Here is a 440623-nt window from a genome sequence, read left to right as displayed (position 1 = left end):
CCATCAAACACGTTCTGGTCTGGTGCCAGCACGCGGAGGGTGAGGGACATGAACCTGGGTTCGAAGGGAAGAAGAAAGGAAAACGGGCAAGTAAGAAGGGATGTGAGTCACATCCCCCGATCGTGAATTACTTGGATTCAGCAGCCATTTTCTGGGCCTTGGCCTTCACTTCTTCGATACTTCCTACGAGGTAGAAGGCCTGCTCAGGAAGATCGTCGAGGTCGCCAGCGAGAATTTGGTTGAAGCCAGTGATGGTTTCTTCCAATTTCACGTATTTGCCAGGCATGCCGGTGAAGATCTCAGCAACGAAGAAGGGCTGGGACAGGAATTTCTCCACTTTGCGAGCCCGGTCAACGGTTTGACGGTCGTCTTCGGAGAGTTCATCAAGGCCAAGGATGGCAATGATGTCTTGAAGTTCCTTGTAACGCTGCAGGGTGGACTGGACGGCGCGGGCCGTTCTGTAGTGCTCGTCTCCAACCACGGCGGGCTGGAGCATCGTGCTGGAGGAGTCCAGAGGGTCCACAGCTGGGTAGATCCCTTTGGAAGCCAAAGCACGGTTCAGAACCGTTGTGGCGTCCAGGTGAGCAAAGGTGGTAGCTGGTGCTGGGTCGGTGAGATCGTCGGCAGGCACGTACACAGCCTGGATCGACGTGATCGAGCCTTCCACGGTGGACGCAACGCGTTCTTGAAGGGTTCCCACGTCGGTACCAAGGGTGGGTTGGTATCCCACAGCGGATGGCATTCGGCCCAGAAGAGCAGATACCTCAGAACCGGCCTGAACGAAGCGGAAAATGTTGTCAACGAACAGCAACACGTCTTGCTTGTTCACGTCGCGGAAGTGCTCAGCCATGGTGAGGGCTGAGAGGCCGACACGCATGCGCGCACCGGGGGGCTCGTTCATCTGGCCGTAGCAGAGCGCCACCTTCGACTTAGAGAGGTCATCGGCGTTGATCACGCCAGATTCCTTGAATTCCTCATAGAGGTCGTTGCCTTCCCTTGTACGTTCGCCGACACCACCGAACACAGACACACCGCCATGTTCTTTGGCGATGTTGTTGATCAATTCTTGAATCAGAACGGTTTTGCCAACACCAGCACCGCCGAACAAGCCAACTTTTCCTCCTTGGCGGTAGGGAGCGAGAAGGTCGATCACCTTGATGCCGGTTTCAAACACCTTCGGCTTGGTTTCCAGCTCAGTGAGCTTGGGCGCCTCACGATGAATTGGAGCCGTGGTTTTGGTTTTAACAGGACCTTGCTCATCCACGGGTTCGCCGAGGACGTTGAAGATGCGACCCAGAGTGGCTTCGCCGACGGGAACTGAGATCGGAGCGCCGGTATCGACGGCTTCCATGCCGCGAACCAACCCGTCAGTGCCGCTCATGGCCACGGCGCGGACGCGGTGGTCACCAAGGAGCTGTTGCACTTCGGCGGTGAGGGCCACGTCTTGGCCACTCGTGTTCTTCGCTTCAACACGAAGTGCGTTGTAGATCTTGGGCAATTTCCCGGCGGGGAATTCCACGTCCAGAACCGGGCCAATCACTTGGCGGATCACGCCTTTGGTGCCAGCGGATGCAGGAGCAGAAGCGACCATAAGTAAGGAGAGTTACGGGATCAGGCGCAGCGCGCTCGAGACCCATTCAGAGCGGCGCAACCATACCACCGCTGTGGCGGCTGATCAGCCCGCAGGCAAAAGTCCGTTCTGTTCGGTCACCCGCACAGTCGTCTTGTGGTGCGTGGGGGGTGTCTTTGCATACGTTGGCAGTCAACGGCCCTGAGTGCCAACTCGTGTTTATGCGAGTCCCTCAGTGCTTTGTCCCTGCTTTTGCAACAACTCATGGCTGCTGTTTCCCTCAGCGTCTCCACGGTTAAACCCCTTGGCGACCGCGTCTTCGTCAAGGTTTCTGAGTCGGAAGAAAAAACTGCCGGTGGCATTCTTCTGCCCGATACCGCCAAGGAAAAGCCTCAAGTTGGTGAGGTCGTTCAAGTCGGCCCCGGTAAGTCCAATGAAGACGGCAGCCGTCAGTCACCTGAGGTTGGTATTGGCGACAAAGTTCTGTACAGCAAGTACGCCGGTACCGACATCAAGCTCGGCAGCGATGAGTACGTCTTGCTTTCCGAAAAGGACATCCTCGCAATCGTTAACTAATTCGGTTGACGACGCGCTGAGGTTTTGAACCCTTGGCTGCAATTAACACTATTTTTTTAGGACACAATTTCCATGGCTAAGCGCATTATTTATAACGAGAACGCCCGTCGTGCTCTCGAAAAAGGCATCGATATCCTTGCCGAATCTGTTGCCGTCACCTTGGGTCCAAAAGGGCGCAACGTGGTTCTTGAGAAGAAATTTGGATCTCCTCAGATCATCAACGATGGTGTCACCATCGCGAAAGAGATCGAGCTGGAAGATCACATCGAGAACACTGGCGTTGCTTTGATCCGTCAGGCCGCATCCAAAACCAACGATGCCGCTGGTGACGGCACCACAACGGCTACCGTCCTGGCCCACGCCATGGTGAAGGCCGGTCTCCGCAACGTCGCTGCAGGTGCGAACGCCATCACCCTCAAAAAAGGTATTGATAAGGCGTCCGATTTCTTGGTCGGCAAGATCAAGGACATGGCCAAGCCCATTGCTGACAGCAATGCCATTGCCCAGGTCGGCACGATTTCTGCAGGCAATGACGAGGAAGTCGGCAAAATGATCGCCGATGCCATGGACAAAGTTGGCAAGGAAGGGGTGATTTCCCTGGAAGAAGGTAAATCCATGGAGACAGAGCTCGAAGTCACCGAGGGAATGCGTTTCGATAAGGGATATATCTCCCCTTACTTCGCCACCGACACCGAGCGGATGGAAGCTGTCCTCGATGAGCCTTACATCCTTCTAACAGACAAGAAAATCGGTCTTGTTCAAGATCTCGTTCCTGTGCTCGAGCAAATTGCACGCACCGGAAAACCTCTTCTGATCATTGCTGAAGACATCGAAAAAGAAGCCCTCGCCACCCTTGTGGTGAACCGTTTGCGCGGTGTGCTGAATGTGGCAGCGGTGAAGGCTCCCGGTTTCGGTGATCGCCGTAAGGCCATGCTTGAAGACATGGCTGTGCTGACGAATGGTCAGCTGATCACCGAAGACGCTGGTCTGAAACTCGAGAACGCCAAGTTGGAGATGTTGGGCACAGCCCGTCGCATCACGATCAACAAAGACACCACCACCATCGTTGCCGAAGGTAATGAGGCTGCTGTTGGTGCTCGTTGCGAGCAGATCAAAAAGCAGATGGACGAAACCGACTCCACCTATGACAAAGAAAAGCTGCAAGAGCGTCTGGCCAAACTGGCTGGTGGTGTTGCGGTCGTAAAAGTGGGTGCGGCGACTGAAACCGAGATGAAGGACAAAAAGCTTCGTCTGGAAGATGCCATCAATGCCACCAAGGCAGCCGTGGAAGAAGGCATCGTTCCAGGTGGTGGTACCACCTTGGCTCACCTGGCTCCTGCCCTCGAAGAGTGGGCCAATGGCAACCTCTCCGGCGAAGAGTTGATCGGTGCCAATATTGTTGCGGCAGCTCTAACAGCCCCACTGATGCGCATCGCTGAAAATGCTGGTGCCAATGGTGCTGTGGTCGCTGAAAATGTTAAGTCCCGCTCAAACAACGAGGGCTATAACGCTGCCAATGGCGACTATGTCGACATGCTGGCGGCTGGAATCGTTGACCCTGCCAAGGTAACGCGTTCTGGTTTGCAGAATGCTGCCTCAATTGCTGGCATGGTGCTCACCACTGAATGCATTGTTGCTGACCTTCCTGAGAAGAAAGACGCAGCACCTGCCGGCGGTGGCATGGGTGGTGGTGACTTTGATTACTAGATTTCTAGACCTTTATAAATTAAGGTCTTAAATCACTAATTTTATAACGGAGAAAGTATTTCTTTCTCCGTTTTTTATGTCATTTTTTATTGGAAGGTTAATTTAAACCAATTTGCTAAGGCTGTCTTTTCGTTATTATAGGTTTTGCGATTATTTCTTCAGCTTCAACATGTCTGCAGTCATGTTGATAATGACTTGCACGTCTATGCTGTAGCTGATGAATCCAAGGCCTGCTGGCTTTGCTTCTATATTTTTGCCCTTTGTAAATAGGTTGCCAACATCATTGACGAGCGATTTGTTGACTAGCTTTACGGTTGTATTGTTAATTCCCATCGAAAAAACACAATGCTTTTCATTAGAATGCAAGATGCCTGGCTTTTTGCAAAAGCGATGAGGAGTTAACTGACCTGCTCCAGCATTTGCGATGAAAAAGTCAACGGACTGACATTGTTGGATTTTTTTTCGATAAGTTTGCCCAACAAGATTTACGATGTGCGTATTTGAAAAAGGCAATAATTTTTGCCTTATGGAATTGACAATTTCAAGATCCTGACTGATCCCGGTTTGTTTCATCCCCTTAATGGGATGATCATTAGTGGTGCATTCGTATTGTGTATAGCCATCAATAAAAAAGACAAATGAATCGAACCATGGTTTTAGTTGTTGGACGAGAGCCGGTAGAAAATCTTCCTGCTCAACCCATATTCTTTTTTGCCCAGAAATGCCAAACCAAAGTGTAAGAGTTTTATTTTTTGCCGGTAATTGTTTGAGTGTGCGGATGGCTTGATTCCATCGATAATTAATGATTCCACCATACAGGTCTTTTAAGCTGTCTTTATAGACTATTTTTTCCATCTGATCTGAATATTTATCAAGTTTTATCCCCAATTGATTCGATCCAATAACCAATGGAAACATAGAAAATGTAGGATAATTTTTGGAGAAAGATGGATTCCTTTTATAGTATTTTGGGGCGAAAAAAGATTTGTCACTAACTATTGGCTTTTTGGTTTGTAAATGTATTAGCCACTTGAGTTGATCGTAGAAGTGGTGATAAGGTCTTGTTTGGTCTAGCAGGTAGCCGGAAAATATCGCTTTCTCAATCCCGCATTGTTTCGCATCGGCCTTGTCTTCAGCTTTAAAGACTCGCTTGATTGCAGCGAGCAGTAACTCGTCATTGACCGAAGATTTGTGTTTGCCTGAATATGTTGACGAAAAAATAGCATCAACGAATGAAGTACATTGACATAAAATCCATTGATTTTGGCCGCTTGAATCATAGAAAAAAATAAAGTTGCACATCCCTTGACGTATGCTTTTTGCTGCAAATGTATCTATAGCCTCTAAGAACGGATGAGGGAGAAATAAAAATTTTTTTTGCTTGTCAATTGTTTTAACTATTTCGAGGGTTGTTTCTGCTTCTTTCTTTTCTATCGACTTAATTAGTTTTTTCCAAAATGGACTGCGGGTTTTTCGAACCAGAGAACTTGGTAGTTTTCGTGGAATATGAATTTTGTTTTTTATCACCGTTTCTCGCTCAAAATTTTCTTCCATCTTGTTCTCTATAACCCTTGTAGTATGATTATACATGCATGATGCTTGATTTCTCTATATGCGGATAATTGTTGGATTTAGAATTTATATAGGGGCTGCTTTAGATGACAGTGAAAACGGCTAATGTTGACAAATAAAATCTACTGACGATTAAGTATTTGATAATTCTGTCTTAGCACGTTCCAGTAGTCTTGCTAGCTTTTGTCCTTGTGGTCGGTTCTCCTTTGCAAGTGCCAAGAGCTCAACCTCTGTTGTCTTCGATACTTTTCCAGATTGGCTCAATTTTATGATTGCATCAACAGTATCGTTCGAGAGCTTTTGCTGTGACTTTTTGGTCAATACCTTTAGCAGTGTATCTCCGATGAGACGCATAGATATGCACTCATCTTCGCGAATTTGGTTGATTTTTTCTGGTGAATTGTCTTGTATTACTTTGTGACTGAATGTTGTGAGTGATGTGAGCTGTTCGGTTGGATCGAGACGTGCATTGATGATTTGAAGATAGCCATTGTTCTTTTCATATACTTTATCAAGATTCTGCTCGTCAATTTCGCATTGTTGTGATCCCAGCTTGGGTTGATGTCTAATTAATGCATCTGAAATTCTTGTGCTGATCCATGGGAACTTGTTGTAATAGAGAGCATTAATAGTGACAAGAGTCTCAAGTTCTTTGTGGCTAAGACTTCTATTGATAATTGCTCCATTCATTCGATCTGCAGGATAGATTTTTTCTGCGCCTATGAGTCTGAAAAATAATTGTGAGATGTCACGTTTATGCTTTGAATAATTAATAATTGTATTTGAGATGTTCGAACGAGACATCATCTCAATGATTTCGGAGGCTTTCTCGTGGTGTGATGATATGAAATGTCTGGCTCGAAGAAATTGGTTCAGTGGCACGGAGTCCCCATGTCGCTTAACGCGTTGTTGGTATTCGGAAGAGAGCATCTCTTCAATCTCTCGTACTGCCAGAATGATGTGCATATCGATATGATTTTCCCATAAGCTTTTGTTTTGAATAAGTTCCGGAACGTGCCAGAAAAGAGATTCTGAGCTTAAAACGATGCTCGAATATCTTTGATTGGTCTTCGAAATTTCCAGCAATTGCTTGGTCAGGCTTGACTCTGGGCTGGGCTGCCAATTGCCGGAAGTGATTTCCAGTTGAGAAGCTTGTTCGCGGAGAGACTGCTGTATTGGGTAGCTAATCCCTTTCTTGGATAATTCATCTGAAGCGATGGCCAGTGATGACTGGATAGCGGAGGTGCCAGTTTTTCCGTGGCCAATGTGTAGGAATAGCTTTATTTTTTGCACTTCCCTCTGGACTGGATCATCAATTTTAGCATTGGCAAGAGATTGGTGGTTTGCATTGCGAGTCCTCAATCCTAGGCTTTATATATAGTTGTTATTTTGCTTATATCAGTTCTTAAATTGAGTTTCTAAATTATTCCCAGATCGTATGGATTGACTATTCGTATTAGAACTTAGAGGTGTTCGTGCCTCAAGCTTTTGTTCTGGCTTCTCGCTTAGGTGTTTGATTGTGGCTTGTGTAATTTGGTTGATTTCTATAAAGCTATTTGTCTCGGATTAAGTGCTGCTAAGAGTATATGAAATGGTGGGCATTTGCCTACTTTTAGTATCATCGTTGTCAGAGCATGCTCTGTAGCGGAACTCTTGTAATTTATATATGGGCAATATATTTTGGCTATGCCTCTTCCTGGAGAGTGTTGCCATTATTTTCAGCTACTTATATCAATTTCGTCTGTCATGGTTTGGCGAAGAGAGTGGATCGACTTAATTGCATCCAGCCATCAGACGAATGGGTCTTCTCTTCTTTGGTAATCGGAATTATTGTTGATTGATCTTGTTAAATATGCTGAAGATTGCAATACAGTGAATATAGAGTATTCAATCGCAGGACTGAAATTTATGCGTAATTTGAGCTCTAAAATATAAGCCTCTTGGCGCAAATTTGTTTAGTTCAACCATCCAGCACTCAGGATCACCGCCAGGCTTAAAAAGATGGCTAGGCAGGTCCAGGTAAATCTGTTCAGAGTGGCTTCTGCACTACTCGCACTGCTGAACATTGAGCTTCCACTGGCGGCGAGTCCCCCCATGCCATCACCTTTTGGACTGTGTAGAAGCACTAAAACGATAAGCAGCACACCGCTGCCGATCCACGTCCAAGACAGGATTGAGTTGAGCATCATCAGACGGGTTGGGGTAGACGGGCAGACAGAGGAGAGGGATCGATGTTCGACATGGGAGCAATTAAACTGTTCCCTGTCATGGCACTCGGTTGCGGTAGATCGAGAATCTGCAGAAGCGTTGGGGCGATATCGGCTAGTCCGCCGTTATCACGAAGCGTAATCCCATTCCCGTGGCCGGGGATTTTGCGTTGCTCTCCTTCCACCAGGATGACCGGTACAGGGTTGGTGGTGTGGGCAGTCCAGGCCTGACCGTCGGTTCCTTGCATTAATTCCGCATTGCCATGATCGGCTGTGATCAACATGCTTCCTCCTTCTCGGCCGATCGCATTGAGTAAACGACCAATGCAGGTGTCGACGGTTTGGATCGCCTCTTTGGCTGCGTCCATCATCCCCGTATGTCCCACCATGTCGGGATTGGCGTAGTTGATCACGATTAAGGCGTACTTCCTCGTTTCAATGGCCTTGATGCAACTTGTGGTGAGTTCATCCGCCGACATGGCAGGAGACAGGTCGTAGGTTGCGACACGGGGGGATGGAACGAGATGACGCTCTTCTCCCTGCAAGGGCTGTTCGATTCCTCCATTCATGAAATAAGTGACGTGCGGGTATTTCTCTGTTTCTGCCGTTCTGTATTGAAGCAATCCCGCTTCAGAAACAACTTGCCCCAAAAGATTGTTGAGAGGTTCTGGGGGGAAGGCCACGGAAACCGGCAGGTTTTGTTCGAGCTGAGTGAAGGTCAGAATATCCAGTGCCGGAGTGTGTTCCCGATCAAAGCCGTCAAAATCCTTTAAAATTAGGGCCTGAATGATTTGACGGGCACGGTCGGGTCGGAAATTGAACATCAGCAGGGCATCGCCGTCCTGCATCACGGTGTTTTGAAGACGAACTGGTTCGAGGAATTCATCGGTGATCCCGTCCCCGTAACTGTCGGTGAGGATGTCTTCGGGTTGGCGCTGATCCACGTCGATGCTGGGATCGGTGTAGAGCCTGTAAGCCTTGTCTGTTCGTTCCCAGCGTTGGTCTCGGTCCATCGCCCAATAACGACCGCATAGGCTGGCAATTGTGCCGACGCCAGTGGATTGAATGCAGTCCTGGACAGCTTTGACGTAGCCCGGTGCACTCTTGGTTGGGGTGTCACGTCCATCGGTGATGACATGAACTGCAACCTTGGTAATACCGGCTTCTGCTGCCCAGCGGATCACACCACAGAGGTGGTTGACATGGCTATGGACCCCTCCGTCGGAACACAATCCGAGTAGGTGGAGTGTGCTCCCAGCAGCCTTCACCCGTTTGGCAAGGTTTTGCAGCTCTGGGGTGTTTTTGAGCTGATCATTGCGCACCGTCTCGCTGATGCGAACCAGTTCCTGACGAATAATGCGTCCAGCACCAATGGTGAGGTGACCAACTTCGGAATTTCCCATTTGTTGATCTGGGAGTCCCACATGAGATCCACTGGCTTGGATCAAAGTGTGGGGATAGGCATGCCAAAGGGCCTCCATTACAGGAGTATCTCCTTGTCGAATGGCATTGTTTTCTTGTTCGTCTCGATGCCCCCAGCCATCAAGAATGGTGAGAACCACCGGAGCAATGGATCCGGTGCGTGCTGAACCGTTGGAAGTGCTGCTGTCCACGTTCGTTCACCCGCGACCGTCGCTTCTGAAGGACTTTTCCAAAGTCAACCTAACTCTCCGACCAGCCACAACTCGTCGTTTGACCTCAACACCACATTCTTCGCTTCTATGGCCGACCAAGACAGGGTTGAAATTCTCTCTGACCGTGAGCTGGGGCGAACCTTGGTCCGATTGGCAACGCAGGTGTTGGAACAAGTGGATGACAGTCGTCGCTTGATGTTGCTTGGTATCCCCACACGAGGCGTGGAGTTATCCCGTGTGTTGGCCAGAGAATTGGAGCGGATGTGTGGTCACCCCATTGCTCAAGGATCGATCGACCCAACCTTTCATCGAGATGATCTCGAGCGGATCGGTACACGCTTGGCCCAAACCACCACTCTCCCCTGCAACTTGGAAGATCGGCAGGTGTTGTTGGTGGACGATGTGATTTTCACAGGCCGTACGGTGCGCGCAGCCCTGGAGGCGCTTCATGGCTGGGGTCGAGCCCAGCGCGTGATGTTGCTTGTGATGGTGGACCGTGGGCACAGGGAGTTGCCGATTCAGCCGGACTTCTGTGGCCGCACCGTTCCTTCAAGGCGTAGCGAAACGATTGAGCTCCGTTTGCGGGATGTTGACGGGGAAGAGGGGGTCTTCTTGAAGCGCTCTATCCCGCCGAAGTGAGTTCCTCAGCGTTGAAATGGGCTTTATATCGACCAAACGCAACGATGACGGGAAGGGTGGGGCTAATCGTGCGGCCTTTCCAGTCATTCAGCACGGTCACGATCTCACCGTTTTGACCCTGCATGTCGAAGGCTTCGCCGCGATGCTCGGGGTGGTTGAACACAACAACAGACGTGTTGACCTGCACCTTGTCACCCGTCTGCATCGCATTAAGTCAATCTCGCGATCATTTTGTCATGGTCTTGATGTTGGCCGTTGGCAAACGCTTTCCGGTCCGTCTTCTTTGACTTGCCCCCCCAGGCTTTGGCATCCGGCTTGGAAGGCGTCCCAAGGTTCGACGGCTTGTCTTAATTGATGCTGAACCGCCCGGTCGAGCTCTTGACCGGAAATCACATCGGATGACTGGACAGCGTGTTGGTTGTGCTCTGTTCCGCTGTCAAAACCATCGAGACCGATTTCGATGCGCTTCTTCTGCTCCTCAGCTTTGGCTTGCCACCAGGGGTGATCGAGGCGATTCAAGCTGTCGAGGGCTTCCCACCATCGTTCCTGTTGCACCAGGCGTCCGAGGCGTGTGTGTTCGACGCTGTTGCGGTTCCAGATCTCTTGAAATGTGTTTCGAAGATCGCGGATGGATTCTCGCTGTTGGAGTTCGAGTGGTTGAAGCAGCGTCAGGGATTGCTCCAACTGACCTTGGCGGAATAATCGAATCGATCGCTCTCGTATCACCTGCTGCCATTGGTTGAGGGTGGCTCGGTGGTTGTCGAGATCTCCCTGTGCAGACACCACAAGTTTGTATTGAAGGTCGAGCGCTTGGCTCGAGGCCCCTTGCGCCCATAACTGCTCAGCATGGCGCTGCCGACACAGTGCCAGCTCGGCTGGCGCGCGTTGTCCCAGCCATTGCAAGGCGGCCAACTGATCGCTTGCGCGAATGCAACCCTTGTAATCCTGGTTTGCAATGGCATTGCGGAGTTGTGCCGGTAACTGTTTTTCCCACCAGAACGCTCCCCCCGCAATAGCGAGCACCATGCCCAGGGTGGCCAGGACCCAAAGCTGAAGCAGGTGGCGTTGCACCGCCAAAGAAATTTTGGTGAATTCGGTAGATGTGTTCTATGGAGCCTTGCTCTGTCCACCAAGGATCTGTGGACGGACGTCCTATCGGACCGTGCCCAGGGTCATGGTGGGGTGTTGCTCTTCAGATCGAAGATCGCGGACGATGAGCTGCAACTGCGCATCGGCATCGATCGACCATTGCAGATGGAGACAGTCTTGTCCGACTTCGCCAGGTGGAGAAAGGGGTAAGACCAGGGGATCGTTCGGCCAGGGTTGATGGTCGCTCTCACTGGTCTCGATCTCCCGCACAGTCGGCAATCCATTCACGAATACAACATTGTGTCTGCCTTGGGTTAAGGGCTCGGCTAAGACCAGTTCAATGCTGCGTTGTCCAGTCCGACTGGCGGCAAGAATCAGTTCGAGGGGGTCTTGGCTGGGCCAAGGCTGGCCAGCGACGAAAAGGGGATGCCAGTGATGTCGATTGGTGCGTTGATCCCAGGTTCGGACCGAGACACCGTTTTTCAAGACATCTCGAATTGAGACTCCAGGGGTGAGCTTGAGTGCCCCGAGCGCTACTGCCTCAACCGGTGGTGGGGTGAGTAAAGGGGCTGGGGCCGTGTTCTCGGCCAGCCATCGGCGCAGCCAAGGCAGTTGGGCTCCGCCACCAACCGCCACGACACCCTCAAGATCCTCGAGGTGGCAGTTGTTTCGTCGTCCTCCAGCGAGGGTGGTTTCCATGAGTTCTGCCAGAACTGTGTCGAAGCCGTGCTGTTCGAGGAGTCGATCGAGCTCCCGGCGAGACAGGCGAAGGCTGAGTTGTTGCTCGTCCGCTGTGATCTCCAGCAACTGGTCTCGATCGGTCACGTCACTGCTGCTGAGACGACATTTCAGACGCTCTGCAGCGTTGAGTAACGATGAGGTCACCGGCTGATTTGGGCAGCAAGCATCCACGATCCAACGATCGACATCACGACCACCTACCCGCAGCCCCGACTTTCCGAGCACCTTCGCTGTGCGTAGTTTTTGGCCGCTCTTACCCCCAAGGCTCCGTCCACCCAGCCGCAAGAGCTGGGCGATCGGAGCGGCTTTGCCTTCGCCGCCTTCCAGGGACACCAGCGCCAGATCGAGGGTGCTGCCACCAAGATCCACGACCAACATCCGCGAGCCTGGCGGTAAACCAGCGCCCAATGCGGCGGCTGTGGGCTCATCAACTAGGGCAATTTCTTTGACGGGAAGGGCATCACTCGCTTCCACGAGCCAGCTTCGGTAGGTGCGGTAGCTCTCCACCGGAGCCGAAAGCACAAGCCGCTCGATGTTGAGGCCGTGGGGGAGCCTTTGCCAGATGTCTCGCAGTAGCTGTTGTCCTGCCCAGCAGGCGCGGTTGTGTTCCGGGGTGTTCTTTGTTCCGATCAGACGTTTGAAATCCCGGTGAAGCCTTGAATCATTGGAGTCAATGAGCTTTGCCTCGATCACCTGATGGCCTATCAAGGGCTGCTCGCCGTTATCCCAGACCAGGCTTGGCACTTCTCCTGGGCGTCGGCTAATCGGAGAAAGCTCCACCAGCTGTGCTGTTGGAGTATCTGGCGATTGAAAGGCCACCACTGTTGTGGTGCTTCCCAAATCAATGGCCAGGGTCCCCCCACGGCCGGCTGAATGTTGAAGCTTTTCTTCTCCCACGCTGTGTCCCATCGCGATGGGTGCACGTTGAAGTCAGCTTGAGAGTAACGGGATTGGTGCTGATGGATCGCCTACAGCGGTTGATTTTCTCCTTTTATCGCGAGGAACCCGCCATCCAGCAGCTTTTGCAACCGCTGTATGGCTGTCGCATGCGTCGCAGCTGGGGCAGTGTGCGCATTGAGTGTCTTGATGATGCGCACCTTGAGGAAGTGAGTGCGCTTCTTGGTTATCTACGCGCGCCACTGGGAGCCCTCGGTCTGGGGCACCAGATCGTGTTGCGGGGCTCTGGTTCACGGCAGCGGTCTTATCCAATGCATGTGCCTTTTCATAGCGATCAGCTCGCCTGAGTGAATCGTCGTGATCAACGATTAAGATGATTTATTGAATGCAGTTGGCTTGTGATTTCGGCAGGGGTTGATTCAAGTGATCTCGCCAAGCGAGGCGAGAGCCTGATTCGGCAATCCAGTAATCGTTATCTCACCACAGTGCGCATTGCATTTCGGGCGAAGCAACGGCGTTTCGACGACTTCGATGGATTGCTGGAGGAGTCGAGTGTGAAGCCAGTGCAGCGCGCCATCGTTGAGTTGAGCGACGAGCAAGATCAGCCTGATTTGTTGCCTGGCTGATTTCCGTGATTTTGCAGGAAGGTCCCGGATGGCGTTTGGCCCGGGACCCTTCAAGGGGAGAGTTCAGCATTCTTGTCGGAGGAGAGGGCTGGGCCTTCGAGCTCACAGAGCCTGAATGGAACGAATTAGTGGCGCTCGTTTCAACCCTTGAGACCCAGCACTTGGCGTTGAAGAATCAGCTCATGGCCGAGGAGGCCATCGAACTGGAGCTGGATCGAGGCATTTGGTGGGGGTGTTTGGCAGGAGATTGCCAGGGGTGGAGTCTTGCGCTTGTTCTGACGCCGCGGAAGGGGCGTGGGGTGGAAGGGTTCTGGCCTGCGTCTTCGGCGGTGGCCATGGTCGCTGCTGTCAGAACATTGGGACGATTGCCCATTGATTAGCTGGTCTCATCAATGGCGGCTGATTGATCCCTCCCCATCCCGACCCCCGCCTTTGCACAGTTTTTCCACAGGCCTGGCGCATGGACGGCCGCCGCAACAAAGCTCTGTGGAAATCGGAAGCTTTGAACTCCATTTCTTGACGTTTGCAAGGGACTCGATAGTGATCTTCTATGCCTTGCGTTTGCGAGCGCTGGAACGCTGCTGGCGCAGCAGTCTTGGAAGGAGTCTTGCAAGACTCGCTCGATTTGAGTTTTCTTGACGGGGTCCGATTCTTGTGGAGAACTGGTGTGCGGTAAGAAAGTTTTTGATGCAGTCGGGTTCGGAACAGGCCGTCGAGGGTGAAGACAGCGTGGTGAGTTTCCAGTCGGAACTTCCTCTGGCTCTGCAGCAGGCCATGGTGCAATTCATTGAGTTACATCCCAATTGGGATCAATATCGACTCGTTCAAGCGGCACTGGCCGGGTTCTTGGTGCAAAACGGGATCGAGTCCCGCGAAATAACCCGGGTTTATGTGGGGAATATGTTTCGTCGTGAATCTCTTCTCCACGGGGCTTGAGGCCGACAGCAAGCCATCAGGACAAGGGCGCTGAAGGGCAAGCTCAGCAACAGTCCGAGGGTTGCTCCCATCAGACCCAGCGCATTAATGCCCAGCAGCAAACCGAAAACGGCGAGCATCTTCAAGCTGTTGTGTTGAACAAGACGTCGACTCCGGTTCATGGCTTGAAGGGCTCTGCAGCGGTGATGAACCAGCAGCGGTAAGGACAGCACCTGGGTGAAGAGGCCGGCTCCAACGATCAGAGCTCCAAGGATCACAATCAAGCCCGCCAGGGTTGTGCTGACTTGTCCGACGGCCCAACTCAGGCACTGAATTAGGCCTAAACCCGCCAGCAGCAGAAAAAGCTCGATGGCCACCAACACCAGGGCTTGGCTCAGGAGGGTTTTAAGCCGTTGGGGTGGCCTTGGTTCAAGGGGGGCTGGCAAGAGCTGATCGGCTAATCGCAGTAAGCCCAGTAGGGGAAACACTGGCAGTCCAAGGCTGATCAGCACAGCGATGTCTCCGAGCCGGGCAACCCCTGGTCTGGAGATCGCCCGCAGGTCTTGGGCTACGACGGCGGGACCGATCGCACAGATCAAGGTGAGAGCTGCCAACCCAACGCAGCGCCATGGGGCTTTTCCAAAGCCGATCCAGGCTCGTGGAAGCAGGGTGATCAGGGGAAGGTCAGTGGAGAGGGCCAAGCCGATCCAGCAGGTCTTCTGCAGTCGTGGTCGGGACAGGCAAAATGGAAAGTCGATTCCCCCGTTTGATCACAGGCAGTTGCTCTTCGTTGTAGGAGGCGCGCAGCTGATCAAGGCTGAGGAGTTCGTCAAATTTGCCAAGAAAACGAAGTCGAGCACAGTCCCATCGCGGTTGATCTGGATTGGATTTGGGGTCGAAATACTTAGCGGCGGAATCAAATTGGGTTGGGTCGACCAATTGCGTTTCCACGACTTCCATCAAGCCAATAATTCCTGGTGGTTTGCAGTTGGAGTGATAAAAAAAAGCTTGGTCCCCCACGCTCATGCTGCGCATGAAATTGCGGGCCTGATAGTTGCGAATGCCATCCCAGAGGGTCGATCCCTCACGGCGAAGATCATCGATGCCGTAGGCATCGGGTTCGCTTTTCATCAGCCAAAAGGCCACAAACCACAATCAAGTCACTTTATTTTGAGTTCTCTCTGGTGGACTGCCAGTAAAGATGCTCGATTTGTTTCACGCCACTCGAATGTGGGCCTGCATCAAGTCGCGGAAATGATCGCCTCGGGCTTCGAAGTCTTGGTACTGATCGAAACTCGCGCAGGCTGGTGAAAGCAGCAGGCTGGTGGCTTGCAGCTCGGATGTTGCCTGAACGGCAATCGCTACGGCAGCCTTCAGATCGTTGCAGCGGTGTACTTGTCCCTGATAGTCGGACTGACGGATCAGGGCGTCCAACTCCTCCGCCCCAGCTCCGAACAACACCACCGCACAAGCCTTCGATTTCAGTTCGGTCAGCCAGCCTGTGGCGTCACCGCGTTTGGTCTGGCCCCCCGCCAAAACCACAACTGTTCCTGCCATGGCTTGCAGGCCGACCGCAGCCGCGTCGTAGTTGGTGGCCTTGCTGTCATTAAAAACGTCGGCAGATGCTGTGGATCCGAGTCGCTCGAGGCGGTGGGGCACACCGGGGAAGCTCCTGAAGCCTTGGGCAATTTGCTCAGCATTGAGGCCGATCTGTATGGCGGCAGCTGTTACCAACAGCTGGTTTTGACGATTGTGGGCACCTGGCATCGCCAAGGCATCGGCAGGAAACATCGCGCCGCTTTCTCTCGCTTGAATCGTTCCGGCGTCATCAATCCAAAAATCTGCAGGCTGGTCGTCAGGGCAAGGGGTCGCTGTTTGAACCCAAATCCCACTTTTGAGGGATGAGCGATGGGCGTTGAGATCGGCATCATCCCCATTGAAGATGGCCAGGCTGGAGCGTTGAAGCAGTCCGCGTTTAATCGCTCTGTAGGCCTCGAGTGTTCCATGGCGTTCGAGGTGATCCGGAGTGAGCGTTGTCCAAATGCCGATGCTGGGCGCCAAGGTCGGGCCTGCTTCGATTTGGTAACTGCTGAGTTCCATCACCAGCCAATCCGGCCTAAGCAAGTCCCCCGTTTTGATTTTCAGCGCCATCTCCGCCGCTGAAACGCCCATGTTCCCCCCCATGGGGGCCCGGAGTCCGGCTTGCTCCAGCACGTGACTGAGGAGGTGGGTGACCGTGGTTTTGCCATTGGTTCCCGTGATACCGACCCAAGGGATGTCATTGAGGGCATCCCAAGCCAGCTCGATCTCCCCGCGGACTTGAACACCCTCCTGGCGAAGGATTTCAAGGGTTGGGTGATCCCATGGAATACCCGGTCCAATCACCACAGCGGTCAGATCAGAACGCCAGGGTTCAAAACTGTTGATTTCGAGGGGAATGCCCAACTCAACTTCAATGCCTTCCGCTCGAAGTTGTGCCGCACAGGATGTTTGGTCAGGGCCCTCACCGCGCTCCAGAACAACAACGGCTTGACCTTGATGATGTAAGAGGCGGGCAGCACCAAGACCGGATCGTCCAAGTCCAACGACGATCGTGAATGCCATCGAAACCTCAGTCCCCTAAAGGGAAATGGGCGATACTGGATTTGAACCAGTGACTCCTACAATGTCAATGTAGTGCTCTACCCCTGAGCTAATCGCCCCCATTAACCAACAAAAAACCTTCAATGGCTTGTGTTGATCGGAATGGAGAGTAGCAGCCAGAGTGCGCCCTAACTGCGTCTGAGTTCGACCCGCCAGCGCTCACGTTTGGTCCGAGTGAGCGAGAGCACCTCCAGGGCCCCTCGGTCTTGCAGCTGGAGGCGGTCACCGACTCCCAACTCTCGACTGGCCTGACGCACGTCATGCCAGTTCATGCGCAACCGTCCAGCTTTGATATGGCCGACAATTTTGGCTCTTGAAAGACCAAAACCTGCGGATGCAATCGCATCAATCCGACAGGAGGCCTCCACGGTTTGCAGGATTCGGGGGGTGCGTTGGGCCGGGAGGTGGAGCGCTTCGATCGCTAGGGCTTCGCACCGGATGTCGACATCACGCACGCGACCGCATTGTTCGTGGAGTTGTGCTGCGCTCTCTGGAGTACAAAGCCCTTGCCCCCCTCGGTCTCCTCGAACCCAGAGATCTCCGATTTGATCCGGTGCCGCTCCTAGCTCTTGTAAGGCGTTGCGAATGTCTTGCGGACTGAGGGGGTCGAATAGAAAGTTGCCCTCAATAAGAAGGCCATAAGCGGGAGCACACGCGTCAGCCTCCCCCATTTGGTCGCGTCGATGGCAAAGGAGTCTGCAGCGTTCGGCCCCTGGATAACCCCCATCACGGTGCCAGCCAATTTCACTCAAGTTGTTCAGGCGTGCGAGGGCCTCCTCTTGAAGTCGAGCCCCAAGGAACGGGCTCCACGCCGGTTGCCAGGTGCGCACCACTTGATCAGCCAGCTGGATCAGTCGCTTGAGTCCCTCAGGATCTTCTGCCCCTGCGAGGAGCTCGTCTTGCAAGAGGGTCATAGGTCGTTGAGACGCACCACCTGTTGGGGATTGCTTCGTTGCACTACCTGCCATGGGGGTTCGATGCCATTCGGCGTTTCGAGAAGTACAAGCCAGCTCCCTTCGTCTCGACGGTTGCGCAGGATGCGCACGCCATCGTCGTTATCGGAATTCACGCTGGCGGCCGCTGCATAGCTGCCCATCAAGCCAGAGCCCATCCCCATCAAACCGCCGATCAACATCTCACCCCATGGCCCGAAGCTTGCAAACGTGGTGAGGTTGGTGATCTGCGTGAACGTGACTCCCGCTAAAAATCCAAAGGGCATCAACCAGCGCGCCATGGCTTTCTGCCTTCGAACCCGGGTGAGGTTGGGGCTCAGCAATTCCACTTGATCGATGGCATCGCCTTCTGGTGGCAGCGTGATGCATGTCGATAGAGGGAGTTTGGTCTCCTTGAGCTGTTGACTGAGCCCTTCAGCAGCCCGTTGATCGGACAGCACCACCACGCAGACGGGCATTCGCTCACAATTTGTTAGTTGAATTCTGAACCCTGTCCTTAGTTATTGGGGGGAGGGTGGGTGTTGATCTCTACAGTTTGAGCAGGCAGTTTTGCGCCCGTTCATGACGAAAGTTCTGGTTTCCGATCCGATTGATCAGGCCGGCTTGGACATCCTCAATCAGGTGGCGCAAGTCGATCAGCGGATCGGTTTGAGCGAAGACGAGCTGGTGGGGATTATTGGTGAGTACGACGGATTGATGATCCGCTCCGGCACTCAAGTGACTGCGACGGTGATTGCCGCCGCTAGCCGTCTCAAGATCATTGGCCGCGCTGGCGTTGGTGTGGACAACGTGGATGTCCCCGCTGCCACCCAGCGGGGTGTTCTTGTGGTGAACTCTCCGGAGGGCAACACCATTGCTGCGGCAGAACATGCCTTGGCGATGATGCTTTCGCTGTCTCGCCATGTGCCCCAGGCGAATGCCGGCATGCGTGCAGGGAAGTGGGACCGCAAAAAATATGTGGGTAACGAGCTCTATAAGAAAACCCTTGGGGTGGTTGGTCTCGGCAAGATCGGCTCCCATGTCGCCAAGGTGGCTCAAGCGATGGGGATGGATGTCATCGCCTACGACCCATTTATTGCCGCCGATCGCGCCAAGCAAATGCAGGTGAAGCTCCTCGAGCTCGATGAGCTGTTTCGGACGGCGGACTACGTGACGCTGCACATCCCGCGCACCAAGGACACAGAAAACTTGGTGAATGCCGATTTGCTTCGCACGATGAAGCCCACAGCACGCATCGTGAACTGTGCTCGTGGTGGCGTTGTCGACGAAGCTGCCATTTCTGAAGCGATTAACCAGGGTGTTATTGCCGGTGCTGGTCTCGATGTTTATGCCAGTGAGCCGCTAGCGGAAGATTCGCCGTTACGTGCTGTTGAACGGGGGCTGGTATTGACGCCTCACTTGGGTGCATCCACAGAGGAGGCCCAAGAAAATGTGGCGATCGATGTGGCGGAGCAAATTCGGGATGTGTTGCTGGGCTTGCCGGCCCGCAGCGCCGTGAATATCCCTGGCCTTAGCGCTGAAATTATGGAGCGGCTGAAGCCACACCTTCAGCTTTCTGAGACCGTTGGTTTGCTGGTGAGCCAACTGGCTGGGGGGCACGTCAAAGAGATGGAGCTACGTCTGCAAGGAGAATTCGCGAGTCATCCCTCTCAACCGCTTGTGATTGCTGCGTTGAAAGGCCTCCTGAGTGCAGCTCTTGGCGACAGCATTAATTTTGTGAATGCGTCTTTGGAAGCCAAAGCCAGAGGTATCCAGGTTTTGGAAGTCAAAGATGAATCGAGTCGTGATTTCGCAGGGGGGTCGCTGCAAATCACGACGCGTGGAGATCAGGGCGATCGTTGTGTTACCGGCGCTGTTTTTGCCGATGGAGAATTGCGGATCACGAGCATTGATGAGTTCCCGGTGAATGTGTCTCCCAGCAGGCACATGTTGTTCACCCGTCACCGCGATATGCCTGGAATCATTGGCCATTTGGGATCAATGATGGGGGAGCACAACGTGAACATCGCCTCCATGCAAGTGGGGCGAAAGATTGTTCGTGGTGATGCTGTGATGGTGCTCAGCATCGATGACCCGATTCCGGCTGAATTGCTTCAAAAAATCACAGCGATCGATGGCATTCAGGAAGCCCATCCGGTCACACTTTGATGTGGTGGCGACTGTCGATGCCTTGCCCTCCAGAGCTGGAGGAGTCGCTGGTTTGGAAGCTGAATGACTTGGGGCTGCACCGTTTTGCGGTGCAGCATTCACCGGACACTCCCCATCAGAAAACGTTGTTGGTCTGGTTGCCCCAACCGGAGTGGCCCGTTGCTGAGCGAGAGCAATTGCTGGCCAGTCTTGAGCCCCTATCGCAGCCCTTCGGTTTGGCTTTCCCTTCAGGTGTTTGGGATGAGGTGGCTGATGAAGATTGGAGTTTGAGCTGGAAGCAGCACTGGCAACCCGATCCAGTGGGACAACGCCTCTTAATTCTTCCAGCCTGGTTAGACGTGCCTTCGGAGCATGCCGACCGCCTGGTGATTCGGATGGATCCAGGCAGCGCTTTTGGCACCGGCAGCCACCCAACGACGCGCCTCTGTTTGGAGGCCCTGGAGGCGAACCCTCCCCAGGACCTACTCGTAGCCGATCTCGGTTGTGGAAGCGGTGTTTTGGGGCTGGCATCTTTGAGCCTGGGCGCTGATGCCGTGTTGGCTGCAGACACCGACTCATTGGCCATTCGCGCGACGGCTGGGAATCGCTCGCTCAATCATTGTTCTGAGAAGCGGTTAGAGGTGGCCTTGGGATCCGTGGAGACCCTTCAGGCGCTGTTGGCAGGCCGACGCGCTGATCTCTTGCTCTGCAACATCTTGGCCCCGGTGATTGAGGCACTTTCCCCTGGCTTTGAAAGCCTCATTGCTCCGCAGGGGAGAGCCCTTCTGAGTGGATTGTTGGTGGATCAAGCTCCGAGGCTTAAGGAGGTTCTTGCGACCCATGGTTGGCAGGTCACTCAGGAGTTGGCGCAAGGGCGTTGGGGGTTGTTGGAGATTCGACACACATGAGCCATCTGCCATAAGCCAGGCTTATCGGACCTCTCGCTCAGATTGGACCTGCCTCCCTGAGAGGCTAAAACCCTCTGCTTCTCCCCTCATTTGCAGTAGATAGGTTCTGTTCTGCAGGACCGGATTTCCGGAACCTGTCGTATTTATCAATCAATGGCTTCCTACAAGGTCACCGTGGTCAGCGAGAGCGAAGGTCTCAACAAGACCATCGAAGTCCCTGATGATCAGTACATCCTCGACGCAGCAGAAGAGCAAGGCATCGACCTGCCTTACTCCTGCCGCGCTGGCGCTTGCTCCACCTGCGCCGGCAAAATCACCGCTGGCACCGTTGATCAGTCCGACCAGAGCTTCCTGGACGACGATCAGATCGAAGCTGGCTTCGTGCTGACCTGCGTGGCTTACCCCACGTCTGACTGCACCATCAAGACCCACGCTGAAGAAGAGCTCTATTGAGCCTTCATTTCGTTCAGTGAACGTTGTTCAACCACCCCTTCGGGGGTGGTTTTTTGTTTTTTGGCCGCTTTGTATGGCTCGTGCTCTTGCTTTTAAGTCGTCGTGAGCCGTTCAGAGGTTCACGATCTCCTCGCTCCTGGCAGTATTCATACCAGTCCAGGTGGTCAGTACAGCTTTCGGGTGATCGGCCCATGCTGTCGATTGTTTGACCGTGAAGAGCTTCCATGGCCATGTTGTCGTCTGGCCTGGAGGAGCAAAGAACCAAGCTGGCGTCGGGTGGGGCGCCGCTTTGTGCCGGATCTCGCGGCGCGCCGATGCCCCTCGTACTCGGTGGAGTTGCTACAGCCTGGATCGCGACCGACTGCAACGGTGCTGACGCTCTTCTCCGTCCGATTTGTTCGCGAGTTGCAGGAATGGTGGTATAGCCGTCATCCTCGCTCGATGGAGCCAGGCAACATTGAGCCGAACTTAGAGCCGTTGATTGATCATTGAGCCGTTCGCGAGTTGTTTGTTTCCTGGATTCTTCTGTGGTTTGATTTTGAATTAGGAGGCTTGTAAATACTGGTCAAGATCTTGATTTCTGAGCTCTCAGAAACGATTTGAGCTGAGTAGCTGTTGTCTTTTCTTCTTGATTGATGTGGTGCTCGGTATCACCCACCTAGCTGAGAGGTCGATACAAAAAAACCGGCCCGAAAGCCGGTTTCTTTTTTTTAAGGGAATCGTTCTGAATACTTAAATCGGATTTTGTGGTTGTTCGTTAGAAGTAAATCTTGCCGCCACCCCATGAGGATCCTTGCACTTTCGGGGATACAAGGATGTAGCCAGCCATCAGGCGTAGGTCTTCGTCATCGAGATCGCGCATCGCTGGGTACAGCTCAGCACTGCGCATGCTGGGGTGAACGTCGGAAATGCTGTATTCACCGTCGTAAGAGGTGGGATCCTTCATGTAATCCACCAACGCTTCGACGTTGTCGCGGGCTGGTGTGGCCAACGCCAGGGTTTCTGGGTCGAGGCCAACGTTTTGGTTGGTTTTCGTGATCCCTCCGGCGTGGCAAGTACCGCAGCTGGTGTTGAAGACCTTCCGTCCTGCATTGATCTCGCGATCTGTGAAGGTCACCTCTGCGCCATCGGGATTCACTGGAACCGTGAGTGTCTCGGCATCCCATTGCACTGCTTCTGCAGGGGATATGAACGCCAGGCCGATCAACACCGGCACAAGAACGAGGAGTCCTTTGAAGGACTGCCGCAAAGAGGAGAAAACAGAGACCATGAAGGTTGCCGGGGACTGACGGATTCACCGCACCCAGCTCTTGTATCACGGGGCCGAGGCTCCCTGAGGCCGGGTCACAAACTGTTGCAGCGCGGTTTTACCTCCAAAGTGAGGAAATCCTTTGCCAGACAGGTGTTTGGAAAAATCGCTTGGGCTTCCTTTAAAAGGTCTTCAGGCGTTACCGCATTGCCGTGGGCGTAGCGGGGGCTCAGGTGGGTGAGGACGAGTTGTCCAACATTGGCTTCCGCCGCCGTTTGAGCTGCCATCGTGCTCGTGGAGTGCATTTTTTGATAAGCCATCTCTGATTCTTGGTGAGCAAAGGTCGACTCGTGAATCAGTAAATCGGCGCCTTGGGCCAGGTCGACCGCTGCTTCGCAGAACACCGTGTCGGTGCAATACACAACGCTCACCCCAGGCCGCTCTGGTCCGCAGAGGGTTGTGCCGTCGATGATGCGCCCGTCTTCAAGGGTGACGGTGTCTCCCTGCTTGAGCTGGGCGTAGATCGGTCCGGGTGGGATTTGTAGGTCCTTTGCCTTGGCGATATCGAATCGGCCGGCTAGCGGTTTTTGGTCCACCCGATAGGCATAGGCCGGAACGCGATGGGTGAGCGGAGTACAGCGAACCATCAGATCGTCGTCTTCGTACACGAGGGTTCCGTTCTCTGCGCAGTCGTGGACGCGGTGCACCTTGAGGGGGTAGCCGATCCGGGTGGAGCTGGTGCGCAGTACTCCGTTGAGATAGCTCTCGAGAGGATCAGGGCCGTACAGGTCGACGCCTTCGTTGCTGTTGCCAGCCAAGCCAAGGCTGGCAAGAAGGCCTGGAAGGCCGAACACGTGATCGCCGTGCATATGGGTCACGAAGACCCGTCTGAGCTGCGAGAGCCGAAGTTCGCTCCGCAAAAACTGATGCTGGGTTCCCTCGCCACAGTCGAACAACCACATCTCCGATCGCTGTGGCAGACGCAGCGCTACAGCCGATACGTTGCGGGCCCGGGTGGGAACGCCTGAACTTGTTCCCAGAAAGGTGACCTGCAAGGTCGTTAGTTCTCTGTCCTTCATGCTGCCATCTGGCTTGAAATGGCCAGAGGCGGCACACTGAAAAGCCTTCGGTTGCACGTGGTGCGGATCGCTTCAGTTGTGCTGGCGGGATTGGCGACAGCGACTCTGTTGGGCTCGGCTCAGCAAGCGATGCCGATGGAACGGGAGCCTCAGATGCGGGTTCTGTTGCATGAGGGACCAAAACTGTTGCTCAGGGCGGATAAGGCGCAGTGGATGCAGGTACGTGGCTTCGGTGGAGGTGTGCGCCGGCTTCAAAGGCTGCAGTTAGAGGAAGCCCGGGGGAGCGTTGTGGCTGTTCTGGACGGGAAACGCCACCGCTTGGCTTCAAGCACGGTTTTGACGGTGCAGAACGATGACCCTCGGGGAATCTGGTTGGACTCCCGTCGCTATCGGGGTGAATTCCAAATCAGTTGTCGGGGAGGGCAATTACGGGTTGTGAATGCGCTGGGAATTGAGACGTATCTCACCAGCGTTGTGGGGAGTGAGATGCCCCACCATTGGCCCTTGGCCGCTTTGAAAGCCCAGGCCGTCGCCGCTCGAACGTATGCCCTTCGTCAGCGCAATCGCGGTGGTGGCTGGGATGTGAAGGCCACCGTGGCGAGTCAGGTGTACCAGGGTGTTGAAGCTGAAACCGCCAGCACCCGTCAGGCGGTGGCCGATACCCGTTCGTTGGTGCTGGTCCATCGCGGCAAATTGATCAATGCGGTGTTTCACAGCAGTTCGGGTGGTGTCACGGAATCCAGCGGGATGGTCTGGAGCAAGCAGCTTCCTTATCTCGTGAGCGTCCCAGACCATGACCAACACAGTCCGGTCCATCGATGGCAGGAACGCTTTGCTTCGTCAGGCTTGCGCCAACGCCTCCCAGAAACCGGCGGCGTGAACCGGGTGGATGTCACCAGTCGGAGTGCGAGTGGTCGTGTGCGACAGGCCAGGCTGGAAGGACCTCGCGGATCCCTGGTGCTGACCGGTCGCGAGTTGCGCCAGCGTTTGGGCCTCAAAAGCACATTGGTGACCTTTGAGATGGTCTCTGCTGACGCGGCCCAGCCTTCCAGGCATTCCACCCTTTTGGCCCGTCGTACGGCTTCATCGATTGGATCGAGATCCCGGATTGACCGCATCACAGCGTCAGTGGCCAGGTCGGCAATCAGCGCCCCTTCCCCAACAACCTCGTTCTTGGTAGCCCCGCCGCCTCCGCCGCCGGTGCTGTCGAGTCCGATGCGCTCTCGGTCATTCCGATTTCGAGCGTCGCGGTTTAACAAGCGTCGCGGTTTATCGGTGGGTGGATTGCAACTTTTAGTGCGTGGTCAGGGGTATGGCCACGGGGTTGGGATGAGCCAATGGGGTGCCCATGGGCTGGCGGAGCAGGGGGCCGATTTCCGCACAATCTTGAGTCATTATTACCGAGGAGCGGCTGTGCTTCCCTTCCAACCCCACTACGATCCAGCCCTCGCTTGGCAGCCCCATCCGGCGTCAGGCTGGTGGGGTTGACCATCGGATGTCCCCCTTGTTGCGGTTCCCCCGACAGCTTCAGCGGTATGACAGCGCTGCGGTTTGTTGCGATCGATTAGCCGAGCGCCTTGAAGCCCATGTGCGTCAGTGGCTCTCGATGCCTTTGGCCCAGAGACGGCCCCTGGGATTGGCGACTGGACGAACGATGGAGCCGCTGTATGCAGCCCTAGTGCAGCGCCTGAGGCTCTGGTCTGCTCAGGATCTCGATGAGCTGCGTCGGCGATGGTCCAGCTTCAATTTGGACGAATATTTGGGTTTACCGGCTGGAGATCCATGTCGTTACAGCACATATATGCATCGTCATCTCGGCGAGCCATTACTGCTGCGGCCTGAGACGTTGCATCTACCCAATGGAAGCGCCGCTGATGCTGATGGTGCTGCGCAGTCTTATGCAGCTGAGTTGAATGCATGCGGCGGTGTGGGAGTTCAACTTTTGGGCTTGGGAAACAATGGGCATGTGGGCTTCAATGAACCCCCCACAACGGCTGATCAGGCTTGTCACGTGGTGGATCTATCGGATGCCACCCGGCGACAAAATTCAGGACTTTTTGGGGGAGATCCTGCGGCGGTGCCAGCTCAGGCGATCACCCTTGGCCTCCATGAAATTTTGGCGGCGGACGAAATTCATTTAGTGGTGACAGGCGCTGTCAAAGCTGACATCCTCGAGCAACTGTTGACCTTGCCGGCCCCTCAGCCAGGGTTACCTGCGAGCTGGTTGTTGAATCACCCCTATGTGTGGCTGTGGACTGACGCCGATGCCATGGATCACTCCTTAGCCTCACGCCACGCATAGGGCTGATATGGCTATTGATCCGGTCGAACGACTGCTTGAGCAGAGCTTTGAAGTAGAAAAGCTCACGCGGTTCATTAACGACTGCAGGGATCTTGAGCAGTTGCGTGAGATGGCTTTGACGTTGGTTCAGCAAGTCGCTCAGCAAAAAGCAGCGAGTGCATGGATGGCCAACCGCGCCACCGAATCTGAGAACGCCAAGCTTGAAATGTTGGCGGAAGTGATTCGGCGACGGGCTGCTGAAGGATCAGATCCAACCCCTCAGACGGATTGAATCGTTTTTCCGTTAGTGATGGTCCCGCTGCCAGCGGGACAAGCTCGCTGAAGAAAATTTGTGGCCATGTTTCGCGGCCACCTTCAAAACACAGTTGTTGTCGTCACCGCAGTGTTGAATTTCGGAGCGCAGCGAGTCGTTGCTTTGCACTCGAGACATGAACGACACCAATTGCTTCATCGACATGGCGACTCCGGATGGGATTCCTTCGCCCTAGCTAGATGGTTTGTTGGGTTTCGCTAACAAAAGGTTTCGTGCTGATTTCCTGACTTATTCAGTTGTATTCGCCCGGGGTTTCCTGTTTCGACACGGTGACTCGTCCCACTTTTTTGCCTGAGAAACGCAGCAACTCGTCTCCTGAGAACTCGAAGCCGATGGAGCTGCCGATTTTTGCAACATCGTCCGCTGTTGAAGCCGCAAGCACGGTTTGCTTGAGCGATGCATCGTTCTGCATCTTGAGGAGAAAGGCTTTCAGCTGGTCAAGAGCCATGCAGCACTAATGGTGGGTAAAGACCATGGAGCACCCATCATCACTGAATGATTCGGGTTTTAGAACTGGTCAGGCTGATGTGAGGGATGACGCGGCATCCATGCGTTGCACCTCATGGCCAAGAAAGTCTCCCCACATGCCCAAGAGGAAGCTGAGCGTTTTGAGGGCTTGTAGCTGTTCGGTGGAGCCCGGCGCCGTGTATTTGAAATCCATGAACATCCGATCAGCAACTTTTTGCTGCTCGCGACAGCGGTTGTCGATGGTCATGGGCCGCAGCGAAATTGGTTCGTTACAAAACTACAAGATTTAACGCTGGGTTGCTGATGGCGGCTCCTTGATGGCCTTGCCCCCTGTCAGCATCAGTTGAGGGATCTGACTCCTCTGAGTAAACAGGAGTGCTTTGCGGAATGAATTTGATTTGGGTGGCAGCGGGTTTTATTGGACTTCTCTGGCTGACTCAGGTGTTGGTTCGTCGCGGAATGGATGATGGTCGCTAGGCCCAAGGTTTCTGTGCTGTTGTTGCGACAGATGTGGTTGGTGAGGTGAGGGATTCCGGTTATCAGTTGGCATATCGCAGAGCCATTACTAACTTTTAAATCACTACGTGGGCTCCAACTATGGAATCACGCGACAAAACAGAACGATTCATGGATGCGGCTAAGCAGCGCGCCCACGAAGTTGTCAATGAAGCCAATCCAAAGTTGACCTCCCTCGAGCGTGGTTATTGGCTTGCTTTGAGAAACAGCCGTGGGCGTGAGCGCTGTGTGAGCCAGCGTCCATAACGATCAGGCTGCATTCGGCACCGGAGGTTGAGCGCGAGCATTTCGCTCAATCACCTGCCGCAAGTTTTGGCAGTCGATGCAGAGGCACGGGGAGTCATCGTGAATGCTGGTGTGCAGCATCAGCGGAATGATCTTGTCGTTGTTCGAGTTCATGTTTAATCAATCCGTTGGTCTGGTTATCCCGTTCTTTTTGGCGTGGTGCATCCAACAAGGCACATAGCTTGATTGTTCGACATATCCAAGTTTCGTTCTTGATTGCCTTGTCTTTTGAATCATGGCGTTGAATCGATGAGTGACGACTCAAGCCAGACCCATCCTTTGTATGCCACGGACCGCGATGAAGTGGATGCTCTTTTGGGACATCAAGGTGATCCAGGGCCAGAGCATCTAACGACTGCGGGGCGATTGTTCATGCGCTACGGCGATTTCCCTGGAGCGGAAGACATCAAGCAAGATCTTGGGAAAGTGATCTCTTCTTGGGGGTTGGATCGCAGCGGTTTGAATACAAAATGCCGCGAGATTTGGTCCAGTGGCTGGCGTCCTGGGCAGAAGCTTGACGCGGAGGTGGGTTCAGGCGCGGATGTGGACGATCGCGACAGTTGATCAACAACGGTCTCGGCCATCTCTAAGCACGCCGTTTCCACTGTCGGAGGTTTTGCTTGAGAGGGCAATGCGCCTTAACACCGATGGCAAACGAGCTGTGCTGGGCAAAAGTATGGGCATCGAAATCGGAGGTGCCCATGACGGCCGAAACTCCACCTGAGCAAGCGCTAGAAGCACGCTGACTTTTCTGGCCCCTGCTCCAACTTTCAACCCATCCGTGAGCCGTCCGTCTGGCGCGACAACGCTGAGCGTCAACCCAGTCGACTTTCCTCTGCATCGTTGAGGTGCCCCAGCAGGAAAAGAGGTTTCACACCTGGTCGCAATGGCCCCAGGGTTTGCCACCAAGCCAGTCGCTTCGCTCTTCTTCTTTCAGTTCACTTTCTTTCAGTTCACTGTTGTTCGATTAAGCCATTAACGCTTCACGGAACCAGCTTCACTGAACAGTGGGTAGCGACATGAACAAACGAGCGAGATAGGCCGTCTCTTCCATCCGGGAGGGGCGGCCTTCCCCCTTCAGGAAGGAATGAGCAAACGATTTGAACTGCCGCTGATTTTTTAATTTGTTTTATAAATATTATGATAGCTAGTTGTTGTAATTTAAGTGGATTTTAAGGCCTCTTAATGCTTCTTTTAGCTTGGATCTGTAGCTCTTAATCGTATTCCCTTGCTTCGCTCGTTGAGTTGTCTTGGATGTGGACTGATGTGATGTGACCGTTTCAGTTTGAGCTCACTATTTGTTTCGCTGCGATCTAAAGAAGCATCACATTGCCTTGTCGATTGTTCTCGGATCGAGCAGAAAGGAAGCAGTCAAACGTGCGGAACATGTCCTTCACGCGCAATCGCTCCCAGTCGAGCCATAGCCCCAACGTCAACGCGCGCGCATTGCAACTGCATTTGCAGGGAGCTCAAGACGCCATCACGGCTTTTGATGGATATGAATCTGTTGTTCCAGGGATTCAGTCAACGGTGCTGGAACGACCCGCCGGACGCCAAAGGATGACGGTTCTGCAGCGGTTATGGGAGCAGGTACGCCGTCTGGTTTCGACTGTTGTTCAATCATTTCAACGGTGAACGAGCTCGATTCGGTTGATGGCGTGAAGGTCGTTAATTTTGGGGCAATGAGGGTCCCTCATTCCGTGAATCGTGAGCTTTCAGTCGATCTCTAGCTCGGTTTTGATCTCCAGATTGGCGCTAACGCTGCGGACATCATCGAGGCCTTCCAGGGCATCAAGCAGGTTCAGACAACTCTGGGCCGTAGCGGGATCGCTAATCGACACGTTGGTGGTTGTAGCCCACTGGTGCCCCCACTCTTGGACCTCCCAGCCCTGCTGTCGTAAGCCATCTTGAAGGCCTTCAAGGGCTGCAAATGGTCCAAAAATGGTGGCCGTCGCTGCATCATTGAGCTCGTAGCCATCAGCATCAAGGTCGAGCAGGCTCTCCAGTAAGCGCTCTTCGCTACCGGCCTCCGTTTTGATGCTCACTTCGCTGCGATGCTCGAACAGGTACGCCACGCATCCGTTCTCGCCAAGATTTCCGCCGTTTTTGCTGAAGGCGAGCCGTAGATCTGCTGCTGTGCGGTTGCGATTGTCGGTGAGGGCTTCAACCATGACGGCCATGCCGCCAGGGCCGTATCCCTCGTAGCGAACGTCCTCGAGTTGGGCTCCTTCTCCGCCTTGGCCTGATCCCTTGGCGATGGCTCGATCAATATTGGAGGCCGGCATCGCTGCCGCCCTGGCTTTGTTGATGGCGGTTCGTAGTTGAAAGTTCCCAGCCGGGTCGCTCCCAGCTCGCGCGGCCACCATGATCTCTCGTCCAAGCCGGGTAAACAGGGCCCCGCGCTTGGAATCAACCACCGCTTTGGTGCGCTTGATCTGGGACCATTTGCTGTGGCCGGCCATCAGGGCTGAGCAGGGATGTCGGATATCTGGAGGGTACTCAGGGGTGGTCAACCTGTGGCATTAACCGGCGGCGTCGAATACCACCTTGGGCCGTAGTTGCTGGTTCGCCTCGGCTAATCCCATTCCCGCAATGCTGCCATCGGCATTGCAGACCACCACCGCATCACCATCCTTCAGGCTTGTTTCCAGGCCTTCCCCCTGACCGAGTCGCCGGCCACAGCGCCAGTCGATGGTTTCGCTAACGGTGAGAGTCCGTTTTGGCAGCGTTTGCAGGGCTGTCAAAGGAGATAGGGGTTCGGGCAGATCCGTATTGCCATCGGATTCCGGCAAGGGATGGGCTTGGGCCAAGTGAAAGCCGAGAGCTTGGGTGCGGGTCAGTGTTGCTAAGCAGCCACCGCAGCCCAGGGTTTCCCCGAGATCTCGGGCAAGTGCACGGATATACGTTCCGGCCGTGCAGTGCACCTCGATCCAAAGGCGACCCGATCTCGGGTCCCAATCGAGCAGGTCGAGTCGTTCGATGGTGACGGTTCTCGCGGGTAGGTCCATCGATTCTCCGCGGCGAGCTCTTGCATGGGCCCGTTCCCCATCCACATGGACGGCTGAAACCTGCGGTGGATGTTGTTGAATCGTTCCCTGGAAGGGCGCGAGTGCCTCGAGACAGGCTTGGTCACTGAGTTCCGGCCATGGAAGGGTCTCCAAGATCTCGCCTTGAAGGTCATCACTGCTGCTGCGAGTGCCCAGTTGAATCACTCCCCGATAGGTTTTCTCGCCGGGTAAGTAGGGCAGTAGACGCGTTGCTGGTCCGAGGGCAATGGGTAAAACGCCCGTGACGGCTGGATCGAGGGTGCCGCCATGGCCAACTCGCCGGAGGCCATAGCTTCGCCGCATGCGACTGACGCAGGCATGGGATGTCAGTCCGGCGGGTTTGTCGATGACCACAAAGCCAAATGGACCGTCCAGGGGGGGCATCGCAGGCAGATGGAGGTCGTGAGCTCAGACTGTTGCATCTAAGAGCACAGAGGACCAGCAATCCCATGCAAGAGCTCCGCAGCAGTCGGGAGGTGAACGTGGATGGTTTCTTGAGAGATGCGTTGCAGGTGAAAGCCCACCTCGCCCGTTATCTCTCCTTGTCGTTGGAGGAACTGGAAACGCGTCTACCCAGCAGCACGGATGATCTGGCTGATCTCCACCCAGGTGCGTTTCGTCCTGAGGATGCAACGGAGTTTTATGAAGACAAAGTAGGTACGGGGCATCTACTTGAGTTGGCGGCCTGGCACCTTTCCAGTGCTGACTACATCGCAGACACCTTGAGATTGCAAGGGATGGCGGCGCGGGGCCAGGTGCTCGACTTTGGTGGTGGCATCGGAACCCATGCCCTATCTGCTGCAGCGTTGCGAGCGGTAGATCATGTGTGGTTTGTGGATTTAAACCCGCACAATCAGGCCTTTGTTCAACAACGTGCCGAGGTGATGGGACTAACCCACAAACTTTCCGTGCATCGGGATCTTGAGAGCACCGGTGATGTTTGTTTTGACGCTGTGGTTTGTCTGGATGTTTTGGAGCATTTGCCGGATCCATCGGTGCAATTGCGTGAGTTCCACCGACGGATGGCCCCGAACGCCATTGCGCTCCTTAACTGGTATTTCTTCAAAGGGCATAACGGCGAATATCCCTTTCACTTCGATGAGCCAGCACTCATCGATTGTTTCTTTCGAACCCTGCAGGGTCAGTTTCTTGAAGTATTTCACCCCTTATTAATCACCGCCAGGTTGTACGAAAAAATTTAAAATGATGGATGGGTTGCCATCAAAAAAGCCCCTGTCGCGATGGTGAGCTGGGGCTTTTGTTTCTTTGAAAGCAATCAGCCAAAGGACTGATTGATCACACTGAAGCGGTGATGTTGATGCGTTTGCGGTTGCGCAAGCCTCGCTTGATGCTTTCGAATTTCACGAAACCGTCGGTGAGGGCAAACAGGGTGTCGTCTTTTCCCTTGCCAACGTTGACGCCGGGCAAAACGGATGTGCCGCGTTGGCGAATCAGGATGGATCCGGCGGTGACGGATTCACCGCCGTAGGCCTTAACGCCCAGCCGTTTGGAATTGGAATCGCGGCCGTTTCTTGTGGAGCCTGTGCCTTTCTTATGAGCCATGGGGAAAAAGTGGAAGACGGGGGATTAAAGGTTCGAAGCGCTTAGCCGATGGCTTTGCCACCTACGGAGATGGACTGAACCATCACACGGGTGAGTTCCTGACGATGACCATTCTTGCGCCGTGTTTTCTTTTTCGGGCGCATTTTGTAAACGATCACTTTGGGGCCACGGCGATGGGCCATCACCTTCAGCTCAACACTGGCGTCTTTCACGTAGGGCTGACCGAGCGTGGTGCCCTTGGAATCCTTTACCAGCAGGACGTTGTCCAACTTCAGGGTTTCATCCACGTCGGCTTGGAGCCGATCCAGGTCGTAATACCGGTTTGTTTGAAGCCAAATCTGTGTACCGGAAGCCTCAACGATGGCGTATGCATCACTGGTTTCCGGGGCGGCCTTTGCCGCAGTTTTCGAGTCAGCCATTGGTTTATAGACGCGGTCAGGCTCGGCAAAAACCGATTAGGCCTGGGACGCAATCGAAAGACAAACAAAGATCTTCAGCCCTAGCCCCTCCCCTCGTCAAGATTTAGGCACTAATGCTCCACTCCGTCGGATGGCCCGGCCGGCCCTCACTGTTGCTCTTTTGCTGAGTTCCTCCGCTCTGGTGGATCTATGTCGTCAATGGTTGCCTGCCAATCGTTATGAGTCGGTGGTGTTGTCCGTTGGGGACAACGAAGGTCTTGCGACCACGTTGGCCCCCCGGCACGACGACTTTGATGCGGTTGTCATCGAGCAGAATTTGCTGGATAGCGACGCGCGGGAGGATTTGTTGAAAGCAGGCCTCCTATTCCCTGCCGTCATCGTTGGCGAGGTGAAAGGCCATGTGGACTATCACCAGGAGGAATTGCATCTCCCAGAGGATCAACTCGCACAACTGGGATACAACGTTGATGCGGCGATTTCACGTTTTTTGCGTCAGGGCCGTGCGGATGGTCGGCAGGAAGATACGGCTACGAAAGCTGTTGGTAGTTTGTCCCGCCGCTTGCAGGAACGGCTCGGCTATCTCGGCGTGTTTTACAAGCGGGATCCATCCCGTTTTCTCGGCAGCCTCGCTCCCGATGAGCGCCGGGAATTAATCGAGTCGCTCCATCGCACCTACAGGGATTTATTGCTGAGCTACTTCGGCGATCCAGCGGCCGCGAATCAGGCGCTCGAGAGTTTCGTGAACACGGCTTTTTTTAGCGATCTGCCGATTACGCGCACGGTGGAAATCCACGTGAACTTGATCGATGAGTATTGGAAGAAGTTGCGGCTCGAGGGTCATAAAAACGACTTTCTGCAGGATTACCGCCTTGCACTCCTTGATGTCATGGCGCATTTGTGTGAGATGTACAGACGTTCGATCCCTCCTGATATTCCTTTGCCTGGTGAGGCGTCAAACCGTCCGTCCGTCGCAGTTGATCAGCCCATGTCCTCTGAGGAGTTGTTATGAGTCCACGCAAGACCTACATCCTGAAGCTTTACGTCGCAGGTAACACTCCAAATTCGATGCGAGCGTTGAAAACCCTGCGCAACATTCTCGAAACCGAATTTCGGGGTGTCTATGCGCTCAAGGTGATTGATGTGCTGAAGAACCCACAATTGGCGGAAGACGACAAAATTTTGGCAACTCCGACCTTGGCCAAGATTTTGCCGCCGCCGGTCCGTCGCATTATTGGCGACTTGTCCGATCGTGAAAGGGTTTTGATTGGTTTAGATCTGTTGTACGACGAGCTTTCGGACAACATGTTGTCGTCGAGTTTTCTCGACGACTCGGATGAAGAAAGCGCTCCAGCCACGTCGGATTCTTAAGCGAGATGGTGTTCCTCAGGCTCGACAAGCGGCTTCTCACTACGGTTTGTTCATAGGTCTTGGTCATGCAATTTCCTCCCGCTAGCGGTCAGTCACAGATGCAGGTACAAAAGCTCGCGACGGGGATTGAGGGCTTTGATGATGTTTGTCACGGTGGACTTCCCATTGGGCGCAGCACCCTGATCAGTGGAACGTCAGGCAGCGGTAAAACGGTTTTATCGCTTCACTTTCTCCATAACGGAATCAAGCATTTCGAAGAGCCAGGGATCTTCGTCACCTTCGAAGAATCACCGCTCGACATCTTGCGGAATGCAGCCAGCTTTGGCTGGAATCTTCAGGAGATGGTGGAACAGGACAAGCTGTTCATTTTGGATGCCTCTCCTGATCCAGATGGTCAGGATGTGGCCGGCAGCTTTGACCTCTCGGGTCTGATTGAGCGAATCAATTATGCGATTCGCAAATACAAAGCGAAGCGGGTTGTCATCGACTCGATTACTGCGGTGTTCCAGCAGTACGACGCTGTGTTTGTGGTGCGTCGTGAAATTTTCCGCCTGATTGCTCGGCTGAAGGAAATTGGTGTCACCACGGTGATGACGACCGAACGCATTGATGAGTACGGACCCATCGCTCGTTACGGCGTGGAAGAGTTCGTTTCCGACAATGTCGTGATTCTCCGCAACGTGCTGGAGGGAGAACGCCGACGACGCACGGTGGAGATCCTCAAATTGCGTGGCACCACGCATATGAAAGGGGAGTTCCCGTTCACGATGGGTGCCCATGGCATCAGCATTTTCCCCTTGGGTGCGATGCGACTCACCCAACGGTCATCCAACGTGCGGGTGAGCTCTGGAGTGCCCCGCTTGGATGAGATGTGCGGTGGTGGATTCTTTAAAGACTCGATCATCTTGGCCACTGGCGCAACGGGCACTGGCAAGACGATGTTGGTGTCGAAGTTTATTGAAGATGCATGCCGTAATAAGGAACGAGCCATTCTTTTTGCCTATGAAGAGTCCCGTGCACAGTTGATGCGGAATGGCACCAGCTGGGGGATCGATTTTGAACAAATGGAGCAGGATGGTCTGCTGAAGATCATTTGCGCTTATCCAGAATCCACAGGGTTAGAAGATCATCTTCAAATCATCAAAACGGAAATCAGTGAGTTCAAGCCTTCTCGAATGGCCATTGATTCGTTGTCTGCGTTGGCCCGTGGTGTGAGCCATAACGCGTTCCGTCAATTTGTAATTGGCGTTACTGGCTATGCAAAACAGGAAGAAATTGCAGGTTTTTTCACGAATACTTCTGAGGAGTTTATGGGGAGTCATTCAATCACTGATTCCCATATCTCCACGATTACGGACACCATTTTGTTGCTTCAATACGTTGAGATTCGCGGTGAAATGGCCCGCGCTCTCAATGTGTTCAAGATGCGTGGTTCTTGGCACGACAAGGGTATTCGCGAATTTGTGATCACTGGAAATGGCCCACAAATTAAAGACTCTTTCTCCAATTTTGAGAGAATTATTTCTGGTGTTCCCCATCGCGTCTCCACCGATGAACGCAGCGAACTCTCTCGAATCGCCAAGAGTGTTTCTTCGGACGACTAAAGAATGCTCATTCGATGTTGTCCTCATCGCTTGCGGCGCTAATTGATCGGCGCTCTGCTTGAAGCGCAAGTTCATCACGATCCGCCTCCTCAAGAGGGAGTTCAAACCAGAATGTGGTGCCCACATCCAGTTCACTCACCATGAACACTTGGGCTCCATGTTTATCGAGAATTCCACGGACGATAGAAAGTCCGAGGCCCGTACCAACTTCGGTGTGAACAGCATTTTCCACGCGATAGAAGCGGTCAAAGATGCGTTGTTGGTCTTGGGCACTGATTCCATAGCCAGTGTCTGCGATCTCGACGCGCAGTTTTGGTAATGGTGAGGTGAGGGTGCAGGTGGGTCCCTCACTCATCGTGCTGATTGGGTCTTCGACCCGGCAGGTATCCGGCCAGACGTAAGCACGCATGCTCAGGATGCCGCCCGGCCGACTGAACTTGAGTGCATTGCCCACCAAATTGTCAAACACTTGTAGGAGGAGATCCCAATTGCCGAGAACGTCGGGCAGATCGGGTGCCACGTCTAATTCGAGTTCAACAGTTTTGTCCTCGGCATTCAGTCGGTAGGTCCGCAGGGTTTGCTCCATGGCGGGCCGCAAGTTCATCGTTTCGAACTGAACGGTTCGGCCTGATTCGAGTCGGGATAAGTCGAGAACATCGTTCACTAAGCGAGTCAGTCGATCCGTTTCGTCGTTGGCAACGCCAAGAAATTCTTTTTTTTCGTCTTCGGTGAGTTGGTCCCCCAAGTCATGCAGGGTTTCGACGTAGCTCTTGATGTTGAACAGCGGCGTTCGCAACTCATGCGAGACGTTGCTGATAAAACGGCTTTGCGCTGCATTGAGTTCCACCTCACGGGTGAGATCTTGAATGGTGACGGCGATGCCCTTCAGGCTTTCTCCACTGGCATCGCGCACGGCTTGCATCACGATGCGCAGGGTCCGGGCTGGTTCGCCCACACTGCATCGAAGGTCTTCACCGTCGGAGCTGCTGAACAGGAGGGCATCCAGAGCGCTGTGGACTTCGATCGAGAGCAATTCTGGTAGCTCCTCCACCAATTCTTGACCCTCAAGACTGCGGCCCTCCCAGCGAAATAGGCGTCGTGACGTTGGATTGGCGAGAACGATGCGACCTGTGGCATCGAGAAGGATGGCCCCATCAGCCATGGTCGCGATCAGCGACTGTTGCTTCACCTGGGCAGCCGTGAGTTCCTCGATATTGGCTTCGTCGTAGGCCTCCAGCTGGGAGGCCATCGCATTGAATCCGGTGAGCAATTCACCCAGTTCCCCACCCATGGGAAGGTCCACGCGGGCTTGGAAATCGCCGGAGGCCACGGAGCGCACCCCGCGGAGAAGTTCTTTAACCGGCCTGGTAATCGTGAGGGCGTTGAACACCGCGCCCAGAATCACCAGCACCCAAATGGAAATGAACACCGCCACGGTGACTTCGCGGGTTAAGGCGGCACTGGCCAGGGCTGTGTCGTTGGGGTTCACGCCTAAACCCAGTACCCCGTAATAGGTTCCGTTGCGAATTAACGGAACGAAGACATCGGTCACAGTCCCTTGCGGGGTCAGATGCTGACGCACTAAGGGATTTTGGGGGCGCCGTCTCAGCTCATCGGGGAGTTCGAGCCTTCGGTTCAGGCGGAGTTCACCGTCTTCTCCGGTGGGCGTCGCGCTGATTGGGATCCCTAAATAAATCACGCCTTCGGGGTCGGCAAAAAAGATGTAGCGAACGCTTCGGCTTGAGCGCCAAAATTTTTCAGCAACATTGGCAAGCTCACGGTCTTGGCCATCCGCTACGAGCTCAGTGACATTGCCCGCAAGCAGTAAGCCCAAATCCCTGGCGTAGCGGGTGTCGTTCATGGCGGCATCCCGTTGGATGCCCGCTAACGCAACAAAGGTGATGCCGGTCATCGTCAGGCTCACCACCAAGGTGGCCACCGCCAGCAACTTGGTTTGGAGTGTGAACTCAGCCCACCACGCTGCGATGCGTTTCCACAGTGTGGTGTCGTCGGTGGGGGGACCACCGTTTGGAGGTAAAGCCCAATCGGCGATAACTGCTCCGCTCTCGCTGCTCATTGGATTGAGCGCACCTGATGCCCGATATCGCGACGGTAAGTGATTCCAGGGAAGTTGATACCAGCCATGCCGGAATACGCAGCGGCAAAGGCGGCAATAAAATCATCTCCCTGGGCCACGACAGCGAGCACTCGGCCTCCGGACGTGGTGAGACTCCCGTCTGGCTGCCGCTCGGTACCCGCGTGGAATAGCTGATGGGTGTCGTCGGTTTGATGGGTGGAATGGATGGCATCACCCTTGCGGGGTGCGTTGGGATAGCCCTCTGCTGCAGCGACAACGCAGGCGCTGCAACGCGTTGAAATGGTCAGTGTTGGGGCGAGATCCAAGCGGCCCAGCGCACAGGCCTGCAGCACAGCACCCACTTCGGGACCCAGTAAGGGCATCAAGGTTTGGCATTCGGGATCGCCGAAGCGGCAGTTGAATTCGATCACCTGCGGTCCGCTTGCCGTGAGCATCAAACCGGCGTAAATCACGCCGCGGTAGTCGATACCGCGGTTTCTCAAGGCTTTCAGGATGGGTTGAAGCACCAAGGCTTCAACCTCGAGAAGTGCGTCTTGATCAAGAAGTGGGGCTGGGGCATAAGCGCCCATCCCTCCGGTGTTGGGTCCCTGATCGCCGTCTTGAAGCCGTTTGTGGTCTTGGGCTGGGGGAAGGAGAACCATGCGTTCGCCATCACAGAGAGCGAACACCGAAACCTCAGGGCCTTCGAGTCGTTCCTCCAGCACGAGCTGGGATCCAGCCGCACCAAAACGCCCTTGGAAGGCCTCTTGAATGGCGGCTTCTGCTTCGGCCACAGTTTCGGCCACCGTGACCCCTTTGCCCGCTGCTAAACCGTCGGCTTTCACGACCAAAGGACGTTTGAGCTCGTGCAAAACGGCCAAGGCCTCGTCTTCGCTGTGAACTGACCAGTGCCCAGCCGTGGGAACAGCGGCCTCGTGCATCAACTGTTTGGCCCAGGCCTTACTGGCTTCGAGCTGGGCACCTGCAGCGTCCGGTCCGAAGACGGCGATGTCGGCGGAGCGCAGCGCATCAGCGACTCCGGCCGCGAGGGGTGCTTCCGGTCCCACCACGACCAAGTCGACATCTTTTTGGCGACAAAAGGCCACAAGCGCCTCGCTGTCGGTTTCGGCGATGTCGATGGCGTGACCCTCAGGACCACCATTCCCAGGTGCAATCCACACCGTTGTGATCTCTTCGTTGCGGCTCAAAGCCCAAGCCAGTGCTTGCTCTCGGCCGCCGCCGCCGACGATGAGGACTCGCCGCAGCGGTGGCAGAGCTTGGGGACGGGTTGATGAGATGGCCATGTCCGCGGAAGGAATGGGGCGAGCCCCTTAGGTTTCCTTTGTAGAACGCAGCCTTCCATGGGGATCGTCCCTCTTCCTCTGGTCTTAACGCTGTTAAGTGCCGTGACCCCCACAGCATCGCCCCAGCCATGGAGCGATGCGCGTTTTCAAGAACTGTTGGTGAGTGGAACCATCACCACCATGGAGCAGGCTTGTCTTGATCCCATGGCGGCGGGAACAAAGCTGCGCAAGCAACAGCTGCGTGATCGTTTGCTGGCCATCCACCCAGTTCCAGCGAGTTTTGATCTGACGATGCGCAATGCAGGCGCCCTGTTGACCTGTGGTGCCCCGGAAGGAACTGCCCTGGTGCTGAACCGCCTCAGTCCAGCTCGTGGTGATGAGCGTCGTCGCTGGTTGATGCTCCGCTGGCAGGCGGCTTCAGCTGCCTTGGATCATCGGCAGGCGGCCTTAGCGCTGCGGCGCCTTGTCGACGGAAACGTGGCTGCCCTCGACGACATCACGTTGGCGGGCCCCCGCAATGGCCTTGACACCTTGGCTGAGCATGAAGCGTCGCAGGGACGCCCCCAATCTGCTGCACTGGTTCTTCTTCAAGGGGATTTTCAGGGGGCTGCAGGGGCTCGACGACGGGGGCAAGCGGCTGAATGGCTTGCCGCGACCGATCCTGAACAAGCTGATCAGCTCTTGGAAGTCGCTCTTGATGAGGCGGCATCGGTCCAGGCCTGGGGCTTGGCGATGGAGTTATTGCAGTTGCAGTTGCGGTTGCAGCTAGCCGCTGGTGGCGATGGTGAACGGCCGCGCCGAAGGATTGAACGGTTGGCGGCTCGTTTGGATGATGCCTACACCCAGTTGCAGCTCAATCCGGAGAGCACGCCGCCACCGTCTCTCCGCTCTCCGCGGGAGCCGGGAGGCCATGCTGCGGTAGGAGAACCAATGACAGCACCGTCGCTATGACGCCGGATCACGGACCGCTTTTATACGAAGGCAAGGCCAAGCGTGTATTCGCTGCGGCAGACACCGATCGCGTATTGGTGGAATTTAAAAACGATGCGACGGCCTTCAATGCTCAGAAAAAGGCTCAATTAGACGATAAGGGCCGTCTGAATTGTCAGATCTCCGCCCGTTTATTCGAGTTGCTTGAGCAGCACAATGTGCCCACGCATTACTGCGGATTGGTCGATGACACGTGGATGCAAGTGCGGCGGGTTGAGATCATTCCGCTTGAAGTGGTTTTGCGCAACGTCGCGACGGGTTCCCTCTGCCGACAGACGCCGATCGCTGAGGGAACAGCTCTGGATCCCGCCTTATTCGATCTCTATTACAAAGACGATGCACTGGGAGATCCGCTTCTGACCGAGGCCAGGGTGCAGTTGTTGGGGGTGGTGCAGGCGGACCGTCTGTCAGCAATTGAACAACTGGCCCGTCGTGTGAATGAGATTCTCTGCCCATTTTTTGCTGCTATCGATCTTCAATTGGTTGATTTCAAGCTCGAATTTGGGGTGACATCGGCGGGAGAATTATTGCTGGCTGATGAGATCAGCCCAGACACCTGCCGACTTTGGGACCGCCGAAGTACCAATGCGAATGATCGGATTTTGGATAAAGATCGATTCCGTAAGGATTTGGGCGGTGTGATGGAGGCCTACGGGGAGGTCTTCAAACGGGTCCAATCCCAATGTCCCAACCCAAGCAACTGCCTGTAAGGTCAGCGGACATTTTTGTGGCTTCGGCCCTCATACCACTTCGATGACCCGACGTACTCGCCGTTCCTCGGTTGCTATCCGTCGCGGAGTCTTGAGTCTCGTTCTGGGTGTTCCGTTACTCAGTCAGCCAGTTCAGGCTCAGACCTCAGAAGTTGGTGGTGAACCAGCTCCTGACGAGACCAATGCCGAAATGGTCGAGGTGGAGCAGCCACGGGTGCTGATCTCTGAGGTCACGATCGAAGGACTCGTGGGGCACCCAGAGGAGGAACGCCTTCAACTCTCTGCCTATGACGCCATGCAAGTGCGTCCTGGCAGTCAGGTGACTCGGGATGAACTTCAGAACGACCTCAACGCCATTCAGGCGACGGGTTGGTTCTCCGATGTTCGAATCGTTCCCGAGAACGGTCCACTTGGGGTGCGTGTGATCGTGCAGGTGGAGCCATTCCCACCGCTCACAAGTGTGGAACTCAATCCCGTTTCCGAAGAGTTGCCAGCCACTGTTCTGGAGGAGACCTTCGCTTCTGACTTTGGGCGCACGTTGAACCTGAATGATCTCCAGCAGCGGATGAAAACGTTGCAGGACTGGTTTGCCGCCGAGGGCTACTCATTGGCCCGTATCACGGGTCCGGAACGGGTCAGCCCTGATGGGGAGGTGTCGCTGAAGCTCACCCAAGGTCGTGTCGCTGATGTGGAGGTGAAATTCCTCACCAAGGATGGTGATGATGTTGATGAGAATGACAATCCAATCAATGGAAAGACCAAGGATTGGGTGATCACTCGAGAAGTTTCGATCAAGCCGGGTGAAGCTTTCAACCGCAATATGCTTGAACGAGATATCAAGCGTTTGTACGGAACGCAGTTGTTCAGTGATATCAAAGTAACGCTGAAGCCAGTGCCTGAACAGCCTGGTGATGTGGTTCTTGTTCTTGGCATTGTTGAGCAATCCACGGGTCAGGTGTCTGGTGGATTGGGATACAGCCAATCTCAAGGTGTTTTTGGTCAAGTCCAGCTTCAAGACACCAATCTGTTTGGTCGAGCCTGGAACCTTGGTTTGAATGTGACCTATGGACAGTACGGAGGTTTGTCAAACCTCACCTTTACTGATCCATGGATTTACGGCGATAACCATCGCACTGGATTCCGTGGATCGTTGTTCTTGAGCCAGCAAGTTCCTCAGGTTTTCCAAAGTGAAGACAATGGAAATATTCGGACGCTGAAAGATTATGAAGATAATGGTAGTCGTAATGCCTACGAAACTGGCCGTAAATACGGTTTTAGTGATTACAACAAAGTTCCTGGTTCTGTTAATAAAGCTGAGGATGAATATCCTAATAAAAGTTGGTTTAATTACGAAGGTGATTCCATTGCGCTTCGTAAGATCGGTGGAAATTTCGCCTTTACACGTCCTCTGAATGGTGGCGATCCATTTAAAGATGCTCCCTGGCGCGTGCTCGTCGGTATGGGATTTGAGAACGTTAGGCCAATCAACTTCTCGGCTGACTCTCGTCCTTATGGTGTAGCGACTAGAAAGTTAAACAGCGGAAAAGTTAAAAACAAAGATATTGTTTGTATTTCATATAATTGTGCCGACAGTAATTATTTAACTTCATTCCGCTTTGCGGCTACATATAACTCCTATAACGACCCCACTAATCCTACGAGTGGCAGCTTTTTTACAGCTAGTACGCAGCAATTTATTGGGTTCAACGAAGATTCTCCGACATTCAACAAGCTACGCACGAGCTACACCCAATTCTTCCCAGTGGATTGGCTAAAACTGCACAAAGGATGCCGCCCCAAACCCGGTGAAGCTGCTGATTGCCCCCAAGCCATTGGTGTTCAAGTCAAAGCAGGTGCGGCGATTGGTGATATGCCTCCTTACGAAGCGTTTTGCTTGGGCGGCTCCAATTCAATTCGGGGTTGGTACGACTGCGACCTAGCCGTTGGTAAAGCGTTTGGTGAGATCACCCTGGAATACCGCTTTCCGCTGATCAGCATCTTTTCCGGAGAGGTGTTTATGGATGCCGGCACAGACTTTGACACCCAAAAAGATGTGCAAGGCAAGCCTGGCTTGCTCCTCAATAAAGACGGTTCCGGTGTTTCTGTTGGTACTGGCGTGATTGTGAAAACACCTGTCGGGCCATTGCGTTTGGAAGTGGCCACGAAAGATTTCACTGACGACTACCGCTTCAACCTGGGAATTGGCTGGAAATTTTAGTGACCAACTGGCCTGAGGATTATTCGGGTGCATGGACACTTGCCGGACAAGCTGAGCGTTCGGGTGTTGGCCTCCACAGCGGCCGTTCCTCAGTGGTTCGACTCAAGGGATCTGTTGAACCAGGGTTCTATCTCAGGGTTGAAGGCCATGACGAAGCCTTTCGCCTAGCTCCCCACCAGGTTCGCGATAGCCAGCTCTGCACCACCCTTGAATTGGGTCCATGCAAGGTGGCCACTGTGGAACATTTGTTGGCAGCCCTGGCCGGGTGCGGCTTAACCCATGCGGAAATCCAGCTTCAGGGTGATGAAATTCCCCTGATGGATGGTTCGGCCTTGAACTGGGTTGAGGCGATTGTGGAGGCTGGAATCCAACCCGCGAAAACCCCGCGACTGCCCAGACCGTCGTTCACTCAACCGCTGGTTCGCTCTCGGGGAGGAAGTGTGATTACGGCGATTCCAGCAACAACATTCCGAGTGGTGGGGATTATTGATTTCCCTCAGCGAGCGATTGGGCAGCAGCAGTTGTCGTTGGATCTCACCCCGGAGCGGTTCGTGAAAGAAATCGCCCCCGCCCGTACCTTCGGCTTTCGCGATCAAGTGGAACAGTTGCGCTCAGCTGGCTTAATTCAGGGTGGTGCCCTGGACAATGCCCTGGTCTGCGATGGTGATCATTGGTTGAACCCGCCGCTTCGTTTTCCAGATGAACCGGTGCGCCATAAGCTTTTAGATCTCATTGGAGATCTGGCCCTCGTCGGCTTTCCCCAAGCTCAGGTCCTCGTCTATCGGGGCTCCCACGGACTCCACACCGATCTCGCTGCTGCCCTGTGACTGATCCCACGCCATCGGATGTCGTACTGACGAGCGAACAAATCGCTGGCTTATTGCCGCACCGCTATCCGTTTGCCCTTGTTGATCGGGTGATTGCCTATGAGCCGGGGGTTTCGGCCACGGCGATCAAAAACATCACGATGAATGAGCCCCAATTTCAAGGGCATTTCCCAGAACGTCCTTTGATGCCTGGGGTGTTGATTGTGGAAGCAATGGCCCAAGTTGGTGGCTTGATCGTTGCCCAAATTCCCGATTTGCCCAAGGGATTGTTTGTTTTTGCAGGCATCGATGGGGTCCGGTTTCGACGACCGGTGGTGCCTGGAGATCAACTGATCATTCAATGCGAATTGTTGAGCTTGAAACGCAAGCGTTTTGGCAAAATCAAAGCTGAGGCCACTGTTGAGGGTGCATTGGTTTGCTCCGGCGAGCTGTTGTTCTCCTTGGTGGACTGAGGCTGATGACGGTGGAAAGGTCTACCCCACAGATTCATCCCCAAGCGGTGGTTGATTCCAAGGCCGAGCTCGGTCTTGGAGTGGTGATCAGTTCTGGTGCTGTGATCGGTCCGCAGGTGGTGATCGGTGATCACACCTGGATTGGGCCCAATGTGGTCTTGGATGGGCGGGTCACCTTGGGGAAAGACAACAGGGTTTTCCCTGGTGCTTGTTTGGGGCAAGAGCCTCAAGATTTGAAATACCGCGGCGCCAATACCGAGGTGGTGATTGGTGATGGCAACACGCTTCGGGAATTTGTCACGATCAATCGCGCCACAGAAGAGGGGGAGCAAACCCGTCTGGGTGATCGAAACCTGTTGATGGCCTATTGCCATCTCGGCCACAACTGTTTGTTGGGCAACGGAATCGTGATGTCGAATGCCATTCAAGTGGCAGGACATGTGGTGATTGAAGATCGTGCGGTGATTGGCGGTTGTCTTGGCATTCATCAATTTGTGCACATCGGTGGATTGGCGATGGTGGGTGGGATGACCCGTGTGATTCGCGATATCCCTCCTTATTCGATGGTCGAGGGTCACCCAGGTCGCTTGCGGGGATTGAATCGGGTTGGCTTGCAGCGCAGTGGACTCGCGGATCGGCATGAAGGCCGTGAACTGAAGCAACTCAAGGAGATCTGGAATTTGCTCTACCGCTCTGATGTCGTCATGGCTGAGGCTTTGGTGCAGGCTCGCAGCCATGAGCTTTTGCCAGCAGCAGCGCATTTATGCAGCTTCCTTGAGGCGTCCACTGCCCCGGGTCGGCGTGGGCCGACTCCTGCATTGAGTCATCGCTGATGGTGCGTCTGCTCATCAGCACTGGCGAGGTGTCCGGAGATTTGCAGGGCAGCCTGTTGATTCATGCTCTCAAGGCCGAAGCCTTAAGTCGGGGAATCGAATTGGAGATCTTGGCCCTCGGTGGTCCTCGGATGAAGGCGGCTGGTGCCGAGTTGATTGCCGACACCGCTCCGATGGGCGCGATCGGTCTGTGGGAGGCCGTTCCGTTGATTTTGCCCACCTTGCAGCTCCAGGCCAAGGTGGATCGCTTGTTGGCGCAACGCCCCCCTGATGCGGTGGTGTTGATCGACTATGTGGGCGCGAATGCCCGGCTAGGCACTCGGTTGCGCAAACACCGTCCGTCGTTGCCGATCACCTACTACATCGCTCCCCAGGAATGGGCTTGGCGCTTTGGTGATGGCAGCACCACCCAATTGCTTGATTTTACGAATCAGATTCTGGCGATTTTTCCTGCGGAGGCCGAGTTTTATGCCGAGCGTGGCGCGAAGGTCACTTGGGTTGGCCATCCGCTGCTGGACAGTTTTCAAGACTTGCCGGAGCGGCAGGCATCGCGTCGGGCACTTGGCCTTGATCCTGATGCACCGGTGTTGCTCTTGGTTCCAGCATCCCGGCCGCAGGAACTGCGCTATTTGATGCCGGCTCTGGCTCGTGCGGCAGCCATGCTTCAGCAGCGTTGCCTCGGCCTGCAAGTGTTGGTTCCTGCAGGCTTAGAGCGTTTCGAACAGCCCTTGGCTGAAGCCCTCGCAGCGGCAGGCGTGCGGAACGGTCGTGTGATCCCTGCTGCTGATGCCGATGGTGTGAAAAAGCAGCTGGCGGCTGCAGCGGATGTGGCGCTTGGAAAGTCCGGCACGGTGAACTTGGAGTTGGCCTTGCAGGGGGTGCCGCAGGTGGTGGGCTATCGGGTAAGCCGAGCTACCGCCTTCGTTGCAAGGCATGTGCTGCGCTTCCAGGTGGACCATATTTCTCCGGTGAATCTTTTGCTGAAGGAGCGCCTGGTTCCAGAATTGCTGCAGGACGAGTTCACGCCTGAGGCTCTCGTGGAGTTGGCTCAACCGTTGCTGGACGACGGCAGTCCGGAACGGACAGCGATGCTTCACGGTTACAGCCGTCTTCGCGCCACGCTGGGGGAGCCTGGCGTCACCGCAAGAGCGTCTCAGGCAATCTTTGATCAAGTGATCTGATGGTTCGAGTAATCGGCGTACTCCTTAGTGCCCTATTGATGTTTGGAGGGCCGCAATCCGTTGCGGCGGCTGAACAAACGGCGGTTTTTGCTGGGGGGTGTTTCTGGTGTTTAGAACACGATTTGGAACACCTGCCTGGGGTGATTGATGCGGTTAGTGGCTATAGCGGTGGCCATGTGGATCAGCCCACCTATCGCCAGGTGAGCGGAGAAGACACAGGCCATCAGGAGGCGGTACAAGTGCGCTTCGATCCGGCTGTGATCTCTTACAGCACGTTGTTGCGGAGCTACTGGCGCAACGTGGATCCCTTTGATGGCGGCGGTCAATTCTGTGATCGCGGTGACTCCTACCGACCCGTGATTTTCACCGCTGATGCCGCCCAGGCGAAAGCCGCCGAGATGAGTGCGGCGGCTGCCGCTCAAGATCTAGGCCGACCGCGCTCTGCAATCAAAGTGGAACTTCGTGGTTCCGCTCCGTTTTGGCCTGCGGAGCAATATCACCAGAATTACGCCGAGCTCAACGACCTGAAGTATTCGTTTTATCGGTTTAGTTGTGGCCGTGATCGCCGCCTGGATGCCGTCTGGGGCGCCCAAGCCAGGACTGGGCGAAGTTGGCAAAAAGCTACCGAATTGGAATGAAATCCTTAAGAAAATAGACTCTTTCCTTTTCTAGGCATTAAATAATTGAGTTCTCAATTTTTCAGTGTTTTCTCAGTGAAGATGCGGGTTGTCCGCTATCGACGTTCCTGAGAAACATGTTTACCATCAAGATCGGAAGGAGGGAGATGTATGTATCTGCTGACCGTTAAGGATGGCCTTGGTACCCGTCACATTGGACCGTATCCAACCCCGAAGCATGCTTCGGACGATTTGGATCGAATTTTGGAGTCGTGCTCAGATCGCGCCCGTTGGCAAATCCATGCTTTGGAAGTGCCTGAGCGTATGGGTCGATCCCTTCACGCCATGGCGTCCTAATTAGGCGTCCTAATCAAGTGCGTTTGCGTCCTGGGAACCCACGGGTTAGGCCGCTTTCCACCATCAGGCCAATGCCTGCATTAATGCAGATCAAGCTGAGGGTTCCGTACCAAAACCAAGGCCCACCATCCTGCCCCAACATTTGAACCACCTTTCGGCTGACGGCTTCGCCAAAGAGGCAAAGGCCAACGGGAAGGAGCAACACTCCCAATTGTGCCTTCAAGTACCAGCGGATCGGTGACGAGTTCATGCTTGGGCGCACACCCAGTTCACCAAGGTGCGCACCCCGTAGCCAGTTGCTCCGGCTGGGTTCACCCCTTTGCCTTTATCGCTCCAGACGGGCCCAGCAATGTCGATGTGGGCCCAAGCCGTGTCTTGGCTCACGAATTCCTTGAGGAATAAGGCGGCTGTGATTGATCCCCCGGGTCTGGGTCCGGTGTTTTTCATGTCGGCCAGGAGCGACTTCAGCCCTTTCTTGTAGGACTGGCGCAGTGGCATGCGCCAGAGACCTTCGCCACCCGCGTCGGCGGCTGTGTCGAGAGCTTCAGCAAGGGCTTCGTTGTTGGACCAATACCCCGCCATTTCATCGCCAAGTGCGACGACGCAGGCTCCGGTCAGGGTGGCTAGGTCCACCACGGCATCAGGCTTCTGCTCGCAGGCGTAGAGCAGTGCGTCGGCCAGGGTTAGCCGCCCTTCCGCATCGGTGTTGTTGATCTCAATCGTTGTGCCATTGGCGGCCGTCACAATGTCGCCGGGGTGGACGGCGGAGCCATTCACCATGTTTTCGCAGGACGCCACCACCATGTGCACCTCCACGCCGGCGGGCTTCAGTTCTCCGATCGAACGCATCGCCCCGAGCACGGATGCACTGCCACCCATATCGAATTTCATCATGTCGATCTGAGCGCCACCCACCTTGAGGTTGTATCCACCGGAATCAAAGGTGAGGCCTTTGCCCACGAGGGCGAGGCGACGCTGTACCGCTCCTTCTGGGCGATAAATCAAGTGAATGAATTTGGGTGGAAGATCCGACCCCTGGCTTACCGAGAGAAACGCCCCCATGCCACGGGCTGCACAATCGGCTCGCTCGAGGATGGTGAGTTCCATTCCGTAGTCGCGTGCCAAAGCAGCAGCGGTGTCCGCTAAGGCAGCTGGGGTGACGTAGTTCGGTGGAGCTGCCACAAGTTCGCGCGCTAACTCAACGCCAGCGCAGGTGGCATTAACGGATTCGAGGCCAGCTGCGGCAGAGGCCGGTAAGCCAATCAGCTCCAGGGCCGTGGGGAGGCGACGTTCTTCGGGTTCCTTCTGAAAGCGTTGATCGGCATAAAGCGAGAGGCGAACGGCTTCGGCGCTGATGCGGGCTGCTTGATCTGAATCCTGCGAATCCCAGGGCAGCTGAAGGCCGAGGGAACCGTTGCAGCCAATCGAGGCCTGGGCCCCGGCCGCCGCCGCCGCCCGTAGGCCGTCGAGATCAATGGCATCAGCATCGCCAAGGCCAACCAGCACGAGCCGGAGTGGGTTGCCGTTTGTTAGGGGGTGGAGCACCAGCTTTTGGCCCGTTTTGCCTTCAAAGGCCTGCTGGCTGAGGGCGCTGCTCACGCCTGGGAAACGACTCTCCAGGTGACCTGCTGAGTTGGACGGATCTCCCTTCGGCAGCCCAACAACCAGCACATCGCCGCTCCATTCGTTGACGTTGGTGGATGAGATGGAGAGCCGCATGGGCTGACGCCGGTTCAAACCACGAGCGTAGCGATGCCTCTGCATAGCTAGAGATCAGCGGTGAACGGTGTGGCCCAGCGCTGTCGTGTTTCCTTATTAAAGGGTGGACTCCAGTGCTGGATCAGCTGTTGTTCGAGCCTGCGGCGGGCCCGGGTGTCCGTCGGGACATCGGTGCAGAAGCGAATGCTGAGTTGATGGGCCATTTGGCAGCGTTGAAGGGCTTCGCCATAGGCGGCGAGATAGGCCTTGCAGTCGTGCTCACCTTTCCAGCGTCGATCGGCGGCTTTGGTTTCTCCCACATAGAGCAGGAGTGGATGGTCAAGGTGGGGAGGACGGTCGAGCACGAAATAGATGGCGGCTCCGCGATGGGGACTGTCAGCCCAGCGCCAAAAACTCAACGGGAGTGGGGTGAGCGTTAAGGGATCGATGGCTGTTGGAGAGATGGGAGTGGCGGCATCAGCAACGTTGCCTCCCCATAAATCACCTTGACCCGAGCTACAGATGTTGCGGCGAAAGCGTGGCGACTGAAAGTCGTGGAGTCGCTGTTGCCAGGCCCGCAACTGATCCGCAGTGATCGGCAGATCTGGGGTGGGTGTTGACCCCAGCGGAACGCCCGAGAACAGATCGCCTTGCATCGTTTCAACCGCGGGGCGGCAGCGACGGGCCGGCCCGTCGCTGGCCGAAGGACACGCGACCGATCAAGGCCTCAACGCTGCTGGCCGGAAGACTGAGCCGTTCTTGCAGGTCGGCGAGATCACGGAACACGTTGATGCGTCTCTCGCGTAGCAGTCCATGGATGCGTTGTTCAGGCCAAGCCAGGGTTGTGAGTTCTGCGGAACTGGCGTTGTTGAGATCGATGCAGCTGTCCACCGGTTGGAGCGGCGCATCGCCATACCAGTGGAAAACAAGATGGGGTGCCCAAAGCTGGGCGAGATCGGTTGGAAGGTCGAGCAGGCGAAATAGGTCGTCGGCGGCAGCGAATTGAACGCCGCCGCGCTGAAGCCGCACAAGAAGGTCGGCCATGTCGTCGGTGCAGCCGGGCAGTTCTCGCCACTGCTCTTGGCTGCCGCGATTCACATCGAGAAACCAGTTGCTCGGAAGAGCTGTTTCGGATGGTTGCCGCGCAGAAGTTGGTGTTGGCGACGGCCCTGGCAACGGAAGTTGTCCGGTGGCTTGCAGCACACGTCTGGCTAGCGGATCTAACCAGTGGCTGCGGGGCATTTCGCACAACGGCTGTGGGCGAACCTTAACGACATGCCCCGTCGGTTGCTATTGGAAATCTTTCACGATCGCCTTACAGCCCCCTTTTGTGTTGATGTAGTCCTTCATTAGATCTTCAAAGCCAGGGCTGTTGTTCACCGTGCGGCGCTCGTCTTGACTCACCTGTTTGGCATCAAGGAACCGGTTGGCCAGTGAGAGGGCTTGTTCGGCCCCCATCGTTTCGGTCTGAATCAGACATTGGGCGTTCGCTTGGGCAATGGTGACCAATGCCGTGGTGCGTTCCGTCTGCGCAACGGCGACGCTTGCGCCGAATCCGAGCAGGATCGAACTGATCAACCCAACGGCAACGGCGTCAGGACAGCGCTTAATCGATAACCGGGTGGCATGGTCCATTCGCGGATGTTGTGGCCTTTGGTGTTGTGGAGTGTGGTGTTGTTCGCTGTGGTTTAGCGCTGGGTTCTGGGCTGCCAGCGAGGAATCGGAGCAGGAGGGTCCACCAAGTTGTGTTGGAAGGCAACGAGCACGGCTTGGGTTCGATCCCGGGCCTCCAGTTTGCGGAGAAGGCTGGTCACAGCGTGTTTGATCGTGTCGACGGCTAGGTGCAGTTGGTCGGCAATCTCTTGATTGCTGAGTCCCCTGCATAAACCCCGTAAAACATCTTCTTCCCGCAGGGTCAGTACATCGCTTAAGGGTGGTGCAATGCCGTGGCTGGGCCGGCGGCGGCTTTGCTGACACACCCCTGTGATGGTTGGATCCATGTGGATTCCATCGCTATCCATGGCTTGGAGAACGCTGAGCACTCCGCCATCGCCAAGGCGTTCACGGCTGCAGAGGCCCTCACAGCCAGAGGCGATCGCCGCATCGATGGTGCTTAGCAGGGGGCGCTGAATCAGCATCAAACAGCGCAGTTGTGGATGCTGGGCTTTTGCTGTGGCCACCAATCCTGGGCCTGAGCCGTGCTCGAGTAAATCAGTGCATACCAGGAGTTGAACGTCGTTCGCCGTGAGGCAGTTGAGGGCATCCTGCTCACTGGTGGCAGCGCCGACCAGGGGGCCAATTCCCTCAAACAAATGCGTTAGGGCCGTGATCAACACGCGGTCTGCGCTGGCGATCACCGTCCGACGGTCGTTCAAGACAGGAAGGCTGCGTGTTCTGATCTCACGCATGCGTGGTATTTGCGCCGTGAGGTTCACTTCGGGAGATGGTGGTCACTTCGGGAATGATGTCCATGGGGTGAACCCGCACTGCCAATGGTGATAGGAAGTCTGCAGAATTTCCGTTAACGAACGACATTTCGAAGCGATGGCCTTCTTCGATTCCGACATTGTCCAAGATGAGGCCAAGCGCCTGTTTGGTGATTACCAACAGTTGATGCAACTGGGCAGCGAGTACGGCAAGTTTGATCGCGAAGGCAAGAAGAAATTCATTGAAACGATGGAGGAGCTCATGGGGCGCTATCGCGTGTTCATGAAGCGGTTCGAGTTGTCGGAAGATTTCCAGGCGAAGCTCACGGTGGAGCAGCTTCGGAGCCAGTTAGGGCAATTCGGCATTACACCCGAGCAGATGTTCGAACAGATGAACACCACCTTGGAGCGGATGAAAGCTCAAATTGAGCTGCCCCCTTCGGACTGAAGCAGCACTCGTACGATCCCCACCACAGCTCTTCCATTTCCGTCCCCATGCCGGAGACCAATCCGTCGTTGCCGTCATGGCTGAATCGCGGCATGGCCGACTTGTTCCCTTCAGGGGATCTCAGCGATGTGGATCAATCCTTGGCAGCGCGGTTAGCTGCAGCTGAGGCTGAGGGCCGTCCGTTGCGGGTGAAGTTGGGCATCGATCCAACGGGCAGCAACATTCACCTCGGGCACAGCATCCTGTTTCGCAAATTGCGGGCCTTTCAGGACGCTGGACACACAGCGGTGTTGATTATTGGCGACTTCACGGCTCGGATTGGTGATCCCACCGGCAAGAGCGCGACGCGGGTTCAGTTGAGCAAAAACGACGTGGCCGTCAATGCGTCCACCTATTTGCGACAACTTGGGCAAGACCAGCCCAAGGCCACGGCGCTGCTCGATTTCGAGACCCCTGGTCGGTTGGAGGTTCGCTACAACAGCGAATGGTTGGAGGGCATGGACCTTCCCGCGGTGATCGGATTGCTGGGCACCGGAACCGTGGGCCAGATGCTGGCGAAAGAAGATTTTTCGAACCGCTACAGCAGTGGCACTCCCATTGCCTTGCATGAGTTTCTGTATCCCCTCCTCCAGGGGTACGACTCGGTGGCGGTCAACGCCGATGTGGAACTTGGGGGCACCGATCAAAAATTCAATGTGGCAATGGGCCGTGATCTGCAGCGGCATTTCGGCCGTGGCACCCAGTTCGGTTTGTTGTTGCCGATCCTGGTTGGTCTTGATGGGGCTCAAAAAATGAGCAAAACCCTCGGTAACACCGTGGGGCTGGAAGAGGATCCCCTGTCGATGTATTCCAAACTTGAGAAAGTCGGCGATGCGGCGATCAACGACTACGTGACGTTGCTCACCGACCTCAATGTGGAGGTGTTGCCGGAGAACCCGCGAGAGAAGCAGAAGGCCATGGCACTGGCGGTTACCGCAACGCGCCATGGCATGGACGCCGCCGCAAAGGCCCAACTCGATGCAGCCAACCTGGTGGGTGGTGCAGGGGATGCATCCGCTGATGTGCCTGAGGCCTCGTTGCTTTCAGTGAATTTCCCAGCCAAGGCCTTCTACCTCATGAGTGCCGTTGGGATCTGCGCCAGCAGCAGTGAAGCGCGGCGCCAAATCAAGGGGGGTGCTGCTCGCTTGGATGGGGACAAGATCACCGATCCCAATCAGGAATTTGCTACGGCCGCTGAGCTCGATGGCAGGGTGCTGCAGGTTGGTAAGAAGACCTTCCGGCGATTGACTGCCTAACGCGAGCTGGTTGGGGGACTCAAAACAGCCCTGGATCCACACCAACTGGTGGATGATTTTGGTCATGCTTGGCGGGCGCCCCCGAAGCGATGAAGGTCCGTTGTGTTCTCGATGCTCAGGCTGGCTTGGCGGAAGGCCCCCATTGGTGGGTAGAGAAAAGTGTTCTGATCTGGGTGGATATCGAAGCCTCGCGGGTGGGCTTCTTTGATCCGGTGACGGGTCGCAATCGTTTTTTGGTTGTGCCGTCCCACATTGGGGCTGTTGTCCCAATGTCGGATGGTGAGTTGTTGGCGGCCACCGCTCAGGGGTTCGTGCGGTTGCACCCCGACAGTGGTGTTGTGTCTTCTCTGCAGGATCCAGAAGACGACCAGCCCGGCAATCGGTTCAACGATGGCAAGTGCGATCCCTGGGGACGGTTTTGGGCGGGAACGATGGCCTACGACTTTGCTGCTGGTGCGGGTTCCCTTTGGCGGGTCAATCCTGATTTCAGCTGCATTCGTCAACGTCATGGGTTGACGATTCCCAACGGCTTGGCTTGGAGCCAAGACCGTGGAACCCTTTATTTCATTGACTCGCCGACACGGCAGGTTCTGGCCTTTCCGCTCACGTCCTCTGGTGACTTCTCGGGTGAACCCATCCCGTGCATCACCATTCCAGAGGATTGGGATGCCGTTCCAGATGGCATGTGCATCGATGCGGAGGGCATGCTTTGGATCGCCTTGTTTGGTGGTGGGGCTGTGACGCGTTGGGATCCTGCCAGCGGTTTGCTGCTCGAACGGCTGGCGTTGCCTTGCCGTCAGGTCACCTCCTGTTGTTTTGGCGGCCCCAATTTGGATCAGCTGTTTGTGACCACTGCGAGACAGGAGATGGATGCTGCTGCGATCAAGGCCGAGCCATTGGCCGGTGGCTTGTTTCAAGCGGACGTGGGTGTGAAAGGGTTGACGGCCGATTGCTTTCAACTGGCGGCTTGATTCGAGGGGTTGCCCATGACCCATCACGATGAGGGTCGTGCGGAGATGGTGTGTGGCTTCCTCTTTCTCGGCTGAAGCAGCGGAACGGATCATCGTGGCCCTCGATGGCATGGCCCCTGATCAGGCTTTGGCCTTCAACGCTCAAGTTGAAGGGCTGCGCTGGGTGAAGGTGGGCTTGGAGCTTTTTGTGCAGGCCGGGCCGGATGTTGTGGCGCAGTTGCGCGATCAGGGCCTGCGGGTGTTTCTGGATCTCAAATTTCACGACATCCCGGCCACGATGGCCGGGGCCTGCCGGCGGGCGGCGGCACTGGGGGCGGAGCTGATCACGGTGCACGCCTGTGCTGGCAGCGAAGCGCTACAGGCGGCCCAGGCCGCTGCGGTGGAAGGGGCCCAACGTGCCGGTCAACCCGCCCCCACCCTTTTGGCGGTGACGATGCTCACCAGCTGGGAAGAGCAGCGGCTGCAACGGGAACTCGCCATTGGCCAGGGCATCGCCGAACGGGTGTCGGCTTTAGCGCAGCTATCGGCGAGTGCCGGTATCGGTGGCTGTGTGTGTTCGCCTTTGGAGGCCGCGGCACTGCGGGCTCAGCATCCAGAACCATTCGCACTGGTGACGCCGGGGATCCGCCCCAAGGGGGCAGCTGTAGGTGATCAAGCCCGGGTGATGGGTCCGGCTGAGGCAATCGCCGCAGGAGCAAGCCAATTAGTAGTGGGCCGCCCCATCACCTGCGCCGACGATCCCAGTGCGGCCTTTGCCGGCTGTTGCCAAGATCTCAAAATTTGAAGTTCAAGCCTCCCTGCACCTGCCAACTGGTGCCACGGTTATTAGCCCAGAGCAATGCTCCACCCCGGGCATACACCCCCATTGAAGTGTCGTTGAAATTAAAGGTGGTGTAGTCGAGGCCAAGTTCTACTAGGGCGGCATGGTCGTCGCTGCCATTCAGATCCCAGCGCTTGCTTTTGCTGGATTTGAGATAGGTCACTTTTTGGTGGTCCCCGCTCATCCCCCAGTCGGCAGCCCAGCCCACCCGTAGCGAGGGCAAAAATAAGGAGCTTTCGCCATCACGGATGGGAACGGCGAACTTCACGGAGAGTTAACTCCCCAATTGGTCAACTTCCATCTCATGGAAGCGGAGACGATCACGTCGGTCGGCGCCGTGTTCGCTGAACTTGTCGAGGCTGGTGTTGGTGTAACTCAGCAATGCCTGGGGCTCGATGATCCATTCACCGCTCTGCAGTGGCGCACCAATGTTGAGCACGCCAGTCCAGGAATTGCCGCTGCGGTCTCCCTTGGCGGTGTCACCATCGATCTTGCGAAGGTGCTCTCCGGAGTAACCGCCGCCGCTCACCATGCCGCGCAGGTAGACGTTTCTTGTCCAGTACTCGGCGTAGGCACCACCACCCCAACCATCGGTATCCCAGCTGCCGCGAGCACCATCTGTGCCATTCATCACCGCATAGGTGCCGAAGAGGCCGATGCGGGTTTCATCGCTGATCGGAATGTCGATGCCGAGCTGGCCGCCGCCATTGCTGAAGTTGGCGTAGCGATGGCCAGCGGCACCGTTGCTGCTGGCACCACCAAAGCCGCGCACCCAAGCATTCACCCCGGGCTCATTCAGCTCATTGGTGAACAGAAGGCTATGGGGGTCGACAACTTCTTCATAACGCAGGCCATCCACGGTGATGACCATGTCAGCTGCATCGGTCTTCTCAACCAACTCCTGGAATTGCCGGTACGGCGGTGCAGGCGGAAATTGTGTGCAAGGCCCGAAACAAGGTGGAACGATCACCATTGGATTGGGCTTATCAGGTTGATCGATCGTCTCGGGTTCGTCGGATTTTTCAGGTTGATCCTGTTCCTGGGTTTCTATGGATTCGTCCGGTATCTCGGGTTGGTTTGGTGTCTCGGGAATTGGATCTGGCAGGCAGACTTCGCCACCCAAGGGGTCGACTGTGCAGCTCTGGGCTTGAACTGGTTGATACCCGACCAACAGCTCCAGCATCAGCAGGCCCACTCCTCCGGCTAGAAGCGTGTGCAGGCTTGAGAGTGAACGCCAGAACATCGATGAGCGGTGACTATTTCAATCAATTTTGACAAGAAAATAATAAAAAAGAACCGTTATGGGCAGATGGAAAATATGGATCCCATTTTTCTTGAGATCTAAAAAAGGAGCAATCATGTCATGAAGATCCTTTTAATTTCACAGACTCTTGCTCTGACTGTCTTTTAGAGAGCGGTTATGGATAAATTCCTTCTGCCTTATTCTCGTTTTTTGTAAAGAGGGCCACTAAAAAATGTCCGATCTGGACCATACTATCCCCTGGTGAACAGCTGGCTCGGATTGATTTTTTCCTGAGATCTCTCAGATCAGGGATGAAAGGTTGATTAGCATCACCGCCCCACAAAAAATTGATGTTCAAGGGATTGATCTGTAACTACTTTTGTTGAGCGTTGATTCTTAGTTGCTGATCTGTTGTCGCGGGGTGATCACAGTTGCCCATCAATCAGACTTTGCTCAGGCTGCTCCCAGAGGCACTAAAATATTAAATAGCGTTGGTCTTACAGGTTCGGTAGTTTCGCTTGAGAGCCTATGGCTTGGTGAAATCTTTCTATCTTAATGAGAATTGTGAAGGGTGGCGATGGGTGAAAGCTCGCATGCCAACTTCCCTTCGATCGATGGTGATTTGTTGGGTACGCACACTTTCATCCGCGACAGTGGTTGGTCGTACGGGGTATTAAACAGTTTTGGATTGCCTGATTCCCTTGGTTGATTGAACCCTTGATCTTGAACTCTTGGTTCAGTAACGAACAGCTGTTTTAGCTTTTTCCTCTCTGTCCAATCCTGGGTTCCGTTCCGGCAATCAACCGCTCGATGTTGCTGCGGTGCCGCCATAGCACCAACACGCTGGCCACCAACGACACCACCAAGTAGGCACTGCTGCCGCCGGAGATAACCATCAGCAACGGCAGGCCGATGGCGGCCACCACGCTGGATAGCGACACGATCCGGCTGATGCTGATCACAGCCATAAACAACCCGAAGCACGCCAAACCCACAGGCCAGGCCAGGCCCAGGAACATGCCCAGGCCAGTGGCAACGGCTTTGCCACCCTTCCAGCCCAGCCATACGGGCCAGATATGACCGGCCAGAGCGGCCAGGCCTGCTAGCACCTGAACCCAGTCGTTCAATCCAAAGCTTTTGGCGAGCAGCACTGCCAACGCTCCTTTGCTCACATCCAGCAGGAACACCACCAACGCCGGGCCCTTGCCCACATTGCGCAGCACATTGGTGGCACCGGTGCTGCCCGAGCCGCACTGGCGCAGGTCGATGCCCTTTAGCCAACGGCCAGCGAGGTAGCCGTTCGGCATCGAGCCCAGCAGATAGCCAAGCGCCAAAAGCAACAGAGAAGAGAGCAGCATCAGAGCAGGTCGTCGTCGTCGAGCCGTTCGTTCGGGCCAGCGGCAAAAGCCAGCCAGAGTGGAAACTGAAGCACGGGAATCGCCACGTCGCGCTCGGCGGTGTCGATCAAGATCAGTGGCACTTCGCCGCGCTCCTCCAATCGATCGGCCCGTTCCACGAGGGCTTCCGATCGTTCAAACAACACGATTCCGCTGCTCGGCCCGAAGTCTTCTCGTCCCAAGCCGAGGGCATCCTGCAGGCCGCGTCTCCATTCGCCCAGCCGTTCGGGCGCCCCCGCCAGCACCAGGCATTGGAATTGGGCGCCGTACAGCTCGCCGATAATCGCAATCAAAGCAGCGCTTACCAGGATGTTGCGGGGACGGCTGCCCCGACTGGGCTGGGCGCCACGGCCGCCTTGGTTGAAGAACCAGTCTTCGAGTAGGGCTGTGTCCCGTGTGTCGATGCTGCGGCGCAGACTCCAAGGATCGGCATACACATCCGGCTGTTGCAGGAACCGCTGCAGAGCACTGCGAATCAGGGCTTCGTCGGGGCGAAAGGTGTCTGATACGGCGATGGCTGGGGCGGTATCGCTCGCACTCTGACCCTCGGATCCCTGTTGGCCTGATGCTTGTTGGTCGAGTGGTGATGGCTGCACCACCATCGGTTGCACCACGAGATCCAGGCTTTCCACCGACTGCACCAGGTCTTGCAGTGCTCCACCCAGATACTCCTGGAAGCCCTTGACCCGCCTTGCGATCGCATCGGATTGACCGGCAAAGGAGGTTTTGAGTTCGGCGTCGAGCTGTTGTTTGCGGTTGGTCAGCAGCGTGATCTCTGCCGACAATTCATCGCGGCGGGATTGGAGATCTTTTAAGGCCAGCTCCAGCAAGGGGTTGTCGGGGGCTGAAGGGCTCTCAGCTGGAGGAGTTTGATCCTCTTCGAAGACAAGTTCAGCCACAGCTTCCACGGCTGGCCCTTCGCCAGGCTGATCAACAACGGCTTCTGCCGTGGGTGTTTCCTCAGGTGTCTGATCAGTGTCGTTGTTCATCGCCTCGAGCTCTTGGTTGTCCATCGATCGACACGAGCTGTCCCAACTATTGCAACCGACCCTGCAGGCTCTGCAAGTAGCAAGCCCCGCTAAACCCATTGTAGAACGATATCTTCACGTAAATGTTTCGATATGGTGAGAATATCGTGTTGGTTTAGGACTCACTTGGCGTTTTCTTTTGGGTTGTTTCGAGTGCGCCCACCCGTTGTTCGAGCTGTGCCCGTAGTTCGCTTGGGCTGAACAGGATGGGCAGAAAGTGAATGCTCTTGGTTTCCCGAAAGAAGAACAGGCCTGGCAGCCAGGGGGCAAACAGGCGCCAAGCCAGCCAGTGCTCATAGGGAAAGCGCCGCAGCTCGCGGCCGTTTTGCCACACGATCAGGGCGCGTTCTTCAAATTCCAGACGCAGGCTGGCGGTTTGGATGAGCAGGAACAGGCCAAACACCGCCACGACCAGCGTGGGCCAGGGATGCCAAGGCAAAGGGAGTAATGCCGCACCAAGGCCCACCACCAACAGGGGCAGGCGTGGGTCTGGACGCAAAATCACGTTGGGCAACGGGTTTGTCATGCGCCGAAGAGCACTTGGGTTAACACCACATCCATGATGCAAACCAAAATTAGGATCATCACCACGGCACCTGTGGTGCTGGTGCCCACTTCCTTCGGGCCTCCCCTGGTGGTGAGGCCCCACCCGCAGGAAATGGTGGCGATGATCAACCCAAACACCACGGCCTTCACCAGCATGAAGGGCAGGTCTTCTGGATGCATCCAAGTGCGCACGGATGTCCAGAACACTGAGGGGGGAATGTTGTAGAGCGCGGTGCTGGTGATCTGCCCCGACCAAACCGCCACGATGAAAAAGAAAAAGCACTGCAGAGGTGCCATCACCACAAGGGCGATCAGCCTTGGCACCACCAGGTATTCCACTGGGTCGGTGCGCAGCATTGTGATCGCATCAATCTGTTCGGTCACCTTCATGGTGCCCAGCTGCGCGGCATAGGCGGTGGCGACTTTCCCCGCCAGCAAGCAGGCCGTGAGTAGGGGTGCGATTTCCCGGGCGAGTCCGAGCGCGAGGATGCCGCCAACCGTGGAACCTGCCCCTTGTCGGGTGAGTTCTGCGGCAACTTGAATATTGAAGACTGAGCCCGCAGCCACCGAGATGATCAAAACGATCAGCAAGCTTCCCGGCCCGGCTTCCATTAACTGATCGGAGAGCTCCACCGTGTTAATCCGGCCGCGCATCGTCGCCGTGACGGCTTGGCCACCAATTAACAGGCTCGCGCCCAAACGTTTCAGCGAGCGCGGAGTGTTCATCCAGCGGAGCTCTTGAGATGGGCCTTGCGATCGGGCCAGCCTCGCATCACTCCAAGGCCCAAGAGAACGAGGACGGCGGGGATCAATCCCATGCACAATCTGACGGCCAGAAGAGCAGTGTTGGGTTGCTCGATGAAATTCAACGCCCCATCACAACTGGTGGTGGAGATATATCCCGTGAGCGACAACAGCACGCCAAACACGCTCATGCTCAGGCCAATCACCAACTTTTGGCCAAACACCATCCAGGCTGTGTACAGCCCGGCAGGTCGAGTTGGGTCGGCGTCAATCGCGTCCGGCAAAAGCGACCAGGGGATCAGGTAGGCAGTTGCTGCCCCTAGACCCACCAGCATGATTAACCCCACGATTGGGAAGTAAGCGGTGAAGCTGCTGCCTGTTTCCACCGGTTGCAGCAGCATCGATAACAGGCACGCCACGATCCAAATGCTGGCTCCCCAGCCAAGCGCTTTGATCCGACCATGGCGATTGGAGAGCAGGCTCCACAGCTGGAGGCCCGCAAGTGCGGCGATGTTGAACGCCAGCAAGAGCAGGGTGGAGATGCCGGCTGGGACATGCAGCACCTGCACCAACCAGATCAAGGCCACCACCTGCATCAGCTGAAGCCCAAACCACAGCAACAGGTACAGCCCTAACACCTTGATAAAGCGTGGGTTGGTTCTGATGCGTCGAAATTGCTGAAGCGGAGGTTCATTGCTTCCGCTGGGGCGTTGGGCTTGTTTCGCGAAGGGCGCTAATCCCCAGCAGCACAGCAGGGTTGTTACCGCCGCAATCGTTCCGGCGATTTGGCCCATCAGGATGTAGCCACCTCCACCTTCCCTCAGCACCAGAAAAGCAACGAGAAGTCCGATGGTTCCAGCCAAGATCGATCCGGTGAATCGGGCGGCGTTCAAGCGCGTGCGAATGGCTGTATCGGTGGTGAGCTCAGTGGACAGCGCCGCATAGGGAAGATTCACGCCCGTGTAGGCGGTCATCAGCAGGATGGCCATCACCACGTAGTAGATCGTGCGTTGCAGGAGGGTTCCCTCTGGCACCCACCACATCGCAGCCAGGCTGATTCCCAACGGCAGGGAGGCGCCAAGCATCCAAGGCAACCGTGGCCCCCATCGGCTTTGGGTGTGATCACTCATCCAGCCAATGAGGGGATCGTTAAATGCGTCCCAAACCTTGATCACGGTGAGCAGTGAGCCCGCGATGAAGGCGGGCAAACCCGCTGCACAGGTGAAGAATGGAAATAGGTAAAACCCAAGGATTGTGGCGGCCAAGCCTGTGCCTGCATCCCCAAAGCCATAGGCCACCATTAGGCGGCGGCGGGATCCACCCAGCTGGGCATCTGACGGTGTCACACGAAGAAAGGGGTCAGGCCGACAGTCATAATGAAGGGGTACTGACACAAACACCACCTTTCATTGAGGGTAGTTTGTCTGTACTAGCGCGGGCGTTGTGTAATGGTAAGACCTCAGCCTTCCAAGCTGATGACGCGGGTTCGATTCCCGCCGCCCGCTTGATCAAAGCCGCAGGTTTGAGACTTCGTCTTGGGCCACAAGCAGCACAAAACTCCGGCTTTGCATGGGGATGTTGACCCCTCGGAACGGTACGGGTTGGTCTGGAAGATCCTTGGGCGATGGCAGAGACGTATCGATCACCCGCGTCCACGGCGATGCCGGGACAGGGAGTTCGAAATTCAAAGCTTCCTTGTGGGCGTTGAAGCCCATCCAGATCAGGGCACCGTGGCTCCCCATATGCAAACTGGTGGCAATGGAGCGAGACCACTCCGCCCAGTCTGGCTTTGATAGCTCTACGCCATGCCATTGACGCCATAGATCGGTTTGGTCCTGCGGGTGCTTTTTCGTCGTTTCTCGAGCTGGAATCAGGGGGTTGAACAGTTGCGGAAGCGCCTGGCGCAACTTCAATAGACGTTTGAGAAAGAGCTTGAGCTCTAAATCGCAGTGGTCTTCGTTCCACACCATCCAGCCCAAAGGACTGTCTTGGCACCAGGTGTTGTTGTTTCCCCCCTGGCTGCGACCCACTTCATCACCCATCAGCAGCATCGGCACGCCACGGGCCAGCAGCAGGGTGCTCAGTAAGTTGCGTTGTTGTCGTCGTCGCAGTGCCAACACCTCTGGCTCGGTGGTGGGTCCTTCGATGCCGTGGTTCCAGCTGTTGTTGTGGTTTTCGCCGTCGCGATTGTCTTCGCCGTTGGCGAGGTTGTGCTTGCGGTTGTAACTCACCAGGTCGGCAAGAGTGAAGCCATCGTGGGCTGTGATCAGGTTCACGGAGCGGCCCATGGCGACAGCCTTGCCGTCGTAGAGATCTGGACTGCCTTTGAACCGTTGCGCTAGGGCCCATGTGGTGTGCTCATCACCTTTCCAGAACCGGCGTAATCCATCTCGGAAGTGACCGTTCCAGGTGCCAATGCGTTTCGCTGGAAAGTCATTCAGCCGGTACAGACCACCACAATCCCAAGGTTCGCTCACCAATTTGAGGTCGCTGAGCTCGGGGTCCGCTTCCATCGCAGCGAACAAAGGGGGGTGGTCTAAGGGCTTCAGTTGTGCGCCCCGGCTCAGCTCAATGCCAAGGTCGAAACGGAAGCCATCAATGCCCAGTTCAAGAGCCCAGCAGCGCATCGATTCGAGGATCAGCTGGGTGCTGATCGGATCGTTGGCAGCGATTGAATTGCCGCAGCCGCTCACATCGAGGTAATCACCAGCACTGTTCTGGTGGTAGTAGGTGTTGTCAGCAATCCCTCGCCAACTCAGCGTTGGACCGTGGCGATTGCCTTCAGTGGTGTGGTTGTACACAACATCCAGCAGCACTTCGATGCCTGCGTCATGGCAGGCGGCGACCAGTTGACGCATCTCATCGCGCCCTTGCAAAGGATCGTCGACCGAGCAGTAGCCATGGTGAGGTGTAAACCAATTCAGTGGGCTGTAGCCCCAAACATTGTCCCGACCTGGAGGTGCATCGGCGGGGTCAAAACTGAAGACAGGTAGGAGTTCAATCGCCGTCACCCCAAGGTCTTGTAGATAGGGAAGCTTCTCAATCACTCCGCGATAAGTTCCTCGCTCTGACCGATCCACGCCTGAATCGCTCGCCCGGGTGAAGGCACCCACGTGCAGTTCATAAATCACCGAACGTTGCCAGCTGTGTCGGGGGCGCGGATGGGATTCGAAGTCGAACCGCTTCCGCTCACTCACGACAGCCTTCAGGCAAGCGTGGGCATTGGGCGACAGTCCAGTGGCGAGGACTCGGTCGTAGACATCCCAACCGGTAATGGCTCGTGCCGCTGGATCCAGCAGCACTTTTGAGGGGCGAAAACCATGGCTTCCTGGGGCAAGGGGGCCAAACACTCGGTAGCCGTAGCAGCAGCCCTCGTTGAGTCCCTCGACTTCGACGTGCCAGTAATCCCCCGACCGATGTCGTCGAGCATCAAGCTCGATCACCCGTTCAGGGGCCCCATCACTGCCATGGCGAAATAGCAACAGCTCGATGCGATCCGCAGCTGGGGCGGCCAAGGAGAAATTCACCCCTCGCGTTGTTGTGCTGCTGCCCAAGGGCCAGGGCCTGCCGGGATGAATGCCGCTCAAGGCCTGGTGGTGATGTGGCCTTCAAACTAGTGGTTCGCTCCGCCCTTGAGTGTCATGACAATGACCACTGACCTGGAGGCCGGTCGGCCTCCGCAGCAGGTGCGCAACGATCTATGGCTTTTCCCGCCGAATCGGGACTGCCAGGGCGGTAGTTCCTGGTGGTTCAATATCGATCCAGAGCCGGTCTTGATTGACTGCCCGCCTTTGACCCAGTCCACGATCACGGCTCTGAAGGACTTGGCCGGGACACGTCAGCCGCGCATTCTGCTCACCAGTCGTGAAGGTCATGGCCGGTTGCGACGGCTGCAGGAGCAGCTGGATTGGCCAGTGCTAGTGCAAGAGCAGGAGGCTTACTTGCTGCCCAATGTGGAGCGTCTCGACTGTTTTAAGGATGAGCACACCACCGCCAGCGGATTGCGTCTGCTTTGGACCCCAGGACCGACTCCAGGCAGTGCCGTTGTGCTCGCGCCGGCCCCTGTTGAGCTGTTGTTCTGCGGGCGTTTGCTGACTCCACTGGCGCCGGGACGTCTTGGACCGTTGCGACATGGCCGCACATTTCACTGGCCTCGCCAGCTCGCCAGCCTTGCGAAATTACGAGCCTGGCTCCCCCCAGAAGCCTGTCCTCAACTGGCTTCTGGGGCTGGTCTCGGGGGGTTGCGCGGTGAGCGCTTAGTGCCCTTCTCTGGGTGGAGTGCTCAACCGATCACTCTCTAAAGCATTGCGCCAGAAGACGTTTCGCTTGCAGCCACCGGTTGAACTCCATACGATTAGCGCGCTTGTGGAAGTCATCGGCGCAACCACAACGCCGCATCAGAGCTGTTTCCGCCCCCCCATCGTTTCCTCTCAAATGAACAAAGCTGATTTGGTCAACCTTGTTGCGGCTCGCACTGAGCTCACCAAAACTGACGTGTCCATGGTTGTGGATGCCGCGATCGACACCATCATCGATTCCGTTGTTGAAGGCAAAAAAGTTTCCATCCTTGGTTTCGGCTCCTTCGAACCCCGTGAGCGTTCTGCTCGCCAGGGCTTGAACCCCAAAACTGGCGAAAAAATTGCCATCCCCGCCAAGCGCGTGCCTGCATTCACCGCCGGCAAGATGTTTAAAGATCGCGTTCAGGGTTGATCCCTGTCGAACAATCTGTTCTCCGAGGCGGCTGAAGAGGCCGCCTTTTTTAATGCGTTGTCCGAACCATCTCCTCATAGAGCTCGAGCAGCTCCGCCGGTTGAAGGCGCGACGCGGTTATCGCGGCCGATTCGCCCCATCCCCAACCGGTGTTTTGCATTTCGGCAATCTCCAGACGGCGTTGCTGTCTTGGCTACAGGCCCGCTGTTCGGATGGGGAGTGGTACTTAAGAATTGACGATCTCGATACCCCTCGGAATCGACCTGAATCCTTGCTGCGGATTCAATCCGATTTGCGCTGGCTTGGTTTGCACTGGGACGGTCCGCCCATGTTGCAAAGTTCGCGGCGCGGGCACTACAGCTCTTGGTTGTCGTTTCTTCGACGCAGTGGCGTTTTGTTTGCTTGCCGTTGTTCCCGCCGTGATCTGGCCGGTAAGCCGGTTTATCCAGGAACGTGTCGAGCGATTGAGGCGGGTTGGGGATGGCAGGCACAACGTCTACCGAGTTGGCGTTTACGCGTGCCTGAACACAATCCTTATGGCAGTGGAGATGTGGTTGTACGTCGTGCCGACGGCTTTATCGCTTACCAGTTCGCCACGGTGATCGATGAACTGTGTTTTGGGATCACCGATGTCGTTCGTGGCAACGATCTCCGCGATGCGTTGCCGGCCCAACTCAGCATTTATGCAGCATTAGGGCAAAGTTGTCCTCGGTTTTGGCATGGCCCTTTGCTCTATGACAGCGAGGGCCAAAAGCTTTCGAAGCGAGACGCCAGTACTGGTTTGGACGCTGCTCGCTCCAAGGGTGAAGATGCCGCCCATGTGATTGGTCAATTGGCGGCCGGTCTCGGTTTGGTTCCGCAGGGATCGCGACTTTCAGCTGAGGAGCTCCTTATGGAAGTGCGTGATAGCGATGCTCTTCCATTGGATTCTTAAGGAAGGATTCGGGATCAACCACAAAGATTCGCCCCATATTGATAGGCATTCCAGTCAGAGCCGTCCATGTCAACTTGCACCATCTGCGGTGGCAGCGGTGTTCAACGCGTTTCTAGTCAGCGTTCACGCACCTGCCTTGCTTGCTTGGGTCAAGGCAATCTCTCAGCGGCAATCAAGCCCGCTCCCCTCAGTCACCAGCCTGGTGCCGTTGCATGTTTAAAAGATTTGAGCTGTCTCACGAAGCCAAGAACCTGAGTCCTAACCCAAAGGTGCTTTTTCCTTGTTGCGCAGCACGAAGAGCGTTGCAGTACCGACAACCACCAGCAGTGGTACGGCAGTAAAGAGCAATAAGGCAATTGCGGAATAATCGGTATACACGGTGGAGCCTTTGCTCGAACTGCGGCCACTATCTCAGGAAAAGGACCTTGCCCCCCCTGATTGTTTGCACCGAAACAGTTGCCCCCGTCGCCCGCCATGGCGTCGTCAGTCGGATCTCAGCAAGGGCTGTCAGCGTCTTAATCACATTGATGTGCTCTGGGCTCGATGTGAATGCCCAGGGGTTTGAAGGCTTGGAAAGCGACAGCATTCAATGTTTGCAAACTGGAAATCGAAGCATCTGTCAGCGTGCTTTGGACAAGGCTGAAGTGCTGCAACGGCTTGCTTCGACGCGTCAGGCTTACCCCTGTCAAACCATGCTCCTGGGAGTTCAAGCCGACCTCATCCTCCAGCAGTTGGGAGATGGCCGTGGTGATCTCGCGATCTCTGATCTCGAGGCAGCGCGGCGCGGCTGTCCTGGCTTATAAGGATGCGTTTTTTTATCAATTATTACCGGAATTAATGAATCAAGAGGTTGTGATTTGGGGCTGTATTGGTACATTCAAAACATTTTAGTATTGTTCGTGATATTTATTGAAATTGATGTTGCCCATCGGTGATGGAATTTGTGAAAGAGTGAGAGGCAATCGTTTCGAAATATTCATCGACAATTTCAACGGCATTCATGTCATTCTTGGTGTTGAGAATGCAATTCACATAGCAGGCGATTGCGTCACCCAAAATTTCGAATTGTTCCACAGGAATGGATTGATGGCCGTCGTCGAAGAGAACCTCAAATGTCATCGGTGCCTTAGACACGATGGAATCGCCAGACTAGTGGATTGTTTTTTGAGCAGATTCCCGAGGTGTTGTGTTGTTGTCGGGTAATTCATTCTTTCACCCCTTTTGTTTTGAGATCTCGGGAGAATGGTTTTCATGCCCCCTGCCTGTGGGCCTTTGTTTGATGCTCTTCCCTTGTTGGGGTGGTATGGATGTTGGGGCCAGGCTCAATTCAGACTCCTGATATGCCGTGGGTGTGGTGGGGTTGAAAAGTCTTCGATCGTGCTGGTGCAGCAGGCGTTAGCTTGCATCCACGACTTCGGCTCTTAGCCGTTAACGTTGCTCGAAATAAATTTGGCTAATGGCGATTATCGACGGGATTTTGGGTATTGTTTTACGCAACCCATTTGACGATAAAAGCAAGTTTTTCAAACAGTCTCAATACGTTTTCGGTCCAAGATTCATACTAGGGACGATATTTGCATTTGTAGGTGTTTTTGGGTTCGCAACTTCTGGTCTTGTTTGGGAGTTTAAAGGCATAGAGCTCGGCCTTACTGCATTAATCACATCTTTTATTGCGCTGCTTTTCAGTATCGTATTTTTGTTTCCATTCACGAAGGCGAAGCAAAATTCACCTTCCAGTCAAAATAATATTGTTCAAGTAGAAGCCAAAGTGCTTCAGAAAAAGGCTGAAGACTTGCCAGACGTTAAAATTGAGCCAGCTTTGACAACCGCTGAGGAAATTCGCGAGCAGCTTGCCCTTAGCGAAAAGGAAAAGCCTGAGGTTGTTATGGTTAATTTCTCAACAAATTACCTAATCCCTGGAAATTCGTTGCGTCCTTCTAAAAGAAAAGCTGGTAAGTCATTGGATGCATTTCGTGAAACTGCTAAATCCTTGTATAAAAGTGAAGCTTAATTATTCAATTCTAAAAGCTTTGATATCTGAAAAATACTACTTAGTTTTTGATTTTTCCCTGTGCATCCAGCTAATCCAGTCTGCAGATATCTCTTGAGGGCACACTGCTTCGCACTCCAAGTTGTTACTACAGCTTCCAAATCCTTCCTCCTCCATTCGACGTTGCATCGTGATTGCTCGTGAAGCCCGTTCCGGCTGTCCTTGGGGCAGTTGACCGAGATGGGCCAATTTCGCTGCCACAAACAAGCTGGCTGAAGCATTGCGGCAACTGGCTACGCAGGCGCCGCAACCGATGCAAGTGGCCGTGTCAAATGCCTTTGATGCTTGTTGTCGACCAATGGGCTGGGCGTTGGCGTCAGGTGCCTGTCCTGTTCCAGTTGAGCAATAGCCTCCAGCCGCAATAATGCGATCCAAAGCTGATCGATCCACCATTAAGTCTTGGATGGTGGGGAACGCTTTCGCTTTCCATGGCGCCAGGGTGATGGAAGCACCATCGGGAAATTCCCTCAGATAAAGCTGGCAAACAGATGTAGCTGTGCGCGGTCCATGGCCTTGGCCATTGACGAGAAAACCGCAACTACCGCAAATCCCTTCCCGGCAATCATGCTCAAAACTGACGGGTCGTTTCCCGCTGCTAATCAGCTGTTCATTTAGTTGATCGAGGGCCTCTAGCAGCGAGAGATCAGACGACACATGCTCCAAAATGTGGGTTTCATAGGAGCCCAAATCTGAGGCGGTTGTTTGCCGCCAAATCCGCATGGTGAGTTTCATTTGTAGCTGCGGGTGCTGGGTTTCAAGGTGGTGAATTGCAGTGCTTCTGCATGGCGGATCGGTGCACCATCGGCGTTGTGCTCCCATGCTGCGATATGGGCAAAGTGGTCGTCATCTCGCAAGGCCTCACCCTCTGCGCTTTGATGTTCCTCGCGAAAATGGGCGCCGCAGGATTCCTCTCGAGCCAAGGCATCGCGTAGCATCAGATCCGCAAGCCCGAAAAAGTCACTCACGCGTAATGCTTTCTCGAGTTCGGCATTCGGTCCACTGGCCTCGCCAGGGACGCGCACCTCGTGCTGGAAGCGTTCGGAGAGGGCCGCCACATCTTTGAGACCCTGCTTCAATCCCTCCGCATGACGGCTGATGCCGCAGTGGTTGATCATGACCGCGCCCAGGTCTCGATGAAAGCTGTCCACCGGTGTGTTGCCTTGGCCGTTGAGCAGGCTGTCGATGCGGGTTTGGGTGCTATCGAGGGCCTCTCGACAAGCTGGATGATCCGCCTGAATCGGTTCCCCTGCATGACCTGCGAGCCAGCTCGTCACCGTTGAAGGCGCAATGAAATATCCATCGGCTAGTCCCTGCATTAAGGCACTCGCCCCCAATCGATTCGCACCGTGTTCGGAGTAGTTGGCTTCACCCAGAACAAACAACCCCGGAATCGAACTCATCAGCTGATAATCCACCCATAGGCCTCCCATCGTGTAATGCGGAGCTGGGTAAATCCGCATCGGTTTCTGATATGGATCGTCCCCGCTGATGCGCTCATACATCGTCATTAAATTCCCGTATCGCGCGGCGATGGTGTCGCGTCCCTCTTTCGCAATGGCGTTGTTGAGATCGAGGTATACCGACCGTCCTCCAGGGCCCACACCGTGGCCTGCATTGCAGAGTTCCCGAGCTCGTCTGGACGCAACATCGCGTGGGGTCATGTTTCCGTAGGTGGGATACATCCGCTCGAGGAAATAATCCCTCTCCTCTTCAGGAATCTCATTGGCTGGTCGCTGATCACCAGCCCGTTTGGGCAACCAGATCCGACCGTCATTCCGGAGACTTTCGCTCATGAGCGTGAGCTTGCTTTGGAAGGTATCGCCGCTCGGAATGCACGTGGGATGGATCTGGGTGAAGCAGGGGTTGGCGAAGAGGGCGCCCTTTCGATGGGCACGCCAAATCGCGCTCGCGTTGGATTTCAACGCGTTGGTTGAGAGAAAGTACACGTTGCTGTAGCCACCACTGCAGAGCAGGACGGTCCGGGCGGTATGAACCTCAAGCTCGCCAGTTAAAAGGTGTCGGGCCACCACGCCGCGGGCGACGCCATCGATGGTGATCAGCTCCAGAACATCGCGGCGGGTGAGCAAGCGCACGCGTCCCAGTTCCACCTGGCGCATCAAGGCTTGATAAGCGCCATACAGCAACTGTTGGCCCGTCTGTCCGCGGGCATAAAAGGTGCGGCTCACCAGTGCACCGCCAAAACTTCGGGTGGCCAAGCTTCCGCCGTATTCCCGAGCGAAGGGAACCCCTTGTGCGACGCACTGATCAATGATGCCGCTGCTGATTTCTGCTAGCCGCTGACAACCGGCTTCCCGGGCTCGGAAGTCGCCACCTTTCAGTGTGTCGCAGAAAAGTCGATGAATACTGTCGCCATCGACCGCCACGGCACGGGCTGCATTAATGCCCCCTTGTGCCGCCACCGAATGGGCGCGGCGTGGGCTGTCATGGAAACTCAGCACCGTCACGCGGTAACCCTGTTGGGCCAAGCTGGCAGCAGTTGAGGCCCCAGCAAGACCAGTGCCAACGACAAGGATGTCGATTTGGCTTTTGCGGAGTGGACTAATGAGTGGACTCGTTTCTCGGGTGCGACGCCAGGCATCGGCCAGGGGGCCTGACGGCAAGCGTGGATCGGGTAAGCCGCTCATGCTCCAACATCCAGGGCGAGGCCCACACTGATTAGGAGAAACCCTCCGCTCACAAGCGCTGCGAGCATCCGTCCGCCCAATCGAATCGAGCTCTTGTTGGATGGGTCCAGCCAACCCAAGCTGCGGTGGGCTGCCTCCGCTCCGTGAACGAGATGGAGTCCGATGGCTAAAGCACCAATGCAGTACAACGCAAGGCTGAAGGGCTGTTGCAGCACATGCACCAAGGCCTCTCGCTCATGGCCATCCATTGGGCGTGGAAAACGAAGCTGCTGCAAGTGGAGGCCGATAAAGCCCAGCGTGATCACGCCAGCGAGTGTTTTGCTTCGACTTGCCCAGGCTGCAAGCGGTTCGGCGCGTCGACTGATGAGGTCTGCCGTGTTGCCGGCCTGTCGATTACGAAGTCCCTTATGAATGCTCAGGCTGATGTGGAGGAGGCTGGTGAGCGCCAGCCCAAGTTCCAAGGGTCTTAACCAGGGAGTGTGGTGTAAGCCACTGGCGTAGGACTCAAAGCTGGCCGGCGCTCCGAGGGCAGACGTCACACCTCCCAGATGAACCACAAGAAACAACACGAGTAAGAGGCCGCTCAGGGCGTTGGCGTTTCGAATCGTGCTTGCAAGAGTCATCCGGGCGAAAAGCAGCAGACGGTGAGATCTGTCAATCGGGGCGTCCCTTAAGGGTCGCAAATGGAGCTCGGCTGGCAAAGCGTTGAATCAACACTCAATTCAACGCAACGTTGCTGGTGCCTAGGCAGAACGTCCGTCGGTTTTTAGGGTGATGGTTGTGGCTCTGCTCAGGCCCTGATTTTCGTACGCCATCGCCGTCACCTTCGTTGGTTGGTTGTCCTTGTCGCGGCGGCATGTGTTTGCACGTTGATTGTTGGTTTGGGGAAGCCGGTGGCTCCACTCCCCCGCGATGGTGCCGTTGCCCAGCCCATCGATTGGGGTCCATCACAAGCCAAACCAGTCTCCCCTGAGCGTCATGAGCTCAATGTTGGGGTGTATGTCACCAACATCAACAACATCGATCTTCTCGATGATCAGTTCTCAATTGAGATGCTGCTTTGGACCGAATGGGCTGGAGATCCGGCTAATAATCCCAGCGATGACTTGATGGTTCTCAATGGAATGTACGACGGTGATATACAACGTTTTGAACGGGTGAGTCGCGAGAATCGTCTCGGTACAACTTGGAGTTTGTATCGCGTTCGTTCAGCTGTCGTTAAACATTGGCGACTTCAACGTTATCCTTTTGATAAACAGATTCTCCATGTCAATATTGGTTTAGAGAATCCATTGCAACCCGTCAATCTTGGCTTAACCCAAGAGAATAGTTTTTCAATTAATCCAGGTCTTTTGTTGTCGGGTTGGAGTCTGGACCAGCCCAGCTCCTACGTTTCTAGCATTAGTTTGATGAGTGATCTTGGCCAGCCCCCGGAGGAAGGTGTTGTTATCCGCCGTCAATCAACAGTGTCATTTGATTTGCCCATTCAACGAAGGAGCCTGTTGTTTGTGGCTCCTGATTTCTTGGGTTATATGTTGGCAGTTGGGTTGTGTTGTATGAGCTTATTAATTACCCATAGTCGAGATGATTTGATTCTTGCTGCGGTTGTATCTGCCGGTGGAAACTATGTATTCATTGCTGGAAATCTCCCCGTCACGGCGATGACTGGTTTTATTGGAAATTTGCAGCTCATTATTTTCTTGGGAATTTTATATGTGGTTGCTGCTGACGAAATGATCGATAATCAATTAACGCACTACAGCCAGCGAATTTCGCGAATTTTACGCGTTTTACTGTTGCCCAGTTACGTCGGAATCACCATCCTTGGCATTGCCTTGATCATTCCCTAATAGAAATCTTATGGAACCACCGTCTGAGAATTTGCCAGCAGACCATCCCCATGGTCTATGGACCCTCGTGACAACAGCGATCTCTATTATCTTGCTTCTGTTTGGTGGTTTGTTGATCCAGCCACGTTTAGTCGAGCGTCGCACCAGGATCGATGACCAATTCATCCTCACTCCGGATGAAGTAGCGGCCTTGCCGTCTGAAACTCTCGTGGTGGTTTTAGATCGTGAGGATGGTCAAGATCAAAATGATTTCAAATACAAGCTTCTACAACTGATCCTTCAGCGGAGTGAGCAGCCCTATGCCTTGGGCTTTAGCACCATCATTCAGTCGCAAGATGAAGCGGTCAAAGCTATTTCCCATGGGTTTGACTCTCAACGCAATCCGATGGGGCTCACCGTGGGGGTGTATGGCGCTGGTGCTGCCCTCAACCAGCATTTAAATCCAATCGAAATCCCTGTGGCTGGCGGAGTTTTGGGTTTGCGGGCTGGGTGGACCTACCGAGAGGAATTGCCTGCACTCGCCACCATTCAAAATAAGACCGATCTCCAAAACATTGTTCTTTTGCAAGGCTTGGGATGGAGTGATGTAGAAATATTTGATGCGGCAGGGTTGCGTACATATACAGCTCGTCCGGAGGAGCTCTTTCGGTTGGTTGATAATCGTCGTGTGCAATTATTTCCGCGTGGGATTGCAGAACTAGAGGATGAGGAGCCCGTTGTTCGTGCTTCGACGAGCCGCACTGTGCTGGATCCATATCTTCTGATTGCCTATCCATTTGCAGGATTTTTCTATGTTGATCCTGATAACGAGCGCTTAGCTCAGGCCATTCGGTCTGGCTTTGAACGTGCTATGGAGGATGGCTCATATCAAGAGCTTATTGATCAAACTGTGTTCACTCCTTGGCTTAAAAAGCACCTTAATCTCGCCAATCGAAAAGTGATTGTCCTAAATAATCCCAATGCGGCTGAGGTTTTGTCCGCGGTTCACCCCGGTCACTGGATTGTGCCTTGGAATAAGCTTTTGCATGGCAATATGCGCCATGGTGAACAACTTTGCACTGTGCAGAAATTGAAGGCCTTATGCGATTAAAAGATCTTGAACCATCAGTTCAAGATCTTTGTATTTGCGTCTGAGTGTTATGCCTTATGCGGAGCTTAGAGGGCGGTCACCATTTGTTTGAATTCATCGCGTTCCGTATCGTCCGCCATATCCCGAAGTAGTTCTTTGCTGTCTTCGCCAAGGTTTTCAAGGGTTTTTGCAGTGTAATCAAAGTTGTCAAAAATTGTCTCGACAGACCACACGTAATTGTTCTCAATCGCGTAGCTGCAAATACTTTTCACAACTTCATCTTGGGTGGCTCGGATGCCTTTTTTCCAAAGGTCATCAATAATAAAGTCGACTGTGACAGATCCTTCAAGCATTGGATCGAGGTCGAACGCCAGGATGCAGCCGAGCTCATTAAACGTGTCGACCCATGACTTGTTGCCTTCGAGGCAGTCCTTGATAATGGAATGAGCTTCTTGCTTTGTGGTCACGAGATACGATGTGGCATTCTTTGTTTGTAGAGCATTCTTGTGCTTCTTGCTGCGATATTTAGGAAGACTTCAGCTCCTTCCGTCACGAGCCATTAAAAATGTTACATATACGATCTTGTTGGTGCTCTAAGTTAGTTATGTAAATGGATTTACGGTTTTAAGAGAGAAGCGGTGTTGATTGTACTACTCACTTTCTTTGGCCATAGTCTTTCTATTTCGAAGATTCCAAAATCTTTCATTTTGATGTGTATTTGGTTAGTGGCTTACAGCTGTTGTTATAAATAACATCACTTCTTTGTAATGGTTGAGATATTCATCTGCTGTCAGCTCACTTTTTGCTCTCACCCTGTTGCAGGGCCGCCATCTCCTCTTGGGACACTGTTTTAAGCAGGGGCTAACAAGTCTTAGTCGCGACAGCTGAAAGTTCACTGCAAAGCGCCAGAATGATGAAATTACAAACAGAGAAATGAGAGTAGTCATTGCCGTTCTGCTTTCCCTCGCTGCACTCTCTTTTGTTTTAGTGACTGGCACGAAGGACAATTACACAATTCATATCGGCGCACGGACACCACCTGTAGAGGCTGGCTGTAGCCAAGTAGGTGAGGACAGAACGAATGAAGGGAAAGTACTTGGCATCTATTCCTGTCCTGCATAGCCAACTCAGCCTCTCTTGCCTCTTCTGAAGTCCCAGGGGCAATCGGCTTTTCGCCAGGCCAGATCCCCCTTTTTTTGGTGTGGGGTCCTGCACACAACAATGAAGGTTGAGCACTTAACTCAAAATGCGTGAAAGGCGACTGCTCCATGGCATCTAAGTTCTTCCACGTTCATCACGAGTTCCGCGCTGGTAGAGCGCAGCAGTGGTGGGAGACAGCCCAAACAGCTATGGCACCTGGTGGTGGCTGGGATGAAGCAGTCGCCAAAAATCTACAAGCGGGTTTCTACAACCACTCCTTTTGCCCTATTGGGCCAGAAGGTCCTGCCTTTTGTATCTGGGAAGTGCGCGAGGGCATCACAGCAGAGGAATTTCAAGAGTTCATCGATGGTCCCAACGGCGTGAATTTTGGGCTGGGAGCCTGGATGAATATCTGCAAGGAGATCAACCTTGAATTGGCAGGGAATCCGCCGTACGCCAGAAAATTCTGAAGCAACTCAAGAACTCGAAAGCCATCCCACAAACCTGTTTCTCTATCCCTCAGAATTATTTGCTTGTCGCGCCAAAAGCTGTTCTTGCATAGGGCAAGCGTCGTCTTTTGGTCGGGTGTCATTGCAGGTGGGTTTGCTCCCCAGGTTGGATGAGTGATCGCTTCAGTTTTTGAACTTCTCTATTTCAGCTTTTAGCTCTTTGAGATGTTGCTCCAGCTTTGAGTAGTTGTCAGGGTCTTCATCCCAAGTGTCGATCAGCTTTTGAGCGGTCTCGATCAAGCTCTTCAAGTCGTCAGAAGTCAGTAGGGGATCCATCGTCAGCTTTCCTTGTCGCCGAGCTTCAATAACTTTTCAAGCTTGAGCAGCTTCAAAAGTTTCACCCCCCACGCCGCAGCATCAGGTTTCACCAACGTCTGCTCTACACGGAGCTGATCTTCTGGAGTAATTCCGGTTTTGGCCATAGGTACTGTTTAGCCACCAACTGATGGCTGGAACAACGGTGCAAACGCCTATTGCTCTAAGTGATAGCACCTCCTATTGCATGATGAATGAAAAACGTAAGTAAAAAATCTCTCTGGGTCGTTAATTAAACAAATCTTGCGATGCTTTATATCCAAGTGTCTGCCTTGCTCGTGCATGCAATGACTGCTGTTGCGCTAATGCACAATCACTCACGTTGGCAATTCAGATCAATGTTTTATGTATAAAAGAAATATCTAAAAAACATTTTTTAAGGTATCAGATGCTTTCCGTTTCGGATAGTGCTTTGCGAATAATGTCTTGCAATGGAGCCAACAATTCTTAATTTTAATCCTAAAAAATATAAATTTAGGGAGTGGGCTTGCGAAGCTCTAGGTGTGACCTGTTTAGAGCGTATACATGAAATTGAGAGAATTAAGACCCTTAATAGAAGTCCGACGACTAATCAACTGTCTCAGTATTTTCCAGAGATAGAAGACTCTTACCGCTCTTTTGTTTTAGAGTTGTTGGGAGATATGGTTTCCGGAATTTCTTCCTACCAAAGCCCACCTTCTTTTCGCTTTCATTACTGCGGTAGAAGCAGCAGTGTATTTCATCGAGATAGAGATTTCGGAGTCGAAGATGGGAGGATAAATGTCTGGGTCCCACTGACAAGCGTTTGGGGAGAGAATAGTCTTTGGCTTGAAAGTGATATTGGCGCTAAGAACTATAAGCCTATAGTTTTAAAGTTAGGACAGGCTTTGATATTTGATGGAGTCAATCTTGGTCATGGATCAATGATTAACACTACGGATTCGACACGCGTGAGCTTTGACTTTAGATTTTTGCCTGGTTTGGGGCCAGCTATGGCAACTTCTTATTAGTGTTCACTAAGTTTGTATTTTGTTGATCTTGTAGCTAGGCAGGCTTAATGCCTTTATTGATGGCAAATGGTTCGGAGGCTATTTATTTAATAGCCTCCGAACCGCAAACAAGCTTCCAACGCCCCCAGGCCTATCAGGAAAGTGCTACCAAGCAAAGCCAACTCTTTACGCGTTTTAGCCATTGGAAGCAGGGCTGAGCCCACGAGTAACTCTCCAAAGAATCTAAAGGGAATCAGTAGCTCCAACGTTTCGCTGAATTACAATTGCAAGGAGATTGCCCTGGTTGTTTACTTAGGTTCATGATATTCACGTAATAAACGACTTGTTCGAGGCGTTACGCAATCAAAGTTATCAATGAAGTCGATGATTTCCTGCTTTCGCGGCGATGTTGTCTGCGCAAATGTCAAGGTGTTCGCTTTGTTTTAGAGAAGGTGTCTAGCAGCTAGCAGCTAGCAGCGCTTGGATCGTCGGAAGAGCCTCTCCTGCAGGAACAGCCGACCAACAAAATTACAGTAAGGATAAGGTCCGTGTCTTGTCTTTCATTCCGTTGCGAAGCGATGTGTGAGGGTCTCGCCCTGCTCAACGCACCATCTCAGGAATCAGAATCCACTAATGGAGTGGTTTAGACCTACTAGGGCAGCCCCAATGGGGTCATAGAAAATGGAGTAACTCCAATCCGCAGCTTTGTTATGCACGAATGGACTGATGAGTTCATCGCCAATGCCCAGCAGGAGCTTGTCGGCATGGTTAAAGACTGGCAATACGACTATGGGGCTGATAACAGAGCTTGCTCAGCAATGCTCTTGTGGATGGTTCAAAAGCTCAACCCTGCAGTTCGTATTGATCTGGGAATGCTTCAGGATTTAGATCCAGTGCCCGCTGAAGACCGATCAGCGCTAGGGCAAAGAAAGGGCTTTGATTAGCAGCGATGGCAACGCGAGAAGAGATCCGCGCTGTCTTTGTTGACCCCCAGCTTGATGGGATGGAGCGTCTCTATGGCGCCATCGGGGAGATTTTGTTGACCGGTGCTGCGTTTGAAAACGCCTATTCGTTGGTGATCGCTGCAGGGGACGTTCAATCCACGACCTGGATCCAGTTCTGCGTGCAATGCGCCACCCGTTTTGATGAGCCGCCAGAGGAGTCAGAGTTCCTTGCGGTGTTGGAGGAGTTCAGCCGGATACATGTTGGGGCGTGATCAGCTAATAAAAAAACCGCCTTGCGACGGGGTGAAGTGTGTGAGGTTTCTCGGAAGATAGATAGAGAACATCAATTCCCCTTGCTTTACCCTTGTGAGTTTTGTTTTGCTCTCAGTTCCGAGTGATAGGGCGTCAGGCTTCCCGATTTTATTTATTCTCTTGGTCGTAGTTTTGTGATTGGTTCATTGAGATTTCAAATGGCTTCTGGTCCTCCATTGAATAGAAAGTAAAAATCAAAGAGAAGATTAATGCAGTATTAATCATGATTTTGGTGTTTGTTCTGGAGGTCATTTATTTCTTGGCACGCCATCGACGTTATTGCTTCTCGCTACGTCACCCATTGGCGGGTTGTATATATTTTTAGGTGTGTATGATAGAGGGATGGCTTGTCAAGTCTTCTAAATCCTTGTCCAATCAGCTTATCCCCTTCTTGATCGTTGCATTTATTGCTTACGTTGCATTCTTCTGGAAGAGTAAAACTTGAACTCTTATGACTAGTATCTTTACTGTTGTAATGGACGATGGGGATGATGCGAATGAGCTGGATTCATTCTCTACTCATCAAGAAGCATTGAATTATTTAAAGCAACAGGTTCATGATTGGAACCATTCAGACAAATGGGATAGGACTAAAAAACGACTTGCAATGGTTATTGCTGAGAATGGCTTGGAGTTGGAACTCATTGAAGAGACTCCATCATCTGATTACGAATATCATGAGACTTGGAATTCTATTCATGGTTGGAGTGGTGATAGTCAGTCGATAAATTCCAAATAAGACTTGAATCCAGGCTACGACTGGGTTTTCGTCGAAAGCCGATGACCTGACTTGAACAGGCGACCCACGCTTTACGAAAGCGTTGCTCTACCAGCTGAGCTACATCGGCAACGAAATTAATTTATCATTCCAGTTGTACTTTTTCTTGCTCACTTGTCTGATCAGCAGGGCCGAAAGTCTGGTCTTGACCCCGCCATGAGAGAGCGACTGCTGAAGGAGTCACTCACCCCCTGGCGTGGCCTTCGGCGACTCGTCTGGGGCGCCTTGTTCGCCTCCGCTGGACTGGGTCTCTTCACCATGCTCTTCCGCGCTTCTGCCGGTAACGCTGTTGAGCTCAGTGACTTCGGGATCCAAGCTGGTGCTCTCACACTCTTCTCCGTTCTCCTCTACTTCGATCGCACTCGAAACGCCGACTGAATCTTCGTCCTGTTGGGCATCTACTGGAGGATCCGTTTCGAGGATTGATGAGTCGGCCACTGATGTGTTGTCCATGGTGATCACGCGAGCGCGTGCCGTGGACTTCTCTTCGATGATGATGGGGTCATCGCTACCAGCTTCATCGTTGACAGCCTGTTCGTCCTTGAGCTGTTCGAAGTTGGCTTCATTGATGTTGACCTCGCTGGTGTCTTCCTCGGCCGTGTCGATAGCGATGTCGACGCCGTTTGTTTCGGTGTCGTTCTCTTCAAGGCCTTTGTTGTCACCTCCCTCGTCTTCACCTCCCTCGTCTTCACCTCCCTCGTCTTCCAGGCTTTTGCTCTCGTCGATGCTCGGTTGGCTGTACTCCTCAGGATCGTTGGAGCTGTCTGTTGGGTTCGTTTGGCCTTGATCTGCCGCATTGGCGACTAATGGTTCGTTCTCTGTTGGAACAGGTTCTTCTGGAACAGGCTCTGCTGAAACAGCTTCTGATGCCGACGGAGGCTGTGGGGTTGGTTTTTGGGGTGGTTCTTGGGTTGGTTTCGCCGCAGGTTCAGGCCAAGCCAACCGACTGAGCCGAAGAATTTGCAGCCCAAAACTCGTGTGCTGTTGATCCGCTGCAATCAAGTTGTGCTCGACCGTGTTCTCTGCCGACGCCGCCTGATCGAGTTGACTCCGAACCGGTAGGAGCCATCCCAAGGCTTGGCTGAGTTGTTGGACTTGCCACACCATCAAAGCCAGCACTGGGATGCTGATCAACAAAGTGACGAGTCGTGATTGTCCGAGAACAGGTGAAAACTCACTGGCTAGAACAGCGGAATCATCGAGCCACCACAGCAAAGGCAGAGATCCGAGCGCTGCTAGAGCAACACTGGTGCGGCTGATGAGGCCACCCTGCTTTGCACTGAGAGCTTGTTGCTCTTGATCACGCTCCTTGAGTGGCACGCGTACGAGCAGCAGTGATCCCCAATCAGCCGGTCGTTTCCATAACGCAGCCGCAGGGGCTAGAACCCCGATAGCCCAGACGAGTAGACGCTCCACTGGAGGGACCGGTCCTGGATCGGCACCCGCCAGAACCAACCGAATCAGCAGTAGCTCCAATGGAATCGCTCCAAGGGCTAGACATTGGAGCCAGAGAACAGGCTCGAGGCGGGACTTCACGACAGAAGTGGAGGTCAGGTGGTGAGTTTGCGGCGTTGGGTAACCATCTTGAAGGCTTCGATGCGATCACCTTCTTCCCAGTTGGCGAAACGGTCTGTGCCCACACCACATTCGAAGCCGGTGGCCACTTCTTTGACGTCGTCTTTGTTGCGACGCAGAGAATCCAAATCGCCGGTGTACACCACCTGCTTGCCCCTGTGAACCCGGACTCTGCAGTTGCGGTGCAGTTTCCCGGTGTTGACGTAGCAACCCGCAACGGCACTCTTGCCAATGGTGAACACGGCACGCACCTCGGCTTCCCCAAGCGCTTCTTCGACGAGTTCTGGCTCGAGCAGACCTTCCATCGCCAACTGGATGTCTTCCAGCAGCTTGTAAATCACGTCGTAATCACGCACATCAACACCGGTGGCATCGGCAGCTTTTTTGGCACCGGAGGCCATGGAGGTGTTGAAACCGATGATCACGGCACCAGAGGCGGCCGCTAAGTCGACATCCGTTTCGGTGACTTCACCTGGAGCCGATAGCAAGACCCGCACCTGCACTTCATCCTTGGGCAGCTGCTCCAGCGAACCGAGGATGGCTTCAACGGAACCCTGAACATCAGCTTTAAGAATGAGGTTGAGCTCTTTGAGCTCGCCCTCATTGGCCTGACCGGACATGGCCGTGAGCGAGACCCGACGGGAAGCCATTTGTTGCGCGAGGCGTGTCGCGCGGGCATCGGAGGCGCGGTCACCGACCACAGCCCGAGCTGCTTTTTCGTCGGGGTAAACCTCGAACTCATCACCGGCTGTGGGCACCTCGCTGAACCCGAGGGCTTCCACCGCAAACGACGGGCCAGCCTCTTTAAGGCGCTGACGATTGTCATCCACCATGGCGCGAACTTTGCCCAACACCGGCCCTGCGGCGAGGACGTCTCCCGTTTTGAGGGTGCCGTTCTGAATCAGCAGAGTGGCCACGGGGCCTTTTGCCTTGTCGAGGTGCGCTTCGATCACCGTTCCGCGGGCGAGGCGATCTGGATTGGCCTGAAGGTCTTCCACCTCAGTCACCAGGAGAAGCATCTCGAGAAGCTTGTCGATGTTTTCGCCCTTGATGGCGCTAACAGGCACCATCACCACATCTCCACCCCATTCTTCGGCGAGGAGATTTTGCTCAGACAGCTCTTGCTTCACCCGGTCTGCAGAGGCCCCTTCTTTGTCGATCTTGTTGATTGCAACGACGATCGGCACTTCTGCTGCCCGGGCGTGACTGATGGCCTCGAGCGTTTGAGGGCGTACACCGTCGTCGGCGGCGACGACCAAGACAGCAACGTCGGTGACTTTCGTTCCCCTCGCCCGCATCGCGGTGAACGCCGCGTGGCCTGGGGTGTCGAGGAAGGTGAGCTTCCTTGCTTCGTCCTTGTGTTGGATTTCAACCTGGTATGCACCGATGTGCTGGGTGATTCCACCCGCTTCACCAGCGGCAACGCGAGCCTGTCGGATTGCATCGAGAAGGCTCGTCTTGCCATGGTCGACGTGGCCCATGACGGTGACCACGGGAGGACGACGAATCAGATGTTTGAGATCCGCCTCTTCGATCATTTCGACGGTCTTCTTCGCCGCCTCTTCCACATCGTCCTGAAGGACAGGAACATCAAATTCCTTGGCCACCGCTTCGATGGTGGGCATATCCAGGGTTTGCGTCACCGTGGCGATGACCCCCTTGAAAAACAGGGATTTGATGATTTCTGAACTCTCGACGCTGAGCATGTCTGCGAGTTCCTGCACCGTGAGGTTGTCCTCCGGTACCACGATCATCTCGGGGCGTACCTGCTTGGCCTCGCGGGCTGCCCGCAGTTCCATGGCGCGACGACGTTGCCGTTGGCGGGCTGTTTCCTTGCGGCGTTTGCGAACCGCGGCCACAGGTTTGGGCGCTGTTCGTTGTTGAGCTTTCGGTTTGGCTGGGCGCGCCAGGCTGGCCGACAGCACCATGGCCTGCTGTTCACCGGCAAAACCGCCGGTTTGTGCGGCGAGAGCGTCGTCGTTCTCGCCAATGATGTGGACTTTTTGGCGTTGTTTTTGGGGCGAGCGGCTGCGCAGTGCCTCGAGCTTGGCGCTGTCGTCCCAATCGGGGCGTCCTGGACGCCTTTGCCCTCCCGGACCACCGGGACGGAAACCTGGACGTCGAGGCGCTGAGGGCGCTGTGGGCCGTGCAACGGGAGGTGTGGCGGTTCCGGCTTCCGCGGGCCGATTCGGGGCGTCGGGACGCCGGGGTGCTGGGGCTGCCGGACGACTAATGGGCTTTTGGAGCTGCATGAGCTCGCCGGGTGCCACTGGCTTCCGCATGCCACCGGGCATACCGGGCCTTGTGGGGGCGCCGGGTCGCGTTGGTGCTCCCGGACGGCCACTGCCTGAGGAGCCATCACGTCGGATTGGTTTGCCAACCAACTCGAGGGTGTTTCCACCAGTTCGCGTGGGTGCGCCGGGTTTTCCGGTTCGTGTGGGTGCTCCTGGACGTGCAGGTCCCCCTTGACGTTGGGGCACTCCTGTTCCAGGACGTTGGGGGGCTCCCACACCGCCCGTACGGCGAGGAACGGGTTTGCCGACGAGTTCGGGTCGTGGCGTCGGGCGTGCGGGGGTACTGGTTTTGGTCGGTGCGCCGACGCGTGGTGGTGTCCCAGGGCGTGGCGGAGCGCCTGCACGGGAGACGATTTGCGGTTTCTGGCCCTGGGGCGCACCTGGTCGACTTGGTGCCGCCGCGGGACGCGGGGTTGGGCGGGATGGTGCGGGGCGGGGTGTTGATGCGGAGGGAGCGCTTGGTGCAGCAGCAGGACTACTGGGCCGTGGGGTTGGCGCCGTGGGCTTCACGATCGACGGTTTCGCTGCTGCCGGTTTCGCAACCACCGCAGGTTTTGCTGCCGTGATTGGTTTCGAAACGATGGCCGGCTTCGCGGCCCCTGCGGGCTTCGTTGCCGGAGTTGGTTTGCTGACGAGTTCTGGCGCTGACGATTTACCTACCACCTGTGGCCTGGGGGCTCCCGGCGGCTTTGAGGGGGCAGGGCGACTTGGCGCAGCGGCAGCAGCCGGCCGAGGTGTAGCGGTTGCCGTCGTCCCCGTTGGGCGCGCTGGCGCTGCTACAGGTTTCTTCGGTGTGGATCCAGCCGTCGAGTTTCCTGCAGGAGCAGGCCGAGCTGGTGGGGCCACAGCCTTCACCGCAGAGGGAACGGGTTTGTTGGCAGTCGGTTGTGCCGGGGCTTGCGGTTTCGCGGCAGCAACCGCAGCCGTTACGCCTGGCGAAGCAGGGCCCTTTTTGACCGACAGGATCGACTTGCCCGGTGCAGGTTTGGCTACGGGAGCGGTGGCTTGACTGGGGGATGAACCCTTCCCAAGCAGGCTGCGGATCTTTCCGGCTTCGGAGTCACTGATCGAGCTGCTGTGGCTTTTGGCTGCGATTGAAAGCTTCACAGCAGCATCCAACACGTCCTTGTTCTCAAGGCCGAGGTCCTTGGACAACTCGTAAATTCTGACTTTGCCGCTGCTGGTCATTCAGTTGGGGTCTCCGATCGAGCCGGGCATGGTGTGCCGCGGTGCCCTCACGCGAAGTGAGGACAATGTTTAGTTTGCCTCAGCGGATACACCAGTGCTTGCACTGAGCCGCTCATTCAGCGTTGTAAGGACTGCATCCGGCACCTGACATCGCAGAGCTTTTTGCAGGCGTTTACGGCGCCGAGCCTCCTCAAGGCACTCTTCCTTTGGACAGAGATAGGCCGAGCGGCCCATCCCTAAGTCCAGAAGGACTCCATCCTTATGGTCACGGATCACCCGCCAAAGGTGGCGACGATCCAGGAGCTGGCGGCATGCCACGCAACGACGGAGGATGGGCTTAGCGCTCACCGGGCGTCCTCGCTCAGATTGACTTCAGCATCAGCATCAGCATCAGTGCTGGCCTCGCCTGTCTCCTCAGAGGCAGCTTCCTCACCCTCTACCTCTTCAACGACGGCTTCGACGGCATCTTCCTCGACAAATGTTGCAGAGGGTTCGTCTGAGAGTTCCGCCTCATCGACATAATCCTCATCGTCTTCTGGCAGGGGATAAAGCTCCCGAAGGCGTGCATCTTCTTCTGCCCTGGCTGCTTGCTCCACCGCAAGGCGCTCCTCCGCTTCTTGCTGAAGCGCTTCCTCCTCTTCCCGTTGAGAAATCAGTTCGGCAACAACTGCATCTTCTGCGGCCTGGTCGTATTCCGTTGAATTCTTGATGTCAATTTTCCAACCGGTTAGTCGAGCGGCTAGACGCACGTTTTGACCCTCGCGGCCAATGGCCAGGCTGAGTTGATCGGGTGGCACTAAAACGTGGGCATGTTGTCCGGCGGGATCGACGAGCCGCACCATTTCGACCCGGGCAGGACTCAAGGAGTTAGCGATGTATTGGCCTGGATCTTGTGACCAGCGAATCACATCAATTTTTTCGCCGCGGAGCTCATTCACCACCTGTTGGATTCTGGAACCGCGAGCACCAATGCAGGCGCCAACAGGGTCGACTTCTCGCTCAATGCTGTCGACGGCGACTTTGGTGCGAGGGCCAACGGAACGTGATGGTGGGTTCGCTTCACGGGCAACGGCCACGATGCGGACGGAACCTTCTTGAATCTCTGGAACTTCGTTTTCGAACAGATAAACAACGAGACCAGCATTTGAGCGGCTCACGAACAGTTGAGGCCCGCGTCGAGGCACTTCGCTCACCTCTTTCAAAAACACCTTGAAGGTGGCGTTGGCGCGATAGTTGTCGTTGGGAAGTTGGTCGCGACGTGGAAGTTCCGCCTCCACTTCGGGCCTTCCCAGGCCAGAACTCACCGCCATGATGATCGACTGACGTTCGAACCGGATCACCCGGGCTGTGAGGACGGGATCCTCCAGGTCGGCGAACTCCTCTTGAATCATCCGGCGCTGCTGATCACGCAGCTTTTGGGCCAAGACCTGTTTTGTCGTGGCCGCAGCCATGCGGCCGAAATCTTCTTTCTCTGGCGTGACATCAAGCACAACCGTGTCGCCAGCTTGGGCGTCTTCGGCCACTTGCATCACCTCTGCGAGGGCAATTTGATGATCCTCACTTTCAACTTCGTCAACAATGATTTTGCTGGCAAGAACTCGATATCCCTCCTCTTCGAGATCAAGGCCAACATCAAAATTGCTGAAGTAATCCTCATCAAAAGGGTCTTCGCTAATGCCTATATAGAGAGTGCGCCGGTATCGCTCATATCCCTTCAGCAGGGCTTCCCGTAGAGCTGCTTCAACAACTTGCGGAGCGAGTTTTTTCTCCTCACTGATGTCATCGATCAGATTGGTGAGACCTGGAAGCAGGACGAGAGCCATCGGGCTGGGGGTAAAAAAAAGAGTGAGCGATTCGCTCGATTATTGGCCAGGGGTGGTGAGGCGTACCTCGATCACTTGGTCGCGAGGGATGCTTTTGATCCGCCCACGGATGTTGATCTGCAGTGAATCCGTATTGCGTTCGTGCAGAAGACCTTCCAAGTGATGCTCTACGTTCCCCTGATCACGATGGGTGACATCCACAGGAAAACCGCGGAAAGTCTGGAAATCGCGATCACAACTCAGTTGCTCGCCAATCCCTGGGCTGCTGATTTCGAGGACATAAGCCTCGATCAGTTGCTGGGATTCCTCTAATGCTTCGCCGAGAACACCACTAAATCCAGCGCAATCATCAAGGTTGACGTCGGACCCGTTGGTGTGTCGGATCTGAACTTGCAGAGTGATGGGGTTCAAATGCGTGAGCAATTGAATCCCACACAGCTCGAAGCCTTGAAGACCTGCAACCCGTTGGGTGAGCTGCTCAAGTTCTGGCAGAAGAGGATGGGGCAAAAGAACTGATATCAGGCCATGCCCGACGTGCATTTTCAGTTGTGACCGATCTCCCGTAGGAGATGCCCGTCGGACACCAATTGAATCTAGATGACAGCCTGCAACGTGTCAGGAGTTGGGTGCATTGACATCAATGCTCGGTGCGTCTGGAAAGGCATCGCCTTTCTGTTCTGGACCGCGCAGCTCGACGTCTTGATTGATGCACTTCGATCGTTGCTCAGCTGTTTTGTGGAATTGGCAGACGCGGCTCCAAAGTTTGCTTCTTGTTCCGTTCGGACCATTGCTGAAGATAACTTTGTCCGATGTCCCAATGTTGGATTCAATTTGAACCCCGCACTGCTCACAACGCTGGCTAGTAGGGGCGGTGCTGGACGCGATCAAATTTCACAAATCAAGTGATCAAATATTACGAACTCAGGGGCGCAATGGTTGTTCGGTTCACCTCCAAGGGTGGACCTTCTTCGAAACGCTCGAGCAGGACTTCCACGGGGATTTTGGTGCCAAAGCGGCAGGCGTTGGTTTCACTGGAGGCCAGGGTGCCGTGCTCCCAGAACTTGTTGCTTCCATTCCCACCTCCGCACAACCCAAAGTGTTCGCAGCCCTTCTGGCACGTTTCCACTCCCTGGGTCATGTCTTGAAGCAGGCGCTGAAATGAATCCGTCCGCGTTGATTCTTCGAGGCTGTGCGTTTTGAGATTGCCAAGGTTGAAAGTGCCGTAGCGATCGCTGGCTACGGAAAGAAGTTCAGGATCAAACGTGGAGAAATCACCTTGGGCATCAACGCTTAAAATTGAAAAAGGGCGGTTCAATTCGTTCTGCGTCATGCGCTGATCATCTTGAATAAGGCTGATCACCTGCTCAAATTCGCGCAAGACAACGGGATAACCGTCTTGCTCGCTGAGACGCCAAAACGTGCGGAGAAAGTCTTTATATTTCGCCTCCATGTTTGAGCCTGCCATTGAAGACGATGTATTGATTCCTTCCTTCTCTTCAACATTGAAGCCCACATCGTTGATGCCGTGGTCTCTAAAAAACCGATACATTCGTTCTGGTTGTTCCATGGCATCTGCAGTGATTACAGAGATGCAGTGAAACGGCACCCGATTGCGTTGTAAGGCTTCAATCCCTCGCATCGCGAGGGCATGGGACCCACGTCCATTACGGAACCGTCGATGGGCATCGTGAATGTCTTCAGGTCCGTCAACACTGATGCCAACTACAATTCGATTGCGCCTAAAGCAATCACACCAATCGTCATTGATCAATGTTGCATTGGTTTGAACATGTTGATCAATATCTAGATCTTGAGCACCCAACCGTTCAAGAGATTGGTTGATCAGTGTTGTCGCCTTGTCGTACCAACTGGTTGGCAAGGTGAGAGGTTCACCGGCATGCCAAACAAGGGAGAATTCTGGTCCTGCGTAAGGGCTTTCTAAAATCCTTTCAACTAAAAGTGGGATCAAATCGAGATCAAAAACCCGCTTTTTTTGTCGATCTGGAAGATAACAATATGAGCAGTCAAGATTGCATAACGATGTCGATTGGATGACCACCAGCCCAATGGGCCCGAACTGACTGAAGTCGGGCCGAACGTTTGCCGCTGCGATTACCAATTCGCGAACCCACCGCCGCCGTTGCGCCAGCCTCCACCGCCGTTGCGCCAGCCAACCCGATAACCACCATTGCCCCAGCTGTTGCGGCTGTTGCCGAACTTGCCGCCGCCCTTGCCGTTACCCCACTTCCCGCTGCTCTTGCCACCATTGCTCCACTTGTTGCCGTTGCCGTTTTTCCACTTCCCTTTGGCAACCAGAGCTCCATCCTGTTCTGCATTTTTAAGGAGACTTTCCCAGTTGCCATTGCGAGCCGCTTCAATGCGGGACTCAACGGTGTTGTTGGTTTGGTCTGGAGCATTAAAGATCGACGTGGCTTCAGCGCTCTGGCACAGCACAGCACTTGAAGCGAGTAAGGCCTGGAAGGCAATGAGGGAACGTTTCATTGGTTTGGTTGACGTTTTTTCAGAGAAATAGCGGACTAAAGATCAATTGGGTGATACGGACATTTCCGAGGTTGTGCTGAGTAATAGGGAGTACAGAGCGCTAATCACCGGTTCAGGAAGCATCACGTTGCTACCGGGACCAATCCAGCGGTTCACCATTACGCGTGTTGCGGCGTTGCCGTTGACGTATTCCTGCATCGTTTGACCGATGGCGTTGTTGGCTGCGGCTAGCAATTTGCCATTGTTTTGCTTCACGATGCATCCGATTCCTGTCCGGCCGTAAGGGCGAATGGGAACAAGGTCGCTGTTCTTGGCATCGCTGTTTGCAGCAAGCCAAAGTGTGCCGCCGGCGAGGGTGGAGATTTTGCCACTGTCGTAGGCAGCGAATGCCTCAGCAGGGGTTGCGTAGGCCTGAAGTGAAACTCCTGGAACCACGGCTTCCAAAATCTTGGCCGATGAGGAATCTTTCACGACGCCCACCGTTCTGCCGCGAAGCGATGAAGGCATGCCGTTGATGGTTGTTTTGGTCAGTAAGCGGGTTCCACCAATTGCAAATGGAATGGTGTAACTCACTTTTTCGGCCCGACCCCAATCAAAAGCCACACCGCAGGCGATGTCGGCTTTGCCGGATGTGATGGCTTTCATTCCATCCTCTGCGGACGTCGTAGGAATGAATTTGAGGGTGCGTCGTCCGGCCTGATCTTTGATCAGGTTCAACATATCGACGCCAAAACCTTCGTAGGTATCGCCCGACTTTTGATAGAGCGGCTTCACGTCTTCAAAAATCACAGCCTTCAGCGACGTCCTTTTTGCAAAAGGTCCGGCGGCAGCATCAACGATGGTGATGAAGGGGGCTCCCAGAGCAATCACACCCAAGGTTGAAGCAAGAAGTGCTCGCATTCGTAAAGCGCTTTGTTCTCGTTCTACCCCTCCGATTCGGGCAAAAGATGCTCTTTTGAGATGCGTAAAGCAACTTTGCTCGATTTGGACCATCCCCATCCCCCCGCGGATTCATATAGAAGTGAAGGGACTGCTCATGAGCATTGTTCAAGATCGTTCTCCGCTCGGCTCTGGCACTTGTGATGGTGCTGGACATCGTCTTGATGTCGGCGTCCCCGGTTCAAGCTGTTGAACACAGCTTTGTGGCGAAATCGGTGCGTCGTGTCGCTCCAGCTGTGGTTCGGATCGACACCGAACGCACTGTGGAGCGGCAAGCCTTTGATCCCACGTTGATCGATCCGCTCTTGCGTGATTTGTTGGGGGATCCCCAGTTGGGACCCGAGCGAGAGCGGGGGCAAGGATCTGGTGTTGTGATTGATTCCAAGGGATTGGTTCTCACCAATGCCCACGTTGTCGATCGTGTGGAATCGGTCAGTGTCACCGTTGCTGATGGTGAGCAGCTCGATGGACGGGTCGTGGGATTTGACCCCGTCACCGACATCGCTTTGGTTCAGCTGGAGGGGCGGAACTTGCCTCCGAAAGCGCCTTTAGGTGATTCAGAAGTGATGGAAGTGGGCGATTGGGCGATCGCACTCGGCACGCCCTTTGGCTTGGAACGCACCGTCACCCTCGGCATCGTCAGCAGTCTTCACCGCAATATCAACAGTCTTGGTTTTTCGGACAAACGCCTTGATCTGATCCAGACCGATGCGGCGATCAACCCAGGGAATTCCGGCGGTCCTCTGGTCAACGGAGAAGGAGAAGTGATCGGGATCAATACCCTTGTGCGTTCTGGTCCAGGAGCGGGTCTGGGGTTTGCTATCCCGATCAATTTGGCGAGACGCGTTGCGGATCAGCTGCAGGAACAGGGTGAAGTTGTGCACCCCTATATCGGCTTGCAGTTGGTTGGTTTGACGCCGCGGATTGCCCGGGACCACAACAAAGACCCCAATGCATTGGTGCAACTTCCAGAGCGCACTGGAGCTCTGGTGCAAAGCGTTTTGCCTCAGGGTCCTGCCGAAGACGCTGGGTTGCGTCGTGGTGACCTGGTGATTGAGGTGGATGAAAAGCCTGTGGCAGATCCTCAGGCTTTGCTTGAGGTTGTGGATGCTGCTCGGCTGTCCGAGCCCTTGCCATTAACGGTGTTGCGCAACGGCCGTGAGCTCACCCTGTCTGTTAAACCGGCCCCCTTGCCAGGTTTGGGCTGAAACCCTTGCTACCGTCTCGCCCAACGTTGGCGAAACGATGGCGGATCTTCAAACCCAAATGAAGCAAGCGGTTGCAGATGCCGCGGTTGAGCAAATTAAAAACGGCATGGTTCTTGGGCTTGGTTCCGGATCCACTGCCGCACTCATGATTCGCGCTCTTGGAGCCAAGCTCGCTTCTGGGGAATTAAAAAATATTGTCGGTGTGACGACCTCATTTCAAGGGGAGGTTTTGGCCGCTGAGTTGAACATCCCTCTGTTGAGTCTCAACGCGGTTGATCGGATCGATCTGGCCATCGATGGTGCCGATGAGGTGGATCCCAGTTTTCAGCTCATCAAAGGTGGCGGAGCATGCCACGTTCAGGAAAAACTGGTTGCAGCCATGGCTGATCGATTTGTGGTGGTGGTGGATTCCACGAAACTGGTCGACCGTCTCAACTTGGATTTCTTGTTGCCAGTGGAGGTGCTGCCTGGGGCTTGGCGCCAAGTCCAAAAGACCCTGGCATCCATGGGAGGTAGCGCTGAACTGCGCATGGCCCAGCGAAAGGCTGGCCCAGTGGTGACCGATCAGGGCAATCTTGTGCTCGATGTGAAGCTCAACGGTGGAATCGACGATCCAGCCTCCTTAGAGAAGTCGATTAACAACATTCCAGGCGTTTTGGAAAACGGTTTATTTGTGAACCTGACCGATGAGGTGTTGGTGGGTGAAATCTCCGATGGTGTTGCTGGCGTTCGCAGCCTTGATCGACGCCCTAGCTGAGCCGACGCCTTACGGATTCGGCATGGCTATGCAGCCCTTCGCTCTTCGCCAGTTCTTGAACGGCTGATCCAGTGGCCTCAAGGGCCGCACGGTTAAAGCCGATCAACGAGGTGTGTCGCATGAATGTCTCAACGCTGAGGGCGCCACTAAACCGAGCTGCGCCACAGGTCGGCAGGGTGTGATTCGGACCTGCCAAATAATCACCAACCGCCTCCGGTGACCAAGGGCCTAGAAAAATGGCACCGGCATGTTGGATCCGTTCAGCCAACGCCTGTGGACGTTCCACCAACAGCTCCAAATGCTCTGGAGCAAAGCTGTCGCTCAACTCGGCGCAGCTTTCGAGGTCGTCGCAGACCACGACCAATCCCCAGTCATTGATGGAGGCCTCGCAGATTTCACGACGTGGGTGTCCCTCGAGTTGTTGCTCGATTTCATGGACAATCTGATCCGCCAAGGCTGGATTGGTGGTGATCAGAACCGCAGCCGCGAGGGGGTCATGCTCGGCTTGGGCTAAGAGGTCTGCGGCAACTTGATCCGGCTTGGCGCTTTGATCAGCGATCACTAAAACTTCACTAGGGCCCGCCAGGGAGTCGATGCCGACTTGGCCATACACAGCTTGTTTGGCCAGGGTGACGTAGAGATTTCCTGGCCCGCTGATCACGTCCACCTTGGGAACGCTTTCTGTGCCGTAGGCCATTGCAGCGATCGCTTGGGCACCGCCAAGGCGAAAGACGGTTCGAACGCCAGCGAGATAAGAGGCCGCAAGAACGACTGGATTGACTGTTCCGTCGCGACCCGCCGGAGAACAGATCACCACCTCCTTGACTCCAGCAACTTTCGCTGGCACGGCATTCATCAGGACTGTGCTGGGATAAGACGCTCGACCTCCCGGCACGTACAACCCAGCCCGATCAACCGGTCTCCAGCGGCGTCCAAGCCGTTCTCCATAGGGCCCCTCGCTGGCGATGTCGATTGGCCGCTGACGTTGATGAAAGTCGGTGATGCGCCGATGCGCGAGCTCCAGGGCGTCTTGGAGATTGACCGGAAGGTTTTGCCATGCATGCTCGAGCTGCACTTGGGGAACAGCGGCCGGTTCGGGACGGAAGCCGTCAAATCGCTCGGTGTATTCGACAACGGCGGTATCCCCCCGGGTCCGGACATCGGACAAAATCGTGTCGACCCTTGCCTGTGCGTCTTGCTGTTGGGCGTGAGCCGTGCGTTGGACGAGGCGCTGGAGTTCTCCTTTGGCCTGCTCCGGATCTCGCACGATGCGGAGTGAAAAACCCGCCGGATTCTTCTCAGGCAAGAAACTATTTGGCTTCACTCCCCTCAAATTAAGACCCGGGCTGGTGAGGTGCTGCAACGACGTGGCCCGATTGAACAAAGGCCTCAAGGGAGTATGGTGACGGATTGTTCGCAACGTCCCCGCGTCAGTGGCCAATAACAATTCAGCGAAGAAGCGTATAGAGATTGCAGAGCGCAATCGTTTGCGCAACCGCACCTACAAATCGTCCATGCGCACCTTGATGAAGCGCTGCTTCAGTGCTTGCGACGCCTATGGCTCAACCCCTGGGGAAGAGGCCAAGGCCTCCGTACAGGCCTCATTGCGCGAAGCGTTCAGCAAGATCGATAAAGCTGTGAAAGTGGGCGTTCTTCACCGCAACAACGGCGCCAATCAGAAATCCAGGTTGAGCTCCGCTGTGCGCAAGGTTCTCGAACCAACCAGCTAAGGGTCGTCAACGGGCAGAATGGGTCGAAAGCGCGTTTCGGCCCACCTGTGTCGCCCACCTCGACGCTGATCGACAGTCACTGTCACATCGTTTTTCGAAACTTCGAGGATGACCTCGAGGACGTTGCTACACGCTGGAGAGAGGCTGGCGTCAAGGCTCTACTGCATGCATGCGTCGAGCCAGCGGAGATTCCTGCGATCCGTTCTTTGGCTGATCGGTTCCCAGAGATGCGTTACTCCGTGGGGGTCCATCCTCTCGATACGGAGCACTGGTGTCCAGACACGGTTGATGTGCTGCGTCAGGCGGCTCTCGATGACCCACGGGTTGTTGCAATCGGTGAGCTTGGCCTCGATTTATTCCGCGACAAAAATCTGGAGGAGCAACTCGCCGTGCTTCGGCCCCAGCTTGATCTGGCTGTTGAGTTGAATCTTCCTGTGATTGTTCATTGCCGGGATGCTGCGGAGCCGATGCTGGATGAGCTCCGCACGCGACGATCGGAAGGCTGCTGCCCCGCTGGTGTAATGCATTGCTGGGGAGGGACTCCGGAGGAAATGCACGCCTTTCTCGACCTTGGCTTCTACATCAGTTTCAGCGGCACGGTCACATTTCCAAAGGCCCTCGCGACCCATGCCTGTGCCGAACAGGTTCCTGAAGACCGTTTTTTGGTTGAAACCGATTGTCCTTTCCTGGCTCCAGTGCCAAGACGTGGCAAGAGGAACGAACCGGCTTTTGTGGCCTCAGTGGCCTCTCGTGTTGCTGATTTGCGCGGTGTCGACGTGGATCGGGTCGCCGCTGTGACGACGTCCAATGCACGCCGTTTGTTCAAACTGCCTTGAATCCCTAACCTGTCGAATGGGAGGGCGTCACGTTATGTAAGATGTCGTATTGGCCTGGCCATAGACCGGTTCACCGTGTCTGTGGTGCCTGAAGCGTCCATTCCCTTCCGGTGAACTTGTCTCGTTAGCTGATCTGACCCGCGATTGCTGAGCTCAGCAGTTGGTTTGTTGGCCTTTCCTTGGAAGGCTCAATGCATCGCTGTCGTTCTCGTAACTCGCTAGTCAGATTTGCGCGGTGATTCAGTCCAGTCCTTTTGTTCCTTCGTCCTCCCTGCCGGTCCCCGCATGAGCAGCAGCGCGATTCAGGTCGCCAAGACCGCCACCTTCCTTCCAGACTTGGTAGAGGTTCAGCGGGCCAGTTTTAAGTGGTTCTTAGATAAGGGTTTGATTGAGGAGCTAGAAAGCTTCTCTCCGATTACCGACTACACCGGCAAGCTTGAGCTGCACTTCATCGGAAGTGAATATCGACTTAAGCGTCCTCGCCACGATGTGGAAGAGGCCAAACGCCGGGATGCGACATTCGCCTCTCAGATGTATGTCACCTGCCGATTGGTTAATAAGGAAACAGGCGAAATTAAGGAACAGGAAGTATTTATAGGTGAATTGCCCCTAATGACTGAGCGTGGAACGTTCATCATTAATGGTGCTGAACGCGTGATCGTGAACCAGATCGTGCGCAGTCCAGGTGTCTATTTCAAAGATGAAATGGATAAGAATGGACGTCGTACTTACAACGCCAGTGTGATTCCCAATCGTGGGGCATGGCTGAAGTTTGAGACAGATAAAAATGATCTTCTGCACGTTCGTGTTGATAAAACGCGCAAGATCAATGCGCATGTACTCATGCGTGCCATGGGTCTTTCCGACAACGATGTGTTGGACAAACTCCGTCATCCGGAGTTTTACAAAAAGTCGATTGATGCCGCTAATGATGAAGGTATTAGCTCTGAAGATCAGGCTCTGCTTGAGCTCTACAAGAAGCTTCGTCCCGGCGAACCACCATCTGTGAGCGGCGGTCAGCAGCTTCTGCAAACGCGCTTCTTTGACGCCAAGCGCTACGACCTTGGTCGGGTTGGTCGTTACAAGATCAATAAAAAGCTTCGTCTCACTATCCCAGACACGGTCCGCACCCTCACCCATGAGGATGTGTTGTCCACGCTGGATTACCTCATCAATCTGGAATTGGATGTTGGTGGTGCAAGCCTTGATGACATTGACCACCTCGGTAACCGCCGCGTCCGTTCCGTCGGTGAATTGCTGCAGAACCAAGTTCGTGTCGGATTAAATCGGCTCGAACGCATCATCAAAGAGCGAATGACGGTTGGTGAAACCGATTCGCTCACTCCAGCCCAACTGGTGAATCCAAAGCCCCTCGTGGCGGCGATTAAGGAGTTCTTTGGCTCCAGTCAGCTGAGTCAGTTCATGGATCAGACCAATCCATTGGCTGAGCTCACCCACAAACGCCGGATTTCTGCCCTTGGTCCAGGTGGCCTAACCCGAGAGCGTGCCGGCTTTGCTGTCCGTGATATCCATCCTTCCCACTACGGCCGTCTCTGCCCGATTGAAACCCCAGAGGGCCCGAACGCAGGCCTGATCAACTCGTTGGCGACCCACGCAAGGGTCAATGAGTACGGCTTTATCGAAACCCCGTTCTGGAAAGTTGAGAACGGTGTGGTGATCAAATCTGGCGATCCCATCTATTTATCAGCTGACCGAGAAGATGAAGTTCGTGTTGCTCCTGGCGATGTTGCGACCGAAGACAACGGTGAAATCAAAGCTGATTTGATTCCCGTTCGCTACCGCCAAGATTTCGAAAAAGTCCCCCCAGAACAGGTTGATTACGTCGCCTTATCGCCAGTCCAGGTGATCTCAGTGGCCACCTCGTTGATTCCGTTCTTGGAACACGACGACGCCAACCGCGCTCTGATGGGGTCCAACATGCAGCGTCAGGCTGTGCCTCTTCTGAGGCCCGAGCGTGCTCTCGTGGGGACTGGCCTCGAGACCCAAGTGGCTCGAGATTCCGGCATGGTTCCGATCTCAAGAGTGAATGGAACCGTTGTTTACGTTGATGCCAACGCCATTGTTGTGCTCGACGAAGACGGTCAGGAGCACACGCATTTCTTACAGAAGTACCAGCGTTCCAACCAGGACACTTGCCTAAATCAGCGTCCAATCGTCCGCCAGGGTGATCCGGTCATTGTTGGTCAGGTCTTGGCGGATGGTTCCGCCTGTCAAGGCGGCGAAATTGCATTGGGACAAAACGTTCTAATCGCCTACATGCCCTGGGAGGGATACAACTACGAGGATGCCTTACTCGTTAGTGAGCGCCTTGTTACCGATGATCTCTACACCTCGGTTCACATCGAGAAGTACGAGATTGAAGCTCGCCAGACCAAGCTGGGCCCAGAGGAAATTACCCGTGAGATTCCCAACGTTGCTGAAGAAAGCCTCGGCAATCTTGACGAAATGGGAATTATCCGCGTTGGTGCTTTCGTTGAAAGTGGCGACATTTTGGTGGGTAAGGTCACGCCGAAAGGGGAGTCGGATCAACCACCAGAGGAAAAACTCCTCCGGGCCATCTTTGGCGAGAAAGCACGCGACGTTCGCGACAACTCATTGCGTGTCCCTGGAACAGAGCGCGGTCGGGTGGTTGATGTTCGGATCTATACCCGCGAACAAGGGGATGAGCTCCCGCCCGGCGCCAACATGGTGGTTCGCGTTTATGTGGCCCAGCGCCGCAAGATTCAGGTCGGCGACAAAATGGCTGGTCGCCACGGCAATAAGGGCATCATTAGCCGCATTCTTCCCCGTGAAGATATGCCATACCTGCCGGATGGCACCCCTGTCGACATCGTGCTGAACCCCCTGGGTGTGCCGAGTCGGATGAACGTTGGCCAGGTGTTCGAACTCTTGATGGGTTGGGCTGCCTCCAACCTTGATTGTCGGGTCAAGATCGTTCCTTTTGATGAAATGCATGGGGCTGAAAAGTCCCAGCAGACAGTGACGACCTTCCTCACCGAGGCGGCAAAACTGTCTGGAAAAGACTGGGTCTACAACCCTGATAATCCTGGAAAACTTGTCCTTCGCGATGGTCGTACGGGTCTTCCCTTTGATCAGCCGGTTGCCGTGGGTTATTCCCACTTCCTGAAGCTGGTGCACCTTGTCGATGACAAGATTCACGCCCGTTCCACAGGTCCTTACTCCCTGGTTACCCAGCAACCTCTGGGTGGTAAGGCCCAGCAAGGTGGTCAGCGTTTGGGTGAGATGGAGGTTTGGGCTCTTGAGGCCTATGGCGCTGCCTACACCCTTCAGGAATTGCTGACGGTTAAATCCGACGACATGCAAGGTCGTAACGAGGCCTTGAACGCCATCGTGAAAGGCAAGCCAATTCCTCGCCCCGGTACTCCCGAATCCTTCAAGGTGCTCATGCGTGAGCTCCAGTCCCTTGGTTTGGATATCGCGGTGTACACCGAGGAAGGCAAAGAAGTCGATCTGATGCAAGACGTGAACCCGCGTCGAAGTACCCCAAGTCGTCCGACCTATGAGTCCCTCGGGGTCGCTGATTACGACGAGGACTGACGGATCAACGAACGAACCGACAACCCGCTCCTTCTTCCTTAATCGTCTTCCTTAATCGTCAATGACCAACAGCAACCTCCGCACCGAGAATCACTTCGATTACGTCAAGATCACGCTTGCATCCCCTGAGCGGGTGATGGAGTGGGGTCAGCGCACCCTTCCCAACGGCCAAGTGGTCGGTGAGGTCACCAAGCCGGAGACCATCAACTACCGAACCCTGAAACCCGAGATGGACGGGTTGTTTTGCGAGAAGATTTTTGGTCCTTCCAAGGACTGGGAATGCCATTGCGGCAAATACAAGCGTGTGCGTCACCGCGGCATTGTTTGTGAGCGTTGTGGGGTTGAGGTCACGGAAAGTAGGGTCCGCCGTCATCGGATGGGCTTCATCAAGCTCGCCGCTCCGGTGTCCCACGTTTGGTATCTGAAGGGGATTCCGAGCTATGTGGCCATCCTTTTGGATATGCCGCTCCGTGATGTTGAGCAGATTGTTTACTTCAACTGCTACGTCGTTCTTGATCCAGGTGACCACAAGGATCTGAAGTACAAGCAGCTGCTGACGGAAGACGAATGGTTGGAAATCGAAGACGAGATTTATGCAGAAGAATCTGAGATTGAGAACGAACCTGTTGTTGGCATTGGTGCCGAAGCCCTCAAGCAACTTCTTGAGGATCTCAGCCTTGAAGAAGTTGGTCAGCAGCTGCGGGAAGACATCAATGGCAGTAAGGGGCAGAAACGCGCCAAGTTGATCAAGCGTCTTCGCGTAATTGATAACTTCATTGCCACCGGTGCCCGTCCCGATTGGATGGTGCTTGACGTGATTCCAGTGATTCCGCCGGATCTCCGTCCGATGGTTCAGTTGGACGGTGGTCGCTTTGCGACGTCTGATCTCAATGATCTCTACCGCCGCGTGATCAATCGGAACAACCGGTTGGCGCGGTTGCAGGAAATCTTGGCCCCCGAGATCATTGTCCGCAATGAGAAGCGGATGCTTCAAGAAGCTGTCGATGCACTGATCGATAACGGTCGTCGTGGGCGCACGGTTGTTGGTGCTAACAACCGGCCATTGAAGTCACTCAGCGACATCATTGAAGGTAAACAAGGACGTTTCCGTCAGAACCTTCTCGGTAAGCGTGTTGATTATTCAGGCCGCTCTGTGATCGTGGTGGGTCCAAAACTGAAAATGCATCAGTGTGGATTGCCAAAGGAAATGGCGATTGAGCTATTCCAGCCATTTGTGATTCACCGTCTGATTCGTCAGAACATCGTGAACAACATCAAGGCGGCAAAGAAACTCATTCAGCGCGCCGACGATGAAGTGATGCAGGTTCTCCAAGAGGTGATCGATGGTCACCCAATCATGTTGAACCGTGCTCCCACCCTTCACCGACTTGGCATTCAGGCCTTCGAACCGAAGTTGGTTGATGGTCGTGCGATCCAACTTCACCCCCTGGTCTGTCCGGCATTCAACGCCGACTTTGACGGAGACCAGATGGCTGTTCACGTACCGCTCGCGATCGAGGCTCAGACAGAAGCGCGCATGTTGATGTTGGCCAGCAACAACATCCTTTCTCCAGCGACGGGTGAACCGATCATCACTCCATCCCAGGACATGGTGTTGGGCTCTTATTACTTAACCGCTTTGCAACCGGGTTCAACGCAACCTGAATTCGGTGATCGCGGGGCAACGTTTGCAGGTCTGGACGATGTGATTCATGCCTTCGACGACACCCGTGTTGGTCTTCATGACTGGGTCTGGGTTCGTTTCAACGGAGAAGTTGAAGACGACGATGAACTGCAGGAACCAGTGAAGTCGGAAACGCTGAGCGACGGAACTCGCATTGAACAGTGGACCTACCGACGCGATCGCTTCGATGAGGAGGGAGCGCTGATCAGCCGTTACATCCTCACCACTGTTGGCCGTGTGGTTATGAATCACACCATCATCGAAGCGGTGGCCGCCGCCTGAATCACGCCTGAATTTTTTCTTTCAAACCACCTGATCTGCGCGCAGTCATGACCACTTCCAAGCCCCGTAAGCCCTCGAAAGCCAAAGCAGCTAAAGCGGCCAAAGCAGCCAAAGAGGCACTAGCGAAGATTTCAAAGCCCCTTTCGAAAACACCGCCTCCGTTTCGAAATCACATCGTTGATAAAAAGGCTTTAAAAAATTTGGTGGCTTGGTCGTTCAAGCATCACGGCACTGCTGTGACGTCTTCCATGGCCGATGATCTGAAAGATCTTGGATTTAAATACGCAACTCAGGCGGCTGTCTCAATTTCCGTTGACGATCTAAAAGTTCCTGAGGCTAAAAAGGATCTTCTTGGTCAGGCTGAAGAACAAATCACAGCTACCGAAGAGCGTTACAGGCTTGGTGAAATTACTGAGGTGGAACGTCATACCAAGGTGATTGATACCTGGACAGAGACCAATGAGCGTCTCGTCAACGCGGTTAAAAAGAATTTTGATGAGAATGCACCGCTCAACTCGGTGTGGATGATGGCCAACTCTGGGGCCCGGGGAAATATGTCCCAGGTTCGTCAGCTCGTGGGCATGCGTGGCTTGATGGCCAACCCACAGGGTGAAATTATTGACTTGCCGATTCGCACCAACTTCCGAGAAGGATTAACTGTTACCGAGTACGTGATCTCCTCTTACGGAGCACGGAAAGGTCTTGTTGACACGGCGTTGCGCACAGCCGACTCGGGTTATCTAACGCGCCGTTTGGTGGACGTTGCCCAAGATGTGATTGTCAGAGAGGACGATTGTGGAACAACCCGCCACATTGTTGTTGAGGCAGAAGACAGCAAATTTGGCAACCGCTTGGTGGGCCGTTTAACGGCTGCACAGGTGGTGAATGCTGATGGTGAGGTGTTGGCTGAGCGCGATACCGAGATCGACCCTGCCCTTTCAAGAACAATTGAGAAGGCTGGTGTCACCGCCGTCAGTATTCGTTCGCCTCTCACGTGTGAAGCAAATCGTTCCGTCTGCCGCAAGTGTTATGGCTGGGCCTTGGCCCACAACGAATTGGTTGATTTGGGTGAAGCGGTTGGCATCATCGCCGCTCAGTCCATTGGTGAGCCCGGAACGCAGCTCACGATGCGGACGTTCCACACCGGAGGTGTGTCTACCGCTGAAAGTGGTGTTGTTCGATCCAAAGTTGCCGGAGACGTTGAGTTCGGCAGCAAAGCGCGGGTTCGCCCCTATCGCACGCCCCATGGTGTTGAAGCTCAACAGGCAGAAGTTGATTTCACGCTCACGATTAAGCCCTCTGGCAAGGGTCGGCCTCAGAAAATCGACATCACGGTTGGCTCTTTGCTGTTCGTCGATAATGGTCAGGCCATTGAATCTGACGTCACCGTCGCGCAGATTGCCGCCGGTGCGGTGAAGAAGAGCGTTGAAAAAGCAACGAAGGATGTGATCTGCGATTTGGCGGGTCAGGTTCGTTATGAGGAAAAAATCCAACCCAGAGAGGTCACCGATCGTCAGGGAAATATCACCCTGAAAGCTCAGCGTCTTGGCCGCATGTGGGTCCTCGCTGGTGATGTTTATAACCTTCCCCCAAACGCTCTTCCTGTTGTTGCTGGTAAGTCCACTGCGACTGAAGGTCAGGTGCTTGCGGAAGCCAGCCAACGCAGCGAATTTGGTGGCGATGTTCGTTTGCGCGATTCCATTGGTGATTCCCGAGAGGTGCAAATCGTCACCACGGCGATGACCCTCAAAGACTTCAAATTGCTCGAGGAATCCACCCATTCCGGCGAATTGTGGAATCTTGAGGCGAAAGATGGCACCCGTTATCGCCTGAACACCATTCCTGGCAGCAAAATTGGCAACGGCGAGGTGATCGCCGAACTCGCAGATGATCGCTTCCGTACCGGTACGGGTGGTCTCGTCAAATTTGCACCCGGCTTGGCAATCAAAAAAGCGCGTTCTGCCAAAAATGGATACGAAGTCAATAAGGGTGGAACCTTGTTATGGGTTCCTCAAGAAACCCATGAAATCAACAAGGATATTTCTTTGTTGATGATTACTGATGGTCAATGGATTGAGGCTGGAACTGAGGTTGTTAAAGACATCTTTAGCCAAACTGCTGGCATTGTTACTGTCACCCAAAAGAACGACATTCTCCGTGAAATTATCGTTCGGGGTGGAGATCTTCACCTGAGTAGCGATAACAAAGCGCTCGAACGCTTTGAAGGCGATGGCCAAATGGTGAACCCCGGCGATGACGTCGCCAAGGGTGTGTCTGTCGACACAATGAAATTTGTGCAGACGGTCGAAACACCTGAGGGCAAGGGCCTCTTGCTTCGACCGGTTGAGGAATACACCATTCCAAATGAAGCTCAGCTTCCTGAGCTATCCCACGTGAAGCAGGCCAATGGGCCTCATTTGGGTATCAAAGCTACTCAGCGCTTGGCTTTTAAAGACAACGAGCTGATTAAGTCGGTTGAGGGTGTTGAACTGCTGAAAACGCAACTGCTTCTGGAAACCTTCGACACCACCCCACAAATGACGGTGGATGTGGAAAAGGCCCCCGACAAGCGAGCCAAGACGATCTCCCGCCTGCGTTTGGTCATTCTCGAATCGATCTTGGTTCGTCGCGACACCATGTCGGACTCCAGCCATGGCTCAACCCACACTGAGCTTCAGGTGGAAGACGGAATCTCAGTCAAGGCCGGTGATGTTGTCGCCACCACCCAGATTCTCTGTAAGCAGGAAGGTGTCGTTCAGCTGCCTGAAGCCACGGAGGCTGAGCCCGTTCGTCGCTTAATCGTTGAGCGTCCGGAAGACACCACCACGATTTCCACGTCAGGCAAGCCGACCGTGGCGGTTGGTGATCGTGTGGTTGATGGTGAGTTGCTTGCCAGTGGACAGCCTTCAGCCTGTTGTGGTGAGGTCGAAGCTGTAAGTGGCAACAGCGTCACGCTTCGCCTTGGACGTCCGTACATGGTGTCTCCCGACTCCCTGCTCCACGTTCGCGATGGTGACTTGGTTCAACGGGGAGATGGCTTGGCTCTTCTGGTGTTCGAACGCCAGAAGACCGGAGACATTGTTCAGGGTCTTCCACGGATTGAGGAACTTCTTGAAGCTCGTCGTCCGCGGGAATCCGCCATTCTTTGCCGGAAGCCTGGAACGGTTGAAATCAAGCAAGGGGAAGACGACGATTCCCTCTCCGTCAACGTGATTGAGTCCGACGATGCGATCGGTGAATACCCGATCCTTTTGGGACGCAATGTGATGGTCAACGATGGCCAGCAGGTGACGGCTGGGGAATTGCTCACAGACGGTCCGATCAATCCCCACGAGCTTCTGGAATGCTTCTTCGAAGACTTCCGTAGCCGCAAACCTTTGATGGACGCTGCTCAAGAAGCGATTGCGAATCTGCAGCACCGGCTTGTGACGGAAGTTCAGAACGTCTACAAATCTCAGGGCGTCTCGATCGACGACAAGCACATCGAGGTGATTGTTCGTCAAATGACCAGCAAGGTTCGGGTTGAAGATGCTGGTGACACCACCCTTCTACCTGGAGAGTTGATTGAGCTGAGACAGGTGGAAGACACCAACCAGGCCATGGCGATTACGGGTGGGGCTCCGTCTGAGTTCACTCCGGTCTTGCTGGGTATCACCAAGGCCTCCCTCAACACAGATAGCTTTATCTCTGCGGCATCCTTCCAGGAGACCACCCGTGTTCTCACTGAGGCTGCGATCGAAGGGAAGAGCGACTGGCTCCGTGGTCTGAAGGAGAACGTGATCATCGGACGTCTGATCCCTGCTGGAACAGGGTTCAGCGGCTTCGAAGAAGAGCTCCAGAAAGAAGCGGGTCCCCATCCCGATATTCTTTCCGAAGACCCTGCGGGATACCGCCGGATGCAAAATTTGCGTCCGGATTACACCGTGGATATGCCTCCTGCGGCTAGCTCGAGTGCTTTGCTTGACGACCCCAGTGATGCTGATCTAGAAGCCACGCGGACACGTCACAACATTGATCCTTCTGCCAGCACGAATGCTGCATTTACGCGGCCGGATGTTGATAACGAGCTCAAGGAAGAGCAAGTTGTTGATGCCGAGGCTGTTGAAGGTCTCCAAGAAGAGGGGTTGCTGTCCGACGATTGACCTTTCCCCTTTGCGCCCGTTATTGATTGATCCATGATTGAACCCACTGAAATTCCCCAACGTCGCTTACCCCGTTATGGCTTTCATGGCCATACCGAAAAGTTGAATGGACGCATGGCCATGCTTGGCTTCATTGCCCTTTTGGTTGTGGAATTCAAGCTCGGTCACGGGTTGTTGAATTGGTGAACAATGTCTTACTCGGTCGCAGTGCGGCCGAGTTGGAAGACTGGGCGATTGCTCAGGGGCACAAGTCCTTTCGAGGGCGTCAAATTCACGATTGGCTGTACAACAAAGGCGTTAAATCTCTTTCAGAGATCACCGCTCTTCCGAAGCAATGGCGAACTGAGCTTGAGGATCAGACCTTTCGGGTTGGCCGTTTGAAGCTCGTGCATCAATCCGTGGCAGCGGATGCCACAACAAAGCTGTTACTGGCGACGGACGATGGTGAAACCATTGAAACGGTGGGTATACCGACGGACCAGCGACTCACTGTTTGCATCTCGAGCCAGGTGGGATGTCCGATGGCCTGTCGTTTTTGTGCGACTGGAAAAAGTGGCTTGCAACGCTCGTTAGCAACCCATGAAATTGTCGATCAAGTCTTGAGTGTTCGTGAGGCGATGGACCGGCGTCCATCCCATATTGTTTTTATGGGGATGGGAGAGCCCTTGCTCAATAGTGCAGCGGTGTTGGAGACCATTCGTTGTTTGAATACCGACCTTGGCATTGGGCAGCGGCGCATCACCGTGAGCACGGTTGGTGTGCCCAAAACACTGCCCCAGTTAGCAGAGTTGGCGATGGAGAAACTTGGGAGAGCTCAATTCACCCTTGCGGTGAGTTTGCATGCCCCCAACCAGCAATTAAGGGAAGAGTTGATTCCAACGGCTCATGCGTATCCTTATGACGATTTGCTGGATGATTGTCGACACTATTTAGATCTCACAGGGCGTCGTGTCAGCTTTGAATATATTTTGCTTGGCGAGTTAAATGATCACCCCGAGCATGCCGCTGAATTGGCTGATCGAGTGGGTGGTTTTCAAAGTCACGTCAATTTAATTGCCTATAACCCGATTGAAGAGGAAGAATTTAAGCGCCCAACTACCCAGAGAATTGAGGCTTTCCGCCGGGTTTTAGAGCGCCGAGGGATTGCCGTCAGCCTGCGAGCAAGCCGTGGTTTGGATCAAAATGCTGCCTGTGGTCAATTGCGTCGGCAACATCTGAAAGGTTCCTAGCCGTAATGAGCTTTTGTGAGATGACTTAAGGCGTGGTAACCGATCGTTGTTTGTTTGATTGTTATTTGATATTTTTCATCTCTATCTTCTGCATTTGTTGATGATCGTTCTGGCGTATAGATGTTGTTTGGTTCGGTGATGATTTCATGTCGATCTGCATAGCCCCAGGCTTCATCTGCCCTGATCGATCCCCTTTTGTCCAAGACTGGAGAGATTGGTGGCAGGGTGAATGGCTGCAGTCGACTGGCTTCTTCTTGGTCTTTACTTACTGCTGACATTGTTGTTGGGCCTTTGGCTGGCTCGCCGGAATCGTGGCCAAGAGGATTATTTCGTTGCAGGGCGGCGTTTAAACGGCTGGTTGGCCGGCGCATCCATGGCGGCGACCACCTTTTCGATTGATACGCCGCTGTACATCGCAGGGCTCGTCGGTAGTCGTGGTTTGGCGGGCAACTGGGAATGGTGGAGTTTCGGGCTGGCCCACGTCGCGATGGCAGTGGTGTTTGCACCGCTTTGGCGACGGAGCGGCGTGTTAACCGATGCGGCCTTCACTGAATTGCGCTATGGCGGTGCTGCTGCTGCATGGCTTCGCGGGATTAAGGCGTTTCTCCTGGCGTTACCCGTGAACTGTATTGGGATCGGTTACGCGTTTCTGGCCCTGCGAAAAGTGGTGGAAGCGTTGGGGATTGTTCGAGGTGAGCCGAGCTTTTTGGGCCTGTCCGACACGGTGTGGCTGCTGGCCATCGTTGCCGTGTTGGTGGTCAGCTACACGGTTGTTGGAGGGCTTTGGGCGGTGGTGATGACGGATTTGGTACAGCTTGTGCTCGCCTTGCTGGGTGCCTTGGCGGTTGCTGTCGCTGCTTTGCACGCAACGGGTGGGATGGCCTCGCTGCTCGATCAACTTCAATCCCTCAACCGACCTGAATTGCTCTCCTTGGTTCCTTGGACGTGGGACGAGAAGGGCTTCACCTGGCTCGATGGCGCTGGCATCAGTGTGCCCATGTTCACCGCTTACATCGCCGTGCAGTGGTGGAGTTTTCGTCGCAGTGATGGTGGTGGTGAGTTCATCCAACGCATGCTGGCCACCCGTGATGAGCAGCAAGCACGGCTTGCTGGCTGGGTTTTTCTGGTTGTGAACTACTTGATTCGCAGCTGGCTCTGGGTGGTGGTGGCTTTAGCTGCGCTTGTTCTCTTGCCAGAACAAGTCGATTTAGAGCTTGGTTACCCAAAGCTGGCAATTGATCTTTTGCCACCTGTGGCGCTTGGGCTGGTGGTGGTGTCCCTGGTTGCCGCTTTTATGAGCACGGTGAGTACCTCCGTGAACTGGGGCGCCAGTTACCTCACCCATGATCTGTACGAACGGTTTGTTCGGCCCCAAGCTGGCCCACGGGAATTGCTCTTGGTTGGTCAGGCCACCACGGTGTTGCTACTCGTGCTTGGCGTGATCACGGCCTTAGTGAGCAACAGCATCGGGGCGGTGTTCCGACTCGTGATCGCGATTGGCTCTGGTCCAGGGGTTGTGTTGGTGTTGCGTTGGTTTTGGTGGAGGGTCAATGCTGCTGCTGAATTGTCCGCGATGCTCTGCGGCTTTCTCGTTGGAGTACTCACCTCGATCACACCCTTGGTACGCATCGATGATTACGGCGTGCGTCTGGCCGTAATCACGGGGGTTTCCGCTGCCGTATGGCTCACCGTGATGTTGTGCACTCCTCCGGAATCTGAGGATGTGCTTGAGCGATTTGTGCGCCAGGTGCGACCGCCGGGTCCTGGATGGGCCCATTTACGTCATCGCTTTGACGTCACTCCGATTGAAAGCTTCCCAGTGATGCTCCAGCGTTTTGTGTGGGCATGTGGCCTTCTATTCGGCGGATTGTTGGGCACCGGAGGATTCCTGTTGCACCAACAGATCACCGGCTGGTGTGGACTCAGTGTGCTGGTGGTGTCGTTTCTGTTTTTGCGTCGGCCAGCGCTTGCTGTCCACCCATCAGCAGAATGAACAACAAGATCAATCGGCCCTTGTCTTTTTTTCGTTCCACCGTGCTTCCAGCACTGATCGTTTTGTTATTCGCCCTCGCGCTGTTCGCTGTCAGCGCCAGGATTTGGTTGCCCGGTGACATGCTGGCACCCGCTCCAGTCGGTTGACCACCCAAGGGATTTGACCGGGTCCCGTAACATCGAGTCATGACGGAAGACCGCAGCCAACAAAGGGATCGAGGACCCGCCAGCCTTGCGTTGGATCCAGATTTGTTGGCGCGCGAGCTGGCCGCCGAAGAAAATCTTGATCCGCTCGATGCCTTTGAGCCGAACCAAGCAGTTGACGATGCTTCGCCATCGATTGCTTTTGCTTGTGATCAGGGTTTGCTCGCCCTCCGGGGGACCCATGATCAGCGCCTGCAAGGGCTGCAAGTGTTCTGTGAGCATCGAGATCCCAGAGCCCTTCCTCTGTTGCTTCCCCTGTTGCAACGCCCTTGTCCAGTGGAGCGGATGAGCGCGGTGTATGCCCTGGGGCGCAATCCTTCGCCACCGGCGGTGGAACCGCTGCTTCAGCTGCTTCGGACCGATAGCAATGCCTATGTGCGCAAAGCCACGGCTTGGAGTTTGGGGAATTACCCCGATGCTCCGATCCTGAATCCCCTGATTCATGCGCTGCAAACCGATGTGGCTGCGGTTCGGTTGTGGTGTCCGGGTTCTTTGGCTGAGTCAGGTGGCCGCTCGCCCGCCAAAGCGGATCCGGCGGTGAGTCAATTGGTTGCCAGCCTTCAGATCGATAGTGAACCCGTAGTGCGTAGCAATTGCATTTGGGCACTGGGGCGCTTAATGGATCAGTTGGTCGAGCCTCGTCAACTCGAGATCATTGAAGTGCTGATGGAGTCGCTCCTTCACGACGGTGAACGATCTGTGCAAGATGAGGCGCGTACAGCTCTTGAGCAGTTAGAAAACCCCGTGGTTGTGGAGCGCTTAGAGGCCCTGATGAACGACGGGTTTCTGATCTGAGGTTCAGAACCAACAACGACTCTTGAAAACCACCATTAGATTGCGCCACATCTCACGCAGGTCGAATGCCCCAACGCACGGTTCGTTTCACCATTCGACCTGACGGTCGCGTGGAAGAAAGGGTCGAAGGGGTGGCCGGTCCTGCGTGCCAGCAGCTCACCGAACGGTTGGAAGCTGCGCTTGGAGCCGTTGAACACCAAGAACCCACTGCTGAAGCGTTTCAGCAGCCGACTAGCCAATCCCAATCCCTTCCCGCGCAATTGCACTGATGTCGCATTTCAGCACCGTTAAAACAGAACTGCGCCAGCTCGATCCATTGGTTCAAGCGCTGAACGACATGGGCTTCCCTCCAGAGCAAGGGGCGCGCCCAGTCCGTGGTTACCAAGGTCAAACCGTGACGGCTGATCTGGCTGTCACGATGCAAGAGGGCGGTGACCTTGGTTTTCGATGGAACGCCAAGTCTGGTTCTTACGAGCTGGTGACCGACTTAGATCTTTGGAAACAACAGATCCCAATCGAACGCTTTCTGGCCAAACTCACCCAGCGCTATGCCTTGAACACGGTATTAGCGGCTACTGCGAACGAAGGCTTCCAGGTTGCTGAACAAACCCAGGCCCAGGATGGTTCGATCGAACTCGTGGTTACTCGCTGGGACGCTTAACCCTGGCTGATCCATCGCTTGCTTTTTCTGCTCCAGCAATTCATTCCGTTCAGGCGAATGGATTGGAGCCATTGCTGGGTGGTCAGCTCAGGGATCAAGCCGTGTGGGTGGATGAGGCCATTTGTATTGGTTGCCGTTATTGCGCCCATGTCGCCACCAATACTTTCGTCGTTGAGCCCCATCTCGGTCGTTCCAGAGCCTTTCGTCAAGATGGCGACAGCACCGATCGAATTCAAGAAGCGATCGACACCTGCCCTGTGGACTGCATTCATTGGGTTCCGTTCGAATCCCTCAAAGCGTTGAAGCAGGGTTTAGAGCGGCAAAACCTGCAGGCACGTCCTCAGGGTTGATGGCTTCGCTTCCAACCCGACGCTTTGGACGAACAGAGCTGGACATTCCACTGTTGTCGCTCGGGGCTATGCGGTTTCAGCAGAGTTGGAGCGATCTTCCGGCAGAGGACATCTCAGCAGCATCGCAAGCTCAGTTACAGGCCACGTTGAATCGGGCTGTGGCTGAGGGATTTCATCATGTGGAAACGGCTCGTCACTACGGCACATCAGAGCGGCAGTTGGGTTGGGCCTTGCCCAAGGCCCCCGATGCCAAGCGTTTGCTGCAAAGCAAAGTTCCTCCCCGTGATGATGTTGTTGCCTTTGAAGCGGAGCTGGAGCTGAGCTTTGAACGCTTGGACTGTGATCGTTTGGACCTGCTGGCCATTCATGGCATCAACTTGCCAGAACACCTTGAGCAGACGCTTCGACCCGGCGGTTGCATGGAGGTGGTCCGTCGCTGGCAGACAAAGGGCCGGATTGGTTCGGTGGGTTTTTCAACCCATGGACCCACCGAGTTGATTGTGGATGCGTGCAACACCGGAGCTTTCGACTACCTCAATCTGCATTGGTATTACATCCGTCAGGACAATTCCCCTGCCTTGGACGCGGCCCGCCGCCAAGACATGGGCGTTTTCATCATTAGCCCGACTGACAAAGGGGGCCATCTCCACAGCCCATCGCAGAAACTGCTCGACCTTTGTGCACCGCTCCACCCGATTGTGTTTAACGATCTGTTCTGTTTGCAGGATGAACGCGTGCACACCATCAGTGTGGGTGCTGCTTCACCGCAGGATTTTGATCGCCATCTCAAGGCCATTGAGCTCTTGCCTCAAGCCGTTGATTTGATTGAACCGGTGCATCAACGCCTGCAGAGGGCGGCGGTGGACGCGCTAGGAGCCGAATGGATGGCCACATGGCATGTGGGGCTTCCCTCTTGGCAAGACACGCCTGGAGAGATCAACTTGCCCGTTTTGCTTTGGCTCCACAACATGTTGGAGGCCTGGGACCTCGAGAGCTTCGCAACAGCGCGCTATCGACTGCTTGGCCAAGGGGGGCATTGGTTTGCCGGATCCAATGCCGATTCCTTTGATGATCAAGTCAGTGCGTCGGCCCTTCAGGCTGTGCTCGGTGCTAGTCCTTGGCGGGCGAGGATTCCTCTCATCCTGACTGAACTCAAACATCGGTTGGCGGGCGACGCTCAAAAGCGGCTGACCAGCATTTGAAGCCTGTTTAGGAGCCCAGCGGTGTCCGGCTAGGAATGCCAACGGCCCGTGGATAGGACGATGGACAGGTTCCAGTGGGCTGCACGCGCAAGAGGTGACGGATACCCCGTTCGGACGGCAGCTGACGCGCCTCTACCCCAGTTAATTGAGCCTTCAGCGGCGTCAGCACATTGTGGAATTGTGCGGTGTCGTCCTCAGACCATTGCCCTCGAAAAAGCAGTGCTTCCCCTTTGGGTTTCAAAAGGGGAACGAGGTATTCCGCCACGACGGGGGCTGCCGCAACGGCGCGAGCCATGGCGAGGTCGAACTGGCCGCGGCAGGCGCGATCATGGCCTGTCGTTTCGATCCGTTCGGTGCGAACGGCCACGCGATCCGCGAGGCCAAGCTTGCTGGCCATCGCCTCCACCGCTGCCGTTTTACGGCCCACGGAGTCCAGCAGTGTCATATGCGCGCCCGGTAGGGCAATCGCGATCGCTAATCCCGGGAATCCACCACCTGTGCCGACATCCATGCAGGTTCTGGGTTGGTGGGGTTTGTTCAACTCAGCCGCTAAGGGCCACAAGCTGTCAAACACTTGATTGATCCAGTAGTCATCGCCCTCCACGAGTCGGGTGAGGTTGACTTTCGCGTTCCATTCCCGCAACAGGACTTGCAGCATTGCAAGCTGATCCACCTGCTCCGTCGACGGTTGCCAACCGAGTGCCGTCCAATATTCAGCTCCCGGTGTGGCATCGGCCATGGGCTGCGTGGGCAACTTTTCTTAGGATGAAGGACCAGATCAAGTCTGTGCCGGACGTCTCCATCAGCCACTACCAACGGCTCGGTGTGGCCCCAGGAGTTGATCCGGAAGCATTGCGCCAGGCATTCCGGCGCAAGAGCAAAGCATTGCATCCCGACACTACGGCGCTACCTGAAGCGCAGGCCAGCCTTGCGTTTCAACAGCTCAAGGAGTCCTACGCCCTTCTGGCGGACCCTGGGCGTCGCGATGCTTACGACGCCATGCTGCGCGAAACCACTGCGAGGCCTCACGTCGTTCAGAAGGCCACCTCTGATCCTTGGAACGGGATTGGTGAACGACGTCCACTGTCAGGAGGTGAATGGTTTTCTTTGGTTCTGCTGAGCTTGGCGCTCCTTCTCAGCTTGTTGCTGGGATTGGGAGTGGCGGTTGTGCAAGGCCGGGATTGGCAAGTGTCGCCGTCTTGGCTCACCGATGAGCAGACTTTGAGAACCTCCAACCTGCGATCCGATGCCGTCCCCCCTTCCACCGGAGAGTTCACCACTCAATCAGCACTCCCTCCGAGCGCTTGAGCAATGGCTGCTTCAATTGGGCGCCATTCGGATCGACAATGATCCGTGCCGATGGCAATTGGAACGACCTGCTTGGAGTGCCGTTCTTCTCTTGGACCGTGAAGACCTCAAGGTGATTTGGCAGGCATCTGGGAGCAGCTCGGAAACGCAATGCTCCCTGCCCTATGGGCTGTCGCGCGCTGATGTGGAGGCGGCGATCCAGGCTGGTCCTTAAGACTTGCCCTCTGCCGGGGATGGTTGGTTCAGAGTTGATCGAGAGCGGTTTGGATGGCTCCGTAGCACTGCTCAAGTTGCGCATCACTGATGCAGAGCGGCGGTAAGAGATACACCACCTGGCCGAGGGGACGAAGAAAAACGCCGTGCTCCATGGCGATGCGTTTGACCGTGGGGCCTGCCGGGTTGAGGTAGCCGGCGGTTCCACCAACGACCAAATCGAAGGCAGCGACCGTTCCCAGCAACCGTGCTCGTTCCACACGCGGGTGCTGGGAAAGAGCTTCGAGGTGCGGCCGATGGCGTGCCTCGAAGTTTTGGAATGCCATTGGATTGCGTTCGAGCAACGTCAGGCTGGCGTTCGCAGCGGCACAGCCCAGGGGATTGGCCGTGAAGCTGTGGCCATGCCACAGGGTGAGGTTGGGGTCGTCTCCGATAAAGGCTTCGAACACGGCTTCACTGGCCATGGTCACCCCCATTGGTAAGCAGCCTCCCGTGAGACCTTTGGACAACGCCATGAGGTCTGGACGTATCCCGGCACGGCGGCTAGCAAACCAGTCGCCGCAGCGTCCAAATCCAGTGAGGACTTCATCGGCAATGAGCAGGGCTCCGGCAGCTTTTGTTCTGCGTTCAACCTCCCGAAGAAAGTCCGGACGCACCATGGTCATGCCCCCTGCCCCTTGGAGCAGAGGCTCGAGGATCACTGCTGCCGTTGGGGTTTGAAGGGTGTCTTCGAGGATTTGAAGTGCGGCTGTTTCCTTGCGGTCAACGTCGTCGTCGTTCCACCAGGTGCTGGGCCAGGGCACTCGGGCGACGGGAAATAATTTGTCTTCGAATGGAGCGCTGAACAAATTGCGCTCGCCAACGGCCATGGCCCCGAAAGTATCTCCGTGATACGCGCCATCGAAGGCAACGATTTGATGGCGTGGCTGGCCTCGGTTTGCCCACCATTGGCAGGCGATTTTGATCGCCACCTCCACGGCCGTCGATCCGTTATCTGAGAAAAACAGCCGTTGGAGGCCGGTGATTCCACTGAGTCGAACCGCCAATTGCTCGGCTGGTTCATGGGTGAAATCCGCAAAGATCACCTGCTCGAGTCGTCGTGCTTGATCGGCAATCGCCTCAGCCATCACTGGATTGGCATGGCCATGCAAGGTCACCCACCAGCTACTAATCGCGTCAATTAACGGGGGCCCCTCTTCACGCAACAGCAGGGCACCATCACCGGCTGTTACCCGCTGCGCCGCAGCTGCACTGGCCATTTGAGTGAATGGAGGCCAGAGATTTGGGTGACGTGGAAGCGCCATGGCCACCTACAGCAGTGCAGTCAGTTTGGAACCTCAAGTAGCGCCCACGACTGTCATGGGCTTGCCCAGAAGCTTGGGCTGTCTTAATTGTTGTTATCGCCTGGCTTTGTCAGCCCCTCCTTCAGATCGGTTAGCGACACATCTCGCTCGACCGCTCACTCTCCGTGGCGATCGCTCCGCAATTCACCCAGCGCACGAGTTGCACTTCGATGTCCGTAAACAACACCAGGATTCCGACACACAGCGCTGATACAGCAACGGTTGCCAGTGTTTGACGTGAATTCAACGGGATGTTCGATCCAACAATTCCTGAAACTTAGGGCTGAGCCGTTGGTCGTGCCATTGCTGTTGAAGTGCCTCACGGTTGAGGGGGTTGAGCGGGGGGAGCTGGGCCAGAACGGGAATGCCGCCAAACGTTTCCAAGGTGGTGGGGTTATCGCTGTGGTGGGGTCCATTCAGGATCAGTCCAAGCACCGGAAGATTGCGGTGTCGGAGGGCTTCCAGGCTCAGCAAGGTGTGGTTCAACGTTCCGAGGCCGCTGCGAGCCACAAGAACAATGGGTAAGCCCCAATGTTGCAATTGGTCGATTTGTAGGAGCTGCCGTGTGAGCGGAACCATTAACCCCCCTGCCGTTTCCACCACAAGCGCACCATCACAGGCTGGGAGGTTCAATTGTTCGGGCACCAGTGGGCTTTGATCGAGCTCAGCGGCCCAATGCGGCGACACTGGCTGGCTAAAGGCAAAGGCCTCAGGGAGCAGCCGTTGCGCGGGAAGATCCAGCAGGTTGCGGACCCGTTCGCGATCTCCGCCGCCGTCTAACCCGCTTTGGATTGGTTTCCAATAGCTGGCCTCAAGGCCTTGCACGAGCCATGCGCTCACCACGGTCTTACCGACATCGGTGTCGGTTCCACAAACCACGATGCGACGTGATGGGGACGTCATCGGTTCAAGATCAGAAGCTGAATTCTCCAGGACAATGCAAACCGGTTGGCGATGTTGGCTTGTGGCCATGCCTTGAAAATTCGACGCCAGGCCCCCGGTGGAAGTCGGTTTGCGGTTGTTGATCCGGCACCGATTTCGATCATTGGTTTGAGTAATGAAGCTGGTGAACCCGCGGTTTGGCTGAATGGGAGCAGTTGTTGCCGTTGGACCATCCCCGGCGGAATGACGGCCATCAATTCTTTGCCTACCGGTAAGGGCAAGGCAGTACAGGGTTCGCCAGCTGCGGTGGCGGCGGCATGCCACTGGGGAAAGCTGCCTTCGATGGGCACCGCCAGCACGAGCCAGCTGCCCGGTTGCAAAGTCTGAATCCACGTCCGCAGCGATTGGACGGGATTTGGCAACCAGTGCAGGGCAAAGCTGGAGCTCAGCAATTGAGGCTGTTGGGGCCAGGGCGGCAAGCCTCGGCTGAGGTCCCACTGCAGCGTTTTGGCACTGGGCTGTTGCTGTTGCAGCATTGCTGCGCTGCCATCCACGCGCAGCACGGATTGCCCCGGGTGGGTGACCTCCAGGGCATCGGCCAATCGTCCTGTTCCGCTCCCCAGGTCCACCCACAGTCCCCTAGGAATCCTTAGGTGGCGGCAATGGCCAGCGAGTCGCCATGCCATGCCCTCCTGCAGGCGTGCTGCATGGTTGTACCGATCGGCAGCGTTGCTGAATTGCTTTAGGACGTCTTCTGTTGCGATCACAGGCTTTCGATCCATCGCTCCACGAGTTCCCACACTTCAGTGGTGATCAAGGCATGCCCCCAATCAGGCCCGCGATGGACCCGCTCCACTTGGCTGCCGAGCTGATCGAGGAGTTGTTGGTGGCTTCTGGGGTGCACGACGGCATCTTGCTCTCCCTGAATCACCAAAACACGGGCATCGGAGGGCCATCCCCGAGGGAGGGTTCGACATGTTTCCAGTAAGACCAGGTCGTCATGGAGGCGTTTCCGTCCCTCTGAAGAGAGGCCCTTGAGGAGTGGCGAAGGAGGACAAGCTCCCGGGGAGAGGGGCTGAATGGCCCGTTGAAAGAAACGCTCCAACATGGACCTCTCACCCTCTGAGCCCAGGGCTGCTCGCATCCCTTTCAGGCCAGCTTGGGTCGAACGACCGTTGCGTCCTTCGGGTACGAAAGCTGTAAAGCACCCCAGCAAGACCAAGGCTGTTGCCTCTTGGAGGAGAGGCGATGGGAGGAAATGCAGCCCGAGGGAATGGGCAATCACGACGCGGGGACCGGCTTCATTGGTCCAACTCGGCTGTGTTGGTGCGTTGTTCCCGTAGCCCCGTTCCATCACCTGCACGGGCCATTGCCGTTGTTCCATCAAGCGCCGCCAATAGGTCCATTGTTCGGCGTGCCCGGCCCATCCATGTACCGCGAAGATCTGTGTCATCCGGCAGCGAGGGCACCGAGCAGCAGCTCCAACGTGTCATCCGGTAGGTCTTTACGAAGCACCAGGCGTAGTCGGGAGGTTCCTTCTGGAACGGTTGGTGGTCGAATCGCGATGCTGAGGAGTCCGTGCTGTTCGAGTTGTTGCTGGTAATCGAGGGCCCCCTGATCACTGTTCAGCAGCAGGGGCAAGACGGGTCCGATTCCACGCGGACGCTGCCATCCAGCCAATGCGAGGGCGGTTCGCCAGGCCTCGGACCGTTGAATCAATGCTTGTCCCCAGTGCGGGTTTGCTTTGATGAGATCGAGGGCTGCCTGGGCCCCAGCGACTAACGGCGGAGCCAAGGCTGTGGTGTAGCGAAAGGCGCCGCTGGTTTGCAGGAGCCGTTCTCCCATGGCCGCATCCCCCGCGAGAAACGCACCGCCGCTACCGAATGCTTTTCCGAATGTTCCGCTGATCAGATGAACCGGATCATCGACTCCCCAACAGAGCCCACGCCCGCCTGGCCCTACTACCCCCAAGCCATGGGCTTCATCCACCAACAGTTGAGCCCCATGTCGCGCGCATAGCGCTGCCATGGCCTTCAAATCTGGACTGGTTCCTTCCATGCTGAACAAGCTTTCGCTGATCACCACTGGTGCCGAGTTGTTTCGATCCAGCTGTTGCAGCCGACGCTCAAGATCCTCCAGATCGTTGTGGGCAAAGCGCTGTAGCCGTGCACCGCTCGCACGGACGCCCACAAGCAAGGAATAGTGAATCAGCCGATCAGCCAACACAGTGGTGTGGCGTTCTGCGAGGGCGGCGACTGCCGCGAGGTTCGCTTGAAAGCCACTGGGGAACAGCAACACTTGGTCTCGTCCGAGCCATTCGCCGAGTTCCGCCTCGAGGCGGGTGTGCCTTGGTCGTGTGCCTGTGACCAAGCGCGATCCGCCTGCTCCAACACCATCGGCATCAAGGGCGATGGCCGCGGCTTTAATCACCGCTGGATGTCGCGCTAGGCCGAGATAGTCATTACTGGCCAGATCCCTGAGCCCTGGCCGACCTCTTGCGCTGCCCTTGAGTTCCCATGGCTGATCCCCCGGCTGCCAGTTGCGTAACGACCGGCGTCGGTTTGGTTCAACGGAGCGGATTGGCTCGTTGGTCATGCCATCAGTCTGAATAAAGATGGTTCAAGGTTTGAGTCGGCGATGAATTCCGAGCGTTTCACCCTTCTGTTTCCTCTTTGGACACTGATGGGTGCGTTGTTAGCCCTTCTCTACCCCCCACTGTTTACGTGGTTTCGAGGCGACCTGATCACCTTGGGTCTTGGGGTGATCATGTTGGGGATGGGGCTTGGGCTCACGCCTCAAGACTTTGGAAGGGTTGGGCAGCGTCCCCGTCCCGTTGTGATCGGTGTGGTGGCGCAGTTCATCGTGATGCCATCGGTTGCGGCCCTGTTGGCCTTTGCTTTGCACCTCTCGCCGCCCTTGGCGGTGGGCTTGATTTTGGTGGGCTGTTGTCCGGGTGGAACGGCCAGCAATGTTGTGGCGTTGATTGGTCGTGCCGATGTGGCTTTATCCGTGGTGATGACCACGGTGAGCACGCTGGTGGCGGTTGTTCTCACACCCCAACTCACGGCGTTATTGGCCAGTCAGTACGTGCCCATTGATGGTGGGTTGTTGCTGATCAAAGTTCTCCAAGTGGTGCTGTTCCCTTTGACATTGGGTGTTTTGCTCAAGCAGGGGATGCCGCGATTGGCCAGTCGGGTGGAGCCGGTGATGGCTCCGTTGGCCGTCCTGGCCATCGTGATGATCGTGGCGAGCATTGTTGGGAGCCAAGCCACGGTGCTGCAACAACAGGGGCCAAGGTTGTTCCTGGCTTGTGTCCTGTTGCATGGTGCTGGCTTTCTGCTGGGTTGGTTGGTGCCCCGTTTGGTGGGTGAAGGAGTTCTTGTTCAACGCACCATCAGCATTGAAGTGGGCATGCAGAATTCCGGCTTGGCAGTGGTCCTAGCCCGCAGCGGAGGATTTTCCAGTCCGATCACTGCGCTGCCTGGGGCTATTTCTGCGGTGATTCATTGTCTGATCGGCAGCGCTTTGGCGGCCCTCTGGCGGCGGCAAAGCCGTCAACAACGCAGGGTCTAAGTGCTGGGTTGCTGTTGGGAATGCAGTTGTGTCAGCAATCGTGCGGCCAGTCCTCGCGAGATACGTCGCGCCACGAGGAGGTCGCAAATCCACTCGAACAATGGTGGTGCCTCGCTCACCCCCCTGAGCCGTTGTTCGAGGGCTTCCAATTCCTCCGTATGCCGACAACCGCGCAGGGCATCGATCAAGGTGTCTTCGGATGGGAGGGTCTGTAAAAGCTGGCTGGTGGCCACATCGTTACGCCGGAGTGTCTCAGTCATGGCACCGATGCGGTGGTTCTGTCATCACCCACACCACAAAAGTGCCAGTTTTTGCCACAAAGCTTGAGGCTTTCTCGTCAAAGTCAAAGCGATCTCGTTGTGGGACGTTGTCACCTGATTGGGCTTATGGATTTCGCATGTTTTGGCCATCCATCGGTTTCCAAGCTCGGTGTCTTAGAGCACGTTCTCTCGAAGCGTGTTCTTTCAGGGTGCGGTGGCGAAGCTCCCTAAGATTCAGCAATGACTCAAGCTCAGCCGGAACCTTCCACTCAGGCGTCCGATGCTGCAGCTTCAGGGTCAGGGCTTGACCCCAGCCAATGCTTCGCATTCCCGCTAGATGACTTTCAGTTAGAAGCCGTTGATGCGCTCAATCAAGGGCACTCAGTTGTGGTGAGTGCTCCCACCGGATCGGGCAAAACCTTGGTGGGTGAATATGCCATTTATCGGGCGCTCGCCCATGGTCAGAAAGTTTTTTATACGACTCCCCTTAAGGCACTCTCCAATCAGAAACTGCGTGACTTTCGGGAACAGTTTGGCGATGAGAACGTTGGTCTGTTGACCGGTGACTTGAGTGTGAATCGGGAGGCATCAATCGTGGTGATGACCACGGAAATCTTTCGGAACATGCTCTATGCCGAGGCCGATGAGCATGACGATCCACTCGCTGATGTGGAAGCGGTGGTGCTTGATGAATGCCACTACATGAATGACTCCCAGCGCGGAACCGTTTGGGAGGAATCAATCATTCATTGCCCGCCTCCCGTTCAACTCGTTGCCTTGTCGGCCACTGTGGCCAATGCGGGCCAACTCACCGATTGGATTGAAAAGGTGCATGGGCCCACAACGCTGATCGTCAGCGACCACCGCCCCGTGCCATTGCAATTCAGCTTTTGTAGCGCCAAAGGATTGCATCCTCTGTTAAATGAGGCCGGCACTGGATTGCACCCCAACTGCAAAGTGTGGCGGGCTCCAAAGGGTCAAAAGCGCAAGGGGCGCTCCAACAAACCACCTCAGCCAGAAGCTCCCCCCATCAGTTTCGTTGTGGCCCAGATGGCACAACGTGACATGTTGCCTGCGATCTATTTCATTTTTAGCCGCCGAAATTGCGACAAATCGGTTCGTGATTTGGGTGCTCAATGCCTTGTCACCCAAGACGAACAGGCACGGATCCATGCTCGGCTTTCGGCCTACAGCGTGGCGAACCCAGAGGCGGTGCGTGATGGCATCCATGCCGATGCCCTTTTGCGAGGGATTGCGGCACACCATGCGGGGGTCCTGCCCGCTTGGAAAGAGCTTATTGAGGAACTGTTTCAGCAGGGGTTAGTGAAGGTGGTGTTTGCCACGGAAACCCTTGCTGCAGGGATCAACATGCCGGCTCGGAGCACCGTGATCGCGTCGTTGTCGAAGCGAACGGAACGGGGGCACCGTCCCTTGATGGGGAGCGAGTTTCTGCAGATGGCCGGTCGCGCCGGTCGGCGCGGCTTGGATTCCCAGGGCTATGTCGTCACGGTTCAAAGCCGGTTTGAGGGGGTTCGGGAAGCGGGGCAGCTGGCCACGAGTCCGGCCGATCCGTTGGTGAGTCAGTTCACCCCCAGTTACGGAATGGTTCTCAACCTCCTGCAGCGCCACAGCCTTGAGAAAGCCAGGGAGTTGGTGCAACGCAGCTTTGGTCGCTATCTCGCAGGTTTAGACCTGGTGGATGACGAGGAGATGCTTTCGCAGCTGCGGCTTCAGCTCAGCCAGCTTGATGGGGTTGCCGGGGATGTTCCCTGGGAAGATTTTGAGGACTATGAAAAAGAGCGTGGACGGCTGCGGGAAGAGCGCCGTTTGCTGAGGATTCTTCAGCAACAAGCTGAAGAAACTCTCGCCAACGAGCTCACTCAGGCCCTTCAATTCGCCAGCAACGGAGCCTTGGTGAGTTTGAAGTCACCCCAGCTTCGCGGACGGGTCACCCCAGCGGTGATTGTTGAAAAGGTGAATGGGCCAGGCCAATTCCCCCGATTGCTCTGTCTTACGGACGACAACGTTTGGATTTTGTTGCCCTGCCAGGGCGTCGTCAGTCTTCACGCCGAACTGAGCTGCCTTCAGGTTGATGGGGTAGTTCCTCCGGTCTTGCAGCGGTCGGGCGAGATCCGCCATGGGGATCAAATCAGCGGTCAGCTCGCTTTGGCTGTGGCCCATATGGCCAGACGCCACGACATGACCACCCCGCAATACGACCTGGCGGGCGAGGTTCTCACCCAAGCCCGTTTGGTGCAGCAGTTGGAGTCGGAACTCGAGCAGCATCCCGCTCACCGTTGGGGTGATCGCAAGCAACTCAAAAAACACCGTCGTCGCATGGAGGAGTTGGAGCATGAAATCGCTGAGCGGCAGCGGTTGCTGCATCACCGTTCCAATCGTCACTGGGACATGTTTTTGGCGTTGAAGGACATCCTTCAACAATTCGGCTGTCTGGATGATCTCGATCCCACAGAAGTTGGACGCACCGTGGCGGCTTTGCGTGGGGACAACGAGCTATGGCTTGGCCTTGCTCTGATGAGTGGACATTTGGATGAGCTTGATCCGCCCAATCTGGCTGCCGTATTCGAGGCGATCAGCACCGAGGTGAATCGACCGGATCTTTGGAGTGGCTTCCCCCCCTCTGGTCCTGCGGAAGAAGCGTTGCAGGACTTATCCGGGTTGCGTCGGGAGTTGCTCCGCGCCCAAGAGCGGGCCAGTGTTGTGGTGCCGGCCTGGTGGGAGCCTGAGTTGATGGGTCTTGTGGAGGCTTGGGCAAAGGGAACATCCTGGAGCGATTTGATCGCCAACACCTCCTTGGATGAAGGGGATGTGGTCCGCATTATGCGGAGAACGGTCGACCTTCTCGCCCAGGTCCCCTACTGCGAAGCGATTAGTGAGCAGTTGCGAAGCCATGCCAAGCAAGCACTGAAGGCAATCAACCGTTTCCCAGTAGCTGAACTCGAGGATCCCCGCGCGGGGGTGGCTGGCGGACTGAATCCTGCGACGGAGCGGGCGGCCTGACGTTACTGGTGAGGGGTTGCCATCCTGGTGGGGTCCACCAATCGATCGAAGTCAGAGGCGCTGATGTGCCCCAGCTTCAGGGCTGCTTCTTTCAACGTCAGCCCTTGCTCATGGGCATGTTGGGCGATTGCGCTGGCTTTTTCGTACCCAATACGAGGCGTTAAAGCCGTCACAAGCATCAGTGATCGCTCCACAAACGTTTGGATTTGCTGGCGGTTGGGCTGAAGACCGATCACCAAATTTTGGTGGAAGCTGTTGATCGCATCGCTGAGCAGGCGAATGGATTGGAGGAGATTGAATCCGATCAGCGGCTTGAACACATTCATCTGCAGATGCCCCCCAGCTCCAGCGGCAGCAACCGCCGCATCCAGACCAATGACTTGGGTGCACACCATGGCCATGGCTTCGCATTGGGTTGGGTTGATTTTCCCCGGCATGATCGAACTTCCTGGTTCGTTGGCAGGGAGTTGCAATTCACCAAGTCCTGCCCGTGGTCCGCAGCCCAGCAGTCGAATGTCGTTGGCGATGCGTAGCAGCGCCACCGCCAATCCACGCAGTTGCCCCATGGCATGCACCAGGGCATCGTGACCCGCCATGACGGCGAACAAATTTTCAGCGGGGTGGAACGTCAAACCGGTGTCCTTACACAGCTCCTTCGCCACCTCCGTGCTGAAGCCCTGGGGAGCATTCAATCCTGTGCCCACTGCTGTTCCACCTAAGGGCAACGCAGCTAAGGGGCTAAGGCTGTTCTCAATCCACGACCGACAAAGCTTGAGCTGATCACGCCAGGCCGAGACTTCATCTCCAAGGCGAAGGGGAACCGCATCTTGAAGGTGAGTTCGGCCAATTTTGACAATCGGAAACCAAGCCTCGGCCTTGATATCCAGGGCTTCAATCAGAGCTTGAAGAGCAGGGAGAAGGGAATGGGTGAGCTGCTGCGTCGCTGCTACGTGAATCGCGGCAGGAAAGACATCGTTGGTGGATTGTGAGCGATTCACATGATCGTTGGGATGAACCGGCTGATGGCTACCCAGAGGTGTCCCTTCGCGACGGGAGATCAGGTTGCTGATTACCTCATTAACATTCATGTTCGTTTGGGTACCACTCCCCGTTTGCCAAACCTTGAGGGGGAATTGATCGTCATGCTGTCCTGTTGCAATGGCATTGGCAGCGGAAATGATCATGTCGGCGAGCTCTTGACTGAGCACGCCATGCCGCGCATTGACGGCTGCACATCCTCGTTTAATCAATGCCAAAGCATGGATCAGTTCAACGGGAATGTGCTCATTGCTGATCGCAAAATTGCGAAGAGATCGTTCTGTCTGAGCACCCCAAAGTGCTTCGTTACTGACGTCGACAGGACCAAGACTGTCGTGCTCTGTGCGGAACGATCGGGTCATCGGGGCTTCCCGGGCTGTTCATTGAGATCCTGATCATCCATGATGACGTTGAGGCCTGAGCTTGGCCCTCGGTCGATTCATTGCGTCCTGTCTGCTTCTGCCTGTTGAAGGTTTACCGCTCACATCGGCTTGATCTTGATTTTTCTGGAGGAACTGCGGCTCAACTCCAGGACTATCTCTCAGAACCATCTCGACCCCTCAAAGCACTGCTCAACCGCAAGAAAGTGCAAAAGGCAGAGGGAGGGCGTTTTCATTACGTCTCTAGGCCCTATTCGTTATTAATGTTCCGCATTCAGCCGGAAGTGATTTTTCGTGCACGTTGGATTGATACCAGTTTGCAAATTGAATTTGAAGATTGCACAGTACGGGGTCTTGGTAAACTCGACTCGTTAGTATTATTTTGTTGTAGCGCCAAGATTTTTCCTAGGGAAAGCAGTTTAGTGGCCGAAGCCAATTTAAGCCTGGAATTGAAATCAGAATCTGCAGCAGTTTGGATACCAAGAAGCGTTCTTCAATCGATGGGAGAGAAGGCGTTGCAACTGATCATTGAACGTCTTGAAAAACGCTGTCAAACTGGTTTATTGAAGGGAGCAAGGGGATGGATTCTTAAATATGGTTGAATGATTTATATAGTTTTATTTTCCTACTTTTGCTGGGGAGCCTGATAAGAGTCTGGTAAGATTAAATTGACGTAGAGCCGATTCACCAGGTGTTGAATTCTTCGAGTTCGGCTGAGCCGATTCTGGCATTCGATGAATTTGTGTTGAGGGCTGATAAGACTGATTCCAGTGTTGTGACCACCTCTCCTTGGGATTGGTGTCTTCATCCAGGAGAACAGCTCTCCGTGATGACCACAAATTCATTTTTGAGCTATCAATTGATGGCCACTCTTTCGGGTTTGGTCGAGCCTGTTTCTGGAGAGGTGGTCACGCAGAGCAATCTCAGCTGGCCTCTGGCGGGGCAGGGGGGACTGCATAGCAGTCTGACGATTAACAACGGCTTTGAGTTTTTATTAGACATTTATGGGGACACTCTTGAGAGGTCTCATGTTTCCTCAGGCGAATTTTTTGATGCACTGAAGTCTCAAGAAATTGATACATCTATACCCTTAAAGGAGTTGCCAAAAGATCAAAAGAATTTTTTCTTTGCTGCATTGTCGATACTTTTTTCGTTTGATATATGCGTTGCACCTCACTCGATCTATTTGTTGAACTTGATGTCAAAAGATGCGAAGCTCTTGCGATCTCTCCTTCATAAACAGCTCGACGGTGGACTATGTCTGATTACAGACTCAAGAAATAATCCATTTAAACGTCAGTTTTGCAATCGCGGAATGGTGCTTGGACCTTTAGGAGACGTGATCTTTGATGGCGACTTGGATGAAGCGATTGCTATTGGTAAGCAAAATGATATATTAGCGAAAAGAGCCGAGGCTGATGAAATTAAATTTGACTACGGCGAAAAACTAACTAATCTTAGTTCTACTTCAGAAGATCTTTTCAATGATTTTTGAGCTGGCAAATCTATGAATTACGTTAGGCGAGTTATTCAAGGTTTACGTCGTCAGTGGATCATCATTGATGCCGTCGCTACTTACGATCGAGATAGGCAAGCTTCTGGGAGTTCGTTGGGGTCTTGGGAAGCGTTAATAAATCCATTGCAGATGATGCTATTTTTTATTGTTATACGTGTTGGTTTTGGTTTTTTGAGAGGGTCTAGTAAATATGGAGCTGGTGGACCGACTGATATTTATTTTAATATCGTTGTTTTTATGATGCTGGGATTTTCCATAGCATTTTTATTCAGAAATGTTGCTCTTAAGTCTTTGTCTGGATTAAAGCTTAGAGCCCCTCTTTATTACTCAAGAATTAAGCCCCTGGATATTTTGCTAGCGCTTTCTTTGAACGATATGCGCGCTCTCGCGACATTGTCGGTAGGAATCCTTGGTATTGTTTACTATTTTACATGGAGTTTTCAGCTTGATAGTCCTGGCTTAGCGATTTGTGTTTACCTTCTCACTGTTTTGATGGCAGTGGGTTTTGGCTTGTGTGTTGTTTTCCTTGGGAAGCTGAATAAATGGATCGTTAGAATCATTAGAAGGATAATTCAAAGGGTCATCATTTTTACGTCGGGAATTTTCTTTGCCACATTTGAAATACCAGCGACTATGCGACCTTATATTACTTGGAATCCAATTCTTCATGGAGTTGAATTGCTTCGCTATTCGGTTAATAATGAATACCCAATCCCCGACATCTCATTGTCATATCTCATACTATGTTCTATACTAACCTTTAGCTTTTCATTAATTCTTTATAGGACTAATGAATCTCTGCTTTTGGAATCGAATGATGACTAGCTTTTTTCAGTTATTTTTCATTCCTAAGGCACCTTACTTTTTGTTATGTCATGACTGACCGCTCTTGTCTTTCACTAAAAAAATCTGCGGGGTCATCACTGGCTTCAGTCAAAAATTCCATCCTGATGGGGCTTTCTAGATTCGATAACTCATCGTCTGCTTGGCAGATTAGGTTGTCAACATTGCGAAAACCCCGAGTTTTCATTTCATTGTTTTTAGCCTCATCGGCTTTTTATTGTTTTGTTATTGGTCGAGATCGTTATACGTCTGTTTCTGAGTTTGTTATTCAACAGGCTCTCCCTCCTCAAGCAGGATCTGCATCGGTTTTAGCAGGTAGCGTGGCAGCTCCTCAGGTCCTATCAGGTTTAGTTGATGGTCAATATTTACAAGTTTACTTAGCTTCTCCAGAGGTTAAGAATCGACTATATCCTGATCCAACAGTCTTGGAAAAAAAGTATGAGCCCTCATTTCCAGATATTTTTTCAGGTCTACCCAGTGGAAGTTCTTTACCCAGTCAGCTCAGCTTTTATCGAAATCAGCTCCAAGTCTCTCCGCAGCCATTAAGTGGTTCGGTGATTCTTACGACAGTAGGTTTCAAGCCTGAACAAGCACTGACCCTGAATAAATCTCTAATCGGTCAAGCTCGTCGTTTTGTGAATGAGGTCAATCAAGCAATCAATGCTGATCAAAACCTTTTTGCTCAAAAAGAAGTGGAACTTGCTGAAAAGCAAATCAAGAAAGCTACTCAGGAATTAGAAGTTTTTCAGGAAAAATTTGGGCAACTTAGCGTTATATCTGAGCAAGAAGCTGTTGGTTCATTCATTGCAAGTTTAGAAGGCAGACTTGTTGAACTTAAGGTGGAGGAGGCGAGTTTACGTCGGCAATACCAAGATCCTAATGCCCCTGAAGTTTCGTACGTTGCAGACCAAGCGCGTGAGCTTGAGAAACAAATCAGCAAGGAAAGACGAAAGGCGGTTGATGATGGTAGCCGTGATTTAAACAGTCTCGCTATCCAGGAATCAGGTCTTAACGCTGATGTGTTGTTCGCTTCAGAAGCTTTGAAGGCTGCTCGCATAGCAGCAGACAATAGCCGTCGTGAAAGTCAACGCCAACAGAAATTTGTGGTGATGCTGAGTGAACCACAAATTTCCGTAGCTCCTGATCAAAATTGGCGTTGGCAAGCTTTTCTTGGTTCCGTCGGAATTATCGTTGTTGTCTGGGGCATTGGTGGCTTCATCCTCGCAGCTATGAAAAAAGCCTGATTAATCTTCCTTTGTCGGGCTTAGGGTCGGATGCATCCGATGCCTTTCCCGGCCAAGTAGTAACCACAGGCGCGAGCAAAATGAAGCTTTCGACGGGCACTTAGTTGATCCACTGTGATCTCAGGAAAAAGTTTTTGGGCCTTTTCGTCATTCACGCAGCTGGTTTCTATCATTGCCCTAACTTCTTTTTTGCTTGAAGGGAGACGCTCTTTGAGATGTTGCTTATAAAAATGCCACTCCGTATTGGATCTGATGAGTGTTTCTCGGAAATTATATTCATGAGAATGTCTCACAACCGCTGTAGAAGCATAGGCTTTTTTAAATCCATGGCGCAATATTTCAATAGCCCAGAGTTGATCTTCTCCATAAACGACCTCTGGGATTGGTACTTGTTCCCATACTGTTTTCCTTAGGCATGAGTTGTTGTCGGAATAAAAACGCTCGTGATTACTGATTTGTGCATCAGGTATTTGCCGGCTTTCGTCTAATTCAATGGGTTTTCGATGACTGCGGAAAATCCATCGATTGAAATGTTGGTCCAGATCATACGTCGTTAATGGGCTATGTCCCTCATGGGCAATGTGGCATCCAAAAACACCTGCAACTTTCCCGTCTGCCTGGAGAGGTGCAATGAGATTCATTAGCCACATTTGATTAGCCGGCATTGCATCTTGGGTGATAAATGCAACAAATTCTCCGCGAGCCAGATTTACGCCCAGGTTGCGTGTGCGTCCATGACCGAATTCGCTCTTGGAAATCCGATGGATTCGGATTCGATCGTCTTTTGGTAGGTGGTTGATACATCCATCAGATGAGGAACTATCAATAATGAGAATTTCAAATTCAGCATCAAGATCTTGCTGAAGACATCTCTCCACAACGCGGCTGAGCAGATCACCTCCGTTGTAAACAGGGATCACGATGGTGACGAGTGGTTTGGAATGACGTGAGGTTTGCCACTGATTGGATGCTGCGGCAGCTTCGAATTGAGTACGGATATAGTCTTCAACGATGGTATTTGATTGATCCCAAGTCAAAAATTTTGTTGCCGATAGACCTGCGGCTGTGACCTGTTCTCGCAGAAGATCATCATTAAGAAGTTGGCTCAATGATAAAGCTAGTGCATCAGGGTTGGGTTGAGCCAGGACAGCTGTTTGAGGGGTGTATGAAAGTCGTGTATGGGTGGCATCAATATCAACAACTGGTAAACCACAAGCCATCATTTCGTTAGGAACAAGTGAGTAATTCGTTCCAGACAAAACCAGACCCACTGTGCAACTTTGATAGAGAGTTGATAACGATTCAGCATTCAGAATTCCCGCATGTGTAATCTTTACTGGGATGCCAAGATCTGGTAAGTCGTCTTCCCCAAAGGTGATAATTTCAAAGCTATCTCCCAAGTCAAAGAGTGCTCGTAATGCTAAAAGTCCCAATTGATATAAGCGACGAGGTGTGCTGCGGCGAACATAAAAAGCGATAGTATTTTTAGATCTTTTGATCTCTTTTGATTGATAATATGTACTGGTATCGACAGCCAAGGGGAATGAGATGGCAGGATTTCCCTGTTCGATCATCATATTTTTAAGCCAAGGACTGGCGCAAATGCATGCAAACTCGTGCTTGGCCGAGTAGGTTTGTTCCGTTAAGACCGTTGATGTTCCTTTTGCGAAGAAAAAGGGTTCATAGTCTTGTACAAAATAAAACCGCTTGGTGAATTTTCTCATGCCAAGTACTGGATATGCGCTCATTCGATCAGTTGCAATCACAACATCACCGCTGACTCTTTCAAGATCTTCATTGGTATTTCCAAGCATGTAAACTTGGTCGGTCTTTAGTTTAATAAAGTACTGATTAATGATTCTTTTATGCAGAGAACTTATGCGACTTGGCTTCTCCCCCTTCAATTCTGAGTGAACCCATATTGTGCAATCATGACCACAATTTTCTAGATAATTGATCGTTCTAAAAATTGTCATATGTCCCCCGAGTCCAGGAGTGAAATTAGGAATCACCCAATGAATACGAAGCTTGTTGGGGGACATATTGGGCCGATTTTTCCAGTTAGGATCTAATCGCTTTTCTTTGAATTGTATAACTTTTTCGAACCCATTAATCTGTAATTTATTTCTTCCTTCAATGACTTGCTTGTCGGATTGGTGTTGTTTTGAGTTCGCGTAGCCACAGTAGCTTGTGATAATTCTTTTATGGAACTTTTCTGTACAGCATAGACCAATTAATCGTTCAATGCTGTGAGCTAATGTGCCATCAATTTGCCCGCCTTCGTTATCAAAATCATGGAACCCAAGATTCCAATCAAGAATCGGCTGTAAAATATATGATTTACACCAGAACATCGTGCCTGTCGGGAATAAAAATTTACTGTCGCGATCAATGTGTTTAAGGTTTAATTTGTCGAGCAAAGGTTTGGCTTTATCATAATTTCCGTCTTCATGACCCCAGCATGAATCATGCTTAATCCCTAAGCTTAATGCATAATTCTCGACCGGATAAATAATGGCCGTTTCGTTATTCATGAGTTCAAATATATTTGTATAAAACACATCTTTGCTGCCGATAAGATTATCCAAGCAGTGCTCAAACCACCCACTTAATGCGTCGCTGTGAGGGCTTTTCTTGGAATGAAGTTTTAGAATGAAATCATATTTGAGTATCTCTTCCCGAAAGCCCACAACGAACGGTGCAACGTCTCGCCCAGTATTTGAAAAGGATTTAACCTGCACATGTTCAGAATTATCCAATCGTCTAAAAGTCTTGGCTAGCTCGTCGACTTCTTTTTCAGTTGTTGATATATAGATGTCAATTTTTACAGGTATTTTCGCAAGGTAGTCCGCAATCGTTTTGGCAAGTTCAGGGTAAAATATATGTAAAAATACGCCGAATTTTTTTTGTTCGATCGCTTGAGTTAGTTTTTGAGGATGAGGAGATGAGACTTTTTTGATGTTTGCCGTCTTTCTCATGAAATGGATATCATCCATCGAGAATCGGCCTTCTTGGATCCCAAACTTAAAGAAGTGGATTATGGGATTGAGCCCACTTTCTTTAATGTCCGGGTATTTGCTGAAGTAATTATTGGTGTCGAATAGGGGGCTGGGGTCTATTCCTATTTTCCATCCTTCTATGCAGTAGTGCTGAAGGCAATCTCCAATATTCTTGATTTTTTCTGAATCTTCTTTTGACAGCTGATTTTTATAAAACTCGATGTCAAATACATAGGCGTAATGTGCTAGTTCTCGTATGGCGCTACGCTCTTTTTTTCGGACTTTATTGGCATCGATTTTTTGGATATATGTTTGCAGTTCAGGTGTGATTCTTTGACGTCGATTGTTTAAAATTTTGGGAGGTTGATTCGATGTGCGTTTTAGTTGTTTTCGAATAAAACCTGGAATAATGCTATGGCTACTGAGTCTGCGGGCTGTTGATCTTAGTAGCTTGCGCCCCGAAGGTATGAATAACTTGAATTCATTTTTTTTGGATGACTTGGCCATACTCTTTGAATCAAATCAATTCTTTTTTGCCTGATTGATGCCAAGTCTCCCGCCGTCATAACCAGCTTTTTCACGAACTGTTTGGCACCAATCTTGATGGGATAAATACCAGGAGACAGTTTCAGCCAAGCCTTCCTCGACGTTGTGGCGGGGTTGCCAACCCAGCTCAGTACTGATTCGTGAAGGGTCAATGGCATAACGTCGATCGTGCCCTGGGCGATCGGTGACGCGTTGAATCAGCTTGGCATGGGGCGCTGACTCTGGTCGTTCTTGATCCAGTTGGTGGCAGATCGCACTGACCACCTCTTGATTGGTTTTTTCACCATGGCCACCAACGCAGTAGCTCCTGCCAGCTGTTCCTTGACAGGCTGCTAGGAGTAATGCATCCACATGGTCTTCAACATAAAGCCAGTCCCGGATGTTTAATCCATCTCCATAAAGTGGAATGGAATCGCCAGCGGCTGCTTTTAGAGCGACCACAGGAATTAACTTTTCTGGGAATTGCCAAGGTCCATAGTTATTGGAGCAGTTGGTGAGAACGACGGGAAGTCCGAATGTGTGGTGCCACGCCTGCACCAAATGGTCGCTTGCTGCTTTGCTTGCTGAGTACGGACTGCGAGGGTCGTAAGGCGTTGTCTCTGAAAATCGTCCTTCACGACCAAGGGAGCCAAACACTTCATCTGTGCTGATGTGGTGCAACCTGAATTGCTCGCGACGCTCAGTCGCAAGTTGTTCAAAATGCGATCGCACAGCCTGCAGAAGGTTGTATGTGCCGGTCACATTGCTTTCGATAAATACACCAGGTCCAGAGATTGAGCGATCCACATGGCTTTCCGCGGCCAAGTGCATCACAAGGTCTGGATCGGCGATTTCCACCGCTTGTTGAACGGCTTCCGCATCACAGAGGTCAATTGGTAGTAATTGATGACGATCTTGATGCTCAACGCCGAGTTCGTTAATAACTTCTTCGATCGAGGTCAGGTCGCTGGCATACCCCATCTTGTCGAGGTTGAACACGATCGCGTTGCTTTCTCGTAGTAGCCGTCGGACAACGGCCCCACCAATGAAGCCTCCACCGCCGGTTACCAGAACTCTGCGGCGATTGCCCAGCAGGTCAGCGGCGGAAGGCATTGACGAAACCATTGGTCAGGAATTGGGGTCGGTCTTTGTTTGAGGCTTGGGCCTTGAACTCAGTTGAGCTTCATGGGGTTTTGGCCTGCTGTAACACAGCCTTTAGGGCTTGCTGCCAGTGTTCGCCGTCGAGCTCCAGGGCTGATCTGGTGCTCGTGCAATCCAGAAGGGAATAGGACGGGCGCTCTGCCGGGGTTGGGTAGTCCGATGTTGTGATTGGTTGAACCTTTGCGGGTGTATCGATGAGCCCTAATTCGGCCCCGATCTGACCAACCGCAACCGCTACGTCATACCAGCTGGCGGCTCCGTTATCACTCCAGTGCATAACAGCCGGCATGTCGCGTTCACCAGCGATCTGAAGGGTTCGCCAACAGGCCCGAGCCAGGTTCAGCGTGCTGGTGGGACAGCCCACCTGATCCGCCACAACGCCTAATTGATCCCGTTCGCGGTGGAGGCGAAGCATGGTGAGGGCGAAGTTCTTGCCGACGGGTCCGATCACCCAGCTGGTCCGCAGGATCAGTCCCCGTCCTCCTGCTCCGAAAACGCTTTGGATCGCCTCTTCTCCAGCCGCTTTGCTGGCGCCATAAACGCCGAGAGGGTTGCGGGTCTGCTCGGGTTGATAGGGCGTTCCCTGGGTTCCGTTGAAGACAAAATCGGTGCTCACCTGTAAGAGCCGGCCCCCCTGTCGTTCGAGTTCCTGCGCAAAGGCTTCAGGTGCACCGCCATTCACGGCGTGGGCTAGCTCGGGTTCCGACTCGGCCTTGTCCACGGCTGTGTAAGCGCCGGCGTTCAGCACCCAATCCGGCTGGTGTTGTTGCACCGCCGAACGGCAGGCCTCCGCATCGGCAAGGTTTAGCTCCTGACGGGTTGTGGAGATGAGTTCAACTGCCTCTGGCTTTGCATCTTGTAGTGCCTGGCCCAGTTGTCCGCCGGCGCCGGTGAGCAAAATCTTCATGGGAACAAATCTCCCGAGGTCTTTGCCGACAAAAAGTCCGGGGCTTCTGCGTCTTTGGGCGAGAGGCTGATGGTGTTGCCGTTTAATTCGCCTTGTGGCCAATCAATGGCCAACGTTGGATCGTCCCATCGAAGCGCACGTTCACAAGCTTTATTCCAAAAACCACGCGCTTTGTATTGCACTTCTGCCACGGCACTCAAGGTGAGGAAACCATGGGCAAAACCCTCTGGAATCCAAAGCTGTGCTTTGTTTTCAGCACTGAGCTCAGCGCCGATCCAGGCCCCGCAGGTTGGGGAACTACTTCGGATGTCGACGGCGACGTCGAAAATGGCTCCGAGAGTGGCACGGACAACTTTCGCCTGAGGCTCCGGTGCGAGCTGATAGTGCAGTCCTCTCAGTACTCCTTGGATCGAGCGGGAGTGGTTGTCTTGAGAAAAAACCACGGTTTCGCCTACAGCGTTGTCGAACGAACGTCGGCTCCAGCTTTCGTAGAACCAGCCTCGGTTGTCGCCAAAGCATTTTGGTGTCATCAGTAGTGGACCCTCCATGGTTTGACCATTGGGGGTCTTGAGTTGTTCAAACTGCATTTGGCTCCTCCAGGCTGGTTTGCAGAGCAGCATGGTCGCTCAAACCTTCTTCGAGCATCTGAAGGAGATAGGTTCCGTAGCCGCTTTTTTTCAGCGGTTGCGCGAGCCGATTGAGCTGCTCGTTATCAATCCAGCCCTGCCTCCAGGCCACCTCTTCGGGACAGCCCACCTTCAAGCCTTGTCGATGTTCGAGGGTGCGGATGTAGCTGGCTGCGTCATTGAGCGAGTCGCATGTTCCCGTATCAAGCCAGGCCATTCCTCGTCCCATCAATTCAACCCGAAGCTGTTCTTCGTTCAGGTACATGGCATTGAGGTCGGTGATCTCAAGTTCTCCGCGGGGGGAGGGCTGCACTTGCCGGGCACGCTCCACCACGGTTTGGTCGTAGAAATAAAGCCCCGTAACTGCGTATCGACTTTTTGGATGTTTGGGTTTTTCCTCCAGGCTTAAGACATTGCCTTGGGCATCAAATTCAGCGACTCCATAGCGCTCTGGATCGCTAACGGGATAAGCAAAAACCGTGGCTCCCTTCTCTTGTTCACTGCTGTTCATCAGTTGGGGAATGAGGTCGTGCCCGTGAAAGAGGTTGTCACCTAAAACAAGGGCGGCCGGTGCACCATCGAGGAAGTCGGCTCCGATCAGAAAAGCTTGTGCCAGCCCGTCTGGACTGGCTTGGGTGGCGTACTGGATCCCCATGCCCCAGGCCGAACCATCTCCAAGGAGTCGTTCGAACGCGTCGCGATCATGGGGGGTCGTAATAATCAGAACCTCCCTGATCCCCGCCAGCATCAAGGTGCTGAGGGGGTAATAAATCATTGGTTTGTCGTAGACCGGCAGCAGTTGTTTGCTCACTGCTTGGGTAATGGGATGTAAGCGAGTGCCGCTGCCACCGGCCAGGATGATTCCCTTGCGTTTTGGTGCCGTTCCCATCCCGCTGTTGCCAGTCCCAAACTCGGCTTATTACAGCATGGGAGATCTTTCAATCCCTTGAGAACGGTGCTCGAGTGATGGGTTTTGCCTAACCCTGATTCCCTCATTGGCGTGCTTGTCCGCCTCAGGAGATTCAGGATTCCGGCTATTGGAGTTGGGAGAGGATTTGAGCGGCCAAGATGGGATTCCGCTCAGAGATCACCTGCTCCCAGGCATAAATATCTTGGTTAGTAGGATTGTCTCTCAGAAGTGAAACTTTCAAAAAAGGAAAATTCTTTGTTTCAATCAATTCTCGCCAAGCTGTATGCAAAATATTTCCGTTGGCATTTTGTGTATAGAGGCTTTCGGTTTTGAATCCGGATTGTTGCAGGAGAACTGGTAGACCAACCTCATATTTTTTGATCAGATCACGCTTGCGAGGCCATGACTTTAGTTGATCCCAAAAATTTTGAAATGCTTCGCTTTGAATGACGGGTTGTTGAAAAGCTAGGAAAGCAGATTGAAGGTGTGGCGTATACATTTGATCGTCGGTAAGGCCAATGATGTCGGCATCACTAGATTTTATTCGTTCAAATAGGTCGTCTAGGGGGGTGATTGGCCCCCAAAAACTATCATTTGTAAGAATGAGTTGTTGGATATGTTTTAGGTCTTTTTTCAGCCAGCGTAGGGCTGCCATCCAGCTGCCAAAGTCATATCCTTCATTGCGGCGAATTAAAATACCGCGGCAGGATTGTTTGAGCCTTCGCATGGTTCTCCAGTGCCATCGGAGGCCTGGCGAGGCCGAGACCAATACGACATCTCCAAATTTGGCGTAACTCTCCAAAAGATTGAGAAGATCTGGGCGTAAGCGATTGGATGGATCAAAATGGGCCATCACAATCAAAGGCTTGTTGTTGTTTGGTTGCCAGCCCCGTTGTTTCCATTGACTGATCTGCTGAGTCTTCACGGGGCCAGACGAATGGGGTGCGGGATCTTCAGCTTGGAAGCGGTTGCTATGGGGATGGAGGCGTTGGCTAAATAGTGGATCTCCGGTTTGAAAGAGCTCTGCATGTTTGTGCCGGAAGTAACCCGACTCGCGTTGATGTCGAGCTAGTGCTTCTCCCGATTGATCTTTGCCACGACTGACCGACTCGTGGTGAATAATTTCAACAAATGGCGTCACAACAACAGAGCCTTCCAGTTGGCGTAATCGCAGGCATAGGTCTACATCGTTGAAAACCACCGCGAGTTGTTCATCGAACCCACCAATTTGATCAAAATCAGCGCTTCGCAGCAGCAAGCAGGCAGCAGTGGCTGCCATCCACTCTTCCTGCACTCCCAAGGGAGTGAACATATCAATGACGCTAGGTTCGCAGAGGTGTTTGCCGGGTTCCAAGACGCAGCGTCGTTCCCCTTTGATGAGTACGACCCCGTGATGTTGGATGCTGTTGCTGGGGTACCGCAGGCGAGCACCAACGGCCACGGTGTGGCGAATGGCAAATGGATCAAGCAGCTTTTGAAGAATATTGTTAGAGCGAACTTCGATATCGTTATTGAGAAGTAAGAGGTGTGTTCCCTTGCAGTAAGGGCGCGCATAATTATGAATCTGCGCATAATTAAAATCGCAATCTATGCGTACTACGGTTGTATCTATCTGAATCTGTTGTTCATTCAGCCAGGCCAGCGTCTCTGGTTCTGTGCTGCCGTTATCGATCAAAATCAATTCAAAGGGAATCGTTCCAGCACAACGGCGAATCGATTCCACGCAAACTTTGGTGAGTGACGCGCTATCGCGAAAGGGAATCAGGATTGAAACAAGTGTGTTCTTTGGAGGAGTCCAATGCACTTGATGGCATCCGGCCCATCGGGGATGGGCCGTAATGGACCCGCCAGTTATCAGGAAATGAGCTCCATGTTCTCGAGTGATGTTGAGGGCTTCCTGGCATTGCGGAGCACTGAAAACTAGACGATCTCGGGGGGATGCCACATCGGGAATGGTGGGGTTTGTTGTGATATTTCGGCTCAATAAAGCTTGTGATAAGTGCTCATATCTTTGGCCTTGTGCACCGACTTGTAGGCTTAAATCCAGGATCAGGTTGTGCAGGCATAACCGTTGCTTCGGGAGCTCTAATTGGAGCAACCGGCTTAGTCGAATGGTTAAAAGACCACCGATGCAACCCCGGGTGAGCATGCGCCAAGGCAGGGCGGATACGCGGTTTTGACGGTTGCCAGGGGGTTGTGCCGGATCGGAACTCCACTGCAATGTTTCATCGGAGCTGAATAACTCAGCGTTAGGTGAAGCTTCGGCGGCTCGACTCAGCAGCTGTGGTGCTTCTGGTGCCAAGTGGTCAGTGCCATGGCAAAAGCTCACGAGGGCGTTGTTGGAGGAAGGCAGTGCCGACCAAACCGAGCTGAGCTCGTCGAGTTGCCCATGAATGATCTGGCTCCATCCAACGGTGCTGGTTTTGTTTGCTGTGTTGTTGGCTGGACGAGCTCCCGGATTTAAAACCACCAGCACCATTGGCAATGGATTTTGAGCTGGAGTCGCGGTTTGAACGGCCGTATCCGCTTCCGGTTGGTAACGGTCGAGATCTTTTCCGAGAGCCCGTCCATGGCGGAACCGTTCCCTGCCGAGGGTGGCTAGGTGTTCCAGGGCAGATAAGTGCCGACGTTGAAGTTCTTTTTTGGCGGCAGGACGGAGACCATCGAGATAGGCCTGCAAATGGATGGGAGGTAGATCCGTATAAAGGCATGCCTCTCCACGGATGATCTGGGTGAGTCGCCCAGATCTCACAAGCGTTGTTGCGCACATGAGATCTGGATGGGCTTGAAGCAGGGCTTTTTCATCAATCCCGCTATCTCGTGGTGACCAGTTCTGGGGGTTCACCAGTAGGGGAATCGGGATGAGCCGAGGATCGAGGCAAGCTTCGGGTAAGTCTGGATTGCGCACCGCCAAGCTGGCCTGTAAGCCTTCCAGTCCAAAGCCCCGCTCAACGACCTGCCGTAGAGCCTGAGTCAGTGACCGCTTGGAAGGTTTTGCGATGGGCACCATTCGCCTGGGGCAGCCCCTAGTCAAACCGACCAACGCCTGGTTAGAAACCGTGCGTTGGTTTCCCGCATAAATTCAAAAAAGGAAGCACTACCAGAGATTGGTCACAACATTTTGGGTAGTTGGAACGACTCCCTTGGGGATAGCCCTGACCAGGGGAAGAATGCGCAGTTGTTGAGCACAAAGTATCATCAAAATATGCAAATCTAACCTAAATATCTAATCGTAATGTCCGTCTGGCTTATGTACCTAGCCAGGTGGTTGTTGTGCCTCAGAGTATGTATGGAGTTGTGGTTCGTGCTGGCTGAACTTTTATTTAATTTCTTTGTTTTTGTATTGTGTAAGCCCGATTTGAATTCGAAGTAGTGAGTTCAAAGTGATTGTGATTGGTTATCATTGTAGGATTGTTATTGAATAGTCTTCCGGATTTGATGTCTTGTTATGCTCAAAGCTGTTCTAAATCGTTGATGGCCTTGTCGAGTAGTTGGTAGGCATCATTTGGAGTCGGTGCGCGCATTAAGGCATGGCGGAGTTGTGATGCCCCTGGAAACCCAGTGCATGTCCAGCTCATGTGTTTTCGTGCGATGAGGAGGCCATGGGATCCTCTGGATGACACTAAATCGTGCAACTGTTCTTTGGCTAAGTGAAGTCTGGCGCCACTATCTGGAGTCGCAGGAATGGGGCGATTCATAAATGCGGCTTCAATTTGTCCCACGAGCCAGGGTGACCCCATGGTTCCCCGACCCACCATCACGCCATCGGCTCCAGTGACGTCTAAGCACTGAAGGGCATCCGTGGGGCTGTTGATATCTCCATTGGCAATCACGGGAATCGTTAAGGCTTGTTTGACCGCCGCAATGGCATTCCAATCGGCTTGGCCCTTGAACCCCTGTTCCCGTGTTCGTCCGTGCAGCGTCAACATTTGGGCGCCAGCATTTTGAAGTTGTCGGCACCAAGTAATCGGGTCCGAATTGCTCCCACACCAACCCAGGCGAGTTTTGACGGTGACCGGAATCGATACCGCTTCAACGACAGCCTCCAGGATCTGAGTGGCGAGATCCGGGTCACGGATGAGCCCTGAGCCACCACCTTTTTTCGCGATTTTGCGGACGGGACAGCCCATATTGATGTCGACTAAAAATGCACCGGCCTGCTCTGCGCGCCGGGCTGCATCGGCCATCGCTTGAGGACGGTGATCGAAAAGTTGAACCGCGATTGGGCCGTCCTCTGACAGGAGGTCGTCCATCTTTCCGTAACCGTGGCCGAGCTCCAGGCTTGTGGCATTCACCATTTCAGTGAACAGCAAGGAATCCCGAGACCATCGCCGCACCAAGCCCCGAAAAATCTTGTCGGTCACACCAGCTAAGGGCGATTGCAGTACCCGCGAATGAAGCTGACGGCCGGTGCCGTTGCCAGATAGATGAATGGGGGTTTGCAGGCCATGGTTCAGAGCTTTCAACATCAATGGAGCCTGGTTAAGTGTGTTTTTTTCAGGGCTTGGGGATGATGAAGAACACTCCGCTCCGTTTCGTCAGCCATGGGTGATCTTTGGCCTGTGAGTCGCGCACTACTGCAACAGATTCTTGAGGATCGTTGCACCGATCGTTTCGTCTGTGAATGCATCTGGGCCCGGCTGGGATATCTCCCCGAGGGTGATCAATGGCATGCCGGTCCCTCCACATCCAAGGATTGGTCTGATGCTTTTCCACTTGGCCCTGAATTGATTGCTCAGCGCCCAGCCTCTGTTCGTTTAACCCGCTCTATTCCCAAGCCTCTCAAACAGCTTTTAAAAGAACAGCTGGGTTTTGCTGGATACAAAATCGGTGGGTTGTACCCCCGTCGCACCCGCCGCGCTACTGCGGTGAGTTGGTTGCTGGCATGGCTCGCCGAGCGGGGGGAGCCTTTGCCGGATCTTGGTCCTTTGGCCCAGGAGATGCCGGTCCCCAGTGATCCCGTAAAAGGGCATCCGGGAGATCTCCCGATTTCATGAGATCAAAACCGCTGCAGAATCAAGATTCGATGGGTCTGTAGGGTCGAAGATTGATCTCTATCAAGCTCCTTGGCGCGTCCTGTCGTCGCAATCATTGGACGCCCCAACGTTGGCAAGTCCACCCTGGTGAACAGGCTCTGCCGAAGTCGTGAGGCGATCGTGCACGACCAGCCTGGGGTGACGAGGGATCGCACCTATCAAGACGGTTACTGGGGTGATCGTGAGTTCAAGGTGGTGGACACGGGTGGGTTGGTGTTTGACGACGACAGCGAATTCCTTCCTGAGATTCGTGAGCAAGCTGCATTGGCCTTGGATGAGGCCAGCGTCGCCTTGGTGATTGTTGATGGCAAACAAGGACTCACCGCGGCGGATGAATCCATTGCGGAATTTTTGCGACAGCAGCGCTGCCCCACATTATTGGCGGTGAACAAATGCGAGTCCGTCGAGCAGGGACTCGCGATGGCAGCTGAATTTTGGTCGCTGGGACTTGGGGAGCCTTATCCCATTTCAGCGATTCATGGAGCAGGCACCGCTGAGGTCTTGGATAAGGTCCTCACTTTTTTGCCACCCAAGGATCAGGAAGGTGATGAAGAAGAGCCGATTCAGATGTCAATTATTGGACGCCCGAACGTTGGCAAATCCAGCCTTCTAAATGCCATTTGTGGGGAGCAGCGCGCCATTGTGAGCCCGATCCGAGGCACAACGCGCGACACCATTGATACCAATATTGTTCGGGAAAATCGCCCCTGGCGGCTTGTGGATACGGCGGGAATCCGTCGCCGTCGCAGTGTTAATTATGGCCCTGAATATTTTGGAATTAATCGAAGTTTTAAGGCGATTGAACGCAGTGATGTTTGTGTATTGGTGATTGATGCCCTCGATGGGGTCACGGAACAAGATCAGCGTTTGGCCGGACGGATCGAGGAAGACGGTCGCGCTTGTGTTGTTGTGGTGAATAAGTGGGATGCCGTGGAAAAAGACAGCCACACCATGTCCGCGACGGAAAAAGAGTTGAGGGCCAAGCTTTATTTTCTCGATTGGGCTCCGATGCTGTTCACCTCGGCCCTCACTGGACAACGGGTGGAGAGCATCTTTGCTCTGGCTGCCTTGGCGGTGGAGCAGCATCGCCGTCGTGTCACCACGTCTGTGGTGAATGAGGTGCTGAAAGAGGCCTTGAGTTGGCGCTCACCACCGACCACCCGCGGCGGCAGGCAGGGAAAGCTGTATTACGGCACGCAGGTGGCCAGTCGGCCTCCGAGCTTCACCTTGTTCGTGAACGATCCAAAATTATTCGGAGACACCTACCGCCGTTATGTGGAACGGCACATTCGCGAAGGCCTTGGCTTTGACGGAACACCGTTGAAGTTGTTTTGGCGAGGTAAGCAGCAACGCGATGCTGAAAAAGAGTTGGCCCGTCAACAGAACCGCCGGGGTTGAGCAATGGACTGGTTGCGTCAGATCCCGATGGGGCAGTACGTCGATGGCTCTGAAGGTTGGCTTCGGCGTCTAGACCCCCGTCTGAAGCTGGCGTGGTCCCTCGTTTTCCTGTTGACGCCAGTCTTGGCCGGTCCTTGGTGGCGCATTGGCTTAGTGCTGAGTTTGTTCGTGATCACAGCCCTAAGCGGTTTGCCCCGCAAGCTCTGGTGGCGATCACTGCTGGTGCTGGTGCTGTTGGCCTTTGCCGTGGGTTCGCTGTCGATGCTGCTCCCTGCGGTGGATCCTCCAGCGGTGTTCTCCCTTCGCAACCCTTTGGAGCTACCCGATGCTGCGACCGATGGGCCCAGCTGGGATTTGATCAGGTTTGGACCGCTGCAATGGGGCAACTTCAGTCTGGGTCCGCTTGTGGTGGATCGCGCTTCAGCTCAGCTGGGGTTACGCACCTCGACTTTGGTTTTCACCGTGATCCATAGCGTCAACCTGGTGCTGATCACTACCACCCCAGAGGATCTTGTGTGGGGGCTGAGTTGGTATCTCAGGCCTTTTGCAGTCTTTGGCCTCCCGGTTGAGAAGCTGGGATTTCAGTTGTTGTTGGCGCTGCGCTTTTTGCCACTCGTTCAGGAGGAGCTTCAAAACCTGCTTCGTTCGATGGCAAGCCGAGCCGTGAATTTGCGCACCTTGGGCTTCAAGGCGGGCTTTGGGATTGTGCTTGCTGTGGGCGAACGCCTTCTTGCCAATATTTTGTTGCGGGCGGAACAAGGTGCTGATGCCTTGGTGGCCAGAGGTGGGCGGATTTTGGGTCCATCGCGGTTTCGGTTGCCAGCAGAGAGGCCTGCGCCCCTTCTCAATGCCCTCGCTCTTATGGGCCTGCTATTGGTAATGGGTCTGCGTGGTCAGTACGGTGCTCTTTAACTTGGCTTTGTAGCGATGGCTTCCGAGCGCTACCTCAACCATCCCACATTTGGGATGCTCTATCGGGTCGCTCCGGCGGGTGAAGGACGTGATGTGTACGCCACGTTGTACGCCCAGCGCATGTTCTTTCTGGTCACACTGCAACCGCGTGGTGCTCAGTTCGAGGTGGTCCCCTATGGAGATGCCCGCCATCACGCCGAGGTGAACATCAGCCGATGTCGGCGGGATGGCTCGGACGATTTGGTGAGTTGGCGCCAACTCTTTGATCAAACCTTCATCTGATCCATTGACCGATTTTCTGGCTGAAAGCTGGACCACAGTGACGGCGGAGCTGCCCCCGAGGGCCCGTTTGTTGGCGGTGAGTAAAGGGCACCCTGCCGCATCGATTCGTGCTGTTGCTTCATTGGGTCAACAAGCCTTTGGTGAAAGTCGGTTGCAGGAGGCTGTTGAAAAGCAGGCCTTGCTCTCGGATTTAAAACTGCAGTGGCATTTCATCGGTCGCTTGCAACGCAACAAGGTGCGTGGCGTTGTGAAAGCGTTTTCTGTGATCCATTCGGTGGATTCCCTCGCTCTGGCAGAGCGGGTGTCGCGGATTGCAGTTGAGGAGGGGTGCTGTCCTGATGTGTTGCTGCAGGTGAAGTTCCGCGAGGATCCAACGAAGGGGGGGATGGAGCCGTCCGAGCTGCTGTCGGCTTGGCCCCAGTTGTGTGCACTGCCATCCTTGCGGCTCATGGGGTTGATGACCATGGCTCCACTCGGCCTGGAGGGAGAGGAGCGTCAAAGCTTGTTTGTTGAGTGCCGATCCCTGGCCGATCAACTGGGATTGCCGGACTGCTCCATGGGAATGTCAGGGGATTGGACAGAGGCGGTTGCGGCCGGGAGTACGTGGTTGCGGTTGGGATCTGCCGTGTTTGGCCAACGGGATGTGCCAAAACCTGGTGCGGGCTGACTTGCCCGGTCGCGGCTGAAACGGTATCCAGGTACATGGTTGTTCAACCAAGTTTCAGCCCGAGAGGATTTTTAAGGTGTCGCTGATCTCCCGCCTTCGTGCCGTTGTCGCTGGTGACGACTATCTCGATGGTGAACTCGATGATTTCGCCTACGACGATGAGCAACAGGATCAGGACCAACGTGCCATGCAGGCCGATGGTGGGGCGTTAGCCACCCTCGGTGACAGCAACCCCTTCGACCTGGGTGGAGATCTGCCAGGATCCAATGTGATTGGCATGCCAGGGATCAGCACCGCTGCGGCAGAAGTGAACCTGATGGAGCCCCGCAGCTTCGATGAGATGCCCCGGGCGATTCAAGCGCTGCGTGAGCGCAAGACGGTGATCCTGAATCTCACCATGATGGAACCCGACCAAGCTCAGCGGGCGGTTGATTTTGTGGCAGGTGGCACATTTGCCATTGATGGCCATCAAGAACGCGTTGGTGAGAGCATTTTTCTGTTTGCTCCGAGCTGCGTCACGGTGACCAATGCGACTCAGGACGAAACGTCTTCTCCCACGGTTGTAAGCCGAGAGATTGATGTGGCAGAGCCGTCGGAATCCGCTTCAGCCCCCTCTCCCGCCTGGGGCGCCGCAGCTCTCTGAGTTCTTCTGTGCCGACGAACAACATCCAGCCTGCATTTGGAGTGATTGGCCTGGGTCGTATGGCCCAGGCTCTTGTTGTTCCACTTCTGGCCAAGGGCCAACTCGATCCAAACCAGCTCTTGGCTGTGGTGGGGTCAGAGACGACGGCATCGTTGCGTCGTACTGAGCTGCCTGAAGGCGTCCATGTTGTAGCTGCAGCGGATTCACTTGCGGTCGATGTTTGGAGGGCGCCATTGCAGCTCCTGGCTGTGAAGCCCCAGCAGCTTGATGTGGTGGCGCAAGCCAGTGCATCCGTGCAGGACCAGCCCCTGTTGATTTCTGTTCTGGCAGGTGTACCCCTCGATCGATTGCAACGGTTGTTCCCGGGGCATCGCTGTGTGCGGGCTGTGCCGAATACACCCGCGTTGGTGGGAGCTGGCTTGACAGCTCTGGCTTGGGGAGATGGGGTCAATGCGGAGCAGCGTCTCCGAGTTCATGACTTGTTTGCCGATGTCGGGGAAGTTCTGGAACTTCCCGAGTCCAAGCTTGATGCTTTTCTTGCGCTCACCTCATCCGGCCCAGCCTTCATTGCCTTGGTGGCAGAAGCCATGGCTGATGGGGCTGTGTTGGCGGGTTTGCCGCGGGATTTAGCCCAGCGGTTAGCCCATCGAACGCTGGCGGGAACGGCGGCACTCCTGGATCAACGGGCGTTGCATCCCGGCGAACTCAAAGACATGGTGGCTTCCCCTGGTGGCACCACCATCGCTGGCCTTCGACAGTTGGAGCAAGCAGGCTTGCGCTCTGCCTTGATCGAGGCGGTGATGGCGGCAGCGGAGCGCAGCCGTCAACTGGGCTGATGGCTCAAGGGAGGACGTCAGGCCAAGCCTGACGAATCAACAGCAGGGAAAAGTAAGGCCGCTGGCTTGGAGCCACAGTGTCTGCCGGTTGGATCTGCTGGTCCGGCCATCCCACCTTTTCGGCGAACAGAGCTTTCCCAAGCAACTTGCGTTCATCCAGTAAGGGTTGGACCCACTCCCAGCGATGGCCCAATTTGAGAAGGGCCAAGACACGCCCCCTCTCCTTCGCCTCGTCCAGCTCGGTCGTGAATTCAGTAGGACTTTCTGGACAAGGCCTCACCAGAAGTTGATCTTGCTGGAGGGCCAGTGGCCAAAGACCAGCTGCCGCCGCCGCTGAAATCGACGAGATGCCGGGAATCACATTGCAGGGGCAGTGGGGCCATTGTTGTTGCAAGGCCATCAGCACGTAGCTGCACGTGGCAAATAGGGAGGCATCGCCTTCGCAGAGCAGAGCAATGTGTTTCCCTTCGGTGACAAGCTTTTGCAGGGTGTCGGCCGCGGCGTGCCACGCCGCTCGCCTGGGTTCAGCCCCATCCACCATCGGAAAGAGAAGGGGCAGACACGTGTGGTCGTCGCGGATCCACTGGGCGGCGATGCGTGCGGCCATGCTTTGCGCTGCTGGACGAGCCACGGGGTAAGCGATCACATCGCTGGTTTCGATGGCATGCACTGCGGCCAGCGTTAACAGGGACGGATTGCCGGGGCCGACCCCCACAAGCGTCAGCGTCCCTGGGTACTTGGGATCGATGATGGTCAGTAGTGGAATGCCCGGGAGCCAGGCGATGAGTCGTCTCAGCATCTTTCCAGATGGATCGACGTCGATGGATCAGAGCTCGCCAACACCGCTATTGGTGACGGAAACTCCCGCTGAGATTCAGGCTGAACTCGCCCAGCGTGGGATCGGGTTCGAGCAATGGCCTGCGCTGCAGGAGTTGCCCCTTGAAGCCGATCAGGCGCTGATTCTGAATGCCTACGCCAACGAGATTGCCCGAGTGAAGCGGCACGGCGGCTACGCCACTGTTGATGCGATTCGGATGACCCCCGATCACCCCGAGCGAGTTGCCTTGCGCACCAAATTTCTCGCGGAACACACCCATGCAGAAGATGAGGTGCGATTTTTTGTGGAAGGACGTGGGTTGTTTTGTCTGCATCTCGGTGCTGAGGTGCTGCTCACCCTGTGTGAACGGGGGGATTTGATCCGGGTTCCGGCTGGTACGAAGCATTGGTTTGATATGGGAAGCCAGCCAGCGTTCTGTGCAGTTCGCTGGTTCAACAACACGGTGGGTTGGGTGGCAACATTTACCGGGAATAAAATCTCAGAACGCTTCCCCAAACTCGATTGATGGAGAAGGGTTTCAAAGTTTGGAGGCTCCGTTCTGTCGTGCCTGTGGGATTGATCACTGCTGGATTGATTACTGCTTCGGCTGTGATTGGGTTGCCTGGCCGGACGGAGCAAAACGCCTTGTCTCCGGCGGTGCAGCGTCGTGTTGCGACGGTGATTTTGGCGCAACGAATCCGTGCTTACGCCGCGATGGCCCAAGCCCATAGCCTTTGCCTCGTGCAGAAGGGATCGTTGCGTCCGCCTCAGGCTGTTCAAGCTCTCAAGATCACTCTCCAGGATTTGGGGATTGATCCGGCCGTTTTGACGAACCCTCTGGTGGAGGCGGTGAGTCCCCGGTTCCAAGCGCTGCTCGATGCGGATTGCAGCCTGGATCCACAGCATGAAGAAGCGGCGCACGCCTTGCTTCGTCATGAGCTCTAAATCGAGCCAAGGTGGTCTTGATCGTGGGGTTGATGCGTAATCTCCGCTCAGGGGTGGATGCGTTCCGATGTTTTCCGGTTGGGGTTTGAGTTGGGCCGGTTGGTTGGACAATCGCCGTGGCGAATGGTGGCTGGCGGCTCAGTTGGTCTTAATTACCGCCCATCTTTTGCCCGTTTGGCCTGCTCCAGCGTTTTGGGGACTCGTGAGTTGGCCACGCCTGTTGTTTGGTTTTGGTCTTTTTCTGTTGGCCTTGGGTCTGATTCGGGCGGTTCAGTCCTTGCTCTCGCTTGGCGCAAGCCTGTCGCCCCTACCGGTGCCAAAGCAGCACAATCAGCTGATTCGCACTGGGGTGTATAGCCATTGCCGACATCCGATGTATCAGGCGGTTTTGCTGTGTTCCCTCGGGGTGGTTGTAGCCACAGGCAGCCTTGTCCATCTCGGGTTGTTTCTTGCCTTGGCGCTGGTGTTACGCGGTAAGGCGCGGTTTGAAGAGTTGGGTTTGCGCCAGCTGCATCCCGACTATGTCGCCTATGCCGCCGCAACCCCAGCGATTGTTAAACATTGGCCAGGGTTGGACTGGAGTGCAATTAATGACTAGGCGGCGACCCTGAAGTCGTCGAGTAAATCGCGATACAGCTTTTCAATCGCATCAATGTTGGTGCCGATCGTGTAGCGCTCGAGGGCCCTTTCGCGGGCCCGCCGGCCGAGTTCCGCGGTCAGTACGGGCTGGTCTCGAAGCACCGGCAGCAACGTACGGAGTTGGGTGGTCACCCCCTGGGTACTCATCACAATTCCGGCGCCTCCCGCCAAGACTTCTCCATCGGCACCAGCATCGGTGGCGACGCATGCCGTTCCCGTGGCCATCGCTTCGAGTAGGGCGAGGGATAAACCTTCGACGAGGCTTGGCAAGAGAAACACCTCAGCGCACTGCAGTAGGGCGATCCGTGTGTCCAGATCGGGCTCGTAACCCCACCAGAGAATCTGTGGATCACTGAATTGGTTCTGCAGGTTGCTAGTGAGTGGTCCGTCACCAACCACCACCAAGCGACAGCCCTCGGGCGAGACCAAGCGCCACGCCCGCAGCAGTGCTTCAACGTTTTTCTCGGTGACGAGTCGTCCCATATAGAGAAAAATTCGCTCGCCTCCGAGCCGTTGACGCACGTTTTTTTGCAACAGCGCATTCGCGCTCGGACCGGCAGGAGACCAACGAGCGGTGTCGACACCGTTGGGAATAACGGAGAGAGTCTTTGCCGGGACTCCGAGCTTGATCAGGATGTCAGCCTGAAGTTTCGAGAACACGATCACCCTGTCGTAACGAGCGAGGAAGGGTGCATAGAGCTGGTACGAGAGCTGTTGCGTGCCGGCTGACAGGTTGCGTAACCCAGCATCGGCATCAAAGGCGGGATGGAAGGTTGCCACCAAAGGAACCCCCAATTGCTGACACAGCTCAGGGAGACGAAAGTCAAGGGGGGACAACGTGAGACTGGCGTGGACCAGATCGGGTTTGATCCGCTCAAGAGAGTCCCGAAGTTCCCGTTGTGCGCCGAGGGAGGGGATTGTGTACACCTGGGATTTCACCAAGTACGGCAGGCTCACATCTGGATCATTTCCCAGCAAAGACGCTGTACCCCGCTCAGGACTGAGTGGGGTGTCGAAATGGATGAAATGAGTTTGATGGCCGCGTTGGCGGAGCGCCTCAGTGGTGCTCAGCCCGTAGGAGACGTTCCCGCAAAAGGGCGACTTCTTTCCAAGCCATGCAATTTGCACCAACCGGGATGATCCTCCTCAGGTGACAGCAAAAGTTAGCAGCGTTGCCATGGCTTCTCGAGTAACGCCGCGATGAGGGCCAGTCCGGCAAGAAGCAACAACACTGGTTTTAAGCCAAAACTGCTCACGAGGGTGCCCGCCAGCACTAAGGGAAGACTTAAGGCGATGTTGATCAAATTGTTCTGCAACCCGAAAACGCGGCCGCGCTCGGCCTCGGGGGTTTCTTCCTGAATGGTGGTTTGGGCAGGGATGGCCACCAGGGCGGCTCCAATGCCCAAGATCCCGCAGAGGGTCAAGGTGAAGATCAGGGATCCACGCAGTTGGCTCAGGAGCACAAGCGTGAACGTGATCGTGCCAAGACCTGAGGCTGTGAGGCGGCGTCGGCTGAACTGATGTCCCATTTGCGCAATCACGATGGCACCGATGGCCATGCCCACTCCGCTCATGGCAAGGAGCGCGCCGAAACCAGACGGCCCGAGACTGGCGATCAGGGCGGCGAGTTGCAGCGCGAGTACGTAAAGGGCTGCGAGCAGGCTGTAAAGAAGCACCAAGTGCAGCATCGCTCCACGGACGGAGGGCACCTGACGCAACACTTGTAGCCCCTCACCAATCTCGACCCAAACCGACGTTTTTGGAGGTGGCTTCGGTGCCTCTCGCAAGGACAACCGCGCCAGGCTCAGAGCTGCAAGGCCGTAGCAAAGCGGAAGCAGAACAAATTCACCGCCATCAATACCAGCGAAGGCGAAAAGATGATGCAGTGCCCGGAGAATTGGTTCCCCCAGGGCGAATCCCAGGATCGTTGCCCCCATGCTTGTGGCTTGATACAGGGAATTGGCTGCCAGGAGGTGTTGGTTCGGCACCAAGACAGGAATCGCCGCTTGCTCGGAGGGTGCAAAGAACTGGGTGAGGATCGATTCAAGAAACGTCATCCCCACCAAACCCCAGTATCCCCATGGCAGCCCAAGCCACTGGGGACCAGGAAGAAGAAACAGGGGTGCGAACACCACCAGGAGAGCTCGCAGCGCATTCGATGCCACCATCACTCGCCGTTTGGGCCAACGGTCGGCCCAAACGCCCGCCAGGGTTCCAAGAACCATGGCGGGAATGGTATTGGCAACAAAAATGCCTGTGGCCAACAGGGTGATCACTTTGGTTCGGGTGCTGATATCCAATCCGTAATCGGAGGCCATATCTGCCAGCACCCCGGTTCCACCACCCATCACCAGCAGGTGTTGATCGATCAAAAAGACCATCAACACGATGTAAAACTTGTCCGCCAGTTGGGAAAAAATTTGACCCAGCCAAAGCTTGCGGAAATCGCCCAATGCCATCACGGCCTGGATACCGCGCTTGCCTTCCGGGTTGCTGCCGGTGGGCAGGGCGGGTTCTGGGGTGGACAGGCTTGGGCCGCTCAAGGAGTCAATGCGTCGCGGCCATGATGGCTTATGCCGGCGTAATCAGTGCCTCGCGCAGCATGGCGAGCGCTCGACTGCGGTGCGCTAAGTGGGTGCGCACCCAAAGTTCAACGACCCTGAGTAAACGCAGCCAAACCCGCTGGGGCCCCATCAGTTCTCCGTCCTGTCGCCGTGGCAAATCGGCTCGTACGAGTCGCTGCAGCAGGGCCAGTTCTGATGGGTTGAGCTCGATGGCCGAATTCGGTTGGGAATCGATGGCGAATCCGTCTTCGGGCAACAGGCTGCAGCGCCAGTCCCACTGGCCTAAGGGTGCGTCGAGCGGTGCACCACTCAGGCAGCAAGTTTGCATGGGTAGGCCGTAGCCGCCGAGGGTAAGCAGGTGAATCGAGGCTTGCACGGTGCCTGCCAACACAAGATCAGCATCGTCGGCATGGCTTTCCAAGCGTTCCAAGTGGAGTAGAACCGTGCTCAGCAGGCCATTCACTGGGTCGTCAGCTGCCAACTGCAGGCAAAGATCGCAAAGGGCTTGTGCAGCTGACAGGGTTTCCAAACGTTGTCCCAGCCTTGAAAAGCTGCGCAGCACCCGCAATTGGCGAACCCGGCCAAGACCGCTGCGCCCACCCACCTGGAGTTCCAGCAGGGTGAGCGGGGCGGCGGCGGCCAAGCTGCTTTTGGGACGTCGTGCGCCAGGTACGGCAAATCGGGTTAGCCCTTCTGCATCACTGAGCAGGCTCAGCAGACGGTCGTGTTCCCCAAGCGGTCCCACTTTTAGGGCTAAACCCTCCAAGCGTCGCTCCGCCATCTAACCCATTGGTTGGCGGAGGGATTGAAGCAATTGGGGCGCACTACTGGTCCCCAGCAGATCGGCACCGGCTTCGATCAGTTCCGTTACGCGATCGATGCTGTGGATGCCACCGGCGGCTTTGATGGCGCAGCGTTTTCGGCAGAGCCCCACGAGCTGCTTCACCTGCTCCGGGTGACAGGCCGGTCCGAAGCCATTGCCGGTTTGTACGCCTGTGGCGCCGGCATCGATCGCTGCTTCCACCGCGAGGGCGAGTTGATCCTCCGTCAATCGGGCCATGTCGAGGACCACCCTCAGCGGTAATCCCAGGCCACAAAGCGCGCCTATTTCATCGGCAAAGGCCGTGATCGTGCCATTGGCGAGTGCTCGGAAATCAGGCACAACATCCAGCTCTTCGGCACCCTGGGATGCGGCCCATTCCGCCTCGGCCTGTTTGAGTTCAGCGGGCAGGGCTCCAAATGGAAACCCGATTGCTGCAATTAATTTTGGCCCCCTTTCTGATGCTCCCAATCGCTGACGCAGCACTGGTAACTGCTGCAGGTTTGTGCAGATGGCTCGAACATTTCCCTGGCGGCTGGCGTCGCACAACTCATGGAGTTGTTCGTCGTTCAGTAAGGGATCGAGGATGGCCTGATCAAGAAGGGGCGGTAAGTCCGGAAGGTCCTTGGTAGTGGCGGCCATGACAGGGCTCAGGCGGGTGTGCTCACTGTTGAATTCCGCAAATCCCGCTAATCCCGGGCTTGGATCACGCCATAACCGCCGTGATTTCGGCGATAAATCACCTGCAGCGCACCGGTTGCACTGTCCTTGAACAGATAGAAATCGTGATCGATCACGTCCAGTTGATGCCGAGCGTCATCGAGTGTCATCGGTGGCATTGAAAAGTATTTGCGTCGCACGCCTGGCTCGGGGAGCTGTGCCTCCTTTCCATCGACGAGTGAGCCCTCAACGACGCTCTCATCGCTGACTTCTTCGGTACTGGGCGTCAGGCTGGCGCTATGGCCGTGGCTGTGGTGGTGATCCGCATGACGCTCTTTCCATTTGCGCAGCTGTCGCGCCAGCTTGCCGACGACGAGATCAATGCTGGCGTAGAGGTTTTCGCTGCGCTCTTGGGCACGAATCACCGTGCCGTTTGCAAACACAGTCACCTCTGCGGTTTGCTGGGGAACCCGTGGGTTCCTCGCCACAGATAAGTGAACATCGGCTTCGCGGATGGCATCACCAAAATGGGACGTGGCCCGTTCCAATTTTGTGTTGGTGTACTCCCGCAGCGCCGGAGTGATCTCGAGGTTGCGACCATGGATCAGCACCTTCATCCTTTGCACCTGTGCCGGTGGATATCGGCAAGCTAGTAACGCGTCGCTCTTCGGAACACCCTGCGGGTGCATTTCTTTTTGAGCCATCCGTGAAGATCCCGTTTGAGCGGGCTTGGCGGGATCAGCAGCTCTGGCAACAACGCTTGCTCGAGGAGCCGTCCGCGCCCGAAGCCGTTTGGCTCCTGCAGCATCCCGCCTGTTACACCCTTGGGCGGGGTGCCAGTACCCAGCACCTGCATTTCGACCCCAACGAACCGCCGGCCCCGTTGCACCGCATTGATCGAGGCGGAGACGTCACCCATCATTTGCCAGGTCAGTTGGTGGCATATCCCGTTTTGAATTTGCAACGGCATACACCAGATCTCCACTGGTATTTGCGGCAGTTGGAGCATGTGGTGATGGATGTGTTGGGTGATCTAGGCCTCCAGGGCGAATGCTTGCCGGGCCTCACGGGTGTGTGGGTAAAGGGGTGCAAGGTGGCGGCGATTGGTGTGGGCTGCCGCCGTTGGATTACGCAACATGGGTTGGCTCTCAATGTGGATTGCGACCTTGAGGGTTTTGCCGAAATCACACCCTGTGGATTGGTCGGCCATCAGGTCGGGCGACTTTGCGATTGGTTGCCTGGGCTGAAGGTGAGCGATGTTCAGCTTTTGCTCCGCCAGTCCCTTGCCGCACGCTTTCACCTGGCGTGGACCCCGCAGGCGTGATACGCCTGTGCTGATCAATGCAACGTCTCGGATGACGGCCAGCTGGACCCCTACCGCTCGGGAAACGACGTCGCTGCAACGTCATGGCCATACCCAGAGCTTCACTCGGGTGGATGCCATGTGGCCATGGTTAGCGGATCGGCATGGAACGATCACCGCCCTCGATGCTCCCCATGCCACCCATCCGGAACGGTTCAGTTTTGGTGAATTGGCCGAACGCATCGCAACAGCTGCTGCCGCGTTCGACGCCAAGGGTGTCCGAGAGAAGGATGTTGTGGCGTTGTTCTCCGAGAACAGTCCTCGATGGTTGGTGGCCGATCAAGCCCTCATGCGTTGTGGTGCCGCTGATGCGGTTCGCGGGGCATCGGCGCCGGTTGAGGAGCTGCGTTACATCCTCGATGATTCAAAAGCCACAGCTCTTGTGGTCCAGAACGCTGATCTGTGGAGCCGCTTGGCGTTGACGCCGGAGCAGCGAACGCGCTTGAAGGTGGTGGTGCAGCTTGAGGGTGAGCCGGTGGATGGACTCATCGGTTGGGACGCGTTGCTGTCGTCTGCGGCTGGCCTTGCTCCGGTGAATCGCACCCAGACCCTTGATGGAGACGGAGATTGCGGGTCGAACCAGGTGGCCACAATTTTGTACACCTCAGGCACGACTGGTCAGCCCAAAGGGGTGCCGCTCACGCACGCCAATCTGTTGCACCAAATTCGCTCGTTGGCCTGTGTGGCCTATCCCCAGCCCGGGGATCCGGTGTTGAGTGTTTTGCCGATCTGGCATGCCTATGAACGCAGTGCCAGTTACTACTTTCTGTCGTGTGCCTGCACGCAGACCTACACCACGATTAAGCAGCTCAAAAAGGATTTGCCCAGGGTGCAACCGATTGCGATGGCTACGGTCCCGAGGCTGTGGGAGTCGGTGCAGGCTGGCTTCGAAGATGTGGTTAAAACGTTTCCGCCCTCCCGGCAACGGTTGCTTCGTGCGGCCCTCAGCAATAGTTCCGCCCAGCGACAAGCCCTGCGCCGGGCGAACAATTTGATGTTGGAGCCTGTGTGCTGGGCGGGACGTTTCCAGGCGGCTGGGGTGGCATGCCTCCGCTGGCCGCTGCATGCTTTGGCATCGGCCTTGTTGTGGCCCAAGGTGCGCCGTCAGTTGAGCGGCGGGCAGCTTGCTTATCCCATCAGTGGAGGAGGGGCGATTGCCCCCCACATCGACGCGTTTTTTGAAGCGGTGGGGATTGAACTACTGGTGGGCTATGGCCTCACCGAAACAAGTCCAGTGATCAGTTGTCGGCGCCCTTGGCACAACATTCGCGGCAGCTCGGGTCTGCCGTTGCCGGGCACGGAATTTCGCGTTGTGGATCCTGAATCGGGAATGTCGCTGGGTTGTCGTGAGCGGGGGAGAGTTCTGGTGCGCGGCCCACAAGTGATGGGGGGCTACTGGGGCAAACCCGATGCCACAGCAAAAGTTCTAGATGCTGAAGGTTGGTTTGATACGGGTGATCTCGGGATGCTTTTGGCGGATGGCTCGGTGGCTTTAACCGGCCGCGCGAAGGACACGATCGTTTTAAGCAGTGGCGAAAACATAGAGCCCGGACCGTTGGAGGAAGTCCTGGTGGCGAGCCCATTGATCGAACAGGTGATGCTGGTGGGCCAGGACGAGCGCCAATTGGCTGCGTTAATCGTGCCTCGGGCTGATGTGATTGTTGATTGGGCTGGTCAGCAAGGTCTCAGCCTTGCGAACGATTTAGGGGGAAAGCCTGGCGATCAGGCGCTGCTCCGATTGCTGATGAAGGAAGGAAATCGATTGTTGAAGCAGCGCGTCGGTGCTCGTGGGGATGAGCGGCTGGCGGGCGTTGCCTTGGTTGATCCCTTCACCATCGATAACGGCTTACTCACGCAAACCCTGAAGCAACGTCGCGACCGAATCACGGCCCGGGATAACGCCCTGATCCGGGGGATATACAGCCGTTAGGGGCGGTTCTCCGGTGATTGACCGAAGCATGAACGCCTGTGACGCTTGATTCAAATTTTTGAAGTCAATGTCCGACGGCACGTTCCTAAACATCAAGCGGCCGATCACGGTGCGCGCCGTGGTGACGCCGACCTGGAAAGAAGAAGCCGAGCGTGAGCTCAGCAATGGCATCGCGACAGCTGACCAGCAGCTGGCGCAGCTGGAAAAGGAGGGTCAGGACGTCGTGGATCAGGTCCGTCGTCAGAGTGCAAACCCCCTGGATCCAAGGGTTCAGGATCAAGTGGGACAGATCCAGCAACAGGTGGCGGCCAAGCGCGCAGAGCTCGAAGAGCAAAAGCGCAACCTGTTGCAGCAGCAGGCTCAGGTCCGCGAACTGGAGATGGATCAGATCGTTGAACAGGGTCAGTTAGAGAGCACCTGTGAGCTCAAGGTTGGCGACAACCTCGTGCAAAAAATGCAAGTTGCCATCGTTGTTCGTGATGGTGTTGTGCAGTCAATTGAAGAAGGTTGATCCCAGTCGTCAGCTGACTCGTAAACTGCCCTGATCAGCCCTCGGAGACGGTCTTGGCAACCCACGACATCTTTATGCCTGCCCTTAGCTCCACCATGACGGAGGGCAAGATCGTGGAGTGGCTGAAACAGCCTGGGGACAAGGTTGCCCGTGGTGAATCAGTGCTGGTGGTGGAGTCGGATAAGGCCGACATGGACGTTGAGTCGTTTCAGGACGGCTTTCTGGCCGCGGTTCTGATGCCGGCTGGCAGCTCGGCACCAGTTGGTGAAACCATCGGCTTAATCGTTGAAACCGAAGCTGAGATTGCAGACGCCAAAGCCAACGCGCCAGCAGCTCCTGTGGCTGCAGCAGCTCCAGCTCCTGCCCCAGCACCAGCTCCCACACCAGCAGCGGTTCAGGCACCGATGCCGTCTCCTGCGCCAACGCCAACGCCAGCACCCGCTGCCGCTCCTGTGGTGGCAGCGCCCGTTGTGAACGACGGTCGCATCGTCGCCAGCCCCCGGGCCAAAAAGCTTGCTTCTCAATTAGGTGTCGACCTCGCCACGGTTCGTGGAAGCGGTCCCCACGGGCGCATCCAGGCCGAGGATGTGGAACAGGCCACTGGGCAGCCCATTTCGGTGCCGCGAGTGGCGGAAGGGACGGGTCCAGCCGTTGGAGGATCTGCTACCTCAGCATCAGCACCGGCAGCCTCAGCACCGGCTGGCAACAGCTTCGGCCGTCCTGGGGAGACGGTTGCGTTCAACACCCTGCAGGGAGCTGTGAACCGGAATATGGAAGCCAGCCTGGCTGTGCCTTGCTTCCGCGTCGGTTACACGATCACCACCGACAAATTGGACGCGTTTTACAAAAAGGTGAAGCCAAAGGGCGTTACGATGACAGCGCTTTTGGCCAAGGCAGTGGCCGTGACGCTGGCCCACCATCCCCAGGTGAATGCGGCAACTACCGCAGCTGGGATGAGTTATCCCGCGGACGTGAATGTGGCTGTCGCTGTTGCGATGGAAGACGGGGGCTTAATCACGCCTGTTTTGCGTCAAGCCGATCGCACGGATCTCTATGAAATGTCTCGCCAATGGGCTGACCTTGTGAAGCGATCCCGCAGTAAGCAGCTTTTGCCTGAGGAATACAGCACGGGAACATTTACCCTCTCCAACCTCGGCATGTTTGGCGTCGACCGCTTTGACGCGATCCTTCCGCCAGGCACCGGAGCGATTTTGGCAGTGGCCGCCTCGCGTCCCATGGTTGTGGCTGGCAAGGATGGCTCCATTTCGGTGAAACGTCAGATGCAGGTGAACCTCACCGCTGATCATCGGGTTGTGTACGGCGCCGATGGAGCCTCGTTTCTGAAGGCTTTGGCTGATTTGATTGAGAACCGTCCGGAGAGCTTGGCGCTCTAATCCGAGTGCCGGATTCCCTCGATCAGCAGCTCAGCAGTTACGACTACCACTTGCCGCCTGAGCGCATTGCTCAGGCTCCGGTGGAGCCGCGCCACGACGCGCGTCTGCTGATCAGCCCCGGCCAAGCCGATGGAGTGCGGGCAGTGCGCCATCAAAAAGTTTGGAATCTGCTGGAGGAGCTTCGGCCAGGTGACTTGCTGGTGGTCAACGACACCAGGGTTCTTAAGGCGCGGCTCAAAGTCCGGCGCTCTGGAGGTGGGGCATCTGAATTGTTGGTGCTAGAGCCCCGTGGTGAGGGGCAATGGCTCTGTTTGGCGCGCCCGGCGAAGCGCATGCGTCCAGGCGACCTGCTCACGATTGAGGGCACGGCGATCACCCTGCGGGTGCTTCATGAGGATCCCGCCAGTGGGGGGCGGATTGTGCAGTTCCCGTTGGATTGCAGGGATGCGGAGTCGATCGAAGCCCTGCTCAATCAGTGCGGTGAAGTGCCATTGCCTCCCTATATCGACCGTCATGATCCTGCCGATGCCGAGCGGTATCAAACGCGTTATGCGGATCGGCCGGGTGCCGTGGCAGCACCGACGGCCGGACTGCATTTCAGTGATGAACTGTTGGCTGGTTTGCAGCGCAAGGGTGTCGGCTTGGCCCGGATCACCCTGCATGTGGGGCTGGGTACGTTTCGCCCCGTGGAAACAGAAGACCTCACGCAGCTGGAATTGCACAGCGAGTGGATTGAGGTGAATGCGTCCGTGGTGGAGGCGATTCAGCAGTGTCGTGGTCGCGTGATCGCTGTTGGCACCACCAGCGTGCGCGCACTGGAGGGGGCTGCGCAGCTGCAGGGGGGCGTGCTGAAACCATTCACCGGACCGGTGAACCTGGTGATTCAGCCTGGCTATCGCTTTGCAGTCGTGCAGGGCTTATTGACCAATTTCCATCTGCCGAAGAGTTCCTTGTTGCTGCTGGTGAGTGCACTGATTGGTCGGGAGAAATTGCTGGCGCTGTATGCCGAGGCGATTGATCACGAGTACCGGTTTTTTTCCTATGGCGATGCCATGTGGATTCCACCGGACGCTGTGTTGCCAGGCGTTACCCCGAATTGACGGTGCCCAAAAAAAAGCCCCGCACAACGTGCAGGGCGAACCAAACCTTTGGCTTGAGGGGCCAGCGCTGACTTAAACCGCGACGGGCTGTTCGATGATTCCAGTTGGCACTTCGGCAAACATCACTGAGGAGAGATAACGCTCAGCGAGGTCGGGCAGAACCACAACAATCGTTTTGCCCGCATAAGCATCTTGTTCTGCGAGGCGAATCGCCGCAGCGGCTGCAGCCCCACACGAGATGCCAACCAATAGGCCTTCTTCTTCCGCTAAGCGAAGCGCCATGGCGATCGACTCTTCATTGGTCACCTGCTCCACCTTGTCGACAACGGAGAGGTCGAGGTTCTTGGGGATGAAGCCAGCGCCAATGCCCTGAATTTTGTGGGGACCAGGCTTCACCGCCTCACCATTCATGGTTTGGGTGATCACGGGGCTATTTGTTGGCTCCACCGCGACGGATTCAATCGCTTTACCGGCTTCATTTTTGATGTAGCGCGATACACCGGTGATCGTGCCGCCGGTGCCCACGCCAGCCACAAACACGTCGATGGCACCATCGCAATCGTTCCAGATCTCAGGACCAGTAGTTTTGAAGTGGATCTCTGGATTGGCTGGGTTATCGAATTGACCGGGCATGAAAAATTTCGAGGGATTGCTATCGGCAATCTCCTTGGCTTTCGCAATCGCACCCGGCATGCCTTTGGCCGCTTCGGTTAAAACGATTTCAGCTCCCATCACCGCCATGACGCGTCGCCGTTCGATCGACATCGACTCGGGCATGGTGAGGATCAGTTTGTAGCCACGCGCTGCAGCGGTGAAGGCCAAGGCGATCCCGGTATTGCCCGATGTGGGTTCAACAATCACCTTGTCCTTGGTGAGTTTGCCGCTCTTTTCTGCATCCCAGATCATGTTGGCGCCAATCCGGCACTTCACGCTGTAAGCAGGGTTGCGTCCTTCGACCTTTGCGAGAACGGTGGCTTTGCAGTTTTTGGTGACGTGATTCAGTTTCACCAGCGGGGTGTTGCCGATGGCGAGGCTGTTGTCGTCGTAAATGCGAGACATAACGCGTCTGTATTGGAATTGGCCCTAAGACGTCAACTTAGTGATTTGGCTCGTAAAAACTTCAGTTGTTAACGGCATTTTCAGACTTTGGGTTGGTCCGTTGCATGGGCTAGGGCTTCTTGGAAGCGGCTCCAGAGTTCATTTGGTTCTTCAAGCCCAACTGAAACCCGCAGTAGATGGGCTGGAACACCACAGGCTTCAGCCCAGTCCAGTTCGTCGTAGTGGGCCAGTTGGGTGTAAGGGCACACCAGGCTGAAGGAGGTGCCCAGGCTGGGTCCTTTGCAAATCTGTAGGGCGTCGAATACCCGTTCGGCATTGAGTTCGCCTGCATGCAGTTCGAAACTCAGCAAACAACCATCTCCGGCGCCGCGCTTTTTTAGGGCCTGAAAGTTCTTGCAATCTTTGGGATGCAGCACACGCTTGACGGCTGGATGCGTTTCCAGCTTTTGGGCCAGCGCAAGGCAATTGGCATCCAGGCGTGGCACCCGCTCGTTCACATCGCGGCTGTTTCGTTCCAGGGCGATGGCATCGGCGTCGCTCAGCGACGCCCTTGGTGCGACGGCCTCCAGCAGGGTGGATGTCCACTGCGAGTAAGGGCTGATCAGTAGGCATCCCGCCATCACATCGCCTCGTCCCGCAAAGCTTTTGGTGAGGGATGTGAAAACCAGGTCTGCGTAGGGGAGTGCCTCGAGGTTGATCCCCGTTCCGATTGTGTCGTCGGCGATGAGGGGGATCCCGCGGGCATGGACGAGTTCTGCAACTGCCCTTAAATCCACACAGCGCAACAGCGGATTGCTGGGGAGTTCCACAATCACCGCTGCGGGATCCAGCCGGTCCAATGTGGCGACGATGTCGCCCAGATCCGTGCTTCTGAGTAACTCACTGCCATGGAACACCACCTGAGGTTGTTTCAGAACATCCACATAAGGAAACCCCAACTGCAAGGTGGGTCGGCCCGGTCGCAGGGTTTGAACGGCCTCTAATCCAGCGTGAAGTGCGGCCATACCGGCTGGAACGAGGCTGATGTGCTCTTCAGGGCAATGGTGGATTGCGGCGAGCCGTTGTCGAACGCGTTGTCGAGCTTGCTCCCCCTGATTGGGTGCTGGTGCCAATTCGTGGCCAAGGGCAATGGCCGCCTGCCGCGATGAGGCTCCAAGTCCGGTGTGCTGCCAAAAGGCTTTGGCATGGATGTTGGCCGCGGCATCCGTGCATAAACAGCTGATCTTCTGTTGATCCACCAAGCGCAGCGTCGACTGTGGCGATTTCCTTTGGCAATGCAGCAGGGCCGCCTGGGCAGCGGCCCTGCTGGCGAAGGGCCACACCCCGATGCCCTCGCTGTTCACTTGGCTGGCCAATTCTTGGAGGAACGGGTGCAGACCAAAGCGCGGATAAATCGTTTGGAGTGCTGATCGGCAGGCGGGTTCGTGCTCTTCGTAGGCGATCACGTCACTCCATCGAGGCAGGGCCATCGACACGGCATGGGGGTGATCGGGCAGAGGATGGCCAAGGTCAGATCCCTGCCAGCACGGCTCCTGCAGCAGGTTGCGCTCGCTCACGCCAGCAGCTCCAGGGCTTGCGCTAAGTCGGCCTGTAGATCTACCAGGTCTTCGCAGCCCACGGAGAAGCGCACCAGACCATCGTCGATGCCGAGTTTGGCCTTCACTTCAGCTGATACGGCAGCGTGGGTCATGGTGGCGGGGTGGCAGATCAAGCTTTCAATGCCACCAAGGCTTTCGGCCATGGTGAACCAGTTCAACTGCTTGCAGAGTCGATAGGTTTGCTCTTGGTTGGCCTGGAAGCTCACGGTCACGATTGCTCCTCCTCCCTTCATCTGTCGCTGGGCTAAAGCGTGTTGAGGATGGTCGTTGCGGTGGGGGTAGCGCACCCATGCCACTTTTGGATGCAACGCCAGTTGATCAGCCAAAGCGGCGGCATTCGCCATTTGTTGCTTCAGTCGCAGTGGAAGCGTTTTGATCCCCCGAGTGATGAGCCAGGAATCAAAGGGGGAGGGCTGTAAGCCCAGTGCCTTTTGCGAAAACACCATTTTTTGATGCCAATCGGTGTCGTTGGTCGACACGGCACCGCCAAGGGCATCGGAGTGGCCGTTGATGTATTTCGTGGTGCTTGTGAGGGATAGCGTCGCTCCGAGTTCCAAGGGCCGTTGAACCAAAGCTGTCGCGAAGGTGTTGTCGACGACAACGGGGATGGCGAACTCACGGGCCACGCTGCACACGGCCTCGATATCGATCACCTTGAGGAGTGGATTGGTTGGGCTTTCAATCCACACCATTGCTGGCTTGCTGCTGCGCAAAATGTTGAGCGCACTGGCTTCGGTGAAGTCCACCCATTGCGTTCGTAGACCGAACTTGGCGAACACCTGTTCAAATAAGCGGACGGTGCAGCCATAGAGGTTCTCTTCGCAAAGAACGAGGTCTCCTTGCTTGAGTTGCGACACCACCGCTGTGATTGCGCTGACGCCAGAACCAAACACAGTTGTGTGGTCGCAACCTTCGAGTGCACTCAGCACTCCGTCCAAAATTCGAAAGTTTGGGTTGCCTGAGCGGGTGTAATCAAAGCCTCCAGCGTTGCCGTGGGCGAAGGTGGAGCTTGGAAAGATCGGGGGCATCACCGACCCGGTGTCTCCAGCAAAGCCTTCACCGTGATGAATCACCCGGGTGTTGACTCCCACGGCAGGGGGATTGGATCCAGGCTCGGACACCGGGTTCGTCACAGCGGCGTCAGTCACGGCGGCCACCTCAGGCTACGAATCGACGCTGCCCAGATCGCGGGAATTGCAACGATCCACGAGATTGAATCGATATGTATGCGAATTAGTAACGTAATTGTCACGATTTCGTCTCATTCCGATTGTTTTTGTAGTGGGCTGATCGATTGGGTGATTTCGCTTGGCCAATAAAAAACCCCCACCGATTTGGTGGGGGTTAGTTGTTGAACGATCGTGGAAATCGACTGATTGATCAATCGAGATCGGGCATTCCGAGAACGGGTTCCGCTTTGCGATCGATTCCTTTTTCAAAACCAGCTGCGGCGGCGCGGGCGCGGCCTGCATGCCAGAGGTGACCCACCAGGAAGAAGAAAGCGAGCACGAATTGTGCTGCTCCCAGCCACTGACGAAGATTCACATAGTTCACCGAGTTGGGTTCGGTGATGATGCCGCCAACAGAGTTCAGGGAAGCGTTGGGGGCGTGCGTCATGTACTCAGCAGCACGGCGCACTTGCCATGGCTGAATGTCATTTTGCAGTTTGTCGAGGCTCAAACCATTGGGGCCACGCAGGGGCTCCAGCCAAGGACCGCGGAAGTCCCAGAAGCGCATGGTTTCGCCACCGAAGATGATTTCACCAGTTGGTGAGCGCATCAGGTACTTACCAAGGCCGGTGGGGCCCATGGCAGAACCGATGTTGGCTCCGAGGCGTTGGTCACGCACCAGGAAGGTGAAACTTTGGGCTTGGGATGCCTCAGCGTTGGTAGGACCCCAAAACTCAGATGGATAGGCGGTGTTGTTGAACCAGATGTAAGCCGATGCGATGAAGCTCATGAAGCTCAAGGCACCCAGGCTGTAGCTCAGATAGGCCTCACCATTCCAGATGAAGGCACGGCGCACCCAGCCAAAAGGCTTGGTGATGGCGTGCCAAATGCCACCGAAGATCAGCGTTAAACCCAACCAGATGTGGCCACCAATGATGTCTTCCATGGAGTTCACGCCGATGATCCAACCTTCGCCACCAAAGGGAGCGCGGAAGAGATAACCGAAGATCACGCCAGGGTCGAGGGTGGGGTTCGTGATCAAACGAACGTCGCCACCGCCGGGGGCCCAGGTGTCGTAGACGCCGCCGAAAAACATGGCCTTAAAGACCAGCAGCAAGCAGCCGACACCAAGAAGGATCAGGTGATAACCAATGATGTTGGTCATCTGGTTTTTGTCGCGCCAATCCTGGGAGAAGAAGGAGGAGTAGTTCTCCAAAATCTCAGGACCGCGCAGGGCGTGGTAGAGACCGCCCAAGCCAAGAACGGCTGAGCTGATCAGGTGTAAAACACCAACCACAAAGAAGGGGAAGAGATCAGTAACTTCTCCGCCGGGTCCTACGCCATAGCCAAGGGTGGCGACGTGGGGCATGCAGATGAAGCCCTGCTCGTACATGGGCTTGTCATAGGTGAAGTGACTCACCTCGAACAGCATCATTGCGCCTGCCCAGAACACCATCAAACCGGCATGGGCCACGTGGGCGCCAAGCAAACGGCCTGACAGGTTAATCAGGCGGGCATTTCCAGACCACCAGGCATAGCCGGTGGAGTCGAGGTCTTTGCCGCCAGTGGCGACAAGACCAGCATTAAAGGGCGTTTCCACGGGGCAGAACCTCTTCAGGGAAGACGAAGTTTTCATGCGGCTGGTCAGCCGGTGCCATCCAGGCACGCAGACCTTCATTCAGAAGAATGTTCTTGGTGTAGAAGGTCTCAAATTCGGGGTCCTCAGCAGCGCGGATTTCCTGTGACACGAAGTCATAGGCACGCAGGTTGAGGGCCAGACCGATGATGCCGATGGAGCTAGTCCAGAGGCCCATCACTGGCACGAACAGCATGAAGAAGTGCAGCCAGCGCTTGTTGGAGAACGCAATTCCGAAGATTTGGCTCCAGAAGCGGTTGGCGGTGACCATGGAATAGGTCTCTTCTTCCTGGGTGGGTTCGAACGCCTTAAAGGTGTTCGCTTGCTCACCATCCTCGAACAGTGTGTTTTCCACGGTTGCACCGTGAATCGCACACAACAGAGCGCCGCCCAAGATGCCGGCCACTCCCATCATGTGGAAGGGGTTCAGCGTCCAGTTGTGGAAGCCCTGCAAGAAGAGGAGGAAGCGGAAGATCGCTGCCACACCGAAGGATGGCGCGAAGAACCAGCTGCTCTGGCCGAGGGGGTACATCAGGAAAACACTGACGAACACCGCAATCGGGCCGGAGAAGGCGATGGCGTTGTAAGGACGAATGCCGACGAGACGAGCAATTTCGAACTGACGCAGCATGAAGCCGATCAGTGCGAAAGCACCGTGCAGGGCAACAAAAGCCCAGAGGCCGCCGAGTTGACACCAGCGGACGAAATCGCCCTGGGCTTCTGGGCCCCAGAGCAGCAGCAAGCTGTGACCCATCGCGTCAGCGGGGGTCGAAACAGCAGCGGTGAGAAAGTTGCAACCTTCGAGGTACGACGACGCGATGCCGTGGGTGTACCAGGAGGTGACAAACGTGGTGCCGGTCAGCCAGCCACCGATAGCCATGTAGGCCGTCGGGAGCAGAAGAAGGCCAGACCAGCCAATGAATACGAAGCGGTCGCGCTTGAGCCAGTCATCGAGGACGTCAAACCATCCCCGCTGAGGCGCGCGTCCTACAGCGATCGTCATGAGGGTGAACGGGTGCGGAAAACCGCAGGCTGTTGGATACGCCAGCGACCTTAACAATCCCAACCCGTGCTGTGGGGCGTGTTCGCATCACCTGAAATCCCTTGTATCGCTTCGTTTCTTTGGGATTTCTTTTGCTTTCGCTATTGCGCACCGTCTCCCACCACAATGGGCAGTAAATACCGCCATCTTCATGTCCGCAGCAGTGCTGGAGCAATCGGTGCTCGGCTCACGGCGACTTTCTAATTTTTTGGTGGCTGCAGCCGTCAGTGTTGGGGGTGTTGGCTTCCTGTTGGCGTCGCTCTCCAGCTATTTCGGACAAGACCTGTTGCCCTTTGGGCATCCCGCAGCCCTAATTTTTGTTCCGCAGGGCCTGGTGATGGGCCTGTACAGCCTCGCTGCTGCCCTGTTGGCCTCTTACCTCTGGTACGTGATCGCTGTCGATGTGGGCTCCGGGAGCAACCGTTTTGATAAAGAATCTGGCGTTGTAGTGATCAGCCGTCGGGGTTTTCGTCGCCCGGTTTGTGTGGAATTTCCCTTGAAAGATGTGAAAGCGGTGAAAGTTGAAGTGCGTGATGGGTTCAATGCCCGCCGTCGCGTGTCTCTGCGTCTCCAGGGGCGTCGCGATCTTCCCCTCACCCGTGTGGGTGAGCCGCTGCCATTGGCTCAACTCGAGCAGGAAGGAGCCGAACTCGCCCGTTTTCTCGGCGTCAACCTCGAAGGACTTTGATTCCCATGCGTTCGCCTCTTCGTCGAGTTGTGTTGTCGCTACTGCTTCTCATTCCTTTGATGGTGAGTTGTAGTGCTTCACCGCAGGCATCGCCAACACCATCCTGTGCTGATGCAAGTGTTCCTTGTCTGCAGGGCACAACCCAGGTGCAGGTGAGCACCAACCGAGGCGAGATCACGATCGAGGTAGATGGTGATGCAGCGCCGATCACAGCCGGAAATTTTGTTGATTTGGTGCGTCGTGGCACCTACGACGGAACGATGTTTCACCGCGTGGTTCGCGAGCCCGTTCCTTTCGTCGTCCAGGGGGGAGATCCAAAATCAAAGGATCGTTCGGTTCCTTTAAATCAGTTGGGCACCGGCAGTTTTGTGGATCCAGAAACCGGACAATCTCGAATGATTCCCTTGGAGATCAGTTTCCGTGGAGAAGAAAATCCCCGCTACAGCAGAGAAATTACGAATCCCAGTCAGTTGGATTCCCTGAGCCTGAACCATGAGCGTGGTTCGGTGGCGATGGCACGGTCGCAGGCTCCAGACTCCGCCAGTGCTCAGTTTTATATCGCCCTAAAGCCCTTACCAGAACTGGATGGTCGTTATGCCGTTTTCGGGAAGGTGATTAAGGGCATGGACGTTGTTGATGAGATTCGCCAGGGGGATCGGATCACCAAGGCCAGCCTTGGTGATTGAACTCAAGCCGGGATCCGCGTTTCGCTCGGTGAAACCTTGAGTAGTTCGGTGTTCACCCCTGATGCCCGCTCAAGGGCCACTTTTCCAGTGCGGGCGATTTCGAGGATGCCGAAGGGCCTCATCAGCCGTTCAAGCGCCACCAATTTGCCGGGGTCGCCCACCACTTCAAGGGTGAGAGCTTCATCGGCCACGTCCACAACCTTGGCGCGGAACACCTGAACCAGATCAAAAACGGCGCTCCTCGTTTCGGCTGGGGCTTTCACTTTTAGGAGCATCAGTTCGCGTTCCACCGCTGGACGCTGGGTTAAATCCAGAACTTGGAGAACGTTGACCAGCTTGTCCAGCTGCTTGGTCATCTGTTCCAGAGTTTGCTCATCTCCTTCCACCACCATCGTTAAGCGTGATTGGCCATCGGCTTCCGCTGGCCCCACAGCCAAGCTGTGGATATTGAAACCACGGCGGGCGAACAATCCGGCGATGCGGCTAAGTGCTCCAGATTCGTCCTCCACAAGCACCGAAAGGGTGTGCTTCATGTCTTCTGAACGTCCCCTGCCGGTCTGCTGTTACCCAAGTTACGGTCCAGCCAGGGCAGCAGGGCATTTAGGAACTGAATCGGGTCCTCATCGTGGGGGCAATGCCCACAGTGATGAAGCACGTTGAGCTCCACCCAGGGGTGTTGATGAACTACCTGTTGGCCGATGGTGAGGGGGATAAACCGATCGTTTTGACCCCAAAGCAACAACATCGGCAGGTTGGTTGTTGCCAGTTGTTCCAATAGGGCCGGGGCCGTGGCTCCGCGGGGTCGAAGACTCATTCCAAGGGTCATCGCCCGTAGGGCTCGCGCTGCGGTTGGTCGGCGGGCTGGACGACCAATCAGCTGTTGCAGATCAAGGTCGTTGGTGATGGAAGCGGTGTAAGCACCTTGCAGTCCAAGGCGAATCAGCTTGCTGCGGGCAATCACAGGCACGATCCACTGCAAGGGAATGAGTTGAACGACCAAGCCAAGCCATCTCCTTATCCAGCGTCGTCGCCACGGTGAACGTCGTCGTGGCAGCGGCTGGAGTAGGGCCGGATCAGGCAGCGGTGCTGCCACAAGTGCTCTCACCAAATGGGGGGTCAGAACGGCTGTGGTGAGGGCACTTAGGCCACCAAGGGAGTTCCCTATGAGCACGGCGGGCTGCTGAACAACTTCTTGGAGAAAGGCCGCGGTTTGCTGCCCCCAAATCCTGTTATCCAGTGGACCGCCCTGGCGGATCCCCGGTTGATCTGACGCGCCAAATCCCAAGAGGTCGAGGCTGAACACTTGCCAGCCCTGGGCCGCCAGTTTCGGCGCGATGCGACGCCAGTGCCCGCTGGAGGCCCCGAAACCATGTAGAAGCACGAGGGCTGGACCATGGCTGGGCCCTAAAACGCGCCAATGGCATGTCCATTGTTGATTTGGGCGTCCACGACTTGGCTGGCGACGCCAAGTCCATTCATGGTGGTGCCCCCACGCGCTGGTTTCGGCCTCCGGGCACCACGGCTCGGCAGGCTGGGGTGCATTGGCAGACACAGCTCTGGGCATACCGGATCATCACTATCGCGAAGGGTCCGCCTCTCTCACGTTGGGATCGGGGTTTTTTCGTCCGGATTCACGGCCTTCCCGGGACTGTTCGGTGCTGTTGGCTCGCCATCAACAGCGGAACGTGGAGGGTCAACTCCGCTGGCTCGACCTCATGGCAGGGTGCGGGATCCGAAGTTTGCGCTGGGGGTTAGAAGCCGTTCAGGCCAGACCAGAGCGAGTTGAGCTCTGGGTGAACGATGGCGACCCAGATCGTTCGCCCTACTTGGAGAACAACTTGAGTGATCTCCCGTCGCCGGTGCGCATCAGTTCCCAGGCTGCCGAGATGTTGTTGGCACGGGCCTATCTGGAAGGCCGCTTTTTTGATTTGATCGATCTAGACGCGTTCGGAGCTCCTGGGGCGTTGATTCAGCCCGTTTTACAAGTCTTGCGGTTTGACGGGATCCTCCTGTTGGCGAGTACGGATGGACGCTCGCCAACGGGTCATGATCGTGCTGGAGCGGTTCGCAGCCTTGGTGCGGCTGCACGGGTGCATCCTGCGAGTTGGGAATTGGCTTTGCGCCACCAACTTGGTTTGCTAGCCCGTCAGGCATGGATGCTGGGTCGGGGGCTTCAACCCCTGCTTTGCTTCAGTGAGGGACGGACCTTTCGGGTTGTCGTGCGCATGCGGCGGCAGCTTCAACCGGGTGAGGAGCATCACTTAGGCCTCATCGCTCGATGTGAAGCCTGTGGATCACAGGTGGTGCAGGTTTTGAGAAATCTCAGCGGATGGCCAAGCTGTCGCTGTGCAAGCGGAGCAGGTCGCTGGAGTGTGAGCGGTCCCCTCTGGATCGGACCCATGCAGGATCGCCACACCTTGGTTGCGTTGCGGGGGGATCCATGGCTGCGGAACCCTGGTGCCATCTCCAATCGGACGCAGCGGTTACTGGAGCGTTTAGAAGCCGACCCTGGGAGTCCAGCAACGGTTTGGCCCACCGATGAGTTGGCGCGACGTCTTGGTGTTGGAGGTCCGCCGCCCTTGAACCAGCTCGTGACAGCGGTGCGGCAAGCCGGATTTCAGGCCTATCCCAGTGGCGTGATGGCCGGGCAAGTGCGTACCGATGCAGATTTAACAGTCCTGTTAAGGCTTTGCGCTGATTTGCGTGCCGAAGGGACTTAAATGGGGCGTGAAAGTTGCGCCCCGACCATGGCTTCAGAAATTTTCGGAACGGCCGCCATTTTTTGGGTCCTCATCCCCATTGGTCTTGTTGGTGGTGCCTTGCTGTTGAAACTTGAGGGCGATTGATTCGGCAGCTTTTGCCTTAAGCCCACTAAGCTCCCAACCTTGAAGTCGAGGTGCCATGCAGGTTCTGGTGGTTGGAGGAACGGGCACCCTCGGACGGCAGATTGCTCGTCGAGCTTTGGATGCTGGTCATCAGGTTCGTTGCATGGTCCGAACCCCTCGCAAGGCAGCGTTTCTGCAGGAGTGGGGCTGTGAGCTCACCCGTGGTGACTTGCTGGAGCCCGACAGCCTCGATTACGCCCTCGACGGCGTCGATGCCGTCATCGATGCCGCCACAAGCCGCCCCAGTGATCCACAGAGCATTTACGAATCCGATTGGGACGGAAAGCTCAACCTTTTGCGCGCCTGTGATCGCGCCAATGTGAAGCGATTTGTCTTCCTTTCGTTGCTCGGAGCTCACCGTTATCGCGATGTGCCGTTGATGGATATCAAGGCTTGTACCGAGAATTTGCTGGAAGCCTCGGATTTTGACTACACCATCCTCCAAGGCGCAGCCTTCATGCAGGGTGTGATCAGCCAATTCGCAATCCCTGTTTTGGAAAGCCAAACCGTTTGGGTGAGTGGAAGCCCGACGGCGATTGCGTACATGAACACGCAAGACATGGCCCGTTTTGCGGTGGCGGCCCTTGAACGTCCAGAAACGGTGAGGGGAACTTTCCCTGTTGTGGGTCCAAAACCCTGGAATACAGGGCAACTGGTGCAGCTTTGTGAGCGTTGCAGCGGTAAAACGGCGCGTGTTTTCCGCGTTCAGCCGATCTTGATCAAGCTGATGCAAGGAGTTGCTTCTTTTTTCGAGCCTGCCGTCAATGTGGCGGAACGTCTTGCCTTCGCGGAAGTCACCGGTGGAGGACAGCCCCTCGATGCCCAGATGAAATCCAGTTATGCCGCGTTTGGCTTGGATGAAGCCGAGACAACGGATATGGAGAGTTATATCCGCGAGTACTACGACACGATTCTCAAAAGGCTTCGTGAGATGGAAGCAGATCTGGATAAAGACGCCAAGAAAAAACTCCCCTTCTAGGTACTTGTCTTGTTTTAGTTGATTTGTACTATTAATCTAGGTTTTTTGGTCTTATGGCTGTCGCTCAGCTCAAAAATCTGCAGCGCCGGCTGCTCTTGCTTTCAGAGGAGGCAGAGCAGGGTTTGAATCGAGCGTGTGGCCATGAGCTTTGGAAAACGGTGGGGCCCGACGCCATTGATGGCATAGAAGACGTGGCTAGAAGAGCAGAGGCCAATTATTGGTATGGCCAGTGGAATGTTGTGCGTGAGTTGCAGGAGGCCATCGGTTGATGCCTGATTCTTGCTGTCCACCATCGAATGCCTTTGACCAAACCCGTGCCGTGGAGGAGCGTTATGGCGCGGCCGCCCATGAGCAAGAAGCTTGTTTGTGTACTCCTGTGGGGTTTGATCCTGAACTCCTGCGTGTCATCCCGAACGCCGTTGTAGAGCGTGATTACGGCTGTGGTGATCCCACACGCTGGGTTCGTGCCGGTGATCGGGTGTTGGATCTTGGCAGCGGCAGTGGCAAGAACGCCTTTATTTGCTCACAGATCGTGGGGGCGGCCGGTGCGGTGATCGGTGTGGATCGCAACGTCGACATGTTGGCCCTGTCCCGTGGTGCTGCTGCGCAAGTTGCGGAGGCAATTGGCTTCGCCAATGTTCAGTTTGTTGATGGAGCCATTGAGGCGCTTGATGCCCCTACCAGCGATGGAATGCCCCTTGTTGCGGACGGAAGCGTTGATGTTGTTTTAAGTAATTGCGTTCTCAATTTGGTGAATCCATCTGATCGAGATCGGTTGTTGGCCAACATTCGCCGCGTTCTTGCTCCGGGTGGTCGTGTTGCTATCAGCGACATTGTTTGCGATCAGTTGGTGCCTCAACATCTGCAAGAGGATCCAGACCTTTGGAGCGGCTGTATTAGTGGTGCCTGGGAAGAGACCGCGTTTCTCGAGGCCTTCCGTCGCCTTGGCTTTGAGCAGGTCCATTACGCCGATCGCAGCCAAGATCCCTGGCGGGAGGTGGAAAGCATCGAGTTTCGAGCGGTCACCCTCGTTGGCGACCTGCCTGTTTCCTCGGGTTGCTGCCCTTAAGTAACTGCACCAGACGCCCTTCTTCCGCTTTGGTCACTGTCCGCCATGCACCGGGTTCGAGCCCTTTCAGAGTGAAGGGCGTGTCTCCATCCATGAGGTCGATGGTGTGGCGGATCAATCGAAGCGTGGGCAGACCTACTGCTGCCGTCATGCGGCGCACTTGACGATTTCTTCCTTCCTGAAGTGAGATCTCCAGCCAGTGGGTGGGGATGGCTGCGCGGACCCGAATCGGGGGAATGCGCTCTCCAATGGTTGGGATGGCTTCAGCGTTCAGCCACGCGGCTTTAGCAGGACGGGTGCGATAGCCCTGAATCGTGATGCCATCGCGAAGTTGTTGGAGTTGATGGGGCTGGGGAGATCCCTCAACTTGAACCCAATAGGTTCGCCAATGACCGAAACGAGGATTGGTTAATTGTTGTTGGAGGCGTCCATTGCTTGTGAGTACAAGTAATCCTTCGCTGTCGGCATCAAGACGACCAGCCGCGTACACATCAGGGATGTCGACAAAATCTCGCAGGCAGTCCCAGCGACTGTTGTCTTCTGGAGTGAACTGGCTAAGCACCCCGTAGGGCTTATGGAGCAACAAAGTCGCCAAGTGATTCAGCCGCTGGATTCTTTAAAAAAAACTAACGTAACAACCCTTGAGATTTAATCTCCAAAGATTGCTTCAGTCAAAAAGAATTTTTCGATGTAGATGTTGATTATGAGGGAATCATCAGCTTGACCTGGTCCGCAGCCTCTCTACATCGATGGCTTTGAATAATCTCTGGCTTATTGGGCATTGCCTTGGCGTGCACGCCAGAGGTTCACCGCTCCGATGGAAATGAGTAGCAGGCCCAAATCGAGGGTTAGGGGGGGGAGCATCATCGATTTGGTTTCACCGGGCGTTGACCTTAAAGGGAAAAATCTGTGATTGGGATCTGCATGCGCCCTCCTAAAGTGGGAGGCAATACAGGTTAAAAACCTCACCAGCGCATGATCGAAACCTCGGGTGTGATCGAGAAGGAACAGGGCAATGGGTTCTATCTGGTCACGCTTGAGCAGCCTGCCGGTCACCAGTGTTTATGTCGTGCTGCTGGAAAGCTGACCAAATTTCGGATCAAATTGTTGGCTGGCGACAAGGTGCTTGTCGAAATCAGTCCCTACGACCTCACCCGTGGGCGGATCACCTACCGCGAGCGCAATGCCGGTGCACCAGGTGGACGCCCAGGCGGCAACCGCCCAGGTGGACCACGGCGTCGTTGATCAGATCAGGGCTTCGATGGCCTGTTTGAACTCACTCCGTTGTTTGACGCCACGCCATTGCTTCACCATCGCTTTTTGGTGAAACAGCTGGATGGTGGGTGTTCCGCTCACCCCCGCCTGTTCGGCAATCTCTTGATCGGATTCGATATCAATCACGATCGCCTGGGCGGAGCCGTCGAGCTCATTGATCACCCGTTGAAGCTGAGGCTTCAACACATGGCAAGGACCACAGCTTGGTGAGGTGTAAACCACCAGGATTGGCTTGTTGCTGTCGTGATACAGCTTGCGAAGGGCGTAACCCCCTTTTTGCCAAAGCCCTTCAGGGCTATAGGTGGCTTCCGTTGTGACTTCTACGTTGACCGGGCGTTCTGCCTTGGCCGGCTCGATGTTGTCCCGTTTCATTCGGGTGGCTAGGTCGTGATGGCTCAGCCAACGCTCGGCCGCTAAGGCTGCTTTGCAGCCGCTACCTGCCGCCGTAATGCCTTGTCTCCACTCAGCATCAGCCACATCACCAGCCGCAAACACGCCATCAATGGATGTTTCTGGGCGGCCTGATGCTGTGGCGAGGTAAGCCTTGCTATCGAGGTCAATTTGACCGTTCAACAGCTCGGTATTGGGTGTATGGCCAATGGCATAAAACAGACCTTTGACCGCTAGGTCAGCTGTTGAATCATCGATGCGATTTCGCAAGGTGAGTGTCTCCATCCAGTCTTCACCGCTTACATCGACAATCTCACTGTTCCAATGCACGGTGATGGCTGGGTTCGCGAGAACTCGGTCGGCCATGGCGGCACTGGCCCTCAACCGTTCAGAGCGCACGATTAGATGCACATGGCTGCCGTATTTCGTGAGATAAACAGCCTCTTCGCAGGCGGAATCACCGCCACCGACAACAGCCAGTTCGGCGTTGCGAAATTGGGGTGTCGCTCCATCACAAATGGCACAAGCACTAATGCCACGGCTCCAAAACTGCTCTTCTGAAGGCAACCCCAAGCGGTTTGCACTGGCACCCGTTGCAATCACAACGGCATGGGCTCGAATGGTTTCCCCTTCAACTTGAATCTGAAATGGACGTTGGCTGAGATCAATGGAATCGGCATCGGCCTCAAGCAAATGGGTGCCCCAGCGCACCGCTTGAGCCTTCATCAAATCCATCAAGTCTGGTCCGAGCACTCCATCCGGAAATCCAGGAAAGTTCTCGACGTGGGTTGTGGTCATCAGCTGCCCACCGGGAATCCCCCCTCGTTGGAAGCCTGTCACCAAAGTGGGCTGAAGGTTGGCGCGGGCGGCGTAAATCGCTGCTGTGTATCCAGCCGGGCCCGAGCCAACGATCACGAGGTTCTCAATGGACTCGGACGCACCAGCAACCATGCTCTTATGCGGAATGACTATGAGTTAAATCTAAGGCCTAAGTGCTGCTGAACGCATTAAAGGGAATTCGTATTTCCTTCCCTGCCAAAAATAAACAAAAGCTTTAGATTTCGACTTGATGGTCGCTTGACGGTCGGTCGTTGATGCCTCCAGATTTTTTTGAGCTAATAGGCGTTACCAGGATTGTGTCGTCTAGTAAGGACACGTTTTCACCAATGCAAGTAATCCACTCTCGGAATTCTTGGGTAATGGCATAACTATCTTCATAGCGCTCAGCTTTGTCGAGATAAGCGATCCGAGTTGATGCCCAGTTGGTTGCAACGTTGATTCGGCGTTCCATTGCTGCGTCCATAACAATCTCTCCGTTGTGCGCCAGGTTGGTTGATCTAAGGGCTAATTCGTGGCCCTTATGTCGAAAACTTCGCATTTTTCTCTCAAGAAAGCTGTAATCACTGCTGCAAAAACAGGGGGAGTTCTGGTGTTTTGAGACGGATCACATTCCCGGCTCCATCTTCCACAGCTTCCATCGGCAGACTGGGGCCACGCCAGTGCCCACCAGTTCCAAGTTCATCCGCTTCGGCCTCCTCGCGCGGACGTAAAACGTAGGGCTCTGCGATCGACCAGGAACGGGCGTACTCCATCAGTCGTGGATCAGCTGGAGCAAAAACAAAGGAGGGTGCGCGGGGGATGGTTTCCGTTGCCGCAAGGGTTGCCGTCATTCGAACCGCCCGAGTGATGCCTTGAACAAACCGACTTCGGGTGACCACGGTGGTGAGGTAGGCCACAACCCTCAGTCGTGGTGCATCAAAACCCTCAGCACACATATCGATGCTGACGAGCCAGTCGGCCGTGCCGCCCTGAAATCCATGGAGACGCTCTGCAGCCTGTGGGCTTTGGGAATGCACGAGCTCCACGCGATTGCCGTCTTCCCTCAGCAGTGTTGCGATGGCTTCTGCATGATCAATATCCCTGGCAATCACAAGTCCCGCTGCATCAGGATGGCTTTGCCGCATGTCCGTCAACTTGCGTTGCGCTCGCAGCAACACCTGTTGACCGATGCTGCTGCTATCGGCCAAGCGGATGGCGCGGCGAAGGTTGCGGGCTCGCCAGCTTTCCCGATGTTCGGCCGACAGGGGTGACACGTCGCGATCGGGCATCCCTTCTCGACTGTGCTCCACCCATCCGTCTTGAAAGCGAAATTCGAGAGGTCGCACGTCTCCAGCGGCGATCAGGTCTCTCGGTTCGACGCATAGATCAGGACATATTTGCTCCATCACCATGCCGTCTTGCACAACGCGAATGCGGCGGGCTGCACAGAAGCCAAGGTTGTCGGCCCGGAATGGTGTTCCAGTCAGGCCGACTCGCAACTTGAAGGCTTCTGTCAGCGCTTGGAAGGTTTGACCCCATGCCGGTGCCTTGGGGTCATCTGGATCCAGCCCCAGGTGGTGTGCCTCATCGGCAATCGCCATGCAGCGATCAGCTTGAAGTTGTCCGAGTTGTTCTTGTAGTGGTTGGAGCTGACGCCCAGCTCCCTGATAGGTCACCAACAGTCCATCAGCCGCTTTCGCCGCCGCAGCCGTGCAGGGCCATTCCTCCAGGCGTAAACCAAGCCCGGACGCCGCTTGCTTCCACTGCTCCAGGATTGATGTTCGATGGCAGAACACCACAAATTGATCCAGATGTCCGTCGCGCCGCATGCTGGAAAAACCCAGGAGTGCCCCGAGGGTTTTGCCTGCTCCAGGTCCGGCGAACACAAGAATGTCGCCAAGGTCAGCCGTGAATGAGCCACTGGAAAGTTGATCCAGTCGGCGGCGCAACAACTGAATTAGATGTTGCTGCCATTCGCGCGGTTGGATCGATGCCGATCCGGTGTGAGCCGGAAGATTGAAGCTGCAGGCGCTGATGGTGTTCCTGAAGAAGATGAGTCTTTTTAACGATTTCGAACGGCTTTGGCACCTCTAGGGGCCGCCCTAGACCTTCTGATCGGCAGGCCGCCCCTTTCAAGTCAAGCCAACCAGCGGTTCAAAGGGCGTCGGCGTGGTTCAACACCAAGCGTTCAACTTCATCGAGCGCATCTTCTGTGGCGTGACGTGCAGCCTCGAAGTCCCCCTTGGCCGCGTCCATCAGTTGATGGGCCACCCTGTCGAGCAGCTCCTGGCGCCGCTCTTCGAGCATTGCGATGAGTTCTTTTTCGACGAGGGTGCGAACGGCTTGAACACGAAGCTCGTCTTCACTCGCCTCGGCAAACGTGCCCTGCACCAGCTCTTGGATGAACAAGCGGTGCACTTCACTGCTGCGCAGGAAGCTTTCGGTGGCATTAATGATCCCGTCGACCAGGGTCTGATCGGGTTCGGAGTCGTTTTCGGCGAGTTTGAACTCCCAGTCCAGATGGCGACGCTGCCAGCCCGAAGCATGCAGGCTGGGCATCACGCTTTGAGAGAACGTATCGACCGACATCTCATAAATCCGCTCAGCCAGGCGTTCGCACCAGTCCTTGCCATGGTTCTGCAGGGATGATTTCATCGTTTCGCGTTCCACAGCGTGGCCACCGTGGTGGCTGTGGCAAACGCCATCAGGACATTCGATTGCGCTGAGACCCATACAAAACACGAGATGTTCTCTTGAACTAGCCACACCAAAGGCTTTCGGCCGCGTTCTTCAACAATCCTGCGGATCTCAAGATGATGACCTCGTAATCTTGATTGGGTCGGTGGATGTGTTCGCCTTGCCCAGACTTCTGATACCGGTGGAGTCGACACCGGGGGAAACCCGGATCGCGGCAACGCCCGACACGGTCAAAAAATTTATTTCGCTCGGCTGTTCGGTCTCGGTTGAGTGCGGTGCCGGTGTGGCATCGGGTTATCTAGATGCCGCCTATTCCGAACAGGGTGCAGCGTTGGTTGCGGTTGGAGATGCCAGTACCTGGTCTCAAGCCGACATCCTTCTCTGTGTTCAGCCACCCACGTCAGAGAACTTGCGTCGTCTGCATCAGGGGGCGTTGGTGGTGGGTTTGATGGCGCCCTATGCCAACGCGGCGTTAGCGACGACCCTTCAACAGGGAGGCCTGTCGGCCATGTCCCTAGAGCTGCTGCCAAGAATCAGCCGTGCTCAGTCGGCTGATGCGTTGTCATCCCAAGCGAATATCGCTGGATACAAATCGGTGCTGTTGGCATCCTCTGCCTTGGATCGCTACTTCCCGATGCTGATGACGGCTGCTGGCACGGTGCAGCCCGCAAAGGTGGTGATTCTTGGCGCTGGAGTGGCTGGGTTGCAGGCGGTGGCCACGGCCCGCCGTCTCGGAGCGGTGGTGTACGTGAGTGATATTCGGCCCGCTGTGAAGGAACAGGTGGAATCCCTCGGCGCTCGCTTTATCGAGCCGCCAGAAACGGACGACAAGCCTGCTGAATCCGGTGGCTACGCCAAGCAGGCTTCTGATGCTTTTCTCGCTGCGCAGCGTCAGCAATTGTCTGACCAATTGGCTGAGGCCGATGTGGCGATCTGTACCGCCCAAGTGCCGGGCCGTCGTGCCCCCCGTTTGATCAGTGAAGACATGCTCGATCGCATGCGCCCTGGTGCCGTTGTTGTGGATTTAGCCGTGTCCCAGGGTGGCAATTGTGCGGATACGGTGCCGGGACAGACCGTGGACCGCAAAGGGGTGAAGTTGATTGGGGGGAACGACCTTCCCTGCACTGTTCCCAACCACGCCAGTGCGCTGTATGCCCGCAACCTTGTGGCTCTATTGGAGCCCACGATGAAGGATGGCCAGTTCAGTTTGGATCTCGATGATGAACTGATTGCTGGTTGTTTGATTGCTCAAAACGGCTCGATCCGCCGCGGCGACGTTCTTACCCCAGGAGCCAACTGATGGAATCCTCGTTTGTTGAATTTCTATGGGTGCTGCTCTTGGGCAGCCTTCTTGGTCTTGAACTGATCGGGAAAGTGCCACCCACACTGCACACACCGTTGATGAGTGGTGCCAATGCGATCTCGGGCATCACGGTGTTGGCGGCTCTCACCGCGATCATTAAGGCCGACGGCAATCCAACCCTGTTGGTGCTCGGCTCGGTCTCCCTGGGTTTTGCCCTGTTCAACGTGATCGGTGGCTTTCTCGTCACGGATCGAATGCTGGCGATGTTCAGCCGTAAGCCCGCACGCAAGGAGAACCGCTGATGACTGACTATCTCAAGTACGCGATTGATCTTGTCGCCGTTCTGTTGTTGGCCCTAGGTATCAAGGGCCTGTCGAAAGTGCGGTCCGCCCGAGGGGCGAACCAATTGGCGGCGGTGGCGATGGGCTTGGCGGTCGTTGGCCTACTGGTGAATTACGTCGGGGTTCCAACCTTTAACACCCAAGCTTGGTCTTGGATCGTTGGCGGAAGCATCGTCGGTGGTGTTCTCGGGGTGATCACGGCCCAGCGGGTTCCGATGACGTCGATGCCCGAGACCGTCGCCCTGTTCAACGGGTGTGGTGGCATGTCGTCATTACTTGTGGCCTTGGCTGCAGCTTTGGAACCGATTGCTCTCGATGCAACCGGACCCGTTGCGCTGGTGTCGATTGTTGTGTCGGTCTTCGTGGGCTCGATCACCTTCACCGGTTCGATTGTGGCGATGGCGAAGTTGCAGGGCTGGCTTTCGACGCCCCCCTGGATGCAAAGCCGGCTGCGCCATGCCGTGAATATCGCCTTGGCCGTCGCGGCATTGGTGGGTGCCATCGAAATGGTGAGAACCACCGGTGGTGCTACGGGCCTGTGGCTATTGGTGGTGGCCTCCAGTTTGTTGGGCATTGGCGTCACGCTGCCGATCGGTGGCGCTGATATGCCCGTGGTGATCTCTCTGCTGAACAGCTACTCCGGTGTTGCAGCAGCAGCAGCAGGTTTTGTTGTCGGCAGTCAGTTGCTGGTTGTGGCGGGAGCGATGGTGGGAGCTGCCGGTTTGATCCTCACCCAGGTGATGTGCAACGGCATGAACCGTTCCCTGGTGTCCGTGTTGTTTGGTGGAGCGCTTGGAGCAAGCTCCAGCTCGAGTGCGGGTGGTGGTGAATACACCAACATCACGAGCTGCAGTGTTGAAGAGTGCGCCCTCACGCTTGAGGCTGCCGAGCGGGTGATCATTGTTCCTGGCTACGGACTCGCCGTGGCCCAAGCCCAGCACACGCTCCGTGAGGTCACCCGTTCCCTTGAGGCCGCGGGGATTGATGTCACCTACGCGATCCATCCCGTTGCTGGCCGTATGCCAGGCCATATGAATGTGCTGCTCGCAGAGGCCGATGTGCCCTACGAGCAGCTCAAGGAGATGGATGTGATTAATCCTGAGTTCCCCGCCACCGATGTGGTGTTGGTGTTGGGAGCCAATGACGTGGTGAATCCCCAGGCCAAGACCGATCCCAATTCACCGTTGTACGGCATGCCTGTGCTCGATGTGCAGCAAGCCCGCACGGTTTTTGTGGTGAAGCGGGGCATGAGTGCCGGCTATTCCGGAATCAAAAACGATCTGTTTGATCTGGCGAATACCTCGATGGTGTTTGGCGATGCCAAAAAGGTTCTGGGGGATCTGCTCGTTGAGCTCAAGGATCTCGGCGTTGGCAAGTAGTGACTGACCATCCCGCTCGGATGGCGAATGACCCTCAGCTGTTGAAGCAGCTGGGGGTTTCGTCGTTTCAGCAGCGTTTTCCTTGGTTTGGGGGTGATCTCCAAACGCTGCGCGACACCTTTCGCACCGTGGATCTTCCCGATGAGACGGGTCGTCGGGTGTTGGTGGATGTGCCTGCGCTGCCAACGGGGGCGGCGCAATCCGGACAACTCTTGGCCCTTCTTGATCAACCGAATCGGGAGCCCCGTGGCCTGGTGTTGTTGCTGCATGGCTTGGGAGGGTCCAGTGCCCGGGAAGGCCTAAGGCGGATGGGGCTTCGTTTGCAGTCGGCTGGATTTGCCGTGCTGCGTCTCAATCTCAGGGGAGCGGATCCTGGTCGTGAATTGGCCGGTGGCACCTATGCGGCCCGCTGCAACAGTGACCTCCTGCCGGTGATTGCCCATGCCCGTCAGCTGGCCGGTGATCGACCGTTGTTGGGTGCTGGCATTTCCCTGGGGGGAACGATGTTGCTCAATGCCTGCCTCAGTTTTCCTGGGGTTTTGGATGGGCTTTTTTGTGCGAGCAGTCCGCTGGATCTCGCCGATTGCAGTGCCTCGATCGAGCGTCCCCGGAATCGGGTGTATCAACGTTGGCTGCTCAAGCGGTTGGTGCGTCAGACCCTTGCGGATCCCTTCGGCGTCAGCGCTACAGAGCTGGAGGAGCTCAGCGGTGATGCAGCACCGCGCACGATTCGCGCCTTCGATGCTGCTGTGACGGCACCGCGGTGGGGGTTTGACGATGTGGAGGCCTACTACCGGGAAGCTTCTCCGTTGCTGCATCTCATCGCGGGACCAGACAAACTCCCGCCCACCTTGTTGCTTCAGGCGTTGGATGATCCATGGGTGCCAGCGTCAGCTGCTCTCCACTTGGCTGATGCGGTGAAAACAAGCAGCACCATTGGGTTGCAGTTCACCAAGAAGGGTGGTCACAACGGGTTTCATGGTCGAGGGGGCTGCTGGGGTGATCAGCTCGCCGCCGCCTGGTTGGGGTCCATCGTCGACCGTTGAATCAGCCATTCTTCGATCGGTTCTCCGCCGATTACGTGTTCGGTGAGAATCCGTTCGATGCGGTCGGGAGTGACCTCTCCATACCAAGTGCCATCGGGCCAAATCAGCAGCACGGGCCCGCGATCGCAGATCCGTAAACAATCCACTTTGCTGCGCAACACCATGCCTTCAGGCCGTGATGTGGCCTCGAGCCCAAGGCGTTTGACACCCTGTTTCAGAGCATCCCAAGTGGCTGCTCCCTTCACTGGATCACAGCATTTGGCCTTGCTTGGGGTGGCGCAGAGCAGAAGGTGATGACTGATTTTGGCTGGAGTCATACCGCGACGGCAGGGCCTGGCATCCGCGTGGTGCCTCGACTCACTTGTTCACGCACCGCCACTCGCGCCCACTGGTCCACCGCAAGCACATCATCGAGTTGGGGATGGTCCATGAGATCGGGTTTGTGGCGCTCGCAGGCCGCTTCGATCACTTCAGGAATATCGAGGAAGTGGATGCGCTCCTCAAGGAACTGGGCCACGGCTTCTTCGTTGGCGGCATTCATCACGGCAGGCATCGTTCCCCCTGCGCGGCCCGCGGCATAGGCCAATTCCATGCATGGATATTTCTTGGGATCGGGGGCACGGAAGCTGAGTTCTCCCACTTCTGTGAGATCAAGGCGCCGCCAGGGTGTCTCCAAGCGAGACGGCCAGCTGAGGCAATACAGGATGGGTAGTTTCATATCGGGCCAGCCCAGTTGCGCCAATACCGAGGAATCGGCCATCTCCACCATCGAGTGGATGATGCTCTGGGGATGAATCACGATTTCGATGTGGTCGTAATCCAGCCCGAATAAGTAATGGGCTTCGATCACCTCGAGCCCCTTGTTCATCAAAGAGGCGGAATCGACCGTGATTTTGCGTCCCATGCTCCAGTTGGGATGGCTGGTGGCATCAGCCACCGTGGCCTTCTCAAGGTCTGTGGCGTTCCAATCCCGGAATGCACCGCCTGATGCGGTGAGTTGGATGCGACGCAGTCCAGGGGTGGGGATGCCTGTGGATAGGCGAGCGGTGTCAGCCCAAGGGGTGCCTTGTAGGCATTGAAAAATGGCGGAGTGTTCTGAATCCGCTGGCAACAAGCGGCTGCCGCTTTTTTTCAGCTCGGGCAGAACAACGGGGCCGGCCGCAATCAATGTTTCTTTGTTGGCCAGAGCCAGATCCTTGCCAGCCCGCACAGCAGCCAGGGTGGGTAGGAGGCCGGCGCAGCCCACGATGCCCGTCACCACAAGTTCGGCACTACCCCAAGAAGCAGCCACCTCTAGGCCATCAGCTCCCCCCACCATTTGGGGGAATTGATCGGGCCTGTCGGAGGGATCAAGGGCCTCCAAACGCTGCTTCAATTCTGGAAGTAAGGCTGCATCGGCCAATGCCACCAGCTCCGGCTGGTGCCGCTGGATCTGCTCCACCAACAAGGCCAAATTGCGGCCCGCCGTGAGCGCCACAACGCGGAACTGGTCGGGGAAGTCGTCAACGATTTGCAGGGTCTGTGTACCGATCGACCCTGTGGAACCCAGCACGCTGATGGCTTTCATGCGGTTCCAGTCGTTTTGACCAGTCTCCCACCAGGTTGCTCAATCGCTGGCAAGCTGATCAACAGCTTTGGAACATCACCGCGCAATGGCGATCAAGGAGCACTGGCGGTCTGGCTTCGGATTTGTTCTGGCGGCGGCTGGCAGTGCCGTTGGTTTGGGAAATCTCTGGGGGTTTGCCTACCGCGCCTCCCAGGGTGGCGGTGGAGCGTTTTTATTCCTATATCTCCTGATTGTTTTGGTGGTCTGCCTCCCGGTGTTGGTGGCGGAAATGGTGTTGGGCCGCAGTACGGGCCATAGCCCGTTGCTGGCTCCGGTTACGGCTGCTGGCAAACGTTGGCAACCGATGGGCTGGCTGTTTGTGCTGGCGTCCTGCGGGATTTTGGCGTTTTACGCCGTGTTGATGGGCTGGACCGGGGTGACCTTGATTCAGGTGGTAAGCCAGGGCCTTCCTGCCGATATCGGCGAGGCCGAAGCCTTTTTTGCAGGCTTGAGTGGTGGCCGTGCCGCCCTGCTGGGTCAATTGGTGAGCCTTGTGCTTACGGCAGTTGTGGTGGCGGCAGGTGTGCGCGGTGGCATCGAGCGGTTATCCCGTTGGGGTTTACCGCTGTTGTTTGCCCTCTTAATCGGCTTGGCCATCTGGGCCGCTGGCCTGGATGGTGCGGGGGAGGGATACCGGACCTTCTTGCTGCGTTGGGATGGAGCGGAACTCACGAATCTCACCACGATTCGCAATGCCTTTACGCAGGCCTTTTTCTCGATTGGCACGGGTATTGGCTGCATTTTGGCCTACTCCGCCTATCTCGATCGTGACGCCCACCTGCCCAGGGAGGCCGTGGCCGTGGTGGGTATGGATACCGCGGTGGGGCTCTTGGCAGGGATGGTGACGTTCCCCGTGGTGATGAGTTTTGGACTTCAGGATGTGATCAGCGGATCGACGCTGGGCACGATCTTTATTGCCTTGCCTACAGGTTTGGCTTCCCTGGGATCAACGGGAAAACTCGTGGCGTTGTTGTTTTTCGGATTGGCTTTTCTGGCTGCGATTACCTCCGCCGTTTCGCTGCTGGAGGTGCCTGTGGCGTGTCTGATGGATCGCTTGAATTGGACCCGTTCCCGTGCGGTGTGGGTCTCCACCGCTGTGATCTTTGTGCTCGGGTTGCCCGCAGCAACATCCCTGGGCGTTTTGGGATGGATGGACTCGGTGTTTGGCGGTTTGCTGCTGATCCTTGGGGGGTTGCTACTGGCTCTTTTGCTTGGCTGGGTGGTGCCCCGACGCTTCTCAGACGATTTGGAACAGTCGTCCACTCCACCTGCGCTGCGCCGTTTCCTCCTGGTGTTGTTGCGCTGGGTGTCACCACCGATCGTTGCTACGGGCCTGGTGATCAGCGTGATCGACCTGGTGCAGGGCTGAGCTGAAGCCTGGTTTCAGGACTTGGGATCGTTGGGTTGATTCAGCATCGATTCCATTTTGCGGATGCGCACCAGCATTTTTTGCCACACCTCGAGTTTCCAGGCCTGTTCTGCATCTTTGGTTTGTTCCACCAACCGCTGTTGATCGTTCACCTTGGTTTCGATATTTTCGCCGGCATCAAGAGCCTTCATCAGCTCCATCTCCAGCTTTGCTGTCTCCATGAAGTTCAGCTTCTTAAGCCAGAGCATGCCGTTGAGATGCGATCAGTTCAGGCAGTTTGACGGGCCTAGCGGCGAATCCACTCCGTGATGCCCCCTGGTTTGTCGATGAGTTCGATGCCTTGCGCTTTGAGCTCCTCCCGGATCCGATCCGCTTCGGCGTAATTCTTGGCGGATTTGGCTGCGATTCGGGCATCGATCGCGGCCTGAATTTCATCCTGGTTTGTGGAGTCATCACCAGGGCCCGAGGTCTCGGAGTCGGCTTCGCAGCGAAGGCCGAGAACGGCAGCGAGATCACGCAGCAATCGCCAGCGCAGGGCTAGGGCAGCCAACTCGTCAGCGGGTCGATCGGCACGATCACCACGCTCGAGGCGGTTAGCTAACGCACGCAGGGGCTTCGCTAAATCAAACAGCACTGCTAGGGCTCCGGAGCTGTTGAGGTCGTCGTCCATCGCATCAATGAACCGTTGTTGGAGCGGTTCCAAGGGTTCGGATGGATGGTTGCTTGGTCCCACCAGGGCCACTGGCGCTAGGGCCGGAGTTGCTGGCCATTCCAGCGATTGGCCATGGCGCTCACCCAAGCCCAACGCTGCATTGAGGCCTTTCCAGCCGGTGGCTGCGGCCTCCAGGGCTTCCGCGGTGAAATCCAAGGGCTTGCGGTAGTGGGCCTGGAGCACAAACAACCGCAGGGTCATGGGTGAAACACCGCTCTCGAGCAGGGCTCGGATGGTGGTGAAGTTGCCGAGCGACTTGCTCATCTTTTGGCCCCCTACATTCACCATCCCGTTGTGCATCCACACCTGGGCGAGCTCCTGTCCCGTAGCGGCTTCGGATTGCGCTATTTCGTTCTCATGGTGCGGGAAGACCAAATCGGCGCCGCCGAGATGAATATCAATCGTGTCGCCGAGTTCAGCTCGCACCATGGCTGAACATTCGATGTGCCAACCGGGTCGGCCGGCGCCCCATGGGGAGGGGAAGCTGGGTTCACCCTCTTTGGCAGCCTTCCAGAGGGCGAAGTCGAAGGGGTGTTGTTTACGCGCGCCCTCAGCATCGGCGACGCGACCGCCGGCGTTCTCCTGTTGTTCACTCAAATCTCGGCCACTCAGCTTTCCGTACCCGGCGTGCTTCATTACCGCGAAATACACATCTCCTTCGGCGCTGTAGGCAGCGCCTTTCGCTTCAAGTTCGCGGATGAGGGCACGAATTCCATCCAGGCATTGGGTTGCCCTAGGCATGCTGTCGGGTCGCAGGATTCCGAGGGAATCCATGTCTGCATGAAATGCATCAATGTTCCGCTCGCTCACGGCTGTCATCGATGAGTTTTCGTCCGAGGCCCGTTTGAGGATTTTGTCGTCGATGTCGGTGAAGTTCTGAACGAATCTCACCTCCAGCCCGCTCCAGATCAGATAGCGACGCAGAACATCCCAGTTGATGTAGCTGCGAGCGTGACCGAGATGGCAAAGGTCATAGACCGTGACGCCGCAGCAGTAAATGCTTGCTTTGCCAGGCCGGAGTGGAGTGAACGGTTCCGTGCGGCGGGTCAGGGTATTGGTGAGCCGCAGGGTCAAAACAGCCGATCAAGCGCTGGATCTGAGGTTACGGCCTGCTGGGGACGAATTATTTCGCTTCCATCCAGTCGCGACCAACGCCGGTTTCCACCACGAGAGGCACGCTGAGCTTGATGGCGTTTTCCATGGTGTTCACCACAAGGTTTCGCGTGGTGTCCAATGCGTCTGGCGCCACTTCGAGGACCAGTTCGTCATGCACCTGCAGGAGCAGGCGGGCGGGGATCCCTTGGCTGAGAAGCATCGCTTGTAACTGCACCATCGCCACCTTGATGATGTCGGCGCTGGAGCCCTGAATGGGGGCGTTGGCGGCGGCGCGCAGTTGTTGTGCTTCCATCCCACCGCGCCGTGCCACATCGAGATCAATCTCGAGGGGATCTTTTCCCAATAAGCGGCCGAGGCCGTTGCGATCGAAATGGAATGGGCGGCGACGACCCAAGATTGTCTCCACATAGCCGCGGCTGAGGGCGAGCCGTTCCTGTAGCTCAAGGAAGGCAAACACCTTGGGGTAGCGCTGTTTGTACTTGGTGAGGAACTCCTTCGCTTCGGCCGAGCTCACCCCTGTTTCCCGCGCAAAGCGTTGGGCGCCCATGCCGTAAATCACCCCGAAGTTGATCGTTTTTCCGAGGCGACGTTGATCGGCGCTCACCTCGTCTTTATCGAGTAGCAAGCGTGCGGTGAGTGCGTGCACGTCGTCGCCCGTGCGGTAGGCCTCCTGCAGCACTTCTTCCCCGGAGAGGTGGGTAAGAATTCGGAGTTCGATTTGGGAGTAGTCGGCGCTGAGCAGTGTCCAGCCCTCTTGGGGGAGGAACGCTTTGCGGATGCGACGGCTGTATTCCGTGCGAACGGGAATGTTTTGCAGGTTGGGGTTGCTGCTGCTCAAGCGGCCTGTCGCCGTTACGGCTTGGTTGAAGTCGGTGTGGACGCGGCCGGTTTCCGCTTCGACGAGTTGGGGCAGAGCATCGACGTAGGTGCTCTTGAGCTTGCTCAAGACGCGGTGCTCCAGCACGAGGGGAACGACGGGATGGTCGTGCTCGAGTTTTTCGAGAACGGTGGCATCCGTGCTGAATCCGGTTTTCGTGCGCCGCGACTTCTTGCGATCCAGTCCGAGCGTGTCGAACAACAATTCCCCGAGTTGCTTTGGAGAGGCGAGGTTGAAGTCCACCTCAGCGACCTGTTTGGCTTCGGTCTCTAACCGGTTCAGGGTGCTGCCTAATTCGTCCGACAGTGTTTTGAGATAAGGCACATCGATGCGGATGCCGGTGGCCTCCATTTGGGCCAGAACGGGTTCCAACGGTTGTTCAACGCCCTCCAGCAGAGGCAGTAACTGGGGCCCCATCGCTTGCAAGGTTTGGCGGAGCTGCAGGGCCAATCGCCTGGTGACGTGTACGTCCATGCCGCAATAGAGGCTGGCAGGTTCGATCTCCACATCGGCGAAGGTTTGTTTCTTGCCAACAAGATCGCCGTAGGTGGTGGGGCGGAAGCCAAACTCCCGTTCGCTCATCACGTCCAAACCGTGCTTGGCCGCGGCATCCCGCAGGTAATCCGCCAGCAGCGTGTCGATCACGACGCCGTTGAGCGTGAGCCCATGGCGCAGCAGGATGAGTCGGTCGTATTTGGCGTTCTGTAGGGCTTTGGGGTGCTGCGGACTCGCCAGCCAGGGCGACAGCGCCATCAGCACCGTTTCCAGCGGCAGCTGCTGGGGTGGTGTTGCTTCGGTGAGTTCGCTCGGGGGCTTGTGGCCGATGGGGATATAAGCGAGGGCATCGTTGGCCTCGCCCCAGCACACCCCTACCCCCACGAGTTCGGCCTTGAATGGGTTGAGATCTGTGGTTTCGGTGTCGATGGCAATCGGCGCTTCGGGATCGGTGCAGTCCATCAGCCGTTGCACAAGGGCTTGCAGGGCTTCGTTGCTCTCGATCAGCTGCGGTTGGAGGCAAGGGATTGCTCCAGCCTCCGCTTCCACTGAACCTTGCTGCGGAGCGGCTGCACTCTCGGTTGAACTGGCGGAATCAGGTTTCGTTTTCGCTGGGGAGCGTTTAGGGGTCTTCTCAGCCTCGCTATTGGCATTGGCGCCATACCCACCGGTGGAAAAGGTCGCCACGAATCCACCAACTTGACGGACGAGGCTGTTGAGCTCGAGATCTTCGAGGCGATCGCTCAACCCTTCAGCATCAACCTGCTGTAAGCCGAGTTCTGGGTCCTTCGGGAGGGGAATGTCCACGAGGATTTCCGCCAGCATCCTCGACAGGTAGGCGTTGTCACGATCACTGCGCAGCTTGCCGATCAGGGCCCCTTTAATCGCACCGCGACTGGCCTTCGGACCTTCCGCTTCCACCTCCGCCAAGGTCGCGTACACCGCGTCCAGGTCGATGTTGTCTTTCAGCAGGTTGATGGCGGTTTTGGGACCAACGCCCCGCACCCCTGGGATGTTGTCGGAGCTGTCTCCCGTGAGGGCCTTGAGGTCCACCACCTTGTCGGGCATGACCCCCAACTTGCTCACCACGCCGTCTTCTTGAATCAGCGTTGGCCCGCTTCCCTTGGCGTAGGGGCCGCCACCCATGTAAAGCACCGCGATATCCCGGCTGTTGTCGACGAGCTGAAAAAGATCACGGTCTCCCGAGAGAATCCGAACACCCCAGCCGGCGTCGGCGGCACGGTTGGCAAGGGTGCCGAGCACGTCATCGGCTTCGTATCCCGGTGCGATGCATAGGGGCAACCTCATTTGATCGCTAAGGATCTGCTGCAGCTGTTCGAGGTCTTGGAAGAACACCTCTGGTGCCACGTCCCGGTGGGCTTTGTAATTCGTGTCCGCTTTGTGGCGGAATGTGGGTTCGGCCGTGTCGAAGGCAATCGCGACACCCTGGGGCTTGAACGTTTTGCCGGTGTCCAGGAGCGACTTCAAAAAGCCGTAGGTCACACTTGTTGGCCGTCCATCTTTTGTGGCCAGCCCCCCTTCGCCGCCCTTGCTGAAGGCGTAAAAACTGCGAAAAGCCAGTGAGTGGCCATCCACAAGCAGGAGGAGGGGCTTGGTGACGGCCTCAGGCATGGCGGGAACGGATGGATAGAGGGGGGTTAATCGCGGTTTCGATTGGCCCAGGGGGGCAGGTCGATGAACAAGCGCGTTCCCTCATCAAGCCCCTCCAGAATTGCAGTCTGTGCATCACTGCTGCTGCCGAGTTCCACCTCCTGGAAGACCGGCTGTTGCTGTTGATCCACCACAAGTACCCCGGTTTTGCCGCCTTCCGTCACGATCGCCACGGTGGGGACGAGGGTCTTGATGGCGCTGCGGCCTGTTTGAAAGTCCACGTCGGTGGTCATCCCAATCAGCAATTTCTTGGGGGGATTCATGAGCGCAAGTTGCACCTCGAAGGAGATCACGTTCTCCTGTTTCACAGCCCTCGGAGCGATCTCGCTTACCCGGGCTTGGAAGCGCTCATCAGGAAAGGCGTCCACGCGGATTTGTGCCGCCTGGCCGATGGCGATCCGTCCGATGTCGCTTTCCGGAACTCGAGCCGAAACCTCTAATCCCTGGGAGAGCTCCACGATCGATGAACTGGTGGCACCAGCGGTGGCTGAAGCTGCGGTGGTGGGGGTGACAAACGCCCCCGGTTCTGCATATCGGGCCGTGATCGTTCCGGCGAAGGGAGCGCGAATATCCAGCTCTCGTTTTGTTTGCTCGAGCTGTTCGACCCGCTCTTGTGCTGCCGTCATCGCCGCCTGACGGGCAAGCATTTCGTTTTGAACGGTGCTGAAGTCGTCAGCGCTGATCACCGCCATCTCAAACAGTTTGTTCCGGCGCTCATATTCCTGTTTTTTGATTCTGTATTGGGCTTTTGCTTGTTGAAGCAGGGCCTCACGTTCTTGAAGACGGTCATTGAGATCACCGCGATCCATCACCGCCAAAATCTGGTTCGCCTTCACCACATCGCCTTCATCCACCAGCAATGTCTGGAGAAGCCCCTGCTGGCGGGGGCTCACGTTCACCTTTTGGATGGCTTGTAGTTCGCCGCTGGCGGTGACGACACCGGACAGGGACCCCCGCTCCGCAGTTGTTGTGTAAGGCGTGAGGTCTCGTTTTGGATTCCAAGGGGCAAACCTCGCCAGCAGCAACCCCCCGCCGAGAAGGGCAAGAAGGGCAATCGCGATGGTTTTTTGGCTCGGACGCCAGCGAGCAGCTGACGCTCTGGACATCTCGTCAGGAGAGCTGGTCGGCGCCGACGAGGAAGAGGGGGTGGGCAAGGTTGTGCGGGGTCGTCGCTGGGACTGCGGCATGAGCGCACAAAAGTTAACAACAGTCTCGTCGTCGGCCGGTAGATTCCGCCTCATGCTCAAAGCCGGAATTGTTGGATTGCCCAATGTGGGCAAGTCCACGTTGTTCAACGCACTGGTGGCCAACGCTCAGGCGCAAGCTGCCAATTTCCCGTTCTGCACGATCGAGCCGAATGTGGGCACGGTGTCGGTTCCGGATGATCGTCTCCAGCTGCTCACAGACCTCAGCAAGAGTCAAAACACCGTTCCAACGCGAATGGAGTTTGTTGATATCGCTGGCTTGGTGAAGGGGGCAAGCCAGGGCGAAGGCCTGGGCAACAAATTTTTGTCCAATATCCGCGAAGTCGACGCCATCGTGCATGTGGTGCGCTGTTTTGAAGACGACGATGTGATTCACGTCTCCGGCACTGTGGGGCCAGCGCGGGATGCCGAGGTGATCAATCTGGAGTTGGGTCTTGCCGACTTATCGCAAATCGAGAAGCGCCGTGAACGTCTGAAAAAGCAAATGCGCACCAGTACGGAGGCGCAAGTGGAAGATGCGGCCCTGGCGCGGATCCAGGCGGTGCTGGAGCAGGGCGGTGCAGCGCGCAGTGTGGAGATCACTGCAGAAGAGGAGGGCATGATCAAACCTCTGGGTCTGCTGACGGCGAAGCCGATCATCTACGCCACGAATGTGAGTGAAGACGATTTGGCAGATGGCAACGCCTACTGCTCTGAAGTGACTGCTCTTGCGGAGCAAGAAGGGGCTGAAACGGTGCGAATTTCAGCGCAAGTGGAAGCGGAACTTGTGGAACTTGGCGACGAAGAACGGGCCGACTATCTCGAAGGCTTAGGGGTGAGTGAAGGGGGGCTTCGCAGTTTGATTCGGGCGACCTATCGACTTCTTGGGCTGCGGACGTATTTCACGACAGGCGAAAAAGAAACTCGCGCTTGGACATTTAAATCAGGGATGACAGCTCCGCAAACGGCCGGTGTGATTCATACCGACTTTGAGCGTGGGTTCATTCGAGCTCAGACGATTGGTTGGGAAAAACTGCTGGATGCTGGTTCGTTAGTCGAAGCCCGAAACAAAGGCTGGTTGCGTAGTGAAGGGAAGGATTATGTGGTGGCGGAAGGAGATGTTATGGAGTTTCTGTTCAACGTTTAAAGATCAAATTGAAATCGATTGGCTGATCTTGATCTTTTTTGTCAGCCATATTCAGAGGCCATTATTATGCCTGACCTTTAAGCAGATCGAGGTCGTGGATGATGTATTTGGAGATCATTAAATAGAGAATAAATATTTATTTTATCTATAGCTTGGGTGATGTCTGGTTGGGCTATATGGCTTAAGTTTTGTTCAATTTGTACTTAAATATTTTGTCCGAAGATTGATAGCAAGATAATGCACATATCCTGCCTTTCCCGTACGGGTTTTGTAAGAATTTTCTGGTGAATGGCATGAATCAATCAAACTCGTGACTCACTTGCCCAAACGTCAGTTTGGTTGTCAGCGTTGGAGCAAGATCACTTCGCCATAGAAAATTGCCATCACACCGACAGCAGCAGCGGAAATTGCAAGAACAGTGAAGATCATTGGATACCACCTAACTACAGCGGTCTAGGAGGCCTTGAGCGCTGACTGTCACGGAGAACCGCCCTAGTCGTTGCCGGGTCAAAGGATTGGTCTCCATTTGGCTTGGTCATCGCTTGACGCTTCCGCCAGTGGAGTAATCGACCACCGGTTTCGTGTATATTAATTCTTGTAAAGCAAGGTAAACGAATATGAACGGTTGGTTCGCAGCCCTCTACTTTCTCTTCTTCGCAGTGATAGCAGGCGGTGCTTTCGCGATGATGTGGGGAAATATTCGAAATACGACTTGGGATAAACCTATCAAAAGGCATCCAGAAGCACCTGAATCAGGCGAAGAAGTTCTTTACGCCAACTTCAGTCGCGAACAACTTGAGGAGCTCTATCAAAAATGATGAAATCCATCTTCTCTCTTATGTTTGCTGCCCTGATGTGGGTTCAAGTTCCCCAGTGGCAGGACGATTGGAGTAAGTGCGCTGTTGATGTTCCCGACACGGCATGCCACTGGTACATCACTGCTCCAGATTCCACAATGGGGGAAGGCTTCAGTTGGGAAAACTCTCCTTGGTTCTCTGTTGAGGGATTAAGAGATATCGGTGAACTGCACAACACCGTTGAGTCTCTTCAATCAAGTTGATTTCTCGTTTACAACATGAGCGTTGTAGTTGCTTGGGCAGCCCTTGAAGTCAGAGGACTAATACCTATCGCTACGGTCTCAGGAATCGTTGCTGACTGCTCGCTTTCCTATTTGAGGTTCTTCAGATGTGTTGTCGAGCTTTGATGAATGACCCCAAGAAAGTCTTTATTCAATATGTCCACTACTTAGGGGAGAGAGGATCCCCAAAATGCAATTCTTCAATAATTTGAATGTTAAGTAATCTAGGGCCTATTCGGGTCGTCGCCGATCTTTGAAACTGGCTGCAATGTATATTCAACGGATGCGTCTATTCCGCCGATAGGCAGCCATTGATACAGGAAATCGGCAGATAAGTATGGATTGACTGATAAGCGATCTGCGCAAGAGCGATTCCTCTTATGGTTGTGTATCTGCTGTGAAAGGGGTGGCTCGCTACTTGCTGCGTAATGGCTCTTTGCTCAGTATTGAAGTTGAGCCGAAGCTTATAGATGTGCTTGTTTTTAGAAGCTTTAGTGGCGAATACATCTACGCCACTCTTTCAGAGAGTGCTGAGCATCGATTGCTCAAGGCTTGGGATTTATCTTGATCGCCTTCGTATAAAAAGTGGTACGGTAAAGCGAACAAACAAATCTTATTTCAGGCTTTTAAAATTAATTAGAAACATTAAATCTATGGCCCGTTATCTTCTTCGAAGCGGTAAATATGCTGACGTCGACGCTCATCCAAACCATCTAGATGTGGTGACCTTTAGGAATCAGAGTGGGGAATGTATTTATGCTCTGCTATCTGAAGATGCTGAGCGAAATTTGTTGAGTCTGCAATGAAGAGTGCAAGCTTTTTTGGCGATCTGTTGACGATCGTTCAGGTATAAAGACTGGCCAGATTGGAGGTAATTGATGGAGCTTGTCGGGTTGTGCTTGTTTCAAAATTCAGAAACGTCGATTGCTTTAGGTTCATTTGTGTCAAATCCAATAGATGGGTTGATATGAATTTATGTGTAATTTAATTCTGATCTAAAAATCCCTACTGCTTGCGCCACGATTTGATGCGTCGGATTGTCTGAAGGGTGATCGATGGTGATAAGAAGCTTGTGATTCGCTCTAAGGGGTCTGCAACTTGAGAAGCAAAGTTAGGATTGATTTGGTGGCGAATTCGGCGTAAAAGATGGATGGCAATAGCATGCATTGTCTCTTCTTCTTCAATGGATTGGGGCTGATAAATTTGTTTCTTTCGCAGTTTCAGTTGGCTATCATCTGGAAATGATGATGACCAGCTCGTTCCCCAAGCGGCCTTGGCGAACTTTTTGTTGTCGGCTTTGAAGTGTTTCACCACTTGGTTCTTTAGTCGTCTGGAATAACCCCAAAAGGCCGGATCTTTCCAGCCTCGTTGTTGCTCTTCTCGAAGAATGATCTGTGAAGAGTTGTCGATGGATTTATTGGTGATTTTATGCTCCTTGAGCTTTTGACTCAGCAGGCGTGCCATCCATACACCGCGTGTGCCAGGGCTTCGGTTGAAGTGTCGGCTCGTGCAGTTTCTCCAGGGTTGGTTTTGGGATACTCCAATGGTCGTCATCAGATCTTGAAAGGGGTCGCTGCCGCCTTGTTTGAACGGGATGAAACTCACCTTGAGTCCAGATTTCTTGGCTTTTAAGAGTGGTTTGAAGTACGTCCAAAAATTAAAAACATCTTGACGACGTGTAATGCGTCCCCGTTGTTGCCGTTCACTATGCATCTCACCTTCAAGGGCGTCGGATACAAACTCTTCGAAGGTTTGGCTGTGATAAAACCGTCGTAGCGAGTAGATGTAGCGGGAATTGATGTAGTCGAGCTGGCTTCGAATGAAGATCACAATGTGCAGCTTGAGGCCAAAGCTATTGGCAAGCTCTTCCAGGTTTTGAATGCATTTTTGATTGGTTAATGGAACAGAAAATTGTTCTGCGCTTAATAGAAGGTGCTCGCCTTGTTTGTGATTGGAGAGCATTCTTCTCCAGCGCTTTTCGCGGTATTTACATAATTCACCAGCAAGTTTTTTGGCCTTTGGTCGATCGAAGCAAGGATCCTGATAGGTGATTGATTGCTGGCTCAGCAAGTCGCGGTTGAGATGCAACCGCTCTTGGATGTATGTCGAGGCTGTCTTATGGGTTCCGGCATGCACGATTAGCAGGGGTTGGAACCTGGCATTAGTCGTACTGTTTTGAAATCCTGCGTCTGACGTCATGGGTGATCTCGGTCGGACTTGGTGGCTGTGGGGTGTCTTGCTTGGTCTGGGTTCCCCGGACGCCCATGCCGTGACCTACACGTTGCATCGCTCATCCATTCTGACTTCACGGCCCAGCTTTGAAATGCGCTACCGGGTGGAACTTGACCCGTTAGAGGTCACCGTAAGGGGACCGGCGCTGGAACAAAGTGGCCAGTTTTGTCGCTACACGTTGATGAATCGACGACTGCAGCCGATTCAACCCAAGGTGGCGTGGACACCTTGTTACAGCATCGATAAGGTTTTTTCCACACCTTGAACCTCAGCCTTGGGGTTCTGTTCGGAGGATGATCCATCCGCTGTAAAGCGGGGGCGCAAGTTGCGCAGTGCCGGAAGCATCGCCAGACAAGCACCTCCCATCAAGAGCCAGAGCAGCAATCCATTGTTGAGCTGATCCAGCATGGCTCCCCCGAGGAGGGGGGCAACGATTGCACTCACCGTGAAGCACTGGGAGAAGAGGGCCATCGCGAGCCCACGATGTTCTGGAGGTGTCTCTTCGATCACGGCTTCAGTGGCTGTTGGAAGGAAAGCCGCTTGGGCGAAGGCCATCGGCAGAAGGCTCACCAACACAAGCGCTGTGCCGGCCGTAAACAGCGACGACAAAGCAATCAAGACGCATCCCAAGCTGAAGCTGGCCAGGCTGATGCTTAAACCGAAGCCAACACTGCGGTTCGAGAGCCATCGACCAACTGGCCACTGCAAGCTGACGAGAAGGATGAGTTGCAGGGCAATCAAAGCGCTGCTGTGGCTTTCGCTCAGGCTGGGTCGCTGAAGGCTGCCCTGCACAAGATCCAGGGGTAAAGCACTTTGTTGCAGGGCCAGGATGCCCGTGGCTACAACGCTGGTGCCGAGCACAGGCAACAACGGCAATAGCCAGGTTGGTGTTGCAGGAACCCGGCGGGATGCGGACTTGTCAGCAAAGTTGCTTGAACCATGGGCAGGGCGGTCGTCTTGCAGTGGCCAAAGGCTGATCAAAATCAGCACAGCACCCATGCAAAGCGCTTCAACGCTGTAAACGATCCGTAAGGCCCCCTGGGTGGACGCCAGGGTTCCGATCAAGGCTCCACATCCGATGCCGAGGGCATCAGCACTGCGGACGAGGGCATAGCCACGCCCGGAGGGCACTTGGGCGCAGCTCAGGGGAACGGCGAGCTCAATTGCTGGCCAGTAAAGGCCTGCAGCGCAGCCCAGCAGAACTTGGCCAAACAGAAAGTGGGAGTAATCGTTCGCTTGCACCAAAATCACATCGCCAACGATGGCCAGGAGGGTGGTCATCCGGATTGGCCATGAGCAGCGCAAGCCACGGTCGATCAGCACACCACTGATCAAACGCACCACAGTGCCAATCAGAGCGGCTAGAGCCAGTCCGCTTCCGACCTGGCTGGCGGAGAAATTGATCGCATGAAAAATAAGCGGAGTCATGAAAATGACTCCACCGGCCCCGATCGATGCCAGGAGTCGGATGCGGGTGACATTTCTCAGCGCTAGTGGAAACTGGTTCCACCACCGCAGAGGGTCTGGCATTGCTGCGCGGACGCTTAACAGGACGATGCCTCGCAATGGGCTTGACCGGCAGTCTGCTGCTCTTGTCGGTCGGATCGTGGCCTGCGCGTGCGACTGAACGACTGGAAGTGGAAATTGACGGCATCGTTTTGCCAGTGTCGGTGGAGGATCTCAGGTCGTTTGGGCGTCTTGGAGATCGCAGCCGAAGTGAGTTAGCCACTTGGCTGCGACTCTTGGATCCGGATAGCCGTGAGGGGTTGGTGCGTTTGCTCAATGCGCCAGTGCTGACCCGTCGCAGCCTTGGGCAACAGCTTCTGAGTAGTTGGGGGGCCGCAGCTTTGATTGATGCCTTAGGGGCGTTGGTTCGTGTGGAAGGTGGTGGATCAATCAGCAGTTCTGAGGTGCTTCCAACCCTTGAGCGGTTGTTGGATCAACAGGAGCGGGTGTCCACGCTCGATGTTTTGCATGCCTTGCCCACGGACCAGCTGCGGTTGGATCTCAATGCTCTGCTGAAGGCGGCTAACCATTGGCAACAGCAGCTTGAGCGCCACACCGGCTTGATGGAGGTTCTCGCCGCTGAACCGAGTACGCGGCAGGACACTCCCCGTCCGTCTAAAACTGCCCGATCGGAGTTGTCACGAGCCAACGGCCCCGCGACGATCGATTTATTGGTGCGCCATCGTGCTGCGCCAATCCAAGTTCAAGCGTGGTCGTCGATGGTGTCGTCAACGTCATCTGAAGCGCCAGTTGACCGGCCTTGGCTGCTGATCATGCCCGGGTTGGGTGGAGATCCCGAGCATTTCCATTGGTTGGCTGAAGCCCTCAGTGAGGCGGGGTGGCCCGTGGTGATTGTTGAACATCCAGGCAGTGATGCTGAAGCTGTTCAAGCGCTGTTGGATGGGCGTCAATCCTTTGACGGGGCTAGTGCTCTGCGTCAAAGACTTTTGGATCTTGATGCAGTGCTGGCGTCTCAGCGCAAGGGCCGGCTTCCTGTGAAGGGGACGAATGTGGTGCTGGTAGGCCACTCGCTTGGAGCCCTCACCGCTTTATTGGCGGCGGGGGCTGATCCTGCTTCTGGCATCGACCGCCGTTGTCGCGCGTCACTGGCTGCAATTCCGCTCACCAATCTGTCTGAGCTGTTGCAATGCGAATTAGCCGACAGTCGCGCTCTCAAAACAGTTCCGCTTGATCCAGCACCCCTCGCGGTGGTGGGTTTAAACAGTTTTGGTGGGTTGATTTGGCCGAGTGGCAATCCAACACAACCGTTGGTGATGCCGTTGCTGCTCTTTGGTGGAACCCTCGACTTGATTACGCCACCGTTGGATGAACAAATCCCGTTGCTGCGAAGGCTTGGTCAGCATCCATTAAGTCGGGTGGTGGTGGTTGAGGGTGCCAGTCACTTTTCGCCGATTCGCGTGGAGAGCCAAGCGGGTTCGGTTCAGGGAGATGACCTTTTTCAACTGGGAGAAGAGTTGGTGGGGGTGAATCCACTGACGGTTCAAACGGTGATCGCCCAAGAGATGATTCAATTTCTCGAGCAGCTCGAATCGAATTCTCCACCGGCGGCAGCGCGGCATTTCGATGGGGGAACAACCCGTTGGCATCGTTTAAACCGCAATGAGGCCGATCGCCTCATCGGCGATCTCTAATAGCGAACGCGCGGATCAAGGGCGGCCACCAAAAGATCTACGGCAACGCTCACCAGCACGACGAGTGCAGCAATCACAACGACGATGCCCTGCACCACGGGGTAGTCCCGTTGGTTGATCGCTTCTTGGAGACGTAAAGCGATGCCGGGCCATGAAAACGTCACTTCGATCAGGAGTGCGCCGCCAATCAGTGAGGCCACCGTGATGCCGGCAATGGTGAGCACGGGAAGCAGAGCATTCGGCAAGGCGTGATGCAAGATCACCTGCCGTTCGCTTAGTCCTCGACTGCGGGCGGCTTCGACGTAGTCCCCTCGCAATGTGCGACGCAGGTTGAGCCGTAGGGCGGTGGTGAATGTTCCACTCAGTAGGAGCGCCAGCGTTGCGGCTGGGAGCACGAGGTGTCGGATGCTCCCAAGCAAGGCCGGCCAATTCCCTGAAACAACACTGTCGAATAAAAAGAAGCCGCTGCCCTCTGGTGGGAGAAGGCTGGGGGGGAAGCGGCCCCCCACAGGAAACCAACCCAAGCTCACAGCGAAAATCAACTGCACCATCATGGCGACCCAGAACGGGGGGAGCGCATAGGTGCCCAGGCCGTAGAGCCGCCCGCTTAAATCAATGGATCCCTCCGGCCGGGCAATGCCGCTGAACCCGACACTCAGGCCAATAATGGCTGCGGCGATCAGGGCGATCACGCTCAATTCGAGGCTTGCGGGCAGGGTGTTCCCGATGATTTTGCTCACCGGTTCCTGGTTGATCAGGGCCTGGCCAAGGTCTCCATGGATCAGACCATTGAGGTAACTCAAATATTGATCAAAGAGTGATTGATCCAAACCGAGCCGAGCGCGCATGGCGGCCTTGGCTGCAGCGGGGGCTCGGCTGCCAAGAACGGCATCCACTGGATCGCCGGGAGCAACCCGCAGGAGCAGAAACACCAGGGTGGCGATTAGCCAGAGCATCAAGGGTGCAAGCCCAAGGCGGGTGGCGCTGTAGCGGAATAGATCGCGAGCGCGTCCCATCAATTGTTCTCCTGCTTGTGGGAGACCCGTTGCAGTTCAGCCAGGCGTAGGAAGCCGCTGCGGTTGTATTGCGGTGGCTTCAAGCTGCGTTGACTCCAGGACCTGGGGGATTCGAGCCATACGGGGATGTACGCCGCCCCCTCAACAGTGAGCTTTTCAATGGTGTTCAAAACCGCGACGCGCGGCGCGCCACGAACGGAGTCGCTGTCCTGCAGCGCGGTTTGAAGTCCTGGTGCGCTCCAGAAGCTTCCGCTGATCGCGGCTTCTCCATCGAGGCAAATATGGCCTTCGGCGTTGGAACAACTCAGCAAAGGATTGAGATATGCCTCGGGGTCGGGATAGCTCCCGAGCCAATCGAGAATCACGGCCTTGAACGCCCCTTCCCCCAGTTGGCGGTACACGGTGGTTGATTCCACGCCATCCAGCTTGAGCACCATGCACTCAGCAAGATCCCGCTGCACTTGGGCTTGCCAAGTCAGCGCCAAAAGTTTGTCGGCGGGAACATTGGAGCGGAAGGTAAGGGGAACTTCCAGTTGGGTTCCTTGGCAGTATCCCGACTGCATCAGCAGTGTTTTCGCTTGTTTGGGATTGTGCTTCGGCCATGGGGTCACGCCTCCTCCGGGGAGGCTGGGTGGAATCAAGGCGCGCAACGGTCGGCGTAATCCATAGCTCACACGCTCGCTCACTTCGTCGCGATCCAGGCTTAATGCAATGGCTTGCCGCAGGCGTTGGTCGCTCAGCGGTGCGGAGTTGCTCAACAGGGTGATGTAGCCGATTTCCATCGCTGGCCCAACTGTTTCATGTAAGTCCCCTCGCTTCGCTTGCTGGTTCAGGGCATGGCGTTGGTCTTCATCAATGGAGGCTGAGAGCAGCACATCCACTTCGCCGCTGCGAAGCGCACCAAAGAGAGCGGTGGAGTTGCTGAGGCTGATTAGATCAAGGCCAGGATTTTTGGGTGCTTCTCCCCAGTACTGCTCAAAGGGTTCAAGGCGTTGCTGTTTTTCGTTGAATTTGGTGAGGCGGTAAGCACCTGTGCCAACAAAGTTGTCATGCAGAAAGCTGTCCTTGTGTTCGGCGTAGGCGCGTGGAGAAAGAGGCGTGAGATTGATGGATGTGAGTAGTCCCTCAAGTGAGGTAGAGCGTCGGTTCAGCGTGAGCCTCAGGACGTAGGGGGCTGCAACTTCGACAGCTTTGATCCGATCTCCCACCACATAACTCAGTGTTCCGATTCGGAGAAACCGGCGCAAACTGAAGGCCATGGCTTCCGCATCAAAGCGGGTTCCATCGTGAAAACGAACATCTGTTCTCAACGGGATCGTGACGAGCCGACCATCGGCGCTGATCGTTGGCTTTGATGCTGCTAATCGGGGTTGCAGGCTCCCGTCATCGTTGAGGCTGTAGAGGGGATCCCCAAGGGCGCTCAACAACTGCAAGCTATGAACCGTGCTCACTTGGGCTGGGTCCAACGAGCTGATGGAACCAGCAGATGCAACGGTGATGCGCTGACTCGTTGAGGTGACCTGACAACCGGTTTGTGTCAAAGCTGCCATCACGAGGGCAGCGGTAAAAGATATGGACGACCTGAGGGTTTGATTGGCTCGCTTCAACGCGATGCTCAGGGAAAGACGCCCCTATTGAACATCCCGTCAGCCCAAGTTGCGGATTTGATTGAGGGAGATTTCAAAAACGGGAGATCCACCCTGCGGTTCAATCGGCCAGCGGCGCACCCAGCACCGGTCGTGATCCCCATCCACACCAATCACTTGGTAGGTGTTCTCGTCGCGGTTGAGATTGACGCAATCACCTTGATGAATACTCATCACGTTGGGGGCATCTTGGATAAGACAGCCTTGATGAAGTGACGTTTGGGTGAGGTTCGGCATGAACCGTTAGATGCATGGATCAGCGTTTGCCGATCACTGCAGCGAAACATATTTATATTTTGACGCATCAACGGGCCCGTCGTCGTGGGGCGTCTGGCGTTGGTGGGGAGTTAGAGGCAACCCAGGTGGGCGGTAAGACCTGAAACTTCGGGCAAGGCTTGGATTGATTTGAGTGCGTCGTCCATCTTTGTTTGGCTCACTTCGTGGGTGATCACAACAATTTCAGCACCGGCTTTGCTGGCGTTGAATTGAACGATCGATTGGATCGATACCCCACCATCGCCGAAGCAGCCCCCAATCCGGCCAATTACGCCGGGAGCATCTTGTGTGTGGAAGCGCACGTAATGGCGCTGACGGATTTCGCCTTGATCCACCAACACGCAACGACGCCAGCTGTTCGCTGCGAGAAGAGGGTCCAAGCGATCGTCGATTTGGGTGGCCTGGCTGATTCCAGCGATGTTGAGGATGTCCGCCACCACGGCTGAGGCGGTGGGTCCAGCCCCGGCCCCTGGTCCGTAAAACATCACGCGACCGATGGGATCGCCTTCCACAAGGATGGCGTTGTTAACGCCATTCACACCCGCTAATGGGTGATCATTTGGCACCAGGGTGGGTTGTACACGAAGCGAGAGGGGTAGGGGCTCCCCAGACGGCTTCATCCGTTCCGCCACAGCGAGCAATTTCACGCCATAGCCCAGCTGTTTGGCGTAATCCACATCACGCCCTTGCAATTGACTGATGCCAGCCGTGGGTATGGCACTGCGTTCGACGCTGCCCCCAAAGGCCAAATTCGCCAAAATCGCGATTTTGTCGGCGGCATCGAGTCCATCCACATCGGCCGCGGGGTCTGCCTCGGCGTATCCCAATTCCTGGGCGTCTTTTAAAACACTCTCGTAAGCAGCGCCTTCATCGGCCATCCGCGTGAGGATGTAATTCGTGGTGCCATTGATGATTCCGCTCACCCGGTTAATCCGGTTCCCCCCCAGGGATTGCTTGAGCGGTTCAATGATCGGGATGCCACCACCAACGGCGGCTTCGATGAGCACATACACCCCAGCTTTGGCGGCGGCGTCAGCAATTTCTTCGCCGTGACGTGCAATCACCGCCTTGTTCGCGGTAACGACGGATTTTCCGGCGGCGATGGCCTGCAAGATCAAGCTTCGTGCTGGCTCGATCCCACCGATCACTTCCACCACCACATCGACTGCCGGGTCGTTGATCACGACGGCTGGATCGGTTGTCAGGATTTCATTGGGGAGTTCGACAGACCGTGGTCGGTTCAGGTCTCGCACCGCCACGCGCACAAGTTTCAGATCCGCGACAAGGGGATGACGTTCACTCGGGCTTTGCAGGATCGAAGCCACACCGCCGCCAACTGTTCCCAGCCCGAGCAGACCAATTCCGATCCCTGAACCCATTCCCCTTTTAACCCTTAATGACGCGACATTTCATAACTCTATGAATCGGCGGGCGCGATGTTGGGTTGAAGCTGGCGCGCTTGCTCTTGCATGGCGCGCAAAATATTGAGGAAACCGTTGGCGCGGGATGGGGTCAAGCTGGCTTGGAGGCCCGTGGCTGCGATGAATGCAGGGTCGACGGCTTGGACGACTTGTGGACTGAGGCCATTCAGCCCCTGAATCAAGAGAGCCAACAATCCTTTGGTGATCAGTGCGTCGGAATCCCCTTGCCAATGCATCACCCCATCGGCGAGGGTGCCACGCACATACACCTGCGATACGCAGCCCTTCACTTTGATGTCGTCGGTTTGTTGATCGGCCGGAAAGGGCTCCAGCTTTTTTGCCAGCCAGAGCACATATTCATAGCGGCGTTTGGGATCCGTTGTGCCGCCCAAACGTTCCACCATCCGGTCGAGGGTTTCACTGCCGGTGCTGGTGGCCATCCCGTTCGTCAGTCCTTACGACGTTGCACGCTAACCAGAAGCCCGACGAGCACAAGGCTCAACGGCAGGGACACCACCTCATCGAGCTTGACCTGTCCGGCCTGGACTGGCATTTCAAGGTAATCACGATGACCAGGGCCACCGTCGATTTGTAGATCGACGATTCCGTCTTCCACCGTGTCGAGGTCGAGGGTGAGGCGACCAGCTTGATCGGTGCGACCCAACTTTTGGCCTGCGCTGCCATCGGCATTCAGCAGACGGACCACGGCACCTTGCGTTGGTTGTCCATTGGAGTAGCTGCTGCTGAGCTCGAGTTCTCCGTTGAGATAGTTGAGGGCACTTTCGATTTGATGGGCCTGGACTGGGATCCCCCCAAGGCCACCAAACAGCAGGAGAGACGCCAAGACACGAAGCATGGTCTGCGCGATCAGATGACGCTCATGATGCGCTGGGTCTCAACAGCTGACCAGGCCCCTGTTCCGTAATCCAACCGTTAAAGGGCACATCCCAGGAATCCCGCGGCAATGGGGAGAATTGAACACACTGCGACGGCAGCACCACCCAGGCGGGAACGTCCGCCCAGAGAGGGTCTGAGCGCAATCGGTCGTAGTAGCCCCCGCCATACCCGAGGCGGATCCCGGATGAATCCACGGCAAGGGCTGGCACGAGCAACAGGCTGATCTCCTCTGGGCGAAGGTTGCTGCTGTTGGTGGGCGCGGGAATACCGCAGCCATCCTTTTTAAGAACTTGGCCACTCCAACGCCCATACCGCAAACACCCTTTGCCGTCGGCCTGGGGCAGGGCCACGGGATTGGGCAGTTGCGTGCGCAGGGGGCGAAGGTCAACCTCGTTGTCGAGGGGCCAATACAAACCCACCACGGACGTTTCTTTGGTTGTACGACGAACGAAGCTCAGTGCCGCACCACAGATCGCTTCGTGGGCGGTTGGGATTGTTCGCCGAAGCTGCCGATAGTGGCGACGAAGGCTGGCTTTATCGCGCATGTTTTCAGCCTTGGAGCTCTTCGGCAACAGTGAACGTCGGGTGTATTAAAAAAAGTGGACGCCCACGTCCACTGCTTCGTTATAGAAACAAACGGGGGTGAAGCTTGCACACTTTTCCCCACGTTTTGGCTTAAGAGGAGGATCCGACCCGGCGAATTATTGATAAACCTTCATGGTGATGTCTTCGTTGATGTGTTGGTGAGATGTCGTTGCACCAGTTCCGAATTTGTCGTTGAACAATCGTGCACTCATGGTTGTTACCGAATCCATGTTGCGCTGAATGCTTGTGGTTGATCCGGTGGACGACGTTCCCGCAAGCTGTGCTGCGTGAATGACGACCTCAGGGATGCGGTTGCGCGTAAAGAGCGTTTTTGATCAGTGCGAATGTGTTGGTCAAGGCCCATAAAAAAAGCCCTGTCTTGCAGACAGGGCAGCCTTATTTGATGGTTCGGCTATGCCGACTCAATCACTCTTCAACGCCTTCAGCGCCTTCGCTGTGGGTTGCAGCAGCACCAGTGGGGAGCAGACGAATTGCCTTTTTGCCCAGTTTGATTTCAAACTCATCACCGGGTTCCAGGTTCAGCATGGCGGTGTAAGCCTTGCCGATCAGCAAATTGCCGTTGCCTTGAACTTTTGCGATGTAGCTCAGTTTGCGACCACCTTTGCCAATTGCAGCTCCACCGCCGGTGAGATTTACCCCTTTAGCGTCGAGAAGAGCCTCGTAAAACGCAGTGAAGTTAAGGCGTTCGCTGCCATCCTTCTTTGTAGATACATAACCGCAAGCCCTTACCAAATCAGACTTTGAAACGTCGCCGAGATCTTTGACTTTTGTGAGAAGGTCTGAACCCGTAAGCATTGGATTGCTGTTGATTGATTCCCAAAATATATTTGAATCGCTCGACACCTGTCAACAAATAGGCGGGAAAAAGCATTGCTTGAACCGTATGCCCAAATCGTTTTCTATGGCTTTTCTACATTTGGTAAGCCGTTTTTGAAGTGGTGCATTGCTCTGCTCATCTTGCGTCGTAGCCATTCAGTTTTTGAAAGCCGTTGATTTTGTTGTTGATCGCTGCTCGATCGCCGTGGAAATGGGATTGCTGATCTTTGATTTGGTTTGGCTAATCAAGGATTTTGGCGGTGGTGAACTCGATGAACACCCCATCTTTTTGGGCCGTAAAGCCCATCGCCGAGATTGGATCCGTTGTCTGATGCAATCGAGCGTCCCATGGCGTTTGAGCGTTAGTGCCGGCAGCAGAGTGACTTCTGGCGTGTGGATGCCACGAATGTCGTTTCACTGAACTGTCCGACGGACGCTTCATCGAGGACATCCTTGTTCTCAAGATTTGGCCGTGTGGAATTCCAGTGTCGTTAGGTTCTGAAGACGACTAACCGATTGAGGGCAACCGAGGGAGATGAGTTACAACCAAGACGTGGTTTTTTTGTGCACCATCAAGGGCACCCTCAACGGACTTCTGAAACAAGCCACGCGAGAAGACTTGAACGAGTTGCTGTCGACGGATGCGGGTCGAGAGCATTTCCTCAACAGACTTGAGATCAAAGAAATGAATGAAATCGATGTCGTGGAAGCTGTTCAAGAGGCAATCCCTATCGACTGAAGCGGCTTCATCGGGCAGCTTCAGTCGATAGGGTCGAAAAGCCAAAGGCGACGAACAGCCAAAGGCGACGAAAAGTGCTAGTACAGATGTACTTAAAATCGTCGCATGAGCGAAGACCGTTCTGCGCCTGTGCCCGTTAAGGCGGGGGATCCCATCTTTTTATCGGTGACGGCTGGTATGACTGTGATTGTTCAGCATCTCCCTGAGGTGGGTTTTGTGTCGGCCGACGACCGCTGGTGGATGGCGGACGTGATCTATGTGGAGGGGGGCGCGAGGAATCCGCAGGTGCCGACCCTGTTTCAAGTCGCCGATGTCGATTCAGGCGAGGTGTTTTGGGTCAATGCAGACCTGGTGACGCATATCGTTCCCAGGCTCTAAAGCTGGCTGGGTCTTGCTGTGGGAGCCTCTGCGTAACGCTCAGTTAAGGCCGGTTGGAGGCTCGTCTACCTGTTGTTCATAGTGAACGAGTGGGACTGGCAGCAGGAGCGGCCGCCACAGGGGGATTGAGACCAATGAGGACTCTCCCCCACACCATTCACAACAGAACATCCATCGCCAGGCTCTCGGAGTAGCCCCGCTTTGGACGCAAGGGTTCATCGGAATTAACAGAAATCGGCTGGGTGCGTATCGGGTCGATACACAGAAAGTGAAGAAAAAATAAATACTCACTCACGTCGATACATGTCCTGTTGCGCCAGCGGTGAACTCAAGCGATTCTCTGGCGGACGCAATCCCCATTTCTCATGCTTACTTGTACATACCGTGGCGTTAGCTATCAAATTCCTGCTCGCCAAAGCAAAATACAAGAGCTTGGATACGACCGTGGTAATTACATTAACCGTGTCAATGAGGCTCAAAAACAGATGACCTATCGTGGCATCAATCATTCATTCGTTTCAAATTAATCTCACCAGAGATCACGCTTGAAGCCACACAAAAAGCCCTCTGCCAGCAATGGTGGAGGGCTTTGATCTGATCGGTCGGTCGTCGGATCTATCGTCGATTGCCGAATAAATCAATATGTCTTGATAGAAACTTAGCGCTGAAACCAACCGGTTAACGCAACCGCAAGAGCATCAGCCGCGTCGTCCGGCCTTGGTGGATCGGTGAGATTGAGTTCTCTCATCACCGCTTCAAGAACTTCATCCTTTTCGGCGTGGCCGAATCCAGCAAGGGCAAGCTTGATTTGCATCGGTGGAAATTCCACCACGGGTACTTTGAAGCGCGCCAATGTCATCATCACCACCCCTCGGGCCTGCACAACGCTGATCGTGGTGCTCGATCGGTAAAAGAAGAATTTTTCAACCGCGGCTAATTCCGGTCGCCAGGCACGGATGAGTTGGCGGAGGTCCGAGGCGATCACCACCATGCGATCCCCTTCCGAATACCCCGGCTCGGTGCGAATAATTCCGCAATCAAGCATGCGTTGTTGGCCGCCACTGGTGTCGATGACGCCGTAGCCCACCCGAGCCAGACCAGGGTCGATGCCGAGGATTCTCAAGTGGCTTTAGGCCGCGAGGGCAAGTTCGAAATCAGCGCGATCGGTGCCCTCACTGCGTTCAAACACCTTGCAGAACACCTTTACAACCCGATCACCGGAGTCCACCTGTTCCAGGGGATCTTTGCGGAGGCGGTGGCGGAGGCAACAGGAGGCAACCCGGGCCACATCCTCTTCGCTCACTTCTGTTCGTCCCTCAAAGGCGGCCAGGGCACGGGCGGCGCGGTTGGTCACGATGTCTCCCCGTAAACCATCCACGTCTAACTCTCCACAAACGGCCGAAATGCGCAGGCGGAGATCGTCGTCGATACTCACTTGGTCAAGCCGTTGTTGGGCGTCGACGACCCGTTGCTGGAGCGCATCTTGATTGGCTTCAACAGCCGTGCTGAAGCTGTCGGGGTCGCTATCAAAGGCGGTGCGTTGATCCACCACCTGCACGCGAAGTTCTGGGTTGCGCACGGTGCGCACCTCCACGCTCATGCCAAAGCGATCCAGCAGTTGGGGGCGCAGTTCTCCTTCCTCAGGGTTGCCGGAGCCAATCAGCACGAAACGGGCCGGGTGGCGCACTGAAATGCCTTCGCGCTCCACGGTGTTCCAGCCCGAAGCGGCGGAATCCAGCAACACATCCACAAGGTGATCGTCGAGGAGGTTCACCTCATCGACGTAGAGCAAACCGCGGTTGGCCTTGGCCAAGAGGCCTGGCTCAAAGGCCCGTACACCCTCGCTCAGGGCTTTTTCAATATCAATCGTTCCGCAGAGTCGATCTTCTGTGGCGCCGAGGGGAAGGTCCACCATCGGCACCTGCCGCGGTTCTGTGGCCACGCTTTCGTTGCGGGTCAACCGTTCACGCACCTCACTGCTTTGCAGATCTGGGTCTGTAGCGGAGCTGTTGTAGGGGTCTCCAGCCACGACATCAATGTCGGGGAGAAGGTCCGCCAGCGCACGGATCGTGGTGGATTTTCCCGTCCCACGGTCGCCCATGATCATCACGCCGCCGATGCGTGGGTCGATCACGTTGAGGAGAAGCGCCAGCTTCATCTCCTCCTGACCGATCACCGCAGTAAACGGGAAAACCCTGCGCTTCCGTGGTGCCGTCACAGTGATCTCTTCTCTCGAGAGAATTGTTTCACAGGCTGCACAGTCAGCACCTGGGGTGGGGTGGCATCGGCGGGATAGACCAATCGCAGCTGAACCTGCTGTTGTTCGCCGGGTTTGAGGGTCACCTGGCCGAGGGACGGGCCCTGTTGCCCTTGGCGCAAGACCAGATGCACGGTTTGGCGTCCCAGCGGCTGACCGTCAGCCCCGTTGAGCCCTCGGATCTGCAGCGGGCCGCGGAACATCACGGGGCCATTGCGATCGCTGCGAAACCGGAGTGAATCGGTGGTTTTGTTGCCCTTTAGGGGGGAATCGAGGGACACCTGCAGCGTTACCGGTTTGGTGCTGTTGTTCCGCAAGGGCAGGCGGAGGTCGTATTCCACTCCGTAGTTGCCGTGGGCGGCCCAGGCTGTGCCGGGATAAAAAGCCTTGAGTTCGGCGGTTTGTACTTGGCCGGTGGCCAGGGTGCCGCGTTCCAGGCTGCTAATCGGCCAGGAGAGAGGCCCTTGGGGGACATCGAGCACCCGGCTTCCGGGATCGGTGATCTCGGCGTCCCAGCGGCTTCCCAATTGGACGCCACTCACCCGCGAATAAATCAACTTGCCGCGGCTGCCGCGGGGGCTGGGCCGGTGTTCTTTTGTACTAAGGATTCCCTGGCTGAGCATGGTGCGCCACGTCTGGTCGCTGGGGGGCTTCGCGTCTTGGCCATGGCCCGCCAGGGTGGCGATAGCGACAGGGGCGGAGCTGTGGAGGCGCAACTGCACATTCCGGCCATTGAGCAGGGGATCGAGGCCCGCGACGGGCATCGGCAAACGAAGCAAGCGCGTGGGTTCTCCTGGCTTCAGTGTCCAGGTTTGATGGCTCAGTTCCGGTGCGGTTCGGCCAGCGAGAAGATCCCCAGCAACACGGCTACCAGGGCCAGACGCAACCACGGCTGTGGTTTCTCGCATGCGGCTGGGAAGCGGCAGGAAAGGCGCCTCGGTTTGGCCCGGTTGGGTGGCCTGGGATAAGGAGGTGCTCCCCTCGAGCAGGGTGAGGGTGACGGGTTGATCGCCGAGGGGTGCGGCTAGAAGCGCGAACCAGAGGGTGGATTCCGGACTGGCCTCGGCATCGCCGGCATAGACGTGATGGCTGAACAGATCAAAACGGCCATTCAGCGCAACGGGTAAGGACGCGTCGCCGCCTTCGGGGAAGGTGGACAGCAGGATGCCATCGCTCGCAATCAGCTCTGGATTGTTGTCGTTCACCATCAGCACGGCATCGAGCTCACCGGGGAGAGGGCGCACGGTTTGCTGACGCACCACCACCTCTGCCATGGCTTGCAAGGTGAGCCCGAGGAGAGCGATTGGCGCCAGGGTGGCTGTGAACAAGCGGTGCAACGTCATGGCTTGGCTGGCGCTGGTTTTGGCTTGAGATGGGGAGCCATGGCTGCGGCCAGTTGGCGGATCATTTCGGTGGAGCGGGGGTCATTGAAAGGACCCTTCACCAAAAAACCCGCCACCGCTCTGCGGCCATCCGGGAGTTCAATGAGGCCGGCATCGGCGTAGGCGGTGCCGATGTCTCCTGTTTTGTTGAAGACCCGATATCCCTTACGAGCAAGGGCGGAGTCGGGGGCTCCTTGGGCGCCTCCGAGGCCTCGCATCAAGCCCGTGGGCAAAAGGGTGTTGGTCACGGAGGTGGCCATCACCTCGCGGAAGAGATCGCGGCTGCGGGGACCAAGACTTTCACCGCTATCCACCAGGGCAATGGCGCGGCTGAGATCACGGGCGCTGGTGGTGTTGGTTCCATCAAGGTCTGGGAGCCAGTTGTTCACCACCGTGGACGGCAGGTCGAGCGCTTGGAAGCGAGCGTTGATGGCGTCTTGGCCGCCGGCCCTCGCAATCATCAAATTGGTGGCGGAGTTGTCGCTCACCCGAATCATTTCAGTGGCCACCTCGTAGGTGGGAAAGCGCGACCCCAGGGGGCGTGAGGCCATCCATCCGGCTCCACCACCCACCAGTTCTTTCGTGAGCGTTAGCGGTTCATTCCACTGCAGGGTGCCTTGGTCGATCCGCTCGAGAACCGCCAGCAGTATGGGCGTTTTGATGGAGCTTGCGGCCGGCATCGGCCGGTGCGCGTTCATCTGGGCAAAGCGACCGTCATCGAGAATGAGCATGTAGGCGCTCACCTGCAGATCAGGTTGGGTTGCGGCCTGCTGGATCCAGCGTTGGGAGAGCGCCGGGATTTCTTGACGCGGTGCAAAGGGGTGTTGGGGGAGCCCTGTGTTGCGGAGAAGGGCGAGAGGAGCCTTTGCAGCTGTGCTGTCGGATTGCGTCGCAGCCTTGGGAGTGATGCTTTCGATCCAGGGCTGCTTCGCGAGCCACTCCGGCAGGGCTAATTGCTGCTGACGCACCTGGGGAGCGAGCAATTTCAGGGCAGAACCACTGATCACCCCCAGCCCAATCCCAAGCAGGATCAAGCGGGTGATCAGGCGTGCGGGCCGTCCCCAGCCTGGGATGCGTCGAGATGGTCGGCTGCTAGTCAACCTGGCTGATGCCTATCGCTCGGCTGAGGTTAGGGGCGGTGTGCGCGGATGGCCCAGCGCAGCTGACGAACCATGCCGCGGATCAAAGCCACTTCTTCCGTTCGAATGGTGGCGCGTTGCAATAGATCTCGCACCTTGCCCATGCGTGCATGGGCCGTGTGTTGCAACAAGAAACCGGCTTCCAGTAATAAATCGGTCGCATCGTCGAGGAGAGCGGCCAGGGCTGGTGCAGCCGCAGGATCCGGCGTAGCCCTAGGGGCTTGCAGAGCGGTTGGGTCCGTGGTTGGGGGGGTGTGGAGGTTGGTGCTGAGGCGTGCCAAGTCATGCAACACGATTCCCACGGAATGGGAGAGGTTGAGCGAGGGGTAGTCGGACCCGCTGTGAAGGGTCAAGACCCTCTGGCACAGCCGCAGCTCATCGTTCGACAGTCCCCGATCTTCGCGGCCAAACACCACCGCAATCGGACCGGGTTGGGGCTGGGCTGGGGTTGGCTTCGCGAGCAACCAAGTGAGCGCCTCGGTGGGGGGATGCAAAGGAATAGCGCCATGATCGATGCGCCCGCAACTGGCGACGCTGCGGCGACAGTCTCCAATGGCCGACAGCAGGGTGGGGTAGAGCTTGGCGGTGTGAAGCATCTCTCGGCCATGGACGGCCATCTGGAGGGATGGTTCGCTGAGGTGATCACAGCGGGGAGCCACAAGCCGCAGCTCCTCAACGTTGAAGTTGGCGCAAAGGCGGGCAACGCTGCCGATGTTGAGGGGGCCTGCCGGCTCCACCAGCACCACCACCACATTGTTCACAGCGTTGATGTCAACGGAGGACGCTCAAAAGGGAATGCTCGTTGGAACTGGCAACGGTGAAGGCTCAAGAGAGGTCGTGCAGGTAGGCCAGCAGATCGGCCATCGACTGAGGTTCCATTTGAAAGCTCGGCATGGGTGGCGTTTCACCGCTGATGATTTGGTGCACGAGCACGGGATCGTTGCGTTGCTCAGTAATCCCAACAAGTTTTGGACCAACAAGCCCTTGGCCGGCGAGGCCATGGCAACCGGCGCAGTTGATGCGGAATAACTGCCCGCCATGCTCGGTGGAGCCTTGAAGATCGAGGCTGGCACGCACGTAGGGATCCTGGCGGGCGTTGCCCCACACCCATAGAACGAGAACAACGCAAGCTGCTGCAGCCAACACAACGAGGGCTGTGATGAGACCACGACCTTGTTCCGGCTGTTCAGCTGCAGTTGATGACGGCTCGATCACAATCCAGGGGTGTCGATGACAGAATTCTGCTCAATCTTGATAGGTGATGCGACGTCATGATCGAACCTCTGCTGTGCGGCATCGTTCTGGGTCTGATTCCCGTAACGCTTTTGGGTCTGTTTGTGGCGGCATGGAACCAGTATCGACGGGGCGGCAGCGCTCTGGGGGGCTGAGCATAAGCAGGCTGCTGATGCCGTATTTGCGCTGATCTTGCACCGTCCAGCCTGGCTCTGTGACGGGGGTTCGGCGGGAACGGTGTTCACAAATCACCAGACTGTCGTTGTGCAGCCATCCGCCGCAACTGAGTTGGTGGATCACCTGGCTGTAGAGATCAGCGTCGTAGGGGGGATCGAAGTACACCAGGTCGAAAGCTGGTTCGGTCCAATCCCGTTGGAGCCAATGCACCACGTCTTGACGGATCACTTTGATTTGAGGTTCGTCGGCGAGGCTGTCGCGCACGGTTTGCACGTTTTTGCTGCAAATGCGAGCGGTGGCGGGGTGGTTTTCGACGGCAACAACCATCTCTGCACCGTGTTGCAGGGCTTCGCAGGCCATCACACCGCTGCCGCTACAGAGATCCAACCAGCGGCATCCGTCGAGGCGAGGCCCGAGGATATTCATGACCGCTTCGCGAACACGGGCCGTGGTGGGCCGTGTGTCATGGCCTGGGGGGCTCAATAGGCGGCGGCCACCGGTGAGGCGTAGGCGTAGTTGGGCTGGTCCCTTCAATGGACGGGTTCTGCACCTTGGTGCAACCAATGGAGCCAGCGCTTGAGCATCGCTTCCCCGGCGGAGGATGATTTTTCAGGATGAAATTGGCAGGCGCCGATCCGTCCGCTCCACACCATCGCTGTGACGGGGGAGTTGCCGTAGGCGGCGGTGGATGCCAACGCCGAACTGTCTAACGGAACGGCGGCATAACTATGCACGAAATACACCCAGGGAATGGGGTCGTCGCTATGCAGCAGCGGGCAATTGCGTTCGACTTTCAGGGGAGCCCAACCCATGTGAGGAATTCGCTCGTTGGGATGGCTCTGCAGCCGTTCAACCGAACCTTGGAACAATCCCAGGCCATCCTTGCTTCCCTCATCACTGCGTTCGAACAGCAACTGCAGCCCGAGGCAAATACCCAATAGGGGGCGGTTGTTCTCGCCCCATGCTTTGAGATGGGGGACCAACCCTGTGGCGTGGAGGTTTTCGATCGCTGGATCGAAGGAACCAACCCCCGGAAGAATTAAGGCATCAATCGAATTGAGGTCCTCTGGACCTTGCACGGAAACTGCTTTTTCACCAAGCCGTTCCAGGGCTTTCCCCACCGAGTGGAGATTGCCCATGCCGTAATCGATCACACCGAGATTTAGGCTCAATCGATCAACCCTGCCGACGAGGCAGAGGCCTCAGAGATACTTCGAGATTGTGCCTGAGAGGGTGGCTTTAGGAACGGCGCCAACAACGGTGTCAACCTTTTGGCCGCCCTTAAACACCATCAGTGTTGGGATGCTGCGAATCCCGTATTGGCTGGCCACGTTGGGGTTTTCATCGGTGTTGAGCTTGAACACCTTGATTTGGCCTTCGAATTCTTTTGCTATTTCTTCGACGATGGGAGCCACCATCCGGCAAGGACCGCACCAAGGGGCCCAGAAGTCGACCAAAACCGGCACGTCGCTCTGGAGAACGTCCTGTTCGAAAGAAGCGTCGGTGACAGCGGCAGCGCTCGACATATAGCTCGAAAAGTGTGATTTGAATTTAGCAACGTTTTCACTCTCGTCAGCCAAAAATGGTTGGAGCGAAGAGATCTGTGATGGTTGCCTGAAGAAAAGAATGAAAGCTCGAACGCGTCGAGCCGGGGGTGTGAGGAGTGTGTGGGCGCTAGCCCGCACACAAGCTCAGATTAGCTCTCCTCTACTTACCCATTCCTAGATTTTGAGCTTTCTGGTACACCTTGCCCTCCGTGAGCAGGGACGGTGCCACTACTACTTCGACGGTTTGCATCTCTGCAATGGTGCGGGCGCCCAGGGTGCCCATCGAGGTTTTGAGGCAACCCAGCAGGTTGTGGGTGCCGTCATCGAGCTTCGCGGGGCCGCGAAGAATGCGCTCAATACTTCCCGTACTCCCCACATTGATGCGGGTGCCGCGGGGCAAAACAGGGCTTGGCGTGGCCATGCCCCAGTGGAAACCGCGGCCTGGTGCTTCCTCGGCCCGAGCAATGGGGGATCCAATCATCACGGCATCAGCTCCGCAGGCAATGCACTTGCAAATGTCGCCGCCGGTGACGATGCCGCCGTCGGCAACGATCGGCACGTAACGGCCACTTTCTTTTTGGAAATCGGCGCGTGCTGCGGCACAGTCGGCAACCGCCGTGGCTTGGGGAATGCCTACTCCCAATACGCCCCTTGATGTGCAGGCGGCGCCCGGGCCAATGCCCACCATCACCCCGGCAGCACCCGCTCGCATCAGTTGCAAGGCCACCTCGTAGGTGACGCAGTTGCCGATCACCACGGGCAAGCCCATGCCTTGGCACAGCTCTTCGAGATCCAAGGTGTCCTGACCTTCAGGACCGATGTGGTTGGTCGAGACCACCGTGGCTTGAACAAAAAAGAGATCCGCGCCTGCTTCAGCGATGGCCTTGCGAAATCGCATCGCAGCCACTGGCGTACCGCTCACAGCAGCGATGCCGCCTTGGGCCTTGATGTCTTGAATCCGTTTACGGATCAATTGCTCCTGGACGGGCTGGCTGTAGATCTCTTGCATTAACGGAACGAATTCCGTTTTGCCGACGGCGGCAATGCGGTCCAAAACCGCATTGGGATCCTCATAACGGGTTTGAACCCCCTCCAGGTTCAAAACCCCGAGAGCACCAAGCTCTGAAAGCCGTACGGCCATATCCACATCCACCACGCCGTCCATGGCACTGGCGATGATCGGAATCTCCCGCGTGATCCCCCCGAGGCTCCAGCTGGTGTTGGTGACCTCGGGATCCACCGTGCGCCCCCCTGGCACAAGGGCGATCTCATCAATTCCGTAGGCGCGGCGAACAGTTTTGGAGCGTCCAAGCTGAATGTCCACCGAGCGACTTTTCGTGAAGTCGACTCAAACTACCAATTGGGATGGACCGGTTTGTGGTTAACGCCCCACAACTTTGTTCCAGGTGGAAGCCACCGCATCGATCACTTGCTTGCGATCGCTACTCCGAACGAGGTTGCAGCGGGCGTAATTCAACAGCCAGATCAAACCAGTGAGTTCTAGGAGCCCTGGGGCGAGGGGCACCTTGTTGATCGTGCCGAGAATGCCGCTGTAGACGGTGCTCACGATCACAAAGAGGATCAAGCCGCCAATGAGACGAAGTGGCAGTTGAGCCTGGTCCCACAGCGATCCAAGTTGTTTGGAATCAATCCAGGCTTTGACTTTTTCAACAAGCAAATCCCACTCGCCACCCTCATCGGTGGAAGTTTCTTGGGCAGGGATGGTCACCGTCGAGGTGATGACGGGATCAGACGTCGTTTCGACGGTAGGGGGAACGGTCGCGATCTCTGGTGCGGCTGCGCTTTCTAAGGGCGATGCCGGGGCTGGTTCAGGCTCAGGTACAGGCTCCCCTTCTAGGTCTGTCGCTGGGGGTGTTGGTGGAACGGGGACAGCCGACTGGCTTGCAGTGGTGTCAGCTGATTCGGCGGCCTGAAGCGGCTCGTCGGTCGGTTCCATCACACCGGCAAAAAACTAACCTGCACCTTATCGGTGTTTTTTAAGCAAAAAACCAGGCGCGCGATAAAATTTAGGTAAGGCGAACGGGTGATTTATGGCGGATTCTGTGGGACCAGGAGGCGGCGGTCCCGGCGATTCCGACGAACGAATTATCCAAACAGATCTTCGCAACGAGATGTCGCGCTCCTACATGGAGTATGCGATGAGTGTGATCGTGGGTCGGGCCTTGCCCGATGCCCGCGATGGATTGAAGCCGGTGCATCGGCGCATCCTGTATGCGATGTACGAGTTGGGGCTCACCAGCGACCGGCCCTATCGGAAATGTGCCCGTGTGGTGGGCGAGGTGTTGGGCAAGTACCACCCCCACGGCGATACGGCTGTGTACGACGCCCTGGTCCGGATGGCCCAGGACTTTTCAATGTCGATGCCCCTGATCGACGGGCACGGCAACTTTGGCTCGGTGGACAACGACCCACCGGCGGCCATGCGATACACCGAATCGCGGTTGCAGGCACTCACCACCGACAGCCTGCTCGAAGACATCGAAGCCGAAACGGTCGATTACGCCGATAACTTTGATGGCTCCCAGCAGGAGCCAACGGTGCTTCCGGCTCGGATCCCTCAGTTGTTGCTGAATGGATCGGCGGGCATCGCCGTGGGGATGGCCACCAACATTCCACCCCACAACCTCAATGAATTGATCGACGGCCTGATGGCTTTGATCAACAACCCTGAAATTTCGGATCAGGAGTTGATGACTCTGATCCCTGGCCCCGACTTTCCAACCGGTGGCCAGATTCTGGGCCGCACCGGGATCCGTGAAACCTATTTAAGTGGTCGCGGCTCGGTGACGATGCGCGGCGTGGCTGAGGTCGAAACGATCGAAGCCCCCGGTCGGCCTGATCGGGATGCCGTGATCATTACGGCCTTGCCTTACCAAACCAACAAAGCGGCGTTGATTGAACGCATCGCTGAGATGGTGAACGACAAGAAACTGGAGGGGATTTCCGACATCCGCGACGAAAGCGACCGCGATGGCATGCGGATCGTTGTCGAGTTGCGTCGGGATGCCTACCCGCAGGTGGTGTTGAACAACCTGTTCAAGCTCACACCGCTGCAGAGCAACTTCAGTGCCCACATGTTGGCGCTAGTGAATGGCGAGCCGATCCTGCTCACTCTGCGCAAGATGCTCGAGGTGTTCCTCGACTTCCGCATCGAGACGATCGAGCGGCGCACCCGTTATTTGCTGCGCAAGGCGGAAGAGCGCGACCACATTTTGCTGGGCTTGCTGCTGGCCCTGGATCAGCTCGATCCGATCATTGCCTTGATCCGTGCCGCACCCGACACCGCAACGGCGCGAACGCAATTGCAAGACCGTCATGGGCTGTCTGCGGTGCAGGCGGATGCGATTTTGCAGATGCAACTGAGGCGGCTCACCGCGCTTGAAGCGGACAAGATCCGCCTGGAGCACGAAGATCTCGTCACCAAGATTGCCGACTACAAAGACATCCTCGGCCGTCGGGAAAGGGTGCTGGGCATCATCCAAGAGGAGCTTGGCCAGCTGCGTGAGCGCCATAGCGTGCCCCGCCGCACCGAGATTTTGGATCTGGCTGGTGGCCTGGAAGACATCGACCTGATCGCGAATGAGCGCTCGGTGGTGTTGCTCACGGAAACCGGCTATCTGAAGCGGATGCCGGTGAGTGAATTCGAAGCCACAAGCCGCGGCACCCGCGGCAAGGCCGGCACCCGCAGCCAGGGTGAAGAAGCGGTGAAGCTGTTCATCGGCTGCAACGACCACGACACGTTGCTGTTGTTTAGCGATCGGGGCGTGGCCTATGCGCTTCCGGCCTATCGGGTGCCGCAGTGCAGCCGTACCGCCAAAGGCACGCCGGTGGTGCAGCTGTTGCCCATTCCTCGGGAAGAGGCGATCACCTCGTTGTTAGCCGTTTCGGAATTCAACGACGACACCGATTTGTTGATGCTCACCCAGGGTGGCTTCATCAAGCGCACGCGGCTTTCAGCGTTTAGCAACATCCGTTCGAATGGCTTGATTGCTATTGGTTTGGAAGATGGCGACGCGCTCACCTGGGTGCGGTTGTCGATCCCAGGCGACAGCGTGCTGATCGGCTCGAAGGCCGGGATGACGATCCACTTCCGCTTGGCCGATGGTGAATTGCGACCCCTGGGTCGCACCGCCCGCGGCGTGCGTTCAATGAACCTGCGCAAGGGCGACAGTTTGGTGAGCATGGATGTGCTGCCAGCGGAGTTGGCCGATCAAATCGCCGCCAGTGCCGATGACGTCGGGGATGGCGACGACGCAGGAGACGTAGCTGAAACGGCTGTGGCTGCCGAAGGCCCTTGGGTGTTGGTGGCGTCGGCATCTGGGCTTGGCAAGCGGGTTCCCGTTACCCAATTCCGTTTGCAGAAACGGGCTGGCATGGGGCTGCGCGCGATGAAGTTCCGCACCGATGCCGATGAACTCGTGGGCTTGCGGGTGTTGGGGGCTGGAGAAGAGCTGTTGTTGGTGAGTGAAAAGGGTGTGATTGTGCGCACCAGCGCTGATGCCATTCCTCAGCAATCTCGAGCCGCCACCGGCGTTCGCTTGCAGCGTCTCGATAAGGGCGATCGCTTGGCGGATGTGGTGCTGGTGCCGCCCGAGGCGGAAACGGACGACGACAACGAAGCCAGTGCAGAGGAGTCGTCTGAACCATCAGCTGAGGGCTGACCTTGGCTGATGTCGCTGATGTGTTGGTGATCGGGGGCGGTCCGGCCGCCCTTTGCATCGCTTCTGAATTGCATCAGCGTGGAGTGTTGGTGGAGGGCATTGCACCGAATCCGGTGGATGCCCCTTGGCCGAACACCTACGGGATTTGGGCGAAGGAGCTCGAGCTGTTGGGCCTCGAGGATTTGCTGGAGCACCGCTGGAGCCAAACGGTGAGTTTTTACGGCGCAGGGGGCTCGGACTTAGACGATCAACCCACGCCGCATGGGATGGATTACGGATTGTTTGATCGGCAAAAACTTCAGCAGTACTGGTTGGGCCGTGGCGAGGGAATCACCTGGTATCAAGACAGCGTCGATCGCATCGAAGTGAAGGCTGATCGCACCCAGGTGCATTGCGCTTCCGGCGAACCACGCCTGGCCCGGGTGGTGATCGATGCCTCAGGCCATCGAACACCGCATATCCGTCGTCCGGATCAGGGGCCCGTGGCTGGGCAAGCCGCCTATGGCGTGGTGGGTCGCTTTGAAAAAGCTCCGGTGGAGCCAGGCCAATTTGTGCTGATGGATTTTCGCTGCGATCACCTCAGCCCAGAACAGCGAAAGCAGCCCCCCACCTTTTTGTATGCGATGGATTTTGGTGATGGGGTGTTTTTTTTGGAGGAAACATCGTTGGCCTTAGCGCCCGCAGTTCCTGAAGCTGAGTTGAAGCAACGTCTAGAGCAACGTTTGGCCAAGGCGGGGAACGCAATCACCGAAGTGATGGATGTTGAACATTGCCTGTTCCCGATGAATTTGCCGTTGCCGGATTTCCATCAGCCGGTGTTGGCTTTTGGCGGCGCGGCGAGCATGGTGCACCCAGCTTCGGGCTACATGGTGGGAGCGCTATTAAGGCGCGGACCGGGTTTGGCGGCCGCCTTGGCTGCGGTTTTAAAAGAGCAACCAGCGATGGGATCTGCAGCCCTGGCGCGTGTGGGTTGGCAAGCGCTGTGGCCAACGGAATTGGTGTTGCGCCATCGCCTGTTTCAGTTTGGTTTAGGCCGTTTGATGGGCTTCGATGAACGGCTGTTGCGCCGCCACTTCACGAGCTTTTTTCAGCTATCCCAAGCGGATTGGAGTGGCTTCCTCACCAACACGTTGCCGTTGCCGCAGCTGATGGCTGTGATGCTGCGCCTGTTTGCGATTTCACCGTGGGATGTGCGGAGAGGGTTGGTGTTGGGTGCACCGCGCTAAGACAAAGCATGGGCTTCTGCTCACGCTGAAGCGACAACGTGGCTGAGAATTGTTGGTATAAATTTTTAGCAGTGAAAGCAAGACACCGAGCAAGGCAAGTCTTGGCTTGATACTTGCAATTCTTACTCGATTTGTACCTTCTCTCTCGTGAGAAGAGCGTACCTTTTGAAAAGCAGTAAAAAAACGTGTGGCGAAGCATTCCGCTGGAAATTTGATATTCCTATTGGTATTTGCACTACTTTGTGGTGATTGGGCTGAGCCTGCTAAAGCAAGTGCCGCGGTTGTTGGACATAAGGCATTGAGCAAGCTTTTGCCGGCTAGTTCGAATGCTTTTACAACAGATATATTGCTGGCCCAGGCTGCTAAACCCAACAACTTTCCTGACGATCAACAAATACCTCTGCCAGGGCCAGATACAAAAGATTCGGTTACTCTTTGGCAATTGCCAGAAGACTTTAAATCAGTAATTGAAACTGATAGCGATGGTATTTATGGGATATACTACTCGGCATGGAATAGAAATAAACCCGAGGTTAAATTGCCTGGGGTTTATGGGGCTGGATGGATAGGTGGTGGTAAAAATAATAACTATCAACCGTGGAAGGATAATGCTGTTTTGGCAGAAGAGCTATCAGTAAAATATCTGGCTCAAAAACAATCATTTATGGCTGAATGTGATTCTTCTGAAGATAATGGACCAGGTTGTGTTAACGAAATCAATGGCAAGAAAGTTAAAAATCTCAATCTCTATGGCTTCTGGAACGGGGGCGGATTTGCCTATGGAGCGAACAAATCAGATCAATCTGTTTCACGCCCGTCAGGGGGCAGTAATCCTCAAATAGGCTATTACTGGAATGGTGAGCTTTATCGTACTAATAACGGTGATAATTATAAAATACAGTTTTTTGCCGGTTGCAAGCTAAATACCATTAATACATCTGTTTCTGTCTCTGGTCTATCTTCGCCCGAGGATTGCAATAATGGTACTGCTCCTGTTCTTGATGGAGGCAGTCTTAACTTTGATACAAAGTATTCAATCCCGCTTTACGTCACTAGTAAAGGTGGAACGATTGATAACAATAGTGAAAATATTATTTTAGAGGGGACAATTCAATCGATTGGAGGTACATTTGATTCGCCTAGTTCACTATTTTTTAAGGGGTCAGGATCGACGTCTCTTCGGGGCAATAATTCTTACATCAACCCAACGATAGTCAAAGAGGGTGTTCTTGAAATCACCAACGTCAATGGCTTGGGGTCTACTGATGCAGGAACCAGAGTTGAAGAGAGTGCCGTTCTGAGAATTTCCCTCAGTGGAAAGCCAACGTCTCAGGGTTCACCAAGTAACGACGCACAGATCAATGAAAAAATCACCTTGACTGGTGGTGAGCTGGATCTGAATGGAAACTACATCGACCTAAGAAAAGGTGTTGTCTTAGAAGGTAAAGGTGTTAATTCAACTATTAGGGTTAAAGATAGTAGTACTGAAGTCTTCGTGAGAAGTACCATTTCTGGCGATGGTGGCCTAATCAAGGATGGGAAAGGCTTTCTTCGTCTTGGAGGTGGAAAACCGCAAACCTATGAGGGAGAAACGATTATTGAGGCGGGTGAACTGCGTTTTGCAGAAACGACCTCAACTCCCGAAACAACCGACGTCTCGGTAAATCAAGATGCAACACTGCGCTTGATGGGCGGCCTAGACACTTCTGGAGGACTTAATACCGTTGGCTCGATCCAAGGAAAAGGGCGCATTGTTTTAAATACAGATCAGGCACACCTTTCTGTCAATGCTCCTAGTAGTAAAAAAAATCATGAGTTTGAGGGTTCCATTCTTGGCGGGCCTGGAGCCAATGCCTTGCAAGGAACCTTCATCAAGGATGGTGATGCAAAATTAACTCTCTCGGGGAAGAATGCGTATGGATCTTTGATTGTTGAAAAGGGTCAGTTAGATATCAAAGATGAGGCTATTAATACTAAGGGTATGGAGCCATCTGAGGCTTCAGTATCTCTCAGACTTGGACATGACCTATCCGTAAAGGCTGGTAGTGCTTTAAGGGTTACTGGCCGTGACTTGGATCCCATGTATGGCCCAAGGACACCTGGTGAGGAAACCTCATCAGAAGGCACGATAGCTAAAATCGCAAACCACGCTTCACCAATTATTGAATTCGATGATTCAATCAATGAATTAACTGTCGAGAATGGCAGCCTATTGGTGGCCAGTTTTACCGGTGCATTGCCGACCGAATATGACGCCTACAAAGACAACTGCAAGAAAGGAGCGGATCCAAAAACTTGCTACAGCATTCGTCCGCAAATTTCATTTGAGGGTGGCGACGATACGCTAACCAATAATGGGTTAATTGTTGGACCTGGAGAAGCAGATACGGGGAATCATTTGCAGCTCCGTTTTCAAGGTGGTGATGACACTCTTGTGAACGGCTTAAGTGAGGGCAAGGACCGTAGATCTGGCAGCTGGCTTGGATGTGTGACGGCTGGCGCCGATGATCAGGGATTTAATGGATATAAGTTTGGTAACACTTGCGACGTAGCGAATGAAGAAACAGGTGGCAATTTATCTGATGCAGATAGCAAGGATGCCAAGAGGAATTATACGGTTAATGTCTTTATGGGGGCTGGAAATGATGCATTTACTAATCATCAAGGAAGTTATCTAAGAGGTAACTTTTATGGTGAAGGTGGTGATGATATTTTGGGGAACCAGGGTGTGATTCGCGGCAATATTGTCATGGGTAAGGGAAGTGATACGGTTACTTTTCAAGGAGGTGGTGCAAGCAATAATGGTAAATCGCGTGGAATTGGTGTTCTTGATGATCGGCTTGTCCTAGGTACGTCAAGCAAGATCGAAAACGATAATTCTCTAGACACTGATGTCAATAAGCTCAATTTGTTTGGAAATGTGGTGGTCGCGTACCGCAATTCTTTGGGTTGGGGGGTCAAAGAAGACTTAGAGAATTGTGGTGGTAGAAAGTCAACAACAGGCCGCAGTGATTATGGCTGTCGTTGGGATGACGGTGGATATGGTTATGCCGCCATTGTCGGTAGTAAAGGCAAAGATAGTATTTGGGTGAAAAAGAAGAGCGATGGTACGCAGCCCGTCGCGATTTGGGGTTCCGTTGAATTAGGCGCTTCTAATGATGCGCTGCGACTTGGGAACACACAGGATAAATTTGGTGGAGATCTCCATCTCATAGGCGATTTGGATCTGGGATCGGGTAATTCTCAAATTATTTCGATCGATAAGAATTCTGATTTTTCTGTCAGAGCCATTCGTGGCGACAATATTGATTTTCAGATCTATGGCCTAGCCACCCTGGGTGGTGACTCTGAGCTGGGTGTGTTTGCAGCTGATCGTGATGTTGATTTAAAACAAGGAAATACCCTTAGCTCTTATACGGGCACAACCACGATTAATGAAGGCGGCACGTTGCGTGCTGGACAGGCTTGGAGTTTGAGTTCTGAATCCATCCATCAAGTGGATGGCAAATTGATCTTAGGCGACAATGATAATAGGCGAGAAGATCAAGAGATTGGCGAACTCACAGGCAAAGGCCTAGTAAGTTTGCAAAACCAATCTTATCTTTTTTATGGTGGATTGAACGGAGATGTTGAATTCTCAGGTACATCTAAGGGTGACGGCGCTCTTGTTAAAAAAGGATCTGGAACAACGACCTTCTCTGGCACATTTGGTCACACTGGATTTACCAAGGTGCATGATGGGACATTATTGCTGCAAGAAGATGAAAGCCTTAGTGAAAAATCAACAGTTTTAATCTCATCCTCTACAAAACAACCAACCCTTGATCTTGGTGATACCACGCAACGTGCGCCTAAATATAACCTTCATGGAGGCACCCTGAAAAATGGAACATTAGGTGGCGCGCAAATTAATGTAGAAAGGCGTACGAATAACGCTATCGATAGTATCGAAGGCGAACTTGTCAGCGTCAATGTCTCATCTCGCAATGATTTTGATGAAGAGGTTGGGTTAACATTCTCTGGATCAAATCAATTCCAGAGTCTCAAGATTGATCGTGCCACTGTTTTGATTGATGAGTCAGCCAGTGTTGAGTTGTCAGGCGATATTCTTGGTGGCGATTTTGTTTCAAGAGGGGCTGCTTTTGAGCTATCCGATAAGTTAGATATTCAGGGATCGTTAACGGTTGGTGGCTCGATTGATCTGGATGCAGGCAATGATCTGATTCGGATTGGTAACCAGGCTTCAGTTTCCAGTGGCGTTATTGATGGTGGGTCTGGTGATTTTGATGTTTTCTGGAATCAAAATGGATCCCTTGATTTTGATACATCTAATGTAAAAGGCTTTGAAATTATTTCTTATAAGGGTGAGGGTCTTGCCTATCTTGGTGATAAAGCGAGTCTGATTGTTACTGCTGCTGATCGTGATATCGATGATTCTTTGTATACAGAGTATGGATTGATTGCATCGACACCTTCGAATAACACTCTTAATTTTAGTTCCAACTCTAATGCCAAAAATATCGAGTCTGGTCTCACCGTTGGTCTGCTCCAGCTTGATGGTGATTCAACGATTCATCTGAGGCAAGGATCACTTGATATTGCTGCTCTCCAGTCAAATTCCAAGGGTAAAACAAACAAATTTATTCTTGGTGAACCACTCGAGGTATCTGCTGAGGCGCCTCTTCAATCTTTGCGCGAATCACTCGTCAGGCCTGGTAGTGGTGTTGATTTAGATCAAGTGGCATCGGGCCGCTTATCCGTTGGTGCGTCTGATCAATCCATTGCAACGATTCAACAGCGGGGTGGTCTGTGGAGTTATGAAGGTGATTTTTCCTCCACTGACCTCTCAGGCCAAGGTGTTGTTGTTGCGGGTAATGGCAGTAATGAGCCTGATTCACAATCATCGGCAACGTTTGAATCCATCACAGCTGATGGATCACGTCGGCTGCTTGTTGGTGCAAGAAAGGATGGTGTTCTAAGCGTCACGAATGGCATTCATGATTCCTGGTCACCGGTTTCAAAATCTGATGGTGCAAAAAAGGCGTCCTTGATTTCTAATGGTGAGGTGGTGCTGGGAGTCTCTGGTGGCAATAACCCGAGTACCTACAAGGGCCTTACTGTTGCAATGAAAGGTGGCTCGATAACGACCCTTGAAGATGATGCGATTGGTCCACAATCACCCACCTTGGTTCGAGGTCTGCTCCAGATTGGTGAATCGGAAGGCAGTGGAGTTAGCCAGAATTTTGCCCGGCGTTTGATCGTTGGACAAACAGGTTCAATTCAGAATGGTGATCTCTCAATCACAAGTCTTGCCAATGCTGGTGAGGTTCATATTGATTCGCTCACGATCAACAACGGGATGAAGCGCTTGTTGGATGTTCTTGCTGACCGTAAACAACTTGATGAGGATGCGCCAATACGCAAAGTTAAAGCCCAAGGATCTCTCAAAAACTTGGGTGGCAATATTGAGATCGCTGGTGAACTCAAGTATCAAGACAATGACGATTCAACCGATGGTCATGCATTGATCAACAGTCGCAACCTGAGGGACGTTATCAGTTACGAAAAAAATGAACGTAACGGTGCTGTCCCTCAGCCTGGAACCTTGACGGCTCAGAAGATTACTATGGGTAAGAATAGAGATATCATCTCAAATAGTGGAATCATCGCAACCACAACAAGGGATGCGGATGAGACTTCGATCAACCTTGGTGGTGGTAATGACCTTATCCTCAACCGCGGCAGCTTTGATATTGGTCAATCGATCATTGATGGCGGTGAGCCACTGGAAATTACGGATTCAATTCTTAACCGGGATACTCGTACCGTCAAGGGCCTTAATATCTTTAGACAAGGGTATGATCGCCTCTCCATTTTTTCTAAAAACCCTACTTCCAATTCATCGGGTTTAGTAGAGTCTCAACTAGTCAATTTTGCTGCTATTAAGTTAGAAGCTGGAGGTGATTGGATCTTCCCGCAGGGCAATGACTGCCGTGTGACTGGTGTTGGTCGCATATTCAGTGCTGATAAGACGGATTGTGTTGGTATTGTTGGGCAACGCAATGCTGATCAGTTTTTAAAGATAACAAATGGCGCCAATGTTGAAACTGGCGTGATGGAGCTGGGACGCTCTAGTAGTAACAGTATTGAAGTGCTTGATGGATCACTTGAGGTTGGATTGATTGATGGTGTTGTGGGCAGTGAGCGAATCAATGTCAATTCTGGAGATATCATTTTTGATCGTACTGTTAACAACTCTTTCAACTCTTTGGTTGTTGGCGATAATTCTTCTTCCGCATCTGTGAATGCAAAAGCGATTCAGAATATTGCTTCGATACATGTTGTGAATGGATCTCTGGATGTTGATCTCTTGCATGCGACGGATCTGGAGGATCTAGGCCAGGATCCGGAGCTTCGGATTGGTGCTTCTATCGATCCTTCCTCTTTCACACTTGATGGACCAACCTCTTTGGTCGAACAGATCTCCAGCAATGTGGTGAAAGGCTCTCTCAGGGTTGATGAAACGGAGGGCTATTCCAAGGCGCTGCAACTCGGAGGCATGTGGGGCTATGAAGGTGATTTTGGTGATATTGATCTTGATGCCCAGGGCATCGTGACAACAACACGATCTGCTGATGATGTTTCAATCCAAGATGATGACGAACAGGATGACATTGATGCGGTGACGTTTAAATCGATTACTGCTGCTGGTGATCGTCGTCTCCTGGTTGGTGCACGGCAGGATGGCAAGCTCACCATCCTCGAGGGATTGCACGACAGTTCGCTCACGGAAATATCGAATAAAGCAGCCATCCTCAATAATGGTGAAATGGTTTTGGGTGATCTGAAGGGGGAAAGTGATCAAACAGCGAGCACCTACCGAGGAGCCACGGTGGTTCTGAAAGATGGCAGTCTTCAAACTCTTTATGCCGATGCGATCAGCCCTGAATCCCCTACCTTTGTTCGTGGCCTTTTAAGTATTGGCGCTACAGGTGAAATTAAGCAGAATTTTGCGAAACGATTGCTTGTTGGTAATACGGGCAGAATCGAGAATGGTGCTTTATCAGTAACCAGCCTCACCAACGCCGGTGATGTTCAGATTGATTCGCTCACGGTCAACAATGGCATGAAGCGCTTGTTGGATGTTCTGGATGATCGTGGAGTTCTTGATGAAGATTCACCTCTACGCAAAATCAAGGCCCAAGGTTCTTTGAAGAACTTAGGTGGCAATTTTGAGATTGCTGGTGACCTGATCTATCAAGATAATGCAGACGCCACAGCAGGGCATGCGCTGATCAATACTCGCAACCTGAGGGATGTTATCAATTACGAAAAAAATGAACGTAACGGTGCTGTCCCTCGGCCAGGAACGTTTGCGGCCAGCCGAATCATGATGGGCTCGAATAATGATGTGATCCTCAACAGTGGAATTATCTCTACTACAACAAGGGATAAAGGTAAGACTTCAATCACCCTGCGTGGTGGCAATGATCTCATCTTGAACCGTGGCACCTTTGATATTGGTAAATCCATCATTGATGGTGGTGAGGCGTTAATTCTTGAACGTACTAAGCCGGTGCAAGGCCTCAACGTCTTTAGGCAGGGCTTTGATCCACGATCTGATTCTTCTAACAATTCTTCTGGATTAGAGGAGTCTCAGTTGGTCAATTTTGCTGCAATTAAGTTAGATGCTGGTGGTGATTGGATTTTCCCGCAGGGGCAGGATTGTCAGGTACGGGGTGACCAAAAGGTGTTTAGTGCTGAATTGACGCCATGTGTTGGCATTACTGGTGGAAAAGAAAAAGACCAAGAAATTGTTATTACCGATGGAGCACGAGTTGAGGCAGGTGTTGTCGCGTTGGGGCGTGATAGCACCAACACCATTCGTGTTGAGGAAGGATCTCTGCGTGCTGTTTTGATCGAAGGGGGCAATGAGCTGCGTCAGCGTTTCCGAGACAGCCGTGGCTTGGCTTCGAATGATCTTCCAGTGCAAAAGGAAACAATTGTGTTGGGAGAGAACAACTCCGATGCCGACGGTGAGTTGATTGTTGGTGGCATCGTTGATGTCGAAGCGATTCATCAGTTGGGCGGAACCTGGTCGTATGCCGTTAATGCCTCATCAGACGACTTTGGCGTATTTCCTGACACCACGGCAGCAGGCACGATCAAAGTTAAGACGACTGACCTCAACCACGATTTGAAGGGCACAACCTCTGTAAGTCGTGCAACGTTCCAGCGGATCGACGGTGAAAGTAACGACTTAAGCATTGAGGTTGATTCCAATGCATTCCTTGGTGTGATTGATGGAATTCATGGTGCCAAGACATCACTCACTACCAAGGGCGAAGTTAGTCTCTCGGGAGAGAGTAGCTATGGCGGGGTTACAAACATTCAGGATGGTGCCATTCTCTATGCTGAAAATAATTCAGCCCTATCTGAAAAGTCGTCTGTTGTGATTGAAAAGGATGGTCTTTTGGATCTTCAGGGATTCGATAATACAATTTTGTCCATTTCTGGTAGTGGTGATCTTGTTTTAAATCCTCGTACATCCACGATGCAAAACTCAGATGATGAGGTGAAGGGGGCTGATTTAGTGATTAAGGCTGGAGATTTTGCTGGCACAATTGATGACGGTAGCCTGTCTGGCCTTGGCTCCGTTACGAAAATATCTGATGCCGACCTCACTCTTTCTGGCGTCAATACCTATTCCTCGCCCACCTTTGTTGAAGGGGGGACGTTGATTGCGGCCAGCTCAACTGCTCTTAGTCCAAATTCAGACTTTGTGTTGTCTAATAATGGTGTTTTAGATCTCAGCATTTACCCAAGACAAGCTCGATTTAAAGCAGAAGATGATAACGGCTATAGCGCTTATCTTAAGAGTTTAACTGTTAATGATGAATCACAATTGCGCGTATCTTCTCTCGCACCATTGCGGGTGAAGGAAAAACTTGAATTTGATCAGGGAGAGATTGCTGCCTTCCTCGATTCTGGGGCGAATTCCACGGCTCCGATCCAGATCGATGAGGCCGGAAAATTCGTGTTCCGAAAAGGTCGAAAGCTTGGTCCGGCCAGTCTTTACATGGTTGTTTCCAATGAAGAAGCGCGTCAACAAGAAGGCACTTGGAATGTGATCGATGGTGAGGTCGAGAATGCGGATGAGCTGGCAAAAAATACGTATTTACTTATTCCGGCTCTTCCGAGTGAGAAGAATCGCGAAAATCAAGCTGATTTTGTTGAAATTGATGGTGTCGACTATCGCATTGCTCAGTTTGATGGTGTTGATCAACCGCTTGCAGATGCGGCTTTGTCTGACGTTCGTTTAGAAGAAGGCTCGCTGAAACTGGTTGTTGAACAGAAATCCTTCGCTGAGATCCAAGAGGATCTCAATGGTGATGACGGCGATGTTGATGAGCTTCCAGGTTGTGAGGATGATGATGAGTTGTGTGATGTGATTAGTGATATTGATGGTGAGGAGGATGAAGCTTCGAATGTGGAAGAAGATTCCGCTGTTGAAATTATTGAAGCTGTAATGGATGGATTGAAGGACCAAGAGATTGAAATCTCCTTTGGTTTCGACTACGGCCAACTCGCAAAGCTTGTAACGAGCGGCCTCGCGCCAAGAAATGTTGACGCTGCTGGCCGTGGCATGGCGCTATTTAATAATCAGCTCGTTGCTTCGGTTTTCGATCGACAGCCCATGCGCCAGTTCGAAGAGCTGATTCATGAATCGTCTGTTTCCCGGCTTGATGCCGACCTTTCGTCTGATATCGCAGCTGTTGAATCTGATTCGGTTGAAGACCTTTCGTCTGATATCGGGATTGTTGAGATGGACGGTGTGGCGTATGTGGATCGTGACGATGATGAGTTAGATCTTGCGAACCGTGATGGTGTGAGTGCCTGGATGAAGGGGTTTGGCGGCAACAGTCGAGCTGATGATTCGAGCATTCTTTATAACGACTACGACCTGAGCAGCTACGGCACGAGCTTTGGTGTTGATATCGCCTTGAGCGAATCATTCCAGATTGGTGCTTATGCCAACTATGGCGACGTACGGATTCAGCACAGCAGCGATGATACCGGTGGTGGAAGCTGGGACTCCGACGGCTATGGCGGTGGCCTGACGGCGCAGTATTCAACCCGTAACTTCTACATTCAGGGTCTTGTTGGCGCCAGTGAATTCAGTGGGGAGCAGACCCGCAATATTCTTCAGATCAATCAAGACTTTGGTGCGAATACTGCCAAGGGCGATAAGAAAGTCACGAGTTACCTGGGGGCACTAAGGATGGGTGCGCCGTTCAAAGCGGGTGGTGTTGTTCTTGAACCTCAGGCCCAGGCTGTATGGACTCAAAACCGTGAAGATGGTTTTTCAGAAACGAGTGGAACGGAGAAGAATCTGAGGCTTAAGTACAAAGATCGCACCACCAACTTCCTTGAAACGGAACTGGGGATGAAGCTGTCGGTGCCAATTCGAACCGGAGAACGTTCCTTGTTAGTTCCGAGTGTGCGAGCTGCATGGCTTGCTGATTGGAACCAAAACAATGAAGCGCAGCGGATTGGTTACAAGTTCACCAATCAAACCGTCGATTTTGATTCGCAGTTGGAAACGCAGAACGGCGCCTTAATTGAAGCCGGCCTGGATTACACGATTCAAAACTTCAACCGCACATCGGTGAAGGTATACGCGCGCGGTGGAGCCGAGGTGTGGGGTGGTGACCGCGGCACCACTTGGCGTGGCAGCGGCGGCGTCACCTTCCAGTTCTGATCAGCGCAGTTCTTTGACGACTCGTGCCCCTAGGGCTGAGGCAGTTTCGCCCAGTCCAAGGGTTGCACCAACGGGAAGATGCTGTCGTCGTTGCGCACATCCTTCAGCCAGCCCTCGGGTAGTGGTTCGTACCCATCTAGGGCAGCCATTAATTGCCAAAAACGACCGAGGTGCTGCTCGATCCGTTCCTTGGCCAGGCCTGTGGTGGTCCCCGACCGCAAGATGAAACTCCAATCCGATGATTGGGCCAGCAGCAGCTCCCGGGCCGCCTGCTCCAGCAAGGCCAGATCGCCCTCATGGGCAACGCCTCGGCTGCAACGCTTCACCATCACTGCGGCCGCTTTTTCCCACTCCGGAATCACCCAGGCGTTGGTGTCGTTCAGCCAGTAATCGTGATACCCGCCTTGGCCCCAGCTCGATGGACTGGGATCGCACAGTTGCAGCTGGCTGCTCTGACTCAACACATCTCTAAGGCGGGTAAACGTCACCCCTTGCTCGTTGGCCTGTTGGAACAGTTCAGCCAGAAAAGCTGGGCCTTCGAACCACCAATGGCCAAAGAGTTCCGCATCGAAGGGGGCGACGAGCAGTGGAGCCACGCCCATCGCCGTTTCCAGTTGATCGAGTTGCTGGCGGCGTCCTTGCAGGTAGTCGCGCGCGTGCTCTTTCACCCGTTCGGCCGCCACCGCTGGCCGGTAGGGCTCTTTTTGATTCAGGGGTGAACTGTGGTTGGTCACCCGGTGCAGTTTCAAACTCAGCGGACGAGGCTCGCTCAGCCCCAAGGGGGCGAGTTGTTCCACTGGTAAATCCCAGCCCAGGTCCCGGTGAAATTCCCGATAGTCCGGATTGCCTGGGTAGCCGTCTTTGGCCGACCACACCGGCAGGGTGGCTTCGCTGTCGCGACCAAAAAATGCCACCCCATTGCGGCTGCAAATCGGGGCATACACCCCATAACGCGGTCGAGGCCGACCATGCAGAAGTCCGTGGGCATCCAGCACCGCGTAGCGCAACCCGGCATCCCGCATCCAATGGTCGAGCCCTTCGTAGTAGGCGCACTCCGGCAGCCAGATGCCGAGGGGACGTTCACCGATTAATCGCTGATGTTCCCGAACGGCGGTTCGCAATTGACCGCGCACGGCCTCGGGGTGATGGCGCAGGAGTGGGAGGTATCCATGGGTGGCGCCGCAGGTGAGCAGATCCACCACCCCTTGGCGTTGCAGTGCCGCAAAGCGTTCAATTAAGTCGCCGTCGCAGGCCTGCCACGCGGCTAGATGCCGCTCAAATGTTGCGTTGAGGTGATCACCTGCCTCCCGAAGCGACTGATCTGCTTGGGGCAAAAGCTGTTGTCGTTGCTCCAGCCATGTGGGAAAACGCTGCTTGAGGTCGGCCGCATCGAGCAGAGTGAGCAGGGTGGGCGACAGGCCCATCGTCAGCTTCGGCTGGCAATCGGGATGCTGGGCTGCCCGCTCGAGCGTTTCAAGCAGGGGGAGATAACACTCAACCAGTGCCTGGAAAAACCAGTCTTCCTCCAGAGACCCTGGTTCTGCCGAACGGACGTAAGGCAGATGGGCGTGCAGAACAAGGGCGACAGCGCCTTTGGTCAAAGATCGGCCCAAATGGTGCCTGAATTTAGTCTGCTTCTGTTGATGGAATGGATTTTTGAGAACTGTTGAAGTGACTCAACTACAATCGTTAACTCATACCCACTTCGACTAAGACCGTCGACGGAGCGTCGTCATGGCCAAAGACCCAGGTCGCGTCCTGATTTTTGACACCACCCTTCGGGATGGTGAACAGTCTCCAGGCGCCAGTCTCAATCTTGAGGAGAAGCTGGCGATCGCTCAGCAGTTGGCCCGCCTGGGCGTCGATGTGATCGAGGCCGGTTTCCCGTTTGCGAGTGCCGGTGACTTCGCGGCCGTTCAGCGAATTGCCCAGCAGGTGGGTGGTGAAAACGGTCCGATCATTTGTGGATTGGCCCGTGCCTCGAAGGCCGATATCAAGGCTTGTGCCGATGCCGTGGCACCAGCACCCCGCGGCAGGATCCACACTTTTATTGCTACCAGCGACATTCATCTCGAGCACAAATTGCGCAAGAGCCGCAAGGACGTGCTCGCGATCGTGCCCGAGATGGTGAGCTATGCCCGCTCCCTGATCGAAGACGTCGAATTCTCCTGTGAAGACGCCGGACGGAGTGATCCCGAGTTTCTCTACGAGGTGATCGAAGCGGCGATTTCCGCCGGTGCCACCACCATCAACATTCCCGACACCGTCGGCTACACCACGCCATCGGAGTTTGGTGGCCTGATTGCCGGCATTAACCAGCACGTTCCAAACATTGACGAGGCTGTGATTTCAGTGCATGGTCACAACGATCTCGGACTGGCCGTCGCCAACTTCCTCGAGGCCGTTAAAAACGGCGCTCGACAGTTGGAATGCACCATCAACGGCATCGGAGAACGGGCCGGGAATGCCTCGTTAGAAGAGTTGGTGATGGCGATGCATGTGCGCCGCCGTTACTTCAATCCCTTCATGGGACGTGCGGAAGACAGCCCCACGCCGCTGACGGCCGTCCGCACCGAGGAGCTCACCAAAACCTCTCGCTTGGTGTCCAACCTCACCGGCATGGTGGTGCAGCCCAATAAGGCGATTGTTGGGGCGAACGCCTTTGCCCATGAGTCGGGCATTCATCAAGATGGCGTTTTAAAAAATCGGCTCACCTACGAGATCATCGATGCCCGTACCGTGGGCCTCAGCGATAACCGCATCTCGTTGGGCAAGCTCAGCGGCCGCAGTGCCGTGCGGGCTCGCTTAGAAGAGCTGGGCTACAACCTCACCCGGGACGACCTTGACGAGGCTTTCGCGCGGTTCAAAGATTTAGCGGATCGCAAACGCGAGATCACCGATCGGGATCTCGAAGCGATCGTGAGTGAACAGGTGCAACAACCGGAAGCTCGCTTTCAACTCAAGTTTGTTCAGGTGAGCTGTGGCAGCAGCTCTCGCCCCACCGCCACGGTCACCTTGATCGATGAGGAGGGTGGCGAAAGCACCGGGTCAGCGGTGGGTACCGGTCCGGTGGATGCGGTGTGCCGAGCCCTGAATGGCCTCGCTGATGTGCCCAACGACTTGATCGAGTTTTCCGTGAAGTCGGTGACCGAAGGGATTGATGCGATCGGTGAGGTCACCATTCGCCTGCGGCGTGATGGATCGTTGTATTCCGGCCACGCCGCCGACACCGATGTGGTGGTAGCGGCTGCGATGGCCTTTGTGAACGCCCTGAATCGGTTGGTTGCGGGCCAGGAACGTCAGTCCCTGCATCCGCAAAAGGATCCGGTGGTGCTCGACGCCAGGCCGACGCTCTGAGCCACCAACCCATGCGCCGTCTTCTCCCCAGGGCAGTGCAGTTGATGCTGCTCATCCTTTTGGCTCTGTTGGTGCTCACCCCCCTGCTTTGGTTGGTGAGCACCTCCCTAAAAGGCCCCGCTGAAGACATCTTCGTGAGTCCGCCGGCGCTCTTACCAGCGGAACCAAGCTTCGATGCCTACGTACGGCTGTTTCAAGACAACCCGCTCACGACGTATCTGATCAACAGCGCCGTGGTGAGTGCCCTGGCGGTGGTCGCCAATTTGCTCTTCTGTTCGTTGGCCGCATACCCCTTGGCGAGGCTGCGGTTTGCCGGTCGGGGCTTGGTGTTGGCCCTTGTGGTGGCCACGATTTTGATCCCGTTTCAGGTCGTGATGATCCCGCTTTACCTCCTGATGGTTCAGCTGGGGTTACGCAACACGTTGTTGGCGTTGGTGATCCCTCAGGCCGCCACTGCCTTCGGCTTGTACCTCTTGCGTCAAAGCTTCCTCGGCGTTCCAAAGGAGTTGGAGGAAGCCGCACGGATTGATGGCTGCTCGCGTCTGGGCGAGTGGTGGAACGTGATGATTCCTGCGGCGCGGGCTGATCTGATCACCCTGGCGATGTTTGTGTTCATCGGCACCTGGAGTGATTTCCTCTGGCCGTTGGTGATTTTGGACGACCCCAATCTCTACACCTTGCCCCTCGGTTTACAACAGTTGTCGAGCAGTTTTTCGCTCGATTGGCGGATTGTGGCGGCGGGATCTGTGGTGTCGATTCTTCCAGTGATGGCGTTGTTTCTGTTGCTTCAGCGCTTCATTCTTCCCAATGCCAGTGGCGATGCCGTGAAGGGTTGAGTCTGTAAATAAAAACGATCAGATCAGGGCACCTGATCTAGAACGATGGCAACTGCCCCGATCCATGGCCCTCGCCGATCTCGACCGTTTTCTGCTGATGCGAGAGACCGAGCCAGCCCTTCATGAGCGCTTGGCTCAACCCATGGATCTTGAGGGTTTTCTGGCGTTGGCCGCCGACTATGGATTCAGCCTGGATGAGTCGGATGTGTTCGCCGCTCAGCAGCGAGAAGCCCAGGCCAAACGGGCCCTTGCTCTCCAAAAGCAGCAAGCACAGGAGTCTCGGCCGCTTCGCACGTTCATTCATGGATAAGCCAGGCCTGGGCCTGGCTGCATTTACCGGGTGAGCTTCACCACATCGGGTGTTTCCCCATGCACTTCTCCGATCCAGCGGGCATGGGTGACGGCGCCATCGTGGGTGTGGAAGATCCAGGCATCCTCTGGAGAGGCTCTTCGTTCGATTTGCTGATCGACGGAATTCACCGACAGGTAGCCACCGATGGAGGAGGAGCGCAGGACGTATCGCTCGGCATAGTTGGTCAACATCACAGCGGCGAGGGGGATCTCTTCTTCAGCGGTAGCGGCGGACACAAAGCGCTTGGCTCTGAATACGGAATTATTTTTGTTTTTATTCCTTGAGCGTTAATAAGCTCTGCTGCTGGTAGGTCAGATCGGCCGGAGGGGTGAACCGGGTTTGATGCCCTCCATCGCGAAACCAAGGGCTGGTACAGGCCACTAAATCGAACTCATCAGCGTTGAGTTGCCATTCGTCTGCGAGGTAGCTCTTCAGAAGCGGCGGCTTGGGTGGACTGGTTTGTTGCCAGTGCACGATGGCGAGTTGGCCGGGGCGGCTGGTCAGCGTCACCAGCCGATGCCCGGGTTCTCCATCGGGTGCTGGCACCACGGTTTCGTCGATTTGTTCATCGCAAACGAACAAGCGCAGCGGGTGATTGGTGTTGCCTTGGGGCATACAGTATTTATTGAGATAAAGCTCCCGCGCCCGTCGGAAGGCAGCCCCCGGTGCTTTGTCCATGAGGGTGGTGTAAGCCAGCAGCAATCTCTCGCCCATGGCAGGGGTTCGTCGAGGTTGACTCCAGTGTCTCGAACTAGGTGTCTCGAATCAGAGTGTCTCGAATAACAAAGTTGGCCGCTTAAACCTCCAGCTGGCGTGGGAGCCTAGTGACGCTTTCGGGATTGGACCGCCATGGTTCTTCATCGCTCCCGCTACCGACTGGTTGGCCTGGATGGTCGCCCCCATCCTGTTTTAGATATTCCATACGACACCCTCGAGCACGCTTTGGCTGCGGCCAGCAACTGGTGCAACGGCCAAGGGTCTCGCTGCTCCCCAGGTCAGCGGGGGATTGCGGTGGAAGTTTGGACGGCCAATGGCGAGTGGCGCACGATCGATTACCCAATGAGTTGCCTAACGCCAGCCGCGATGGCACGGGCTTGATGTGGGTAAGTGTTGATCTCTGTGTGGTGCCGATTGGGGTGGGGGTGAGCCTGTCGCCCTACGTCGCCAGCTGTGAAAAAGTGATTCGCGCCACCGGTCTTACCCATCAACTGGGCCCCAATGGCACAGCAATTGAAGGCCCTTGGGATGCGGTGATGGATTGTGTTCGTGCCTGCCACGACGCCCTCCATGCCATGGGTGCTCCCAGGATTTACACCACCTTGAAGTTGAACACCCGCATCGACCGCGAGCAATCGTTTCTCGACAAAGTGGCGTCGGTTGAGCAACAACTTCAGGGTTGAAATCTAAAGAAGTTCCGAGGTTTTCAGGCTGCAGGGATCGACGGTTGAGACCAATGAATTAGGTGCTCTGGTTCGGCCTGATGCGTTGGTCTTTGGGATGGTCGGGCCTGCTGTTAGCTGCGTTCTTGAGCTCTGCTTGTGGAGCGCAGGCCACCACCTGGGATCGCATCAGTCGTTATCTAGATTTGCTCAAAGAAGCCGGCATCGAAGCGCTGGTGGCTCAGGACTGTCCCGCGGGACTGATGGGGGCTTTCCATCAAGGCAAGCAAGCACTGCTGATGTGCGGCAACAATCTTCAGGACGATCCAGCTCAGGTTTGGGTGGTGTTGGCCCATGAATCAGCCCATGTGATGCAGGATTGCAAGGGCGATTACCTGATGCCTCCTGGGATCCTCGCCGAAGAGATGGATCAAGCCCGCCGTACGCACCCTGCGGCTTTTCTGGAGCTTCAGCTCTACGACTCCAGCCAGCACCATGCTGAAGCGGAGGCCCGTTTGGTTCAGGTGCTTCCCCCCAATCAAGTGGAAGCGTTGTTTGTGAAGCACTGCAGTAACCGCCTATCGCCTTGACGGTCCAGGGAGTTCGAGTTCTGTATCGGGATCGTTGGCTCCTGGCGGTCGACAAGCCCTCGGGGCTGTTGTCGCAGCCAGGCTTGGGCCCGGATCAGGCCGATTCCTTGATCTCCAGGGTGCAGGCTCACGATCAGGCTCCTGATTGGCGTCTGGTGCATCGCTTGGATCGAGACACGTCCGGTGTGCTGGTGTTGGCGGCTGGCTTGGAGGCCCTGCGACGCACCAGTGCTTTGTTTTCCAATCGATGCGTCAACAAGCTTTATTTGGCCCATGTCCACGGTGTTCTGGCTGGCCGTGGATGCATCCACAACCGTTTGGCACGACTGCAGCGCCAGCCGCCCCGCTATGGCTCCCATCCCGAGGGACGTGAGGCATCCACGCTCTGGCGTGTGCGCAGCAGCGCCGCAGAGGTCACCCAGCTTTGGTTGCGCCCCATCACCGGCCGCTCCCATCAATTACGAAGCCATCTGGCGGAGATCGCTCACCCGATCATTGGTGATCCGATCTATGGCGATCCGATTGATGGAGATCAAGCGGCGGAGTCCCCTTTTTCACAGCGCCTTCGTTTGCACGCCATTGCGTTGAGCTTCTGCCATCCGTTCACAGGGCAGCGGTTGCGCCTGTTGTCCGCCGACCCTTGGTCTCGGCGTTAGGCCGGAAAGCCGCGCCGGGCCGGAATTGGGTAAGGGATGCGGCGGTGGCGCATCCGCCTCCACACCTGCACAAAGGCACGGATCACCAGCTCCACTTCGCTGCGACTCAAGCTGCTTTTGCGCAGCTGTCCATCCCGTTGACGGGCACCCACCAGGCGCCGCACCGTGTCGCGGGCCTGGTCATCGGACGTATCGGGGGGGAGTGACCGCAAGGCTGCTTCGCAGCCATCGGCCAACATCAACACAGCCGTTTCCCGGGATCGAGGCGCCGGTCCTCGATAGCGGAACAAACTCTCATCCACATTGGGATCCTTGGCCCGCGCTTCATGGAGGAAATAGCCCATCTTCAGGGTGCCTTGGTGTTCTGGGATGAAATCGGCAATGGGGCGCGGAAGCCGGTGACGACGGGCCAGTTTCAGGCCTTCATCCACATGGGCTTGCAGCACCGCTGCACTGGCAAACGGATCATTCAGGGAGTCGTGTGGGTTGGGTTCGTCCTTTTGATTCTCAATGAACCACCCCGGCGCATGCAGTTTGCCAACGTCGTGATACAGCGAGCCCGTGCGTATCAGATCCACATCGGCTCCGATTGCTCGGGCCCCCTCCTCGGCCAGGCTGCAGATCATCAAGGTGTGCTCAAACGTGCCGGGGGCTTCGCAGGAGAGTCGCCGCAGCAACGGACGCTCTTGGTCGGCAAGTTCCAGTAAGCGGGCGCGGGTGAGCAGGCCAAAGGAGCTCTCCAGTACTGGAATGGCGAGCAACGTGAGCATCAGCAAGAGGCCTAAGAGCAGCGACTCGGTGGCCAATTCATCAAGGGTTGGATTCAGGCTGCCCCAGGCCTTCCAGCCCGTCAGGGGCTGCAGCTGTAGGAGGAGCCACTGCCCCATCAAGGCTCCAACTGGAAGGAACACCGTGAGCTGCAGGAGTTGACCGCGGCTGCGTTGACGCCCTGCGATCAACGCAGCTGCGGCGGCCACGACGGCGGCGATCAACAAGCGTCCGTCGCTCAAGCCATTGACTGGCTCAGGCCATAAAAGAGCTGCCACGCTCATCCACACCAAGCCGCAGCCTGTGCCGAGCCCTTCGGCCAAGACGAGGGTGGGCGGAACCAAGACGGCGAGGGGGCTGACGCTGCCCTGAAACCACAGCTTCGCCAGCTGCACGAGAAACAAAATTCCCACCGCGAGGAGCGCATGGCGAACCTCGAGATAGGGGCGTTCTCGACGCATCACCAACACCATCACCCCGCAGGCGGCCAGGGCTTCAGTGAAATGCTGAAACCAAATCCCCGGTTGCGGTTCCCGTCGCACTCTGCCGAAGTAATCGAGCACGTCGTAGGCCTGGTTACTAATCGGTTCCCCCTTGCGGGTGATCAGATCGCCCTTTCGCACTTCGATGGTGGGGATCACTTGTTTGGTGAGCTGCTCCTCAATCAGCTGTTTGCTCAGATTGGGATCGGTGCGCAGGTTGCTACTGCCCCGCAGGGTGCTCGCTAAAACCTTGGTTGCCAGAGAGCGTGCAGTGGGATTGGTGATCTCTGCTTGCCCCAGCTGCACCTTGGCGGCTTGACGCAGTTGAGTCACGGCCAAGTTGCTCACCAAGCCTTGGCTGAGCATTCGAGTCGCCGCTTGGCGAACAGCGGAATCCCAGTCCAGCTGCTCCTGCGCTGTTCGTTGGCTGAGCCACTGCTGTTCCGCACGACTCATGTTCACCGGACCAACCCGCGCCGCGGATCCGCTCATGGCGACCTGTTGCAGTTGGATCAACTGCTGTTCCAAGCGTTGTCGCAGCAGCTTTGTTTGTGCTGGGTCGATGACCTGCACCACCGACTGCGCCACCAACGATGAGCGTTGTTGTTCAAGTGCCGTGCTGTCTTGCACCAAGACATCTTTTGGTGCAATCGCATCAAAGGGGGCGATCGCTCCAGGCTCTAGGTCGGGTTTGATTAACCACGGCAGGCTCGATGCCATGGCGACCGCAAGGCAAACGAGCAAAACAACAGCCGTCTGCAATCGCGTCCAGCGCAACAACCGTCGGGTTGGTGATTGAAGACGTCGCCAACGTCCCCAGAGGCTGCTACCGCGCGGAAAGCGAACCAAACACGACACATCAGTGCAATAACGCTAGCTCTCCTCGAGAGGCATGCTGGAGGAAGCAATGATCCAAGGCATGGCCCTGCGTCTGGATGGCAAGGCACTGGCGAAGGCCGTGGAGAGTCGTCTTCAAGCTCAAATCGAATCCCATCTCCCCCAGGTAGGGCGTCCGCCTGGGCTAGCTGTGCTTCGCGTCGGGGACGATCCCGCCAGTGCTGTGTACGTCGCGAATAAGGAGAAGGCTTGCGCTCGTATCGGTGTAGCTAGCTACGGCGCCCATCTCCCGAGCTCCACCCCCTTTGCGGAGGTGTTGAGCACGATTCAACAGCTCAATGCTGATCCTCGTGTGGATGGCATCCTGCTGCAGCTCCCATTGCCAGAGGGGTTGGATGAGGGGCCGTTGTTAATGGCGATTGACCCTGAAAAGGATGCCGATGGATTGCACACCCTCAACTTGGGGCGATTGCTCAAAGGAGAACAGGGACCGCGCAGTTGCACCCCGGCTGGCGTGATGGCCATGCTGCGCAGTCAGGGCATCGACCCGGCTGGTCAACGGGCTGTCGTGATTGGTCGGAGCATCCTTGTGGGGCAGCCGATGGCGTTGATGCTCCAAGCCGCCAATGCCACCGTCACGGTGGTTCATTCCCGCACGAAGGATCTGGCGGCTCACACCCGAGAGGCCGACATTGTGGTGGTGGCAGCAGGTCGCCCCGGGATGGTGGGGGCGGAGCACATCAAGCCTGGTGCTGCGGTGGTCGACGTGGGCATCCATCGCAAGCCTGAAGGAGGGCTCTGTGGCGACGTGCGTGCGGAAGAAGTGGAACCGATCGCAGCGGCGTTGTCCCCGGTGCCCGGCGGTGTTGGTCCGATGACCGTCACCATGCTGTTGGTGAACACCGTTGTGGCGTGGTGTCGCCGCCATGGTGTTGACCATGAACTCGCTGATCTCCTCAGCTAACGGGTCGATGCCACTCCATTGGTTGTTCCCCACCCCCGTGATGCAGGTGGATCTCACTCCTGATGACGGTATTGCTGCAGCGATGCACCAGCAGTTGGAAGTGTTTGATCGCGACGTGTTTGGTGATCCTCAGTTTTCCAATCGCAACAACCTCACCGGAGATCTTTTGGGGATTGCTGGCTTGGATCAGTTGCATCGGATGGAGGCTTTCGTCTGGCTCAATCACCAGATCGCAGAGCAGGTGTCGCTTTATTTGATCGATTTATTAGGCCCCGACCATGGCCTCGAGGTTCACATTCAAAAGGCATGGCCGGTGGTGTGTTCCCCCGATGGAGGAACGATTGAGTCCCACACCCATCGCAATGCCCAGCTGAGTGCTGTGTTTTATGTGTGCACCGAAGAGGATCCCGGTTCTGGAGAACTGGAGTTTCAAGCGCCCGACACCTACTTCAGCCATGTGATGGCCATTCCGTTTCGGGAAGCCACCGTGTCTGGTGGGGTGTTTGCTCCAAAACAGCACCGCTTGCTGCTCTTCCCTTCAGATCTGCGCCATCGCGTTTTGCCTTACGAGGGTGGGGTGCCGCGCTATTCGGTGTCGTACGACCTGGCGGTCACGACCGCCCCTGGACAGGGTCGAGAAATGCTCACGCCGCACCCAATGGATTGGGTTCCTTTGGGGGGCTTCTCCTCAACCTGAGAGAATCCGGCCAGCCAAGGTCCATCCATGACCGCCGAGTTCGATTTCAAGGCCTATCTCGGCAAGGCCAAGGAAACCGTTGAAGCGGCGCTTGACGACTCCCTCGGTCCTGAACGGCCCGAGTCGTTGCGGGATGCCATGCGTTATTCGCTGTTGGCAGGTGGCAAGCGTCTACGCCCGATTCTTTGCCTTGCGGCCTGTGAACTGGCTGGTGGCGACGCGAAGCATGCCGTGCCAACGGCTGTCGCCCTCGAGATGATTCACACCATGTCGCTGATCCACGACGATCTGCCGGCGATGGATGACGACGATGTGCGCCGGGGGCGTCCCACCAACCACAAGGTGTATGGGGAGGCCGTGGCGATCTTGGCCGGTGATGCGCTGCTCACCCGCGCCTTCGAGATGGTGGCGTTGCGAAGTCCCGGCGTTCCGGCGGACCAACTGCTCAAGGTGGTGGGTGAACTCTCACTGGTGGCCGGAGCACCGGGGCTGGTGGGTGGCCAGGTGGTGGATTTAGAGAGTGAAGGCAAGCAGGTGGATCTCGAGACACTCGAGTACATCCATCTCCATAAAACCGGCGCGCTGCTCAGTGCCTGTGTGATCACCGGTGCCTTGATTGGCAATGCAGACGACACCTTGATCACGGCGCTGCGCACCTATGCCCGAGGCATTGGCTTGGCATTCCAGATCATTGACGACATCCTCGATATCACCGCGAGCAGTGAGGTGCTCGGTAAAACCGCCGGCAAGGATCTGCTGGCCGATAAGACCACGTATCCCAAGCTCTTGGGTTTAGAGGAGTCGAGGAAGCGGGCGGATGATTTGGTGCGAGAGGCAAAGGAAGCTCTGCAACCCTGGTCAGATCAAGCGATGCCTCTGCTGGCCTTGGCCGACTTCATCACCAGCCGCGATCGATGATCGATCCCTCCCCCTCCCACGCGGTGTTGCGTGAATTGTTCGATAACAGTGCTTTGGCCTGGGGGCTGGTCGCCTGTGGGGTAGCTCAGCTCTCCAAATTGCTGATCGAATTAATCGTGCATCGCCGCTGGCGCCCAGCGGTTTTGGTGGAAACAGGGGGGATGCCTTCTAGTCACTCCGCTCTTGTAACCGGCACGGCTGCTTGCCTTGGCTGGACCCAGGGTTTTGACCACCCGACCTTTGCTCTGGCAACCGTGGTGGCCTTTGTGGTGATGTACGACGCCAGTGGCATTCGCCGCGCCGCCGGATACACCGCAGAGCGCGTCAATGCGTTACCAGCAGACCTCTGGCCACACCCCTATGAGAAGCCGTTGAAGGAAAGTCTTGGCCATAGCCGCCTTCAGGTGCTGGTGGGCAGCTTGGTGGGTCCTGCCATTGCCCTGCCAGGTCTTGTGCTGGTGGGGTCTCCGCTGCATCTTGCCGCTGTGATGAAAACTGTGATTGGGGCTGGGTTGGGGTGACCGCCACTGCGGAACTCACGGCGGATCAACAGGCGGCGGCGGATGCTTTTTCCACCTGGTTGGCAACTCCTGCCGATGGAACTCCCTTTGTTCTGAGTGGATTTGCAGGGAGTGGCAAGACGTTTTTGTCGATGCGCCTATTGCGTCAGGTGGAGGCCACTGGCTTGTGTTGGACCGTTGTTGCGCCCACCCATAAGGCCGTGGGTGTGCTGCGTCAGGCCTTAGATCTCGAAGGGTTGCAACCCACCTGGTATCCATCCACCATCCACCGCCTGCTGCGGTTGAAGCTCAAACGCTCGGGTGATGTCGAACTGTGTGAGCCCACAGAGCAAACGGGAATGGCTCTGGAGAACCTTGGCTTGGTGTTGATCGATGAAGCCTCGATGGTGGACAGCACCCTGCTGGGGATTGCCCTGCAATGCGCCCATCCCTTCAAAACCCGTTTGGTGTTTGTTGGGGATCCAGCGCAGCTTCCACCGGTTGGGGAGGAGAAAAGCCCAGTATTCGCCATGCAACGGCGCAGTGGAGCGGTGTTACAGCAGGTGGTTCGTCACCAGGGGCCGGTGCTGCAGCTCGCGAGCCGTCTGCGGGAGGGAGTGTTGCCTTGCTTATCTCCTCCGCTTCTGCAGCCGATCCGGAATGAGCAAGGGCAGGTGCGTTGCCTCTCCCAAAAGGAATGGTTGAACCAAGCCCGCCAATCGTTGAAGGCAGCCTCGCAACAGGACAATCCCGATGCCGCACGCATTCTTTGCTACACCAATCGCACCCTGGAGCGGCTGGTACCCCACGCGCGTCGGGCCATTCATGGCGACATGGCGGATCAGATGCCCGTCTTGCCTGGCGAAGTGTTGATTAGCCGCACTGCGGTGATGGCACCAGCCTCCCGGGACGGGGAAGAAGCCGGGGAAGAGCCCGACATGGTGTTGGGATCCAACCGAGAGGTGGTGGTGCTGGATGTGACGCCTGAATCGTGCGACTTGCTGGATTTTGGGTTGACGGAGATCAACGGAGGGGTGCCCATGATTGAAACCCTGTCGGCCAAAGTGAGCTCCGGGGATCTCGAGCTCACGCTTCGATTACAGCCCCCCGTTGGCAGTGCGGCGCGCCTGGAATTGGATGGTGTGATGCAGCGGTTGCGCCAACAGGCCAAAGACGCCGGTAAAAAAAATGGGCGCAGCATTTGGAGGCAGTATTTCCTTGTTCGAGATGCCTTTGCGTCCCTCGGACCCGCCGCTGTTTTAACGGTGCATCGCAGCCAGGGCAGCAGCTTTGGTGAGGTGTTTGTGGCGCCTGATGTGTTCCGAGCTGATCCGCGCATCCGACAACAGCTTTGCTATGTCGCAGTGTCGCGGGCGCGGACCGGCGTGTGGATGATCGGTGGGACGTCGTCGCCTGAGACCACGGCGGCATGGACTCAAGCCTTTTCAACGTTCTCAGAGTGAGGGTGCGAATCAGGCTTGGCTCAACGCAGGGCAAGCCCTGTGATGCCTTGCCAGCTCAAATAGCCACCCAGGCCCAAGCTCACGCTGCCCACCACCAATTCCCCACGGCTCAGCAGGGTGGTTTTTCCTTGCTGCAACATCGGCAAAACGCGTTCACCCCCAAGGACAACCGCCACGAAAGGCACCAGCAACAGCACGCTGGCTGACAGGCTGAACACCAGGCTCGACGCGACCTCCCCCTGCAGGCTGAGTCCTTGGGCAAGAATCACTCCGGCGGTTTTCGCGAAGAGCAGCAGGTCGTCTGGGCTGATGATTTCGGTGGCACTGCTGATCAATAGCAGGAGCGGCAGGGGCAGGGCGGCAAAGCGATCCACGCTTTGGGTCCAGCCTGGGGGGCCATCTTGATTGAGCCAACTGCGGATGAGCTCCCGTCCCCCGAGGGCAACTAACGCTCCGCCTGCGATCAGATCCAGCCCGGTGCGGTGTTTGGATCCATGGCTCATGTCCAGCAAAAGGCCGTGCCCCAGGGTGAGTAATCCGAGCACCACCAGGGCACTGGTGAGCCACCAACCCACCACAAACAACCCGCCGCGCCGCCGTGGTGCGTTCCCCAGCAACAGCAGTAGCAACAACACCAAATGAATCGGCGATAGGGCAACACCAATGCCATACGACACCAATTCCGTCCAGATTTTTGGATCAGTCATGCGGGTTGCTTTGCGTCGGGGCATTCCAACGGGCAAGAGTCCGGGTTTCCCGTTCCCAGCCCAAAAGGCTGATCATTCCAGTCCCCAGCTGGAGCAGTCGCCCTCCAGCGGCGCCCTCCCAGCCAGCTGCCGGCCAGGTCCGGAAGGCTGTGGCCATGGGCAAACAGGGCGATATCCCCTGGTTTCGGAATCATCAGCATCCTGTCGATGGTCTGTTCACTGCGCCGCTGTACCTGGTCCACCTGCTCCCCATTTGGACAACCATGGGTCCAGACGCTCCAAGTGGACTCCCGATGCCGGATCTCAGCCATGGGTGGGGTCAAGACGGAGTCATAGACGAAGAATGAGGGCGGCCAAGCCAATGCTGACGCCCAAGCTCACCACCCCAATGAGGCCTCTCCAAAAGGCTTTGTCTTTGGTGTTGAACGGGTTATTCACAGCGTTTTATTCACAACTTTTTATTCACAACATTGGGCTGGCAGACGTTGGCGACAGGTAAGGAAAGATGTGACTGATGGGGCGATGCAGTTGGTGCAATGGCTTGTCGGAATGCGACTCCGCCTGAACGCTGTATCGACGGCCAATGATCAAGGCCTTTTCGAGGTCGGCTTCACAACTGCGTAGCCCAGTTTGGATGCGGCGTGGCTTGGATGCAATTCGATGCATGGCAGGGATGAGGGCTGTAAATACTCCCTCTTGCTGACGCCAGGCCTGACATGCCGTCAGCGCCTCAATAGCACTGTCGTAGCTGCTTTGCGGTGTGGGCTGACGGGTGCTCATTGCCTCGATCCCGATCAACGGCAACGTTGAGAGCACCAAAACCATCGCGAAGCGAACCACAACCTTCAACCGCAGTGCTGTGTTCTTTCGCTAGCTAGGTCATCGCTGGAACTCCACCCGCCTTCCAATTGTTTTTCTATCCATGTTTCAGTTCGCGTTTTAGTAACGCACCTCAAACCAGTCGTCCCCCCGCACCGGCAACTGGCATGGTTTCACCCGTTGCACTTGAGCCCCAAGCGGACCCTTTTCGCACCAGGCCCTTAGCTCCGCAAGAGCAATGGGTGGGCCCTCTGCCTGCACTTCAACACTGCCGTCTTGCAGGTTACGAACCCATCCCTTGAGGCCCATATCCAAGGCACGACGGCTGCAGCTGGCTCGAAATCCAACGCCCTGCACATGGCCTTGAATGATCCAGCGCCAGCGCTCCACGAATGGTTGCATTCGTGTGGGCTGCTGTCGGCTCACAAATCGCCTGGCGATGATCTCGCTTCGGTTGCGAGTGCGGCGCGCCATCGGAAGCAAATCGTCGAACAACTGGCCCAATGCAGGTGTACCCAGCTCGCGTGCAACGTCCGTTTGTTCCATCCTTCCGGACGTTGGCTCACTCGCCAACCATTAATTTCCCACAGCACGGATCCGTCGTCGGCCCCTCGGGGGTCGTCCAGTTCCCAGCGGTGAAATTCATGGCCGGTGACCTCTTCCCCCTTCCTCACCAGCAACCCATCCTCCCGGGGCTTCAGGCGGCGATATCCCACTTGCAGTCGGCCGCGGCGAGCATCAAAGGGAAGGATGTTGGCCATGGGATGGGCCTTGCTATCGAGATCGCTGAGTTGCCGTCCCAGCAGCAGCATGCCGCCACATTCGGCATAGACAGGCCGCTGATGGCAAAACTGCCGCAAGGAGTTGAGGCTTTCCGTGGCCTGGCTGATCTGCTCGGCATGTTGTTCCGGGAATCCCCCGGGGAGAATTAAACCTTTGGCCTCCTTTGGAATGGCCGTATTGGCCAGAGGGCTCCAGGGCACAGCGGGCATCCCCAGGTGCTCCAGTAATTCGCCCGTTTCGGGATAGCGGAAATGGAAGGCGGCATCAGCCGCCACGGCCACAGGCAGGGATGGTCCATGGCCTGGTGGGATGTCTGCGAACACCGAAGGGCCCGCAGAAGGAGCCTGCATGAGTGGCGCCAGGGTGCCCAGGTCGAGATGCTGTTCAGCCAAGTCGGCCCAGGCTTGCCGCCGTTGCGTCGGATCGTCCAACTCATGGGCTGGCGCCAGCCCCAGGTGTCGACTGGGCAGCTGTAGGGCATCCGTTCGAGGCATGCAGCCGAGGAGAGGCACGCCAAGACGGTCGAGCACGTCCTGCAGCAAGGCGCGATGGCGAGCGCTGTTCACACGGTTGATCACAACGCCCGCGAGGTTGAGTGTTGGGTCGTGATCTCTGAACCCACGCACGAGGGCCCCAAGCGAGGCCGCTTGGCCTCCGGCATCCACAACTAAAACCACGGGGAGATGGAGAAGGCGAGCGATCGCGGCCGTACTGCCTTCCTCCGTACTGCCAATGCCATCGAAGAGCCCCATGACGCCTTCGATCAGGGCCATGGAGCACACCCCCCCGTAGCCATGGAAGGCTTTGCGCACCCATGGCTCCCCGCAAAGATTGAGATCGAGGTTGCGGCAGGAACGCCCCGCCGCCTCACTCAGCAGCTGCGGGTCGAGGTAGTCGGGCCCCACCTTGAACGGTTGAACCGACTCACCGCGTGCCCGTGCCCAGCTCAAGAGCGCAAGACTGACAAGGGTTTTGCCGCTGCCACTGGCCGGTGCGGCAATCACAACGGCCATGCTGTTCCCCTAAATCAACCCAGCAGCCTGGCAGCCAATGGTGCTGCTGCCGCCAGGAGCGGGTTGGTGCTGTCGTGGCCACCACCGAGCAGTCGGGCGACATCCATTTCTGGGGTGGCGTGTTGCACAGGAACGATGTCTTCGTGCAAGTCCAGGTTGGCCATACCGCCACCCTCTAAACGCATGCATCCGCCTGAATCAGCGCAAAGGATCACACAGACCCCTTTGCCGTTATCGGGTTGGCAGATCAGTCGCATGCCCACGATTCGCCCGGCATGAACATTGGGTTGCCCGACGGGCACGCCCATTAAGTGGACGGTTACAGCTGCTCCATCAGGGCGATGGAACTGGGCCATGGTTTCCTCCTCGATCGTGTTGGCCGAATCGAGCGTCCATCCCAGTCGGTCTGCGATCCAGGCTGCCAGCAGGAGCCCCTGCGCTGGATGGTGCCCTTCCACATCAATATCTAATTGGGTGACGTGACTGAGGGCATCACGGCGATCCGGTGGATCAAACATCATGGCCAAGGTTTCACGCCAGCTCCGCAGCCGTAGCCAGTTCAGATCATTCACGGCCTGGCCAGCCTCGACGCGCTGGCGCAGCACCTCGAGGCACTGGCGTGGTTGGCCGACGGCACTGTCGATGATGAGTCGACGGGACGTGCACGCGAGGCGTGCCATGAGCTCAGGAGCTTCATCGAGGAAGCCATTCCACCAAACCCAGGTCGGCATCGACGCTGGTAGGAGGGGCTCCAGGATTGTTAACCCGTCTTGGAGGGCCGCGTCGCCTCCCCTCAGCACCACCACATCGCCGCATGCAGTGGTTCCTCCACCCTCTTCCGGTAGGGGGCAGTAGGCCGCGACGAGGGTCTCAAGACTCTGGCTCGGTGCAATGGTGGGCGCCAAGGTGATCAGCCGGCGTGGCATCAGTGCGCTGAGCGCGGGATCGATGTACTGCCCCCGTAGGTCTTCTGCCGTGGCATCACCCTCGAATCGGGAGACGGCCTCGATCACAGCCCCATCAAGAGGGGGAGTGCTGATTGGGAGATCGGCCTCTGTGATTGCCTGACGCCCCGCAGCAATTAAATCACTGGTTTGTTGGCCAGTGATGGGGCCTCTTAGACGATCACTTCGCACCAAATGTTGTTCAGCCCAGGCGGGCTGCCAGATCAGCAAACAAAACGTTGATGCGCCGGTGCCAGTGCTGCCCTGCTGTTCTGGTGACCAGAGCTGTTCGAGGTAGGTGGGAACCTCCGAGGGAACCAGTTCCAGAGGGGTCTGCAGGGTGAGCTGGGGAGACATGGTGCCGAGGGTGCGTGAACAGGGGACAGGGAGAGAAGAAAACTGAAGAGGACTTATGGGCGTCGCCAGAGCAACCCGTCACGGGCGAGCAGGGCATCGGCGGCGGCGGGCCCCCAGGTGCGTGATTCGTAAGGGTGGATTGGTAGTTGCCAGGGGCTGTCTTCAATCAGCTCGAGCAATGGGGTGTAAAGGCGCCAGGCTGCTTCCACCTCGTCGGCACGGGTGAACAGGGTTGGATCGCTGAGCATGGCATCGGCCAGCAAGCGCACATAGCCCTCATCGGAGGGCTCTCCAAACGACTCGTCGTAAGAGAACTCCATGTCGATCGGCCGACTACGCATGCCAGAACCTGGCGACTTCACTTCGAAGCGGAATTCGGCACCTTCATCCGGCTGGATACGCAAAATCAGCTGGTTTGCGGTGGGTCCGCCCGTGGCGGCATCAAAAAGGTGCACCGGCGCTTCGCGGAAGGTGAGCACCACTTCACTGAGTCGCTTGGCGAGTCGTTTACCCGTGCGGACGTAGAAGGGCACACCTTGCCAACGCCAATTGTCGATGAAGAGTTTCATCGCCACATAGGTCTCGGTGGTGCTGTTTGCTTCGACCCCCGGTTCTTGGCGATAGCCAGCTAAGGGGTTGGCTTGGGTTCCTCCCGGACCGTATTGACCACGGACGCAGCAGTTCCACGGCTCGAGTTCGTCGGCGAGACGGGCAGCCTGCAGCACCTTGGCTTTTTCATTGCGGATCGCTTCGGGATCAAAGCGTCCTGGGGGCTCCATCGCTGTGATGGCCAACATTTGCGTGAGATGGTTTTGCACCATGTCCCGCAGGGCTCCTGAGGATTCGTAGTACCCAGCTCGTTCTTCCACGCCAACGGTTTCGGAGGCGGTGATTTGGACGCTCGAGATGTAATTGCGATTCCAGATTGGCTCAAAAATGGTGTTGGCAAACCGCAGCACCATGATGTTTTGGACGGTTTCCTTACCGAGGTAATGGTCGATGCGGAAGATCTGATTCTCTTGACCGCAGCCTTGAACCACCTTGTTCAAGGCTTGTGCACTGCCGTAATCCCGTCCAAAGGGCTTTTCGATCACAACGCGGCTGCGTTTGGGATCCTTGAGGAGCCCGGCATCGGAGAGGGCACGACAACCGCTGGCATAGAAATTGGGAGACACCGAGAGATAGAAGGTGCGATTGCTGCGGGTGGCGCACTGTTGATCAATCAATTCAAGGCGTCCACCGAGTCGCACGACATCGTCTGGTTTTTGCAGGTCAACGGGTTCGTAAAACAGCTTGCCAACGAATTGCTCCCACGCCGCTGGATTCTCTGCAATGCGGGGGGCGAGTGCTTCGGCCATTTTTCCCCGAAACACCTCATCGGTCCAAGGGCGACGAGCGCAGCCCAAAAGAGCGAATTCACTTGGGAGTCGGCGTTGTTTGAACAGTTCGAATAACGCCGGGACAAGTTTGCGGTGGGTGAGATCTCCGCTGGCACCAAAAATCACCAAACATTGCGGTGCAATGACCCGTTCCTGTCGAAGTCCAACGCGGAGCGGATTGGTGATCGTGGCGACCATGGAGCTCAGGCTTCTGTCGAAGGTTTAGACGCGGAAGCGCCGATGCACACTGCTCAGCAGAATCTCGTCTGGGTTTGATGTGGGTTTTGTGATCAACCCAAAAAAAAAGCCCATCCCGAGGGATGAGCAAAACGGCGTTTGAACCGGGATTCAATCAATAGGTTTCAACGTGCCAACGATCGGCTTTCTTGAGCTGCGGACGCAGTTCCTTCCAGTCCAATCCTTTGGCTGCAGCGGCTGCAGCCATCGCTTCGTCGATGCCTGGTTCCATGCCCCGAAGACCGCACATATAAACGTGGGTTTTTGGATCTTCGATCATGGCGAAGATTTCATCAGCATGTTCTGAAACACGGTCTTGGATGTACATCCGACCGCCCTTGCTGTTCTGCTCTTCCCGACTAATCGCTTTGGTGTAGCGGAAGTTGTCGGGATATTCCTTGAGGTAGTGGTTGAAATCGTCGTCGTAGAGGAGGTTGGCTGTTTTGGGGGCACCCATGAACAGCCAGGCTTTGCCTTTGAACGACCAACCGTTGGCATTGCGCTCCTTCGACTCGAACATGCGACGGAGGTAGGTGCGCATCGGAGCGATACCAGTACCAGTGGCCAACATGATGATGTTGGCGTCTTCGTCTTCAGGGAGGAGCATTTCCTTACCCACCGGGCCTGTGATTTTCACCTTGGTGCCTGGCTCGATGTCACACAGGTAGGTGGAGCAAACGCCGTAGATCTGTTCACCGGCTTCGTTTTTGTATTCGAGCTGACGAACACAGAGGGAAACGGTGTTGTCTTTGTAGTTGTCGCCGTGGCGTGTGCTGGCGATGGAATAAAGCCGAAGTTTGTGGGGTTTGCCATTGGCGTCGTTCCCTTCAGGAATGATGCCAATGCTCTGGCCTTCGACGTATTCCAGCTGAGGCTCGCCTCCAGCCAAATCAAAGGTGATGTGCTGAACCCGGCCGATGGCACCGTCGGTGAGCAGGGAATAGTTTTCGGTCACCGTGCCCATGAACGGAGTCTTGGGCTTGTAGGTGTTAACCGGAACGTTGGCGTGGGGCTTCTTCTTCGGGGCGCTAGACGTCACGGCTTTTTTAGAAGGTTTGGAAGTGGCTTTTTTGGCACGGGCGCTGGGGGCGGCCGCTGGGGCGGCAGGAACAGGATTGTCCTGACTTGCCGGAATCACTGACTGAATTGTGGCTCCGGACGCCGTAATTAGCTTAAAAGTTGTGGAAAGCTGGCGAAGCGGCACGGTGTAGCTCTGCACCACGGTCGGGCGGGAGCCAGCCTGACGACCACTGGCAACAACAGTGAACAGGCCTGAGGTGGTGTGACCTGACGCTGCTTGAGACACCCGCATTGCTTAACCCACTTTTAGGTGGCGCGACTATAGGCGTGGTCGATGTTTTTACACACTTTCATTGTTATTTTCCATAGATAACGGTGCTCACAAGAAGACCTCCTTAAGATCACCGGATCTGACCCTTCCATCGGCCTCGATATTGGTTCTTCCACAGGCGATGTTTCGACGCGATCCCCTCGCCACGTCCTCGCCCGAGAGCGAAGCGATTGAACAGACCATGGAACGCCTCCCCCAGGGGGTCCGTCGCCTTGCCGCTCAACTAAGAACTCCTCTAGCAATAGATGAGCTCTGGGCTGTCCTTACCGATTACGAAAACCTCTCCAACTTCATTCCAAACCTGAGCTCAAGCCAGTTGGTGCACCGCGAAGGACACACGGTCCGATTGCAGCAAGTGGGAAGCCAACAATTGCTGGGTCTTCGATTTTCAGCGCAGGTTCAACTCGAACTCACCGAATTCCGGCCTGAAGGATTGCTCAGTTTCAAGATGGTGAAGGGTGATTTTCGACGTTTTGAAGGCGCTTGGCGTGTGCATGAGCTTGCCGACGGTTGCTCCCTCGTTTACGAGCTCACCGTTCAAGGCTGTATCGGAATGCCAATCGCTTTGATTGAAGAACGGCTGCGTGACGACCTCTCGAGCAATCTGCATGCCGTGATGATGGAAGCGAAACGTCGTCGGGATTGACGCACCAGCCCTTCCCCGCCTTGAGCCATAAAAAAAACTCCCAAAAGGGAGTTTTTTTTATGGAATTGGATGAAAGTTTCGCCCAATTCTTCAGTAGCCCCAAGGGGATTCGAACCCCTGTCGCCTCCGTGAAAGGGAGGTGTCCTAGGCCTCTAGACGATGGGGCCATGAACGTGATCGGAAGGTCGTTTGAACTCCCACACCTTGTGAAATTACGGGTCAGCCTGACCCTCCGTCAAGACGGCTTGACCCCATTCCTGTCCTTGGCCCTGCCAGATCGGCACGGTGAAGGTGAAACAAGCCCCCTCCTCTGGTTCAGAGACCACCCAAATTCGTCCCCCGTGGACCTCCACAATCCGACGGCACACCGATAAACCCACTCCAAAGCCAGTGGTTCGGTCTGAGGTTTGCGGTAGGCGCACACGATCGAGAAAAATGCGCTGCTGCTCCTCGTTCGGAATGCCAGGTCCGCTGTCGCAGACGCTCACTTCAACCCACTGATTGGTTCTGTGAAGCATGGAGAGCGCGATATGGCCACCATTGCCCGTGTATTTCAGGGCGTTCTCCAACAAATTGAGCATCACCTGGCGCATGCGCCGTTGATCGGCAAAAACCTTGGGTAAGTCGCTCGGAATGTCGGTTCGTATCTCCACATTCCGACCGAGCCACAGTTTTTCTAATTCCAAAATCACCTCAGCCGAAACGCTGGCCAGGTCGAGTCGTTGGGGATTGAACAGCGTTTCCCAACGGGTGGTGCCAACTTCGAGGAGATCTTTTGACAGAGCTTCCATCTCTTCCAGGCGCCGGGTCACGACGTCTTGGAATCGATCCATGTCGATCTGCCCCAAGCGTTGGCTCTGCAGCGCTAATGCAGCAGCCGTTAAAGGTGTGCGCAGCTCATGGGCCACCATGCGCAACAGGCGTTCCTGAGCGTGAATCCTGTCGATCAGGGTTTCGTTTTCCTGGCGGAGAACCAGGAGCTGGTCCTCCAGTTGAAGTTCTTTTTGGGTGCGGCTGCCGTCCAATTCCGTTGGCCGCAAGCTGAGGCCAAGTCCGCTCACCACCCCATCTTGCTTCCAGCGTGGAACCCAGCCTTTGAGCTGTTGAAGGATGTTGCTACCCGCAAACACCTGTTTCGGTGAGGGCTGAAGCTTGATCAAGGCTGGTGTGACCACCAGTCGGTGTAGCTCTAGGAGTTCTGGTTGTTGGGTGGGGTCTGCAACTTGAAGCGTGACTTCGAAGCCGAGATCTTCGCGTTCGAGGTAATGCACCAGGCCGCGCAGATCCTGCCCGGAAAGTTGATGACGGGCGGCCACCAGCAGCAGCTTCAGCTGCTGGCGCCCTTTAGAACCGTCATCGACCACGGGGTATCCCGCCTCAAAACCGATGCTTACCTTATGGGTTTTTGACTGGACCGCCATCCCAGCTAAGACGTTGTTGAACACTCCGTTGCGTCAAGGTCGCGGTCCATGTCGCTTTTTTCCGCGCAAAACCGCGTCCCTTTGGTCGCCCCGACAGCTCATCAAGCGTCGAAGCCGATTCAGGTGGACACCAGTTTGCGTCGTTGGTTTGGACGCAATCTCGGCCTTTGGCGCTCGCGGCGTCAGTACACCTTTAGTGACGACCAGGTTCTTCATTTAGATATGAACCTGAAAATGGAAGCCTTCGCTGAGCCCGAGGTGGGTGAAAGCCGCTATCGCTTTAGTTGGTGGCCTGAGGGCCAAGTGTCGGAAGCATTTTTTGAGCGGAAGCCCTGGTACGAGCGAGAAGGGGTGATGGAGGCAACGCTTTGGGGGCATCAGCTTCAACGCAGCCGTGGTTACCTCAACGGCGACCCCGTGCGCACAACGCTTCGTCAGGTAGACGAGCACGAAACAATTCTCGAGTCGCACTATCAGCAGTGGGACATCCTTGAGCACATTCGTTTGCTCGATCAAGATCGTTATCGCTATCGGGCGATCTATACGTGGGATAGCGGTGTGCTCGCGATTGTTGAACATCACCATGAAATCCGCCAATCAGACGCTTTTCCTCCGATTGAAGAAGGTTGAAGTTAAAAGAACTTAAAGCCTTTGATGTATTGGTTTTAAAGACTATTTGCCGAGCCAAGCGTTGAATTTGGCCGCCATTTTTTAGTTGCAAGTTGAGGATTTTGAGGTTGAGAATTGGTTCCTTTACTTCGTTGTTCCGAACGGAAGCCGACTGATTTCTGGATGAGGCTGATATTGCGATCTCTTGAATCGAACAAAGCCGGCGCTTGGATCCATGGGCCTCGGTCTCGATTGCTGTTGTCCCAGTTCGTCAACCTGGACCATGCACTGGCATTCTTTGTGTTTGATGGGGGATGATTAAAAGAGATTAATGAGTCAATTGAAGAACTCAAAAAGGTTTGTTTGGCTCACGGCAGCTTCACTGCAAGCATCTGTCGTTCTTGGCGGTGCCGTAATGGTTCCATCGGCAGTCGCGCAATCCAAGGCCGCATCGCCTGTCACCAAAAGTGAGTTGTTGACATATTCGTCCATGTCCGTGGTGACCTTCTGCGAGGCCAGGTCGCTAGACGTGGAATTTGTGAAAGCGGTGCGGGTGAGTATCGCTGCTGAGGTATTTACGGTTTTCCAAAAGCACGGTGGCAAAGCAGCGGAACTGAAAACTCCGCTTGATGAGAAGCAATTCATTGCATCATCCCAATTCAGGTTGGTTGGCAATGCGCTTCGGGCATGTCCAAAGTTTGTTCCTGCCGAACAGAAGAAAAAGTTCGACACGATGCTTGAGCAAATCAAAAAAAATAACCAGTAAAGCAGATTCAAAATTATGATTGATTGAGATAATGAATTTGGTTATTCCTTAAGTAAAAACTTTTATACTCGTCTACAGCTAAAAACTCAATTTATATCCTGTTTCCTTTTTTTGTAATCGATTGCCCTTCGTCGATTCCTGATCGGACTGGTCATGATGGAAACGGTTTATTTCCAATCCATCAATGGCAGCTGTTGCTCCCATCCGTTTAGCGGATTACACGCCTTGGGCCTTCAGCCTCCCTGCCATTGAACTCGACGTTGATATCCAGCCAAATCATGTTGTTGTTTGCAGCCGGTTGGAGCTGAAGCCGCAAGCCGCTGGTGCTCCACTCCTTCTGCGGGGTGTTGATCTCACAATTGAGAGCTTGGCCATCAACGAGGTTCCGTTGGAACCGTCTGAGTGGTCCTATGAGGCGGGGCTCCTCACGATCATCAAAACTCCTGCGCTGCCGTTCGTGTTGTCGACGCGCTGTCGGATTGACCCTTACAACAACAGTTCCCTTGAGGGTCTTTACGCCAGTTGTGGATTGCTCAGTACCCAATGCGAGGCAGAGGGATTCCGCCGAATCAGCTTGCATCCCGATCGGCCTGATGTGTTGAGCCAATGGCGCGTGCGCATTGAAGCTCCGCGAAGCAGTTGCCCGGTTTTGCTGAGTAACGGCAACCCTGTCGCTACAGAAGCTGTGGGACCTGATCGCCATGCCGTTACTTGGGACGATCCCTTCCCAAAACCTTCGTATCTCTTTGCTCTCGTGGCTGGTGATCTCAGGGAGATTCGCGATCGCTACACCACCTCGTCGGGACGCGACGTGGCTTTACGGCTTCACGTTGAGGCCGGTGATGAGGCGTTCACGGCCCATGCCATGGCATCGCTGAAACGGTCGATGGCTTGGGATGAGTCGGTTTACAACCTGGAATACGACCTTGATGAGTACAACATTGTTGCTGTGCGTCATTTCAACATGGGCGCCATGGAAAATAAAAGCCTGAATATTTTCAATTCGAAGCTTGTATTGGCAGACGCAGAAACGGCGACAGATGCCGAATTGGAGCGGATCGAAAGTGTGATTGCCCATGAGTACTTTCACAATTGGAGTGGGAATCGGATCACGTGTCGAGATTGGTTTCAACTGTCTCTTAAAGAAGGCCTTACCGTTTTCCGTGATCAAAGTTTTACGGCAGATCTTCACTCAGAATCAGTAAAACGAATTGAGGATGTTTCGATGTTGCGGAATACTCAGTTTCGTGAAGATGCTGGCCCGACCGCACATCCGGTAAAGCCTGCTGAGTATCAAGCAATCGATAATTTCTATACAACAACGATCTACGAAAAGGGTGCGGAGTTGATCCGCATGTTGCACACGCTGTTAGGTGAAACCCGATTCATGCGCGGCATGGCCACCTATGTCAGTCGCTTTGATGGAACGGCAGCAACCACCGAAGATTTTGTCCAAGCCATCGCCGATGGGGCCTGCGCCGATGGTGAGCCCCTGGGCTTTGATTTGGCGAAGTTTCGTCAGTGGTATCACCAAGCAGGAACCCCACATTTAGAGGTGAAGCGTTCCTGGGACGCCGCCGTTGGGCAGATGACGGTGCAGATGAAGCAGACCACTTCTGCTACCCCCGGCCAGCCGGAGAAGCAACCATTGGTTTTGCCACTCGCGATGGCGTTGGTGGGACCCGAGGGGCGTCTTGGCGACGAGGCCTTGGTGGTGATGGAGGGCGACACGATGACCACCACTCTTCAAGGGCAGCCCAATTCCCCCGCGCCGGCACTGTCATTTTTGCGTCGTTTTTCGGCACCGCTGATCGTTCAAATGGATCAGTCGTTGCAGGAAAATTTGCAGTTGTTTTCGGCCGATGATGACCCCTTCTCGCGGTGGGATGCGGGCCAGCGCTTGGCGCGGCAAGTGCTGCTGGCGCGGGCCCAGGGTGGGCGAGATCAGGCGGTGGAAGCGGCGCTGATTGAGGCGATGCAGCAGCGCATCACAGCTGGCCAAGCCAAAGATCGAGCTGATCTAGCAGCGCTGTTGTCGTTGCCGGGTATGGCTGAACTGGAAGCTCTTCAGAGTCCTGTCGACCCACTAGCCCTGTACGACGCCATGCGTTCTTGGACCGAAGAGCTTGGTCGTCAGCTGCAAGCGCCGTTGCGCCAGGTGTTGTCTCTCGTGCGTCACGATTGGCCGCTGGCATGGCCCGCCGGCCAGGGCGGTCGGGCTTTGACTGGCTTGGCTTGGCGTTGGCTGGCAGCAGCGGGTGATGAGGACGTTCGCCGTGAGGCGCTTGAGGCGGTGTCTGGTTCGTCGATGACTCTGGCGCGATCTGCATTGAGGGCCCTGCAACCATTGGAGGTGGACGAGCGGGATCAGGCGTTGGCCTGTTTCTATGACCGCTGGCAAACCAAGCCGGTCATTCTTGATGCGTGGTTCGCCCTTGAAGCCTCCGCCCCAAGGCGCAATGGATTGGAGCGCGTGCAGCAACTGTTGGAGCATCCCCGTTTTGATCCGCTTGCGCCGAATTCATTGCGTGCCGTGTTGGGTGGTTTCACCGCCAATCTCACCACCTTCCATGCCGTTGATGGCAGTGGCTATCGGTTTATGGCAGAACAAGTGGCTGCCGTCGACGCCCGCAACCCGATTACGGCGTCTCGCATGGCCAAAGTGTTTAGCCGCTGTGGGAGTTATGGGCCTGAGCGCCAGCAGGTGATGCGGGAAGCAATCGACCTGTTGGCCTCCTATCCACTCTCCGCCAATACCGCTGAAGTGGTGCAGCTGCTCAACCCATGAGCACAGCAATCAGGATCACCACGATCACTAAACCCACCAGCCAGCGCCAGCGTTGTTGGCGAGATCGTCCCGATGGGCGGGCTGTTGAGCGGCTCGGCCGAGTCCCTGCGGCTAATCCGCAGGATTGGCAGACGAGTCGACCGGCCATCGAGCGATCGGCGCGAAAGCGACGACTTCCACAGTTCTGGCAAACACTGGTAGCCACGACCGCTGTTACAGCAACCCGTCCAGCATGCCCCTTAGCCTCAATCCTTCCTTCCGTTGCTGTGGAGGGGAGAAAGGTTCCCATGGTTTGGCAGGGAAAGCCACAAGCTCTGCCATCGGTTCTGGACATGCTTGCTTCAAAGGGATTCATCAAAAAAGTGTGCTCACCTATTTCGATGTAATCGAGGATATTCTTAAAAATATCGTTGCAGCTTATACGTACTCAATGTGCATTTACTGTTGGCTCTATTGAGGATAGTGCAAAGAAAGAGAGGAGTTTTGTCGTTGATTTAACTGACCTGATTTGCCTGCTTGGTTGTCGATTTTTAACTCTGAAATTGAAGAGTCGTGCTTCGAGACAAGTCGCCACCCATCGACAGCTTCTATGTCTCCTATCGATGGCTGAGTCGTTTCGCGTGTTCGGCTAAGGGACGGGTTTCACTGTCGCCATGAACCAAAGGTATTGGCGACAGTTTTGTCATGTTCATCGCACTCTCAAATGTCGACTGAAATTCGCAACTGGGCTGTCGTTGCTGAAGCAATGGAAGCAGCAGGAGCAACGTCAAGCCAGATGTATGTTCGCGCCAAAGCTTTAGCAGAAGGAAAACTCGATCCCATGCCCACAAGCTTTCCTGAGGCTCCCTACAGCATCTCAGCCGTCGCTGGCTAACCATTCAAAAGCCTCGCAAATGTGAGGCATTATTTTTTAAATCAATGAAACCTCAGAAATCTACCCATCAGCATTTAATCAGGTTCAAAGACCTCGAAGGGAATAGCTGTGAACAAAGCTTGTATGCCTCCAATCCAATGGAAGCACGTAACTTAGTGATGGATTGTAATTCTGGCTTGGGCCAGAGACCGAACCTAATTAATGCCATCCTAAAGACCGATTAAATTAACTTCTCTCATATCACTTGCTTGGCATTGATTAAGAAAATTTAGATTGAAGTTCTTATTCGCTAAGTGCCCCACCTCTCCACCTTTGAGGTGCATGACGCTCCTGCTTTTTTGTTGAAGCTTCAGCGTCTTTGGCCGACCGTTCGGGTGACGTTTTAACGACAGACTTGTGATCTGAGGATGGGTTGGCCATGAGTGAATTTGCCTATGGGCGTAGCTAAGAGCCCCTTCGGGAGTTCTTCAAGCAAAACGTTACCCAGCTTTATGTGAAGACGTTGCTGGGGGATGACATTTAAGCGTCATGCGTCATCCATCCAATGGCTTTGGTTTTTGGGTGTGGAAGACGGAGGTCGGCATCAATAGGTCGGCATCAATCGTGAACTTCTTGATTGCCTAACGGGGCTGAATTCCTCCTGGCGAAGCTCATCTTGAAGAAGCCTGCTCAGCTCGAATCTTCAGGTCTCCTCAGATTGCGCTTGCCGAGGACGCCCCTGCTGAAGTAGTACAGATGTATTAATCACGAGGTCCGGCGATGGAGGAATGGAGTTTTGTCGAAGAAAGAGAGTTGCAGGGTTGGAAGGGTGCCTGTCTTTGCATTACATGCCAGCACTTCGCCTATGGGGTGGACCAGCACTGCCGCACGATTCTCGGATGCAACGCGAGGCAGAAGCAGTTGCCCCAGGGCGACCATCTGACAAAGAAATGCAAGTTGTGGGCGCCGACTTGGCAGAAAGAAATGGGATGGGCGCCAGAGGCCGGTTGATCGGTCGGTCGTGATCCTTGTCGGGCGCGCGCCCGCTCTCGCTTCGCTTCGTCGTCCCTCAATCAGTGGATTGCCTCAGCGGTTGAGGCACAAAAAGTCCATGCTGGCGTTGGCAACAGCACTTGTTGTCAACGTTGTTGTCCAGAGGGTCATGAAAGCACCAGAAGCACTGTTAAGCCGTCTCGCTCTCACGCCAGGTACGGCAACAGGTTCAAGGCGGTTGGCGGTGGTGATGGGGCAATTAGGTGATTTTGATTCCTTGGAATACGCCCAGGCGCTCGTCCCCCGGTTGGATTCTTTGCGAAGCCAAGGCGTCACCGTTCAGGTGTTCGCCATTGGCGACGCTGCCGGGGCGGATCGCTTTTGTGGGTTTACAGGCTTTCCTCGCCAGCAACTCCAGGTTGACCCTGCTCCAACCCTGCATGGGCAATTGGGGCTTGAGGCCGGATTGACGCTGCCGGGAGGGCCTTGGCCCGGCTTTTTGTTGATGTGCGCTGGTGTTGGTTCTCCAGGAACACTGCAGGAGGTGTTCCGCGGTTACACGGGCGATCGTCAAGCCCCGCAACTGTTTGCTGACGATGATCTGGTGCAAGCCTCGCCACTTCCGTCCTTTCGCGGAAGGATGTTCCGTCGTGCCGGTGGTGATGGTTTTCAGAGACCGTTTGAGTTGGCGACTTGGCGACTGAGAAATATGAATGAAGTGCTCGGAAACTGGCGCACCTATGTGCCTTGCGATGACTACATCACCCAACGTGGGGCTACTTATTTATTAGATAGCGACGACACATTGTTGTATCAACACCGCGACAAAAGCCTGCTGGGTTACTCCGAGACGATGGCCCAACCATTGGCTTTCCTGGATCAATTCATCTAACGGTTCAGAAAGAATGGACCGTTCGCTCTGATTGACCTAAACCGCATCAGGATTTTCCTTCTTTTGGGCCCAAGCGGCGAGGAGGCCAGCGGCGAAGCCTCCAGCGTGGCCAACCCAGCTCACGCCCGCTGGCGAGACCCCTGGGATCAAGGCCATGAGTGCAGATCCATACAACCAAAATGCCACCAGGCTGAGCACGATCGGCAGAATTTTTTTCTCGAGCCAACCAATGACCAAGAGATAGCCGAGCAGCCCATAAATCACGCCAGACAGTCCATGGCTTCGAGCGGGCCATAACAGTGTGATTGGCACATTCACAAGCAGGACTGCCACCCAGACAGACACGTAATCCCTGACACCTCGTGTGAGCACCAGCCAACTCAGCACGAGGAAGATCACACTGTTGGACAGTAAATGTCCAAAGCCCGAGTGGCTAAACGGTGCGCTGACAACTCCCCACCACGGCAGACCTGGCCCCATCGGCAGATTCCAGGTTCCAGCGAAGAGCACTTGATCGATGACTTCCTGAGCCCAGGCCAGTCCCAGCAAGAGCACTGGAAGGAGAAATCGCCCGCGCATCAACAAGAAGAAGCGACCACAATGATGATTCCACCGCACAGAGATTGGTGAAGGACAGCGTCGATGTCCTCGTGATTGGAAGTGGCATCGGGGGGCTCTGCTGCGCGGGGCTCTGTGCCAAAGCGGGCCGAGATGTGTTGGTGCTTGAAGCCCATCACCAGCCAGGAGGGGCCGCCCATGGTTTTCAAAGACAGGGCTATCACCTTGAGTCCGGTCCATCCCTTTGGAGTGGCTTAGGGCGCTGGCCTAGCAATAACCCTCTGGCTCAAGTGCTACGGGCCCTGAACCAGTCGTTGGAGATTGTTCCCTACAGCACTTGGGACGTCCTGTTACCCGAAGGCGACCTGAGCGTTGCCGTTGGCAATGACGGTTTTGAGGCGGTGGTGGGTCAGCTGCGGGGTCCCGCCGTCGAGAAGGAGTGGCGGAGATTTATCGATGTGCTGCGTCCGATTGCAGCGGCGGCCGATGCATTGCCTCTCTTGTCAATGCGTCCGGGTGTGGACGGAATGGCCCAACTGTTGCAGCGCGGGGGGCAGTTGCTGCCCCACCTCGGGGCGATGCGACACCTCGCCGGCTCTTTTGGGCCATTGGTGGATCGACATCTTCAGGATCCGTTCCTTCGCCACTGGGTGGACTTGCTCTGCTTCCTGATCAGTGGGATGCCGATGGGCGACACCAATGCCGCAGCGATGGCCACGTTGTTTGGGGAGTGGTTTCAGCCTGAAGCCCATCTCGACTACCCCCTCGGAGGCAGTGCTGCGGTGGTAGATGCCCTGGTGAAGGGCCTTAAGGAGCATGGCGGCAGCCTTCGGACCGGCGTCGCCGTGCGATCTCTTCTGTTGGACGGTGATCGAGTTGTGGGCGTGGAGCTGCAAAACGGGGAGAAGATTTCTGCCCAGCGCGTTGTGAGCAACGCCGACATCTGGAGCACCCTGGCGATGCTCCCCGATCACGCCGCTAAGGCCTGGCAGCATCAACGCGCAGAGACGCCTCGTTGCAACAGCTTCTTGCATCTCCATTTGGGTTTTGATGCCAGCGGTCTGGAGCCCCTTCCCATTCATACGGTGTGGGTGGACGACTGGGAACGGGGAATTGCCGCTGAGCGCAATGTCGTGGTGCTGTCGGTTCCCTCCGTCCTGGATTCCTCGATGGCTCCAGCCGGTCGCCATGTCTTGCATGGCTACACCCCAGCCAGCGAGCCTTGGACGTTGTGGCGTGAGCACACCCGTGGCACGCCGGCCTATGAAGCGTTGAAACAGGAGCGCTGCGAGGTGTTTTGGCGTGTTTTAGAGCGCACGATTCCCGATATTCGTGACCGCTGTGATCTGGTGATGGAGGGCACACCCTTAACCCACAGCCATTTCCTAAACGTGAGTGAAGGTAGTTATGGGCCTGCTCTTTCTGCAGCGAATGGCTTGTTTCCGGGGGTGACGACTCCACTCGAAAATCTGTGGCTTTGTGGTGCCAGCACCTTTCCCGGGATTGGAATCCCACCCGTCGCAGCAAGTGGGGCTATGGCAGCCCACGCCATCTTGGGTGGCCAGGCTCAGACGCGGTTACTGAAGGAGTTGGGAATCTGAGCGGACGATTGCGTCATAACCTCGGTTCGCGAGCTAACGCCCAGCATGAACTCCAACGCCAGGATTGATTCTCTGCAGTTGATGTTGACGGATCTCCGTATGCGGAATGAACCAATTCGCCATAAAGCGGCATTTCGCGGATGCCAGCCAGAATTTCAGGATCTCGTCAGCCGTCTGATTGAGCAACTGGAAGGGGAACTTTTTGAGGAGAAGCAGCGCAACCGCCAAGCATCAAGGTCTGCGGCCCATTGAGTCCTGCTGCAGGCTCGCTTTGTAGGCGCTTGGCACAACGACTAAAAACAGTCCCCACCACAGGGCGACAGCGATCGCCATTGGCAGACTGATCCAAAGCCGATGCAGGATCAGCCAGGAGCCCAGCACTCCGATGATTCCGGTCGAAACAATCGACCAGGGCTGACACCACCAAGGTTTGAGCGACCAGAACGGTGGGAGTTCGGCAGGGTCGCTATCGGAGGGCTTCGAGTTCACCAGCAGCGTGGAGCGTGGTGAGATCGTCGTAGCCACCGATCACGGTGCCGTCGACGAACACCTGGGGGAATGTCCCCATCCCACTACGGCTCTGAACGCTCTTGAACGTGCTGTCGTCATTCACCGTGATCACCGTGTGGTGAACATCCAAGGTCCGCAGCAGGCGCAGCGCCCTGCTGCACCAGGGACATCCGGGCAGCACAGCAATCTCTAGACGCGGTGCTGTTGCGGTTGTCGCAGCCGCTGGTTTGTTCTGTTCAAGAACGCCAACCAGGACATCGGCCCCTTTTTGCACAATGGTGCCCGGCTCGAGGTGCCCTCCCCAAACCTGACATGCGCCATCGGACAGACTGAGATGGAGATGAACGGAATCGGGGCTCAGCGTTCCGTTCAAGGTGATCACTTCAAGATCACCTTCCAAGACGGTTGGCTCTGATTGGCCTGGGCACTGGAAAGCCGCGCGCGTGAGGTTGCCCACCACGCCGAGGACAAATCCATGGATGCCCTCGCGACGAGCCAAATCTTCCAGGCTGAGGCGCAGGTCACTGCCGGGTGCAAGCTTGAGCGGCAGGGGACGCATGGCACCTCAAAATTCCGCTCAAGATTACGCCGAAGTGGCAGCAGGGAGACAGGAGCCCGACTTGACACGATAATGTGTCAATATTGATAAGTTAATGAAACGAAATCGTGCCACTTCTTCAGGATCTAGTTCTTGAGTTGCAGCAGCGCCTTGGAGAGACCCCTCCAGCTCCTCCAACGGCAGCGGTTGCGGATGCTGCCAGCTCTGAGCGCATCAATGTGACCCTCCCCCGTGGCGTGATGGATGACTTAAAGCGCCATGCTCTTGAGGAAGGCCGTAGCTGTGGAAACCTCGCGGCATACCTGTTGGAGGAGGCGTTGCGTCGTCACCGTCCCCTGGGCTGATTAGTTCAACAGTTTGTTTGCGATGGATTTGATGTCGCCCAAGCGCTGGAGTCGCAGGATCGACACGTTCAGGGGATTCCGGAGGGGGTTCCCTGTTTTGAACACAAACCCGTAGGTTTCCTCCGCAAGGGTGAAGGGCGCCAGCTGAACGGCCAAGTGAGGATTCAGTTTGATGTGATGCCGAATGGCCGGCCGATCAAAAATCAGCGCTTCTGCTTGTTCCGACAACAACAACTCAATGCCGCTCGTCAGATTCTCTGTTTTGAGAACCCGCATGCTGCCTCGTTCAGCCAACTCCACCCCACTGGTCCCTTCAATGGTGGCCACTCGACGTTGTTGCAGTTGGGCGGGTGAACTGATCGTTGTCTCTCTCGTTCCGGAGAAAAACAACGTGAAGGCTGAGGCCAGGCTTGCCGTTAACGACGACACGGCAATCAGAGAGATCACCATCCATGTGGCCGTAATACCTCGGCCTGTTCGGCTGATGGGGGCTTTGTCTCCATAACCCACGGTGGTGAGGGTGACGACGGCAAACCACATTCCGCTGGCAATTCCTGGCAGCCAGCGTTTCGGAAACTGCTCACTATTCTCCCGACGTTCGGCGAGCCAAATCAAACTGCCCACCACCAGCAAGACGCTGATGAGAATCAACATCGAAGAGATCACGGCCCAGCCGAAGAACACCTTCACGCGGCTGAAGATCGTGGGTGAATCGAGGGGGAGCAAGACCCCGGACTTGGCGAGGTAGTAGGGCTGAGTGAAATCGACCCCTGGCATGGCCAATCTGCGGGGGGTGATGCTGATCGGCCCCACCAACACATCGATCTGTCCCTGATCGACCGCCGCGATGCCGACCTCCGGCGAGCTCTGCGGCACGAGGTCATAAACCAGCTCGTTGTCTTCAGCGACCTGCCGCCAAACATCAAGGCTGATGCCTTGAAAGGAATTGTTCTCCTGAATCACAAACGGTGGAGAACCGCTGATGCCTACTTTTAATTTGCGTGCCTGAGCGGGGAGTCCCACCAGCAGGAAGGCAACCAGCACAACGGCTGATTGTTGTCGGAACCTCCGCATGAGTGCGGCCCATCGTCTCGATTCAGGGTGCCACGACAACAGCGATGCGACCGAATGCTTTGGCGTGGTTTAACGCTGCTCAAGACGACGCACAATCACCGCCATGGCAGCCAAGGAGCCAGCCAGGGCAATCAGCAGAGCGATGGTCATGGGGGGCTCGTGTGGTGCGGGTGATGTCAGGTTGGCACCGATGCATCGTTCCCACCACTGGTCGTTTTAACGGGCCGACAAGGCTCCGCTTGTTGGAGTGGTTGAAGGCGGCACAATGCGAGGGCTGCGGCGGAGAAACGCGCTCTTTTTTACTGTTTGAGTGATGGCCTCTCAGATCTGGCGTTGGGGGAATGAATCTCTGCACTTCTTGCCAGAAAAAGCACTTTGGCGGGAAAGAGAACGTGTGCTGATGGTGGCTGATTTGCATCTTGGTAAAGCCGAGGTGTTTCAAGCCCATGGCGTGCCAATGCCGAGTGATGGTGATTCTGGAACCCTCAACCCGCTCCTTGATCTGTGCCATGCATGGCAACCCAAGCGGCTGATTCTTTTGGGAGATCTGATCCATGCCCGTCTTGGACTAACCGAGTCGTTGCGTGATGTTTTGAGGGCGTTGCCGGTTCTTTGTGGATGCGAGTTGGTGTTGATCGGTGGTAATCACGATCGCGATAGTTGGCTTGAGGGTTTGCCGCAACAACCTTCCCAGAGCCTTGGTGACCTCTGGTTAAGTCACATTCCTGAAACGCCCCCTGATCCCAATCAGCTCAATGTTTGCGGTCATCTTCATCCCGTGGCATCGGTACAAAGTCGGTCAGATCGGTTGCGCCTGCCCTGTTTTGCCTTTGATCCGAAGGGGCCACGGTTGGTGATCCCGGCCTTCGGACAGTTGACGGGAGGCCATGACTGCGGCGAGCGTTACCAGCAATGGCTTGTGGCCGACGACACCATCGTTCCTTGGCTCGCTTCATTCCCCAACAAACGAGGACGACAGACCGCGTGAAAAAACACGCTCCAAAAACCGCTCCTTCCTCTCTGCAGTGCTGGCTGCGAAAACGCTGGCTGCTGCTTGCTCTGCCGTTTGTGGTTTTTGCAGGTCTGATTGCTCTTGCCCCAACGGCCCCAGACCGGCCTGAGAATGAACGGATGGATCAGGACGGGGCTACGAACCGATCCAGAGACGGCAAACCTTTCAACTACATCCCAGACGAGGAGGTCTATGCCCTCGAGCTCGATCCCCGTCGGGTTCGTTTTGGCCTTCTCGAGGGATGGGATCGGGAAGACGATGCTTTTGAAGACATTTCTGCACTGGCCTACGTATCAGGTCCGATGTACGAACGTCATGTGGATGCTGCCGGTCAGGAACTCACCGTTCCGCTCGGGGATCTGAAGTTTGGCGCCAAGGTCTGGAAGGGACGTAACCGCAGTGCATCGCGTCAACGCGCGTTTATTGGCATTCAAAAAGACGGCAGTGTTGACTTTGGCTATGGGGAGCTCACCGACGCCCGCAGCAATCGATACGACACCTTCATTGGCGGACTGCACAGCCTCTACAACGATCTGGAAGATCCCCCTGATACCTACAAGGGTGCTTACAGCATCAGCATGGGTCAGCGCATTCGCTACTACCTGCCCCGGATTCGCATGGTGATGGGCATCCGGGAGGATGGCCATCTGGAGATCTTGATGAGTCGTGACGGACTCACCCTTGAACAAACAAAAGACTTGGCCCGACGTCGTCGCTATCTGGCGGCATATATGCCTGATCACGCCTCAAAAAGCCGTTTCATCATTCCTGGAACGAAAGGGTTCACCGAGGAAGATGCCAACTGGATCAGCGGTGGCGCTACGAGCTTCGTGCATGTGCCGTACATGCTGCGTCTCAGCCCTCGCCAGCGCTGGTTGCGGGGAGATTTGGTGGCAGGTCTTACCCCCAAGCTGATCGAACAACAATCCTGCGACGGGCTTGTGGATTGTGTTCAGTTGGTTGGTGGCCATCTGGCTGATCGGGCATTGGCCGGTTTGAACCGTGTGATGGAGCAGGGTGTTGAGCCCCTGGCCAGGATGATTTGGGCTCCATCCCCCCACAGCAAGCCAAGCAAGGATCGTGATGAGTCCGCAGCTCCGATGAATCCGGATCGCTCACCTTTGCGGGAGCCGCCTATTACTGCAGATCCCTTGGTCTTGCGCGAACAGCCGTCGATCGACCGCGATGCCCCCTCACCGGATCTCAGTGGGGATCAAATCTGGGATCGTTCTGATCCTTTCCTCCCCTTGCCGCCAGATTTGCCTCCTCCGATCGTGCTCGATGAGTCGATAGAAGCGGACATGTCCGACAAGGATGACCCCGTGCAGGGTGAGCCCCGCCTCGACTTCGATTTAGATGACGGTTTGGATGATGGCCTGAATGATGCACCTCCTCCGCCAGAACTTCCTCCCCTTGATTTAGCCCCGCTGCAACCCCTCCCGTCCATGGCGGAATGAGGGTTGCTCCAGCTTGGGAATGGATCGAAGAAACATCGTTTCGGTATCGCCCCCTCATTGGAGTGTTACCGGAATCACCCCAACGCGCGGCGCAAAATCAGGCGAGTGAGCAGCTCACGTTGCGTTTGTTCGGGGAAGCAGGCTTTGTGGTGCACCCTACGGAGCTGGGTCGCACGATTTACGGCAAACCGCAGCTCAGATGGCGTCGCGATTGCGCTTTCCATCACAGCATCTCCAATACGGGCCCGATCACGGTTGGCGTGCTGAGTGAGGGGGCGATTGGTATTGATGTGGAAGTGGAAAATCGCCGAATTGGGGTGTCTCCCCCGTTGTTAATGCGGCGGATGTTTTCAACAGAACAGGAGGCAGCCGAATGCTTAGAGCGTTGGTCGTTGCTTCAGCTTTGGACGATTAAGGAGGCCGTGCTTAAAGCCAGTGGCTTTGGCCTGACTGGAGGGCTTTCGAACGTTGCTCTTAATCGACAACGTGGTTCAGCGGAATGTTTCGGCCAGGTGTATGGCCTCACTCTGTTGCGGTGGCATCAGTACTTGATCACCATCGCTGCAAAGGAGAATGTTTGATGCCGTGTCTTCCCTTAGGGCAAACTGTGGGTGGCTTGGATCAACATTGGTATGGCAACTGCTGCAGAAAAGAAAACGATCACTAAAAAGCTCCTGCAGGAATTGCGAAATCGCTGCCGTGATCACTACAACGTCGTTGCCGACGGCACGATGCCTGAGGCTGTCGATGTTCGTGAAACCAATCAAAAATTGGAAGAGCTTGTTTTGCTGCTCGACGGCAAGGCCAAGTGGGACGATGCGAAATCCAGCGATTGATGTCGTTCTGAGAAGGCTTCCAATTTTTTTAAGTTACCAAGCGTGTGTGGCTGCCGCGTCTTCTAAGAAGAGCTGATTAGGTTCTTGTCCTCAAGCTCAATGCCAATGTCCGCTGTCGAACTCTCCAGCATCAAGTGGGAAGAGAACGGCGAGATGTCGGCCCAAGACGCACTAAATCTTGCTTGCCAGCTCACAAAAACTGAGGAGCACGACTTGGCCTCCTCCCAATTAAAGCTTGAAACCACGTCGTCTGATCCAAGTTAAAGCCTGAAAAACGCCTCGTAGAACCATTTTTGTGGAAAATTTGCGCTTGATTCTGAGTGATCAATGGCTGCTATTCGTTGGTGAAGATTTTATGTCCGCAGGCTTAATTGGAGTGTTTGATTTATGCGTCGGAGTGTTATTTTGAGCCTCCGGCAATAACTTTTTGGCTCAATAGTTTCAGGGAGAGTTATTGCTAGTGTGTTCTGATCTTAATTCCTTACCCCTTCAAAGACGCCATTGCAAGGGCCGGGAGGGGGTATGACAAAGCAATGTCTTTCAGGAGACCAGTACCCAAGTGCTGGAAGGTTCAAGCCTTGCGCATTTGCTTTGGCGTTAACACCAGAGACGCCATTACCCTGAACAGTGACATTCCCTTTGGCATCCACTAAATCAAGAAAATCCCCTTCATTCATTTCCTGGTTTGCATTCGCAGGGGCTAAAGATAGAGATGGCAGCAGGGCGGTTGCCGTAGAGATGAGGAGCAATCGAAGCAGCATGGGTTTTAAGCAGAAGTTAGTTTGTGGTAACGACGACTGGAGTTCCAACATCGACCCGGTTAAAAACCTGAATAACATCGTTGTTCAACATGCGAATGCAGCCAAGACTGACGGCTGCCCTTAAGTTCACCCAGCTCGGCCATGCGGTGCCATGAATGGCATATTCATCCCGCCCAATCCTCACATAGGGCATGTATCGAACGCCCACAGGGTTGTCGGGTCCTGGCGCAATAACCTTTCCTTTTTTGTGGTAAATAGGCGATGCATCTTTTCTCTGGATATCAAATTGCCCTGGAATCGTTGGAGATTCAGGGGCCCCAATGGCAATGGGATATTTGCCAATCACCTTTCCATTCTCAAAGAGTGTGAGATATCGATTCTTCAAACTCACTTCAATGGACATGTCCGCTTGAGCTGGTGCTATCGATGAAAACCCAATTGCAAGCAGGGCTGCTAACAACGATGGACGGACGGACATGGGGTTCCGCTTTAAGCAACCTCTCTCCATTCTGACCCATTCGAAAGGAGCTAGCGTCGGCGCAATGCCTGACTCGTTGTTGTTTGATGGTCCGAACTTCCGGTTTTCGTGCAGCTCTCATTACTGCTGCCGTTTCGGCTCTCACGTTCAACGTCCCTGCTCGAGCTGGTTTTTCGCTGGAAGAATTGGCAGGCTTTGAGGTCACACATTTGCGTGGTGTGGTGAATGTGGTCTCACCTGCCCAAAAGGTGATTGAGGTCGTCGATCCCGAAGGTCATAAGGAGATCATCACTGTCGGCATCGACTTGGCCCCGCTGGGGTTGCGGCGCGGGGATGACGTCGACGTCTCGGTGCTCGATGGCTTGGTGGTGGACTTGCAACGCAGCACGACCAAAGAGCTGAGCTTCAACCGGGAAGACATCATCATGCCCCTCGATATGGGGCCTTTAAAGAAGGGAATGCGACTTGCACTGGCATCTGGCACCGCTCGCATCATCAAGCTCTCCGAGGACGACCGCAGCATCAGCCTGAAGGGTCCGCTGGGAGGCATTCATAACCTCGATGTTCTTGCCGATTCCGGTGATGACCTTTTCCCGTTGTTGAACGCGGGAGATTTGGTGAATTTTCGCTTGATTCAACCTGTTGCGGTCCAAATCAAAAAAGCGCCCATGGCAAAGGTGCAACCCAATCCAACAGCGAAGTCGCAACCGTTGCTATCTGGTGCGGCGACTGAGCAAGGAAGTTTGAAAGCGGAGCTGCTTCAATCCTTCGAAATCACGAAGGTGGCTGGCACGGTTCAACGAATCCGTCCGACTGAAAAGGTGCTGGAACTTCGCACGCCCTATGGCCACGACATGTTGATTACCAGTGGTGTTGATTTGTCCACTGCAGCGATCAACGTGGGCGACAAGATCACCGTTGACCTGCTCGATGGATTGGTTGTTGATCTACGTCAAAGCTCGCGGAAGGCTCTCACCTTTTCCCGGGAAGATGTGATCCTTTCGGAGCAATTTGGCCCCGTACGGCAAGGCGCCAAAGTTGCGATGACCACCGGCACTGCTGAGGTGGTGAAAGTTTCAGAAGACGACCATGAGCTCAGCCTTCGGGGGCCTTTTGGCGGGGTTCACAACCTTGATGTTCACAATGTGATCAAGGGTGATCCGTTGGAAACCCTGAAAGTTGGCGATCTGGTGGACTTCCGCGCCATCCGACCCGTTGCAATCGCAATCCGCAAAGGTAATTAATTTGCCTCAGTTTGCTTGCTGGGAGGCGATCGCTCTTACAACATCGCCCCGGGTGAGAACACCGATTGGATGTTTCTCGTGATCTAGTACAAATAAACGCTGTGTTCCCTTGTTGTGGAGCATCGATGCGGCCTTGGGAAGGTCAAGAGTGCCAATGCAACTGTGACTATTTTTTTGCATCAGTTCACCAACGGTGGTGCCAAGTACTTGATGCACTTGTTTGTCCCAGTTGAGTGGATTTCGCAGATAAATCACGCTGTCGAGGAGCATCACGTAAGGCCCTGCATCGACGCCGCTTTCTCGAACCATGAGGTCTTTTTCACTCAATTCGCCGATTAAGGCCCCCTGCTCATCAACAACCGGTAGGCCACTCACGTGATGGTCGCTGATGAGCTTCACCGCCTCCTGCAGTGGGGTGTCGGCTCGAACGGTGAGCACGGGTTTGGTCATCACGTCGGCCACCGTCAGCTGCAGGACCATGATTCAGAACGATCTGCATGCATTCTGCGCCGTTGTCACCATCCTCGTCTCGATCCCCATCCCGATCCCTGCGCTGTTTGGCTGATGGCCTCACCATCGGCAGGGCAGTGGTCGGTCTCCCCTTAATCCTGGCGCTTCAGCAGGGTTGGGCTGTCTTGGCCTGGTGGCTGTTGCTGTTGGCTGGGTTGAGCGATGCCGCCGATGGCTGGTTGGCCCGCCGTGCCGGTGGTGGCACCAGCTGGGGAGCCAGGCTTGACCCCCTCACCGACAAGGTGCTGATTGCGGCTCCCCTGCTTTGGTTTGCGGCCAGTGGAACGCTCCCCTTGTGGGCGATTTGGATCCTGCTGGCCCGTGAGTTGTTGATCTCAGGTTGGCGGGCAGGAGCCAGTGATGGGGCCCCAGCGTCATGGGGCGGTAAAGCCAAAACAATTCTTCAGTTCACGAGCTTGTTGTTGTTGCTCTGGCCGCCGGGATGGGTCGGCCAGTCAGCGCTGGTGGTCTGCGGATGGTGGTTGTTCTGGCCCTCTTGGGCTTTGGCCTTGACCTCGGCCTTGGGCTACCTCAAGCCCCAATCAGGGTGGCGTCGGAGCTGAAGTCGGGGCTTGAGCTGGGGTTGGTGGCGTAATCGTTGGTGAAGCTATCGGCTAAGCCCGCTGCTAAGTCAAACCGTGGATGCCAAGCCAGCTCTCGCTCAACCCGCGTGATGTCTGTCAAGAAATGATTAAGTCGGAGCGGGAAGGCCTTCCGCGCTTTTGGATCGAGGGCTGAGGGATCAAACGACCGCATCACAACGGTCTGCGGATCCTTTCCACAGGCTTGAGCCGCTGCTCGAATCAGGCCTTCAAACGTGACTCCCTGCTTGCCCGAGCAGTTGTAGATCCGGTTGGCGGCAGCATCCACATCAATGCAGCGAGCCATCGCTTCGGCGAGATCATCCACATGACCCAATTGCGTAATCGTGGTGCCATCGCCGGGGAGGGGGACCGGTTGTTCATGCACAATCCGGTCAAAAAACCAGCGCTCGACAGGGTTGTAGTTGCCTGGCCCATAGATATAGGTCGGTCGGAAGCTGGTAAAAGGAACGCCTTCGGCTGTGAGCCACGCCTCGGTGTCGGCTTTTCCCGCATGGCGGCTTTTGGGGTCTGTTGGGCTGTTTTCATCCAGCGGCCAATGGTCTGATCCGGCATAGACCCCAGCCGAACTCACGTAGACAAATCGATGGCGGGGATGGCCTGTCGCCATGAGCACACGACGGCTGTCATCCAGTGTTCGGCCCGAGCTATCTACGATCACATCAAATGCACGGCCCTGCAGTGGGTTGAGGCCTTCATCGTTGCTGCGGTCTCCAGTGATGTGCTCAACGCCAGCGGGAACTGGGTTCTTTCCGCGCGTGAACAGGGTGAGGGCATGGCCTTGGGCCATGAGCCGGGCTACCAGAGGCTTGCCCACAAAACGGGTTCCTCCCATCACCAAAATTTGCATGACGTTGCGCCTCCAGATTGGTTGGGACGGTTTGTTGTCCTAACCGGATTAAAACCAGGAAAATCTAAGGGATGGATCCCGTTAAACATCGGCCTGAATCCAATAACTTTCCCGAGAGAATCTTGATAAAGCGGCGCAGAATGTGGATTGACTTCATTTAATTTATTCCTGTTGATGAGAGTAGCTATTTGGTTTTCTGGTTATTGAAAAAATATTTTTCCTTAAAAATTCATCTAAGTTCGTGTGAATCTTTCATTGGCCGACGTTCGAAATCCACGTTCGAAAGACCGTGCTCCTGCAGGATGGTTAGCCCCTTGTTTGGCCCCATGGAGATCATCCCCGCCATCGATCTGCTCGACGGTGCCTGTGTGCGTCTGCATCAAGGGGATTACGACCAGGTGACGCGGTTCAGTGACGATCCTGTGGCCCAAGCGCTCAGTTGGCAGAGCCAAGGAGCCAAGCGGCTTCATCTCGTCGATCTGGATGGAGCCAAGCGGGGCGAGCCCGCAAATGATGGGGCGGTTAGGGCGATCGCCAACGCCTTGGATATTCCCGTTCAGCTGGGTGGCGGTGTCCGTTCGATCGAACGTGCCGAGGACCTCCTCAACTGCGGCTTGGAGCGGGTGATTTTGGGCACGGTGGCGATTGAACAGCCGGACTTGGTTCAGGTGCTCGCTGACCGTCATCCAGGGGCTGTGGTTGTTGGGATCGATGCCAACAACGGGAAGGTGGCCACGCGAGGCTGGCTTGAGCAAAGCGATGTTTTGGCGACTGATCTCGCCCGCCGCTTCAGTGATTCGGGAATCGCCGCAATCATCACCACGGATATCGCGACCGACGGAACATTGGCGGGCCCCAACCTTGCTGCTCTGCGTGAGATGGCTCAAGCCACCAGCGTTCCAGTCATTGCGTCAGGCGGGATTGGTTGTATGGCCGATCTTTTGTCACTACTCCCCTTCGAAGATCAGGGGGTGAGTGGCGTGATCGTTGGCCGAGCGTTGTACGACGGACGGATTGACCTTGCGGAGGCGATCGGTGCGATCGGTGATGACCGCCTGCAGGACATAACTTGCGGCTCAACTGATTTGGCCTAATGATGGGACCTAAGCTGAATAGAGAGACAGTGTTCTGTGGTAAGGCCAACCTCCACCACTGACATCGATGGTCTGCCCAATCCGGACAGCCTCCAAAACGTTTTTGAGCAATGCCGTCGGTTAGGGATGCGCCTAAGCCGTCAGCGACGCATGGTGCTCGATTTGTTGTGGAGCGAAAAAAGTCATTTAAGTGCGCGAGATATTTTTGAAAAATTGAATGTGCAAGGCCGGAGTATTGGCCATACCTCCGTTTATCAAAATCTTGAAGCGCTCCAGTCTGCTGGAGTTATTGAATGTTTAGACCGGGCCAATGGGCGTTTGTATGGCTACCGCAGTGATCCCCATAGCCATCTCACATGCCTTGATTCAGGCCTGATTGAAGATATTGATGTGAACTTGCCCCAGGATCTGCTCACCCAGATCGAACAACGTACGGGTTTTCGTATTGAGTCGTACACGCTTCAACTCAATGGGCGCCGCACACTGGAGGATTGAGCAAAGGCTCGTTACCTTGACGACAACCCTTCGTTTGTAAGGCTTGGCCTCTTCGTCTCCGGTGCGGATTTTGCTGTTGGCACCCGATCTCCTCGGGGAGTCGTTGGCGTTGCAGCTAACAACAGCAAATCCAGGTTGGGACGTGCTTTTAAAGCCCGACCAGTTGCCTGGCCACCCCGCCTTGGTGGTCTGGTCGATCGATGCTGTCACCTCCCTGGGGGCGATCCAGCAGGAAGCGATTCGGTTGGGTGAGCGATGGCAACCAGCACCGTTGTTGCTTCTTTTGCCGCCGGATGTGGCCGCAACCCGCGAGCAGCTGTTGAGTCTTTCCGCCAGTGGCTTGCTGCAGAACTGTGATTTAGCCACCCTCACCGAGTCGATCGAAGCGTTGCTGACGGGTGGACGCTTCGTGCGATTGGAGACTGGGAGCCCGTCGCCCCAACTTGAGACCCCCACCATGGGCTTCGGGCAATGGGCGCTAATGAGTGGTCTGCAGCAGATCAGTCACGATCTCCAGGTGATTGAGGCGATGCTTAATCCTCCGCCAACCCAGCTTTTACTTCGTTTGTTGATGGAGGGTCGCTGTCGCGAATTGCGCAGTGCCCGCGATTTGTTGCTGATGCTCTGGGGACCGTTGCAGCTCGGTTTGGAGGATGCCGTGCATCTCAAGACATCTACCGGTTATCCCAGGCCTCAGCCGGAATCCACCGCCATCACCCTGCGGGAGCGAAATTCCACCGCTGTCTGGGCAGCGATCCGTGATCGCCTCGACGACTCAGTTCAGGCCGGTCTCACCAATGCCACGGGTCGGTTGCTTGCCATCGAAGGCTTGCATCCAGAGCGCCGCCGTGAATTATTGCTGGCCCTGCTTCAGCAACTGGATTCTGTTCTCAATCAACTTCGAGGGGGTGATCAAGCCCTTTGTATGGAGAGCATGTGGGAGCAGCTTCAGCCTGAACTGCGCCAGCAAGCCGTCACAGCGATGGCGGGCAGCTACGTGCAGATTCCACGTAATGGTGAGCTGGAATCGGTGGTAACTGTCTTGTTGAAGCAGGCCGATCTCAGTGGCGATGACGGTGATCTACCCGATCCCACCGCGATGCTCGCTCCGTTACTCATCGATCAACCGGTGCTGGTGAACGGTCAGTTGCTTCCAGCCGACGATCCCCGGGCCTTGCTTCAGCTGGAAACGTTGGTGAGCAATTGGTTGGTTCGTACGGCGGAATTAATCGGATCCGAATTGCTCGAGTCCTGTGGTCAATGGCCTGAGTTACGGCGCTATTTATTGCGTGATTCACTCATTGCGACACGAGAGTTGGATCGTTTGCGTAATCGACTCAATAGCCAGATGCGCTGGTCCGATTGGGTTGACCGTCCGATTCAGTTGTATGAAAGCCAACGGACGTTGTTTCAATTGCGCCAGGGGCGCATTGAGCCACTTCAGCTCATCGAGCCCAGGGATCATGAATTGAACCAACTGGGTTGGTGGCAGCGTCAGGTGGCGCTATTGCTTGAAACCCGTGACGCTTTGGCACCGCAGGTTCAGGGCCTCGTCCGACGGTTGGGCGACCTCGCCGTTGTGTTGTTAACCCAGGTTTTGGGTCGCGCGATCGGTCTTGTGGGTCGTGGCATTGCCCAGGGCATGGGCCGCAGTTTGGGTCGAGGTTGAACTGCCGATGGCATCTGAAGGTCACAATGGCGTCTGCGACGTCGGTTTGATGGCCCCTTTGCTGCAGCTCTTGCTCGGTTTATCGGTAGCACTGCTGCTTTGGGTGGCCCCTGTTGGCGCCGTCCTCAATACCGACAGTTACGACGGCAATATTTATGCCCTGTATGCGGGCAACGGATCGCTTGTTCCTCCCGCTAACACCCTCGGCGAAGCCATGGATGCAGGGCGAACATCCGTGGTGATCTACTACTTGGATGACAGTGCAGTAAGCAAGCGCTTTGCCCCTGTAGTGTCCGAACTCCAGCGGCTTTGGGGCCGAAGCATCGACTTGATTCCGCTGACAACGGATGGCCTGCAGGGACGTCCGGCAACGGGACCCAAGGATCCAGTGACGTATTGGAATGGATCCATTCCTCAGGTGGTGGTGATTGGACCCGATTCCAGGGTTGTGTTTGATCGCGATGGTCAGGTGCCTTTGGCAGAGATCAACGAGGCGATTAGCTCTGCTACTGGATTGCCAGCACCTGAGTTGGGTGACATCAACCAAGATGGAAGCTTCAACGAAGTGAACGTCGAAGTCACTTCAAACTAAGGACGTCTTGGTGGGGGGCGCCTACGCTGCCGGCGAGTTTTCCCGGCGCTCCGCCGGTTGTACGCCGTGTCCTTGATGATCGCTCCACTGGCCCTCGGACTGGGTGTGGCCTGGCTGGAGCTTCGTCATCGGCTCAGACCTTCATCGCCGCTGCGCATGCAGCCCAAGCATTGGTCGGTAACCAGCCTTCCGGGAATGCTTCGGATTGAGGGTGTGCTCGAGATCCATAACCCCCATCCACGCATGGAGGTGTTTGTCCCTGATCTCCAAGTAAATCCCGTTTTGTTGGGTCAGGGCGATCCATCAGCGTTGAAGGTCACGACCCGTGTGGAGGCCGACCATCCCGATGAAGAGACGCGGCCGGATGGGTATTGGGTGGCCTACATCGTGAAAGGCCGCAAAACCACGTTGGTCAGGGTGAGGGTCGAGATCGCGGGTGCGGCTCCCCTCGACCTGGTCGACAGCCTTTGGGTGGATGCTCATTGGAGCAATTACGGTCCGTTTGGTCGCTTGCAGCGTCGCCAGGGTGTTTTGGTGCCGTTGCGTCGTCCCCAACCTCTTCAAGCGGCCAAAGCATCCTTTATTCCGGGGAATGGTTGTTCCGTTTTGCCCTTACGGACCCATCTTTTAGGACCCCTGGATGATGCAATTGAAGTGCTGCGCACCTATGCCTCTGCCGTGGTGCAACCCGGCGACGTCCTCACGCTTGGCGAAACACCTTTAGCGGTGATCCAAGGGCGCTATCGGCACCCCAGTGAGGTGCATCCAGGCATGGTGGCTCGGTTGGCCTGTCGGGTGTTTCATCCCACCAGCAGCCTGGCTTCGGCCTGTGGAATGCAGACCTTGATTGATGTGGTGGGCCCAACCCGTGTTCTGGCGGCTTGGTGCGGAGGGTTGTTGATGAAAGTGATCGGGATCCCCGGCGGCTTTTATCGCTTGGCTGGACCGCAAGCCCGCTTGATTGATGACATCACTGGCACGACACCGCCCTATGACCAAACCCTCGTGCTTGGTCCAGACAATCCCTCTGCTTTTTGTCAAGAGGCTGCAGAGGCCCTTGGCGTTGCTGTCGCCATCGTCGACGTCAACGATTTGGGTCGAGTGAAGGTTCTGGCATCGAGTGCTGGTTGCGATGAAGCTCTCCTGCACCGGGCGCTTCAGCCCAATCCAGCGGGCAACGCCAACCAGCGCACTCCTTTGGTTTTGGTTCGCCCAAGCTGAATTGAGCGATACATTGTGAGCACAGGCCTAACGGGGGGTGGTGATGTCAGAACCAGTCCTGTCCTCTCTACGGATCGAACCACTCAATCCGTCTCACCTTGCCCGCTGCAGAGTGATCGCTGAGTCGGGCGCTCTTCCTCGTTTTCAAGCCGTTCTGGTCGGCGATTGGCTGGCGCGTTTTGAACAACGCTTTCCAGACCTTCTTCCCAGTCGATCACCACGGTGTTTGGTGGCTCTGGATGAGGATCAACTTCTTGCCACGGTTGTGGCGCGTCCTTACAACCGTCGTGGCACCTGCTGGACGTTGCAGTTGCCGGAGTTAAGCGGGGAGACGTCTCGCCACAGCCTCCGGGATGTTCAGCACGATTTGCTGCTGGAAGCTCTTCAATTGGGGGCTCCGCAGGTTTGCAGCTGGGTGATTCGCTGCCCGGCATCGGACGCTGACGCCATTGCGTTGATGCGGGAGCTGGGTTTCCAGCCTCTTCGGCCATATCAAAGCTGGTTGCCCCCGCAACCGCTTGCGACGCCTTCTCCTTTAGGGGAGATCGACCCTCTGAGTTGGTTGCCGATCACCCGCCGAACGGCTCAGTTGCTCTGGCCGATCGAACAGGTGGGCAATTTCAGCCATCTTCGCCAGATCACCGATCGACATTGGTTGGATCTGTTGGATCGCAACGCCCCTGGTTGTGGTGTGTTGGTGGATGGAGAAACCGTATTGGCCGGTTGCATCCGCCTCACGGAAAGCAGCGATCACGGCACCTTTGAGTTGCTTCGCGATGTGGCTTGGGATCCCCGTCTCGATCAAGCGCTACCCGTCGTGCTCGGCAGGGTTCTGCAACAAGGCGCCCCTCGTTCCTTGATCACGGCCTTTGATGATGCCCCGTTGTCTCAGTTGTTGGAGGCCCAAGGCTGGACGCGGGATTGCGAGCAGCTGCTCTTAGGTCGAAGCATGTGGCGCCGCCACGTGGCACCCCGCAATCTTCAGCTCAGTCGGTCTTTTGATGACGTCTTTGGTCGGCTACGCCCGCAGGGGAGCCCCCTGCCAAACCCCAGCCTGGGGCCTCGATGTTTAGGACCTCGGTGTTTAGGGACTCGGTAACGGTGTCGTCCGTCTGTTCCGTGCTCAGTTTGGATGTCGGTCGGAAACGCATCGGCCTTGCGGGATGTGACGCCCTCGGCATCACGGTCACGCCCTTGCCAGCTCTTCACCGTGGACGTTTTGACAACGATCTGTTGGTGTTGCGTGACCACTGCCAGCGGCGATCCGTGCAGGGACTCGTTGTGGGCTTACCCCTCGACTCGGCTGGTCAGCCCACGGTGCAAGCTGTGCACTGCCAACGCTATGGCCTGCGCCTAGCCCAGACCTTGGGGCTTCCCTTGGCTTGGGTGAATGAGCACAGCAGCACTTGGGCGGCAGGAGAACGCCATGGTTTGCAGGGTGATCGAACCGGTCGACTCGATAGTGCGGCGGCGGCGTTGCTGCTTGAACAATGGCTCCAGGATGGGCCGGCGCTTAAACCGGCCCAGTCGATGGCTGCTGGGACGGGCGCCGAGCCCATCGATGGTGGATCCTGACCTCAGATAGTGAGTGACGATGTCGGACATCGCAGCAGGAAAGAGCGGAGACCATCCAACACTGTTGGTTCGTGATCGAGAGGGCCACGATCTGCTCTGCTTTCTAGAGCACCTAATCCCTCTGGACGGTCAGGATTACGCCCTGCTTTCGCCCGTTGATACTCCCGTTTCTCTCTTTCGGCTACGGGATGACGATGAGCCCGAGCCGATCAACAGCGTTTCCAGTAGTGAGCCCATCCTCTCCGTCGCAGATGTGGTGTTACAGGAGCATGATCTGGTTTTAGTGCGCTCTGCTATCACCCTCACGGTGAGTGGAGAGCTGGAGGAGCCAGATCAGGAGGACTTGGAAGAATTAGACGATGAAGACGACCTTGATGACGATGCAGAAACGTTTGAGCTGCTGGTGAGTTTCATGGTGGACGCCCAGGAATACGGGCTTTACATCCCTCTGGATCCCTTCCTTGTTTTAGTGCGAATGGTGGATGGCCAAGCAGAACTTCTTAGTGAAGATGAGCTGGACCGGATTCAGCCCCGGATCGAGGCGGAGCTTGAGGAGCGTGAATGGCCGGAATGATGGGTCAACATTGGCTGCAGCCCGATTGGGACCCTGGGCTCACCATTGCCCATCTGGCCCTGTCTCACCTAACGGCGCAAGGCATTGAAGCGGCTGTTTTGGATGTCGATCGCACCTTGCTTCCCGGGCGCGATGTGAAACTTCCAGAGCCTGTTCTGGCTTGGCTGATCGATGCCAAGCAGCGATTCTCTCTGCATCTCTTCAGCAATAACCCCTCCCACAGCAGGATTGCAGCGGTTGCCGATCAACTCGATGTCAGTTTCACCGCAGCAGCGGGAAAGCCCCGTCGGGGGGCCTTGAGGCGTGTCCTAGCCGACCTTGACCTGCCCGTGGATCGTGTCGCCATGGTGGGGGATCGGTTGTTCACCGATGTGCTGTGCGGAAATCGTCTTGGGCTTTACACCGTGCTTGTCCGACCAGTTCGTTCTGACGGCACCGCCTGTTCCCAAGATCGTGTTCAACGCCTTGAGCGCACTCTTGCGGGATGGATGGGGGCGCCAACGGCATGACCCTGTGGGTTGTGAAGCTTGGGACCAGCCTGTTGCGGGGGGACACTGCCGCAACGATTGAGGGGTATGCCTCCGGAGTTGCCGCGGCCATGCTTCGTGGTGATCAGGTGGTGTTGGTCACCAGTGGTGCGGTTGGTTTGGGCTGCCAAAAGCTGCAACTTCCCAGGCGGCCCGACACCGTCGTCGCCCTCCAGGCGGCGGCCGCTACGGGGCAGGGATACCTCATGGCTCTGTACGAGCGGGCGATGGCGATTCATGGCCTTTCCGTGGCTCAGGTGCTGCTCACCCGTTCCGATTTGGTCGATCGGCGCCGCTACCAGAATGCATCGGGAACGTTGCAGCAGCTCTTGGCTTGGGGTGTTCTGCCTGTGATTAATGAGAACGATGCGTTGTCTTCAGCTGAACTGCGTTTTGGCGACAACGACACGCTTTCGGCGTTGGTGGCAACAGCGGTGGGTGCCCATCAGCTCCTGCTCCTAACGGATGTGGATCGCCTGTATTCCTCTGATCCGCGCTGCGATGTGAATGCCCAACCGATTACGGATGTGCATCATCCGCGCGATCTAAAGCAGTTCGAGGCCGGGGCCGGGGATGGTGGCCGCTGGGGGACGGGGGGAATGACCACCAAGCTGGCTGCCGCCAGAATTGCGACGGCGAGCGGGGTGACCGTGCATTTGGCCGATGGACGTGATCCAGCTCGGTTAGCCGGATTGCTCGAGGGAGACCGCGGCGGCACTGTCTTTCATCCCCACCCCGAACCCCTCGGCAACCGTCGTAGCTGGTTGGCCCATGTTTTGGTTCCAGAGGGGGAACTGTGCCTGGACCAAGGCGCTTGTCAGGCCATCTTGCATCGCGGCGCCTCCCTGTTGCTGGTGGGTGTGACGGCCGTAAAGGGTGAGTTTGAGGCCAATCGGCCCGTGTTGTTGCGTGATCCCGATGGACAGGAGTTGGGTCGGGGCCTTTGCACCCTCAACAGCAGCCAGGTGCGTCAGGCCTTGGCCGTCACGGATGGCGAGGCCTCCCCGGTTGTCGTGCACCGTGATGCCTTGGTCCTTCAGGACCGGTAGCGTTTTTGATCTAGAGCTCCGCCACAGCATGCGCTTCAGCACCCTTATTCAGGACCTGCAGACCGGTGAAGCCGAGCTTCGTTGGAGCGCGTGCGGCACCGATCCAATCTTGGCCGGTGCCGCTTCGCTAGAGCAGGCCAAGGGGGATCAATTGAGCTTCCTCGAGAAGGGCAATGCGCTGATTTCCGCGCTCAATGAAACGGGCGCGGGAGCTCTGCTGCTTCCCGATCAACCCGATCTGATTCAATGCGCCAGGGAACGGGGCATTGCTTTTGCGGTGTTGGCCAATCCACGGTTGGCCTTTGCTGAAGCGTTGGAGCGTCTTCATCCACGGCTGCGCCCTCTGGCGGAAATTCATCCCACCGCAGTGGTGGATGAGCGGGCGGTGGTTGGCCCTGGAACCTTTATCGCCCCACGCGTCTGTATCGGCGCGACGAGCAGGATTGGCGCCAATTGCATCGTTCACCCAGGGGTCGTGATCTACAACGATGTGGAGGTGGGTGACGGGTGTGAGCTGCATGCCAATGCCGTGCTTCATCCAGGCAGTCGACTTGGTCGTGGTTGTGTTGTGAATTCCAATGCTGTGATTGGTTCAGAGGGCTTTGGTTTTGTGCCGACGGCCCGCGGATGGCGAAAGATGCCCCAAACCGGTCAAGTGGTTTTAGAGGACGGTGTTGAGGTGGGTTGTGGCAGCACGATCGACCGCCCCTCTGTGGGCGAAACCCGCATCGGTGCCGGCTCCAAAATCGACAACCTGGTTCAAATTGGCCATGGGGTGACCACTGGGCGTGGTTGTGCTTTGGCGTCACAGGTGGGCATCGCCGGTGGCGCCAAGCTTGGCCATGGCGTGATTTTGGCCGGGCAGGTTGGTGTCGCTAACCGAGCCGTGGTGGGCGACGGGGCGATCGCGAGCTCGAAAAGTGGGATCCACGGTGAGGTTGCACCCGGTGAGGTGGTGAGTGGATATCCAGCGATTCCCAATCGACTCTGGCTGCGATGTTCTGCGGCATTCAGCAAGTTGCCTGAGATGGCGAAGACCCTTCGAGAGTTGAAGCGCGACATCTCTCAGTAATCTCAGCCCCTGTTCTGTCGCTCGGGTTCGTCATGGCTCAATACCGCGTCGTTCTTTTGCCAGGCGATGGCATCGGGCCTGAAATCACAGCGGTGGCCCGCAAGTTACTGGATGTTGTGGCCCAGCGTCACGGGTTTCAGCTCACGTTTGAGGAGCAGCCGATTGGCGGCTCTGCCATTGATGCCACCGGTGAACCACTGCCTGCCAGCACACTCAACGCATGTCGGTCGGCCGATGCGGTGCTCTTGGCCGCGATTGGGAGCCCTCGTTTCGACAGCTTGCCCCGGGAGAAACGACCGGAAACCGGTCTGCTTGGTCTGCGATCAGGCCTTGAGCTATTCGCCAATCTCCGGCCGGTGAAGATCGTTCCCGCTTTGATCGGGGCCAGCAGCCTGAAGCAGGAGGTGATTGAAGGAGTCGATCTGATGGTGGTTCGCGAGCTCACCGGTGGCATTTATTTCGGTCAACCGAAGGGTCGGATCGAAGCCGATGGGGATGAACGAGGGTTCAACACCATGACCTATGCCGCCTCCGAGGTGGATCGCATTGCCAAGGTGGCCTTTGAGATCGCCAGAGAAAGGAATCATCGTCTCTGCTCCGTTGATAAAGCCAATGTTTTGGATGTGAGCCAGCTTTGGCGCGACCGCGTTGATGCGATGGCGCCCAGTTACGGCGATGTGGATGTGAGCCACATGTATGTGGACAATGCGGCGATGCAGCTGGTGCGTGACCCGCGCCAGTTTGATGTGCTGCTGACGGGCAACTTGTTTGGCGACATCCTCAGCGATGAGGCAGCGATGCTCACGGGCTCGATTGGAATGCTGCCCTCTGCTTCCCTCGGTAGCGATGGTCCTGGCTTGTTTGAGCCTGTGCATGGCTCTGCTCCAGATATCGCCGGTCAAGACAAGGCCAACCCCATGGCCATGGTGCTCTCCGCCGCGATGATGCTGCGCATTGGTTTGAAGCAGAGTTCTGCCGCAGACGACCTCGAACGGGCCGTTGATGCCGTTCTCGCTTCCGGATTCCGAACCGGCGATTTGATGTCGGAAGGCTGTACTCCGCTGGGATGTCAGGCCATGGGCGAGCAATTGCTTAAGGCTCTTTGAAATCCGGAGTGGTGATTTTGGGCTTGGATCTGGCAAGATCGCCGGATCATTAATCCTTGCGTCGATGTCGAAGCGTCACCCGGTAGTAGCTGTCACCGGTTCCTCTGGAGCTGGAACCAGCACGGTCAAGCGCGCCTTCGAGCACATCTTCGCGCGTGAAGGCATTACACCTGCAGTGGTTGAAGGCGATAGCTACCACCGCTATGAGCGCATGCCGATGAAGCAGGCGATGGCTGATGCGCTCTCGGCAGGGCAGAACTTCTCCCACTTCGGCCCTGAAGCGAACCTGTTCGACAAGCTTGCGGAACTGTTCCGCACCTATGGCGAAACGGGTGCTGGTCAGAAGCGCTACTACCTGCACAGCCCAGAAGAGGCGGCTGAGCACAACGCTCGCTTGGGTGTGAACCTCGACCCAGGCCAGTTCACCCCTTGGGAAGACATCCCTTCAGGCACCGACGTGCTCTTCTACGAAGGCCTGCATGGCGGTGTTCAGGGTGAGGGTTACGACGTCGCCGGTCTTGCCGATCTGCTTGTCGGTGTGGTGCCGATCACCAACCTTGAGTGGATTCAAAAAATTCACCGCGACAACGCAGAGCGGGGTTATTCCGCTGAAGCGATTGTGGATACGATCTTGCGCCGGATGCCTGATTACATCAATCACATCTGCCCGCAGTTCAGTCAGACCGACATCAACTTCCAGCGGGTTCCAACGATTGACACTTCGAACCCATTCATCTGCCGGAATATCCCGACACCCGATGAAAGCTTCGTGATCATCCACTTCCGCAAAGGAGCTCGCGAAAAGTGGGGGATCGATTTCGGCTACCTGTTGAGCATGATCCACGATTCCTTCATGTCCAGCCCCACCAGCATTGTTGTGAACGGCGGCAAGATGGGCTTCGCAATGGAACTCATCCTTACTCCGATCATTCATCGCATGATCGAAGAGAAAAAGAACCTCAGCTGAAATAAGGCGATCCGAACAAATTTGGATTGAACTTTGATCTCTACAATGGGCCCATCTGATTGATCAGGTGGGCTTTTTCTTTGTCATCGCCCTCCTTTGAAATTCGCGGTGCTGTTGGAACACCAACCTCCCCACGTTGGGATCGTGTTGATAGCCGAGCCTTGATTGCTCTGGCACGAACCATCTATTTCAACTACCTCTCTGACACGCCCTCCGGGTTGGAACCTGTTGGTGCGGTGGTTGATCTGCAGCATGGAGAGGGTCGTGTGGCGTTTGAGCTCCCGGTGCTCTTGCCCGATGAGGAGTTCGTTGGCATCGAGTTGATTCGTGGTCGCAGTCCACGAGGACGGAACCGATGCAAGGGCTAGTTCTGGCCCTGTTCGGGGCGTGTATAGGCAGTTTCACCAATGTGGTGGCGTGGCGTCTTCCCCGCCAAGAGTCGGTTGTTGTTCCAGGCAGCCATTGCCCCCGTTGTGGCCATGCTGTGCGTTGGCACGACAACCTGCCGATTTTTGGATGGTTGTTGCTGCTGGGGCGGTGTCGTGATTGTCGTTCTCCCATCAGTGTCCGCTACCCCGTTGTTGAGGCCCTCAGTGCTGGGTTATGGCTCAGTGCGGCCTATGTGCAGCCCAGTGGGGGCGGCGGCTTGCCCCTAGCGGTGTTGCCCTGGGCAGGGCTGCCATTGATTGCGCTGCTGCTCCCCCTTGTTTTGATCGATTTCGATCACATGTGGTTGCCCGAGCCCCTTTGTCGCTGGGGTGTGTTGGTGGGGTTGTCAATCAGTACCACCGCTGGACTAGCCGTGTTCGTCGACCACCTGATCGCCACGGTGCTAGCCCTTCTGGCCTTGGAGTCGCTGAGTGCTCTTGCTGAGCGGTTGGCGGGGAAGCCGGCGCTCGGGCTGGGAGACGCCAAACTTGCCGCCATGGGAGGGGCCTGGCTTGGTCTTTGGGGCATTGCCCTGGCGATGGGCCTGGCGGTGTTCGCTGGTGCTGTCGTTGGCGGCGTGGCTCGGATCACAGGACGCCTGGCTCCGCAACAACCTTTTCCGTTCGGCCCATTCATTGCCCTGGGCATTTGGCTGGTGTGGTTAATGGGGCCTTTTTGGTGGTGGGAGCAATGGCAGGCGGCTCTTACGCCATGGCTGGGTCTTTAATGGAACGAACCGACCGGTTCGTGTGTCCCTTTTCGACTGGTTTGCTGACCGCCGTAAAGGTCAGTACGTCGGCAATGTCAAACAGGAACCCGAAGAGGGCGATGGCCTTTGGAGCAAGTGCCCGGAGTGCGGTCTTGTTGTTTATCTCAAGGACCTTCGCCTGAATGCCAGTGTCTGTGCGGGTTGTGGGTATCACCACCGCATCGACAGCTCCGAGCGGCTTGCTCTGATCGCTGATCCCGAGAGCTTTCAACACCTGAATGAGCATCTGGCTCCCATCGACCCGCTGGGATTTAAAGACCGTCGTGCCTACGCAGACCGTTTGCGGGAGAGCCAGTCGGCGACGGGCTTGAACGATGGTGTGGTGACCGGTCTTTGCCGGGTGGATGGGATTGGTATGGGTTTGGCGGTGATGGATTTCCGCTTCATGGGCGGTTCCATGGGATCCGTGGTGGGGGAAAAAATCACCCGTTTGGTGGAGGAATGCACCAAACGCAAGCTGCCACTGCTGATTGTGTGTGCTTCCGGGGGCGCGCGCATGCAGGAGGGGATGTTGAGCCTGATGCAGATGGCGAAAATCTCAGGGGCCCTGGAGCGTCATCGGGAGGCTGAGCTTCTGTATTTGCCTTTGCTCACCCACCCGACCACCGGTGGTGTTACCGCCAGTTTCGCCATGCTGGGAGATCTGATTTTGGCTGAGCCTAAGGCCTTGATTGGCTTTGCCGGCCGTCGGGTGATCGAACAAACGCTGCGCGAGAAATTGCCCGATAACTTTCAAACGGCTGAATATCTTCAAGACCACGGTTTTGTCGACACCATCATTCCGCGCACCCAATTCCGCAGCACGCTGGCATCGCTCCTGCGTCTGCATGGATCGAAGTCGCTAGAGCTCACCAACGCATGATTCGTCGCCTTCTCGTTTTGCTTGTTGCCCTGTTCTGTTGCGCGGGAATCAGTTGGGCTGGTCCCGTGGAATGGATCGAAGTACCAGCCACCGATGCCGGGCAGCAGTGGTGGGACCGTGGAAGTATTCGAGACAATAAAAAGGGCCTGCGGACTGTCCTTAGTCGGTTCACCCCAGCCCCGTCCGAGGATGGAGAACAGCGACCGGGGGAGCTCTATGTGATGGAGCTCGACTGTGGACAATCGCTTTATCGCGACAAACAAGTCAACGGAATTCCCCGGTTTCGTTCCACCTGGCAGGCTGCAGAGAACGATGGCTTGATCGTTTCGGTGATCGACGCTGTCTGCAACGAACCTCTCGTCAGCTGAGATGTCCAGCCAACCCCTTGGAGTTGCCGTCGCCGGATTGGGTTTCGGCGAAAAGGTGCATTTGCCGGCCTTAGAGGCCAATCAGGATTTGAAGCCAGTGGCGCTTTGGCATCCCCGGCGTGAGCGGCTCGATTTGGCCTGTGCGGAGTCGGGGCTTCAGGGCTACGACAACTGGGATGCGTTGCTGGCCGATCCCGCGGTGGATGCCGTGATTGTGGCGACACCACCGGAACCTCGTTTCGATTTGGCCCGTGCCGCGCTTCAGGCGGGCAAGCATGTGTTGCTGGAAAAACCGATCGCACTCCATGCCGATCAGGCCATGGAGCTACAGCGGCTAGCTCTACGGCAACAGCGAAGCGTCGCGGTGGATTACGAGTACCGGGCGGTGCCTTTGTTTATGCAGGCCGAGCGCTTGTTGCGCTCGGGTGCAGTGGGAACACCATGGCTGGTCAAGTTGGATTGGTTGATGAGTAGCCGGGCGGATGCCAGCCGTGGCTGGAGCTGGTATTCCGATCGCAAAGCTGGTGGTGGCGTGATCGGAGCGTTGGGAACCCATGCCTTCGATACCTTGGCCTGGTTGATTGGCCCAGTGGGGGCGGTCCAAGCGCTCAACAGCGTCTCCATCCCCGAGCGCCCAGGTCCTGATGGGGCGATGACAGCCGTTGATGCGGAAGACGTGGCCTTGATTCAGACCATGCTGAGCTGGCAAGGGCGCAGCGATTGTTCAGTGCCAGCGCAAGTGAATCTTGCATCGGTCGCTCGTAATGGCCGCGGCTGCTGGCTTGAGGTGTATGGATCTAAGGGAACCTTGATCCTCGGCAGTGAGAACCAAAAGGACTATGTCCATGGTTTTTCTCTTTGGTTGGCTTCCTCTGGAGAACCGCTGCGATCGATCCAGGCGGATGCGGATTTGGCCTTTCCCACCACCTGGAGTGACGGGCGTGTGGCTCCCGTGGCGAGGATTCAGGGTTGGTGGGCGGAGAGTATGCGTAGCGGTCAACCGATGATTCCGGGATTAATGGAAGGCGTGGCAAGCCGGCTTGCGTGTGATGCAGCAGCATCGAATTAGATCGAATTTCTTACTCTTAGACGCGATGAATCAATCATTTGTCGCAATTGACACGATAGCTTGTTAGCGAATGACAAGTCATGGAAATTTCTCGACTAAAAAACTATTTCCTTTTTAGTTGAAGATGTCGCTGTCTGACTTTTCTCAAGAGCTCATTGCAACAGCACGTGCTCTCGCTGAGTCTGGGAAAGGAATTCTTGCTGTGGATGAATCCACCAAGACAGTTGGAAAGAGATTGGGGTCAATAAATGTTGAAAATACAGAGGCGAATCGCCAGGCTTATCGTGGCATGTTGTTCACAACAGCAGGCCTGGGACAGTACATCAGTGGTGCAATTCTCTACGAAGAGACGTTGTTCCAAAACCATGCCGATGGTGAGTCGATGGTTCAAAAATTGCAGAAGCTGGGTGTGATCCCGGGAATTAAAGTTGATCAGGGTTTGCGCCCGCTTCCTGGAGCCGGATCTGTGGAGACCCTTTGCACTGGCCTCGATGGCTTGGTGGAGCGTGCTGCCGACTATTACGCCCAAGGTGCTCGCTTTGCCAAGTGGCGAGCTGTTCTCCAGATCACAGCTGATGGCTGTCCTTCTGATCTCTCCGTTCGTGAAAATGCATGGGGTCTGGCCCGTTACGCCAGAAGTGTTCAGGAGTCGGGTTTAGTCCCAATTATTGAGCCTGAAATTTTGATGGATGGCGACCATACAATTGAGGTAACGGCAGCTGTTCAAGAGCGAGTCATCCAAGAGGTTTATCAGGCTTGCCATGCCAACGGTGTTCTTTTAGAGGGCACATTGCTTAAGCCATCGATGACAGTGCAGGGAGCTGATTGTTCCCAGAAGGCTGATCCAAAGATTGTTGCTGAAATGACCGTCCGAACCTTGGAGAGAAGTGTGCCTGCGAGTGTTCCTGGAATTGTTTTTCTTTCCGGTGGTTTGAGTGAAGAGGCCGCGTCTATTTATCTCAATACGATGAATAGTATCCCTAAAAAAGCAAGTTGGAATCTTGGCTTTTCCTATGGACGCGCACTCCAACATTCATGCCTGAAGGCTTGGAAAGGATCGGAGACGGAAAGCGGTCAGGCTGCGCTCCTCGCCCGGGCACGAGCAAATTCAGAGGCGTCTCAAGGTTGTTATGTCGCAGGCTCGCAGCCGTCGTCCGATGAACAGTTATTTGTTGCTGGTTACACCTACTGAACGAGCGCCTATGACACTCACGCGTCGTTTAGGCAACTGAGTGTCGTGACATTTCACACGACTCAAAGGTAAAGTCTCGCGGCTACGGACCTTTGTCCGTTGATCGGCCTTCACTGAGATTTCACTATGGCGCTCGTTCCGCTCCGTTTACTGCTAGACCACGCCGCCGAAAACGGCTACGGCATTCCTGCGTTCAACGTGAACAACCTTGAGCAGGTGCAGTCGATCATGGAAGCGGCTCATGAGACCGATTCCCCAGTGATCCTGCAGGCGTCCCGCGGTGCGCGGACCTACGCAGGCGAAAATTTCCTTCGCCACCTGATCCTGGCTGCTGTTGAGACTTACCCCGACATTCCGGTGGTGATGCACCAGGACCACGGCAACAGCCCTGCCACCTGCTTCGGTGCTGCGGCGAACGGCTTCACCTCCGTGATGATGGATGGCTCCCTTGAGGCCGATGCCAAGACCCCTGCGAGCTACGACTACAACGTCAACGTCACCAAGGATGTGGTGGATGTTGCCCATGCCATCGGCGTGAGTGTTGAGGGTGAACTGGGTTGCCTCGGCTCCCTCGAAACCGGCAAAGGTGAAGCTGAGGATGGCCATGGCTTCGAGGGTGAACTCTCGAAAGACCAGCTCCTCACCGATCCAGCTGAAGCTGCCGACTTTGTTGCCAAAACAAAGGTTGACGCCCTGGCGATCGCCATCGGTACCAGCCACGGTGCCTACAAATTCACCCGTAAGCCCACAGGTGAAGTGCTGGCTATCAGCCGCATCGCTGAAATCCATAAAGCCATCCCCAACACACACCTGGTGATGCATGGTTCGTCTTCCGTTCCCCAGGAATGGCTGGAGATGATTAACAAGTACGGCGGTGCCATACCAGAGACCTACGGCGTTCCCGTCGAAGAGATTCAGGAAGGCATTCGCAATGGTGTGCGCAAGGTGAACATCGACACCGACAACCGTCTCGCCTTCACAGCTGCTGTCCGTGAAGCGGCCATGGCTGATCCTGCCAACTTCGATCCCCGCCACTTCAACAAGCCGGCTCGTAAGTACATGAAGCAGGTCTGTTTGGATCGCTACCAGCAGTTCTGGGCTGCCGGTAACGCCAGCAAGATCAAGCAAAGCGATATCAACTATTACGCCGGCTTGTATGCCAAGGGTGCTCTTGACCCCAAAACGGCTGTTGCTGCCTGATCAGCGCTCAGCGATGAATCCCTTGGGGCCCTCTGGGCCCCTTTTTTGTGCCTCTTTTTTGGCTCGGGTTGTTCTCCCAACCTGGTGCAGCTTTGGCTGATCGAAATGTTCTCCGTCGCGACGTGGTCTTGGATATTCCCTCAGTTTTTAATCCGATCGTTTCCGTTTTAAGGAAGTGCCATCGCGGTGCCCTCTCGCCGTGGGTCAGCGACCCCATGCCAGTGATCGCCAACCTTTTGAAGTAGGGCAATGCCGCTGTTCAGCGGTTGGGCTTTGGGCTGCTGATCACCGTCGCTGAGCGCCGTCAAAGCAAACGGCCAGGGCATGGGTGAATCGCGTTCAGCCACCAGCCTGTTGCCTCTGATTGAGAGATGGGGCATAGCAACGGACTGTTCTGGTGTGAGTTCCCAAAACATTGATGCCATGAGCACGCGACTGGTGAAGTGGGGAATCGTTCGTCCACCTGGAGATCCCACAGCGAGGACCGGTTGATCGTTTTCGAACACGATGAGCGGTGCCATGGATGACATCGGGCGTTTGCCAGGGCGGCGACGGTTGGCCACCGGTCGCCCCTGGATGGCAGGACGAAAGGCGAAGTCTGTGAGCTGGTTGTTCATCACCATGCCGGCGATCACATGGCGACTGCCAAATACCGTTTCCACCGATCCCGTATAAACAGCCAGGTTTCCGTGCCGATCGACGATGGAAAGATGCGTTGTCCCTTGTTCAACGCCAGCAGCTGTCTTCGCAAAGGGATACTGGCTCCGCCCCGGTGGTAACCCTGGGCCTGGAATGGATGCGGGTTGATCCAGCATCGCCTTGGCTCGCCCCCGGAGGTATCGCGGGGTTAGCAATCCCTTCATGGGAACAGGCCAATCACTCGGGTCGTTGACCCAATAGAAGCGATCGGCATCGGCCCACTGGAGGGCCTTAGCAAACCGTTGCCAGGCTTGCGGTTGTTTCGGGGTAGACATGGGTCCAGTGGCCTCCAGCAACGCCAGTGTTTGGAGAATTGCGAGACCACCACCACTTGGTGGTGGCACCGTGCAGAGTTTCCAGCGCTGAATTGGGTGGCACACCGGACGCCGTCGAATGACGGTGTAGTTCTTGAGATCGGCTGCCGACCATCCCTGAAATGCCCGTTCCTTCAAGCCAAGATCAGCCATGACCTTCAGGATTTGAGCCGCCAGCGCACCGTCGTAAAACGTGGTCCCACCATCCCGTGCAATCTGCTCAAGTGTGTCCCCGAGTGCGGGATTTCGAAACACCTGATTCAGGCTTGGATGTTCACCATCCGGTCGATAGAGCCGATTAAATCCGGCGCTATGGCGTGTGCCGATTCGTTGGGCCAGGTTGATTGAGCGCAACAGCCGTGGGGTGGTTCGAAACCCCTTTTGGGCCAAGTTGATCGCTGGCTGAAAGGTGTTTTTCCATGGGAGGTGACCCCAGCGCTGATGGGCATCCCAAAGCAGAGCAACGGTGCCAGGGATGCCAATGGCGCGGAGTTGGCTGGAGGCCAAACGCCAGGGGAGCGGATCTCCATCGGGTTGCAGCAGATCCCCCGGTTGGCTCGAGCTTGGTGCCTGCTCTCGACCATCGAGTACGTCCAAATGCCGATGCTGAGCATTCCAATGCAGCAAAAATCCGCCGCCTCCAAGCCCAGAGCTTTGCGGTTCCACCACGGACAGCACGGTTTGTGCTGCCACGAGGGCATCCACCGCACTGCCTCCTTTCATCAACATCGTGCGAGCCGCAACCGTGGCGAGTGGATGGGCTGTGACCACCACGGCTAAACCTGCGGCTGAGGAGATTGCTCGCCGACTACTTTCAGCCGTCTCGGGGTCATCTCGACTGACGGGGACAGCGCCCATGTCTTCAGCGCTAACGAAGTCAGGGCCCGTTAGCCCAGCGCAAAACATCAGCAGTAGGAAATGGGCGCGAATCAAGGGAGAAGCGCAAGCCTCCCGCTTCGACCATCCAGACGTGCCTGTTGCCCCAAAGGCAGGGCCTGATTGGGATAGCCATGGCCGATGGGTAAGTTCACCACCAAGGGAATGCCAAGGCCCCCAAGGCGGTTTTCGAGAACCTCCTCCATGCTGAAATCCCCCAGCAGGATGTCGTCTTCCAGCCAGCTGAACCGACCACAAGCAACCCCCGCCACCTTGTCTAAAAGCCCGGCGCTTCTCCATTGGGTCAACATCCGATCCACCCGGTAAGGGGCTTCTCCAGCGTCTTCTAGAACCAAAATCGTTCCGTCGAGATGGGGCATCCATGGCGTGCCGATGGAATGGGTTCCCACCGTGAGGTTGGTCACCACCAGGGGGCCTTCAGCGATCCCTTGAACAATCCCGTGTCCATCCAAGGGCGCGACGGGTCGTCCTTTCAGAAGATCAACGGTTCGTTGCCATTGATCTTCGGGTCCGTTTGTGGAGCCATGAATGGCCCCAGGCAGCCCTGCGGCCCATTGGGCGAGCAACAGGGAACAGCTGTCTGAAAAGCCCAGACTCCATTTGGGCCGGCGGGGGAATTGAAAGCCAGCCTCCAAGACGCGAGCACTGCCCCACCCGCCCCCGAGGGAGATCACGGCATCAATGCTGGGATCTGCCCAAGCCCTCGCCAGCTCGCCAGCTCGTTCATGGTCTCGGCCGGAAAAATATCGCCATTGCTCCGTCACTGAAGGCGGAATCTCCAGGGTCCAACCCTGGGCGGCGCAACGGTCGATCAGGGCATCAAATGTTGTCTCTGGCTCGATCCATGTGCCCGGATTGACGGCGCGTAAGCGGGATCCCTGGCGGAGTGGTGGCAGGCGAGGTGTCGATGCTTTGGCTGGGATGTTGGCGTGTCCTTCCAGCAGAGCGCCAAGCGCAGCAGTCGCTCCTGAGATCAGCAGCGAACGGCGCTGGATCATCAGTTCAGCAGCGCGTTCAGCATGCTGCGACCGTCGGTGCCACCGGTGGCTGGATCACAGGCGCGCTCAGGATGAGGCATTAGCCCAAGAACATTGCCCGACGCATTGGTGATTCCAGCAATGTCGTCCACTGAACCATTGGGGTTTGCGCCGTATCGAAGCGCAATGCAGTCCTCATCTTGAAGTTGTTTCAAGGTGTCGTTGCTGCACTGGTAACGACCTTCTCCATGGGCAATGGGCAGCACGAGCGAAGCAGCGTTGCCATAGGCCTTCAGCCAGCCAGTGCGGCTGCTTGAAACATGGAGTGGTGCGTCCTCACAAATGAAGTGCAAGTTTTGATTGCGGGTGAGGGCTCCAGGGAGCAATCCCAATTCCGTTAGCACTTGGAAGCCGTTGCAGATGCCTAGAACTCGCCCGCCTTTCGACGCGAAGTCCATCAAGGACTGGAGCACCGGTGCAAATCGGGCGATAGCTCCACAACGCAAGTAATCGCCGTAACTAAAGCCTCCTGGAAGCACAACAGCATCCAACCCGCTGAGATCGGTTTCTTCGTGCCACAACCGACGTGTGGGCAGGTTGAGGCATCCCTCGGTTGCCCATTGCACATCCCGGTCGCAGTTGGAACCAGGAAAAACAACAACCCCGATCGTCATGAATCCTGGAGCTCCAGGGACCAGTCCTCGATGACTGGGTTGGCGAGAAGTCGATCGCTCAGAAGTTCAAGCCGTCGACGGGCCTCTTCTTCATTCGGGGCGTCAATGTCCAACTCAACAGCTTTCCCGATGCGCAGTTTGCTAATCCCATCCACGCCCAGACGGATTGCGGCACCTTTTGCCGCTTCTCCAGCAGGATCCAGCACAGAGGGGCGCAGGTGGACCAGAACGCGGGCTTGATAACGCGGCACGATCACCAGCAGGGCTAGTGGAATCCTGCCAGACACCCAACCTTTTGGTTGTGTTGTGTCACCCCTAGATCTTCGGAGGGTGGTAAACCGGTTTCGGCGTTCCTGGCCAAGACCGTGTTCACCCTCACCTGCAGAAGCTGTGGGACTCCCGTTGAGATCCCTGGACGTTTTGGCTTCAAGTTGAAAAGCAGTGGCATCAACAGCACTCTGTGCAGCCGATGCCGTCAACTTCAATTTCAAGAATCAAGAGCCAATGACCTCGCTTCGGGTGATGACCAGCATTCCGATGGCCGCTTAGGGCGATCCACCTCCAGACGTTTGTTGCCGACTGCCGCTGTGGGTGTTGCGGTGTTGTTGGTGATCGGCAGTGTGTGGTTTGGACGTCGATCTAGCGATCAGAAGCAGCGTCCTCAAGAGGGCGCTGCACCCGCGGAAATCCCATTGCCCTCGAGATAAAGCGTCTGACTTGGGAACGCAAATTCAATCCCTTGTTCTTCAAACTTGCGCATGATGCTCAAGTTGATCGATTGTTGAATGTCCATCGCAAGGGTGTAGTCACGATTATCAATGTAATAAACAATTTCAAAATTTAAGCTGTAATCACCAAAAGTGGTGAAGTGACAGCGGTTGAAAATTGTATGATTTGTGTTTTCAATAATGCTCTGAATGGTGGTGGGTATCGATTGAATCTGATCCGCTGTTGTTTGATAAGTAACGCCGATCGAATAAATCATTCGACGTTGTTGCATCGTGGCGAAGTTCTCGATATTGGAGCTGGTAAGTGTTGAATTGTTGATGACAACAATTTCACCTCTTAAACTGCGGAGATGAGTGGAGCGAACTCCAATTTTTTCTACGGTTGCCGATACAGAGTCGACGGCAATGAATTGCCCGATCGTAAAAGGTTTATCGATGAGGATCATAAGATAGGCGAATAATTCTTGAGCTGGTTCCTTTAAGGCAAGGCCTAATCCAATCCCACCAGCACTGAGAAGTCCCCATACAACCGTTAGCTTGACTCCTTGGCTTTGAAGAACGATGAGGCTGACGACAATCCAAGTGAGGGATTTTAAGAGAGGGAAAAGAGTTCTAACGAGTTGTTCAATGTCTTCTCTTCCACTGCGTCGTGCAAGGCCTTGCAGCAGGCGAATCCCGAGCCGGTTGATCAGACGAACAAAAACAACAGCAGCGGCGATCGTCAGAATCAGTTCGTAGGGCCTGTTCAGCCCGCCTGGAAGCTGAAGCTTTCTTTCGGCGAGAAAAAGAACGGCAATACTTCCAAGAGGGAAGATTAAATTGGTGATCTCACGTATAATGAAATCATCAAAATTTGATTTTGTTTTATTGGCCAATCGTGGAAGAATTTTTTTAAATACAAATGATATTAAGAACGTTAATGCAATTCCTCCGGCAATATCAATAAGGGCGTCAGGCACGTGCGTCAGATTTAGCTTTTTTAATTATGCTGATAATTTTGTTGCTGGCAAGATTATTCATGAATCAAGATGAGCATCTTATTGTTAGCTGGCATGGATTTGCATTCCATCAGCGTCAAAGGGAGTGTTTTGATCAATGATTTGATCCATTTGATGTCACGCACGCCCCATTCGAGATTGCGTTCTCGCAGGTTCGCATCGAAGCTTGCATTACTCAGACTTGTATGGACTCCGTCTTGTTTGAACGGTCCATAGATCATCAGAGGAGCTTTGGCAGGGAGTCGTTCTGCGGCTTGCTGGAGAAGGGCCTCGGTGCAATCTTTGCTGCTGATATGAAGCAAGTTGATACAAACGATGGCGGATACAGATCGCTCAACATCCTTGGGTAGTGGCCATGGCTGTTGTGCAACATCGATGTCGAGTGCCTCAGCCATCGTGCTCGATTGCTCCGCATGACGAATCCATGCATTGATGCTGCTGCGGTGCTGAGGTTCCGGATCACTTGCTTGCCATCTCAGATGGGGAAATATCCGTTGAAATGCCACGGCATGTTCACCGCTGCCGCTGGCGATTTCCAAAATTGTTCCCCTAGTCGGGAGCCACTGTTGAAGCACTTCTGCAATGGGTTCGCGATTTCTCTCTGTGGCTGGGAAATGCAACCGTTGATCTGGCTCTGCCATTCGGGATGTCCGCAGTAAATCGCGTGATTGAGTCTCTCTCAGGTTTTTAGCTCGGATGGGTTGGTGATATTGCAATAGGTCTAAAATTTATCGTCGGCATCCTTGAATTGATGAATGTCTGATTTGAAACCATATTTGATTTGTAAATTAGCTTTCTTATTCCCAAGTATGCTGGCTTGATTGTGTTTGTTGTCGCAAGTTGTAAGGTCTTGGTTTGCACATGCTGATAGAAATAATTTATCTAGATATTGCTAGTTGTCTTATGTTGACTCAGGCTGTGATCTGCAATAATATACCTTTCTCCAATAAAATGCCGTGATAAAATATATCTTGCTTGCCTTGATGGCCACAATCCTTTTCCCTCGTGGAGGCCATAGTCAAGAGCAATCGGTGGAAATCCTATCGATCACAAATGGTCAGCAGCTTTTGGTCGAAGTGGAGCAGCATGGACGTGCCGTTCGCTTGGCCTGTCTGCAGGCTCCTCGTTTTCATCAGGAACCCTGGGCGGAGTTTGCCCAATCAGTTTTGGAGAGTCATGTCAAACGAGGTGATCAGGCATCTTTTGAGCTTCGATCAAGGGATGTGTATGGGCGCTTGGTGGGTCGCTTGTTTGTTAATGGAAAGGATCTTGGTGCTCAACTTGTACGGCAGGGAAGCATGATGGCCTGGGATGGCTTTGTCGGTCGTTGTGATGATCTGAATTACATAGAACTTGAGCAAGCAGCCAAGGATGCGGGGCTAGGTCTCTGGTCAGCATCCCCGCCATTAGAGCGGCCTTGGGATGTTATGGAGAGCGCCGGTGGAGGAGAACCCTAACTTTTTGATGGGTATTTAGGTCTTTGGTATTGATCAAGACAATCGAACAGAAGCATTTTTGGCTAAATAGGATATCAATGAAAAGTATCGATGCTTGACGAAGCTGGAAGTCTTGATTGTCGTGTGGTGATCGACGCCAAGCGATCCCTCGAGGATGTTTTGCGGTTGCTGTCAGATCTTCCCCATACCGACCATATCCGTAGGCAGGTGTTGGCGGTTCATAATCAGCTCGAGGGGATGCATGATCTCAAGCGCTCAGCGGGGGCAAAAGTGTCATTTCGGTCAGCGAATTGGAGTTCTGCAACCCGTTAAGGGATAACTGGGTTGTTTAAGAGCATTGTGGGTTAAGCAGTTTTAAGCATATTGATCTGGTTTGTTGCCTCTATTTGTGTGTGTGATCATCGCTTCACCCCACTGGTATGGGTTTTTATTGGCGCTCCAATCTGATTCACAACAGCAATGTTGGGCATCTCTTGGTGGTGGTGCAGGGTTGGCCTATGTGTTTGTCCATCTTCTTCCTGATCTCGACGTGGCTCCATTTGAGTTGTTTTGTCGTAATTAATTATCTTGATGCCCATTCTCTTCCTTCCTTGATTGGTACAGGAGGTGCTTATGGGATTTTATTTACGGTAGCGGTTGTAAGCCATAGCTTGCTTTCTGATCGTTTCTCGGTGATTCATCATCCAAAGTGATTTCTTCAGCGTAATCGTTGGATCGGTAGTGCTTCATTAGTCTTAGGGCTATTAAATAAATTTTTATTGCTTCCACTTTCAGATTTGATGCTGGCTTTCGCAACAGCATTTCTCGGAGGTGGCCTACTAATGACAGTATTTCGTGAGGAATTTCCTGCTGCGAATAGCACGCGTCTTTTATGGTTTCCGGCTGGAAGTGGTGGGATGGTAATACTCCTGATTATTCCAATGTTGAACCATGCTTAAGGCCGATATAGTGACGTAGATGCTGACGCACATGTTTGAAAATGATCAACGTCCACCCTGGCTGAACTGGGTTTTCTTAGCAATTTTTCTTTGGTCGTCCTGGCAGCTGCTTGGATTTTGGCTCCCGCAGATTCAGGGTTGAGCCCATGTCTTAAGACTTAAGCCACCCCAACGAGTCGGACAGTTCCCCAGAGGTCAAAAACGCAAAAAATTAAGCCAATGATGATGATGTCCCATGCCCGATGCCGAATGGCCCACGGAGCGAGAAACAGTTCGGCTACTCCATGCAGGGCTGTTCCAATCGCAATGTGCTCGAGCACTAGCAATCCATGGGCCACCAAAAAAAGGGCGCTTGCCACGCATCGCATCAGCACCTGCCATGACCCGAGCAACAGTGATAACCAAACAAAGATGCCGTACCTTAAGCGCGATTGGCCTTTGAGCTCAACATCTGCAGTTTTAAGAGTTTGGTCGTCGTTTTTGGCTGGAGAAGTTCAGTCATTTTGAGCACCACACTTGTTGTTGATGGAGTATTGATCAATGTCGATTGAACTTGGAATTGTCTGTATTGGCGCATCGATAGCGATCAGCCTTTCATTTGCATTTGCTGCTTGGTTTGAGCGTTCGAAGACGAAGAAGGATTGAGTCGATGGGTGGCTCAAGACTGTTGTTTCGCATCCACGATCGCGTGACCATCCAATTGGAGATCGCACGGATTTTTTAGGCAGATCGTCAACTCGTGCTTCATTCTTTGCCCCTTTTTTTCGTTCATCGTCCATGGGGCGACCATCTGAAGCTGGAGATCGCTTAAGTGCTGGGATTGAGACCTTGCAAAAAAAAAGCCAGCAATACTGCTGGCCGAGTGATGGGGATATCCACAGCCTAGTAGGAGGGGCCTGTTCCTGCAAGGCTTTTCGACAAAGACCGACTGGCGGCAGGGCCCTGGTTTTCCACTGGCCTGTGGAGAGTGCTAAAGAAAATACTGTTTAGCCTGTTGAGAATCGAGTGGTGCTAGGGGTTTTAAAGTTGCCAAGAGTCTCTTTCGCTTGATGCGACTCATGAGACGATTCAGGCTTTCGATTAAACGAGTCGCTTTAGTGTTGAGTTGATGCCCGATAAGACGAGTCGCGTAGCTTCATTTCCTTTGACGGATCGGAGTTGACCCGTTTCACAATCGCTGGCTTGGAAGGTGTTGTATCCAGGCGCGACCGTGACTTCGCCTGATCCTTCCGGTTGAGTAATCCAGCCAATCCACCAATCTGTTGATAGACCTTCGCCGCTTTGGCCATTCGGCTCGACCAGCACAAGATCTCCTGGTTTCAAGGCTGGAACAACTAACGCGCCAAACATTGCAACCCCCATTGGTTGGTTGTGCAGGGTTTCTGCTTGTGGATCGCCAAGGGAAGCTTGTTTCCCGACTCCCTTGGTTTAGCTGTATCTGGCTTTGTAGCAAGGAGCACAAAGGCCTAAAAGTGAGTTCAACGAATGGTCTGTCGCCAAAGTTGGGCTGATTCAGCAGGGTTTGAAATCTGAAGTAACGGCTGGTCCGCCGCCTGGGGGCGTCGAGCAGCCCAACTCAGTCTGGGATTGTTCGAGTTCCAGTTCGCTGGTGTTGATGTCTTTGGGATTTGATTGTTGTGGCGTTGATGGCAACTCCGATTTCGCCTTGGGGTCGATGCTGCTCTTTGCTTTGCGAGGCCATTCATTTGGATGCTCCACCTTCGGTGTTGGACGGAGCTCTTGCTCCTGAACCAATCCGTTCAAATCAATCTTTTTTTGCTTAATCAACTCCATGGTGAACGTATAAGCCACACCAACCACGAGGGCGACGGCCATGACTTGCGCCCCTCTCACAACAGCAAGATCCGTTTTTGCTCCCATGGCTTTGCACGTTGATTAGCCCATTATCAGAGCAGGGGTTCTTATCTGGTTTCAATCAATCGATCGGCTGACTATCTTCGCCAACCGTCGCAGCGAGCTTTTTGATACTCGCGGTTTGCGCTGCTGTAGAGCTTGGTTTCAGTCGCGAGGGCACGACTGGCTTCATCAATGATTGTTGGATCACTGCCTTCCGCGATGATCAAACGATGTCTGCTCATGCTGCTGCCGAGATTCGATAACACTTTGGCGAGGAGTTGGCATTCCTCGATACTTTCACTTGGAGGTGTGGTGAGCCCAATGAAGCTAATGCTAAAAAAGAGAATTGTGAATAATTTCAAACTCATAGTATGTTGAAATTGACATGAGGAAGTAGTGCAAGACCATTAACAAGTATTAGATGCTCAATAGCTTTGATCGGTATCGACCAATCATTGTTTGAGATTTTGTGCAGCTCTTTCCAGGTCTTCCCAGCATAATTCTGCATCGGGGAGCGCTTCGTTGATTTCGGCCTTAACCAGCTCTGCCTGCTCGAGCAAATCTTGCTGAACCAAGTCGAGATACTTCCTGTACTGGACAAGCCAAATCAGGAGGGTGGGTGTGCTATTCGTCATGCCTGTAATTATGGCGTATAGGACATCGAAATTTGGTGTCGCAGGCTCCATTCCCTGCTTTGGATTCACCACTGATGCAGACGGTCACCGAATTATTATTTCCACACCTAATCACTACTCACTTCCATATGGATAGTGGTTTGGAACGAAAAATTGTTCATTAATCGGTGGTCGCTGATAACTCCCCTGGTTTGGGCGCTTGGGCAGCTTGATTGGAGGTGGAGTCATGTCTTCATAGGGCACTTTGCTCAATACATGGTGGAGGCAATTCAAACGAGCACGACGTTTGTCATCGGCCTCGATCGTGAACCATGGGGCTTCGGGACTATGGGTATGAGCCATCATGACGTCTTTTGCTTTGGAGTAATCAACCCAACGGTTTCTGGACTCGATATCCATGGGGCTTAGTTTCCATCGCCGTTGTTCATTCTCAATTCGTTCTTGAAAACGTTTTTCTTGCTCTTCGTCATTAATAGAGAACCAATATTTGAGCAGTAAAATTCCGTCCTCGGTAAGCATTTTTTCAAATCGAGGGCAAGCAACATAAAACTGCTCAACTTGTTTTTCGGTTGCAAAGCCCATCACCTTTTCCACCCCAGAGCGGTTATACCAACTGCGATCGAAAATGACGATTTCCCCTGCTGAAGGTAAATGTTCAACATAGCGTTGAAAGTACCACTGGGTTTTTTGTTGGTCTGATGGCGTTCCAAGCGCGACAACTCGGCAGCCTCGAGGATTCATTGGCTCTGTTAATCGTTTGATCGCACCACCCTTGCCTGCGGCATCACGACCTTCAAAGAGGATGACAATCCGATATCCAGTTGCTTTCACCCAGTACTGCATTTTCACTAACTCTGCTTGCACTTTGCTGAGCTCTTCTTCGTAGAATTTTTTCTTTAATTGTTCATGATTTTTGTGGAGAACGATATCTCCATCGGTGCTTTTATCGTGGTTTGAATGCGCGAAATCCTTCTTGTGGTCTTTTGGGGACATGTGTAGGCCGACCGTTTCTGAGTTAATAATAGATTTCAGGTTGGATTGCAGAGCTTGTTCATAAACTGTTTCAGCCTCAGGGATCATTATGTGCTCTTTGCTTTTTATTTTTGTTGATGGTTTGGAATGCTAATTGTTGCGCGAATTGGCCAGTAGTTTTGTTTGTATTAGAGGGATGATGTAGTTCGAGCTGGCGTGTCAAGAACTGAACCTTGACCCCATGCTGATCAACAACATGATTCACGATGGCAAGCCCCAGGTCATCTCCTGGACCGCCCGTCATTGCAGATGCTTGGACGAGGATTGGGGTCGAACGGTCACGTTTGTGGAGCTTTGGGGAAGGCAGCGATCGTTAGCACCTCCTCAAGGTCGTCCTTGAGGATTTCGCCTCAGCAGCATGCGTAGTAGTCGTAAGAGCCGCCAGATACCGCCAAAGCTGAGCACGGTGGCGAGCACCACCAAAGCGGCAATGACGACAACGGCGGCGAGCCCCAGCATGGCTTCGAGCAATTGCTGAATCCCACGGATTAAGTCGGCGATGGCTTCACTCACCAAGAGCACAACGTCGACTTGTTGAGGCAATTGCTGGAGCATGAAGGCAATGCCCAAGCCGGCCGCCAGCATCAGGAGTCCGGCGAAAAGCTGTCGGACCACAATCACGAACGGAAAAGGACGTTTTTGGCGAAAGACCCGCCGCTGTGATCGATGAGACGTGCGTGCGCGCCTATTCATGATTCGAGGGTTTCGCCTGCCCCACGCATCCAGCGTGCAAATTCAATCAGCACTAGTTCGTTTGGACAGTTGATCAGGGTGAGACACCCCACCGTGCAATCGCCATAACCACTGTGATGAAGGGTGAGGTGATAGTCCAATCCGCTAAGCCCACAGACCTCTGGGTCGCTCCGAACCACCACGTCGAGCGATGCTCCGATGCGGGCAACACGTCGTCTCAGGTCCGACCAGCTGTCACCCATGCCCTTTGAACTGATGTGCTGTTGCTATCGATTCTGAAGGCTGAGTGTCTGTCGTCAACGTTCGGCATCGGGTTGGGCTGTTTCAAGTCCTGGGGCCATTGGTTTTGCCGACTCTTCTCCGATCGGGGGTAAGGGTTGGAGCAGAGCAACTCCCACCGTTGCGGCGAGTGCAAATCCGCCAAGAATTGGTGCAGCTAGTCGGCGTTGCAGTGGAATGCGATCCACTAAGTCCTGACGTTTCAGCGGTTGATCGGCCGGGATTGTCCAAGTCAGCTTGACGCGTTCGTCCAAGCGGAGTCGATCCAGGCAGCGCACCAGATCAGCCAGGTCGGCATCATCCAATTTGAGCTGTAGCGGTTCGACCCCTTCACGACTGCTGCGCAGTTCCAGCTGATGCCCTGGTCCCGACTCCATCGGGCCAATGGAAACAAAACTACTGTTGGCACCGAAGCGACGGCCAACACCTGATAGCTGGTGGCGCGCATATGGCATTACGGCCGTCATTAACGACTCGAGATGGTCGCGGGTGCCCTCGAGTTCCGGCGTGCCGATGAGCTGCAGACGCCAAGCGGACAAAATTCCAATGGCCTCGTTGCCGTGACCGGCGGATAAATCTGGGTACCCCTCCACGAGTAGAAGAGCGGCCGATTGTTCGTAGCGGTAGCTGTTTTTTTGCATGGCGGGACCTAGGGCGTGGGGTTAAGGCGTGGGGTCGAGCAACGTGGCGCGCAGTCTGTCGATCCCACCGGGGCCAGCACAGAGGGCGAGGGTGTTGATCAGTTGGCGGTGAAGGGGACCATCACTGTCGTGATTCAGAAGATGCACCACAGCACCCCGTCGAAGATTCATGCGCTCTTCGATTAGATCTCCCAGGCGTTCTTTGAGCAACGTCCAGCGCTCATGGGTGAGTTGAGCCGGTTCACGGCTAGAGAGCAACTGGTGAAGCATGGGATACAGCCGTTCAGCCATGGCACACACCAAGCAAATCAGGGATTCGGCATCCACGGGATTGAGCTGCTCCCTGCGCGTGGTGCGGCGCAGGGGGTTGTGGCACCGCCGCTTCCACAGTTCAACACGATTCGGAAACTGGGCCTGAAGCCCCATCTGGTGGCTTGTCCACAACATCGCTTCACCCCCGTTGAGGTCGAGGGCCTCAACGGTGAGGAGTAGGAGGTCGAGTCGTTCAACGCCTCGACGGCTGAGGCGGGCACCAGATTGCTCAGAGACTTCTGTCATGGCTGCGATGATGCCAGGGGTTATGCCCTCTCGTCACCTGGCTTTGGATCTTCAATCGCATATCCGAACGACATCGGATTGACCTTCTAAAATCCTGTTGACGACTAAAAATAAGTCTTCTAAGGTGTCTTTATAGGTATCTTTTTGGGGTGTGAGTAGGCGAAAGCACGGTCCAAGACAGCTCAAATCAGGTGGACCTTTCTTTGCTGTCCTCCACATCAAGCAGAAAGACAGAGCTGCGGTAAGAAAAGAACGTCTTGTTAGGTCTCTGCAGACCACAGACCACTCTTTAGCGCTTAAACGGTACGGAGTAGCCCTTTCACATCTAGAGGCAGATCTTCAAGCCCTTCTCAAGCCACATGCGTTTAGAGAGCGTGTTGAGTGTGGAAGAGAGTCAGACCTAACCGGAGGTAATGATCCTCTCGCCCCCTTGGAGCTATCCCGCATCACCCTTGGTGGCTTCAATCCAGAAGACCCAATTCACGATGCTGTCTTTCAGTACTACAAATCAGGTCAGCCTCTTCCTGTCACTTGGGATGAAGCACTAGATCTCTGGCTCAAGGAAGCCAATAGGAACCGCCTACAGCCTGTTTCTGCTGGAACCATCCCAAAAGTTAGAGAAGCTGTTGAAGCCTTCTCTCATAACGGACAACCACACCAAATCACTAAACAAATAGTGAGGCAGTGGATTGATGACATGGAAGAGAAGTACAAGCCAAACTCAATCAAAACTAAAAAGGGCTACTTAACTGCTGTCTTCTCAGCACTCATCACTAATGACATGGTCAATACGTCTAACCCTTTTAAAGACGTTAAATACAGTGCCAAAACTCCTTTGGCTGAACAACGTAGAACCTTCACTGATGAAGAGATCAGACTCATTCATCAGAAATACCCACAAGTGTTCTGGATGATCATGACCGGCTTGAGGTCAGGTGAGTACTTCTCTCGTCTTTCTCAAGATCTCCACGGTCAGATGCTGACAATTGATAGACAGCCTTCCAAAGGTGAGTGGAGACCTAAAACACCTTCCTCTTATCGAAGACTTCCTGTCCCAAAAGACTTTGAGCTAACACCTCACAAGATCATGGTCTCTTCAAAAACAACAATGCTTGCAAGGGAGTTGAGTAAAGACATCCCTGATCCAACGGCAACAGTCCACAGTGCTAGGCACACCTTTTACTCAATCTCTAGACGTGCTGATTGCAATGACTCTGTTATTGAAGCAATCACAGGTCATGCCAAGAAAGAAGGGTCGCGAGTAGCTCAGTCTTATGGTCTATTTGCTGATGAAGTCTTGCTTAGAGAAGCACAAAAAGTCTGGACATTCATAGAGAACTTGCTTGGCTGAACTTCTTTATCGCCTCTAATTATCCCTGCTTCTCATTGTGTGATGGCTGACTCAGCTCTTGCTTTAAATAGCCAGCTACACCAGCAATCATTGGGATCGTAAAACCAACAATGGCTATAAATGCCATCCCCTGGACAAACCATCGTGGTGAAAGAGGTTTGTCTTCCATTGTCTAAATCCAAAAAGTAATTATACCAATGAAAGATGATGAGAGGACCAAATGGTGCGGACTGCATCAGCTTATGTTTTTTATATAGTAAGATATCTTAGTGGCGTAAATGACATCTACTCTCGCTGGAACCATTGATCAAGTAATGAAAAAAATAAGGCAATAAATAATAAAACAGTAGATACAATCAAGAAAAGCATCGTAAGCCTTAGGGCTTACAAATTAAATATCGTGATCACAAGCTTTGCGTAGTAAATAATGTCTTATGGTGTCCCATATGGCACAAAGGCAGGATACTTTGTTCAAGACGGGTACAGCCTTGTGTCTGTTGATGATGACTGGAGTACAGAAGCCGCTGGCTGGCTGCTTTGAGGACGTTCACTCGTATTGGGGATATGTTTTTGAGCGCCTGATAGAAGACCTCAGATATTCCCCTATAGGTGTCAATGTCGGTCGAGGTTGGAGGGCGGCTGGCCCTTATGGATTACTTCGGCTTATGTCTTAGTGCGTGGGTCATCCGATAGCTCGCTTTTGCGTTAGGGCTAGTTTTTGAAGACGATTAATAGTTAAGTGCGCTTGACAACTGCTTATTGAAAAATCTAGTTACTGAAAGGCTTGTCAAGTGTTAGATAGGTGCAGCTTGTGCTCAATCTTCTCAACCTTCCTCAATATCTTCTGCGCTTTCTTTCTGGTTAAACAGGTCACAGCCTGTCGTTCAAGTTTACGCAACTTGGCATGTGGGTTGTGGTGTTTCATCGGTAGTAAACAGTCAGCTTGTGCTCGTATTGATTAGATGCTTGATCTAATTGTTAATTTTAGACTCCAGTGTACCTTCCAGGATAAATTGCAGGGTTATTTATTAAAGAAAGTTAAGCAAGTCTGGTAAGTGCGATGGGGATGGGCGGACATGAGCGCCATTTCCATTTCTTCTTGCATGGCTCAGAGTTCCCCGTATTCAGAGCATCCGACGAACTTTCTACAGGCTTTAAAAGAATAAGAGCCTGCCTTTCTGCTTCGGCTTTTATCATCATACCCATGAACATTGAAAGCACTAGCAAGAGAATGAGGCCTATGACATACGCAAGAAATGTCTCGTTGACTGGCGAAGATTCATTCATTTTAACTGCAGCCAGGTGCGAAATACTTGAAGAGAAGCAGGTGGAGCTTACGTCGCATTTTTGAGTAAATTGTGATTATCACTAATCATTTTATTTCCACACATATGTTCGTATCAGATATTGCGAAATTTGAAGCCATGTTAATGGTTGGTCGAACATATATCGAGACTTAAGAGCATCAGCAATGTCGGTAGTCCCATGGATATGAAGCAAAACTGACTAATGGAAGACAAGCCATTCGCGCCAAAATGGTTTATTCAAGCTATGGCTTTTCTGGCTGTTGTTGGGATGACTATCCCGTTGGTAGCAGGAGTCTCTGGATTCATCAAAGATGAGCTGAGGAGGCCTACTTCCATTGAAAGAGGTGGTTAGGAAGCGTCTTCGGAAATCAAAATCTTGAGCTTATCTATTTTCTCTTTCAGCAGAGATTCAAGACTTACTCTCTCTTTAAAACGTAGGTGAGCACTGCTATTCAGAAGCTCGGCTCCCTAGACAGAACACAAGCAGCAGTCTTTGCATTGACCTATGGCTTAGTTGAGCCAGGCATCTAAAACCCCCGCCTTACGACGGGGTGAATTTCATGCTCCAGTGAAGTGAGTTTGTTGGAAATAATCCAAACGGACCTGGACTTCTAGGACTGGCATCTTCAACACCGTCAGAACCTCGAGATCAGGAGGCTGAATTAGAACCCGCCGACGAAAGCTGGAATAAGGATGGCGTTCACCAGATCGAGGAAAAAGGCCGACACCAGCGGCACGATCAAAAAGGCACGGGTAGATGGCCCATGCTGCTGCGTAACAGCCTTCATGTTCGCCATAGCCGTGGGAGTAGAGCCCAGGGAAATGCCACCGAACCCGGCACAAATCACTGTTGCGTCGTAATCACGACCCATCAGACGGAACACCAGCAGCAGATTCACCACCAGAGCGAAGAAAAACTGAACCAGCAAGATCAACAACAATGGCAAGGCCAGACCCACCAGTGACCAGAGCTGGAGACTCATCAGCGACATCGCCAAAAAGATGCCCAGGGATAATTCGCCGATGAGATCGAGCGAGGCAGAACGACGGGGCCAATGAAACACCACCTGCTCTGAGCGGCGTTCCGGCAGCAGATTCGAAAACACAATGCCCATCAGCAGGCAGGGAACAAAGAGCGGCAATTTCAACCCGGCGGCACCGATCCCTTCATTGAGCAACGTGCCGGAAAGGATGCAGAGGTTGATAGCGAGCAGTGCTGTAAGGAAACCGTTGATGTCAATGGAATTTGCGCTGGAACCTTGCTGATCCGAGGGATGCGAAGCGTTGGAAGCTGGCTGCGTCGTTGCATCCGCATCCGGACAGGGAACGTGAAAGCGACGCAGCAGGAACTGCGCGATCGGACCGCCACTGGCACTGGCGAGCACCAGCCCGAAGGTGGCTGCTGCGATGCCGATCTCCATCGCATTTTCGATATGAAACTGTTCAGCAAAGGTCGGAGCCCAGGCGATGGTGGTGCCGTGGCCACCAATCAGGGAAACGGTTCCTAATAACAGTCCCGTGGCGGGATGGAGCCCCAGCAGACCTGCCATCGCAATACCAAGCAGGTTCTGCAGGGTCATGAAAGCAATAGTCAACCCAAGCAGGATGAAAAGAGCCGGACCACCGCGACTGAGATCGCGGAACCGGGCACTCATCCCCACCGTGGTGAAGAAATAGACCAGTAGGAAATCTCGTGACTCGAGACTAAAGAGCAGCTCAGGGCCACCAAGAACATGCAGAACTGTCAGGAGCAGAGCAACCAGCAGGCCACCTGAAACGGGCTCAGGTATCGAATATCGCTGAAGGAAATTCCATTCACGATTCAGACGCTTGCCAACAAACAGCACCAGAAAGCCAGTAGTGATGGATGCAAGCGGAGACAACTGGAATGCCGACATGCGACAAAGTCACTTCAGTCAATGTATGAATTATCTGGACATCAGACCGTTTGGCAACTGCTAGAAGTTTTACCCGCTGCAAATAAAAAAACGCCTTGCGATGGGGCTTGATTCAAGGGCATCATCAACTGAAACTCTCAGATATACAAATGCCTGTGAGCCAAGAATACTGTTGTTGGAGTTTCGTATCTGTACCGAATAGGTGACTAATAACTCTGGGCATTGGTTTTGGTTGACGCCATATGGACAAGAGCGGGCCCCCGTCCTAAAAATCATGAGAAATCAAGGATCACCTAGATGAATTCCAAGATTGAGAAGAGCTTTATCGGGGCAGCTGTTCTTGCTGGTCTTGTTTTCCTGCTTCCGATGGCCAAGCAGTCCAAGGAGTTCGTGAACTGCGTCAAGAACGCAGAGACCGGGATCGTCAACCTGACTGGTGTTGAGTTCCTCGATGAAGACGGAAAGAGTGGCTTCATCGAGCGGCCTGTCGCTGTCCGCTACTGCAACGGCGGTGACATCACCAAGTACCTCGACATGGTGGGGCAGTGATGGATTGGATCGTTCGACCCATCCGTGCTGTCATCTTCGCTGACGAGCAAGCCTTCCTCTGGATAAAGAAGAAGCTTGGCCTGACGGAATATCAGATGGCTGCCCTGGTTTGGTTCAAAGGAATCATCATTGGCCTACTACTTGGCTGGTGGCTCTTCTGATGCGTTACTTCCTCATCGCCCTTCTACCTCTCCTGGTGGCTCCCTCAGCTTCATTGGCTCAGAAAGAAATACCAAAAGCAGAGGGTCACGATCAATGCCCATTGGGTTACGTGAACACGCTTGGAACCACATGCGTATCACCCATCTATTACGAGGTCGCTCCTACCAACGGAGAAGCCTGCCTAGAGGGGTGGATGAATATCGGTGCTGGCTACTGCAAAAAGAAGAAAGGGGTTCTAGGCATCTTCTGAGGGACGCGTAAAGCTGCAGCCCCAGAGCCGTTACCTTCCGGAGCCACCACTTTGAAAAGTGCAGCCCCACCCCTGGAAAGTGGGGACTACACACTTCAGTCGGTTAACACCCCGATGGAGACATCACTGGGTGCTCACCTATCCATCGCTTCAGATCAAGGCGACGAACTGACATAACTCTGATCAGCTCTCCACCTGTGATTCACTCAGTCGCTACGGATAGCTGTATCGAAAGAGCTAACTCAATGTGCTTGGCAGTTGAACCTCCTGGGCTCCGTCACCAAGCCTTCTTCACACCAAGCTTCTCCCTACCCGAAGAGATAGGAAGGGAGCGTTTTCAGGTATAGGGCGAACTGGACCAGCGACGTGATGAGTAAAGGAAGGCCCTGGATCTTCAATCAAAAAATCCCGCCTTGCGACGGAACTAGACGACAACCGACGGCTTCGCAGTAGCGCCAATTTGCAAATACTCAGCAGGGTGTGGGGGGAATTGGAACGCTTGCCCTAGTCGGATGATTTAGCTGACCCCGTTTAACTGCAACTGCAAGATGTGCTGGTGCTGATGAATCAGTTGATGGCACGGATGTGCTGATGGGGAGGACAAACTTATTCTCTTTTTTCTTTTCGCTGAAGATCATCCTATCAGCAGAGAATGAAATGTTTATAGCAGTGAATGCACCCACTGGAACTGATTGCAAGTAGGAATACTCGTTAGACATAAGTATTCCAACAATCAGTGCCTTTAATCCGGTACCAACTGTCAGTGATCTCAAGTTATAAAGAAGATATTTCTTGAGTAAAGTATTCATCAGGCGGCCTCCTTAAGATTCATGCGCTCAGCCAATTCTTCACCAGACTCAACACGCTCAGAGTAACGATCGGTTAGGAAGTCAACTTTATCCTTGAGGATCTCAGTGAGCTTGACCAACTCTTCGGTAACATCGATAACACGATTACGTAAAGATGAATCCTTAAGTTGACCAGCCTCAGTGAACTCTTGATAAGCTTTAGGAATAGAGGACTGGTTTGGAATAGTGAACATTCTCATCCAACGACCCATCTGCCTCATGAGGTTCACAGTATTGAAAGATTGGGATCCTCCTTCAACTTGCATTACCGCCAGTGTTTTACCTTGAGTAGGACGAACAGCTCCGACAGAAAGTTGCATCCAGTCCACCTGATTCTTCATGACTGCGGAGATAGTTCCGTGAAGCTCAGGAGAGATCCAAACGAATCCATCAGCCCAATTAACCTGATCCAAGTATTCTTGAACTTTAGGATCATCACGAAGTTCCTCATCGTAAAGAGGAAGATTTGGATCAGCCACGATAGCCTCAACTCCAAACTGTGTCAGAAACCTTTGAACCTCTAGTGCCAGTTTGTGACTGACAGAGTTGGAACGAAGTGAATCGTATTGAACAAGAATTTTAGAGGTCATTGAGTTCTCCTTCGGGTCAGTAGCAAGAGGTGGAGCCAGTGAATGCGTTGTAAGTGCAGCTTCCGCTGTCGCTGTCGCTGTTGCAGCGCTAATAGCGAGTACGGCGGCAGTGATGGAGGCAAAACGTTTCATAGGTTCAGTTTCCAATTGATGAGTGAATTACACATCCCTCAATCGATTGATTGTTTTGCCCAATTTCTGGGCTTTGCATCCCTCAACTGGGTGAACCCTCTGCGGGCAATAAAAACCCCGCCATTGAGACGGGGCTAGTGAATGTTTTGTCGGGAGATAGATGGCGACACCTGCGCCCCCTGCTTTTCCCCGAAGGGTTTTGTATTGCTTTCAGCCTAGAGCGATAGGGCATCAGCCTTCCCGACAGTTTATTACTCAGTCGCAAAAGTAATTTGTTGTCCAAGTCCTTCCACTTTTTGGATGCCTGAAATGCAGTAAAGCTTTTGTGGGACTGATGCCTTCCGCGAACACATAAGTACTTGCGCCTTGCTCTGATGTATGCAGGTCAGCGGTCAAGCGACATGTTTCCGTTGCTCGACTTGCTGGATCATCCTTATTCGATGAAATCATGTTTACACAGCCACCAAAAAGCAACACGAAAAATATCACTGCAATGGTTGTGTATTTTTTAATTTGCTTTCTTGCTTCCTGAAGTGTCAATTGCTCACCACGTTTTGCAGCCGTTTCAATCCACTTAATCTCTGCCGAAGTCGCGGACTTCTCTTTAAATACCGATTGAGGTTTGCCGTATTCAGCCATAGCTGTTTCTTTGAAGTGCGAGGCTCTCGCCCCGTGAACACACCATCGCCGGTATTAATCAGAACCACATCACCCATGCGGGGGATCTGTAGAGACCTGCTTTCACCTATTTGGGTATAGGGGCAAATTTTCAATGAAAATCGAGAAACAAATGCCTCGGTGGTACGAACCTATGAAAAAGGACCACCCCCTGGCGATCCGACCTAAGCGGCACCCGGAACGGGGTAAATCTGCTTTTTTCCCTCTAGGCGACAGCCAGTCGCAAATTAGTAACTTAAAAGCCAATTAATAGATAGGTGAAGTAATTGAGAAGGAGCGAATAGGAGGGGGAGAGGAATACGGAAGAAGGGGTGTAACTTCCGCTTCTCTCTTGTCAGGTGCGTCCAACAAAGATTCCTCTCCCCCATGAAGAGGAATAAGGCATGAGAAGGGTGTTTATTTATTATCTGAATAATTGTATTTTTCAATTATCTAATCTTCATTAGATGTGTAACTCTTCACGAGAGATGTAAAGAAAGGCATTCAAGGAAGTAGTTCTATTGCTGCAGCCAGCGCATTTAACGCTGCCGTCTGCTGCTTCCAACCCGTACACCACTCTCATAGACACCAACCACGACGATCCCCATCAGTCCACAACATCATTCCTGGTCCCTATTTCGACGCTCTGTCTGAAGATCCATTCATCCCAGCCTTCGCCTTGGAGTTTGGACATTTTTGTGTCTGCCGTCAGTAGCCTCCTGGCATGACTGACCCGACAACTCTCGTCAGCACTCTCATCACTGAGCTAAAGGGCGAGCTTTCTCAGTCAGCAAGAGAGCTGAAGAACAGGGCTGAGTGGGACCTTTCTTGCCCGGTCGTTGTTGTTGACGCCAGACAGAACCCTCGGAGGGTCGTTGCGACCACTGTCCGTGGCATCACTGGTGTTATCACCACAAGCCGAACTATCGACCACCCGCTGATGAGGGTGTTTCTGGTGAGGCACAAAGAGATCGGTGCCGAAGCGGCCGTCAATGAGTTTCTGGCCGGACCCGATGGTGAGGAGTTTGCTGAGGTTTGGGATGCCTACGTCGTTGAGAGAGACGAGCGCGGGTTGGCCTGTTGGTCTCACGACGACGCAGCCAAGTTCGCCACAAAATCAAAGAACTCTTTTGACCGCCGCGAGTTGGCCTGTGTTGCTATCGCAGAAGGAGAAGGTAATGAAGATGTTTCCGTTTTGACCTTCTCAGTGGATGCCAACTGGCTGAGTTGAGTACCAACAGCATCAGCCACTACTGATCTTTATCTTTTTGATTGGTAAGCAATACATAGCAGAAATGCCTAAAGCTTCATAATCGGTTCACAACTCCCGTGGGAGAGCGGCCTACAACATATGTATGGAGTTATGAAACTCATGGAAACTAAAACGAGAAAGGCTGAAGTTGCTCACAAAATCATTGAGACAGGTGAAAGCCTTCTGAATGTTGTTTGGAGCAAAGCTGATGCAAGAAGAGCAGCTTCACTTGAGATCATTGCTCGCACTGCTTACACAGCGGAAGAGAGCGCTTGCCATTACCTGGAGACCATTGGTCTCGACAGGAAAGGCAGCATCAGAGAGACGTTGGAACTCGCTCGTTATCAGGACACCAACGAGCAAACCCACGAAGACATCTTTGCCAGAGACCTCAACGGGCTGAAGAACTGGGGCGACAGATTTTTGGCACGGCACATCGCCGTCATCATCTATTGGGCATTCGCCATCACCACCCTCATTGACCACGAACTCGCTGCTCTGCTGGGCGAAGCAGTCGAGGTTGAAGCCGTTGCCACTTACAAGCGGATGTTGGTTGAGCAGTCAGATGAATGGCTGAACCAACCTGCTGTTCCTACTGCTGTTCGCTATTGGAATAAGCCAAACAGCATGTGGAAGGTACGTGGTGACAACCAACCAATGTCGATGAGAGATGTCGTTGAAGCGATCGTTAAAGACGAAGCGGATCACGTCCATGCCAACTCCCAGAAGGCAGTGGCCTTTTGACTTTCCCAAATAAAAGGCAAGACCTCGTTTTTTGAACAAGTGGCCTGAGAGAGTGCGTAAACACAGGTGTCTTTTTGCGGTGTCTTTATAGGTGTCTTTTTACACCTCTCCTCAAAACCCCCTCTAGTCAGTCACTGCAATGTCTTTGGTCGATTTTGCTTCTCATATCCGGACGATTCCAGATTTTCCCAAGCCTGGGATTCTGTTTCGAGACATCAATCCGATGCTGCGTTCCCCTGAAGCTGTCGCGGAGGTGATCCGCCAGCTTTCCCTGGTGTGTGAGCAAACTCGTCCGGATTTGATTGTCGGGATCGAATCCCGGGGGTTCATCGTCGGTGCTCCCCTCGCCCATCAGTGTGGCCTTGGCTTTGTGCCGGTTCGTAAGCCCGGCAAGTTGCCCGGCGAAGTGGTGGGAATTGATTATTCGTTGGAGTACGGCAGCGACCGGCTTGAAATTCAGGCCGACGCACTGGCAGCCCAACCGAGGGTGTTGGTGGTGGACGACCTACTCGCTACGGGCGGCACGGCTGCTGCAACCGCTCAGTTGGTCACCCTGGCCGGTGGACGTTTGGTGGGATTTACGTTTGTGATCGAACTCAAGGGGCTTGGTGGCAGGACTGTGTTGCCCCAGGACCAACCCGTTGAATCATTACTGGCCTACGACTGAGCATCCTGCCAATCCAGCACCGTTTGGAGTTGCTCCAAGTTGAGTAACCCGAAGCTCCACAAAACAATCGGTAAGGGAGCTTGTTCAAGCTCTGCCTGACGCAATCCCAGCTGCAGGGCGTTCAGGCTTAATCCAACACGCCGCAATAAAAACTGCTCGAGTTCCTCTGCTGCGGATGGCTGTGGATGGCTGCACATCACCATGGCGACCCCGCTTCACAGGTCAGTCTGGCAACGCTCGCCCGATTTGCAGGGGGCCATCGGTCATGGCCCGGAGGCTGAGTTGGCGCAAGCCAACACTGTGCTTCAGCAATTGCAAGGCGATCCGCCTAAGACCAACAAGCAGGCTGATGCGATTCGAGAAACATCGCACCAGTAAGTCGGTGGCAGAACCAACCAAGATCAGGTCGATCCAGCGTTGACGTCCGTAGCGGGCTGCGATCCGCTTGGCGGAACCGCCTTTTTGCACCGATCTCACCAAAACATCCACATCTCGCCAACAGAGGTTTAAGCCTTGTCCACCCACCGGGTGACAGCGATGCCCAGCCTCTCCGATCAAAACACCTCGACCTCGGCTGAGACGATGCGCCAGCATCCATTGTTGGGGAAAGGCCTTCGGTTGATCCAAAAGAAGGTCTGGATCGATCCCCTGGGGCAAAATCCCAGCCAGTTGGTCCAGAAACTCGCTTGGAGCTAACGCGCAGCGCTCTTGGCAGCGCTCCATCGGTGCGCTCCAAACCACTTGGAAGTGGTCGTTGCCAAGCGGTAAGACGGCCAGCGGACCTTCAGGCCGAAATAATTCGCAGGCCTGATTGGCTTGGATACCTCGAAGAACCACCTTGGCGGTTAAGCATCCCTGGCGGTAGCGGTGCTGCCAACAGTGAATACCCCAGCTTTTTCGTGTTGGAGATGACGGTCCATCGGCTGCAATAACAAGGCTGTCGGGGCTCGGTATCGGAGCGGCCTCGCCACCAAGATGCATCTCAACGAGCCCTGACTGTTGAAGCTTGCGCAACAGAACAGTCATCAATGGTCGGTGGTCAAGGATCCATCCGATCCCGCGATGGCCGCGGTTTTTCTTCGCCAAATCCTCTGCAACGAAAATCACCTGACGACCTGCCGCAAGATCGCGGAGGTCAAGCTGTTCGAAGGCCACCAAATCCTTTTGGAGTTCATCCCAAAGACCCAAGCTCTGCATGAGTCGCCGGCTTGAATGGGTGATGGCATAGGCACGACTACGAGATGTCAGTGCGTCAAAGGCTTGAGGGTCAAACAAAACCACGCGTTGGTTTTGTTGCGCTAAGGCCAAGGCCACCATGCAACCGGTCGGACCGGCTCCCATGACATGGGTTTCCAATAAAAAACTCGCCATCACAAGAGTGTGGCGAGTCATGCCGGTTAACCGTGAGAATCAGCCGAGGCCGAGCAAACCGTGGGTGAAAGCTTCGCCACCCATGGCGATCTCAGTTGCCATCAGTGCGATGAAGCCGAGCATGGCGAGACGCCCGTTCAGCTTCTCGGCACGATCGTGAAAGCCCCAGCCCTGTGTTGCTTCAACAACTTCCATACGGGGCTCTGCTGCGAAAGCATTGAGACGGCCGCCATCTTCGGTGGTGACGGTGGCGCCACGGATCACTGGTGATGAAGGAGTGGATTGAGTCATGGACATCCGAAGGCGTCTTTGCGAAGAAGTGTAAACCAACTTTGCGGAATCGTTACAAACCGCTCAATTTTTGGCCGCCCTGGATATACGAAGTCGGCAAAGCTCTTCAAAGGCTGGCCTCAGCAGATAGGGGTACTCCCCAACCCACAGCCGCAATCCTGGGATCCACGCGTCGCTGAGCGCTCCAATCCGCGAAAAATCTTTCCGCTCGCTTAAAACCAAACAGCGAATTACCGTTCCTTCTCGAATCGTTTTGTGGCTTTTCTCCATTGGAAAAGCCACCCGGCCTAAGTAGCCATCCTCGTCTTCGAGCTCCAACAGCATCCAGGTGCGTCGATTCTCGATCAACTCCAGTTTTCCGCGACTATCGGCCTGCTCATGGCGGTTTTCGACGCGTTCGCGCGTGATGACTTTGGCGACCTCCCCTTCAAAAAGTGCCGCGGAGGGATAGCGGCGCAACGTGGCATTGCGCTGCCCTGCCTGAAGAATCGGACCCCAAAGGATGTAGAGCAAAAAAACCACGCCCGCCACGAGCCAAAAGGGCCCCCAACGGCTCGACATTTGACTTTGGCTAATCAGCAATGTGATCACGCCACCAATCGCGGCCACCATCACCCGTTGCAGGATCTCTTGAGGTGAGCCAAGGGAAAAACGAAATTGGCCTGCTGTAGCGACGGCTGGAATCAGCCGCTGCAGTTCACCAGGACGGAGCGGAATCAGCATCAGTCTTGTTTCAAATCAGCCTTTCCAGGCCATAGACCAGTTGTTGGAGGGAGCCAACTTTTCGCACGGTGAGCAAAACGCCTGGCATGTACGCCGAGCGATCAATCGTGTCGTGGCGAAGGGTATAGGTCTCGCCTGGGGCGCCAAACATCACTTCTTGGTGGGCCACCAGTCCTGGTAAACGGAGGGAATGCAGACGGAGTCCGCTGTCCCGAACTCCTCCCCGTGAACCTTGCAGCGATTCATGCTCATCCACCTCCGCTGGGTTGAAGCTTTGTTTGACCTCTTCCATGAGTTCGGCTGTTTTGATGCAGGTGCCACTCGGAGCATCCGCTTTGCGGTTGTGATGAAGCTCGGTTAGCTCGGCGTGGTCATAGAAGCGGGCCGCTGCCGCCGCAGCTTGCTGCAAGAGCACCATCCCCACGGAGAAATTGGGAATCACTGCCCCTCCAATCGAAGCTTTGGCTGAAAATTCGGTGAGATCGTTCAGTTGCGTTGGGCTGAGACCTGTTGTGCCAATCACGGGATGCACGCCGTAGGCGATTGCAGCTCTGGTGTGATCAAACACCACAGAAGGATGGGTGAAGTCCACCAACACAGCGCTTTGGTTGGAATTCCGTACCGATTGGCTTACGGCACAAAGGCAACCTTCGAAATCGGCTGTGACGGCGACCTCGAGTTCTTTGATTCCAAGCTCTAGCCCAACATCAACCCCCTCCTTCCCAGGGGTGTTGTCGATCGCACCCACCAACTGGCAGTCCTCAGCATTCAGCACGGCCCTGATGACTTCTGCGCCCATGCGGCCAAGAGCTCCCGCAACAACAACAGGAATTGGAGAGGACATCGAAGCGGCGCGAACACCCAAAGCCTATGGGCCCGCATGGGTGAAGACCAATCGCAACCAATCGATACTTTTCAAGCTCTCGATGGAAGTCACGTTTAGGTTCTTAACATCGTTCACAGTGCTCAGATGTTCACGCAGGTCCGCTCCGCAGATCGCCGGGTAGCCCCTGTTGAAGGTCAAAGCCACAAGTCAGTGATGAAGGCGGTGTACGTGGTGCTGGAGCCCCAGTACCAAAACGCACTGACCCAAGCCGCCAATGCGTTAAACGCCGCCGGCGCTGAGCTCGGGATCGAGTTGAGCGGGTATCTCATCGAAGAGTTGCGTGATGACGACAATTACGCCGATTTTTGTGCCGATGTAGCTGAGGCAGACGTTTTTATTGCTTCGCTGATTTTTATCGAAGATTTGGCCCAAAAAGTGGTCGATGCCGTTGCCCCCCACCGCGATCGTTTAAAAGCAGCCGTTGTCTTCCCCTCGATGCCAGAGGTGATGCGGCTGAACAAGCTCGGCAGCTTCTCGATGGCGCAGCTCGGCCAGAGCAAAAGTGCGATTGCCGGCTTCATGAAAAAGCGAAAGGAATCCGGTGGGGCTGGATTTCAAGACGCCATGCTCAAGCTGCTGAACACACTTCCAACGGTTCTCAAATACCTGCCGGTGGAAAAAGCCCAGGATGCTCGCAGCTTCATGCTCAGCTTCCAGTATTGGCTTGGAGGAACCCCGGACAATCTCCGGAATTTCCTGCTGATGCTGGCGGATAAATACGTCTTCCCCCCCGCTGAGGGTGAAGAGCGTGCAGCGATTCAAGTGGCGGAACCAGAGGTGTTTCCAGATCTCGGGATCTGGCATCCCTTGGCTCCATCGATGTTTGAAGATCTCAAGGAATACCTGAATTGGAACGCAAGCCGCACCGATTTATCGGAACAGGCCAGAAATGGTCCGCTGATTGGCTTGGTGTTGCAACGCAGCCACATCGTGACGGGAGACGATGCCCACTACGTCGCCACGATCCAAGAATTGGAGTACCGCGGTGCTCGGGTGATTCCGATCTTCTGTGGTGGATTGGACTTTTCAAAACCAGTTAACGCTTTTTTCTACGACCCGCTCAATCCAGAGCAGTCCTTGGTGGATGGGATTGTGTCCCTAACGGGATTCGCGCTTGTCGGGGGACCCGCTCGTCAGGATCACCCCAAGGCGATTGAGTCTCTGAAGAAGCTCAATCGCCCCTACATGGTGGCGTTGCCGTTGGTGTTCCAAACCACCCAGGAATGGGAGGGCAGCGACCTCGGCTTGCATCCGGTGCAGGTGGCTCTTCAGATTGCCATTCCTGAGCTGGATGGTGCGATCGAGCCCATCGTGCTGTCGGGTCGGGATGACGCGACTGGTAAGGCTCACACCCTTCAAGATCGCATCGATGCGATTGCTGAACGGGCGATTCGTTGGTCCTCATTGCGGACTAAACCCCGGGTCGATAAGAAACTCGCTATCACCGTTTTCAGCTTCCCTCCTGATAAGGGCAACGTTGGTACCGCTGCTTATCTCGACGTTTTTGGCTCGATCTATCGCGTGATGCAGGAGATGAAGGCCAAGGGATACGACGTGCAGAACCTGCCGAGTTCACCGAAAGCGCTTCTTGAGGCTGTAATTAACGATCCAGAGGCCATGCAGGGATCTCCCGAGTTATCCATTGCGCATCGGATGAGCGTCGAAGAATACGAGCGCCTCACGCCCTACTCGACCCGTCTTGAGGAGAACTGGGGCAAGCCGCCAGGAAATCTCAATAGCGATGGACAAAACCTGTTGGTGTTTGGTCGCCATTTCGGCAATGTTTTTGTTGGTGTCCAGCCCACCTTTGGCTACGAAGGCGACCCGATGCGCCTGCTGTACTCCCGAAGTGCAAGCCCCCACCATGGGTTTGCTGCTTACTACACCTATCTCCAAAAAATTTGGAAAGCGGATGCCGTCCTCCACTTCGGCACCCATGGCTCGCTGGAGTTCATGCCTGGAAAACAAATGGGCATGAGTGAAACCTGTTACCCGGATTCGTTAATTGGTGCTCTCCCCAACCTCTACTACTACGCCGCCAATAATCCATCTGAAGCAACAATCGCGAAGCGTCGTGGGTATGCCTCCACCATTAGCTACCTCACGCCTCCGGCAGAAAATGCTGGCCTGTACAAGGGGCTGAAGGAGCTGGGGGAGCTTGTTGGCTCCTACCAGCAACTGCGTGAAGGAGGCCGTGGCGTTCAAATCGTCAACACGATTGTGGAAACGGCGCGACAATGCAATCTCGATAAAGACGTCGACTTACCTGAGGGAGATGCCGGATCGATTGATCTCGAGGGGCGTGACGCTTTGGTTGGAGCCGTTTATCGGCAGTTGATGGAGATCGAAAGTCGTTTGTTGCCCTGTGGTTTGCACACGATTGGACGACCTCCTACGGCTGAAGAAGCGATCGCCACATTGGTCAGTATTGCCGCCTTGGAACGCGAGGAAGATGGCCTGCGGTCATTGCCTGGTCTGTTAGGTGAGGCGATTGGCCGCAGTATCGAAGATATCTATCAAGGCAACGACAACGGTGTTCTCGCCGATGTGGAACTCAACCGCACGATCACGGAGACATCCCGTGCTGCGGTTGGAGCGATGGTTCGCTCTCTCACCGGAATGGACGGTCGCGTGAGTATGCGAAATAGTTTTGGCTGGTTCTACGACCTTCTTGCTCGCTTTGGTTTTAAGTTGCCATCTCCATGGTTCAGGGCTTGTTGTAATTCGGACTTTGCTCAGATTGATGCCACTGAGCTCGATAAATTGTTTGGCTACTTGCGCTTTTGTCTAGAACAAATTTGTGCCGATATGGAAATGGAGAGTTTGTTGAAAGCTCTCGATGGTGAATACATTCTGCCCGGTCCGGGCGGAGATCCGATTCGCAATCCTGGGGTTCTGCCCAGTGGCAAAAATATCCACGCTTTGGATCCTCAAGCCATTCCCACGCGTGCCGCGGTTGCTGCAGCGAAAGGAGTCGTTGACAAGCTGATCGAACGTCAACGGGAAGAGCAAGGTGCTTGGCCTGAAACCATCGCTTGCGTTCTTTGGGGGACCGACAACATCAAAACCTATGGCGAATCCCTCGCTCAAATCCTCTGGTTTGTTGGGGTGAAGCCGATGCCCGACTCCGTTGGTCGTGTGAACAAATTAGAGCTGCTTTCTTTAGAGGAATTGGGTCGCCCACGTATCGATGTGGTGGTGAATTGCTCAGGAGTGTTCCGTGATTTGTTTATTAATCAGATGGCCTTGATTGATCAGGCGGTGAAGATGGCTGCTGAGGCTGATGAGCCGCTTGATCAAAACTTTGTTAGGAAGCATTCCCTTGAACAGGCTGAGAAAGAAGGCACAAGTTTGCGGGATGCTGCCTGCCGTGTGTTTTCCAACGCCAGCGGCAGCTACAGCTCCAATGTGAACCTGGCAGTTGAGAACAGCACCTGGGAAGAAGAAGGAGAGCTGCAAGAGATGTATCTCTCTCGTAAAACATTCGCTTTCAATGCTGATAATCCTGGAGAGATGAACCAGAACCGGGAGGTTTTTGAGTCGGTGATGAAAACTGCCGATGTGACGTTTCAAAACTTGGATTCAGCTGAAATCTCACTCACCGATGTCAGCCACTATTTCGATTCTGATCCCACGAAATTAATTGCTGGCCTTCGCGATGATGGCAAGGCTCCTACGAGTTATATCGCTGATACCACAACTGCTAATGCCCAAGTTCGTTCGCTGAGCGAAACAATCCGTCTGGATTCACGCACCAAACTTCTAAACCCAAAGTGGTACGAGGGGATGCTCAATTCTGGCTATGAGGGTGTTCGCGAAGTGGCGAAACGTTTGAATTTCACGCTGGGATGGAGTGCTACCAGTGGCTCTGTCGATAATTTTGTTTATGAGGAGGCCAACGAGACGTTCATCAATGATCCTGAGATGAGGAAGAGACTCCTGGAGCTCAATCCAAATAGTTTTCGTCAAATTGTTGGAACCCTGCTTGAGGTGCATGGTCGTGGTTATTGGGAAACCTCAGATGAAAATATTGAACAGCTTCAGGAGCTCTATCAAGAGGTCGAAGATCGAATTGAGGGAGTCGTTGCAGACTGAAGTTAAATCACACCTTTAGTTTGTATTGAGTGAGTTCTGCAACTTTAAGCCTAAAAATGGTTCGCGTTTGGAAGCTTTTGATTATGCCTCTGCATGTTGCAGAATTTGAGGTTTGATGCACTCTTTCCAGTTTTTGCAAATAATTTTGTTATTAATGAAGAGTTCGTCTGAATCGCTTACGCTCGTAATGAACATCTTCTCTGGGTTGAGTAAATGTAGATTGCGCTCCCAAGAGTCGTACGCCTCTTTGTGAAACTGTGAGGCTAGATTTGCGGATTTGAACCCAAGATTTTTCCATTGGCTTGCGGCTTTGTTTGTGCTTCCACGCGTTAAGAGTCTCTCGAATAATTGCTTAGAATTGTTCTCAAAGTTTGTGTGAATTGTATTGATTAATACTCTGTTGAATCGTTTGAAAAAGGGGTTTTTGAGATAGCTTGATACCATTAAATCGCAAATATCAGGCGCAATCATTTGTGAGCATGGTGTGGGAGTAGTAATTCTTTTGTCGATTCGCGTCCTATCTCTCTGTGTTGCGGCTTCGTATCCCAGCCTCTTCACAACTCCCTTGAGGTCAATGTGCAGCAGAAGGGTGTCTGGTGGTGATGAATCTCGTTCTAGCCTTGCAATGTGTCTTGCCTGAAAGATCGATCCATATTTTTTTGCATCAGAATAACCTTTGTATTCATCAAAATTTGGGCTTGTGCAGGTTTCTCGAAATTTTTGGTGAAAGTCATCGCCGAATAAGGGTAAATTTAAGAGATGCGATGTCCGGATAATGGTTGACTTTCCGGCTCCAGCACATCCTGCGACGATGAATAATGTATCTAAATCTTTTTTTTGTGAACGCTTGGTATGTTCGATGGTGGATGGGCTTTTGATGATGGACTGAAGTGTTGCAATGGTGTTTGATTGGTTATCGGTAAACCGGATCGAACACCCTTTTTGAACATATTTTACCTGATTTTAACCCAAATTTATAGCTATCCCTTTGATGGGTGTGGCATGCCATCTATTTTTAATTTTCAGAGCGGAAGGGTGAGTGTTGGTTGCGTCGCAGCGAGCCCCCGCCCGACTTTCATCACCAAAGTGCAGAGGCCATGCGCAGCGTTTGGGCGATTGGCCCCACATCATGCACACGAACAATCGCCGCTTTGGCCTGAGCGCAGCGGCAGGCCACCGCAGCTGTGCCCCATAGACGGGCTTTGGGCCTTGGCTCATCGAGCACATCCCCAATGAAGCGTTTGCGGGATGGGCCGAGTAAAAGCGGAAAGCCGTCTTGATTGAGCTGTTCGAGTTCGCGCAGCAATTGCAGGTTCTGCTCGTGGGTTTTGGCAAAACCCAGGCCCGGATCCCAGATGATTTTCGATGGTTGCACCCCCGCCTGAAGCGCAGCCTCGGTGCATTGCTGCAATCCCGACCGCACGTCGGTGGTGATATCCCGGTAGTCGGTGAGTTGATCCATGGTTTTGCTGTTACCTCGGCTGTGCATCAAAACAACCGGACATTGGGCTTGAGCGACTACGTCAAGCAGCTCTGGATCTCGACGCCCCCCGCTGACATCGTTCACCCAGTTCGCTCCTGCTTCGAGGGCAGCTGAGGCAACCGGTGCCAAAAATGTATCCACAGAGATCAGTGCCTCTGGGCACTGACGCCGAATCGCAATGAGTGCGGGAAGGAGGCGGCGGCATTCTTCCTCGGCTCCTACCTCCTCCGCACCAGGTCGCGTGCTTTGTGCGCCAAGGTCAAGAACATCAGCTCCAAGCTTGAGTTGCCTCTGCGCTTCTTCGACGGCGTATTGCGACTCTAAAAATCGACCGCCATCGCTGAAGGAATCAGGGGTGATGTTGATCACCCCCATCACAGCGGTCCGTGCTCGCCAGGCCGGCGGCCAGGGCGCGGAATTAAGCGACGTTGTAGTTGGCAATGCGTGCGAAACCATCGGGTTGAAGTGATGCGCCACCCACGAGAACGCCATCGATATCACTCATCCCCATGAGCTCGTCAATGTTGCCTCCCTTCACAGACCCGCCGTATTGAATGACGAGATCAGGGGACCCCACCCAGCTGCGGATCAAGCCGCAAATGCGATTCGCTTCAGCGGCTTCGCAGGTTTTTCCAGTGCCAATGGCCCAGATCGGCTCATAGGCCACCACCAGAAGATCGGCATCGAGCCCTTCCAGCCCCTGCTCGATTTGCCGGCGAATCACGCGTTCCGCTTCACCACGCTCCCGTTGCTCGTCCGACTCGCCCACGCAGACAATTGGAATCAGACCATTGGCCTGGGACGAACGGGCTCGGTGGTTGATTTGCTCGTCACTTTCACTGAAATATTTCCGCGGTTCGCTATGTCCAACGATGGTGTAGGTCACCCCATGCTCCTTAAGCATGGATGGAGAGATTTCGCCGGTGAAGGCTCCTGAACCCTCCCAGTGCACGTTCTGACTGGAAAGTGCAACGGGACTGTTCTTGCAGAGCTCAGCCATGGTGGACAGGGCTGTGAACGGTGGAGCTAACACCAGATCACGGTCGTTTGGCATGTCCGCCACAAGCGGTAGGAAGGCAGCCATGAACTCCCTGGCCTGGGCACAGGTCATGTGCATCTTCCAGTTGCCAGCGATCACCGGTCTGCGCACGGTTTGGTTCCTTTTCAAATCTGGGGGCCAACTTACGGCCCGAACGCGCTTTAACTCTCCACAACAGACTCCTCGCCAGCAAGCACAACCCGATCGCCAGCGGATAGCTGACGTCCTCGACGGGTTTCAACCGCATCATTCACCGTTACTTCACCCATCTGGATGCGTTGTTTGGCCTCTCCACCAGTGGAGACCCAGCCTTTCCATTTCAGGAACTGATCCAGCTTCATCTGTGGGGCCCGTTGGCTCGACGTTGATACTGTGCCGCCATGCGGACTCCCTCTCAAGCTGGTTTTCGGCGATTGCTGCCGTTGTTGCGCCCCCATTTGCGTCAACTGACCTGGGGAGCGTTCTGCATGGTGGTTTTCGTTAGCAGCCAATTGGTGCTGATGAGCTTGATGGGTCGCCTTCTTCCTGATGTGGGATCTGGCGATTTGCAGCGAATTTTGCCGGTGATCGGCTTGGTTCTGTTGGTGTTCGCGATTCAAAAAATCGCCCAATTTGGGCAAGATTCGCTCCTGGCAGGGCCGGCCTTGCAGGTCAGCCAGTCTCTTCGGCGAGACCTATTTCAACGCTTGCAACGGGTGCAGCTCGGTGCCTTGGAAAAAATGTCGTCTGGCGACCTCACCTATCGACTCACGGAGGATGCCGACCGGGTGAGTGAGGTGATCTATAAAACACTCCACGACAGCATTCCCAGTGCTTTGCAGCTGGTGGCAGTGCTGGGATACATGCTTTTGTTGGATTGGAAATTAACCGTTGCGATCCTGCTTCTCGCACCCTTTGTTGCTTGGCTGATCAGCGTGTTTGGGGCGAGGGTGATGGCGGCCACAGAACGCAGTCAGAAAAAAGTCAGCGAACTGGCTGGATTGTTAGGCGAAGCGATCGAAGGGTTGCCGTTGGTGCGGGCTTTTGCAGCTGAACCTTGGCTTGAGCGTCGTTTTGAAGATGAGATTGATCAGCATCGATTGGCGCGTTACAACACCTATCGCCTTGTGGCCTTGCAACATCCCGTGGTGGGCATCATCGAGGTGCTGGGATTCGCCACGGTATTGGTGTTGGCTGCCATCAGAATCAGCAGTGGCGACCTTGAAATTACTGGGCTGATTACCTACCTCACTGGCCTGGTGCTGCTGATTGATCCAATCGCCCACGTCACCGCGAACTACAACGAGTTTCAGCAAGGCCAGTCGTCGTTAAGGCGTCTACGGGAGATCGAACAGGAACCCTCAGAACCTGATGATCCAATCCCGGCGTTGCCGCTGGGTCGATTACGTGGAGACCTCACTTTTAGGCAAGTTCAGTTTTCGTACACCCCAGGGCAACCCGTTCTTCAAAACCTCAACCTCACTATTCGTGCTGGACAGGTGGTGGCCTTAGTGGGCCCTTCTGGCGCAGGCAAAACAACTCTCTTTTCATTGTTGCTTCGATTCAACTGTGTGGATCAAGGACAGCTTCTGTTTGATGGCAAGGATTTAAGTCGGGTTCGTGCTCGCGACTTACGCCAACAGGTGGCGCTTGTTCCCCAACGCAGCAGTGTGTTTTCGGGAACCATCGCAGATGCGATTCGCTTTGGTCGGGATTGCAGCCAAGAGGATCTTCTCCAGGCCGCCAAACTCGCCAATGCCCACGACTTCATTGTTCAACTGCCGGATGGCTACGACACCCGCCTTCAAGAGCGGGGAACCAATGTGTCGGGTGGTCAGCTCCAGCGCATCGCGATCGCGAGAGCCGTGCTTGGGAACCCAGCTGTGATGTTGTTGGATGAGGCCACGAGCGCGTTGGACGCTGAGGCGGAGGCCGCTGTTCAGCTTGGCTTAAAACAGGCCATGGCAGGACGAACTGTGCTGGTCATTGCCCACCGTCTTGCCACGGTTCAGGAGGCTGATCAAATCGTTTTAATGGAGCGTGGCTCCATTGTTGATGTGGGAACCCACGACGTGTTGATGCAGCGCGGTGGTCGTTATCGAGAGCTTTGTGAGAAGCAGTTCATTCGTGATCTGCAGAGTGGCTAAAAACACCTAAAATTCACCGGCCGGTTCCGAATAATCCCGGCAGTGATCGATGACTGACTCAGCGCCCAACAATCCCGTCTTGACCTTTGAAGGCAAGCGCTATGACCTCAATACACTCCCTGATGAGTTGAAAGAACTCGTTCGTGGAATGCAAGTCGCTGATGCCCAACTTCGCATGCACGAAGACACCCTGAAGGTGTTGGCGGTCGGTCGTCAAAGTTTGGCAACCCAGCTCAATGAACGGTTGAAGTCCGTCACGCCGATGCCAGAGGGATAGGGCTAAAACCGCTTATGTTTTCAATAAAAAAGAGGGCCTAAAAGCCCTCTTTTTTATTGAAAAACCAACGGTTAATCAGTTTCTGATTGATGCGGTGTGAACTGATAGTTCCGTGTGAGCTTAAATACAGTTCCTGAAAGTAGAAGCAGTGCGATCAAGTTTGGCAATGCCATTAATCCATTCAAGGTGTCAGCCACTCCCCAGAGTGCTCCGCTGGTGCCAGCGACTGAGGCGAAGACAACCATGGCCACCCATAACAATCGAAACGGCAAAATTGCAGAATCACCGAATAAGTAACTCGTACAGCGTTCTCCATAAAAACTCCAGCCCAAAATTGTTGTGAACGCGAACACAATTAATCCAATCGTTACGACCAAACCACTACCTGGAAGACCCTGATTGAAGGCAGCTATCGATAAATTAGCTCCGCTTAGACGATTTCCAGCTTCATCGAGAAGGGTATTGGCTTGGCTCGTAATGATCACCAGTGCTGTCATCGTGCAAATCACCAGGGTGTCGATAAACGTGCCGAGCATCGCAACGGTGCCCTGTCGAACTGGATCATCGGTTCGAGCGGCCGCATGGGCGATCGGAGCGCTGCCAAGACCCGCTTCATTGGAGAAGATGCCTCGCTTGAAACCCATCAGAACCACTTGACCAAACGCACCACCTGCCGCAGCTTCTCCGCTGAATGCATTACTAAAGATGGTTCCAAATGCACTGGGAACCTCTGAGGCGTTCAAGATCAGCAGCACCAAACATGCCCCGATGTAGAGAACAGACATCAATGGCACCAACGTGGAGGCGGCCATTGCGATGCGCCGAATGCCGCCGATCACAACTGCAAAGACAGAGGCTCCAAGAACAACGCCGGTGACCAGCCTTGGAACTCCTGCGCTCTCGAGTGCTGACGACACTTCGAAGGCCTGAACACCGTTGCCGATGCCAAAGCCCGCGAGCATGCCGAACAGAGCAAACAGGCCTGCTAACCAACTCCATTGGGAACCAAGGCCATTTCGGATGTAATACATCGGGCCGCCTACGTGGTTTCCCGATCCATCTGTTTCGCGAAACTTCACCGCCAGAACGGCTTCGGCGTATTTGGTGGCAATGCCAAAGATGGCAATAATCCACATCCAGAACACGGCCCCAGGTCCGCCAACGGCGATAGCTCCAGCCACCCCCGCAATGTTGCCGGTTCCGATGGTGGCGGATAGGGAGGTCATCAAAGCTTGAAAAGGAGTGATCTCTCCTTCGCTGCCATCCTTTGATGGGAGCAGAACCATCCGCACGCCATAAATCAGTCGTTGCAATGGCATGAACCGCAGACCGACCATCAAAAAGATGCCGGTTATGGCGATCAGCCCAACCGTTGGCCAGCCCCAAACAAGACTGTTGACCGGTGCATTGAAGGCTTCCAACGACGCATTGAAGTTGTCCATCCCGCTAAGCAATCTTGCCTGGATGGTGTCATGGCCGGCAATGTCCGGCAATGCGATCAAAGGGCCTCGAGACCTTCAAAGCGGAAGGTTTGGCATCCGGCGGGCGCATCGCCTTGCGCTTTTGTTTCGATTACCCGCTCTTGCAAGACCCAAGGACCGCCATCGTTGAGGGGGGTAAAGGTGTCTTTGAAACTGCTTTTCCCACCGCGCAATGCCCCAGTGGCTGGGTCGGAATATTGGCTTGTGTAGGTGTGGCTTAGATAGCCATCCCCGGTGTGGGTGACGTCGGTCGTGAAGATGGTGACAACAGTTCCATGGATGTGACGATGAACCATGGTGACAACGTCGTCTTTGATTCGGTAGCGGTCGCCTTCTCCTTTGCCTCCCACAATCACTTCGGTGCCGACGGCGTCTGTTTCTCCAGCAGTAAATGTGTTGTCGCTATGGGTTTGTTCGAAGCTTCTGCGGACGCGATGAATGGCGACTTCCCACAGCTGCGAATGAACAGCTTTCAGAACCTCTTCGTTGTCGATGCCCTCAACCTTTGCCTTGAGGTCGGCACCAATTTCAAAGGTGCCAGCCACGCTTTGATCGCCTTGAGTCCAGAGGCAACGCCCCCGATAACCAGAAAAACCAGGTGTCCAGGTGTAGCGATTTTCGTAGGCTTTCCGAAAGGTGTCGCGTAGATCGGATCCAGGCTTAATGGAGGTGGAGCTGGCTGTCACGTCTGTATTTCTGATTTCATCACCCTACCGAGATCGGCTCAATTTGATCGAGCTGATTGCCCAACCTTCATGCGCTCAGCACGTCGCGTGAACGTCCTGCAGGGCATAAATGCTGAGAGTGGGTTCGCTTTGCATGGCAGCGATCGCTTCCACAGCGGCGCGGGCGCCAGCGAGGGTCGTCACGGTGGGTACGGCGTAATCAAGGGCTGCACGACGCAAGTATTTGTCGTCGTGAGCTGCTTGGCGACCGATTGGGGTGTTGATGACGAGCTGTACTTGCTTTGAACGAATCAAATCTTCGATGTTTGGACGACCTTCATGCACTTTGAGAACCGTTTGCACAACTAGCGAGGCTTGTTCGAGGGTGTGGGCTGTTCCAGCGGTTGCCATCAGCTCAAATCCCAGCTCGATTAAGCGAGCGGCTACTGGCACGAGAGAAGATTTATCCCGGTCATGGGTTGATAGGAAAACGGTTCCTTGGGTGGGGAGCGCTTCGCCAGCCCCCAGCTCAGCTTTGGCATAGGCCATTCCAAAACTTGTGGCTGAACCCATCACCTCACCGGTGGATCGCATTTCCGGTCCAAGCACCGTGTCGGCTCCAGGGAAGCGTCGGAAGGGAAGCACTGCTTCTTTAATCGCTTGCAGAGGAGGTTGGGGTTCTTCGGTGAGCCCCACATCCGCGAGGGATTCGCCCGCCATTAACCGTGTGGCCAAACGGGCCAGCGGTTTTCCAGTGGCTTTGGCGACGAAAGGCACCGTGCGCGAGGCGCGGGGATTCGCTTCGATGATGAAGACAACTTCCTGACCATTGCTGTCGCGTTGCACAGCGAATTGGAGGTTGATTAACCCCTTCACCTTGAGGGAAATAGCCAACGCTTTGCTCCATTCGCGAATCGTATGCAGTGCGGATTCACCAAGGGAGACGGTTGGCAGGCAGCAGGCGGAGTCTCCGGAATGAATCCCCGCAGGTTCGATGTGCTCCATCAAACCTCCGATCACGACATTGCCGTCCTGATCAGACAACGCATCCACATCCACCTCAACGGCGTTTTCGAGGTATTGGTCAATCAACACTGGATGATCCGGTTCGACCTGTACGGCTTCGCGCATGTAGCGATTGAGTTCTTGTTCGTCGAACACCACTTCCATGGCTCGTCCGCCGAGCACATAGGAGGGCCTCACCACAACGGGGTAGCCCACAACGGTGGCAATCGCTCGTGCTTCCTCTTCACTGCGGGCCAAACCGTTGCGCGGTTGACGAATGGAAAGGTCTCGAAGGATCGCTTCAAATTGCTCACGATCTTCAGCGCGATCGATCGATTCAGGGGAGGTGCCCCAAATTTCTGTTCCGGTGACTTGTCCGTCTGGGCTGTTAAGCCAGCGCAGCAACGGAATAGCCAGTTTTAGGGGCGTTTGCCCACCAAATTGCACAACAACGCCGTTCGGACGTTCGGCTTCAATCACGTTGAGTACGTCTTCAAGCGTGAGTGGTTCGAAATAAAGGCTGTCGCTTGTGTCGTAATCGGTGGACACCGTCTCGGGGTTGCTGTTCACCATCACGGTCGTGATGCCTTGCTCCTGGGCTGAGAAGGAGGCATGGCAGCAGCAGTAATCAAATTCAATGCCCTGACCGATGCGATTCGGACCGCCGCCCAGGATCATCATTTTTCGTTGATCGCTCTTGCGGCTCACTTCCGTGGCACTTGGCTGGGTGATCAGAGTTCCGTCGGGTTGAAGTTTTTGAAGCGGCCGTTCGTAGGTGGAGTAGTGATACGGCGTGGTGGATGCAAATTCCGCTGCACAGGTATCCACGGTTTTAAACACGGCTCGCACATCGAGCTTGTGTCGATGCGAGCGCACGCTGAGTTCGTTGGTTCCCGTGCACCAGGCAATTTGACGATCGGAAAAACCGAGTTGCTTCAGTTCTAAAAGGGTCGAGGCACCGAGCTCATCCAACTGACGCCCGCGCATCAATCTTGATTCCGCGTCAACGATGCGACGGAGTTTGGCCAAGAACCAAGGGTCGATCTTGCTGATCCGGTGAATGTCGGCATCGCTGCGGCCGCTCACCATTGCTGTGCGCACCGTGAGGATTCGCTCCGGTGACGGTGTTCGTAGAAGGCGATCAATTTCGCTGTCGCTGAGGTTTGGCTCGTCCCTGTCGCCTCCCCAGCCTGAAAAGCCGGTTTCCAGGGATCGCATTGCTTTTTGGAACGACTCTTCGAAGCAGCGACCAATGGCCATGGCTTCACCGACCGATTTCATCGATGTCGTGAGAACGGCCGGACTGCCCTTGAATTTTTCAAAGGCAAAGCGAGGAATCTTCGTGACCACGTAATCGATGGTGGGTTCGAAGCAAGCCGGTGTTTGACCTGTGATGTCGTTGAGAATTTCGTCGAGGGTGTATCCAACAGCAAGGCGTGCAGCAATTTTTGCGATTGGAAAACCGGTGGCTTTGCTGGCAAGCGCAGACGATCGACTCACCCTCGGGTTCATTTCAATCACCACCACATCGCCGTTGGCCGGGTTGATGGCGAACTGAATGTTGCTGCCTCCCGTGGCAACGCCGATTTCACGAATAATGGCGATGGATTGATCGCGAAGTCGCTGGTATTCCCGATCGGTGAGTGTTTGCGCTGGGGCGACAGTGATCGAATCCCCGGTATGCACCCCCATCGGGTCGAGGTTTTCGATGCTGCACACGATCACGACGTTGTCCGCCAGATCACGCATCACCTCGAGTTCAAATTCTTTCCAACCGAGCAGTGATTGCTCAATCAAAATTTGCGAGACCGGACTCGCTTCCAGACCGCTTTTACAAATGGCGGCAAATTCCTCTGGGTTGTAAGCAATCCCACCACCACTTCCCCCAAGGGTGAATGCCGGTCGAATGATGCGAGGAAAGCTGCCGATCTCAGCGCCAACGGTTTCTGCTTCCTCCTGGGTGGAAGCGATGCCCGATGGACACACACTCACCCCAATTCGTTCCATGGCTTGCTTAAAAAGCAGCCGATCCTCGGCCTTCTGAATCGCCTGTAAGTCGGCACCGATGAGCTCCACCCCGAAACGATCCAATGTTCCGTTTTCAGCCAGGGTGACCGCGAGGTTGAGCGCTGTTTGCCCCCCCATCGTCGGCAAGAGGGCATCAGGACGTTCTTTCTCTATAACCTTCGCCACCACTTCAGGGGTGAGCGGTTCGATGTAGGTCCGATCAGCCATGCCCGGGTCGGTCATGATCGATGCGGGGTTGGAATTCACCAACACCACTTCAAATCCCTCTGCCCTAAGGGCTTTGCAGGCCTGGGTTCCCGAGTAATCAAACTCACAGGCTTGGCCGATCACGATCGGACCAGATCCCACCAGGAGGATGCGACGCAGATCGGTCCGCCGTGGCATGAGCTGTCGCGTTCAGTCAAACGCAATCAGCCTCTCACGCAGCAGAAACCGCGCCCCAGAATCCTGTTCTTGGCATTGGCCTCGCTACGGTGTGGTGATGAAGGATTCACTAGTGCAATGAGTGAGCTTCAGCGCCTCAAGGGGCTGCTGCCACCTGAAATGCAGAACTGGGTGTTCGTGGAATCGGCGGCGTCCGTTGATCCTCCCTTGATCACCCTTGAAGAGATTGGTCGGGACGAGGTGGAAATCCAAGTGGATCTCGACCAATGGGATGGCTTGGCCCTCGACCATCGCAACTTGCTGTTTTGGCACGAGGTTGGTCGGATTCAGAACGACACAATCCCTCGGGATGGTTGGGAAATGGCAGCCCTAGCGATTGGCTTAGGTGGCGCCATCGGTGAGCTTTGGGTGCAGGACGGCCTTCTATTAATGATGGCTTTAGGCCTCTCCGGTTTTGCCGGCTACCGCCTCTATCTCAAAAATAATTCCGAAAAGCGCCTCCAGGACGCGATCACCGCTGATGAACGTGCCATCGACCTGGCTTGTCGGTTCGGGTACAGCGTTCCAAATGCTTACCGCAGCCTTGGCGGTGCCTTGAAAGATCTTGTGGATAAAACCCGCAAAAAGCGGCGCCGAAGCTTCTACGAAGATCGCTTGGAAGCGCTGCGTAAAAGTGCCAGCAAGGCCCGAGCCGAAATGGCTCAGCAGGAGGGGTCTCGTACGTCAGTTACCAGTGAGAATGTTTATGGATAGTGAGCAGTTGGCAGAACTCGCAGCCGATGCATGCGACGACCGGAAAGCTGTCGATATCCGTTTAATCCGGGTGGATGAAGTGTCGAGCTTGGCTGACTGGATGGTGATTGCGGGTGGTCAATCAGACGTTCAGGTGCGAGCTATCGCCCAATCCGTCGAAGACCGCTTGGAGACCGATGCAGCACGCTTGCCTCTCCGCAAGGAAGGCCTAAATGAAGGGTGTTGGGCCCTACTGGACTACGGCGAACTCATCGTTCATGTGTTGATGCCAGAGCAGAGGCGCTACTACGACCTCGAGGCGTTTTGGAGTCACGGCGAAAGTCGTGCATTCCTAGCTTCGTCGACATCGGACAGCTGACGGTATGGCAGAGGCCGTGTCTTGCCCCGTTCCTCCAGAGCAGCGGCCCCTCGAGGAATTTCAACAGCTATCGACGTCTTGGTTTTTCTCGTGGCCGGTGGGCGACGAACCTTTCCTGACCAAAAGCCTGGCCATCAGCTGGATCATGGTGCTTCCGGTTTGTTTACTGGTGGCTAGCGGAAGTTGGGCATTGAAGCAGGATCCACCGCGACTCATTGTGGCTGGCGCCGTGTCGGCTCTTGTGCTCCCTTTGTTTTTGCTGATGCGGCAGTGGCTGGGTTGGACCTATGTGATGAAACGTCTGCTGAGCGAATCAGTGGATTACGAAGAATCGGGTTGGTACGACGGCCAAACTTGGGAAAAGCCCCTGTCTTGGCGTGAACAGGATCTTTTAGTGGCCCGCCATGAAGTGCGTCCGATACTCGGTCGTTTGGGTCGTGCGATGGCAACGGCGGCAGGCTTGATGCTGGTCGGTGCCAGCCTCTGTCAGGCTCTTTGAACTGAACCGAACCACCCCTAAAGATGACCCTCTCATCGGGTTTCAGCTCTGCTGCGCGGTCCGGACAGGCCCCACTTCAGGTCACCCTTCGTCGGGGAACGATCAGTGAGTCAGTCCATCGGGTTCATGCCGTTGTTTGCGATGGTCAGGGACGTGTGCTCCTGTCGGCTGGAGACGCGGGCTTTGAAACCTTTATTCGCTCCGCACTCAAGCCATTTCAAGCGCTGCCGTTTTTGAGCAGCGGGGCAGCCGATCAGATGGATGTTGGTGAGCGGGGGATTGCGATTAGTTGTGCATCCCACGCGGGCACCAATCCCCATGCGCGTGAGGCGTTCAAGCTGCTCTGGAAAGCGGAACTGGACCCTAGTCAGTTGCAGTGTCCTGTTCCTCTCCATGGAGATAGCCCGCTGCAGCACAACTGTTCGGGGAAGCACGCTGCATTTCTGGCGACGAGCCGGAAGATGGCCTGGCCTTTGGATGACTATCTGCAGGGCGACCATCCGGTTCAGGTGGAGGTCAACCGTCGGGTGGCCGAGCTGTTGGGATTACCGGCGGATGAGCTTGTAGCCGCTCGCGACGACTGCGGAGCGCCGACGCTGCGCTTGCAACTCGCGCAAATGGCCCTGCTCTATGCCCATCTGGGGGCATCCCGACACGCCGAATTGGAACAGATCAGCAGGGCCATGCTGGCTCACCCTGATCTTGTGGCAGGGGAGGGCCGTTTTGATACGGAATTGATGCGTCGCAGCCATGGTCAAGTGTTGAGCAAGGGGGGTGCTGAAGGGATTCAATGCCTCAGTCGGATCGGGGAAGGTTTGGGGGTCGCCATCAAAGTGGAAGATGGCTCCAGACGTGCCAAACAGGCAGTCGCCCTGTACTTACTACGGGAGCTTGAATGGTTGACTCCTCTGAGACTGCAGGAGTTAGAGGAAGACATGTTGGAGGTCGGCCCGGGGGTGAAGCTTGAAGTGAGCGGTGCGCTTCAGTTCCGGAACAGCTGAAGCAGCAGCTCGGCCGAAATCAGTGCTGGGAACACGCAGCTGTATGATCATTTGGCTGCCGCGGGGTAGAGCAGTCTGGTAGCTCGTCGGGCTCATAACCCGAAGGTCGGGAGTTCAAATCTCCCCCCCGCCACCACATCTGATTGAATTTGAGGTCCTCCATCGGAGGATCTTTTTTTTGGCACCGCGTCTTGATGAGTAGCTCCAGCCAGGTGGTCGAAGGTGTTTGGGACGCCATCGTTGTTGGTTCTGGAGCGAGTGGCGGTGTGGCCGCCATGACCCTGGCTGAAGGGGGGGCCAGGGTGTTGGTCATTGATGCGGGACCGAACCTCAGCAGCGGTGAAGCCCTGACGACTGAGCCCGGCAATTTGATGCGTCGTTTGGCTGGTCTGATCAGTGGCCAACATCGACGTCAGGCCCAACACCCTGGCTATTGGAAAGCCAACCCTCGCTTATACGCCGATGAGCGGTTGCATCCCTATCACCATCCGCCCGATCGTCCGTTTCTCTGGACCCGTGGTTTGCAAGTGGGCGGTCGCAGCCTCACCTGGGGCGGCATCACCCTCCGACTGTCGGATGAGGATTTCACGGGAGTTCAACTTGAGGGTGAAGAGGTGTCGTGGCCGATCAGGAGCCACGACTTAACGGCGCATTACTCCGCTCTCGAAAAATTGTTAAAGGTGCATGGTGGACGCAACCACCTTGGCCATCTTCCAGACGGGGCCACAGAGCCTCCCCTCCCGGCTACTGCCGCAGAACAACGCTTTATGGAAGCGGTTGCGGATCAGCTCGGCATCGATGTAATCCCATCGCGGGGATTTGGCCCCCACGATCCCAGCCGTGATGGCCCTTGGCCGCGTTCCAGCAGTTGTGGCAGCACCCTGCCCCGCGCCATGGCCACGGGCAGGGTCCAGCTGCTGTCAAATCACCTCGTCGAGCGGCTTGAGCTGGCGTCTTCGGGTACGAAGGCCACCGGGGTTGTCGCCGTCAACCAAGCCAATGGCAACCGCCATCTCATCAACGGGGATCTGGTCGTGTTGGCCGCTTCCACCATTCAATCGGTGTCGATCTTGTTGCGCTCGAGTGAGCAAGTTCAGCAGGGCGGTGTGGTGGATCCATCTGGGCGTCTTGGGACCCGGCTGATGGATCACGTATCCACTAGTCAGTTTTTTGCGTTTCCAGGGCTGTGCTCAGGCCCCCAACCACCCCTCACTGGGGCCGGAAGCTTTTTTATCCCGTTTGGACGGCATCTCCATCAGCCCCTTGATCAGCCGACATTCCAGGGTGGTTATGGATTGTGGGGTGGAATCGGACGTTTTGATCCGCCGGCTGTCCTGAAGCGTCGGGCCAACACCACGACGGGATTTTTGATTGGTCACGGAGAAGTTCTGCCCCGTGCTGACAACAGGGTGACCTTGCAGGGACAAGTGGATCGTTGGGATGTAGCTGTTCCCCATATCAACTGCCAATGGAGCGTCAATGAATTGGCGATGGTGGATCACATGCGCGGTCGGATTCAGGCTTGCATTTCTGCCGCCGGGGGGGAACCCTTGCCAATCAAAGACCTGTTTCACCTGCCTTTGGTCGAGCCCTTTTTGAAAGGCGCTGTGGCCTTAAGCGAAGGTGCAGCTCCGCCTGGCTACTACATCCACGAAGTGGGAGGGGCTCCATTCGGTTGTGATGAACGCACCAGTGTTCTCAATGCCAGCAACCAATTGTGGAGAACACCAAATGTGCTGGTTGTGGATGGCGCTTGTTGGCCAACCTCCGCTTGGCAGTCTCCAACGCTCACGATGATGGCGATCAGTCGTCGCGCTTGCCTCCTCGCCCTTGAGGCTCGGACTGCATAAACAAATCGTCGAGATAGCGCTCGCTTACGGCCCGATTGTCGCTGCCGTTTTGGAAGAGAAAGTGGGCTAGTGCCGAACTCATCACTCGGTATTGATCCCAGGTGGGGTGGTCTCCAATGAAATCTTTCATGCCGCGGTAGAGCACTTCGGGGATTTCTGCTTCCAGACTCACGTAGGAATGCGAAGGCGATGAAACACTCATGGTGAGCGGAGGCGTGCTTGTGGAAACAACAGCGTCTGTTGCTCCCAACCCATGACATTTCTCCAAATGATTTCGATCCATTGAGCCTCGCTCTGACTCGTTGACGTCCATAAGAAAGCCATACAAACCCCGTATTCGTCAAAACAACTGATTTTTGAAAAAGCCGTGGATGAGACTTGGCAAGAAACTAGTATTTGCAATCGATTTAAGGCTTTCGGTTGGGACGCTTAACCAAGGCTTTATCCAACCGAAGTCCAATCGAAGTGCCCGTCAAGACAGTTTTTGTTTTTGGTTCTCTCTTCACAGGCTTCAGGAATGATGGGCATCTCAACGAACTGCTTGTGGAAATTGGGACCGATGTTGTGGAAAAAAAAGGGAAGACGTCCCTGCTTTTTTATTGATTAATAAATCTGATATTCGGAAAATCTCACTAGTTCTTACTGAGACTGGTCGCGCTACTCGCTTGAATTGCCTGGTTTTTCTTAAGGGTTCCGAGGAAAATCTTTGGAGGCTTTTGAGGTTTGGCTCAACGTGAGGGGACCGAGCGGGTGCTCAGCGTGGGGGTAGGGGGGATGGTGATGCCCGTGCTCATGCTCGTGCTCATGGCTGTGAGCCTCAAGCGGGACACCATTGGGTTGGCAAGCCCCCGTGCATTCCCGCTCGCAGAGCGTGCAGCTCTCGGCCAATCCCTCCACGTGATGGTGGTGACTCTCCTGGGCTCGTCCCACATCCTGTTCAAAGCCCAGCACCTGGGCTCTGTACTTGCAGAGGGAGCAATTCATTGCGGTATCTCCACGGAGCACCTCGTCCACCCGCTCTCGGAACGTGTCCACCACCATCGGGTGTTGGCCTAGATAGCCGGCCGAGAGGAACTCCACATCGGGATAGTCAGCCGCTACGAGGTCTGTGTGCTGACGGATTCGACTGACGAGAACCCCTGAAAATAAAAAATAAGGAACCACAACGATGCGGCGGAAACCCAAGCGAACCACATGTCGAAGACCAGGGTCCACGAGGGGGAATGTCACGCCGGAATAGACGGTTTCACCCCAGCCAAAGCCAAAACCCTCCACCAACATCCGAGTCACTTTCGCCACATTTGAGTTGGCGTCGGGATCGGAGGATCCGCGCCCAACGACTACGAGCAATGTTTCGGAGACGGGGATGTCGTCGGATGCGCGGTGCAAGGCTTCTTGGACCCTGGACCCTGCTGCAGCCACCATCAATCGATCAACGCCCAACTCGCGGCCGTAGTCGATGGGCAGGCCCGTTTCCGCGGTGTACGTATTTAAAACGGAGGGAATGTCGTTTTTGGCGTGCCCTGCCGCAAACAACATGGCGGGGATGGCTAGAACTTTGGTGACTCCCTGTTGGCGGAGTGATTCCAAGCCCTCCCTCAGAATCGGTTGGGCGAACTCCAAGTAGCCATGCTCTACAGGCATGGGAGCAAGCTTGGGCCGAAGTTGTTCGACCATCTGCGCAAATTCTTCAACGGCAAGCCGGTTGCGGCTGCCGTGGCCACAGATCAGAACCCCAAGGCGTTCAACGGATGGTTCTGCTTGGAAGTCGGCCAAGGCGCTCGTTTCGCTATACGAATGCTAGACCCTATTCGGCGTGCAGCAATGGATCAGGCTCCCCTCGCTCTATCCAATGCGCAAGCTCAAGATGCAGCCTCTGTTGGCGGCATGTGTCCGTCTCAGGCTGAGTTGCCCGATTTACTGAAGGGCTGGACCGGACCGCGGCCCTTGCGGGTCTGCGGTGGTGGGACAAGTTCAAGGGCAGCAGCCCACAACCAGTGGACGCTTGATCTGCGACCGCAACTGAATCGGATTGCCTGGCAGAGCTCTGATCAGTCCGTGTGGGTTGGTGGCGGTTGCCGGATGGGGGATGTGCTTCAGGCCTTGCTTCCCCATGGTCGATCCATTTCGACCGGTTTGTCTGGTTTGCCTGGACTCGGCTATGTCTTGACGGGCGGTATGGGGCCCCGCAGTCGTGCGCTGGGTTTGGCCATTGACCACCTCCTTGAGATCCGTGGAGTGTGGGGAAATGGAGAGGAATTTTGGCTGCAGCGCCAACACGATGGCGATGCAGCTGAGTGGAGAGCCCTTTGTGGTGCCGCGCCGTTTCTGGCTGTCGTCACGGAGGTGCGTCTGCTCACCCATCCGCTGATTCCGCTCTGGGTCGAGCAGTGCCGTGCTTCATCTGATGCACTCCCCGATTGGATGAACGAGGCTGAAGCGTCTGACCCGTCGATCAGCCTTCAGTGGCATTGGGGAGATGCTGACCAGTTGGACATCTTGCGGGTGTACGACCAAGACCCTGGTCTTGGAGGAATGCAGTGCATCGACGGTTTGCATCAATTGCCTGCCCTCGTGGTTCCCCGTCCGGGTGCTCAGCGTATGCACTTTGAGGTTGTTGGACTCTTGGGGCCAGCACGGGCCGCTGATTGGAACGAGTGCATGCCCCTTCTGCGGGATTGCATGCGTCGCCGTCCCCACCCTTCATGCAGCCTGTCGTGTCAGCAATTGGGAGGTGCCACATCCCTGGTACCGGCTGGTCTCACCTCGTTCCACCACCGTGACGCTGTTTGGAAGCCTTGGATTACGGCGGGTTGGGTTGCCGGTGATTTGGCGATGCGTCAACGCAGCTTGCGCTGGCTCGAGGAGCTTTGGTCTGTCTTGCAACCGCTCTGCCCAGGTGTTCATCTGGCTCAACTTCACGACCATCTGCCGTTTCATCAACGTGAGCTTGAGCAAGCGTTTGGAGAATCGCTGCCTGGTTTGAAAGCTCTGAAGAAGAAGGTCGACCCCGCTGGCAACCTGCCGCCGCTCTGATCTACGGTCGCGGCAGCCTACGGCGTTGGTCATGGCCAATCGATTCAGTTCCACCCTGGTGAATCAGTGGTTCTCTAATCCCAGTAAAGACCTGCTTTCCGGCTTGGTCGTCGCTTTCGCGATGATTCCAGAGGCGATTGCGTTCTCAGGAATTGCTGGAGTCGATCCCAAAGTCGGCCTCTTTGGCGCCTTTTGTTTGTCCCTGACGATTGCGGTCGTCGGCGGACGGATGGCCATGATTACGTCCGCGACCGGATCAACAGCGTTATTGATGACTGGCCTTGTCGCCAGTGGTGAAGCTGTAGGCCCTGGATTGGGGGTGAAATATTTGTTGGTGGCTGGTCTTGTGACCGGGGTGCTCCAGATTCTCTGGGGCTATCTGCGCCTAGCCGATCAGATGCGCTTCGTTCCCCAGGGGGTTCTCAGCGGATTTGTGAATGCCTTGGCTTTGTTGATCTTTCAAGCGCAGCTTCCCCAGCTTGGCTTTGGTGGTGGCCATGGTGAGGGAGGTGATCATGCGGCGGGTTTGTTGTTGCCCCATGGCGGCCAGGTGCCGGTGGTGTGGGGTTTGGTGATGTTGGGGCTCGTGATCATTTATGGATTGCCACGGTTGACGCGGGTCGTCCCCTCTCAGCTGGTGGCGATTGTTGTGCTCACGGCCATCAGCATCGGGTTCCAGTTCGACATCCCAACGGTCAGCAGTTTGGGCAATCTTCCGGATGGCTTGCCCAGTTTTGGTATTCCCTTCGGTCGAGGCGGTGGAGGTGTGCCCTTCAGCCTTGAAACCCTCGGCATGGTCTTGCCCACCGCTTTGGCTATTTCCTTGGTGGGCTTGATGGAAAGCTTTCTCACCCAAGACATTCTTGACGATAAAACCGATTCTTCCTCCAATAAAAACGTTGAAGCTCGCGGTCAAGGCATCGCCAACATCGTGTCCTCCCTCTTTGGCGGAATGGCTGGCTGCGCCTTGGTTGGTCAATCGGTGATGAACATCGACAACGGCGGTCGAACGCGCCTGTCGACTTTGTTCTCGGGCGTCAGTTTGCTGGCAATGATCTTGTTGGCGGGCTCCTGGTTGAAGCAGATTCCCATGGCTGCCTTGGTGGCCGTGATGATCAGCATCGCGGTGAGCACGGCCGACATCAATGGCCTGCGCAATGTGCGTCGGATCCCCAAGAGCGACACCTCCGTGATGCTGATGACGTTTGCCGTCACGATGCTCACGACGCCACATAACTTGGCCCTGGGTGTGTTGGCCGGTGTTGCTTTGGCCGGCATTTTGTTCAGCCGCAAAGTTGCCAAGGTGATCCGGGTGGAATCGGATCAGATCAGTGCGCAAGAACGCCACTACCGGGTGATTGGCCAGTTATTTTTTGTGAGCACCATCTATTTCGTCCAAGGATTTGATCTGCATGATCATCCGGAACGGATCAGCATTGACCTTTCGCAAGCCCATATCTGGGATCAAAGTGGTGTGGCGGCTCTGGATCAAGTGATCCGGAAGTTACGTCTTGGTGGGTCAGAAGTCAGCGTCGTGGGTATGAATCAAGAATCCCTTGATTTATTTGAACGGATTGGAGGGCAAGAGTCAGCCCATGCTTAAGGTTTTAAGGCTGTTTTTTCCAGCATGCTGAAGCACATATTTCGGTCTCGATTCATCGCTACCAAGCGTTGATTGATTTGTTGATTATTGGGTGCGCTGTTCACATAATTTGCGGTGACGTCCGTCCCAATACTGAGCAGTAAGCAAAGGGTTTCGATGTCGCCATTTTCTTGAGCTCGTTGTTTGGCACCTTCTAGTAACACACCAAGAAGAGCCATTTTGTTGTTGTAATTGCTTCGATCGTCCTGTTCCCACGCACCGGCTGGTGATGTCACAATCAGTCCGATCAATCCAGTCAGCAGCCAGCGGCGCAGTTTCATCTCTGGTGCCGTAAGCCCCCAGAAGGTACCGGTGTTTTGGGTTGTTGCCTGAAGATCTGGGACAATCCGATCCGATCCGTCCCATCTTTGATGTTCCGACCTATCTCTTCTCGTCTGATTGGTGCCGTCGGTGGATTGATTGGTTTGCTGTGTGGCTGCGCCACCCTTGGTGATGGCACTGATTCCAGATTGAACTTGGTGCAAACGCGGGGTGAGTTGTTGTGCGGTGTAAGTGGCAAGATCCCCGGCTTCAGTTTTTTAAGTCCCGATGGGCGCTACGCCGGCTTGGATGTGGATGTTTGCAAGGCGATGGCCGCGGCTTTTGTCGGCGACAGCACCAAGGTTCAATACCGTCCCCTCACGGCGCCGGAGCGATTCACAGCACTGCGGTCTGGGGAGATCGACCTGCTCTCACGCAACACGACCCATACCCTCAGTCGTGATGCCGCCGGCGGCAATGGACTGAGCTTTGCTCCCACGGTGTTTCACGATGGGCAGGGATTGATGGTGTCGGTCGGTAGTGGCGCTCGTTCGATGGCTGATCTGAGTGGCAAAGCCATTTGCGTTGGGTCTGGAACCACCACTGAACAGAATTTGAATGATGCGTTTGCCGCGCAGGGGCTCCCCTACACCCCGATCAAATACCAAGACTTAAATCAAGTGGTGGGTGGCTACTTGCAAGGTCGTTGTGCCGCGATGACCTCCGATCGTTCACAGCTGGCTTCGGCCCGTTCTGGATTTAAAGATCCCCAACAGCACGTGATCTTGGAGGACCGATTGAGCAAGGAGCCCCTCGCTCCAGCCGTCGTTGGCGGTGATCAGCGGATGGCAGATGCCACCAATTGGGTGGTCTATGCCTTGATCGAAGCGGAGGAGCGTGGCATCACCCAAGCCAACCTTGATGATGTTCTTGAACGGGCGGTTGCGGATCCATCGCAGGCCGCGTTGCGTCGTTTCTTGGGGGTGGATGGGGGTCTTGGAGCCAAGCTCGGTTTGCCGGACGACTTTGTGGTTCAGGTCATTCGGGCAACGGGGAACTATGGCGAGATCTATAACCGTCATCTCGGCCCCGGGAGTGCCGTCACCATTCCAAGAGGTCCCAATCGTTTGGGTAGGGACGGCGGTTTGATGATCGCTCCGCCGTTCACCTGATGCCTCAGATTTTTCGTCGAGGACGCTTCTGGGCTCAGCTTTGCGTTGTTGTTGCCTTGATCACTTTTGCGGGCGTGTTGATCAACAACATCACCGTGAATTTGATTCGTACAGGACTGGGACTTGATTTCGGTTGGCTATGGCGTCCAGCTGGTTTCGCCCTGGCGGAGACGGCGCTGCCCTATGCCCCGACCGACAGCTACGCCTGGGCCCTGTTCATTGGTTGGTTAAACAGCCTCAAGGTGATTTTGGTGGGGTTGTTGCTGGCCACCACGCTTGGGGTGGCCGCCGGAGCTGCCCGGAGCAGTCGCAATCGGCTTGTACGCAGTTTGTCCGGTGGCTATGTGGCGTTGATTCGCCAAGTGCCGCTGCTGTTGCAGTTGCTGTTTTGGTATTTCGTGGCCTTTTTGGGATTGCCGGAGACTCCTGTGGGTGGATTGATCCACTTCTCAAACCAGGGCATCCGCCTCTTGGGTCTCAATCTCAGCGTTGAGTTTTGCGCGGTTCTCACGGGGTTGGTGGTGTTCACAGGAGCATCAATCGCCGAAATTGTTCGTGGCGGTATCAATGCGGTGTCGCGAGGCCAGTGGGAAGCCTTTCGAAGCCTTGGTTTGTCCGAGGGTTTGGGTCTGCGCCGGATCGTCTTGCCCCAGGCCTTACCAGCCATTCTCCCGGCTCTTACCAGCCAATACCTCAACCTTGCCAAGAACAGCACGCTTGCCATTGCGGTGGGATACGCGGATCTCTATGCAGTCAGTGACACCACCATCACCCAAACAGGACGTGCCATTGAAGGCTTCCTGTTGTTGTTGATCAGTTTCTTGTTGCTGAATTTGCTGATTAGTGGCGGCATGGCCCTCATCAATGGGGCGGTGTTGGGCCGTCTGCAGAGGAGTCACTAATGAACCGCTGGATCGATCGTTTGCTCACGTTGACGCTTTTGGTTTTGATCGGATGGGCGGGTTGGTCTTGCTTGCACTGGTTATGGCATGGGGCCGACTGGACGGTCGTGACGACCAACTTGCCGCTCTATGCGGTGGGCAGTTATCCGGAGGATCAGCGTTGGCGACCCTTGCTTTGCATCGCCGCTGTTGTCGTTCTGATCGTGATCACCCTGGTGGGTCCGCGTCAGGGCGGTTGGCGTCGAGTCATGCCCTTGCTTTGGAGTGGCATGGCTCCCTTTGGTCTCTGGCTTCTCGCGGGGGGGCTTGGCCTTGCGCCTGTGGGGACGCAGAGTTGGGGTGGATTCAGCCTCACGCTTCTGCTTACGGCTGGAAGCGGGATGTTGGCCTTGCCGTTCGGTGTTCTGTTGGCGCTCGGTCGTCGTAGTGATCTTCCCGTCCTTAGGGGGAGCAGCACGGTTTACATCGAGTTGATGCGGGCCGTCCCCCTCATCGCCGTCTTGTTTTTTGGACAGCTGTTGATTCCTCTGTTCCTTCCCCCCGGCATTGAACTCAACAGAGTGCTGCGGGCTGTGGTGGCCTTTGCCCTGTTTGCAGCGGCCTACATCGCTGAGGATGTGCGCGGCGGTCTTCAAGCGATTTCACCCACCCAGCGGGAGGCGGCGATGGTCTTAGGGCTCTCACCGCGACAAACCCTGCAGCTTGTGGTGTTGCCCCAAGCCTTTCGAGTTGCTTTGCCTTCTCTGACCAATCAAGCGGTGGGCTTACTTCAAAACACAAGCCTGATGGCGATTTTAGGACTGGTGGAACTGTTGGGCATCAGCCGCAGCCTGTTGGCGAATCCAGAATTCATTGGTCGTTATCTCGAGGTGTACATCTGGCTGGCTGCGGTTTACTGGCTGGCGTGCACGGCAATGGCCCTATTGGCCCGTCACCTTGAAATCCAGCTCGACCCCGTCCGTTCTGCCCGATGACGATTGCTATTCGTGCCACTGATCTGGTGAAGAGCTACACCCCGGGGCTTCGGGCTCTCGATGGGGTGTCGCTGGACGTGAGCAGTGGCGAGGTATTGGTGGTGATGGGACCCTCTGGGTCGGGCAAGAGCACGTTGATTCGCACCTTCAACGGATTGGAAACGCTGGATGGCGGCGAATTGGATGTGCTCGGTGTGCGGTTGGATGCCGCCCATGAGGAACGCCAAGTGCGGGCGATTCGTGAGCGAGTTGGGATGGTGTTTCAGCAGTTCAACCTGTTCCCTCACCTCTCGATTCTCGACAACATCACCCTGGCGCCGATCAAGGTGCAAAAGCGTGCCAAGGCCGCGGCGGAGCAACGTGCGATCGAACTCCTCGATCAGATGGGAATTCGCGAGCAAGCGCGCAAATATCCAGCCCAGCTCAGTGGTGGCCAGCAGCAGCGCGTTGCGATTGCGCGGGCCTTGGCGTTGGATCCAGAGGTGATGCTCTTTGATGAGCCCACCAGTGCGTTGGATCCAGAGCGGGTGAAGGAGGTGCTGGATGCGATGCGTCAGTTGGCGCAGGGCGGGATGACCATGGTGGTGGTGACCCACGAGCTTGGCTTTGCCCGCGAGGTGGCTGATCGGGTGATGTTCATGGATCAGGGCCAGGTGGTGGAAACGTCAGACCCGCAGACCTTTTTCAGCAATGCACGGGAAGAACGCAGTCGTCGATTCCTCAGTCAGATGATGTGATCGTGTACTCGATTTTCTCGTCGTCCGAGCAGCAAAAATCTCTGTAATACCGTTCCAGTTCGTTGTAAGCCGCGTCGTAGCTCTCGAACGTGAGGGCCGTCACCTTGTCGGACCGCCCATCGCTGCGGACAAGAACGTAGGAGTTGTTGTTGGGGCTCGGAGCCTCAGGCATCACAAAGGGGCAGGCGTTGTAATGCCCGTTCGATCGCGGTGATTTCGCGTTCTGTTTCCAGCCAGCTTTCGTTCTCGATGGGTAGCGATTCCACCTGCTCGGCAAGCACCGTCATCAAGTGTTCGAATCGTCTTTGGAGAGTTTTGCGAAGCATGCATCTCTTGTGGACGATCGCTACCCTGGCATATCGCGGGGTGCCTCCTAAGTTTTTGGTCTGGTCGTGCGGCGTTCGTTCTGCGGTTCCTTCTTGAGCTGCTTCCGTGCTTGCTGATCGGTTTTTGGATCGGTGGGCAGCATCCGAATTTGGCTGGTCGCTTCGCTGTCCCGCTGGTGCGCTTCGGCGTGCCGATCAGTGTGATGGGCCTGCTGTTGAAAAGTGGCCTCCAAGGTGATGTGTTGCAAGCCGCTGGCCTCGCCGTATTGGGAGTGTCCACGGTGTTGCTGGTGGGTGGCTGGCAATCCAAGTCGGTAGGGCTCGTCACCCCTTCGCTTTTGCTGGGGAGCTGTATTGGTAATACGGCCTATTTCGGCGTGCCCCTGGCGTTGGCCTTTTTACCGCCTGAGGCCCTAACGATCACCATTGGCTACGACCTGGGCGCAACGTTGCTCACCTGGAGTGTTGGTCCCCAACTACTTGGTGTTGCTGCCGCCAGTCGCTGGCTCGCGCTGCGTCAGCTGCTCATCAGCATGGGCCGTAGTCCAGCGACGCGCGGTCTCATCGGGGCCTTGCTGATCCAGCTGACGCCCTGGAGAGCTGCCATCACGGAAGGCCTCTGGTGGCCGTCCCGGATCGTGATTGTGCTGGCGTTGATGGTGGTTGGGATGCGTCTTGGCAGCTTGACGCGGCAAGGAAACCCCCCTCGATTGATGGGGGCGGGCCTAGGCCCAGCCTTGCTGGTCAAGCTTTTTCTCTATCCCTTGCTGCTTTTGATGCTGGGTTTGTTGTTTGGCTTGGATCCCTTGATGGTTCAGGCACTCGCGCTGCAAGGAGCGGCACCAACAGCGATTTCAATTTTGCTGATTGCGGAGTCCGTTGGACGCGATCAGGAGCGGGCGGCAGCGCTGGTGTTTTGGAGCACCGTTCTCGCGGTTCTGACAGCTCCTGTTTGGGGTTTGGTGTTGCAGGTTCTGCTTTGAGCTTTTTGTTTGCCATTACCCATGAAAGAAATGGCGAAAGGTGAGGTTGATTCGCACCGTTTTCACTTTGCGGCGTTGGGGCACGCTGTGCATCCAACGCTCTTGGCAGCCGGGATGCATGATTAGTAAATCGCCGTCGGCCAGTGGGATCGCTGCTCGCTTGGTTTGATCGCCGCGATGTCTGAATAGAAAGTCTCGAGTTGATCCCAGCGAAAGCGACGCAATCGGTTGTGACTGGTCGATTTCCGTTTCGTCGTCGGCATGCCAGCCCATGCGATCGTCGCCATCGCGGTAAAGATTGAGAAGGCACCCGTTGAACTGAGCTTGAGCGATGTGGTTCACCTGCTCCAGTAATGGGTGGAACCAATCTGGCCAGCCCTCCCCGACATGGATGGCACCGCTGTAGCGGTACTGCAGGCCCTGCTCAGCCAAAAAAATGGTCTTACGTGGCACGCGGTGGTACTTGCCAAACACCTGCACGAGCGGTTGCTCCCAGGAAAAGCCATGTTCAAGGAGCTGCTTCCAGCATTGGGCATCGTTGGTCGTCAGCCAGCCGGGGAGGAGCGACCAATCCGTTGGTTCATCAGCGCTGATGACTGGGTCCATTCGTGACGTCGGATGACAAGCCCATCTTTCGACGGGAACCTTCCCATACATTCATCCTTATGGGAGCACGCATCAGCCAGGACGAATTTCTCAAGCGAGCCAGGCAGCGTTTTGGCGATCAGTACAACTATGAAGGGATGATTTGGCGGAGTTATAAGAGCCCCGTCAAAATTCGCTGCACGCACCACCCTGTGCAGGACATCAGCATCACTCCTGAGAAGCATTTGCAAACCCTGGGGGGCTGCCGTCACTGTCTGAGAGAACGGCGGGTGGCCTCATTAGAACGGGAGTTGAATCGCAAATCGGCGGAACGCCCCGCTGACACAAAAGTGGCCAAGCCGGTGCCCAAGACCTCGTCGAAAATCGTCTCCAAAACTGTCACTAAAAACGCTTTGGTTGATCCGTCTCTTTCCAGGTCGAGCGCGTCGAAGAACTAGCTGCTTCTAAGACGCCATCGATACGCGCTGATAGCAGAACCACAGCCATTGTTGAAACAGGAGATTGCGATGCGACCGCCAGAGTGTTCGTCTGTGGTCGGGATCAAAATTTTCTGGAGGAGGAACGTCGCCGCGTGCTTTGTCACGTTCCATCTCTCCGATGATGCGGCCGACGTTGTATTCAGGATGACCGAGATGCATCAGTTGCCGTTGGTCGGGCGTTTCGAAGATCGTGTATCCCACCTTTTCTCCATGGGCCAATAAGCGAAGACGTCCTTGGCGTTGCGCTGATTCCATTGCTGAATCCAGCAGACCCGCATGGCGGCTCTGCGGGCAAAGAAATTTGTCATCTTGGGTGCCCATGAGTGGGTGTCCTGGAACCAGGCTGCGCATCGGATAAATCCCGAAAAGCTTCCTCTCGAAAGAGATTTTGTCGACACCTGCCATATATGCCAGGGCAAATCCCGCCCAACACAACCCAAGGGTGCTCGCACAACTTTCGCGGGCTTCTTCAATGATTTTGGTGAGCTCTTTCCAATAGCGCACGTGTTCAAACGGCAGATGCTCAACGGGGGCTCCGGTGATGATCAAGCCATCCAAAGGCTCTTGGGATCGAGCTTCATCCCAAGAGACATATAGCTGATTAAGGTGATCCTGGTCCCAGCTTTTGTAGGCATGGGAGTTCAATCGAATCCAGATTGGTTCGATCTGGAGTACAGATAACCCCAAGGGATGCAGCAAATTAAATTCATACTGCTTCCCCAGGGGCATGATGTTGAGGATGCCAATGCGCAGCGGTCGGATGTCCTGAAGTTCCGCCTGTTTGGCTTCAATCCAGGAAATCCGGTTGCGTTCAACCGCCGAGATTTTGTGATAACTCCGAGGAAGAATGAGCGCCATAGATCCTTAATCGACGCTCAATTCAGGCTCGCTAAGGCCTGTTCGAAATCGGCCTTGATGTCATCAATGTGCTCAATGCCAACCGACACCCGCACCATGGTGGGGGTCACACCCGCAGAGGCTTGTTCGTCTTCGCTCAGTTGTTGGTGGGTGGTGGAGGCTGGATGGATCACAAGGGTTTTGGCATCTCCAACGTTGGCTAGATGGCTCGCGAGTTTGAGGCTGTTGATGAATCGCACCGCATCGTCGAAGCCCCCCTTCAGGGAGAACATCAACATGCAGCCCATGCCGCGACCGGTGAGGTATTTCTTGGCCGCTGCGTGATAAGGGTCGCCGGGTAAACCGGGGTAACTCACATGGGCAACGTTGGGGTGGCCATCGAGCCAGGTGGCCAACTCCATGGCGTTCTCGGTATGGCGCTCAACGCGCAGACTCAGGGTTTCGAGCCCTTGCAGGAGCATGAAACTGTTGAACGGGCTGATCGCTGGACCCCAGTCACGTAGACACTCCACTCGGGCCCGCAGGGCAAAGGCGATGTTGCGTTCGTCTGGTAATCCCAGCATCTTGCAAATATCACTGCCGAAACCAAACGCATCCCAGTGCACCAAGCCGTGATAGGCCGCGCTCGGCTCACTCATCAATGGGAATTTTCCGTTGCCCCAGTTGAAGGTGCCGGCGTCCACGATCACGCCACCCAGGCTGGTGCCATGGCCACCAATCCACTTCGTGGCGCTTTCAACCACCACGTCGGCCCCATGTTCAATTGGCCGCAGCAAGGCCCCTGCCGCGCCGAGAGTGTTGTCCACGATGAGTGGAATTCCTCGCTCTTTGGCGAGTGCCGACAAACCCTCGAAATCAGGGATGTTGAAACGGGGGTTACCCATCGCTTCGACATACAGCGCCTTGGTCTTGTCATCAATTTGCGCAGCGAAACTGGCCACGTCATCCCCGTCGGCAAAACGAACGTTGATGCCTAAGCGGGGAAATTGAACTTTGAACTGGTTGTAGGTGCCGCCATACAGATAGGACGTGGAAACAAAGTTGTCTCCCGCTTGCATGCAATTGGTGATGGCTAGGAATTGCGCCGATTGGCCTGATGCTGTAGCGACCGCTGCGACACCGCCTTCGAGGGCAGCCACTCGCTTCTCAAAGACATCCGTCGTGGGATTCATCAAACGGGTGTAGATATTCCCGAATTCCTTGAGCCCAAACAGGTTGGCTCCATGTTCTGCGTCGTTGAAAACGTAAGAACTGGTTTGATAAATGGGCACCGCCCTGGAGTTAGTCGCACTATCAGGCGACTGGCCGGCGTGGAGCTGAAGGGTCTCAAAACGCTGGGACATCAGACCAGATCAATGAAGCACTGATCTAGTTCTAGTCGTCTCTAGGTATCTGGCAGCTCTGGTTTGTCGGTTTCTGCCAAGGAGGGGAATGTGGTGCGAATCAGGGTGTGGATTTCGCGGTGTGCCTCGCGCCGGAATCCCTCGATTCCATCGGCACTCAAGATTGGGTAGGTGCGATCGCTGGCATCAACGTCGCGCAGATGTTTCCAGCGATTGCTTTCTTTTTCCTTGAGTGCCGTCAGCGCAGCTTGGAAGTCGTAGGTCTTCGTGGTTCCAAGGGCAGCTGCTTGGGAGGCCAGGGTTTCACGGACGGGACCAAGGGCTTTGGCCTTGAGGGTGTCCGGTAAACCGAGCACCGGCTCGTAGTGATCGAGGATGCGCAGCTCGGTCTCCAACAGCACAGGCCAGGCACCTTTGTCTCCATCGCTGAGTCCCATCTCCGCTTCAGCGGCAGCCATGGCATCGCATTGGAATCGGAGCCAGCTGTAGTAGCTCTTGTCCTTCAAGGACTTTTTGGCTGCAGCCCGTCCGGACAGAATTTTTGGGAGTGCGTTTTCCGCTTTCCGTAGAAACAAGCGATCTTCCCGCTCGAGATTCATGGCTCCCCAGCGCTGGCGATATTCCCAGAGCTCGACATATCGGACAACCTCGGCCTCAGACCAGCCGAGGCCCTTCAGTTCATCGCCACGGTGAGAAGTTTCCTTGGGCACCCGTTGCACGCATCACGCCTTCAATCAGGGTAGGTGTTGATGCTCAATTTGCTGGAGGCCGACTGGTTGGATGGGTTTTGAGGTAGTCCTTAACGTCAATCGGCTCGGCTTGGTTGTAGCCCACGGGCAGCCAAAGGTCGCCATCGGCGGCGTTGAAGTGGATTTCCCAGTGATAGAGGCCGGTGTAGGCCAGTGGATCCTCCCGCATCAATGAGGCATACAGCAGAACGGCACGTCCGTAGTAATCGCTGTTGTTGTACCCCCACAACCCTTGGCGGATATCCCTAAGCCCTCCGCGTCGTACCAAATAACGGGCTGCAGCTTGGATTGCATCGTGCGGATCGCGGATATTGCCTTGTCCGATTCCTGCTTCCGCCCAAGTGGTGGGCAAAAACTGCATGGGGCCTTGCGCATTGGCCACTGAAACGCCATCGATGCGCCCCATGCCGGTTTCAACCAAGTTCACTGCGGCCAGAACCTCCCACTCAATGCCTGTGGCGGCCTCTGCTTTGCGGTAGTAGGCCAGCAGGTTGTCCGCCGGTTCGGGAGCAATGATTCGCCAGGCTGGTAAAACCGTTGGGCGGCGAGTCCGGCCCATCCGTAAAAATTCGCGTCGAGCGGCCAACTGCCGCTCAGCCACACTGCGCCATTGTCTGGGAAGTGCCAAAAGCACTTGTGAGGACAGGGTTGGGTTGGCGGAGAGCACCCGGTAGATCACCTGTTGTTGATGCCCTAGATCGGGGAGGGATCCAGCAGGAGTTGTTGGATCCCTCAGGGCGGTCTCAACTGTGTTGAGCAGTGCAGCAATCTGTTGCGGATCGGAGGGAACCCTCGGATAGCTCCGGACCTTCGCGATCGAGCGTTGCTCGGCGATGGCGACAGGACTCTCTGGCGAGCCGGCCAGCGAGGGCAGAGCCACTGTTTTGGGTTGCTTCAGCCCCACCAATGCCAGCGTCGTGGCGGCAGCCACAAAGGCAATCAGAACAGAACGGCTCCGCATCTTGTCGTCTAACGGGCAGTGGCGTGACCCTACGGCCCACTCAGCCTTTAAGGAAGGTGCTGCGGTCGTGAAAATCAGCTTTCGCCTGATGGCGATGGGCCCAGTGACTTAACCCTGCTTCTCCATGGTCGATCACGGCAGAGAGATTCACCTCTGGGCACACCCCAGCGGACCACCAGGGCGCTAGGGGAAGACGAACATCGACGCGAAGGTGGTGGTGCAAGCGTTGGATGCCCATCTCCGGGTTTTGCTTCAGCATCTGCAGTTGCTGGCCAGTGCGATAGCTCTCGAAGCTGTAGACCGCCCAATCGCCATTGGGTGAAAGATTGATCTCCCAATAACGGCTTTGATTTGGCAAGGCCAGAAATGCTTCAAAGCAGGTGGCTGTCCAGAGTCCATCCCGACGCTTCCCATGTTGGGGGCCGTCGTTGAGGGGGGAGGGAAGCACCAGTGTCGACAGACCGGGAGGTGCTAATGCAAGCAGTCCATAGCTGAGCTCTAGCCAACCATTGCTGTTCCAAACGAGCGATGCACTGACTTGAATATCACTGGGAATGGAGCGCTCGAAGGGAGTCAAGCGCGCCACTTGACGCAGCATGACGGCAGGGCGAGGCATATCAGTTAGTTCACGGGTCGATCGCTGAGGCGTTGGATGAGGCGTTGAAGCGCCGGCATCTGATTCTCGATGTCTTTCACAAGCTTGAACTGAACAGCGGCGCGTTGGAGATTGTGGCCTGGTCGCTCTGTTTTGAAATACACGTTCCCTTCAAGATGATCCGTGAGGAAGCGCAGTCCGAGTTCCAGGGGGATTAAACGAATGCAGTCTGGGAGGTAATGAAGATCCCACGAACTCAAAAAGCCTCTAGCAACATTGAGATACCCATCCAGCACTGCCTCACAGAGGTTTAAGTCAAAACCAACACTCGCTAGATCGGATGCTTCTTCGCCGGCTGGGTTGCAACAGGAACGAATGCAATCGCCGATGTCGTAGTGGATTAATCCCGGTTTAACCGTGTCGAGGTCAATCAGGCCGACGGCTTGGCCGCTGGTCTCATCGATCATCACGTTGTTGATTTTGGGATCTCCATGGATTGGCCGATGTTGCAACTCTCCCCGGGCCAGAGCAGCCTCGAGCACATCGACCCCGTCTCGACGTTTGTCGATGAAGGCACAGGCCGCTTGTTCAGCGGAATCGAGCACAGCAGGGGTTTTTAGCACAATATCGTAACGATTTAAATACTCAGGCGTTACGTGAAAGTTTTCAAGGGTGTCGGCGAGTTGGTGAATGGCCAGGTCATGAATCAAGGTGTGGAACATGCCAAGCCCATACCCCAGCTCGTTGGCATGGTTGCAATCCTTGATTTCATCACTGGTGGTTGCATCGTCGATAAAGGTGATCGAGCGCCAAAAATCCCCGTTGTGCTCAACCCATGCCGCGTCTTCTCTTCGGCAGGGCACAATTCTCGGTAGTTCCCAGCGTCGGCCCTTGAGCTCCGGTGGTGGAGTGGCCAGCCGCCGGTCGATGTGCTCACCCAGCGCTTGCAGGTTGCGCATCACTAACTCTGGACGTTCAAACACGGCCGTGTTCAGCCGCTGCATCACAAAACTCTCCGTCTTACCTGACCCTTTGTGGGTCACGAGAAAGGTTTCATTGACGTTTCCTGAGCCGAGGGACCGGATCGCCGTGATCTGTTCACGCGGATGGAAGCGATCGGCGATGGCTTCCAGGGCCTCGGTCATTGGAAGTCGCATTGGTCTTATTCGAAAACCATGCCGTTAAGCCTTGGGAAGTCCTTCTCTGGGTGTGCGGTAAAGCAGGCGACTACGACTTAATTCTCCATCTGCGACTCAATTGAGTCCATGAGCTGCAGGTGAGCGGCCACGCCAGCTTCATTGGCTTCATCCAAGGTGACTTCGCCGCGCATGGCCTGCCGGGCGTTGTCGGCGATCACAGCGTTCACCAATAGGTCGAGGGCCTCTGGGATCTCGAGGTTTTGCAGGGCCTCGCCATAGCGACGGCTGTGGCTAGGTCGTACCGATTCCTGGCAGTAGCTCGATAGTTCCCGACTTTCCGTCATCACTTGATAGGCGGTTTCCTTCACGCCAGGGCGCCCATAAATCGCCATGTACAACAAATTCACCATGGAGGCGTCATGCACTGGGATCGCGTATTTGCGGGCGATTTGTGGCCAGTAGCGCAACGATTTCAGCCCTTCCAGCCCCCCTTTTTTCATTCCCGCGGCTTCACACCACTCTTCGAACTCTTCCATGGAATTCGGGCAACGGGCTTGCTCCTGCATGCGCATCGCGAGCACCTGACCGGCCTGGAAATTCCGCGTGGGACTGCCGGAAACCGGCAACATCATGCTGCCGCGCACATCGGCCACCATGGCGGTGAGCTGGCTGAAGGTGTGGTCGCGCACCTTTTCAAAATCACCATCCCGAACCAGCGTTGCTTCAATTCGGGGCACCGCATACCCCAGCTCTGTGAGGGGGATTGGTTGACGGTGATACAACTTCTGGCGGTCTGGGCGCGCCATCGAGACCGTGGCGGCTTGGTCCATGCACTGATCAAGAAGCAGTGTCAGCAACGTGGGCAGCACACCAGGGTTGTCTTGATGAAAGGTGTAGCCAAAACCAGCAAACACAGAAGCCATGTTTTTAGCTGCTTTGATGTATTGCCCTTCAACGTTGTGAACCCCCGCTGCTACTTGAATATTTGGTGATAGTTGATCGAGTAACTGGGCTCCCAGCATGGCCGTGAGGGCATTGGGATGGCAAAAATTCGCGGTGAAACTATCAAACGGGTTGCGAAGGGCTCCATGGCGATGGAACCCTGAGAAAAAAGCCAAATTGGGCTCCTTCTCGCACAGCACGTAAGCGCTGTTGCTGATTGGATCGTGGTTAAAAGAGCCAGCGAGACAAGCCAAAACCACTTGATCACGCCCCAGCTCTTCCCGTAGGCGCGTGGCCTCAAGCAAATCCTCTTCGATGTGATTGCTATTGGCGCTGAGCACCACCAGCTCACAGCGTCGAATGAGGTCTTCCAAGGTGTTGGGGGTTCGCTCACTGCCCGTTCGGTGGCTGCCCATATCGAGCACGGTTTCTACGTGTCCGGGGTCCATATTTTTGATGGATTCCGCCGGGAAGGCCCCGAGCAACTCCCGGCCCTCTCGAGGGGCCAGCAACAGCCGGCCTGCCTCGTTCTGCATGGCGCAGTTGTAGGCCAGGGATGCGGGATATAAACCAACGCTGTAAAAGCCAACTTTTCCGGCCACAACCTCGTGGATCCGGGATCGGATCGACACGGCGTCCAAGCTTTGGTCGAAAAAGGAGTTGTGCATGGCCTATAGCCTAAGCAGGGTCGTTCGTGAGCCTGAACAGCTCAGGGGTCATTCGATGACACTCACTCTGTATGGCGGTCCAAAAACGCGGGCCTCGATGCCGCGTTGGTACCTCGAAGAACAGGGGATTGGGTACGACTTGGTGGAACTGGATCTGCGGGGTAACCAGCACCGTCAGCCCGACTATCTGCAGGTCAACCCCTTCGGAAAATTGCCGGCCCTGGTTGATACCAGTGTTCAAGCCATGGATGGAACACCGCTCAAGTTGTTCGAATCTGGAGCCATTCTTCTCCATTTGGCGGAAAACCATGCTGGGCAGATCAAGTCAGCTGCTGAACGCTCATTAACGGCCCAGTGGTTGCTCTTTGCGAATGCAACTTTGGCGATTGCCCTGTTTGTACCCAGCAATCGGGAACGTGAATTTCCGCGGCTTATGCAGGAGCTGAATCACCAGTTGACCCCTGGCCGTCCCTTAGTTGGTGATCAGTGGGGTGCGGCTGATTGCGCCATAACCGCTTACCTCGCCTACCTACCCATCTTTTTCCCCCAAGAAGATTTATCGCCGTATCCAGCCATTCAGGCGTTGATCACGGCCACCCAGCAGCGTCCGGCTTACCGCAAGGTGATGGGCATGGATTGATTGGAGGCGGTGTAATGAACTGAAAGCCTGATTCTGATGTCGCCAACGTCCCGAGAACTGTTGTTGGCGTACCGCTGGCCCGCTGCCGTGGTCGTATCGAGTGTGGTGTTGGCCGCTACGGCGATTCAAATCCTGAGCAAGCCAATACCGATTCGGATTGAGGGTGGTTTGCAGGTCGACAAGCTCGTCTTGCCCGCGAGTGTGACGATTCGATCGAACGAACCCTTGCCGGTTGCCGTTCGCGAAGATGTGGTGATTACAGGAACAACCCCCCTGGCGGTTCAAGGCCAAGTTCGGGTGGGTGGAGAAGTGCAGGCCAATGTTCGATCCATCGAGACGCCTGTTCAAGTGAATGCGGCTGTCTCGGTGAACGAGACGGTGAACGTGAACGGAAAAGTCAACGTGGGAGGGAAAGTAACGGTTGAAGGAAATGTTGGAGCGAAAGTGAAACCCACCCTGTTGCCTTTGCCGTTGCCTTGATTAGGCCTGTCGGTTGCGGGGGGCTGCACCGTCTCCCCGGATCAATCCTTTCTCCCAGCGAGAAACTTGGCGCAGGGTGAGTCCCGCAAGGGCTGCAATGACGACACCAATGGCACTCCAGACCCCGCCTTGGCCTAATCCCACCAGAGCGGCAGCACCCCACAACACCACCCACGCCCAAGGGCGAGCAGCGCGGATCCGTCTCAATGCTGTGGAGCAACTGCGACACGATTGGGTATGGCTGTAGTAACGATCCATCAGGTCTGCGGTTCGCTGACGTTCAGGTAGGTCTTTCCCAGCGAATGGCTCACCGCCGTTGTTGTTCAGCCAGCGATGCAGTGCGGCCACGTAGACGTCGGCTGTATTGGGCATAAAGAAGGCTCGATCAGCAGCAGGACTGCCGCCAGCTCGCTCCAGCACCCGTTCCTGCCAATGCAGAAAAACCTGATCGTCCTCCAGCACTTTGTGGTTGCCGATGTGTTGGAGCCATCGCGGCCGTAGACCGATGAGAAGTTTTGGGACGGCCGACTGAAATTGGAAGGGAAAGCGGGCAAATAAACGACATTCACCACGGCGGATCGGTACCGCATAAACCACTGTGAGGATTCGGGCGAAGCCCTTCGCCGTGAGGTCGTGCCACATCAACTGAGGGGCGTGAAAAGATGTGGTTTGAGAGCCGAGCTTCCCCCGACGGGGCCCCTCCTCCCAAAAGGCATCAAATCCGTCTTCAGCCTCTCGAGTGATCGTGGCCAGCACCGGAGAGGCATTGTTTCGATTGCCGACGGTCTTGTGGTGGGTGAAAGGAACATGGCTCACGTCGAGCACGTTCTCCAGCAGGGTCACCGCATCCATGGGGAGGTCGCGAAAGGTGTCCTGCAGCGTCCAGCTTTTGGGGTCCTCCTCAAGGGCTGGTACGAGGGGTAAGGGATGCTGATTGGCCGCATCTGGTTCTCCCGTCCAAACGAACAAAAGGCCCTGCCCAATCGCTGTGGGGAGGCTGGAGCAGCGTGATCGGCGTGCTTCTGGCTTGGTGTTGTCGGGTGCTTGCGGAATAGAGCGGCAATGGCCCTCTCCATCGAAACTCCAGCCGTGATAAGGACATTCCAAGAGCCCCTCATCATTGATCCTGCCCTCGCTGAGGGGCACAAGCCTGTGGGGGCAAACATCGGGGAACACACGCCAGGAGGCTTGTTCAGCCTTGGCGTCCCACCAGATCACCAGGTCTCGCTCCAGCAGTGTGAAGCGGTTGGGTTGGCTGCGATCCAGGTCCTGGAGGTAGGCGATTGGCCACCACTGTTCAGTCCAAGTGGAATGCATCACAACGTCCTTCCAGGACCGACATGATCGCGCTCGCCTTGGCTTGTTGCGACTTGGCCTAGTGCGACAACCGTGGGAAGGTGACGGCTCGATGCCGCGAGTGCCGTGCAGCGCCTCAGCCCCGATCAACTGTTGCAGGAGCTCTGTGGTGTTGAGGATCTTTTGATCGTTCAAGACCTTGATGGCGTCTGCATGCAGCTGGTGAATGATCCACTGACACGGCAGATGGATCCGGCCTATGTGATGGCGGTGGGTCAGCTGGGGGAGACCTTTGCAGTGCTCACCAATGGTGAACACGAGGGGCGCCGAGGTGTGAATCGGCTCGTGGAGCAGGCACTTTGTGGCGAACATGATCCCGCTCAAGCCGGGTTGTACCTGCGCGGACTCGCGGCCGGTGGTGTCCAATTCCAAGACCGCTATGGACAGGTCAGTCATCCGGGGGTGAGTGAGGCAGAGATCGCGTTTTTGGCCGCGGCTCCCTTACGGATGGAAGCGTTGCTGAAAGACGGTTTGCCGGAGATCTTTCCCCTGCATTCGTTGGAGCAGATCGCTCAGCTTGCCCATGCAGCCGTCTTGGACACCCAGGTGTCTCCGACGGTGAATCTCAATGGAATCTTTGCTGCGATTACAGGTGATGTCGAGAAGCAGCGAACTATGCAGTCCCTGCTTCAGCGGCTGATGGAGACGCTGCTGGCCGATGCGGAGAAGCAGGGTCTCGAGGGTTCATTTTTTCTGCATGTGGCTCCCAATCTTGGCCGCAATGCTGATGGTATGGAACGTCTCAAGCCAGCGGTGGAGTGTGATGTGGGCACCACTGACATTCAGTTCATGTTGAGTGGTTCGATTAAAGAGGCCGGCCTGTTGGTGCTGCTAAATCACTACATGGCACGACGCTATGGGGAGGTGCCCTTTGGAGATGATTTCAATGTTCGCGTCGCTCCACAGACCCATGACGCGTTGTTGAAGCTTGTGCAGGATCGAATCCCTGCGGAGCGGATGCCATTGCTTGTGGGGGTGGGTGACACGGTCACCTCCAACCTTTCTGCTGACGGCGCCACCTGGTTGCGGGGTGGAAGCGATCGTGGATTTTTAACCCTGCTTCAAGCGTTGGGAGCCTGGAGCGGGAGAGAAAACCGCGTGGTTGTGGTTGACAGTAGTCATGGTGAAGTCGACCGCCCAAGCCTCTCTGACCCTGCCCTTACAGGTATTTCAGATCCCGAAGACCCGCTAAGGCTCGATGTGTTGATGACGGCAGGGCCAAAGCAATACATCAACTGGTTCTGCCAATTTGCTGCTCAACGTTCCCCAAGTCCTGCCACGATCTAAACGATCAAGTCCATTGGAGTCGAGCACCATTGACCGTCAGCCCTGCAATGTTTCCTCCACTGCAACGGGTTGCTTTGACCACACTCCAGGTCAACTTGGGCTACCGCTGTAACCAAAGCTGTGCCCATTGCCATGTCAATGCCGGGCCCACCCGCACCGAAATGATGGCGGCGGAGCTGTTAGAGCTCATCCCTTTGGTGCTTCGTCGGCATCGCATTGGCTGTTTAGACCTCACTGGCGGGGCTCCGGAATTACACCCTGGCTTTCGGAAGCTGGTGAGTGAGGTGCGGTCGGCTGGGGTGGCGGTGATCGACCGCTGCAATCTCACGATCCTGAATGAACCTGGCCACGAAGACCTTGCTGAATTTTTGGCACAGCAGGGTGTGGCCGTGACGGCATCTTTGCCCTGCTACACCGCAGACAACGTCGATCGTCAACGCGGTGATGGTGTCTTCGATCGGAGTCTTCAGGGTCTCCATCAACTCAATGCTCTGGGCTACGGCAGTGGCGATCCCGAACGGCAACTGGATTTGGTGTACAACCCGCTTGGCGCGGCACTCCCTCCACCCCAAGCCAGCTTGGAAGCCGATTACAAGCGAGAGCTAACCCGACTCGGTATTCGATTTGATCGACTCCTCACGTTGGCCAACATGCCGATCCAGCGCTTTGCTCGACAACTAGAACTGAAGGGTGAATTGGACGACTACTGGCAAGTGCTCGAGCAGGCGCACAATCCGGCCAATCTCGAAACGGTGATGTGTCGACAGCTCCTGAGCGTTGATTGGGAGGGTTCTCTTTACGACTGCGACTTCAACCAACAGCTGTCATTGCCACGCCCAGGCGTCATCCGTCACTTGCGTGACCTTCTTGAAGATGAGATTGACTTAAGTGGCGATTTCATTCACACCGGTCGCCATTGTTTTGGCTGTACGGCTGGTGCCGGATCAAGCTGTGGCGGTGCTCTTCAAGCCTGACCAACGCAGCTGGGCATGATGGTTGATTGAAGATGTCGTTCAACGCATGGTGACCCTCCGACTGATAATCAGCGCCTGCACTTTGGTGCTACTCGGTGCTGCCGTGAATGCCCAGAACGATCAGCCCAAGCAGGCGATGTTTAAAACCGAAGCTGAGGCTCAAGCTGCCGCCCCAGGGTTTGGTTGTGAGGGCGCCCATCGCATGGGGGAAATGTGGATGGTTTGCACAAAGCACTCCGACGCCGATTCACATCACGGACATTGATTCAATGAAACGGGATGGTGATTGCGCTAGCAATCAAAAGCGCATCGCCATCGGTGTGGCGCCGATGGGAACTATTGCCATCGGGATTGTGCCGATGGGTGTGATCTCGATCGGCGTGGTGCCGATGGGTGTGGTGTCGATTGGTGTGGTCGCCATGGGTGTGTTCAATGCCGCAATCGTGGGCATGGGGTTGATCGCGGTGGGGTTCAACACCATGGGCGTCCTAACCGCTGGACCCATGAGCATGGGCTTGATTCAAATCCGCTCCACCACAAATCCTCGCTATCTCGCTTACCCCTCACGGGAGCAGGCTGAAGAACAGGCAGCAAAACTTGGTTGCCAGGGTGTCCATCGCATGGGTGACCGTTACTGGATGCCTTGCAACGAGCATCCTCAGTAATCAGTCGTCGTCAGGTCTGACAGTCAGCGCAGATGGCTCTGACATTCAGGCTTGATTCAATCAATTTGAAGTTCAATCTTTTTGCTGCTTCTGCCCCAGCGGCAAGAATTGACTCATTCTCAAATTCTTCGGTGCGTCCACAGCGGATACAAACCACGTGGTGGTGGTCTCTGTGGTCATCATCGGCTAACTCAAACCGACGCCCCCCCTCGCTGAGTTCCAGCTCTTGCAGAAAACCCATGTCTGCCAGAAGACGGAGGGTTCGATACACCGTGGCTAGGGACACTTTCAGTTTGAGGTTCACCAGTTGTTGATGCACCTCCTCAGCGCTGAGGTGGCAACCGGCACCGCGCAGTTCAAAAAGCTCCAGCACCCGTTTGCGCTGGGGGGTGAGACGTCGTCCGCCTTGGTGCAATCCGTCTTCGAGGGATCCGTCCTCAGGATTCGGTGCTGAAGACGGCGACACCTGGGATTGATCAGTTGTTCTCAATAGTAACCACTAATGAGAGTTCGCACCATGAGCTAACCCGTTCGTGTTGATGACGTATTGGCTTCTGTGATCCGGCTTTCGGGGGTGATTGATGCCCCCTTTTACAGCGGTGATACCGTCCGGATGTTCGTTCGTTTTGGCTGAATGGAAACCCACGTGCTCACATTCACCATCACGAAACCGTTCGGCGAGTGGGTCAAAACCTATGACGCATCGCGTCCTCTCCAAAAAATGGCCGGTATTTCAACGCTATATCGCGGTGTGAGTCCGGATGACCCCACCAAAATTTGCGCTGTGATGCAAGCCAAACCAGGAGTGATGGCTCAGTTTATGGATGATCACAAAGACATGATTGCCGCCTCGGGCCATGTCTTAGAGAGCACGGTTCATCAGGTTTTTGTGGATGCCTAATGGCTTGGTTTCCAGCGAAGGCTTGGACCAGCCAACGGGCCGTTGGGGGTTATCGCCATTTTCAGCTTGTGACCCAGGGCGGTAAGGGGGAACAACGCTGGGTCGAGTTATCAGCTGTTCTTGACCCAGGCCATCGAGAACGCGTGCTGTGGCGTGACCTCAACGATGCCAATCTCTGGTGCAGTGGTTGGCAGCAGATTGTTGAAAAAGAAGATGATGTTGTTGATCATCATCTTGTTAAATCCGATGAGGTTGTGGAGTGATGATGTTCAACCCATGTGTTGTTGCGACTCTCGAAATGCTTCCAGTTTGTCGATATCTTTCTCCTCATCGATGGTGTAATCGGTGAGGATTAGAGCCTTTCCTATGGTGCCAAGGGCGTATTCGATGCGATCTAAATAAAGCCGACCTTCCTTGTCTTGTCGTGCTGCCCGGATCACCTCAGGTTTTAATTGAGTTGTGAGATGTTCAATGGTGTCAGCAATCTCGCGAGCCTCGATCAGGGGATTGCTTGGATCCATTGATTCGAGCTCGTTCATAGAAGCATCTTGACAGACACCTTTAAAAACCCTGCACCATGGGCCGTTGGGTGGATAAGGAGATATTCCCCATCGCCTGAGGTCTTGGTGGACCGGGAATGGCTGTTGCATTGAAGGCCAAGGACCACCGCTCACCATCCCCACGAAAGGGCATCACTGAATGGGGTTGCCAGGCCGGGAAGATATAAAACTCACCCGGTACTGGAAGGACGTAATGGGCCATCCCTGTTCGGAACGACTGCAAATGCCACTCTTCAGGACCGTGAAAACACAGCTGTCCGTCGAAACTGTTGGCGTTGATCTGGGGGGGAGTTTTTAAGAAAATCACTCCAGAAAAGCTGCCGCCGTGAGTATGGGTGGGGTTGTAATCCCCAGCAATTTGGCAATTCAACCAAAGATCGATGAGTTTGAGCTGGTATTTCCCAGCACTCCATGGCCCGCGACCTTGAGGTGGCTGGCGGTCGATCACATGGCGGATCCAGCGCTCGCATCCAGGTAGGAGGTGGTCCCCGATCAGGCTCTGCACCCCTGGTTGCCCAGGTTTTAACTCTCGCTGCTGACTGAGCTGACCAGCCAGTTTTAAGGATGCATCAGGATTGGCCTCCGGGTTTTTCAACACCGTTTTTCCCAATGCCAAAAGCTCCTTCAGCAATGGAGTTGGCAGCTCTCCCTTGAGAATGGAACGTGGGAAAAGATCAACAACCTCCATGGGCCCGACTCGTGTTTTTGATTGCATCGTGCCAGCGTTAGGCACGTCTTGGTGTCCATGTTGATGGTCTCGATCCGTTCGGCATTAGTGGTGGCTGTTCTGTGTGTTGTTGGTTGCACGCCTTCAGCGGAAACGCGACCTCCGCTGAAGGCCAAAGTTCAACAAGAGCAGCTCCAGAAATCTGTGGTGTTGCCTGGGCAAGCGGGGCCCACATCAGATCGGTCTAAGGGACAAACACTTCGTCTCACCATGCGGAGAACCAACGACTTCTTTCCTGATGGCAACAGTGTTTGGCTTGTGGAGTTGCATGGGGATGGATCTCTGTTGGCGCAGTGGACAGCGGCAAGCGGAATTGCGCAACGTCAAACCGCTGATCGATTGTGGAGCCCAGGCAATGCTTCACCGTTACCGGCTGGAACGTATCGACTTGGAGATCCGGAACCCTGGGGTGATGACCTTTGGTTCGATCTTCAGCCTCGTTTTGAGACCACGCGAAGTGCATTGGGCATTCACCGTTGTTATCCAGGCACAGGGTGCATCTGTATACCGAGCCGCACTGATATTGAGGCATTGGCTGAGTGGGTAAGGGCTTCTGGTGGATTGCGTGAGATAACCGTCAGTAATTGATGCTTATTTCGCTATTGCTGGGGTAATTAATAGAAATCTACTTTATCCACATTTGATAATTCAGCGTTGAATAATGCATTCAACTTGTAGGGTATTTCATGGATCCGGTAAGTTCTGCAGCGCCGTATGTCGTTTGATTCAAGCGCACTTAATTGACATCTCTAAATTAATTTATTACGATTTAATGTTGATTTTGTAATTCAATTCTATTTGACGGCAATATGCTGTTTTCAGTTATTATAATGTTTGAAGTTGTCGCTTTCAAGAGAGATTTATCGTTGCATGAGGGCGTTCTTTTTGACTCCGCCTGAGCTTTATTTCGCTCTTAAGAGTTTTGCAGTAAAAATGCTTCTATTTTGTGTAATTGAATTTTTGATTTGCCAGTTTGATGATTCACGTATTGCCTGTCGACTTGTTGAGCGTGGATTTCTCCCTTCCTTCATCGTGTTTGGTTTGATGGATTTCCTGGTGATTCCTCGATTGCGCCGCCGCATCAGGGATCGCTGATCGATCCAAAGGCATGGCGGGTTTTCCCTCTGTATTTAAGATCCTTGATTGGTCATTCTCCTGTAATATGTATTTTTAGTGTTGCTATGAAAAAAGTAATAGGTCCGCTTCGACGTGCTTCTATTTATGGCTCTGTCAGCTATTTTGGACTCGTGCTAATTAATAATAGCAACCTCAATCTTCCAAGCTTATGGATTGCTTATTTGCCAATGTTTATAGCTGTTTATGCTCTGACCCAATGGATTGATCGCCGATTTGGTTGATTTAGGCTTCTGAAATTTGTGCACTATCGATTGATACAATTCAGAGCCAGGCTCTGAATTGTTTTGTTTGTGCACTCTTCTAAAGCGTAAGAGTTCTTAACCGTGAAGAGAGTAAGCATTCGCCACTCCCCAAACAGCTAGCGCAGTAATGGATGCAAAGACGACAGCTGTCCAGGCTGCTAGCTCAGCTTGTTGTCCTTGATTTTGCGAAGCCTGAAGCCGACGTGCCATGGAGATTGATACCAACTCTTTATGTTTGGCTCAGGACGATGGATCAATTCAAGGAATGTGATCAAATCAGAACGATGTTGGAAGGTTGATTTTGCTGGACCACTGTCTGGTTGGAGGCTTTCCCCCTTTGCGCCGTCTATATCGCAACGGTTAATTGGTTTTATTTTTTCTTGCCGATCCGCACTGCTCTTGGATGTAGAGGACATGCCAAAGCATGGAATGGCTGATGAATGCCGTCATGAATCAGGCTTCCCATTGGGTGAGCATTGGCGCTGTCGAGCTTCATGGATGGTTTGTCTTCAAACCTGTTCTAAGCAATTTGGCCGCAACAAATCGATAAGTATTCCTGCTTAGTGGTTCGGGTCAGTATTTGGAGCGAGGAATTTAGATATTTTGAAAATTCCGTTGATTAATCTTGGGGTGAATTTAAATAACATGAAATTATTGGTTGCATAAATAACTTGGCGATAACTTTAAGTGACCAATCACTATTTTGGAACAATTTATTGTTAAGGGTGATTAATTATTGATCGGTCTGCTCAGATTTTAATTTGGCAACAGCCGCATTTTCAGCCCGCTCTTTTAACACTCTTTTGGAGATACTCGCAACCGTAATGCCTTCTTGGTTCCGCAAAATAACAGCATCAATGCCGGATGTACTTTTTGACAAATCAATATCAGAGGCTGATTGAATTTTGCCTGTGCTTATGGCGAATTGAATGGCAGTGGTGAGAGGGGTCGTTTCTGCCATGGGGAAATTAATCTGAGATATCAAACTCTAATTGATCAATGCCGATATCGTTCTTTTTAGTGTTGTTATGGTTCACCTCTTCTGTTGGTAATTAGCGTTTCAGGCTGACGATGACCGGGGAGTTTGAAGTTGGATGGGCCGCTTGATTAGCGGCAGCATTTGTAAATTCTCTGTCGATCTGGTGTTCGAGCAACTTCTTTGCATTCTTCTCGATTTGGATTAGTTGGAGAGATCACCGTGAAGCATTTGGACGCCAACGAGCCAGTCCCAGTGGTCGCAAGGGTGATGATTGTGTAACTGATTAGTTTGAACATTTTATTTAAATTGATGGCCTAAGGCTAACAGATATTGTTTCCAAAATTAGTTTTTTCCTGAGAAAAGGAATCCAGTGCCCTGATTTGAATCACTTTCCCGTTGAGTTTGATTATTTGGTTCTTGTCCAAGAGTAATTACGGCACTCGCAAAAATAATAATGAGTGGAACCAGCTTCCAGCCTTGATGATGATTGGTTCTTCGAAAAATACAGCGTGACATGACAAGCCAGGAGTTGTTTCCATAGCTCTAGGTAATAAAGCTCGGACTGAACTTTGCTGCAGCTGTGTCAATGCTTTGAACCGTCTGAGAATTAACGGGACGACTCAGGCTTTTCAATGTCGCGCCGGATCAATGCCAGAAGGTATGAGGGGGATTTGTAACGGGTCGGAAGGCATCGATTCAGGGTTTCGAGATGCCCCCAGCACACTGTGCGTTCAATCTCTTTGGCAGATTTTCCCTGTTGTAGTAGGCGCCTCAGTGCCTTGCAATACATGGGATAGCCCGCTTCAAGTTCGCCGATGGTGAGTTTTGCCTGAGGCATCGGACCGTCTCATCCACCAAAACAACTTATGTGTTCGTCGCTCCTAGAAAGTGAACCTGTTTTGCTTCTTGATGAGGGGAGTGCAGCGCGTTGTTCATCCCTCTGCACTCCCCTGGTGTGGGGTTTCAGCGGTTTATTCCATTCGTCATCCCAACCATGCAACGCAATCGATCTCGACCCTTGCACCTTTCGGGAGTGCGGCTACTTGAACGCAAGCGCGGGCTGGGCTAACTCCACTACCAAACATCTCTGCATAAATGGCGTTGACCGTTGCGAAATCCGCTAAGTCAGCCAGGAAAACGGTCGTTCGCACCACCTGTTCTGCAGATGCTCCGGCTTCGCTTAAGACCGCCTTTAAATTTTTCAAAACCTGATAGGTCTCCGCCGCAACATCGCCAGCTCCAACCATGGCTCCTGTGGTTGGGTCGAGAGGGATCTGGCCTGAGCAGTACAACCATCCCCCAGCCAGGACAGCTTGGTTGTAGGGACCAACGGGTGCAGGTGCAGCTGTGGTGGTGATGGCTTGATTCGGCATGGCGGGACAGCAGAGCAGAATGGAGTTAAATCATCGCGTTCCACTGTTGGAAAGGGTCTCAGGACCGGTTGAAATTCGGGGCCTTTGGCATCGCTACAAGGAGTCGTCAAACGACTGGACCCTTCGTGGCATCAACCTCGAACTCAAAGCAGGAGAGCTTGTGGGTTTGCTCGGACCCTCCGGTTGTGGAAAGACAACTCTGTTGCGCTTGATCGCTGGTTTTGAGCGGCCTGAGCAGGGATCGATCCATCTTCAACACCGCATCGTGGCCGGAGGCCAGCACTGGCTTCCACCTGAGCGTCGCGGCGTTGGCATGGTGTTCCAGGACTATGCCTTGTTCCCTCACCTCACGGCATGGCAGAACGCTTGCTTTGGTCTTCGTCCAGGTCAAGACAACAGTCGTGCCATTTGGTTGCTCGATTTGCTGGGTCTTCAGGGCCTTGCGCAGCGCTATCCCCATCAACTGTCGGGGGGACAGCGTCAACGTCTGGCGTTAGCCCGTGCTTTGGCTCCAGCTCCTCAGGTAGTGCTTTTGGATGAGCCTTTTTCCAACCTCGATGTGGAGGTGCGCCTTCTTCTTCGCAGTGAATTGGCTTCGGTGTTGCAGGTTTGTGGGGCCAGTGGACTGCTGGTGACCCATGACCCTGGCGAGGCTCTAGCGATCTGTGATCGTGTTGCTGTGATGCGGGATGGAGTGTTGCACCAATGCGCCACTCCAAGGGACTTAGTCGATGCCCCTGCCACTCCCTTCGTAGGGCGTTTTGTTCTTCAGGGGAATCTGATTCCTGTTTGGCCAGAGGCAGACAACCGCTTGCACTGTTGCCTAGGCAGCCTTCCTGTGCCCACGCAGCTTTCGTTGAAGTCTTGGCCCGAAGACGCAAGTCTTTTGGTGGATCCAGCTGCGATCGCCTTGGAACCTGAGCCCGAGGCTGAAGCCTGTGTGATGGGACGTGAATTCCAAGGCCACGCATGGCAACTCCGGGTTCAGGCAGCTGATCAACAGCTCCGTGTCACCCAGCCCTTGGAGCACGACTACAACCGAGGCACACGCTGTCGTCTTGGGTTCAGAAAGGGCGCCACGGCCATGTTGTTTCCCCAACGCATCAGCTTGAACGCCACTGATCCTTATGGCTCCTGAGTTCGGCGAGTTGTTCGGCGGTTTCTGCCCGCATAAATAAGTTGGTGCGTTTCTCTGCACCAATGCTTGAGGGAAGACTGAGATCTCCGCGGGAACGAAGTTGCTTCACTGTGCGGTAGCGCGTCGTGATTTGAACATCGTGGGGATGTTGCTCCGTCGCCCAGCGCAAATTGGCTTCGGTGTATTCATGGGCGCAGCACACAAGCGTTTCATCCGGCAACGCCGCGAAGCGTTGGAGTGCTCGATACATGTCCTGAGCGGAGCCTTCAAACAATCGACCGCAGCCACCGGCAAACAGGGTGTCGCCGCAAAACACCAAGGGTCCAAACCGTGGGTCTTGGTCGTCGTCGTTCCGAAGGATGAACGCGATATGGGCGGAGGTGTGGGCCGCCACATCGATTACCTCAAGGCGCCGTCCCAGCAGTTTGATCACATCGCCATCGGCAACGCCTCTGGTTTGAAACGGAATTCTGAGCCGATCTGCAGTGGCTGCGACGACCTCCGCCTGCGGCCATTCGCTTAACAGTTCTGGGGTCCCGCCGATGTGATCGGCGTGATGGTGGGTTTGCAGGATCGCGGTCAGGCCCATCTCGTGAGAGTTCAGCCATTGACTCACTGGCTTCGCCACTGCTGGATCCACGACGACGGCGTTCCTGCCCCGGACCCAGATCCAAATCACGTTGTCCTGTAGGACTGGCAATGCATGAAGTGTGGAGTGCATCGTTAAAGTCCTGCCTGGTTTCCCGGTCAACGCTGGACCCATGATTACCGTCGCGTTGGCTAAAGGTGCGCTTCTCAAGGACTCCGTGGCACGTTTCGCTGCAGCGGGTCTCGACTTCTCGGCCGTTCTGGACAAAGACAACCGGCAGTTAATGGTCCCGACCCCGTGTGGTCGGGCAAGAGCACTCTTGGTTCGAAATGGAGATGTGCCCACCTATGTGTCTTACGGACAGGCTCAGCTTGGGGTTGTCGGATACGACGTCTTGAAGGAGCACCAATTGCCGGTGGCACAGTTAGTCGACCTTGGTTTTGGCGGATGTCGGATGTCCGTTGCCGTGAAAGCGACTAGCGGATATCAACGAGCCTTGGATCTCCCAGCCCACTGCCGAGTTGCCAGCAAATTCACCCACTGCGCCAGGGAATACTTCGATGCACTCGATCTTCCTGTCGAGTTGGTTCATTTGAACGGATCCGTTGAACTCGGCCCGATGACGGGGATGTCTGAAGCGATTGTTGATCTCGTTGCCACGGGCCGCACCTTGCGGGATAACGGCCTCGTTGAAATTGAGGAGTTGTTTCGCTCGTCGGCTCGATTGGTGGGACACCCCCTCTCCATGCGCCTCGATGACGGTGCGTTGACGGAGATCGTGACAGCGATTCGCACCGTTGAAACGTCGAAGGGAGAGGGTTGATGGGAGCAGGAGCTGATTGGAAACGGGTTCGGCGTCTTGGTCGCTACTTAGCTCGTGATCGCCGCCGTCTGTTTGTCACCCTTGCTTTGCTTGTGCCCGTTGCACTGGCAGGGTCGATCCAACCTTTGTTGGTGGGTCAGGCAATCAGTGTTCTGCGCCGCGAGCCAAGCCTGCCTTGGCTTTCTGGATTGTCGGTTCCCCAGGCGATTCAAACGATCGTGGGTCTCCTCTTGATCTCCGTGTTGTTGCGACTGGCCTTACAGGGGATTCAGTCGTTCAACATTCAGGCCGTTGGCCAACGGCTCACGGCTCGAATCCGAGACGATCTTTTCCGCCACGCCCTTTCGCTATCCCTTCGTTTCCACGACAGCATGCCGGTGGGGAAGTTGCTCACCAGGTTGACCAACGATGTTGATGCCTTAGCTGAGGTGTTTGGTAGTGGGGCTGTAGGGGTCCTGGGCGATTTGGTGAGCTTGACCGTGATCGCCACCACCATGCTGTTGATTGAGTGGCGCCTGGGTTTGTTGTTGCTGGTCACCCAAGTGCCCGTCACGTGGTTCGTGTTGTGGCTGCAAGGGCGTTATCGCAAAGCGAACTACATGGTGCGCGAAGAGCTGTCCCAGCTCAATGCTGACTTTCAGGAGAATCTTCAGGGGCTTGAGGTTGTTCAGATGTATCGCCGGGAGCAGGTGAACAGCAGCCGCTTTGCCCGCACTGGTGCCGCCTATCGCAGTGCGGTGAATGGAACGATTTTCTTTGACAGCAGCATCTCCGCGTTCCTCGAATGGGTTGGTCTTGGCGCGGTTGCCTTGGTGCTGGCCCTTGGCGGCTGGATGGTGACCAGCGGGGCCATGGGCCTAGGCACGCTCACCACGTTCATCATTTACGCCCAACGACTGTTTGATCCCTTGCGTCAGCTGGCGGAACGATTCACTCAGATCCAGGGGGGACTGACGGCAGTTGAACGGATTGGCGAGTTGATGGAAAAGCCTTTGGAGATTGTCGAAGCCTCTGACCCTCAGCCCCTTAACGCCCTCGGTGCGGGTGAATTGATCTTCGAAAACGTCAGCTTTTCGTATCGCGCTGATGACCCGATCCTGCGGAATCTCTCTTTTCGTATTGCTCCCGGAGAGCATGTCGCCCTTGTGGGTCCCACAGGGTCTGGAAAATCAACAGTGATTCGATTGCTTTGTCGTCTGTACGAACCTCAGGAAGGGCGCATCCTTCTTGATGGCCGCAATATTCGTTCAATCTCAACGGCGGATCTCCGACGTCAGTTGGGGGTCGTGCTTCAGGACACCTTTTTGTTCAGTGGCAATGTTGCTGACAACCTCCGTCTCGATGCTGAGGTGAGCGATGAACAGCTTCAAAAAATTTGTTCCGACCTCGGACTGGATGAGCTGCTTCGTCGCCTTCCACAGGGCCTTGAAACAGAGTTACGCGAACGGGGAGGCAACCTCTCCTCCGGTGAACGGCAATTGTTGGCCGTTGCCAGGGTGGCGATTCGCAACCCAACCGTTTTGGTAATGGATGAGGCCACGGCCTTTATGGATCCTTCCACAGAGGCAACCTTGCAGCGTGATCTCGATCGGTTGCTGCAAAAACGGACAGCTGTGGTGATTGCGCATCGCCTCGCCACCGTCGAGGCTTCCGATCGCATTTTGGTGTTGAAAGGGGGAGAGCTGATTGAGCAGGGCACCCATGTCGAGTTGCGTGCTCAGGGTGGTTTGTACGCCCAGTTGGCTGACCTTCAAGAACGGGGGCTTGCCAAGCTGTGATGACGTCCTCGTTGCAAGTGCCTGCAGAGCCACTCCTGCAGCAATACGGCGAAGACGCCAGGTTGTGTACCTGCGCGAATGATCAGCTCACCCTGGTGTTCAGTCAGTCCCACCCGTTTGATCTGATTGAGCTTGAGCAGTTGCTCGAGGCTGTCGGTTGGAGTCGTCGCCCCGCCCGTCGTGTGCGGAAAGCGTTGTCAAACAGTCTTCTCAAGGTGGGCTTATGGCGCCATGACCCCAGGGTCCCCCGGCTTGTTGGATTCGCTCGGTGTACGGGAGATGGCGTTTTTGAGGCCACCGTTTGGGATGTGGCAGTTCATCCCCTTTATCAAGGCAATGGCCTGGGGAAACAAATGATGATTTACGTCCTTGAGGCCCTGCATCAGATGGGCACGGAGCGGGTAAGCCTGTTCGCAGACCCAGGCGTGGTGAATTTCTATCAGCGTCAGGGGTGGGATCTTGAGCCTCAAGCCCATCGATGTGCTTTCTGGTACTCCAATTAAGACTTGGCTCAACGTCGATAGGTCTGGATCAAGTCTTCGGCTTTCACACCGTTTTTCCAGCGTCGTCGAAGCTGAGCATTCCTCCAGGCTTGGTTCATAACGCCGCGGTGGTTCCAGCGTCGTGCGCTTGTGGTGAGGGCACACCCCAAAGAACCGATTCGACTGACCCGTCGCAACCTTTCGATGATGTCGAGATCTTCCATCAGGGCTATGGGGCGATAGCCCCCAATTCGCTCATACAGGCTGCGGTGGATTAGGAGTCCTTGGTCTCCATAGGGCATTTGTCCCCAGCGGCTGCGAAGCGCCACACACCATTCCAGCAGCCTCAACATCGGTCGGCGTTCATCAACGCGGAAGTCAAAGGCCCATGCCTGTTGCTGGCCTTTCGCCATGGTGAATACCCTTTGGACGTGAGTCACCCAGTGCTGGCTGAGCCGACTATCGGCATGTAAGACCAACAACCAGCTGTGCTGAGCCGACTGCAAACCCCATTGGAGTTGCTGTCCTCGACCTTGAACAGGGCTTTTCACAAGATGGGCGCCTCCTTGATGGGCCACCGGGATGGTTTTGTCTGTACTGCCACCATCGACAACAATGATTTCGAGGGCTTCTGGCCACTGCTGGAGGTCTGCCAGGAGGAGGGGGAGGTGCCGCGCTTCATTAAGGGCGGGAATGACCACGCTTAACCCTGCCACGCTTAACCCTGCCATGGCCTGAGATCTGCCAAGTGATCGAGATCATTTCGCTGAGCGATTAGCGCTGTGTTCAGCTTGTTTTCTGCAGCTTGTGCTGTTGTTTGTTCCAGCACATTTGCCTTCCCCCAGGGAATTCCCCCTAAGGGCCAAAGATGCGGGTGTTCAAGGAGTTTCCGTCCGAAACCAATCAGCCAGTAACCACCATCCCTTGCAGGACCGAGCACAAGATCGTGGCTTTGAAGACTGGTGATTGCCGCGTAAAGGTCGTTGGTGTTCAGCTCCGGAAGGTCGGTTCCGATGAACAGGGTGCTGCGGTCGGTCCGTTGGCCCAATAGGAGCTGCCGTTTCATCCTGCAGCCCAAGTTGCCTCCCCCCTGTAATTCCACATGGGTTAGGCCGAGTTGCTCTCCCCAGCGCCGGGCAGCATTGGGGCCAAGGCCGTCGATGGCCAATGTTGATGAGATAGTTCGGGCCGTTTCCATCGACGCCACTACGGAGGCCGTGTGACGTGTGAGCTGACGCTGGATTCGCATGGCACTTTCCGCCGCGTTGAGTACCCCATCGCAACGGCTCAGGTCGTGCTTCAGGCGTTGCTTGCACCGGTTGGCTGCTGGCCAGCGGGCCATCACCACGATCCGTGGCATTTCAATTTCGACGGGGTAACTCTTTTGGCAGCACTTCAACTGAAATTTCATCGCCATCACGTCTCAGCTTGAGCTGCATTGGTTGTCCCACCTCGCCGCGGTCAACGGCTAGCTGAACTTCTGTGGGGTTTTGCACCGATTCGCCATCCACATAAAGAATCAGATCGCATTGGCGGATGTCTGCCTCCGCAGCTGGTGTATTGGGTACAACCTCCACCACCAGAACCCCATTGAGTTCTGGCACTTTGCAGCTCCTACCGGTGGCATTGATCTCTCGGGCGAGTTGGGGCGTCAGGCTCCGCAGCTGAACCCCAATAAACGGATGTGATGCTTCGCCCGTGCTCACAATCTGTTGGGCAATTCGCTTCGCCAGATTGATAGGAACGGCAAAGCTGAGTCCTCCCCCTGGTGCTGTTCTGATCGCGGTGTTGATGCCGATGACCTGTCCTGCAGCATTGATCAGCGGCCCACCGCTGTTGCCTGGATTCACGGCTGCATCCGTTTGGATGTAAGGAACCCGTTGGCCCTCTCCAACGGCGTTGGTTCGGTCGACGGCGCTGATAATTCCAGCTGTGACAGTGTTATTGAGTCCAAAGGGATTACCGATGGCAATGGCCCATTCACCGGGCTTCAAGTCATCGGAGTTGCCCAGGGATGCCACTGGCAGGTTTTCGGCGACCACCTTCACCACTGCAACGTCGGTGAGGGGGTCCCCCCCGAGCACTTTGCCTTTGAAGCTGCGCCCATCAGGAAGGGTCACGGCCACTTGGTCGGCGCCTCGAACGACATGTTCATTGGTGAAAATCAATCCGTTGCTTCGCGTGATGAAGCCCGAGCCCTGTCCTTGCTGTTGCTGGGTGGAAGGACCGATTCCGAAAATCCCTCCAAGCGGATTATTGATTTTTTTCACCACATCAATGCGCACCACGGCGGGCCCCACCCTGTCGACCGCTTTCACAATCACATTCTCTCGGGCCTGGAGTGGGGCACTTCGAGGTTGGTCATTGACAACGGGTGGCGCCAGTTGAGGGGGTTTGGGACCCAACCCCAGCTGGGTTTTGATCAAACCGCATGAGGACAGGCTTGTCCCGATCAGGGCCAGTCCGATCCAACGAACGAATGTTGGCATCACGGTTTTTTCGATGCTGATGCATTTAAGAATGCCGCAACCTCCCAACATGCGTAGATTCAGCCTCCAGGAGCGCGGCAATTTCGTGGAGACGGGAGACGAGCTCTGGACCAAGGTGCGAAAGCAGTTACAGGACAAGCTCTCTAAGCCCACCTTTGAGACGTTCATTCGGCCAACGGGCTGCAGCAGCTTCAGCGATGGTGAGCTGAAGTTGTTGGCTCCAAATCCCTTCACCAGCATTCGGCTGCGGGAGCAGCTGCTGCCCACCATCGCTGAGATGGCTACCAGCATCAGCGGTCGAGCCGTCCAAGTCACGGTTCTGGCGGAAACCGCTTTTCCTAAGGCAGAACTCACGACGGATGCGGCTCCTCTCGACAGCACAAATGCAGCTGAGCAACCGCGGGAGGCAGCACCAGCACGCCCTAGTGGACAGCGCCGCTATCTGCCAGGACTGAATCCTCGCTACGTCTTTGGTCGCTTTGTGGTGGGTCAGAACAGCCGCATGGCCCATGCGGCGGCATTGGCAGTGGCGGAGGCTCCTGGGCGGGAATTCAATCCACTGTTCATTTGTGGTGGCGTTGGCCTCGGAAAAACCCACCTAATGCAGGCCATTGGCCACTACCGCCTCGAGATCGATCCGGGGGCTCGGGTTGCCTACGTATCCACCGAAACGTTCACGAATGATCTGATTCAAGCGATTCGCAAAGACGGCATGCAGGCCTTCCGTGATCGTTATCGCGCGGCAGATTTAATTCTGGTTGACGATATTCAGTTCATTGAAGGGAAGGAATACACCCAAGAGGAGTTTTTCCATACGTTTAACGCTCTGCATGAAGCAGGCCGGCAGGTCGTGATTGCCAGTGATCGCCCTCCCAGCCAGATCCCACGCCTGCAGCAGCGGCTAATTTCTCGGTTTCAGATGGGTCTGATTGCGGATATCCAGTCCCCAGATCTTGAGACACGGATGGCGATTCTTCAAAAGAAGGCGGAGCAAGAACGGATGGCTCTGCCTCGGGATCTGATTCAGTACATCGCTGGTCGTTTTACCTCCAATATCCGTGAGCTGGAGGGAGCTCTCACCCGAGCAGTGGCGTTTGCATCGATCACAGGCCTGCCGATGACGGTGGAGTCGGTCGCCCCAATGCTTGATCCCACCGGACAAGGCGTGGCGGTGTCTCCTCAGCAAGTGATTGAGAAAGTCTCTGAGGTTTTCGATGTCACCGCGGATGAGATGTGTAGCAGTACTCGCCGTCGTGCCGTGAGCCAGGCGCGTCAGGTGGGGATGTACTTAATGCGCCAGGGCACCGACCTCAGTCTTCCTCGCATTGGCGACACCTTTGGGGGCAAAGACCACACCACGGTGATGTATGCGATTGAACAGATCGAGAAAAAATTGGCGTCCGATCCGAAGCTGGCCGGCCTAGTTCAGAAGGTGCGCGACTTGCTGCAAATTGATTCAAGAAGCAAGCGTTGATTCAGAGTCAGACTTTTTTTTCTCCTTTCCATCCGGCCATATTGCGTGCGCTTTCGGAGCACACCAAGCGTCTGGCTGGAGCGAGTGCAGGCTCCAATTGACGCGAACTAAATGGCGGTAGAGGCCTTTGGCGAAGCCAGGCCGCCCAACGAAATTCGTGATATGGAATATGGGCTTGGGGTTTGATCAATCCTTCTTGCTTTAGTTTCCAGACCAAGCTGCGGTAGGGATCGTCCTCCAACGTCAGTAGTGAACCTGGCAGCTCACTGGGATGCCGTGGACCCTGTCCACGGCTGTCGTAGAGATAAAGCCATCCTTGCGTCTGCAAATAATTGATCGCCGCCGTTGGATTTTGATCATCAACTTCTGCAATCACATAACCCCATGTGGTGGCTTCAGGATCGATGCCAAGTAGAGATCTCAGCCTGTGATGCCGATCCACCATCCAGAGCGAGCCCGCTGCATTGCGCACCATTGGCACAGGCTTTTTGCGGAGATAGTCCAGCCGGGTTTGGCGGCTGTCACTGGAAAAATCAATTTGCCGAGCCCACACCTCTGCATAGCCAACACACCACTGCGTTGGGCGTAACGCTGCGACAGAAACTTCGACCAGCGGCGTCTCAGGCGTTGGTTTGGGAATGTTCTGATAAACCGACAGTCGAAGCGACACGCCTCTGTTGCGACCCTTCAGACCACTATGGCCGAATCAAAAAAGCGCTGGGGTCTTGATCAAAGCGATTTCGTAGCCCCAGTGGTTCCCCTTGTTGTGGGCCATCCATGGCCGCCGTCGCTTCCAAGGCTTGGCGGAGAAGACGACCTGCGGGTAAGGGCATATCCCGCGGAATTGAGATGCGGTCGCGGAGATAGCGCAGTGAGGCTGCAGAACCGTTCGGTGGTTGGCACGCTGCCCCGGTGATGAGTCGGGTGAGGGCGCAACGCAATGGCAGATCGAATCTTTGGCTGCCGAAAGGATTGCGCTTCAGCAGCTGGTCGCGATGGCGGATCACGCGAGATAAGGCAAGGGCTGCTTGACCATGAAGGCTCTCGTCGGGCCAAACCGCTTCGTCGTCGCCGAGTCCATCGCCACAGTCGATTTGTGCCGCAAGCTCCGTGGAAAGTTCCGAATTGTCCGACCAACAACCGCCCATTTGGGGTGGCAAATCGTGGACATGGGTGTGCATATCGCTCTGGGTTCCTCGGTAGGTCGCCAGGGATTCAAGGGCACGAAACCAGCCATCGATGCTGGGATGTTCCCGTCGCAATCGATAACCTTTGTAATAGGCCAATGAGGCGTTCATTCGTTCTACATAGGGGACGAATAACAAATCAACGGTTTCGGGTTGGTCTCCGCGCAGCCAGGGGCCCGGCGTCGTGTTGAGCTCCTGTTCAAAGCGCTTGGCTACCGCTCGAAATTGTTCTTTGGCTTGATTTTGCTGGCGAAGATTGAGACCCGGACTACAGAGCCAGATGCACCACGCACGGAACAAGAGTCGCTCTAAATGTCGTAATTCCAAAGAATCTGAGTCGGTCATCGCACTGCCTAGGGGGCCGAACTGTTTCTCAAGAGCAAGCAAGATCACATCACTTTCCGTGATGAGCTCCCCGTTAAGTTCCAGGGCAGGGAGCATTCCTGAGGGGACCTTTTTTAAAAACCAAGGCTCCTTCGGTCCATAGCAACGCATGGTCACCTTTTGGATTTTGTAGGGAATCTGTTTGAACTCCAACCAAAGCCAAATCTTTTGGCAGTAGGGGCACCAGGCGTGATGGTCTCTAAACAGCGTGACTTGCACACTGTTCGGGTCATGGCCAAATAAACGAAGGTTGGCTTGGGCGTTCGTGGGTCCTTGCACACGTTCCTGTTCGGACGTTGTGTGCAAGATCAGTTCGTCCCAGCTCAGGGGATGGCCAGGGGCTGATGAAACAAAGGCTGATGACATGGACATCACAAAAGTGCAAATAGTGCGTTGAATCCCAAGGTCAGTTGGTCCTTAGCCATCGGCGTGGAGGGCGTCACTCTGACGGGTTGTCTGTGTCGATGGCTGTCGATCACACTGCGAGCATCCCAGCCAGTCATTGACGAGAATGGCAGGAGCGCTCTTGCCCCATGGAATTGTCGTTTGATTTGGTTGTGCTCGGGGCTGGTTCCGGCGGACTTGCGGCGGCGAAACGGGCGGCAAGTTACGGCGCGCGCGTGGCGATTGTGGAGGGTGACCGCGTTGGTGGCACCTGCGTGATTCGGGGTTGCGTTCCAAAGAAACTGCTGGTCTATGGCGCTCAAGCACGCCATCAACTGGCCGATGCACCTGCCTATGGCCTCAAGCTCGACTCCATTCAGTCCGATGTGCCGGAGCTCCTGCGTCGTGTGCGCGCTGAGGTGGATCGCCTCAACACGCTTCATTTGGGTTTTCTCGAGAAAGCAGGGGTGACCCTGATCTCCGGGTGGGGGCGATTCACAGGACCCCAAAGCATTGGCGTCTCAAATGAGCGCGGCGGAGCACTGAGCAATGAAGTGTCTGGATCCCGGTTGCTTGTCGCCGTTGGTGGTCGACCGGTACGTCCGCAAATTCCGGGGATTGAGAAGACCTGGGTGAGTGATGACATGTTTGATCTTCAAGATGTCCCCCCTTCAGTCGTGGTGGTGGGTGCCGGTTTCATTGCCTGTGAATTCGCTTGCATCTTGCGGGGGCTTGGTGTTTCGGTCACGCAGGTGGTGCGTGGGCCAAGGCTGTTAAGGGGGTTCGATGGCGAGCTGGCCACTGCTGTGCTCGACGGAATGCAGGAGAGCGGCATTGAGGTGCTATTTGGCCAAACGGTTACCGCAGTGGAAGGCGAGACCGGTGATCTGCTTGTCCAGCTGTCCGATGGAACCTCGAGAGCCTGTGGTGGAGTTCTCATGGCGACAGGGCGTCGCCCTTGGCTGCAAAATTTGGGTTTGGATCAAGCAGGTATCAGCGTCGAAGCTGGACACATTGAGGTGGATTCCAATTCCTGTACATCGGTGCCTCATATTTATGCCGTTGGAGATGTCACAGATCGAGTGAATCTCACTCCGGTTGCGATCGACGAAGGGCGGGCATTTGCCGATAGTGCCTTTGGTACTCGCCATCGTTGTGTGGACCATGATCTCGTCGCGAGTGCCGTTTTCAGTGACCCTGAGCTCGCGACGGTTGGTTTATCGGAAGAGGCCGCGATTGAACGGTTTGGCGCTGAAGGTGTAGTCGTTCACCGCGCTCGCTTTCGTTCGATGTCGCGTGCTTTGCCTGCTACGGGTCCCCGTTGTTTACTCAAACTTGTGTTGGAGAAGGAGAGTCATCGGGTGCTGGGTTGTCACATGGTGGGTGAACATGCTGCGGAAATCATTCAAATGGCGGCCATCGCTGTTGGAATGGGGGCAACCAAGGACGACTTTGATCGCACGATGGCGTTGCATCCTTCGGTGTCTGAGGAATTTGTGACGATGTGACTTCGCCGATTAAAGGACTTCAGCGAGCATCAATTTTTTGTATTAATGAATTGTCAAAAATACTTTTTGATGTCTCATGTTGTGCGGCAAAATATTTGTTTAACGCAAATAGAGCTCAATGGCTTGTCCGCCAATACACCACGGCTTGCGTGATGATCGTGACCATTACGACCGGTAAAACCAAACAAAGCATGACCAATCTGAATTCATCAGACCAACTAGCGAGGATTGTTCTTGGAAGAACATTGTCAACGATGTAGAGGACATAAAGACTCAGCAATAATCCCCCTTCCAATCGACTGATGCGTCCGCGAGTCCAGAAGATCGGTAGACAAGCAAGGCTGGTGAGGAGCATCACTGGCAAGTCGTCATGGATGAGGTCGGGGGAGACGTTTAATCCCTGGCTTCCAGTGACTAATGCGGTGCCTCCCAGTACGAGCATCAGGTTGAGCAGGCAGCTGCCAACAACGTTGCCGATGGCCAAATCGGTCCGGCCGCGTAGGGCTGCAACGAGCGACGTAATCAGTTCCGGCATCGAGGTGCCAGCCGACACGATCGTCAATCCGATGACGGCTTCACTGACGCCGAGCAGCGTTGCAGCGCTGGTGGCTCCACTCACGAGCACTTTGGATCCAACCGTGAGGACGGCGATGCCACCAATCAGCCTGAGAACAGCTAAGTGCCATCCGCCTTCTGCGGCGTTCTCTTCGATCTCAGGTTCTGCACTTTCGCTGTCATCCGGCTGTTCCCGTGCGGTTCGGATCTCCCAGATGGTGTTGATGATCAAGCCGAGGAGGAGGGCAAGGCCGGCCTGCCAGGTCACGCGTCCAGCCGAAGCCATCCCCCATACCGCGGCTGAAACGGCAATCATTAAAGGCACATCTCGGCGCACCAGTCGGCTTTCAACGCGCAGGGGCAGCACCAACGCACTGCTTCCCAGCACCACCATCACGTTGAAGATATTGCTGCCCACCACGTTGCTTAGGGCAAGTGCATCGGAACCCTGAAGCACGGAATTGAGGCTGACAAACAGCTCGGGTGCACTGGTGCCAAGTGACACCACGGTGAGACCAATCACCAGCTGAGGAATCCCGAAAATCACAGCGAGGGCGATGGATCCCTGAACAAAAAGTTCACCCCCGCCAAACAACAGAGCGATGCCAAGGAGAACTTCGATCGTGGCCTGGAGGAATTCAGGCATGGGCAACCGAGAAGTTGGAGGGATTCTGCTTTGCCCTAAGGTCGTTAGCCACGGGGCAGAGTCACGATTTGTTGAATCGCATCAACGCCACGAACCTCCAGGGCGATGCCTTCGGCGGAGTTACCGCTGCTGTGATTGCTCTACCGATGGCACTGGCTTTCGGTGTGGCTGCCACCGGTGACCCGGCGCCGGGGCTTTGGGGAGCCGTGATCATTGGGCTTGTGGCCGCCGTGTTCGGAGGCACTCCCACGCTGATCTCGGAACCAACGGGTCCGATGACGGTGGTGTTCACCTCAGTGATCCTGAGTTTTACGGCCACCGCGCCGGATAAAGAAACGGCGATGGCGATGGCCTTCACCGTGGTGATCCTCGCCGGCCTCTTCCAAATTCTGTTTGGTGTGTTCCGCCTTGGGCGTTACGTCACCCAGATGCCGTACACAGTGATCTCCGGCTTCATGTCGGGCATCGGCGCCATCCTGGTCATCCTTCAGCTGCCCGCATTTTTGGGCCAGAAAGCGGTGGGCGGGGTGATGGGAACCCTGTCCAATCTTCCCGGTTTGATCGCGGGGGTGCAGCCGATGGAGCTAGCGCTGGCGGTGATCACGGTGGCTCTTCTGTGGTTTACACCTGCCAGCGTCAAACGCTTTTGTCCGCCCCAGCTGCTCGCCTTGGTTCTCGGCACCCTGCTGTCGATGACGCTTTTTTATAACGCAGGCTTAAAAACGATTCCGCCATTTGAAGCAGCGCTGCCCACGCTGCATATGCCCACGTTCTCCGGTGGACAGCTGCGCTTGATGTTTGTGGATGCTGCTGTTTTGGGCATGCTCGGTTGTATTGATGCGTTGCTTACCTCGGTGGTGGCAGACAGCCTCACCCGTACGGAGCATGATTCCAATAAGGAGCTTGTGGGTCAGGGCCTGGCCAACATTGCCTCCGGTGTGTTCGGTGGTCTTCCGGGTGCTGGAGCCACGATGGGCACCGTTGTGAACATCCAGGCGGGGGGACGATCGGCGCTCTCTGGAATTATCCGAGCGTTGATCTTGATGGTGGTGGTGCTGGCCTTTGCCCCACTGGCCTCGACGATTCCGTTGGCAGTTCTGGCCGGGATCGCGCTGAAAGTCGGCATCGACATTATCGATTGGGACTTCTTGCAAAGGGCCCACCATCTCTCGGTGAAGGCGGCTGTGATCACCTATGGGGTGATTGCTCTGACGGTTCTCGTGGATTTGATCACGGCCGTTGGCATCGGTGTGTTCGTTGCCAATGTGCTCACGATTGATCGAATGAGTGCGCTTCAGTCGAGGAAAGTGAAGACCATCAGTACGGCCGACGACGACGTTGAGCTCACACCGGAAGAGCAAGCTCTCTTAGACCAAGCCTCCGGCAAGGTGCTGTTGTTCCAGCTTGCTGGACCGATGATTTTTGGCGTCGCGAAGGCGATTTCCCGCGAGCACAATGCCATTGGTGCTTGTCAGGCTGTCGTGTTCGACCTTTCTGAGGTGTCTCATCTCGGCGTGACAGCTGCGATTGCCCTTGAAAATGCTGTGAAGGAGGCGATTGAGGTGGGGCGTCAAGTGTTCCTGGTGGGTGCTTCCGGCAGCACCGAAAATCGGCTACAAAAACTCAAACTCACAGACCGTTTACCGACTGAGAACATCACCTCGGATCGGATCACTGCATTGCGCCTGGCGGTGGCTGCTATCCCTACTGATGTCTGATCAAATTCAACTCATTGCGCCGGATGATTGGCATGTCCATCTGCGTGATGGAGCGATGTTGAAGCAAGTGGTGCAGTACACCGCCCAGATGTTTCGTCGGGCAATTGTGATGCCGAATCTCCGTCCCCCTGTGGTGACGGTGGACGCGGCCAAGGCCTACCGAGAACAAATTGTTGCGGCGTGTGATTCGACTTGGGGATTTACGCCGTTAATGACGGCTTATCTCACCGACGACATCGCCCCTGATGAGATTGAACGGGGGTTTCGCGAGGGTGTCTTCACCGCAGCAAAGCTTTATCCGGCGAATGCCACAACAAATTCCGCAGCAGGTGTGACGGACCTCAGACATATCCATGAAGTCCTGCGGGTGATGGAACGCATTGGTATGCCCTTGCTGATCCATGGGGAGGTCACAGATGTTGACGTGGATGTGTTTGATCGAGAGGCGGTCTTCATCGAGCGTTCTCTGAAGCCAATCCGGGACCGTTATCCCGATCTGAAAGTGGTTTTGGAGCACATCACCACAGAACAGGCAGTGGATTTTGTGGGCTCTGCGGATCAAAACTTGGCGGCCACCATTACGCCCCACCATCTCCACATCAACCGCAACGCCATGTTTATGGGTGGCCTTCGCAGTGATTTTTATTGCCTACCCGTGGCAAAACGCGAACGCCATCGCTTGGCCCTTCGACGGGCGGCCATGAGCGGTGATCGCCGCTTTTTTCTTGGCACTGATTCGGCTCCCCATGCCAGACCCGGTAAGGAGACGTCCTGTGGTTGTGCTGGCATCTTCAATGCTCCCCATGCCTTGGAGAGTTATGCCCTGGCTTTTGCCCAGGACGACAAACTGGACAAACTTGAAGGCTTTGCGTCGTTGCATGGACCGGCGTTTTATGGCTTGCCGGTGAATGAAGGCATCGTCACCTTGCATCGGCACGACAAATTGGTGCCAGATGTGGTGAATGGGCTCGTTCCCTTTCATGCTGGGGAGACGCTCCCTTGGAGGCTTCAACCATGCACGTGATCAAGTTCAGCTCTGAGGACTGCGGTACTTGCCATCGGATGAGTCATTACGACGCCAAGGTGGCCGAAGAACTTGGCTGCACCTTTGTGTCCGTGATGCTTCAAGACACTGAGGCGTATCGCAAATATCGCAAGATTCTCCTGAAGCAGTATCCAAACAAGGAAGGGATGGGCTGGCCCACTTACCTATTGGTGACTGATCCTGAGGGCGATTTCACCATCCATGCTGAGCTGAAGGGCGGGATGCAGAAAGGTGAATTTCGCACCAAGCTTGCGGATTTACTCCCGTCTTGATTGATGGGATGGGGGCAGGGGGACTTGAACCCCCACAGCACTTGCGTGCCGACAGATTTTAAGTCTGGTGCGTCTACCGATTCCGCCATGCCCCCCTCGCCAGACATCCTAGATTTAGGACACCTGTCCTTGCATCTTGGACTTTCAGGCCCTCCTAAGCCAACTCCCCCAGGAAACGTTGTTCGTGCTGCTGGCCTACGGGGCTGTACTTGGCACGTACTTGATCGCCGTTCCTCTCGCGCTTTACGCCTGGATCAATCTGCGCTGGTACCGCATGAGCAAGCTTGAACGCTTAGGGGTTTACGGACTCGTGTTCCTGTTCTTCCCGGGAATGATCGTGTTTGCTCCTTTCATCAACCTCCGTCTGAGCGGCCAGGGAGAGGTTTGAGTTGACGCGAGGAAAAGTTCTGCTGATTGGCCTGGCTGTTTTGCTGATTGGTGGCATCGGCCAGGTGGGTTTTCAAGCTGCTGGTTTCGAAGGCTTCTCCGCCGGCATCGCCGCTCAGACCCTGCTGGTGCTGATCGTGGTGATTTGGACTGGGTCCTACCTCTTCCGGGTTGTCACCGGCAAGATGACCTACATGGAGCAGCGTCGCCGCTATCGCGGGGTTTATGACGAGATTGCTGCTGACGACATCCAAGCGCGCTTTGATGCCCTCCCAGAGGAGGAACAGCAGGCTTTGCTTCGTCGTATTGGTGTTGAAGGAGACGACCCCACCTCTGCCGACCCATAGGCTTGGCAGGTGTTGTGCAGGTTGAGCCTTCCAGATGTTGAGTCAGCAGTCATCGTCCATAGCGCTGCGTTTTGAACAACTGAAGCGAGAAGGTCGAATGGCCCTGATGCCATTTCTGATGGCAGGCGATCCTGACTTATCTGTCACGGCCGAGGTGTTGCTGAGCCTCCAGGCCGCAGGCGCCGACATGGTGGAGCTTGGAATGCCATACAGCGATCCGCTGGCGGACGGACCTGTGATCCAAGCTGCTGCAGCACGAGCTTTAGCTGCTGGCACGACACCAAACAAAGTTTTGGAGATGTTGGCGTCCCTCCGAGGCCAGTTGTCGATCCCCGTGATTTTGTTCACCTATTCCAATCCCCTTCTCAACGTGGGGATGGAACGTTTTTGCGAACTGGCAGCAGCAGCTGGCGCATCGGGGTTAGTGGTTCCAGATCTTCCTTTGGAGGAAGCTGAGCGGTTGTCTCCGATTGCGGAGCGGGTGGGGCTGGATCTTGTTCTTTTGGTGGCACCGACGACCCCAAGTGAGCGGATGGGACGGATCGCTCAAAGCAGTCGAGGATTCACCTATTTAGTAAGTGTGACTGGCGTTACTGGGGAACGCAGCACGATGGAGAATCGTGTCGAGGGGTTGGTTCAAGCTCTGAAGCAAGCATCCCCCGTACCCGTTGCCGTTGGATTTGGGATATCTGGTGTCGATCAGGTGCGACAGGTGCGCAGCTGGGGTGCAGATGGAGCGATTGTTGGAAGCGCTTTGGTGAAAAGAATGGCGTCCGCTTCATCGGGTTCTGTGGCGGCGGAAGCAGGATTGTTCTGCTCTGAACTCCGCAAGGCTGCGGATTAAAAACGATTCAACACCATTTGATGGGGATCAATCGTCATCATCTTCACTCCCTCCAACGGGAACCAAACGAATTTGTTGGCGTCCAAGCTTGATCTCGAATTCGTCCCCAACTTGGAGGTCGAGTAGGGCCGAATAGGCTTTGCCAATTAATAAGTTGCCATTGCCTTGAACCGTGGCGATATAGCTCAATTTGCGACCTGGCTTACTATCCCCAGCAAAGCCAATCGTGCCAAGACTGACACCTTTCGCTTCTAGAAGAGCTTCATAGAACGAGGTGAAATTCAGCCTTTCTTCGCCATTTTTTTTGGTGGTTACATAGCCACAGGACCGCACAAGATCAGACTTGCTGATGTCACCCAATTCTTTGAGTTTGTTAAGCAGGTCACTCCCGGTAAGCATGGGTTGTGAATGGATCAATATATCCAAGATAGCGATGACATTGCTCCATATGCCATTCTTATTCCAGAAGATTTTGAGATCATCGATTTATTATGGCGCGTTTTGTTCTTTGGGGCACATATTGTGCCGATGCACTTGAAAAGCGCACTCCATATCGTGAAGAGCATTTATCACGGTTGAAATCCCTTAAGCAGGATGGAATCCTGGTCACGTTGGGGCCAACAGAAGGGAGTACCCATGTGTTCGGGATTTTTGAAGCCGAAACTCTCAGCGTTGTGCAGCAGCTTGTTGCTGAAGATGTGTATTGGAGAGAAGGGATCTGGACGGCTATAAACGTTTATCCCTGGATCCAAGCATTTTGAGCCTGATCCCAAATCCATTCAGCAACAAGTTGATCACCACCAGGACCAAGAACATCGCCGTAGCCGCTCATCTGCCCGACGCCTTCCCTAGCAATTTGAGCAATTGCGTCTACAGATGCAATTCCTTGACGCTCTAATGCCTTCAGCTTGAGTGTTTTGCCCCGACGAATGATGTTGCCACCATTGATATGGCAAGCAGCACAATGCTGCTGAAACAGTGCTGCTCCCTCGTTGGATGCTGCAGCCTCTCCGATCCCTGGCGCCATCAGCAGCATCAAGAGAGCGGTCAACACTCCTTGGATCAATCGATTCACGCCGTTTTACTCCGCTGAAAAACTGTTTGCTGTGGTGCTTGGTCGGTTGTCAGGATGAGACCAACAAACGATGGAATCAGGGATGGCTGAGCATGATCTGATCCGTTTTCTGGACAAGGTTGGGCAGTTGCAGGCGCTGGTGAAGAGCCTTGAACACGATCAAAAACGACGTGATCAGTTGGCATCCTGCTCCTCCCACAACCAAGTTGTAGCAATAGCCCAAGCCTGGGGTTTTGATATTGGTCGGCGTTGGGGAGAAGCGGTTTCTGGGACTGACCACGCCGACAATTTATTTCAAACACGATGCCCACCTCTTGGGGAAGAAGTCTCATGCGAGTTGGCTGCAGGTCAGGGATGGCAACTCAAATTGATCTGTTCCAACGCCTTCAGTTCTCCCGAGCAGTCGTGGATGGATCAGTCAGAGATGGAATGGGTTTTGGTATTGCGGGGTAGTGCTCAGCTGCGTTTTCAGGGAGATGGGGGAGTGATGGACCTCAGTCCAGGCGACCATCTCTTCATTCCGCCCCATCGTCTTCATCGGGTTGAACGAAGCGATCCGGATCCTGGGACGCTCTGGCTGGCGTTGTATTGGCACGCTTAACCAGCCAATACGCGGCCGCCAATGCCGCAACAGCGATGCCCAAGCCGACCAGTAACTGCGGTTTGTCCTCTGCCCCAGAGGGCAGCACGATCACTTTCCGAGCGACTGCGGTGAGAGCAGTGACGAGAACGAGCTCAATTTGAACGACGTGACGTCGTAGGTAGCTCGTGATGTTTTGAAGCACCTCAAGTGCGATGAGGACGGTGAGCAAGTCCCCGAGCACCTTGATCAAGTCGTCACCGAGCCATGTGGCCTCTGAACCCGTGAGCAACTTGGAGCCAAGCGACAACACCAGTTTCAGCAGTGCTGAAATAATCACGACCCCGGTGATCAGGGCGAGAATCCTGGCCACGAGTCGTTCGCCGGTGTCAACCCAGCTCAAAAAAGACTGTCGTCCACCGCGAGAGGGCTTTTGAAAAGAGCTCAATCGTTGAAGGGGTTGTAGTAGGGACGAGCCGTCGTGCTGCTGGCTGGATTGGTGATTTTCGTGTCACAGCTGATGGATCCATCGCTGCCCTCAACGCAATTGGTCGGAACAACGGTGCTTCCTTTCCCTGCATTCACCCCTGGCCCCTTTAACCAGCCTTCCGTTTGAGCAAGAGCCGAACTGGTTCCAGCAAAGAGAGAGGCCAATAGGAGCAAGCCCGCGCTGGCAACGTTGATCTGATTCATTGCATCAATGTCGAGGTCTCCAGTGTGCCATTGATGGTGCTTACTCGGAACAATCTTGGCGAATTTCCTGCAAAAGCAGATCTAATTGGCCAAAAGGATCCGCTGCAGTTTTGGCTGTATTTGCATCGAACGGACGTTCTTCTCCGTGCCATTCGCTCTCTACTTGGCACAGCCGAGATGCCAGCCCTTGGAGCCCGTGGGCTTTGTAGTCCTGCTCCAGCACCTCCAAAATTGAAGGCATGCGTGTCGAGGCCGCACGAAGGCTTCGACGCAGGTCGGCCTGGGTTCGACCCTGGCTTTTCAACCAATCCTTCAGCAGCTGCGTGAGGTCGTTTTCGAAATCGGGAGACCATCCAGGCATCGATTGGCAGGCTGTTTAGAGCGAGGGAGGGAACCAGCGGTTGAGTCTGCGTTGAGCGCGACTGCGAATCTCTGGGGTTACATGATGACTCCAGAGGCCAAGCAAGGCCGTAAGAGCCGCCAAATCATCACTGAGTCCCGCTACGGGCAGAAAATCTGGGATCAGATCAGCTGGCAACACGAAATAGGTCAATGCCGCAAGCATGGTGAGCCGCACTTGGGCGGGGGTTTGATAGTCCAGCAGGAGTTCGATCCCTTCAACGACGGGCATCGCTAGTTGTCGACCACCGCGGCGTAGAAGGTTTCTGAACACCCCTTCATCAATGAGTTCACGCTCGAGCACCTCGGCTTCAATCACCTGCTCATCGAAGGGTTCACTGGCGCTTGTGGAAACAAACGGCATTTGAAGCATGAGCTCCACAGCGTTTTATCAAAGTGTGGATTCGACCAATCCGCTCTGAATCCCTGTCTTGCGCAGTTTTCGAAGTGCCCTTTGCACGACCTGACGGCAGTATTCACGCGAGCAGTTCATGTGGCGAGCGACCTCTGCCAACGTCCGCCATTCATTGGTGCCATCGAGTCCAAAGCGGAGGGTCACCACTTTGTGCTCCTTTGGTGTGAGGTTGGCTTTGCTGAGGAGGGCCCAAACGGAGGCTGAACGCTCGGCGATTTCGGCCCGTTCCATGGGGGGGATCTCTTCGCTGGGCAAGATGTCCACGAGTTCTGAAGGGTCCGACTTTGACTTCACAATTCCTTGAAGACTGACGGTGACACTGCGCAATTCGCAGGCCAAGAGGTCTTCCACTTCGGTTAGGGGGAGATTCATAAATTCAGCCAACTGTTCCGCCGTCGCAGTGAGCCCATTGCGTTGCATGACCCGTGCTTTTGCTGCCCTGAGCTTCGTCAATTTTTCGTTCACATTGACGGGGATTCGAATTGTTCGGCTTTGCGTTGATAGGGCGCGATTCAGCCCTTGGCGTATCCACCAATAGGCGTAAGTCGAAAAACGATGACCTCGGGTGGGGTCATACTTTTCCACGGCTCGTGTGAGCCCAAGTGTGCCTTCCTGAATGAGATCTAAAAGGTCAAGACCCTTGCCCTGGTAACGCTTTGCCAAATTCACTACCAAGCGAAGATTGGCAGTAATCATTTGATTTTTTGCTCGTTCTCCACGACGAATGACAAATCTTTGATTGTCGTTGTATTCGCAGGATGGTCCTGTTCCACCTGCAATAAGACAAGGCTCTGTTATTGCAACCATCGCTTGTACTTTTCTCCCTAACATCAGTTCTTGCTCGGGAGTTAGCAGCTGATGCCGACCAATTTCTCCGAGGAAGGCACTGAGGGAGCTCGACATCATGACTTCATCGCTTTAATGAAGCTAGAACCAAAGTGTATTGATTTAACGGGCGTAATAAAGAGTACCGAATTAATGTTTTGCGTAATATTCAATAGTTTCTTCCTATTGATGAAGCCAATCTTTTGATCAAGAAGTTTTGCGGGCGGCTATGGTCGCGCTTCCTTTTGTTTTCGTGTGATGCACCTGGCGGTCGCCCTCACCACCGACGTCGCCAAGAGCGCCGGCGTTGCGTACGTTCACTATCTCAGCTTCATGTTGTGCTTTGCCGCGCTGGTGGTGGAGCGTCGCTTGATCAAAGCCAATCCAGATCGTCGCGAAGCTACAGCGATGGTGATTACCGACATTGTTTATGGCATTGCTGCACTGGCCCTGCTGGTGAGCGGAATTCTCCGGGTCATTCACTTCGGCCAAGGAACTGAGTTTTATACCCAAAACCCCTTGTTCTGGTGGAAGGTTGGCTTGTATCTCTCCGTCGGAGGGTTGTCTCTCTACCCAACGGTGACTTACATCCTTTGGGCAATCCCTCTAAGGAAAGGAGAGCTTCCCAAGGTGAGTGAAGCGTTGGCCACTCGCCTCAGTTGGATCATCAATATTGAATTGGTTGGTTTTGCCAGCATTCCATTCCTGGCAACATTGATGGCCCGTGGAGTGGGCTTGCCTGCGGGGTGATGCCGCTTGACCCATGCCCGCCCGTTGAGGCGATGCAGATGTCACAGGTGAGCTTGGACGGCTCCTCTGTGACATCGGCTCCCGGTTACGGCTCTGTCTTGGCCATAACGCCATTGGGTCCACCAGTGCTTCAGCACTGGTGTGTGTGGCTTGAGCCCGCTGATCAGCAACCTCCCGATCGGTGGGACCAGCGTTGGACCCTGGCCCTTGAATCGGCCCTCTCTGTTTGGGAGGAGGTGTTGCCAATCACTCGGGTGATGTCTCCGGCCCGAGCCCATATTCAAATCTTCCAACAACGCCCTCCGCGCAGGCGCATAGGCTCTCAATGGCGAGCCAGCAATGGCAGGAGTCGTCTTCAGGTCGTAGAGGTTCAGCGTCGGGGGCAGTGGCGACTCGAACCACATGTGGATGTGTTGGTGTCTCCAGAGTTGAGAGCCTCAGTAATAAAAGCCACCGCTGTTCATGAACTCGGCCATGCTTTTGGCGTCTGGGGCCATAGCCCTCAATCTGATGATGTGATGGCGGTTCACCAGAATCAAAAACCTGTGTTGAATCTCAGTCAGCGGGATAGGGTTACCTTGAATTGGTTGTATCAAATCACCACGGATTTTGGTCAATTAATTCAAACAAATCCGAAATAAATTTTGAAAAAATATGCGCTTGTGGTCAGCAAGATGTTGTGCATCTGCAGGACTTCTATGGAGTTGGCATCCTTAGTCGAGATGGTGTTGATCTAATGAGTGCTGGTCGTGGTCTGGCTGCGATGGTCTTGGTCGTGGGCTTGTCTAGCTGTGCCCTGCCTTCGGGAGACGATCAAAACGACAAGGCGTTGAATCAAACCGACGCAATTCGGATCGTTCTCAACACTGACCAACCTGATTTGAGCAAAGGCGTGCTCTACGACGCCAAGGCCCCACTCCATTTCAACGTTGGCTTTGGTCGCCATGGCATCGCATGTGCGGGGAGCACATTCCAGGAAGGCGTCACGCCATTGGGAACGTTCAAGGTGAATGCAATTCTCAGCACAACAACGTTTGAGATGGATCCATCGTTAGTGACGAAATCTGGAAAAAGTGAGGACGAGTTACGCCAAAATTTGTTCAGAGATATGAATGCTATTGATTTCAAAGGTGATGGTGAAACCGGTGAGTACGGCGGGGGCTACATCAGCCTGGCGCCCGTCGAGAACACCGACCAACCATTTCGCTTCAACACCTACAACGGCAAATTTCGCTGGTACAGCTTCGCTATCCATGGCACCAACGACGACAGTCGTGTGGGGAAGGCGGTGACCGGTGGTTGTATCAATGTGAATCAAACCGCACTGAGAACCCTTCTGAACACGGTGCAGCTTGGCGATGAGGTGGTGATCAGTTCGGATTATCCTTGCCTGAGTTAGTGGCGTCGCGGTGCACCACGGCGTGCAGCCAGTACCTTCTGCACGTCTCGCCAAGGCACACCGTGATGGGCCATGGCGACTTGGAGATGAAAAATAATGTCCGCGGCTTCGCCAGCAATCTCTTCTGCGTTGTCGTCTTTGCAGGCCATAACGAACTCGGCGCTTTCTTCGCCGACTTTTTTGAGAATGCTGTTGTCGCCGCCTTCAAGCAGTTTGTTGGTGTAGCTGCCTTCCTCGGGTTTGTTTTGGCGATCCTCAATCGTTCTGAACAATTCAGTGCAGGCATCGGCCGGTGGGGGCAGGGCATTCTCCCCACCGCTGCTGCGTTCATCCGTTTCCTCAAAGAAACAGCTGCGCGAGCCTGTGTGACAGGCAACATCACCGGTTTGGTCAATGCTGAGTAGCAACACATCGGCATCGCAGTCGTATCGAATTCCTCGCACCGTTTGGGTGTGTCCGCTCGTGGCACCCTTGTGCCAAAGCTCCTGGCGGGATCGGCTCCAATAGTGAACCTCACCAGTTTTAAGGGTGTGTTCAATCGCGTCTTGATTCATCCACGCCATCATCAGAACCGCTCCATCTAGCCAGTCCTGGGCAATCGCTGGGATTAACCCTGCTTCGTTAAAACGGAGTTGGTTGATGAATGCTGAACTGAGGGGCTGCATCAGATTTCAGACTTACAAGCCAAGCCCTCATCTTCCCGCAGCGCTCATCCCCTTGCCTCCCCCATCCGTGTTGTGACCATTCCCCCTACGTCCTTCAGCTGTAGCAAGTTGTTCGAGGGCTACTCCTGTTGCCATCGCCAGTGGTCCCACGAGGGACATTGCCGTTTTGTGCACGGCTACAGCCGTAGCTTCACCCTTTGGTTTGGAGCCCAAGGGCTTGATCGTTGCGGATTTGTGGTGGATTTTTCCAGTCTTCGACCGTTTGAACAGCGCTTGCGGGGGCAATTTGATCACACGTTTCTTGCCAATGCTGACGATCCGTTGCTCGCTGAATGGCGTCGTTTGGATGAGCTTGGTGCCCTCGATCTGCGGGTGATGGATAACGTTGGAATGGAGTCCACCGCCGCCTTGGTGTGGGCGTGGGCTAACGAACTGCTTCAGCAAAGGGATGGGGGACGAACCTGTTGCTGGGCCGTTGAAGCCCGTGAAAATCGTCGTAACGCTGCCACCTACACCAAGGTGCCCGACTGGTTCTGAGTGCTGATCGATCAAGGGTGTTGGCGTCTTAACGGAACGCCAACGCGTTGGAGGCAACATCCAAAGAGATCACATCTCCTTCGCTGTATCGACCTGCCAAGATTGCTTTGGCGATTGGTGTTTCAAGTTCGCGCTGGATCGCTCGCTTCAAGGGACGGGCGCCATAGACCGGGTCGTAACCGGCATTGGCGAGCCAGTCGGACGCCTCTGGACTGAGTTGCAGATTCAACTTGCGCGCTTCGAGCCTTTGTTGAAGCCGAGCGACTTGCAGGGTCACGATCTGCTTGAGCTCGTCCTTTCTGAGGCTGTGGAAGATGATCTGATCGTCGAGTCGATTGAGGAATTCCGGTCGGAAGTGCGCTCTTAACGCCTCATTCACCCTGGATTCCATGGCTTGGTGTTGATCCGGATCACCCGCTAGTTCAAGGATGGATTGGCTGCCGATGTTGCTGGTCAGGATCAGCACGGTATTGGTGAAATCCACGGTTCGCCCCTGGCCATCGGTGACGCGCCCGTCATCGAGGATCTGCAACATCACATTGAAGACATCAGGGTGAGCTTTTTCCACCTCGTCGAACAGGATTACGGCATAGGGCCGACGACGTACAGCTTCCGTCAGTTGTCCGCCGGCCTCGTAGCCCACATAGCCAGGGGGAGCGCCAATCAATCGACTCACCGTGTGCTTCTCCATGTATTCCGACATATCGATGCGCACCATGGCTTCGTCGCTATCGAATAACCGGTTGGCGAGGGCCTTGGAGAGTTCGGTCTTGCCGACGCCCGTGGGGCCGAGAAAAAGAAAGCTGGCAATTGGCCTGTTGGGATCGCTCAGCCCAGCCCTGGATCGCTGAATCGCATCGGCGACAGCTGTCACGGCTTGGTCTTGGCCGATCACCCGTCGATGCAGATCGGTTTCGAGTTGGAGCAGTTTCTCCATTTCACTTTGAACGAGTCGTGCCACGGGAATGCCGGTCCATTTGGCAATCACCTCGGCGATGTCGTCTTCGGTGACTTCTTCGCGCAGCAAGGTTTTGTCGGACCCGTCTTCGGCGGCGAGTTCGACTTCCTTCTCCTGAAGCTTGCTCTGCAGGGTGGCCAACGTTCCGTATTCCAGTTCAGCTGCTTTGTTGAGGTCGTAACTGCGTTTGGCTTGATCTACTTGGAGCTGCACGCGTTCCATGTCTTCTTTGAGGGAAGAGATCTCGTCAATCGCCCCTTTTTCCTGCTGCCACTGAGCATTCAGGTTGCTTTGTTGTTCACCCAGCTCCGCCAACTCCCGTTCAATGCGTTGTAGCCGTTCTTGGCTGGCACTGTCCGACTCGCGACCAAGCGAGAGTTTTTCCATTTCCAGCTGCAGAATTTTCCGATCGATCTCATCGATCTGCTCAGGTTTGGATGTGATTTCCATCTTCAGACGAGCGGCTGATTCGTCGACGAGATCGATGGCCTTGTCGGGAAGAAACCGATCGGCGATGTAGCGGCTGCTGAGCACCGCAGCAGCGACCAATGCGCTGTCGGCAATGCGCACCCCATGATGCACTTCGTATCGCTCCTTTAACCCTCGCAAAATGGAAATACTGTCTTCCACGGTCGGCTGATCCACCAGCACCTGCTGAAAGCGTCGTTCGAGGGCAGGATCCTTTTCGATGTGTTGGCGGTGTTCATCGAGGGTTGTGGCGCCGATGCAACGCAATTCACCTCTGGCCAGCATGGGCTTGAGCAAATTGCTCGCATCCATGGCACCTCCGGTGGCACCCGCACCAACCACGGTGTGGATTTCGTCGATAAACAGCACGATTTGACCTTCCGACGCCGTTACTTCTTTCAAGACGGCTTTCAGGCGTTCTTCGAATTCACCGCGATATTTGGCACCTGCAATTAGGGAGCCCATATCGAGGGCAATCAGCTGTCGGTTCTGGAGCGCTTGAGGTACGTCACCATTCACGATGCGTTGGGCCAATCCTTCAACGATCGCTGTTTTGCCGACGCCTGGCTCGCCGATTAAGACGGGGTTGTTTTTCGTCCGTCGACTGAGAATTTGAATGGTGCGACGAATCTCTTCGTCGCGACCGATGACTGGGTCAAGTTGACCTTCTTTGGCTGCAGCGGTGAGATCGCGTCCGTATTTTTCCAGGGATTCATAGGTTCCTTCTGGGTTTTGATCATTCACCGTTTGATTTCCGCGCACCGCTGTGATGGCCTCTCGTAATTGGTTGATCTTGATGCCGGCTTGGCTAAATAGCTGCCGACCGCAGCGATCATCGCTAGCCAAGGCCAGCATCAAATGCTCGATCGAGATATAGCCATCACCAAAGCTGTTGCGTTCATCTTCAGCCCGGTCCAATGCTGCATTGAATCCCCGCCCAAGAAACACCGATTCCGGCGGTGATCCCATGTTGGGCTGACGTTTCAGGTGAGATTCAACGGCGGCTTGAATGGTGGCTGGATCGATGCCAGATTTCTTCAGAATCCTTCCTGCGAGACCATTTTGCTGCAGCAATGCCAGCAAAAGGTGCTCGGTTTCTAATTGTTGGTGTCGGGATGTTTGTGCGATCTGTTGAGCAGACACAATCGCCGCCCAGGCCTTTTCGGTGAACTGTTCTGCGGTTGGTTGCATATCAGTGACTCTTGAAGCTCGTCCAACCGTATGGGGGGCGATGGGATCACGAGGTCGGCAAACCGAAGTGCCTTGTTGGGGGTCTACGCCGCCGGACGTGCAACCCGATCTTCTTTTTAGAGTTCACCGAACATGGAAGCTGTTATGCCGGAGAAGGAGATCATTGATTCTTTAGTGCGCAAGGGGTTAGAGCTCTCTGTGAGTGCAGGAGGGGAGCTCGAGCGCAGTTGCTGGATGGTGGTTCATGAGCATCACCACGGCGTTCGACCCTCTGAGTACGACATCCGCGAAATCGATGAGGAGCTCTATCTGGCGGTGCTGGAGGCTGCGCGGCAGAGCTAATTAACTGAAGCCCTGGGCTTTGGCTTGCGGTCTTACATCACGCAGCTGACCATCCAGGAGTGCGGTGCGTTCTGCTTCAGCGCCCACATGCGGTGCGATCGAGACCCCTGCAGTTTTCATGGCTGCAAATGCCGTCTGTTCTTCCTCCGTCCCGGTGGCACTCTGTAAGTACCGCTCCACTGCCTCGGTGGCTGTCTCGTCTGGGGCGAAATAAATGGTTCCTGGACCGCGCCGAATCGTCGTCAGACCCCGTTGACGTCTGCGTTGCTGCACCCCAGCCCAAAGCCTTCCTTGGCTTTGGGTCATGTAGTCGTTGAGGTTCCCAAGATCCGTGTCCTCCACCAGGGCCATGCTGGTGCCGTCCACAAAATCACTCAGCAGGGTGATAACGGCCATCAGGCACGGGGAGGTTGAAAAGAGGAGGAGATATGGCTCACCTCAAACCATTCGGTTATGGCGCTGTCGCGGCTGTCTTGGTTGAGATCTGCTTGGTTCACAAAAAAGCCAAGTTGGTTCGCAAGGGCGATGAGTTCTTCGTCGTTCCGACACGACGCAGCGGCATGTCGCACCCGTTGGCTGTGCTCGATGGCATGGAGAAAATCAGATACAGCTTCCCTGCTCATCGACTTACCACCCCATTTCGGCCTGCTGTTCGACGTAGGTGGCGACAGCAATAATCTCTGACTCGCTCAACTTGCCGGCGTAGGACGGCATCGCATTTTTGCCGTCTTCGATTTGATGCTCAATCGCTTCGAGAGGATCCTGTGGATACTCCTCCAAATGGGCATTGAGATCGCGAATATTGAGTGTGCGGCTCGCTCGGATCACGTTGCCACCTCCCATGTGGCAAGCAGCGCAGTTCTGGCTAAATATTTGCTCGCCCTGCTCAACGGCACTGTCGAAGGCCAGCACAGACTCCGGTGTAGTCATTGGACCGATCAAGGTCCATAACAACAGGAGCAAACCAGCGATGCGAGCCATCGAAGAGCGTTCGGTACCCAAGCCTATTCAGCTGCAAGGGCAAAAGAAAGATCCCCGAACCGTGAATGAAACAAACACGATTCGGGGATTTTGAAAGGCTGATCTCAAGCGATCGGATTAGCCGATCATTCAACAATCACTTTGCCAACCATGCCAGCACCACGGTGGGGCTCGCAGTAGTAGTCGTAGGTGCCTGCTTCAGAGAAGGTTTCTTCCCATGATTCGCCGGGGTTAAATGCCAGGTCGGAGTGGCTGAGCTCATCGTGGCCATCGAACACAGCGTTGTGAGGAGCAAGCTTGTTGTTCACAAACTTCACGGTGTCGCCAGCGCTGATCGTGACGGAGCTGGGCTCAAAAGCGAGCATTCCGGCATCGGTGCCGAGCTTCACTTCGACGGTGGCAGCCTGAGCAGAACCGACATTGAGGCCGATCAACATCAGGAGGGCGCAGCATGCAGCTGCGAAGGAGCGAATGACAGACCGCATTGGAATTAAATCAATGAATTGACTTTACGACTCCTTCTTGGTTTCCCGCGATTGGGTAGGCCGGAATCGATAAGAACTGTTTCTAGGTTTGGAGCATGACTGGTTCCACCGAAGCGCTCAGGAGCGCTGACTGGTGAGTGAATGAAGTGTCGCTGACGGATGCTGAATCGATCCCAATCGTTGATCTCAATCGGAAGGATGCGGATCAGGGCTTGAATCAGCCATGGCCACATCGGAACACCAGGTGTGCGTTTAACGCTACGCCAGCGGCAAAGAGTGACCACGGTTTGATCTACTGAAATCGCTTGCTGACCCATCACAATCCGACGAAGACTTCCCTGACCAGGCTCCTGATTGGCCTCATGCGCATGTGTTGCCAAGTGACCACAAATGCGAGCGATATCTTCGGCATGGATGAAATGAAAACTTGCATCGGCGCGTAGCCACCGAGCCAGCCACAACCATCGACTGGCCTCCGCTAGTCCTTCTGTGAGGTAGCTGGTGGGGAAAACACTTGTGCCATCGACTCTGCCGCCGAACACCAGCGTTGGGAAAACAGCGATGATCCGATCGGCGAAGCGATGCGTCTCAAGGTCTTGCAGGCAACGCGCCTTGGTTTGGATGTATTCGGTCCCGTAGGCCAGGGCCTCTGGGAGAGGATTGAGGTTGCGATCGAGAATGCTCGCTGTGGAGAAATAAATAATCTGTTCGACAACATCTGGGTTGAGCAAAGCAAGCAGGCGCTTCACCGCCACAACATTCACCTGTTCGGCTCGTACCGGATCCCCCCACGCTGTCGCGGTGTGAATGACGCGGGTTACCGATGCCAATTCTTTGGCAAAGCGATCCGTGTCACGTAGGTCGCCGACAAGCAACCGAATGCGCGGCTCATCCGCAGAAATTGCTGTGAGTTTTGTGGGATCTCGCAGCCAAAGCAGAAGTTCTGCATCGGTGTTGTCGAGGAGCCAGCGGGAAACGTATTGACCAACGCAACCGCTAGCGCCAGTAACCAGGATCCGGTTCAAGCGAGGGTCCCAATCCGATCCATCACGGTCTTGCCAGAACGGAAGAACGCTTCCCCATTTTCCTCAGGGGTGCCAGGAAGAATGCCGTGGCCGAGATTGAGGATGTGGCGACGTCCGCGCGCTTTCCGAACCGTGTCATCGATGCGGGCTTGGATCGCATCTGGTGTTCCGAAGAGCAAACCTGGATCCACATTGCCCTGCACACCGATGTGTTCGGGAAGGCGGGCGCAGGCCTCGGCCATATCCACAGTCCAGTCGAGGGAAATGATGTCGACCCCAGTTCTTGCCATGCGTTCGAGCACCCCTGCGCTGCCAGAGATGTACAGAACAAAGGGTGTGTCTGGATGGGTTTGTTTCACCAGATCGACCACCTTTTTCTGGTATGGAGCGGCGAAGGTGTCGTAATCCGCAGGGCTGAGTTGCCCCGCCCAGGAATCGAACATCTGGACCACTTGTGCACCTGAATCGATTTGGTATCGCAGGTAGTTCGCGATGGATTCAGCAAAGTGATTCAACAGCGTGTGCAGGAGTTCCGGCTCTCGGAACGCCATGGCCTTGATCACCGCGTAATTTTTGCTGCTTTTGCCCTCCACCACGTAGGCAGCAAGGGTCCATGGGGCACCAACGAAACCCAAAACGGCGGCCTGATTACCGACGGTTTTGCGAAGACGACCCAGCACCTCACCAACAAAGGGCATGGATTCAGCTGGGTTCAAAGGACGCAGAGCTTTCACCTGCTCCATCGACCGAATCGGGTCTCCTATTTGGGGACCTTTGCTTTCGATGATGTCGAAATCAATTCCCATCCCTGGAAGCGGGGTGAGGATGTCGGAGAACAGGATCACTCCATCGGGTTTGAAGGCCTCGAAGGGCTGCATTGAGATCTCATAGGAGAGATCAGGGTTCTCTGAGCGCTCGCGGAAGCTGGGGTATTTATCGCGCAGATCCCGATAGATCTTCATGTAACGACCCGCTTGTCGCATCATCCAAACGGGGGGACGCTCTACCGATTCACCGCGTGCAGCGCGCAGTAGTAGTGGCAGCGTGTCGCTCATCTAGCCGGATCAATTAAGCCGGAAACCTACCTGAAGCAATGCATTTGCTAGTGGGTTTCCGGCCAACTGTCACCGGCTTCGTCACATGCCCGTTGTTTGAGGCCTGAATCGGGTGGAATTCAGGCCATTGGCGAGGAGGATTCGATCAGGGTGCGTTTTGGATTGTGCTGGAACACCACCAAGCTCAGTGGTGGCAGGCAAAGATCCAAGGAGTTTTCATAGCCATGGATGCCACAAGCATCCGTGGGTTTGCCGCCCATGTTTCCGAGGTTGCTGCCGCCGTATTTGGAAGCGTCGGTGTTGAAGATCTCTTCGTAGAAGCCCTCGAGTGGAACACCAACGCGGTAGTTGGCATGGCTCTGTGGCGTGAAGTTGGCCACAACCACAAGCCAGGTTCCACTGGCGCTGTCGCGTCGCATGAAGCTGATCACGGAGTGGCGATTGTCGTTGCAATCAATCCACTGGAAACCAAACTGATCAAAATCATCGCGCCATAAGGCTGGTTGAGCCTTGTAGAGCACATTCAGATCATCAACCAGGCGTTGAATTCCTTTGTGCGGCTCGTAATTCAGTAGATCCCATTCGAGATCTCCCCAAACATTCCATTCCGCCCGCTGGCCAAATTCCATCCCCATGAAGATGGTTTTCTTGCCGGGGTGGGTCCACATGTAGGCCAAAAGAGCCCTTGTATTGGCGTACTTCTGCCAATCATCGCCAGGCATCTTATGAAGTAGATGACTTTTCCCATGAACAACTTCATCGTGGCTTAGGGCCAACATGAAGTTCTCCGTATAGGTGTACCAAATGGAGAAGGTGATGTTGTTTTGGTGGAACTGACGGAACCAAGGGTCCAACTCGAAATAATCGAGCATGTCGTGCATCCAACCCATGTTCCATTTCAGGTTGAACCCGAGTCCGCCCATGTCAGTGGGTTGGGTCACCATGGGCCAGGTGGTTGATTCCTCCGCAATCGAAAGGGCGCCTGGGTAGTGCTGGAACAGCACATGATTGGCTTGTTGGAGAAAACGAACAGCCTCCGTATTTTCTCGACCACCATTTTCGTTGGGTAGCCATTCCCCATCCGGCCTTAAATAATCCCGATAGAGCATGGAGGCAACAGCATCCACGCGAATTCCATCGATGTGGAACTGTTCAAACCAAAAAACGAGGTTGGCAACAAGAAAGTTGCGAACTTCATTTCGGCTGTAGTTGAAAATTAGTGTTCCCCACTCTTTGTGTTCACCAATGCGTGGATCACCATGTTCATAAAGATGGGTGCCATCAAAGAAGGCCAATCCATGGGCATCTTTTGGGAAGTGTCCAGGAACCCAGTCGATGATCACGCCAATTCCTTCGGCGTGACAGCGATCAACAAAGGCACGGAACTCGTCAGGGGTGCCGTACCGACTGGTAGGGGCATACCAACCGGTTACTTGGTAGCCCCAAGAGCCATCGAAGGGATGCTCGGTGATCGGCATCAATTCGATGTGGGTAAAGCCTCGCTCCTTCACATAGGGGATGAGGCGATCCGATAACTCGGCGTAGGTCAGCAGTCGAGCGCCTGGCTTCATATCCGCCGCGGGAACGGGTGCCCGCGGTTCGCCATCCGGTTGGATCCAAGGCTCATCTGCAGAAGCATGGATCCAACTTCCTAGGTGCATCTCATAAACAGAGATCGGTTGGTCGAGTGCGTTCCGACTGTCTCGATCCTGCATCCAACCAGCGTCGGACCAGTTGTATCCCTCAAGCCGTGACACAACGGAGCTGTTATCGGGCCGAACCTCGTGTTGAAACCCGTAGGGATCCGCTTTCTGATAGCAATGCCCTTGCTGGGAGCGAATTTCGTATTTGTAAAGGGTGCCGGCGTCTAATCCGGGGATGAACAATTCCCAGATTCCCCCGAGACGTTTTTGCATCGGGTGATGGCGCCCGTCCCAAGAGTTGAGATCGCCGAGGATCGAAGCACTTAGGGCGTTCGGTGCCCACAAGCAGAACATCACCCCATTGATGCCATCGATCTGGGTGAGGTGAGCCCCCATCCGTTGCCAGATGTGGTGATGATTTCCTTCCGCAAAGAGATGGCGATCCATCTCCCCCATCCACTCTTGGCGAAAAGCCCAAGGATCATGTTGTTCGTGCGTGATCCCTCCCCGCACAACTCGCACCTTGTAGTTGGTGCCTGGATCTGAGGATGTCGAAGCCTCAAAAATCCATGGGTGGTTGGGGGTGGATGTGACGATCTCTTCGCTGCCGAGCAGAAGGGTCACCTTTTGAGCTTCGGGCATCCAGACCCGCACGGTCCATCCCTGGTCCCCGGGCTGCGGGCCCAGTATTGACAGGGGGTGGTCGTGACGGCAATTCTCTAGCCGTTCGCCGTCCTGAACCATCCAGTCGAGGACCGCAGCGCCACCCATGTGTGAGATATGAAGTGGCGCGATGTTAAGCCGCTTTTCGTGATCGGTTCGTTGGGAGTCAGACGAAATCTCTCGAGATGTCGACGTTGATGATCCGACCTTGTTCATCGAAGATCACAAAAAGGTTGGACGTCGCTTTACCGAACGCCACAGCAACCAGTACCAACTGCTGGTCCCCTCCCTGGCTAGCAATCACCGCATCCTTCAGCTCACGGAAGCCGCCGGAAACGCGATTGAGCTTGGTCCATTTGCGCTCCAGATCAGCTGGAGACAGCTCTTCTTGCAATTGGAGAGAGAGTTTGCTCCTGGCGAAGACCCACTGTTCTGCAACAAGGTGTCGAACGAATTCAAGAGCTGTGGCTTCAATCGGTTGGACCTGTTGACTCCATTTCCAGGCCAGCAACTTCCCATCTTCATCGAGCACCATCAACAGGGGTTGATCGCCATCTGCTGTCACCACAACCGCATCAATGGTTGTCGTGTTGTACCCAGGAGCAACCCCCACCACGCGGGTGCGGCGAATGCTGGTGAGCTTGTTGAGACGCTGTTGAACCTTGTCTTTGCTCACGCTGGTGCGAACCGCTTCGGCCAGGGCTCCATGCAGTTCATCCCCATCCCGATCTTTGAGGGCCCCTAACGCCAGCTCGGCGGCAGCGGTGGCTTCAGTTGCGGACAGTTCAGTTGTTGTGAGCTGCTCTCCATCCTGTGGAGCGGCCATACCCATTGGGGCTGAAAGAACGAGAGCCAGCAGGGCGGCGGACAGCTTCACGGCAGGACGAATCACTCGCCATCCAGTTTGCCGGAGTTCATCGGGATGAGCTGCAGCTTGGAGTCAGTGAGATGCAATGTCAGTGTCACCACACGGTGTTGGGGAGAGGGTGCACCCGATGGCGTGGTGTCGTCACCGGGATTGACTCCAATGGCAGGCCAGGCAGCTGCGGCAATGGAGAGCCGCAGTTGATCCCCGGCTTTCAAGGTGGCCAGTAGGGGTTGCAGTTGCACGACATGCTCCAAGGCCATTTGTGCTCTGCTCCCGAGAACTCTTAAAACGCCGGTGCTGAGTTGCTCGGCCGTGCTCCCCCCTTCACAGCAACGAGAAAGACTGACGCAGAGGTCAAATCCGGGATGGTCAGCTTGAGCCCTGAGGCTTAATTGGGGGTGGCCGAAGAGCTGGAGTTCCGTTGTTAGTGGCGGAGTGTTGAACGTTGCTACATCGGTGCGACGGTCCAGCGTTGCCCTGTCTGCAGGCCCAGCACTCGGGCTGAGATGTCCGCCGATGGCAGGCATGGGGCGCCAGGGATCGTGCACGATCCACTCGGTTCCCATCCCGGAACAATTTGATTGGAGTACTCCGTGGGTGGGATCGGTGCAGGCCAGCCCCGAGCTTTGCAGTGACCACTTGATCGCCGGAGGCGTGCATTCCTCTTGCCAACAGGATTGTGTGATGTTCCAAAAATGCGTTCGCTGGGTTGAGCGCACGATGTCCGCTCCCTTCAGGTGTTGGCTGAAGAAGCGCAAGAGTTGTGTTTGAACGCCTGGCCACCATTCCAAGTGTGTGGCTGGCCCCACCATGAGTTCTGGAGAACCGCCAGCAGCTTTGCTTCTCTGCCAAAGCTCCAGGAGCCCTGAAAGATGGGGATCCCACCATCCACCCAGCAACAACATGGGTTGCTTTAACCAGCTGGATTGAACGGGATGGATCGGCCAGTGATCACGATTCCGAGGGTCGCGCTGGAGCCATGTCCATGCCATGCCTTGAGGATCGTTCTCCTTCAGCAGGTTGGGACCTTCCCTGAGATAAGTGCCGTCTTCAAGGCTGCGACGAATTTTGTACCAGGCTTGATCATCACCACGTCGTTTGGCTTGAAGGGCGGCTAGCTGCAAGCCCCAGCCCAGCCCGAGATGCCACCAATGAGCACCTCCTGAACAGCTCCAGTCGTCACGCTCATCGAGTCCTGCCATCGCTGGTGCAAAGCAATCCGGTGGCGGAGAATTGGCTGGTGCGAGAAGTTGCGTAAGGCCTTGATAGGAGAAGCCGTAGCAACCCAGCTTTCCGTTGCATTCGGGGAGAGCGCGCACCCAGGCATGGGTTTCTGCTGTGTCGTTCGCTTCTTGGGAGAAGCCACTAAAAACGCCATCGGAATCGCCTTGCCCGCGAACGTCCTGGACGACAACAAGAAAGCCCTGCTGGGCCCACCAGGCTGGATGGGCATAGGTCACTGTTGAAGCGATGTGTCTCCCATAGGGCTGGCGCATCAACAACGCCGGCCACGAACCTCCCGATTCGGGAAACCAAAGCTTGGAGATCAGCCGAACACCATCGGTAAGGATCAGGCTCTGATCCCGAGATCGAATCGCTGGGCTATCAGCGAACATTTGGACAGTGCATGCCCACGACGTATGTCACCAAAATTTCGGCATCGTCGTGGTTCAAATTGCGACTCTTCGCAATCGAGTCGATGGATTGTTTTGAATAGGCCGATTCGCCATTCTCATTGAATGTTTTGAAATCGCTGCACATGCCTTTGGCTTGCTGTGGATTTCTCTTGACGTCCTTCAGCAGTTCAGAGCTGGCGGAAACAGCGCTCGTTTGCAAGCCGAATAGGGCTAATCCGATTAAAACGTTTCGCATCAGATCCCTAGACGCTCTCCATCAATAAACAGTCCTTTCTTTGGGTGGGGATGGTCTGAGGTCAGTTCATGAGTTGTTTGGCTCGGTTGATCCAGTCTTGAGCCACGTTCAGATCAACAACGGCTTGGCGACGGGTTCCCAGACTGCGCTCAAGTCGTCCTGTTTGTCGCACCAAACGCTCCGGAGTGCAGCTGGCCAAGGCCGGAATCGAAGCGATTCCAGCGTGCATCAGAAGCGCTGCATCCTGGGGGGGAAGGTCTAGAGCACAAACCAACGTTGCGATGCCGCGTAATCGCTTGAGGTTGCGCGCTGATGCCAGTCCGCTCCTGGCAAGACGACTGAGCTGCAGCTCATCAATGGCTTGCACCGCAGGCCAGGTTGTGATTCCTGCCCGTAGGAGTTCTTGCTGTTCCCGTCGGAACGACTGGGGTAGATCCTTGAACGGCTGCGTTGTGGGCGATGTCATTCCCCTGAAGCAGCTTGGAAGTCACGCACTGTTTCACCAAGAATCACGGGTCGGCCGACGCCTTGTCCGATGGACTCGATACCCCTTAAGCGCACAACAACGGTGCGGCTCCCTCGCCCAGATCCACGCAAATTGCCAGCGATTTGTTCGAGCGTTGGGGTGATCGATGCAGGATCGATGTCGATGGGGATTTGTGCGATGACAAGATCGCTGCCGTTATCAAAAACAATCGGAGCCCGAACAGCTCCTTCAATCACAACCGGCGGGGTGTAGCTGACCCCGAAGGCCCAGCTGCTGATGGCCAATAAAAAAGTAAAGCTGCTCACCCCCACGAGTCGGAAACGAATTCCCCAGCGAGCGATAAATCCCACCACGGTGAGGCCAGCGAGCCCGAGGCCCGTCCAGGCCAACCATGGCGCTGCGGTGAGGAGCAGCTGATCAAGGGCCATCAAGTCTGGTGTCTTTTCGACAGTCTCCTTATATTGCGCCTGCCTTGGTGCCCTTTGTCGCGTTTGATGCGGATAACGCGGCGAAAAGTCCTTCCGATCACCGGCGGCTTTCTCCTGATCAGTGCAGGGGTCGTTGGACTGCATGCCATGGATCGATGGACTGCAGCCGAAGTTGATCGATGGCGGCCAGCCCTGGAGCGTTCTCTTGCTGGGCCCGTCGGTCATCCGATCCGCATCGGTGCGTACCAAGGTCTTCGCCCATTTGGACTGGCGTTCGGTCCAAGCCGTATCTCGCCCTCCACGGTCGATCCTTCGCAGGTTCGTTTGGCTGGCTTCACGGTGACGTTGGATCCCCTGGCCAGCTTGCGACGCTGGAAACCCGTGGTTGCCTTGAAACTTCGTGGATTAGAGGCACAACTTCAACGCAACGACGCTGGGCGCTATTGGACCTTCGGCGGGTCCAATAGCAAGAATCCCCCTCCCAATCTTGAGCTTCGTTATTCCTTTGATCAGCCTGCACGGTTCACCCTTAAGCCGGGTAGTGATGAATTAGCGCTTCAAAGTCGCGGAGCGATTCGGCTCGACGACTCCAGTTTTCAGACGTCGTCCAGCGTGAGTTGGTTGGGACAGGCGGGGACGTTGCGTTTGGACGGCAGTGGTCGTTGGGATCGACCCCAGTTCGACCTTCGTACCCGTGCCAAGTCCATTCAATTGAACAGGCTTGCGGCCTTCTTGCCGTTGTCGGCCGAAGCTGCTGTTGGTGGGCAGCTGGATGGTGATCTGCGGTTGCGTTGGTCTGGCAAAACGTTGGGATGCGAAGGGGATCTCAATATCAATCGTTTTCGGGTGCAGACGACGGCCCTTCCCAGCGAACTTCGCTCGGGTCGGATTCGCTTGGAATGTCAAAAAGAGCGTGTTCAACTTGCACCTGTGCAGATGCGAAGTGGTGACATAACGACCACAGCATCAGGGTCGATTGAATTTCAAAGGCGGCTGCAGTTCAAGTTGGCTGTGCGTCGCCGATCAAACGATGACGCGCTGAATGTTCAGATTGCGGGGCCTTGGGCAGCTCCTACTTGGCGTGTGGCGGGGCGATTCAGTCCCAAGCCCACATCAATGTTGCAGGGCCCGGTTTCTCTTCAGGGGGATGGAAGGGTCGTTCTTGACCCATCCGCTCAGCCTCGTTTGGTAATTCGAAATCTGGGGTTAAAGGCACCAGGGGCGCGTTTGGCTGTGTCCGGCGAATTGGGGCAACGCACGCAGCTTCGAAGCACTGAGTTTTTGATGCTTCCTGCCTTTTGGGAACAAGTTCCTTCCCTCCAGGCCACATTGGGTGTAGCGGCTCCGGTCGAAGGAGAGCTTGCGATTAACGGGCCGATCAATTCCCCCGGAGTGCAACTCAAATTTGCTCAAGCCAAGAACCCGTTGTTGGACCGTTGGTCGTTGAAGGCTCAATGGTCTGCAGCGCGTTCGGTGCTGGACCTTGATCAGTTCAGCAGTCCGTTGATGCGTGCCTCAGCAAACTTGCCACTTGCCTGGTCTGACGGAATGGTGCAGACCGGCGATCTGCAGGCGGGGCTCGAGCTCCAATCCTTCGATCTTCAACGTCTATCAGCTTTGGTTGGGACGCCGCTTGGGGGCACGTTGTCCGTGCGCGGTCGTTTGGCCGGACCGCTGGATGCTTTGCAGCCGAACCTCGCCATCAGCCTCGATCAACCGCGGGTGAGTTCTATTGCTCTATCGGAACTCTGGAGTGGACGTCTTGAGGGGGGGGTTGGTGATGGGGCCCAGTTGGAGATGGCCTCGGCGAGTTCGTTTGCTGATGGAGCACTCACTGCCGATTTTGCTGCCAATGGCTGGCCCTCTTCCCTCCGGCTCAAGCGCGGTATGGGCTTTCTCCGCCTGAAGGGTGATCAGCGGGGATACAGCTGGGACGCTGCCGGATTAACGCTCGATGGAATCCAGGTTGCGATCCCAACTCAACAACGCTTTGAGTCCATTGCAGGCGAGCTCAACGGTTCCGGTCAACTGGCTTTCGCGCCGTTGAGCTTGAACGGCAGGCTCACGGTCGAGGCACCACGCATCGGGGCTCTTGCGATGCAAAAAGCTGTATTGGAGGGGGGGCTTCAGAACGGCCGGTTTGAAGCAAATGCCGTCCTCTCGCCTCTTCTTGGATCGCTCACGATCAATGCCAAGGGGGTGGTGAATGGGGCACTTAACAGTCGGGTTGATGCCAATGGACTCGACGTGAATTGGCTTCTGGGTTTATCCCGTCAACTGCGCGGTCCAGTCCGTCTTGATGGAGTGCCCTTGGGTCGTGCTGATGATCTTGGAACGTTGGTGATTAATACGTTCGGTGGGTCGTTAGACGGCCAATTGAAGGCCCTGATCAAGGCGCGTCAGGCGTTGAGGGTGTACGCCCTAGCTCACCCAGATCAAGGGCCGCAGTTGGAACGTCTTGAAGGACGGCTCGATGCAGTTGCCACCTTGAAAGGTCCGCGCTTGAAGGAGCTTGTGGCTGATGTTCAAGCCAAAGCGCATCTCTGGACTAATGGTGACGATCAAGCCCAAGCTCTGCAGCTGGAACCGGTTGTAGCAACCGTGAAGGGTCCTCTCTTTGGGGGGGTGGGGAACTTCAGCTTCTTGCATCTGCCCTTTCCCTTGCTGGCGCTGATTGCCCCTGTTCCACCAATGATGAAGGGGGCTTTAGGGGCCAAGGGGAGTTATGACCTCAGGGGTGAATCGCCGCTGATTCGTTCTTCCCTCACCTTGGAGTCGGCGACCCTTGGCGATCAGCCGCTTCGTTTTGAGCGTGATTCGCTGGTCGTCAAAGACCAAGCCCTTCGGCTGGATTTGGCCCTGAAGTGTGGTGAGAGCGATGAAGTGGTGGCGATCTATGGCGCTGTCCCGTTTGATCCTTCGTCTGAGCTCAATCTTCAGGTGGAAAGCCATGGAGATGCCTTGAACTACCTGGCGGCTTTATCGGGAGGCAACGTCAAAATTCAGGCAGGCAGTACAGATCTACGTCTGATTTTGCGGGGTTCGCTGACCCAGCCTGTGGCCAATGGCTTCGTGGTGGTGTCGGACGGCAACATCACGCTGGGACAGCAGAACGTGAGCCGAATTAATGCCTCGATGCTCTTTGATTTTGATCGGCTTGAACTTCAGCGGCTCGAGGCTCGTGTGGGTTCCGACGGCACCCTGAGCGGAGCTGGATCCATTGGTTTATTTCAAGAGAAAGTGGTGGAGAGTCCACTCACCTTTGCGCTTACGACGGCCAAGATCCGTCAGGAGATTGCGCGCTATCAGGTCGATGGAACTCTGATTGTCAAAGGGGCTTTGGCACGGCCGTCGATTGGCGGTGAACTCACCCTGTCCGATGGATTGATCACGCCGCGATCGGGGGTGTTGGCTAAAGCCCGACAAGGGAGCTTGAGACCAGGTCTCTTGCCGGCAAATCAGTCCGGTGCTTCGGACGACACACCCTCCGACGTGTCCATGATCAACCTTGTGGAGGAGAAGTGGGATTTCAAGGATCCCTTGGTGTTGATGGGTCCTGGTACACCGTTGCCTGCCTCGCAGGAGCGGCTGAAGAACTTGATGCCAAACCTGCCCGCCGTGCGCCTTGAAAATCTCAGGCTGGCCTTGGGTCCGGACTTAGAGGTGAAGATGCCCCCCTTCATCAGCTTCCGTGGTGGTGGACAACTTCTACTTAACGGACCGTTGGATCCGTCATTGCAAGCGCGCGGCTTAATTCGACTTGAAAAAGGACGCGTCACCCTTTTCACCACGACATTCATTTTGGATTCAAAGGTTTCGAATGTGGCGGTGTTTACCCCTTCTATGGGGCTCGTTCCCTACGTCGATGTCGCAATGAAAGCGCGGGTGTCGGATGGCGTCAGCATCGGCGAGTCCGACCGGGCAACCACCGCCAACGTGTTTGAGACCAATGGACTTGGCGCTCTGTCGATCGGTGATGGTCAATTAAATCTCGTTCGCATCACCGTGGAGGCCACTGGACGGGCCGATCGCTTCATGGGAGATCTCAAGCTGCGCAGTTCTCCACCAATGGGTAAAGCTGAGCTGATGGGATTAATTGGTGGCAACTCCTTAACCGGTTTGGCAGGAGGAGGGGGTGCGGCCTTGGCCACGGTGGTGGGTCAGTCTTTGCTCTCGCCAGTGATTGGAACGCTCACGGACGCCTTTGGCCAACGAATGCAGATCGCGCTCTTCCCCACTTACGTCAACCCTGAAGTGAAATCAGAAGAGGAACGCACCTCTGGCCTCGTCCCTCCCACCTTCACCCTGGTGACTGAAATTGGTTTGGATGTCAGCGACCGCTTTGACCTGTCCGTGATCGCGGCACCGAATAATTCCGATGTCCCTCCTCAGGCCACGGTGAGCTACCAAGTCACCCCCAATACGAATGTGACGGGTTCGATGGATACCAATGGCACCTGGCAAAGCCAATTTCAGGTGTTCTTCCGGTTTTAACGATGTCCTCTGATCAGGTCATCGGTATCGATCTGGGTGGGACGGCGATCAAGTTGGCGCGTTTCAACCGTTCTGGGGATGTGCTGGCAGAACTGCAAATTCCGACGCCTCAACCTCCAGTTCCTGGGGCGGTAACGATGGCCTTGTGTGAAGCGATCGACCAGCTGGACCCCGATCATCTCGCCGATCTCGTCGGTGTTGGTTTGCCCGGGCCGATGGATGCCAATGCACGGGTCGCCAGGGTTTGCATCAACCTCTCAGGTTGGGACGACGTCCCTTTGGCGGATTGGTTGGAACCTCGATTGCAACGTCAAGTCACCCTCGCGAATGACGGAAACTGTGCCGTGGTTGGGGAAGCCTGGCTTGGGGCGGCTAGAGGATTCGAGGATGTCGTGTTGCTCACCCTTGGAACAGGTGTTGGGGGGGGAGTGATTCTTGGGGGTGCGTTATTCACCGGCCATAACGGTGCCGCGGCTGAGCCCGGTTTGATTGGCATTCATCCGGATGGTCCGCCTTGCAACAGCGGCAACCAGGGATCTTTGGAGCAGTTCGCCAGCATTGCGGCGTTGCGACGTCTTTGTGACGTCGATCCCAGAGAACTGAGTGATCGAGCCGACGCTGGTGATCTTCAGGCAAAGGCCATCTGGCAGCAGTACGGAACAACCCTTGGCGTTGGGATCGCGTCGTTGGTTTATGTGTTCACTCCTCAGCGTGTTCTCCTCGGCGGTGGTTTGGCTGCTGCGTCCGCTCACTTTCTCCCTGACGTTCGGCGTGAAGTGGAGGCCCGTGTTCAGGCTGTGTCACGGGAAGGGCTATCGATCGAGGCCTGTGCGCTTGGTAATGGTGCTGGCCGTCTTGGCGCTGCTCGTTTGGCGTTGCAGCGTCTCAGTGGCTGAACCCGAGATGTGAGATGTCCCAATCGAGCTCAATCTCCGCAGACGATGATGGGGAACGTGACGCATGAACGCCGCGATGAACACCGTTCCAGAGCCTTCAGCTGAATTGCTTGCTCGGGCGGGAGCCGTGCGGTTGGCCGCTGTAGAGCTGGGCCAAACCAACAACGGGCAGAGATCTCGCGCCCTTCATGCCATGGCGGATGCTTTGCAGGAGCGATCGTCATTGATCGTGGCCGCCAATGCCCAGGATTTGGAGCGATCTGCGGCAGAGGGGCTCGCTTCAGCTCTGATGGCTCGTTTGAAGCTTGATGCCACCAAACTTCAGGCGTCAATTGATGGCGTCCGAAAAGTCGCATCACTGTCTGATCCCCTCGGCCTTCGCCAACTCCACAGGGAGCTCGATACTGATCTGGTGTTAGAGCGCATCACGGTGCCCCTTGGTGTTGTAGGCGTCATCTTTGAGGCACGGCCTGACGCCGTGGTTCAGATTGCGTCTCTGGCCATTCGCTCTGGTAACGGTGCCTTACTAAAAGGGGGCAGTGAGGCCCGTTGCACCAACGAGGCGGTGATGGACGCCCTTCGAGCGGGCCTGGCTCGAGAGGAGAGCGATGTTTCGCCGGATGCTCTCGCGCTGCTCACGACCCGAGAGGAAAGCTTGGGACTGTTGCGTCTCGATGGGCTTGTGGACCTGATTATTCCTCGGGGAAGCAATGAGTTGGTGCGCTTTATTCAAGACAACACCCGCATACCCGTGTTGGGCCATGCCGATGGGGTTTGTCATTTATATGTCGATGCTGCTGCTGATGTGACAAAGGCCACGCGTGTGGCGGTAGACAGCAAAACCCAATATCCAGCGGCGTGCAATGCCATCGAAACGCTGTTGGTGCATCACAGCATTGCCGCTGATTTTCTGGCGGAGGCCGTTCCTGCTTTCCAGGCAGCAGGGGTCACGCTCCGGGGAGATGCGGCGAGCCAATCCTTGGGCGTGAAGGAGTCAGCAAAGGAGGAGGACTGGTCAACGGAGTATCTCGATCTCACCCTCTCGGTGCGGGTGGTCGACGACCTGGCCGCTGCTACCGAACACATTCGCCGGTATGGCTCTCGCCATACCGAGGTGATCTTGACCGAGGACCTTGCCACGGCTGACCGGTTCTTGGCTGCTGTGGATAGTGCCGGGGTCTATCACAACTGTTCCAGCCGGTTTGCCGATGGTTTTCGCTATGGGTTTGGAGCTGAAGTTGGCATCAGCACGCAAACACTCCCGCCACGAGGGCCTGTGGGGCTCGAGGGTTTGGTGACTTACCGCTATCGACTCCGAGGGGATGGTCACATTGCGGCGGATTACGCCGTCGGACGTCGTGCGTTCACCCATCAGGATCTACCGCTCTGATGGATGCCATCCAGATCCGTGATTTAGAGCTGTGGGCACATGTGGGTGTGCTTGAGCAAGAACGCCGAGATGGCCAATGGTTTTGCTTGGACATCCAATTTCAACTGGATCTCAGCTCAGCGGCTGCGGCAGATGATTTGAGCACCAGCCTGGATTACAGCCTGGCGATCCAGGCCTTGCAAAGGCTGGCTCGGGAGATTTGCTGTCTCACCATTGAGCATTTCAGTGAACAGGTGCTCGATCGGTTGCAGGAGCTTTACGGCCCCGTCCCAATTGGGTTGCGCCTCACGAAGTGTTCGGCGCCGGTGCCTGGATTTCGTGGTTTGGTTGCGGTTGAGCGATCCCGTGGTGGTGGGATGCCACCAACGCCATGATCCCCCTCGTTTTGGTCCATGGTCTTTGGGACCGACCAAGGGTGTTTCATCGATTGATTCAGGCCATGGATCAATCGCAACGAGACTTGTTGGCGCCCCATCTCCCCCATGGTCTTGGGGACGTGCCCCTGCGTCAGTTGGCCCAGCGGTTGGATGAGCAGATCCGCCATCGGTTTGGCGCCGACACATGCGTCGATCTTCTGGGTTTTTCGATGGGCGGAATCATTGGCCGGATCTGGCTTCAGGACTTGGGAGGAGCAGCTCGGACCCGCCGCTTTTTCAGTGTGGGAAGTCCCCATCAGGGCACGATGATGGCCCAAGCCATTCCGCGTGTGCTCCTACCAGGCGCCGCTGACATGAAAATTGGCAGTCGACTCTTACACCATTTGCGCTGCCGTTCCGATCAGTTGTCGCCTGTGGAATGTCACAGTTTTTTCTGCCGTTGGGATTTGATGGTGTGCCCTGGATGGAAGGCTGTGCTGCCACAAGGATCGATTCAAGAGATTCCTGTTTGGACGCACCATCAATTAATGAAGCATCCGAATGCCTTGAGAATCATTGGCAAAGCGGTGAACCAGTCCTGATCAACCCTTGGCCTTAGGCGTTCACCAGGCCGGAATGTCGGATTAATGCTTCGGTGCTTGCAGGGCGCCCGCGGAAGGCTTCGAAGACCTCAGACGGCGAGCGGCTTCCGCCAAGGCTGAGAACAGTGTCTCGGAAGAGAGCCCCAGTGGATTGAACTTTCTGTTCATTGTCGAGACCAGCATCCTCAAAGGCAGCGAATGCATCGGCGCTTAAGACCTCAGCCCATTTGTAGGAGTAATACCCAGCTGAGTACCCACCAGCAAAAATGTGGCCAAAGGCGCAGAGAAATTGATCTTCAGGGATGGGTTCCATCACCGTGGTGGTGGTTGCAACGTCCCGGCGTAATGCATCAGGAGTGATGCCAAGTTCAGGCGTCCAGCGGCTATGAAGGCGAAGATCGCTTAGGGCGAAATGCACTTGGCGAAGCGTTGCCAGACCAGCGTTGAATGTGCGGCTTTTGCGCAGTTTTTGGAACTCGTCCTCAGGTAAAGGTTCGTTGGTTTGCCAATGGCGTGCCATCCCCATCAAGGTGGCACGATCAAGGCACCAATTCTCCATGAATTGGCTTGGCAGCTCAACGGCATCCCATTCCACGTTGCTAATGCCGGCGGCTTCCGGTTCATCAACCGTGGTGAGCATGTGCTGCAAACCATGGCCAAATTCATGGAAGAGCGTTTCCACTTCTTCGAAGCTCATCAAGCTCGGGGTGTCTTCGACGGGAGGGGTTTGATTGCAAATCAGGTAGGCCACAGGCAGCACATGGGTGCCGTCGGGGTTTGTTCTCCGTCCAAGGCATTCATCCATCCAGGCCCCACCGCGTTTGCTGGCCGGTCGGCTGTAGGGATCGAGATAAAACGAGGCAAGTGGGGTGCCGTCTTGCCGTTGCACGCGGAAATAACGAACGTCTTGATGCCAGATCGGAGCCTCCCCATCGGCGGCTTCGATCACCACATTAAAAAGCCTGTTGCAGAGCCCAAAGAGGCCATCAAGAACCTGCGGCAACGGGAACCATGGACGAAGTGCCTCTTGATCCAAATCAAACCGCTCTTGGCGTAATTTTTCGCTCCAGTACGGGAGATCCCAAGGGGCGAGTTCTTTTGCTTCGGCCGCACCGTGGCGTCGCGCGATGGCCTTGAGATCGTCGAGTTCGCGTTCGGCCGCAGGAAAGGCAGCAACCCGCAATTCCTCAAGCAACCCCTCGACGGCGTCCACGTCCTTCGCCATCTTGCTGGCAAGGCTCACATCTGCCCAATGGGCATAGCCCAATCGAGCGGCTTGTTGCCCTCTTAAGGAGAGGATTTCCTCGATGAGTGCGCGGTTGTCGTGTTCGCCGCTGCTGGCACGCCCCACATGAGCCCGATAGGCCGTTTCGCGCACCGATCGATTGCTGGCATGGGTCAGAAACGGGAGATACCGGGGCATGTCGAGGCCAAGCAACCAAGGGCCTGCATCGGCTGTGGCAGCGCTCTCTCCTGCTTCTTTGGCGGCGGATGCAAGGGCCTCAAGGGCCCGCTGAGGAAGTCCGGCGACCTCGTCTCTTGAGGTCAACTTCAGGGTCCATTCCTGGGTGGCGTCCAACACATGATTCCCAAATTGGGTGGAGAGGGCTGCTAGTCGTTCGCTGGCTTCATTGAATTTGGCTTTGTCATCGCCGCAGAGTCCAACTCCACGGTGTTGCATCGACAGCAATTCAGAGCGAAGAATTCTTGATTGGGTGGGCGTTAGTGCAACGACGGGTGACTCTTGGAGACGGGTCAGGGCCGAATGCAGCACCTGGCTTTGTCCAAGGCGATTGCCAAGCCGCACAACCTCGGGTTGTTGATCGGCATGGGCGGCGCGCAGTTCAGATGAATTGCAGACTCCATTCAAATGGGAGACGACACCCCAGCTCCAACGGAGACGCTCTCCGAACTCCTGCAGGGGTCCCATCACGGTGGACCAATCCAAGGCAGTTTCGCTGTTAAGGATGGCTTCAAGGCGACGTTCATAGGTCGTGAAGGCTTCATCCACTTGCTTCAAGATCACCGGGATGTCTTGCTTCACCTGGTCAGCGGTGATGGCGCGGAATTCAGGAAGACCTTGTCCTTGGAGAAGGGGTGAGAAGGTTTGTGCCATTTCAATCAGCCGATCAGGAGGGGCAGGGCAATGGCATCGGTTGATGCTTCGTAGAGGTCCATAGCGATTCGGGGCCAAATACCAATCACGAGGGTGGGCACGAGCAAGCTCAATCCGATGACCAATTCACGGGGCCGCATGTCTTCAACACTTGCGAGGGCTGGAATTCGTGGGCCAAAGAAGATGCGACGGCACATGGAGAGCAGATACATCGGCGTGAGCACCAGGCCGATGGCAGCGAGGAGGACTGTGATCGAGCGGAAGGTGGAGGTGAATGCTTCCTGACTTGTAATTCCTAAAAACACGGTGATCTCGCTGATAAATCCGCTCATGCCTGGAAGGGCAAGGGATGCCAACGAGCTGGCCAAGAAAAAAGCAAAGGTGATGGGGAGGGCTTTGGCCAGTCCTCCCATGTTTGGGATGGAGAGGGTTTTGGTGCGTTCGTAGAACACCCCAGTAACGAAGAACATGGCGGCTGCAATGAGCCCATGACTCACCATTTGCAGCATCGCTCCACTGATGCCAAGCGCATCAACGGCGCCAATTCCAACCAAAACAAAGCCCATGTGGCTCACGGAGCTGCAGGCAATGCGCCGTTTCACGTTGTCTTGGGCAAACGCGTTGAGTGCGCCGTAAACGATGTTCACGATCCCCAAAATCACCAAGGCCGGCGCAAGGGTTTGGTGCGCTTCGGGCAGCATTTGAACGTTGAAACGCAGCAGCGCGTAGCCGCCCATTTTTAGGAGAACACCAGCCAGAAGCATCGACACCGGAGCATTCGCTTCACCATGGGCATCGGGAAGCCAGGTATGGAGAGGGAACATCGGCAATTTCACTCCGAATCCCACCAAGAACCCGAGATAACAAAGCAACCCAAAACTTCCGCCAGCAGACCGCGAAATGAGTTCACTCAGATTCAGCGTGAATACATCCCCGGATAGGGCCAGTGCAAGGCCACTGATCAAGATCAGCAACGAAGCAACGGCGGTATACAGAATGAATTTCGTTGCGGCGTATTGACGGTTTTGACCTCCCCAGATTGCGATCAATAGATAAACGGGGACCAGTTCAAGCTCCCAAGCCAAGAAAAAGAGAAGGAAGTCTTGGGAGAGAAAAACAAGACCTTGAGCTGAAGCTTGAACAAGGAGTAACGCGAAATACAACCGTGATTTGCGCTCAATCGTCCAGCTCGCCCAAACCGAAAGCAGGGTGACTAATCCACTCAGGACCACCAATGGCGCTGAGAGACCGTCCACCCCAAGGGACCATTCGAGTCCAATCGCTGGCACCCAGCTCACCCGCTCCACCAATTGAAGGCCGGACTGGGTCGGGTCGAATTGGGTCGCCAGAACTCCCATCATCAGGAGTAGGTCTGCAAGCAGAACGCCGAACGCGACATTCCGAGGCCATGGGGACGGTTTGTCGTCGTCTGCGGGCAGCAAGGGCAGGAGAAGAGCTGACGCAGCTGGCAACAGCACAATCAAAGAAAGCCATGGAAAGGCTGTTCCTGTCTCGACCATTGCAGCTATCCCATCACCCATGCCATGTCCGCAATCTTTAACAAATCTAACAGGGCTGAAATTGTTTTTTGGGTAGTTCTACTCATCATCTGCTGGTTGCCAGTGGCTGCCGGTGGTCTGCACATTCAGCACCGGTGCCCGACTGGCGACGCCTGCCGCTTCCCAGGCTCTCACCATCGCTCGACTGACAGCCACTCCCTTGTCTTCGGCGCAGAGGGCTAAGACGCTCGGACCGGCTCCGCTGATCGCACATCCCCAAGCTCCAGCATCCATGGCGGCTTGTTTTACCTGGTCGCCACCCTTGATTAAGCGCCACCGATAAGGCTCATGGAGGCGATCGTGCATGCCGTCTGAAATCAGATCTCCACTGCCTGTGCGCAGTCCCTGCAGCAAAAGGGTGAGGGCACCGAGATTCACCACCGCATCACTTACGGGGATGGCCTTTGGCATGGCGCGCCTTGCTTCGCTTGTGCTCAAGCGGATGGAAGGGATTGCCACCACAGCCTTCACAGTGCTGGTCCATTCGCATCGCACGACACGCCAGCGTTGAGACGCTGCTTTCGCCGTCATGCACAAGCCTCCCAGTAGGGACGGCACCACATTGTCTGGGTGCCCTTCGATATCGATTGCGAGTTCTAAGAGCTTTTCTTTGCTGAGAGGTTCTCCCACTAGAGCATTGGCACCCATTAGGCCCGCAACGATTGCCGTTGCGCTACTGCCCAAGCCTCGAGCCGGCGGTACAGCAAGCCGGACGCGAGCTTCGAGGGCGACAGGTTCTAGGCCAGCTGCCTTCCATACCCTCTGAGCAGCCCGATACACCAAGTTTTCGGGACCGCCGCGGAGATGACTGCCTTCACTTCCTTCAATGATGAGCTCAAATCGTTCTCCGCCACCTTCAATTCTCCGCATGGCAAAGCGGTTATTCAGATCAAGGGCAGCTCCAAGGCAGTCGAAGCCCGGACCCAGGTTTGCGGTCGTTGCTGGTACGTCCACAATTACTCTCTGGCCGATGCGCGGCTGCGCCATCGCTGATCCTCCACTCAGGACAGTGTCCCACTTGACTCAGCCAAGATTCTTGCCCGACATGCTGCACTGAAGAGACCCGCTTCAGGGTCGATGACGGCGGTGACCCTTAAACCTCCCAAGAACGTTTCAAAACGACCTTTTTGACGCAGGGCCTTGAGAAAGGCTGCTGACTGCAATCCTGCGAGTTGTTTGGCCGCCGTTCCTCCCCCGACCCAAAGTCCTCCTGTGCAGAGTTCTTGGAGTGCCAGGTCCCCCGCCGCTGACCCATAGGCAGACAGCCAAATCGTTTGGGCCCGTTGCATTAATGGGTCACCTTGTGCGGCTGCCATGCCCACTTTGGCCGGCAAATCACTGGACTTATTGGCTCTCCATTCCTGCGCGACGGGTTGCAGGGGGTGCTGTTGGGTGTGGGGGTTTTGGAGCAACCAAGTCGCGATATGTCCCAACCCAGTTCCACTAACGATGCGTTCCACCGACAAACGATCAACGCCTAGATCGTGTTTCAACCAGCAGGCCAATTGCCATTCCTCTTCGGTTCGCGGGGCGAATTCTCGATGCCCCCCTTCACTCGAAAGGGCGATCAGCCCTCCTTCAATACGGATCCCTCGAGCCATACCTAAGCCCGTTCCAGCGCCAAGAATGGCAATCGGACCGTCATGGACTTCGCCCTCTTGGAGGACAACTTGTTGGGTTTCATCGAAGTGGGGTAACCCATAGATCAAGACGCCGAAATCGTTGTCGAGTTCGAGTTGGCGTATCGATGCAGCAGCGGCCAGTTGGTCTTCGTTTAATTGCCAAGGAAGGTTCGTAATGCGTGCACTTCGGTTGTTCACCGGTCCGGCCACAGCAATACATCCGTGTTCAGGTGCTTCGATGTCGCTCGGTCGCTTGTCTAAAAAGAATTTCAGCATCGGTTCCAGCGACGTCCACTCGCTGGACATAAAGCGCTGCTGGTAAAGCTGCGTGAGCCGACCGTCCTTGATTCCGTAAAGAGCTAGGAGGGTTTTCGTTCCTCCCATATCACCGGCCAACAGTGTTGAGAGGGCCATGCACGAGGTGTGGAGGGAAACTCCACCCTGAATAAATCTCACAAGACAGGCAACCAATCGCTTCGTGCGAAGCGTCTAGCCAAAGAAATCCAGGGGAAATGGTCCCCATGTTGTGGCCGGCTGAGTGTCATCGTCCCCGTGGCCACTAATCAAAATCCCTGAGCCCAAGCCATGTTCGATCCTGACCCGAACGGTGCCGCCGCGTTGGTTCGCCTTCAGGAAGACGGGACCCTCATCGGTTGTGGTCTCAACGACCTCGAGCGATGTCCACTGTTGACTCGCCTCTACGGATCGAAGGCTTGATAGGGCCTGATCGGCTGAGGGAGCCATCACGCCAATGGTGAACCAACTTGATTGGGACAGTGCCACCTCCAGCTCCTGAAGGAGTTGCTCGGCAGTGCTTTGGTCGAGGCTTGGCGCCTCCCGCAGTCGACTTAAGTCCTTGAGGGACTGAATGCCTGGGGAGCTCATGGATTCACTCCAAGTTTTAGATCGAGCCCAGGTTGCCGCTCGGTGTTGGCCCACTTTGCGGCGTTAAGCAATGCGTCCACGGAAGTGACCCCGAGATCACCATCACGGCGGCTGCGCAGGCTGACGGCGTTTTGTTCGGCTTCTTTGGCGCCAATCACGGCGAGAACAGGAATCTTCATTTGTTCACCTGTGCGGATGATCTTGCCGAGGCGATCCCCGCTTTGATCGATCGTGGCTCGTATTCCAGCAGTTTTGAGCTGGTCGAGGAGCTGTTCGGCATAGGGCTGAACGTCATCGGTAACGGGTAAGAGGCGGATCTGCTCCGGGGCAAGCCAAAAGGGAAAATCACCGGCATAGTTTTCGGTCATGATTCCGAAAAACCGTTCCAGCGAGCCGAAAATCGCCCTGTGAATCATGATCGGCTGTTGCTTTGAGCCATCAGCGGCCACGTAGTCCAAACCGAACCGCTCGGGCAGGTTGAAGTCCAATTGGATCGTGGAGCACTGCCACATTCGGCCGATGGCGTCTTCGATTTTTAAATCGATCTTCGGGCCATAAAAAGCACCGCCGCCTTCATCGATTTTGTAATTCCAACCTTTGCGCTCGAGTGCTTCGGTTAGCCCCTTTGTCGCTAGATCCCAGACGGCTTCGCTACCGATTGATTTTTCGGGACGGGTGGACAGGTTGATTTCGTAATTATTGAAATCGAATGTGGAGAGAATGCGCTCGGTGAGATCAAGGATTCGCAGAATCTCATCACTAATTTGGTCTGGCAAACAGAACACGTGGGCATCGTCTTGTGTGAACCCTCGAACCCGCATCAGGCCATGCATGACCCCAGGACGTTCGTAGCGATAGACGGTCCCTAACTCGGCCCAACGAATCGGCAGTTCGCGATAGCTCCTTAATTTGCTGGCATAGGTGAGGACATGAAACGGACAGTTCATCGGTTTCAGTTGATATTCCCTTTCGTCCACCTGCATGGGGCCGAACATGCTTTCGGCATAAAAGTCGAGGTGACCTGATGTTTTCCAGAGGCTGATGTCTGCCACATGTGGTGTGTACAGCAATTCATAGCCACCTTCAAAATGAGCCTGCCGCCAAAAATCTTCAATGAGAAGGCGCATGCGCGCGCCCCTTGGATGCCAGAAAACCAGCCCTGCACCCGCTTCATCTTCGATGGAAAACAAGTCGAGATCTTTGCCGAGCCGCCGATGATCACGGCGTAGCGCTTCCGCTTTGCGGCGTTTGTGTTCCGCAAGTTGCTCAGGCGTTTCCCAGGCTGTGCCGTAGATGCGCTGGAGTTGCGCTTTCGTTTCATCGCCACGCCAATAGGCGCCGGCGACACTTTCCAGTTCGAACGCCTTGGGGTGAAGCTCTTTGGTGTTTTCAACATGGGGGCCCGCACAAAGATCCCACCATTGATCCCCAAGTGTGTAGAGGGTGATTGGCTCTTGGAGTCGCTCTAAAATTTCGAGTTTGTAGGGCTCGTTTTGGGCTTTAATACGTTTCTCCGCCTCATCCCTGCTCACCTCGATGCGCTCTAGGGGCAGCTTGCGGCCGATGATTTTGCCCATCTCCTTCTTGATGGCCTTCAGATCGTCTTCCGTGAAGGGTTCGGGGTTATCGAAGTCGTAATAGAAACCAGTCTCCGTCCACGGACCAATGGTGACCTGAGCATCGGGAAAGAGCTTTTGCACTGCCATTGCCATCACATGGCTCATGGAGTGACGAATTTTGAGGAGCTGCGCGCTCTCGCTTGTCTTCGGCAGAATCACGGGCGCGAGTGGGGCGGTTGTGGTTACTGCAGCGCTGCTCACCGGAACCGGAACAAGGCCCGCCATCCTATGGGCGTGGCTACAAGTTTCTTGCATGGATCCGTCGAATCAATCCGAAGCGGGCATCCTTCTCGACCAACTCCTGGAATCGTTGTTGGCTGATTTTGACCACTGGTTTCAACGCGGGGATGAACTCTTGCGCTGCTGCCCAGATGACGTGATGGGGAAAACGGAGAGGGATCTGTTGGCCGCACGTTTAACAGAGGGCAAGAAGGCGATCACGGCCACACGGTCCTTAGTCAGCGCCTCATCTCAACCGATGGCGGTGTCAATGGGTGCGATGAGCCCTTGGCATGGCCTTGTGACGGAGGTCTGGGGATTGGCAGCCAAGCTGGCTAAGTATCAACGCAATCAGACGTTGACCTGACGTTTCAAGCTGTTCAAGTTCTTGCTGTAGAAACTTGCGAGTTCTTGGTGGCTCTTCACGGGTTGCCCGTAGGCCGAAAGGCCAGTGGAGGTGGGGAAAGAGGCCCACTCAGGCGCCAGCTTTGCCATGGCGATTTTCGTTAAACCTCGTTGATCAATCTCCTTGAGCGCCCCCCGACGTTTGGCGAGATGCAGTGCCGCCTGATCTTGATGCTGAGGCTCAAAACTTTCGAGCTCCAGTTCTCGAGCTACACCTTTCCAGGTGGCAGGCAAAAATTGATAGGCACCGGCAGCGGCGCTGGAATATCGCTTCACGACGACGCGCTCAGGGTGACGTGAGAGATCGCTCACCATCCCTCCGCCATAGATGACCGTATAACCCTTGTCCTGTCCGTCTTTCCAGGTGCCTTCTGCATATCGGATCGTGTTGAGCAGTGCGCGGCGTTTAGGGGTTAGTTCGTAGGGGGCATCTTCAGTATTTGCAATCAAGGATGCCCGTGAGAGGCCATGGGAAGACGCGTTCGTTGTTTCCTTGGTTGCTGTTTGGATCGAGAAAGACGAGCCACTGGCGCATAGCAAGAAGCCACCAAAGATGGAGGAAGCTACGAACGTGCGAATGGATCGGAATTCAAGAGTTGGAAACAGCTGAAACACGCAGAGCGCTCAAAGTCAGCCCACAATGAAGGGATGTTGCGTTGTGTGGAGTGTTCGGCCGATGTGGGGTTGACTTTCGCTCTTCAATATGTGTATGCGAGTGAAGAAACGATGAGAGTCTCGCAAGACTCTTTGGCTTCACTCGGTTTGTTTGCTGCTGTTGTCGATGGCTGTTGGTGTGGCTGAAGATGGATCCAATTGATTAGCCCCGTTAATCAGTTAAGCAGTTACCAATTAAGTGCTGCTGGCAAACCCAAGGGATTTCTTGACGCGATTCAGCGTTGCGTTGGCCACGGCTTCGGCCTTTTGGCGGCCTTGCTCGAGGACGAGATCCAACTCCTCGGGGTTGTCTATTAGTTCCTTGTAGCGGCCTTGAATCGGCTCTAATGCAGCAACAGCTGCTTCAGCTAGAAGGGGTTTGAATTGTCCCCAACCCATGTCAGCGCACTGAGTCGCGACGGCCTCGCGCCCTTGTTCACTGAGGATGGCGTAAAGGCCGAGGAGATTATCGGTTTCAGGACGGTCGGGGTTGCCGAACTCAAGGCCTCGCTCGGGGTCTGTCTTCGCGCGCTTGATCTTTTTGGTAATGAGCTCAGGAGGGTCTAACAGCGTGATACGACTGCCTTCATTGGGGTCGCTTTTGCTCATCTTGTTGCGGCCATCGGTCAGGCTCATCACCCGGGCTCCTTCTTTGAGGATGAGCGGTTTCGGAACATTCAGCACCGGATTTTCTTTGGAGCCGAACCGTGCGTTGATGCGCTGTTGGGCAATATCTCGAGCCAGTTCAAGGTGCTGTTTTTGGTCTTCTCCCACCGGTACTAAATCGGCGTCATATAAAAGGATGTCTGCCGCCATCAGTACGGGGTAATCCAGCAGGCCAACGGACACGTTGTCTCCTTGCTTTACCGACTTTTCTTTGAACTGGATCATCCGTTCCAGCCAATTCAGCGGGGTAACGCAGTTCAAGAGCCAACAAAGCTCACTGTGGGCTGCGACTTGGCTTTGGATAAAAATTGAACAGCGTTCAGGATCCATTCCGCACGCCAGGTAGAGAGCGGCGGTGGAACGGGTGTCCGCGGCGAGTTGGCTTGGATCGTGGGGAACTGTGATCGCGTGCAAGTCCACGACGCAGACATAGGTGTCGTGGGTGTCTTGCAGATCTACCCAGTTGCGGATGGCCCCAAGCCAATTACCGAGATGCAGTGCTCCCGTCGGTTGAACACCGGAGAGGACCCTTGGCCGCGGCATCAATCAGGCCTCTGGGTCTGCTGTTGGCTTGCTCGTCTCCTCGGAGGATGAATCCGCTGCGGTGGCGTCCGTCGTTGTGGCGTCCGTCGGTGTGGTGTCTGTTGGTGTGGCGTCCTGTTCAGGAGTCGGTTCTGGCTGAGGCTCAGAGTCTGGCGCTGCTTCTGGAACTGCTTCAGGCTCTGGCTTGGGCTTGCTGGGACGAGCGAAAGGATCTGGTTTTGAGCCACGGCTGCCTCGATCGTCTTCGGAACGACGGTTGCGGGAGTCGCGTCGACCACCGCTAGGGGCTTGGCTCCGTTGCTGCTCGATCAGTTCGGTGAGTTGTCCGTCCGCGAGCATTTGACCAAGCGTGCGCACAGCAAAACCAAGGACGGCAACCGGGGAACGCAGGTTGAAGGCGTCTTGGAGAGCCTTGGCTGCACTCATTTCGTTGTCGCTCAAACGGATGCGGAACCCGCCAGCGTCTCGGTTGCCTCCACGAGTACCGCGACCGCGCTGTCCTTCGCGGCGACCCTCGCCCTGTTGTCCACCCTGCTGCTGGGGATCGCTGTAAGAATCAGTCATGGCCCATGGCCTGTCGTTAGGCGCAAGTGTGACGCATCACCGGTGGGCTGCCAGTTAGCCAATGCAATTGGTGGGGCTCTGAACTTCCTTTGCGAGCCAACACCAACATGGGAATGGTGTTGATGCCTCGTTCAATGCAGTCCCGATAGAGGCTCACGAGGGTTCGATATCGCTGTGCTGTCCAGCCGTGATTCGGGCGTTCTTGGCTCGTCCAAAAGGTTTGAAGTGCCCGCTGGCAATCATCAATGCCGAATTCATCCCAACAACTTTGTTGGGCCACTAAAGGATCAATGCCCTCACGCAAAAGTGTTTGATAGTGCACCAGCTCGGGCGCCTCGGCGTGACCATCTGGCGGTAGTAATCGGTGCAGTTGATCAAGTTGGATGCGATTGAGCTGCATCCAGCAGCGATTCCGAAGCAGCACAGGGCGTTGCCATGACCATCCATCCGCTGCATTCACATCCTGGAGAACGGCCTTTAGCCCGAATCTCTGGATGTCGGTTAAACCCGATAGTGGATCTGATCTCCACTTGGACTCATCCATGGGCTCCCATGTAGGTGATGCCGTCCTCTACATAGTCCCTCGGTTCGAGGTGGATTGTGCAGCGCACAGGGCCAAATTTTTGATCGAGCCGTTCTTCAACAAGTTCGGTGATCTTATGGGCGCTGGTCAGATCGTCCGCATCCACGATCAAGTGCATGTCGATAAAAACCTGCTGACCTAAAACTCCCCGGCTCGCGATGTCATGGCAGTTAAGTACTCCAGGAACTGCCATGCATTCAGTGTGAATGGATTCAGGAGCAATGGCGATGTGATCGACCAGCCATGGCAGTGTTTGGCGCAAGACCTGCCAACACACCTTAATTAACAACAATGCGAGTGGAATCGCTAGGGCAATATCGAGCCAATTTACCTTGAAAATCATGGCTCCTGCCATCCCGACAAGCACCACAACAGTTGTCCAGACGTCACTGGCTGAATGTTGTGCATCGGCTTTCAGTAGACTGCTGTTAAGACGTTGCCCCTCGCTATATTCGTAGCCGGCAAGTAAAAGATTGAATCCTAAGACCACACTTAAGACAACTAACTCCTGAGGACTAACTCGTATTGCTGGAAATCCTTCCAGCATTCGTTCTCCTGAACGAAGCAAAATTTCAAGAGCTGTGAACAGAATGAATCCTGCAATCCCTAAGGCGCCAACGGCCTCATATTTGTGGTGTCCGTAGGGGTGGTCGCGATCTGGCCGTGGATCAGAGAGGCTGTTGGTGATCAGTCCTGTCAGGCTCGACAAAGCATCAGTCGCGCTGTGCATTGCATCAGCAATCACAGCTAAGGAGCCGCTCACTACACCGACGGCCAGCTTTAAGACAGACACGACGATATTGACCACGAGAGCTACAGCGAGAACCCGTCGGACTTCTTGACGATGATCAACGGTGGCCTTGGCCTGCATGGCACTCATCCGTTACATCAATGGGTTCCCCCACGGTATGGAGAAGTCCGCCGTCTGGCCGATTTTTCTGGTCTGCAAGGCTGAGTTGAGCTAAGAGAGGTTCTGGTCTCTCGTGCGTTGCGTTGAATCTCCCCGCTGCGTTACCGCAGATCTTCTTGGCACCAAAGACCTACATCAGACCTTTGCTATTAGCTGCTGGTGGGGTTATGGCCGGGCAGTGGTTACTTAGTGATGTGGTGCATCTTCCTGGTGGAGGGCTTGGTTTTCTGGTGTTGGGTGGAGTTGTGTTGTGGATTGGACGCTCCCCGAAACCCGGCTTTAAGGCTCCAAGGTCTGTTGACGGTTGGGTTGAACGCTGCAACACAGTGCTTGCGCAATTTGAGTCGTTTGAAGTTGATCCGGCTGCCAACGAGCGTCGTCGCGAATCGCTCCAAGCTGTCGTCGACCGTTCGGGTCCTCAACGGATGGCTCTGGTGAGTGTTGACCCGTCAACGGCACCGGATTCTCTGTTGCTTCAAGAAAGTCTTTCGGGGCCGAGATCGCTTCAACTTTCTTTCTGCCGTCCTCTTGTATGTGCAGATGGCCAACGGCATTGGCCTGATGTTTTGCATGATCACGACGCGATCTTGTTCAGCTTGTCCAATCCTTTGACGGCGGCTGAATTGTTGTGGCTTCAGCAAGTTCCACTAACTCAGCCCGCCTGGTTGCTGGTGCATTCAGCTCCTAACCATTCACACGACACGACGATTTCTGAGATTGTGACGGTTTTGCCAGAGCGTTGGCGCGACCGAGTTGTTCCAATCGGGAACTCAAGCACTCTCCGCGCCTCGCTGGCTCCGTTGCGAAGATCCCTGTCGCAGGGACTTCCTGATGCTCGCCAACGGCTGCTTGAAGCCCTGCATCGCGATTGGCAATCCGATTTGGAACGTCTTCGTCGCACTCGCTTTCAACAACTTCAGCAACGCACCCAGTGGGTCGTGGCGGGTTCTGTTTTTGTGTCACCGATCCCCAGTTTGGATCTTCTCGCCGTTGCTGTGGCTAACGGTTTGATGCTCAAGGAAATGTCAGATATTTGGGGGACGGAGATCAAGTCTGATGTGCTTCGGGAGGCTGCTTCTCATTTGGCACGTGCTGCTTTGGCCCAAGGGGTGGTGGAGTGGACAAGCCAGACGTTGCTGGGGCTCGCAAAGCTAGAAGCAGGGAGCTGGTTGGCTGCTGGTGTCATGCAATCCCTAAGTGCGGCCTATCTCACCCGGGTCGTCGGTCGGTCGATGGCGGACTGGTTGGCGGTGAACGCAGGTGTTTCAGAACCTGATCTCGAATCGCTGAAGCGTGAAGCACCACTGCTAGTTGCCCGTGCAGCTGCAGAAGAACGGCTCGACTGGTCCGGCTTCCTTCAGCAATCCAGACAGTGGGCGCTAAAGACAACTTCATGAAGGGTTCATGAAGTTGTTCATGAACTTCTATTGAGAGCCAATTCGGAATATTGAGAGTTGAAGACTTTGGCGTATGTCTTCATAGGATTTAGACGCCATTCTCCGATTTGGAGAAAGGTTTTTCCGTCTTTATTTCTTCCATGTCCACCGCAATTCGCAGCGGACGCCAGAGCAACTGGGCATCCTTTTGTGATTGGGTCACCAACACCAACAACCGCATTTATGTGGGTTGGTTTGGAGTCTTGATGATTCCTTGCCTGCTGGCTGCCACCATTTGCTTCATCATCGCTTTCGTCGCCGCTCCTCCGGTTGACATCGATGGCATCCGCGAGCCTGTCGCTGGCTCCTTGATCTACGGCAACAACATCATCTCTGGTGCTGTTGTTCCTTCCAGCAACGCCATCGGCCTGCACTTCTATCCCATCTGGGAAGCAGCTTCACTCGACGAGTGGCTGTACAACGGCGGTCCTTTCCAGCTCGTCATTTTCCACTTCCTCATCGGCATTTCCGCCTACATGGGTCGTCAGTGGGAACTCTCTTACCGCTTGGGCATGCGCCCTTGGATCTGTGTTGCCTACAGCGCACCGCTGTCTGCAGCGTTCGCAGTCTTCCTCGTCTACCCCTTCGGTCAGGGTTCGTTCTCTGATGCAATGCCCCTGGGCATCTCTGGAACCTTCAACTACATGTTGGTGTTCCAGGCTGAGCACAACATCCTGATGCACCCCTTCCACATGCTGGGTGTTGCAGGCGTCTTCGGCGGCAGCTTGTTCTCCGCCATGCACGGCTCACTGGTGACCTCCTCCTTGGTGCGTGAAACCACCGAAAGCGAGTCCCAGAACTACGGCTACAAATTCGGCCAAGAAGAAGAGACGTACAACATCGTGGCTGCTCACGGCTACTTCGGTCGCCTGATCTTCCAATACGCCTCCTTCAACAACAGCCGTAGCCTCCACTTCTTCCTGGGCGCCTGGCCTGTTGTCGGCATCTGGTTTACGTCCATGGGCATTTCAACCATGGCCTTCAACCTCAACGGCTTCAACTTCAACCAGTCCATCCTTGATAGTCAGGGCCGCGTCCTGAGCACCTGGGCCGACGTGTTGAACCGTGCAGGCCTCGGCATGGAAGTCATGCACGAGCGCAACGCTCACAACTTCCCCCTCGACCTGGCAGCTGCTGAGTCCACTCCTGTGGCACTCCAAGCACCTGCAATCGGTTGATCTGGAATCAACCTGTTCCTTCTGGAACAGACAAAACGATTCAGATCAACTGAATCGCAAAGCCCCCGCCTCACAGCGGGGGCTTTTTGTTGCTCCATGATCAACAGCATGATGGCTTGCTTGGGTCAGAGTTGGTTGAATCGTTCAATCGATGGACTTGCGTCGGGAAAATTTATTGGTGATTCTTTGTTATTGATGGGTTGGAATTGAATCTGGATAATCACTGTGTGAACGCTTTGATTTTTAATTTTTTTTTGAAGCTTATTTTAAAAATTATTGAACGATCCAGCGATATGATTTTTATAATGATCTGTGATTGCATCCCTCACCCACGTAGTCTGTGGGTTGGTTGGCGTTGCCAGCTGCACTTGTTTGATGGAGAGAATCGTGTCGACGGACCCTGTGCCAGCCCTTCAGTTTGAATTGGACGTTGATGCGATTCGTCTGCTGCATCGCTCCGTAAGTTTCCATCTCGAGAAATGGCCAGGAGGGCCTGACCCCAGCGAGCAGCAGGCATTGGTACGCATGAAAACATTGCTTACGGCTGCACTATTGGAATGTTCTTTTGATCAAGATGGGCAGCGTTAAACCACGGATAACGCTTTACGCCTCTTCATACTTTTGAAGACAATGGCAGGCTTCAGTCCTACAAGTTAGTCATTGTCATTTGATGCCATGGAGAACGATCAGCATCAAGCTGAGTGGGATGCCGTAGAGGCTTTTATGGAGTGCGTGACGACATGTTCTATGGATGATGGTGAATGTGTCACCACCTGTGTAAGAACTCATCTTGGGGATGATCGTGAGCTCTGGTGTAGCAGTCTTTGTCTTTGATCGTGGCGATGGGTTGGCTTGTTCTGTTCGTCTTTTTGGGTGCGTTGTCTTGGTTGGGCTGGCGCTGGAATCAAGTTGAAATCATATGGGCTAATTCCGGTCGCCTCCCCTACGTCAAACGGATGCGCCAGCGCAGTAAACGCCGTAAGCATCATCACTAGCTGCCATGCTGTCGGTAGATATTCCCATCTCTCCAGCTCCAGATCCAGGGTTCACAGGCGTGAGCCTCCCTTAAATCGCTTCGATCTCGCAGGCTGACGGGATTGAACTCTGTTCGAAAATTGAAATCACGGTCGCGAATGGATTGGTTCAACACCATGCTTCCTTCATCGCCCGACACAGAGCGATGAAATGTTCCTGTCGGGATTTGGAGAGCACCCATTGCCCGTACGAGATAAACAACATGGTGCGGTTTATCCCAGAGCGGATTCAATAAGGTGAAAACGCGTTGTCCTTCAAGCACCAGGTTGTGATCAATCTGGTGCTGATGCACATAAAACCGCTCAAAATCCTCGTCGTCAGGAGGTGATGTAGCCGCTCCATGGTGAGCCACCACATCGGTTCCGTTGCTACCAGCTATTCCGGCATCAAAGAAGGTGACGGAGGGTGTTTCCCTGAAAATGTGAATGGGCATGAAGTGGAGTCTCATGCGCCCCCTCATCGGTTATTGGCTTCTTATCTAACCCCTCTCCACCTGAAAAATACTTCATCAGCTCCAGACCAGATCAATCGTTATTGATGGATCCAGATTCCTTTTGACAGGGCAGTCGTTGACGACATGCTTGAGCACCCTGCGTTGTGCCTCCGTGATGTTTCTTGGCAGGCTGATCACAACTTTTAAGTTTTGGATTTGGCGTGGTGCTTGGCTCGTCATTGTTTTTTCAACGACGGCAGTGGCCTCTCCGAGCTCCCAGCCCTGACGTTTGGCTGCAATCCCCATAATGGTGAGAACACATGTGCCGAGGGCTGTGGCAATCAAATCGGTGGGTGAAAAACTTTCCCCTAAACCGTCATGGTCTGTGGGCGCATCTGTATGAAGTTGGGTCCCAGAGAGCGCATGGGTAGCAAGGCAATGGAGCTGCCCTGTGTAAGAGCATTCGATAACTGTCAAAGCTTCTCCTATTGATGTATAACGAGTCTGAATGCTTTGATTCATCATGATTATTAAGTTTATCGGAAGTATTGGGCTAATATTTAAAGATAGAGCAAGATTTTATTCTTGCTTTATTTGACTTCCAAAGGATCTATTTTTAAAGTGTTTCTTTAAGTTTACACCATAAAAATTCTCATATCCGTGGATTAGATGCGTCTTGCTCTCCTCTTGTTCCGTCACGGTGGGGAAAACGACCGTGCGTGGCAATGAGCTGTCGATAATGCTTTGCGAGCGCGAATGTACGTGTGTCTGTCCATCGCTCAAAAAGGGGTAAGGCATGCGTATGGACATCGATCTGTTCGCTATGAAGCCGTGGCATCAACCAAAACTGACGTTTCGCTTGCTCGGGTTCGTTCTGGATCCAGCCTTGCCTCTCAGCCTCGATACTGAGACTAAGAGCCCGTGAATCACCTGAAAAAGCTTTGGCTTGTCCACGCCAAAGATGCCTTGGAAATTGATCAAAAAGTAGAACCAGTGCAAGAGCTGATGATGGCTTGCTTGACCAACTGAATAGGCGTCCATGAAAGGCATCGTCGACTAATCCTTCAAATCGATCGGTGATGTGCTGATCAATTTTTTGATCGACGCGGAACCATTGTGCAGGCCGTAATTCGTGAAACCAAAAACTAACAACCGCTTGGTGAGATAAATGCTTTGCCATACCGATGCTGTTGACGTTGATTTTTCTTCTATGCGGTGCAAATCTTTTGTTGTTCCATGGTTCACCCTATTCCACTAGTAGTGATCACAGCAGTTGGCATGCTTACAGAAGTAGTATTCCGCGATCTATTTGGTTCCCCAAGTGTGTATGTGCATTGGTGAGGGATTCGCTGTGTATACAAGGGAACCTTGTTGATGACATCTTGCAAACCGTCCGGGTTCAGTGCATTGAGGGGGCTCGGTCTTGACTAAAATGAATATACGTTGAGCTTGGGATACTGAGCTGCAGTCTGAATTCATCCAGGCAACGGGGGATGGGTCACTGCTGATGGCTTCATGTCTTCCGTTTCCCTTTCAATAGTTTCGGTTCCTGCCCAAACGCATTTACGGGTTGTTGAGCGGTTCAATGTTGATGCACAAGCTTGTTCTAGGCCTCCGTTGGAATGTACATCGCACAGGGGACTCACTGATAAAGATTTTTTTGAGGCGTTGCGAAATAATTGGATCTGAGGTCCTGTAGGTGTCAGGAGTACTAAGCATCTAGTATATTTCTTATTGGAGCTTAATTTTTTCCTCTGCAATAATTAGATATAGTCGCTCAAACTCTTGTTCTCTGATGAATCATAGTTCTCGATGATTGCTGGAAAAATTAAGCTACAAACCTTTTGTAGAGCCAGCGAATAAAGTTCCCAAGAATGGGGATAGGGCCAAAAGTTGGCCCGACGAAGTCAAAATAATCACGATGTTCGATGATTTTTCCGTCATTACCAAAAGTCATCCGTGTTGCCCCTGGATAAATAAATTCAATTCCTTGGATCCTCAGACCCATCTTCCATTCTACAAAGGCTGTTTCGTTATTAATCACAATTGCAAGCGGCTCTAAGTAAATATCCTCGCATCTCTGGATTAAATTATTTTGAGCTAAAATATATGCCTCGATCCCATAACGCTCTTGTGTAGGGTCAATAAAATGAACTTCGTTAGCGTAAATTGCTTTCCATTGTTCTGGTGTTGGGCCAGGTTTTCCATAAGGTTTCGTGAAAAGTTGCTTAATTTGACTTTCGTCCGGTTTAGGTTGCATATCGGTTATTAAAAATCTGCCCCTAATTGCAGCGAGGCTGAGTTGTTGACCTCTGGAGTACTCATGCTCTGATAAATTAAATTATACTGGAGCGATGTAAATAGGCCAGAGTAAATTGATGGGTAAAATTTAAATCTAGCTTTGAAATTGTTCGCAGGCTTTATGTCTGGAGTGAAGGCTGCGGACAACTTGTTGTTGAGCTCCAATTTAAACATTTTGCTTGGTTGCCATGACAGGTCAGTTGTAAATGTTCCCCCCGCATAAGCATTGCCGCAGTATGGATCCTTTCCACATTCATCACCACCATTGGTCCATTGCATGGATGGACCAATGGCAACGACGAGCTCTGTTGTTTTATTTTGAATGACTGGCTTAGCAAGGCCTATCCCACTAAGTAAGCTATTTACTCCCGAGTCATTTTTGCCGTCATAATTGTAATCAGTTAACGCGAATAATCCTATGCCAGATGACATGTTGTAGTCGTATCTAACTTCCGCCAATCCCTTTTGAGTTTCGATTTCTAATGGTTCACCGTTGTCTCGGCTTTGACTGGTGTTAAGCCCAGCTTTTAGTAAAAGATTATTTCTACCTTTTTTGTATTTGCTTTCCACACTGATTGTTGTCGACAATGACGAATCTCCGTCTTTTTCGTTCCCAATCAGTCCGGCCGTCATGGATGTTCTCCATGCTGGTGCCGTCTGTTTTGGTTTCAGAGAGCTTGTAAGGATGGTGAGCCGTCCAAGCTGTGGGTGATCCAGTACTTTTTCTTGGTTGTTGCTGAGCTCTTCAACAATTGTTCCTGTGACGCTGTCGCCATTGAGTAGTTCAAGGGTGACCGTTTCTGCCTGAGACATTCCTGCTGTGAAAAGCAGCGAAAGAAGTAAGAGATGCTGTTTCACGACAACTATTAATTAAAGAATCCCTTGGATTGCAGCCAAATCCCCACTGCAAGCAGTGGACCCAAGCCAGCGACAAGGAGGGTGATTTTTAATCGAAGTGGTGAAACCTGTTTCCGGTTTTCGCGAAGGGCCATAGGGCTGCGACCTGAGCTGGCCGACATTAAAGGACAGGGTCAACTCCCTTGAACCGCCATCGCTGCGATTAAAGCTCGTAGTCCTCTTCAAAATTTTTGATGAGTCCTTGGTAGAGGGCTAAGAGGCCCTCAGTTTCTTCGCAAAATCCATCGGTTGTGTACTTGGCGATCAGGCTCACCACCGCAGAACGAATTTGCGTGAAGGCCCCGAGGTACTCCCCTTGGATGTCCTCATCGCGGATGTCGTTGATCAGTGCACCGATCAATTCGATCTTCCGTTTCGCTGCGGCCATCTCCGCTTCCATCTCCTTGCTGAGTTTGCGGCGCTTTTTCGGCATCGTCCGTCCCTTGCATTCGTGAGGTTACGGGAGCCGTTGCCCCTAGCCTTGGCCTCGGCGCATCCTTCGGTATGAATTCAACAGTTCGGGGCATTGTTTACGTGTCTGTCTGTGTAGTGGTCTGGGGAACCGTGGCCTCTCTCATGGACTGGATGCTTCTTACGGAAGAGGTGTACACCGAGGGAACCTCCGGCCAGCTGTTTACGTTCATCGCCTACGGCGCTGCCACTGTTGTTTTGGCCACACGGTTTTCGAGCCGCTTCCTGGGTGACATCAACGCGGACTCAGGTCAGAACAGTTCGACCGAGGAGTGATAGGCCCATGACAAGTGCCAAAACTTCAAAAGCCTGCTTCACGATTTTGTCGCCTTGCTTAATCGATAAATGGGCTCCGATGTAACCGCCAACCAGTGACCCAGCGATGAGCGCTGGCAGCCACTGCCAATGAATGTCCCCTTGCAGACCAAGGGTGATAGCACCAGTACCGTTCCAACCGAGTCCGACAAGAATCAACGTATGGGCGACGGCACGGGTGTAGCTCAAACCAAACCACCGCACCAACCAAAGCGTCACGAAGAGCCCCGTTCCGGATGTGAGGGATCCGTTAATGACTCCGATCCCAAAAAGCCCAAAGGCACCAAGCCAAAACGTTGTGCCTGTTAGGGGACGCCAGCTTTGATCGTTCCCCAGCTGTGGACGACGTGACGAATACACACCTAGGCCCAGCGTGAGAAGAGCGAGGCATGCGGTGGCTGCTTTATCTGGTATTGCCAGAACAAGGTTGGCTCCGATCCAGACCCCTGGAAGTCCAGCGCACAACACAAGCGCTGATAAGCGTCGATCCAAACTGCTGGCTCGCCAGTGCCGACCGGCAGCCCCCACGCCGAGGGCCACACTCGCCACTTTGTGAGTGGCTAAGGCTGTTGAAAAGTTCAACCCCAACAGAATTAAGGCGGGAAGTTGAACCAAGCCAGCCCCTCCACCAGCAAACGCTGAAAGTCCGTTTGAGATCAACGCCACTGCTGCAAGGGCAAGTTGGGTGGGCAGGTCTGCCGCGATCATTCGCTGGGATTCGTCAGAAAGGCGATTGGCACTGAAAACGTGACAATCCGATGAGGCTCTCCCGGAAGAATGGCGACACAAGCCACTTCGCGATCAGCGTGGGCTTCCTTGGATTTCAAGACAAATGCCGTTGCATCTTCGACGCTCCACATCGGCGCCTCCCCGTTGCGTCGTTCTTCCCGATAAGCCTCCCAAACTTCGTTAAAAACTTCCGCGTCGTTCCCCTGCTTCATGTCAGCGAGCGCTTGCTCGACCCCAACTTGTTCAAATCGAGCGAAAAACTGCTGCATGAGCGGATTACCGATCGTTGCTGAGGCTCGCAATGTTGAGTTGATCGTTCCCACGGACGTCACCACAAGCTTTGGTGCATCGCGTCTGGCATCGATCACTCCTATGGGCAAACTTAAGTCCCAACAAGCTTTCCCACTCACAGCACAGGCCAGATCAAACAGACCTAAAGCGCATTTCTTGATCAGAGCCTGAATAAGTTCTCTCTCCATCACAGTTCTCTTAAGGACGGTGCCGGACGTCGATTTGCGGGAAGTCTTGCCAGAGTTGTTGGCCTTGGTTGATTTAGCGATGTCACTGGTAAAAATCTATCTGGACGCTGTGACCCATCAAGTGATCACGAACGAGGAATTGGCCTACTTGGCAGGGCACCAGGACTGTTTCGACCGAACAGAGCTCAAACTGTCGGCCCGACTTGAGAGCCTGATCAATTCTGGAACCATTAGCATTGGTTCACGCTGAGCTGTGACTTGTTCCAAATAACATTTTTTGAAAGTTGCTGATGACCCAACGAATCGATTTTGTCCTCAGGCTTTGACGACGAAAAATATTTCGCTCCATCACCGCACCTACCTTTTAATAGTTATCCATTAGGCAGTTTTTTAGCGTTCGTCAACCTCCTATGGCAGCGCTACAACACCAGACCAGCTTTGCAGGACATCAGGCCCACCCTGGATGAGTGACGCCATCGTTGTGAAAGAACCAATCCCCACACCTAAAACAAGGCCCATTGCAAAGAGGATGGCGCCCGTGAGTGCGATTCGATCTGTAAAGGGCATGGTTTAGAAGCTCGCCAGCAAACTCTCCATGGGATCCATCGTTTTGACGATGGATGTGTCACAGCTCGTGATCTATTGAATCTTTGTAGTGATGTGTTCCTTTGATCATAAAACTAAAAATACCTTGTAAAGATCGATGTGCACCCCCTCTAAGAAATAATCGCTAGCCGGGTGAAGTCTCATCGATGGAATCAATCGAGGGACACATTCAAACGATCAGGATGAATTCCTGCAGGCTTTGTCCGACCTCAACGATGGAAAGGTTCGGCACTATTTGCGAGCAAAACCCGGATGAGCCCGAATGCCTCGTCCATGACGACTGAACTAGAAACCAATCTCCTAACTTTTGAAAAGTTGGGGTTTGGGCATGGCAGCACCGGTTGTCGCCGTTAGTGGAGCTTCGGGAAAAACCGGATATCGGATTGCTGAAGAATTGTTGGCGGTGGGGGTTCAACCCCGCTTATTACTTCGTTCAGAATCCGCCGTGCCGACGTCGTTGTCGGATTGCGAGCAGGTGCGTCTCAACATCGCGAATGAACCTGCTCTCGATCAGGCGTTGTGTGGGGTCGAGGCGCTGATCATTGCCACTGGTGCACGTCCTTCAATTGACCTCAGTGGCCCGATGCGTGTGGATGCATGGGGGGTGAAGCGCCAGGTTGAAGGTTGCCAGCGCAACAACGTCAACCGGGTTGTATTGGTGAGTTCGCTTTGTGCAGGTCGCTGGAGGCATCCGCTCAATCTTTTCGGACTGATCCTTTTGTGGAAAAGGATGGGTGAGAGAGCCTTGGAACGAAGTGGCTTGGATTGGACTGTTGTTCGTCCAGGGGGGTTGTCTGAACGGGAATCTGGCCTCGAGAGTGAGGGCATTCGTCTGACTGGTCCAGATCAGCAGGAAAAGAATTCCATTCCACGGCGCCTTGTTGCGCGATTCTGCGTGGATGCATTGAAGGCACCAGGGTCGATCGGCCGGATCTTGGAAATCACGAGTGGTGAAAATGTTCCTCAGGTCGCTTTGAACGACGCTTTAGCCCTGGACGGACCTAGGTAAAAATACTTATTTCGCGCGAATCATGCCCAGTGACTCGCGCAGCTTCATGAAACTTTTTTAAGTTATATGGATATTGCCTTGGGTCATGATCCGCGCTGTTCTCACCCGTCCCCTTTTTGCCGACCTGGGGTTGCTTGTTCTTCGGGTTCTGACGGGAGCACTTCTCATCCACCACGGCTACGAGAAGCTTGCAAATATTGAAAATTTTGCTGATGCATTTGTTCGTCCTCTGCATCTCCCGTTTCCGATTGTTCTTTCATACGTAGCTGCGTTTTCTGAAGTGATCGGTAGCTGGTTGCTTATCACAGGGTTGTTAACCCGTGTGGGTGCAGCAGCTATTGCCGGAACAATCACGGTCGCCATCTATCACGCGATTGTCACCGCAGGCTTCAACATTTACTTGCTCGAGTTGCTTGGGCTTTACTTGGGAGCTGCTGGAACGGTTCTGGCATGTGGACCTGGACTATTCGCAATCGATGAACTGATCGCTCGTCTTGTTGAACCCAACATCGAAATTGATGCTTCAAGCGAAACGTTTGATGAGCCAGCCGTTGTCTTGAGTGAAGCAGCTGCAACCCGCTAAATCTCTACGAGCCACCGAATTTGGTTTCTCATAACCTGTTGAGATCGATTTAATTCAATCAAAACAACCCCTTGTGCCTGCCCATAATTTCTGGGATGTCACGAGGGATTTTTATTGACGCCGTCTTTGAAGGTTTAATAACCCTTGGATGGCCCGTTGTCCGCTTTGACTTTCCTAACTGACCCGGCAAGCCAAAACTGGTCGGCAAATGCGTCCTGACAAGCTGCCAGTTTTGATCGAAACGTACCGATCGATTGTTGAAGCGATGCATCGCTGCGATCAGCACCCTCTTCCTCTGTTAATTGGTGGTCAGTCGATTGCAGATCGGATAGCGACACTGGTATCCGACAAGTCCTACATCGATGGCTTAATCCCAGGCGTTGTTGATTTTGGTCATCCGTTTCATTCCCTCATAAAACCTGACTGTTTAAGAACTGAGCACCTCAGATTTTGCTAAGTCCCGAAACTCATTGAACAACGAGAGCGTGATCCGGTCGGTGGCTATAACAAGGTTCAGTACTAGTCCTGTCCATCAAATTCAACTTCGCTGGATTTGAGGCGGGGAACACAGTTTTTCTCTAAAAAACGTTTCGGCTTCACGGACGATCAAAATTCTCGCCAAGTTATTCGAGGTGTTGACGCCTTTATGAATGATGTTTGCGCTCGATAAATCCCATGTGGTTTCACGTCAATCTCCCAACCAACCTTCCCTCATCACACCATCGCTTGCGCCCACGCGTCAGAATTAGGCGCCACGTCCTGTTCGCATGAAAGAAGTCAGTCTGCTTGAAATGATTGGCCGGTCTTTTGCCAAGGTGGCGGCCGGCGCCGGTGTTGCAGCACTTTTGATTTGGCTCACGTACGTGATGCTCGACATTGGAAATATGCAATCTGGTTTCACGTTGCCTCAGTCCACCTACTAAGCAGTCATGGACTGGAGTTCTCTCACGCCCAGCCTTCTCACCACGGCGGGATTGTGCTGTCTCGTGCAGATTGTTTGGATTGGCTCCCTTTTACGCCGTAATCGACGTCAGCGAGGAGCGTTCCCACTCAGTCGAGATGAGTTTCGTCGAGACCTCGACAGAATCCTGAGCCAAGACCTGTGACTGTTGGAGAGACTTGTTTGTCTGAGCATCGATCCAGGCCAAACTCTCAAATCCTTTGTTACCTGTGAATGATGCGTCAGCTCCCAGGACGGATGAAACCAAAGTGGCTGCGGACGCTTGCAACGGTTGCCATCAGCGTGGTGGCAACCATTTGGTTGTTGGCTCTACTCCCATGGCTGTTGTTCATCGCCTTGCTGCTAGGGCTTGCCCTAATTCCTGTGATGTGGAGGCTGCGAAAGGAGATGGAAGCCTCTGGATTTGATCTTGAGAGACCCGTGGTCGATATCACCCCCTGGCATCGTCAGGTGCGTAATGCCTGGCAACAACCTTCAGGCCGTCCTTCGGGCTCGGGCTTGGGATCAGCTGGAGATCGAGATCTTGGTCGACGGCAAGGCTGAGTTGAACACGTTTCAGAAGTCCCACCACCATGAGGCGGATTTCAAGTTCAGCAAGAGCTTTCCCCAAACAAACGCGATCACCCCCGCCGAATGGCAGCAGTGTTGGATTGTTTGATCCATCGAGATGGCGTTGAGGACGAAATTCGTTCAGATCGCTGGATCCAGCACGATTGGAGGCAGCCAAGGCAACCTGCACTACATGACCTTTCGGAATGAGGACGTTGGCGAGCTCAATCGGGCGGCAGGTGCGGCGAAAAAATCCACCGACTGGAGGCGTCAAGCGCATGACCTCATTCACCACGGCTTGAAGCCTGGGAGCGCGGAGTCCATCAAAGGCTGTTGTCGCATCCCCCTGTGCTGGCCACTCCAGGCCTTCTAGTTCTTCACGCAGCCATGGCTCCACATGTGGCTCGATCAGACAAGCCCGCATCAAACAGCTCAATGAGGACGCAGTTGTTTCGTAACCAGCGAAGAGCAACAACAGCAGTTGTTCCACGATGTCGTCTGCTGTGAGTGGCTGGCCAGCCTCATCGAGCCCACCAGCGAGCAAATCCAATCCGCCACGGTTTTGATCCGCTTGCTCCAGAACCTCTCTGAGCCGGTCGAGCAGTCGACGTCTTGCCGCTAGGGCGTTCGCAAAGGGGGTTCCAGGAATGGCAATGGGCACAGAAAATAAAGCCTGTGTCCAAATCTCGAAATCATGGAAGAGGGCATCACGATCTGATCCCTCTAATCCCAACACCGTTGTTGCAATCACGCGAAAGGCGAACCGCCGCATGCGATCAGCAAGCCGTATGGGCTTTGTTTCTTGAAGCAACTCGTGGCTGAGCTCGTCAACCAGCCCAACAATTCCTGGGGTGTAGCGCTTGAGCGCTGCATTGGAAAACAATTGACTAACGACTCTCCGACGAGCTTTGTGCTCGGAGCCGTTGCGGTTGGCCAGGGATTGGCTTCCGAGGAGTTGGCGAACACTTGCGGGCCACCACCCTTCGACTGCGTCTCCCTGGGCTAAGAGGTCGGCAATGGCTTCGTCTCCTCGGATGAAGACGAGTCGTTGACCGATCAGCGTTGTTTCGAAAATATCGCCGTACTCGACAAAGCGTTTGGTCGCAAAGTCAGGATCGCGAAAAAAGCCAATCGCTTCCAAAATGCCTGTGACTGCACCTGTGCTGGGCAGGAGACGTGACATAGGAACAATGGCTGATATGGAAAGGGGAAGTGAGGCCTAGTAAACCCACCCACTAGGTGGGTTTGTTTTGCATTGCTGCATAGGCCACTGCTCCCCCAGCGACCACTGTGAGGACACCTGAGCTGATCAGGAAGCCCACGAGCAAAACGAAACCGATCAACGAGCCCAGAAGAGACATCTTGACGCGGAGAAGCTGGGACTTCATCAGCATCACCAAGAGGAGCAAGACCGTTGCCTTAAGTCCAGCGATTTTTGCTGCACTGATGGGACAAAACGGGTTGATAAGGAACACGGCCAATTGCCAAGATTCAATGAGTCTGGCGAAGCACGGCCGTCAAGCGCGATGACGATCGCCTTCACAGGGTCCGTGGCACTAAAAAACCCCCCTTCTGAAGGGGGGTGGAAAGCATCGTTGAATGAGCTGATTAGCGGCGACGATTGCGCGAACGTTGCTTCAGTTTGCGCTTGTATTTCTCAACCGGAGTTTCATGGTGACGGATGCGACGTAGGTCGGAGAAAATACCTGCCTTGGCCACAGAGCGCTTGAAACGTCGTAGTGCGGACTCAATTCCTTCATTTTCGCCGACTGTGACCTGGCTCATCCGTTCTCCGAAACAGAGCAAAAAGTAACTTTACCAGCCTCCGTATCCCTTTCGATAGTCCGGATTGCGAATGCTCTGAAAATCCCCCATATTCGGCTTACGAACGAGCTTGTCGATGGCGGATGGTACGGCGAAGCAGAGCCGTAAAGGTCAAGAAATTCAACGCAGTTGTGCCGTAATCCCAAACTCCTGTGAGTGTTGGAGCATGGGAATTACTCACTGCCCCATCTGCATCGGTTTGGCTGTGCTTTCAGCATGCCGTTTTATGGCCCATTGCCTGATGGCCTTTCAACTTGAGCGTGGCCATGCCGGCCGCACAACGCATCCAGCAACATTGCTGGGCGTTGTCTTTGAGCTCTAAGCACCAGTCCTTTGGTTTTAAGGATCCTTCCGATTGATCAGGGCGAGGTAACCCTCATCGATCCAACGCATGGCTTCATCATCTTCAGGGGAAGCGCAGCAATACAAAAGGTTGATGATGCGGCCAAGGTCCATTTCACGATGGGCGACGTCTTGCCAGAGACGGGTTGTTAATTCCCGATCCCTAAGGACGAACTGGGCTTGCACCAGTTGCCGACTTAAGGCCACGTAGCTCTGTCGGTCGTTGCGTAGACGACATTCATCGAAGCTCTGCGCCCCAGGAGTCCGGAGCAGATCTCGAATCGACTGCGATGCAGCTTGAAGAATGGGGGGCATCGAAATCGCGCATCTAGGGTCAGTCTGTTCTGTTCGGAAGCCCTGACAACGGTGCTTAATGCCTAGAACTTTGCTCCCTGCCACTGCACTGGCACGGCGGTGACGATTAAGAAATTAAAGATGAGTATGTTTGCTCATCAAACGCAAGGCGTATCACCCATAACCATTTGTAAAGTCATATGAAGTAGTTTTGCGCAACATTGCGATGGATTCATGGAAATTCTTGTGATTGCAGCTGTTGTCATTCCCTTCTCAGCTTTGGTAATGAACGCATTTGCAGGTGAAGACGACTTTGATTTTCTGTAAATGGAAACGAAATTGCTAGCACTGATGGCCTTCGGCGCAGCTGTCACGACTCTTTGGGCTTGGTTGATTGCCAATCTCCAGCAGACGGAGTCTGTCCAGCGCAAGTGAGGCAGCCACCATTAATTCGGTAGGGAGCTAAGTGTCCGCGTAGACACTTTCGTCCTCTAAAAAATTGTGTCTGGCCCAGCTCCCTTGCATGCGCATCAGTTAACGGAAGTTTGAGCCAGCGATCCGGAACCCTGCCCACCAATTGCTCTCGAGCTTGTTCTGCCTGCTTGCGACGCTCACGCTCTTCACGATCGTGTTTAAAACAGACCGCTTCAATTTGATGCTCTCTTGAGCATTCCTCGCAAGCCGTAATGACAGGTTTCTTGCGAGCGACATTGAAAGATAATTTGTCCCCAGCCACTTCTCGTTCTCTCCCACAATTACATCGGCACCACCAATAGGCGTTGCCTGATTTAGTGCGACGGTCAGACGGCGCAAAGACAGTGAGCTGTCCATACACATCTCCGACTCGGTTTCGCGGCGTCGAAGGCATCATCAATCGGTGGACATCAGATTATTTTGCCTGTACATCCAAGAAAGGATCGCTTCTCGTTCCCAAAGTCTGAATGTTGCTAGTAAAGGTTGTTCCTTTGTTGTTGCTATGACGCGTTCTTCGAGATCAAAAAGAGGTTTCGGGCTTCTAGTAGGGCTCGCGTTCTGGAGTCTTGGATCGACTGCCATAGCTCATACCAGTTCAGGTGAGGCTGCAACTGAGCAGATGGCAAGGGCTCAGGCCATGCGCATGGCTCCAAAAGGAGCCACAGTTTCCTCTGTGGATTGTGAGGAAAAAGATGTGGGGTTCTCAACAAGATTTCGCTGCACCGCTCATTGGACAGAGGGAAACCAATGATCTCCAAGATCGATTGATCTATTAATTAGAATCATGATTGTTTTTGAGCCCCATGAATTTGTTGCTCATTGTTGGATTATTTCTTGTTAGTTTTTTTACTGTTACATCTTGTGCCTTATCGTTAGCAAGGCGCAAATTTCGATCGGCTCCCATAAGGGCATCTTTCGTTTTTTGTAGATGATCAATCGACTTGTCAATTTCATCGATTGCCGTTTGAAAGCGACGTGAAGCTAAATCATAGTTTCTACCAAAAGCACTTTTGAATGATTCAAGATCCTCCTCGAAATGAGTGACATCAATATTTTGTGCTTTGATCAAGGCGAGTTCGGCCTTGTACTCAATTGACTTAAGCGCCGCATTTCGAAGGAGAGTAATAAATGGAATATAAAATTGAGGCCTAATAACATAGCTTTTAGGAAATCGATGTGATACATCCACGATCCCAGAATTGTAGAGTTCACTTTCTGGTTCTAGTAGTGATACTAGAACCGCGTACTCGCAGCTTTTCTCGACCCGATCTTTGTTGAGCTCCTTTAAAAAATCCTCGTTTTTCTTCTTGGTTGTTGTTGTATCGTTTTCGTTTTTCATTTCGAACATGATCGAGATGATCTCGTTGTTTGATTCATCAAAATCTCGGAAAATATAATCACCTTTACTGCCAGAGCTGGCATCATTGTCTTTTTCGAAGTACGCCCTTGGAAATGCTGCTGCCCTAAGACGATTGAATTCTGTTTCACAATGTTGTTCTAAAGTCTCTCCAACCATCTTGGTGGAAAGTCTTGCTTTCATGTCTCGGAGTCGAACGATTGCCTCATCTCGATCATAAATCTGTGCTTCGTATCGATCTTTAAGAGATTTTGATTCTAATTGATGCTTGAGTTCTGATTCATTGAGTTGATTCTTGAGAGCATCGCGTTCCTTCTCAACGGTGTTGACCGCTTCGTTGATAGCTAGCTGACGTTGAACGCCAGTGGCTTCTAATTTTGACTGTAAATCACGTAATTCTGCTTGTTTTTGCAGCGTAAGAGTTTGCAATTCTTGTGCAAATCGTGATTCAGTAAAGCGACGCTCTTGTTGTTGATTTTCTTGATTTTGTTGTAGTTCCTTCGCAATTAAGTCTCTTTGCTTTTCTGCTGATGTAACAGCATCCTTAATGGCAAGCTGCTGTTTTAAATCTCTATCTCTTAACTCACTCTCAAGCCGTTGGAGCTCTGCAGCTTTTTTAGCCATTGCAATCTCAATTGCATTTTGCTTATCCTTCTCAGCAAGATCTAAACGTTGCTTCAGCTGATGTTCGAAATCACGATCTCGGACTTGCTTCAGAATATCTGCGTATCCTGATCCATCCACTTTGAATGCGGTATTGCAGTGTGGACAGATAATCTCGTTCATTGTGTAATCGTGACAGTGTGAATTGGTTCGTTGCTGAGCTGCCTGCTAAAAAATTACTCTCAATCAGATTAAAGCTTAGTTCTGATCCATTTCATTGATCAGAACTTTTAGTGTGTCCAGCCTTGCTGAATTCACTCCGAGATCCGAGTCGCCTAGACGCGATATGGATCGCGCCTGAACCATGTTTTTAGCAGGTATTGCGAGCAATTCAAGGTCGTCGACAAAGCCAAAGAAAGCACTGCTGGCTTCTGCATGAATGTAGTCATCGCTCTCCTCAATAATGACGGTACGAGGTGTTTCCCGTACTGCAGCAATTAGGGTTTGTAGGTCTGCTTGAGGATTGGCACTGTGCCAATTTTGGCGTGCACAATGAGCTGAACTTGTACATGCACTGAGGTCGCCTCCTTGGATGCCCAAATCTGCTGGGATCGGCCCAACGAGATGGAACAACATGAATAGTGGGACCAACAGCGTTGAAACGATGAACATGGCGATAATCTCCATTGAGTGCTTCGACCCCTATCGTCTCTTAACGGCTGACAACGCCGTTGCCAAGCGTTGAAGAGCTCGGTTGCTAGGGTTGTTTCATTGATAAGAATCGAATTGTATCTTTAAGCGATGCACAACGTTAGTTTGCCACGGCGGATCAGAAAGATCGTCATCATGGAACTCTGCGCTCTTTAAAGGATGGCAAGTCCTGCATGGTTCCTTCTGGCCTGGATTGTTGTAGCCGCAGCTTCGGCCTGGAAATTTTGGCGTTTAACCGGTGCTTACCGCACAAAAATGCGGTCATCTCTTAGTAGCTCCTCACAGTTTCGGAAACAGCTTGAAAAATCTTGGCAACGAGATGGTGAAAATAAAAATGATCTAAAAATGCGATAGTTCTATTTAAATAATTGTCATTTGATGATAGTGCGAAGTAAATTCGTTTCGATTCACGTTTATTACAATCGCACACTAATGTAATAGTGTTGAATTTCAGATGATGGACGGGTCAGGTCAATCTCTCGAACGACGATATCAACTCAGTATATGGGTTGAAACTGAATATTGGATGCAAGACAGATACTCTGCCCTTGTCGAAATGGATCGGAATGTGGACGCTAATTGTATCGTTCTAGAATTTAAAATCAGCGAAGATATCTAAGTTAGTCAACTTTCTAAGTTGTCTCTTCTCGAGTTGGAAGTGATACGGCCAACAAAAGCGCGAGCACGATATCCGCGGTTGCAATGATCAATTCGACTTCGATTCCCATGAGTTTGTTTGAGGAGCTTTGCAGCCGATCAACTGGCAGTACCCAATTGAATGCCCAAGCGAATGTATAGGCATATCTTGCCATAAGTGTAACGGTTTGTAAACCACTCTCAATTTATTGCGCTACGGCGCTGGTCATGCAAATGTTCGAGTTGTACGTGGACTTCCCGGAGTTGTCGAAGGATTTCTGTAGTCCCCTCAATCTTCCCAAGACTCAAGAGCATCGTTTCAATTTGCTCCTTGCTGTTGATTAAAGCCCGACATTCGCCAGAACCTGGTTCGTAAGACATCAAGTCAATACCAATGTGATCTTTATAAAAGGTGGGAAAGAGCTGTTTGACGTGCCAACGCCATAAGTTGCAACAAATTATAAACTTGTTGAATCCTGATTCAGCCAAAATTCACCTCGTCGATGAATTTCACGCGCATAGTCTGTCCATGTTCCCTGCCCCCAGTAGCGGAAACAGCTCGTTTCCGTGAGTAATAAGTGAACCAATGCTTGTTGGTAATGGGGGGCTTGTGTTATTCCAGGATTTGCAGCAAGCTCCTGTTCGAAGCGTTTATGAAATTGTGCACTTAATTGATTGATCGGTTCGAGAATATTCTCATAACCCTCTACCCAACTTAGATTGTTCGTCCAAGAAGCGCCTTCTATATTAAACCTTTCATCAGAACTTGTTAGTGATGTTATGGCTGCAGATACTGCTTGGCGGCCTAAATCTTCCCCCATTTCATTCCAAATTCGATGTTGGTGCACACCTTGAACTTTTGGAAAATCTGATTCATTAATACCTGCTTCACTAATTAACTGTAGATATTCACTTCCATTGATCGCCATTACTGATTCCCCGTTGTCCCTGCAGCGACGATTGGCTTGTAGATACGCTTCGGGGAATTCATTCATCATGACTCCGCCGTTTTCACCATCAGCAATTTGTGTAACCAAGGATGGCATCTCTTTACTATTATGATTCTGTCGATTGAGGCTTTTTGCTTCATAAAAGGGTTGCATTTGTCCAACTAGTTTGGTGTCTGATCCTTGGGTTTTTATTAATGCAACCATACTAATAACGTGCCCATCAGAATTCTTTGCAACCAATTGATTTGGAATATATTTTTGTTCGTGACACAATGGTGATCCATTTAAATTCTCGACAGTATGCTCCTGAACTAATAGCCATTGATAGCCACATTCCTTTAATGCTTTAATGAACTCAAAAAGGGTGTCAGGATGGTTTGGAAGATGCATCTCTGGCGGAGAAAATCCTTTAACTCTTTGTAGTGCAGCTGTGCCGAATAAGTTTGCAAATTGATGTTGCCATGCTGTGATTTGGAGTTTGAGGTCTGGAATTGGAGTTGATGGTGCAACTGCATGGCTCCAAAAGGTCCCAAGCCACTCAACATGCTTCTGCATTTGAGCATCGCAAGCAAGAAATTTAAGAGCGTCAGTGATATCAGTTCTACCCATTTGTTTAACACCCCAAAGCAAATTCCCGGAATAATCAAGCATGATCCGAGGATTACATCCCTCCTCAATTAAGCTCGGGATTATATTAGCTAGGCGTTTGTAACATTGTGCAAATGGTTCTGCATTGTGATTATCTCCTTCTCCTGAATGATTGAACATGTGCTGAAGATGCGAAATTAGTGCACCCTCATTGCCTGCAGGAATTGTTGGTTGGTGCATATGCAATGCACACGCGTAACCAGCTTTCAGCTGATCAAATTTGATGTTCGAACATTCTTTCCAGTGGTCTGAAGCCTGATTAACCTGTTCAAGAATTTCAGATTCGCGACCGCTAATTTCAGGGCAATCTTCGAGGACAAAAGGTGTGGCGAAAGCCAATTTGGTTAAAACATCGACATTGCCTTGATTTTGGCAAGTTTTTTCGGATCTAGCCCCTCTAGCTCCTCCAATGTGATCAATTGCTGTTTTAATAAATCCGCAAGAGTGAACAGGATATTGTTGTAATCGA

Annotated in this window: 488 protein-coding genes, 6 tRNA genes and 2 pseudogenes (2 of these 496 only partly in view); 237 read left to right on the top strand and 259 right to left on the bottom strand. The window is 54.8% G+C overall.

The genetic code is table 11. The annotated features are described in order from the left end of the window. Nucleotides 1-50 carry the 5' portion of an ATP synthase F1 subunit epsilon gene (gene atpC, locus BL107_RS11210; RefSeq protein WP_009790478.1) on the bottom strand. It extends 361 nt beyond the left edge of the window, so the window shows 50 of its 411 coding nt (coding positions 1-50); the start codon lies at nucleotides 48-50; the stop codon falls past the left edge of the window. Nucleotides 51-127: 77 nt separating this feature from the next. Beyond that, a complete protein-coding gene (gene atpD, locus BL107_RS11205; RefSeq protein ID WP_009790477.1) occupies nucleotides 128-1591 on the bottom strand; it encodes a F0F1 ATP synthase subunit beta in 1464 nt (487 codons plus the stop codon). Nucleotides 1592-1834: 243 nt separating this feature from the next. On the opposite strand from atpD, the gene groES reads away from it, so the two are divergent. Together groES and groL are read left to right on the top strand one after the other, a co-directional pair. Then, a complete protein-coding gene (gene groES, locus BL107_RS11200; protein WP_009790475.1) occupies nucleotides 1835-2146 on the top strand; it encodes a co-chaperone GroES in 312 nt (103 codons plus the stop codon). Between the two features lie 72 nt (nucleotides 2147-2218). Continuing rightward, nucleotides 2219-3853, top strand: coding sequence for a chaperonin GroEL (groL, locus tag BL107_RS11195; protein ID WP_009790474.1), 1635 nt, complete (start codon nucleotides 2219-2221; stop codon nucleotides 3851-3853). Between the two features lie 150 nt (nucleotides 3854-4003). On the opposite strand, the gene BL107_RS11190 is transcribed toward groL, so the two are convergent. The 4 genes from BL107_RS11190 to gpmI form a co-directional block, all read right to left on the bottom strand. Then, complete coding sequence (locus BL107_RS11190; protein WP_009790473.1) at nucleotides 4004-5443, bottom strand: hypothetical protein; 1440 nt, start codon at nucleotides 5441-5443, stop codon at nucleotides 4004-4006. Between the two features lie 114 nt (nucleotides 5444-5557). Next, nucleotides 5558-6787: a hypothetical protein gene (locus tag BL107_RS11185; protein WP_009790472.1), complete on the bottom strand. Its 1230-nt coding sequence runs from the start codon at nucleotides 6785-6787 to the stop codon at nucleotides 5558-5560. Between the two features lie 593 nt (nucleotides 6788-7380). Beyond that, nucleotides 7381-7611, bottom strand: coding sequence for a preprotein translocase subunit SecG (gene secG / locus BL107_RS11180; RefSeq protein WP_037989040.1), 231 nt, complete (start codon nucleotides 7609-7611; stop codon nucleotides 7381-7383). A 2-nt stretch (nucleotides 7612-7613) separates the two neighbouring features. After that, a complete protein-coding gene (gpmI, locus tag BL107_RS11175) occupies nucleotides 7614-9245 on the bottom strand; it encodes a 2,3-bisphosphoglycerate-independent phosphoglycerate mutase (protein WP_009790470.1) in 1632 nt (543 codons plus the stop codon). Between the two features lie 108 nt (nucleotides 9246-9353). Between gpmI and pyrR the strand changes: the two genes are divergently transcribed. Continuing rightward, nucleotides 9354-9905, top strand: coding sequence for a bifunctional pyr operon transcriptional regulator/uracil phosphoribosyltransferase PyrR (gene pyrR / locus BL107_RS11170; RefSeq protein ID WP_009790469.1), 552 nt, complete (start codon nucleotides 9354-9356; stop codon nucleotides 9903-9905). Here the strand turns inward: pyrR and BL107_RS11165 are convergent. From BL107_RS11165 to BL107_RS11155, 3 genes are all read right to left on the bottom strand, one after another. Continuing rightward, on the bottom strand, nucleotides 9889-10110 hold the full coding sequence (locus BL107_RS11165) for a ferredoxin-thioredoxin reductase variable chain (protein ID WP_009790468.1): 222 nt from the start codon (nucleotides 10108-10110) through the stop codon (nucleotides 9889-9891). The two genes, pyrR and BL107_RS11165, sit on opposite strands and share 17 nt — an antisense overlap. A 29-nt stretch (nucleotides 10111-10139) precedes the next feature. Beyond that, entirely contained in the window at nucleotides 10140-10976 is an 837-nt protein-coding gene (locus tag BL107_RS11160) for a hypothetical protein (protein ID WP_009790467.1), read from the bottom strand. 81 nt (nucleotides 10977-11057) lie between these two features. Continuing rightward, nucleotides 11058-12644 carry an Hsp70 family protein gene (locus BL107_RS11155; protein WP_009790466.1) on the bottom strand — a complete coding sequence of 529 codons (1587 nt, stop codon included), beginning with the start codon at nucleotides 12642-12644 and terminating at the stop codon, nucleotides 11058-11060. A gap of 50 nt (nucleotides 12645-12694) precedes the next feature. On the opposite strand from BL107_RS11155, the gene BL107_RS11150 reads away from it, so the two are divergent. The 4 genes from BL107_RS11150 to BL107_RS12405 all read left to right on the top strand — a co-directional run bounded on the left by BL107_RS11150 (nucleotide 12695) and on the right by BL107_RS12405 (nucleotide 14194). Beyond that, nucleotides 12695-12979, top strand: coding sequence for a hypothetical protein (locus BL107_RS11150; RefSeq protein ID WP_037989036.1), 285 nt, complete (start codon nucleotides 12695-12697; stop codon nucleotides 12977-12979). A gap of 51 nt (nucleotides 12980-13030) precedes the next feature. Beyond that, entirely contained in the window at nucleotides 13031-13258 is a 228-nt protein-coding gene (locus BL107_RS11145) for a DNA-directed RNA polymerase subunit omega (RefSeq protein ID WP_009790464.1), read from the top strand. Between the two features lie 5 nt (nucleotides 13259-13263). Next, nucleotides 13264-13638, top strand: a complete 375-nt coding sequence (locus BL107_RS11140; RefSeq protein ID WP_009790463.1) for a DUF1818 family protein — start codon at nucleotides 13264-13266, stop codon at nucleotides 13636-13638. 307 nt (nucleotides 13639-13945) lie between these two features. Further along, the gene (locus tag BL107_RS12405) at nucleotides 13946-14194 is read left to right on the top strand and encodes a DUF2811 domain-containing protein (RefSeq protein WP_009790462.1); all 249 of its coding nucleotides are present in this window, start codon (nucleotides 13946-13948) and stop codon (nucleotides 14192-14194) included. On the opposite strand, the gene BL107_RS11135 is transcribed toward BL107_RS12405, so the two are convergent. From BL107_RS11135 to BL107_RS11110, 6 genes are all read right to left on the bottom strand, one after another. Then, the gene (locus tag BL107_RS11135) at nucleotides 14146-14874 is read right to left on the bottom strand and encodes a hypothetical protein (RefSeq protein WP_009790461.1); all 729 of its coding nucleotides are present in this window, start codon (nucleotides 14872-14874) and stop codon (nucleotides 14146-14148) included. The genes BL107_RS12405 and BL107_RS11135 overlap by 49 nt on opposite strands. Next, nucleotides 14858-15304: an EVE domain-containing protein gene (locus BL107_RS11130; RefSeq protein ID WP_037989034.1), complete on the bottom strand. Its 447-nt coding sequence runs from the start codon at nucleotides 15302-15304 to the stop codon at nucleotides 14858-14860. The genes BL107_RS11135 and BL107_RS11130 overlap by 17 nt, the downstream gene beginning before the upstream one ends. Nucleotides 15305-15388: 84 nt before the next feature. Further along, the gene (gene murD, locus BL107_RS11125) at nucleotides 15389-16777 is read right to left on the bottom strand and encodes a UDP-N-acetylmuramoyl-L-alanine--D-glutamate ligase (protein WP_009790459.1); all 1389 of its coding nucleotides are present in this window, start codon (nucleotides 16775-16777) and stop codon (nucleotides 15389-15391) included. Nucleotides 16778-16803: 26 nt separating this feature from the next. Beyond that, a tRNA-Val gene (locus BL107_RS11120) sits at nucleotides 16804-16875 on the bottom strand. A gap of 69 nt (nucleotides 16876-16944) precedes the next feature. Beyond that, nucleotides 16945-17730, bottom strand: a complete 786-nt coding sequence (locus tag BL107_RS11115; protein ID WP_009790458.1) for a photosystem II S4 domain protein — start codon at nucleotides 17728-17730, stop codon at nucleotides 16945-16947. Continuing rightward, nucleotides 17727-18227 (bottom strand): hypothetical protein, encoded by a 501-nt coding sequence (locus BL107_RS11110; protein WP_009790457.1) that lies wholly within the window; start codon nucleotides 18225-18227, stop codon nucleotides 17727-17729. Before BL107_RS11110 ends, BL107_RS11115 begins: the two co-directional genes overlap by 4 nt. A gap of 103 nt (nucleotides 18228-18330) precedes the next feature. On the opposite strand from BL107_RS11110, the gene serA reads away from it, so the two are divergent. From serA to BL107_RS11090, 4 genes are all read left to right on the top strand, one after another. Next, on the top strand, nucleotides 18331-19917 hold the full coding sequence (serA, locus tag BL107_RS11105; protein ID WP_009790456.1) for a phosphoglycerate dehydrogenase: 1587 nt from the start codon (nucleotides 18331-18333) through the stop codon (nucleotides 19915-19917). After that, nucleotides 19917-20804 carry a 50S ribosomal protein L11 methyltransferase gene (prmA, locus tag BL107_RS11100; RefSeq protein ID WP_009790455.1) on the top strand — a complete coding sequence of 296 codons (888 nt, stop codon included), beginning with the start codon at nucleotides 19917-19919 and terminating at the stop codon, nucleotides 20802-20804. The genes serA and prmA overlap by 1 nt, the downstream gene beginning before the upstream one ends. A 153-nt stretch (nucleotides 20805-20957) precedes the next feature. Next, nucleotides 20958-21257 carry a ferredoxin gene (locus tag BL107_RS11095; RefSeq protein WP_009790454.1) on the top strand — a complete coding sequence of 100 codons (300 nt, stop codon included), beginning with the start codon at nucleotides 20958-20960 and terminating at the stop codon, nucleotides 21255-21257. A 102-nt stretch (nucleotides 21258-21359) separates the two neighbouring features. After that, nucleotides 21360-21749 carry a hypothetical protein gene (locus BL107_RS11090; RefSeq protein ID WP_009790453.1) on the top strand — a complete coding sequence of 130 codons (390 nt, stop codon included), beginning with the start codon at nucleotides 21360-21362 and terminating at the stop codon, nucleotides 21747-21749. 265 nt (nucleotides 21750-22014) lie between these two features. Here BL107_RS11090 and psbV read toward each other — a convergent pair whose 3' ends face one another. Together psbV and rnz are read right to left on the bottom strand one after the other, a co-directional pair. Continuing rightward, nucleotides 22015-22527, bottom strand: a complete 513-nt coding sequence (gene psbV, locus BL107_RS11085) for a photosystem II cytochrome c-550 (protein ID WP_037988531.1) — start codon at nucleotides 22525-22527, stop codon at nucleotides 22015-22017. A 74-nt stretch (nucleotides 22528-22601) separates the two neighbouring features. Continuing rightward, on the bottom strand, nucleotides 22602-23561 hold the full coding sequence (gene rnz, locus BL107_RS11080; protein WP_037989032.1) for a ribonuclease Z: 960 nt from the start codon (nucleotides 23559-23561) through the stop codon (nucleotides 22602-22604). 42 nt (nucleotides 23562-23603) lie between these two features. Between rnz and BL107_RS11075 the strand changes: the two genes are divergently transcribed. Genes BL107_RS11075 through BL107_RS11065 form a run of 3 tightly spaced genes read left to right on the top strand, consistent with a single transcriptional unit; the run spans nucleotide 23604 to nucleotide 26158 of the window. Then, nucleotides 23604-25073 carry a SpoIID/LytB domain-containing protein gene (locus BL107_RS11075; RefSeq protein WP_009790450.1) on the top strand — a complete coding sequence of 490 codons (1470 nt, stop codon included), beginning with the start codon at nucleotides 23604-23606 and terminating at the stop codon, nucleotides 25071-25073. A gap of 16 nt (nucleotides 25074-25089) precedes the next feature. Next, on the top strand, nucleotides 25090-25887 hold the full coding sequence (locus BL107_RS11070) for a glucosamine-6-phosphate deaminase (RefSeq protein WP_037989031.1): 798 nt from the start codon (nucleotides 25090-25092) through the stop codon (nucleotides 25885-25887). 7 nt (nucleotides 25888-25894) lie between these two features. Then, on the top strand, nucleotides 25895-26158 hold the full coding sequence (locus BL107_RS11065) for a hypothetical protein (RefSeq protein WP_009790448.1): 264 nt from the start codon (nucleotides 25895-25897) through the stop codon (nucleotides 26156-26158). A 12-nt stretch (nucleotides 26159-26170) separates the two neighbouring features. Here BL107_RS11065 and BL107_RS12400 read toward each other — a convergent pair whose 3' ends face one another. From BL107_RS12400 to BL107_RS11055, 3 genes are all read right to left on the bottom strand, one after another. Beyond that, a complete protein-coding gene (locus BL107_RS12400) occupies nucleotides 26171-26344 on the bottom strand; it encodes a Nif11-like leader peptide family RiPP precursor (protein ID WP_009790447.1) in 174 nt (57 codons plus the stop codon). A gap of 88 nt (nucleotides 26345-26432) precedes the next feature. Beyond that, entirely contained in the window at nucleotides 26433-26648 is a 216-nt protein-coding gene (locus tag BL107_RS11060; protein WP_009790446.1) for a Nif11-like leader peptide family natural product precursor, read from the bottom strand. A 69-nt stretch (nucleotides 26649-26717) separates the two neighbouring features. Continuing rightward, nucleotides 26718-26915, bottom strand: coding sequence for a hypothetical protein (locus BL107_RS11055; protein WP_009790445.1), 198 nt, complete (start codon nucleotides 26913-26915; stop codon nucleotides 26718-26720). A 350-nt stretch (nucleotides 26916-27265) separates the two neighbouring features. Here BL107_RS11055 and BL107_RS13005 point away from each other — a divergent pair, with 350 nt between their 5' ends. Beyond that, nucleotides 27266-27430, top strand: a complete 165-nt coding sequence (locus BL107_RS13005; RefSeq protein ID WP_009790444.1) for a hypothetical protein — start codon at nucleotides 27266-27268, stop codon at nucleotides 27428-27430. Nucleotides 27431-27433: 3 nt separating this feature from the next. Here BL107_RS13005 and BL107_RS12760 read toward each other — a convergent pair whose 3' ends face one another. Beyond that, on the bottom strand, nucleotides 27434-27583 hold the full coding sequence (locus tag BL107_RS12760; protein ID WP_009790443.1) for a hypothetical protein: 150 nt from the start codon (nucleotides 27581-27583) through the stop codon (nucleotides 27434-27436). 135 nt (nucleotides 27584-27718) lie between these two features. Here BL107_RS12760 and BL107_RS11050 point away from each other — a divergent pair, with 135 nt between their 5' ends. Continuing rightward, on the top strand, nucleotides 27719-28033 hold the full coding sequence (locus BL107_RS11050; protein WP_009790442.1) for a DUF3288 family protein: 315 nt from the start codon (nucleotides 27719-27721) through the stop codon (nucleotides 28031-28033). On the opposite strand, the gene BL107_RS12755 is transcribed toward BL107_RS11050, so the two are convergent. Then, nucleotides 28034-28288 (bottom strand): hypothetical protein, encoded by a 255-nt coding sequence (locus BL107_RS12755; protein WP_156779459.1) that lies wholly within the window; start codon nucleotides 28286-28288, stop codon nucleotides 28034-28036. A 567-nt stretch (nucleotides 28289-28855) separates the two neighbouring features. Between BL107_RS12755 and BL107_RS11045 the strand changes: the two genes are divergently transcribed. Beyond that, the gene (locus BL107_RS11045; protein ID WP_009790441.1) at nucleotides 28856-29104 is read left to right on the top strand and encodes a hypothetical protein; all 249 of its coding nucleotides are present in this window, start codon (nucleotides 28856-28858) and stop codon (nucleotides 29102-29104) included. A gap of 80 nt (nucleotides 29105-29184) precedes the next feature. Here the strand turns inward: BL107_RS11045 and BL107_RS11040 are convergent, their stop codons facing one another. After that, nucleotides 29185-29931, bottom strand: coding sequence for a YebC/PmpR family DNA-binding transcriptional regulator (locus BL107_RS11040; RefSeq protein WP_009790440.1), 747 nt, complete (start codon nucleotides 29929-29931; stop codon nucleotides 29185-29187). A 60-nt stretch (nucleotides 29932-29991) separates the two neighbouring features. Next, the gene (truB, locus tag BL107_RS11035) at nucleotides 29992-30900 is read right to left on the bottom strand and encodes a tRNA pseudouridine(55) synthase TruB (protein ID WP_009790439.1); all 909 of its coding nucleotides are present in this window, start codon (nucleotides 30898-30900) and stop codon (nucleotides 29992-29994) included. 65 nt (nucleotides 30901-30965) lie between these two features. On the opposite strand from truB, the gene BL107_RS11030 reads away from it, so the two are divergent. Then, nucleotides 30966-31718 (top strand): bifunctional 2-polyprenyl-6-hydroxyphenol methylase/3-demethylubiquinol 3-O-methyltransferase UbiG, encoded by a 753-nt coding sequence (locus BL107_RS11030; protein ID WP_009790438.1) that lies wholly within the window; start codon nucleotides 30966-30968, stop codon nucleotides 31716-31718. Nucleotides 31719-31812: 94 nt separating this feature from the next. On the opposite strand, the gene rpmA is transcribed toward BL107_RS11030, so the two are convergent. Together rpmA and rplU are read right to left on the bottom strand one after the other, a co-directional pair. After that, on the bottom strand, nucleotides 31813-32079 hold the full coding sequence (gene rpmA, locus BL107_RS11025; protein ID WP_009790437.1) for a 50S ribosomal protein L27: 267 nt from the start codon (nucleotides 32077-32079) through the stop codon (nucleotides 31813-31815). Nucleotides 32080-32120: 41 nt separating this feature from the next. Continuing rightward, nucleotides 32121-32498, bottom strand: a complete 378-nt coding sequence (gene rplU, locus BL107_RS11020; protein ID WP_009790436.1) for a 50S ribosomal protein L21 — start codon at nucleotides 32496-32498, stop codon at nucleotides 32121-32123. 130 nt (nucleotides 32499-32628) lie between these two features. Between rplU and BL107_RS11015 the strand changes: the two genes are divergently transcribed. From BL107_RS11015 to kaiC, 3 genes are all read left to right on the top strand, one after another. Then, complete coding sequence (locus BL107_RS11015) at nucleotides 32629-33507, top strand: circadian clock protein KaiA (RefSeq protein ID WP_009790435.1); 879 nt, start codon at nucleotides 32629-32631, stop codon at nucleotides 33505-33507. After that, entirely contained in the window at nucleotides 33504-33866 is a 363-nt protein-coding gene (kaiB, locus tag BL107_RS11010; RefSeq protein ID WP_009790434.1) for a circadian clock protein KaiB, read from the top strand. The genes BL107_RS11015 and kaiB overlap by 4 nt, the downstream gene beginning before the upstream one ends. Before the next feature lie 65 nt (nucleotides 33867-33931). Then, complete coding sequence (gene kaiC / locus BL107_RS11005; RefSeq protein WP_037988529.1) at nucleotides 33932-35470, top strand: circadian clock protein KaiC; 1539 nt, start codon at nucleotides 33932-33934, stop codon at nucleotides 35468-35470. Nucleotides 35471-35477: 7 nt separating this feature from the next. Here kaiC and BL107_RS11000 read toward each other — a convergent pair whose 3' ends face one another. Together BL107_RS11000 and purD are read right to left on the bottom strand one after the other, a co-directional pair. Then, a complete protein-coding gene (locus tag BL107_RS11000) occupies nucleotides 35478-37547 on the bottom strand; it encodes an ATP-binding protein (RefSeq protein WP_009790432.1) in 2070 nt (689 codons plus the stop codon). Further along, complete coding sequence (purD, locus tag BL107_RS10995; protein ID WP_009790431.1) at nucleotides 37544-38851, bottom strand: phosphoribosylamine--glycine ligase; 1308 nt, start codon at nucleotides 38849-38851, stop codon at nucleotides 37544-37546. Before purD ends, BL107_RS11000 begins: the two co-directional genes overlap by 4 nt. A 57-nt stretch (nucleotides 38852-38908) precedes the next feature. On the opposite strand from purD, the gene BL107_RS10990 reads away from it, so the two are divergent. The 9 genes from BL107_RS10990 to BL107_RS13175 all read left to right on the top strand — a co-directional run bounded on the left by BL107_RS10990 (nucleotide 38909) and on the right by BL107_RS13175 (nucleotide 47036). After that, on the top strand, nucleotides 38909-39802 hold the full coding sequence (locus BL107_RS10990) for a hypothetical protein (protein WP_009790430.1): 894 nt from the start codon (nucleotides 38909-38911) through the stop codon (nucleotides 39800-39802). Then, nucleotides 39799-40551 (top strand): phosphoribosylaminoimidazolesuccinocarboxamide synthase, encoded by a 753-nt coding sequence (gene purC, locus BL107_RS10985; protein WP_009790429.1) that lies wholly within the window; start codon nucleotides 39799-39801, stop codon nucleotides 40549-40551. The genes BL107_RS10990 and purC overlap by 4 nt, the downstream gene beginning before the upstream one ends. Before the next feature lie 43 nt (nucleotides 40552-40594). Further along, a complete protein-coding gene (locus BL107_RS10980) occupies nucleotides 40595-42769 on the top strand; it encodes a BamA/TamA family outer membrane protein (RefSeq protein ID WP_009790428.1) in 2175 nt (724 codons plus the stop codon). Beyond that, on the top strand, nucleotides 42769-43596 hold the full coding sequence (gene lpxC / locus BL107_RS10975; protein ID WP_009790427.1) for a UDP-3-O-acyl-N-acetylglucosamine deacetylase: 828 nt from the start codon (nucleotides 42769-42771) through the stop codon (nucleotides 43594-43596). Before BL107_RS10980 ends, lpxC begins: the two co-directional genes overlap by 1 nt. Continuing rightward, nucleotides 43593-44048 carry a 3-hydroxyacyl-ACP dehydratase FabZ gene (fabZ, locus tag BL107_RS10970; protein WP_009790425.1) on the top strand — a complete coding sequence of 152 codons (456 nt, stop codon included), beginning with the start codon at nucleotides 43593-43595 and terminating at the stop codon, nucleotides 44046-44048. The genes lpxC and fabZ overlap by 4 nt, the downstream gene beginning before the upstream one ends. 5 nt (nucleotides 44049-44053) lie before the next feature. After that, the gene (gene lpxA / locus BL107_RS10965) at nucleotides 44054-44881 is read left to right on the top strand and encodes an acyl-ACP--UDP-N-acetylglucosamine O-acyltransferase (protein WP_009790423.1); all 828 of its coding nucleotides are present in this window, start codon (nucleotides 44054-44056) and stop codon (nucleotides 44879-44881) included. Further along, the gene (lpxB, locus tag BL107_RS10960; RefSeq protein ID WP_009790422.1) at nucleotides 44881-46062 is read left to right on the top strand and encodes a lipid-A-disaccharide synthase; all 1182 of its coding nucleotides are present in this window, start codon (nucleotides 44881-44883) and stop codon (nucleotides 46060-46062) included. The genes lpxA and lpxB overlap by 1 nt, the downstream gene beginning before the upstream one ends. Further along, nucleotides 46062-46700 (top strand): peptide-methionine (S)-S-oxide reductase MsrA, encoded by a 639-nt coding sequence (gene msrA / locus BL107_RS10955; protein WP_037988526.1) that lies wholly within the window; start codon nucleotides 46062-46064, stop codon nucleotides 46698-46700. The genes lpxB and msrA overlap by 1 nt, the downstream gene beginning before the upstream one ends. A gap of 150 nt (nucleotides 46701-46850) precedes the next feature. Continuing rightward, entirely contained in the window at nucleotides 46851-47036 is a 186-nt protein-coding gene (locus BL107_RS13175) for a hypothetical protein (protein WP_037988524.1), read from the top strand. A gap of 13 nt (nucleotides 47037-47049) precedes the next feature. Here BL107_RS13175 and BL107_RS10945 read toward each other — a convergent pair whose 3' ends face one another. The 6 genes from BL107_RS10945 to BL107_RS10920 are packed head-to-tail and all read right to left on the bottom strand — an operon-like array spanning nucleotide 47050 to nucleotide 51142. Then, complete coding sequence (locus BL107_RS10945) at nucleotides 47050-47286, bottom strand: hypothetical protein (protein ID WP_009790420.1); 237 nt, start codon at nucleotides 47284-47286, stop codon at nucleotides 47050-47052. After that, nucleotides 47283-48755: a leucyl aminopeptidase gene (locus BL107_RS10940; protein WP_009790419.1), complete on the bottom strand. Its 1473-nt coding sequence runs from the start codon at nucleotides 48753-48755 to the stop codon at nucleotides 47283-47285. The genes BL107_RS10945 and BL107_RS10940 overlap by 4 nt, the downstream gene beginning before the upstream one ends. 47 nt (nucleotides 48756-48802) lie before the next feature. Continuing rightward, nucleotides 48803-49390 (bottom strand): hypothetical protein, encoded by a 588-nt coding sequence (locus BL107_RS10935; RefSeq protein WP_009790418.1) that lies wholly within the window; start codon nucleotides 49388-49390, stop codon nucleotides 48803-48805. Between the two features lie 4 nt (nucleotides 49391-49394). Continuing rightward, nucleotides 49395-49976, bottom strand: coding sequence for a hypothetical protein (locus tag BL107_RS10930; protein WP_037988522.1), 582 nt, complete (start codon nucleotides 49974-49976; stop codon nucleotides 49395-49397). A gap of 48 nt (nucleotides 49977-50024) precedes the next feature. After that, on the bottom strand, nucleotides 50025-50369 hold the full coding sequence (locus tag BL107_RS10925) for a hypothetical protein (RefSeq protein ID WP_009790415.1): 345 nt from the start codon (nucleotides 50367-50369) through the stop codon (nucleotides 50025-50027). 53 nt (nucleotides 50370-50422) lie between these two features. Beyond that, entirely contained in the window at nucleotides 50423-51142 is a 720-nt protein-coding gene (locus BL107_RS10920; RefSeq protein WP_009790414.1) for a response regulator transcription factor, read from the bottom strand. A gap of 136 nt (nucleotides 51143-51278) precedes the next feature. Between BL107_RS10920 and BL107_RS10915 the strand changes: the two genes are divergently transcribed. The 4 genes from BL107_RS10915 (at nucleotide 51279) to pyrF (ending at nucleotide 54658) form a co-directional block, all read left to right on the top strand. Then, the gene (locus BL107_RS10915; RefSeq protein WP_009790413.1) at nucleotides 51279-51608 is read left to right on the top strand and encodes a DUF1825 family protein; all 330 of its coding nucleotides are present in this window, start codon (nucleotides 51279-51281) and stop codon (nucleotides 51606-51608) included. A 47-nt stretch (nucleotides 51609-51655) separates the two neighbouring features. After that, the gene (gene tyrS / locus BL107_RS10910; protein ID WP_009790412.1) at nucleotides 51656-52903 is read left to right on the top strand and encodes a tyrosine--tRNA ligase; all 1248 of its coding nucleotides are present in this window, start codon (nucleotides 51656-51658) and stop codon (nucleotides 52901-52903) included. Nucleotides 52904-52971: 68 nt separating this feature from the next. Then, nucleotides 52972-53874 carry an SMP-30/gluconolactonase/LRE family protein gene (locus tag BL107_RS10905; RefSeq protein ID WP_009790411.1) on the top strand — a complete coding sequence of 301 codons (903 nt, stop codon included), beginning with the start codon at nucleotides 52972-52974 and terminating at the stop codon, nucleotides 53872-53874. Between the two features lie 28 nt (nucleotides 53875-53902). After that, nucleotides 53903-54658: an orotidine-5'-phosphate decarboxylase gene (gene pyrF, locus BL107_RS10900; RefSeq protein WP_369791572.1), complete on the top strand. Its 756-nt coding sequence runs from the start codon at nucleotides 53903-53905 to the stop codon at nucleotides 54656-54658. On the opposite strand, the gene BL107_RS10895 is transcribed toward pyrF, so the two are convergent. The 7 genes from BL107_RS10895 to BL107_RS10865 form a co-directional block, all read right to left on the bottom strand. Continuing rightward, nucleotides 54648-54962: a hypothetical protein gene (locus BL107_RS10895; protein ID WP_009790409.1), complete on the bottom strand. Its 315-nt coding sequence runs from the start codon at nucleotides 54960-54962 to the stop codon at nucleotides 54648-54650. The genes pyrF and BL107_RS10895 overlap by 11 nt on opposite strands. 6 nt (nucleotides 54963-54968) lie before the next feature. Then, nucleotides 54969-55937 (bottom strand): autotransporter outer membrane beta-barrel domain-containing protein, encoded by a 969-nt coding sequence (locus BL107_RS10890; RefSeq protein WP_009790408.1) that lies wholly within the window; start codon nucleotides 55935-55937, stop codon nucleotides 54969-54971. 755 nt (nucleotides 55938-56692) lie between these two features. Continuing rightward, complete coding sequence (gene plsY, locus BL107_RS10885; RefSeq protein ID WP_009790407.1) at nucleotides 56693-57295, bottom strand: glycerol-3-phosphate 1-O-acyltransferase PlsY; 603 nt, start codon at nucleotides 57293-57295, stop codon at nucleotides 56693-56695. Further along, nucleotides 57295-58347, bottom strand: coding sequence for a DUF3086 domain-containing protein (locus BL107_RS10880; protein WP_009790406.1), 1053 nt, complete (start codon nucleotides 58345-58347; stop codon nucleotides 57295-57297). The genes plsY and BL107_RS10880 overlap by 1 nt, the downstream gene beginning before the upstream one ends. Before the next feature lie 130 nt (nucleotides 58348-58477). After that, the gene (locus tag BL107_RS10875; protein ID WP_009790405.1) at nucleotides 58478-58888 is read right to left on the bottom strand and encodes a DUF3119 family protein; all 411 of its coding nucleotides are present in this window, start codon (nucleotides 58886-58888) and stop codon (nucleotides 58478-58480) included. Beyond that, a complete protein-coding gene (locus BL107_RS10870) occupies nucleotides 58885-59634 on the bottom strand; it encodes an ABC transporter permease (RefSeq protein WP_009790404.1) in 750 nt (249 codons plus the stop codon). The genes BL107_RS10875 and BL107_RS10870 overlap by 4 nt, the downstream gene beginning before the upstream one ends. After that, nucleotides 59631-60953, bottom strand: a complete 1323-nt coding sequence (locus BL107_RS10865; protein WP_037989027.1) for an MFS transporter — start codon at nucleotides 60951-60953, stop codon at nucleotides 59631-59633. Before BL107_RS10865 ends, BL107_RS10870 begins: the two co-directional genes overlap by 4 nt. A 133-nt stretch (nucleotides 60954-61086) precedes the next feature. Here BL107_RS10865 and BL107_RS10860 point away from each other — a divergent pair. Beyond that, nucleotides 61087-61157 (top strand) — tRNA-Gly (locus BL107_RS10860). Nucleotides 61158-61160: 3 nt separating this feature from the next. Here BL107_RS10860 and BL107_RS10855 read toward each other — a convergent pair. Beyond that, a complete protein-coding gene (locus tag BL107_RS10855) occupies nucleotides 61161-63239 on the bottom strand; it encodes a glycogen-debranching protein (protein WP_009790402.1) in 2079 nt (692 codons plus the stop codon). Between the two features lie 54 nt (nucleotides 63240-63293). Between BL107_RS10855 and BL107_RS10850 the strand changes: the two genes are divergently transcribed. From BL107_RS10850 to BL107_RS10830, 4 genes are all read left to right on the top strand, one after another. Beyond that, a complete protein-coding gene (locus BL107_RS10850; RefSeq protein WP_037988519.1) occupies nucleotides 63294-63953 on the top strand; it encodes an MBL fold metallo-hydrolase in 660 nt (219 codons plus the stop codon). Nucleotides 63954-64071: 118 nt separating this feature from the next. Further along, nucleotides 64072-64362 (top strand): HU family DNA-binding protein, encoded by a 291-nt coding sequence (locus BL107_RS10845; RefSeq protein ID WP_255344633.1) that lies wholly within the window; start codon nucleotides 64072-64074, stop codon nucleotides 64360-64362. 52 nt (nucleotides 64363-64414) lie between these two features. Continuing rightward, a complete protein-coding gene (gene gluQRS, locus BL107_RS10840) occupies nucleotides 64415-65296 on the top strand; it encodes a tRNA glutamyl-Q(34) synthetase GluQRS (RefSeq protein ID WP_009790399.1) in 882 nt (293 codons plus the stop codon). A gap of 425 nt (nucleotides 65297-65721) precedes the next feature. Next, a complete protein-coding gene (locus BL107_RS10830) occupies nucleotides 65722-66099 on the top strand; it encodes a hypothetical protein (protein ID WP_037988515.1) in 378 nt (125 codons plus the stop codon). Between the two features lie 103 nt (nucleotides 66100-66202). On the opposite strand, the gene BL107_RS10825 is transcribed toward BL107_RS10830, so the two are convergent. After that, complete coding sequence (locus BL107_RS10825; RefSeq protein WP_009790397.1) at nucleotides 66203-66415, bottom strand: hypothetical protein; 213 nt, start codon at nucleotides 66413-66415, stop codon at nucleotides 66203-66205. Between the two features lie 337 nt (nucleotides 66416-66752). Between BL107_RS10825 and BL107_RS10820 the strand changes: the two genes are divergently transcribed. Continuing rightward, a complete protein-coding gene (locus BL107_RS10820) occupies nucleotides 66753-67307 on the top strand; it encodes a hypothetical protein (protein ID WP_009790396.1) in 555 nt (184 codons plus the stop codon). A 36-nt stretch (nucleotides 67308-67343) separates the two neighbouring features. On the opposite strand, the gene BL107_RS10815 is transcribed toward BL107_RS10820, so the two are convergent. Genes BL107_RS10815 through BL107_RS10805 form a run of 3 tightly spaced genes read right to left on the bottom strand, consistent with a single transcriptional unit; the run spans nucleotide 67344 to nucleotide 70614 of the window. Next, nucleotides 67344-68078, bottom strand: coding sequence for a succinate dehydrogenase/fumarate reductase iron-sulfur subunit (locus BL107_RS10815; protein ID WP_009790395.1), 735 nt, complete (start codon nucleotides 68076-68078; stop codon nucleotides 67344-67346). After that, nucleotides 68075-69991 carry a fumarate reductase/succinate dehydrogenase flavoprotein subunit gene (locus tag BL107_RS10810; RefSeq protein WP_009790394.1) on the bottom strand — a complete coding sequence of 639 codons (1917 nt, stop codon included), beginning with the start codon at nucleotides 69989-69991 and terminating at the stop codon, nucleotides 68075-68077. The genes BL107_RS10815 and BL107_RS10810 overlap by 4 nt, the downstream gene beginning before the upstream one ends. After that, nucleotides 69988-70614, bottom strand: coding sequence for a succinate dehydrogenase cytochrome b subunit (locus BL107_RS10805; protein WP_009790393.1), 627 nt, complete (start codon nucleotides 70612-70614; stop codon nucleotides 69988-69990). Before BL107_RS10805 ends, BL107_RS10810 begins: the two co-directional genes overlap by 4 nt. 372 nt (nucleotides 70615-70986) lie before the next feature. On the opposite strand from BL107_RS10805, the gene BL107_RS10800 reads away from it, so the two are divergent. Further along, nucleotides 70987-71841: a hypothetical protein gene (locus tag BL107_RS10800; RefSeq protein WP_232192999.1), complete on the top strand. Its 855-nt coding sequence runs from the start codon at nucleotides 70987-70989 to the stop codon at nucleotides 71839-71841. A 10-nt stretch (nucleotides 71842-71851) separates the two neighbouring features. Then, on the top strand, nucleotides 71852-72931 hold the full coding sequence (locus tag BL107_RS10795) for a hypothetical protein (RefSeq protein ID WP_050749854.1): 1080 nt from the start codon (nucleotides 71852-71854) through the stop codon (nucleotides 72929-72931). Between the two features lie 65 nt (nucleotides 72932-72996). Here BL107_RS10795 and BL107_RS10790 read toward each other — a convergent pair whose 3' ends face one another. After that, a complete protein-coding gene (locus BL107_RS10790; RefSeq protein ID WP_009790390.1) occupies nucleotides 72997-73377 on the bottom strand; it encodes a hypothetical protein in 381 nt (126 codons plus the stop codon). Between the two features lie 801 nt (nucleotides 73378-74178). Between BL107_RS10790 and BL107_RS10785 the strand changes: the two genes are divergently transcribed. Then, nucleotides 74179-74520: a hypothetical protein gene (locus BL107_RS10785; protein WP_037988512.1), complete on the top strand. Its 342-nt coding sequence runs from the start codon at nucleotides 74179-74181 to the stop codon at nucleotides 74518-74520. A gap of 162 nt (nucleotides 74521-74682) precedes the next feature. Here BL107_RS10785 and BL107_RS12750 read toward each other — a convergent pair whose 3' ends face one another. Both BL107_RS12750 and BL107_RS12745 read right to left on the bottom strand, forming a co-directional pair. Beyond that, nucleotides 74683-74835, bottom strand: a complete 153-nt coding sequence (locus BL107_RS12750; protein ID WP_009790388.1) for a hypothetical protein — start codon at nucleotides 74833-74835, stop codon at nucleotides 74683-74685. Between the two features lie 2 nt (nucleotides 74836-74837). Beyond that, entirely contained in the window at nucleotides 74838-74981 is a 144-nt protein-coding gene (locus tag BL107_RS12745; RefSeq protein WP_009790387.1) for a hypothetical protein, read from the bottom strand. Between the two features lie 324 nt (nucleotides 74982-75305). Here BL107_RS12745 and BL107_RS12395 point away from each other — a divergent pair, with 324 nt between their 5' ends. From BL107_RS12395 to BL107_RS10770, 4 genes are all read left to right on the top strand, one after another. Next, nucleotides 75306-75863 carry a hypothetical protein gene (locus BL107_RS12395; protein ID WP_009790386.1) on the top strand — a complete coding sequence of 186 codons (558 nt, stop codon included), beginning with the start codon at nucleotides 75306-75308 and terminating at the stop codon, nucleotides 75861-75863. Nucleotides 75864-76552: 689 nt separating this feature from the next. After that, nucleotides 76553-76786 (top strand): hypothetical protein, encoded by a 234-nt coding sequence (locus tag BL107_RS10780; protein ID WP_009790385.1) that lies wholly within the window; start codon nucleotides 76553-76555, stop codon nucleotides 76784-76786. Nucleotides 76787-76791: 5 nt separating this feature from the next. Beyond that, entirely contained in the window at nucleotides 76792-77058 is a 267-nt protein-coding gene (locus BL107_RS10775) for a hypothetical protein (protein ID WP_009790384.1), read from the top strand. 491 nt (nucleotides 77059-77549) lie between these two features. Further along, nucleotides 77550-77837, top strand: coding sequence for a hypothetical protein (locus tag BL107_RS10770; RefSeq protein ID WP_009790383.1), 288 nt, complete (start codon nucleotides 77550-77552; stop codon nucleotides 77835-77837). Between the two features lie 36 nt (nucleotides 77838-77873). Here the strand turns inward: BL107_RS10770 and BL107_RS10765 are convergent. Then, a tRNA-Thr gene (locus BL107_RS10765) sits at nucleotides 77874-77946 on the bottom strand. A gap of 86 nt (nucleotides 77947-78032) precedes the next feature. On the opposite strand from BL107_RS10765, the gene BL107_RS12390 reads away from it, so the two are divergent. Next, nucleotides 78033-78254 (top strand): DUF3493 domain-containing protein, encoded by a 222-nt coding sequence (locus BL107_RS12390; RefSeq protein WP_369791582.1) that lies wholly within the window; start codon nucleotides 78033-78035, stop codon nucleotides 78252-78254. Nucleotides 78255-78836: 582 nt separating this feature from the next. Here the strand turns inward: BL107_RS12390 and BL107_RS13170 are convergent. The 8 genes and pseudogenes from BL107_RS13170 to grrP form a co-directional block, all read right to left on the bottom strand. After that, nucleotides 78837-79412 (bottom strand): annotated as a pseudogene (locus tag BL107_RS13170) (low-complexity tail membrane protein); the annotation flags it as partial. Nucleotides 79413-79426: 14 nt separating this feature from the next. Beyond that, nucleotides 79427-82933, bottom strand: coding sequence for a translation initiation factor IF-2 (gene infB, locus BL107_RS10755; protein ID WP_037988507.1), 3507 nt, complete (start codon nucleotides 82931-82933; stop codon nucleotides 79427-79429). 69 nt (nucleotides 82934-83002) lie between these two features. Further along, nucleotides 83003-83281: a YlxR family protein gene (locus tag BL107_RS10750; protein WP_037988505.1), complete on the bottom strand. Its 279-nt coding sequence runs from the start codon at nucleotides 83279-83281 to the stop codon at nucleotides 83003-83005. Further along, the gene (gene nusA, locus BL107_RS10745; RefSeq protein WP_009790378.1) at nucleotides 83278-84756 is read right to left on the bottom strand and encodes a transcription termination factor NusA; all 1479 of its coding nucleotides are present in this window, start codon (nucleotides 84754-84756) and stop codon (nucleotides 83278-83280) included. Before nusA ends, BL107_RS10750 begins: the two co-directional genes overlap by 4 nt. 39 nt (nucleotides 84757-84795) lie before the next feature. Then, the gene (rimP, locus tag BL107_RS10740; RefSeq protein ID WP_198002344.1) at nucleotides 84796-85263 is read right to left on the bottom strand and encodes a ribosome maturation factor RimP; all 468 of its coding nucleotides are present in this window, start codon (nucleotides 85261-85263) and stop codon (nucleotides 84796-84798) included. A 406-nt stretch (nucleotides 85264-85669) separates the two neighbouring features. Beyond that, complete coding sequence (gene grrM / locus BL107_RS10730; protein ID WP_009790375.1) at nucleotides 85670-86875, bottom strand: cyclophane-forming radical SAM/SPASM peptide maturase GrrM/OscB; 1206 nt, start codon at nucleotides 86873-86875, stop codon at nucleotides 85670-85672. Then, a complete protein-coding gene (grrA, locus tag BL107_RS10725; protein ID WP_009790374.1) occupies nucleotides 86869-87258 on the bottom strand; it encodes a GrrA/OscA1 family cyclophane-containing rSAM-modified RiPP in 390 nt (129 codons plus the stop codon). The genes grrM and grrA overlap by 7 nt, the downstream gene beginning before the upstream one ends. 42 nt (nucleotides 87259-87300) lie before the next feature. After that, nucleotides 87301-88158 carry an extracellular substrate binding-like orphan protein GrrP gene (gene grrP, locus BL107_RS10720; RefSeq protein ID WP_009790373.1) on the bottom strand — a complete coding sequence of 286 codons (858 nt, stop codon included), beginning with the start codon at nucleotides 88156-88158 and terminating at the stop codon, nucleotides 87301-87303. A gap of 182 nt (nucleotides 88159-88340) precedes the next feature. On the opposite strand from grrP, the gene BL107_RS10715 reads away from it, so the two are divergent. Continuing rightward, entirely contained in the window at nucleotides 88341-89405 is a 1065-nt protein-coding gene (locus BL107_RS10715; RefSeq protein ID WP_050749880.1) for a trypsin-like peptidase domain-containing protein, read from the top strand. Between the two features lie 37 nt (nucleotides 89406-89442). Beyond that, nucleotides 89443-90162 (top strand): ribose-5-phosphate isomerase RpiA, encoded by a 720-nt coding sequence (gene rpiA / locus BL107_RS10710; protein WP_009790371.1) that lies wholly within the window; start codon nucleotides 89443-89445, stop codon nucleotides 90160-90162. Here rpiA and hisD read toward each other — a convergent pair. After that, on the bottom strand, nucleotides 90155-91468 hold the full coding sequence (gene hisD / locus BL107_RS10705; RefSeq protein WP_009790370.1) for a histidinol dehydrogenase: 1314 nt from the start codon (nucleotides 91466-91468) through the stop codon (nucleotides 90155-90157). The two genes, rpiA and hisD, sit on opposite strands and share 8 nt — an antisense overlap. A gap of 127 nt (nucleotides 91469-91595) precedes the next feature. Here hisD and rpsT point away from each other — a divergent pair, with 127 nt between their 5' ends. The 7 genes from rpsT (at nucleotide 91596) to rlmN (ending at nucleotide 103644) form a co-directional block, all read left to right on the top strand. Further along, entirely contained in the window at nucleotides 91596-91892 is a 297-nt protein-coding gene (rpsT, locus tag BL107_RS10700; protein WP_009790369.1) for a 30S ribosomal protein S20, read from the top strand. A gap of 47 nt (nucleotides 91893-91939) precedes the next feature. After that, the gene (locus BL107_RS10695) at nucleotides 91940-92728 is read left to right on the top strand and encodes a TatD family hydrolase (RefSeq protein ID WP_009790368.1); all 789 of its coding nucleotides are present in this window, start codon (nucleotides 91940-91942) and stop codon (nucleotides 92726-92728) included. A gap of 285 nt (nucleotides 92729-93013) precedes the next feature. Then, nucleotides 93014-96307, top strand: a complete 3294-nt coding sequence (gene rpoB, locus BL107_RS10690) for a DNA-directed RNA polymerase subunit beta (protein ID WP_009790367.1) — start codon at nucleotides 93014-93016, stop codon at nucleotides 96305-96307. Between the two features lie 61 nt (nucleotides 96308-96368). Next, a complete protein-coding gene (locus BL107_RS10685) occupies nucleotides 96369-98273 on the top strand; it encodes a DNA-directed RNA polymerase subunit gamma (RefSeq protein WP_009790366.1) in 1905 nt (634 codons plus the stop codon). A gap of 47 nt (nucleotides 98274-98320) precedes the next feature. Next, a complete protein-coding gene (locus BL107_RS10680; RefSeq protein ID WP_009790365.1) occupies nucleotides 98321-102415 on the top strand; it encodes a DNA-directed RNA polymerase subunit beta' in 4095 nt (1364 codons plus the stop codon). 33 nt (nucleotides 102416-102448) lie between these two features. Beyond that, the gene (locus tag BL107_RS10675; RefSeq protein ID WP_009790364.1) at nucleotides 102449-102601 is read left to right on the top strand and encodes a high light inducible protein; all 153 of its coding nucleotides are present in this window, start codon (nucleotides 102449-102451) and stop codon (nucleotides 102599-102601) included. Beyond that, nucleotides 102598-103644, top strand: a complete 1047-nt coding sequence (gene rlmN, locus BL107_RS10670; RefSeq protein ID WP_009790363.1) for a 23S rRNA (adenine(2503)-C(2))-methyltransferase RlmN — start codon at nucleotides 102598-102600, stop codon at nucleotides 103642-103644. The genes BL107_RS10675 and rlmN overlap by 4 nt, the downstream gene beginning before the upstream one ends. Here the strand turns inward: rlmN and BL107_RS13165 are convergent. Continuing rightward, complete coding sequence (locus tag BL107_RS13165; protein ID WP_232192996.1) at nucleotides 103641-104015, bottom strand: hypothetical protein; 375 nt, start codon at nucleotides 104013-104015, stop codon at nucleotides 103641-103643. The two genes, rlmN and BL107_RS13165, sit on opposite strands and share 4 nt — an antisense overlap. Nucleotides 104016-104017: 2 nt before the next feature. On the opposite strand from BL107_RS13165, the gene BL107_RS10660 reads away from it, so the two are divergent. From BL107_RS10660 to BL107_RS10635, 7 genes are all read left to right on the top strand, one after another. Beyond that, nucleotides 104018-105637, top strand: a complete 1620-nt coding sequence (locus BL107_RS10660) for a sodium:solute symporter family protein (RefSeq protein WP_232192994.1) — start codon at nucleotides 104018-104020, stop codon at nucleotides 105635-105637. A gap of 20 nt (nucleotides 105638-105657) precedes the next feature. Beyond that, the gene (locus BL107_RS13280) at nucleotides 105658-105783 is read left to right on the top strand and encodes a hypothetical protein (protein ID WP_255344628.1); all 126 of its coding nucleotides are present in this window, start codon (nucleotides 105658-105660) and stop codon (nucleotides 105781-105783) included. 39 nt (nucleotides 105784-105822) lie between these two features. Further along, a complete protein-coding gene (locus BL107_RS10655) occupies nucleotides 105823-106635 on the top strand; it encodes a HEAT repeat domain-containing protein (protein WP_009790360.1) in 813 nt (270 codons plus the stop codon). A gap of 65 nt (nucleotides 106636-106700) precedes the next feature. Further along, nucleotides 106701-106904 carry a DUF2997 domain-containing protein gene (locus BL107_RS10650; RefSeq protein WP_009790359.1) on the top strand — a complete coding sequence of 68 codons (204 nt, stop codon included), beginning with the start codon at nucleotides 106701-106703 and terminating at the stop codon, nucleotides 106902-106904. Beyond that, nucleotides 106904-107296, top strand: coding sequence for a DUF1257 domain-containing protein (locus BL107_RS10645; RefSeq protein WP_009790358.1), 393 nt, complete (start codon nucleotides 106904-106906; stop codon nucleotides 107294-107296). Before BL107_RS10650 ends, BL107_RS10645 begins: the two co-directional genes overlap by 1 nt. Nucleotides 107297-107298: 2 nt before the next feature. Then, on the top strand, nucleotides 107299-107646 hold the full coding sequence (locus BL107_RS10640) for a ferredoxin (RefSeq protein ID WP_232193088.1): 348 nt from the start codon (nucleotides 107299-107301) through the stop codon (nucleotides 107644-107646). Beyond that, nucleotides 107646-108848, top strand: a complete 1203-nt coding sequence (locus tag BL107_RS10635; RefSeq protein ID WP_009790356.1) for an aldo/keto reductase — start codon at nucleotides 107646-107648, stop codon at nucleotides 108846-108848. Before BL107_RS10640 ends, BL107_RS10635 begins: the two co-directional genes overlap by 1 nt. Nucleotides 108849-108855: 7 nt before the next feature. Here BL107_RS10635 and rsmG read toward each other — a convergent pair whose 3' ends face one another. Continuing rightward, nucleotides 108856-109587 carry a 16S rRNA (guanine(527)-N(7))-methyltransferase RsmG gene (rsmG, locus tag BL107_RS10630; protein ID WP_009790355.1) on the bottom strand — a complete coding sequence of 244 codons (732 nt, stop codon included), beginning with the start codon at nucleotides 109585-109587 and terminating at the stop codon, nucleotides 108856-108858. A gap of 26 nt (nucleotides 109588-109613) precedes the next feature. Here rsmG and BL107_RS10625 point away from each other — a divergent pair, with 26 nt between their 5' ends. Then, complete coding sequence (locus BL107_RS10625) at nucleotides 109614-110156, top strand: J domain-containing protein (RefSeq protein WP_009790354.1); 543 nt, start codon at nucleotides 109614-109616, stop codon at nucleotides 110154-110156. Next, entirely contained in the window at nucleotides 110095-110370 is a 276-nt protein-coding gene (locus BL107_RS10620) for a DUF3143 domain-containing protein (protein WP_232192992.1), read from the top strand. Before BL107_RS10625 ends, BL107_RS10620 begins: the two co-directional genes overlap by 62 nt. A gap of 28 nt (nucleotides 110371-110398) precedes the next feature. On the opposite strand, the gene bioA is transcribed toward BL107_RS10620, so the two are convergent. The 6 genes from bioA to BL107_RS10595 all read right to left on the bottom strand — a co-directional run bounded on the left by bioA (nucleotide 110399) and on the right by BL107_RS10595 (nucleotide 115189). Further along, nucleotides 110399-111673 carry an adenosylmethionine--8-amino-7-oxononanoate transaminase gene (gene bioA / locus BL107_RS10615; RefSeq protein WP_037988498.1) on the bottom strand — a complete coding sequence of 425 codons (1275 nt, stop codon included), beginning with the start codon at nucleotides 111671-111673 and terminating at the stop codon, nucleotides 110399-110401. 130 nt (nucleotides 111674-111803) lie between these two features. Continuing rightward, nucleotides 111804-111959, bottom strand: coding sequence for a hypothetical protein (locus tag BL107_RS13000; RefSeq protein WP_198002343.1), 156 nt, complete (start codon nucleotides 111957-111959; stop codon nucleotides 111804-111806). Further along, the gene (gene bioD, locus BL107_RS10610) at nucleotides 111956-112615 is read right to left on the bottom strand and encodes a dethiobiotin synthase (RefSeq protein WP_009790350.1); all 660 of its coding nucleotides are present in this window, start codon (nucleotides 112613-112615) and stop codon (nucleotides 111956-111958) included. Before bioD ends, BL107_RS13000 begins: the two co-directional genes overlap by 4 nt. Then, nucleotides 112612-113376 (bottom strand): methyltransferase domain-containing protein, encoded by a 765-nt coding sequence (locus BL107_RS10605; protein WP_009790349.1) that lies wholly within the window; start codon nucleotides 113374-113376, stop codon nucleotides 112612-112614. The genes bioD and BL107_RS10605 overlap by 4 nt, the downstream gene beginning before the upstream one ends. Further along, complete coding sequence (locus tag BL107_RS10600) at nucleotides 113358-114047, bottom strand: alpha/beta hydrolase (protein ID WP_009790348.1); 690 nt, start codon at nucleotides 114045-114047, stop codon at nucleotides 113358-113360. The genes BL107_RS10605 and BL107_RS10600 overlap by 19 nt, the downstream gene beginning before the upstream one ends. Beyond that, nucleotides 114044-115189, bottom strand: a complete 1146-nt coding sequence (locus BL107_RS10595; protein ID WP_009790347.1) for an 8-amino-7-oxononanoate synthase — start codon at nucleotides 115187-115189, stop codon at nucleotides 114044-114046. The genes BL107_RS10600 and BL107_RS10595 overlap by 4 nt, the downstream gene beginning before the upstream one ends. A 42-nt stretch (nucleotides 115190-115231) precedes the next feature. Here BL107_RS10595 and BL107_RS10590 point away from each other — a divergent pair, with 42 nt between their 5' ends. Further along, complete coding sequence (locus tag BL107_RS10590) at nucleotides 115232-116167, top strand: bile acid:sodium symporter family protein (protein ID WP_009790346.1); 936 nt, start codon at nucleotides 115232-115234, stop codon at nucleotides 116165-116167. On the opposite strand, the gene BL107_RS10585 is transcribed toward BL107_RS10590, so the two are convergent. After that, on the bottom strand, nucleotides 116164-116427 hold the full coding sequence (locus BL107_RS10585; protein WP_009790345.1) for a hypothetical protein: 264 nt from the start codon (nucleotides 116425-116427) through the stop codon (nucleotides 116164-116166). The two genes, BL107_RS10590 and BL107_RS10585, sit on opposite strands and share 4 nt — an antisense overlap. A 240-nt stretch (nucleotides 116428-116667) precedes the next feature. Here BL107_RS10585 and BL107_RS10580 point away from each other — a divergent pair, with 240 nt between their 5' ends. Next, nucleotides 116668-119448, top strand: coding sequence for an RNA helicase (locus BL107_RS10580; protein WP_009790344.1), 2781 nt, complete (start codon nucleotides 116668-116670; stop codon nucleotides 119446-119448). A 2-nt stretch (nucleotides 119449-119450) separates the two neighbouring features. Here the strand turns inward: BL107_RS10580 and fumC are convergent, their stop codons facing one another. Continuing rightward, complete coding sequence (fumC, locus tag BL107_RS10575; protein ID WP_009790343.1) at nucleotides 119451-120848, bottom strand: class II fumarate hydratase; 1398 nt, start codon at nucleotides 120846-120848, stop codon at nucleotides 119451-119453. Between the two features lie 104 nt (nucleotides 120849-120952). Here fumC and BL107_RS10570 point away from each other — a divergent pair, with 104 nt between their 5' ends. The 4 genes from BL107_RS10570 to BL107_RS10555 all read left to right on the top strand — a co-directional run bounded on the left by BL107_RS10570 (nucleotide 120953) and on the right by BL107_RS10555 (nucleotide 124469). Further along, entirely contained in the window at nucleotides 120953-121468 is a 516-nt protein-coding gene (locus tag BL107_RS10570; RefSeq protein WP_037988496.1) for a DUF1997 domain-containing protein, read from the top strand. A gap of 92 nt (nucleotides 121469-121560) precedes the next feature. Next, complete coding sequence (locus BL107_RS10565) at nucleotides 121561-122361, top strand: hypothetical protein (protein ID WP_156779455.1); 801 nt, start codon at nucleotides 121561-121563, stop codon at nucleotides 122359-122361. A gap of 12 nt (nucleotides 122362-122373) precedes the next feature. Next, on the top strand, nucleotides 122374-123207 hold the full coding sequence (locus BL107_RS10560; RefSeq protein ID WP_009790340.1) for an ABC transporter permease: 834 nt from the start codon (nucleotides 122374-122376) through the stop codon (nucleotides 123205-123207). Nucleotides 123208-123257: 50 nt separating this feature from the next. Further along, on the top strand, nucleotides 123258-124469 hold the full coding sequence (locus BL107_RS10555) for a sugar ABC transporter (protein WP_037988495.1): 1212 nt from the start codon (nucleotides 123258-123260) through the stop codon (nucleotides 124467-124469). A 20-nt stretch (nucleotides 124470-124489) separates the two neighbouring features. Here the strand turns inward: BL107_RS10555 and BL107_RS10550 are convergent, their stop codons facing one another. The 7 genes from BL107_RS10550 to dusB all read right to left on the bottom strand — a co-directional run bounded on the left by BL107_RS10550 (nucleotide 124490) and on the right by dusB (nucleotide 136066). Next, nucleotides 124490-127975: a rhamnan synthesis F family protein gene (locus BL107_RS10550; RefSeq protein WP_009790338.1), complete on the bottom strand. Its 3486-nt coding sequence runs from the start codon at nucleotides 127973-127975 to the stop codon at nucleotides 124490-124492. Between the two features lie 15 nt (nucleotides 127976-127990). Beyond that, nucleotides 127991-129118: a dTDP-glucose 4,6-dehydratase gene (gene rfbB / locus BL107_RS10545; RefSeq protein ID WP_037988493.1), complete on the bottom strand. Its 1128-nt coding sequence runs from the start codon at nucleotides 129116-129118 to the stop codon at nucleotides 127991-127993. Nucleotides 129119-129176: 58 nt separating this feature from the next. After that, complete coding sequence (rfbD, locus tag BL107_RS10540) at nucleotides 129177-130061, bottom strand: dTDP-4-dehydrorhamnose reductase (protein WP_009790336.1); 885 nt, start codon at nucleotides 130059-130061, stop codon at nucleotides 129177-129179. Next, a complete protein-coding gene (gene rfbC / locus BL107_RS10535; protein ID WP_009790335.1) occupies nucleotides 130058-130648 on the bottom strand; it encodes a dTDP-4-dehydrorhamnose 3,5-epimerase in 591 nt (196 codons plus the stop codon). The genes rfbD and rfbC overlap by 4 nt, the downstream gene beginning before the upstream one ends. After that, nucleotides 130638-131576, bottom strand: coding sequence for a glucose-1-phosphate thymidylyltransferase RfbA (gene rfbA / locus BL107_RS10530; protein WP_009790334.1), 939 nt, complete (start codon nucleotides 131574-131576; stop codon nucleotides 130638-130640). The genes rfbC and rfbA overlap by 11 nt, the downstream gene beginning before the upstream one ends. 145 nt (nucleotides 131577-131721) lie before the next feature. Continuing rightward, complete coding sequence (locus tag BL107_RS10525) at nucleotides 131722-134607, bottom strand: rhamnan synthesis F family protein (protein WP_009790332.1); 2886 nt, start codon at nucleotides 134605-134607, stop codon at nucleotides 131722-131724. Nucleotides 134608-135049: 442 nt separating this feature from the next. After that, complete coding sequence (gene dusB / locus BL107_RS10520; protein ID WP_009790331.1) at nucleotides 135050-136066, bottom strand: tRNA dihydrouridine synthase DusB; 1017 nt, start codon at nucleotides 136064-136066, stop codon at nucleotides 135050-135052. Nucleotides 136067-136141: 75 nt separating this feature from the next. On the opposite strand from dusB, the gene BL107_RS10515 reads away from it, so the two are divergent. The 7 genes from BL107_RS10515 (at nucleotide 136142) to proC (ending at nucleotide 141371) form a co-directional block, all read left to right on the top strand. Further along, nucleotides 136142-136594, top strand: a complete 453-nt coding sequence (locus BL107_RS10515; protein WP_009790330.1) for a DUF1823 family protein — start codon at nucleotides 136142-136144, stop codon at nucleotides 136592-136594. Between the two features lie 69 nt (nucleotides 136595-136663). Next, nucleotides 136664-138031: a ribosome biogenesis GTPase Der gene (gene der, locus BL107_RS10510; RefSeq protein WP_009790329.1), complete on the top strand. Its 1368-nt coding sequence runs from the start codon at nucleotides 136664-136666 to the stop codon at nucleotides 138029-138031. 3 nt (nucleotides 138032-138034) lie between these two features. After that, complete coding sequence (locus BL107_RS10505; protein ID WP_009790328.1) at nucleotides 138035-138943, top strand: energy-coupling factor transporter transmembrane protein EcfT; 909 nt, start codon at nucleotides 138035-138037, stop codon at nucleotides 138941-138943. A 15-nt stretch (nucleotides 138944-138958) separates the two neighbouring features. Next, complete coding sequence (locus tag BL107_RS10500) at nucleotides 138959-139225, top strand: PipX family protein (RefSeq protein WP_006169733.1); 267 nt, start codon at nucleotides 138959-138961, stop codon at nucleotides 139223-139225. A 4-nt stretch (nucleotides 139226-139229) separates the two neighbouring features. Further along, nucleotides 139230-139892 (top strand): YggS family pyridoxal phosphate-dependent enzyme, encoded by a 663-nt coding sequence (locus BL107_RS10495; RefSeq protein WP_009790327.1) that lies wholly within the window; start codon nucleotides 139230-139232, stop codon nucleotides 139890-139892. A 76-nt stretch (nucleotides 139893-139968) separates the two neighbouring features. Further along, nucleotides 139969-140535: a cell division protein SepF gene (locus BL107_RS10490; RefSeq protein ID WP_009790326.1), complete on the top strand. Its 567-nt coding sequence runs from the start codon at nucleotides 139969-139971 to the stop codon at nucleotides 140533-140535. Nucleotides 140536-140543: 8 nt separating this feature from the next. After that, nucleotides 140544-141371, top strand: coding sequence for a pyrroline-5-carboxylate reductase (proC, locus tag BL107_RS10485; protein WP_009790325.1), 828 nt, complete (start codon nucleotides 140544-140546; stop codon nucleotides 141369-141371). A 4-nt stretch (nucleotides 141372-141375) separates the two neighbouring features. On the opposite strand, the gene cobI is transcribed toward proC, so the two are convergent. Then, the gene (cobI, locus tag BL107_RS10480; RefSeq protein WP_009790324.1) at nucleotides 141376-142170 is read right to left on the bottom strand and encodes a precorrin-2 C(20)-methyltransferase; all 795 of its coding nucleotides are present in this window, start codon (nucleotides 142168-142170) and stop codon (nucleotides 141376-141378) included. Here cobI and BL107_RS10475 point away from each other — a divergent pair. From BL107_RS10475 to BL107_RS10465, 3 genes are all read left to right on the top strand, one after another. Then, nucleotides 142154-142714, top strand: coding sequence for an acireductone dioxygenase (locus tag BL107_RS10475; protein ID WP_037988491.1), 561 nt, complete (start codon nucleotides 142154-142156; stop codon nucleotides 142712-142714). The genes cobI and BL107_RS10475 overlap by 17 nt on opposite strands. Continuing rightward, nucleotides 142714-143133, top strand: coding sequence for a hypothetical protein (locus BL107_RS10470; protein WP_009790322.1), 420 nt, complete (start codon nucleotides 142714-142716; stop codon nucleotides 143131-143133). The genes BL107_RS10475 and BL107_RS10470 overlap by 1 nt, the downstream gene beginning before the upstream one ends. 67 nt (nucleotides 143134-143200) lie before the next feature. Continuing rightward, nucleotides 143201-143731, top strand: a complete 531-nt coding sequence (locus tag BL107_RS10465) for an isoprenylcysteine carboxylmethyltransferase family protein (protein ID WP_009790321.1) — start codon at nucleotides 143201-143203, stop codon at nucleotides 143729-143731. On the opposite strand, the gene BL107_RS10460 is transcribed toward BL107_RS10465, so the two are convergent. From BL107_RS10460 to hpf, 5 genes are read right to left on the bottom strand one after another with little or no spacing between them, the layout of a single operon-like run. Further along, complete coding sequence (locus BL107_RS10460) at nucleotides 143728-144903, bottom strand: glycosyltransferase family 4 protein (protein ID WP_009790320.1); 1176 nt, start codon at nucleotides 144901-144903, stop codon at nucleotides 143728-143730. The two genes, BL107_RS10465 and BL107_RS10460, sit on opposite strands and share 4 nt — an antisense overlap. Nucleotides 144904-144935: 32 nt before the next feature. Further along, nucleotides 144936-146315 carry an MFS transporter gene (locus BL107_RS10455; RefSeq protein WP_009790319.1) on the bottom strand — a complete coding sequence of 460 codons (1380 nt, stop codon included), beginning with the start codon at nucleotides 146313-146315 and terminating at the stop codon, nucleotides 144936-144938. A gap of 28 nt (nucleotides 146316-146343) precedes the next feature. Further along, the gene (gene recO / locus BL107_RS10450) at nucleotides 146344-147117 is read right to left on the bottom strand and encodes a DNA repair protein RecO (RefSeq protein ID WP_009790318.1); all 774 of its coding nucleotides are present in this window, start codon (nucleotides 147115-147117) and stop codon (nucleotides 146344-146346) included. Then, entirely contained in the window at nucleotides 147118-147798 is a 681-nt protein-coding gene (deoC, locus tag BL107_RS10445; protein ID WP_009790317.1) for a deoxyribose-phosphate aldolase, read from the bottom strand. A 47-nt stretch (nucleotides 147799-147845) separates the two neighbouring features. Beyond that, on the bottom strand, nucleotides 147846-148433 hold the full coding sequence (gene hpf / locus BL107_RS10440) for a ribosome hibernation-promoting factor, HPF/YfiA family (protein ID WP_009790316.1): 588 nt from the start codon (nucleotides 148431-148433) through the stop codon (nucleotides 147846-147848). 11 nt (nucleotides 148434-148444) lie between these two features. Between hpf and lipB the strand changes: the two genes are divergently transcribed. The 5 genes from lipB (at nucleotide 148445) to queA (ending at nucleotide 154114) form a co-directional block, all read left to right on the top strand. Beyond that, nucleotides 148445-149140, top strand: coding sequence for a lipoyl(octanoyl) transferase LipB (gene lipB, locus BL107_RS10435; RefSeq protein WP_009790315.1), 696 nt, complete (start codon nucleotides 148445-148447; stop codon nucleotides 149138-149140). A 31-nt stretch (nucleotides 149141-149171) separates the two neighbouring features. Then, the gene (locus tag BL107_RS10430; RefSeq protein WP_037989023.1) at nucleotides 149172-151109 is read left to right on the top strand and encodes an AMP-binding protein; all 1938 of its coding nucleotides are present in this window, start codon (nucleotides 149172-149174) and stop codon (nucleotides 151107-151109) included. 67 nt (nucleotides 151110-151176) lie between these two features. Beyond that, entirely contained in the window at nucleotides 151177-151620 is a 444-nt protein-coding gene (locus tag BL107_RS10425) for a YlqD family protein (protein WP_009790313.1), read from the top strand. A 53-nt stretch (nucleotides 151621-151673) separates the two neighbouring features. Then, complete coding sequence (locus tag BL107_RS10420) at nucleotides 151674-153014, top strand: dihydrolipoamide acetyltransferase family protein (protein WP_037988489.1); 1341 nt, start codon at nucleotides 151674-151676, stop codon at nucleotides 153012-153014. Between the two features lie 5 nt (nucleotides 153015-153019). Then, complete coding sequence (gene queA, locus BL107_RS10415) at nucleotides 153020-154114, top strand: tRNA preQ1(34) S-adenosylmethionine ribosyltransferase-isomerase QueA (RefSeq protein WP_009790311.1); 1095 nt, start codon at nucleotides 153020-153022, stop codon at nucleotides 154112-154114. 72 nt (nucleotides 154115-154186) lie between these two features. Here queA and cysK read toward each other — a convergent pair whose 3' ends face one another. The 5 genes from cysK to psbD all read right to left on the bottom strand — a co-directional run bounded on the left by cysK (nucleotide 154187) and on the right by psbD (nucleotide 160579). After that, on the bottom strand, nucleotides 154187-155173 hold the full coding sequence (cysK, locus tag BL107_RS10410; RefSeq protein WP_009790310.1) for a cysteine synthase A: 987 nt from the start codon (nucleotides 155171-155173) through the stop codon (nucleotides 154187-154189). Nucleotides 155174-155253: 80 nt separating this feature from the next. Further along, nucleotides 155254-156729, bottom strand: coding sequence for a PLP-dependent transferase (locus BL107_RS10405; RefSeq protein WP_009790309.1), 1476 nt, complete (start codon nucleotides 156727-156729; stop codon nucleotides 155254-155256). After that, nucleotides 156726-157904 (bottom strand): PLP-dependent aspartate aminotransferase family protein, encoded by a 1179-nt coding sequence (locus tag BL107_RS10400; protein ID WP_198002363.1) that lies wholly within the window; start codon nucleotides 157902-157904, stop codon nucleotides 156726-156728. Before BL107_RS10400 ends, BL107_RS10405 begins: the two co-directional genes overlap by 4 nt. A 247-nt stretch (nucleotides 157905-158151) precedes the next feature. After that, nucleotides 158152-159540 (bottom strand): photosystem II reaction center protein CP43, encoded by a 1389-nt coding sequence (gene psbC / locus BL107_RS10395; protein ID WP_009790307.1) that lies wholly within the window; start codon nucleotides 159538-159540, stop codon nucleotides 158152-158154. Continuing rightward, nucleotides 159524-160579, bottom strand: a complete 1056-nt coding sequence (psbD, locus tag BL107_RS10390) for a photosystem II D2 protein (photosystem q(a) protein) (RefSeq protein WP_009788239.1) — start codon at nucleotides 160577-160579, stop codon at nucleotides 159524-159526. Before psbD ends, psbC begins: the two co-directional genes overlap by 17 nt. A 190-nt stretch (nucleotides 160580-160769) precedes the next feature. Between psbD and BL107_RS10385 the strand changes: the two genes are divergently transcribed. Both BL107_RS10385 and BL107_RS10380 read left to right on the top strand, forming a co-directional pair. Next, nucleotides 160770-161306, top strand: a complete 537-nt coding sequence (locus tag BL107_RS10385; protein WP_009790306.1) for a photosystem I assembly protein Ycf4 — start codon at nucleotides 160770-160772, stop codon at nucleotides 161304-161306. A 5-nt stretch (nucleotides 161307-161311) separates the two neighbouring features. After that, entirely contained in the window at nucleotides 161312-161992 is a 681-nt protein-coding gene (locus BL107_RS10380) for a peptidylprolyl isomerase (protein ID WP_037988487.1), read from the top strand. Nucleotides 161993-161994: 2 nt separating this feature from the next. Here BL107_RS10380 and ilvN read toward each other — a convergent pair whose 3' ends face one another. Both ilvN and BL107_RS10370 read right to left on the bottom strand, forming a co-directional pair. Beyond that, complete coding sequence (gene ilvN, locus BL107_RS10375) at nucleotides 161995-162525, bottom strand: acetolactate synthase small subunit (RefSeq protein ID WP_009790304.1); 531 nt, start codon at nucleotides 162523-162525, stop codon at nucleotides 161995-161997. Continuing rightward, nucleotides 162522-163556, bottom strand: coding sequence for an alpha/beta fold hydrolase (locus tag BL107_RS10370; RefSeq protein WP_156779454.1), 1035 nt, complete (start codon nucleotides 163554-163556; stop codon nucleotides 162522-162524). Before BL107_RS10370 ends, ilvN begins: the two co-directional genes overlap by 4 nt. Here BL107_RS10370 and BL107_RS10365 point away from each other — a divergent pair. Genes BL107_RS10365 through BL107_RS10345 form a run of 5 tightly spaced genes read left to right on the top strand, consistent with a single transcriptional unit; the run spans nucleotide 163534 to nucleotide 166925 of the window. Next, a complete protein-coding gene (locus BL107_RS10365; protein ID WP_037988485.1) occupies nucleotides 163534-164712 on the top strand; it encodes a N2,N2-dimethylguanosine tRNA methyltransferase in 1179 nt (392 codons plus the stop codon). The two genes, BL107_RS10370 and BL107_RS10365, sit on opposite strands and share 23 nt — an antisense overlap. Nucleotides 164713-164739: 27 nt before the next feature. Next, nucleotides 164740-164838 carry a cytochrome b6-f complex subunit PetM gene (petM, locus tag BL107_RS10360; RefSeq protein ID WP_011359486.1) on the top strand — a complete coding sequence of 33 codons (99 nt, stop codon included), beginning with the start codon at nucleotides 164740-164742 and terminating at the stop codon, nucleotides 164836-164838. A gap of 55 nt (nucleotides 164839-164893) precedes the next feature. Then, the gene (locus BL107_RS10355) at nucleotides 164894-165856 is read left to right on the top strand and encodes an NAD(P)H-binding protein (protein WP_009790300.1); all 963 of its coding nucleotides are present in this window, start codon (nucleotides 164894-164896) and stop codon (nucleotides 165854-165856) included. Nucleotides 165857-165909: 53 nt separating this feature from the next. Beyond that, complete coding sequence (locus BL107_RS10350) at nucleotides 165910-166125, top strand: hypothetical protein (protein WP_009790299.1); 216 nt, start codon at nucleotides 165910-165912, stop codon at nucleotides 166123-166125. Next, nucleotides 166125-166925, top strand: a complete 801-nt coding sequence (locus BL107_RS10345) for a methyltransferase domain-containing protein (protein ID WP_009790298.1) — start codon at nucleotides 166125-166127, stop codon at nucleotides 166923-166925. Before BL107_RS10350 ends, BL107_RS10345 begins: the two co-directional genes overlap by 1 nt. Here the strand turns inward: BL107_RS10345 and BL107_RS10340 are convergent. Beyond that, nucleotides 166879-167520 (bottom strand): pseudouridine synthase, encoded by a 642-nt coding sequence (locus BL107_RS10340; protein WP_050749853.1) that lies wholly within the window; start codon nucleotides 167518-167520, stop codon nucleotides 166879-166881. The two genes, BL107_RS10345 and BL107_RS10340, sit on opposite strands and share 47 nt — an antisense overlap. Before the next feature lie 380 nt (nucleotides 167521-167900). Between BL107_RS10340 and infA the strand changes: the two genes are divergently transcribed. Beyond that, on the top strand, nucleotides 167901-168170 hold the full coding sequence (gene infA / locus BL107_RS10335; protein ID WP_006041809.1) for a translation initiation factor IF-1: 270 nt from the start codon (nucleotides 167901-167903) through the stop codon (nucleotides 168168-168170). Here infA and trxB read toward each other — a convergent pair whose 3' ends face one another. From trxB to BL107_RS10315, 4 genes are all read right to left on the bottom strand, one after another. Next, nucleotides 168171-169541 (bottom strand): thioredoxin-disulfide reductase, encoded by a 1371-nt coding sequence (trxB, locus tag BL107_RS10330; protein WP_009790296.1) that lies wholly within the window; start codon nucleotides 169539-169541, stop codon nucleotides 168171-168173. 103 nt (nucleotides 169542-169644) lie between these two features. Then, nucleotides 169645-169893 (bottom strand): hypothetical protein, encoded by a 249-nt coding sequence (locus BL107_RS10325; protein ID WP_037989021.1) that lies wholly within the window; start codon nucleotides 169891-169893, stop codon nucleotides 169645-169647. A 97-nt stretch (nucleotides 169894-169990) separates the two neighbouring features. Further along, a complete protein-coding gene (locus tag BL107_RS10320; protein ID WP_009790294.1) occupies nucleotides 169991-171361 on the bottom strand; it encodes a DEAD/DEAH box helicase in 1371 nt (456 codons plus the stop codon). A gap of 202 nt (nucleotides 171362-171563) precedes the next feature. Further along, nucleotides 171564-172142 (bottom strand): hypothetical protein, encoded by a 579-nt coding sequence (locus tag BL107_RS10315; RefSeq protein ID WP_006169684.1) that lies wholly within the window; start codon nucleotides 172140-172142, stop codon nucleotides 171564-171566. 124 nt (nucleotides 172143-172266) lie between these two features. On the opposite strand from BL107_RS10315, the gene BL107_RS10310 reads away from it, so the two are divergent. From BL107_RS10310 to BL107_RS10295, 4 genes are read left to right on the top strand one after another with little or no spacing between them, the layout of a single operon-like run. Beyond that, on the top strand, nucleotides 172267-173406 hold the full coding sequence (locus tag BL107_RS10310) for a Re/Si-specific NAD(P)(+) transhydrogenase subunit alpha (RefSeq protein WP_198002342.1): 1140 nt from the start codon (nucleotides 172267-172269) through the stop codon (nucleotides 173404-173406). Continuing rightward, nucleotides 173406-173711 (top strand): NAD(P) transhydrogenase subunit alpha, encoded by a 306-nt coding sequence (locus BL107_RS10305; protein ID WP_009790292.1) that lies wholly within the window; start codon nucleotides 173406-173408, stop codon nucleotides 173709-173711. The genes BL107_RS10310 and BL107_RS10305 overlap by 1 nt, the downstream gene beginning before the upstream one ends. Continuing rightward, nucleotides 173711-175129: an NAD(P)(+) transhydrogenase (Re/Si-specific) subunit beta gene (locus BL107_RS10300; protein ID WP_009790291.1), complete on the top strand. Its 1419-nt coding sequence runs from the start codon at nucleotides 173711-173713 to the stop codon at nucleotides 175127-175129. Before BL107_RS10305 ends, BL107_RS10300 begins: the two co-directional genes overlap by 1 nt. 20 nt (nucleotides 175130-175149) lie before the next feature. After that, nucleotides 175150-176175 (top strand): alpha/beta fold hydrolase, encoded by a 1026-nt coding sequence (locus BL107_RS10295; protein WP_009790290.1) that lies wholly within the window; start codon nucleotides 175150-175152, stop codon nucleotides 176173-176175. Here the strand turns inward: BL107_RS10295 and BL107_RS10290 are convergent. Further along, a complete protein-coding gene (locus BL107_RS10290; RefSeq protein ID WP_009790289.1) occupies nucleotides 176133-176492 on the bottom strand; it encodes a ferredoxin in 360 nt (119 codons plus the stop codon). The two genes, BL107_RS10295 and BL107_RS10290, sit on opposite strands and share 43 nt — an antisense overlap. Further along, on the bottom strand, nucleotides 176489-177742 hold the full coding sequence (locus BL107_RS10285; protein ID WP_009790288.1) for a 1-deoxy-D-xylulose-5-phosphate reductoisomerase: 1254 nt from the start codon (nucleotides 177740-177742) through the stop codon (nucleotides 176489-176491). Before BL107_RS10285 ends, BL107_RS10290 begins: the two co-directional genes overlap by 4 nt. Before the next feature lie 85 nt (nucleotides 177743-177827). Here BL107_RS10285 and BL107_RS10280 point away from each other — a divergent pair, with 85 nt between their 5' ends. After that, entirely contained in the window at nucleotides 177828-179150 is a 1323-nt protein-coding gene (locus tag BL107_RS10280; protein ID WP_009790287.1) for a sodium-dependent transporter, read from the top strand. A 14-nt stretch (nucleotides 179151-179164) separates the two neighbouring features. On the opposite strand, the gene BL107_RS10275 is transcribed toward BL107_RS10280, so the two are convergent. From BL107_RS10275 to BL107_RS10260, 4 genes are all read right to left on the bottom strand, one after another. Then, entirely contained in the window at nucleotides 179165-179371 is a 207-nt protein-coding gene (locus BL107_RS10275; protein ID WP_232192989.1) for a hypothetical protein, read from the bottom strand. Between the two features lie 65 nt (nucleotides 179372-179436). Beyond that, nucleotides 179437-180936 (bottom strand): cysteine--tRNA ligase, encoded by a 1500-nt coding sequence (gene cysS, locus BL107_RS10270; RefSeq protein ID WP_009790285.1) that lies wholly within the window; start codon nucleotides 180934-180936, stop codon nucleotides 179437-179439. Between the two features lie 49 nt (nucleotides 180937-180985). Beyond that, nucleotides 180986-183982: a DNA polymerase I gene (polA, locus tag BL107_RS10265; protein WP_009790284.1), complete on the bottom strand. Its 2997-nt coding sequence runs from the start codon at nucleotides 183980-183982 to the stop codon at nucleotides 180986-180988. 26 nt (nucleotides 183983-184008) lie between these two features. Then, nucleotides 184009-185127 (bottom strand): efflux RND transporter periplasmic adaptor subunit, encoded by a 1119-nt coding sequence (locus tag BL107_RS10260; RefSeq protein WP_009790283.1) that lies wholly within the window; start codon nucleotides 185125-185127, stop codon nucleotides 184009-184011. Between the two features lie 133 nt (nucleotides 185128-185260). On the opposite strand from BL107_RS10260, the gene ychF reads away from it, so the two are divergent. The 4 genes from ychF to BL107_RS12740 all read left to right on the top strand — a co-directional run bounded on the left by ychF (nucleotide 185261) and on the right by BL107_RS12740 (nucleotide 187998). Next, the gene (gene ychF / locus BL107_RS10255; RefSeq protein WP_009790282.1) at nucleotides 185261-186352 is read left to right on the top strand and encodes a redox-regulated ATPase YchF; all 1092 of its coding nucleotides are present in this window, start codon (nucleotides 185261-185263) and stop codon (nucleotides 186350-186352) included. A 617-nt stretch (nucleotides 186353-186969) separates the two neighbouring features. After that, on the top strand, nucleotides 186970-187170 hold the full coding sequence (locus BL107_RS10250; RefSeq protein WP_009790281.1) for a hypothetical protein: 201 nt from the start codon (nucleotides 186970-186972) through the stop codon (nucleotides 187168-187170). Further along, the gene (locus BL107_RS10245; RefSeq protein WP_009790280.1) at nucleotides 187167-187412 is read left to right on the top strand and encodes a hypothetical protein; all 246 of its coding nucleotides are present in this window, start codon (nucleotides 187167-187169) and stop codon (nucleotides 187410-187412) included. The genes BL107_RS10250 and BL107_RS10245 overlap by 4 nt, the downstream gene beginning before the upstream one ends. A 424-nt stretch (nucleotides 187413-187836) precedes the next feature. Continuing rightward, nucleotides 187837-187998: a hypothetical protein gene (locus BL107_RS12740; RefSeq protein WP_156779452.1), complete on the top strand. Its 162-nt coding sequence runs from the start codon at nucleotides 187837-187839 to the stop codon at nucleotides 187996-187998. A gap of 437 nt (nucleotides 187999-188435) precedes the next feature. Here BL107_RS12740 and BL107_RS10240 read toward each other — a convergent pair whose 3' ends face one another. Continuing rightward, nucleotides 188436-189518, bottom strand: a complete 1083-nt coding sequence (locus BL107_RS10240) for a hypothetical protein (protein WP_232192987.1) — start codon at nucleotides 189516-189518, stop codon at nucleotides 188436-188438. Nucleotides 189519-189627: 109 nt separating this feature from the next. On the opposite strand from BL107_RS10240, the gene BL107_RS12735 reads away from it, so the two are divergent. Continuing rightward, entirely contained in the window at nucleotides 189628-189927 is a 300-nt protein-coding gene (locus BL107_RS12735) for a hypothetical protein (protein ID WP_156779451.1), read from the top strand. Here BL107_RS12735 and BL107_RS10235 read toward each other — a convergent pair. Beyond that, the gene (locus tag BL107_RS10235; protein ID WP_009790277.1) at nucleotides 189894-191192 is read right to left on the bottom strand and encodes an MFS transporter; all 1299 of its coding nucleotides are present in this window, start codon (nucleotides 191190-191192) and stop codon (nucleotides 189894-189896) included. The two genes, BL107_RS12735 and BL107_RS10235, sit on opposite strands and share 34 nt — an antisense overlap. A gap of 35 nt (nucleotides 191193-191227) precedes the next feature. Here BL107_RS10235 and BL107_RS10230 point away from each other — a divergent pair, with 35 nt between their 5' ends. Further along, nucleotides 191228-192820, top strand: a complete 1593-nt coding sequence (locus BL107_RS10230) for an alpha/beta hydrolase (protein WP_009790276.1) — start codon at nucleotides 191228-191230, stop codon at nucleotides 192818-192820. Here the strand turns inward: BL107_RS10230 and BL107_RS10225 are convergent. From BL107_RS10225 to BL107_RS10215, 3 genes are all read right to left on the bottom strand, one after another. After that, complete coding sequence (locus tag BL107_RS10225; protein WP_009790275.1) at nucleotides 192817-193836, bottom strand: ABC transporter permease; 1020 nt, start codon at nucleotides 193834-193836, stop codon at nucleotides 192817-192819. The two genes, BL107_RS10230 and BL107_RS10225, sit on opposite strands and share 4 nt — an antisense overlap. Then, on the bottom strand, nucleotides 193836-195386 hold the full coding sequence (locus tag BL107_RS10220; RefSeq protein WP_009790274.1) for an ABC transporter substrate-binding protein: 1551 nt from the start codon (nucleotides 195384-195386) through the stop codon (nucleotides 193836-193838). Before BL107_RS10220 ends, BL107_RS10225 begins: the two co-directional genes overlap by 1 nt. Nucleotides 195387-195482: 96 nt before the next feature. Continuing rightward, a complete protein-coding gene (locus tag BL107_RS10215; RefSeq protein ID WP_009790273.1) occupies nucleotides 195483-195719 on the bottom strand; it encodes a hypothetical protein in 237 nt (78 codons plus the stop codon). Nucleotides 195720-195733: 14 nt separating this feature from the next. Here BL107_RS10215 and BL107_RS13275 point away from each other — a divergent pair, with 14 nt between their 5' ends. Further along, complete coding sequence (locus tag BL107_RS13275; protein WP_255344624.1) at nucleotides 195734-195862, top strand: hypothetical protein; 129 nt, start codon at nucleotides 195734-195736, stop codon at nucleotides 195860-195862. Here BL107_RS13275 and BL107_RS10210 read toward each other — a convergent pair. From BL107_RS10210 to BL107_RS10190, 5 genes are all read right to left on the bottom strand, one after another. Further along, the gene (locus BL107_RS10210) at nucleotides 195830-197137 is read right to left on the bottom strand and encodes a homoserine dehydrogenase (RefSeq protein ID WP_009790272.1); all 1308 of its coding nucleotides are present in this window, start codon (nucleotides 197135-197137) and stop codon (nucleotides 195830-195832) included. The genes BL107_RS13275 and BL107_RS10210 overlap by 33 nt on opposite strands. 38 nt (nucleotides 197138-197175) lie before the next feature. Further along, entirely contained in the window at nucleotides 197176-197619 is a 444-nt protein-coding gene (locus BL107_RS10205) for a SufE family protein (protein WP_006169708.1), read from the bottom strand. An 8-nt stretch (nucleotides 197620-197627) separates the two neighbouring features. After that, nucleotides 197628-198035 (bottom strand): hypothetical protein, encoded by a 408-nt coding sequence (locus BL107_RS10200; protein ID WP_006169707.1) that lies wholly within the window; start codon nucleotides 198033-198035, stop codon nucleotides 197628-197630. A 22-nt stretch (nucleotides 198036-198057) separates the two neighbouring features. Beyond that, on the bottom strand, nucleotides 198058-198621 hold the full coding sequence (locus BL107_RS10195) for a 5-formyltetrahydrofolate cyclo-ligase (RefSeq protein WP_037988481.1): 564 nt from the start codon (nucleotides 198619-198621) through the stop codon (nucleotides 198058-198060). 466 nt (nucleotides 198622-199087) lie between these two features. Continuing rightward, nucleotides 199088-199477, bottom strand: a complete 390-nt coding sequence (locus tag BL107_RS10190; protein ID WP_009790270.1) for an AbrB family transcriptional regulator — start codon at nucleotides 199475-199477, stop codon at nucleotides 199088-199090. A 148-nt stretch (nucleotides 199478-199625) separates the two neighbouring features. On the opposite strand from BL107_RS10190, the gene BL107_RS12045 reads away from it, so the two are divergent. After that, complete coding sequence (locus BL107_RS12045) at nucleotides 199626-199919, top strand: hypothetical protein (protein WP_156779450.1); 294 nt, start codon at nucleotides 199626-199628, stop codon at nucleotides 199917-199919. Between the two features lie 87 nt (nucleotides 199920-200006). On the opposite strand, the gene BL107_RS12995 is transcribed toward BL107_RS12045, so the two are convergent. After that, nucleotides 200007-200282 (bottom strand): hypothetical protein, encoded by a 276-nt coding sequence (locus tag BL107_RS12995; RefSeq protein WP_198002341.1) that lies wholly within the window; start codon nucleotides 200280-200282, stop codon nucleotides 200007-200009. A 60-nt stretch (nucleotides 200283-200342) separates the two neighbouring features. On the opposite strand from BL107_RS12995, the gene BL107_RS10180 reads away from it, so the two are divergent. Then, nucleotides 200343-200615 (top strand): DUF3104 domain-containing protein, encoded by a 273-nt coding sequence (locus BL107_RS10180; protein ID WP_009790267.1) that lies wholly within the window; start codon nucleotides 200343-200345, stop codon nucleotides 200613-200615. Nucleotides 200616-201273: 658 nt separating this feature from the next. Here the strand turns inward: BL107_RS10180 and ruvC are convergent. The 6 genes from ruvC to BL107_RS10145 form a co-directional block, all read right to left on the bottom strand. Next, on the bottom strand, nucleotides 201274-201738 hold the full coding sequence (gene ruvC / locus BL107_RS10170) for a crossover junction endodeoxyribonuclease RuvC (RefSeq protein ID WP_009790266.1): 465 nt from the start codon (nucleotides 201736-201738) through the stop codon (nucleotides 201274-201276). 6 nt (nucleotides 201739-201744) lie between these two features. Next, complete coding sequence (bchI, locus tag BL107_RS10165) at nucleotides 201745-202833, bottom strand: magnesium chelatase ATPase subunit I (RefSeq protein ID WP_009790265.1); 1089 nt, start codon at nucleotides 202831-202833, stop codon at nucleotides 201745-201747. Next, complete coding sequence (locus BL107_RS10160) at nucleotides 202830-204215, bottom strand: DUF3370 domain-containing protein (RefSeq protein ID WP_009790264.1); 1386 nt, start codon at nucleotides 204213-204215, stop codon at nucleotides 202830-202832. The genes bchI and BL107_RS10160 overlap by 4 nt, the downstream gene beginning before the upstream one ends. Next, entirely contained in the window at nucleotides 204212-205354 is a 1143-nt protein-coding gene (locus BL107_RS10155; protein WP_037988477.1) for a serine hydrolase, read from the bottom strand. The genes BL107_RS10160 and BL107_RS10155 overlap by 4 nt, the downstream gene beginning before the upstream one ends. Nucleotides 205355-205383: 29 nt before the next feature. Then, a complete protein-coding gene (locus tag BL107_RS10150) occupies nucleotides 205384-206154 on the bottom strand; it encodes an RNA methyltransferase (RefSeq protein ID WP_009790262.1) in 771 nt (256 codons plus the stop codon). Between the two features lie 64 nt (nucleotides 206155-206218). Continuing rightward, on the bottom strand, nucleotides 206219-206608 hold the full coding sequence (locus BL107_RS10145) for a cytochrome c (protein WP_009790261.1): 390 nt from the start codon (nucleotides 206606-206608) through the stop codon (nucleotides 206219-206221). 56 nt (nucleotides 206609-206664) lie between these two features. Here BL107_RS10145 and petG point away from each other — a divergent pair, with 56 nt between their 5' ends. Continuing rightward, a complete protein-coding gene (gene petG / locus BL107_RS12380; protein ID WP_009790260.1) occupies nucleotides 206665-206781 on the top strand; it encodes a cytochrome b6-f complex subunit V in 117 nt (38 codons plus the stop codon). Nucleotides 206782-206794: 13 nt separating this feature from the next. Here the strand turns inward: petG and rsmD are convergent. From rsmD to BL107_RS10120, 5 genes and pseudogenes are all read right to left on the bottom strand, one after another. Beyond that, nucleotides 206795-207337: pseudogene (gene rsmD / locus BL107_RS13160) on the bottom strand (16S rRNA (guanine(966)-N(2))-methyltransferase RsmD); the annotation flags it as partial. Next, nucleotides 207334-207975 carry an imidazole glycerol phosphate synthase subunit HisH gene (gene hisH / locus BL107_RS10135; protein WP_009790258.1) on the bottom strand — a complete coding sequence of 214 codons (642 nt, stop codon included), beginning with the start codon at nucleotides 207973-207975 and terminating at the stop codon, nucleotides 207334-207336. The gene hisH and the pseudogene rsmD, both read right to left, overlap by 4 nt. Nucleotides 207976-208005: 30 nt before the next feature. Then, complete coding sequence (gene trxA / locus BL107_RS10130) at nucleotides 208006-208329, bottom strand: thioredoxin (RefSeq protein WP_009790257.1); 324 nt, start codon at nucleotides 208327-208329, stop codon at nucleotides 208006-208008. Nucleotides 208330-208510: 181 nt separating this feature from the next. Then, nucleotides 208511-209674, bottom strand: coding sequence for a GuaB3 family IMP dehydrogenase-related protein (locus BL107_RS10125; protein WP_009790256.1), 1164 nt, complete (start codon nucleotides 209672-209674; stop codon nucleotides 208511-208513). A gap of 57 nt (nucleotides 209675-209731) precedes the next feature. Continuing rightward, complete coding sequence (locus tag BL107_RS10120) at nucleotides 209732-210307, bottom strand: CAAD domain-containing protein (RefSeq protein WP_009790255.1); 576 nt, start codon at nucleotides 210305-210307, stop codon at nucleotides 209732-209734. Between the two features lie 94 nt (nucleotides 210308-210401). Here BL107_RS10120 and gyrA point away from each other — a divergent pair, with 94 nt between their 5' ends. From gyrA to BL107_RS10105, 3 genes are all read left to right on the top strand, one after another. Continuing rightward, complete coding sequence (gene gyrA / locus BL107_RS10115) at nucleotides 210402-213032, top strand: DNA gyrase subunit A (protein ID WP_009790254.1); 2631 nt, start codon at nucleotides 210402-210404, stop codon at nucleotides 213030-213032. 2 nt (nucleotides 213033-213034) lie between these two features. Next, nucleotides 213035-214258, top strand: a complete 1224-nt coding sequence (crtL, locus tag BL107_RS10110) for a lycopene beta cyclase (protein WP_009790253.1) — start codon at nucleotides 213035-213037, stop codon at nucleotides 214256-214258. A 187-nt stretch (nucleotides 214259-214445) separates the two neighbouring features. After that, a complete protein-coding gene (locus tag BL107_RS10105; protein WP_071984247.1) occupies nucleotides 214446-225020 on the top strand; it encodes an autotransporter outer membrane beta-barrel domain-containing protein in 10575 nt (3524 codons plus the stop codon). A 29-nt stretch (nucleotides 225021-225049) separates the two neighbouring features. Here the strand turns inward: BL107_RS10105 and BL107_RS10100 are convergent, their stop codons facing one another. After that, nucleotides 225050-226621, bottom strand: a complete 1572-nt coding sequence (locus BL107_RS10100) for a glycoside hydrolase family 57 protein (RefSeq protein WP_037989018.1) — start codon at nucleotides 226619-226621, stop codon at nucleotides 225050-225052. A 133-nt stretch (nucleotides 226622-226754) separates the two neighbouring features. On the opposite strand from BL107_RS10100, the gene BL107_RS10095 reads away from it, so the two are divergent. The 3 genes from BL107_RS10095 to BL107_RS10085 all read left to right on the top strand — a co-directional run bounded on the left by BL107_RS10095 (nucleotide 226755) and on the right by BL107_RS10085 (nucleotide 229523). Next, nucleotides 226755-228377, top strand: coding sequence for a 2-isopropylmalate synthase (locus BL107_RS10095; protein ID WP_009790250.1), 1623 nt, complete (start codon nucleotides 226755-226757; stop codon nucleotides 228375-228377). A gap of 11 nt (nucleotides 228378-228388) precedes the next feature. After that, on the top strand, nucleotides 228389-229213 hold the full coding sequence (locus tag BL107_RS10090; protein ID WP_037988473.1) for a carbohydrate ABC transporter permease: 825 nt from the start codon (nucleotides 228389-228391) through the stop codon (nucleotides 229211-229213). Nucleotides 229214-229277: 64 nt separating this feature from the next. Further along, nucleotides 229278-229523, top strand: coding sequence for a Nif11-like leader peptide family natural product precursor (locus BL107_RS10085; protein WP_009790248.1), 246 nt, complete (start codon nucleotides 229278-229280; stop codon nucleotides 229521-229523). A 23-nt stretch (nucleotides 229524-229546) separates the two neighbouring features. Here BL107_RS10085 and BL107_RS10080 read toward each other — a convergent pair whose 3' ends face one another. Then, nucleotides 229547-229756, bottom strand: coding sequence for a hypothetical protein (locus BL107_RS10080; RefSeq protein WP_037989016.1), 210 nt, complete (start codon nucleotides 229754-229756; stop codon nucleotides 229547-229549). A gap of 82 nt (nucleotides 229757-229838) precedes the next feature. Continuing rightward, nucleotides 229839-230279 (bottom strand): hypothetical protein, encoded by a 441-nt coding sequence (locus BL107_RS10075; RefSeq protein ID WP_009790246.1) that lies wholly within the window; start codon nucleotides 230277-230279, stop codon nucleotides 229839-229841. A gap of 135 nt (nucleotides 230280-230414) precedes the next feature. Here BL107_RS10075 and BL107_RS10070 point away from each other — a divergent pair, with 135 nt between their 5' ends. The 4 genes from BL107_RS10070 to BL107_RS10055 all read left to right on the top strand — a co-directional run bounded on the left by BL107_RS10070 (nucleotide 230415) and on the right by BL107_RS10055 (nucleotide 232190). Beyond that, complete coding sequence (locus BL107_RS10070) at nucleotides 230415-230663, top strand: hypothetical protein (protein ID WP_009790245.1); 249 nt, start codon at nucleotides 230415-230417, stop codon at nucleotides 230661-230663. Then, nucleotides 230663-230965: an MTH1187 family thiamine-binding protein gene (locus BL107_RS10065; RefSeq protein ID WP_009790244.1), complete on the top strand. Its 303-nt coding sequence runs from the start codon at nucleotides 230663-230665 to the stop codon at nucleotides 230963-230965. The genes BL107_RS10070 and BL107_RS10065 overlap by 1 nt, the downstream gene beginning before the upstream one ends. 62 nt (nucleotides 230966-231027) lie before the next feature. Continuing rightward, complete coding sequence (locus BL107_RS10060; RefSeq protein WP_009790243.1) at nucleotides 231028-231534, top strand: hypothetical protein; 507 nt, start codon at nucleotides 231028-231030, stop codon at nucleotides 231532-231534. Next, nucleotides 231531-232190 (top strand): RluA family pseudouridine synthase, encoded by a 660-nt coding sequence (locus BL107_RS10055; RefSeq protein ID WP_009790242.1) that lies wholly within the window; start codon nucleotides 231531-231533, stop codon nucleotides 232188-232190. The genes BL107_RS10060 and BL107_RS10055 overlap by 4 nt, the downstream gene beginning before the upstream one ends. On the opposite strand, the gene BL107_RS10050 is transcribed toward BL107_RS10055, so the two are convergent. Beyond that, nucleotides 232187-234289 (bottom strand): HDIG domain-containing metalloprotein, encoded by a 2103-nt coding sequence (locus BL107_RS10050; protein WP_037988471.1) that lies wholly within the window; start codon nucleotides 234287-234289, stop codon nucleotides 232187-232189. The genes BL107_RS10055 and BL107_RS10050 overlap by 4 nt on opposite strands. A 70-nt stretch (nucleotides 234290-234359) precedes the next feature. Between BL107_RS10050 and folD the strand changes: the two genes are divergently transcribed. The 5 genes from folD to BL107_RS10025 are packed head-to-tail and all read left to right on the top strand — an operon-like array spanning nucleotide 234360 to nucleotide 238819. Beyond that, on the top strand, nucleotides 234360-235241 hold the full coding sequence (folD, locus tag BL107_RS10045) for a bifunctional methylenetetrahydrofolate dehydrogenase/methenyltetrahydrofolate cyclohydrolase FolD (RefSeq protein WP_037989013.1): 882 nt from the start codon (nucleotides 234360-234362) through the stop codon (nucleotides 235239-235241). Then, nucleotides 235216-235938, top strand: coding sequence for a TIGR02466 family protein (locus BL107_RS10040; RefSeq protein WP_232192978.1), 723 nt, complete (start codon nucleotides 235216-235218; stop codon nucleotides 235936-235938). Before folD ends, BL107_RS10040 begins: the two co-directional genes overlap by 26 nt. Before the next feature lie 27 nt (nucleotides 235939-235965). Further along, nucleotides 235966-236856: a geranylgeranyl diphosphate synthase CrtE gene (gene crtE, locus BL107_RS10035; RefSeq protein ID WP_009790238.1), complete on the top strand. Its 891-nt coding sequence runs from the start codon at nucleotides 235966-235968 to the stop codon at nucleotides 236854-236856. Beyond that, nucleotides 236853-237377, top strand: a complete 525-nt coding sequence (locus BL107_RS10030) for a divergent PAP2 family protein (protein WP_009790237.1) — start codon at nucleotides 236853-236855, stop codon at nucleotides 237375-237377. The genes crtE and BL107_RS10030 overlap by 4 nt, the downstream gene beginning before the upstream one ends. Further along, nucleotides 237374-238819, top strand: a complete 1446-nt coding sequence (locus tag BL107_RS10025) for an ATP-dependent RecD-like DNA helicase (protein ID WP_009790236.1) — start codon at nucleotides 237374-237376, stop codon at nucleotides 238817-238819. The genes BL107_RS10030 and BL107_RS10025 overlap by 4 nt, the downstream gene beginning before the upstream one ends. A gap of 20 nt (nucleotides 238820-238839) precedes the next feature. Here the strand turns inward: BL107_RS10025 and BL107_RS10020 are convergent, their stop codons facing one another. The 8 genes from BL107_RS10020 to BL107_RS09985 form a co-directional block, all read right to left on the bottom strand. Next, on the bottom strand, nucleotides 238840-239526 hold the full coding sequence (locus tag BL107_RS10020; protein ID WP_009790235.1) for a GAP family protein: 687 nt from the start codon (nucleotides 239524-239526) through the stop codon (nucleotides 238840-238842). Continuing rightward, on the bottom strand, nucleotides 239523-239837 hold the full coding sequence (locus BL107_RS10015) for a histidine phosphatase family protein (RefSeq protein WP_009790234.1): 315 nt from the start codon (nucleotides 239835-239837) through the stop codon (nucleotides 239523-239525). The genes BL107_RS10020 and BL107_RS10015 overlap by 4 nt, the downstream gene beginning before the upstream one ends. Before the next feature lie 151 nt (nucleotides 239838-239988). Then, nucleotides 239989-240366 carry a hypothetical protein gene (locus tag BL107_RS10010; RefSeq protein WP_232192977.1) on the bottom strand — a complete coding sequence of 126 codons (378 nt, stop codon included), beginning with the start codon at nucleotides 240364-240366 and terminating at the stop codon, nucleotides 239989-239991. A gap of 99 nt (nucleotides 240367-240465) precedes the next feature. Next, nucleotides 240466-240819 (bottom strand): acylphosphatase, encoded by a 354-nt coding sequence (locus BL107_RS10005; protein WP_037979156.1) that lies wholly within the window; start codon nucleotides 240817-240819, stop codon nucleotides 240466-240468. Next, nucleotides 240768-242141, bottom strand: coding sequence for a cobyrinate a,c-diamide synthase (locus tag BL107_RS10000; RefSeq protein ID WP_009790231.1), 1374 nt, complete (start codon nucleotides 242139-242141; stop codon nucleotides 240768-240770). Before BL107_RS10000 ends, BL107_RS10005 begins: the two co-directional genes overlap by 52 nt. 14 nt (nucleotides 242142-242155) lie before the next feature. Then, nucleotides 242156-243442 (bottom strand): glucose-6-phosphate dehydrogenase assembly protein OpcA, encoded by a 1287-nt coding sequence (locus tag BL107_RS09995; RefSeq protein WP_009790230.1) that lies wholly within the window; start codon nucleotides 243440-243442, stop codon nucleotides 242156-242158. Between the two features lie 53 nt (nucleotides 243443-243495). After that, complete coding sequence (gene zwf / locus BL107_RS09990; RefSeq protein ID WP_009790229.1) at nucleotides 243496-245019, bottom strand: glucose-6-phosphate dehydrogenase; 1524 nt, start codon at nucleotides 245017-245019, stop codon at nucleotides 243496-243498. 154 nt (nucleotides 245020-245173) lie between these two features. After that, nucleotides 245174-246370 (bottom strand): FAD-binding oxidoreductase, encoded by a 1197-nt coding sequence (locus tag BL107_RS09985; protein WP_009790228.1) that lies wholly within the window; start codon nucleotides 246368-246370, stop codon nucleotides 245174-245176. 160 nt (nucleotides 246371-246530) lie between these two features. Here BL107_RS09985 and BL107_RS09980 point away from each other — a divergent pair, with 160 nt between their 5' ends. After that, nucleotides 246531-247055 (top strand): SRPBCC family protein, encoded by a 525-nt coding sequence (locus BL107_RS09980; protein ID WP_009790227.1) that lies wholly within the window; start codon nucleotides 246531-246533, stop codon nucleotides 247053-247055. A 94-nt stretch (nucleotides 247056-247149) separates the two neighbouring features. Here the strand turns inward: BL107_RS09980 and BL107_RS09975 are convergent. Beyond that, nucleotides 247150-247222: transfer RNA gene (locus BL107_RS09975), tRNA-Glu, on the bottom strand. Between the two features lie 45 nt (nucleotides 247223-247267). After that, entirely contained in the window at nucleotides 247268-248476 is a 1209-nt protein-coding gene (locus BL107_RS09970; RefSeq protein WP_369791571.1) for a histidine kinase, read from the bottom strand. 48 nt (nucleotides 248477-248524) lie between these two features. On the opposite strand from BL107_RS09970, the gene BL107_RS09965 reads away from it, so the two are divergent. The 3 genes from BL107_RS09965 (at nucleotide 248525) to pepN (ending at nucleotide 252639) form a co-directional block, all read left to right on the top strand. Further along, nucleotides 248525-249106, top strand: a complete 582-nt coding sequence (locus BL107_RS09965) for a hypothetical protein (RefSeq protein WP_050749852.1) — start codon at nucleotides 248525-248527, stop codon at nucleotides 249104-249106. A gap of 310 nt (nucleotides 249107-249416) precedes the next feature. Further along, a complete protein-coding gene (locus tag BL107_RS13155) occupies nucleotides 249417-249851 on the top strand; it encodes a hypothetical protein (protein WP_050749851.1) in 435 nt (144 codons plus the stop codon). A gap of 184 nt (nucleotides 249852-250035) precedes the next feature. Next, nucleotides 250036-252639 (top strand): aminopeptidase N, encoded by a 2604-nt coding sequence (gene pepN, locus BL107_RS09955; RefSeq protein ID WP_009790222.1) that lies wholly within the window; start codon nucleotides 250036-250038, stop codon nucleotides 252637-252639. Here pepN and BL107_RS13150 read toward each other — a convergent pair. Continuing rightward, the gene (locus tag BL107_RS13150; protein WP_232192976.1) at nucleotides 252629-252973 is read right to left on the bottom strand and encodes a TFIIB-type zinc ribbon-containing protein; all 345 of its coding nucleotides are present in this window, start codon (nucleotides 252971-252973) and stop codon (nucleotides 252629-252631) included. The two genes, pepN and BL107_RS13150, sit on opposite strands and share 11 nt — an antisense overlap. Nucleotides 252974-253342: 369 nt before the next feature. Between BL107_RS13150 and BL107_RS12990 the strand changes: the two genes are divergently transcribed. Beyond that, a complete protein-coding gene (locus BL107_RS12990; RefSeq protein WP_009790220.1) occupies nucleotides 253343-253513 on the top strand; it encodes a hypothetical protein in 171 nt (56 codons plus the stop codon). A 744-nt stretch (nucleotides 253514-254257) separates the two neighbouring features. On the opposite strand, the gene BL107_RS13330 is transcribed toward BL107_RS12990, so the two are convergent. Further along, entirely contained in the window at nucleotides 254258-254431 is a 174-nt protein-coding gene (locus tag BL107_RS13330; RefSeq protein WP_198002340.1) for a hypothetical protein, read from the bottom strand. Between the two features lie 172 nt (nucleotides 254432-254603). Here BL107_RS13330 and BL107_RS09940 point away from each other — a divergent pair, with 172 nt between their 5' ends. After that, nucleotides 254604-255377, top strand: a complete 774-nt coding sequence (locus BL107_RS09940; protein ID WP_009790218.1) for an AhpC/TSA family protein — start codon at nucleotides 254604-254606, stop codon at nucleotides 255375-255377. A 36-nt stretch (nucleotides 255378-255413) separates the two neighbouring features. Here BL107_RS09940 and BL107_RS09935 read toward each other — a convergent pair whose 3' ends face one another. After that, complete coding sequence (locus BL107_RS09935) at nucleotides 255414-255956, bottom strand: rhomboid family intramembrane serine protease (RefSeq protein WP_037989004.1); 543 nt, start codon at nucleotides 255954-255956, stop codon at nucleotides 255414-255416. 47 nt (nucleotides 255957-256003) lie between these two features. On the opposite strand from BL107_RS09935, the gene BL107_RS09930 reads away from it, so the two are divergent. Further along, on the top strand, nucleotides 256004-257536 hold the full coding sequence (locus BL107_RS09930) for an NAD(P)/FAD-dependent oxidoreductase (RefSeq protein ID WP_009790216.1): 1533 nt from the start codon (nucleotides 256004-256006) through the stop codon (nucleotides 257534-257536). Nucleotides 257537-257581: 45 nt separating this feature from the next. Then, on the top strand, nucleotides 257582-257788 hold the full coding sequence (locus BL107_RS12375; RefSeq protein ID WP_009790215.1) for a hypothetical protein: 207 nt from the start codon (nucleotides 257582-257584) through the stop codon (nucleotides 257786-257788). Here BL107_RS12375 and BL107_RS09925 read toward each other — a convergent pair. Continuing rightward, a complete protein-coding gene (locus BL107_RS09925; RefSeq protein ID WP_071984246.1) occupies nucleotides 257768-258025 on the bottom strand; it encodes a DUF6737 family protein in 258 nt (85 codons plus the stop codon). The genes BL107_RS12375 and BL107_RS09925 overlap by 21 nt on opposite strands. Beyond that, nucleotides 258003-258605 (bottom strand): PCC domain-containing protein, encoded by a 603-nt coding sequence (locus tag BL107_RS09920; RefSeq protein WP_009790213.1) that lies wholly within the window; start codon nucleotides 258603-258605, stop codon nucleotides 258003-258005. Before BL107_RS09920 ends, BL107_RS09925 begins: the two co-directional genes overlap by 23 nt. Nucleotides 258606-258712: 107 nt before the next feature. Here BL107_RS09920 and BL107_RS09915 point away from each other — a divergent pair, with 107 nt between their 5' ends. After that, nucleotides 258713-258949 (top strand): CopG family transcriptional regulator, encoded by a 237-nt coding sequence (locus BL107_RS09915; protein ID WP_009790212.1) that lies wholly within the window; start codon nucleotides 258713-258715, stop codon nucleotides 258947-258949. Here the strand turns inward: BL107_RS09915 and BL107_RS09910 are convergent, their stop codons facing one another. Next, the gene (locus BL107_RS09910; protein WP_037988464.1) at nucleotides 258950-260023 is read right to left on the bottom strand and encodes a transporter substrate-binding domain-containing protein; all 1074 of its coding nucleotides are present in this window, start codon (nucleotides 260021-260023) and stop codon (nucleotides 258950-258952) included. It abuts the gene before it with no gap. 2 nt (nucleotides 260024-260025) lie between these two features. Between BL107_RS09910 and BL107_RS12720 the strand changes: the two genes are divergently transcribed. The 6 genes from BL107_RS12720 (at nucleotide 260026) to BL107_RS12715 (ending at nucleotide 263592) form a co-directional block, all read left to right on the top strand. Continuing rightward, a complete protein-coding gene (locus BL107_RS12720) occupies nucleotides 260026-260337 on the top strand; it encodes a hypothetical protein (RefSeq protein ID WP_156779447.1) in 312 nt (103 codons plus the stop codon). Beyond that, complete coding sequence (gene pdeM / locus BL107_RS09905; protein ID WP_009790209.1) at nucleotides 260337-261011, top strand: ligase-associated DNA damage response endonuclease PdeM; 675 nt, start codon at nucleotides 260337-260339, stop codon at nucleotides 261009-261011. Before BL107_RS12720 ends, pdeM begins: the two co-directional genes overlap by 1 nt. Next, the gene (locus tag BL107_RS09900) at nucleotides 261008-262492 is read left to right on the top strand and encodes a hypothetical protein (protein ID WP_009790208.1); all 1485 of its coding nucleotides are present in this window, start codon (nucleotides 261008-261010) and stop codon (nucleotides 262490-262492) included. Before pdeM ends, BL107_RS09900 begins: the two co-directional genes overlap by 4 nt. Then, the gene (locus BL107_RS09895; protein ID WP_009790207.1) at nucleotides 262489-263073 is read left to right on the top strand and encodes a 4'-phosphopantetheinyl transferase superfamily protein; all 585 of its coding nucleotides are present in this window, start codon (nucleotides 262489-262491) and stop codon (nucleotides 263071-263073) included. The genes BL107_RS09900 and BL107_RS09895 overlap by 4 nt, the downstream gene beginning before the upstream one ends. 51 nt (nucleotides 263074-263124) lie before the next feature. Next, nucleotides 263125-263328, top strand: a complete 204-nt coding sequence (locus BL107_RS09890; protein ID WP_037989002.1) for a hypothetical protein — start codon at nucleotides 263125-263127, stop codon at nucleotides 263326-263328. A gap of 105 nt (nucleotides 263329-263433) precedes the next feature. Next, nucleotides 263434-263592 (top strand): hypothetical protein, encoded by a 159-nt coding sequence (locus BL107_RS12715; RefSeq protein ID WP_009790205.1) that lies wholly within the window; start codon nucleotides 263434-263436, stop codon nucleotides 263590-263592. A gap of 209 nt (nucleotides 263593-263801) precedes the next feature. Here the strand turns inward: BL107_RS12715 and BL107_RS12370 are convergent, their stop codons facing one another. Continuing rightward, nucleotides 263802-264089, bottom strand: a complete 288-nt coding sequence (locus BL107_RS12370) for a hypothetical protein (RefSeq protein WP_232192973.1) — start codon at nucleotides 264087-264089, stop codon at nucleotides 263802-263804. 16 nt (nucleotides 264090-264105) lie between these two features. Beyond that, nucleotides 264106-264597: a L,D-transpeptidase gene (locus tag BL107_RS09885; RefSeq protein ID WP_006169865.1), complete on the bottom strand. Its 492-nt coding sequence runs from the start codon at nucleotides 264595-264597 to the stop codon at nucleotides 264106-264108. Nucleotides 264598-264653: 56 nt separating this feature from the next. Here BL107_RS09885 and BL107_RS09880 point away from each other — a divergent pair, with 56 nt between their 5' ends. After that, a complete protein-coding gene (locus tag BL107_RS09880) occupies nucleotides 264654-265811 on the top strand; it encodes a hypothetical protein (protein WP_009790203.1) in 1158 nt (385 codons plus the stop codon). 6 nt (nucleotides 265812-265817) lie between these two features. Here BL107_RS09880 and BL107_RS09875 read toward each other — a convergent pair whose 3' ends face one another. Next, nucleotides 265818-266291, bottom strand: coding sequence for a CBS domain-containing protein (locus BL107_RS09875; RefSeq protein ID WP_009790202.1), 474 nt, complete (start codon nucleotides 266289-266291; stop codon nucleotides 265818-265820). Between the two features lie 17 nt (nucleotides 266292-266308). On the opposite strand from BL107_RS09875, the gene BL107_RS09870 reads away from it, so the two are divergent. After that, complete coding sequence (locus BL107_RS09870; RefSeq protein WP_037988462.1) at nucleotides 266309-266884, top strand: CDP-alcohol phosphatidyltransferase family protein; 576 nt, start codon at nucleotides 266309-266311, stop codon at nucleotides 266882-266884. Here BL107_RS09870 and BL107_RS09865 read toward each other — a convergent pair. Then, nucleotides 266853-267773: an NAD-dependent epimerase/dehydratase family protein gene (locus BL107_RS09865; RefSeq protein ID WP_009790198.1), complete on the bottom strand. Its 921-nt coding sequence runs from the start codon at nucleotides 267771-267773 to the stop codon at nucleotides 266853-266855. The genes BL107_RS09870 and BL107_RS09865 overlap by 32 nt on opposite strands. Before the next feature lie 326 nt (nucleotides 267774-268099). Between BL107_RS09865 and hisA the strand changes: the two genes are divergently transcribed. The 20 genes from hisA to fba all read left to right on the top strand — a co-directional run bounded on the left by hisA (nucleotide 268100) and on the right by fba (nucleotide 285603). Next, the gene (gene hisA / locus BL107_RS09860; protein WP_009790197.1) at nucleotides 268100-268867 is read left to right on the top strand and encodes a 1-(5-phosphoribosyl)-5-[(5-phosphoribosylamino)methylideneamino]imidazole-4-carboxamide isomerase; all 768 of its coding nucleotides are present in this window, start codon (nucleotides 268100-268102) and stop codon (nucleotides 268865-268867) included. Nucleotides 268868-268993: 126 nt separating this feature from the next. Then, nucleotides 268994-269362 carry a Fur family transcriptional regulator gene (locus tag BL107_RS09855; RefSeq protein WP_232193083.1) on the top strand — a complete coding sequence of 123 codons (369 nt, stop codon included), beginning with the start codon at nucleotides 268994-268996 and terminating at the stop codon, nucleotides 269360-269362. Between the two features lie 43 nt (nucleotides 269363-269405). After that, complete coding sequence (locus BL107_RS09850) at nucleotides 269406-271031, top strand: DUF3685 domain-containing protein (RefSeq protein ID WP_037988460.1); 1626 nt, start codon at nucleotides 269406-269408, stop codon at nucleotides 271029-271031. Nucleotides 271032-271038: 7 nt separating this feature from the next. Then, the gene (locus BL107_RS09845) at nucleotides 271039-271623 is read left to right on the top strand and encodes a thylakoid membrane photosystem I accumulation factor (protein WP_050749849.1); all 585 of its coding nucleotides are present in this window, start codon (nucleotides 271039-271041) and stop codon (nucleotides 271621-271623) included. A gap of 75 nt (nucleotides 271624-271698) precedes the next feature. Then, nucleotides 271699-272844 carry a hypothetical protein gene (locus BL107_RS09840; RefSeq protein ID WP_009790193.1) on the top strand — a complete coding sequence of 382 codons (1146 nt, stop codon included), beginning with the start codon at nucleotides 271699-271701 and terminating at the stop codon, nucleotides 272842-272844. A 43-nt stretch (nucleotides 272845-272887) separates the two neighbouring features. Then, nucleotides 272888-273943, top strand: a complete 1056-nt coding sequence (locus BL107_RS09835; protein WP_037988996.1) for a hypothetical protein — start codon at nucleotides 272888-272890, stop codon at nucleotides 273941-273943. Next, on the top strand, nucleotides 273910-274419 hold the full coding sequence (gene ruvX / locus BL107_RS09830; RefSeq protein WP_050749848.1) for a Holliday junction resolvase RuvX: 510 nt from the start codon (nucleotides 273910-273912) through the stop codon (nucleotides 274417-274419). Before BL107_RS09835 ends, ruvX begins: the two co-directional genes overlap by 34 nt. Nucleotides 274420-274438: 19 nt before the next feature. Beyond that, entirely contained in the window at nucleotides 274439-274993 is a 555-nt protein-coding gene (locus tag BL107_RS09825) for a DUF3727 domain-containing protein (protein ID WP_009790190.1), read from the top strand. Continuing rightward, nucleotides 274981-275502 (top strand): YqeG family HAD IIIA-type phosphatase, encoded by a 522-nt coding sequence (locus tag BL107_RS09820; RefSeq protein ID WP_009790189.1) that lies wholly within the window; start codon nucleotides 274981-274983, stop codon nucleotides 275500-275502. The genes BL107_RS09825 and BL107_RS09820 overlap by 13 nt, the downstream gene beginning before the upstream one ends. Then, on the top strand, nucleotides 275499-276569 hold the full coding sequence (gene proB, locus BL107_RS09815) for a glutamate 5-kinase (protein WP_037988994.1): 1071 nt from the start codon (nucleotides 275499-275501) through the stop codon (nucleotides 276567-276569). Before BL107_RS09820 ends, proB begins: the two co-directional genes overlap by 4 nt. 28 nt (nucleotides 276570-276597) lie before the next feature. Continuing rightward, a complete protein-coding gene (lpxD, locus tag BL107_RS09810) occupies nucleotides 276598-277641 on the top strand; it encodes a UDP-3-O-(3-hydroxymyristoyl)glucosamine N-acyltransferase (protein ID WP_009790187.1) in 1044 nt (347 codons plus the stop codon). Between the two features lie 32 nt (nucleotides 277642-277673). Then, complete coding sequence (gene leuB / locus BL107_RS09805) at nucleotides 277674-278747, top strand: 3-isopropylmalate dehydrogenase (protein ID WP_009790186.1); 1074 nt, start codon at nucleotides 277674-277676, stop codon at nucleotides 278745-278747. Between the two features lie 64 nt (nucleotides 278748-278811). Further along, nucleotides 278812-279714 carry a phosphoribulokinase gene (locus BL107_RS09800; protein WP_009790185.1) on the top strand — a complete coding sequence of 301 codons (903 nt, stop codon included), beginning with the start codon at nucleotides 278812-278814 and terminating at the stop codon, nucleotides 279712-279714. An 80-nt stretch (nucleotides 279715-279794) separates the two neighbouring features. Then, nucleotides 279795-280082 (top strand): hypothetical protein, encoded by a 288-nt coding sequence (locus BL107_RS09795; protein WP_009790184.1) that lies wholly within the window; start codon nucleotides 279795-279797, stop codon nucleotides 280080-280082. Continuing rightward, nucleotides 280070-280870 (top strand): A24 family peptidase, encoded by an 801-nt coding sequence (locus tag BL107_RS09790; RefSeq protein ID WP_009790183.1) that lies wholly within the window; start codon nucleotides 280070-280072, stop codon nucleotides 280868-280870. The genes BL107_RS09795 and BL107_RS09790 overlap by 13 nt, the downstream gene beginning before the upstream one ends. Before the next feature lie 22 nt (nucleotides 280871-280892). Next, nucleotides 280893-281774 carry an acetyl-CoA carboxylase, carboxyltransferase subunit beta gene (gene accD / locus BL107_RS09785; protein WP_009790182.1) on the top strand — a complete coding sequence of 294 codons (882 nt, stop codon included), beginning with the start codon at nucleotides 280893-280895 and terminating at the stop codon, nucleotides 281772-281774. Beyond that, a complete protein-coding gene (locus tag BL107_RS09780) occupies nucleotides 281771-282142 on the top strand; it encodes a hypothetical protein (RefSeq protein WP_009790181.1) in 372 nt (123 codons plus the stop codon). Before accD ends, BL107_RS09780 begins: the two co-directional genes overlap by 4 nt. Before the next feature lies 1 nt (nucleotide 282143). Next, nucleotides 282144-283211: a Gfo/Idh/MocA family protein gene (locus BL107_RS09775; RefSeq protein WP_009790180.1), complete on the top strand. Its 1068-nt coding sequence runs from the start codon at nucleotides 282144-282146 to the stop codon at nucleotides 283209-283211. A 124-nt stretch (nucleotides 283212-283335) separates the two neighbouring features. Continuing rightward, nucleotides 283336-284403 carry a class I fructose-bisphosphate aldolase gene (locus BL107_RS09770; RefSeq protein WP_009790179.1) on the top strand — a complete coding sequence of 356 codons (1068 nt, stop codon included), beginning with the start codon at nucleotides 283336-283338 and terminating at the stop codon, nucleotides 284401-284403. 126 nt (nucleotides 284404-284529) lie between these two features. Beyond that, the gene (fba, locus tag BL107_RS09765; protein WP_009790178.1) at nucleotides 284530-285603 is read left to right on the top strand and encodes a class II fructose-bisphosphate aldolase; all 1074 of its coding nucleotides are present in this window, start codon (nucleotides 284530-284532) and stop codon (nucleotides 285601-285603) included. A 167-nt stretch (nucleotides 285604-285770) separates the two neighbouring features. Here fba and BL107_RS09760 read toward each other — a convergent pair whose 3' ends face one another. The 4 genes from BL107_RS09760 to purS all read right to left on the bottom strand — a co-directional run bounded on the left by BL107_RS09760 (nucleotide 285771) and on the right by purS (nucleotide 289451). Further along, nucleotides 285771-287474: a gamma-glutamyltransferase family protein gene (locus BL107_RS09760; protein WP_009790177.1), complete on the bottom strand. Its 1704-nt coding sequence runs from the start codon at nucleotides 287472-287474 to the stop codon at nucleotides 285771-285773. 71 nt (nucleotides 287475-287545) lie between these two features. Then, nucleotides 287546-288511, bottom strand: coding sequence for an LD-carboxypeptidase (locus BL107_RS09755; RefSeq protein ID WP_009790176.1), 966 nt, complete (start codon nucleotides 288509-288511; stop codon nucleotides 287546-287548). Further along, nucleotides 288511-289164 (bottom strand): phosphoribosylformylglycinamidine synthase subunit PurQ, encoded by a 654-nt coding sequence (purQ, locus tag BL107_RS09750; RefSeq protein ID WP_009790175.1) that lies wholly within the window; start codon nucleotides 289162-289164, stop codon nucleotides 288511-288513. Before purQ ends, BL107_RS09755 begins: the two co-directional genes overlap by 1 nt. Next, complete coding sequence (purS, locus tag BL107_RS09745; RefSeq protein WP_006173539.1) at nucleotides 289161-289451, bottom strand: phosphoribosylformylglycinamidine synthase subunit PurS; 291 nt, start codon at nucleotides 289449-289451, stop codon at nucleotides 289161-289163. The genes purQ and purS overlap by 4 nt, the downstream gene beginning before the upstream one ends. 78 nt (nucleotides 289452-289529) lie before the next feature. On the opposite strand from purS, the gene BL107_RS12365 reads away from it, so the two are divergent. Then, a complete protein-coding gene (locus BL107_RS12365) occupies nucleotides 289530-289871 on the top strand; it encodes a hypothetical protein (RefSeq protein ID WP_232192971.1) in 342 nt (113 codons plus the stop codon). Here the strand turns inward: BL107_RS12365 and BL107_RS09740 are convergent. Next, on the bottom strand, nucleotides 289826-290851 hold the full coding sequence (locus tag BL107_RS09740) for a mechanosensitive ion channel family protein (RefSeq protein WP_037988455.1): 1026 nt from the start codon (nucleotides 290849-290851) through the stop codon (nucleotides 289826-289828). The genes BL107_RS12365 and BL107_RS09740 overlap by 46 nt on opposite strands. 53 nt (nucleotides 290852-290904) lie before the next feature. After that, nucleotides 290905-291531 (bottom strand): DUF938 domain-containing protein, encoded by a 627-nt coding sequence (locus BL107_RS09735; protein ID WP_009790172.1) that lies wholly within the window; start codon nucleotides 291529-291531, stop codon nucleotides 290905-290907. Between the two features lie 342 nt (nucleotides 291532-291873). Between BL107_RS09735 and BL107_RS09730 the strand changes: the two genes are divergently transcribed. The 3 genes from BL107_RS09730 (at nucleotide 291874) to BL107_RS12710 (ending at nucleotide 292909) form a co-directional block, all read left to right on the top strand. After that, complete coding sequence (locus BL107_RS09730) at nucleotides 291874-292347, top strand: thermonuclease family protein (protein ID WP_050749877.1); 474 nt, start codon at nucleotides 291874-291876, stop codon at nucleotides 292345-292347. A 90-nt stretch (nucleotides 292348-292437) separates the two neighbouring features. Next, nucleotides 292438-292659, top strand: coding sequence for a hypothetical protein (locus BL107_RS09725; protein WP_009790170.1), 222 nt, complete (start codon nucleotides 292438-292440; stop codon nucleotides 292657-292659). A gap of 64 nt (nucleotides 292660-292723) precedes the next feature. Beyond that, nucleotides 292724-292909, top strand: a complete 186-nt coding sequence (locus tag BL107_RS12710) for a hypothetical protein (RefSeq protein WP_156779445.1) — start codon at nucleotides 292724-292726, stop codon at nucleotides 292907-292909. Nucleotides 292910-293443: 534 nt separating this feature from the next. Here BL107_RS12710 and BL107_RS09715 read toward each other — a convergent pair. The 12 genes from BL107_RS09715 to BL107_RS09665 all read right to left on the bottom strand — a co-directional run bounded on the left by BL107_RS09715 (nucleotide 293444) and on the right by BL107_RS09665 (nucleotide 298980). Then, on the bottom strand, nucleotides 293444-293653 hold the full coding sequence (locus tag BL107_RS09715; RefSeq protein WP_037988988.1) for a hypothetical protein: 210 nt from the start codon (nucleotides 293651-293653) through the stop codon (nucleotides 293444-293446). Nucleotides 293654-293779: 126 nt separating this feature from the next. After that, complete coding sequence (locus tag BL107_RS12705) at nucleotides 293780-294064, bottom strand: hypothetical protein (RefSeq protein ID WP_156779444.1); 285 nt, start codon at nucleotides 294062-294064, stop codon at nucleotides 293780-293782. Nucleotides 294065-294365: 301 nt separating this feature from the next. Beyond that, entirely contained in the window at nucleotides 294366-294635 is a 270-nt protein-coding gene (locus tag BL107_RS09710; RefSeq protein WP_198002338.1) for a DUF3104 domain-containing protein, read from the bottom strand. Between the two features lie 162 nt (nucleotides 294636-294797). Then, nucleotides 294798-295166: a hypothetical protein gene (locus tag BL107_RS09705; protein ID WP_009790166.1), complete on the bottom strand. Its 369-nt coding sequence runs from the start codon at nucleotides 295164-295166 to the stop codon at nucleotides 294798-294800. 71 nt (nucleotides 295167-295237) lie between these two features. Next, a complete protein-coding gene (locus tag BL107_RS13140; RefSeq protein WP_232192969.1) occupies nucleotides 295238-295384 on the bottom strand; it encodes a hypothetical protein in 147 nt (48 codons plus the stop codon). A gap of 210 nt (nucleotides 295385-295594) precedes the next feature. Next, nucleotides 295595-295846 carry a hypothetical protein gene (locus BL107_RS09695; RefSeq protein ID WP_232192960.1) on the bottom strand — a complete coding sequence of 84 codons (252 nt, stop codon included), beginning with the start codon at nucleotides 295844-295846 and terminating at the stop codon, nucleotides 295595-295597. A gap of 45 nt (nucleotides 295847-295891) precedes the next feature. Beyond that, the gene (gene ppk2 / locus BL107_RS09690) at nucleotides 295892-296857 is read right to left on the bottom strand and encodes a polyphosphate kinase 2 (protein WP_009790163.1); all 966 of its coding nucleotides are present in this window, start codon (nucleotides 296855-296857) and stop codon (nucleotides 295892-295894) included. Further along, a complete protein-coding gene (locus tag BL107_RS09685; protein ID WP_037988452.1) occupies nucleotides 296847-297053 on the bottom strand; it encodes an ATP-binding protein in 207 nt (68 codons plus the stop codon). The genes ppk2 and BL107_RS09685 overlap by 11 nt, the downstream gene beginning before the upstream one ends. 80 nt (nucleotides 297054-297133) lie before the next feature. Continuing rightward, complete coding sequence (locus BL107_RS09680) at nucleotides 297134-297502, bottom strand: hypothetical protein (protein WP_037988450.1); 369 nt, start codon at nucleotides 297500-297502, stop codon at nucleotides 297134-297136. After that, nucleotides 297499-297744, bottom strand: a complete 246-nt coding sequence (locus BL107_RS09675; protein ID WP_009790161.1) for a hypothetical protein — start codon at nucleotides 297742-297744, stop codon at nucleotides 297499-297501. Before BL107_RS09675 ends, BL107_RS09680 begins: the two co-directional genes overlap by 4 nt. 54 nt (nucleotides 297745-297798) lie before the next feature. After that, a complete protein-coding gene (locus BL107_RS09670) occupies nucleotides 297799-298422 on the bottom strand; it encodes a DUF4335 domain-containing protein (protein ID WP_009790160.1) in 624 nt (207 codons plus the stop codon). A 21-nt stretch (nucleotides 298423-298443) separates the two neighbouring features. Further along, nucleotides 298444-298980 (bottom strand): DUF3038 domain-containing protein, encoded by a 537-nt coding sequence (locus tag BL107_RS09665; protein ID WP_009790159.1) that lies wholly within the window; start codon nucleotides 298978-298980, stop codon nucleotides 298444-298446. Between the two features lie 430 nt (nucleotides 298981-299410). On the opposite strand from BL107_RS09665, the gene BL107_RS09660 reads away from it, so the two are divergent. Beyond that, on the top strand, nucleotides 299411-300331 hold the full coding sequence (locus BL107_RS09660) for a hypothetical protein (protein ID WP_156776462.1): 921 nt from the start codon (nucleotides 299411-299413) through the stop codon (nucleotides 300329-300331). 1969 nt (nucleotides 300332-302300) lie between these two features. Here BL107_RS09660 and gltS read toward each other — a convergent pair. Next, nucleotides 302301-303536: a sodium/glutamate symporter gene (gltS, locus tag BL107_RS09650; RefSeq protein WP_009790156.1), complete on the bottom strand. Its 1236-nt coding sequence runs from the start codon at nucleotides 303534-303536 to the stop codon at nucleotides 302301-302303. Between the two features lie 297 nt (nucleotides 303537-303833). Between gltS and BL107_RS09645 the strand changes: the two genes are divergently transcribed. From BL107_RS09645 to BL107_RS09640, 3 genes are read left to right on the top strand one after another with little or no spacing between them, the layout of a single operon-like run. Continuing rightward, nucleotides 303834-304085, top strand: a complete 252-nt coding sequence (locus BL107_RS09645) for a hypothetical protein (protein ID WP_009790155.1) — start codon at nucleotides 303834-303836, stop codon at nucleotides 304083-304085. After that, a complete protein-coding gene (locus tag BL107_RS12980) occupies nucleotides 304085-304246 on the top strand; it encodes a hypothetical protein (protein ID WP_009790154.1) in 162 nt (53 codons plus the stop codon). Before BL107_RS09645 ends, BL107_RS12980 begins: the two co-directional genes overlap by 1 nt. Further along, nucleotides 304246-304497 carry a hypothetical protein gene (locus BL107_RS09640; protein WP_009790153.1) on the top strand — a complete coding sequence of 84 codons (252 nt, stop codon included), beginning with the start codon at nucleotides 304246-304248 and terminating at the stop codon, nucleotides 304495-304497. Before BL107_RS12980 ends, BL107_RS09640 begins: the two co-directional genes overlap by 1 nt. 470 nt (nucleotides 304498-304967) lie before the next feature. On the opposite strand, the gene BL107_RS12700 is transcribed toward BL107_RS09640, so the two are convergent. From BL107_RS12700 to BL107_RS09630, 3 genes are all read right to left on the bottom strand, one after another. Further along, the gene (locus tag BL107_RS12700; RefSeq protein ID WP_156779442.1) at nucleotides 304968-305306 is read right to left on the bottom strand and encodes a hypothetical protein; all 339 of its coding nucleotides are present in this window, start codon (nucleotides 305304-305306) and stop codon (nucleotides 304968-304970) included. Further along, nucleotides 305306-306067 carry an NAD(P)H-dependent oxidoreductase gene (locus tag BL107_RS09635; protein ID WP_009790152.1) on the bottom strand — a complete coding sequence of 254 codons (762 nt, stop codon included), beginning with the start codon at nucleotides 306065-306067 and terminating at the stop codon, nucleotides 305306-305308. The genes BL107_RS12700 and BL107_RS09635 overlap by 1 nt, the downstream gene beginning before the upstream one ends. A gap of 255 nt (nucleotides 306068-306322) precedes the next feature. Further along, complete coding sequence (locus BL107_RS09630) at nucleotides 306323-306706, bottom strand: hypothetical protein (protein WP_037988448.1); 384 nt, start codon at nucleotides 306704-306706, stop codon at nucleotides 306323-306325. Between the two features lie 742 nt (nucleotides 306707-307448). On the opposite strand from BL107_RS09630, the gene BL107_RS09625 reads away from it, so the two are divergent. From BL107_RS09625 to BL107_RS09615, 3 genes are all read left to right on the top strand, one after another. After that, nucleotides 307449-307955 carry a hypothetical protein gene (locus BL107_RS09625; protein WP_009790151.1) on the top strand — a complete coding sequence of 169 codons (507 nt, stop codon included), beginning with the start codon at nucleotides 307449-307451 and terminating at the stop codon, nucleotides 307953-307955. Nucleotides 307956-308087: 132 nt separating this feature from the next. After that, the gene (locus BL107_RS09620; RefSeq protein ID WP_009790150.1) at nucleotides 308088-308720 is read left to right on the top strand and encodes an alternative oxidase; all 633 of its coding nucleotides are present in this window, start codon (nucleotides 308088-308090) and stop codon (nucleotides 308718-308720) included. Between the two features lie 139 nt (nucleotides 308721-308859). Next, the gene (locus BL107_RS09615; RefSeq protein ID WP_009790149.1) at nucleotides 308860-309387 is read left to right on the top strand and encodes an adenine phosphoribosyltransferase; all 528 of its coding nucleotides are present in this window, start codon (nucleotides 308860-308862) and stop codon (nucleotides 309385-309387) included. Here BL107_RS09615 and BL107_RS09610 read toward each other — a convergent pair. From BL107_RS09610 to dapB, 5 genes are all read right to left on the bottom strand, one after another. Further along, entirely contained in the window at nucleotides 309378-309590 is a 213-nt protein-coding gene (locus tag BL107_RS09610) for a DUF2949 domain-containing protein (RefSeq protein WP_009790148.1), read from the bottom strand. The genes BL107_RS09615 and BL107_RS09610 overlap by 10 nt on opposite strands. Before the next feature lie 19 nt (nucleotides 309591-309609). Beyond that, nucleotides 309610-310779, bottom strand: coding sequence for an FAD-dependent monooxygenase (locus BL107_RS09605; protein ID WP_009790147.1), 1170 nt, complete (start codon nucleotides 310777-310779; stop codon nucleotides 309610-309612). Nucleotides 310780-310797: 18 nt separating this feature from the next. Next, nucleotides 310798-311049 carry a high light inducible protein gene (locus tag BL107_RS09600; RefSeq protein WP_037988976.1) on the bottom strand — a complete coding sequence of 84 codons (252 nt, stop codon included), beginning with the start codon at nucleotides 311047-311049 and terminating at the stop codon, nucleotides 310798-310800. Nucleotides 311050-311112: 63 nt separating this feature from the next. After that, complete coding sequence (locus tag BL107_RS09595; protein WP_009790145.1) at nucleotides 311113-311772, bottom strand: hypothetical protein; 660 nt, start codon at nucleotides 311770-311772, stop codon at nucleotides 311113-311115. A 10-nt stretch (nucleotides 311773-311782) separates the two neighbouring features. Continuing rightward, the gene (gene dapB / locus BL107_RS09590) at nucleotides 311783-312616 is read right to left on the bottom strand and encodes a 4-hydroxy-tetrahydrodipicolinate reductase (RefSeq protein WP_037988974.1); all 834 of its coding nucleotides are present in this window, start codon (nucleotides 312614-312616) and stop codon (nucleotides 311783-311785) included. A 126-nt stretch (nucleotides 312617-312742) separates the two neighbouring features. On the opposite strand from dapB, the gene BL107_RS09585 reads away from it, so the two are divergent. Continuing rightward, nucleotides 312743-316753 (top strand): magnesium chelatase subunit H, encoded by a 4011-nt coding sequence (locus BL107_RS09585; protein ID WP_009790143.1) that lies wholly within the window; start codon nucleotides 312743-312745, stop codon nucleotides 316751-316753. A gap of 1078 nt (nucleotides 316754-317831) precedes the next feature. Here the strand turns inward: BL107_RS09585 and folP are convergent. The 3 genes from folP to BL107_RS09565 are packed head-to-tail and all read right to left on the bottom strand — an operon-like array spanning nucleotide 317832 to nucleotide 319616. Further along, the gene (folP, locus tag BL107_RS09575) at nucleotides 317832-318692 is read right to left on the bottom strand and encodes a dihydropteroate synthase (protein WP_156779441.1); all 861 of its coding nucleotides are present in this window, start codon (nucleotides 318690-318692) and stop codon (nucleotides 317832-317834) included. Beyond that, nucleotides 318655-319386, bottom strand: a complete 732-nt coding sequence (tpiA, locus tag BL107_RS09570; RefSeq protein WP_009790140.1) for a triose-phosphate isomerase — start codon at nucleotides 319384-319386, stop codon at nucleotides 318655-318657. The genes folP and tpiA overlap by 38 nt, the downstream gene beginning before the upstream one ends. Before the next feature lie 50 nt (nucleotides 319387-319436). Further along, nucleotides 319437-319616 (bottom strand): RNA-binding S4 domain-containing protein, encoded by a 180-nt coding sequence (locus BL107_RS09565; protein WP_009790139.1) that lies wholly within the window; start codon nucleotides 319614-319616, stop codon nucleotides 319437-319439. A 39-nt stretch (nucleotides 319617-319655) separates the two neighbouring features. On the opposite strand from BL107_RS09565, the gene BL107_RS09560 reads away from it, so the two are divergent. Continuing rightward, the gene (locus BL107_RS09560) at nucleotides 319656-321401 is read left to right on the top strand and encodes an ABC transporter ATP-binding protein (protein WP_037988444.1); all 1746 of its coding nucleotides are present in this window, start codon (nucleotides 319656-319658) and stop codon (nucleotides 321399-321401) included. A gap of 49 nt (nucleotides 321402-321450) precedes the next feature. Beyond that, the gene (locus BL107_RS09555) at nucleotides 321451-321678 is read left to right on the top strand and encodes a DUF6447 family protein (RefSeq protein ID WP_009790137.1); all 228 of its coding nucleotides are present in this window, start codon (nucleotides 321451-321453) and stop codon (nucleotides 321676-321678) included. Nucleotides 321679-321749: 71 nt separating this feature from the next. On the opposite strand, the gene BL107_RS09550 is transcribed toward BL107_RS09555, so the two are convergent. The 3 genes from BL107_RS09550 to carB all read right to left on the bottom strand — a co-directional run bounded on the left by BL107_RS09550 (nucleotide 321750) and on the right by carB (nucleotide 327241). Continuing rightward, nucleotides 321750-323120: a sodium:alanine symporter family protein gene (locus BL107_RS09550; protein WP_037988972.1), complete on the bottom strand. Its 1371-nt coding sequence runs from the start codon at nucleotides 323118-323120 to the stop codon at nucleotides 321750-321752. A gap of 56 nt (nucleotides 323121-323176) precedes the next feature. Continuing rightward, nucleotides 323177-323845: a DUF3386 domain-containing protein gene (locus tag BL107_RS09545; RefSeq protein ID WP_009790135.1), complete on the bottom strand. Its 669-nt coding sequence runs from the start codon at nucleotides 323843-323845 to the stop codon at nucleotides 323177-323179. A gap of 75 nt (nucleotides 323846-323920) precedes the next feature. Then, nucleotides 323921-327241, bottom strand: a complete 3321-nt coding sequence (gene carB / locus BL107_RS09540; protein ID WP_009790134.1) for a carbamoyl-phosphate synthase large subunit — start codon at nucleotides 327239-327241, stop codon at nucleotides 323921-323923. 117 nt (nucleotides 327242-327358) lie between these two features. Here carB and BL107_RS09535 point away from each other — a divergent pair, with 117 nt between their 5' ends. The 6 genes from BL107_RS09535 (at nucleotide 327359) to BL107_RS09510 (ending at nucleotide 331702) form a co-directional block, all read left to right on the top strand. After that, nucleotides 327359-327994 (top strand): DUF3318 domain-containing protein, encoded by a 636-nt coding sequence (locus BL107_RS09535; RefSeq protein WP_009790133.1) that lies wholly within the window; start codon nucleotides 327359-327361, stop codon nucleotides 327992-327994. Beyond that, a complete protein-coding gene (gene rsfS / locus BL107_RS09530) occupies nucleotides 327987-328352 on the top strand; it encodes a ribosome silencing factor (protein WP_009790132.1) in 366 nt (121 codons plus the stop codon). Before BL107_RS09535 ends, rsfS begins: the two co-directional genes overlap by 8 nt. 4 nt (nucleotides 328353-328356) lie before the next feature. After that, nucleotides 328357-328851: a CGLD27 family protein gene (locus BL107_RS09525; RefSeq protein WP_037988443.1), complete on the top strand. Its 495-nt coding sequence runs from the start codon at nucleotides 328357-328359 to the stop codon at nucleotides 328849-328851. 23 nt (nucleotides 328852-328874) lie between these two features. Continuing rightward, complete coding sequence (locus BL107_RS09520; protein WP_009790130.1) at nucleotides 328875-329852, top strand: asparaginase; 978 nt, start codon at nucleotides 328875-328877, stop codon at nucleotides 329850-329852. A gap of 59 nt (nucleotides 329853-329911) precedes the next feature. Beyond that, a tRNA-Met gene (locus BL107_RS09515) sits at nucleotides 329912-329988 on the top strand. A gap of 58 nt (nucleotides 329989-330046) precedes the next feature. After that, the gene (locus BL107_RS09510; RefSeq protein ID WP_009790128.1) at nucleotides 330047-331702 is read left to right on the top strand and encodes a GMC oxidoreductase; all 1656 of its coding nucleotides are present in this window, start codon (nucleotides 330047-330049) and stop codon (nucleotides 331700-331702) included. On the opposite strand, the gene BL107_RS09505 is transcribed toward BL107_RS09510, so the two are convergent. Continuing rightward, nucleotides 331656-331985 carry a DUF2811 domain-containing protein gene (locus tag BL107_RS09505; protein ID WP_037981811.1) on the bottom strand — a complete coding sequence of 110 codons (330 nt, stop codon included), beginning with the start codon at nucleotides 331983-331985 and terminating at the stop codon, nucleotides 331656-331658. The genes BL107_RS09510 and BL107_RS09505 overlap by 47 nt on opposite strands. 401 nt (nucleotides 331986-332386) lie before the next feature. Beyond that, the gene (locus BL107_RS09495; RefSeq protein ID WP_009790125.1) at nucleotides 332387-333478 is read right to left on the bottom strand and encodes a sirohydrochlorin chelatase; all 1092 of its coding nucleotides are present in this window, start codon (nucleotides 333476-333478) and stop codon (nucleotides 332387-332389) included. Nucleotides 333479-333526: 48 nt separating this feature from the next. On the opposite strand from BL107_RS09495, the gene BL107_RS09490 reads away from it, so the two are divergent. Together BL107_RS09490 and BL107_RS09485 are read left to right on the top strand one after the other, a co-directional pair. Then, on the top strand, nucleotides 333527-334738 hold the full coding sequence (locus BL107_RS09490; protein ID WP_009790124.1) for an FAD-binding oxidoreductase: 1212 nt from the start codon (nucleotides 333527-333529) through the stop codon (nucleotides 334736-334738). Nucleotides 334739-334769: 31 nt separating this feature from the next. Then, the gene (locus BL107_RS09485) at nucleotides 334770-336341 is read left to right on the top strand and encodes a SulP family inorganic anion transporter (protein ID WP_009790123.1); all 1572 of its coding nucleotides are present in this window, start codon (nucleotides 334770-334772) and stop codon (nucleotides 336339-336341) included. Here BL107_RS09485 and BL107_RS09480 read toward each other — a convergent pair. Next, the gene (locus BL107_RS09480) at nucleotides 336338-336661 is read right to left on the bottom strand and encodes a hypothetical protein (RefSeq protein ID WP_009790122.1); all 324 of its coding nucleotides are present in this window, start codon (nucleotides 336659-336661) and stop codon (nucleotides 336338-336340) included. The two genes, BL107_RS09485 and BL107_RS09480, sit on opposite strands and share 4 nt — an antisense overlap. 90 nt (nucleotides 336662-336751) lie before the next feature. On the opposite strand from BL107_RS09480, the gene BL107_RS09475 reads away from it, so the two are divergent. The 4 genes from BL107_RS09475 to BL107_RS09460 are packed head-to-tail and all read left to right on the top strand — an operon-like array spanning nucleotide 336752 to nucleotide 340426. Further along, nucleotides 336752-337813 carry an amino acid ABC transporter substrate-binding protein gene (locus BL107_RS09475; RefSeq protein WP_037988968.1) on the top strand — a complete coding sequence of 354 codons (1062 nt, stop codon included), beginning with the start codon at nucleotides 336752-336754 and terminating at the stop codon, nucleotides 337811-337813. Beyond that, nucleotides 337813-338715 carry an ABC transporter permease subunit gene (locus BL107_RS09470; protein WP_009790120.1) on the top strand — a complete coding sequence of 301 codons (903 nt, stop codon included), beginning with the start codon at nucleotides 337813-337815 and terminating at the stop codon, nucleotides 338713-338715. Before BL107_RS09475 ends, BL107_RS09470 begins: the two co-directional genes overlap by 1 nt. Continuing rightward, nucleotides 338715-339689: an amino acid ABC transporter permease gene (locus BL107_RS09465; RefSeq protein ID WP_009790119.1), complete on the top strand. Its 975-nt coding sequence runs from the start codon at nucleotides 338715-338717 to the stop codon at nucleotides 339687-339689. Before BL107_RS09470 ends, BL107_RS09465 begins: the two co-directional genes overlap by 1 nt. Further along, nucleotides 339686-340426, top strand: coding sequence for an amino acid ABC transporter ATP-binding protein (locus BL107_RS09460; protein ID WP_009790118.1), 741 nt, complete (start codon nucleotides 339686-339688; stop codon nucleotides 340424-340426). Before BL107_RS09465 ends, BL107_RS09460 begins: the two co-directional genes overlap by 4 nt. Here the strand turns inward: BL107_RS09460 and BL107_RS09455 are convergent. Both BL107_RS09455 and BL107_RS13270 read right to left on the bottom strand, forming a co-directional pair. Beyond that, nucleotides 340410-340598: a hypothetical protein gene (locus BL107_RS09455; protein ID WP_009790117.1), complete on the bottom strand. Its 189-nt coding sequence runs from the start codon at nucleotides 340596-340598 to the stop codon at nucleotides 340410-340412. The two genes, BL107_RS09460 and BL107_RS09455, sit on opposite strands and share 17 nt — an antisense overlap. After that, on the bottom strand, nucleotides 340591-340713 hold the full coding sequence (locus tag BL107_RS13270; protein ID WP_255344623.1) for a hypothetical protein: 123 nt from the start codon (nucleotides 340711-340713) through the stop codon (nucleotides 340591-340593). The genes BL107_RS09455 and BL107_RS13270 overlap by 8 nt, the downstream gene beginning before the upstream one ends. 149 nt (nucleotides 340714-340862) lie before the next feature. Between BL107_RS13270 and BL107_RS09450 the strand changes: the two genes are divergently transcribed. Then, entirely contained in the window at nucleotides 340863-341735 is an 873-nt protein-coding gene (locus BL107_RS09450; RefSeq protein ID WP_009790115.1) for an AEC family transporter, read from the top strand. A gap of 15 nt (nucleotides 341736-341750) precedes the next feature. Here the strand turns inward: BL107_RS09450 and BL107_RS09445 are convergent, their stop codons facing one another. Further along, the gene (locus tag BL107_RS09445) at nucleotides 341751-342341 is read right to left on the bottom strand and encodes an alpha-ketoglutarate-dependent dioxygenase AlkB (RefSeq protein WP_009790114.1); all 591 of its coding nucleotides are present in this window, start codon (nucleotides 342339-342341) and stop codon (nucleotides 341751-341753) included. 59 nt (nucleotides 342342-342400) lie between these two features. Between BL107_RS09445 and BL107_RS09440 the strand changes: the two genes are divergently transcribed. Beyond that, complete coding sequence (locus tag BL107_RS09440) at nucleotides 342401-342778, top strand: hypothetical protein (RefSeq protein WP_009790113.1); 378 nt, start codon at nucleotides 342401-342403, stop codon at nucleotides 342776-342778. Nucleotides 342779-342784: 6 nt separating this feature from the next. Here the strand turns inward: BL107_RS09440 and BL107_RS09435 are convergent, their stop codons facing one another. From BL107_RS09435 to BL107_RS09405, 7 genes are all read right to left on the bottom strand, one after another. Beyond that, on the bottom strand, nucleotides 342785-343678 hold the full coding sequence (locus BL107_RS09435; protein WP_009790112.1) for a homoserine O-succinyltransferase: 894 nt from the start codon (nucleotides 343676-343678) through the stop codon (nucleotides 342785-342787). Nucleotides 343679-343695: 17 nt separating this feature from the next. After that, complete coding sequence (locus tag BL107_RS09430; RefSeq protein WP_009790111.1) at nucleotides 343696-345021, bottom strand: O-acetylhomoserine aminocarboxypropyltransferase/cysteine synthase family protein; 1326 nt, start codon at nucleotides 345019-345021, stop codon at nucleotides 343696-343698. A 41-nt stretch (nucleotides 345022-345062) separates the two neighbouring features. Next, nucleotides 345063-345731, bottom strand: a complete 669-nt coding sequence (locus BL107_RS09425) for a hypothetical protein (RefSeq protein ID WP_037988964.1) — start codon at nucleotides 345729-345731, stop codon at nucleotides 345063-345065. A 43-nt stretch (nucleotides 345732-345774) separates the two neighbouring features. Continuing rightward, nucleotides 345775-346731 (bottom strand): lytic transglycosylase domain-containing protein, encoded by a 957-nt coding sequence (locus BL107_RS09420; RefSeq protein WP_009790109.1) that lies wholly within the window; start codon nucleotides 346729-346731, stop codon nucleotides 345775-345777. Nucleotides 346732-346771: 40 nt separating this feature from the next. Further along, nucleotides 346772-347347 carry a DOMON-like domain-containing protein gene (locus BL107_RS09415; RefSeq protein WP_009790108.1) on the bottom strand — a complete coding sequence of 192 codons (576 nt, stop codon included), beginning with the start codon at nucleotides 347345-347347 and terminating at the stop codon, nucleotides 346772-346774. Nucleotides 347348-347352: 5 nt separating this feature from the next. Beyond that, entirely contained in the window at nucleotides 347353-348471 is a 1119-nt protein-coding gene (locus tag BL107_RS09410; RefSeq protein WP_006169753.1) for a phosphotransferase enzyme family protein, read from the bottom strand. 89 nt (nucleotides 348472-348560) lie between these two features. Next, the gene (locus tag BL107_RS09405; protein ID WP_009790107.1) at nucleotides 348561-350075 is read right to left on the bottom strand and encodes a hypothetical protein; all 1515 of its coding nucleotides are present in this window, start codon (nucleotides 350073-350075) and stop codon (nucleotides 348561-348563) included. Nucleotides 350076-350130: 55 nt separating this feature from the next. On the opposite strand from BL107_RS09405, the gene BL107_RS09400 reads away from it, so the two are divergent. Both BL107_RS09400 and BL107_RS09395 read left to right on the top strand, forming a co-directional pair. Further along, on the top strand, nucleotides 350131-350715 hold the full coding sequence (locus BL107_RS09400) for a glutathione S-transferase family protein (protein WP_037988962.1): 585 nt from the start codon (nucleotides 350131-350133) through the stop codon (nucleotides 350713-350715). A 36-nt stretch (nucleotides 350716-350751) separates the two neighbouring features. Beyond that, on the top strand, nucleotides 350752-351195 hold the full coding sequence (locus tag BL107_RS09395) for a hypothetical protein (protein WP_009790105.1): 444 nt from the start codon (nucleotides 350752-350754) through the stop codon (nucleotides 351193-351195). Here BL107_RS09395 and BL107_RS09390 read toward each other — a convergent pair whose 3' ends face one another. Then, nucleotides 351196-352512, bottom strand: coding sequence for a Rieske 2Fe-2S domain-containing protein (locus BL107_RS09390; protein WP_009790104.1), 1317 nt, complete (start codon nucleotides 352510-352512; stop codon nucleotides 351196-351198). A gap of 105 nt (nucleotides 352513-352617) precedes the next feature. Here BL107_RS09390 and stpA point away from each other — a divergent pair, with 105 nt between their 5' ends. The 4 genes from stpA to BL107_RS09370 are packed head-to-tail and all read left to right on the top strand — an operon-like array spanning nucleotide 352618 to nucleotide 355477. Beyond that, a complete protein-coding gene (stpA, locus tag BL107_RS09385) occupies nucleotides 352618-353838 on the top strand; it encodes a glucosylglycerol 3-phosphatase (protein WP_009790103.1) in 1221 nt (406 codons plus the stop codon). 47 nt (nucleotides 353839-353885) lie between these two features. Next, entirely contained in the window at nucleotides 353886-354812 is a 927-nt protein-coding gene (gene arsS / locus BL107_RS09380) for an arsenosugar biosynthesis radical SAM (seleno)protein ArsS (RefSeq protein ID WP_009790102.1), read from the top strand. Between the two features lie 46 nt (nucleotides 354813-354858). After that, entirely contained in the window at nucleotides 354859-355077 is a 219-nt protein-coding gene (locus tag BL107_RS09375) for a DUF3721 domain-containing protein (protein WP_232192947.1), read from the top strand. 4 nt (nucleotides 355078-355081) lie between these two features. Continuing rightward, the gene (locus BL107_RS09370) at nucleotides 355082-355477 is read left to right on the top strand and encodes a hypothetical protein (protein WP_009790100.1); all 396 of its coding nucleotides are present in this window, start codon (nucleotides 355082-355084) and stop codon (nucleotides 355475-355477) included. Between the two features lie 10 nt (nucleotides 355478-355487). Here the strand turns inward: BL107_RS09370 and BL107_RS09365 are convergent, their stop codons facing one another. Next, nucleotides 355488-355943, bottom strand: a complete 456-nt coding sequence (locus BL107_RS09365) for a Fur family transcriptional regulator (protein ID WP_037988958.1) — start codon at nucleotides 355941-355943, stop codon at nucleotides 355488-355490. A 168-nt stretch (nucleotides 355944-356111) separates the two neighbouring features. On the opposite strand from BL107_RS09365, the gene BL107_RS09360 reads away from it, so the two are divergent. Beyond that, nucleotides 356112-356378, top strand: a complete 267-nt coding sequence (locus tag BL107_RS09360) for a DUF3764 family protein (RefSeq protein WP_009790098.1) — start codon at nucleotides 356112-356114, stop codon at nucleotides 356376-356378. After that, the gene (locus tag BL107_RS09355; RefSeq protein ID WP_009790097.1) at nucleotides 356378-356641 is read left to right on the top strand and encodes a TIGR02450 family Trp-rich protein; all 264 of its coding nucleotides are present in this window, start codon (nucleotides 356378-356380) and stop codon (nucleotides 356639-356641) included. The genes BL107_RS09360 and BL107_RS09355 overlap by 1 nt, the downstream gene beginning before the upstream one ends. A 6-nt stretch (nucleotides 356642-356647) precedes the next feature. On the opposite strand, the gene BL107_RS09350 is transcribed toward BL107_RS09355, so the two are convergent. Both BL107_RS09350 and BL107_RS09345 read right to left on the bottom strand, forming a co-directional pair. After that, nucleotides 356648-356917: a hypothetical protein gene (locus tag BL107_RS09350; RefSeq protein WP_009790096.1), complete on the bottom strand. Its 270-nt coding sequence runs from the start codon at nucleotides 356915-356917 to the stop codon at nucleotides 356648-356650. Between the two features lie 22 nt (nucleotides 356918-356939). After that, entirely contained in the window at nucleotides 356940-357626 is a 687-nt protein-coding gene (locus BL107_RS09345; protein WP_009790095.1) for a putative 2OG-Fe(II) oxygenase, read from the bottom strand. A 57-nt stretch (nucleotides 357627-357683) separates the two neighbouring features. Here BL107_RS09345 and BL107_RS09340 point away from each other — a divergent pair, with 57 nt between their 5' ends. Together BL107_RS09340 and BL107_RS09335 are read left to right on the top strand one after the other, a co-directional pair. Further along, complete coding sequence (locus BL107_RS09340) at nucleotides 357684-358253, top strand: hypothetical protein (protein ID WP_050749847.1); 570 nt, start codon at nucleotides 357684-357686, stop codon at nucleotides 358251-358253. A 252-nt stretch (nucleotides 358254-358505) separates the two neighbouring features. Continuing rightward, a complete protein-coding gene (locus BL107_RS09335; protein WP_232192945.1) occupies nucleotides 358506-358760 on the top strand; it encodes a hypothetical protein in 255 nt (84 codons plus the stop codon). A 654-nt stretch (nucleotides 358761-359414) separates the two neighbouring features. On the opposite strand, the gene BL107_RS13265 is transcribed toward BL107_RS09335, so the two are convergent. The 4 genes from BL107_RS13265 to BL107_RS09320 form a co-directional block, all read right to left on the bottom strand. Continuing rightward, entirely contained in the window at nucleotides 359415-359540 is a 126-nt protein-coding gene (locus BL107_RS13265; protein WP_255344622.1) for a hypothetical protein, read from the bottom strand. A gap of 237 nt (nucleotides 359541-359777) precedes the next feature. Beyond that, nucleotides 359778-360005 carry a hypothetical protein gene (locus BL107_RS09330; protein ID WP_009790090.1) on the bottom strand — a complete coding sequence of 76 codons (228 nt, stop codon included), beginning with the start codon at nucleotides 360003-360005 and terminating at the stop codon, nucleotides 359778-359780. Between the two features lie 625 nt (nucleotides 360006-360630). Beyond that, on the bottom strand, nucleotides 360631-360861 hold the full coding sequence (locus tag BL107_RS09325) for a DUF3136 domain-containing protein (protein WP_009790089.1): 231 nt from the start codon (nucleotides 360859-360861) through the stop codon (nucleotides 360631-360633). Nucleotides 360862-361006: 145 nt separating this feature from the next. After that, nucleotides 361007-361396 (bottom strand): RidA family protein, encoded by a 390-nt coding sequence (locus BL107_RS09320; protein ID WP_009790088.1) that lies wholly within the window; start codon nucleotides 361394-361396, stop codon nucleotides 361007-361009. On the opposite strand from BL107_RS09320, the gene BL107_RS09315 reads away from it, so the two are divergent. Further along, nucleotides 361395-362534, top strand: coding sequence for an ABC transporter ATP-binding protein (locus BL107_RS09315; protein ID WP_009790087.1), 1140 nt, complete (start codon nucleotides 361395-361397; stop codon nucleotides 362532-362534). The genes BL107_RS09320 and BL107_RS09315 overlap by 2 nt on opposite strands. Here BL107_RS09315 and gloB read toward each other — a convergent pair. Further along, nucleotides 362500-363255 (bottom strand): hydroxyacylglutathione hydrolase, encoded by a 756-nt coding sequence (gloB, locus tag BL107_RS09310; RefSeq protein WP_037988435.1) that lies wholly within the window; start codon nucleotides 363253-363255, stop codon nucleotides 362500-362502. The genes BL107_RS09315 and gloB overlap by 35 nt on opposite strands. 40 nt (nucleotides 363256-363295) lie before the next feature. On the opposite strand from gloB, the gene hisG reads away from it, so the two are divergent. The 3 genes from hisG to BL107_RS09295 are packed head-to-tail and all read left to right on the top strand — an operon-like array spanning nucleotide 363296 to nucleotide 366227. Further along, nucleotides 363296-363946 (top strand): ATP phosphoribosyltransferase, encoded by a 651-nt coding sequence (hisG, locus tag BL107_RS09305; protein WP_009790085.1) that lies wholly within the window; start codon nucleotides 363296-363298, stop codon nucleotides 363944-363946. After that, on the top strand, nucleotides 363946-365724 hold the full coding sequence (locus BL107_RS09300) for an ABC transporter ATP-binding protein (RefSeq protein WP_009790084.1): 1779 nt from the start codon (nucleotides 363946-363948) through the stop codon (nucleotides 365722-365724). Before hisG ends, BL107_RS09300 begins: the two co-directional genes overlap by 1 nt. Continuing rightward, nucleotides 365724-366227: a GNAT family N-acetyltransferase gene (locus BL107_RS09295; protein ID WP_009790083.1), complete on the top strand. Its 504-nt coding sequence runs from the start codon at nucleotides 365724-365726 to the stop codon at nucleotides 366225-366227. The genes BL107_RS09300 and BL107_RS09295 overlap by 1 nt, the downstream gene beginning before the upstream one ends. A gap of 8 nt (nucleotides 366228-366235) precedes the next feature. Here BL107_RS09295 and BL107_RS09290 read toward each other — a convergent pair whose 3' ends face one another. From BL107_RS09290 to BL107_RS09280, 3 genes are read right to left on the bottom strand one after another with little or no spacing between them, the layout of a single operon-like run. Beyond that, nucleotides 366236-366937 (bottom strand): TIGR04283 family arsenosugar biosynthesis glycosyltransferase, encoded by a 702-nt coding sequence (locus tag BL107_RS09290; protein WP_009790082.1) that lies wholly within the window; start codon nucleotides 366935-366937, stop codon nucleotides 366236-366238. Then, complete coding sequence (locus tag BL107_RS09285; RefSeq protein ID WP_232192943.1) at nucleotides 366925-367617, bottom strand: TIGR04282 family arsenosugar biosynthesis glycosyltransferase; 693 nt, start codon at nucleotides 367615-367617, stop codon at nucleotides 366925-366927. Before BL107_RS09285 ends, BL107_RS09290 begins: the two co-directional genes overlap by 13 nt. Further along, complete coding sequence (locus BL107_RS09280; RefSeq protein ID WP_037988952.1) at nucleotides 367568-368695, bottom strand: trypsin-like peptidase domain-containing protein; 1128 nt, start codon at nucleotides 368693-368695, stop codon at nucleotides 367568-367570. The genes BL107_RS09285 and BL107_RS09280 overlap by 50 nt, the downstream gene beginning before the upstream one ends. A gap of 31 nt (nucleotides 368696-368726) precedes the next feature. Here BL107_RS09280 and dnaA point away from each other — a divergent pair, with 31 nt between their 5' ends. After that, nucleotides 368727-370169, top strand: coding sequence for a chromosomal replication initiator protein DnaA (gene dnaA / locus BL107_RS09275; RefSeq protein WP_232192941.1), 1443 nt, complete (start codon nucleotides 368727-368729; stop codon nucleotides 370167-370169). 7 nt (nucleotides 370170-370176) lie between these two features. On the opposite strand, the gene BL107_RS09270 is transcribed toward dnaA, so the two are convergent. Beyond that, a complete protein-coding gene (locus tag BL107_RS09270; protein ID WP_009790078.1) occupies nucleotides 370177-370839 on the bottom strand; it encodes a ParB/Srx family N-terminal domain-containing protein in 663 nt (220 codons plus the stop codon). A 25-nt stretch (nucleotides 370840-370864) separates the two neighbouring features. Then, the gene (locus BL107_RS09265; protein WP_009790077.1) at nucleotides 370865-372112 is read right to left on the bottom strand and encodes a glutathione S-transferase family protein; all 1248 of its coding nucleotides are present in this window, start codon (nucleotides 372110-372112) and stop codon (nucleotides 370865-370867) included. A 161-nt stretch (nucleotides 372113-372273) separates the two neighbouring features. On the opposite strand from BL107_RS09265, the gene gorA reads away from it, so the two are divergent. Further along, nucleotides 372274-373632, top strand: a complete 1359-nt coding sequence (gorA, locus tag BL107_RS09260; protein WP_009790076.1) for a glutathione-disulfide reductase — start codon at nucleotides 372274-372276, stop codon at nucleotides 373630-373632. A gap of 115 nt (nucleotides 373633-373747) precedes the next feature. On the opposite strand, the gene BL107_RS09255 is transcribed toward gorA, so the two are convergent. Beyond that, nucleotides 373748-374833, bottom strand: a complete 1086-nt coding sequence (locus tag BL107_RS09255) for a calcium/sodium antiporter (protein WP_009790075.1) — start codon at nucleotides 374831-374833, stop codon at nucleotides 373748-373750. Nucleotides 374834-374901: 68 nt separating this feature from the next. On the opposite strand from BL107_RS09255, the gene BL107_RS09250 reads away from it, so the two are divergent. From BL107_RS09250 to BL107_RS09240, 3 genes are read left to right on the top strand one after another with little or no spacing between them, the layout of a single operon-like run. After that, complete coding sequence (locus tag BL107_RS09250; protein WP_009790074.1) at nucleotides 374902-376551, top strand: SulP family inorganic anion transporter; 1650 nt, start codon at nucleotides 374902-374904, stop codon at nucleotides 376549-376551. After that, nucleotides 376544-377575 carry a dihydroorotase gene (pyrC, locus tag BL107_RS09245; protein ID WP_009790073.1) on the top strand — a complete coding sequence of 344 codons (1032 nt, stop codon included), beginning with the start codon at nucleotides 376544-376546 and terminating at the stop codon, nucleotides 377573-377575. The genes BL107_RS09250 and pyrC overlap by 8 nt, the downstream gene beginning before the upstream one ends. Then, nucleotides 377566-377868, top strand: a complete 303-nt coding sequence (locus tag BL107_RS09240) for a hypothetical protein (RefSeq protein WP_009790072.1) — start codon at nucleotides 377566-377568, stop codon at nucleotides 377866-377868. Before pyrC ends, BL107_RS09240 begins: the two co-directional genes overlap by 10 nt. Before the next feature lie 9 nt (nucleotides 377869-377877). Here BL107_RS09240 and BL107_RS09235 read toward each other — a convergent pair. Further along, a tRNA-Leu gene (locus BL107_RS09235) sits at nucleotides 377878-377963 on the bottom strand. Between the two features lie 41 nt (nucleotides 377964-378004). Between BL107_RS09235 and BL107_RS09230 the strand changes: the two genes are divergently transcribed. The 3 genes from BL107_RS09230 to trpA are packed head-to-tail and all read left to right on the top strand — an operon-like array spanning nucleotide 378005 to nucleotide 379446. Next, a complete protein-coding gene (locus BL107_RS09230) occupies nucleotides 378005-378256 on the top strand; it encodes an NAD(P)H-quinone oxidoreductase subunit L (protein ID WP_037988433.1) in 252 nt (83 codons plus the stop codon). Between the two features lies 1 nt (nucleotide 378257). Next, the gene (locus BL107_RS09225; RefSeq protein WP_009790070.1) at nucleotides 378258-378602 is read left to right on the top strand and encodes a DUF3007 family protein; all 345 of its coding nucleotides are present in this window, start codon (nucleotides 378258-378260) and stop codon (nucleotides 378600-378602) included. A 34-nt stretch (nucleotides 378603-378636) separates the two neighbouring features. After that, on the top strand, nucleotides 378637-379446 hold the full coding sequence (trpA, locus tag BL107_RS09220) for a tryptophan synthase subunit alpha (RefSeq protein ID WP_037988431.1): 810 nt from the start codon (nucleotides 378637-378639) through the stop codon (nucleotides 379444-379446). A gap of 27 nt (nucleotides 379447-379473) precedes the next feature. Here trpA and BL107_RS09215 read toward each other — a convergent pair whose 3' ends face one another. Then, nucleotides 379474-379845: an AbrB family transcriptional regulator gene (locus tag BL107_RS09215; RefSeq protein ID WP_009790068.1), complete on the bottom strand. Its 372-nt coding sequence runs from the start codon at nucleotides 379843-379845 to the stop codon at nucleotides 379474-379476. Between the two features lie 92 nt (nucleotides 379846-379937). Between BL107_RS09215 and BL107_RS12355 the strand changes: the two genes are divergently transcribed. Continuing rightward, complete coding sequence (locus tag BL107_RS12355) at nucleotides 379938-380207, top strand: YciI family protein (protein WP_071984244.1); 270 nt, start codon at nucleotides 379938-379940, stop codon at nucleotides 380205-380207. On the opposite strand, the gene BL107_RS09210 is transcribed toward BL107_RS12355, so the two are convergent. Continuing rightward, nucleotides 380183-380521, bottom strand: a complete 339-nt coding sequence (locus BL107_RS09210; protein ID WP_009790065.1) for a c-type cytochrome — start codon at nucleotides 380519-380521, stop codon at nucleotides 380183-380185. The two genes, BL107_RS12355 and BL107_RS09210, sit on opposite strands and share 25 nt — an antisense overlap. 82 nt (nucleotides 380522-380603) lie before the next feature. Here BL107_RS09210 and BL107_RS12350 point away from each other — a divergent pair, with 82 nt between their 5' ends. Continuing rightward, the gene (locus BL107_RS12350; protein WP_009790064.1) at nucleotides 380604-381122 is read left to right on the top strand and encodes a Nif11 domain/cupin domain-containing protein; all 519 of its coding nucleotides are present in this window, start codon (nucleotides 380604-380606) and stop codon (nucleotides 381120-381122) included. On the opposite strand, the gene BL107_RS09200 is transcribed toward BL107_RS12350, so the two are convergent. From BL107_RS09200 to BL107_RS09180, 5 genes are read right to left on the bottom strand one after another with little or no spacing between them, the layout of a single operon-like run. Further along, on the bottom strand, nucleotides 381037-381549 hold the full coding sequence (locus BL107_RS09200) for a phosphate-starvation-inducible PsiE family protein (RefSeq protein ID WP_050749846.1): 513 nt from the start codon (nucleotides 381547-381549) through the stop codon (nucleotides 381037-381039). The two genes, BL107_RS12350 and BL107_RS09200, sit on opposite strands and share 86 nt — an antisense overlap. Further along, entirely contained in the window at nucleotides 381546-381794 is a 249-nt protein-coding gene (locus BL107_RS09195) for a hypothetical protein (RefSeq protein ID WP_009790062.1), read from the bottom strand. Before BL107_RS09195 ends, BL107_RS09200 begins: the two co-directional genes overlap by 4 nt. A gap of 40 nt (nucleotides 381795-381834) precedes the next feature. Beyond that, on the bottom strand, nucleotides 381835-382155 hold the full coding sequence (locus tag BL107_RS09190; protein WP_009790061.1) for a hypothetical protein: 321 nt from the start codon (nucleotides 382153-382155) through the stop codon (nucleotides 381835-381837). A gap of 15 nt (nucleotides 382156-382170) precedes the next feature. Next, entirely contained in the window at nucleotides 382171-382566 is a 396-nt protein-coding gene (locus BL107_RS09185) for a YkvA family protein (protein ID WP_083772475.1), read from the bottom strand. 18 nt (nucleotides 382567-382584) lie between these two features. Further along, on the bottom strand, nucleotides 382585-383511 hold the full coding sequence (locus tag BL107_RS09180) for a sigma-70 family RNA polymerase sigma factor (RefSeq protein WP_037988945.1): 927 nt from the start codon (nucleotides 383509-383511) through the stop codon (nucleotides 382585-382587). Nucleotides 383512-383691: 180 nt separating this feature from the next. Here BL107_RS09180 and BL107_RS09175 point away from each other — a divergent pair, with 180 nt between their 5' ends. The 3 genes from BL107_RS09175 (at nucleotide 383692) to BL107_RS09165 (ending at nucleotide 385582) form a co-directional block, all read left to right on the top strand. Then, entirely contained in the window at nucleotides 383692-384183 is a 492-nt protein-coding gene (locus BL107_RS09175) for a DUF2214 family protein (RefSeq protein WP_009790057.1), read from the top strand. After that, nucleotides 384183-384824: a matrixin family metalloprotease gene (locus BL107_RS09170; protein ID WP_009790056.1), complete on the top strand. Its 642-nt coding sequence runs from the start codon at nucleotides 384183-384185 to the stop codon at nucleotides 384822-384824. Before BL107_RS09175 ends, BL107_RS09170 begins: the two co-directional genes overlap by 1 nt. Before the next feature lie 95 nt (nucleotides 384825-384919). Continuing rightward, nucleotides 384920-385582 (top strand): L,D-transpeptidase, encoded by a 663-nt coding sequence (locus tag BL107_RS09165; protein WP_037988426.1) that lies wholly within the window; start codon nucleotides 384920-384922, stop codon nucleotides 385580-385582. Here BL107_RS09165 and hisIE read toward each other — a convergent pair. Then, entirely contained in the window at nucleotides 385579-386247 is a 669-nt protein-coding gene (gene hisIE, locus BL107_RS09160) for a bifunctional phosphoribosyl-AMP cyclohydrolase/phosphoribosyl-ATP diphosphatase HisIE (protein WP_009790054.1), read from the bottom strand. The genes BL107_RS09165 and hisIE overlap by 4 nt on opposite strands. A gap of 72 nt (nucleotides 386248-386319) precedes the next feature. On the opposite strand from hisIE, the gene BL107_RS09155 reads away from it, so the two are divergent. Then, nucleotides 386320-386784, top strand: a complete 465-nt coding sequence (locus tag BL107_RS09155) for a 6-carboxytetrahydropterin synthase (RefSeq protein WP_037988424.1) — start codon at nucleotides 386320-386322, stop codon at nucleotides 386782-386784. A gap of 28 nt (nucleotides 386785-386812) precedes the next feature. On the opposite strand, the gene clpB is transcribed toward BL107_RS09155, so the two are convergent. Beyond that, a complete protein-coding gene (gene clpB / locus BL107_RS09150; RefSeq protein ID WP_009790052.1) occupies nucleotides 386813-389401 on the bottom strand; it encodes an ATP-dependent chaperone ClpB in 2589 nt (862 codons plus the stop codon). Between the two features lie 132 nt (nucleotides 389402-389533). On the opposite strand from clpB, the gene BL107_RS09145 reads away from it, so the two are divergent. Further along, complete coding sequence (locus BL107_RS09145; RefSeq protein ID WP_009790051.1) at nucleotides 389534-389743, top strand: hypothetical protein; 210 nt, start codon at nucleotides 389534-389536, stop codon at nucleotides 389741-389743. Here the strand turns inward: BL107_RS09145 and BL107_RS09140 are convergent, their stop codons facing one another. The 12 genes from BL107_RS09140 to BL107_RS09085 all read right to left on the bottom strand — a co-directional run bounded on the left by BL107_RS09140 (nucleotide 389744) and on the right by BL107_RS09085 (nucleotide 399250). After that, nucleotides 389744-390139 carry a hypothetical protein gene (locus BL107_RS09140; protein WP_009790050.1) on the bottom strand — a complete coding sequence of 132 codons (396 nt, stop codon included), beginning with the start codon at nucleotides 390137-390139 and terminating at the stop codon, nucleotides 389744-389746. Beyond that, entirely contained in the window at nucleotides 390139-390366 is a 228-nt protein-coding gene (locus tag BL107_RS09135) for a Nif11-like leader peptide family natural product precursor (RefSeq protein ID WP_009790049.1), read from the bottom strand. The genes BL107_RS09140 and BL107_RS09135 overlap by 1 nt, the downstream gene beginning before the upstream one ends. Nucleotides 390367-390370: 4 nt before the next feature. Continuing rightward, a complete protein-coding gene (locus BL107_RS09130) occupies nucleotides 390371-390724 on the bottom strand; it encodes a c-type cytochrome (protein ID WP_009790048.1) in 354 nt (117 codons plus the stop codon). A 125-nt stretch (nucleotides 390725-390849) separates the two neighbouring features. Beyond that, nucleotides 390850-391209, bottom strand: a complete 360-nt coding sequence (gene petE, locus BL107_RS09125) for a plastocyanin (RefSeq protein WP_009790047.1) — start codon at nucleotides 391207-391209, stop codon at nucleotides 390850-390852. Nucleotides 391210-391214: 5 nt separating this feature from the next. Beyond that, nucleotides 391215-392234, bottom strand: a complete 1020-nt coding sequence (locus BL107_RS09120) for an NAD(P)-dependent oxidoreductase (protein ID WP_009790046.1) — start codon at nucleotides 392232-392234, stop codon at nucleotides 391215-391217. Then, entirely contained in the window at nucleotides 392231-393289 is a 1059-nt protein-coding gene (hemE, locus tag BL107_RS09115) for a uroporphyrinogen decarboxylase (protein ID WP_009790045.1), read from the bottom strand. The genes BL107_RS09120 and hemE overlap by 4 nt, the downstream gene beginning before the upstream one ends. A 119-nt stretch (nucleotides 393290-393408) precedes the next feature. Next, nucleotides 393409-395703, bottom strand: a complete 2295-nt coding sequence (gene glgB, locus BL107_RS09110; protein WP_009790044.1) for a 1,4-alpha-glucan branching protein GlgB — start codon at nucleotides 395701-395703, stop codon at nucleotides 393409-393411. A 58-nt stretch (nucleotides 395704-395761) separates the two neighbouring features. Then, nucleotides 395762-396472 carry a DUF3887 domain-containing protein gene (locus tag BL107_RS09105; protein WP_037988940.1) on the bottom strand — a complete coding sequence of 237 codons (711 nt, stop codon included), beginning with the start codon at nucleotides 396470-396472 and terminating at the stop codon, nucleotides 395762-395764. An 11-nt stretch (nucleotides 396473-396483) separates the two neighbouring features. Beyond that, a complete protein-coding gene (locus BL107_RS09100; RefSeq protein ID WP_009790042.1) occupies nucleotides 396484-398079 on the bottom strand; it encodes a CocE/NonD family hydrolase in 1596 nt (531 codons plus the stop codon). Next, the gene (locus BL107_RS09095; RefSeq protein ID WP_009790041.1) at nucleotides 398069-398335 is read right to left on the bottom strand and encodes a hypothetical protein; all 267 of its coding nucleotides are present in this window, start codon (nucleotides 398333-398335) and stop codon (nucleotides 398069-398071) included. The genes BL107_RS09100 and BL107_RS09095 overlap by 11 nt, the downstream gene beginning before the upstream one ends. Before the next feature lie 61 nt (nucleotides 398336-398396). Next, nucleotides 398397-398801: a DUF4332 domain-containing protein gene (locus BL107_RS09090; RefSeq protein WP_009790040.1), complete on the bottom strand. Its 405-nt coding sequence runs from the start codon at nucleotides 398799-398801 to the stop codon at nucleotides 398397-398399. Further along, complete coding sequence (locus BL107_RS09085; protein WP_009790039.1) at nucleotides 398798-399250, bottom strand: Ycf51 family protein; 453 nt, start codon at nucleotides 399248-399250, stop codon at nucleotides 398798-398800. Before BL107_RS09085 ends, BL107_RS09090 begins: the two co-directional genes overlap by 4 nt. A 66-nt stretch (nucleotides 399251-399316) precedes the next feature. Between BL107_RS09085 and BL107_RS09080 the strand changes: the two genes are divergently transcribed. From BL107_RS09080 to BL107_RS09060, 5 genes are all read left to right on the top strand, one after another. Then, nucleotides 399317-403744, top strand: a complete 4428-nt coding sequence (locus tag BL107_RS09080) for a translocation/assembly module TamB domain-containing protein (protein ID WP_037988421.1) — start codon at nucleotides 399317-399319, stop codon at nucleotides 403742-403744. 2 nt (nucleotides 403745-403746) lie between these two features. Next, a complete protein-coding gene (locus BL107_RS09075) occupies nucleotides 403747-404640 on the top strand; it encodes an ROK family protein (protein ID WP_009790037.1) in 894 nt (297 codons plus the stop codon). A gap of 76 nt (nucleotides 404641-404716) precedes the next feature. Next, nucleotides 404717-406030, top strand: a complete 1314-nt coding sequence (locus BL107_RS09070) for a glutamate-5-semialdehyde dehydrogenase (RefSeq protein WP_198002360.1) — start codon at nucleotides 404717-404719, stop codon at nucleotides 406028-406030. Beyond that, nucleotides 406030-406404 carry a dihydroneopterin aldolase gene (gene folB, locus BL107_RS09065; protein ID WP_009790035.1) on the top strand — a complete coding sequence of 125 codons (375 nt, stop codon included), beginning with the start codon at nucleotides 406030-406032 and terminating at the stop codon, nucleotides 406402-406404. Before BL107_RS09070 ends, folB begins: the two co-directional genes overlap by 1 nt. Then, nucleotides 406401-406988: a triacylglycerol lipase gene (locus BL107_RS09060; protein WP_009790034.1), complete on the top strand. Its 588-nt coding sequence runs from the start codon at nucleotides 406401-406403 to the stop codon at nucleotides 406986-406988. Before folB ends, BL107_RS09060 begins: the two co-directional genes overlap by 4 nt. A gap of 13 nt (nucleotides 406989-407001) precedes the next feature. Here the strand turns inward: BL107_RS09060 and BL107_RS09055 are convergent, their stop codons facing one another. The 6 genes from BL107_RS09055 to thrS form a co-directional block, all read right to left on the bottom strand. Further along, nucleotides 407002-409104 (bottom strand): M3 family metallopeptidase, encoded by a 2103-nt coding sequence (locus tag BL107_RS09055; RefSeq protein ID WP_009790033.1) that lies wholly within the window; start codon nucleotides 409102-409104, stop codon nucleotides 407002-407004. A 5-nt stretch (nucleotides 409105-409109) separates the two neighbouring features. Continuing rightward, nucleotides 409110-410624, bottom strand: coding sequence for an NAD(P)H-quinone oxidoreductase subunit 4 (locus BL107_RS09050; RefSeq protein WP_037988938.1), 1515 nt, complete (start codon nucleotides 410622-410624; stop codon nucleotides 409110-409112). A gap of 78 nt (nucleotides 410625-410702) precedes the next feature. Continuing rightward, nucleotides 410703-411650 (bottom strand): homoserine kinase, encoded by a 948-nt coding sequence (thrB, locus tag BL107_RS09045; protein WP_009790031.1) that lies wholly within the window; start codon nucleotides 411648-411650, stop codon nucleotides 410703-410705. A 14-nt stretch (nucleotides 411651-411664) separates the two neighbouring features. Next, a complete protein-coding gene (locus BL107_RS09040; RefSeq protein ID WP_009790030.1) occupies nucleotides 411665-412699 on the bottom strand; it encodes a glucokinase in 1035 nt (344 codons plus the stop codon). A gap of 75 nt (nucleotides 412700-412774) precedes the next feature. Then, nucleotides 412775-413170, bottom strand: coding sequence for a DUF1824 family protein (locus tag BL107_RS09035; protein WP_009790029.1), 396 nt, complete (start codon nucleotides 413168-413170; stop codon nucleotides 412775-412777). Continuing rightward, nucleotides 413167-415014, bottom strand: a complete 1848-nt coding sequence (gene thrS, locus BL107_RS09030) for a threonine--tRNA ligase (RefSeq protein ID WP_009790028.1) — start codon at nucleotides 415012-415014, stop codon at nucleotides 413167-413169. The genes BL107_RS09035 and thrS overlap by 4 nt, the downstream gene beginning before the upstream one ends. Before the next feature lie 28 nt (nucleotides 415015-415042). On the opposite strand from thrS, the gene BL107_RS09025 reads away from it, so the two are divergent. Then, entirely contained in the window at nucleotides 415043-415375 is a 333-nt protein-coding gene (locus BL107_RS09025) for a DUF2605 family protein (RefSeq protein ID WP_009790027.1), read from the top strand. Here the strand turns inward: BL107_RS09025 and BL107_RS09020 are convergent. From BL107_RS09020 to BL107_RS09000, 5 genes are all read right to left on the bottom strand, one after another. Then, nucleotides 415360-416028 (bottom strand): glycoside hydrolase family 104 protein, encoded by a 669-nt coding sequence (locus BL107_RS09020; protein WP_009790026.1) that lies wholly within the window; start codon nucleotides 416026-416028, stop codon nucleotides 415360-415362. The two genes, BL107_RS09025 and BL107_RS09020, sit on opposite strands and share 16 nt — an antisense overlap. A gap of 234 nt (nucleotides 416029-416262) precedes the next feature. Then, on the bottom strand, nucleotides 416263-417276 hold the full coding sequence (gene trpS, locus BL107_RS09015; RefSeq protein WP_009790025.1) for a tryptophan--tRNA ligase: 1014 nt from the start codon (nucleotides 417274-417276) through the stop codon (nucleotides 416263-416265). Nucleotides 417277-417279: 3 nt separating this feature from the next. Continuing rightward, nucleotides 417280-417840, bottom strand: coding sequence for a hypothetical protein (locus BL107_RS09010; RefSeq protein WP_009790024.1), 561 nt, complete (start codon nucleotides 417838-417840; stop codon nucleotides 417280-417282). Nucleotides 417841-417856: 16 nt separating this feature from the next. Beyond that, nucleotides 417857-418384, bottom strand: a complete 528-nt coding sequence (locus BL107_RS09005) for a hypothetical protein (RefSeq protein WP_009790023.1) — start codon at nucleotides 418382-418384, stop codon at nucleotides 417857-417859. Then, on the bottom strand, nucleotides 418377-419303 hold the full coding sequence (locus tag BL107_RS09000) for a cation diffusion facilitator family transporter (protein ID WP_009790022.1): 927 nt from the start codon (nucleotides 419301-419303) through the stop codon (nucleotides 418377-418379). Before BL107_RS09000 ends, BL107_RS09005 begins: the two co-directional genes overlap by 8 nt. 197 nt (nucleotides 419304-419500) lie before the next feature. On the opposite strand from BL107_RS09000, the gene BL107_RS08995 reads away from it, so the two are divergent. The 3 genes from BL107_RS08995 (at nucleotide 419501) to BL107_RS08985 (ending at nucleotide 422535) form a co-directional block, all read left to right on the top strand. Beyond that, a complete protein-coding gene (locus BL107_RS08995; protein ID WP_009790021.1) occupies nucleotides 419501-420730 on the top strand; it encodes a YcjF family protein in 1230 nt (409 codons plus the stop codon). Between the two features lie 140 nt (nucleotides 420731-420870). Beyond that, nucleotides 420871-421947, top strand: coding sequence for a photosystem II q(b) protein (psbA, locus tag BL107_RS08990; protein ID WP_009790020.1), 1077 nt, complete (start codon nucleotides 420871-420873; stop codon nucleotides 421945-421947). 387 nt (nucleotides 421948-422334) lie between these two features. After that, nucleotides 422335-422535: a hypothetical protein gene (locus BL107_RS08985; RefSeq protein WP_232192930.1), complete on the top strand. Its 201-nt coding sequence runs from the start codon at nucleotides 422335-422337 to the stop codon at nucleotides 422533-422535. Nucleotides 422536-422610: 75 nt separating this feature from the next. On the opposite strand, the gene BL107_RS13260 is transcribed toward BL107_RS08985, so the two are convergent. The 7 genes from BL107_RS13260 to BL107_RS08955 all read right to left on the bottom strand — a co-directional run bounded on the left by BL107_RS13260 (nucleotide 422611) and on the right by BL107_RS08955 (nucleotide 427046). Further along, nucleotides 422611-422736 carry a hypothetical protein gene (locus BL107_RS13260; protein WP_255344637.1) on the bottom strand — a complete coding sequence of 42 codons (126 nt, stop codon included), beginning with the start codon at nucleotides 422734-422736 and terminating at the stop codon, nucleotides 422611-422613. 202 nt (nucleotides 422737-422938) lie between these two features. Further along, a complete protein-coding gene (locus BL107_RS08980) occupies nucleotides 422939-423430 on the bottom strand; it encodes a hypothetical protein (protein WP_037988418.1) in 492 nt (163 codons plus the stop codon). 60 nt (nucleotides 423431-423490) lie between these two features. Next, nucleotides 423491-423892: an OsmC family protein gene (locus tag BL107_RS08975; protein ID WP_037988416.1), complete on the bottom strand. Its 402-nt coding sequence runs from the start codon at nucleotides 423890-423892 to the stop codon at nucleotides 423491-423493. Nucleotides 423893-424067: 175 nt separating this feature from the next. After that, the gene (locus BL107_RS08970; protein WP_009790016.1) at nucleotides 424068-424595 is read right to left on the bottom strand and encodes a DUF924 family protein; all 528 of its coding nucleotides are present in this window, start codon (nucleotides 424593-424595) and stop codon (nucleotides 424068-424070) included. A 648-nt stretch (nucleotides 424596-425243) separates the two neighbouring features. After that, entirely contained in the window at nucleotides 425244-425675 is a 432-nt protein-coding gene (locus tag BL107_RS08965; protein ID WP_009790015.1) for a nuclear transport factor 2 family protein, read from the bottom strand. 8 nt (nucleotides 425676-425683) lie between these two features. Next, nucleotides 425684-426574 carry a DUF481 domain-containing protein gene (locus tag BL107_RS08960; protein WP_037988415.1) on the bottom strand — a complete coding sequence of 297 codons (891 nt, stop codon included), beginning with the start codon at nucleotides 426572-426574 and terminating at the stop codon, nucleotides 425684-425686. Nucleotides 426575-426776: 202 nt separating this feature from the next. Beyond that, nucleotides 426777-427046, bottom strand: coding sequence for a hypothetical protein (locus tag BL107_RS08955; protein ID WP_009790013.1), 270 nt, complete (start codon nucleotides 427044-427046; stop codon nucleotides 426777-426779). Nucleotides 427047-427117: 71 nt separating this feature from the next. Here BL107_RS08955 and BL107_RS08950 point away from each other — a divergent pair, with 71 nt between their 5' ends. Further along, nucleotides 427118-427360 (top strand): hypothetical protein, encoded by a 243-nt coding sequence (locus BL107_RS08950; protein ID WP_037988413.1) that lies wholly within the window; start codon nucleotides 427118-427120, stop codon nucleotides 427358-427360. On the opposite strand, the gene BL107_RS08945 is transcribed toward BL107_RS08950, so the two are convergent. Together BL107_RS08945 and BL107_RS08940 are read right to left on the bottom strand one after the other, a co-directional pair. Next, nucleotides 427331-428107 (bottom strand): sulfite exporter TauE/SafE family protein, encoded by a 777-nt coding sequence (locus tag BL107_RS08945; protein WP_009790011.1) that lies wholly within the window; start codon nucleotides 428105-428107, stop codon nucleotides 427331-427333. The genes BL107_RS08950 and BL107_RS08945 overlap by 30 nt on opposite strands. Then, nucleotides 428104-428607 (bottom strand): hypothetical protein, encoded by a 504-nt coding sequence (locus tag BL107_RS08940; RefSeq protein WP_009790010.1) that lies wholly within the window; start codon nucleotides 428605-428607, stop codon nucleotides 428104-428106. The genes BL107_RS08945 and BL107_RS08940 overlap by 4 nt, the downstream gene beginning before the upstream one ends. Before the next feature lie 19 nt (nucleotides 428608-428626). Between BL107_RS08940 and BL107_RS08935 the strand changes: the two genes are divergently transcribed. Then, complete coding sequence (locus tag BL107_RS08935; RefSeq protein WP_009790009.1) at nucleotides 428627-428857, top strand: hypothetical protein; 231 nt, start codon at nucleotides 428627-428629, stop codon at nucleotides 428855-428857. A 158-nt stretch (nucleotides 428858-429015) separates the two neighbouring features. Here the strand turns inward: BL107_RS08935 and BL107_RS12690 are convergent, their stop codons facing one another. Continuing rightward, the gene (locus BL107_RS12690) at nucleotides 429016-429174 is read right to left on the bottom strand and encodes a hypothetical protein (protein WP_156771067.1); all 159 of its coding nucleotides are present in this window, start codon (nucleotides 429172-429174) and stop codon (nucleotides 429016-429018) included. Between the two features lie 367 nt (nucleotides 429175-429541). Between BL107_RS12690 and BL107_RS08930 the strand changes: the two genes are divergently transcribed. The 6 genes from BL107_RS08930 to BL107_RS12685 all read left to right on the top strand — a co-directional run bounded on the left by BL107_RS08930 (nucleotide 429542) and on the right by BL107_RS12685 (nucleotide 432173). Next, complete coding sequence (locus tag BL107_RS08930; protein WP_009790008.1) at nucleotides 429542-430222, top strand: SDR family oxidoreductase; 681 nt, start codon at nucleotides 429542-429544, stop codon at nucleotides 430220-430222. Nucleotides 430223-430307: 85 nt separating this feature from the next. Continuing rightward, entirely contained in the window at nucleotides 430308-430805 is a 498-nt protein-coding gene (locus BL107_RS08925) for a DoxX family protein (RefSeq protein WP_009790007.1), read from the top strand. Nucleotides 430806-430983: 178 nt separating this feature from the next. Then, complete coding sequence (locus BL107_RS13325; RefSeq protein WP_369791581.1) at nucleotides 430984-431262, top strand: alpha/beta family hydrolase; 279 nt, start codon at nucleotides 430984-430986, stop codon at nucleotides 431260-431262. Nucleotides 431263-431572: 310 nt separating this feature from the next. Continuing rightward, the gene (locus BL107_RS12975) at nucleotides 431573-431728 is read left to right on the top strand and encodes a hypothetical protein (protein WP_009790006.1); all 156 of its coding nucleotides are present in this window, start codon (nucleotides 431573-431575) and stop codon (nucleotides 431726-431728) included. 6 nt (nucleotides 431729-431734) lie between these two features. Continuing rightward, the gene (locus tag BL107_RS12970; protein ID WP_198002337.1) at nucleotides 431735-431911 is read left to right on the top strand and encodes a hypothetical protein; all 177 of its coding nucleotides are present in this window, start codon (nucleotides 431735-431737) and stop codon (nucleotides 431909-431911) included. Nucleotides 431912-432014: 103 nt separating this feature from the next. Continuing rightward, nucleotides 432015-432173, top strand: coding sequence for a hypothetical protein (locus tag BL107_RS12685; RefSeq protein ID WP_232192929.1), 159 nt, complete (start codon nucleotides 432015-432017; stop codon nucleotides 432171-432173). A 23-nt stretch (nucleotides 432174-432196) separates the two neighbouring features. On the opposite strand, the gene BL107_RS08910 is transcribed toward BL107_RS12685, so the two are convergent. From BL107_RS08910 to rpsU, 3 genes are all read right to left on the bottom strand, one after another. Beyond that, nucleotides 432197-433498, bottom strand: coding sequence for a cytochrome P450 (locus BL107_RS08910; RefSeq protein ID WP_009790004.1), 1302 nt, complete (start codon nucleotides 433496-433498; stop codon nucleotides 432197-432199). 52 nt (nucleotides 433499-433550) lie between these two features. Further along, nucleotides 433551-433790 (bottom strand): hypothetical protein, encoded by a 240-nt coding sequence (locus tag BL107_RS08905; RefSeq protein ID WP_037988931.1) that lies wholly within the window; start codon nucleotides 433788-433790, stop codon nucleotides 433551-433553. A 133-nt stretch (nucleotides 433791-433923) separates the two neighbouring features. After that, nucleotides 433924-434100 carry a 30S ribosomal protein S21 gene (gene rpsU / locus BL107_RS08900; protein ID WP_009790002.1) on the bottom strand — a complete coding sequence of 59 codons (177 nt, stop codon included), beginning with the start codon at nucleotides 434098-434100 and terminating at the stop codon, nucleotides 433924-433926. Nucleotides 434101-434215: 115 nt separating this feature from the next. Here rpsU and BL107_RS08895 point away from each other — a divergent pair, with 115 nt between their 5' ends. Beyond that, complete coding sequence (locus BL107_RS08895) at nucleotides 434216-434461, top strand: hypothetical protein (RefSeq protein WP_037988405.1); 246 nt, start codon at nucleotides 434216-434218, stop codon at nucleotides 434459-434461. A 17-nt stretch (nucleotides 434462-434478) separates the two neighbouring features. Here the strand turns inward: BL107_RS08895 and BL107_RS08890 are convergent, their stop codons facing one another. The 6 genes from BL107_RS08890 to BL107_RS08865 form a co-directional block, all read right to left on the bottom strand. Beyond that, entirely contained in the window at nucleotides 434479-434796 is a 318-nt protein-coding gene (locus BL107_RS08890; RefSeq protein WP_009790000.1) for a hypothetical protein, read from the bottom strand. A gap of 349 nt (nucleotides 434797-435145) precedes the next feature. Beyond that, nucleotides 435146-435643, bottom strand: a complete 498-nt coding sequence (locus BL107_RS13135; protein ID WP_009789997.1) for a hypothetical protein — start codon at nucleotides 435641-435643, stop codon at nucleotides 435146-435148. Between the two features lie 378 nt (nucleotides 435644-436021). Then, on the bottom strand, nucleotides 436022-437392 hold the full coding sequence (locus BL107_RS08880) for a DUF2130 domain-containing protein (RefSeq protein WP_009789996.1): 1371 nt from the start codon (nucleotides 437390-437392) through the stop codon (nucleotides 436022-436024). Between the two features lie 75 nt (nucleotides 437393-437467). Beyond that, a complete protein-coding gene (locus tag BL107_RS08875; protein ID WP_009789995.1) occupies nucleotides 437468-437896 on the bottom strand; it encodes a DUF1499 domain-containing protein in 429 nt (142 codons plus the stop codon). Nucleotides 437897-439014: 1118 nt separating this feature from the next. Next, nucleotides 439015-440493, bottom strand: coding sequence for a hypothetical protein (locus tag BL107_RS08870; protein ID WP_009789992.1), 1479 nt, complete (start codon nucleotides 440491-440493; stop codon nucleotides 439015-439017). 5 nt (nucleotides 440494-440498) lie between these two features. Then, nucleotides 440499-440623: the 3' end of a hypothetical protein gene (locus tag BL107_RS08865; protein ID WP_009789991.1), read on the bottom strand. It continues 196 nt past the right edge of the window; 125 of the gene's 321 nt are visible here — the last part of the coding sequence; the start codon falls outside the window, past its right edge — the gene reads right to left on this strand; the stop codon is at nucleotides 440499-440501.

The organism is Synechococcus sp. BL107, assembly GCF_000153805.1.
Lineage (GTDB): Bacteria > Cyanobacteriota > Cyanobacteriia > PCC-6307 > Cyanobiaceae > Parasynechococcus.
Note: the sequence above shows the minus strand (reverse complement) of the source record. Positions and strands in the feature narration are given on the sequence as shown.

What these genes read in the sequence shown, in the direction of transcription:
- BL107_RS09935 (WP_037989004.1), bottom strand. Translation starts at nt 255,956, where the DNA reads ATGCGCGGGCGATTTCTCCTTCCAGTGCTCTTGCTGGGACTGGCCTGG.
- BL107_RS11130 (WP_037989034.1), bottom strand. Translation starts at nt 15,304, where the DNA reads ATGAAAAGCGAACCCGATGCCTACGGCATCGATGATCTTCGCCGTGAG.
- BL107_RS09600 (WP_037988976.1), bottom strand. Translation starts at nt 311,049, where the DNA reads ATGACTCAATCCACTCCTTCATCACCAGTGATCCGTGGCGCCACCGTC.
- dapB (WP_037988974.1), bottom strand. Translation starts at nt 312,616, where the DNA reads ATGTCCTCTCCAATTCCTGTTGTTGTTGCGGGAGCTCTTGGCCGCATG.
- BL107_RS09725 (WP_009790170.1), top strand. Translation starts at nt 292,438, where the DNA reads ATGCTTGACGAAGCTGGAAGTCTTGATTGTCGTGTGGTGATCGACGCC.
- ruvX (WP_050749848.1), top strand. Translation starts at nt 273,910, where the DNA reads ATGTTTAGGACCTCGGTGTTTAGGGACTCGGTAACGGTGTCGTCCGTC.
- BL107_RS10870 (WP_009790404.1), bottom strand. Translation starts at nt 59,634, where the DNA reads ATGAACACTCCGCGCTCGCTGAAACGTTTGGGCGCGAGCCTGTTAATT.
- BL107_RS09295 (WP_009790083.1), top strand. Translation starts at nt 365,724, where the DNA reads ATGACGTCCTCGTTGCAAGTGCCTGCAGAGCCACTCCTGCAGCAATAC.
- BL107_RS10080 (WP_037989016.1), bottom strand. Translation starts at nt 229,756, where the DNA reads ATGTTGACCAACTATGCCGAGCGATACGTCCTGCGCTCCTCCTCCATC.
- BL107_RS09485 (WP_009790123.1), top strand. Translation starts at nt 334,770, where the DNA reads ATGGCCAATCGATTCAGTTCCACCCTGGTGAATCAGTGGTTCTCTAAT.
- BL107_RS09370 (WP_009790100.1), top strand. Translation starts at nt 355,082, where the DNA reads ATGAAACGGGATGGTGATTGCGCTAGCAATCAAAAGCGCATCGCCATC.
- BL107_RS09300 (WP_009790084.1), top strand. Translation starts at nt 363,946, where the DNA reads ATGGGAGCAGGAGCTGATTGGAAACGGGTTCGGCGTCTTGGTCGCTAC.
- BL107_RS10020 (WP_009790235.1), bottom strand. Translation starts at nt 239,526, where the DNA reads ATGACTGATCCAAAAATCTGGACGGAATTGGTGTCGTATGGCATTGGT.
- BL107_RS10040 (WP_232192978.1), top strand. Translation starts at nt 235,216, where the DNA reads ATGAACTCGCTGATCTCCTCAGCTAACGGGTCGATGCCACTCCATTGG.
- carB (WP_009790134.1), bottom strand. Translation starts at nt 327,241, where the DNA reads ATGCCACGGCGGACCGATCTGCGTCGCATCCTCCTGGTGGGATCTGGT.
- BL107_RS10780 (WP_009790385.1), top strand. Translation starts at nt 76,553, where the DNA reads ATGCACGAATGGACTGATGAGTTCATCGCCAATGCCCAGCAGGAGCTT.
- BL107_RS13140 (WP_232192969.1), bottom strand. Translation starts at nt 295,384, where the DNA reads ATGAGCAGACATCGTTTGATCATCGCGGAAGGCAGTGATCCAACAATC.
- BL107_RS10685 (WP_009790366.1), top strand. Translation starts at nt 96,369, where the DNA reads ATGACCAACAGCAACCTCCGCACCGAGAATCACTTCGATTACGTCAAG.
- BL107_RS09640 (WP_009790153.1), top strand. Translation starts at nt 304,246, where the DNA reads ATGCGTTACTTCCTCATCGCCCTTCTACCTCTCCTGGTGGCTCCCTCA.
- BL107_RS08895 (WP_037988405.1), top strand. Translation starts at nt 434,216, where the DNA reads ATGGCGGATGGTACGGCGAAGCAGAGCCGTAAAGGTCAAGAAATTCAA.
- BL107_RS10470 (WP_009790322.1), top strand. Translation starts at nt 142,714, where the DNA reads ATGGAGAAGGGTTTCAAAGTTTGGAGGCTCCGTTCTGTCGTGCCTGTG.
- BL107_RS09505 (WP_037981811.1), bottom strand. Translation starts at nt 331,985, where the DNA reads ATGGATCGAAATCATTTGGAGAAATGTCATGGGTTGGGAGCAACAGAC.
- BL107_RS10915 (WP_009790413.1), top strand. Translation starts at nt 51,279, where the DNA reads ATGGCCTTCTTCGATTCCGACATTGTCCAAGATGAGGCCAAGCGCCTG.
- BL107_RS09005 (WP_009790023.1), bottom strand. Translation starts at nt 418,384, where the DNA reads ATGGATGAGTCCAAGTGGAGATCAGATCCACTATCGGGTTTAACCGAC.
- BL107_RS10770 (WP_009790383.1), top strand. Translation starts at nt 77,550, where the DNA reads ATGACTAGTATCTTTACTGTTGTAATGGACGATGGGGATGATGCGAAT.
- BL107_RS09685 (WP_037988452.1), bottom strand. Translation starts at nt 297,053, where the DNA reads ATGACGGGCGGTCCAGGAGATGACCTGGGGCTTGCCATCGTGAATCAT.
- BL107_RS09665 (WP_009790159.1), bottom strand. Translation starts at nt 298,980, where the DNA reads ATGACAGAAGTCTCTGAGCAATCTGGTGCCCGCCTCAGCCGTCGAGGC.
- BL107_RS10980 (WP_009790428.1), top strand. Translation starts at nt 40,595, where the DNA reads ATGACCCGACGTACTCGCCGTTCCTCGGTTGCTATCCGTCGCGGAGTC.
- BL107_RS09095 (WP_009790041.1), bottom strand. Translation starts at nt 398,335, where the DNA reads ATGCGAAACGTTTTAATCGGATTAGCCCTATTCGGCTTGCAAACGAGC.
- BL107_RS09075 (WP_009790037.1), top strand. Translation starts at nt 403,747, where the DNA reads ATGTCCTCTGATCAGGTCATCGGTATCGATCTGGGTGGGACGGCGATC.
- BL107_RS09060 (WP_009790034.1), top strand. Translation starts at nt 406,401, where the DNA reads ATGATCCCCCTCGTTTTGGTCCATGGTCTTTGGGACCGACCAAGGGTG.
- BL107_RS10070 (WP_009790245.1), top strand. Translation starts at nt 230,415, where the DNA reads ATGGTTCTTCATCGCTCCCGCTACCGACTGGTTGGCCTGGATGGTCGC.
- BL107_RS10880 (WP_009790406.1), bottom strand. Translation starts at nt 58,347, where the DNA reads ATGGACAACCAAGAGCTCGAGGCGATGAACAACGACACTGATCAGACA.
- BL107_RS09445 (WP_009790114.1), bottom strand. Translation starts at nt 342,341, where the DNA reads ATGGACCCAGTCATCAGCGCTGATGAACCAACGGATTGGTCGCTCCTC.
- BL107_RS10920 (WP_009790414.1), bottom strand. Translation starts at nt 51,142, where the DNA reads ATGCGTGAGATCAGAACACGCAGCCTTCCTGTCTTGAACGACCGTCGG.
- psbD (WP_009788239.1), bottom strand. Translation starts at nt 160,579, where the DNA reads ATGACGATCGCTGTAGGACGCGCGCCTCAGCGGGGATGGTTTGACGTC.
- pdeM (WP_009790209.1), top strand. Translation starts at nt 260,337, where the DNA reads ATGGCCTCTCAGATCTGGCGTTGGGGGAATGAATCTCTGCACTTCTTG.
- BL107_RS11030 (WP_009790438.1), top strand. Translation starts at nt 30,966, where the DNA reads ATGCAAGAGCTCCGCAGCAGTCGGGAGGTGAACGTGGATGGTTTCTTG.
- bioA (WP_037988498.1), bottom strand. Translation starts at nt 111,673, where the DNA reads ATGGCGCTTCCACGTCACCCAAATCTCTGGCCTCCATTCACTCAAATG.
- BL107_RS10930 (WP_037988522.1), bottom strand. Translation starts at nt 49,976, where the DNA reads ATGCCCCGCAGCCACTGGTTAGATCCGCTAGCCAGACGTGTGCTGCAA.
- BL107_RS10990 (WP_009790430.1), top strand. Translation starts at nt 38,909, where the DNA reads ATGGGGATCGTCCCTCTTCCTCTGGTCTTAACGCTGTTAAGTGCCGTG.
- BL107_RS12760 (WP_009790443.1), bottom strand. Translation starts at nt 27,583, where the DNA reads ATGAACTCGAACAACGACAAGATCATTCCGCTGATGCTGCACACCAGC.
- BL107_RS10475 (WP_037988491.1), top strand. Translation starts at nt 142,154, where the DNA reads ATGAGTCGTCTCAGCATCTTTCCAGATGGATCGACGTCGATGGATCAG.
- BL107_RS12705 (WP_156779444.1), bottom strand. Translation starts at nt 294,064, where the DNA reads ATGGACGATGAACGAAAAAAAGGGGCAAAGAATGAAGCACGAGTTGAC.
- BL107_RS11045 (WP_009790441.1), top strand. Translation starts at nt 28,856, where the DNA reads ATGTCCTTCACGCGCAATCGCTCCCAGTCGAGCCATAGCCCCAACGTC.
- BL107_RS09435 (WP_009790112.1), bottom strand. Translation starts at nt 343,678, where the DNA reads ATGGCGCTCATTCTTCCTCGGAGTTATCACAAAATCTCGGCGGTTGAA.
- BL107_RS10195 (WP_037988481.1), bottom strand. Translation starts at nt 198,621, where the DNA reads ATGCGCGATAAAGCCAGCCTTCGTCGCCACTATCGGCAGCTTCGGCGA.
- BL107_RS09790 (WP_009790183.1), top strand. Translation starts at nt 280,070, where the DNA reads ATGCAAGGGCTAGTTCTGGCCCTGTTCGGGGCGTGTATAGGCAGTTTC.
- BL107_RS09560 (WP_037988444.1), top strand. Translation starts at nt 319,656, where the DNA reads ATGCGGACTCCCTCTCAAGCTGGTTTTCGGCGATTGCTGCCGTTGTTG.
- BL107_RS09375 (WP_232192947.1), top strand. Translation starts at nt 354,859, where the DNA reads ATGGTGACCCTCCGACTGATAATCAGCGCCTGCACTTTGGTGCTACTC.
- pyrF (WP_369791572.1), top strand. Translation starts at nt 53,903, where the DNA reads ATGAGGGTCGTGCGGAGATGGTGTGTGGCTTCCTCTTTCTCGGCTGAA.
- BL107_RS10065 (WP_009790244.1), top strand. Translation starts at nt 230,663, where the DNA reads ATGTGGGTAAGTGTTGATCTCTGTGTGGTGCCGATTGGGGTGGGGGTG.
- BL107_RS09615 (WP_009790149.1), top strand. Translation starts at nt 308,860, where the DNA reads ATGTCTTTGGTCGATTTTGCTTCTCATATCCGGACGATTCCAGATTTT.
- infA (WP_006041809.1), top strand. Translation starts at nt 167,901, where the DNA reads ATGATCGAAACCTCGGGTGTGATCGAGAAGGAACAGGGCAATGGGTTC.
- BL107_RS09620 (WP_009790150.1), top strand. Translation starts at nt 308,088, where the DNA reads ATGAAACTCATGGAAACTAAAACGAGAAAGGCTGAAGTTGCTCACAAA.
- psbV (WP_037988531.1), bottom strand. Translation starts at nt 22,527, where the DNA reads ATGGTCTCTGTTTTCTCCTCTTTGCGGCAGTCCTTCAAAGGACTCCTC.
- murD (WP_009790459.1), bottom strand. Translation starts at nt 16,777, where the DNA reads ATGGCATTCACGATCGTCGTTGGACTTGGACGATCCGGTCTTGGTGCT.
- hisG (WP_009790085.1), top strand. Translation starts at nt 363,296, where the DNA reads ATGATTACCGTCGCGTTGGCTAAAGGTGCGCTTCTCAAGGACTCCGTG.
- BL107_RS10675 (WP_009790364.1), top strand. Translation starts at nt 102,449, where the DNA reads ATGATTGAACCCACTGAAATTCCCCAACGTCGCTTACCCCGTTATGGC.
- rfbD (WP_009790336.1), bottom strand. Translation starts at nt 130,061, where the DNA reads ATGAAGATTTTGCTCACCGGCGCCGGCGGACAACTGGGCCAGGCACTA.
- BL107_RS10850 (WP_037988519.1), top strand. Translation starts at nt 63,294, where the DNA reads ATGACAATGACCACTGACCTGGAGGCCGGTCGGCCTCCGCAGCAGGTG.
- BL107_RS10555 (WP_037988495.1), top strand. Translation starts at nt 123,258, where the DNA reads ATGACTGACCGCTCTTGTCTTTCACTAAAAAAATCTGCGGGGTCATCA.
- ppk2 (WP_009790163.1), bottom strand. Translation starts at nt 296,857, where the DNA reads ATGATCCCTGAGGCTGAAACAGTTTATGAACAAGCTCTGCAATCCAAC.
- hisIE (WP_009790054.1), bottom strand. Translation starts at nt 386,247, where the DNA reads ATGCAGCCCCTCAGTTCAGCATTCATCAACCAACTCCGTTTTAACGAA.
- BL107_RS13005 (WP_009790444.1), top strand. Translation starts at nt 27,266, where the DNA reads ATGGAATCACGCGACAAAACAGAACGATTCATGGATGCGGCTAAGCAG.
- plsY (WP_009790407.1), bottom strand. Translation starts at nt 57,295, where the DNA reads ATGCTGCTCTCTTCTCTGTTGCTTTTGGCGCTTGGCTATCTGCTGGGC.
- BL107_RS09355 (WP_009790097.1), top strand. Translation starts at nt 356,378, where the DNA reads ATGGCTTGGTTTCCAGCGAAGGCTTGGACCAGCCAACGGGCCGTTGGG.
- BL107_RS12355 (WP_071984244.1), top strand. Translation starts at nt 379,938, where the DNA reads ATGGCGCGTTTTGTTCTTTGGGGCACATATTGTGCCGATGCACTTGAA.
- BL107_RS10280 (WP_009790287.1), top strand. Translation starts at nt 177,828, where the DNA reads ATGGCGATCAAGGAGCACTGGCGGTCTGGCTTCGGATTTGTTCTGGCG.
- BL107_RS09420 (WP_009790109.1), bottom strand. Translation starts at nt 346,731, where the DNA reads ATGCGGAGCCGTTCTGTTCTGATTGCCTTTGTGGCTGCCGCCACGACG.
- pyrR (WP_009790469.1), top strand. Translation starts at nt 9,354, where the DNA reads ATGGCCGACCAAGACAGGGTTGAAATTCTCTCTGACCGTGAGCTGGGG.
- BL107_RS10805 (WP_009790393.1), bottom strand. Translation starts at nt 70,614, where the DNA reads ATGACTCTTGCAAGCACGATTCGAAACGCCAACGCCCTGAGCGGCCTC.
- thrS (WP_009790028.1), bottom strand. Translation starts at nt 415,014, where the DNA reads ATGGCGGGCCTTGTTCCGGTTCCGGTGAGCAGCGCTGCAGTAACCACA.
- petG (WP_009790260.1), top strand. Translation starts at nt 206,665, where the DNA reads ATGATCGAACCTCTGCTGTGCGGCATCGTTCTGGGTCTGATTCCCGTA.
- BL107_RS10345 (WP_009790298.1), top strand. Translation starts at nt 166,125, where the DNA reads ATGCCTGATTCTTGCTGTCCACCATCGAATGCCTTTGACCAAACCCGT.
- gltS (WP_009790156.1), bottom strand. Translation starts at nt 303,536, where the DNA reads ATGTCGGCATTCCAGTTGTCTCCGCTTGCATCCATCACTACTGGCTTT.
- BL107_RS10210 (WP_009790272.1), bottom strand. Translation starts at nt 197,137, where the DNA reads ATGGGTTCAGGGATCGGAATTGGTCTGCTCGGGCTGGGAACAGTTGGC.
- BL107_RS10085 (WP_009790248.1), top strand. Translation starts at nt 229,278, where the DNA reads ATGGCCCTCGCCGATCTCGACCGTTTTCTGCTGATGCGAGAGACCGAG.
- BL107_RS09455 (WP_009790117.1), bottom strand. Translation starts at nt 340,598, where the DNA reads ATGCCTGAGGCTCCGAGCCCCAACAACAACTCCTACGTTCTTGTCCGC.
- BL107_RS10660 (WP_232192994.1), top strand. Translation starts at nt 104,018, where the DNA reads ATGGCGGCGACCACCTTTTCGATTGATACGCCGCTGTACATCGCAGGG.
- BL107_RS13330 (WP_198002340.1), bottom strand. Translation starts at nt 254,431, where the DNA reads ATGGTCGCCCTGGGGCAACTGCTTCTGCCTCGCGTTGCATCCGAGAAT.
- rsmG (WP_009790355.1), bottom strand. Translation starts at nt 109,587, where the DNA reads ATGGCCGATGCCACACCGGGAGCTGAATATTGGACGGCACTCGGTTGG.
- lpxD (WP_009790187.1), top strand. Translation starts at nt 276,598, where the DNA reads ATGCGCTTCAGCACCCTTATTCAGGACCTGCAGACCGGTGAAGCCGAG.
- BL107_RS11055 (WP_009790445.1), bottom strand. Translation starts at nt 26,915, where the DNA reads ATGACCATCGACAACCGCTGTCGCGAGCAGCAAAAAGTTGCTGATCGG.
- BL107_RS10160 (WP_009790264.1), bottom strand. Translation starts at nt 204,215, where the DNA reads ATGACGTTGCACCGCTTGTTCACAGCCACCCTGGCGCCAATCGCTCTC.
- BL107_RS09350 (WP_009790096.1), bottom strand. Translation starts at nt 356,917, where the DNA reads ATGAACGAGCTCGAATCAATGGATCCAAGCAATCCCCTGATCGAGGCT.
- BL107_RS10865 (WP_037989027.1), bottom strand. Translation starts at nt 60,953, where the DNA reads ATGGTGGCCTATGGCTTTGGGGATGCAGGCACAGGCTTGGCCGCCACA.
- BL107_RS08890 (WP_009790000.1), bottom strand. Translation starts at nt 434,796, where the DNA reads ATGCCCCCCATTCTTCAAGCTGCATCGCAGTCGATTCGAGATCTGCTC.
- BL107_RS10810 (WP_009790394.1), bottom strand. Translation starts at nt 69,991, where the DNA reads ATGAGCGGCTTACCCGATCCACGCTTGCCGTCAGGCCCCCTGGCCGAT.
- BL107_RS10585 (WP_009790345.1), bottom strand. Translation starts at nt 116,427, where the DNA reads ATGACTGAGACACTCCGGCGTAACGATGTGGCCACCAGCCAGCTTTTA.
- BL107_RS09135 (WP_009790049.1), bottom strand. Translation starts at nt 390,366, where the DNA reads ATGAGCAGGGAAGCTGTATCTGATTTTCTCCATGCCATCGAGCACAGC.
- BL107_RS12405 (WP_009790462.1), top strand. Translation starts at nt 13,946, where the DNA reads ATGCAGTCGGGTTCGGAACAGGCCGTCGAGGGTGAAGACAGCGTGGTG.
- BL107_RS09440 (WP_009790113.1), top strand. Translation starts at nt 342,401, where the DNA reads ATGGGAGCACGCATCAGCCAGGACGAATTTCTCAAGCGAGCCAGGCAG.
- BL107_RS10200 (WP_006169707.1), bottom strand. Translation starts at nt 198,035, where the DNA reads ATGCTTCGTGTCTTGGCGTCTCTCCTGCTGTTTGGTGGCCTTGGGGGG.
- BL107_RS10260 (WP_009790283.1), bottom strand. Translation starts at nt 185,127, where the DNA reads ATGTCCAGAGCGTCAGCTGCTCGCTGGCGTCCGAGCCAAAAAACCATC.
- BL107_RS10095 (WP_009790250.1), top strand. Translation starts at nt 226,755, where the DNA reads ATGGCCAAAGACCCAGGTCGCGTCCTGATTTTTGACACCACCCTTCGG.
- BL107_RS10075 (WP_009790246.1), bottom strand. Translation starts at nt 230,279, where the DNA reads ATGGGCGAGAGATTGCTGCTGGCTTACACCACCCTCATGGACAAAGCA.
- BL107_RS09635 (WP_009790152.1), bottom strand. Translation starts at nt 306,067, where the DNA reads ATGAAACGTTTTGCCTCCATCACTGCCGCCGTACTCGCTATTAGCGCT.
- BL107_RS10465 (WP_009790321.1), top strand. Translation starts at nt 143,201, where the DNA reads ATGTTTTCCGGTTGGGGTTTGAGTTGGGCCGGTTGGTTGGACAATCGC.
- BL107_RS09280 (WP_037988952.1), bottom strand. Translation starts at nt 368,695, where the DNA reads ATGCCAACATTCGTTCGTTGGATCGGACTGGCCCTGATCGGGACAAGC.
- folD (WP_037989013.1), top strand. Translation starts at nt 234,360, where the DNA reads ATGGCCCTGCGTCTGGATGGCAAGGCACTGGCGAAGGCCGTGGAGAGT.
- BL107_RS10785 (WP_037988512.1), top strand. Translation starts at nt 74,179, where the DNA reads ATGGCATCTAAGTTCTTCCACGTTCATCACGAGTTCCGCGCTGGTAGA.
- BL107_RS09605 (WP_009790147.1), bottom strand. Translation starts at nt 310,779, where the DNA reads ATGACTCGCCACACTCTTGTGATGGCGAGTTTTTTATTGGAAACCCAT.
- BL107_RS09920 (WP_009790213.1), bottom strand. Translation starts at nt 258,605, where the DNA reads ATGCGTCCCCTGCCGCTCAAGCTTGCACCCGGCAGTGACCTGCGCCTC.
- BL107_RS09550 (WP_037988972.1), bottom strand. Translation starts at nt 323,120, where the DNA reads ATGGACAACTTCAATGCGTCGTTGGAAGCCTTCAATGCACCGGTCAAC.
- BL107_RS11155 (WP_009790466.1), bottom strand. Translation starts at nt 12,644, where the DNA reads ATGGGACACAGCGTGGGAGAAGAAAAGCTTCAACATTCAGCCGGCCGT.
- BL107_RS10005 (WP_037979156.1), bottom strand. Translation starts at nt 240,819, where the DNA reads ATGGCGCGCCGCACTCGCAACCGAAGCGAGATCATCGCCAGGCGATTT.
- BL107_RS10235 (WP_009790277.1), bottom strand. Translation starts at nt 191,192, where the DNA reads ATGCCAGACCCTCTGCGGTGGTGGAACCAGTTTCCACTAGCGCTGAGA.
- BL107_RS12700 (WP_156779442.1), bottom strand. Translation starts at nt 305,306, where the DNA reads ATGAATACTTTACTCAAGAAATATCTTCTTTATAACTTGAGATCACTG.
- BL107_RS10430 (WP_037989023.1), top strand. Translation starts at nt 149,172, where the DNA reads ATGACGGCCAGCTGGACCCCTACCGCTCGGGAAACGACGTCGCTGCAA.
- rsfS (WP_009790132.1), top strand. Translation starts at nt 327,987, where the DNA reads ATGGATAGTGAGCAGTTGGCAGAACTCGCAGCCGATGCATGCGACGAC.
- BL107_RS10370 (WP_156779454.1), bottom strand. Translation starts at nt 163,556, where the DNA reads ATGCCCAGAGCTGTGTCTGCCAATGCACCCCAGCCTGCCGAGCCGTGG.
- BL107_RS09675 (WP_009790161.1), bottom strand. Translation starts at nt 297,744, where the DNA reads ATGGGTGACAGCTGGTCGGACCTGAGACGACGTGTTGCCCGCATCGGA.
- BL107_RS09910 (WP_037988464.1), bottom strand. Translation starts at nt 260,023, where the DNA reads ATGCGGAGGTTCCGACAACAATCAGCCGTTGTGCTGGTTGCCTTCCTG.
- BL107_RS10600 (WP_009790348.1), bottom strand. Translation starts at nt 114,047, where the DNA reads ATGACACAGATCTTCGCGGTACATGGATGGGCCGGGCACGCCGAACAA.
- BL107_RS09340 (WP_050749847.1), top strand. Translation starts at nt 357,684, where the DNA reads ATGTTGATGGTCTCGATCCGTTCGGCATTAGTGGTGGCTGTTCTGTGT.
- BL107_RS08875 (WP_009789995.1), bottom strand. Translation starts at nt 437,896, where the DNA reads ATGGAGATTATCGCCATGTTCATCGTTTCAACGCTGTTGGTCCCACTA.
- BL107_RS10385 (WP_009790306.1), top strand. Translation starts at nt 160,770, where the DNA reads ATGTCCGCAGCAGTGCTGGAGCAATCGGTGCTCGGCTCACGGCGACTT.
- serA (WP_009790456.1), top strand. Translation starts at nt 18,331, where the DNA reads ATGACGAAAGTTCTGGTTTCCGATCCGATTGATCAGGCCGGCTTGGAC.
- BL107_RS10315 (WP_006169684.1), bottom strand. Translation starts at nt 172,142, where the DNA reads ATGGGTCTCAGCGCAATCGAATGTCCTGATGGCGTTTGCCACAGCCAC.
- BL107_RS10215 (WP_009790273.1), bottom strand. Translation starts at nt 195,719, where the DNA reads ATGCCGAACCTCACCCAAACGTCACTTCATCAAGGCTGTCTTATCCAA.
- BL107_RS12750 (WP_009790388.1), bottom strand. Translation starts at nt 74,835, where the DNA reads ATGGATCCCCTACTGACTTCTGACGACTTGAAGAGCTTGATCGAGACC.
- tyrS (WP_009790412.1), top strand. Translation starts at nt 51,656, where the DNA reads ATGCCGGAGACCAATCCGTCGTTGCCGTCATGGCTGAATCGCGGCATG.
- BL107_RS09670 (WP_009790160.1), bottom strand. Translation starts at nt 298,422, where the DNA reads ATGCAAAAAAACAGCTACCGCTACGAACAATCGGCCGCTCTTCTACTC.
- BL107_RS12735 (WP_156779451.1), top strand. Translation starts at nt 189,628, where the DNA reads ATGGGTGATCTCGGTCGGACTTGGTGGCTGTGGGGTGTCTTGCTTGGT.
- dusB (WP_009790331.1), bottom strand. Translation starts at nt 136,066, where the DNA reads ATGTTGAAAGCTCTGAACCATGGCCTGCAAACCCCCATTCATCTATCT.
- BL107_RS09735 (WP_009790172.1), bottom strand. Translation starts at nt 291,531, where the DNA reads ATGGCAGAGCCAGATCAACGGTTGCATTTCCCAGCCACAGAGAGAAAT.
- BL107_RS10560 (WP_009790340.1), top strand. Translation starts at nt 122,374, where the DNA reads ATGAATTACGTTAGGCGAGTTATTCAAGGTTTACGTCGTCAGTGGATC.
- trpA (WP_037988431.1), top strand. Translation starts at nt 378,637, where the DNA reads ATGTTGAGTCAGCAGTCATCGTCCATAGCGCTGCGTTTTGAACAACTG.
- cobI (WP_009790324.1), bottom strand. Translation starts at nt 142,170, where the DNA reads ATGCTGAGACGACTCATCGCCTGGCTCCCGGGCATTCCACTACTGACC.
- ilvN (WP_009790304.1), bottom strand. Translation starts at nt 162,525, where the DNA reads ATGAAGCACACCCTTTCGGTGCTTGTGGAGGACGAATCTGGAGCACTT.
- BL107_RS11095 (WP_009790454.1), top strand. Translation starts at nt 20,958, where the DNA reads ATGGCTTCCTACAAGGTCACCGTGGTCAGCGAGAGCGAAGGTCTCAAC.
- BL107_RS09470 (WP_009790120.1), top strand. Translation starts at nt 337,813, where the DNA reads ATGCCTCAGATTTTTCGTCGAGGACGCTTCTGGGCTCAGCTTTGCGTT.
- psbA (WP_009790020.1), top strand. Translation starts at nt 420,871, where the DNA reads ATGTCCACCGCAATTCGCAGCGGACGCCAGAGCAACTGGGCATCCTTT.
- BL107_RS10875 (WP_009790405.1), bottom strand. Translation starts at nt 58,888, where the DNA reads ATGACAAACCCGTTGCCCAACGTGATTTTGCGTCCAGACCCACGCCTG.
- BL107_RS09730 (WP_050749877.1), top strand. Translation starts at nt 291,874, where the DNA reads ATGGCCACAATCCTTTTCCCTCGTGGAGGCCATAGTCAAGAGCAATCG.
- BL107_RS09390 (WP_009790104.1), bottom strand. Translation starts at nt 352,512, where the DNA reads ATGCATTCCACTTGGACTGAACAGTGGTGGCCAATCGCCTACCTCCAG.
- rfbA (WP_009790334.1), bottom strand. Translation starts at nt 131,576, where the DNA reads ATGGGAACGGCACCAAAACGCAAGGGAATCATCCTGGCCGGTGGCAGC.
- BL107_RS09755 (WP_009790176.1), bottom strand. Translation starts at nt 288,511, where the DNA reads ATGATCCAGCGCCGTTCGCTGCTGATCTCAGGAGCGACTGCTGCGCTT.
- BL107_RS09405 (WP_009790107.1), bottom strand. Translation starts at nt 350,075, where the DNA reads ATGCACAACTCCTTTTTCGACCAAAGCTTGGACGCCGTGTCGATCCGA.
- truB (WP_009790439.1), bottom strand. Translation starts at nt 30,900, where the DNA reads ATGCCCCCCCTGGACGGTCCATTTGGCTTTGTGGTCATCGACAAACCC.
- BL107_RS09050 (WP_037988938.1), bottom strand. Translation starts at nt 410,624, where the DNA reads ATGGTCGAGACAGGAACAGCCTTTCCATGGCTTTCTTTGATTGTGCTG.
- BL107_RS09330 (WP_009790090.1), bottom strand. Translation starts at nt 360,005, where the DNA reads ATGGCAGAAACGACCCCTCTCACCACTGCCATTCAATTCGCCATAAGC.
- BL107_RS09525 (WP_037988443.1), top strand. Translation starts at nt 328,357, where the DNA reads ATGGCAGAGGCCGTGTCTTGCCCCGTTCCTCCAGAGCAGCGGCCCCTC.
- BL107_RS09565 (WP_009790139.1), bottom strand. Translation starts at nt 319,616, where the DNA reads ATGAAGCTGGATCAGTTCCTGAAATGGAAAGGCTGGGTCTCCACTGGT.
- pyrC (WP_009790073.1), top strand. Translation starts at nt 376,544, where the DNA reads ATGTCTGATCAAATTCAACTCATTGCGCCGGATGATTGGCATGTCCAT.
- trxB (WP_009790296.1), bottom strand. Translation starts at nt 169,541, where the DNA reads ATGGTTGCTGGTGCGTCCGAGTCCATTGAGAACCTCGTGATCGTTGGC.
- purQ (WP_009790175.1), bottom strand. Translation starts at nt 289,164, where the DNA reads ATGACGATCGGGGTTGTTGTTTTTCCTGGTTCCAACTGCGACCGGGAT.
- BL107_RS09175 (WP_009790057.1), top strand. Translation starts at nt 383,692, where the DNA reads ATGCACCTGGCGGTCGCCCTCACCACCGACGTCGCCAAGAGCGCCGGC.
- BL107_RS09875 (WP_009790202.1), bottom strand. Translation starts at nt 266,291, where the DNA reads ATGGTCCTGCAGCTGACGGTGGCCGACGTGATGACCAAACCCGTGCTC.
- BL107_RS09290 (WP_009790082.1), bottom strand. Translation starts at nt 366,937, where the DNA reads ATGGCAGGGTTAAGCGTGGCAGGGTTAAGCGTGGTCATTCCCGCCCTT.
- BL107_RS11065 (WP_009790448.1), top strand. Translation starts at nt 25,895, where the DNA reads ATGGCTATTGATCCGGTCGAACGACTGCTTGAGCAGAGCTTTGAAGTA.
- BL107_RS09360 (WP_009790098.1), top strand. Translation starts at nt 356,112, where the DNA reads ATGGAAACCCACGTGCTCACATTCACCATCACGAAACCGTTCGGCGAG.
- bioD (WP_009790350.1), bottom strand. Translation starts at nt 112,615, where the DNA reads ATGACGTCCCCATCACGTCGCATCGTGGTTTGTGGAACCGACACCGAT.
- BL107_RS10380 (WP_037988487.1), top strand. Translation starts at nt 161,312, where the DNA reads ATGCGTTCGCCTCTTCGTCGAGTTGTGTTGTCGCTACTGCTTCTCATT.
- BL107_RS11015 (WP_009790435.1), top strand. Translation starts at nt 32,629, where the DNA reads ATGGCCCGGCCGGCCCTCACTGTTGCTCTTTTGCTGAGTTCCTCCGCT.
- BL107_RS11165 (WP_009790468.1), bottom strand. Translation starts at nt 10,110, where the DNA reads ATGCAGACGGGTGACAAGGTGCAGGTCAACACGTCTGTTGTTGTGTTC.
- recO (WP_009790318.1), bottom strand. Translation starts at nt 147,117, where the DNA reads ATGGCGGAGCGACGCTTGGAGGGTTTAGCCCTAAAAGTGGGACCGCTT.
- BL107_RS10680 (WP_009790365.1), top strand. Translation starts at nt 98,321, where the DNA reads ATGACCACTTCCAAGCCCCGTAAGCCCTCGAAAGCCAAAGCAGCTAAA.
- BL107_RS09645 (WP_009790155.1), top strand. Translation starts at nt 303,834, where the DNA reads ATGAATTCCAAGATTGAGAAGAGCTTTATCGGGGCAGCTGTTCTTGCT.
- msrA (WP_037988526.1), top strand. Translation starts at nt 46,062, where the DNA reads ATGGTTCGAGTAATCGGCGTACTCCTTAGTGCCCTATTGATGTTTGGA.
- BL107_RS10090 (WP_037988473.1), top strand. Translation starts at nt 228,389, where the DNA reads ATGCGCCGTCTTCTCCCCAGGGCAGTGCAGTTGATGCTGCTCATCCTT.
- BL107_RS10120 (WP_009790255.1), bottom strand. Translation starts at nt 210,307, where the DNA reads ATGGAACCGACCGACGAGCCGCTTCAGGCCGCCGAATCAGCTGACACC.
- BL107_RS09625 (WP_009790151.1), top strand. Translation starts at nt 307,449, where the DNA reads ATGACTGACCCGACAACTCTCGTCAGCACTCTCATCACTGAGCTAAAG.
- BL107_RS10190 (WP_009790270.1), bottom strand. Translation starts at nt 199,477, where the DNA reads ATGCTTACGGGTTCAGACCTTCTCACAAAAGTCAAAGATCTCGGCGAC.
- BL107_RS09410 (WP_006169753.1), bottom strand. Translation starts at nt 348,471, where the DNA reads ATGACCGAGGCCCTGGAAGCCATCGCCGATCGCTTCCATCCGCGTGAA.
- hisA (WP_009790197.1), top strand. Translation starts at nt 268,100, where the DNA reads ATGGAGATCATCCCCGCCATCGATCTGCTCGACGGTGCCTGTGTGCGT.
- BL107_RS09980 (WP_009790227.1), top strand. Translation starts at nt 246,531, where the DNA reads ATGTTTCGACGCGATCCCCTCGCCACGTCCTCGCCCGAGAGCGAAGCG.
- BL107_RS09215 (WP_009790068.1), bottom strand. Translation starts at nt 379,845, where the DNA reads ATGCTTACCGGGAGTGACCTGCTTAACAAACTCAAAGAATTGGGTGAC.
- rfbB (WP_037988493.1), bottom strand. Translation starts at nt 129,118, where the DNA reads ATGGTTTCGTCAATGCCTTCCGCCGCTGACCTGCTGGGCAATCGCCGC.
- BL107_RS10935 (WP_009790418.1), bottom strand. Translation starts at nt 49,390, where the DNA reads ATGCAAGGCGATCTGTTCTCGGGCGTTCCGCTGGGGTCAACACCCACC.
- BL107_RS10245 (WP_009790280.1), top strand. Translation starts at nt 187,167, where the DNA reads ATGATGAAATCCATCTTCTCTCTTATGTTTGCTGCCCTGATGTGGGTT.
- BL107_RS09715 (WP_037988988.1), bottom strand. Translation starts at nt 293,653, where the DNA reads ATGCGATGCGTGGCAAGCGCCCTTTTTTTGGTGGCCCATGGATTGCTA.
- arsS (WP_009790102.1), top strand. Translation starts at nt 353,886, where the DNA reads ATGTTTCCTCCACTGCAACGGGTTGCTTTGACCACACTCCAGGTCAAC.
- BL107_RS11115 (WP_009790458.1), bottom strand. Translation starts at nt 17,730, where the DNA reads ATGACCCTCTTGCAAGACGAGCTCCTCGCAGGGGCAGAAGATCCTGAG.
- trpS (WP_009790025.1), bottom strand. Translation starts at nt 417,276, where the DNA reads ATGCCGCGGCCAAGGGTCCTCTCCGGTGTTCAACCGACGGGAGCACTG.
- BL107_RS10230 (WP_009790276.1), top strand. Translation starts at nt 191,228, where the DNA reads ATGGGCTTGACCGGCAGTCTGCTGCTCTTGTCGGTCGGATCGTGGCCT.
- rpsU (WP_009790002.1), bottom strand. Translation starts at nt 434,100, where the DNA reads ATGAGCCAGGTCACAGTCGGCGAAAATGAAGGAATTGAGTCCGCACTA.
- BL107_RS11075 (WP_009790450.1), top strand. Translation starts at nt 23,604, where the DNA reads ATGGCCAGAGGCGGCACACTGAAAAGCCTTCGGTTGCACGTGGTGCGG.
- BL107_RS10625 (WP_009790354.1), top strand. Translation starts at nt 109,614, where the DNA reads ATGAAGGACCAGATCAAGTCTGTGCCGGACGTCTCCATCAGCCACTAC.
- BL107_RS09240 (WP_009790072.1), top strand. Translation starts at nt 377,566, where the DNA reads ATGCACGTGATCAAGTTCAGCTCTGAGGACTGCGGTACTTGCCATCGG.
- BL107_RS10325 (WP_037989021.1), bottom strand. Translation starts at nt 169,893, where the DNA reads ATGGACGCAGCAATGGAACGCCGAATCAACGTTGCAACCAACTGGGCA.
- BL107_RS09595 (WP_009790145.1), bottom strand. Translation starts at nt 311,772, where the DNA reads ATGCTGATTCCGCTCCGTCCTGGTGAACTGCAGCGGCTGATTCCAGCC.
- BL107_RS11040 (WP_009790440.1), bottom strand. Translation starts at nt 29,931, where the DNA reads ATGGCCGGCCACAGCAAATGGTCCCAGATCAAGCGCACCAAAGCGGTG.
- fumC (WP_009790343.1), bottom strand. Translation starts at nt 120,848, where the DNA reads ATGACCCGATCGTTCCGCACAGAGCACGACAGTCTTGGTCCTGTCGAC.
- BL107_RS09825 (WP_009790190.1), top strand. Translation starts at nt 274,439, where the DNA reads ATGTCGGACATCGCAGCAGGAAAGAGCGGAGACCATCCAACACTGTTG.
- BL107_RS08970 (WP_009790016.1), bottom strand. Translation starts at nt 424,595, where the DNA reads ATGGCAAAGCATTTATCTCACCAAGCGGTTGTTAGTTTTTGGTTTCAC.
- BL107_RS09010 (WP_009790024.1), bottom strand. Translation starts at nt 417,840, where the DNA reads ATGACTGATTCTTACAGCGATCCCCAGCAGCAGGGTGGACAACAGGGC.
- BL107_RS10825 (WP_009790397.1), bottom strand. Translation starts at nt 66,415, where the DNA reads ATGACATTTGAGGTTCTCTTCGACGACGGCCATCAATCCATTCCTGTG.
- BL107_RS09185 (WP_083772475.1), bottom strand. Translation starts at nt 382,566, where the DNA reads ATGCTTCAAATGCCGTTTGTTTCCACAAGCGCCAGTGAACCCTTCGAT.
- cysK (WP_009790310.1), bottom strand. Translation starts at nt 155,173, where the DNA reads ATGTCTCGCATTTACGACGACAACAGCCTCGCCATCGGCAACACCCCG.
- BL107_RS09855 (WP_232193083.1), top strand. Translation starts at nt 268,994, where the DNA reads ATGCGCCTAAGCCGTCAGCGACGCATGGTGCTCGATTTGTTGTGGAGC.
- BL107_RS13270 (WP_255344623.1), bottom strand. Translation starts at nt 340,713, where the DNA reads ATGACGGTGCTTGCCGAGCAGGTGGAATCGCTACCCATCGAGAACGAA.
- gloB (WP_037988435.1), bottom strand. Translation starts at nt 363,255, where the DNA reads ATGCACTCCACACTTCATGCATTGCCAGTCCTACAGGACAACGTGATT.
- prmA (WP_009790455.1), top strand. Translation starts at nt 19,917, where the DNA reads ATGTGGTGGCGACTGTCGATGCCTTGCCCTCCAGAGCTGGAGGAGTCG.
- BL107_RS09770 (WP_009790179.1), top strand. Translation starts at nt 283,336, where the DNA reads ATGTCGCTGTCTGACTTTTCTCAAGAGCTCATTGCAACAGCACGTGCT.
- dnaA (WP_232192941.1), top strand. Translation starts at nt 368,727, where the DNA reads ATGCCGCAACCTCCCAACATGCGTAGATTCAGCCTCCAGGAGCGCGGC.
- BL107_RS09480 (WP_009790122.1), bottom strand. Translation starts at nt 336,661, where the DNA reads ATGAAACTGCGCCGCTGGCTGCTGACTGGATTGATCGGACTGATTGTG.
- purC (WP_009790429.1), top strand. Translation starts at nt 39,799, where the DNA reads ATGACGCCGGATCACGGACCGCTTTTATACGAAGGCAAGGCCAAGCGT.
- BL107_RS09475 (WP_037988968.1), top strand. Translation starts at nt 336,752, where the DNA reads ATGTTCCGACCTATCTCTTCTCGTCTGATTGGTGCCGTCGGTGGATTG.
- BL107_RS10945 (WP_009790420.1), bottom strand. Translation starts at nt 47,286, where the DNA reads ATGAACTCGTCACCGATCCGCTGGTACTTGAAGGCACAATTGGGAGTG.
- BL107_RS13165 (WP_232192996.1), bottom strand. Translation starts at nt 104,015, where the DNA reads ATGCGCCGGCCAACCAGCCGTTTAAACGCCGCCCTGCAACGAAATAAT.
- BL107_RS09870 (WP_037988462.1), top strand. Translation starts at nt 266,309, where the DNA reads ATGCATTCTGCGCCGTTGTCACCATCCTCGTCTCGATCCCCATCCCGA.
- BL107_RS09400 (WP_037988962.1), top strand. Translation starts at nt 350,131, where the DNA reads ATGACACTCACTCTGTATGGCGGTCCAAAAACGCGGGCCTCGATGCCG.
- pepN (WP_009790222.1), top strand. Translation starts at nt 250,036, where the DNA reads ATGGCAGCTGTTGCTCCCATCCGTTTAGCGGATTACACGCCTTGGGCC.
- BL107_RS13275 (WP_255344624.1), top strand. Translation starts at nt 195,734, where the DNA reads ATGGATCAGCGTTTGCCGATCACTGCAGCGAAACATATTTATATTTTG.
- BL107_RS09430 (WP_009790111.1), bottom strand. Translation starts at nt 345,021, where the DNA reads ATGTCCCAGCGTTTTGAGACCCTTCAGCTCCACGCCGGCCAGTCGCCT.
- BL107_RS10220 (WP_009790274.1), bottom strand. Translation starts at nt 195,386, where the DNA reads ATGGCAGCTTTGACACAAACCGGTTGTCAGGTCACCTCAACGAGTCAG.
- atpD (WP_009790477.1), bottom strand. Translation starts at nt 1,591, where the DNA reads ATGGTCGCTTCTGCTCCTGCATCCGCTGGCACCAAAGGCGTGATCCGC.
- BL107_RS10285 (WP_009790288.1), bottom strand. Translation starts at nt 177,742, where the DNA reads ATGAAAGCCATCAGCGTGCTGGGTTCCACAGGGTCGATCGGTACACAG.
- BL107_RS09630 (WP_037988448.1), bottom strand. Translation starts at nt 306,706, where the DNA reads ATGGCTGAATACGGCAAACCTCAATCGGTATTTAAAGAGAAGTCCGCG.
- BL107_RS10795 (WP_050749854.1), top strand. Translation starts at nt 71,852, where the DNA reads ATGGAACCACCGTCTGAGAATTTGCCAGCAGACCATCCCCATGGTCTA.
- BL107_RS12390 (WP_369791582.1), top strand. Translation starts at nt 78,033, where the DNA reads ATGAGAGAGCGACTGCTGAAGGAGTCACTCACCCCCTGGCGTGGCCTT.
- BL107_RS10425 (WP_009790313.1), top strand. Translation starts at nt 151,177, where the DNA reads ATGTCCGACGGCACGTTCCTAAACATCAAGCGGCCGATCACGGTGCGC.
- BL107_RS09035 (WP_009790029.1), bottom strand. Translation starts at nt 413,170, where the DNA reads ATGAGCTCCCCAGGCATTCAGTCCCTCAAGGACTTAAGTCGACTGCGG.
- thrB (WP_009790031.1), bottom strand. Translation starts at nt 411,650, where the DNA reads ATGGCGCAGCCGCGCATCGGCCAGAGAGTAATTGTGGACGTACCAGCA.
- BL107_RS12980 (WP_009790154.1), top strand. Translation starts at nt 304,085, where the DNA reads ATGGATTGGATCGTTCGACCCATCCGTGCTGTCATCTTCGCTGACGAG.
- BL107_RS10225 (WP_009790275.1), bottom strand. Translation starts at nt 193,836, where the DNA reads ATGGGACGCGCTCGCGATCTATTCCGCTACAGCGCCACCCGCCTTGGG.
- BL107_RS09130 (WP_009790048.1), bottom strand. Translation starts at nt 390,724, where the DNA reads ATGGCTCGCATCGCTGGTTTGCTCCTGTTGTTATGGACCTTGATCGGT.
- lpxA (WP_009790423.1), top strand. Translation starts at nt 44,054, where the DNA reads ATGACGGTGGAAAGGTCTACCCCACAGATTCATCCCCAAGCGGTGGTT.
- BL107_RS09195 (WP_009790062.1), bottom strand. Translation starts at nt 381,794, where the DNA reads ATGAATCAGATCAACGTTGCCAGCGCGGGCTTGCTCCTATTGGCCTCT.
- rpmA (WP_009790437.1), bottom strand. Translation starts at nt 32,079, where the DNA reads ATGGCTCATAAGAAAGGCACAGGCTCCACAAGAAACGGCCGCGATTCC.
- BL107_RS09835 (WP_037988996.1), top strand. Translation starts at nt 272,888, where the DNA reads ATGTCAGAACCAGTCCTGTCCTCTCTACGGATCGAACCACTCAATCCG.
- BL107_RS10815 (WP_009790395.1), bottom strand. Translation starts at nt 68,078, where the DNA reads ATGAAACTCACCATGCGGATTTGGCGGCAAACAACCGCCTCAGATTTG.
- BL107_RS09025 (WP_009790027.1), top strand. Translation starts at nt 415,043, where the DNA reads ATGGATCCGTCGAATCAATCCGAAGCGGGCATCCTTCTCGACCAACTC.
- BL107_RS10030 (WP_009790237.1), top strand. Translation starts at nt 236,853, where the DNA reads ATGATCGATCCCTCCCCCTCCCACGCGGTGTTGCGTGAATTGTTCGAT.
- kaiB (WP_009790434.1), top strand. Translation starts at nt 33,504, where the DNA reads ATGAGTCCACGCAAGACCTACATCCTGAAGCTTTACGTCGCAGGTAAC.
- grrP (WP_009790373.1), bottom strand. Translation starts at nt 88,158, where the DNA reads ATGCGAGCACTTCTTGCTTCAACCTTGGGTGTGATTGCTCTGGGAGCC.
- BL107_RS12690 (WP_156771067.1), bottom strand. Translation starts at nt 429,174, where the DNA reads ATGCCCTTTACAGATCGAATCGCACTCACGGGCGCCATCCTCTTTGCA.
- BL107_RS09345 (WP_009790095.1), bottom strand. Translation starts at nt 357,626, where the DNA reads ATGGAGGTTGTTGATCTTTTCCCACGTTCCATTCTCAAGGGAGAGCTG.
- BL107_RS09170 (WP_009790056.1), top strand. Translation starts at nt 384,183, where the DNA reads ATGCCGCTTGACCCATGCCCGCCCGTTGAGGCGATGCAGATGTCACAG.
- BL107_RS09780 (WP_009790181.1), top strand. Translation starts at nt 281,771, where the DNA reads ATGATTCGTCGCCTTCTCGTTTTGCTTGTTGCCCTGTTCTGTTGCGCG.
- infB (WP_037988507.1), bottom strand. Translation starts at nt 82,933, where the DNA reads ATGACCAGCAGCGGCAAAGTCAGAATTTACGAGTTGTCCAAGGACCTC.
- BL107_RS10635 (WP_009790356.1), top strand. Translation starts at nt 107,646, where the DNA reads ATGGCTTCGCTTCCAACCCGACGCTTTGGACGAACAGAGCTGGACATT.
- BL107_RS09190 (WP_009790061.1), bottom strand. Translation starts at nt 382,155, where the DNA reads ATGCCTGGATGGTCTCCCGATTTCGAAAACGACCTCACGCAGCTGCTG.
- BL107_RS09845 (WP_050749849.1), top strand. Translation starts at nt 271,039, where the DNA reads ATGGCATCTGAAGGTCACAATGGCGTCTGCGACGTCGGTTTGATGGCC.
- BL107_RS09090 (WP_009790040.1), bottom strand. Translation starts at nt 398,801, where the DNA reads ATGACATCGCCCACAACGCAGCCGTTCAAGGATCTACCCCAGTCGTTC.
- gluQRS (WP_009790399.1), top strand. Translation starts at nt 64,415, where the DNA reads ATGCGTTGTCCGAACCATCTCCTCATAGAGCTCGAGCAGCTCCGCCGG.
- BL107_RS09610 (WP_009790148.1), bottom strand. Translation starts at nt 309,590, where the DNA reads ATGGTGATGTGCAGCCATCCACAGCCATCCGCAGCAGAGGAACTCGAG.
- BL107_RS09320 (WP_009790088.1), bottom strand. Translation starts at nt 361,396, where the DNA reads ATGCCGAATCAAGCCATCACCACCACAGCTGCACCTGCACCCGTTGGT.
- BL107_RS09775 (WP_009790180.1), top strand. Translation starts at nt 282,144, where the DNA reads ATGTCCAGCCAACCCCTTGGAGTTGCCGTCGCCGGATTGGGTTTCGGC.
- BL107_RS10890 (WP_009790408.1), bottom strand. Translation starts at nt 55,937, where the DNA reads ATGTTCTGGCGTTCACTCTCAAGCCTGCACACGCTTCTAGCCGGAGGA.
- BL107_RS10550 (WP_009790338.1), bottom strand. Translation starts at nt 127,975, where the DNA reads ATGGCCAAGTCATCCAAAAAAAATGAATTCAAGTTATTCATACCTTCG.
- BL107_RS12395 (WP_009790386.1), top strand. Translation starts at nt 75,306, where the DNA reads ATGGAGCCAACAATTCTTAATTTTAATCCTAAAAAATATAAATTTAGG.
- BL107_RS10205 (WP_006169708.1), bottom strand. Translation starts at nt 197,619, where the DNA reads ATGGCCACCAGCACCGGCAGTGAAACCCTCGACCGGATGGTGGAACGT.
- polA (WP_009790284.1), bottom strand. Translation starts at nt 183,982, where the DNA reads ATGCCTGAGGCCGTCACCAAGCCCCTCCTCCTGCTTGTGGATGGCCAC.
- BL107_RS09705 (WP_009790166.1), bottom strand. Translation starts at nt 295,166, where the DNA reads ATGGGAGCAAAAACGGATCTTGCTGTTGTGAGAGGGGCGCAAGTCATG.
- BL107_RS10775 (WP_009790384.1), top strand. Translation starts at nt 76,792, where the DNA reads ATGGCAACGCGAGAAGAGATCCGCGCTGTCTTTGTTGACCCCCAGCTT.
- BL107_RS08945 (WP_009790011.1), bottom strand. Translation starts at nt 428,107, where the DNA reads ATGATCGCGGCAGACCTGCCCACCCAACTTGCCCTTGCAGCAGTGGCG.
- BL107_RS12975 (WP_009790006.1), top strand. Translation starts at nt 431,573, where the DNA reads ATGAAAGAAGTCAGTCTGCTTGAAATGATTGGCCGGTCTTTTGCCAAG.
- BL107_RS11050 (WP_009790442.1), top strand. Translation starts at nt 27,719, where the DNA reads ATGAGTGACGACTCAAGCCAGACCCATCCTTTGTATGCCACGGACCGC.
- BL107_RS10580 (WP_009790344.1), top strand. Translation starts at nt 116,668, where the DNA reads ATGACTCAAGCTCAGCCGGAACCTTCCACTCAGGCGTCCGATGCTGCA.
- BL107_RS12400 (WP_009790447.1), bottom strand. Translation starts at nt 26,344, where the DNA reads ATGTCGATGAAGCAATTGGTGTCGTTCATGTCTCGAGTGCAAAGCAAC.
- trxA (WP_009790257.1), bottom strand. Translation starts at nt 208,329, where the DNA reads ATGTCGAGCGCTGCCGCTGTCACCGACGCTTCTTTCGAACAGGACGTT.
- BL107_RS08930 (WP_009790008.1), top strand. Translation starts at nt 429,542, where the DNA reads ATGGCAGCACCGGTTGTCGCCGTTAGTGGAGCTTCGGGAAAAACCGGA.
- BL107_RS11150 (WP_037989036.1), top strand. Translation starts at nt 12,695, where the DNA reads ATGGATCGCCTACAGCGGTTGATTTTCTCCTTTTATCGCGAGGAACCC.
- BL107_RS09040 (WP_009790030.1), bottom strand. Translation starts at nt 412,699, where the DNA reads ATGGCCCTCTCAACACTGTTGGCCGGTGATATGGGAGGAACGAAAACC.
- rpiA (WP_009790371.1), top strand. Translation starts at nt 89,443, where the DNA reads ATGGCGGATCTTCAAACCCAAATGAAGCAAGCGGTTGCAGATGCCGCG.
- BL107_RS09895 (WP_009790207.1), top strand. Translation starts at nt 262,489, where the DNA reads ATGAGGGTTGCTCCAGCTTGGGAATGGATCGAAGAAACATCGTTTCGG.
- BL107_RS08950 (WP_037988413.1), top strand. Translation starts at nt 427,118, where the DNA reads ATGAATTCAACAGTTCGGGGCATTGTTTACGTGTCTGTCTGTGTAGTG.
- groL (WP_009790474.1), top strand. Translation starts at nt 2,219, where the DNA reads ATGGCTAAGCGCATTATTTATAACGAGAACGCCCGTCGTGCTCTCGAA.
- zwf (WP_009790229.1), bottom strand. Translation starts at nt 245,019, where the DNA reads ATGGTCGCCACGATCACCAATCCGCTCCGCGTTGGACTTCGACAGGAA.
- BL107_RS13150 (WP_232192976.1), bottom strand. Translation starts at nt 252,973, where the DNA reads ATGTCCAGAACCGATGGCAGAGCTTGTGGCTTTCCCTGCCAAACCATG.
- BL107_RS10180 (WP_009790267.1), top strand. Translation starts at nt 200,343, where the DNA reads ATGAGCGAAGACCGTTCTGCGCCTGTGCCCGTTAAGGCGGGGGATCCC.
- BL107_RS09820 (WP_009790189.1), top strand. Translation starts at nt 274,981, where the DNA reads ATGGCCGGAATGATGGGTCAACATTGGCTGCAGCCCGATTGGGACCCT.
- BL107_RS09985 (WP_009790228.1), bottom strand. Translation starts at nt 246,370, where the DNA reads ATGCGGGTGTCTCAAGCAGCGTCAGGTCACACCACCTCAGGCCTGTTC.
- BL107_RS12370 (WP_232192973.1), bottom strand. Translation starts at nt 264,089, where the DNA reads ATGCTGCTTCGATTGCTCCTCATCTCTACGGCAACCGCCCTGCTGCCA.
- BL107_RS09760 (WP_009790177.1), bottom strand. Translation starts at nt 287,474, where the DNA reads ATGGGCGCTGTCCCCGTCAGTCGAGATGACCCCGAGACGGCTGAAAGT.
- purD (WP_009790431.1), bottom strand. Translation starts at nt 38,851, where the DNA reads ATGGCCATCTCATCAACCCGTCCCCAAGCTCTGCCACCGCTGCGGCGA.
- BL107_RS10605 (WP_009790349.1), bottom strand. Translation starts at nt 113,376, where the DNA reads ATGGATCGAAAGCCTGTGATCGCAACAGAAGACGTCCTAAAGCAATTC.
- secG (WP_037989040.1), bottom strand. Translation starts at nt 7,611, where the DNA reads ATGCTCAACTCAATCCTGTCTTGGACGTGGATCGGCAGCGGTGTGCTG.
- deoC (WP_009790317.1), bottom strand. Translation starts at nt 147,798, where the DNA reads ATGGCCGCCACTACCAAGGACCTTCCGGACTTACCGCCCCTTCTTGAT.
- BL107_RS10250 (WP_009790281.1), top strand. Translation starts at nt 186,970, where the DNA reads ATGAACGGTTGGTTCGCAGCCCTCTACTTTCTCTTCTTCGCAGTGATA.
- BL107_RS12715 (WP_009790205.1), top strand. Translation starts at nt 263,434, where the DNA reads ATGTCCGCTGTCGAACTCTCCAGCATCAAGTGGGAAGAGAACGGCGAG.
- BL107_RS09285 (WP_232192943.1), bottom strand. Translation starts at nt 367,617, where the DNA reads ATGAAATTTCAGTTGAAGTGCTGCCAAAAGAGTTACCCCGTCGAAATT.
- BL107_RS09255 (WP_009790075.1), bottom strand. Translation starts at nt 374,833, where the DNA reads ATGCCTGAATTCCTCCAGGCCACGATCGAAGTTCTCCTTGGCATCGCT.
- BL107_RS09890 (WP_037989002.1), top strand. Translation starts at nt 263,125, where the DNA reads ATGGCAACTGCTGCAGAAAAGAAAACGATCACTAAAAAGCTCCTGCAG.
- BL107_RS10590 (WP_009790346.1), top strand. Translation starts at nt 115,232, where the DNA reads ATGAATTCCGAGCGTTTCACCCTTCTGTTTCCTCTTTGGACACTGATG.
- BL107_RS09970 (WP_369791571.1), bottom strand. Translation starts at nt 248,476, where the DNA reads ATGGCGGTCCAGTCAAAAACCCATAAGGTAAGCATCGGTTTTGAGGCG.
- rfbC (WP_009790335.1), bottom strand. Translation starts at nt 130,648, where the DNA reads ATGCAGTTTGAACAACTCAAGACCCCCAATGGTCAAACCATGGAGGGT.
- BL107_RS09395 (WP_009790105.1), top strand. Translation starts at nt 350,752, where the DNA reads ATGTCGCCAACGTCCCGAGAACTGTTGTTGGCGTACCGCTGGCCCGCT.
- BL107_RS08955 (WP_009790013.1), bottom strand. Translation starts at nt 427,046, where the DNA reads ATGCCGAAAAAGCGCCGCAAACTCAGCAAGGAGATGGAAGCGGAGATG.
- BL107_RS09510 (WP_009790128.1), top strand. Translation starts at nt 330,047, where the DNA reads ATGAGTAGCTCCAGCCAGGTGGTCGAAGGTGTTTGGGACGCCATCGTT.
- crtE (WP_009790238.1), top strand. Translation starts at nt 235,966, where the DNA reads ATGACCGCCGAGTTCGATTTCAAGGCCTATCTCGGCAAGGCCAAGGAA.
- BL107_RS10525 (WP_009790332.1), bottom strand. Translation starts at nt 134,607, where the DNA reads ATGGTGCCCATCGCAAAACCTTCCAAGCGGTCACTGACTCAGGCTCTA.
- BL107_RS12375 (WP_009790215.1), top strand. Translation starts at nt 257,582, where the DNA reads ATGAACTCCAACGCCAGGATTGATTCTCTGCAGTTGATGTTGACGGAT.
- BL107_RS09180 (WP_037988945.1), bottom strand. Translation starts at nt 383,511, where the DNA reads ATGTCGAGCTCCCTCAGTGCCTTCCTCGGAGAAATTGGTCGGCATCAG.
- petM (WP_011359486.1), top strand. Translation starts at nt 164,740, where the DNA reads ATGGCTTCAGAAATTTTCGGAACGGCCGCCATTTTTTGGGTCCTCATC.
- BL107_RS12745 (WP_009790387.1), bottom strand. Translation starts at nt 74,981, where the DNA reads ATGGCCAAAACCGGAATTACTCCAGAAGATCAGCTCCGTGTAGAGCAG.
- rplU (WP_009790436.1), bottom strand. Translation starts at nt 32,498, where the DNA reads ATGGCTGACTCGAAAACTGCGGCAAAGGCCGCCCCGGAAACCAGTGAT.
- BL107_RS12350 (WP_009790064.1), top strand. Translation starts at nt 380,604, where the DNA reads ATGGCTGAGCATGATCTGATCCGTTTTCTGGACAAGGTTGGGCAGTTG.
- BL107_RS11060 (WP_009790446.1), bottom strand. Translation starts at nt 26,648, where the DNA reads ATGGCTCTTGACCAGCTGAAAGCCTTTCTCCTCAAGATGCAGAACGAT.
- BL107_RS09000 (WP_009790022.1), bottom strand. Translation starts at nt 419,303, where the DNA reads ATGAGTGCCATGCAGGCCAAGGCCACCGTTGATCATCGTCAAGAAGTC.
- BL107_RS13265 (WP_255344622.1), bottom strand. Translation starts at nt 359,540, where the DNA reads ATGAAGCTCGACAGCGCCAATGCTCACCCAATGGGAAGCCTGATTCAT.
- BL107_RS09865 (WP_009790198.1), bottom strand. Translation starts at nt 267,773, where the DNA reads ATGCAAATTTTGGTGATGGGAGGAACCCGTTTTGTGGGCAAGCCTCTG.
- BL107_RS10645 (WP_009790358.1), top strand. Translation starts at nt 106,904, where the DNA reads ATGTCGCATTTCAGCACCGTTAAAACAGAACTGCGCCAGCTCGATCCA.
- BL107_RS09490 (WP_009790124.1), top strand. Translation starts at nt 333,527, where the DNA reads ATGGATCAGGCTCCCCTCGCTCTATCCAATGCGCAAGCTCAAGATGCA.
- BL107_RS09800 (WP_009790185.1), top strand. Translation starts at nt 278,812, where the DNA reads ATGTCGAAGCGTCACCCGGTAGTAGCTGTCACCGGTTCCTCTGGAGCT.
- BL107_RS10925 (WP_009790415.1), bottom strand. Translation starts at nt 50,369, where the DNA reads ATGGACCATGCCACCCGGTTATCGATTAAGCGCTGTCCTGACGCCGTT.
- BL107_RS09555 (WP_009790137.1), top strand. Translation starts at nt 321,451, where the DNA reads ATGACTGACTCAGCGCCCAACAATCCCGTCTTGACCTTTGAAGGCAAG.
- BL107_RS09840 (WP_009790193.1), top strand. Translation starts at nt 271,699, where the DNA reads ATGATCGCTCCACTGGCCCTCGGACTGGGTGTGGCCTGGCTGGAGCTT.
- BL107_RS13155 (WP_050749851.1), top strand. Translation starts at nt 249,417, where the DNA reads ATGAGTCAATTGAAGAACTCAAAAAGGTTTGTTTGGCTCACGGCAGCT.
- hpf (WP_009790316.1), bottom strand. Translation starts at nt 148,433, where the DNA reads ATGAAGGTGCTGATCCATGGTCGCAACCTCGAGATCACTCCGGCGCTG.
- BL107_RS13175 (WP_037988524.1), top strand. Translation starts at nt 46,851, where the DNA reads ATGTATCTGCTGACCGTTAAGGATGGCCTTGGTACCCGTCACATTGGA.
- fba (WP_009790178.1), top strand. Translation starts at nt 284,530, where the DNA reads ATGGCGCTCGTTCCGCTCCGTTTACTGCTAGACCACGCCGCCGAAAAC.
- BL107_RS10350 (WP_009790299.1), top strand. Translation starts at nt 165,910, where the DNA reads ATGGCTGTCGCTCAGCTCAAAAATCTGCAGCGCCGGCTGCTCTTGCTT.
- BL107_RS10300 (WP_009790291.1), top strand. Translation starts at nt 173,711, where the DNA reads ATGACTGACTATCTCAAGTACGCGATTGATCTTGTCGCCGTTCTGTTG.
- BL107_RS08925 (WP_009790007.1), top strand. Translation starts at nt 430,308, where the DNA reads ATGATCCGCGCTGTTCTCACCCGTCCCCTTTTTGCCGACCTGGGGTTG.
- BL107_RS09165 (WP_037988426.1), top strand. Translation starts at nt 384,920, where the DNA reads ATGAGTGCTGGTCGTGGTCTGGCTGCGATGGTCTTGGTCGTGGGCTTG.
- BL107_RS10015 (WP_009790234.1), bottom strand. Translation starts at nt 239,837, where the DNA reads ATGGCTGAGATCCGGCATCGGGAGTCCACTTGGAGCGTCTGGACCCAT.
- gyrA (WP_009790254.1), top strand. Translation starts at nt 210,402, where the DNA reads ATGGCGGATTCTGTGGGACCAGGAGGCGGCGGTCCCGGCGATTCCGAC.
- folP (WP_156779441.1), bottom strand. Translation starts at nt 318,692, where the DNA reads ATGGTTTCGCACGCATTGCCAACTACAACGTCGCTTAATTCCGCGCCC.
- groES (WP_009790475.1), top strand. Translation starts at nt 1,835, where the DNA reads ATGGCTGCTGTTTCCCTCAGCGTCTCCACGGTTAAACCCCTTGGCGAC.
- BL107_RS10275 (WP_232192989.1), bottom strand. Translation starts at nt 179,371, where the DNA reads ATGGAGACAGCAAAGCTGGAGATGGAGCTGATGAAGGCTCTTGATGCC.
- BL107_RS09140 (WP_009790050.1), bottom strand. Translation starts at nt 390,139, where the DNA reads ATGGCCGTTATCACCCTGCTGAGTGATTTTGTGGACGGCACCAGCATG.
- BL107_RS09995 (WP_009790230.1), bottom strand. Translation starts at nt 243,442, where the DNA reads ATGTCTCCCCAGCTCACCCTGCAGACCCCTCTGGAACTGGTTCCCTCG.
- BL107_RS11110 (WP_009790457.1), bottom strand. Translation starts at nt 18,227, where the DNA reads ATGCCCGTCTGCGTGGTGGTGCTGTCCGATCAACGGGCTGCTGAAGGG.
- BL107_RS09520 (WP_009790130.1), top strand. Translation starts at nt 328,875, where the DNA reads ATGACCCTCTCATCGGGTTTCAGCTCTGCTGCGCGGTCCGGACAGGCC.
- grrA (WP_009790374.1), bottom strand. Translation starts at nt 87,258, where the DNA reads ATGAAACGTTCCCTCATTGCCTTCCAGGCCTTACTCGCTTCAAGTGCT.
- lpxB (WP_009790422.1), top strand. Translation starts at nt 44,881, where the DNA reads ATGGTGCGTCTGCTCATCAGCACTGGCGAGGTGTCCGGAGATTTGCAG.
- BL107_RS10505 (WP_009790328.1), top strand. Translation starts at nt 138,035, where the DNA reads ATGGACTGGTTGCGTCAGATCCCGATGGGGCAGTACGTCGATGGCTCT.
- kaiC (WP_037988529.1), top strand. Translation starts at nt 33,932, where the DNA reads ATGCAATTTCCTCCCGCTAGCGGTCAGTCACAGATGCAGGTACAAAAG.
- BL107_RS09940 (WP_009790218.1), top strand. Translation starts at nt 254,604, where the DNA reads ATGCTGGCGTTGGCAACAGCACTTGTTGTCAACGTTGTTGTCCAGAGG.
- BL107_RS09315 (WP_009790087.1), top strand. Translation starts at nt 361,395, where the DNA reads ATGGCGGGACAGCAGAGCAGAATGGAGTTAAATCATCGCGTTCCACTG.
- BL107_RS10655 (WP_009790360.1), top strand. Translation starts at nt 105,823, where the DNA reads ATGACGGAAGACCGCAGCCAACAAAGGGATCGAGGACCCGCCAGCCTT.
- nusA (WP_009790378.1), bottom strand. Translation starts at nt 84,756, where the DNA reads ATGGCTCTCGTCCTGCTTCCAGGTCTCACCAATCTGATCGATGACATC.
- BL107_RS09415 (WP_009790108.1), bottom strand. Translation starts at nt 347,347, where the DNA reads ATGCCTCGCCCTGCCGTCATGCTGCGTCAAGTGGCGCGCTTGACTCCC.
- BL107_RS09885 (WP_006169865.1), bottom strand. Translation starts at nt 264,597, where the DNA reads ATGGAGAGAGGTTGCTTAAAGCGGAACCCCATGTCCGTCCGTCCATCG.
- BL107_RS10650 (WP_009790359.1), top strand. Translation starts at nt 106,701, where the DNA reads ATGCCCCAACGCACGGTTCGTTTCACCATTCGACCTGACGGTCGCGTG.
- leuB (WP_009790186.1), top strand. Translation starts at nt 277,674, where the DNA reads ATGGCTCAATACCGCGTCGTTCTTTTGCCAGGCGATGGCATCGGGCCT.
- BL107_RS10715 (WP_050749880.1), top strand. Translation starts at nt 88,341, where the DNA reads ATGGTGCTGGACATCGTCTTGATGTCGGCGTCCCCGGTTCAAGCTGTT.
- BL107_RS10820 (WP_009790396.1), top strand. Translation starts at nt 66,753, where the DNA reads ATGGCGATTATCGACGGGATTTTGGGTATTGTTTTACGCAACCCATTT.
- clpB (WP_009790052.1), bottom strand. Translation starts at nt 389,401, where the DNA reads ATGCAACCAACCGCAGAACAGTTCACCGAAAAGGCCTGGGCGGCGATT.
- BL107_RS08880 (WP_009789996.1), bottom strand. Translation starts at nt 437,392, where the DNA reads ATGAACGAGATTATCTGTCCACACTGCAATACCGCATTCAAAGTGGAT.
- BL107_RS09680 (WP_037988450.1), bottom strand. Translation starts at nt 297,502, where the DNA reads ATGAATAGGCGCGCACGCACGTCTCATCGATCACAGCGGCGGGTCTTT.
- BL107_RS10515 (WP_009790330.1), top strand. Translation starts at nt 136,142, where the DNA reads ATGGGTGATCTTTGGCCTGTGAGTCGCGCACTACTGCAACAGATTCTT.
- BL107_RS08940 (WP_009790010.1), bottom strand. Translation starts at nt 428,607, where the DNA reads ATGGAGAGAGAACTTATTCAGGCTCTGATCAAGAAATGCGCTTTAGGT.
- BL107_RS09585 (WP_009790143.1), top strand. Translation starts at nt 312,743, where the DNA reads ATGTTCACGCAGGTCCGCTCCGCAGATCGCCGGGTAGCCCCTGTTGAA.
- BL107_RS13260 (WP_255344637.1), bottom strand. Translation starts at nt 422,736, where the DNA reads ATGAGTTCTTACACAGGTGGTGACACATTCACCATCATCCATAGAACA.
- BL107_RS10500 (WP_006169733.1), top strand. Translation starts at nt 138,959, where the DNA reads ATGGCTTCCGAGCGCTACCTCAACCATCCCACATTTGGGATGCTCTAT.
- BL107_RS09710 (WP_198002338.1), bottom strand. Translation starts at nt 294,635, where the DNA reads ATGTTTGGCGCGTTAGTTGTTCCAGCCTTGAAACCAGGAGATCTTGTG.
- BL107_RS09080 (WP_037988421.1), top strand. Translation starts at nt 399,317, where the DNA reads ATGCGGATAACGCGGCGAAAAGTCCTTCCGATCACCGGCGGCTTTCTC.
- BL107_RS10355 (WP_009790300.1), top strand. Translation starts at nt 164,894, where the DNA reads ATGCAGGTTCTGGTGGTTGGAGGAACGGGCACCCTCGGACGGCAGATT.
- BL107_RS11000 (WP_009790432.1), bottom strand. Translation starts at nt 37,547, where the DNA reads ATGAGCAGCGAGAGCGGAGCAGTTATCGCCGATTGGGCTTTACCTCCA.
- BL107_RS08910 (WP_009790004.1), bottom strand. Translation starts at nt 433,498, where the DNA reads ATGTCACGTCTCCTGCCCAGCACAGGTGCAGTCACAGGCATTTTGGAA.
- BL107_RS09070 (WP_198002360.1), top strand. Translation starts at nt 404,717, where the DNA reads ATGAACACCGTTCCAGAGCCTTCAGCTGAATTGCTTGCTCGGGCGGGA.
- hemE (WP_009790045.1), bottom strand. Translation starts at nt 393,289, where the DNA reads ATGAGCGACACGCTGCCACTACTACTGCGCGCTGCACGCGGTGAATCG.
- BL107_RS08965 (WP_009790015.1), bottom strand. Translation starts at nt 425,675, where the DNA reads ATGCAACCTAAACCGGACGAAAGTCAAATTAAGCAACTTTTCACGAAA.
- BL107_RS10595 (WP_009790347.1), bottom strand. Translation starts at nt 115,189, where the DNA reads ATGACCAACGAGCCAATCCGCTCCGTTGAACCAAACCGACGCCGGTCG.
- BL107_RS10940 (WP_009790419.1), bottom strand. Translation starts at nt 48,755, where the DNA reads ATGCGGCTCTCCATCTCATCCACCAACGTCAACGAATGGAGCGGCGAT.
- BL107_RS09965 (WP_050749852.1), top strand. Translation starts at nt 248,525, where the DNA reads ATGTCGCTTTTTTCCGCGCAAAACCGCGTCCCTTTGGTCGCCCCGACA.
- BL107_RS10000 (WP_009790231.1), bottom strand. Translation starts at nt 242,141, where the DNA reads ATGGCCGTTGTGATTGCCGCACCGGCCAGTGGCAGCGGCAAAACCCTT.
- BL107_RS09100 (WP_009790042.1), bottom strand. Translation starts at nt 398,079, where the DNA reads ATGTTCGCTGATAGCCCAGCGATTCGATCTCGGGATCAGAGCCTGATC.
- BL107_RS12970 (WP_198002337.1), top strand. Translation starts at nt 431,735, where the DNA reads ATGGACTGGAGTTCTCTCACGCCCAGCCTTCTCACCACGGCGGGATTG.
- BL107_RS09085 (WP_009790039.1), bottom strand. Translation starts at nt 399,250, where the DNA reads ATGGCCCTTGATCAGCTGCTCCTCACCGCAGCGCCATGGTTGGCCTGG.
- BL107_RS09055 (WP_009790033.1), bottom strand. Translation starts at nt 409,104, where the DNA reads ATGGCACAAACCTTCTCACCCCTTCTCCAAGGACAAGGTCTTCCTGAA.
- BL107_RS09460 (WP_009790118.1), top strand. Translation starts at nt 339,686, where the DNA reads ATGACGATTGCTATTCGTGCCACTGATCTGGTGAAGAGCTACACCCCG.
- proB (WP_037988994.1), top strand. Translation starts at nt 275,499, where the DNA reads ATGACCCTGTGGGTTGTGAAGCTTGGGACCAGCCTGTTGCGGGGGGAC.
- glgB (WP_009790044.1), bottom strand. Translation starts at nt 395,703, where the DNA reads ATGGGTGGCGCTGCGGTCCTCGACTGGATGGTTCAGGACGGCGAACGG.
- rpoB (WP_009790367.1), top strand. Translation starts at nt 93,014, where the DNA reads ATGAGCAGCAGCGCGATTCAGGTCGCCAAGACCGCCACCTTCCTTCCA.
- BL107_RS09880 (WP_009790203.1), top strand. Translation starts at nt 264,654, where the DNA reads ATGGTCCGAACTTCCGGTTTTCGTGCAGCTCTCATTACTGCTGCCGTT.
- BL107_RS11190 (WP_009790473.1), bottom strand. Translation starts at nt 5,443, where the DNA reads ATGTATAATCATACTACAAGGGTTATAGAGAACAAGATGGAAGAAAAT.
- BL107_RS09465 (WP_009790119.1), top strand. Translation starts at nt 338,715, where the DNA reads ATGAACCGCTGGATCGATCGTTTGCTCACGTTGACGCTTTTGGTTTTG.
- BL107_RS09535 (WP_009790133.1), top strand. Translation starts at nt 327,359, where the DNA reads ATGAGTGAGCTTCAGCGCCTCAAGGGGCTGCTGCCACCTGAAATGCAG.
- BL107_RS10295 (WP_009790290.1), top strand. Translation starts at nt 175,150, where the DNA reads ATGGCGAATGACCCTCAGCTGTTGAAGCAGCTGGGGGTTTCGTCGTTT.
- ychF (WP_009790282.1), top strand. Translation starts at nt 185,261, where the DNA reads ATGCTCAAAGCCGGAATTGTTGGATTGCCCAATGTGGGCAAGTCCACG.
- BL107_RS12990 (WP_009790220.1), top strand. Translation starts at nt 253,343, where the DNA reads ATGTCGACTGAAATTCGCAACTGGGCTGTCGTTGCTGAAGCAATGGAA.
- gorA (WP_009790076.1), top strand. Translation starts at nt 372,274, where the DNA reads ATGGAATTGTCGTTTGATTTGGTTGTGCTCGGGGCTGGTTCCGGCGGA.
- petE (WP_009790047.1), bottom strand. Translation starts at nt 391,209, where the DNA reads ATGCGGTCTGTCATTCGCTCCTTCGCAGCTGCATGCTGCGCCCTCCTG.
- BL107_RS10290 (WP_009790289.1), bottom strand. Translation starts at nt 176,492, where the DNA reads ATGACTCCAGCCAAAATCAGTCATCACCTTCTGCTCTGCGCCACCCCA.
- BL107_RS08995 (WP_009790021.1), top strand. Translation starts at nt 419,501, where the DNA reads ATGGCCGGGCAGTGGTTACTTAGTGATGTGGTGCATCTTCCTGGTGGA.
- BL107_RS10305 (WP_009790292.1), top strand. Translation starts at nt 173,406, where the DNA reads ATGGAATCCTCGTTTGTTGAATTTCTATGGGTGCTGCTCTTGGGCAGC.
- BL107_RS09265 (WP_009790077.1), bottom strand. Translation starts at nt 372,112, where the DNA reads ATGTCCATGTCATCAGCCTTTGTTTCATCAGCCCCTGGCCATCCCCTG.
- BL107_RS10620 (WP_232192992.1), top strand. Translation starts at nt 110,095, where the DNA reads ATGCCGTCCCCCCTTCCACCGGAGAGTTCACCACTCAATCAGCACTCC.
- BL107_RS09325 (WP_009790089.1), bottom strand. Translation starts at nt 360,861, where the DNA reads ATGCCTCAGGCAAAACTCACCATCGGCGAACTTGAAGCGGGCTATCCC.
- BL107_RS09145 (WP_009790051.1), top strand. Translation starts at nt 389,534, where the DNA reads ATGGAAGCTGTTATGCCGGAGAAGGAGATCATTGATTCTTTAGTGCGC.
- BL107_RS13135 (WP_009789997.1), bottom strand. Translation starts at nt 435,643, where the DNA reads ATGCCTTCGACGCCGCGAAACCGAGTCGGAGATGTGTATGGACAGCTC.
- folB (WP_009790035.1), top strand. Translation starts at nt 406,030, where the DNA reads ATGGATGCCATCCAGATCCGTGATTTAGAGCTGTGGGCACATGTGGGT.
- BL107_RS08980 (WP_037988418.1), bottom strand. Translation starts at nt 423,430, where the DNA reads ATGAGACTCCACTTCATGCCCATTCACATTTTCAGGGAAACACCCTCC.